The 447,950-nt window shown below is 71.0% G+C and carries 414 protein-coding genes, 2 tRNA genes, 30 pseudogenes and 2 riboswitches (2 of these 448 running past the window's edge); of the genes and pseudogenes, 243 read left to right on the forward strand and 203 right to left on the reverse strand.

All coding sequences use genetic code 11. The annotated features are described in order from the left end of the window. The 4 genes in view from ACQEU6_RS01615 to ACQEU6_RS01630 are tightly spaced (at most 56 nt apart) and all read left to right on the forward strand, a layout consistent with a single transcriptional unit that may run on beyond the window. Positions 1-191, forward strand: partial view of a TetR/AcrR family transcriptional regulator gene (locus ACQEU6_RS01615; protein WP_499328794.1) — the end only. Its footprint begins 340 nt before the window's first position; 191 of the gene's 531 nt are visible here — the last part of the coding sequence; its start codon lies beyond the left edge, outside the window; the stop codon is at positions 189-191. After that, positions 191-520 carry a DMT family transporter gene (locus ACQEU6_RS01620; protein WP_499328795.1) on the forward strand — a complete coding sequence of 110 codons (330 nt, stop codon included), beginning with the start codon at positions 191-193 and terminating at the stop codon, positions 518-520. The genes ACQEU6_RS01615 and ACQEU6_RS01620 overlap by 1 nt, the downstream gene beginning before the upstream one ends. A 29-nt stretch (positions 521-549) precedes the next feature. Then, a complete protein-coding gene (locus tag ACQEU6_RS01625) occupies positions 550-921 on the forward strand; it encodes a DUF5360 family protein (protein ID WP_499328796.1) in 372 nt (123 codons plus the stop codon). 56 nt (positions 922-977) lie between these two features. Beyond that, on the forward strand, positions 978-1,313 hold the full coding sequence (locus ACQEU6_RS01630; RefSeq protein ID WP_499328797.1) for a hypothetical protein: 336 nt from the start codon (positions 978-980) through the stop codon (positions 1,311-1,313). Positions 1,314-1,542: 229 nt separating this feature from the next. On the opposite strand, the gene ACQEU6_RS01635 is transcribed toward ACQEU6_RS01630, so the two are convergent. The 3 genes and pseudogenes from ACQEU6_RS01635 to ACQEU6_RS01645 form a co-directional block, all read right to left on the reverse strand. Next, positions 1,543-1,752: a hypothetical protein gene (locus ACQEU6_RS01635; RefSeq protein ID WP_499328798.1), complete on the reverse strand. Its 210-nt coding sequence runs from the start codon at positions 1,750-1,752 to the stop codon at positions 1,543-1,545. 257 nt (positions 1,753-2,009) lie between these two features. Next, a pseudogene (locus tag ACQEU6_RS01640) lies at positions 2,010-2,159 on the reverse strand (hypothetical protein); the annotation flags it as partial. Positions 2,160-2,645: 486 nt separating this feature from the next. After that, positions 2,646-3,116, reverse strand: a complete 471-nt coding sequence (locus ACQEU6_RS01645) for a hypothetical protein (RefSeq protein WP_499328799.1) — start codon at positions 3,114-3,116, stop codon at positions 2,646-2,648. Between the two features lie 57 nt (positions 3,117-3,173). Between ACQEU6_RS01645 and ACQEU6_RS01650 the strand changes: the two genes are divergently transcribed. The 8 genes and pseudogenes from ACQEU6_RS01650 (at position 3,174) to ACQEU6_RS01685 (ending at position 11,321) form a co-directional block, all read left to right on the forward strand. Further along, on the forward strand, positions 3,174-3,776 hold the full coding sequence (locus ACQEU6_RS01650) for a TetR/AcrR family transcriptional regulator (RefSeq protein WP_499328800.1): 603 nt from the start codon (positions 3,174-3,176) through the stop codon (positions 3,774-3,776). Positions 3,777-3,853: 77 nt separating this feature from the next. Continuing rightward, positions 3,854-5,002 (forward strand): annotated as a pseudogene (locus ACQEU6_RS01655) (IS701 family transposase); the annotation flags it as partial. 379 nt (positions 5,003-5,381) lie between these two features. After that, a pseudogene (locus ACQEU6_RS01660) lies at positions 5,382-6,379 on the forward strand (IS5 family transposase). A gap of 278 nt (positions 6,380-6,657) precedes the next feature. Next, positions 6,658-7,656, forward strand: a complete 999-nt coding sequence (locus tag ACQEU6_RS01665; RefSeq protein ID WP_499328801.1) for a TY-Chap domain-containing protein — start codon at positions 6,658-6,660, stop codon at positions 7,654-7,656. A 571-nt stretch (positions 7,657-8,227) separates the two neighbouring features. Then, a pseudogene (locus tag ACQEU6_RS01670) lies at positions 8,228-8,797 on the forward strand (IS110 family transposase); the annotation flags it as partial. Between the two features lie 60 nt (positions 8,798-8,857). Then, positions 8,858-9,657 (forward strand): annotated as a pseudogene (locus tag ACQEU6_RS01675) (transposase); the annotation flags it as partial. After that, positions 9,657-10,535: pseudogene (locus ACQEU6_RS01680) on the forward strand (IS701 family transposase); the annotation flags it as partial. The pseudogenes ACQEU6_RS01675 and ACQEU6_RS01680, both read left to right, overlap by 1 nt. A gap of 570 nt (positions 10,536-11,105) precedes the next feature. Further along, positions 11,106-11,321, forward strand: coding sequence for a transposase family protein (locus ACQEU6_RS01685; RefSeq protein WP_499328802.1), 216 nt, complete (start codon positions 11,106-11,108; stop codon positions 11,319-11,321). A gap of 68 nt (positions 11,322-11,389) precedes the next feature. Here the strand turns inward: ACQEU6_RS01685 and ACQEU6_RS01690 are convergent, their stop codons facing one another. Together ACQEU6_RS01690 and ACQEU6_RS01695 are read right to left on the reverse strand one after the other, a co-directional pair. Continuing rightward, entirely contained in the window at positions 11,390-11,893 is a 504-nt protein-coding gene (locus ACQEU6_RS01690) for a hypothetical protein (RefSeq protein ID WP_499328803.1), read from the reverse strand. A gap of 188 nt (positions 11,894-12,081) precedes the next feature. Next, positions 12,082-12,381, reverse strand: a pseudogene (locus ACQEU6_RS01695) (transposase); the annotation flags it as partial. Between the two features lie 335 nt (positions 12,382-12,716). On the opposite strand from ACQEU6_RS01695, the gene chsH3 reads away from it, so the two are divergent. Next, positions 12,717-13,637, forward strand: a complete 921-nt coding sequence (gene chsH3, locus ACQEU6_RS01700; protein WP_499328804.1) for an enoyl-CoA hydratase ChsH3 — start codon at positions 12,717-12,719, stop codon at positions 13,635-13,637. Between the two features lie 16 nt (positions 13,638-13,653). Here chsH3 and ACQEU6_RS01705 read toward each other — a convergent pair whose 3' ends face one another. Genes ACQEU6_RS01705 through ACQEU6_RS01715 form a run of 3 tightly spaced genes read right to left on the reverse strand, consistent with a single transcriptional unit; the run spans position 13,654 to position 23,068 of the window. Further along, complete coding sequence (locus tag ACQEU6_RS01705) at positions 13,654-14,490, reverse strand: alpha/beta fold hydrolase (protein WP_499328805.1); 837 nt, start codon at positions 14,488-14,490, stop codon at positions 13,654-13,656. 6 nt (positions 14,491-14,496) lie between these two features. Further along, complete coding sequence (locus tag ACQEU6_RS01710; RefSeq protein ID WP_499328806.1) at positions 14,497-22,068, reverse strand: SDR family NAD(P)-dependent oxidoreductase; 7,572 nt, start codon at positions 22,066-22,068, stop codon at positions 14,497-14,499. 1 nt (position 22,069) lies between these two features. Then, complete coding sequence (locus ACQEU6_RS01715; RefSeq protein ID WP_499328807.1) at positions 22,070-23,068, reverse strand: prenyltransferase/squalene oxidase repeat-containing protein; 999 nt, start codon at positions 23,066-23,068, stop codon at positions 22,070-22,072. A 944-nt stretch (positions 23,069-24,012) separates the two neighbouring features. Between ACQEU6_RS01715 and ACQEU6_RS01720 the strand changes: the two genes are divergently transcribed. Together ACQEU6_RS01720 and ACQEU6_RS01725 are read left to right on the forward strand one after the other, a co-directional pair. Further along, entirely contained in the window at positions 24,013-25,743 is a 1,731-nt protein-coding gene (locus tag ACQEU6_RS01720; protein WP_499328808.1) for a class I adenylate-forming enzyme family protein, read from the forward strand. After that, complete coding sequence (locus tag ACQEU6_RS01725; protein WP_499328809.1) at positions 25,740-27,011, forward strand: cytochrome P450; 1,272 nt, start codon at positions 25,740-25,742, stop codon at positions 27,009-27,011. Before ACQEU6_RS01720 ends, ACQEU6_RS01725 begins: the two co-directional genes overlap by 4 nt. 146 nt (positions 27,012-27,157) lie before the next feature. Here the strand turns inward: ACQEU6_RS01725 and ACQEU6_RS01730 are convergent, their stop codons facing one another. After that, positions 27,158-27,325, reverse strand: a complete 168-nt coding sequence (locus tag ACQEU6_RS01730; protein WP_499328810.1) for a hypothetical protein — start codon at positions 27,323-27,325, stop codon at positions 27,158-27,160. 20 nt (positions 27,326-27,345) lie between these two features. Between ACQEU6_RS01730 and ACQEU6_RS01735 the strand changes: the two are divergent. Next, positions 27,346-27,756: pseudogene (locus ACQEU6_RS01735) on the forward strand (ATP-binding cassette domain-containing protein); the annotation flags it as partial. A gap of 481 nt (positions 27,757-28,237) precedes the next feature. Here ACQEU6_RS01735 and ACQEU6_RS01740 read toward each other — a convergent pair. Further along, complete coding sequence (locus tag ACQEU6_RS01740) at positions 28,238-28,480, reverse strand: hypothetical protein (protein WP_499328811.1); 243 nt, start codon at positions 28,478-28,480, stop codon at positions 28,238-28,240. A 32-nt stretch (positions 28,481-28,512) separates the two neighbouring features. Between ACQEU6_RS01740 and ACQEU6_RS01745 the strand changes: the two genes are divergently transcribed. After that, on the forward strand, positions 28,513-28,872 hold the full coding sequence (locus ACQEU6_RS01745) for a transposase (RefSeq protein ID WP_499328812.1): 360 nt from the start codon (positions 28,513-28,515) through the stop codon (positions 28,870-28,872). Between the two features lie 102 nt (positions 28,873-28,974). On the opposite strand, the gene ACQEU6_RS01750 is transcribed toward ACQEU6_RS01745, so the two are convergent. The 3 genes from ACQEU6_RS01750 to ACQEU6_RS01760 all read right to left on the reverse strand — a co-directional run bounded on the left by ACQEU6_RS01750 (position 28,975) and on the right by ACQEU6_RS01760 (position 30,809). Next, positions 28,975-29,406, reverse strand: coding sequence for a hypothetical protein (locus ACQEU6_RS01750; protein WP_499328813.1), 432 nt, complete (start codon positions 29,404-29,406; stop codon positions 28,975-28,977). Then, positions 29,403-29,903 (reverse strand): phage holin family protein, encoded by a 501-nt coding sequence (locus ACQEU6_RS01755; protein WP_499328814.1) that lies wholly within the window; start codon positions 29,901-29,903, stop codon positions 29,403-29,405. The genes ACQEU6_RS01750 and ACQEU6_RS01755 overlap by 4 nt, the downstream gene beginning before the upstream one ends. Positions 29,904-30,131: 228 nt before the next feature. Further along, positions 30,132-30,809 (reverse strand): TetR/AcrR family transcriptional regulator, encoded by a 678-nt coding sequence (locus tag ACQEU6_RS01760; RefSeq protein ID WP_499328815.1) that lies wholly within the window; start codon positions 30,807-30,809, stop codon positions 30,132-30,134. A gap of 423 nt (positions 30,810-31,232) precedes the next feature. On the opposite strand from ACQEU6_RS01760, the gene ACQEU6_RS01765 reads away from it, so the two are divergent. Genes ACQEU6_RS01765 through ACQEU6_RS01790 form a run of 6 tightly spaced genes read left to right on the forward strand, consistent with a single transcriptional unit; the run spans position 31,233 to position 36,568 of the window. After that, entirely contained in the window at positions 31,233-32,468 is a 1,236-nt protein-coding gene (locus tag ACQEU6_RS01765; protein ID WP_499328816.1) for an acyl-CoA dehydrogenase family protein, read from the forward strand. Between the two features lie 6 nt (positions 32,469-32,474). Continuing rightward, positions 32,475-33,269 (forward strand): SDR family oxidoreductase, encoded by a 795-nt coding sequence (locus ACQEU6_RS01770; RefSeq protein ID WP_499328817.1) that lies wholly within the window; start codon positions 32,475-32,477, stop codon positions 33,267-33,269. Beyond that, positions 33,266-34,291 carry a phosphotransferase family protein gene (locus ACQEU6_RS01775; RefSeq protein ID WP_499328818.1) on the forward strand — a complete coding sequence of 342 codons (1,026 nt, stop codon included), beginning with the start codon at positions 33,266-33,268 and terminating at the stop codon, positions 34,289-34,291. Before ACQEU6_RS01770 ends, ACQEU6_RS01775 begins: the two co-directional genes overlap by 4 nt. 30 nt (positions 34,292-34,321) lie before the next feature. Then, complete coding sequence (locus tag ACQEU6_RS01780) at positions 34,322-35,080, forward strand: SDR family oxidoreductase (protein WP_499328819.1); 759 nt, start codon at positions 34,322-34,324, stop codon at positions 35,078-35,080. A gap of 58 nt (positions 35,081-35,138) precedes the next feature. After that, positions 35,139-35,945 (forward strand): enoyl-CoA hydratase-related protein, encoded by an 807-nt coding sequence (locus ACQEU6_RS01785; protein WP_499328820.1) that lies wholly within the window; start codon positions 35,139-35,141, stop codon positions 35,943-35,945. Beyond that, a complete protein-coding gene (locus ACQEU6_RS01790) occupies positions 35,942-36,568 on the forward strand; it encodes an HAD family hydrolase (RefSeq protein ID WP_499328821.1) in 627 nt (208 codons plus the stop codon). The genes ACQEU6_RS01785 and ACQEU6_RS01790 overlap by 4 nt, the downstream gene beginning before the upstream one ends. Positions 36,569-36,646: 78 nt before the next feature. Here the strand turns inward: ACQEU6_RS01790 and ACQEU6_RS01795 are convergent, their stop codons facing one another. The 3 genes from ACQEU6_RS01795 to ACQEU6_RS01805 form a co-directional block, all read right to left on the reverse strand. Next, positions 36,647-37,582: an alpha/beta fold hydrolase gene (locus tag ACQEU6_RS01795; RefSeq protein WP_499328822.1), complete on the reverse strand. Its 936-nt coding sequence runs from the start codon at positions 37,580-37,582 to the stop codon at positions 36,647-36,649. Then, positions 37,579-38,586, reverse strand: a complete 1,008-nt coding sequence (locus ACQEU6_RS01800) for an NAD(P)H-dependent flavin oxidoreductase (protein WP_499328823.1) — start codon at positions 38,584-38,586, stop codon at positions 37,579-37,581. The genes ACQEU6_RS01795 and ACQEU6_RS01800 overlap by 4 nt, the downstream gene beginning before the upstream one ends. Before the next feature lie 120 nt (positions 38,587-38,706). Continuing rightward, on the reverse strand, positions 38,707-39,699 hold the full coding sequence (locus ACQEU6_RS01805) for a phosphotriesterase family protein (RefSeq protein WP_499328824.1): 993 nt from the start codon (positions 39,697-39,699) through the stop codon (positions 38,707-38,709). Positions 39,700-39,911: 212 nt separating this feature from the next. On the opposite strand from ACQEU6_RS01805, the gene ACQEU6_RS01810 reads away from it, so the two are divergent. From ACQEU6_RS01810 to ACQEU6_RS01825, 4 genes are all read left to right on the forward strand, one after another. After that, positions 39,912-41,426: an AMP-binding protein gene (locus ACQEU6_RS01810; RefSeq protein WP_499328825.1), complete on the forward strand. Its 1,515-nt coding sequence runs from the start codon at positions 39,912-39,914 to the stop codon at positions 41,424-41,426. 190 nt (positions 41,427-41,616) lie between these two features. Beyond that, the gene (locus ACQEU6_RS01815; RefSeq protein WP_499328826.1) at positions 41,617-42,585 is read left to right on the forward strand and encodes a sugar ABC transporter substrate-binding protein; all 969 of its coding nucleotides are present in this window, start codon (positions 41,617-41,619) and stop codon (positions 42,583-42,585) included. A 4-nt stretch (positions 42,586-42,589) separates the two neighbouring features. Continuing rightward, positions 42,590-44,164 carry a sugar ABC transporter ATP-binding protein gene (locus ACQEU6_RS01820; protein WP_499328827.1) on the forward strand — a complete coding sequence of 525 codons (1,575 nt, stop codon included), beginning with the start codon at positions 42,590-42,592 and terminating at the stop codon, positions 44,162-44,164. Continuing rightward, entirely contained in the window at positions 44,161-45,147 is a 987-nt protein-coding gene (locus ACQEU6_RS01825) for an ABC transporter permease (protein ID WP_499328828.1), read from the forward strand. The genes ACQEU6_RS01820 and ACQEU6_RS01825 overlap by 4 nt, the downstream gene beginning before the upstream one ends. Before the next feature lie 56 nt (positions 45,148-45,203). On the opposite strand, the gene ACQEU6_RS01830 is transcribed toward ACQEU6_RS01825, so the two are convergent. Further along, positions 45,204-45,686, reverse strand: a complete 483-nt coding sequence (locus ACQEU6_RS01830) for a MaoC family dehydratase (RefSeq protein ID WP_499328829.1) — start codon at positions 45,684-45,686, stop codon at positions 45,204-45,206. Between the two features lie 134 nt (positions 45,687-45,820). Here ACQEU6_RS01830 and ACQEU6_RS01835 point away from each other — a divergent pair, with 134 nt between their 5' ends. Continuing rightward, entirely contained in the window at positions 45,821-47,005 is a 1,185-nt protein-coding gene (locus ACQEU6_RS01835; protein ID WP_499328830.1) for an acetyl-CoA C-acyltransferase, read from the forward strand. 79 nt (positions 47,006-47,084) lie between these two features. Further along, on the forward strand, positions 47,085-47,324 hold the full coding sequence (locus ACQEU6_RS01840) for a hypothetical protein (protein ID WP_499328831.1): 240 nt from the start codon (positions 47,085-47,087) through the stop codon (positions 47,322-47,324). Between the two features lie 608 nt (positions 47,325-47,932). Here ACQEU6_RS01840 and ACQEU6_RS01845 read toward each other — a convergent pair. Further along, positions 47,933-48,823, reverse strand: coding sequence for an MBL fold metallo-hydrolase (locus tag ACQEU6_RS01845; protein ID WP_499328832.1), 891 nt, complete (start codon positions 48,821-48,823; stop codon positions 47,933-47,935). A 264-nt stretch (positions 48,824-49,087) separates the two neighbouring features. Next, the gene (locus tag ACQEU6_RS01850; protein ID WP_499340071.1) at positions 49,088-49,321 is read right to left on the reverse strand and encodes an undecaprenyl diphosphate synthase family protein; all 234 of its coding nucleotides are present in this window, start codon (positions 49,319-49,321) and stop codon (positions 49,088-49,090) included. Between the two features lie 486 nt (positions 49,322-49,807). Between ACQEU6_RS01850 and ACQEU6_RS01855 the strand changes: the two genes are divergently transcribed. The 9 genes from ACQEU6_RS01855 (at position 49,808) to ACQEU6_RS01895 (ending at position 58,272) form a co-directional block, all read left to right on the forward strand. Further along, positions 49,808-50,521: an ABC transporter permease gene (locus ACQEU6_RS01855; protein WP_499328833.1), complete on the forward strand. Its 714-nt coding sequence runs from the start codon at positions 49,808-49,810 to the stop codon at positions 50,519-50,521. Further along, entirely contained in the window at positions 50,518-51,255 is a 738-nt protein-coding gene (locus ACQEU6_RS01860) for an ABC transporter ATP-binding protein (protein WP_499328834.1), read from the forward strand. Before ACQEU6_RS01855 ends, ACQEU6_RS01860 begins: the two co-directional genes overlap by 4 nt. A gap of 114 nt (positions 51,256-51,369) precedes the next feature. Next, the gene (locus ACQEU6_RS01865) at positions 51,370-52,356 is read left to right on the forward strand and encodes an ABC transporter substrate-binding protein (protein WP_499328835.1); all 987 of its coding nucleotides are present in this window, start codon (positions 51,370-51,372) and stop codon (positions 52,354-52,356) included. 36 nt (positions 52,357-52,392) lie between these two features. Continuing rightward, positions 52,393-53,460 carry an LLM class flavin-dependent oxidoreductase gene (locus ACQEU6_RS01870; protein WP_499328836.1) on the forward strand — a complete coding sequence of 356 codons (1,068 nt, stop codon included), beginning with the start codon at positions 52,393-52,395 and terminating at the stop codon, positions 53,458-53,460. Then, on the forward strand, positions 53,457-54,707 hold the full coding sequence (locus tag ACQEU6_RS01875) for an SfnB family sulfur acquisition oxidoreductase (RefSeq protein WP_499328837.1): 1,251 nt from the start codon (positions 53,457-53,459) through the stop codon (positions 54,705-54,707). Before ACQEU6_RS01870 ends, ACQEU6_RS01875 begins: the two co-directional genes overlap by 4 nt. Before the next feature lie 21 nt (positions 54,708-54,728). Then, positions 54,729-55,802, forward strand: coding sequence for an ABC transporter substrate-binding protein (locus ACQEU6_RS01880; protein ID WP_499328838.1), 1,074 nt, complete (start codon positions 54,729-54,731; stop codon positions 55,800-55,802). Between the two features lie 360 nt (positions 55,803-56,162). Further along, complete coding sequence (locus tag ACQEU6_RS01885; protein ID WP_499328839.1) at positions 56,163-57,209, forward strand: LLM class flavin-dependent oxidoreductase; 1,047 nt, start codon at positions 56,163-56,165, stop codon at positions 57,207-57,209. A gap of 5 nt (positions 57,210-57,214) precedes the next feature. Continuing rightward, positions 57,215-57,679, forward strand: coding sequence for a flavin reductase family protein (locus ACQEU6_RS01890; protein WP_499328840.1), 465 nt, complete (start codon positions 57,215-57,217; stop codon positions 57,677-57,679). A 47-nt stretch (positions 57,680-57,726) separates the two neighbouring features. Next, positions 57,727-58,272 (forward strand): NAD(P)H-dependent oxidoreductase, encoded by a 546-nt coding sequence (locus tag ACQEU6_RS01895; protein WP_499328841.1) that lies wholly within the window; start codon positions 57,727-57,729, stop codon positions 58,270-58,272. A 523-nt stretch (positions 58,273-58,795) separates the two neighbouring features. Here the strand turns inward: ACQEU6_RS01895 and ACQEU6_RS01900 are convergent. After that, positions 58,796-59,182 (reverse strand): hypothetical protein, encoded by a 387-nt coding sequence (locus tag ACQEU6_RS01900; protein ID WP_499328842.1) that lies wholly within the window; start codon positions 59,180-59,182, stop codon positions 58,796-58,798. Positions 59,183-59,207: 25 nt separating this feature from the next. On the opposite strand from ACQEU6_RS01900, the gene ACQEU6_RS01905 reads away from it, so the two are divergent. Then, entirely contained in the window at positions 59,208-59,495 is a 288-nt protein-coding gene (locus ACQEU6_RS01905; RefSeq protein WP_499328843.1) for a tyrosine-type recombinase/integrase, read from the forward strand. A 153-nt stretch (positions 59,496-59,648) separates the two neighbouring features. Here the strand turns inward: ACQEU6_RS01905 and ACQEU6_RS01910 are convergent, their stop codons facing one another. Then, positions 59,649-60,233 (reverse strand): hypothetical protein, encoded by a 585-nt coding sequence (locus ACQEU6_RS01910; protein WP_499328844.1) that lies wholly within the window; start codon positions 60,231-60,233, stop codon positions 59,649-59,651. Between the two features lie 382 nt (positions 60,234-60,615). Continuing rightward, positions 60,616-61,221: a TetR/AcrR family transcriptional regulator gene (locus ACQEU6_RS01915; RefSeq protein ID WP_499340072.1), complete on the reverse strand. Its 606-nt coding sequence runs from the start codon at positions 61,219-61,221 to the stop codon at positions 60,616-60,618. A 90-nt stretch (positions 61,222-61,311) separates the two neighbouring features. Here ACQEU6_RS01915 and ACQEU6_RS01920 point away from each other — a divergent pair, with 90 nt between their 5' ends. From ACQEU6_RS01920 to ACQEU6_RS01955, 8 genes and pseudogenes are all read left to right on the forward strand, one after another. After that, positions 61,312-62,271, forward strand: coding sequence for an alpha/beta fold hydrolase (locus tag ACQEU6_RS01920; protein WP_499328845.1), 960 nt, complete (start codon positions 61,312-61,314; stop codon positions 62,269-62,271). A 339-nt stretch (positions 62,272-62,610) separates the two neighbouring features. After that, positions 62,611-62,784 (forward strand): hypothetical protein, encoded by a 174-nt coding sequence (locus ACQEU6_RS01925; RefSeq protein ID WP_499328846.1) that lies wholly within the window; start codon positions 62,611-62,613, stop codon positions 62,782-62,784. A gap of 226 nt (positions 62,785-63,010) precedes the next feature. Next, a complete protein-coding gene (locus tag ACQEU6_RS01930) occupies positions 63,011-63,913 on the forward strand; it encodes a LysR family transcriptional regulator (protein WP_499328847.1) in 903 nt (300 codons plus the stop codon). Positions 63,914-64,266: 353 nt separating this feature from the next. Next, a complete protein-coding gene (locus ACQEU6_RS01935; RefSeq protein WP_499328848.1) occupies positions 64,267-65,112 on the forward strand; it encodes an MBL fold metallo-hydrolase in 846 nt (281 codons plus the stop codon). 5 nt (positions 65,113-65,117) lie between these two features. Further along, a complete protein-coding gene (locus tag ACQEU6_RS01940; protein ID WP_499340073.1) occupies positions 65,118-66,431 on the forward strand; it encodes an ABC transporter substrate-binding protein in 1,314 nt (437 codons plus the stop codon). Beyond that, entirely contained in the window at positions 66,428-67,309 is an 882-nt protein-coding gene (locus ACQEU6_RS01945; protein ID WP_499328849.1) for a carbohydrate ABC transporter permease, read from the forward strand. The genes ACQEU6_RS01940 and ACQEU6_RS01945 overlap by 4 nt, the downstream gene beginning before the upstream one ends. 8 nt (positions 67,310-67,317) lie before the next feature. Continuing rightward, on the forward strand, positions 67,318-68,130 hold the full coding sequence (locus ACQEU6_RS01950) for a carbohydrate ABC transporter permease (RefSeq protein WP_499328850.1): 813 nt from the start codon (positions 67,318-67,320) through the stop codon (positions 68,128-68,130). 328 nt (positions 68,131-68,458) lie between these two features. Then, positions 68,459-69,219: pseudogene (locus tag ACQEU6_RS01955) on the forward strand (IS982 family transposase); the annotation flags it as partial. Positions 69,220-69,333: 114 nt separating this feature from the next. On the opposite strand, the gene ACQEU6_RS01960 reads toward ACQEU6_RS01955, so the two are convergent. Further along, complete coding sequence (locus ACQEU6_RS01960; protein ID WP_499328851.1) at positions 69,334-70,827, reverse strand: MFS transporter; 1,494 nt, start codon at positions 70,825-70,827, stop codon at positions 69,334-69,336. A 78-nt stretch (positions 70,828-70,905) separates the two neighbouring features. Between ACQEU6_RS01960 and ACQEU6_RS01965 the strand changes: the two genes are divergently transcribed. After that, positions 70,906-71,202 (forward strand): ArsR/SmtB family transcription factor, encoded by a 297-nt coding sequence (locus ACQEU6_RS01965; protein WP_499328852.1) that lies wholly within the window; start codon positions 70,906-70,908, stop codon positions 71,200-71,202. A gap of 157 nt (positions 71,203-71,359) precedes the next feature. Here the strand turns inward: ACQEU6_RS01965 and ACQEU6_RS01970 are convergent, their stop codons facing one another. Together ACQEU6_RS01970 and ACQEU6_RS01975 are read right to left on the reverse strand one after the other, a co-directional pair. Then, positions 71,360-71,662: a Tn3 family transposase gene (locus ACQEU6_RS01970; RefSeq protein WP_499340074.1), complete on the reverse strand. Its 303-nt coding sequence runs from the start codon at positions 71,660-71,662 to the stop codon at positions 71,360-71,362. Positions 71,663-71,804: 142 nt separating this feature from the next. Then, positions 71,805-71,969, reverse strand: a pseudogene (locus ACQEU6_RS01975) (hypothetical protein); the annotation flags it as partial. A gap of 62 nt (positions 71,970-72,031) precedes the next feature. Here ACQEU6_RS01975 and ACQEU6_RS01980 point away from each other — a divergent pair. Next, complete coding sequence (locus ACQEU6_RS01980) at positions 72,032-72,793, forward strand: hypothetical protein (protein WP_499328853.1); 762 nt, start codon at positions 72,032-72,034, stop codon at positions 72,791-72,793. A gap of 28 nt (positions 72,794-72,821) precedes the next feature. Then, a complete protein-coding gene (locus ACQEU6_RS01985; RefSeq protein ID WP_499328854.1) occupies positions 72,822-73,502 on the forward strand; it encodes a tyrosine-type recombinase/integrase in 681 nt (226 codons plus the stop codon). A 66-nt stretch (positions 73,503-73,568) separates the two neighbouring features. Here the strand turns inward: ACQEU6_RS01985 and ACQEU6_RS01990 are convergent, their stop codons facing one another. Then, a complete protein-coding gene (locus ACQEU6_RS01990) occupies positions 73,569-74,465 on the reverse strand; it encodes an aminoglycoside phosphotransferase family protein (protein WP_499328855.1) in 897 nt (298 codons plus the stop codon). A 160-nt stretch (positions 74,466-74,625) separates the two neighbouring features. On the opposite strand from ACQEU6_RS01990, the gene ACQEU6_RS01995 reads away from it, so the two are divergent. Then, complete coding sequence (locus tag ACQEU6_RS01995; RefSeq protein ID WP_499328856.1) at positions 74,626-74,865, forward strand: recombinase; 240 nt, start codon at positions 74,626-74,628, stop codon at positions 74,863-74,865. Here ACQEU6_RS01995 and ACQEU6_RS02000 read toward each other — a convergent pair. The 3 genes from ACQEU6_RS02000 to ACQEU6_RS02010 are packed head-to-tail and all read right to left on the reverse strand — an operon-like array spanning position 74,847 to position 76,305. Continuing rightward, entirely contained in the window at positions 74,847-75,692 is an 846-nt protein-coding gene (locus ACQEU6_RS02000) for a TIGR02569 family protein (RefSeq protein ID WP_499328857.1), read from the reverse strand. The two genes, ACQEU6_RS01995 and ACQEU6_RS02000, sit on opposite strands and share 19 nt — an antisense overlap. A 26-nt stretch (positions 75,693-75,718) precedes the next feature. Further along, on the reverse strand, positions 75,719-75,919 hold the full coding sequence (locus ACQEU6_RS02005; protein ID WP_499328858.1) for a hypothetical protein: 201 nt from the start codon (positions 75,917-75,919) through the stop codon (positions 75,719-75,721). After that, positions 75,916-76,305: a DUF4158 domain-containing protein gene (locus ACQEU6_RS02010; protein WP_499328859.1), complete on the reverse strand. Its 390-nt coding sequence runs from the start codon at positions 76,303-76,305 to the stop codon at positions 75,916-75,918. The genes ACQEU6_RS02005 and ACQEU6_RS02010 overlap by 4 nt, the downstream gene beginning before the upstream one ends. 303 nt (positions 76,306-76,608) lie before the next feature. On the opposite strand from ACQEU6_RS02010, the gene ACQEU6_RS02015 reads away from it, so the two are divergent. Both ACQEU6_RS02015 and ACQEU6_RS02020 read left to right on the forward strand, forming a co-directional pair. Next, a complete protein-coding gene (locus ACQEU6_RS02015; protein WP_499328860.1) occupies positions 76,609-76,800 on the forward strand; it encodes a hypothetical protein in 192 nt (63 codons plus the stop codon). 120 nt (positions 76,801-76,920) lie between these two features. After that, positions 76,921-77,457, forward strand: coding sequence for an AAA family ATPase (locus ACQEU6_RS02020; protein ID WP_499328861.1), 537 nt, complete (start codon positions 76,921-76,923; stop codon positions 77,455-77,457). A 41-nt stretch (positions 77,458-77,498) separates the two neighbouring features. On the opposite strand, the gene ACQEU6_RS02025 is transcribed toward ACQEU6_RS02020, so the two are convergent. The 4 genes from ACQEU6_RS02025 to ACQEU6_RS02040 all read right to left on the reverse strand — a co-directional run bounded on the left by ACQEU6_RS02025 (position 77,499) and on the right by ACQEU6_RS02040 (position 79,108). After that, on the reverse strand, positions 77,499-77,756 hold the full coding sequence (locus tag ACQEU6_RS02025) for a hypothetical protein (protein ID WP_499328862.1): 258 nt from the start codon (positions 77,754-77,756) through the stop codon (positions 77,499-77,501). Between the two features lie 279 nt (positions 77,757-78,035). After that, the gene (locus ACQEU6_RS02030) at positions 78,036-78,566 is read right to left on the reverse strand and encodes a hypothetical protein (protein ID WP_499328863.1); all 531 of its coding nucleotides are present in this window, start codon (positions 78,564-78,566) and stop codon (positions 78,036-78,038) included. Beyond that, positions 78,563-78,751, reverse strand: a complete 189-nt coding sequence (locus ACQEU6_RS02035) for a hypothetical protein (RefSeq protein ID WP_499328864.1) — start codon at positions 78,749-78,751, stop codon at positions 78,563-78,565. The genes ACQEU6_RS02030 and ACQEU6_RS02035 overlap by 4 nt, the downstream gene beginning before the upstream one ends. A gap of 84 nt (positions 78,752-78,835) precedes the next feature. Continuing rightward, entirely contained in the window at positions 78,836-79,108 is a 273-nt protein-coding gene (locus tag ACQEU6_RS02040; RefSeq protein WP_499328865.1) for a hypothetical protein, read from the reverse strand. Positions 79,109-79,355: 247 nt separating this feature from the next. Here ACQEU6_RS02040 and ACQEU6_RS02045 point away from each other — a divergent pair, with 247 nt between their 5' ends. The 7 genes from ACQEU6_RS02045 to ACQEU6_RS02075 all read left to right on the forward strand — a co-directional run bounded on the left by ACQEU6_RS02045 (position 79,356) and on the right by ACQEU6_RS02075 (position 85,872). Continuing rightward, positions 79,356-79,775 carry a transposase gene (locus ACQEU6_RS02045; RefSeq protein WP_499328555.1) on the forward strand — a complete coding sequence of 140 codons (420 nt, stop codon included), beginning with the start codon at positions 79,356-79,358 and terminating at the stop codon, positions 79,773-79,775. After that, positions 79,772-80,812, forward strand: a complete 1,041-nt coding sequence (locus ACQEU6_RS02050) for an IS3 family transposase (RefSeq protein ID WP_499328557.1) — start codon at positions 79,772-79,774, stop codon at positions 80,810-80,812. The genes ACQEU6_RS02045 and ACQEU6_RS02050 overlap by 4 nt, the downstream gene beginning before the upstream one ends. 511 nt (positions 80,813-81,323) lie before the next feature. Then, on the forward strand, positions 81,324-82,082 hold the full coding sequence (locus tag ACQEU6_RS02055; RefSeq protein WP_499328866.1) for a GntR family transcriptional regulator: 759 nt from the start codon (positions 81,324-81,326) through the stop codon (positions 82,080-82,082). After that, positions 82,079-83,122: an ADP-ribosylglycohydrolase family protein gene (locus ACQEU6_RS02060; protein WP_499328867.1), complete on the forward strand. Its 1,044-nt coding sequence runs from the start codon at positions 82,079-82,081 to the stop codon at positions 83,120-83,122. The genes ACQEU6_RS02055 and ACQEU6_RS02060 overlap by 4 nt, the downstream gene beginning before the upstream one ends. Beyond that, positions 83,119-84,585, forward strand: coding sequence for a purine-cytosine permease family protein (locus ACQEU6_RS02065; RefSeq protein WP_499328868.1), 1,467 nt, complete (start codon positions 83,119-83,121; stop codon positions 84,583-84,585). Before ACQEU6_RS02060 ends, ACQEU6_RS02065 begins: the two co-directional genes overlap by 4 nt. Continuing rightward, on the forward strand, positions 84,582-85,508 hold the full coding sequence (locus ACQEU6_RS02070; RefSeq protein WP_499328869.1) for a PfkB family carbohydrate kinase: 927 nt from the start codon (positions 84,582-84,584) through the stop codon (positions 85,506-85,508). Before ACQEU6_RS02065 ends, ACQEU6_RS02070 begins: the two co-directional genes overlap by 4 nt. Positions 85,509-85,611: 103 nt before the next feature. Next, a complete protein-coding gene (locus ACQEU6_RS02075; RefSeq protein ID WP_499328870.1) occupies positions 85,612-85,872 on the forward strand; it encodes a hypothetical protein in 261 nt (86 codons plus the stop codon). Positions 85,873-86,253: 381 nt separating this feature from the next. Here the strand turns inward: ACQEU6_RS02075 and ACQEU6_RS02080 are convergent, their stop codons facing one another. Then, positions 86,254-86,406, reverse strand: coding sequence for a hypothetical protein (locus tag ACQEU6_RS02080; protein WP_499340075.1), 153 nt, complete (start codon positions 86,404-86,406; stop codon positions 86,254-86,256). Positions 86,407-86,575: 169 nt separating this feature from the next. On the opposite strand from ACQEU6_RS02080, the gene ACQEU6_RS02085 reads away from it, so the two are divergent. Next, complete coding sequence (locus ACQEU6_RS02085; protein WP_499328871.1) at positions 86,576-86,707, forward strand: hypothetical protein; 132 nt, start codon at positions 86,576-86,578, stop codon at positions 86,705-86,707. Positions 86,708-86,987: 280 nt separating this feature from the next. On the opposite strand, the gene ACQEU6_RS02090 is transcribed toward ACQEU6_RS02085, so the two are convergent. From ACQEU6_RS02090 to ACQEU6_RS02105, 4 genes and pseudogenes are all read right to left on the reverse strand, one after another. After that, entirely contained in the window at positions 86,988-87,308 is a 321-nt protein-coding gene (locus tag ACQEU6_RS02090; protein ID WP_499328872.1) for a WD40 repeat domain-containing protein, read from the reverse strand. Positions 87,309-87,549: 241 nt separating this feature from the next. After that, a complete protein-coding gene (locus ACQEU6_RS02095) occupies positions 87,550-88,404 on the reverse strand; it encodes a tetratricopeptide repeat protein (RefSeq protein ID WP_499328873.1) in 855 nt (284 codons plus the stop codon). A 598-nt stretch (positions 88,405-89,002) separates the two neighbouring features. Beyond that, a pseudogene (locus ACQEU6_RS02100) lies at positions 89,003-89,673 on the reverse strand (recombinase family protein). Between the two features lie 262 nt (positions 89,674-89,935). Beyond that, positions 89,936-91,318: an aminotransferase-like domain-containing protein gene (locus tag ACQEU6_RS02105; RefSeq protein WP_499328874.1), complete on the reverse strand. Its 1,383-nt coding sequence runs from the start codon at positions 91,316-91,318 to the stop codon at positions 89,936-89,938. Positions 91,319-91,517: 199 nt separating this feature from the next. On the opposite strand from ACQEU6_RS02105, the gene ACQEU6_RS02110 reads away from it, so the two are divergent. Next, positions 91,518-92,297: a GNAT family N-acetyltransferase gene (locus tag ACQEU6_RS02110; protein ID WP_499328875.1), complete on the forward strand. Its 780-nt coding sequence runs from the start codon at positions 91,518-91,520 to the stop codon at positions 92,295-92,297. 21 nt (positions 92,298-92,318) lie between these two features. Here ACQEU6_RS02110 and ACQEU6_RS02115 read toward each other — a convergent pair. The 4 genes and pseudogenes from ACQEU6_RS02115 to ACQEU6_RS02130 form a co-directional block, all read right to left on the reverse strand. Beyond that, a pseudogene (locus ACQEU6_RS02115) lies at positions 92,319-93,209 on the reverse strand (Tn3 family transposase); the annotation flags it as partial. Positions 93,210-93,377: 168 nt separating this feature from the next. Beyond that, positions 93,378-93,968 (reverse strand): hypothetical protein, encoded by a 591-nt coding sequence (locus tag ACQEU6_RS02120; RefSeq protein ID WP_499340575.1) that lies wholly within the window; start codon positions 93,966-93,968, stop codon positions 93,378-93,380. Between the two features lie 82 nt (positions 93,969-94,050). Beyond that, positions 94,051-94,638, reverse strand: a pseudogene (locus ACQEU6_RS02125) (IS701 family transposase); the annotation flags it as partial. 440 nt (positions 94,639-95,078) lie between these two features. Then, complete coding sequence (locus ACQEU6_RS02130) at positions 95,079-95,495, reverse strand: VOC family protein (RefSeq protein ID WP_499328876.1); 417 nt, start codon at positions 95,493-95,495, stop codon at positions 95,079-95,081. Positions 95,496-95,567: 72 nt separating this feature from the next. On the opposite strand from ACQEU6_RS02130, the gene ACQEU6_RS02135 reads away from it, so the two are divergent. Beyond that, on the forward strand, positions 95,568-96,152 hold the full coding sequence (locus tag ACQEU6_RS02135) for a TetR/AcrR family transcriptional regulator (RefSeq protein ID WP_499328877.1): 585 nt from the start codon (positions 95,568-95,570) through the stop codon (positions 96,150-96,152). 401 nt (positions 96,153-96,553) lie between these two features. Here the strand turns inward: ACQEU6_RS02135 and ACQEU6_RS02140 are convergent, their stop codons facing one another. Both ACQEU6_RS02140 and ACQEU6_RS02145 read right to left on the reverse strand, forming a co-directional pair. After that, positions 96,554-96,916, reverse strand: coding sequence for a nucleoside triphosphate pyrophosphohydrolase family protein (locus ACQEU6_RS02140; RefSeq protein WP_499328878.1), 363 nt, complete (start codon positions 96,914-96,916; stop codon positions 96,554-96,556). A 671-nt stretch (positions 96,917-97,587) separates the two neighbouring features. Then, entirely contained in the window at positions 97,588-98,508 is a 921-nt protein-coding gene (locus ACQEU6_RS02145) for a phosphotransferase family protein (RefSeq protein WP_499328879.1), read from the reverse strand. Positions 98,509-98,651: 143 nt separating this feature from the next. Here ACQEU6_RS02145 and ACQEU6_RS02150 point away from each other — a divergent pair, with 143 nt between their 5' ends. Both ACQEU6_RS02150 and ACQEU6_RS02155 read left to right on the forward strand, forming a co-directional pair. Beyond that, positions 98,652-99,365, forward strand: coding sequence for a hypothetical protein (locus ACQEU6_RS02150; RefSeq protein ID WP_499328613.1), 714 nt, complete (start codon positions 98,652-98,654; stop codon positions 99,363-99,365). 115 nt (positions 99,366-99,480) lie between these two features. Then, positions 99,481-100,593 (forward strand): annotated as a pseudogene (locus ACQEU6_RS02155) (IS701 family transposase); the annotation flags it as partial. A 660-nt stretch (positions 100,594-101,253) separates the two neighbouring features. On the opposite strand, the gene ACQEU6_RS02160 reads toward ACQEU6_RS02155, so the two are convergent. The 5 genes from ACQEU6_RS02160 to ACQEU6_RS02180 form a co-directional block, all read right to left on the reverse strand. Further along, positions 101,254-102,063 carry an ABC transporter ATP-binding protein gene (locus tag ACQEU6_RS02160; RefSeq protein ID WP_499328880.1) on the reverse strand — a complete coding sequence of 270 codons (810 nt, stop codon included), beginning with the start codon at positions 102,061-102,063 and terminating at the stop codon, positions 101,254-101,256. Next, positions 102,053-103,090 carry a FecCD family ABC transporter permease gene (locus ACQEU6_RS02165; RefSeq protein ID WP_499328881.1) on the reverse strand — a complete coding sequence of 346 codons (1,038 nt, stop codon included), beginning with the start codon at positions 103,088-103,090 and terminating at the stop codon, positions 102,053-102,055. Before ACQEU6_RS02165 ends, ACQEU6_RS02160 begins: the two co-directional genes overlap by 11 nt. Positions 103,091-103,154: 64 nt before the next feature. Further along, entirely contained in the window at positions 103,155-104,240 is a 1,086-nt protein-coding gene (locus tag ACQEU6_RS02170; RefSeq protein WP_499328882.1) for an ABC transporter substrate-binding protein, read from the reverse strand. Positions 104,241-104,578: 338 nt separating this feature from the next. Then, on the reverse strand, positions 104,579-105,181 hold the full coding sequence (locus tag ACQEU6_RS02175; protein WP_499328883.1) for a hypothetical protein: 603 nt from the start codon (positions 105,179-105,181) through the stop codon (positions 104,579-104,581). A 1,277-nt stretch (positions 105,182-106,458) separates the two neighbouring features. Next, the gene (locus ACQEU6_RS02180; protein ID WP_499328884.1) at positions 106,459-107,118 is read right to left on the reverse strand and encodes a helix-hairpin-helix domain-containing protein; all 660 of its coding nucleotides are present in this window, start codon (positions 107,116-107,118) and stop codon (positions 106,459-106,461) included. Between the two features lie 274 nt (positions 107,119-107,392). On the opposite strand from ACQEU6_RS02180, the gene ACQEU6_RS02185 reads away from it, so the two are divergent. After that, positions 107,393-107,836, forward strand: coding sequence for a group II truncated hemoglobin (locus ACQEU6_RS02185; RefSeq protein ID WP_499328885.1), 444 nt, complete (start codon positions 107,393-107,395; stop codon positions 107,834-107,836). Positions 107,837-109,201: 1,365 nt separating this feature from the next. After that, positions 109,202-109,561 carry a hypothetical protein gene (locus tag ACQEU6_RS02190; protein ID WP_499328886.1) on the forward strand — a complete coding sequence of 120 codons (360 nt, stop codon included), beginning with the start codon at positions 109,202-109,204 and terminating at the stop codon, positions 109,559-109,561. 733 nt (positions 109,562-110,294) lie between these two features. Here ACQEU6_RS02190 and ACQEU6_RS02195 read toward each other — a convergent pair. Further along, complete coding sequence (locus ACQEU6_RS02195) at positions 110,295-110,945, reverse strand: AfsR/SARP family transcriptional regulator (RefSeq protein ID WP_499328887.1); 651 nt, start codon at positions 110,943-110,945, stop codon at positions 110,295-110,297. A gap of 196 nt (positions 110,946-111,141) precedes the next feature. On the opposite strand from ACQEU6_RS02195, the gene ACQEU6_RS02200 reads away from it, so the two are divergent. The 4 genes from ACQEU6_RS02200 (at position 111,142) to ACQEU6_RS02215 (ending at position 114,200) form a co-directional block, all read left to right on the forward strand. Beyond that, positions 111,142-112,029 (forward strand): DUF4267 domain-containing protein, encoded by an 888-nt coding sequence (locus tag ACQEU6_RS02200; protein WP_499328888.1) that lies wholly within the window; start codon positions 111,142-111,144, stop codon positions 112,027-112,029. Between the two features lie 37 nt (positions 112,030-112,066). Further along, positions 112,067-113,362 carry an FAD-binding oxidoreductase gene (locus tag ACQEU6_RS02205; protein WP_499328889.1) on the forward strand — a complete coding sequence of 432 codons (1,296 nt, stop codon included), beginning with the start codon at positions 112,067-112,069 and terminating at the stop codon, positions 113,360-113,362. A gap of 259 nt (positions 113,363-113,621) precedes the next feature. Then, a complete protein-coding gene (locus ACQEU6_RS02210; RefSeq protein WP_499328890.1) occupies positions 113,622-113,792 on the forward strand; it encodes a hypothetical protein in 171 nt (56 codons plus the stop codon). A gap of 174 nt (positions 113,793-113,966) precedes the next feature. Further along, a complete protein-coding gene (locus ACQEU6_RS02215) occupies positions 113,967-114,200 on the forward strand; it encodes a transposase family protein (protein ID WP_499328891.1) in 234 nt (77 codons plus the stop codon). Here the strand turns inward: ACQEU6_RS02215 and ACQEU6_RS02220 are convergent. Beyond that, positions 114,181-114,663: a hypothetical protein gene (locus ACQEU6_RS02220; protein ID WP_499328892.1), complete on the reverse strand. Its 483-nt coding sequence runs from the start codon at positions 114,661-114,663 to the stop codon at positions 114,181-114,183. The two genes, ACQEU6_RS02215 and ACQEU6_RS02220, sit on opposite strands and share 20 nt — an antisense overlap. After that, entirely contained in the window at positions 114,660-116,519 is a 1,860-nt protein-coding gene (locus ACQEU6_RS02225; protein ID WP_499328893.1) for a glycoside hydrolase family 15 protein, read from the reverse strand. Before ACQEU6_RS02225 ends, ACQEU6_RS02220 begins: the two co-directional genes overlap by 4 nt. A 252-nt stretch (positions 116,520-116,771) precedes the next feature. Here ACQEU6_RS02225 and ACQEU6_RS02230 point away from each other — a divergent pair, with 252 nt between their 5' ends. Continuing rightward, positions 116,772-117,140 carry an avidin-fold protein gene (locus ACQEU6_RS02230; RefSeq protein ID WP_499328894.1) on the forward strand — a complete coding sequence of 123 codons (369 nt, stop codon included), beginning with the start codon at positions 116,772-116,774 and terminating at the stop codon, positions 117,138-117,140. Here the strand turns inward: ACQEU6_RS02230 and ACQEU6_RS02235 are convergent. Continuing rightward, complete coding sequence (locus ACQEU6_RS02235; protein WP_499328895.1) at positions 117,124-117,744, reverse strand: Lrp/AsnC family transcriptional regulator; 621 nt, start codon at positions 117,742-117,744, stop codon at positions 117,124-117,126. The genes ACQEU6_RS02230 and ACQEU6_RS02235 overlap by 17 nt on opposite strands. Positions 117,745-117,910: 166 nt before the next feature. Here ACQEU6_RS02235 and ACQEU6_RS02240 point away from each other — a divergent pair, with 166 nt between their 5' ends. The 7 genes from ACQEU6_RS02240 (at position 117,911) to ACQEU6_RS02270 (ending at position 125,822) form a co-directional block, all read left to right on the forward strand. Further along, complete coding sequence (locus ACQEU6_RS02240) at positions 117,911-119,458, forward strand: ABC transporter substrate-binding protein (RefSeq protein ID WP_499328896.1); 1,548 nt, start codon at positions 117,911-117,913, stop codon at positions 119,456-119,458. Between the two features lie 80 nt (positions 119,459-119,538). Continuing rightward, a complete protein-coding gene (locus ACQEU6_RS02245) occupies positions 119,539-120,549 on the forward strand; it encodes an ABC transporter permease (RefSeq protein ID WP_499328897.1) in 1,011 nt (336 codons plus the stop codon). After that, on the forward strand, positions 120,546-121,391 hold the full coding sequence (locus ACQEU6_RS02250; protein WP_499328898.1) for an ABC transporter permease: 846 nt from the start codon (positions 120,546-120,548) through the stop codon (positions 121,389-121,391). Before ACQEU6_RS02245 ends, ACQEU6_RS02250 begins: the two co-directional genes overlap by 4 nt. Beyond that, the gene (locus ACQEU6_RS02255; RefSeq protein WP_499328899.1) at positions 121,388-122,164 is read left to right on the forward strand and encodes an ABC transporter ATP-binding protein; all 777 of its coding nucleotides are present in this window, start codon (positions 121,388-121,390) and stop codon (positions 122,162-122,164) included. The genes ACQEU6_RS02250 and ACQEU6_RS02255 overlap by 4 nt, the downstream gene beginning before the upstream one ends. After that, positions 122,161-123,108, forward strand: coding sequence for an ABC transporter ATP-binding protein (locus ACQEU6_RS02260; RefSeq protein WP_499328900.1), 948 nt, complete (start codon positions 122,161-122,163; stop codon positions 123,106-123,108). Before ACQEU6_RS02255 ends, ACQEU6_RS02260 begins: the two co-directional genes overlap by 4 nt. Further along, the gene (locus tag ACQEU6_RS02265; RefSeq protein WP_499328901.1) at positions 123,105-124,094 is read left to right on the forward strand and encodes a M24 family metallopeptidase; all 990 of its coding nucleotides are present in this window, start codon (positions 123,105-123,107) and stop codon (positions 124,092-124,094) included. The genes ACQEU6_RS02260 and ACQEU6_RS02265 overlap by 4 nt, the downstream gene beginning before the upstream one ends. 951 nt (positions 124,095-125,045) lie before the next feature. Beyond that, positions 125,046-125,822 carry a hypothetical protein gene (locus tag ACQEU6_RS02270; protein ID WP_499328902.1) on the forward strand — a complete coding sequence of 259 codons (777 nt, stop codon included), beginning with the start codon at positions 125,046-125,048 and terminating at the stop codon, positions 125,820-125,822. A 409-nt stretch (positions 125,823-126,231) separates the two neighbouring features. Here ACQEU6_RS02270 and ACQEU6_RS02275 read toward each other — a convergent pair. From ACQEU6_RS02275 to ACQEU6_RS02285, 3 genes and pseudogenes are all read right to left on the reverse strand, one after another. Then, a pseudogene (locus tag ACQEU6_RS02275) lies at positions 126,232-126,624 on the reverse strand (transposase); the annotation flags it as partial. Between the two features lie 25 nt (positions 126,625-126,649). Further along, the gene (locus tag ACQEU6_RS02280) at positions 126,650-127,906 is read right to left on the reverse strand and encodes an IS110 family RNA-guided transposase (protein ID WP_499328903.1); all 1,257 of its coding nucleotides are present in this window, start codon (positions 127,904-127,906) and stop codon (positions 126,650-126,652) included. 235 nt (positions 127,907-128,141) lie between these two features. Next, a pseudogene (locus tag ACQEU6_RS02285) lies at positions 128,142-129,125 on the reverse strand (IS1380 family transposase); the annotation flags it as partial. Between the two features lie 133 nt (positions 129,126-129,258). Between ACQEU6_RS02285 and ACQEU6_RS02290 the strand changes: the two are divergent. Together ACQEU6_RS02290 and ACQEU6_RS02295 are read left to right on the forward strand one after the other, a co-directional pair. Next, positions 129,259-130,440, forward strand: coding sequence for a serine hydrolase domain-containing protein (locus ACQEU6_RS02290; protein ID WP_499328904.1), 1,182 nt, complete (start codon positions 129,259-129,261; stop codon positions 130,438-130,440). Between the two features lie 679 nt (positions 130,441-131,119). Further along, on the forward strand, positions 131,120-133,057 hold the full coding sequence (locus ACQEU6_RS02295; protein WP_499328905.1) for a WD40 repeat domain-containing protein: 1,938 nt from the start codon (positions 131,120-131,122) through the stop codon (positions 133,055-133,057). Between the two features lie 259 nt (positions 133,058-133,316). On the opposite strand, the gene ACQEU6_RS02300 is transcribed toward ACQEU6_RS02295, so the two are convergent. Further along, positions 133,317-133,856: a TetR/AcrR family transcriptional regulator gene (locus ACQEU6_RS02300; protein ID WP_499328906.1), complete on the reverse strand. Its 540-nt coding sequence runs from the start codon at positions 133,854-133,856 to the stop codon at positions 133,317-133,319. 76 nt (positions 133,857-133,932) lie between these two features. Between ACQEU6_RS02300 and ACQEU6_RS02305 the strand changes: the two genes are divergently transcribed. Next, positions 133,933-134,364 (forward strand): hypothetical protein, encoded by a 432-nt coding sequence (locus tag ACQEU6_RS02305; protein ID WP_499328907.1) that lies wholly within the window; start codon positions 133,933-133,935, stop codon positions 134,362-134,364. Between the two features lie 167 nt (positions 134,365-134,531). Here ACQEU6_RS02305 and ACQEU6_RS02310 read toward each other — a convergent pair whose 3' ends face one another. The 4 genes from ACQEU6_RS02310 to ACQEU6_RS02325 form a co-directional block, all read right to left on the reverse strand. Beyond that, positions 134,532-135,608: an IS630 family transposase gene (locus ACQEU6_RS02310; RefSeq protein ID WP_499340076.1), complete on the reverse strand. Its 1,077-nt coding sequence runs from the start codon at positions 135,606-135,608 to the stop codon at positions 134,532-134,534. A 576-nt stretch (positions 135,609-136,184) separates the two neighbouring features. Then, the gene (locus ACQEU6_RS02315; RefSeq protein WP_499328908.1) at positions 136,185-137,138 is read right to left on the reverse strand and encodes a sigma-70 family RNA polymerase sigma factor; all 954 of its coding nucleotides are present in this window, start codon (positions 137,136-137,138) and stop codon (positions 136,185-136,187) included. 10 nt (positions 137,139-137,148) lie between these two features. Further along, positions 137,149-138,405, reverse strand: a complete 1,257-nt coding sequence (locus ACQEU6_RS02320) for an NAD(P)/FAD-dependent oxidoreductase (RefSeq protein WP_499328909.1) — start codon at positions 138,403-138,405, stop codon at positions 137,149-137,151. A 294-nt stretch (positions 138,406-138,699) separates the two neighbouring features. After that, positions 138,700-139,587, reverse strand: coding sequence for an AraC family transcriptional regulator (locus ACQEU6_RS02325; RefSeq protein ID WP_499328910.1), 888 nt, complete (start codon positions 139,585-139,587; stop codon positions 138,700-138,702). A 73-nt stretch (positions 139,588-139,660) separates the two neighbouring features. Here ACQEU6_RS02325 and ACQEU6_RS02330 point away from each other — a divergent pair, with 73 nt between their 5' ends. Both ACQEU6_RS02330 and ACQEU6_RS02335 read left to right on the forward strand, forming a co-directional pair. Beyond that, a complete protein-coding gene (locus ACQEU6_RS02330; RefSeq protein ID WP_499328911.1) occupies positions 139,661-140,491 on the forward strand; it encodes an NAD(P)H-binding protein in 831 nt (276 codons plus the stop codon). Positions 140,492-140,739: 248 nt separating this feature from the next. Then, positions 140,740-140,928 carry a hypothetical protein gene (locus ACQEU6_RS02335; protein ID WP_499328912.1) on the forward strand — a complete coding sequence of 63 codons (189 nt, stop codon included), beginning with the start codon at positions 140,740-140,742 and terminating at the stop codon, positions 140,926-140,928. A 124-nt stretch (positions 140,929-141,052) separates the two neighbouring features. On the opposite strand, the gene ACQEU6_RS02340 is transcribed toward ACQEU6_RS02335, so the two are convergent. Then, positions 141,053-141,415: a hypothetical protein gene (locus tag ACQEU6_RS02340; protein ID WP_499328913.1), complete on the reverse strand. Its 363-nt coding sequence runs from the start codon at positions 141,413-141,415 to the stop codon at positions 141,053-141,055. Between the two features lie 610 nt (positions 141,416-142,025). Here ACQEU6_RS02340 and ACQEU6_RS02345 point away from each other — a divergent pair. The 4 genes and pseudogenes from ACQEU6_RS02345 to ACQEU6_RS02360 all read left to right on the forward strand — a co-directional run. Continuing rightward, positions 142,026-142,505 carry a hypothetical protein gene (locus tag ACQEU6_RS02345; RefSeq protein ID WP_499328914.1) on the forward strand — a complete coding sequence of 160 codons (480 nt, stop codon included), beginning with the start codon at positions 142,026-142,028 and terminating at the stop codon, positions 142,503-142,505. Positions 142,506-142,546: 41 nt separating this feature from the next. Then, positions 142,547-143,707 carry an IS3 family transposase gene (locus ACQEU6_RS02350; RefSeq protein ID WP_499340077.1) on the forward strand — a complete coding sequence of 387 codons (1,161 nt, stop codon included), beginning with the start codon at positions 142,547-142,549 and terminating at the stop codon, positions 143,705-143,707. 163 nt (positions 143,708-143,870) lie between these two features. Then, positions 143,871-144,659, forward strand: a complete 789-nt coding sequence (locus ACQEU6_RS02355; protein ID WP_499328915.1) for a transposase — start codon at positions 143,871-143,873, stop codon at positions 144,657-144,659. A 956-nt stretch (positions 144,660-145,615) separates the two neighbouring features. Then, positions 145,616-145,897: pseudogene (locus tag ACQEU6_RS02360) on the forward strand (ATP-dependent DNA ligase); the annotation flags it as partial. Positions 145,898-146,304: 407 nt separating this feature from the next. On the opposite strand, the gene ACQEU6_RS02365 reads toward ACQEU6_RS02360, so the two are convergent. After that, on the reverse strand, positions 146,305-146,871 hold the full coding sequence (locus tag ACQEU6_RS02365; protein ID WP_499328916.1) for a hypothetical protein: 567 nt from the start codon (positions 146,869-146,871) through the stop codon (positions 146,305-146,307). 506 nt (positions 146,872-147,377) lie between these two features. On the opposite strand from ACQEU6_RS02365, the pseudogene ACQEU6_RS02370 reads away from it, so the two are divergent. After that, a pseudogene (locus ACQEU6_RS02370) lies at positions 147,378-148,004 on the forward strand (IS982 family transposase); the annotation flags it as partial. A gap of 10 nt (positions 148,005-148,014) precedes the next feature. Here ACQEU6_RS02370 and ACQEU6_RS02375 read toward each other — a convergent pair. Next, positions 148,015-148,437, reverse strand: coding sequence for a BlaI/MecI/CopY family transcriptional regulator (locus tag ACQEU6_RS02375; protein WP_499328917.1), 423 nt, complete (start codon positions 148,435-148,437; stop codon positions 148,015-148,017). A 122-nt stretch (positions 148,438-148,559) separates the two neighbouring features. Here ACQEU6_RS02375 and ACQEU6_RS02380 point away from each other — a divergent pair, with 122 nt between their 5' ends. Continuing rightward, on the forward strand, positions 148,560-149,459 hold the full coding sequence (locus tag ACQEU6_RS02380; protein ID WP_499328918.1) for a M56 family metallopeptidase: 900 nt from the start codon (positions 148,560-148,562) through the stop codon (positions 149,457-149,459). Between the two features lie 40 nt (positions 149,460-149,499). Here ACQEU6_RS02380 and ACQEU6_RS02385 read toward each other — a convergent pair whose 3' ends face one another. From ACQEU6_RS02385 to ACQEU6_RS02400, 4 genes are read right to left on the reverse strand one after another with little or no spacing between them, the layout of a single operon-like run. Next, positions 149,500-150,984, reverse strand: a complete 1,485-nt coding sequence (locus ACQEU6_RS02385; protein ID WP_499328919.1) for an ABC transporter ATP-binding protein — start codon at positions 150,982-150,984, stop codon at positions 149,500-149,502. Then, positions 150,923-151,927, reverse strand: a complete 1,005-nt coding sequence (locus ACQEU6_RS02390) for an ABC transporter permease (RefSeq protein ID WP_499328920.1) — start codon at positions 151,925-151,927, stop codon at positions 150,923-150,925. The genes ACQEU6_RS02385 and ACQEU6_RS02390 overlap by 62 nt, the downstream gene beginning before the upstream one ends. Then, the gene (locus tag ACQEU6_RS02395) at positions 151,924-152,871 is read right to left on the reverse strand and encodes an ABC transporter permease (protein WP_499328921.1); all 948 of its coding nucleotides are present in this window, start codon (positions 152,869-152,871) and stop codon (positions 151,924-151,926) included. The genes ACQEU6_RS02390 and ACQEU6_RS02395 overlap by 4 nt, the downstream gene beginning before the upstream one ends. Beyond that, complete coding sequence (locus tag ACQEU6_RS02400; protein ID WP_499340078.1) at positions 152,859-154,394, reverse strand: ABC transporter substrate-binding protein; 1,536 nt, start codon at positions 154,392-154,394, stop codon at positions 152,859-152,861. The genes ACQEU6_RS02395 and ACQEU6_RS02400 overlap by 13 nt, the downstream gene beginning before the upstream one ends. A gap of 397 nt (positions 154,395-154,791) precedes the next feature. Between ACQEU6_RS02400 and ACQEU6_RS02405 the strand changes: the two genes are divergently transcribed. The 8 genes from ACQEU6_RS02405 to ACQEU6_RS02440 all read left to right on the forward strand — a co-directional run bounded on the left by ACQEU6_RS02405 (position 154,792) and on the right by ACQEU6_RS02440 (position 161,466). Continuing rightward, a complete protein-coding gene (locus tag ACQEU6_RS02405) occupies positions 154,792-155,274 on the forward strand; it encodes a pyridoxal-phosphate dependent enzyme (RefSeq protein ID WP_499328922.1) in 483 nt (160 codons plus the stop codon). Between the two features lie 47 nt (positions 155,275-155,321). Next, on the forward strand, positions 155,322-155,465 hold the full coding sequence (locus ACQEU6_RS02410) for a hypothetical protein (RefSeq protein ID WP_499328923.1): 144 nt from the start codon (positions 155,322-155,324) through the stop codon (positions 155,463-155,465). Next, complete coding sequence (locus ACQEU6_RS02415; protein WP_499328924.1) at positions 155,462-156,946, forward strand: MATE family efflux transporter; 1,485 nt, start codon at positions 155,462-155,464, stop codon at positions 156,944-156,946. The genes ACQEU6_RS02410 and ACQEU6_RS02415 overlap by 4 nt, the downstream gene beginning before the upstream one ends. A 56-nt stretch (positions 156,947-157,002) precedes the next feature. Continuing rightward, positions 157,003-157,389 (forward strand): BlaI/MecI/CopY family transcriptional regulator, encoded by a 387-nt coding sequence (locus tag ACQEU6_RS02420; protein ID WP_499328925.1) that lies wholly within the window; start codon positions 157,003-157,005, stop codon positions 157,387-157,389. Between the two features lie 199 nt (positions 157,390-157,588). Beyond that, positions 157,589-159,352 carry a glycosyltransferase family 2 protein gene (locus tag ACQEU6_RS02425; RefSeq protein ID WP_499328926.1) on the forward strand — a complete coding sequence of 588 codons (1,764 nt, stop codon included), beginning with the start codon at positions 157,589-157,591 and terminating at the stop codon, positions 159,350-159,352. Between the two features lie 53 nt (positions 159,353-159,405). Continuing rightward, positions 159,406-160,110, forward strand: coding sequence for a DedA family protein (locus tag ACQEU6_RS02430; RefSeq protein WP_499328927.1), 705 nt, complete (start codon positions 159,406-159,408; stop codon positions 160,108-160,110). Positions 160,111-160,171: 61 nt separating this feature from the next. After that, positions 160,172-160,534, forward strand: coding sequence for a BlaI/MecI/CopY family transcriptional regulator (locus ACQEU6_RS02435; RefSeq protein ID WP_499328928.1), 363 nt, complete (start codon positions 160,172-160,174; stop codon positions 160,532-160,534). A 5-nt stretch (positions 160,535-160,539) separates the two neighbouring features. Next, positions 160,540-161,466 carry a M56 family metallopeptidase gene (locus ACQEU6_RS02440; RefSeq protein WP_499328929.1) on the forward strand — a complete coding sequence of 309 codons (927 nt, stop codon included), beginning with the start codon at positions 160,540-160,542 and terminating at the stop codon, positions 161,464-161,466. Positions 161,467-161,528: 62 nt separating this feature from the next. Here ACQEU6_RS02440 and ACQEU6_RS02445 read toward each other — a convergent pair whose 3' ends face one another. After that, on the reverse strand, positions 161,529-161,900 hold the full coding sequence (locus tag ACQEU6_RS02445) for a BlaI/MecI/CopY family transcriptional regulator (protein WP_499328930.1): 372 nt from the start codon (positions 161,898-161,900) through the stop codon (positions 161,529-161,531). Positions 161,901-161,989: 89 nt separating this feature from the next. Between ACQEU6_RS02445 and ACQEU6_RS02450 the strand changes: the two genes are divergently transcribed. Together ACQEU6_RS02450 and ACQEU6_RS02455 are read left to right on the forward strand one after the other, a co-directional pair. After that, positions 161,990-162,616, forward strand: a complete 627-nt coding sequence (locus tag ACQEU6_RS02450) for a phosphatase PAP2 family protein (protein ID WP_499328931.1) — start codon at positions 161,990-161,992, stop codon at positions 162,614-162,616. Then, a complete protein-coding gene (locus tag ACQEU6_RS02455; protein WP_499328932.1) occupies positions 162,613-163,350 on the forward strand; it encodes a response regulator transcription factor in 738 nt (245 codons plus the stop codon). Before ACQEU6_RS02450 ends, ACQEU6_RS02455 begins: the two co-directional genes overlap by 4 nt. Here ACQEU6_RS02455 and ACQEU6_RS02460 read toward each other — a convergent pair. Then, entirely contained in the window at positions 163,332-164,708 is a 1,377-nt protein-coding gene (locus ACQEU6_RS02460) for a sensor histidine kinase (protein WP_499328933.1), read from the reverse strand. The genes ACQEU6_RS02455 and ACQEU6_RS02460 overlap by 19 nt on opposite strands. Before the next feature lie 195 nt (positions 164,709-164,903). Between ACQEU6_RS02460 and ACQEU6_RS02465 the strand changes: the two genes are divergently transcribed. Genes ACQEU6_RS02465 through ACQEU6_RS02485 form a run of 5 tightly spaced genes read left to right on the forward strand, consistent with a single transcriptional unit; the run spans position 164,904 to position 169,859 of the window. Continuing rightward, entirely contained in the window at positions 164,904-165,551 is a 648-nt protein-coding gene (locus ACQEU6_RS02465) for a hypothetical protein (RefSeq protein ID WP_499328934.1), read from the forward strand. Next, a complete protein-coding gene (locus ACQEU6_RS02470; protein WP_499328935.1) occupies positions 165,548-166,216 on the forward strand; it encodes an ABC transporter ATP-binding protein in 669 nt (222 codons plus the stop codon). The genes ACQEU6_RS02465 and ACQEU6_RS02470 overlap by 4 nt, the downstream gene beginning before the upstream one ends. Further along, positions 166,213-166,902, forward strand: coding sequence for an ABC transporter ATP-binding protein (locus ACQEU6_RS02475; RefSeq protein WP_499328936.1), 690 nt, complete (start codon positions 166,213-166,215; stop codon positions 166,900-166,902). Before ACQEU6_RS02470 ends, ACQEU6_RS02475 begins: the two co-directional genes overlap by 4 nt. Then, positions 166,890-169,640, forward strand: coding sequence for an ABC transporter permease (locus tag ACQEU6_RS02480; RefSeq protein ID WP_499328937.1), 2,751 nt, complete (start codon positions 166,890-166,892; stop codon positions 169,638-169,640). Before ACQEU6_RS02475 ends, ACQEU6_RS02480 begins: the two co-directional genes overlap by 13 nt. Positions 169,641-169,682: 42 nt before the next feature. Next, a complete protein-coding gene (locus ACQEU6_RS02485; protein WP_499328938.1) occupies positions 169,683-169,859 on the forward strand; it encodes a hypothetical protein in 177 nt (58 codons plus the stop codon). Positions 169,860-169,918: 59 nt separating this feature from the next. On the opposite strand, the gene ACQEU6_RS02490 is transcribed toward ACQEU6_RS02485, so the two are convergent. Beyond that, positions 169,919-170,299, reverse strand: a complete 381-nt coding sequence (locus tag ACQEU6_RS02490) for a hypothetical protein (RefSeq protein WP_499328939.1) — start codon at positions 170,297-170,299, stop codon at positions 169,919-169,921. Further along, positions 170,296-170,607 (reverse strand): PadR family transcriptional regulator, encoded by a 312-nt coding sequence (locus ACQEU6_RS02495; RefSeq protein WP_499328940.1) that lies wholly within the window; start codon positions 170,605-170,607, stop codon positions 170,296-170,298. The genes ACQEU6_RS02490 and ACQEU6_RS02495 overlap by 4 nt, the downstream gene beginning before the upstream one ends. Before the next feature lie 678 nt (positions 170,608-171,285). On the opposite strand from ACQEU6_RS02495, the gene ACQEU6_RS02500 reads away from it, so the two are divergent. Then, on the forward strand, positions 171,286-172,230 hold the full coding sequence (locus tag ACQEU6_RS02500; RefSeq protein ID WP_499328941.1) for an ABC transporter ATP-binding protein: 945 nt from the start codon (positions 171,286-171,288) through the stop codon (positions 172,228-172,230). Positions 172,231-172,801: 571 nt separating this feature from the next. Beyond that, entirely contained in the window at positions 172,802-173,011 is a 210-nt protein-coding gene (locus ACQEU6_RS02505) for a hypothetical protein (protein ID WP_499340577.1), read from the forward strand. Positions 173,012-173,046: 35 nt separating this feature from the next. Here ACQEU6_RS02505 and ACQEU6_RS02510 read toward each other — a convergent pair. The 4 genes and pseudogenes from ACQEU6_RS02510 to ACQEU6_RS02525 all read right to left on the reverse strand — a co-directional run. Continuing rightward, positions 173,047-173,175: pseudogene (locus ACQEU6_RS02510) on the reverse strand (ABC transporter permease); the annotation flags it as partial. Positions 173,176-173,448: 273 nt separating this feature from the next. Continuing rightward, positions 173,449-174,072: a DUF2817 domain-containing protein gene (locus ACQEU6_RS02515; protein WP_499328942.1), complete on the reverse strand. Its 624-nt coding sequence runs from the start codon at positions 174,070-174,072 to the stop codon at positions 173,449-173,451. A 432-nt stretch (positions 174,073-174,504) separates the two neighbouring features. Beyond that, positions 174,505-175,923, reverse strand: a complete 1,419-nt coding sequence (locus tag ACQEU6_RS02520) for a glycosyltransferase family 39 protein (RefSeq protein ID WP_499328943.1) — start codon at positions 175,921-175,923, stop codon at positions 174,505-174,507. A gap of 386 nt (positions 175,924-176,309) precedes the next feature. Continuing rightward, entirely contained in the window at positions 176,310-177,335 is a 1,026-nt protein-coding gene (locus ACQEU6_RS02525) for a lysylphosphatidylglycerol synthase transmembrane domain-containing protein (protein ID WP_499328944.1), read from the reverse strand. 399 nt (positions 177,336-177,734) lie between these two features. Here ACQEU6_RS02525 and ACQEU6_RS02530 point away from each other — a divergent pair, with 399 nt between their 5' ends. The 4 genes from ACQEU6_RS02530 (at position 177,735) to ACQEU6_RS02545 (ending at position 181,081) form a co-directional block, all read left to right on the forward strand. Beyond that, entirely contained in the window at positions 177,735-178,424 is a 690-nt protein-coding gene (locus ACQEU6_RS02530) for a response regulator transcription factor (RefSeq protein ID WP_499328945.1), read from the forward strand. Positions 178,425-178,760: 336 nt separating this feature from the next. Continuing rightward, entirely contained in the window at positions 178,761-179,861 is a 1,101-nt protein-coding gene (locus ACQEU6_RS02535; protein ID WP_499328946.1) for a sensor histidine kinase, read from the forward strand. Positions 179,862-179,981: 120 nt separating this feature from the next. Next, positions 179,982-180,374 (forward strand): hypothetical protein, encoded by a 393-nt coding sequence (locus ACQEU6_RS02540; RefSeq protein WP_499328947.1) that lies wholly within the window; start codon positions 179,982-179,984, stop codon positions 180,372-180,374. Between the two features lie 146 nt (positions 180,375-180,520). Next, positions 180,521-181,081 carry an ATP-binding cassette domain-containing protein gene (locus tag ACQEU6_RS02545; RefSeq protein WP_499328948.1) on the forward strand — a complete coding sequence of 187 codons (561 nt, stop codon included), beginning with the start codon at positions 180,521-180,523 and terminating at the stop codon, positions 181,079-181,081. A gap of 20 nt (positions 181,082-181,101) precedes the next feature. On the opposite strand, the gene ACQEU6_RS02550 is transcribed toward ACQEU6_RS02545, so the two are convergent. Both ACQEU6_RS02550 and ACQEU6_RS02555 read right to left on the reverse strand, forming a co-directional pair. Next, positions 181,102-181,464, reverse strand: coding sequence for a winged helix-turn-helix domain-containing protein (locus ACQEU6_RS02550; RefSeq protein WP_499328949.1), 363 nt, complete (start codon positions 181,462-181,464; stop codon positions 181,102-181,104). Beyond that, on the reverse strand, positions 181,461-182,231 hold the full coding sequence (locus ACQEU6_RS02555) for a hypothetical protein (RefSeq protein ID WP_499328950.1): 771 nt from the start codon (positions 182,229-182,231) through the stop codon (positions 181,461-181,463). Before ACQEU6_RS02555 ends, ACQEU6_RS02550 begins: the two co-directional genes overlap by 4 nt. A gap of 539 nt (positions 182,232-182,770) precedes the next feature. Here ACQEU6_RS02555 and ACQEU6_RS02560 point away from each other — a divergent pair. After that, positions 182,771-185,392, forward strand: coding sequence for an ABC transporter substrate-binding protein (locus ACQEU6_RS02560; RefSeq protein WP_499328951.1), 2,622 nt, complete (start codon positions 182,771-182,773; stop codon positions 185,390-185,392). 422 nt (positions 185,393-185,814) lie between these two features. Here the strand turns inward: ACQEU6_RS02560 and ACQEU6_RS02565 are convergent, their stop codons facing one another. Further along, entirely contained in the window at positions 185,815-186,693 is an 879-nt protein-coding gene (locus ACQEU6_RS02565) for a hypothetical protein (RefSeq protein ID WP_499328952.1), read from the reverse strand. Between the two features lie 182 nt (positions 186,694-186,875). Here ACQEU6_RS02565 and ACQEU6_RS02570 point away from each other — a divergent pair. The 4 genes and pseudogenes from ACQEU6_RS02570 to ACQEU6_RS02585 form a co-directional block, all read left to right on the forward strand. Continuing rightward, positions 186,876-187,133 (forward strand): annotated as a pseudogene (locus ACQEU6_RS02570) (IS110 family transposase); the annotation flags it as partial. A 1,109-nt stretch (positions 187,134-188,242) separates the two neighbouring features. Further along, positions 188,243-188,881, forward strand: a complete 639-nt coding sequence (locus tag ACQEU6_RS02575) for a TetR/AcrR family transcriptional regulator (protein ID WP_499328953.1) — start codon at positions 188,243-188,245, stop codon at positions 188,879-188,881. Positions 188,882-189,246: 365 nt separating this feature from the next. Then, the gene (locus tag ACQEU6_RS02580; RefSeq protein ID WP_499328954.1) at positions 189,247-189,810 is read left to right on the forward strand and encodes a Uma2 family endonuclease; all 564 of its coding nucleotides are present in this window, start codon (positions 189,247-189,249) and stop codon (positions 189,808-189,810) included. A 136-nt stretch (positions 189,811-189,946) separates the two neighbouring features. Beyond that, positions 189,947-190,312 carry a hypothetical protein gene (locus ACQEU6_RS02585; protein WP_499328955.1) on the forward strand — a complete coding sequence of 122 codons (366 nt, stop codon included), beginning with the start codon at positions 189,947-189,949 and terminating at the stop codon, positions 190,310-190,312. Positions 190,313-190,513: 201 nt separating this feature from the next. Here ACQEU6_RS02585 and ACQEU6_RS02590 read toward each other — a convergent pair whose 3' ends face one another. Next, complete coding sequence (locus ACQEU6_RS02590; RefSeq protein ID WP_499328956.1) at positions 190,514-191,266, reverse strand: class I SAM-dependent methyltransferase; 753 nt, start codon at positions 191,264-191,266, stop codon at positions 190,514-190,516. A 138-nt stretch (positions 191,267-191,404) separates the two neighbouring features. On the opposite strand from ACQEU6_RS02590, the gene ACQEU6_RS02595 reads away from it, so the two are divergent. Together ACQEU6_RS02595 and ACQEU6_RS02600 are read left to right on the forward strand one after the other, a co-directional pair. Continuing rightward, a complete protein-coding gene (locus ACQEU6_RS02595; RefSeq protein WP_499328957.1) occupies positions 191,405-192,610 on the forward strand; it encodes a cytochrome P450 in 1,206 nt (401 codons plus the stop codon). Between the two features lie 88 nt (positions 192,611-192,698). After that, positions 192,699-193,445, forward strand: coding sequence for a class I SAM-dependent methyltransferase (locus ACQEU6_RS02600; protein WP_499328958.1), 747 nt, complete (start codon positions 192,699-192,701; stop codon positions 193,443-193,445). Between the two features lie 100 nt (positions 193,446-193,545). Here the strand turns inward: ACQEU6_RS02600 and ACQEU6_RS02605 are convergent, their stop codons facing one another. Further along, on the reverse strand, positions 193,546-194,727 hold the full coding sequence (locus tag ACQEU6_RS02605; protein ID WP_499328959.1) for a cytochrome P450: 1,182 nt from the start codon (positions 194,725-194,727) through the stop codon (positions 193,546-193,548). Positions 194,728-195,266: 539 nt separating this feature from the next. On the opposite strand from ACQEU6_RS02605, the gene ACQEU6_RS02610 reads away from it, so the two are divergent. Then, positions 195,267-195,932 (forward strand): tRNA-dependent cyclodipeptide synthase, encoded by a 666-nt coding sequence (locus ACQEU6_RS02610; protein ID WP_499328960.1) that lies wholly within the window; start codon positions 195,267-195,269, stop codon positions 195,930-195,932. 249 nt (positions 195,933-196,181) lie between these two features. Here the strand turns inward: ACQEU6_RS02610 and ACQEU6_RS02615 are convergent. From ACQEU6_RS02615 to ACQEU6_RS02630, 4 genes are all read right to left on the reverse strand, one after another. Beyond that, positions 196,182-196,259 (reverse strand) — tRNA-Met (locus ACQEU6_RS02615). A 240-nt stretch (positions 196,260-196,499) separates the two neighbouring features. Continuing rightward, complete coding sequence (locus tag ACQEU6_RS02620) at positions 196,500-198,377, reverse strand: hypothetical protein (protein ID WP_499328961.1); 1,878 nt, start codon at positions 198,375-198,377, stop codon at positions 196,500-196,502. A gap of 68 nt (positions 198,378-198,445) precedes the next feature. Continuing rightward, positions 198,446-200,200, reverse strand: a complete 1,755-nt coding sequence (locus ACQEU6_RS02625; protein WP_499328962.1) for a hypothetical protein — start codon at positions 200,198-200,200, stop codon at positions 198,446-198,448. Between the two features lie 354 nt (positions 200,201-200,554). Beyond that, complete coding sequence (locus ACQEU6_RS02630; RefSeq protein WP_499328963.1) at positions 200,555-200,983, reverse strand: hypothetical protein; 429 nt, start codon at positions 200,981-200,983, stop codon at positions 200,555-200,557. 7 nt (positions 200,984-200,990) lie between these two features. Between ACQEU6_RS02630 and ACQEU6_RS02635 the strand changes: the two genes are divergently transcribed. The 7 genes from ACQEU6_RS02635 to ACQEU6_RS02665 all read left to right on the forward strand — a co-directional run bounded on the left by ACQEU6_RS02635 (position 200,991) and on the right by ACQEU6_RS02665 (position 208,350). Beyond that, positions 200,991-202,397 (forward strand): ABC1 kinase family protein, encoded by a 1,407-nt coding sequence (locus ACQEU6_RS02635; RefSeq protein WP_499328964.1) that lies wholly within the window; start codon positions 200,991-200,993, stop codon positions 202,395-202,397. 518 nt (positions 202,398-202,915) lie between these two features. Continuing rightward, positions 202,916-203,845, forward strand: a complete 930-nt coding sequence (gene hemC, locus ACQEU6_RS02640) for a hydroxymethylbilane synthase (RefSeq protein WP_499328965.1) — start codon at positions 202,916-202,918, stop codon at positions 203,843-203,845. 669 nt (positions 203,846-204,514) lie between these two features. Further along, positions 204,515-206,266, forward strand: a complete 1,752-nt coding sequence (locus ACQEU6_RS02645; protein WP_499328966.1) for a sensor histidine kinase — start codon at positions 204,515-204,517, stop codon at positions 206,264-206,266. Between the two features lie 29 nt (positions 206,267-206,295). Continuing rightward, positions 206,296-206,730: a roadblock/LC7 domain-containing protein gene (locus tag ACQEU6_RS02650; RefSeq protein WP_499328967.1), complete on the forward strand. Its 435-nt coding sequence runs from the start codon at positions 206,296-206,298 to the stop codon at positions 206,728-206,730. Continuing rightward, positions 206,727-207,092, forward strand: a complete 366-nt coding sequence (locus ACQEU6_RS02655) for a DUF742 domain-containing protein (RefSeq protein ID WP_499328968.1) — start codon at positions 206,727-206,729, stop codon at positions 207,090-207,092. The genes ACQEU6_RS02650 and ACQEU6_RS02655 overlap by 4 nt, the downstream gene beginning before the upstream one ends. After that, on the forward strand, positions 207,073-207,654 hold the full coding sequence (locus tag ACQEU6_RS02660) for a GTP-binding protein (protein ID WP_499328969.1): 582 nt from the start codon (positions 207,073-207,075) through the stop codon (positions 207,652-207,654). The genes ACQEU6_RS02655 and ACQEU6_RS02660 overlap by 20 nt, the downstream gene beginning before the upstream one ends. Positions 207,655-207,771: 117 nt before the next feature. Further along, a complete protein-coding gene (locus ACQEU6_RS02665; protein WP_499328970.1) occupies positions 207,772-208,350 on the forward strand; it encodes a GAF domain-containing protein in 579 nt (192 codons plus the stop codon). A 212-nt stretch (positions 208,351-208,562) separates the two neighbouring features. Here ACQEU6_RS02665 and ACQEU6_RS02670 read toward each other — a convergent pair whose 3' ends face one another. The 3 genes from ACQEU6_RS02670 to ACQEU6_RS02680 form a co-directional block, all read right to left on the reverse strand. Then, a complete protein-coding gene (locus ACQEU6_RS02670; RefSeq protein WP_499328971.1) occupies positions 208,563-210,200 on the reverse strand; it encodes an acyl-CoA dehydrogenase family protein in 1,638 nt (545 codons plus the stop codon). Between the two features lie 593 nt (positions 210,201-210,793). Beyond that, complete coding sequence (locus ACQEU6_RS02675) at positions 210,794-210,937, reverse strand: hypothetical protein (protein ID WP_499328972.1); 144 nt, start codon at positions 210,935-210,937, stop codon at positions 210,794-210,796. Positions 210,938-211,469: 532 nt separating this feature from the next. Then, the gene (locus ACQEU6_RS02680; RefSeq protein WP_499328973.1) at positions 211,470-211,928 is read right to left on the reverse strand and encodes a hypothetical protein; all 459 of its coding nucleotides are present in this window, start codon (positions 211,926-211,928) and stop codon (positions 211,470-211,472) included. A gap of 566 nt (positions 211,929-212,494) precedes the next feature. Here ACQEU6_RS02680 and ACQEU6_RS02685 point away from each other — a divergent pair. Beyond that, a complete protein-coding gene (locus ACQEU6_RS02685) occupies positions 212,495-213,541 on the forward strand; it encodes an ArsR/SmtB family transcription factor (RefSeq protein ID WP_499328974.1) in 1,047 nt (348 codons plus the stop codon). A gap of 48 nt (positions 213,542-213,589) precedes the next feature. On the opposite strand, the gene ACQEU6_RS02690 is transcribed toward ACQEU6_RS02685, so the two are convergent. After that, entirely contained in the window at positions 213,590-214,480 is an 891-nt protein-coding gene (locus ACQEU6_RS02690) for an aminoglycoside phosphotransferase family protein (RefSeq protein WP_499328975.1), read from the reverse strand. A 296-nt stretch (positions 214,481-214,776) separates the two neighbouring features. After that, positions 214,777-215,910, reverse strand: coding sequence for a beta propeller repeat protein (locus tag ACQEU6_RS02695; protein ID WP_499328976.1), 1,134 nt, complete (start codon positions 215,908-215,910; stop codon positions 214,777-214,779). A gap of 308 nt (positions 215,911-216,218) precedes the next feature. On the opposite strand from ACQEU6_RS02695, the gene ACQEU6_RS02700 reads away from it, so the two are divergent. Next, positions 216,219-216,494 (forward strand): aldehyde dehydrogenase family protein, encoded by a 276-nt coding sequence (locus tag ACQEU6_RS02700; protein ID WP_499340079.1) that lies wholly within the window; start codon positions 216,219-216,221, stop codon positions 216,492-216,494. Positions 216,495-216,643: 149 nt separating this feature from the next. Here ACQEU6_RS02700 and ACQEU6_RS02705 read toward each other — a convergent pair whose 3' ends face one another. Then, the gene (locus tag ACQEU6_RS02705) at positions 216,644-217,288 is read right to left on the reverse strand and encodes a TetR/AcrR family transcriptional regulator (protein ID WP_499328977.1); all 645 of its coding nucleotides are present in this window, start codon (positions 217,286-217,288) and stop codon (positions 216,644-216,646) included. A gap of 217 nt (positions 217,289-217,505) precedes the next feature. On the opposite strand from ACQEU6_RS02705, the gene ACQEU6_RS02710 reads away from it, so the two are divergent. The 4 genes from ACQEU6_RS02710 (at position 217,506) to ACQEU6_RS02725 (ending at position 221,518) form a co-directional block, all read left to right on the forward strand. Continuing rightward, positions 217,506-219,110, forward strand: a complete 1,605-nt coding sequence (locus ACQEU6_RS02710; protein WP_499328978.1) for an ABC-F family ATP-binding cassette domain-containing protein — start codon at positions 217,506-217,508, stop codon at positions 219,108-219,110. Positions 219,111-219,199: 89 nt separating this feature from the next. Next, complete coding sequence (locus ACQEU6_RS02715; protein ID WP_499328979.1) at positions 219,200-219,598, forward strand: RNA polymerase sigma factor; 399 nt, start codon at positions 219,200-219,202, stop codon at positions 219,596-219,598. A 177-nt stretch (positions 219,599-219,775) separates the two neighbouring features. Continuing rightward, positions 219,776-220,204: a hypothetical protein gene (locus ACQEU6_RS02720; RefSeq protein ID WP_499328980.1), complete on the forward strand. Its 429-nt coding sequence runs from the start codon at positions 219,776-219,778 to the stop codon at positions 220,202-220,204. A gap of 504 nt (positions 220,205-220,708) precedes the next feature. Beyond that, positions 220,709-221,518, forward strand: a complete 810-nt coding sequence (locus ACQEU6_RS02725) for an FAD:protein FMN transferase (RefSeq protein WP_499328981.1) — start codon at positions 220,709-220,711, stop codon at positions 221,516-221,518. A gap of 88 nt (positions 221,519-221,606) precedes the next feature. On the opposite strand, the gene ACQEU6_RS02730 is transcribed toward ACQEU6_RS02725, so the two are convergent. Beyond that, on the reverse strand, positions 221,607-223,763 hold the full coding sequence (locus ACQEU6_RS02730) for a LuxR C-terminal-related transcriptional regulator (protein WP_499328982.1): 2,157 nt from the start codon (positions 223,761-223,763) through the stop codon (positions 221,607-221,609). A 403-nt stretch (positions 223,764-224,166) separates the two neighbouring features. Here ACQEU6_RS02730 and ACQEU6_RS02735 point away from each other — a divergent pair, with 403 nt between their 5' ends. The 6 genes from ACQEU6_RS02735 (at position 224,167) to ACQEU6_RS02760 (ending at position 232,458) form a co-directional block, all read left to right on the forward strand. Further along, positions 224,167-224,370: an alpha/beta fold hydrolase gene (locus ACQEU6_RS02735; RefSeq protein ID WP_499328983.1), complete on the forward strand. Its 204-nt coding sequence runs from the start codon at positions 224,167-224,169 to the stop codon at positions 224,368-224,370. Between the two features lie 160 nt (positions 224,371-224,530). After that, positions 224,531-224,875, forward strand: a complete 345-nt coding sequence (locus ACQEU6_RS02740) for a histidine kinase dimerization/phospho-acceptor domain-containing protein (protein ID WP_499328984.1) — start codon at positions 224,531-224,533, stop codon at positions 224,873-224,875. A 983-nt stretch (positions 224,876-225,858) separates the two neighbouring features. Further along, positions 225,859-228,171 carry a hypothetical protein gene (locus ACQEU6_RS02745; RefSeq protein ID WP_499328985.1) on the forward strand — a complete coding sequence of 771 codons (2,313 nt, stop codon included), beginning with the start codon at positions 225,859-225,861 and terminating at the stop codon, positions 228,169-228,171. Beyond that, positions 228,156-228,998, forward strand: coding sequence for a hypothetical protein (locus tag ACQEU6_RS02750; protein ID WP_499328986.1), 843 nt, complete (start codon positions 228,156-228,158; stop codon positions 228,996-228,998). Before ACQEU6_RS02745 ends, ACQEU6_RS02750 begins: the two co-directional genes overlap by 16 nt. 185 nt (positions 228,999-229,183) lie before the next feature. Beyond that, a complete protein-coding gene (locus ACQEU6_RS02755; protein WP_499328987.1) occupies positions 229,184-231,649 on the forward strand; it encodes a SpoIIE family protein phosphatase in 2,466 nt (821 codons plus the stop codon). Positions 231,650-231,933: 284 nt separating this feature from the next. Continuing rightward, positions 231,934-232,458 carry a hypothetical protein gene (locus tag ACQEU6_RS02760; RefSeq protein ID WP_499328988.1) on the forward strand — a complete coding sequence of 175 codons (525 nt, stop codon included), beginning with the start codon at positions 231,934-231,936 and terminating at the stop codon, positions 232,456-232,458. 17 nt (positions 232,459-232,475) lie between these two features. Here the strand turns inward: ACQEU6_RS02760 and ACQEU6_RS02765 are convergent, their stop codons facing one another. Both ACQEU6_RS02765 and ACQEU6_RS02770 read right to left on the reverse strand, forming a co-directional pair. After that, positions 232,476-233,477 carry a helix-turn-helix domain-containing protein gene (locus ACQEU6_RS02765; protein ID WP_499328989.1) on the reverse strand — a complete coding sequence of 334 codons (1,002 nt, stop codon included), beginning with the start codon at positions 233,475-233,477 and terminating at the stop codon, positions 232,476-232,478. Positions 233,478-234,053: 576 nt separating this feature from the next. Next, entirely contained in the window at positions 234,054-235,280 is a 1,227-nt protein-coding gene (locus ACQEU6_RS02770; RefSeq protein ID WP_499328990.1) for a tetratricopeptide repeat protein, read from the reverse strand. Positions 235,281-235,397: 117 nt separating this feature from the next. On the opposite strand from ACQEU6_RS02770, the pseudogene ACQEU6_RS02775 reads away from it, so the two are divergent. Continuing rightward, positions 235,398-236,167, forward strand: a pseudogene (locus tag ACQEU6_RS02775) (transposase family protein). 13 nt (positions 236,168-236,180) lie between these two features. On the opposite strand, the gene ACQEU6_RS02780 reads toward ACQEU6_RS02775, so the two are convergent. Together ACQEU6_RS02780 and ACQEU6_RS02785 are read right to left on the reverse strand one after the other, a co-directional pair. Then, positions 236,181-237,725 carry a hypothetical protein gene (locus tag ACQEU6_RS02780; protein WP_499328991.1) on the reverse strand — a complete coding sequence of 515 codons (1,545 nt, stop codon included), beginning with the start codon at positions 237,723-237,725 and terminating at the stop codon, positions 236,181-236,183. A 675-nt stretch (positions 237,726-238,400) separates the two neighbouring features. Next, entirely contained in the window at positions 238,401-239,225 is an 825-nt protein-coding gene (locus ACQEU6_RS02785) for an SCO6745 family protein (protein ID WP_499328992.1), read from the reverse strand. A gap of 212 nt (positions 239,226-239,437) precedes the next feature. Here ACQEU6_RS02785 and ACQEU6_RS02790 point away from each other — a divergent pair, with 212 nt between their 5' ends. Continuing rightward, positions 239,438-239,965: a GNAT family N-acetyltransferase gene (locus ACQEU6_RS02790; RefSeq protein ID WP_499328993.1), complete on the forward strand. Its 528-nt coding sequence runs from the start codon at positions 239,438-239,440 to the stop codon at positions 239,963-239,965. Positions 239,966-240,013: 48 nt separating this feature from the next. Here ACQEU6_RS02790 and ACQEU6_RS02795 read toward each other — a convergent pair whose 3' ends face one another. Beyond that, a complete protein-coding gene (locus ACQEU6_RS02795; protein ID WP_499328994.1) occupies positions 240,014-240,607 on the reverse strand; it encodes a TetR/AcrR family transcriptional regulator in 594 nt (197 codons plus the stop codon). 104 nt (positions 240,608-240,711) lie between these two features. On the opposite strand from ACQEU6_RS02795, the gene ACQEU6_RS02800 reads away from it, so the two are divergent. Next, positions 240,712-240,873: a hypothetical protein gene (locus ACQEU6_RS02800; RefSeq protein ID WP_499328995.1), complete on the forward strand. Its 162-nt coding sequence runs from the start codon at positions 240,712-240,714 to the stop codon at positions 240,871-240,873. A gap of 109 nt (positions 240,874-240,982) precedes the next feature. Here ACQEU6_RS02800 and ACQEU6_RS02805 read toward each other — a convergent pair whose 3' ends face one another. Further along, positions 240,983-241,525: an AAA family ATPase gene (locus ACQEU6_RS02805; RefSeq protein ID WP_499328996.1), complete on the reverse strand. Its 543-nt coding sequence runs from the start codon at positions 241,523-241,525 to the stop codon at positions 240,983-240,985. A gap of 446 nt (positions 241,526-241,971) precedes the next feature. Between ACQEU6_RS02805 and ACQEU6_RS02810 the strand changes: the two genes are divergently transcribed. Together ACQEU6_RS02810 and ACQEU6_RS02815 are read left to right on the forward strand one after the other, a co-directional pair. After that, positions 241,972-243,513, forward strand: coding sequence for a serine/threonine-protein kinase (locus ACQEU6_RS02810; protein WP_499328997.1), 1,542 nt, complete (start codon positions 241,972-241,974; stop codon positions 243,511-243,513). A gap of 128 nt (positions 243,514-243,641) precedes the next feature. Further along, on the forward strand, positions 243,642-244,202 hold the full coding sequence (locus ACQEU6_RS02815) for an SMI1/KNR4 family protein (RefSeq protein ID WP_499328998.1): 561 nt from the start codon (positions 243,642-243,644) through the stop codon (positions 244,200-244,202). A 101-nt stretch (positions 244,203-244,303) separates the two neighbouring features. On the opposite strand, the gene ACQEU6_RS02820 is transcribed toward ACQEU6_RS02815, so the two are convergent. Continuing rightward, positions 244,304-244,738 (reverse strand): YdeI/OmpD-associated family protein, encoded by a 435-nt coding sequence (locus ACQEU6_RS02820; RefSeq protein ID WP_499328999.1) that lies wholly within the window; start codon positions 244,736-244,738, stop codon positions 244,304-244,306. Positions 244,739-244,908: 170 nt separating this feature from the next. On the opposite strand from ACQEU6_RS02820, the pseudogene ACQEU6_RS02825 reads away from it, so the two are divergent. Further along, positions 244,909-245,016 (forward strand): annotated as a pseudogene (locus ACQEU6_RS02825) (RNA polymerase subunit sigma-70); the annotation flags it as partial. 192 nt (positions 245,017-245,208) lie between these two features. On the opposite strand, the gene ACQEU6_RS02830 reads toward ACQEU6_RS02825, so the two are convergent. From ACQEU6_RS02830 to ACQEU6_RS02855, 6 genes are read right to left on the reverse strand one after another with little or no spacing between them, the layout of a single operon-like run. After that, complete coding sequence (locus tag ACQEU6_RS02830; RefSeq protein ID WP_499340080.1) at positions 245,209-246,099, reverse strand: FAD-dependent oxidoreductase; 891 nt, start codon at positions 246,097-246,099, stop codon at positions 245,209-245,211. Next, the gene (locus ACQEU6_RS02835; RefSeq protein WP_499329000.1) at positions 245,988-246,317 is read right to left on the reverse strand and encodes a multicopper oxidase domain-containing protein; all 330 of its coding nucleotides are present in this window, start codon (positions 246,315-246,317) and stop codon (positions 245,988-245,990) included. The genes ACQEU6_RS02830 and ACQEU6_RS02835 overlap by 112 nt, the downstream gene beginning before the upstream one ends. Next, the gene (locus ACQEU6_RS02840) at positions 246,317-246,976 is read right to left on the reverse strand and encodes a multicopper oxidase family protein (RefSeq protein ID WP_499329001.1); all 660 of its coding nucleotides are present in this window, start codon (positions 246,974-246,976) and stop codon (positions 246,317-246,319) included. The genes ACQEU6_RS02835 and ACQEU6_RS02840 overlap by 1 nt, the downstream gene beginning before the upstream one ends. Before the next feature lie 5 nt (positions 246,977-246,981). Next, entirely contained in the window at positions 246,982-247,494 is a 513-nt protein-coding gene (locus tag ACQEU6_RS02845; protein WP_499329002.1) for a multicopper oxidase domain-containing protein, read from the reverse strand. After that, positions 247,487-247,690, reverse strand: a complete 204-nt coding sequence (locus ACQEU6_RS02850; protein WP_499329003.1) for a hypothetical protein — start codon at positions 247,688-247,690, stop codon at positions 247,487-247,489. Before ACQEU6_RS02850 ends, ACQEU6_RS02845 begins: the two co-directional genes overlap by 8 nt. Continuing rightward, positions 247,687-247,848, reverse strand: a complete 162-nt coding sequence (locus ACQEU6_RS02855; protein ID WP_499329004.1) for a hypothetical protein — start codon at positions 247,846-247,848, stop codon at positions 247,687-247,689. Before ACQEU6_RS02855 ends, ACQEU6_RS02850 begins: the two co-directional genes overlap by 4 nt. A gap of 462 nt (positions 247,849-248,310) precedes the next feature. On the opposite strand from ACQEU6_RS02855, the gene ACQEU6_RS02860 reads away from it, so the two are divergent. After that, a complete protein-coding gene (locus tag ACQEU6_RS02860; protein WP_499340081.1) occupies positions 248,311-248,721 on the forward strand; it encodes a LysR substrate-binding domain-containing protein in 411 nt (136 codons plus the stop codon). 424 nt (positions 248,722-249,145) lie between these two features. Here ACQEU6_RS02860 and ACQEU6_RS02865 read toward each other — a convergent pair whose 3' ends face one another. Further along, positions 249,146-249,721 (reverse strand): TetR/AcrR family transcriptional regulator, encoded by a 576-nt coding sequence (locus tag ACQEU6_RS02865; RefSeq protein ID WP_499329005.1) that lies wholly within the window; start codon positions 249,719-249,721, stop codon positions 249,146-249,148. 88 nt (positions 249,722-249,809) lie between these two features. Between ACQEU6_RS02865 and ACQEU6_RS02870 the strand changes: the two genes are divergently transcribed. Continuing rightward, positions 249,810-251,246, forward strand: coding sequence for an MFS transporter (locus ACQEU6_RS02870; RefSeq protein WP_499329006.1), 1,437 nt, complete (start codon positions 249,810-249,812; stop codon positions 251,244-251,246). A 25-nt stretch (positions 251,247-251,271) separates the two neighbouring features. Here ACQEU6_RS02870 and ACQEU6_RS02875 read toward each other — a convergent pair whose 3' ends face one another. Next, positions 251,272-251,406 carry a hypothetical protein gene (locus ACQEU6_RS02875; RefSeq protein WP_499329007.1) on the reverse strand — a complete coding sequence of 45 codons (135 nt, stop codon included), beginning with the start codon at positions 251,404-251,406 and terminating at the stop codon, positions 251,272-251,274. Positions 251,407-251,418: 12 nt separating this feature from the next. Continuing rightward, positions 251,419-252,759: an NAD(P)/FAD-dependent oxidoreductase gene (locus ACQEU6_RS02880; protein ID WP_499329008.1), complete on the reverse strand. Its 1,341-nt coding sequence runs from the start codon at positions 252,757-252,759 to the stop codon at positions 251,419-251,421. A gap of 923 nt (positions 252,760-253,682) precedes the next feature. Here ACQEU6_RS02880 and sigJ point away from each other — a divergent pair. The 6 genes and pseudogenes from sigJ (at position 253,683) to ACQEU6_RS02910 (ending at position 259,574) form a co-directional block, all read left to right on the forward strand. Further along, the gene (gene sigJ / locus ACQEU6_RS02885; protein WP_499329009.1) at positions 253,683-254,624 is read left to right on the forward strand and encodes an RNA polymerase sigma factor SigJ; all 942 of its coding nucleotides are present in this window, start codon (positions 253,683-253,685) and stop codon (positions 254,622-254,624) included. Positions 254,625-254,705: 81 nt separating this feature from the next. Continuing rightward, positions 254,706-255,641, forward strand: a complete 936-nt coding sequence (locus ACQEU6_RS02890; protein ID WP_499329010.1) for an NAD-dependent epimerase/dehydratase family protein — start codon at positions 254,706-254,708, stop codon at positions 255,639-255,641. Between the two features lie 548 nt (positions 255,642-256,189). Next, positions 256,190-256,355: riboswitch (cyclic di-AMP (ydaO/yuaA leader) on the forward strand. A gap of 14 nt (positions 256,356-256,369) precedes the next feature. Next, positions 256,370-257,059 carry a CHAP domain-containing protein gene (locus ACQEU6_RS02895; RefSeq protein WP_499329011.1) on the forward strand — a complete coding sequence of 230 codons (690 nt, stop codon included), beginning with the start codon at positions 256,370-256,372 and terminating at the stop codon, positions 257,057-257,059. A 190-nt stretch (positions 257,060-257,249) separates the two neighbouring features. Next, the gene (locus tag ACQEU6_RS02900) at positions 257,250-257,990 is read left to right on the forward strand and encodes a hypothetical protein (RefSeq protein WP_499329012.1); all 741 of its coding nucleotides are present in this window, start codon (positions 257,250-257,252) and stop codon (positions 257,988-257,990) included. A gap of 365 nt (positions 257,991-258,355) precedes the next feature. Next, positions 258,356-258,649, forward strand: a pseudogene (locus ACQEU6_RS02905) (ATP-binding cassette domain-containing protein); the annotation flags it as partial. A 67-nt stretch (positions 258,650-258,716) separates the two neighbouring features. Continuing rightward, a complete protein-coding gene (locus ACQEU6_RS02910; protein WP_499329013.1) occupies positions 258,717-259,574 on the forward strand; it encodes an alpha-ketoacid dehydrogenase subunit beta in 858 nt (285 codons plus the stop codon). Positions 259,575-259,578: 4 nt separating this feature from the next. Here the strand turns inward: ACQEU6_RS02910 and ACQEU6_RS02915 are convergent, their stop codons facing one another. Then, on the reverse strand, positions 259,579-260,277 hold the full coding sequence (locus ACQEU6_RS02915; protein ID WP_499329014.1) for a TetR-type transcription factor C-terminal domain-containing protein: 699 nt from the start codon (positions 260,275-260,277) through the stop codon (positions 259,579-259,581). A gap of 358 nt (positions 260,278-260,635) precedes the next feature. Between ACQEU6_RS02915 and ACQEU6_RS02920 the strand changes: the two genes are divergently transcribed. After that, a complete protein-coding gene (locus tag ACQEU6_RS02920) occupies positions 260,636-261,370 on the forward strand; it encodes a haloacid dehalogenase type II (RefSeq protein ID WP_499329015.1) in 735 nt (244 codons plus the stop codon). On the opposite strand, the gene ACQEU6_RS02925 is transcribed toward ACQEU6_RS02920, so the two are convergent. Next, on the reverse strand, positions 261,367-261,846 hold the full coding sequence (locus ACQEU6_RS02925; protein ID WP_499329016.1) for a MarR family winged helix-turn-helix transcriptional regulator: 480 nt from the start codon (positions 261,844-261,846) through the stop codon (positions 261,367-261,369). The two genes, ACQEU6_RS02920 and ACQEU6_RS02925, sit on opposite strands and share 4 nt — an antisense overlap. 30 nt (positions 261,847-261,876) lie before the next feature. On the opposite strand from ACQEU6_RS02925, the gene ACQEU6_RS02930 reads away from it, so the two are divergent. Next, positions 261,877-262,974 (forward strand): GNAT family N-acetyltransferase, encoded by a 1,098-nt coding sequence (locus ACQEU6_RS02930; RefSeq protein WP_499329017.1) that lies wholly within the window; start codon positions 261,877-261,879, stop codon positions 262,972-262,974. 77 nt (positions 262,975-263,051) lie between these two features. Here the strand turns inward: ACQEU6_RS02930 and ACQEU6_RS02935 are convergent, their stop codons facing one another. Next, positions 263,052-263,651, reverse strand: a complete 600-nt coding sequence (locus tag ACQEU6_RS02935; protein WP_499329018.1) for a TetR/AcrR family transcriptional regulator — start codon at positions 263,649-263,651, stop codon at positions 263,052-263,054. A 112-nt stretch (positions 263,652-263,763) separates the two neighbouring features. Between ACQEU6_RS02935 and ACQEU6_RS02940 the strand changes: the two genes are divergently transcribed. Continuing rightward, positions 263,764-264,393: a DsbA family oxidoreductase gene (locus tag ACQEU6_RS02940; RefSeq protein ID WP_499329019.1), complete on the forward strand. Its 630-nt coding sequence runs from the start codon at positions 263,764-263,766 to the stop codon at positions 264,391-264,393. Positions 264,394-264,490: 97 nt separating this feature from the next. Here the strand turns inward: ACQEU6_RS02940 and ACQEU6_RS02945 are convergent, their stop codons facing one another. Continuing rightward, the gene (locus ACQEU6_RS02945) at positions 264,491-264,862 is read right to left on the reverse strand and encodes a dihydrofolate reductase family protein (RefSeq protein WP_499340082.1); all 372 of its coding nucleotides are present in this window, start codon (positions 264,860-264,862) and stop codon (positions 264,491-264,493) included. Between the two features lie 465 nt (positions 264,863-265,327). Here ACQEU6_RS02945 and ACQEU6_RS02950 point away from each other — a divergent pair, with 465 nt between their 5' ends. Further along, complete coding sequence (locus ACQEU6_RS02950) at positions 265,328-266,485, forward strand: serine hydrolase domain-containing protein (RefSeq protein ID WP_499329020.1); 1,158 nt, start codon at positions 265,328-265,330, stop codon at positions 266,483-266,485. Positions 266,486-266,535: 50 nt separating this feature from the next. On the opposite strand, the gene ACQEU6_RS02955 is transcribed toward ACQEU6_RS02950, so the two are convergent. Continuing rightward, entirely contained in the window at positions 266,536-267,309 is a 774-nt protein-coding gene (locus ACQEU6_RS02955; RefSeq protein ID WP_499329021.1) for an ABC transporter permease, read from the reverse strand. A gap of 261 nt (positions 267,310-267,570) precedes the next feature. Here ACQEU6_RS02955 and ACQEU6_RS02960 point away from each other — a divergent pair, with 261 nt between their 5' ends. Continuing rightward, entirely contained in the window at positions 267,571-268,086 is a 516-nt protein-coding gene (locus tag ACQEU6_RS02960; protein ID WP_499329022.1) for a hypothetical protein, read from the forward strand. A gap of 159 nt (positions 268,087-268,245) precedes the next feature. On the opposite strand, the gene ACQEU6_RS02965 is transcribed toward ACQEU6_RS02960, so the two are convergent. After that, complete coding sequence (locus ACQEU6_RS02965) at positions 268,246-269,589, reverse strand: UDP-N-acetylmuramoyl-tripeptide--D-alanyl-D-alanine ligase (RefSeq protein WP_499329023.1); 1,344 nt, start codon at positions 269,587-269,589, stop codon at positions 268,246-268,248. 347 nt (positions 269,590-269,936) lie between these two features. Between ACQEU6_RS02965 and ACQEU6_RS02970 the strand changes: the two genes are divergently transcribed. The 4 genes from ACQEU6_RS02970 (at position 269,937) to ACQEU6_RS02985 (ending at position 273,856) form a co-directional block, all read left to right on the forward strand. Beyond that, on the forward strand, positions 269,937-270,977 hold the full coding sequence (locus tag ACQEU6_RS02970; protein ID WP_499329024.1) for a D-isomer specific 2-hydroxyacid dehydrogenase family protein: 1,041 nt from the start codon (positions 269,937-269,939) through the stop codon (positions 270,975-270,977). Next, a complete protein-coding gene (gene vanA / locus ACQEU6_RS02975) occupies positions 270,970-272,010 on the forward strand; it encodes a D-alanine--(R)-lactate ligase (protein ID WP_499329025.1) in 1,041 nt (346 codons plus the stop codon). The genes ACQEU6_RS02970 and vanA overlap by 8 nt, the downstream gene beginning before the upstream one ends. Continuing rightward, positions 272,007-272,615: a D-Ala-D-Ala dipeptidase VanX gene (gene vanX, locus ACQEU6_RS02980; protein WP_499329026.1), complete on the forward strand. Its 609-nt coding sequence runs from the start codon at positions 272,007-272,009 to the stop codon at positions 272,613-272,615. Before vanA ends, vanX begins: the two co-directional genes overlap by 4 nt. Before the next feature lie 131 nt (positions 272,616-272,746). Continuing rightward, positions 272,747-273,856: a UDP-N-acetylglucosamine--N-acetylmuramyl-(pentapeptide) pyrophosphoryl-undecaprenol N-acetylglucosamine transferase gene (locus tag ACQEU6_RS02985; protein WP_499329027.1), complete on the forward strand. Its 1,110-nt coding sequence runs from the start codon at positions 272,747-272,749 to the stop codon at positions 273,854-273,856. Between the two features lie 250 nt (positions 273,857-274,106). Here ACQEU6_RS02985 and ACQEU6_RS02990 read toward each other — a convergent pair whose 3' ends face one another. The 15 genes from ACQEU6_RS02990 to ACQEU6_RS03060 form a co-directional block, all read right to left on the reverse strand. Then, a complete protein-coding gene (locus ACQEU6_RS02990) occupies positions 274,107-275,420 on the reverse strand; it encodes a PI-PLC domain-containing protein (protein ID WP_499329028.1) in 1,314 nt (437 codons plus the stop codon). Positions 275,421-275,660: 240 nt separating this feature from the next. Continuing rightward, positions 275,661-275,987 (reverse strand): DUF4190 domain-containing protein, encoded by a 327-nt coding sequence (locus ACQEU6_RS02995; protein WP_499329029.1) that lies wholly within the window; start codon positions 275,985-275,987, stop codon positions 275,661-275,663. Positions 275,988-276,185: 198 nt separating this feature from the next. Next, entirely contained in the window at positions 276,186-277,352 is a 1,167-nt protein-coding gene (locus ACQEU6_RS03000; protein ID WP_499329030.1) for a carbohydrate-binding protein, read from the reverse strand. Positions 277,353-277,375: 23 nt separating this feature from the next. After that, positions 277,376-277,585 (reverse strand): hypothetical protein, encoded by a 210-nt coding sequence (locus tag ACQEU6_RS03005; protein WP_499329031.1) that lies wholly within the window; start codon positions 277,583-277,585, stop codon positions 277,376-277,378. After that, a complete protein-coding gene (locus tag ACQEU6_RS03010; protein ID WP_499329032.1) occupies positions 277,582-278,994 on the reverse strand; it encodes a hypothetical protein in 1,413 nt (470 codons plus the stop codon). The genes ACQEU6_RS03005 and ACQEU6_RS03010 overlap by 4 nt, the downstream gene beginning before the upstream one ends. Before the next feature lie 123 nt (positions 278,995-279,117). Then, a complete protein-coding gene (locus ACQEU6_RS03015; protein WP_499329033.1) occupies positions 279,118-279,360 on the reverse strand; it encodes a hypothetical protein in 243 nt (80 codons plus the stop codon). Between the two features lie 107 nt (positions 279,361-279,467). Then, on the reverse strand, positions 279,468-280,148 hold the full coding sequence (locus tag ACQEU6_RS03020; protein WP_499329034.1) for a response regulator: 681 nt from the start codon (positions 280,146-280,148) through the stop codon (positions 279,468-279,470). Position 280,149: 1 nt separating this feature from the next. Continuing rightward, positions 280,150-281,394, reverse strand: coding sequence for a sensor histidine kinase (locus ACQEU6_RS03025; RefSeq protein ID WP_499329035.1), 1,245 nt, complete (start codon positions 281,392-281,394; stop codon positions 280,150-280,152). Next, a complete protein-coding gene (locus tag ACQEU6_RS03030; RefSeq protein WP_499329036.1) occupies positions 281,378-282,265 on the reverse strand; it encodes a type II secretion system F family protein in 888 nt (295 codons plus the stop codon). Before ACQEU6_RS03030 ends, ACQEU6_RS03025 begins: the two co-directional genes overlap by 17 nt. Then, positions 282,262-283,191, reverse strand: coding sequence for a type II secretion system F family protein (locus ACQEU6_RS03035; protein WP_499329037.1), 930 nt, complete (start codon positions 283,189-283,191; stop codon positions 282,262-282,264). The genes ACQEU6_RS03030 and ACQEU6_RS03035 overlap by 4 nt, the downstream gene beginning before the upstream one ends. After that, entirely contained in the window at positions 283,188-284,519 is a 1,332-nt protein-coding gene (locus tag ACQEU6_RS03040; RefSeq protein WP_499329038.1) for a TadA family conjugal transfer-associated ATPase, read from the reverse strand. Before ACQEU6_RS03040 ends, ACQEU6_RS03035 begins: the two co-directional genes overlap by 4 nt. Before the next feature lie 3 nt (positions 284,520-284,522). Next, positions 284,523-284,906 carry a TadE/TadG family type IV pilus assembly protein gene (locus ACQEU6_RS03045; RefSeq protein WP_499329039.1) on the reverse strand — a complete coding sequence of 128 codons (384 nt, stop codon included), beginning with the start codon at positions 284,904-284,906 and terminating at the stop codon, positions 284,523-284,525. Next, positions 284,903-286,498, reverse strand: coding sequence for a CpaE/TadZ family protein (locus ACQEU6_RS03050; RefSeq protein WP_499329040.1), 1,596 nt, complete (start codon positions 286,496-286,498; stop codon positions 284,903-284,905). Before ACQEU6_RS03050 ends, ACQEU6_RS03045 begins: the two co-directional genes overlap by 4 nt. Before the next feature lie 4 nt (positions 286,499-286,502). Then, positions 286,503-287,168: a Flp pilus assembly protein CpaB gene (gene cpaB, locus ACQEU6_RS03055; RefSeq protein ID WP_499329041.1), complete on the reverse strand. Its 666-nt coding sequence runs from the start codon at positions 287,166-287,168 to the stop codon at positions 286,503-286,505. Next, positions 287,165-288,235: a hypothetical protein gene (locus ACQEU6_RS03060; RefSeq protein WP_499329042.1), complete on the reverse strand. Its 1,071-nt coding sequence runs from the start codon at positions 288,233-288,235 to the stop codon at positions 287,165-287,167. The genes cpaB and ACQEU6_RS03060 overlap by 4 nt, the downstream gene beginning before the upstream one ends. Before the next feature lie 244 nt (positions 288,236-288,479). Between ACQEU6_RS03060 and ACQEU6_RS03065 the strand changes: the two genes are divergently transcribed. The 3 genes from ACQEU6_RS03065 (at position 288,480) to ACQEU6_RS03075 (ending at position 290,572) form a co-directional block, all read left to right on the forward strand. Next, positions 288,480-289,670, forward strand: a complete 1,191-nt coding sequence (locus ACQEU6_RS03065; protein WP_499329043.1) for a hypothetical protein — start codon at positions 288,480-288,482, stop codon at positions 289,668-289,670. A gap of 6 nt (positions 289,671-289,676) precedes the next feature. Beyond that, a complete protein-coding gene (locus tag ACQEU6_RS03070; RefSeq protein WP_499329044.1) occupies positions 289,677-290,321 on the forward strand; it encodes a prepilin peptidase in 645 nt (214 codons plus the stop codon). An 86-nt stretch (positions 290,322-290,407) separates the two neighbouring features. Beyond that, the gene (locus ACQEU6_RS03075; RefSeq protein ID WP_499329045.1) at positions 290,408-290,572 is read left to right on the forward strand and encodes a hypothetical protein; all 165 of its coding nucleotides are present in this window, start codon (positions 290,408-290,410) and stop codon (positions 290,570-290,572) included. 77 nt (positions 290,573-290,649) lie between these two features. Here the strand turns inward: ACQEU6_RS03075 and ACQEU6_RS03080 are convergent, their stop codons facing one another. Continuing rightward, on the reverse strand, positions 290,650-291,054 hold the full coding sequence (locus ACQEU6_RS03080) for a nuclear transport factor 2 family protein (protein ID WP_499329046.1): 405 nt from the start codon (positions 291,052-291,054) through the stop codon (positions 290,650-290,652). Between the two features lie 79 nt (positions 291,055-291,133). Continuing rightward, a complete protein-coding gene (locus tag ACQEU6_RS03085; RefSeq protein ID WP_499329047.1) occupies positions 291,134-291,574 on the reverse strand; it encodes a VOC family protein in 441 nt (146 codons plus the stop codon). Between the two features lie 293 nt (positions 291,575-291,867). On the opposite strand from ACQEU6_RS03085, the gene ACQEU6_RS03090 reads away from it, so the two are divergent. Continuing rightward, the gene (locus ACQEU6_RS03090; protein ID WP_499329048.1) at positions 291,868-293,142 is read left to right on the forward strand and encodes a sensor histidine kinase; all 1,275 of its coding nucleotides are present in this window, start codon (positions 291,868-291,870) and stop codon (positions 293,140-293,142) included. A 417-nt stretch (positions 293,143-293,559) separates the two neighbouring features. Further along, complete coding sequence (locus ACQEU6_RS03095) at positions 293,560-293,805, forward strand: hypothetical protein (protein WP_499329049.1); 246 nt, start codon at positions 293,560-293,562, stop codon at positions 293,803-293,805. Positions 293,806-293,912: 107 nt separating this feature from the next. Here the strand turns inward: ACQEU6_RS03095 and ACQEU6_RS03100 are convergent, their stop codons facing one another. The 3 genes from ACQEU6_RS03100 to ACQEU6_RS03110 all read right to left on the reverse strand — a co-directional run bounded on the left by ACQEU6_RS03100 (position 293,913) and on the right by ACQEU6_RS03110 (position 296,251). After that, the gene (locus ACQEU6_RS03100) at positions 293,913-294,734 is read right to left on the reverse strand and encodes an NAD-dependent epimerase/dehydratase family protein (RefSeq protein ID WP_499340083.1); all 822 of its coding nucleotides are present in this window, start codon (positions 294,732-294,734) and stop codon (positions 293,913-293,915) included. A gap of 42 nt (positions 294,735-294,776) precedes the next feature. Then, the gene (locus ACQEU6_RS03105; protein ID WP_499329050.1) at positions 294,777-295,214 is read right to left on the reverse strand and encodes a MerR family transcriptional regulator; all 438 of its coding nucleotides are present in this window, start codon (positions 295,212-295,214) and stop codon (positions 294,777-294,779) included. A 110-nt stretch (positions 295,215-295,324) separates the two neighbouring features. After that, positions 295,325-296,251 carry an NmrA family NAD(P)-binding protein gene (locus tag ACQEU6_RS03110; protein WP_499329051.1) on the reverse strand — a complete coding sequence of 309 codons (927 nt, stop codon included), beginning with the start codon at positions 296,249-296,251 and terminating at the stop codon, positions 295,325-295,327. A 116-nt stretch (positions 296,252-296,367) separates the two neighbouring features. Here ACQEU6_RS03110 and ACQEU6_RS03115 point away from each other — a divergent pair, with 116 nt between their 5' ends. The 13 genes from ACQEU6_RS03115 to ACQEU6_RS03175 all read left to right on the forward strand — a co-directional run bounded on the left by ACQEU6_RS03115 (position 296,368) and on the right by ACQEU6_RS03175 (position 312,073). After that, entirely contained in the window at positions 296,368-296,949 is a 582-nt protein-coding gene (locus ACQEU6_RS03115; RefSeq protein WP_499329052.1) for a TetR/AcrR family transcriptional regulator, read from the forward strand. Between the two features lie 95 nt (positions 296,950-297,044). Next, positions 297,045-299,219 (forward strand): Imm49 family immunity protein, encoded by a 2,175-nt coding sequence (locus ACQEU6_RS03120; RefSeq protein ID WP_499329053.1) that lies wholly within the window; start codon positions 297,045-297,047, stop codon positions 299,217-299,219. A gap of 729 nt (positions 299,220-299,948) precedes the next feature. Further along, entirely contained in the window at positions 299,949-300,743 is a 795-nt protein-coding gene (locus ACQEU6_RS03125) for an IclR family transcriptional regulator (protein WP_499329054.1), read from the forward strand. A gap of 127 nt (positions 300,744-300,870) precedes the next feature. Continuing rightward, positions 300,871-301,656 carry an SDR family NAD(P)-dependent oxidoreductase gene (locus ACQEU6_RS03130; RefSeq protein ID WP_499329055.1) on the forward strand — a complete coding sequence of 262 codons (786 nt, stop codon included), beginning with the start codon at positions 300,871-300,873 and terminating at the stop codon, positions 301,654-301,656. 161 nt (positions 301,657-301,817) lie between these two features. Continuing rightward, the gene (locus ACQEU6_RS03135) at positions 301,818-302,801 is read left to right on the forward strand and encodes a substrate-binding domain-containing protein (protein WP_499329056.1); all 984 of its coding nucleotides are present in this window, start codon (positions 301,818-301,820) and stop codon (positions 302,799-302,801) included. 28 nt (positions 302,802-302,829) lie between these two features. Further along, positions 302,830-303,876, forward strand: coding sequence for a galactitol-1-phosphate 5-dehydrogenase (locus ACQEU6_RS03140; protein WP_499329057.1), 1,047 nt, complete (start codon positions 302,830-302,832; stop codon positions 303,874-303,876). Beyond that, the gene (locus ACQEU6_RS03145; protein WP_499329058.1) at positions 303,873-305,414 is read left to right on the forward strand and encodes an FGGY-family carbohydrate kinase; all 1,542 of its coding nucleotides are present in this window, start codon (positions 303,873-303,875) and stop codon (positions 305,412-305,414) included. Before ACQEU6_RS03140 ends, ACQEU6_RS03145 begins: the two co-directional genes overlap by 4 nt. Further along, a complete protein-coding gene (locus ACQEU6_RS03150) occupies positions 305,411-306,370 on the forward strand; it encodes a sugar-binding transcriptional regulator (protein ID WP_499329059.1) in 960 nt (319 codons plus the stop codon). Before ACQEU6_RS03145 ends, ACQEU6_RS03150 begins: the two co-directional genes overlap by 4 nt. Next, positions 306,367-307,851: a sugar ABC transporter ATP-binding protein gene (locus ACQEU6_RS03155; protein ID WP_499329060.1), complete on the forward strand. Its 1,485-nt coding sequence runs from the start codon at positions 306,367-306,369 to the stop codon at positions 307,849-307,851. Before ACQEU6_RS03150 ends, ACQEU6_RS03155 begins: the two co-directional genes overlap by 4 nt. After that, positions 307,848-308,846 (forward strand): ABC transporter permease, encoded by a 999-nt coding sequence (locus ACQEU6_RS03160; RefSeq protein WP_499329061.1) that lies wholly within the window; start codon positions 307,848-307,850, stop codon positions 308,844-308,846. Before ACQEU6_RS03155 ends, ACQEU6_RS03160 begins: the two co-directional genes overlap by 4 nt. Continuing rightward, positions 308,839-309,780, forward strand: a complete 942-nt coding sequence (deoC, locus tag ACQEU6_RS03165) for a deoxyribose-phosphate aldolase (protein WP_499329062.1) — start codon at positions 308,839-308,841, stop codon at positions 309,778-309,780. The genes ACQEU6_RS03160 and deoC overlap by 8 nt, the downstream gene beginning before the upstream one ends. Positions 309,781-309,786: 6 nt before the next feature. Continuing rightward, positions 309,787-311,226, forward strand: a complete 1,440-nt coding sequence (locus ACQEU6_RS03170) for an aldehyde dehydrogenase family protein (protein WP_499329063.1) — start codon at positions 309,787-309,789, stop codon at positions 311,224-311,226. After that, a complete protein-coding gene (locus tag ACQEU6_RS03175; protein WP_499329064.1) occupies positions 311,219-312,073 on the forward strand; it encodes an aldehyde dehydrogenase family protein in 855 nt (284 codons plus the stop codon). Before ACQEU6_RS03170 ends, ACQEU6_RS03175 begins: the two co-directional genes overlap by 8 nt. A 39-nt stretch (positions 312,074-312,112) precedes the next feature. Here ACQEU6_RS03175 and ACQEU6_RS03180 read toward each other — a convergent pair whose 3' ends face one another. The 14 genes from ACQEU6_RS03180 to ACQEU6_RS03245 form a co-directional block, all read right to left on the reverse strand. Then, positions 312,113-313,381 carry an MmgE/PrpD family protein gene (locus tag ACQEU6_RS03180; RefSeq protein ID WP_499329065.1) on the reverse strand — a complete coding sequence of 423 codons (1,269 nt, stop codon included), beginning with the start codon at positions 313,379-313,381 and terminating at the stop codon, positions 312,113-312,115. Then, entirely contained in the window at positions 313,378-314,382 is a 1,005-nt protein-coding gene (locus ACQEU6_RS03185) for an LLM class flavin-dependent oxidoreductase (RefSeq protein ID WP_499329066.1), read from the reverse strand. The genes ACQEU6_RS03180 and ACQEU6_RS03185 overlap by 4 nt, the downstream gene beginning before the upstream one ends. Further along, positions 314,379-315,230, reverse strand: coding sequence for an alpha/beta fold hydrolase (locus ACQEU6_RS03190; protein WP_499329067.1), 852 nt, complete (start codon positions 315,228-315,230; stop codon positions 314,379-314,381). The genes ACQEU6_RS03185 and ACQEU6_RS03190 overlap by 4 nt, the downstream gene beginning before the upstream one ends. After that, complete coding sequence (locus tag ACQEU6_RS03195) at positions 315,227-316,180, reverse strand: DODA-type extradiol aromatic ring-opening family dioxygenase (RefSeq protein WP_499329068.1); 954 nt, start codon at positions 316,178-316,180, stop codon at positions 315,227-315,229. Before ACQEU6_RS03195 ends, ACQEU6_RS03190 begins: the two co-directional genes overlap by 4 nt. Before the next feature lie 94 nt (positions 316,181-316,274). Next, a complete protein-coding gene (locus ACQEU6_RS03200) occupies positions 316,275-316,958 on the reverse strand; it encodes a TetR/AcrR family transcriptional regulator (protein WP_499329069.1) in 684 nt (227 codons plus the stop codon). A gap of 57 nt (positions 316,959-317,015) precedes the next feature. Continuing rightward, on the reverse strand, positions 317,016-318,338 hold the full coding sequence (locus tag ACQEU6_RS03205) for a M20 family metallopeptidase (protein WP_499329070.1): 1,323 nt from the start codon (positions 318,336-318,338) through the stop codon (positions 317,016-317,018). After that, positions 318,335-321,697, reverse strand: coding sequence for a molybdopterin cofactor-binding domain-containing protein (locus ACQEU6_RS03210; RefSeq protein ID WP_499329071.1), 3,363 nt, complete (start codon positions 321,695-321,697; stop codon positions 318,335-318,337). Before ACQEU6_RS03210 ends, ACQEU6_RS03205 begins: the two co-directional genes overlap by 4 nt. Next, entirely contained in the window at positions 321,694-322,173 is a 480-nt protein-coding gene (locus tag ACQEU6_RS03215) for a (2Fe-2S)-binding protein (protein WP_499329072.1), read from the reverse strand. The genes ACQEU6_RS03210 and ACQEU6_RS03215 overlap by 4 nt, the downstream gene beginning before the upstream one ends. A gap of 39 nt (positions 322,174-322,212) precedes the next feature. Continuing rightward, complete coding sequence (locus ACQEU6_RS03220; protein ID WP_499329073.1) at positions 322,213-323,172, reverse strand: substrate-binding domain-containing protein; 960 nt, start codon at positions 323,170-323,172, stop codon at positions 322,213-322,215. A 49-nt stretch (positions 323,173-323,221) separates the two neighbouring features. Further along, positions 323,222-324,229, reverse strand: a complete 1,008-nt coding sequence (locus tag ACQEU6_RS03225; protein WP_499329074.1) for an ABC transporter permease — start codon at positions 324,227-324,229, stop codon at positions 323,222-323,224. Further along, complete coding sequence (locus ACQEU6_RS03230; protein ID WP_499329075.1) at positions 324,226-325,722, reverse strand: sugar ABC transporter ATP-binding protein; 1,497 nt, start codon at positions 325,720-325,722, stop codon at positions 324,226-324,228. Before ACQEU6_RS03230 ends, ACQEU6_RS03225 begins: the two co-directional genes overlap by 4 nt. Next, entirely contained in the window at positions 325,719-325,847 is a 129-nt protein-coding gene (locus ACQEU6_RS03235; RefSeq protein WP_499329076.1) for a hypothetical protein, read from the reverse strand. Before ACQEU6_RS03235 ends, ACQEU6_RS03230 begins: the two co-directional genes overlap by 4 nt. Then, a complete protein-coding gene (locus ACQEU6_RS03240; RefSeq protein ID WP_499329077.1) occupies positions 325,835-326,725 on the reverse strand; it encodes an alpha/beta fold hydrolase in 891 nt (296 codons plus the stop codon). The genes ACQEU6_RS03235 and ACQEU6_RS03240 overlap by 13 nt, the downstream gene beginning before the upstream one ends. 162 nt (positions 326,726-326,887) lie before the next feature. Continuing rightward, positions 326,888-327,835, reverse strand: coding sequence for a PDR/VanB family oxidoreductase (locus tag ACQEU6_RS03245; RefSeq protein ID WP_499329078.1), 948 nt, complete (start codon positions 327,833-327,835; stop codon positions 326,888-326,890). Positions 327,836-327,936: 101 nt separating this feature from the next. Here ACQEU6_RS03245 and ACQEU6_RS03250 point away from each other — a divergent pair, with 101 nt between their 5' ends. Both ACQEU6_RS03250 and ACQEU6_RS03255 read left to right on the forward strand, forming a co-directional pair. Continuing rightward, the gene (locus ACQEU6_RS03250; protein ID WP_499329079.1) at positions 327,937-329,088 is read left to right on the forward strand and encodes a Rieske 2Fe-2S domain-containing protein; all 1,152 of its coding nucleotides are present in this window, start codon (positions 327,937-327,939) and stop codon (positions 329,086-329,088) included. A gap of 42 nt (positions 329,089-329,130) precedes the next feature. Beyond that, positions 329,131-329,778 carry a TetR/AcrR family transcriptional regulator gene (locus ACQEU6_RS03255; RefSeq protein ID WP_499329080.1) on the forward strand — a complete coding sequence of 216 codons (648 nt, stop codon included), beginning with the start codon at positions 329,131-329,133 and terminating at the stop codon, positions 329,776-329,778. 43 nt (positions 329,779-329,821) lie between these two features. Here the strand turns inward: ACQEU6_RS03255 and ACQEU6_RS03260 are convergent, their stop codons facing one another. The 7 genes from ACQEU6_RS03260 to ACQEU6_RS03290 all read right to left on the reverse strand — a co-directional run bounded on the left by ACQEU6_RS03260 (position 329,822) and on the right by ACQEU6_RS03290 (position 337,563). Next, a complete protein-coding gene (locus ACQEU6_RS03260) occupies positions 329,822-331,024 on the reverse strand; it encodes a vWA domain-containing protein (protein ID WP_499329081.1) in 1,203 nt (400 codons plus the stop codon). 3 nt (positions 331,025-331,027) lie between these two features. Next, positions 331,028-332,230 (reverse strand): AAA family ATPase, encoded by a 1,203-nt coding sequence (locus ACQEU6_RS03265; RefSeq protein ID WP_499329082.1) that lies wholly within the window; start codon positions 332,228-332,230, stop codon positions 331,028-331,030. Between the two features lie 35 nt (positions 332,231-332,265). Then, the gene (locus tag ACQEU6_RS03270) at positions 332,266-334,119 is read right to left on the reverse strand and encodes a hypothetical protein (RefSeq protein WP_499329083.1); all 1,854 of its coding nucleotides are present in this window, start codon (positions 334,117-334,119) and stop codon (positions 332,266-332,268) included. Then, positions 334,116-335,249, reverse strand: a complete 1,134-nt coding sequence (locus ACQEU6_RS03275; protein WP_499329084.1) for a leucine-rich repeat domain-containing protein — start codon at positions 335,247-335,249, stop codon at positions 334,116-334,118. The genes ACQEU6_RS03270 and ACQEU6_RS03275 overlap by 4 nt, the downstream gene beginning before the upstream one ends. Further along, a complete protein-coding gene (locus ACQEU6_RS03280; RefSeq protein WP_499329085.1) occupies positions 335,249-336,817 on the reverse strand; it encodes an SDR family oxidoreductase in 1,569 nt (522 codons plus the stop codon). The genes ACQEU6_RS03275 and ACQEU6_RS03280 overlap by 1 nt, the downstream gene beginning before the upstream one ends. Positions 336,818-336,851: 34 nt before the next feature. After that, a tRNA-OTHER gene (locus tag ACQEU6_RS03285) sits at positions 336,852-336,923 on the reverse strand. 268 nt (positions 336,924-337,191) lie between these two features. Beyond that, a complete protein-coding gene (locus tag ACQEU6_RS03290; RefSeq protein ID WP_499329086.1) occupies positions 337,192-337,563 on the reverse strand; it encodes a LamG-like jellyroll fold domain-containing protein in 372 nt (123 codons plus the stop codon). 591 nt (positions 337,564-338,154) lie between these two features. On the opposite strand from ACQEU6_RS03290, the gene ACQEU6_RS03295 reads away from it, so the two are divergent. After that, a complete protein-coding gene (locus tag ACQEU6_RS03295) occupies positions 338,155-338,373 on the forward strand; it encodes a hypothetical protein (RefSeq protein WP_499329087.1) in 219 nt (72 codons plus the stop codon). Positions 338,374-338,478: 105 nt separating this feature from the next. Here ACQEU6_RS03295 and ACQEU6_RS03300 read toward each other — a convergent pair whose 3' ends face one another. From ACQEU6_RS03300 to ACQEU6_RS03315, 4 genes are all read right to left on the reverse strand, one after another. Further along, complete coding sequence (locus ACQEU6_RS03300; protein WP_499329088.1) at positions 338,479-338,994, reverse strand: Lrp/AsnC family transcriptional regulator; 516 nt, start codon at positions 338,992-338,994, stop codon at positions 338,479-338,481. A gap of 105 nt (positions 338,995-339,099) precedes the next feature. Continuing rightward, complete coding sequence (locus ACQEU6_RS03305; protein ID WP_499329089.1) at positions 339,100-339,348, reverse strand: ferredoxin; 249 nt, start codon at positions 339,346-339,348, stop codon at positions 339,100-339,102. After that, complete coding sequence (locus ACQEU6_RS03310) at positions 339,345-340,709, reverse strand: cytochrome P450 (RefSeq protein WP_499329090.1); 1,365 nt, start codon at positions 340,707-340,709, stop codon at positions 339,345-339,347. The genes ACQEU6_RS03305 and ACQEU6_RS03310 overlap by 4 nt, the downstream gene beginning before the upstream one ends. Continuing rightward, positions 340,664-341,287: a TetR/AcrR family transcriptional regulator gene (locus ACQEU6_RS03315; protein ID WP_499329091.1), complete on the reverse strand. Its 624-nt coding sequence runs from the start codon at positions 341,285-341,287 to the stop codon at positions 340,664-340,666. Before ACQEU6_RS03315 ends, ACQEU6_RS03310 begins: the two co-directional genes overlap by 46 nt. A gap of 349 nt (positions 341,288-341,636) precedes the next feature. On the opposite strand from ACQEU6_RS03315, the gene ACQEU6_RS03320 reads away from it, so the two are divergent. After that, the gene (locus ACQEU6_RS03320) at positions 341,637-343,196 is read left to right on the forward strand and encodes a serine/threonine-protein kinase (protein ID WP_499329092.1); all 1,560 of its coding nucleotides are present in this window, start codon (positions 341,637-341,639) and stop codon (positions 343,194-343,196) included. A 37-nt stretch (positions 343,197-343,233) separates the two neighbouring features. Here ACQEU6_RS03320 and ACQEU6_RS03325 read toward each other — a convergent pair whose 3' ends face one another. Genes ACQEU6_RS03325 through ACQEU6_RS03355 form a run of 7 tightly spaced genes read right to left on the reverse strand, consistent with a single transcriptional unit; the run spans position 343,234 to position 352,548 of the window. Beyond that, positions 343,234-344,358 (reverse strand): TRAFAC clade GTPase domain-containing protein, encoded by a 1,125-nt coding sequence (locus ACQEU6_RS03325; RefSeq protein ID WP_499329093.1) that lies wholly within the window; start codon positions 344,356-344,358, stop codon positions 343,234-343,236. A 1-nt stretch (position 344,359) separates the two neighbouring features. After that, the gene (locus tag ACQEU6_RS03330; protein ID WP_499329094.1) at positions 344,360-345,619 is read right to left on the reverse strand and encodes a hypothetical protein; all 1,260 of its coding nucleotides are present in this window, start codon (positions 345,617-345,619) and stop codon (positions 344,360-344,362) included. A gap of 33 nt (positions 345,620-345,652) precedes the next feature. Continuing rightward, on the reverse strand, positions 345,653-346,237 hold the full coding sequence (locus ACQEU6_RS03335; protein ID WP_499329095.1) for a hypothetical protein: 585 nt from the start codon (positions 346,235-346,237) through the stop codon (positions 345,653-345,655). Then, on the reverse strand, positions 346,234-347,370 hold the full coding sequence (locus tag ACQEU6_RS03340; RefSeq protein WP_499329096.1) for a hypothetical protein: 1,137 nt from the start codon (positions 347,368-347,370) through the stop codon (positions 346,234-346,236). Before ACQEU6_RS03340 ends, ACQEU6_RS03335 begins: the two co-directional genes overlap by 4 nt. Beyond that, positions 347,370-350,036, reverse strand: a complete 2,667-nt coding sequence (locus ACQEU6_RS03345; protein ID WP_499329097.1) for a hypothetical protein — start codon at positions 350,034-350,036, stop codon at positions 347,370-347,372. Before ACQEU6_RS03345 ends, ACQEU6_RS03340 begins: the two co-directional genes overlap by 1 nt. Continuing rightward, positions 350,033-351,385: a hypothetical protein gene (locus ACQEU6_RS03350; protein ID WP_499329098.1), complete on the reverse strand. Its 1,353-nt coding sequence runs from the start codon at positions 351,383-351,385 to the stop codon at positions 350,033-350,035. The genes ACQEU6_RS03345 and ACQEU6_RS03350 overlap by 4 nt, the downstream gene beginning before the upstream one ends. 2 nt (positions 351,386-351,387) lie before the next feature. Then, positions 351,388-352,548 (reverse strand): hypothetical protein, encoded by a 1,161-nt coding sequence (locus ACQEU6_RS03355; protein ID WP_499329099.1) that lies wholly within the window; start codon positions 352,546-352,548, stop codon positions 351,388-351,390. Between the two features lie 547 nt (positions 352,549-353,095). Between ACQEU6_RS03355 and ACQEU6_RS03360 the strand changes: the two genes are divergently transcribed. Continuing rightward, positions 353,096-353,452 (forward strand): TraR/DksA family transcriptional regulator, encoded by a 357-nt coding sequence (locus ACQEU6_RS03360; RefSeq protein WP_499329100.1) that lies wholly within the window; start codon positions 353,096-353,098, stop codon positions 353,450-353,452. Between the two features lie 205 nt (positions 353,453-353,657). Here the strand turns inward: ACQEU6_RS03360 and ACQEU6_RS03365 are convergent, their stop codons facing one another. After that, the gene (locus tag ACQEU6_RS03365; protein WP_499329101.1) at positions 353,658-354,302 is read right to left on the reverse strand and encodes a hypothetical protein; all 645 of its coding nucleotides are present in this window, start codon (positions 354,300-354,302) and stop codon (positions 353,658-353,660) included. A gap of 127 nt (positions 354,303-354,429) precedes the next feature. Next, positions 354,430-354,645 (reverse strand): annotated as a pseudogene (locus ACQEU6_RS03370) (IS5/IS1182 family transposase); the annotation flags it as partial. Positions 354,646-355,145: 500 nt separating this feature from the next. Here ACQEU6_RS03370 and ACQEU6_RS03375 point away from each other — a divergent pair. After that, positions 355,146-355,496, forward strand: coding sequence for a hypothetical protein (locus ACQEU6_RS03375; RefSeq protein ID WP_499329102.1), 351 nt, complete (start codon positions 355,146-355,148; stop codon positions 355,494-355,496). A 96-nt stretch (positions 355,497-355,592) separates the two neighbouring features. On the opposite strand, the gene ACQEU6_RS03380 is transcribed toward ACQEU6_RS03375, so the two are convergent. From ACQEU6_RS03380 to ACQEU6_RS03400, 5 genes are all read right to left on the reverse strand, one after another. After that, the gene (locus ACQEU6_RS03380; RefSeq protein WP_499329103.1) at positions 355,593-355,793 is read right to left on the reverse strand and encodes a hypothetical protein; all 201 of its coding nucleotides are present in this window, start codon (positions 355,791-355,793) and stop codon (positions 355,593-355,595) included. A gap of 65 nt (positions 355,794-355,858) precedes the next feature. Beyond that, the gene (locus ACQEU6_RS03385; protein WP_499329104.1) at positions 355,859-356,575 is read right to left on the reverse strand and encodes a CHAP domain-containing protein; all 717 of its coding nucleotides are present in this window, start codon (positions 356,573-356,575) and stop codon (positions 355,859-355,861) included. Next, entirely contained in the window at positions 356,572-356,733 is a 162-nt protein-coding gene (locus ACQEU6_RS03390) for a hypothetical protein (protein WP_499329105.1), read from the reverse strand. Before ACQEU6_RS03390 ends, ACQEU6_RS03385 begins: the two co-directional genes overlap by 4 nt. A 391-nt stretch (positions 356,734-357,124) precedes the next feature. After that, complete coding sequence (locus ACQEU6_RS03395; protein ID WP_499329106.1) at positions 357,125-358,240, reverse strand: glycoside hydrolase family 25 protein; 1,116 nt, start codon at positions 358,238-358,240, stop codon at positions 357,125-357,127. Between the two features lie 876 nt (positions 358,241-359,116). After that, a complete protein-coding gene (locus ACQEU6_RS03400) occupies positions 359,117-359,965 on the reverse strand; it encodes a hypothetical protein (RefSeq protein WP_499329107.1) in 849 nt (282 codons plus the stop codon). A 1,261-nt stretch (positions 359,966-361,226) separates the two neighbouring features. On the opposite strand from ACQEU6_RS03400, the pseudogene ACQEU6_RS03405 reads away from it, so the two are divergent. The 5 genes and pseudogenes from ACQEU6_RS03405 to ACQEU6_RS03425 form a co-directional block, all read left to right on the forward strand. Next, a pseudogene (locus tag ACQEU6_RS03405) lies at positions 361,227-361,922 on the forward strand (ABC transporter transmembrane domain-containing protein); the annotation flags it as partial. 497 nt (positions 361,923-362,419) lie between these two features. Further along, positions 362,420-362,527 (forward strand): annotated as a pseudogene (locus tag ACQEU6_RS03410) (ABC transporter ATP-binding protein); the annotation flags it as partial. A gap of 269 nt (positions 362,528-362,796) precedes the next feature. Beyond that, the gene (locus ACQEU6_RS03415) at positions 362,797-364,491 is read left to right on the forward strand and encodes an ABC transporter transmembrane domain-containing protein (protein WP_499329108.1); all 1,695 of its coding nucleotides are present in this window, start codon (positions 362,797-362,799) and stop codon (positions 364,489-364,491) included. A 117-nt stretch (positions 364,492-364,608) separates the two neighbouring features. Further along, positions 364,609-364,998 (forward strand): YkvA family protein, encoded by a 390-nt coding sequence (locus ACQEU6_RS03420; protein ID WP_499329109.1) that lies wholly within the window; start codon positions 364,609-364,611, stop codon positions 364,996-364,998. A gap of 50 nt (positions 364,999-365,048) precedes the next feature. Then, positions 365,049-365,726, forward strand: a complete 678-nt coding sequence (locus ACQEU6_RS03425) for an isochorismatase family protein (protein WP_499329110.1) — start codon at positions 365,049-365,051, stop codon at positions 365,724-365,726. Positions 365,727-365,760: 34 nt separating this feature from the next. Here ACQEU6_RS03425 and ACQEU6_RS03430 read toward each other — a convergent pair whose 3' ends face one another. The 4 genes from ACQEU6_RS03430 to ACQEU6_RS03445 all read right to left on the reverse strand — a co-directional run bounded on the left by ACQEU6_RS03430 (position 365,761) and on the right by ACQEU6_RS03445 (position 369,712). Further along, the gene (locus tag ACQEU6_RS03430) at positions 365,761-366,621 is read right to left on the reverse strand and encodes a DUF3592 domain-containing protein (protein ID WP_499329111.1); all 861 of its coding nucleotides are present in this window, start codon (positions 366,619-366,621) and stop codon (positions 365,761-365,763) included. Positions 366,622-366,688: 67 nt separating this feature from the next. Further along, positions 366,689-367,777 carry a hypothetical protein gene (locus ACQEU6_RS03435; protein ID WP_499329112.1) on the reverse strand — a complete coding sequence of 363 codons (1,089 nt, stop codon included), beginning with the start codon at positions 367,775-367,777 and terminating at the stop codon, positions 366,689-366,691. Between the two features lie 80 nt (positions 367,778-367,857). Further along, a complete protein-coding gene (locus tag ACQEU6_RS03440; RefSeq protein ID WP_499329113.1) occupies positions 367,858-369,081 on the reverse strand; it encodes a hypothetical protein in 1,224 nt (407 codons plus the stop codon). Between the two features lie 133 nt (positions 369,082-369,214). After that, the gene (locus ACQEU6_RS03445; protein WP_499329114.1) at positions 369,215-369,712 is read right to left on the reverse strand and encodes a hypothetical protein; all 498 of its coding nucleotides are present in this window, start codon (positions 369,710-369,712) and stop codon (positions 369,215-369,217) included. A gap of 203 nt (positions 369,713-369,915) precedes the next feature. Here ACQEU6_RS03445 and ACQEU6_RS03450 point away from each other — a divergent pair, with 203 nt between their 5' ends. Further along, positions 369,916-371,808 (forward strand): Hsp70 family protein, encoded by a 1,893-nt coding sequence (locus ACQEU6_RS03450; protein WP_499329115.1) that lies wholly within the window; start codon positions 369,916-369,918, stop codon positions 371,806-371,808. 84 nt (positions 371,809-371,892) lie between these two features. On the opposite strand, the gene ACQEU6_RS03455 is transcribed toward ACQEU6_RS03450, so the two are convergent. After that, complete coding sequence (locus ACQEU6_RS03455) at positions 371,893-372,099, reverse strand: hypothetical protein (RefSeq protein ID WP_499329116.1); 207 nt, start codon at positions 372,097-372,099, stop codon at positions 371,893-371,895. 177 nt (positions 372,100-372,276) lie between these two features. Beyond that, a riboswitch (cobalamin riboswitch) is annotated at positions 372,277-372,499 on the forward strand. A gap of 121 nt (positions 372,500-372,620) precedes the next feature. Between ACQEU6_RS03455 and ACQEU6_RS03460 the strand changes: the two genes are divergently transcribed. The 3 genes from ACQEU6_RS03460 to ACQEU6_RS03470 all read left to right on the forward strand — a co-directional run bounded on the left by ACQEU6_RS03460 (position 372,621) and on the right by ACQEU6_RS03470 (position 375,047). After that, positions 372,621-372,968: a hypothetical protein gene (locus ACQEU6_RS03460; RefSeq protein WP_499329117.1), complete on the forward strand. Its 348-nt coding sequence runs from the start codon at positions 372,621-372,623 to the stop codon at positions 372,966-372,968. A gap of 469 nt (positions 372,969-373,437) precedes the next feature. Then, the gene (locus ACQEU6_RS03465; RefSeq protein WP_425631182.1) at positions 373,438-373,614 is read left to right on the forward strand and encodes a hypothetical protein; all 177 of its coding nucleotides are present in this window, start codon (positions 373,438-373,440) and stop codon (positions 373,612-373,614) included. After that, entirely contained in the window at positions 373,611-375,047 is a 1,437-nt protein-coding gene (locus ACQEU6_RS03470) for a replication initiator (RefSeq protein WP_499329119.1), read from the forward strand. The genes ACQEU6_RS03465 and ACQEU6_RS03470 overlap by 4 nt, the downstream gene beginning before the upstream one ends. Before the next feature lie 152 nt (positions 375,048-375,199). Here ACQEU6_RS03470 and ACQEU6_RS03475 read toward each other — a convergent pair whose 3' ends face one another. The 3 genes from ACQEU6_RS03475 to ACQEU6_RS03485 all read right to left on the reverse strand — a co-directional run bounded on the left by ACQEU6_RS03475 (position 375,200) and on the right by ACQEU6_RS03485 (position 377,282). Beyond that, entirely contained in the window at positions 375,200-375,595 is a 396-nt protein-coding gene (locus ACQEU6_RS03475) for a hypothetical protein (RefSeq protein ID WP_499329120.1), read from the reverse strand. Positions 375,596-376,287: 692 nt separating this feature from the next. Further along, entirely contained in the window at positions 376,288-376,479 is a 192-nt protein-coding gene (locus tag ACQEU6_RS03480; RefSeq protein WP_499329121.1) for a DUF397 domain-containing protein, read from the reverse strand. Further along, a complete protein-coding gene (locus ACQEU6_RS03485; RefSeq protein ID WP_499329122.1) occupies positions 376,476-377,282 on the reverse strand; it encodes a helix-turn-helix domain-containing protein in 807 nt (268 codons plus the stop codon). The genes ACQEU6_RS03480 and ACQEU6_RS03485 overlap by 4 nt, the downstream gene beginning before the upstream one ends. A 109-nt stretch (positions 377,283-377,391) precedes the next feature. Here ACQEU6_RS03485 and ACQEU6_RS03490 point away from each other — a divergent pair, with 109 nt between their 5' ends. Beyond that, complete coding sequence (locus ACQEU6_RS03490) at positions 377,392-377,706, forward strand: hypothetical protein (RefSeq protein WP_499329123.1); 315 nt, start codon at positions 377,392-377,394, stop codon at positions 377,704-377,706. A 581-nt stretch (positions 377,707-378,287) separates the two neighbouring features. On the opposite strand, the gene ACQEU6_RS03495 is transcribed toward ACQEU6_RS03490, so the two are convergent. Then, entirely contained in the window at positions 378,288-379,820 is a 1,533-nt protein-coding gene (locus tag ACQEU6_RS03495; RefSeq protein WP_499329124.1) for a recombinase family protein, read from the reverse strand. A gap of 26 nt (positions 379,821-379,846) precedes the next feature. Between ACQEU6_RS03495 and metE the strand changes: the two genes are divergently transcribed. From metE to ACQEU6_RS03510, 3 genes are all read left to right on the forward strand, one after another. Beyond that, the gene (metE, locus tag ACQEU6_RS03500) at positions 379,847-381,772 is read left to right on the forward strand and encodes a 5-methyltetrahydropteroyltriglutamate--homocysteine S-methyltransferase (protein WP_499329125.1); all 1,926 of its coding nucleotides are present in this window, start codon (positions 379,847-379,849) and stop codon (positions 381,770-381,772) included. A gap of 212 nt (positions 381,773-381,984) precedes the next feature. Then, positions 381,985-382,437, forward strand: a complete 453-nt coding sequence (locus tag ACQEU6_RS03505; protein WP_499329126.1) for a VOC family protein — start codon at positions 381,985-381,987, stop codon at positions 382,435-382,437. Between the two features lie 358 nt (positions 382,438-382,795). Then, on the forward strand, positions 382,796-383,734 hold the full coding sequence (locus ACQEU6_RS03510) for a hypothetical protein (protein WP_499329127.1): 939 nt from the start codon (positions 382,796-382,798) through the stop codon (positions 383,732-383,734). A gap of 196 nt (positions 383,735-383,930) precedes the next feature. Here the strand turns inward: ACQEU6_RS03510 and ACQEU6_RS03515 are convergent, their stop codons facing one another. The 4 genes from ACQEU6_RS03515 to ACQEU6_RS03530 form a co-directional block, all read right to left on the reverse strand. Further along, the gene (locus tag ACQEU6_RS03515; RefSeq protein ID WP_499329128.1) at positions 383,931-384,590 is read right to left on the reverse strand and encodes a response regulator; all 660 of its coding nucleotides are present in this window, start codon (positions 384,588-384,590) and stop codon (positions 383,931-383,933) included. Beyond that, a complete protein-coding gene (locus tag ACQEU6_RS03520) occupies positions 384,587-385,753 on the reverse strand; it encodes a sensor histidine kinase (RefSeq protein WP_499329129.1) in 1,167 nt (388 codons plus the stop codon). Before ACQEU6_RS03520 ends, ACQEU6_RS03515 begins: the two co-directional genes overlap by 4 nt. Before the next feature lie 96 nt (positions 385,754-385,849). Next, positions 385,850-386,749, reverse strand: a complete 900-nt coding sequence (locus ACQEU6_RS03525; protein WP_499329130.1) for an alpha/beta fold hydrolase — start codon at positions 386,747-386,749, stop codon at positions 385,850-385,852. Between the two features lie 176 nt (positions 386,750-386,925). Further along, entirely contained in the window at positions 386,926-391,320 is a 4,395-nt protein-coding gene (locus tag ACQEU6_RS03530; RefSeq protein WP_499329131.1) for a cation-translocating P-type ATPase, read from the reverse strand. A gap of 171 nt (positions 391,321-391,491) precedes the next feature. On the opposite strand from ACQEU6_RS03530, the gene ACQEU6_RS03535 reads away from it, so the two are divergent. The 6 genes and pseudogenes from ACQEU6_RS03535 (at position 391,492) to ACQEU6_RS03560 (ending at position 395,188) form a co-directional block, all read left to right on the forward strand. Continuing rightward, positions 391,492-392,247, forward strand: a complete 756-nt coding sequence (locus ACQEU6_RS03535) for a nitroreductase family protein (RefSeq protein WP_499329132.1) — start codon at positions 391,492-391,494, stop codon at positions 392,245-392,247. Then, on the forward strand, positions 392,244-393,203 hold the full coding sequence (locus tag ACQEU6_RS03540) for a zinc-binding dehydrogenase (RefSeq protein WP_499329133.1): 960 nt from the start codon (positions 392,244-392,246) through the stop codon (positions 393,201-393,203). Before ACQEU6_RS03535 ends, ACQEU6_RS03540 begins: the two co-directional genes overlap by 4 nt. Beyond that, positions 393,200-393,394, forward strand: a pseudogene (locus ACQEU6_RS03545) (enoyl-CoA hydratase-related protein); the annotation flags it as partial. The gene ACQEU6_RS03540 and the pseudogene ACQEU6_RS03545, both read left to right, overlap by 4 nt. Continuing rightward, positions 393,373-393,924: an enoyl-CoA hydratase/isomerase family protein gene (locus tag ACQEU6_RS03550; RefSeq protein ID WP_499340084.1), complete on the forward strand. Its 552-nt coding sequence runs from the start codon at positions 393,373-393,375 to the stop codon at positions 393,922-393,924. The pseudogene ACQEU6_RS03545 and the gene ACQEU6_RS03550, both read left to right, overlap by 22 nt. Before the next feature lie 29 nt (positions 393,925-393,953). Then, positions 393,954-394,457, forward strand: a complete 504-nt coding sequence (locus tag ACQEU6_RS03555; protein ID WP_499329135.1) for a MaoC family dehydratase — start codon at positions 393,954-393,956, stop codon at positions 394,455-394,457. 20 nt (positions 394,458-394,477) lie between these two features. After that, the gene (locus tag ACQEU6_RS03560; protein WP_499329136.1) at positions 394,478-395,188 is read left to right on the forward strand and encodes a TetR-type transcription factor C-terminal domain-containing protein; all 711 of its coding nucleotides are present in this window, start codon (positions 394,478-394,480) and stop codon (positions 395,186-395,188) included. 105 nt (positions 395,189-395,293) lie between these two features. Here ACQEU6_RS03560 and ACQEU6_RS03565 read toward each other — a convergent pair whose 3' ends face one another. Genes ACQEU6_RS03565 through ACQEU6_RS03575 form a run of 3 tightly spaced genes read right to left on the reverse strand, consistent with a single transcriptional unit; the run spans position 395,294 to position 397,352 of the window. Next, positions 395,294-395,809, reverse strand: a complete 516-nt coding sequence (locus tag ACQEU6_RS03565; RefSeq protein ID WP_499329137.1) for a flavin reductase family protein — start codon at positions 395,807-395,809, stop codon at positions 395,294-395,296. Beyond that, positions 395,806-396,624: a VOC family protein gene (locus tag ACQEU6_RS03570; RefSeq protein WP_499329138.1), complete on the reverse strand. Its 819-nt coding sequence runs from the start codon at positions 396,622-396,624 to the stop codon at positions 395,806-395,808. Before ACQEU6_RS03570 ends, ACQEU6_RS03565 begins: the two co-directional genes overlap by 4 nt. Then, positions 396,621-397,352: an enoyl-CoA hydratase/isomerase family protein gene (locus ACQEU6_RS03575; protein WP_499329139.1), complete on the reverse strand. Its 732-nt coding sequence runs from the start codon at positions 397,350-397,352 to the stop codon at positions 396,621-396,623. Before ACQEU6_RS03575 ends, ACQEU6_RS03570 begins: the two co-directional genes overlap by 4 nt. 207 nt (positions 397,353-397,559) lie before the next feature. Here ACQEU6_RS03575 and ACQEU6_RS03580 point away from each other — a divergent pair, with 207 nt between their 5' ends. From ACQEU6_RS03580 to ACQEU6_RS03635, 12 genes are read left to right on the forward strand one after another with little or no spacing between them, the layout of a single operon-like run. Continuing rightward, positions 397,560-399,074, forward strand: coding sequence for an ABC transporter substrate-binding protein (locus ACQEU6_RS03580; protein ID WP_499329140.1), 1,515 nt, complete (start codon positions 397,560-397,562; stop codon positions 399,072-399,074). A gap of 2 nt (positions 399,075-399,076) precedes the next feature. Then, the gene (locus ACQEU6_RS03585; protein WP_499329141.1) at positions 399,077-399,919 is read left to right on the forward strand and encodes an ABC transporter ATP-binding protein; all 843 of its coding nucleotides are present in this window, start codon (positions 399,077-399,079) and stop codon (positions 399,917-399,919) included. Continuing rightward, positions 399,916-400,899 carry an ABC transporter permease gene (locus tag ACQEU6_RS03590; RefSeq protein ID WP_499329142.1) on the forward strand — a complete coding sequence of 328 codons (984 nt, stop codon included), beginning with the start codon at positions 399,916-399,918 and terminating at the stop codon, positions 400,897-400,899. Before ACQEU6_RS03585 ends, ACQEU6_RS03590 begins: the two co-directional genes overlap by 4 nt. A gap of 7 nt (positions 400,900-400,906) precedes the next feature. Further along, complete coding sequence (locus tag ACQEU6_RS03595) at positions 400,907-401,797, forward strand: ABC transporter permease (protein ID WP_499329143.1); 891 nt, start codon at positions 400,907-400,909, stop codon at positions 401,795-401,797. Then, the gene (locus tag ACQEU6_RS03600; RefSeq protein WP_499329144.1) at positions 401,794-402,627 is read left to right on the forward strand and encodes an ABC transporter ATP-binding protein; all 834 of its coding nucleotides are present in this window, start codon (positions 401,794-401,796) and stop codon (positions 402,625-402,627) included. Before ACQEU6_RS03595 ends, ACQEU6_RS03600 begins: the two co-directional genes overlap by 4 nt. A 28-nt stretch (positions 402,628-402,655) precedes the next feature. Then, positions 402,656-403,567 carry a hypothetical protein gene (locus tag ACQEU6_RS03605; protein WP_499329146.1) on the forward strand — a complete coding sequence of 304 codons (912 nt, stop codon included), beginning with the start codon at positions 402,656-402,658 and terminating at the stop codon, positions 403,565-403,567. Next, positions 403,534-404,076, forward strand: a complete 543-nt coding sequence (locus ACQEU6_RS03610) for a Zn-ribbon domain-containing OB-fold protein (RefSeq protein WP_499329147.1) — start codon at positions 403,534-403,536, stop codon at positions 404,074-404,076. Before ACQEU6_RS03605 ends, ACQEU6_RS03610 begins: the two co-directional genes overlap by 34 nt. After that, complete coding sequence (locus ACQEU6_RS03615) at positions 404,073-405,257, forward strand: acetyl-CoA acetyltransferase (RefSeq protein ID WP_499329149.1); 1,185 nt, start codon at positions 404,073-404,075, stop codon at positions 405,255-405,257. Before ACQEU6_RS03610 ends, ACQEU6_RS03615 begins: the two co-directional genes overlap by 4 nt. Beyond that, a complete protein-coding gene (locus ACQEU6_RS03620) occupies positions 405,254-406,168 on the forward strand; it encodes an SDR family NAD(P)-dependent oxidoreductase (RefSeq protein WP_499329150.1) in 915 nt (304 codons plus the stop codon). Before ACQEU6_RS03615 ends, ACQEU6_RS03620 begins: the two co-directional genes overlap by 4 nt. 10 nt (positions 406,169-406,178) lie before the next feature. Next, complete coding sequence (locus tag ACQEU6_RS03625) at positions 406,179-406,688, forward strand: VOC family protein (protein WP_499329152.1); 510 nt, start codon at positions 406,179-406,181, stop codon at positions 406,686-406,688. After that, a complete protein-coding gene (locus tag ACQEU6_RS03630) occupies positions 406,688-408,211 on the forward strand; it encodes a class I adenylate-forming enzyme family protein (protein WP_499329153.1) in 1,524 nt (507 codons plus the stop codon). The genes ACQEU6_RS03625 and ACQEU6_RS03630 overlap by 1 nt, the downstream gene beginning before the upstream one ends. Beyond that, positions 408,208-409,764, forward strand: coding sequence for a class I adenylate-forming enzyme family protein (locus tag ACQEU6_RS03635; RefSeq protein ID WP_499329154.1), 1,557 nt, complete (start codon positions 408,208-408,210; stop codon positions 409,762-409,764). The genes ACQEU6_RS03630 and ACQEU6_RS03635 overlap by 4 nt, the downstream gene beginning before the upstream one ends. Here the strand turns inward: ACQEU6_RS03635 and ACQEU6_RS03640 are convergent, their stop codons facing one another. After that, positions 409,765-410,682 (reverse strand): MBL fold metallo-hydrolase, encoded by a 918-nt coding sequence (locus tag ACQEU6_RS03640; RefSeq protein WP_499329155.1) that lies wholly within the window; start codon positions 410,680-410,682, stop codon positions 409,765-409,767. Between the two features lie 130 nt (positions 410,683-410,812). On the opposite strand from ACQEU6_RS03640, the gene ACQEU6_RS03645 reads away from it, so the two are divergent. The 13 genes from ACQEU6_RS03645 to ACQEU6_RS03705 all read left to right on the forward strand — a co-directional run bounded on the left by ACQEU6_RS03645 (position 410,813) and on the right by ACQEU6_RS03705 (position 423,027). After that, complete coding sequence (locus ACQEU6_RS03645) at positions 410,813-412,378, forward strand: AMP-binding protein (RefSeq protein WP_499329156.1); 1,566 nt, start codon at positions 410,813-410,815, stop codon at positions 412,376-412,378. Positions 412,379-412,411: 33 nt separating this feature from the next. Further along, positions 412,412-413,563 (forward strand): acyl-CoA dehydrogenase family protein, encoded by a 1,152-nt coding sequence (locus tag ACQEU6_RS03650; protein WP_499329157.1) that lies wholly within the window; start codon positions 412,412-412,414, stop codon positions 413,561-413,563. Positions 413,564-413,575: 12 nt separating this feature from the next. Further along, positions 413,576-414,148, forward strand: a complete 573-nt coding sequence (locus ACQEU6_RS03655; RefSeq protein ID WP_499329158.1) for a hypothetical protein — start codon at positions 413,576-413,578, stop codon at positions 414,146-414,148. Further along, positions 414,112-414,615, forward strand: coding sequence for an acyl-CoA dehydrogenase family protein (locus ACQEU6_RS03660; protein WP_499340085.1), 504 nt, complete (start codon positions 414,112-414,114; stop codon positions 414,613-414,615). Before ACQEU6_RS03655 ends, ACQEU6_RS03660 begins: the two co-directional genes overlap by 37 nt. A gap of 95 nt (positions 414,616-414,710) precedes the next feature. Continuing rightward, positions 414,711-415,793 carry an LLM class flavin-dependent oxidoreductase gene (locus tag ACQEU6_RS03665; RefSeq protein WP_499329159.1) on the forward strand — a complete coding sequence of 361 codons (1,083 nt, stop codon included), beginning with the start codon at positions 414,711-414,713 and terminating at the stop codon, positions 415,791-415,793. Continuing rightward, positions 415,790-416,779 (forward strand): LLM class flavin-dependent oxidoreductase, encoded by a 990-nt coding sequence (locus ACQEU6_RS03670; RefSeq protein WP_499329160.1) that lies wholly within the window; start codon positions 415,790-415,792, stop codon positions 416,777-416,779. The genes ACQEU6_RS03665 and ACQEU6_RS03670 overlap by 4 nt, the downstream gene beginning before the upstream one ends. Continuing rightward, complete coding sequence (locus ACQEU6_RS03675) at positions 416,776-418,365, forward strand: class I adenylate-forming enzyme family protein (protein ID WP_499329161.1); 1,590 nt, start codon at positions 416,776-416,778, stop codon at positions 418,363-418,365. The genes ACQEU6_RS03670 and ACQEU6_RS03675 overlap by 4 nt, the downstream gene beginning before the upstream one ends. Continuing rightward, positions 418,362-419,348 (forward strand): LLM class flavin-dependent oxidoreductase, encoded by a 987-nt coding sequence (locus ACQEU6_RS03680; RefSeq protein ID WP_499329162.1) that lies wholly within the window; start codon positions 418,362-418,364, stop codon positions 419,346-419,348. Before ACQEU6_RS03675 ends, ACQEU6_RS03680 begins: the two co-directional genes overlap by 4 nt. 39 nt (positions 419,349-419,387) lie before the next feature. After that, positions 419,388-420,362: an enoyl-CoA hydratase/isomerase family protein gene (locus tag ACQEU6_RS03685; protein ID WP_499329163.1), complete on the forward strand. Its 975-nt coding sequence runs from the start codon at positions 419,388-419,390 to the stop codon at positions 420,360-420,362. Between the two features lie 8 nt (positions 420,363-420,370). After that, complete coding sequence (locus ACQEU6_RS03690; RefSeq protein WP_499329164.1) at positions 420,371-421,354, forward strand: LLM class flavin-dependent oxidoreductase; 984 nt, start codon at positions 420,371-420,373, stop codon at positions 421,352-421,354. Further along, positions 421,351-421,668, forward strand: coding sequence for a VOC family protein (locus tag ACQEU6_RS03695; protein ID WP_499329166.1), 318 nt, complete (start codon positions 421,351-421,353; stop codon positions 421,666-421,668). Before ACQEU6_RS03690 ends, ACQEU6_RS03695 begins: the two co-directional genes overlap by 4 nt. Further along, positions 421,665-422,423 carry an enoyl-CoA hydratase/isomerase family protein gene (locus ACQEU6_RS03700; protein WP_499329167.1) on the forward strand — a complete coding sequence of 253 codons (759 nt, stop codon included), beginning with the start codon at positions 421,665-421,667 and terminating at the stop codon, positions 422,421-422,423. Before ACQEU6_RS03695 ends, ACQEU6_RS03700 begins: the two co-directional genes overlap by 4 nt. Before the next feature lie 37 nt (positions 422,424-422,460). Further along, positions 422,461-423,027 carry a TetR/AcrR family transcriptional regulator gene (locus ACQEU6_RS03705; RefSeq protein WP_499329168.1) on the forward strand — a complete coding sequence of 189 codons (567 nt, stop codon included), beginning with the start codon at positions 422,461-422,463 and terminating at the stop codon, positions 423,025-423,027. A 102-nt stretch (positions 423,028-423,129) separates the two neighbouring features. Here ACQEU6_RS03705 and ACQEU6_RS03710 read toward each other — a convergent pair whose 3' ends face one another. Then, complete coding sequence (locus ACQEU6_RS03710; protein WP_499329169.1) at positions 423,130-423,381, reverse strand: hypothetical protein; 252 nt, start codon at positions 423,379-423,381, stop codon at positions 423,130-423,132. 425 nt (positions 423,382-423,806) lie between these two features. Next, positions 423,807-424,787, reverse strand: a complete 981-nt coding sequence (locus ACQEU6_RS03715) for an AraC-like ligand-binding domain-containing protein (RefSeq protein ID WP_499329170.1) — start codon at positions 424,785-424,787, stop codon at positions 423,807-423,809. Positions 424,788-425,206: 419 nt separating this feature from the next. On the opposite strand from ACQEU6_RS03715, the gene ACQEU6_RS03720 reads away from it, so the two are divergent. Next, a complete protein-coding gene (locus ACQEU6_RS03720; protein ID WP_499329171.1) occupies positions 425,207-426,661 on the forward strand; it encodes a serine/threonine-protein kinase in 1,455 nt (484 codons plus the stop codon). 68 nt (positions 426,662-426,729) lie between these two features. Here ACQEU6_RS03720 and ACQEU6_RS03725 read toward each other — a convergent pair whose 3' ends face one another. Further along, on the reverse strand, positions 426,730-427,425 hold the full coding sequence (locus ACQEU6_RS03725) for a restriction endonuclease (protein WP_499329172.1): 696 nt from the start codon (positions 427,423-427,425) through the stop codon (positions 426,730-426,732). A gap of 442 nt (positions 427,426-427,867) precedes the next feature. On the opposite strand from ACQEU6_RS03725, the pseudogene ACQEU6_RS03730 reads away from it, so the two are divergent. Both ACQEU6_RS03730 and ACQEU6_RS03735 read left to right on the forward strand, forming a co-directional pair. Beyond that, positions 427,868-427,939, forward strand: a pseudogene (locus tag ACQEU6_RS03730) (hypothetical protein); the annotation flags it as partial. Continuing rightward, entirely contained in the window at positions 427,923-428,555 is a 633-nt protein-coding gene (locus tag ACQEU6_RS03735) for an alpha/beta hydrolase fold domain-containing protein (RefSeq protein WP_499329173.1), read from the forward strand. The pseudogene ACQEU6_RS03730 and the gene ACQEU6_RS03735, both read left to right, overlap by 17 nt. Here the strand turns inward: ACQEU6_RS03735 and ACQEU6_RS03740 are convergent. After that, a complete protein-coding gene (locus ACQEU6_RS03740) occupies positions 428,510-429,196 on the reverse strand; it encodes a putative N-acetylmannosamine-6-phosphate 2-epimerase (RefSeq protein ID WP_499329174.1) in 687 nt (228 codons plus the stop codon). The genes ACQEU6_RS03735 and ACQEU6_RS03740 overlap by 46 nt on opposite strands. After that, entirely contained in the window at positions 429,193-429,753 is a 561-nt protein-coding gene (locus ACQEU6_RS03745) for an ROK family protein (RefSeq protein ID WP_499329175.1), read from the reverse strand. Before ACQEU6_RS03745 ends, ACQEU6_RS03740 begins: the two co-directional genes overlap by 4 nt. 93 nt (positions 429,754-429,846) lie before the next feature. Here ACQEU6_RS03745 and ACQEU6_RS03750 point away from each other — a divergent pair, with 93 nt between their 5' ends. Then, entirely contained in the window at positions 429,847-430,575 is a 729-nt protein-coding gene (locus ACQEU6_RS03750; protein WP_499329176.1) for a FadR/GntR family transcriptional regulator, read from the forward strand. A 239-nt stretch (positions 430,576-430,814) separates the two neighbouring features. On the opposite strand, the gene ACQEU6_RS03755 is transcribed toward ACQEU6_RS03750, so the two are convergent. Further along, the gene (locus ACQEU6_RS03755; RefSeq protein ID WP_499329177.1) at positions 430,815-431,042 is read right to left on the reverse strand and encodes a hypothetical protein; all 228 of its coding nucleotides are present in this window, start codon (positions 431,040-431,042) and stop codon (positions 430,815-430,817) included. 33 nt (positions 431,043-431,075) lie between these two features. Between ACQEU6_RS03755 and ACQEU6_RS03760 the strand changes: the two genes are divergently transcribed. From ACQEU6_RS03760 to ACQEU6_RS03770, 3 genes are all read left to right on the forward strand, one after another. Next, positions 431,076-431,333, forward strand: a complete 258-nt coding sequence (locus ACQEU6_RS03760; protein ID WP_499329178.1) for a hypothetical protein — start codon at positions 431,076-431,078, stop codon at positions 431,331-431,333. A 357-nt stretch (positions 431,334-431,690) separates the two neighbouring features. Beyond that, positions 431,691-432,653 (forward strand): TetR/AcrR family transcriptional regulator C-terminal domain-containing protein, encoded by a 963-nt coding sequence (locus tag ACQEU6_RS03765; protein ID WP_499329179.1) that lies wholly within the window; start codon positions 431,691-431,693, stop codon positions 432,651-432,653. A gap of 76 nt (positions 432,654-432,729) precedes the next feature. Beyond that, the gene (locus tag ACQEU6_RS03770; RefSeq protein WP_499329181.1) at positions 432,730-433,050 is read left to right on the forward strand and encodes a carboxylesterase family protein; all 321 of its coding nucleotides are present in this window, start codon (positions 432,730-432,732) and stop codon (positions 433,048-433,050) included. 108 nt (positions 433,051-433,158) lie between these two features. On the opposite strand, the gene ACQEU6_RS03775 is transcribed toward ACQEU6_RS03770, so the two are convergent. Next, positions 433,159-433,896: a GntR family transcriptional regulator gene (locus tag ACQEU6_RS03775; protein WP_499329182.1), complete on the reverse strand. Its 738-nt coding sequence runs from the start codon at positions 433,894-433,896 to the stop codon at positions 433,159-433,161. Between the two features lie 164 nt (positions 433,897-434,060). Here ACQEU6_RS03775 and ACQEU6_RS03780 point away from each other — a divergent pair, with 164 nt between their 5' ends. The 5 genes from ACQEU6_RS03780 to ACQEU6_RS03800 all read left to right on the forward strand — a co-directional run bounded on the left by ACQEU6_RS03780 (position 434,061) and on the right by ACQEU6_RS03800 (position 440,276). Then, the gene (locus tag ACQEU6_RS03780; protein ID WP_499329183.1) at positions 434,061-434,942 is read left to right on the forward strand and encodes a TIM barrel protein; all 882 of its coding nucleotides are present in this window, start codon (positions 434,061-434,063) and stop codon (positions 434,940-434,942) included. Next, a complete protein-coding gene (gene iolC, locus ACQEU6_RS03785; protein ID WP_499329184.1) occupies positions 434,939-435,895 on the forward strand; it encodes a 5-dehydro-2-deoxygluconokinase in 957 nt (318 codons plus the stop codon). The genes ACQEU6_RS03780 and iolC overlap by 4 nt, the downstream gene beginning before the upstream one ends. Then, positions 435,892-436,800, forward strand: coding sequence for a Cgl0159 family (beta/alpha)8-fold protein (locus ACQEU6_RS03790; RefSeq protein ID WP_499329185.1), 909 nt, complete (start codon positions 435,892-435,894; stop codon positions 436,798-436,800). The genes iolC and ACQEU6_RS03790 overlap by 4 nt, the downstream gene beginning before the upstream one ends. Positions 436,801-436,933: 133 nt before the next feature. Next, positions 436,934-438,784: a 3D-(3,5/4)-trihydroxycyclohexane-1,2-dione acylhydrolase (decyclizing) gene (iolD, locus tag ACQEU6_RS03795; protein WP_499329186.1), complete on the forward strand. Its 1,851-nt coding sequence runs from the start codon at positions 436,934-436,936 to the stop codon at positions 438,782-438,784. Between the two features lie 10 nt (positions 438,785-438,794). Next, entirely contained in the window at positions 438,795-440,276 is a 1,482-nt protein-coding gene (locus ACQEU6_RS03800) for a CoA-acylating methylmalonate-semialdehyde dehydrogenase (protein ID WP_499329187.1), read from the forward strand. Here the strand turns inward: ACQEU6_RS03800 and ACQEU6_RS03805 are convergent. From ACQEU6_RS03805 to ACQEU6_RS03825, 5 genes and pseudogenes are all read right to left on the reverse strand, one after another. Further along, positions 440,250-440,564 (reverse strand): annotated as a pseudogene (locus ACQEU6_RS03805) (isochorismatase family protein); the annotation flags it as partial. The gene ACQEU6_RS03800 and the pseudogene ACQEU6_RS03805 overlap by 27 nt on opposite strands. Before the next feature lie 333 nt (positions 440,565-440,897). Further along, a complete protein-coding gene (locus ACQEU6_RS03810; RefSeq protein WP_499329188.1) occupies positions 440,898-441,587 on the reverse strand; it encodes a hydantoinase B/oxoprolinase family protein in 690 nt (229 codons plus the stop codon). Between the two features lie 329 nt (positions 441,588-441,916). Next, positions 441,917-442,732: pseudogene (locus ACQEU6_RS03815) on the reverse strand (hydantoinase/oxoprolinase N-terminal domain-containing protein); the annotation flags it as partial. Between the two features lie 20 nt (positions 442,733-442,752). After that, the gene (locus tag ACQEU6_RS03820; RefSeq protein WP_499329189.1) at positions 442,753-443,976 is read right to left on the reverse strand and encodes a CaiB/BaiF CoA transferase family protein; all 1,224 of its coding nucleotides are present in this window, start codon (positions 443,974-443,976) and stop codon (positions 442,753-442,755) included. Next, on the reverse strand, positions 443,977-444,678 hold the full coding sequence (locus tag ACQEU6_RS03825) for a GntR family transcriptional regulator (RefSeq protein ID WP_499329190.1): 702 nt from the start codon (positions 444,676-444,678) through the stop codon (positions 443,977-443,979). Positions 444,679-444,789: 111 nt separating this feature from the next. Between ACQEU6_RS03825 and ACQEU6_RS03830 the strand changes: the two genes are divergently transcribed. After that, entirely contained in the window at positions 444,790-445,683 is an 894-nt protein-coding gene (locus ACQEU6_RS03830; RefSeq protein ID WP_499329191.1) for a hydroxymethylglutaryl-CoA lyase, read from the forward strand. Positions 445,684-445,725: 42 nt separating this feature from the next. Here the strand turns inward: ACQEU6_RS03830 and ACQEU6_RS03835 are convergent, their stop codons facing one another. Beyond that, on the reverse strand, positions 445,726-447,063 hold the full coding sequence (locus ACQEU6_RS03835; RefSeq protein ID WP_499329193.1) for an aspartate aminotransferase family protein: 1,338 nt from the start codon (positions 447,061-447,063) through the stop codon (positions 445,726-445,728). 178 nt (positions 447,064-447,241) lie between these two features. Here ACQEU6_RS03835 and ACQEU6_RS03840 point away from each other — a divergent pair, with 178 nt between their 5' ends. After that, positions 447,242-447,950: the 5' portion of a Gfo/Idh/MocA family protein gene (locus ACQEU6_RS03840; RefSeq protein ID WP_499329194.1), read on the forward strand. Its footprint extends 314 nt past the window's final position; the window shows 709 of its 1,023 coding nt (coding positions 1-709); the start codon lies at positions 447,242-447,244; its stop codon lies off the right edge, out of view.

Here is a 447,950-nt window from a genome sequence, read left to right on the forward strand (position 1 = left end):
TCCGGCGCTGCTACCAGGCCTGGCAGAACAGGCTCGCCGACGACGGCATCGACCCGGCCACGGCATACCTCGTCCGGCTCGCTGTCGACGGCTGGTGGATGGCGCGGCTGCTGGACCTGGCACCGCCGCGCGATGACCTGCACAGCCAGGTGCGCGCCCGGCTGGCCGCGATGATCCAGGAGGGCGGCTGATGCCCTATGTGCTGCTCGCGCTAGCGGTCGTTTCGGAGGTGGCGGCCACGCTGTCACTGCGTGCCTCGGTCGGCTTGTCGCGGGTCGGCCCGTCTGTGCTGGTCGCGGCGGGGTATCTCCTCTCGTTCTTCTTGCTGGCCAAGGTGCTGACCTCGCTGAACGTCGGTCCGGTGTACGCGATCTGGTCCGCCCTGGGCACGGTGGGCGCGTTCGTCGGCGGGGCTCTGGTGTTCGGTGAGCAGGCCCGTCCGCTCACCATCGCGGGCGCCGCGATCGTCATCGCCGGAGTGATCGTCATGAACCTCGGCGGGGGAGTGAACCACCAGTGAACCGCGTCCTTGGTCCGACGAAGACCGCCATGCTGATCACCGACGTCGGCCTGCTGCTGTACTGGGCGGTGGTGTCCGCCGGCCTTGTTCCGCCCGAGCTGGCCTACAAGGACTACACCAACCCGATCCTGAGCGACTGGAACGCCTCGTTCGTCTTGCTGGACCTGGCCGCCGCCCTGACCGGGCTGGCGACCCTGCGTAACCCGTCGGCGTGGCGGCCACTGATGACGGTCTCCCTCACCCTGACCAGCACCGCCGGCCTCCAGGCGGTCGCCTTCTGGGCGCTGCGCTGCGACTTCACGCTCACCTGGTGGCTGCCCAACCTGTTCCTCCTGCTGTTCCCCCTGCCCGCTCTCATCGTCCTGATCCGCGGAGCCACCGACGCGGCAACCGAACGTTAGCGATTCGCCCGCCCCGGCCGCCTGCGCGACTGTCGGGCCGTGTCGCTGATCTTGGGATGTGGAAAGGTCCGGGCCGCTTCAAGTGCACGAACACCGGATGTCTGGGGGCGACGTTCGCTGAGCAGGTGGACGGGCTGACCAGACCCCACGCCCGGCACATGCCGCGGTTGCGGGCGATGCTCACCTCGGTCGCGGTGAGCATGGCCGCCCGAGGGGGCGTTCGGCCGGAGTCCCAGCTGGTCCGATCGCATCCCGAGCCGCAGGTCGGGGCAGTACGGGTGGTGGCGGTGTACGACTTCGCGCTGCGCAAGCGGCGCACCTACGCCACGATCGTGGTGGACCTGGAGGCATGGCCTCCGGTGGAGGTGCTGCACCCGTCCCCAGATCCATGATCGGCAGCCGCTCCAAACGCTTCAGTTTGGTCCTTCCTGACGAAAGAAACCGCCCAGCGCATCACCGAAAACGGCGCACGCTGACGCCCGCGCCGTCCCGCAGCGTCAGGCTGCAGCGGTCCACTGGGTAGTCTCCAGCCGGGGCGGGGGAAGTGGCACGTGTAGCAGTTCGTACTTCTGCAGATAGTCCTGGTGCTCGGGCTTGGCTTCCCAAAGTCGCCGGCAGCGGTCACCTGGGTGATGACTTTGCCCGGCCACAGGCCGGCCGCCGCGCCGGTTCCCGGCCGGCAAGGATCCATGGCTGCAGATCCTGCAAAGCGAACCGGTGCCGATCCGCGAGCGCGCGCCCCGCCTGCCGTCCGGTCTGGCCGAGGTCATCGACCACGCCCTCACCGAACGCCCGCAGATCGGATTCCAGACCGCACTCGAACTGCGCCAAGCCTGGAGTCGTACTGACCCACGGGACCTACGCCGTCACCCCGGCGGCGTCGCCTCCTCCAAGGGTGCCGCCAGTTCCCAGTCCAGCTCCCATAGCCGGAGCAAGCCGTCCTCGTAGCCTCCCAGTACGAAACTGCCGTCGGGAGTCGCCGCGAGGCTGCGCACCCCTTTCCCTTCCTGGTCCGCCAGGCTAGGGGGACACGATCCGGATGCCCTCCCCCTTTCAGGCTCGCCTAAAAGGTGTCCCAAGGTGCTTCGTCAAGCCGGGAGAGAGTGGTCGGGGGTTGATGGACAGTGCGATCGCGGAGCTTGGCGTAGAGCACGTCGATGCGGCGCCTGGCCAGACGAGCCGGAGGCAAGGGGCGTCGGGGCCAGGCCGGTGTAGGCGGCCAGGTGGGCGGAGGCGGGGAAGCGGCTTGCGTGACGACGTCGATGAGAAGGCGGGCGGCGGTCCTGGCCCCACGCCGGGCAGGGAGGTCAGGACCTGGAAAGGGGGTGGGCCCCAGCAGTTCCTCGATCCGGGCCGCCAGGGTGGCGCGCTGGTCACGCCGCGGCCGCCAACGTCCCGACCGATGCGGTCGACGTCGCCGAGTTGCTGGACGAGGCCGAGCAAGCCGAGGACGTCTCGGTCCGCGAGGGCCCGGTCATCGGCAGCCCCCGCAGCGGCTACGTCGTGCTCACCCGCACCGACCGCACCCCTGGGGGCCCGGACGGGTCCGCGCACCTGATCCTGGCGCTCGGAAAGCCGGAATGGGGCGCACGCCGCGATCGGCGAGCCGTGGGAATGGCGCCTGGCCCCGGACCTGCCGGTTCTGCGGCCCGGCACGCGACCACATGCTGAGATGACGCGAACGGCTCCCACCCGCCCCGCGGCCAGGAACTCGTCCCGGGTGCTCAGAAGGCTGAGGGGCGGGGGTGGAAGCGGCGGAGGCAGAAGAAGCTGGCGCGGTCGTGGGTGCGGTCGTGGGTGGGCTGGCGGGGGACACGCAGGGGATCCATGTGGATGCCCGTCGCGGCCTGGAGGCGACGGCGGTGGTGGTCGTGGACCTCGGCCAGGGCGGGATGGGCGATGTGGGCGTTCAGGAGGATCTGGGCTCCCGGCATGCGCTCGGCTGTGTCCTGCCAGAGGTCGACGAGAGCCGCGCGCAGGTCGGCCGGTTGTTCCTCCAGGAGTTCGTCCAGCCACGTGTCGAAGGTGCGGTACCAGCGGAGCTGGACTTCCACCAGGAAGCCGTCGAAGCCACCGAATTCGGCGACGACCTCGGGCTGCAGGGCCTGGGGGATCGTCGGACGGCGGGTGCGGGTGATCTCGTCCAGGACCGCGTGGACGAGCCGGTGGCGCCGGTGCGCCTGGTTCCACGACATTGCGAACACCTACCTCAAGTCTGAAACATACACTGTGCATGCTAGTACACTCAGTGTATGTCATCTGCCAGAAGCAGGCGCGAGCGCTACTCGGAGGAGACCAAGACCGCTCTGCTGGACGCGGCCACCCGGCGTTTCGCCGAGCACGGTTTTGCGGGGACGGCGCTGGAGGACGTCGCCGCCGACATTCAGGCGACCCGGGGCGCGGTGTACCACCACTTCGCGAACAAGACCGCGCTGTTCCAAGCCGTATTCGAGCGACTCGAGGCCGAGATGGTCCGGCGGGTGACCGAAGCGATCGCGGGCGCGAGCGACCCGTGGCGGGCGGCACTGGTGGCGCAGGAGTCGTTCCTCGACCAGTGCTGCGACCCGGTCTACGGGCGGCTCGTCTGGCAGGAGGCGCCCATCGCGCTCGGCTGGCAGCGCTGGAAGGAGTGCGAGGATAAGTTCGCCTACGGCCTGATCAAGCAACTGGCCGTGGCGCTCATGAACACCGGCGAGGTTCCCCAGCTGCCCGTCGAGCCGTTGGCGCGGGTCACCTTCAACATCCTCGGCGCCGCCGGGATGGCCCTCGCGGAGTCGGCCGAGGCCGACAAGCCCCGGGTCAAGGACGAGTACTCGGCGGTGATCGGCCGTCTCCTGGCAGGTCTGCGCCTCTAGTACTACATGCCTAGATCTCGGTGGGCGATCGAACGATTCCTCTACGTGATCACACTGGGTGGTGTAACGGTGTCTGTATGTTTGACTCTCGTGAGTGCGCCGGTGCGGTGACGGCAGCGGTTCTGGACAGATGGAATTCGGATTTCGAGACGGTGTGCGTCCGGTTCGAGCGCCGATGGTACCGGACGGAGTCACGTGAGCATTTCCGGCAGTACCTGCGGGGATTGCTGGCGCCACTCGCGCGCAAGAATTCCTGGACGATCTCGGAGTTCACCGGGGAGCGCAGGCCGACAGCGGTCCAGCGGTTCATCAACCTGACGTCATGGGACGCCGATGGGCTGCGCGACGATGTGCGGTCCTATGCGATGGAGTATTTCGCCGATCCCCGGGCGGTGCTGATCGCCGACCCGACCGGGTTCGCTAAGAAGGGAAAGAAGTCGGCCGGGGTACAACGGCAGTACTCCGGGACGCTCGGCCGGGTCGACAACTGTCAGATCGGCACTTTCCTGGCCTACGCCAACACGGCCGGAGACCGGGTGCTCATCGACCGGGAACTCTATATGCCCGAACGCTCCTGGTGCGCCGACGCCGAGCGGCGGGCCGAGGCCGGCGTCCCCGAGGACCTGGCGTTCATGACCCGCCCGCAGCAGGTCCAGGCCATGATCGACCGGACGGTCGGGGCAGGGGTGCCGTTCGCGTGGTTCGCCGGGGACGAGGAGTTCGGCCAAAACCACAGACTGCGCCGTCATCTGGAGGAACAACAGATCGCCTACTGCATGGCCGTGCCCAAGAACACCACCGTCATCACCGGAAGCGTTTCCTCGGCGACAGGCGACCCCGCCATTGTCGAGACCGTCGCCGCACAACTGAAACCCCACGACTGGCAACGCCGAGCCTGCGGAATCGGATCGAAAGGCTTCCGGGTCTATGACTGGGCCGTGATCGAGGCACCGTTCCCGGGACACCAGTACGTGTTCCGGCGAAACATCACCGATGGCGAACTCGCGTACTTTCACTCCTACAACCCGCGCGGGGAAGGATTATGCGAGTTGGTCCGGGTCATCGGCTCCCGTTGGCCGATCGAGGAATGTTTCGAGGCCGCCAAACAGGAAGCGGGGCTGGCGCAATACCAGTTCCGGCTCTACCGCGCCTGGTACCGCCACATCACCCTGGCGATGCTCGCCATGGCCTTTCTCGCCGTGCTGCGCCATACCGCCAAAAGGGGACCCGCCCCCTGTGGACAACCGGCGGCGACCGGCGGCGCACAACAGACGGACCGGCAGCAATCACCACCCGCCCCCCGGACGGTCACCTCAACGGCCTCTCCGGCGACTGATCGCCCTGTCGATCGCAGAGATCCGGCGTCTGTTCAACCTGATCGGTAAAGACGATCACGCTGTTGACCTGGGACTCTACTGGTCCGCCCTCCGCCGTGGCCATCAAGCTGAAGCGCGCAGGCACCACTTCAGGCGACACCTGCGCCTCCAGATCATCCAGATCTAGCTATGTAGTACTAGGGCCTGTTCGTAGTTCGGATCAGTTGCAGCCGGTCACAATCCAGTAACTCGCCCACGCCGATGCGAGAGCGGGCGATATCACCGGTGCATGACGCGCGGTGATGTGACCGATACCGAGTGGGAGCTGATTGAGCCGCATCTGCCGTTGGGGGTGTCTGGGCCGATCGGTGACCTGCGCAATCAGTTCAACGCGGTGATGTGGAGGTTCCGGACCGGCAGCCCGTGGCGGGACGTGCCCGCCACCTACGGCAACTGGTCCACGATCTATGACCGATTCCGGGCCTGGGCGTGCCAGGGGGTCTTCGAGAACCTGATGAACGCGGTGATCGACGAGGCGGCGGCCCGGAGCGATGTCGACCTGGACCTGGTCAGCGTGGACTCCAGCGTCTGCCGCGCACATCACCACGCCGCCGGGATGGTGGTCGCGCCCGAGCGGTTGGAGGAGTTGGAGCGGGCCGCGGCCGAGGAAAAGGGGCTACGCCAAAAGGGCAAACCGGGCCCATGGACCAGCACTCCGGCGACGAGCCCGACCCCGCACGGGAGCGCCGGCGCCGGGTACGCCGACGCCGCAAGGCCCGGCTGAAGGCCGCTGATCTGGGCCGGTCCCGAGGCGGGCTGACCAGCAAGATCCACCTGTCGGCCGACCGGCGCTGCCGCCCCCTGTCGATCGTGCTCACCCCCGGGCAGGCCGCCGACAGCCCCCGTTTCATCCCCGTCCTGGACAGGATCCGGGTGCGCGGCCCGGTCGGCCGCCCCCGGACCCGGCCGGCCGCGGCCGCCGGCGACAAGGCCTACTCCTCACGGGCCAACCGTGCCTACCTGCGCAGACGCCATATCAAGGCGGTGATCCCGGAGAAGGTCGACCAGGCCGCCAACCGCAAGAAGAAGGGACGACGCGGCGGCCGCCCGGTCAGCCACGACGCCGAGCTCTGCAAAGACCGCAACACCGTCGAACGCTGCATCAACAAGTTCAAGGAATGGCGAGGGCTTGCCACCCGCTACGACAAGACACCCGATAGCTACAAGGCCGGGCTCCACCTGCGCGGATGCATCATCTGGCTGCGCAGCCTCCCAGCCCTCCCATGATCCGAACTACGAACAGGCCCTAGACCGTCGCTCTGATCAACCGCACGGACTATCCGCTCTCTATGCGGAATCTGAGCCTGAACTTTCAAGGGCTTTCGCGCAGCAGCCTGTGAGGCCGTCCTCGTTGCTCGGCAGTGTCGGGGACGGCAAGCCCGTGCGCCTGTTGCAGGAGGCGCCAAGCGGAGTCCGGGTCTACTCCGGTCAAGAGCATGAGGGCGGCGGCCACCTCGCTACCTATAACAAGATCCCTTCCCAAGCACGCACTAAGATCGTCTGATATGCCCCTCGCTGACGATCAGATCCGCGAACTCGTTCGCCGCTTCGCCACGCTTGACATGACCGGGTGGGACACCGCCGCGTTTGACCAGGCCCTTGCTCACTTGAACTGGCAGCCTTGGCGATACTCCGCTGACGAACAGAAATGGAAGCGCGAGTTCCCCAGGTTGTGGGACCGCGAGGAGTACGACACCGGCCTCGACACCGGCCGCGGGTGCTTCTCCCGGCACGGCGCTGATGATGTTCGCTCCTCCATATCCATACGAGTGGGGGAAGGTGACGAGCTCTTCCTCCGGCTGCGTTCGGCCCTTGAAAGGCTCCTCGGCCCGCCGTCGATCATGCGGGGACCGGGGCCGCTGCTGCGCTGGCGCCTTCCGGTGCAGCTGCTGGAACTCGAACGCGGCAGCGGCGGCCACACGGCTCTGGGGATCCGCCCCACAGCGGCCGTCGAGGAGGACGAGTACCGCATGTCGAATTGGGCCGAGCCCGAAGACGGGCTCGGGGTGCTGGGCTACTGGCAGGTGATCGGCCAGGGGGCGGATTGGGTCCCGGGAGGCTACTGGACCGACGACTGGACCCAGCTCGAGGAACGGCTGGCGGCCACACTCCAGTCCGTCGTCCAGGACTTCGCCCTCCTGGACGGCCCCGGACACTTCACCGTGGTCGTGCGTACCGGGGTAGATCGCAGCTTCGTTCAGTGGACCACCCACAGCGGCTGGACGCTGCAGATCGAGGCGGGCGTCCCCGATGATTCCGGCCCTTCCTGGTCGGAGGCGATGGCCGAACTGGGCTGGCAGCCGTCGGACTCACCGGACACTGAGGGATGCGTGATCCGCCGCTTCCCGACGCTCGATGCGCAGGAGCACACGACCGCTGCGCGCATGCTGGTCGGCGCGTTGCAGTCCTACGGCGTCGCCTTCGAGGATCTCTCGTACCAGGTGATCTCTCCGGACGTGGACCTGCTCGGGATCGGCCTGACCAGGTACGAGAACCGCATCTGACGCTTCCCCGGCCATGCCCGACCGCCTGTGGGCGCGGCCGGAGCGACCGTGGCGCTGGTGGTCGTGGGGGCGGCGGGGTCCAGGTCAGCACAGCGGCGAATCAGTCGCGGGTTGCTCAGGCCGGTCATGGACTCGCGCAGCACGGGGTCGGCGCCCACCAGGACGGTCTTGGTCTGGTTGATGGCCTGTGCCGAGACTTGATCGCTGATTGAACATGCGCACCATCTCCACGGCGCCGTCGCCAGCCTTGGCGACGGCGGTGGCGCGGCCTGACAGTACTGCTCGTGTGGCTGCTTCGGCGTCCAGGGCGTCGGTCTTGCCGCGGCGGTGCCGGTGGGCCTTGTTGGGCTGGTTGACTTCCAGGACGTTCACACCGGCGGTTTGCAGGTGTCGACGACCACCAGCGGCAACGGCCTCTGTCCCGCTCACAGGCCGGATTCAGTTTGGTCGACAACCCGCCTCGGGGCGTCCCAGCGCGTGATCGTCCGGCTCGTCGCTCGGTCTTCCGGGCGGCTCGTCTGAAGAGGGGCATGACCGCGCAGCCCGCCTGGGCTGGCAGGCTCTTTAGCACGTGAACGACCCCCGCGACATCGGCGTCTTCTGCGGCTTGGACGTCGGTAAGGGCGAGCACCATGCCACTGGCCTGACCCCGGCAGGCGAGAAGGTCCTCGACCAGCGGCTTCCCAACAGCGGGCCCAAGCTGCGCGAGCTGTTCGACCGGCTTCAGGCCCGGTGGGGCACGGTGCTGGTGGTCGTGGATCAGCCCGCCTCCATCGGCGCGCTGCCACTCGCAGTGGCTCGGGAGGTCGGCTGCCAGGTCGCCTACCTCCCCGGGCTGGCGATGCGCCGCATCGCCGACCTGTACCCCGGCGAAGCCAAGACCGACGCGCGCGATGCGTTCATCATCGCCGACGCGGCCCGCACCATGCCGCACACCCTGCGCCAACTGGCGCCCGACGACGAGGCCGTCGCCGAACTGCAGATGCTCGTTGGCTTCGGCGATGACCTGGCCGCCGAATCGAGTCGCCTGGCCAACCGGCTGCGGGGCCTGCTCACCCAGATCCATCCCTCGCCGGAACGGGTGCTGGGACCGCGGCTGGACCATCCTGCCGTCCGCGCACTGCTGGGGCGCGTATCGGGTCGTGATCAATCTGCGGGATTCGCCCTCGTCTCGGGGGGCGAATCCGGTAGTTCGGAGTGCATGACGCGGAGGCAGTTGATGGACGAGGAGTGGGAGTATGTCGAGTCGTACCTGCCGATCGGCGAGTACGGGCCGCACCCCACGAGGCTGCGGGAGCAGTTCGAGGGCGTGATCTGGCGGTTTCGCGCGGGAGCGCAGTGGCGAGAGGTGCCGGCCGAGTTCGGCGTCTGGTCCACCGTGCACAACCGCTTGCGGCAGTGGCGGGACGCCGGGGTCTTCGAAGTCCTGCTGGAGGGTCTGATCGCCAAGGCGGCGGAACGGGGCCAGGTGGATTTGTCGCTGGTCAGCGTGGACTCCACCACCGCACGGGCACACCACGATGCCGCTGGGATGCACCTCGATCCAGAGGTGCTGGACGCCTTGGAGAAGGCTGCCGAGGAGGAGCAGGCCCACTCAAAGGGGGCGACAGCGAGGAACAAGCCGGACAGGGCATCGACGGCGAGGCCGGGCGGAGAGAACGCAGATGCGTCCGGCGACGCCGCAAGCTTCGCCTGAAGGCCGCCCTGCTGGGACGCTCGCGGGGCGGACAGACCAGCAAGGTCCACGTCGCGGCCGATCGCAGGTGCCGCCCGCTCGTGGTGACCCTGACCGCCGGACCGGCCGCCGACAGCCCGCAGTTCATCCCTGTGCTCGACAAGGTGCGGGTCCGGCTGCCGGTCGGCCGCCCCCGCACCCGGCCGGACGCGGTCGCCGGAGACAAGGCGTACTCCTCCCGCGGCAACCGCGCCTACCTGCGCAAACGGCACGTCAAGGTAGTCATCCCGGAGAAGAGGGATCAGGCCGCCAGCCGGAAGAAGAAGTGCAGCGGCAGTACTCCGGCACTGCCTGGCGGGTGGAGAACTGCCGGCTGGGCGTCTTTTTGGCGTATGCGTCCGCGCGCGGGCGGGCGTTGATCGATGCGGAGCCGTACCTGCCGAGATCCTGGCTGGCCGACCGGGAGTGGTGCGCCCGCGCGGGCATCCCCGACCAGGCCAAGTTCGCGACCAAGCCCGTGCTGGCGCAGGAGATGCTGGACAGGGCGCTGGGCGAGGGTGTGCCGGTCCCGGCCCGGTGGGTGACGGCGGATGAGGCCTATGGCCAGGACCATAAGTTCCGCCGCCATCTGGAGAAACGCTGGTTCGGATACGTGGTGGCGGTCCCCAAGAGCCAGTCGCTGGGGCCTGGTGTCGGCTACGGCAACGGCGGATCACGCGCCGACGCGGTCACCGCCGACGCGCCACCCCGAGCATGGAAGAAGCTGTCAGCCGGACAAGGCGCCAAGGGCGAACGCCTCTACGACTGGGCCATGGCCGGCCTGGAACCGCACCCCGGCGACGACCTCGGCGGGTCCGAAGCGTTCGGGCGGTGGCTGCTGGTGCGCCGCAGCCTCACCCCGACCGAACAAGGCGAACTCGAACTGGCCTTCTACCTGTGTTTCGGCCCCGCGGGCACCACCATGCAAGAACTGGTCCTCGTCGCCGGCGCCCGCTGGGCGGTCGAGGAATGCTGCCAAGCCGCCAAGAACGAAGTCGGCCTGGACCAATACCAGGTCAGACGCTACGACGGCTGGCACCGGCACATCACCTTGGCCATGCTCGCCCACGCCTACCTCGCCGTCACCGCCGCCCACGCCCCAAAAGCAGCCGCGGCCTGGTCCCCCTCACCCCAGCTGAGATCCGCCGTATCCTGGCACACCTGACCAGCGCCGCCACCCGATCCCTCGACCGCGCCCTGGCCTGGTCGATCCTCCGCCGCACCCGCCAAGCCCGCGCGCCGGAACTCCCGCCGGACGTTCCCGGCGCTGAGCCGCGCGCCGGCCCGCGTGGCGGACACCAGGCCGTCGGTCTGTCCCTTGGGGTCCTCCCACAGCGCGGCCAGGGGCGGCATGCAGGGCTGGGGGAGCTTGAGTGTTCGGTGAGCCTTGGGCGTCTTGGTATGAGGGGCCCTGCGTTTTCCGGACAGCGTCCTGATGGTGAACTACGCAGTCTGCTGTCGGCTTAGGTACTCGGTGTGGACCTCCAGAGGGGTCCGGTACCCGATCGCCGAGTGAAGTCTGCGTCGATTATAGAAGCCCTCAATGAGCCTTTTTCAGCGGCAGTTCAGTGTGCGCTGATCACAGGCATGATCGCGGACGGCGTGGGCGGTGCCGGACGTCAAGCAACCCCTGGTAGGACGGTTGGTCTCTCACAACCCCCGTCCCCACCAGAGGCAGCTTCACATAAGCCACACCCGGCCCCCTTGAACCACCACCCCATTGTTATGGCCTCACATGCTTTTGTACCGTGCTCCGCTGCCGTTGTCGCGCTGGACCCTGGCCTACGCCACCGGTGTCGTCCGCCGCCACCGCCAAGCCCTCGGCGGCAAAGGACGGCGCCTGCCCCCGGGCATGCAGGCCCTGATGACCCTGGTCTACCTGCGCAAGGGCGATACCTTCGCCGAACTGGGCGCCGGATTTGGAGCCTCAGGAACGCAAGTGGTTTCGTGAACGCGGCAGCTCCTCGCGTATACCGGGCTTCAGCGATGCTCGATGGAACTGCCCGGAGAGCAGGGGCTTCAAGTTCCTCGGTGCTTTGCATGGTCGTTCAGATCACGGGCTAGATGCGCACGACGCAGACCGCGCGTGCGCAGGTAGCGCAGATCCACGGCGGTGTCGTACATCAGTTGGACGTGGAAGTAGTTGATGTGTTCGAGCATCGCCACCGTCGCGAACACCAGGCCCGGCCACGTCCGGGTGCCCGGAACGGCCGCTCCGGCCCAGCCCGCAAGTAGTAGCCCTGCGGCAAGGAGAACGGGATTGACTCTGCGGGCCACTGCGAAGGCACCAGCCCCCTGTAGGCGGGAGCCCTGCCGCGTGACCTGCCGCAACTTGGCTGCCCAGTATCCGGCCCCCTCAACAAGCATGAGGGCCAACAACGCAAAGCCGACGACGTTGATCATCGTCACCGGTACGCCCACCAGGCCGAACCAGATCACGGCCTGAAACGGCACGTTCAGCAGTTCCAGCCAGACAAGCGACCGCAACCTCCGTCGCACCCATCGCAGCGAACGATGATCCACCCGAGAATTATGTCAGCGACGCTCCTGCTGAATGCCTGCGACGAACCGCGTGAGGAGCCCTCGCACGTGCGCGCCTTTTTGTGATGGAACAAGTCACAGAGGCGCGAAACCGCAGTTCAGAGTGGGGGAGGGTCGGTTCGGAAGAGGCGGCCGTCGCGCAGGAATGCCCAGAGCACGTTCAACCGGCGTCAGGCCAGCGCCAGGATGACCTGCTTGTGCTTTCCCTTCGGCGCGTTTGCGCAGGTAGAACGTCTTGGAGGCCGGGCAGTCTCGGATGGCGATCTGGGCGGACAGGTAGGCGACCCGCAGCGGCATCCGGTTGTAGCGCTGGGGCCGACGGAGGTTCCCTTGATCCGGCCGGAGTCGCGGGGGACTGGGGCCAGGCCGATGAACCCGGTCAGCCGGTCGGGGGTTCCGAAGGCCAGCGGGCCGCCGCCGGTCTGGGCCAGGAACGTCGCGCCCACCTTGGGGCCCAGGCCGGGCAGGCTGCAGACGGCCTCGGCCTTCCAGACCTTGCGGTTCTTCGACCAGGCCGTTAGGCGGCGTTCGCCGACCCGGCGGAGCGCGGCCGGGTCTGGTAGGCCGTCGGCAACAGCAGTGCGCCGCGGGTGCGGAACTCGAAGGCGGGATGGCGATGTCGTTGCCGACGGTGAGGGGGTGCAGGTCGCGGCGCATCGGGGCCTGGTCGGCGATGTACTTCAGGAACGTTTGCCAGCGAGGCGTATCTGATCGAAGTGCCTGAATGCCGCGAGTGTTCCGGTATAGGCGGCAGAATGTCTGCTGCTCGCGGGTCAACGCCGCCACGGGCCGAGCGGAGGGGTACATGTCCATCAATCCGGCCGTCGCGATCGGGGCCACGCTGCCAGAGCAGAGGTTCGCGTGGAATTCCTCGGACGTCGTCCGTTACCACCTCGCGCTGGGCGCTGGTGCGGACTCGGTGGACCCGAACGAACTCCGCTACGTCCTGGAGCGGGAACTGCGGGTGCTGCCCACGTTCGGCATGACCGTTCCGGCGGTGTTCGGCGTGGCCGCGCCGGCCGCCTTCGGACCGGGAGCACCGCGGACGGGCCGGGCCGGGGCCCTGGAGCTGTCCGTTCCGGGAGTGGACGTCGATCTTTCCGCGCTTCTGCACGGAAGGCAGGAACTCGTGGTGCACCGGCCGATCCCCGTGGCGGGCGAGGCGGTCGCCCGCACCCGCCTCGTCGACGTCCACGACAAGGGCGACGCGGCCGTGATCGTGCAGGAGACCGAGGTCGTCGGTGTCGACGGCGGCCCGCTCTTCACCGCCGGGTCGAGCATATTCGCGCGCGGCGAGGGCGGCTTCGGCGGCCGTCGCGGCCCCTCGGCGGCGGACCGGCCGGCGCCGCCCGCCCGGGAGCCGGATGCCGTCCTCGACACGCCGACCCTGCCGCAGCAAGCGCTGCTCTACCAGCTCTGCGGCGACCGCAACCCCCTGCACGCCGATCCGGCCCGCGCCCGGGACGCCGGGTTCCCCGGGCCGATCCTGCAGGGCGCGTGCACCTACGGGATGGTCTGCAAGGCGGTCGTGGACACCCTGCTGGAGGGCGACGCGAGCCGGGTCCTGCGCTACTCGGCCCGTTTCACCGGCGCCGTCTTCCCCGGCGAGACCCTGCGCACCCGGGTCTGGAGAACGCGGGGCCGCCTCGTCCTGACCACCTGCGTGCTCGACCGGGGCGAGGCACCCGTCCTCTCGGACGCCGCCATCACCGCCCGCGAGAACTGAGACGGCCCACTCTCGGTCATTCCTCGTGCAGGAACTCCCCGATCACCTTGGCGACCGCTTCCGCGTTCTCCATGTGCAGGTGGTGCCCACCAGGCAGGGTGACCTGACGCAGGCGCGGAACCGTCTCGACGCGGCGGGGATAGAAGTCCTCCGTCAGCGCCGTCCGCTCGGCCGTCACGAGCAGGGTCGGGGCCGTGATGCTCCGGATGAACTCCAGGACCTGCTCCTCGGTGAAGGTCCGGACCGTCGGGTACTTCAGGCGCGCGTCGGTGCGCCAGGAGTACCCGCCGGGGACCTCCCGCAGATCCCGCTCGACCAGCCGCTCCGCCGTGTCGAGAAGGATGTCGGCCAGCTGCACCCTGGCCCTGACCGCCTGGAGGCGGGTCCGGTAGACCGGCTGCGGCCGGTCGCGCAGGTAGGCGCCCACGTAGCGCGCGACCGTGAGGCGGGTCTCCTCCGGACCCGACGAGAGCGGCCCGATCGCGTCGATGAGCACGAGCCGGGCGATCCGCTCCGGGTCGATTCCCGCGATGAGGGTGGACAGCGCGCCGCCCAGCGAGTGCCCGATCAGATTGAAGCGTTCCCAGCCCTGGGCGTGCGCGAACTCCAGGATGTGCGCCACGTGGTCGAGGTACTGGCAGGTCGCCGAGGGGATCGGATCCGACAGGGCGTGTCCCGGCAGGTCGGGGGCGACGAGTTCGACGTCTCCGAGATGCTCGGCCAGGGGCCCGAAGCTCGCGCTGTTGTCCAGCCAGCCGTGCAGGCAGAGGGTCGGGAGCCCGCCGCGCGAGGGGGTGCGCTGCCCGCGCAGCGTGATCCCCCCGCGCGGCAGCGCGAATGAGAATTCCTCCACGCTCGGCTACTCCGCGCCTTCTGCCTCGTGCCGGTCGCTCATCTGCGCGAGCAGCCGGTCGGCCAATTCCGCCACGCTGGGTCCCTTCATCAGTTCCAGGATCGTCACCTTGGCGCCCAGCTCCCGTTCGAGCCAGGCGCTGATCTCCACCGCGAGCAGCGAGTCGAGGTAGTCCATCAGGGGCATGTCCTCGTCGAGGTCGGCGAGGGGGAGGCCGAGAACGGCCGCCACCCTGGTCTTGAGCCCCGACTTGAGCAGCTCGCCCCGGGCCTCGCCGGTGTGCGCCCGCAGCCGCCGCCGCAGTGATCCCGCGCCGCGGGCGTCACCCGGCAGGTCCGCGCCGTCGGAACGGGCGGCGAGCACCTCCTCGTAGCGGGGCTGGGCGGCGCGATCGAGGCCGTGGTGCCCGATGAAGCGCGCCCAGTCCATCGGCAGCACGCCGACCTGCGGGACCGCGCCGCTCCAGAGCGTCCTCAGCGCCTGGAACGCCTGCTCCGCCGTGAACCCCCGCATCCCGGTCGCGGCCACCAGGCGTCCGACGTCGTCGTGGCGCGCCACGTATCCCGCGTCGCTCACCGCTCCGAGGTTCACCGAGAGCGCGCGCCGGCCGTGCGCGTGCCGGTCCGCCGCGAGGTGGTCGAGGAACGCGTTCGCCGCGCCGTAGCTCGCCTGCCCGATGTTGCCGATCATCGAGGTGGCGGAGGAGAACAGCACGAAGGCGTCGAGCGGCAGGTGCGCCGTCAGCTCGTGCAGGTGCCAGGCGCCCAGCGCCTTCGGGCCGACCACCTTGGCGAGCCGGGTCTCGTCCACGTCGGTGAGCAGCGCGTCGTCGAGCACCATGGCGCAGTGCAGGACGCCCCTCAGCGGGGGCAGCTCGCGCTCCACGCGCGCGAGCAGTTCCTCGACCTCGCCGCGCGAGGTGACGTCCACGGCCTCGGCGAGGACGCGCACGCCCCGCGCGCGGAGCGCCTCGACCCGCGTGCGGGCCGCCTCGTCGCGCACCCCGGAACGTCCGACGAGCACCAGGTCGCGCACACCGGCGTCGGCCAGCGCGCCGGCCATCGAGAGTCCCACGCCGCCCAGGCCGCCGGTGATGAGCCAGGTGCCCCCCGGCGCCGCCGAGAAGGCGTCCGGGGCGGGCGCGACCCGCACCTCGGGCTCGTCCATCGCCACCACGAGCTTGCCGATGTGGTTGGCCGCCGCCAGGTTCCGGAACGCGGTCTCCACCTGGGAGGGGTGGAATACCCGGTAGGGGAGCGCGCGCAGCTCACCCTTGGCGAACAGGCTCAGCAGCGCTTCCAGCTCGGCGCGGACCGCCTGCGGCCGGTCCACCAGCATCTGCCGCAGGTCGAAGCTGAAGTACGCGAGGTTCTGCAGGAACGGCCTCAGCCCGAGTTTCCGGTCGCCCAGCTGGTTGCGCTTGCCGATCTCGACGAAGCGACCGTAGGACGCGAGGCAGGCGATGCTGCGGGTGAACGTCTCCCCGGCGCTCGCGTTGAGCACCACGTCGACGCCCTCGCCGCCGGTGGCCTCCCTCACCTCGTCGGCGAAGGCCGGCGACCGCGAGTCCATCACGTGCCGGACGCCGAGCGAGCGGAGCAGGGCCCGCTTCTGCGGCGTCCCCGCCGTCGCGAACACCTCGGCGCCGGCCATCCGGGCGACCTGCAGCGCCGCGAGGCCGGTGCCGCCCGCCGCGGAATGGATCAGGACCCGCTCGCCGGGCTCGATCCGGGCGAGCCTGCGCAACGCGAACCATGCGGTGAGGAACACGATCGGGACCGAGGCGGCCTCCTCGAAGCCCAGTTCCGCCGGCTTGGCGACCACACCGGAGGCGTCGAGGGTGAGGTGCGACGCGAGGGCGCCCTGCGCGCTGCTGAGGGCCACGACCTCGTCACCGGCGCGGAGCCCCGCGACGTCCGGCCCGACCCGCCGGACGATCCCGGCGCACTCCGCTCCGAAGCGCAGGACACGCGCCGACTCCAGGGGCGGCACCTGGCCGAGCGCGGTCATCACGTCGAGGAAGTTGAGCCCCGCCGCGACGACCTCGATCTCGACCTGACCGGGACCGGGGGCGACCCGCTCCGCGGCGCGGTAGCGCAACTCGTCGAGCGAACCGGGAGTGCTCATCTCAAGCGCGAACCCGGTGCCGGACGGCAGCTCCCGCGCGTCCACGGGCGGGCGCACCTCGTCCGGCTGCAGCGGTGAGAGCCGGCGGACGAACCGCTCCCCGGCCCTCAGCAGCACCTCGCGCTCGTGGTCGCCGGCCCAGAGCTCCGCCCAGACGGCGTCGGTCTCGCCCGGAGCCGCGACCGCGTCCAGATCGATGAGTTTGCAGCGCGCCTGCGGCAGTTCGAGCCCGGCCACCACCCCGAGTCCCCAGGCGAAGGCGCCCTCGAGACGCGCGGCGCCGCCGCGGAAGGCGTGGGCGCCGCGGGTCAGGACGTACAGGCGAGGCCACGCGGGGGAGCCCTTCCGGTCGAGCGCCCGCACGATGTCGGCCACGCCGAGGAACGACTCGCGCCCGGCCCGTTCGAGGCCAGCGCCGTCGGTGCCGGCCGAGTCCGGCCCGGCGGCACGGAGATCGATGACACCCTCGGGGGAGAGCGGGGCGAAGAGCCGGTCGTGGTCCTGCGCGCTGCCCCGCCGCACCGAGGGCGTCCCGTCCGCCGCGTCGCCGGTGCCGACCAGCACGGCGCGCCCGCCCCGCTCCTCGATGCGCCGCGCCAGGTCGGATCCGAGACCGTCCGGACCCGTGAAGATCACCCAGTCGCCGATCCGCTGTTCGCCGCCGGCGCGCTCGTCCGCCGGTCCGGGCACCTGCGCGGGCCCGGCCGGCGCGCTCGCGAACACCACCGTCTGCCCGCCCCCGCCCTCGTGACCGGGTTCGCCGAGGGCGGCCACCTCCGCGTACCCGCTGGCCTGCAGCAGGTCCTGCCACTGCGCCGACGACAGCAGCGGCCCGTGCGGGCGCAGCCGCAGGTCGCGGAAGGCCCACCAGCCGTCGGTGAGACCGAAGGTCAGGTCCAGCCACGGATTGCCCGGCTCGGCTTCGATCAACGCGAGTACCCCGCCGGGGGCGAGCGCGTCCTGGAGGCCCAGGAGGGTCCTCCTGAGGTCGCTCGTGGCGTGCAGGACGTCGGCGGCCAGCACGAGATCGAATGATCCCGGCTCGATGCCCTGGGCCGCCAGGTCGCCTTCGAGGTCGAGAGCACGGTACTCCACGAAGCCGTAGTCCTGGAACCGCTCACGCGCGCCCTGCACGAACGCCGCCGACACGTCCGTGAAGACGTACTCGCACCGCTCCGCCGGAAGCACCGGCAGCACGTTCGCGGTGAGCCCTCCCGTCCCGCCTCCGACCTCCAGCACGCGGAGAGTGCGCCGGGGGTCGGCCGTCGCCGCGAGCCGGTCGACGGCCCGCTTGACCAGCAGGTTGTGGTAGCGGGCCACCGGCGAGCTCTGGTAGATGGGCTCGGCCGCCTCCTGCGACCCCTCGGGGAACAGCAGGGTGAGCGGATCGGCGTCGCCGACGAGCACGTCGCGCAGCCGCTCGCCGGTCCTGCGCACCAGCAGCAGCTCCCAGACGCACGCGGGGTGGCGGTTCAGCGCGTGCGCCCACGCCTCCTGCGGGTCGACGTCGCCGGCGCGCTCGACCCGGAACCGGCCGTCGCGCTCGCTCAGGACACCGTCCTCGGCGAGAAGGCGCAGGAAACCGGTAGCGGCGCGCTCGTACTTCGGCAGCACCCCGTCGAGGTCCGCCACCGCGAAGACCTCGCCCACCGCCATCTCGCGGCCGAACCCGCGCAGCCACCGGACCACGTACGCCGCACAGAGGCGACGCAGGTCGGCCTGGTAGCCGGTCCGGTAGGACCCCCGGGCAAGGCGTTCGGAGAGCACGGGCACAGCCGGTTCGACATGGGCCCGCAGATCGTCCGGCCCCTGGGTGAGGGCGCTCGGCCACAGGCCGGGATCGGCGCGCACGGCCCGGTCGGCCCGCCATGTCAGGTGGTAGAAGTGGTCGTCGATGCGGTCGGGGGCGTCCGCGGCCGGCTGCCGCATCACCTTGCCGTGCAGCGGCGCGAACTCCGCGACCAGCCGGCCGTCCTCGTCCAGGACGTGAACGTCGACGGACAGACCGCTCGCGTCCAGCTTGCGCACCCGGGTGTAGCACCACACCGGCATGCCCACCTCGCCGTACAGCCGCACCGTCTCGATGCTGGTCGGAAGATAGGTGTAGGGCAGGAGCTCGTCCGGGCGGTCCTCGGACGGATGCAGGATCGCGCTCTGGAAACACGCGTCGAGCACTGCCGGGTGGAACAGGTAACCCTCCAGCCGGTTCCTGAGCACCCGGGGAACCGTCACCTGGGCGAGAGCCTCGCCCCGGCCGACGTGCAGCCTGTGGATCCCGCCGAACGCCGGACCGTAGGCGTACCCCTTCCGGCGCAGCGAGCCGTACACGTCCACGGCCTTGTGAGAGGTCGTGCAGCGCGCGCGGAGCGCGTCCAGGTCGAACACCCGGGCCCCGTCGCCGGAGGCCGGCGCCCGGTGGAAGCGGCCGTGCACGTTGCGGATCCACCGGTGCCCGCGGACGGCTCGGTGGTGGACCTCGAAGGTGCCGTCCTCAGGATCGAGCTCCAGTCGGCTCACCTGCGGCTCGTCCCCCAGCGCGCAGGCGCGCTCGAACTCCACGTACTCCAGCGCGCACCGCTCTCCCGTCAGCTCGCGCGCGGCCACGAGCGCCGCCTCCACGTACGCCGCACCGGGCACGATCACCGAGCCGAACACGTCGTGCTCCCTGACCCAGCCGAGCCGGTGGTCGTCCCATTTGATCTCCCAGGTCGGCCGCACCGCGTCGACCCGCTTGAGCATCGGGTGCGGCTGCCCTCCGGTGCGGTACCGGTGCGAGACCTCGCTCTCGTTCCAGAACGACTCGTGGATCCACGGGTTCTTCGGCAGGTCCATGGCAGGTGTGCCCGACGGGTAGCGCCGGTGCCACGCCACCTCGCGCCCGCCGGCGTGCAGTCGCCCGAGCGCCCCGAGGAAGCAGGCCCAGTCGTCCTTCCCCCGGACCAGCGACGCGACGGCCATCGCGTCTTCGGACGTGTCGGCGAAGATCTCCTTGAGCGAGTTGCCCAGCACCGGGTGGGGGCTGAGCTCGATGAAGGTGTCGTATCCGTCGGCCAGCATCGCGCGCACCGCCGGCTCGAACAGCACCGGCTCCCGGAAGTTGCGCCACCAGTACGACGTTCCGAGCTCGTGGCCGTCGATCCGAGCGCCGGTGGCCGTCGAGTACATCGGGGTGGCGGTGCCGCCGTGCTCGACCTCCCCCAGCACGGCCAGCAGCTCCTCGCGCAGGGGGTCCATGTCCGGGCTGTGGCATGCGCAGTTCACCCGCAGGATCCGCGCGAAGACGCCGTCCTCCCGGAGTTCGCGTTCGAGGGCCTCCAGTGCCTCGCGGCGGCCCGACAGGGTCGAGGCCCTCGGACTGTTCTCCGCGGACAGCCAGAGCTCGTCCGGCCGCTTCTCGCACAGCGCGAGCGCTTCGTCCTTGGGCAGGGCGACGAACATCATCGCGCCCGTCGGGTCCGCCTTCTCCTGGATGCGCGCCCGGTTGCAGATGATCTTCAGTGCCGTGTCGAGGCTCAGGGCGCCGGACAGCCGCGCGGCCGCGATCTCTCCCATGCTGTGGCCCAGCACGCCGTCGGGCGCCACGCCCCACGACTTCCAGAGCTCGGCGAGACCGAGCTGGACCGCGAACATCGTCGGCTGCAGGCGGTGCGTCTCCTGCACACGCGACGAGGACTCGTCCGGAGCCGCCAACTCGTCGAGGATCGACCAGTCGACGTACCGGCGGGCCGCCGCGTCGCATTCCATGATCTTCTCGCGGAAGACCGGGCTCGTCTCCAGCAGCGTCCGGCCCATCGCCCACCACTGCGGGCCCTGCCCGTTGAACAGGAACGCCACCTTCCCGCCGCCTCCGCGGGTGCGGCCGGCGACGACGCCCTGCACCGTCGACCCGTCCGCGTAACCGCGCAGCTTCGACGCCGCGTCCGCTGCGTCCGCCGCCACCACCGTCAGCCGGTGGGCGTGGTGGCTCCGGCGCAGGGCGAGGTTGGCCGTGAGCCCCTCCAGGTCGGCGGGCCCGGTCTCCAGGCGCTCCGCGTGGGCGACGGCCAGGCGCCGCAGGGCGGGCTCGCTCCGCGCGCTGAGGGTGAGCAGCGCCGGCGTCCCCTGCGCGGGCTTCGCGCCCGTGCCCGCGGGAGGGGCCGGGGGCTCCTCCAGCACGACGTTGGCGTTCGTGCCGCCGAAGCCGAAGGAGTTGACGCTGGCGACGGCCCGCGCGTAGTGCTCCGGCCACGGACTCGCGGCCGTCGGCACGGCCAGGCGCAGTCCATCGAAGTCGATGTCCGGGCTGGGGGTCTGGAAGTGCAGGTTCGGCGGAATCCGGCGGTGGTAGACGCTCAGCGCCGCCTTGATCAGGCCGGCGACGCCGGCCCCGGCCTCCAGATGGCCGACGTTGGTCTTGATCGACCCGATGAACGCGAGCCGCTCCGGCTCACGTCCGGGCGCGAGGACGTTCCCGAGGGCGTTGGCCTCGATCGGGTCGCCCACCGGCGTCCCCGTGCCGTGGGCCTCGACATAGCCGACGTCGGCCGGTGAGACCTTGGCCTCGGCCAGCGCGACGCGGAAGTTGTCCGCCTGGGCCGCCCCGTTCGGCACCGTGATGCCCTGAGTGCGGCCGTCCTGGTTGACCGCCGACCCCCGGATCACGGCGTAGACCCGGTCACCGTCGTGTAGCGCCCTGCTCAGCGGCTTCAGCACGACCGCTCCGGCGCCCTCGCCCCGGACGTAACCGTTCGCCGCCGCGTCGAAGGCCTTCGAGCGCGCGTCGGGCGACAGCATCGCAGCCTGGCTCAGAGCGATGGCGAACTGCGGCGTCAGCATGACGTTGACCCCGCCGGCGATGGCCAGGTCGCTCTCGCCGCGCCGCAGGCTCTCGCACGCGAGGTGCACCGCGACCAGCGACGACGAGCAGGCCGTGTCGATCGTCATGCTCGGCCCGCGCAGGTCGAAGGTGTAGGACAGCCTGTTGGACAGGATGCTCATGAAGGTGCCGGTGGCGGAGTGCGCCCCCATGCCCTCGAGCTCGGACGGCGCGACCTGGAGCCCTCCGTAGTCCTGGCTGCACGCCCCGACGAACACGCCGGTACGGCCTCCGGCCAGGCTCTCGGGTACGACGCCCGCGTCCTCGAAGGTCTCCCAGCACACCTCCAGGAGCAGGCGCTGCTGCGGGTCCATCTGTTCGGCGATGCGGCCGGAGATGCCGAAGAAGGCCGCGTCGAAGCCGTCCACCCGGTCGAGGAAACCCCCCTCCCTCGCGTTCATCCGGCCCGGCTGCTGCGACCGGGGCGAGTAGTACCGATCGACGTCCCAGCGGTCCGCCGGAACCGGTCCGACCGCGTCCATCCCGCCTTCGAGGAGGTTCCAGAGCGATTCCCGGTCCGTCACCCCGCCCGGCAGCCTGCAGCCGATCCCGGTGATCGCGATGGGCTCGCCGGCGCCGCCGCCGATGTCGTTCATGTCATGCCTCCAGCGCTGCGAGTTGGTTGAGGGCCAGGAGAACCTGCGATGTCGTGAAGACGTCCTGAGCCGCGTGGAAGTCGCGGTACGTACTGGTGTCGGGGTAGGGGTACCTGCCCCCGTGCCACGAGCCGTCGGAGCGGCGCCGGCCGAGCAGCCAGGTGACGCCGCGGCGCACCGCGGGCTCGTTGGCGTCCATGTCCGCGCTGGCGAGGACGCCGAGCGCCAGCGCGGTGTGTTGCTCGGGCGAGGAGTACTCCCCGAAACCGTCGACCTCGCTGTACCAGCTGCCGTCGTCGCGCTGATCGGCGAGCGTGAAGTCGCGGGCCGCCCCCACGGCGGCGTGGTGCCCGTAACTCGCGAGAGCCGCGACTGCGGGCCGGATGAGATAATAATGGCTATTGTAGTAGTACCAATTTATGCCGAAATGACCCTCGCTCTTCTGGATTCTGGCGAGGAAGTCGAGCGCCTGGTCGAGATAGAGCGGGTCGATGTCGAGTCCCAGTAGTGCCATCAGCGCGAAACCGGTGACGGACGGCTCGGTCTGAAAGGCTTTCGGGATCTGGGTGTGCACTTCTTCCCACGGGCCTGACGGCAGTTGACGGCTCCGCAGGAAAGCGGCCTTCGCCCCGGCCTCGGCCTGTCGGCCGAGGAGCGTGAGAGCGGAGATGTACTCACTGCTCGTCTCCGTGCAGTACTCGGCCGGCCCGGTCTCGAGCACCCCCCAGCTGAGCATCCCGCTCGCCTTCTCCCGCGACCGCAGGAAGCCGACAACTCTCTCCGCCCAGCCGCCGTCATCGAGAGGGACCGCGCTCCGCCATACGGAGATCGCCTTGAGTGCGTTCACCGAGTCCCATTCCTGGAAAATCAGTGTCTCCGGATCTTCGGCGACGGATCCGTCCGGAAGCTGGCAGCCCTGAAAATAGGTGAGTGCGTCGCCAACTACTCCAGTGAGCGTCAACTTCTGCTGATCGAGGATTTTCGCCAGCAATTTGGCCACCTTAAATAATCGAATCACGGGCTAGCGGGGTCAGCCGGGTCACGGGCATCGACGAGGAGCAGGTGTCGACCTCGTGGGATCTTCCATTCATGCCGCGGCGCGGCGATCGGCGTCGACCGGTGCGTCGCGCCCGCTCAGGCTCCACGGGTGGTCACGGTGGGGATGGATGGGGGAGGGCCGGGCGGGTGGGAGGAGGTCAGAACCGCGCGGCGCTCGGAGGCCCGCCGGTGTGCGGACGGGCCACGGCGTCGTCAGCTCCGTTCGCGGAATGCGGTGGCCGCCGGCTCCCGGAAGGGGCCCGGCACGGCTGTGCCGGGTCGTCCGCTGGGACTCGGGCGGGCGGTCCGCGACCTGGGCGCGGCCCTGGGCTGCCGCCGGACGGTCAGCCGGTGCGGTGACCGGTTCCGAACGGTCGGCGGGTCCGTCCACCCGCGCGGAAGTGAATGCCAGAGGGGCGAGGTTGAAGCAAAGTTAAATACATGTGAACATTACCGCCGAACGGCCCGGCCTACGCACTTAATTCTCCCTCCGGACCTGCTGATCATTGAACAGCATACCGAGTTCGCGCTGCAAGATCCTCCCACGAGGGAGTGTCTCGGCGCTTAACAGGCGGCGACTTGACAGTCGATCACTGTCGTACTAAGAATTCGCAGGGTCTGGCCGAGCCCGGTCCGGCGCAAGTCGCCAGAGGTCGGGCCCGTTCGGGTTGAAACTAACCAACAAGGCACCAGGTCTGCGCGAAGGAAAACCACCCTCGACGAGCAGGCCTCCGAGAAGCGTTTACCCACCTTTGTCGAGCCCGTTGACAACAGGTAACGAAGTATCTTCGCCGTCGCGTCTGGAAATGCCGGAGCGGGCGAATGTGCGGAAGTGATCCGTCATGCGTGCCGACCGATTTCCGATGCTGGTCACCTCCCCTCGGGGCCATGAAAAGGGTAAGGCTGATGTTCGACGATCTGGCATATCGAGGCACCGGGGCAGAGGATCGGTGGATCGAGGCCACGACACTGGGCGATCTGCTGGATCGCCGGGCGAGTGAGCAGGGAGAGCGCGTCGCCCTCAGCTTTCCCGACCACGAGGTGACCTACGCCGAGCTGGCCGCGAGGGCCGACTTCTTCGCCCGCGGGCTGCTCGGGTCGGGCATGCGCGCCGGCGAGACGATCGGGATCCTGCTGCCGAACTGCGTCGACTCGATCGCCGCGCTGTTCGGGGCGGCGAAGATCGGAGTCGTGCCGGTGCCGGTCAACGCCCGGTTCAAGGGCTACGAGCTGAGCCAGGTGATCCGGCATTCCGGGATGCGCATGCTGTTCACCTGCCCGCCCGCTCCCGGCGCTCCGTCCTTCCCGTCCCTGCTGCACGAGACGCTTCCCTCTCTAGCCGGGCAGGCCGGCGACGAGCTGACCCTCGACGAGGCACCGGAACTGAAGCGGGTGGTTCTGCTCGGCGGCGAGCAGAGCGGGTTCGTCGCCGAGCGGGAGTTCCGCGAGACGGCTGGTCGGACGGACGCCGCGGAGGTGGCGCGCAGGCAGTCCCTGGTGCGGGTCCGGGACACCTCCGTCGTCATGTACACCTCCGGCACCACCGCGAGCCCGAAGGGCGCGATGATCAGCCATGAGGCCTTCACTCGCTACGCCGCGGGCGCGACCCGCACCCGCTTCTTCCTCACTCCGGAGGATCGCGTCTGGACGGCGCTGCCCCTGTTCCACATCGGCGGCATCGGCTTCGCCATCGCGTGCGTTCACGCCGGATGCACCTACGTCCACGCGGGGTTCTTCCAGCCCGACACCGCGCTGGACCACCTTGAGGCCAAGCGGTGCACGGTCGTCCTCGCGGGGTTCGAGACGGTATGGCTACCGGTCGTGAACCAGCCCGACTTCGCCGAACGCGACCTGTCGGAGGTCCGGCTGATGATGACGGTCGGCGTGCCCGAGCGTCTGCGCGACATGGCGAGCCGGCTGCCGGACGCGGTCCAGGTCTCCTGCTTCGGCATGACCGAGGCGTCGTCGTTCCTGTCGCTCAACCATCAGTCGGACACCCTGGAGCAGCGGGTGACGACCGGCGGGCATCCCCTGCCCGGGATGGAGTGCAGGGTGATCGACCCGGACACCGGTCTCGACCTGCCGCCGGACACCGAGGGCGAGCTGCTGTTCCGCGGCTCGAACTGCTTCGACGGTTACTTCCGCGATCCCGAGCTGACCGCGCGATCCTTCGACGACGAGGGCTGGTTCCATACCGGCGACGTCGCGACGATGGACCCTGACGGCAGGGTGACGTTCGTCAACCGGCTCAAGGACATGCTGAAGGTCGGAGGGGAGAACGTCTCGGCGGCCGAGGTCGAGGGCTACCTGCTCCGCCATCCCGCGGTCAACATCGCCCAGGTCGTCAGTGCGCCGGACGCGTACTACGTCGAGGTGCCCGCCGCCTTCATCGAGCTGAAGCCGGGGGCCGCCGCCACAGAGGCCGAGATCATCGACTTCTGCGTCGGCAGGATCGCCACCTATCGGGTTCCGCGCTATGTGCGCTTCGTTAGTGAATGGCCGATGTCCGGCACCAAAATCAAGAAATACGTCCTGCGAGAGAAGATCTTCGAAGAACTGCGGGACAAGGGGATCACCGAGGCCCCGAGACCGCGGTGGACGGGAGCGCCCCAGCCGGCCGCGGGCGGTTCGGCATGACTACGTTCGAGGATCTGCGCAGGGACCTGTCGCTCCACCGCGGCAGGGCACGGCTCTGGAACTCGGCGCTGCGCGGGGATCCGGTGTCCCAGGTCCTCACGCTGCGACGCGGTCGTGACGGCTACGCACGCTACGAGCGGATCCGCGAACACGGTGATCTTGTGCGCGGCCGGAGCGGACTGTTCATGAGCGCGACCTATCTCACATGCAGCGAGGTCCTGCGCGACGACGCCTTCGGAGCCGTGGCCACCCCCTCGTCCAGGAGGCTGCGTTCCCCGTCCGGGGAGGACGGTCACGTCGTGCATCCGCTGGATGACTCCTTCGCCTCCATGGATCCGCCCGACCACACCCGGCTGCGGAAGATCGTGGCCCCCGGATTCACCCCCCGCGCCCTGCGCGGCCGGCGGACCTTCATGGAGAAGGTCGTCGCCGAGCAGCTGGACCGCCTCGACCGGGCCGAGCCGGTCGACCTGATCGGCGAGTTCGCCGTCCGGGTGCCGAGCCGGATCATCTGCGAACTGCTCGGCCTGCCGACGGGCGACCACGAGCTCTTCGTGCACTGGGGACTGGAGTTCGGCGCCATCGTCGACGGTGCGCGCTCGCCCAGGGACCTGCGCCGTACCCGTGCGCTGCTTGTCGACATGGCCGGATACTTCACCCGCCTCACCGAGCGGCGCCGCCGCAGGCCGGGTGACGACCTGCTCAGCGAGCTGGTCAAGGCCGCCGACGACGACCAGATGACCTCCGCCGGCCTCGTCGCGACGTGCGAGGCCCTTCTGATCGGCGGCTTCGTCACCACCGCCAACATCATCGGCAACGCCGTGGTCGCCCTGCTCGCCGACCCCGTGCAGTTCGAGGCGTTCACCGCCGCACCCGAGAAGGCCGACGGCGTGGTCGAGGAGATCCTGCGGCTCGAAGCGCCGGCGCAGTACAGCGTGCGGGTCACCCGCCGGGCCGTGTCGCTGGCCGGCCGGGACCTGCCCGCGGGCACCGCGATCGTGGCCCTGCTGGCCGGGGCGAACCGGGACCCCGGAGTCTTCGCCGACCCGGCCCGGTTCGATCTCAACCGTCCGAACGCCCGCGACCACCTGTCCTTCGCGGCCGGCATCCACTACTGCATCGGCGCCGGTCTGGCCCGGATGGAGGGAGAGATCGCGCTACGCGCGCTGTTCGAACGCTTTCCGCGGCTTCGGCAGGCCGGTCCGGTGCGCTACTGCCCGTCGCGTGTCATCCGAGGCCCACGGGAACTGCCGATCCTCACCCAGTAGTCGGATCGCTCAGGTCGGTTGATCGAATTGTGTGACGGAGCTGGGAAGCCCGCACCGAAGGCCACCGACGGCTGCCAGCCGACCGCGGTAACGACCATGACGAACACCGCCGACTGATCTGGGCAAGGCAGGTCGGGGCAGTACACCTAGCTCGGGTGGATCGCGGCCTCGATGTGGGCGAGTTGGACGGCGAGGATCTCCTCGAACGCCGCGCGGCGGTCCACCCCGAGAGGGCGGATGTCGCGGGCGAAGTGGGCCACAGCCGGGAAGCGTTCGGGGTCGGCGCCGAGCACAGTGACGCGGAACAGCTCCATGCCCTCTCGAACTCCTCGGAGGTTCAGGCGCGGGCAAGAGCACCCTGCTCCAGTTGCTCGCGCGGTTCCACGACGTGGACGCGGGCGCGGTGCGCATGGGCGGCGTGGACGTGCGCGCCATCGGCACCGAGGCGTTGATGGCGCAGATCTCCATCGTCTTCCAGGACGTCTACCTCTTCGAGGACGAAGTCGCCTCCTCACCGGACCCGTTGAACGAGGTAGCCGTCCACGACGGCATCGAACGCCTGATGGCCGATCGAACGGTCGTGATGGTCGCGCACCGGATGCGAACCGTCCAACGCGCCGACCGCATCGCCTTCCTCGACGGCGGCCGGATCGTGGAGGAAGAAAGCCACGACGAACTCCTCCGCCGCGCCGGCCGCTACGCCGACTTCTGGAACGCTTCCCTGACACCGGTGGCACACGACTGACCCGGTAACCGCCGCTCTGACACCGAATGTCGCCTGCCCTCGCACCGCCTACTGCAAGACCGCCCTCGGCGAGGGCGTCGACACCTGTGGGACCTGCGCCGGACTTCTTCGGCGCTGCGGTGTCACTGCGGGACGGGGCCGTTGACCTCGATCAGTGGTGGTGCGACGAAGCAGGTGCAGGGCGAGGTCGTCCCGCACCACCTGGCCGCCCAGGCATTCGTCGCCGAGAGGGAGGCGAGGCTTTGGAGGGTGTTGCTGAGGCGTCCGGGATTCGGGGGGCATCTGCGACCACTGGCCGCACTGATGATCGGGCCGACGACGCCGCAGATCAGCACGCGCCCCACGACAGTTGCGTCGCCATCTTGCTGTCCAGCCCGGGCGGGGGAGCCGGGGGCGGATCGGGCACATCGACATTAACGCCTGCGAGCGGGAGCGCGGTGAGTAGGGAGCCACGGCAGCGGGGGCGTTAGAACGCTTCGGCTCACCAGCCCGGCTGCGTGCCGCCGGACGCGGCCGAGTGCTCCGCATACTGCGGCCTAAGGCACCGCGCACGGACGAACGCCTGGCCGACGACATCCTGGCCGCGCTGGACGAGCAGACGGTGACCGTGCACGGCGCCGACGCTGCCGAACTGATGATCCCCAGCCTGGCGCGCTCCCTCAGCGCTGTGCGTGATCAACGTGCCGCCATGGCGACCCGAATCGAGGAACTGCTGGAGGCCCACCCTCTTTCCAAGGTCCTGCCCCCCTGCCCGGGGTGGGGATCAGGACCGCCGTGCGCATCCTGATCGATGTCGGGGACGGCAGCCGTTTCCGAAGCGCCCGGCACCTGGCCGCCTACGCCGGCCTGGCCCCCGCCACCCGGGCCTCGGGCTCGTCCATTCGCGGCGAAAGCCCGTCCCGACGAGGCTACCGGCAACTCAAACGGGCCTTCTACCTGGCCGCATTCGCCTCACTGCGCAACCCGATCCGCCGCGCCCACCACGACAAGAAGCGGAGCGAGGGCAAACATCACGTCGCCGCGCTCACCTCCCTGGCACGACGACGTACCGACGTATTGTTCCCGATGCTCCGCGACGGCACCACGTACCAACCCCCGGCCGTCTTCACTATTTGACGGAGCACCTAGGGGCACCCTTTGCGGGCGCCAGCGGCGGTTGGTGCGCCCGCACGACGGTGGAGTCCACGTTCAATTCCCGGGTGATCGGCCCCGCCGCGGTCAGCCGCTCGGCCGTGCGTCTCGGTACGCGCCCGGCTGGAAGGCCGGGCATCCGCAGGGGGTGCCGTGCTCCGCCTCGATCCGCTCGTTGTCGAACCATATGATGACCTCGGTGCGGAACGGCGCGACCTCTTCGGAGCAGCGGAAGCTGCCGTCTTTGTGGGCGGCCTGGGAGTGCGCGCAGGCGCGGCACTTGTTGCCGTACCACTCGGGGGGCAGTGAACGTCCACGTCCGGGGAGGCGGGCCAGGGCGTAGAGCGAGGCGATGAGGGCGGCGGCACCCAGCGTGACGGCGGGGGACGTCCGGAGCAGCCCGGCCATGATCAGGGCCACGGACGCGAGCAGGCCCAGCGCGCAGGCCACGACCACGGTCACGGCGAGCCAGCGGAGGAGCACGCCCAGAGCCTCGTCCGCCCGCTGCAGCCGCGTCATGGCGGCTCGATGCCTTCATATCCGGGACAGCCGCACGGAGTACCGCTCTCGGTCTGGATGATGTCGCCTTCCCACCCAGTGCTGGTCTCCGTGGTGTAAGGCGGACCTTCCACCGCGCAACTTCCCTGCCCGTTTCCATGGGACGTCCAGTTATGGCGGCAGCGCCGGCATGAGTAGGACGTTTGCGTGTGCCAGTCGATCGGCCCGGCCATCGAAGAGGAACCCCATCCCAGATCGGTTCTGCCGGACGAAATCCGAGACTCCGGCTTGAAAGAGGCTCGAACGCCGCTGACCGTCAACGGAAGGACGACCAGTACCAGGAAAGCCGTCAGCACATAGGGCCAGTACGGGAACAGAGCGTGGGCTACGCCCGCGAACACCAGAACCACGCACGCCAGCAATCCCAGGAGCGCCGCCACGCCCGCCACCCCGGCGAAACCGATCAGGACGACACCGGACGCCTCGTCAATCCGGCTCAGCCAATTTCGGGCCGGCACACGTTCTCCCTAAGCCTCGCCGACACCAGCAGCGTACATATCGGCGGGAAGCCTCGAAAGTGACGTCACCAAACGTTCACGGCAATGTCCGGTGGGCGTGTTCCGCGGCGTCCGCGGAAGGTCCGGCGGAGGTCGGCAGTCCGTTCGGTGGGGATCTCCCACGGGATGAAGTGGCCGCCGCGGTGCTGCGCGGCGCGCACCCGCCCAGTTCCGTCGGCGGCCGGGCTGTCAGGCGTCGTCCGATCCGTTCGGCTCCAGCCTGAGCGCGTTCTCCCACAGCCGGTTCAGCGTCGTGACCAATCGCTCGAAGGGAATTTCGTATTCGAGGACGAAGACCAGATAGGCCATCCTGCTGACCATCACGGAAAGTGAGTGGGCGGTCACCAGTGGGTCGAGTGAGGAGTCGGCGAGACCCTTCTCCTGCAGGCTGCGGATCATTTTGGCATTGCGTTCGGCGAAGGCATTGCTGCGCTCGATGCGAAGGACCCGGAAGTTCTCGTCTATCTGGGAGACCTGCTCGAACAGGGCCATGAGCCGGGCGTTCCGCTGGTACGACTGCAGGTAGTCGCGGTTCGCGGCGTCGATCAGCAGGCGCGGGTCGGTGATGCCCGTGCGTTCCCTCAGATGCGGGTGGAGCATCTCCTCCTGCACCGCGTCGACGAGGGCTGCGAAGATTTCTTCCTTGCTCTCGAAGTACGTGTAGAAGGATCCGGCGGCGACCCCGGCCGCCTTCGAGATGTCGGTGATCCGGGCGTCGAGGTAGCCGTCGCGTTCGAACACCTCTCGCGCGCCGACGATGAGTGAGCTTCTCGTTCGCATGCCGCGCCGACTGCGCGGATTGATGCGGCGATTCTGACCGTCGCCGTCCTTTGTCTGGGAAGTCGTTATGGTTCGCTCAGCCTTCATTGGTCACCTGCCTGCCGCCACGGATGGTAGCAGTCCACGGCTGGTCCGCCCGGCCCCGCGCGGGCATCGGCGTCTCGCTCGCCTAAGGCCCGGGGATCCGCGCGCCGATCGTTGAGCGCCGGTGAGCGCGATATCGCCCGGGCGCACTTTGGATGTTCCCCCGTGTTCCGGATGGCTTTGCGCGGATCGCCAGGCGGGCCGCGCCCTCCGGCGCCCGCGGTGATCGGCCCTCCGCGCCCGGCGGGGAGGGCCGATCACCCGCCGGGCGCCGGAGGGCGCGGCCTGGCGTCGGCCGTGCTCACGCTGCGCATCTGGGCCTCCAGGAACTCGAACTTGAACTTGACGTTGAATTCAACTATATCTGATCGAGACGGATCCTGCTCGTCCGTCGTCCAGGGCCCTTCGCTCTTCCAAGGAGTTCTCGTGGAGCTGTTCTCGTTGTCCGACCGCGCCAAGCGCTACCAGGAGGACCTGTTGGCGTTCATGGACGAGCACGTCTACCCGGCGGAGGCCGTGTACGACGAGCAGATGCGCGCGTCGGGTGATCCGCACCACCACCCGGGGATCCTCGAGGAGCTCAAGGACGAGGCCCGGCGCCGCGGGCTGTGGAACCTGTTCCATCCCCACCCCGAGTGGGGCCCGGGGCTGACCAACCTGGAGTACGCGCCGCTGGCGGAGATCATGGGCCACAGCCCCCACCTGGCCCCCGAGGCGTGCAACTGCTCGGCCCCCGACACCGGAAACATGGAGGTGTTCACGCTCTTCGGCACCGACGAGCACAAGGAGAAGTACCTCAAGCCGTTGCTGGAGGGCCGGATCCGCTCGTCGTTCGCCATGACCGAGCCCGCGGTGGCCAGCTCCGACGCCACCAACATCGAGATGAGCATGGTGCGCGACGGCGACCACTACGTGCTCAACGGCCGGAAGTGGTTCGCCACGAACGCCCTGCACAAGAACTGCAAGGTGCTCATCGTGATGGGCAAGACCGACCCCACGGCGCCGCCGCACCGGCAGCAGTCCATGGTGGTCGTCCCCATCGACGCCCCCGGTGTCACTGTGCTGCGCAACCTGTCCGTCTACGGCTACCACGACCGCGAGGGGCACGCCGAGATCGACTTCGCCGACGTGCGGGTCCCGGTCACCGACATCCTCAAGGGCGAGGGCGAGGGGTTCGCGATCAGTCAGGCCCGCCTGGGCCCGGGCCGCATCCACCATTGCATGCGGGCGATCGGGACGGCCGAGCGGGCACTGGAGCTGCTGTGCCGGCGGGCCGAGACCAGGATCACCTTCGGGCGGCCGGTGAGCGAGCGTGCCAACATCCAGGACTGGATCGCCGAGGCCCGCATCGAGATCGAGAAGACCCGGCTGCTGACCCTGAAGGCCGCCTGGATGATGGACATCGTCGGCAACAAGGCGGCGCGCACCGAGATCGCCGCCATCAAGGTCGCCGCGCCCGACATGGCCCTGAAGATCATCGACCGGGCCGTCCAGGTGCACGGTGGCGGCGGTGTCACCGGTGACTTCCCCCTGGCCGCCGCATGGGCGCACCTGCGCACCTTGCGCCTGGCCGACGGCCCGGACGAGGTGCACAAGCGGGCCATCGCCCTGCGGGAGCTGCGCAAGTACCGGACCCCGGCCGCGGCCGGCGCGAACGGCTGAGCCGTCATGGGCGATCTGGCATTGCACGGCCGCACGGCACTGGTGACCGGCGCGTCGCGGGGGATCGGACTGGCGGCGGCGCAGGCTCTGGCGGCGGCCGGGGCCGAGGTGGTGCTCACCTCCCGTGATCCGGCCGCGGCCGATGCCGCGGCGGCGCAGGTGACCGGCACCGCCGTGGGCTTCGGCGCGCACGCGGCCGACGAGCACGCGGCCCGCGGTTGCGTGGAGTTCACCATCGAACGGTTCGGCCGTTTGGACATCCTGGTCAACAACGCGGGCACCAATCCCGCCTACGGGCCGCTGATCGAACAGGACCACGCCCGCTTCGCCAAGACCTTCGACGTCAACGTGTGGGCGCCCGTCCTGTGGACGTCCCTGGCGGTGCGGGCCTGGATGGGCGTACGCGGCGGCACCGTGGTCAACACCGCCTCCATCGGCGGCCTGACCGTCGAAACCGGCCTCGGCGTCTACAACGCCACCAAGGCCGCCCTCATCCACCTCACCCGCCAGCTGGCGCTGGAGCTGTCGCCGAACGTCCGTGTGAACGCGGTGGCGCCGGGCGTGGTGCGCACCCGCCTGGCCGAGGCGCTGTGGCAAGGCCATGAAGGCCGCCTCAACCAGGCGATCCCCCTGGCCCGGATCGGCGAACCCGAGGACGTCGGCGCCGCCGTGGCGTTCCTGGCCTCCGATGCGGCGGCATGGATCACCGGCGAAACGCTGGTCATCGACGGCGGTGCGCTGCTGGGCGACGCCACCGGACGGGAGCCGGCGATCGCGGCGCGCGGGGGCGGCGGCCGATGACCGGAGCCGAGCCGACCGGCCTCGACGAGCCGGCGCTGCACGACTGGTTCCGGTCGCTGGGCCTCGACGTCACGGGCTCGCTGAAGCTGACCCGGATCGGGCTCGGCCAGTCGAACCTGACATTCCTGGTCCGTGATGAGGAGGGGCGCCGCTGGGTTCTGCGGCGCCCCCCGCTGGGGCGGCTGCTGGCCTCCGCCCATGACGTGGCCCGCGAGGCGGGCATCCTCTCGGCACTGGAGCACACCGGGGTACCGGTCCCCGAGGTCTACGGGGTCTACCGCGAGGGTGCCGCGCCGCTGGTGCTCATGGAGTTCGTGGACGGGCTGGTCATCGACCGGCTGCCGGACGTCGAGGAGGTGAGCGCGCAGGCCCGGCATGCGATCGGGCTGTCGCTGGCCGGGACCTTGGCGACCGTCCACGCGGTCGACCTGGGCAGGACGGGGCTGGCCGACCTCGCCAGCCACCGGCCCTACGCGCCACGCCAGCTCAAGAGGTGGTCCCTGCAGTGGCAGAAGTCCAGGACGCGGGAGCTCCCGGAACTGGACCGCCTCACCGAGCGGTTGACGGCGGCGGTGCCGGAGCAGCGCGAACTGTCGCTGGTGCATGGGGACTACCACCTGCGCAACGTCATCACCTCGCCCGGGGTCGGCACGGTGACGTCGGTCCTGGACTGGGAGCTGAGCACGCTCGGCGATCCGATGGCGGATCTGGGCACCCTGCTGGCGTACTGGCCGGAGCCGGGCGAAACGGCCGTGGCCGGTTCCCCCGCCTCGGCGTGCCCCGGCTTCCCCAGCCGTGCCGAACTGGTCGAGGCGTACGCCGAGCAGGCCGGGCGGGACCCGGCGACGGTGGGCTTCTGGCACGCCCTGGGCCTGTGGAAGATCGCGATCATCGCCGAGGGCGTCCTGCGCCGCGCCCTGGACGAGCCCCGGAACCGGGCCGCGGAAGGCACTCCCACGGCGTCACTGATCGAGGCGCTGGTCGCGCGGGCGGCCGAGGTCGCGGCCGACGCCGGCCTGTGATGGCGCCGTGGGACACGAGGAGGCATCAGGATGAGTGAGACACCCAGAACGGCGATCGTGACCGGTGCCGCCCGCGGCATCGGCGCCGCGATCGCGCAGCGGCTCGCCGCCGACGGCATGGCGGTGGCGGTCGTGGATCTGGATGAGACCGACTGCAAGGACACGGTGGGGGCCATCGCCGCACAGGGGGGAACGGCCCTGGCCATCGGCGCGGACGTGGCCGACGAGGTGGCGGCGGCCGAGGTGGTCCACCGGACCGCCGGTGTCCTGGGCGCCCCCACGGTGCTGGTCAACAACGCCGGGATCATCCGGGACGAGCTGCTGTTCAGGATGACGGTCGCCGACTGGGACGCGGTCATGGCCGTGCACCTGCGCGGCTCGTTCCTGATGACGCGGGCGGTCCAGGGGCACATGGTCGAGGCCGGGTTCGGCCGGATCGTCAACCTGTCGAGCACCTCCGCGCTGGGCAACCGGGGTCAGGCCAACTACTCGGCGGCCAAGGCCGGCATCCAGGGGTTCACCAAGACCCTGGCGATCGAGCTGGGCCGGTACGGCATCACGGCCAACGCCATCGCCCCCGGATTCATCGACACGGCCATGACCCGGGCCGCCGCCGACCGGATGGGCGTGGACTTCGAGGAGCTCAGTAAGCAGATCATCACGCGGATCCCGGTCCACCGCTTCGGTCTGCCCGAGGACGTCGCGCACACCGCCGCCCACCTCGCCAGTGAGGGCGCAGGCTTCGTCTCGGGCCAGGTCGTCTACGTGGCCGGCGGGCCCGCGGGCTGAGAACACCGCAGGAACTGCAAAGGGACATCGCATGCCTTACAGAGAGGAAGTCACCGTAGTGACCGACGTCGCGGAGACGAAGCAGGCAGGACCGGTCCTGGCCGACAGGCGCGGGGCCGTGCTCGTCATCACGCTGAACAGGCCGGACCGTTTCAACGCGTGGACCGACGAGCTGGAAGACCGCTACTTCGCGCTGCTGGAGGAAGCCGAGGCGGACCCCGAGGTGCGGGTGATCGTGGTGACCGGGGCCGGCCGGGGCTTCTGCGCGGGCATGGACATGGAGGCGCTGACCGATGTCGGCAACCTGGGGGAGCTGGCCCAGCGAGCCCGGCCCAAGTCCTATCCGCTGACGATCCGCAAGCCCCTGATCGCGGCGATCAACGGAGCGGCGGCGGGCCTCGGCCTGGTGGAGGCGCTCTACTGCGACATCCGCTTCAGCACGCCGAAGGCGAAGCTCACGACCGCGTTCGCGCGGCGGGGGCTGATCGCCGAGTACGGGATCGCCTGGCTGCTGCCCCGGCTGATCGGCCCGAGCAGGGCGCTGGACCTGCTGCTGTCGAGCCGCGTGGTGCAGGGGGAGGAGGCCCTGGCGATGGGGCTCGTCGACCGGGTGGTCGAGCCGGAGGCACTGCTGGACGAGGCCGTCGCCTACGCGGCCGAACTGGCCGCGTTCTGCTCGCCGAACTCGATGGCCGTCATCAAGGAGCAGGTCCGCCGGGGGCTGGACACCGGCTTCGCGGCGGCGGTCGCCGAGGCCGACCGGCTGATGCCCGAGTCGTTCCGGCATCCCGACGCCACCGAGGGGGTCAACAGCTACCTGGAGGGACGCCCGCCGGCGTTCCTGCCGTTGGGCGGCCCGGCGTGACCTCGTCGCCCCGGGCGGTGCTCACCGACTTCGGCGGTGTGCTGACCACCAGCGTGCTCGATGCGTTCCGGGCGTACTCCCGGCGGCTCAGCGGTGACCCGCTGCTCATCGAACGGCTGTTCCGGGAGGACCCTCCGACGTCGGCGCTGCTGGTCGAGCACGAGTGCGGGCGGATGACGCAGGCCGACTTCGAGAAGGGCTTCGCGGAGCGGCTGCGTGCCCACGGCGTCGAGGTGGCGGCGGACTCGGGCTTCGTCGATGCCGTCGGGGCCGGGATGCGGCCCGACCAGGAGATGCTGGCGGCGCTGCGCCGGCTGCGGGCCGCGGGCGTTCCGGTGGCGCTGGTGTCGAACGCCCTCGGCGACGACTGCTACCAGGGGTACGACCTGGACGCGGTGGCCGACGTGGTCGTGATCTCCAGCGAGGTCGGCGTTCGCAAACCGTCCCGGCGCATCTACCAGACGGCGTGTGAGCGCCTTGGTGTCGACCCCGCGGACTGCGTCCTGATCGACGACCTGGAGCACAATCTGCGGGGCGCGGCCAAGTTGGGGATCCGCGGAGTCCACCACGTCGACAGCCGGGAGACCAGGACGGCCCTGGAGCGGTTGCTCGGCATCGGCTGACCCTCGCGCGTGCGACGGTGCCCCTCGGCCGGGGCACCGCTGCACACGTCGTCATGGGCAGGGCGCCGGCGGACGGATTCAGGGTGCCAGCGCGGCGAAGAACCGCAGCAGGGCGTCGGTGACCTCGTCGGGGCGTTCCTGCTGGATCCAGTGGCCTGCCCCGTCGAGGACGATGTGGCCGCGCAGGTCGGTGAGGACGGCGGCGAGCTTACCGGCGTTCGCGTGCTTCCCGAAGGGGTCGTGGGAACCCGTGATGTACAGGGACGGCTGGGGGATCTGGCAGTCCGCCACGGACCTGGTGAGCGCCCAGTTGCGGTCGATGTTGCGGTAGTAGTTCAGGCCGCCGGTGAAACCGGTGGTCTCGAACGCCTGGATCAGGAAGGCCAGATCCTCCTCGCTCTGCCAGGGGCGTGGCGGGAGCGGGCCCGCCTCGGAGTTCGCCGTCCACTGGGCGGCATCGACGCAGTCGGCCAGCAGCGTGTTGCGCACGTTCCGGTCGAGGACGGGGTCGGCGAGGCCGGGTTCCTGGAACCAGCACGTGTAGAAGTCGTCGCCGAGCCTCCTGCGCAGGATCGACAGCGGCTGTACCGGGGAACGCGGGGTGATCGGCACGCTGAGCCCGGCGACGGCGCGCACCCGCTCGGGGTGGAACAGCGCCATGTGCCAGACGAGGGACGCGCCCCAGTCGTGGCCGACGAAGAGCGCGTCGGCCGCGCCCACGTCGTCGAGCAGGCCGGCGAGGTCGGCGCAGAGGGTGCGGATGTCGTAGGCGGAGATCCGCGCGGGCCGGGAGCTTCCGCCGTATCCCCGCAGGTCGGGCGTCATCGTCCGGTATCCCGCCGCCGCCAGGGCGAACACCTGGTGCCGCCATGAGCGGCCGAGTTCGGGAAAGCCGTGGCACAGAACCACGAGCGGTCCTTCGCCGTGCTCGACGACCCTGAGCTCGATGCCGTTGGTGGCCACCTGGCGGGACTCCAGCCGCTGCCATGCCGCGGGCGGGACGGGGCCGGTCATGCCCGGGGACCTCCGTTCGGGACGCCTGCGGGCTGGCCGGCGAGGTGCTCGCGCAGGCCGAGGATGGTCCCGGCGGCCTCGGCGACGATGCGCCCGACGAGCTCGCCGACCGTGGGCACGTCGTCGATCATGCCCTGGACCAGGCCGGTGCTCCAGATGCCGTGGTCGATGTCGCCGGTCTCGTAGACCGTTCGGCCCCGTGCGCCGGAGACCAGGTCCCGCACCTGCGCGAACTCGCCGCCCCGGCGTTCGATCTCCAGGACCTGGGCGCTGACGGCGTTGCGGGCGACGCGGGCGGTGTTGCGGTACGAGCGGAAGATGTGGTCGGTCCGGCGCTCGTCGGCCGCGACGATCCAGTCCTTGACGTTCTGGTGGACCGGGGCCTCGCGCGTGCACAGGAAGCGCGTCCCCATGTTGACGCCGTCCGCGCCGAGGGCGAGCGCCGCCGCCAGTCCCCGCCCGTCGGCGAAGCCGCCCGAGGCGATGACCGGGACGTCGAGCCGCCGCGTCGCGAGCGGAATGAGCACCAGGCCGGGGGTGTCGTCCTCGCCGGGATGCCCGGCGCACTCGAAGCCGTCGATGGAGATCGCGTCGACCCCCAGGGACTGCGCCTTGAGCGCGTGCCGGACCGACGTGCACTTGTGGATGACCTTCACCCCGGCGGCGTGGAGGGCGGGCAGATGGTCGGCCGGGTTCGCCCCGGCGGTCTCGACGATCCGCACGCCGCTTTCCACGATGGCCTGCCGGTACTCCTCGTACGGCGGGGGTGTGATCGCGGGCAGCATGGTGAGGTTGACCCCGAACGGCCGGTCGGTCATGGAGCGGCAGCGTTCGATCTCGGCGACCAGCGCCTCCGGGGTGGGCTGGGTCAGCGCGGTGAGGAAGCCCAGGGCGCCGGCGTTCGCGACGGCCGCGACCAGTTCCGCCCGCCCCACCCACTGCATGCCGCCCTGGACGATCGGATGTTCGACGCCGAACAGTTCGGTGAACCGTGTGGTCAGCATGTGTTCCTTTCACTGGAGGAGTTCGGTGCCCCGGCGCGGGGCGCCGGCGGGCATGGAAGGGCCGGCGCGGTTCCTGCGATGCCCGTCGCCGGGCCCGGTCTGGTTCCGGGGTGCCGGTCGTCAGCCCCTCCCGGATCGGGCGGCGAAGAAGGTCCGCGGATTGACGACGAGCATCTGGTTCACCTGGTCGTCGGTGACGCCCCGCTCCTGCATGGCGGGGATCAGCTCGTCCTGCACGTACCGGTGGTTCCACTTGGGCACCACGCGCTCGACGTCGTTCTCGTGGAACCAGTCGGAGCGGCAGTGCCGGTCGTGCGAGAGCACGATCTTCTCGGCGTAGCCGCGGCGGCACAGCTCGGCGAGCGTGTCGATCTGCGTCCGCAGGTCCACGACGAGGTCCATGCCGCACCGGTCCCAGCCGATGAGGGAGCCGGCGTCCATCAGCGCCGTGAGGTAGTCGAGATCGGTGGTCTCGTTGGAGTGCCCGATGACGACCCGGGCCAGGTCGACGCCCTCCTCGGTGAAGACGCGCTGCTGGTCGAGACCGCGGCGGGTGCCGGCGTGCGTGTGGGTGATGATCGGGACGTCGGTGCGGAGGTGGGTGCGGGCCACGGCGCGCAGCACGCGGTCGACGTCGGGGGTCACGCCCGGCTCGTCGGTGCAGACCTTGAGGACTCCGGCCCTGATCCCGGTGCCCTGGATGCCCTGCTCGATGTCGCCGGTGAACAGATCGACCAGGATCTCGTCGTCGGGGTCGTCCCGCAGCATCTTTCCTGGACCGTAGTACTTCAGGGGCCACGGGAGGGTTGTGTAGGTGTAGTAGCCGGTGGCGGCGATCACCTGGAGGCCGGTGCCCTCGACAGCGCGGGCCACCCGGTGGACATCGCGGCCGAGCCCGGGCACCGTCAGGTCGACGATGGTGTCGATCCCGCTGCGCTTCAGGGCGAGCAGCCGCTCGCGGGCCAGGTCCAGGTCGCGCTCCTCCGCCCAGTCCATGAAACCGGGCCAGGCTTCCTGGAGCTCCGGGGTACGGATGAACACGTGCTCGTGCATGAGCATCGTGCCGAGCCGGTCAACTGAGATCTCGCCGGTGACCGTCGGGATGGTCGTCATGTGCTGCCTGCCGATCTGAGCGGGTGGGAAGGCGACCGGACGGCGACGCCCGGTCTCCGGCCTGCACATCAAACTAATCGAACCTGAACTCGGATTCAACATGAGCTTGAATTCAATATCAAGGCGTGGTACCACTTCAGGACGGGCGGCATCCACACAAGTAACACCTGCTCAAGCCGCCTGTTTCACCCCTCGGGGACAGAGGAGGGCCGATGCCCAACGTCGCTCAGGCAGCGTGGGAACACGCCAGGACACATCCGGATCGCATCGCCCTGCGAGGGACGGCGGGCGCATGGACCTACGGCGTGCTTCGGGAGCGCAGCGCCGTCTACACCGGCGCCCTCGTCGCCGCGGGCGTCCGCCCCGGCGATCGCGTCCTGCTGTGTGCGCCGAGCGTGCCGGAGTTCGTCGCCGTGTACCTCGCGGTGCAGGCCGCCGGGGCGATCGTGGTCACCGTCAACACGATGGCGACCCGGCCGGAGATCGAGTACATGCTCAAGGACGCGGGCTGCCGCCTCGCCGTCGGCTGGCACGGCAACGGCCCGGCCGCCGCGGACGCCGCCGCCGCGGCCGGCGTTCCGCTGTGGACGCTGGAGCCCGGCGCGCAGGCCACCGGGGGCACCGCGATCAACCGCGTCCACCAGGCGTCCCATGACGACACGGCCGCGATCCTGTACACCTCCGGTACCACCGGACGGCCCAAGGGCGCCCAGCTCACCACCGGCAACCTGCTGGCCTGCGCCGAGACCTTCACGGCGGCCCTGGAGTTGACTTCGGAGGACCGGTCCGGGACCGCGCTGCCGCTCTACCACGTCTTCGGGCAGGCTGTGGTCATGGGCTCGGCGCTGCGGGCGGGCGCGGCCGTGTCGCTGCTCCCGCGTTTCGAGGCCGAGGCGATGCTCGCGATGCTCCGCGACGACCGGCTCACCGTCATGTTCGGGGTGCCGACCATGTGGAACGCGATGCTGCACGCCTCCGAGGGCGCCGATGCCGTCGGCTTCGCGGATCTGCGGCTGGCCGCCTCCGGCGGGGCGCCGCTTCCGGCGGAGGTGCTGCGGGCCTTCACGGTTCGGTTCGGCTGCGTGATCCTGGAGGGCTACGGCCTGACCGAGACCACCGGCGTGGCCACGTTCAACGGGCTGCGCCGCCGGCGCAAGCCCGGCTTCGTCGGGCCCGCGCTCGACGGCTGCGAACTCGAGATCCGCCGGCCGGTCGGCACTGTGTGCCGCCCCGACGAGGTCGGTGAGATCTTCCTGCGCGGCCCCGCGGTCATGAAGGGCTACTGGAACCGCCCGGAGGAGACCGCCGCGGCCCTCAAGGACGGCTGGCTCAAGACCGGCGACCTCGGCGCCCGGGACGCCGCGGGCGACGTGCGGATCGTCGACCGCCTCAAGGACCTCATCATCCGCGGCGGTTACAACGTGTACCCGGGCGAGGTCGAGGAGGTGTTGTACACCCACCCCGACATCGTCGATGCCGCCGTCATCGGCGTCCCGGACGACCACTACGGCGAGGAGGTCGCCGCCGTGATCGTGCTCCGCCCCGGAGCGCGGATGGACGCCGCCGGCCTGCGTGTCTGGGCGAAGGAGAAGCTGTCGGCCTACAAGGTGCCGCGGCTGGTGGGGTTCGTCGCGGCGCTGCCCAAGGGCCCGAGCGGCAAGGTTCTCAAACGCGCGATCGACCGGGACTCGCTCCGCGCCCCGGCCACGGTGCGTACGGGGTCGTGAACGCCGGCGGACACGGGGCGAGCGAGCACCAGAGGCGGCGGTGCCGCCTGGGGAGTCCGCGGGTGAAGGGCCTCTGAGAGAGGCCGACCGCCTTGGGGGATCGGCCGCTCCGCACGGAGCGGCGTCAGGAGGACGGAGGGGCGACCGTCCATCGATGCCCGGCCTGCCGCCGGGCTCACACGGAGGAATCATGCGTCCACGTTTCAAGTACGCCGCCATGCTGGCGGCCGGGATCCTCGCCCTCGCCGGGTGCGGCTCGGCCGGCGCGAGCGGCGGCTCCGGCGGCAAGTACAAGATCGGCATCATCATGTTCGCCGGGGCCGACCAGACCTCGTCCCAGGCGGTCAAGGGCTACACGGCCACGGCGCGAACGCTGGGCTACGAGGTCACCACCGTCGACCCCCAGGGGCAGACCGACAAGGCCGTCGCCGGAATGCAGACGTTCGTGCAGAAGCGGGTCGACCTCATCGTCGTCACCGTCTTCCCGAGCTCGTCCCTGACCGCCGGCGTCCGGGCCGCGAAGGCCGCCGGCATCCCGGTCGTGACGTTCAGCGGTGGCACGACGGACGGTGTGCCGGTCAACTACGACTCCGGCACTCCCCAGGGGCTGGCGATCGCGAAGCAGCTCGTCCATGACACCGGCGGCAAGGGCGATCTGCTCATATTGGGCTACAAGAGCGGGCTTCCGTGCATCGGCCGTGAACAGGCCCTGACGCGGACGCTGCAGGGCATGTCGCTGATGCCCAGCCGGGAGGAGGTGCCCATCCCCGGCCAGATCGAGGCGAGCACGCGGTTCACCCAGGCCTTCCTGGCCAAGCACCCCGCCGGCGGGGCGGGGCCGGCCGTGTGGGGGTGCTTCGACGACCCGGCGCTCGGCGCGATCGCCGCGATCAAGCAGGCGGGCCGCAAGGACGTGAAGGTGTACGGCGTCAACGGCCAGCCGGGGGCGATCAAGGCCGTCAAGGACGGCGACATGTCCGCCACCGTGTGGTTGGACCTCTACGCCGCCGCCACGGACGCCGCCAAGAACACCGCCAAGTACATCAAGGCCGGAGCCGACGCCGAACCGGTCGACATCCCGATCCCCTACGAGCTGATCAACAAGGACAACGTGGACCGATTCATCAAGGACCACCCTGGCGCCCTGAAAGGCCAGTGACGCCATGACCCTGAAGGTTCATGACCACGGGGCGGGCGGGGCCGCCCGCCGGCCCCGCCCGCCCCTGGCGGAGATGATCGGCATCTCCAAGGCGTTCGGCGGGGCCACGGCCCTGGACGGCGTCTCGATCTCCCTCGACGCGGGCAGCGTGCTGGCCCTGTGCGGGGCCAACGGAGCGGGCAAGAGCACCCTGGTCCGCATCCTCGCGGGAGCCGAGTCCGCGGACGCCGGGACGATCCGGATCGCGGGGGAGGAGGTCTCCATCGGCTCGCCGTCCGACGCGGCGCGGCTCGGGCTGAGTTTCATCCACCAGGAGCTCAACCTCGTGCCCAAGTTCACCGCGCTGCAGAACATGGCGCTCGGGTACCCGGGTGCCTCGCGCCGGGGCCTGCTCGACCGCGCGGCGGCCCGCCGCCGGGCGGAGGCGGTGATGGAGCGGCTCGGCGGTCACGTCCCGCTCGACGCCGAGGTCGAGCGGCTGACCGTCGCGCAACGCTGGACGGTCTCGCTCGCCCGCTCGCTGATGCGCGAGGCTCGGGTCATCGCCATGGACGAGCCGACCGCGTCCTTTTCCGAGGAGGAGGCCGAGCGGCTGTTCGCCATCATCGACGACCTCGTACGGTCGGGGGTCGGCATCCTGTACATCTCCCACCGGCTGGACGAGGTGCTTTCGCTCTCCCGCGACGTCACCGTCCTGCGCAACGGCCGTCTCGTCGGGACCTTCGCCGCGAAGGAGATGGACCGGGCGCGGCTCACCCGGGAGATCGTGGGCGCCGAGGTTCCCGAGCCCGCAGCCTCCGCCCCGCCCGCCCCGGCCGCCCGCAGGGACGCAGGCCGCCCCCCGCTGCTGGCGGTGCGCGGACTCACCCGCGCACCGCGGGTACGGGGCGTGGACCTCGACGTACACGCCGGGGAGATCCTCGGCGTGGCGGGCCTGGTCGGCGCCGGGCGCACGGAACTCGCGCGGCTCCTGTTCGGCGCCGACCGGCCGTCGGCGGGCGTCATGGAGCTCCAGGGCCGCCCTTACCGCCCGCGCTCGCCCTACGAGGCGATCCGGCGGGGGGTCGCCCTGGTGCCGGAGGAGCGCAGGTCCGAGGGACTGCTCCTGGATGAGTCCGTCGCGCGGAACCTCCGGCTGGCGACGATGGGGAAGGACCGCGGGCCCGTCCTGCGGCTGCTGAGCCCCCGCCGGTCCCGGAAGGTCGCGGCCCGCATGGTCGAGCGTTTCGGCATCAAGGTCGCCTCGGTGAACCAGCCGGTCGGCGCGCTGAGCGGCGGCAACCAGCAGAAGGTGGTCGTCGGCAAGTACGTGCTCGCGGCGCCGAAGGTGCTGATCCTTGACGAGCCGACCGTCGGGGTCGACGTCGGAGCGCGCGGTGAGCTGCACGCGATCATCCGGGAGCTGGCCGCCGCGGGTGCGGCGGTCGTCCTCATCTCCAGCGACTTCGATGAGTTCGCGATCTGCGACCGCGTCGCCGTGATGCGCGAAGGGCGCGTCGCCCGGCTCGTCGACGGCACCGCCTCGAAGGACGACCTGACCTCGCTGTGCTACGCCGTTGCAGAGGAGAAGCGGACATGAACTCCGCCGTGAACCTGGGGCGCGCCCGCCCCGCCTTCGACGCCTGGCGCTTCGTCGGGCGCTACGGTGCCCTGCTCGTGCTGCTGTTGATGATCGCGGTCCTGACGGCGCTCCAGCCCGGCACGTTCGCCACCGCGGACAACGCCATCAACGTCCTCAACCAGAGCGCGCTGACCGCCGTCATCGCCATCGGGCTGACGTTCCCGCTGGCCGCGGGCGAGTTCGACCTGAGCATCGGCTACACCGCGAGCCTGGCCGGGGTGGTCGCCTGCTCCCTCATGGCCGACTCCGGCGCGCCCATTCCGGCGGCGTTCGCCGTCGCCGTCGCCGTGGGCGCCCTCGTCGGCCTCGTCAACGGGCTCGTCGTCACCGTCCTGAGGGTGAACGCGCTCGTCGCCACCCTGGGCGTCGGCACCGTGGTGATCGGCGCCAACTACGCGATCTCCGGCGGCGTGCCCATCACGGTGCAACGGCAGGCGGACTCCTTCATCGACTTGACCCTGGGCACCTTCCTCGGCATCCCCCACCCCGTCTATGTCATGGCCGCCGTGGCGGGCGGCATGTGGGTGCTGCTGAACCGCACGGTGCCGGGGCAGTCGATGCAGGCGGTCGGCGGCAACTCCGTCGCGGCGCGGCTGTCCGGGATCCGCGTCGAGCGCGTCCGAGTGACCGTCTATGCCATCTCCGGGGTCTGCGCCGCGGTGACCGGCGTGCTCCTGGCGTCCCGCACCGGCAGCGCCGCGGTCAACGGCGGGGACGGCTACCTGCTCAGCGCCTTCTCGGCGGTCTTCTTCGGCTCGGCGGTGATGCGCGACGGCCAGTTCCACATCGTCGGCACGCTGGTCGGCGTTGTCACCGTGGCGGTCGGGTACAACGCGATCGCCCTCATCGGCCTCGCCACGTACTGGCAGTACCTCTTCCAGGGGACGCTGCTCATCCTGGGGGTGGGAGTCGGAAGCCTCGCCCGCCGACGGGCCGGCTGACGCTCGCCCGCCGTCCGGGCCGGCCGCGGCGGCCGGCCCGGACGGGGAGCCTCACCTCAGCCGGCACTCTCCACGACCCGGGCCAGGGACTCGGCGACCACGACGGGCTTGGTACCGCCCTCGCGTTCGATGGTCTGGACGGTGCGGACCTGGACGCCGCCGGGCACCGGGTCGGCCGCGAGAACCGTCAGGCGCATGCGGATGCGTGATCCGGACGGCACGGGCGCGGGGAAGCGGACCTTGTCGTATCCGTAGTTGAGGCCGTGCGCGAAGCCCTCGAAGGAGAGCAGCGCGTAGGAGAAGGCCGGTCCGCGCGACAGGCTGTACAGCCCGTGCGCGATGGTCGTGCCCAGCGGGCCGGCGGCGGCCCGCCCGGCGTCGACGTGGATCCACTGGAAGTCCTCGGTGGCCTCGGCGAAGGCGTCGATGCGGTCCTGGGTGACCTCATGCCACCCGGTGGGTCCGAGTTCCCTGCCGATCAGTGCCCGGAGTTCTTCGAGGGTCTGCGGGCGTACCGGAAGCGCGGTGATGTCGGTCATCTGTGCGGATGGCCTTTCTGGTCGGGTTCGATCGTCACCCAGTACTACTTGAACTTGACGTTGAGTTCAATTATAAGGTTGCACAGCTCTGGTCAGCGCACATGAACGGCGTGCAGCGAAGGAAAAGGACAGTGATGAGAGAAGCGGTAATCGTTTCGACGGCTCGAACGCCCATCGGCAGGGCCTACCGGGGAGCCTTCAACGACGTCCAGGCCCAGCGGCTGGCGGCGCACGCCATCGAGCACGCGGTCGGGCGGGCCGGGCTGGACGGCGGTGAGGTCGAGGACGTGATCCTGGGCGCCGCCCTGCAGCAGGGATCCACGGCGATCAACGTGGCCCGGCAGGCGGCGCTGCGCGCCGGGCTGCCGGCGAGCGTGCCCGGGATGGCGATCGACCGGCAGTGCTCGTCAGGTCTGATGGCGATCGCCACCGCGGCCAGGCAGATCGTCCACGAAGGGATGCGGGTCGCCGTCGGCGGCGGCGTGGAGTCGGTCTCCCTCGTGCAGAACGACCACCTCAACACGCACCGGGCGACCGATCCCTGGCTGATCGCCCACAAGCCCTCCGTCTACATGCCGATGCTGGAGACCGCTGAAATCGTCGCCGAGCGCTACGGCGTCGGCCGCGAACGCCAGGACGAGTTCGCGCTCACCTCCCAGCGGCGGACGGCGGCGGCCCAGGCCGCGGGCCGGTTCGACGACGAGATCGCCCCCCTGACCGCCACCCGGAGGCTCCCCGACGGCTCCGTCGAGGAGCTGACCCTCACCCGCGACGAGGGCAACCGTCCCTCCACCACCCTGGACGGCCTGGCGGCGCTGCGTCCGGTCCTGCCCGACGGCCGGGTCACCGCCCGCTCGACGGTGACCGCCGGCAACGCGTCCCAGCTGTCGGACGGCGCCGCGGCCTGCGTGCTCATGGAGGGCCGCGAGGCCGAACGGCGCGGCCTGCGGCCCCTGGGCGCCTACCGCGGCATGGCGGTGACCGGATGCGAACCTGACGAGATGGGCATCGGCCCCGTCCACGCGGTGCCCGCACTCCTCAAGCGGCACGGCCTGACCGTCGACGACATCGGCCTGTGGGAGCTGAACGAGGCGTTCGCCTCGCAGGCCGTGTACTGCCGGGACGAACTGAACATCGACCCCGACCGGCTCAACGTCGATGGAGGCGGCATCTCCATCGGCCACCCCTACGGCATGACCGGGGCGCGGCTCGTCGGCCACGCCCTCATCGAGGGCCGCCGGCGGGGCGTCCACCACGTCGTCGTCACGATGTGCGTGGGCGGCGGCATGGGGGCCGCCGGGCTCTTCGACGTGACCTGAAAGCGCAGGTGACGACCACGGGGCGATCCATCGGGGGATCGGAGGGCAGGCCGTGATCGAACACAGGAGGCCTGATCACGTGACTTCACCCACCACGGAACCCGCGGACGGCGACGCCCACGGGCGCGGCCACCCCAGGCTGCCGACATCAGGCCTGATCGGAGGCTCGATCGAGTGGTACGACTTCTTCCTCTACGGGACGGCCGCGGCGCTGGTCTTCCCCGAGGCGTTCTTCCCCGACTCCTCCGCGCTGACCGGCACCCTGCTGTCGTTCAGCACCTTCTGGGCGGGATTCGTGGCCCGGCACGTCGGCGGGTGATCGCCAACGGGCATCTGCATCCACCACCGGGTCGAGGAGTCCCCGGAGTTCCGTGACCTGTCCGCCCGGGCCGCGTGCACGGCGGGCCAGACAGTCGTGAAGGCGCCCGTGACCGAGGCGATCCGCCGGCATTGGCGCGTCATCCTGCTTGCCTCCGGGCTGCTGGCGGCGACCAACGCGCTCTTCTACACCGGCATCACCGGGTGGTCGGCTACGCGACCACGGAGTTGGGCGTCACCCAGGACGCCATGCTGTCCATCATCCTGCCGGCCATGCTCGTCGGGGCGGGGTTCATACTCGGCGCGGGCCGGCTCTCAGACCGGATCGGACGCCGCCCCCCCGATCCTCGCCGGCGCCGTGCTGATCGTCCTCTGGGCGTTCCCCTACTTCCGGCTCGTGGACACCGGCTCCCTGTGGATGACCACGCTCGCCATCACTCCGACCCGGGCCGTCGTTCCGGCCGGCCGGTGTTCCGGTGGGGATCCCTCACCGGGACACCCACCTGAGATCATTCTCAGTGCTGACGGCTGTCCGCAGGTTCCTCAACCCCGGATCAGCTCATCGGGGGCTCGGCATCGGCCGCTGTCGGCCGCCTGGGCCCGCGCTGCCTACTCCTGATGACCCAGCCTCACGATCATGTTCGGGTGGCGCTCGCTGAGCGCCTTCAGGGCCAGCAGGCTTTTGATGCTGGGTTCGCGCTCCTGCAGGTAGGTTCCGGGCTCGACGCCGTTGTCCCAACCCCAGCGCGTGTGGCTGACGTCCCCGGTCATGAGCACCGCACCTTCTGCGCTGCGGGCGAGGTAGGAGACGTGTCCGGTGGTGTGCCCCGGGGTCAGGATCGCGAAGAACGAGCCGTCGCCGAACACGTCGTTGACACCTTCGAGCCTTCCGCCCGGGTCCTTGGTGAACTGGAGCTCCTCGAGCGGCGGCCGTCCGGCCAGGAGGTGATTGTTCGTGCCCTGGGCGAACAGGTTCAGGAAGAGCGACGCCTCCGCCTCATTGGCGCCGGTGTAGATGAGGACGTCCTTGGGAACGTCCGGGAGTCCGGAGACGTGATCGAGGTGGAGATGGGTCATGAAGACCCCGTTGAGGGGAACTCCCTCCGCTTCGATGATCTCCGCGGTGCTCTGCCGAGGGTGCATCTTCTCGATACCCCCGAATTTCCTCAGCATCATTCCGACCCCCACGCCCACGGGGTCCTCCACCAGCCGCCGTGAAACGCCCGTGTCCACCAGGAAGAAACCCTGTGCGGGGTGCCGCACGATGTGGGCGTAGATCTTGATGGGCTCCTTGTGGTCGGTGATCCCCGCCGCAACGGCCTTGGGGTGCTTGATGTTGAGCAGCCCCGTGATGGGGGCCTCCCAGTCCGCGCCGATCGTCTTGACCTCGACCGGCCCTGGCTCGTCGATCACCGACTCCATGGCCGCCGCGCTGATCGGCGCGCCGATACGGGCAGGCTTCGTCTTGTGGGTCGTGGCCTTGAAGGTGAGCATTTTCATGATTGGGCTCCTGTTCCTTGAGGACTGATGCTGGTGCAGACCGTCCCGCAATCCGTGAGGCCGCGGGCCCCGTTCGAGCCGGCGTGCCGCTGCTAACCGACGTGCTGCTCGCGGGCATAGGCGTCGAGGCGGGCGAGTCTTCCGGCGACCACACCTGCCGCACGCCTTGCCCCTCCTGCGCGGGATCCTCGAAATCACTCGATCAGCCCAACGAGGCGGCCGAGGAGGAAACGGCCAACTGCCGACGCAAAAGCTACCCGCCGGTTACCTTGCGGCTGGTGCCTGAGCTAAAGCCTGTCCCGTAACCGCGGTCAGGTGGGCGGCGAGGTCCCGCATCGACCTGTCGGTCTCCGCCTGCTCGTACAGCAGATCCCGCATGGCGTCGACGAGCTCCTGGCGGCCGCCGTACCCGACGGCGAGGGTCACGTGCGCCCCTGTGGAGCACTCCCGTGTGGCCTCGACCGCCTCCTCGAGGGCGCGGGCAGTGGTGTCGGGCAGTGGTGTCGGGCAGCGTGTCGAGCGCTCCGGCGATGCGTACCTGCCGGCGTGGCAGCGGCTTGGCCAGGTGCCGGGCGAGGACTTCCTCGATCACCTGCATCAGGAGGTCGACCTCGGCGTCACCGCGTCGAGGCATTCGACGACCACATCGCGGACGTCATCGCGCAGGCCGCCGGTGCCCCACGCCGCTCGGTCTCTCCCGGCAGTCCACGCACGTAGGAGGCCATGCGCACGACAAGACCCTGGAGGAGGCGGCATCGCGGGGCCGCCCTCGGTACGTCGTGTATGTCTTCGCTCACAAGTACTAGACTTTTCCTACCACTAAGGTAGTTTTTGCCCGTGATTATGGTCAGGGCCCGGGACCGGGCGGCGAGCCGGGGCGAAGCGCCCGGCGGTGAGCGTGGGGGCGTATCCGGGCGAGGGTCGTCCAGGGAACGCCGGGTTGCGGTCAAGGTGCTCCGCCGGAGCGCAACCTCGATCCTTCTGGTGGCGCTCTGGCAGTTGTCGTCCGAAGCGGGGTGGGTCTCCAAGGCGGCGCTGGCACCGCCGTCGGTCGTGTGGAACACGTTCGCTGATTTGGTGGCGACCGGTGAGATCTGGGGCGATGTGGGCAAGTCGCTGCAACGCGTGCTGCTCGGTGTGCTCATCGGTGGCGCGATCGGGACGGTCTTCGGTCTGCTGGCGGGACTGTCCCGGATCGGTGAGGACCTGATCGACACACCGATGCAGATGATCCGGGCCATGCCGTCGCTGGGCACCGTCCCACTTCTGGTCATCTGGCTGGGCATCGATGAGGGAGTCAAGGTCGGGCTGGTCGCGGTGGGCGTGGTCTTCCCGCTCTACATCAACCTGCACAGGGGGATCCGGGCGATCGACCACCGGTTCTCCGAACTGGCGGCTGTGTCGGGAGTGGGGCGCCGACGGCTCGTCCTGGAGGTGATCCTCCCGGGGGCCATGCCCTCGTACCTGGTAGGGCTGAGGCTGGCGCTGGGGATCGCCTGGCTGAGCCTGGTCGTCGGCGAGTCGGTGAACGCCGACCGCGGGATCGGCTACCTGATCAACCAGGGACGCACCGCCCTGCAGACAGACGTGATCATCCTCGGTCTGATCCTCTACGCGATCCTCGGCCTGCTGATGGAGGGCGTGGTGCGCCTCATCGAATGGCGTGTCCTGTCCTGGCGCAAGGGGTTCCTGTCATGATGGGCGGCGACGTCACCGCTCGGCGGGGCGAGCCGGTCGGCATCACGGTCGAGCGGGTCTCGAAGTCGTTCGGGGACCGGACGGTCCTCGACGAGGTCGACGTCAGCGTGGACGCGGGGCGTTTCCTCGCCATCGTCGGCGAGAGCGGCGGCGGCAAGAGCACGCTGCTGCGGGTCCTCGCGGGACTGGAGACGCCCGACTCCGGCCGCGTCCAGGTCGGCCATCCCGTCTCCATCGCCTTCCAGGACGCGCGGCTGATGCCCTGGCGCAGGGTCTGGCAGAACGTCGCGTTCGGGCTGCGGGTGCCAAAGGCCGAGCGGCGCGAACGAGCGCTGGAGGCATTGGACGAGGTCGGCCTCACCCCGCTGGCCGGCGAGTGGCCGGGCATCCTCTCGGGCGGAGAGGCGCAGCGGGCGGCACTGGCCCGCGCGCTGGTCCACCAGCCTTCCGTGCTGTTGCTGGACGAGCCTTTCGGTGCCCTGGACGCGCTGACCCGGCTGCGCATGCACGACCTGCTGCGTCGGCTGTGGCGGCGTCACGGCTTCACGATCGCCCTGGTCACGCACGACGTGGACGAGGCGCTGGTACTGGCGGACCAGGTGGCGGTCATCGGAGGAGGACGCATCGCCGACTCCTTCGAGATCGACCTGCCTCACCCACGGACCGGCCAGGGCGAGTCGTTCAACGGCCTTCGGCGACGGCTTCTTGAACGACTCGGAGTCCCGTCCGCCTGACGCACCGGTTCCAACACATATCCCGCCCCTCATCACGCGTAAGCGAAAGGTTTTGCCGTGAACGAACGTTCATTCCGCCATCGGTACAGATTGTCCGCAGGCGTCCTTGCCGTGATGCTGGCCGCCGTCACGGCGGGCTGCTCCGGCGGCAAGGACGACCAGAAGGCGACCTCGCTCGACCCCGACAAGCCGATCACGCTCAAGGTCGGGGTTCCGCAGGCGTTCGGCTACTTCGCCGCGATGTGGAAGCGGAACGTCCAGATCCCGGGCGTCCGCGTGGAGTACCAATACTTCGCGGACCCCAACAGCCTGAACGACGCCATCAACTCCGGCAGCGTCGACATCGAGGACCAGGGCGAGATCGGCCCCATTCAGATGGCGGCGAACCGATCCACCGCGAAGGTCGTGGCCTGCACCGCGTCGAACGGGCGTAACAGCAACATCATCGTGCGTCCGGGGGTATCCGCGAAGACGTTCGCCGACCTCAAGGGCAAGCGCATCGCCTATGCACAGAACAACAACCACAAACTGTTCGTCCTACACCTGCTCAAGCAGTACGGCATGCAGGAGAAGGACATCACCTCGGTCAACATCCTGGGCGTGGAGGCCGTCAACGCCTTCGTCTCCGGACGGGTGGACGCCACTTCGCAGAACTCGCCCACCGCCGCGCAGATCCTGGAGAAGGTCCCGGGGAGCCGGGTGATCGCCCGGGGCGACCAGGCGGGCATCACCAACCTCTACTGCGCGCTCGCGACCGAGAAGGCCGTAGAGAACAAGGCGCCGGCCATCCGCGCCTTCATCACCGAGTACGAGAAGACGATCCGGTGGGCGAAGGCGAATCCAGACGCCTACACGAAGCTCGTGGCAAAACCGCTGGGCGTGTCGGAGAACGCCGCCAGAACGGCCCTCAACAACAACGCGGGCGGCCTGCAGCGGATCGACTCGGCGTTCCTCGCCAACGAGCAGAAGTACGCGGACGAGATCACGGCTTCGGGGATCGTCCGGAACAGGGTCGATGTCAAAAACCTGTTCCTGACGGATTTCGACGGTGCCGTCGAACACCCGTTGACCTCGGACGGACGGCCCGCGACCGCCGGTTGACCGGCGACTCACGGACGAGGAATGGAGGGAATGACGATGGGTTCGGATCGTGGGGAACCGCGTTTCGGGGTCTGGGCGCCGCATCACGGCTATTTCGGCGCGGAGAACCATCCCGACGCGCCGCCGGACGCCGGGTACGGGCATAGCAGGGCCACCGCGCTGCTCGCCGAGGAGGCCGGGTTCGAGTCGATACTGATCGCCCAGCAGACGATCAGCACCAGGCTCCGGGACGCCGACGTCCTGGAGCCCTGGACGGCCGCGGCGGCGATCGCCGAGGCCACGGAGCGCATAGAGATCATCGCGGCGATCAAGCCGCTGCTCTACAACCCGGGGCTGCTGGCGAAGATGGCGCTGGGGATCGACGACATCTCCCAGGGCCGGTTCGCCCTGAACGTGGTGAGCGGCTGGTTCCTGCCCGAACTGGAGCGGCTGGGCATCCCTGTCCTGGGGCACGACGAGCGGTACGCCTATTCGGAGGAGTGGCTCACCATCGTCCGCGGGCTGTTCTCCGGTGAGCGGGTGAGTTTCGAAGGCCGATATCTGAACGTGACCGACCTGACGCTGCGTCCCCGGTCCGTCGATCCCCGGGGACCGGCCATCTACCTGGGCGGCGAATCCGAGCCCGCGCGCAGGCTCGCCGCCGAACAGGCGGACGTGTTCTTCATCAACGGCCGAGACGTTCCCGCGACCCGGACACTGGTAGACGACCTCGCCGGGCGGCCCCGGGCAGGCGCCCCGCTCCGGTTCGCGCTCTCGGCCTTCGTGATCGCGCGGGCGACCGCGCGGGAGGCCAGGGAGGAGTTCGCCCACCTGCTGGACCTCAGCCGTCAGGACGACACGTCCGGCCTGCGGAAGGGCACCGATCCCGACACAGTGATGATGCGGGTCAACGGGGAGCTTCCCACGGTCGGTACCAACGGAGGCACCAACGCGGGCCTGGTCGGCAGCTACGACGAGGTCGCCGAACGGCTGGGGGAGTTCACCGAAGCCGGGATCGAACTGTTCATGCTCCAGTTCCAGCCGCTGCTGCCCGAACTGCGCCGGTTCGGCGACGAGGTCATTCCACGCGTGCGCGCGGCCGCCACGCCCGGAGCGGCCAAATGAGCCCCGGCACGTCCGCGCCGGAGGACTGGGCGTCCACTCCGGTGTTCGCCCCCGAGACAGTCCACGTCATCGCATCCGCGGAAGAAGCGCTCGAAGTGGCGCGGGAGTTCGCCGCCGAGATCCGTCCGGGCGCGGCCGAACGGGACGCGCAAGGCACCCGACCGTGGGAGCAGATCCGGTCGCTGCGCGGGTCGGGACTGCTCGGGATCACGGTGCCCGCGGAGTACGGCGGCGCCGACGTCGACATCGTCACACTGGTTGAGATCTTCCGGATCATCTCGGCGGCCGACCCGGCGGTCGGCCAGATCCCACAGAACCACTTCTCCCACCTGGAGAACGTGCACAGGCTCGGGACGCCTGAGCAGCGCCGGTTCTTCTACACCAAGATCCTGGGCGGCGCGTTGTTCGGCAACGCGCTGTCGGAGCGCGGCACCGCGGGCGGGCTACGGAACCTCAAAACGCGGCTGGAGCCCAAGGGGCCGGGCGAGTACGTCCTGTCCGGCCGCAAGTACTACTCCACCGGCGCACTCTTCGCCCAATGGATCCCGGTGACGTGCCTGGACGACGACGGACGCCTGCAGGTGGCGCACGTGCCGCGTGACGCACCCGGGGTGGAGGTTGTGGACGACTGGGACGTCATGGGGCAACGCGGCACGGCCAGCGGCACCACGGTCCTCGACCGTGTCACTGTTCCCGAGGAGCACGTCATCCCGATCTGGCGCTATGCCGAAGGCCCGTCCATCAGGCTCGCGTTCGGCCAGGTCATGCACATCGCCATCGACGTCGGCATCGCCGAGGAGGCGCTGGCGGACACCGTCGCCTACGTCGGGACGCGCAGCCGCGCCTGGCACGCCGCGGTGCCGCCGATCGCGCGCGCGGGCGACGACCCGCACATCATCCGGCGCGTCGGGGAACTGACCGTCCAGGTGAAGGGGGCGCACGCGTTGATGCTGCGCGCCGCCGAGGCGCTGGACCGCTGTGGAGACTCCCCGACCGAAGAGGACGCGCGGGAGGCGTCGCTGGCTGTCGCCACGGCCAAGGCCGCCGCGTCGGCAGCGGCCGTCCAGGTCGCGAGCGACATGTTCGCCCTGACCGGTGCCTCGGCCACCGACGAGCGCTGGAATCTGCACCGGCACTGGCGCAACGCCCGTACCCATACGCTCCACGACCCTGAGGTCTGGAAATACCACCACATCGGCGACTGGGTGCTGAACCGGCGGCTCCCCCCCGATGGCGCGCTCTTCTAAAGACCCCCGAAGGAGATGGCAATGTCCCCAACAGCAGGATCACGCGACGTCTGGTACACGGTGTGCCCGGTGCCCGCGGCGTCGAGCCTGGCGATCGCCCGCGGGGCTCTGCAAGCCCGGTTCTCCGGCGGCGACGTTCAGCTGCGCTCGATGCGCGCCCACCCCGACCGTACGGTGCGGGAGGCGCACTACGACCAGAGTCTGCCGGACGCGTTCCGCGAGGGCGGCAACATCCCGCCGATCTGGGCCAGGTCACGCGGACGGAACCTGCGTGTCATCGGGCTCAGCTGGGTCGAGCATTACTCCGCCGTCCTCGCGCTGCCCGGTTCGGGCATCACCACGAACGCCGATCTGAAGGGCAGGCGGCTGGCGCTGCTCCAGCGGCCCAACGATCCGGTCGACTACCCTCGTGCCACCGCGTTGCGCGGCTACCTCACCGCGCTGGCGTCGGCCGGGCTCGGACCGGACGACGTGGAGTTCGTCGACGTACCCATTACCGAGCCCCTCGTCGGCAAGGAACCTGAGGCCGGTGTTCTGAGTCGCTCACTGTTCAGCGCCCGCGACATGCGTCGCCGGCAAGGCCCCGAACTGCGGGCGTTGCTGCGCGGTGAGGTGGACGCCCTGCACGTGACGGTGCAGGGCGCGGAGTTGCAGGCCCTCCTGGACGCCACGGTGGTGGTCGACCTCGCCGCCTCGCCCGACCCCCGTGACCGGATCAACAACCTCGCACCGGTCGTCTTCACCGTTCGAGGTGAACTCCTGGACGAACGTCCGGACATCGTCGTCCGGTACCTGGCGCAGGCGCTGCGCACGGCGCGCTGGGCGGCGGATGATCAGACGGAGGCCAAACGGCTCATCGCGCGGGACTCCGGAATCGCGGAGGAATGGGTCGACCTCGTCTACTCACCCGGCGTCGCAGCCGCTCTGCGGCCCAGCCTCGACGAGACCCTGATCGAACTGCTGGAGGACCAGAAGAACTTCCTGCTGCGGACCGGGTTCATCGACGACGACTTCGACGTTGACACCTGGATCGCGCACGAACCGCTGGCGGCGGCCCGCCGCTTGCTCGACGAAGAGGATGAGGAGGCCGCGTAACCCGCGGGACCGTTCGCGCGTAGCAAGTCCGCGTTCCCACGGGCGACGTATCCGTCCCGACCTGGGCGTCCCTCCCGTCGTGGAGGGGTGCCCAGGTCGTTGGCGGGGCGGGGGCCACGGTGGGCCCTTCCATCGGCATGGTGCGCCCGCAGGACCTGTCTCAGGTTGGAGTCGGCACGCGAGATCTCGATGACCGCGTGCATCACATCCCTGATGGTCGCGTCGGGGGACCCGGCCCGCTGGAAGGTGCAGCACGTCGGCCGCTGGCTGCTGTCGGGCACTCCGCCGCCGCGCCACGGCCAGCTCTGACCCGGTTTCCCGGGCGGCACCCGAGACGGGGCGGAAGGAAGGAAAGACACCGTGACCCTCACTCTTCACTGGTTCCTGCCCACCTACGGCGACTCACGCTTCATCGTGGGCGGCGGGCGCGGGCAACTCGCCGGCGCCGCGGCCGGCGGCCGCCGCGCTTCGGTCGGCTACCCGTCGTCGATCGTGCGCGCCGCCGAGGAGTTCGGCTTCGCCGGCGCTCTCACCCCCACCGGGACCTGGTGCGAGGACGCGTGGCTCACGACGGTGATGCCGGCGCGCGAGTCGGAGCGGCTGGCGTTCCTCGTGGCGTTCCGCCCCGGGCTGATCAGCCCCACGCCGGCCGCGCGGACGGCCGCGACGTTCTCCGCGCACGCTCCCGGACGGCTCCTGCTCAACGTCGTCACCGGCGGCGAGGACCACGATCAGCGCGCCTACGGCGACCACCTGGCCGAGGACGAGCGGCACGCCCGCTGCGACGAGTTCCTGTCGGTCGTGCGGCGGCTGTGGGCCGGAGAGACGGTCACCCACCGCGGCGCCCACCTCGACATCGACGCCGCCCGGCTGCCGGCGCCGCCCGATCCGGTGCCGCCGCTGTACTTCGGCGGCTCGTTCACCGCGGCGGGGCCGGTCGCGGCCGAGCGCGCCGACGCCACGGCCGAGGAGGCATGGCGGCAGGCGGGACGGCTCGTCGACGCGCTCGGCGAGGAGACCGTCGCCGCCGCGCAGTCCGCTCTGGCCCGCAGCGCGTCGACCGGCCAGCGGCGCATGCGCGACCTGCATGAGCGCAGCCGCGACGGCACCTGGCGCGACCCCCGCGCGCTGGAGGTGGCGCCCAACTTGTGGGCCGGGGTCGGGCTCGTCCGCGGCGGCGCAGCGACGGCGCTCGTCGGCTCGCACGCCGAGGCGGCCGACCGGATCGCCGAGTCCGCCGGCATCGGCATCGACGAGTTCGTCCTGTCCGGGTACCCCCACCTGGAGGAGCTGTACTGGTTCGGAGAGGGAGTGCTTCCCCACTTCGACCGGCACGGGCTCTTCCATTTCGCGGGCGGTACCGGCATCGGGCACAACGCCTTCCTCCCGAAGGGAACCGCACAATGACGTCCGTGGAACTCGATCTGCGCCGCGTCTATGGCGCCTACCCGACGGGCGTCGCGGTGGTGGCAGGGCTCGTGGACGGCCGGCCCGTCGGGATCGCCGCCAGCTCGTTCGTCCCCGTGTCGCTGGACCCGCCGCTGGTGTCGGTCTGCGTCGCGCACACCTCGACCACCTGGCCGCTGCTGCGTGCCCTTCCGCGCATCGGAATCAGCGTTCTCGGAGCGCACCAGGAGCACGCGGGGCGGCGGATCGGCTCGCGCGCCCCGGATCGCTTCGCCGGGGTCGACTGGCGCTCCACCAGTGACGGCTGCGTCCTGCTCGACAGCGCCGCCGCCTGGTTCGACTGCTCGATAGAGCAGCAGGTCCGGTCCGGCGACCACGACATCGTCGTCTTCCGCGTGCACGACCTCGACGCCGTCCCCGGCACCCCGCCGCTTGTCTTCCACGCCAGCGCCTTCCGGCGCCTGACCTGACGCGGGCCTTCCCGCCGACCGCCCGAGACCACTTCCAAGGAGAACAGGTGGCCAAGAGCATCATCACGCTCGTGGGCAATCCACGAGCGCGGTCCCGTACGCACCAGGCGGCCCTGCAGGCCACGCAGTCCATCGCCGACCGCATCGAGAACGCGGTGCTGGGGGAGACGATCGACCTGGCGGCCCTGGCGCCAGAACTGCCGGCCGCCTCCTCCGCCGTGGTCGAGTCGGCTCTGGACCTCGTCACTGCCGCGGACGTGCTGGTAGCCGCCAGCCCCACGTACAAAGGCACCTACACGGGGCTGCTGAAGACCTTCCTCGACCGCCTGCCCGGCCACGCGCTCACCGCGACCATCGCAGTGCCCCTGCTGGTCATGGGCGATGCCAAGCACGCGCTGGCCGTGGAGACCCATTTCCGGCCGCTGCTCGTGGAACTGGGGGCGCACGTCCCCACTCCCGGGATCGTCCTGCTCGAATCCCAGCTTCCCGGCGCCGAGCAGCTCCTCAACGCCTGGGCCGACCGTGCCGCGCCCCAGATCGCGGCCCTGCTCACCGCCCCGGCACGGACCCCCGCCCCCGCCCCCGAGGGCTGACTCGTCCGAACCAGGTGAAGGCGTCGCCAACCAGCGCGACGACCCGGGTCAAGGCGTTGTCGCAGCCCCGAAGACGCCACGGGGTCGAACCGGCGGCGCGCGGCCTCGACCTCCAGGGTGCCCTTCTTCGAAGCCGGACTTGACCCAGCCTCCCTTAACCGCTGACCGAAGATGGCGCTTCAGGCAGCGGCCTCGCAGAGGTGCCGGAGGTGTTCGCCGTGGCAGCCGAGCAGTACCTGCCGGTGGTCGACGCCGTCGAAAGCCCTGCGGAGCGGCACCAAGCGGTTGGGTTGTCGCGGCGCGCCGCCGACCAGGCGGTCCTCACTGGGAGGATGCCATGGTCAACACTCTGTTGACGGGAGTGCGCAGCCGAGACCTCGGCGCCTGCCTCCAGAGCGACCTCGACGCCTGGCACGCCAGCCACCGCGAACACCATCGCGCGGTCCTGCGTGGCTTCCTGCTCTGGGCCATGGAAACCCGCGCCATGCCGCAGCTGAGCCTGCCAGAACAGCAGGCCACTCAGTCAGCCCCGATGAGCCAGCGAACCCGGCTCGCCTTCATCCGCCGCGCGATCACCACAACCGACGCACCTCTCCCAGCGCGGACCGCCGCCTGCGTCGACGATCTCCTCGACCAAGACGGCGAGCTCTTCATCCGGCTCGGAGAACCGCCCAGCCCGGTCCCCGGACCGTTCGCCGCCCTGTTCCTCGAACAGGCCGCCAACCGCTCGAACATGAACACCGCCACCAACCCCGGCAGCCGAAGGCTGTATCCCGGCCGCCGCGCCGGCCAGCCCCTCAACCCTGGCACCCCGCGCGAACAACTCCGCCAGCACGGTTACATGACCGGCAAAGCCCGCCGTTTCGCATTCTCGGGCCTTCGCCCCCTTCGTGGCGAGAGCAGCGCTCACCGTCTGGTCCAGGGCCCGGCGAAGCGTGCGGACCCGGAAGTCCGACGCCTCCGAGCGAGGTGCCCGAATCGGGCTTCAGCGGTTGAACTCCCGGTTCCTGGCCTACCGGAACGAACTCGGACTGGACGAGGGGTTGGATTTCCATTCCCTGCGCCGCTCCTACGTCACGCACCTGATCGAGGACGGGTGGGATCCCCGGTTCGTCCAGGAGCAGATCGGTCATGATCATGCTTCCATCACCGCGATCTACACGTGCGTGTGGGCCAGAGTGCGAGGTTCCCCGGCGTCGCCAGGAGCGGCCGGACCTCGGTGACGTACTGGTCAACGATCTCCGTCGACCAGGGCCAGACCGCCAACACGCTGCGCCGCGTGAGCGGCGCCCCCTTCTTCGCCTTCCCGAACCGAACATCCAGAACGCCGTACTCGCCGAACTCCGGGGCCGTGCGGGTTGGAGCTGAAATCGACCTCATCCAGCATCCGGGTCTCGTTGCGGCGCAGCCCGAACGCGTAGGCGACCTTGAACAAGGTCGCGTCCCGGAACGCCGGCACCCAGCCCTTGCGCCCCCGGTCCCGGATCCGGAAGACCTTGCTCGTCGGCGTAGTCGAAGAACGTCTGCAGCTCGTTGTGGGTGAAGGCGCGCTTGGCCGGGTCGGACTCGTCATCCTGGACGTGGACGGCGGTGTTCCACTCGTGGACGACCTGGATCGGGTGCGTGCCGAACCGGGTCTCGCACTCGACCGCCCACCCGCAGGCGGGGTCGGTGATGAAGCCGCAGAACGACCGGACCACCCCCTGGTAGCCCCGCACCGTCGTGTGCTTCAGCCCGCGGACCGACCGCAGGTCACCCAACCACTCGTCCACCATCGCGGGCGTCCACTCCCACGGGAACGCGTTCACATGATCGGCGAACGCCCGCGCGGTCCGCTCCCGGCCCTCGATCGTCCCGAACGCCGGTTTCCGCGCGAGCTGCTGGTTTCGCCGGCCGTCCAGCATCGCCGCGAACACCTGCTCATCCGGGCGCAGTAGCCCCACCCCGTCGACCAGCTCCAACCGAGCCGACCCAGAGACCTCACCCCTCAACCGTCACCCCCGTTGTTCGCGTCCGATGCGAAATCTTCGCGTCAGATGCGAAACCTCGGAGGGGAAGCAGCTCAAACGGCCGTACCCGGTCAACTCGCCGCACCAGTCACGCTGCTCTCGCCAACATCACCGGCGCCCGCGACGAAACCCTTCGCCCAGGCCAGGGCCAGGAGTAGGCCGCCACTGCGCTGCGGCTATGCACGATGTCGCGTATTCGCATCCGATGCAATTGGCGTCACAAGGAACCTGCGGACAGCCGTTGGCGCTGAGAATGATCTTGGGGTGGGTGTTGGCCTGTTGGGAAGGGAGCTGCCACCAGCCGCGATCTGAGCGGTTTAGGCGGGTAGGTGGCTCAACTGGCCGTCCGTGGGCTTGAGTTTCCGCCCTGCCGTTCATCGCCTGTCAGTGTGCTGATGAACGGCAGGAGCGTGTCGGCGAGGCCGGAGGCGGTTGGGTTCCCGGTGGCGAGTCGGCGCAGTTGGGTGCCGATGAACAGTGCCACGGTCATCGGTGCGGCCTTCTCGGGGTCAGGTACGCCGAGTGAGCGCAGCACCGTGGCGGCGAGCCGGTCATAGGTGCCGAAGAACTCGGCGGCCAGGGCGTGGAGCTCCGGTTCCTTGGAGGCGTGGATGTAGAGCTCGAACCAGGCGGTGTGGTCGGTGCCCAGGCCCGTCTCGCTGGCGATCTGTTCGGCCAGGGCGCCGGCCTGGTCGAGGTCGTTGCCTTGGTGAACGCGGTCGGCCAGTTCGGCGAACCTGCGGGTCTCCTCGGCGATGAAGGTGCGCATGCCTTCTCGGACAAGGTCTTGCTGGCTCGGGAAGTGGTAGGTCACCGAGCCGGGTGACAGACCCGCCTGCGCGGCGAGGCGGCGGTTGGTCACCGCGGTCACGCCGTCGGTGGCCATGATCGCCAGTGCGGCCCGGACGAGTCGTTCCCTGGCGCCCTTGTGTCGTGACATGGATCTCTCTTCGCCTGTGTCCCGCGCATCCAAGGTACTGTTCGTTCGTTCGAACGAACAGTATTAGGGTTCCGGCAGGCGGAGTGGTCGATGGTGATGCGTATGCGGCGCAAGAGCGCCGGTTTCCGGCAGATGTCCTTGCGTGCGCTTCCTGAACGACCGCGCCTGCCGCACAGCTACTTCGACGCCGAGCCGGTCGACATCGAGATGGACTCGGTTCCGTTCGGCCGGATACGGGTCCACTACCGGACGGCCGGCAGCGGCCCGCCGCTGCTGCTCGTGCATGGGCTGATGACCACCGGATATTCATGGCGGTACGTCCTTGCCGACCTCGCCGTGGCGTTCCGGGTCATCGTGGTGGATCTGCCCGGCTGCGGACGCACCGACGGACCGGTCGGCAGGCGGTACGGGAGCGCGGAACTGGCCACCTGGATCGGTGAGTTCCAACGCGCGGCCGGCATCGACGGCTGCGCGGTGGTCGGCAATTCACTGGGCGGATGCCTTGTCTTGCGCCGCGCGCTGGACGCCCCCTCCTCCTTCAGCCGCGTGGCGATCATTCACTCGCCGGTGCTGCCAGAAGCCAAGCATCGTGCGCTGCACCTGGTGCTCGCGCTGCCCGGTGTTGCCAGCGGACTGGCAGCCTACGTTCGCCGCTCACCGATGCGCTGGACGCATTCGCGAACCCACTACTACGACGAGACCCTGAAGTCGTGGGAAGAAGTGCGCGCCTACAGCGAGTCGCTCGCCCACATCGACGGTGCGCGTGTCTTCATGCACTACCTGCGGGACGGGCTCCGCCCGGCGGCGCTCGCCGACACCGTGCAACGGCTGCGCCGCCGACGCGCCGCCGGCCTTGGGTTCCCCGTGCCGCTGCTGGCCGTCTACAGCAAGGAGAACGATCCGATGGTCCCGCCGCGGATGGGACGGGCGCTGGCCGAACTCGTGCCCTCGGCGCGTGTGGTCTGGTTGGAGCGCGCCTCGCACTTCGTCCACGTGGACCAGCCGGAGGCGGTCTCCTCGCTGCTCCTGGACTTCCTGACCACCCCGTAGGACAAGGGGGTTGACGAGCACGGCCGGCGGGGAGGCTGAATCCAGGAATCAGCGGAAGGCGGTCGACGGGCCCCGACCGGAACACTGAACGGCGTGAACACCCCCACGACGCGCCGTCCGGGTCGGTTACGCCCGCTGCTCCACCGACGAACAGGACGTCGTCATCCAGACCGGGCAGCTGCTGACGCTCGGCGTGCCGCCCGACCGGATCTCTATCTGCGCACCCGCGAGGGCATGGCACCGGCCAAGAGAGGAACGGCAAGCTCAAAGGCAAGCAGCCCGAACCGCCCGAGCTCGCGCGGCGCATCGATCACGATCAGCGGCGGTACTCCGGTCCTCATGACCACCATCATCGCCGAGACCCGCTCCACCACCCTGGTCTCGGTCTATCTCGCCGCCATGGGCCTGGTCACCGTCGCCTGCGCCTGGGGTCTGACCAACACCGCCGCGGTCCGCGACGATCTCGAGGCGATCCCCGGGAGCCGCCTCAAGGGCCAGGAGGCCACCTCCTGACAGTGTGCGCCCCAGGTCCCGTTGGTTCTGCCACGGCGACGACGGGACCGGGGGCAGGCAGGCAGGCCGCATCGGTGAGCGCTCGGCCGGCGTCCTCCGCCTGTCCAGGTCGGAGGCCTGGGTCGTTACCCGGGGGAACGCGGGCCGTCACCCGCTGGTCAGCTTGCCGGTGCATCCTGACCAGGCAGGTTGCTCCGGCAGCAGACCTGCCCGGAGGGAGATCGGCGTGGAGCTGCGGTACCTGGAGTCGTTTCTGGCCATCGCCGACGAACTGCATTTCGGGCGCGCCGCCGCGACGCTGCACATCTCCCAGCCCTCACTTAGTCAGCACCTGCAACGGCTGGAACGCTCGATCGGCGTACGGCTCGTCGACCGCGGATCACACCACGTCACGCTCACCGGCGCCGGTGAGGTCTTCCGCGCGGAGGCACGGAGGCTGCTCGATCAGTTGCACGACGCGGTCGAGATGAGCCGAAAGGTCGGATCGGGGTATGTGGGTACGGTGCGGGTCGGGTTCAACTACCCGGCCGGCCGCCGGGTCCTGCCGCTCACGCTGGACCGGCTGGCCCGAGCGTACCCGCGGCTGCGGCCCGAGCTGGTCGAGAAGCGCTCGGGACCGCAGCTGACCGACCTTGTGGCGGGCAGGCTGGACGTCGCGTTGCGGTTCGGTGTGCCCCAGGGCCCCTACTTCGCATCCCGAGAGCTGTTCTCAACGCCGCTGATGGCCCTGGTCGCGCCCGGCCATCCGCTGTTCGGACGGCGCTCCATCCCGTTCCGCGAACTGGCCGAGCACCGCTGCATCCTCTTCAGCCGAGAGCTGAGCCCGGCCTCGCACGACGCGCTGTCGCAGGCCGCGAAGCAGAGCGGGATCAGGCTGAACGTCACCGACGAGGTGAACGACTCGATGGCCACCGCCATGGTCATCGCCACCGGGGCGGTGGTCGGTTTCGCCTCAGCGACGCGCGCGGTCGAGACGTCCGCCATGGGGTTGTCCGCCATCGCACTGGTCGAGCCGGAGCCAACGCTGGACGTATATGCCGTGTGGCAGGCGCGGGACCCGGCCCCGGGGGCACGTGTGTTCCTGGCGTGTCTTGAGGCAGCGGCACCGTTCACCGCCGTCGGTCTCTGACCGAGGTCTCCGGCTGTCTGCGCCCCTGACCGGGGCCGGGCGGTTCTGCGTCCTGCGCTCCTACCTGGCCACCACCGCCCAACACTGCATCGGCCTCCTGGACGCCCTCACCAACCGGCGCCCCCGGCCGCCGTCCACCACCTGAAACCGGGTCCACGGCCTCAAACTGCTGACCAGTCACCGCGACGGTTCCACCGGGCCGATCTTCATAGCGGCGGCGATTGGTGCACTCAATCGCCGATTCGGATTTCTCTTGTTGCCGGGGGCGCGCCTCCTTGCAATGCTTGATCTCGGCCCCGCGGCATCGGCTGGGCAATCATATTAGCTTCCAGGAAACGAGTGAAGAACCATTGATGAATTTGACGATACTCGGTTGTCGCTCGGGGATGCCCGCGGATGGTCAGGCCGGCTCGGGTTACTTGGTCTCGCTGGGGTCGGGCGCGGCGCCGACCCGGCTGCTGCTGGACTGCGGGCCAGGAGTGGCGACCGCGTTGAGCCAGGTCGGCACTCCGGAGATGCTCGACGCCGTCGTCATCACCCACGTTCATCTCGATCACTGCTACGACCTGCTCCCGGTCGGCAAGTCACTGCTTTCCGCGAATCTGCGCTATCCGGCCGCCGGATCTCCGCCGCAGGAGGATGTGCGGATATCGCGGATTCCGCTGTATGTGCCGGTCGGCTCGGCGGACCGTTTCGATCAGCTCGCCAAGCTTTTTCCGGTCACGACGATGCCGGCCCTTGACCGTGCCTTCGAGTTGGCATTCGACGTCCGCGAATATGCCCCCGGTGCACGATTCACCGTCGGGGGTGCGGAAATCCGGTTGGAACTCCTCAAGCATGCGGTGCCGAACTGCGGTGTGCGCGTCGACACCGCCGAAGGGACCCTCGTCTACACGGGGGACACCGGCCGTACGGCGGCACTGGACGGCCTCGCCGCCGGAACCGACCTGCTGCTCGCCGAATGCACGCTGGACGAGCCGGACTCCGGTCCGCACGGCCACCTGTGCGCTGAGGACGCGGCCGAGGCCGCCGCGTCCGCCGGCGCCGGGCAACTCGTGCTCACCCACTTCGCGTCGGCCGATGCCTCCTGGCTGGAGAAGAGCCGGCAACGCGCCGCCGCCCGGTTCGGCGGTCCGGTGCACCTCGCCACCCCGTTCGCGCAGTTCCCCGTCCGATCCCCCCAGGAGACCCCCAAGTGATCAATATGAAGGTGCGCAGACGCGCGGGCCGACCGAGCCTCGCTCTCGCCGCGCTGGCCGTGGCGACGTCGTCCGTCGCGGGATGTTCGTCCGGCAGCGACCCCGCCGCCGGCAAGACCGTGACGCTGTCCTTCCTCTCTTACAACTACGGCACCGCCGATCTGGGCGGCAAGGGCACGCAGGAGCTGATCGACTCCTTCGAGAAGGCCAATCCCTCCATCAAGATCAAAGCTCAGGGCGTCGCCGTCGCCGACGTCCTCACCAAACTGCGCACGTCCGGCCTCTCCGGCAACGGTTTCGACGTGGCGCAGATCGGCTGGAGCAAGATGGCGCAGGCGTACCAGAGCCTGCCGATCACACCCGTCCAGAGGATCGCCACGGCGCAGGATTGGCAGCAGACCAGCGCCGGTTTCAACCAGGCCGTCCTCGCCGCGACGCGACACGACGGCGTGACGGCCGTGATGCCGTACACGATGTCGGTCCCGGCGCTGTTCTACAACCCCGACCTGTTCCGGTCCGCAGGCCTGGACCCGGCCAAGCCGCCGACGACCATGGCCGAGGTGAAGAGCGCCGCGCTCAAGATCGTGAAGAAGGGAGCGCAGGGCGTCTACTTCGACGCGGCCGGCGCCAGCAAGTCCGACTTCCTCACCCAGTCCCTCATCAACAGCAACGGCGGCTCGGTCGTCGACTCCGGCGGCAAGGTCGCGTTCGACCGGCCGCCCGCCGTACAGGCGATGCAGACGCTGGCGGACCTGACGAAGTCTGGAGCGCAGCCGGGTGTCGGCGAGGCCGACGCCATCGCGGCGTTCAAGGCGGGCAAGCTGGGCATGCTCGTCACCTCCACGGCGGTGCTCGCCGCACTCGACGCGGCGGCTTCTGGAAAGTTCGAGGTGCAGGCCGCCGGCTTCCCGGGCTTCGGCAGCGGGCCCGCCCGCCCGACCTACTCCGGCGCGGGGCTCGCAGTGCTGTCGAAGGACCCGGCCAAGCGGCGCGCCGCATGGGCGTTCGTGAAGTTCCTGACGAGTGAACAGGCGTTCACGACGATCACCACCAAGATCGGCTATCTGCCCCTGCGGCCCGCCGTGGTGACGGATCCGCGCTACCTCAAGAGCTACTTCGACAAGGACAAGCGGCTGCTTCCCACCCTGGCCCAGCTGGACCAGCTCACGCCCTACACCTCCTTCAGCGGACCAAAGGCCCAACAGGCCGTTCTCACGCTGCAGGACGACGCGGTGGCGCCGATCATGCTGCGGGGAGCGAACGCGCAGGAGACACTGCAGGCGGCCGCGAAGACGATCCGCGGGCTGGTCGGTCAGTGAGCGAAGCGGTGCACCGGCGGTTCGGAGCCTTGGGCTACCTCAGTCCTGCCCTGGTCGTCCTCACCGTCTGGGTGTACGGGCCGCTGGTGTTCACCGTGGTGCTCAGCGTCCTGCACTGGGACGGAACCGGCACGCCCGGCTTCGCCGGGCTGGGCAACTACGCCTCGCTCGTCGCCGATCACCACTTCCCGATGGCCATGGTCCGCACGTTGCTGCTGGTAGCGTGCCTGCTCCCGTTCGCCACCGCGGTGCCGATGGGACTGGCGATCACCTTGTGGAAGCGGCCGGGCCGGGCCGCGTCGTTCTACCGCGCGCTGCTCTTCGTGCCCGTCGTCCTCGCACCCATCGCCAACGCGCTGTCGTGGCAGTTCGTGCTCAACCCGCTGGGCGGGGTCCTCAACGAGACCCTCGGCCTGCTCGGCATCCGTCCGGTCAACTGGCTCGGCGATCCGCACACGGCGCTGGTCGCGATCGCGCTGATCACCGCGGGGAAGATCATCGGACTGAACGTGCTGCTGTACGGCGCCGCGCTCGACGGCCTCGACCCTCAGTCCCTTGACGCCGCGCGGATCGACGGCGCGGGCGAACGGCAGGTGACCAGGCGCATCGTCGTGCCACAACTCTGGCCCGTGACCGGACTGCTGGCCGGCATCTGCGTGATGCTGGGGGGACAGTGGGCGTTCGTCAACGTGACGGTGCTCACCCAGGGCGGCCCCGACGGCGCCACCGACAACATCTACTACCGCCTCTACAACTACGGCTTCACGTTCTTCGACACGGGTCAGGCATCGGCCGCGGCGGTGGTGCTGATCAGCGTCCTGGGCGCCCCCCTGGCGGCCCGCCGCCTGTTCCGTCGCGCCGTGCCGGTGAATTCATGATCACTTGGATGAATCGATGGAGGCGTATCCGCTGGCATGCGCTCCTCGCGCTGGCCTGCCTCCTGTTGCTGTTCCCGACACTGTGGGCCCTGGCCGGCTCGTTCAAACCCGCCCAGGACCTCTACGGCTCCAATCCCTTGCCGCTGCATGGGACTCTCGCGAACTACCAGGTCGCCGGCCATCAGTTCCCGCTGTTCCGGCTGCTGTTCAACACCCTCGTCACCGCCGCCCTCGTGACGTCGGGCCAGATCATGATCGCGATACTCGCCGCCTACGCGCTCGCGCGGCTGCGTTTTCGCGGAGCCCGCGTGCTCATGGCCACGGTCACGATCGCGGTGCTGGTTCCCGCGCACACGCTGATCATCCCGCAGTTCGTGTTCATCTCGCGGCTGCACTGGGTCGACAGCTATCCAGGACTGATCGTGCCGCAGTTCGGTGCCTGTGCCCTCCCAGTGCTCCTACTGCGGCAGAACATCCGGGCCCTCCCCGAAGAGCTCTTCTCGGCCGCGCACATGGACGGCGCCGGCTCGTTCCGGATCCTCTGGCACGTGGTGCTTCCCCTGCTGCGGCCGGCACTGAGCGCGGTGGCGATCCTGTCGTTCATCAATACCTGGAACGAGTACGTGTGGCCGATGGTGGCAGCGCCCAGCCCTCAGCACACCACAATCCAGATGGGCCTCACCCTGTTCACCAACACCGAGGCGAGCAATCCCGGCCCGCTCCTCGCCGCCGCGATGCTCGCCACGCTCCCGGTCATCGCGGTCTACCTCGTCGCGGCTCGCCGGATCACCGCGGCGTTCCTGCATTCCGGCCTGCGGTGACCCGGACGAGCCCGCGAATCGCGGCAGACGGTCAGCGCAGGAGCGAGATGTGCGGTGCCCGATGAGGATGCGGAGGACGGCCTCCACGGCGAGCGGCGCGCTGTTCTCACCATGTGAGGCCGGTCATGTCGACGATTGCCGGCCGCAGCGCGGCGCACCCCTCCAGCCACGCCGACACTTTCCGGCGAGAAGCAGTGACGACGGGAAGAAGTAGTCAGCCCTCTCCGAGGGGCGGGTAGTGCTCGTCGTCGGGATCAGGCGGCTAGATCGTTGATGGGGGTTTGCTGAACCGGCGGCGGACATGACGAAGGGCGCCCATGATCCGTGTGTGAAGACAAACCTGGACGCCCTTCTGACCGCACTCTATGTCCGTCTGGGCGACCATGTCCTGCCATCGGCGGAGCGGCCGCGGCGACGAGGGCCGCAGCGGGTGCTCAACGATGCCGAGCTGGTGTGCGTCGCCGTGGCCCAGGTGCTGCTCGGGTGCGATTCGGAGCGGCGGTGGCTGCGGACGGCGCCGGGCAGGGTCGGGCATCTGTTCCCGCGGTTGCCCGGCCAGTCGGAGTACAACCGGCACCTGCGCGATGCCGCCCCGCTGCTGCTGGCGGCCGCGGCCTGGCAGGTCCGCCAGACGCCGTCCTGGCAGGAGCGGCTGCGGGGTGATGGACGGCACTCCGGTGCGCTGCGGCGCCTCGCGCACCACCGTGCACCGCTCGGGCCTGGGCGAGATCGCCGGCTACGGCATGGACAAGTCCCACCACGCCCTCTATTGGGGCGCCAAGCTGATGCTGATCACCACCGCAGAGGGCGCGGTGTGCTCCTTCAGCCTGGCCCACCCCCAAGAGCTGGACGAGCGGCTGCAGGCGATCCACCTGCCGCACGTCCAGCCGCCCGCACCCGGCCCATGCCCGATCGCGTGCAACAAGGGCTTCGCCGGAGCAGGAATGCACAAAGCCCGCCGCCGACCTGGGGCACCTGCTGATCCGGCCCCGGCGCGCCGACGAGCCCGATCCGCCGGCGGCGGTGTCCCCCGGCCGGCTGCGCCGGCACATCAAGGCGGTCATCTGGACACTGAAGAACCAACTCGGCCCGTAGCGGCGGATCGGTTCGCCGGTGGCGCGGTCGATGTGTGAGAGCCGGTTGAGGCGGCACCTGGTCAGGACGGCGTGCCCAAGTGATCGGCTCGGCGCCGACTGCGGTGCGTCAGGGCACCGCCGCGTCCGCCCGCCGCGCGGGCAGGGTGCGGGTGGCGGCCAGGACACCGGCCAGCGCGGCCAGTGCGGTGAGGGTGAAGACCAGGGCGACGGCAGCGGTGTCCTGCCAACCCGCCGACTCGCCGTGGGCCACCATCGCGCCGCTCACCCCGGTGACGACGGCGACCGACAGGGTCTCCGACAGTTGGAGGTCGCCGCTGGTGGCGCCCTTGCGCTCGTCGGCGGTGAGCGACAGGGCCAGGGTGGTCACCGACGGGTACACCAGGCCCATCCCCAGCCCGCCGACGCCCCAGGCGATGACGGCCGCCCCGGCGCCCGGCCCCGGGTGAGCGGCCAGCGACCAGGCGATCACAGCGAGACCCGCAGTGAGCAGGACGAATCCGGCGAGGGTGCGCTGCCGCCGGCCGCGGTCGCCGGCGCGGGCGTCGACCTTGGCCTGGCCCCAGGCGCCGACGACCCAGGTGATCGCGCCGACGGCCAGGGCGAAGCCGGAGCCCACCGTGGAGAAGCCGAACGCGGTCGTCATCGCCAGCGGGAAGAACGCCTCTGAGCCGTAGTAGCCGGCACTGACCAGGCCGCGGGCCAGCACGGTGGTGGGGAGACCGCGCCGGCCGGTCAGGAAGCCCGACGGCATCAGCGTGTGGAGCGCGGGGACGGCGATGGCGGCGCCGACCGCGACCAGCACGGCCGTCAGGGCGGGGCGGCCGGAGTCCAGCCCGGCCAGCAGCAGACCGATACCGGCGGCCAGCAGGACGGTCGCGAGCAGCCGCCGCCGGTCGGTGTCGCCTCCGGTGCCGGGCCCCCGGAGTCCGGGCACCGTGGGAACCGCGGCGGCGATGACGAGTGGGACGAACAGAAGGAAGACCGCGCGCCAGCCGAACAGGTCGGCCAGCACGCCCAGCAGCACTGGTCCCGCCAGCGCGGGCACCGTCCAGCACGACGCGACCAGGGCGAGGACCCTTGCGCGCAGCCGGTCGGGATAGCGGAGCCCGACCGTCAGATAGACGAGGGTCAGGACGCCGCCGACGCCGAATCCCTGGGCGGAACGTCCGATGAGGAACACCGCCCAGTTCGGTGCGGCGGCGGCCACGGCGCACCCGGCGGCGAACAGGACAAGCACCAGGAGAAACGGCCGTAGCGGCCCGGATCGATCGGCCCACTGGCCAACGGTCGCCGCGGCCAGCATGTTGGCCAGCATGAACCCGGTGAACGCCCAACCGTACAGATCGAGCCCGTCGAGGTCCTTCGCGATCGCCGGCATCACTGTGGTCACGCCCAGCCACAGGAAGGCGACCACGGTCACCGAGGCGGCCAGGCCGATCGTCAGGACCCGGTGCTCTGCCCCGAAGACGCCCTGGTCATCCCCTTCCCCCTGCGTCGCGCGAGCGTCTCCGGGCGCCGCGCCGGTGCCGGGTCGGTCCGTGCGCCGCACGCCCTCGACGGCCGGTCGGTTGTCCGGGTCCTGCCCGGCGTACCGCTCCATCTGTAGACCACCACCATATATCGGTAACTGACTATTTAGTATTTTGGCAATATAGAGTGTGGTCGATATAGTGTCAACGTGATCGATGATGAGCGTGTCGCGGCGATGTTCAGGGCCATCGGCCATCCGGTCAGGCTCGGCATCATCCGCCGGCTGGCCGCCGAACCGGAGACCTGCGCGTGTGACTTCACTGAGGTGTTCGCCCTCAAGCAGCCGACGATCAGCCAGCATCTGAAGGTTCTGCGCGAGGCGGGCCTGGTCACGACCCGCCGCCAGGGCACGCAGATCTGCTACTCGGTCGACCCGACTGGAATTCGGGAACTGCAGGACCAGTTGGCCGCCGTAGCGATGCCCGCCACGCTCCTGCACGTCTGACACGGCGCTGCTGGGACACCGAGCGCCGGGCCGTCGGCGAGTTCGGAACCGTCACAGAACTCGCACCGCACTTCCAGCGCAAAGATGATCGAATGGCCAAAGGCCGGGAACACGAGGACGGCGCGATCGAGCCGCGGTACGAGCCGATCAACGGACATCACGGCCGGATCAAAACGATGGACAGCGCCACGGTCGGCGGTCGACCCCCTGGCGGCACGAACGGCGACAACCGCGCCACATCCTCCTCGCGCACGTCGAACCCACTCGTGCGCAGGTGGGTCAGGGCCGCGTCCATGTAGCGGGTGTTGAACAGCACGATCGCGTTCAGCGCCAGGCCGAGCGCGCCGATCCGGTCCTCCATGCCCTCGTGGCAGCTCTGGTAGAGCTGCCCGTTCTTGCCGTGGAAGACCTTGCGGGCCAGGGCGTGGCGGCCCTCCTGCAGGTTGGCCTGGGCCTTGATCTGGTGGCGGTAGCCGGTTCGTCGGCCACCCGCAGGATGTGCAGGGGCTTGGCGATGCGGCCGTAGTGCACGATGACATCGCCCAGTGGGTGGGGCGGCCGTTGCGCGACAGCATCCGGATCACGTCGTAGGCGCGGAACGTGCCGGTGTGGATCGACCCGGTGATCCGCAGGATGTCCTCCCAGTGCCGTTCGATGCGGACCGGGTCGATGCGGCCGCGGGCAGGGTCACGGATTCGCGCGCCTGCACCAGCTGGCCGCCGCCGGGCAGGCGAGCTCGCGCAGAGATGCGCAGATCGCCGCGACACGGATCGCCACCCTGCTGGCCTGCAAGGGCGGACGGATCGGCGACATCACCGTCGGCGACTGCGTGGAGCTCGTCGATACCCAGCGCCGGATGCACGCCCGCGGCGGACAGAAGAAGGTCGACTTCTACCTGCGGCTGCGGGCCATGGGCATCTTCCCCGAGGATGCCCCAGCCACGATTCGTGCCTTCGGGCTCGCCCTGGGCCAGTTGAGCATCGAAGAGCTGGTGGACCGCTACCGGATCCGATCCCAACCGGTACGCGACGTGATCGTGGACTATCTGCACGAGCGCCAACCATCGCTGGACTTCGCCAGCCTGGACGCGATCTCGCGCACGCTCGCGGGCCTGTTCTGGGCCCGGATCGAAGCTCTGGCGCCGGGAATCGACTCACTGCAGCTGCCCCCGGCGGTGGCTCGCGCCTGGAAGGACGACCTGAAAGTCAAGAAGCGCAACGTCATCGGCACCGACGGCAAGAGCGTCGAAGTCTCCAGCGCGCGACTCGGCGCCAAGGACGAACTCATGCGCGTCCGAGCGTTCTACCTCACCATCGCGCAATGGGCGGCCGAGGAACCGGCCCGCTGGGGGCCATGGGCCGTGCCCTGTCCGATCGGCGACGACGAGATCCACAAGGCAAAGGAACGCAAGAGACGCAAAGCCCTGATGGATCAGCGCACCCGGGAGCGGCTGCCCGTCCTCCCCATCCTGGTCAGCACCACCGACCGGCGGCGCTGTGAAGCCGCCAGCCTGCTCCATGCGGCGGGAGACACCGAGCCCGGAGAACTGATCCCCGGCACCGGCGGGGCCCTGCGCAGAGCCATCGCATGACGTCCGCGAGAAGGTCTGGAACCCGCCGATGCCGCTGCTGTTCCAGCGCGGCATCGGCTCCGAGCACCGCGCTTTCACACCGACCGCGATCCGCAAACTGCTGATCAATGCGCTGGCCGCGACCGGGCTGACCAACGCCGAAGGTGAGGCACTGTCCTTCTCCCCCCACGACTTTCGAAGGATCTTCGTCACCGACGCCATCATGAACGGACTGCCCCCGCACATTGCCCAGGTCATCTGCGGTCACAAGAACATCGACACCACGATCGGATACAAGGCGGTCTACCCTGCCGAGACGATCGAGGCCCACCGGGCGTTCATCGCCCGCCGACGGGCCTCCCGTCCCGGCGAGGAGTACCGGATCCCGACAGAGGATGAGTGGGACGCCTTCCTCGCCCACTTCGAGAAGCGGAAGGTGTCCATCGGCACCTGCGCACGTGCCTTCGGATCCCCCTGCGTCCATGAGCACGCTTGTGTCAGATGCTCGCTCCTCCGACCTGACCCGGCCCAACGGGCACGGCTTGCAGAGATCCGCGACAACTTGATCGCCCGAATCGCCGAAGCTGAGACGGAAGGCTGGCTCGGCGAGGTCGAGGGTCTCCGGGTCAGCCTGGCTGGCGCCGAGGAGAAGCTCAGCCAGCTCGATCGGGGCCACGGGCAGGATACGGCCGTGGACCTTGGCATCCCCACCATGCGTGGTGATGGATGAACCCGCGAAGGGGGGGTGCCGCATGGCCCTCAACCAAGATCGAGAACAGGTTTGAAGAAGCGTGCGTCAAACGCCCTTCAGAACACGGTCAAGTGCCGCCCGGCCCGCAGGTCCCCAGTGCGGCTTGCCGCCGGGAAGGCCCCGATCTCCGTTCTGCCCCATGAGCATCAGGAACAGGCTCTTCATAGCAGCCAGCCCGCGGGCGCGCCGGATCGCCGCCTCGTCTGCATGTGCGTATATGTCGAAGAACCGTGAGGCCGTGCCCGCGGGCAGCAGCACCCATGCGGCGGCGAGGTCCCACGCTGGATCGCCGGCGAACATGTCGCCGAAGTCGACGATGCCCGAGAGCGTTCCGTCCGAGACAACGACGTTCGCGGGATGGAGGTCGCCGTGCACCCACACCCGCGGGCCTTCCCACGCTTGGGCCGCAACGGCGTCGTCCCAGACGGCCCGGACGTCGGCAGCGATGTCGTCGGGGACAACGGCCTGGAGGAAGTTCTCGAAGCCCTCCGTGCAGTTCTTGGGATGGCCACCGCGGTCCGTAGCGATGGGCGCCTCGGCGGGCGCCTCCACATGGAGTGCCCGGAGGAAGCCCGCCAGCGTGTCGGCCGCGTGGTCGCCGCGGCTGATCGAGCCGTGGTCCAGCGGCTCGCCGGGAACCCACGTCATCACGGTCCAGTGCTTGGGGAAGCGCTCGGACGGTTCGCCGAACCGCACCGGGGTCGGCACCGGGAGCGGCAGGCGTGGGGCCAGCACAGGGAGCCACCGCCGTTCCTTGAGCTGGAGCTCCGGGGTGGGGTCCATGCGCTGCATGCGCACGGCCAACTCGTTCCCGAGGCGCCACATTTGGTTGCCCCAGCCGCCCGGCACCTCGCGGATGGCCAGCCCGGCAAGGTCTGGATGTTGCTCCTGCAGCACGTCGCGGACCAGGTCTGGGGTGATCTCGATCTCGGTGTCGGTCATGCGAAGTCACAGTAATGAGGCGGCAGACGGAACGGGCTCTCGCTCTCCGGAACATCTCGCTGTGATCCTCGGGCATCACCAATCCGGTTTCAGAGAGCTACGGACCCGAGGCTTGGGACAGACCGGCCCCAAGTTCAGAGAAGCCTGCATCCGCTGCCCGATGCTCGAAATCAACCCCAAGATGCTCGGTCGCCTCGCCGAGATCGAAATCGACCCCCTCACCCGCCGCGCACGCGCCGAGGCCGAATCATGGCTCGGCGAGATCGAAGGCATCGACCTGACACTCACCTTCCTGCGCTCCAAGCGGCAGGAGGCGGAACGCCAGGCCCGGCGGACACCTGTCGACCTTGGTCTTCCCGCTCCGCGCGTCAGCGCGAAGGGTCAGGTGCGCGAACCATGACCTGCCCGGATTCGCTGCTCCGCGACGCGAGTGACGTGCGCGAACCGCGCCAACTCCTCCTGAGGGATCACCCCCTCCGAACCCGGCCAGAGAGCCGAGGTGGTCAGCCGGAAGACGAGCGCACGCACGAGCATCTGAAGCTCGTCACGGCCGGGAAGAACGTTCTCGATCAACTCTGGGTCCGCGTGGTGGTAGAGCAGCCCATCGACGACTACGACGGCCTCGGCATACGGCACCGGCCGCCAATAAGGAGAGAAGTCGATTACGGCTGGTGGCCAGCCCGGATGGAACATCACGTTCCCGGTGAGATCTCCATGGACGAGCTGGCTTTCGGTTCGCACCGGCTCCTTCAGATCCAGCAACCTCGCCAGCAGTTCGTCGGCATCGGTCGACGATGGTGGCGTCGCTTCGTCCCAGGCGACCCGGTCGGCGATCGCCCAAGGGTCTCGGCGCCGGTCAAGAAATCCGGGCCGTGGTACATGCCGCAGTGCCTGGTGAAACGCCCTGGTGGCGGCGATCAAAGGCTCCCAGTTCCCAGCTGGCCCCTCTTGGCCATCCAGAAGCTCAGCGGCCGTCCAGCCCTCAGCCACGTAGTTGCCGTCACGCGAGCGGCAGGGCCGCGGAACGCGGAACTCGACCGAGACGGGCAGACTCGCGAAGACCGCTGCGGACCATTCGGCCGCCTGCGGATCACTCGTCGGCTTCAGAACCGCGTCTCCGACACGGAAGCTCTGCCCCTGGCCGCCGGCAAGCGGGCGAGCCGATCCCGTCAGCTCGAACGCCGCCAGCACGCCGGCCGGAGGCCCAGGAGCCATCCCCGAAGTCATGGCCGAGATCATGCCGGATCGCCCGATCAGCGGGCATCTGGATTCCCAAGCCACAGGCAGAGCCAATCGATTGACCATCGGAGAGAGGTGCAGATAAGCAGCCGACCATCGTCGCCGAACGCCACCTGGGCGTTGCCGGGCAGCCGGCCAGCGACCTCGGTGTAGGTGTCGTGCAGCAGCTCGGCGCGCACGGCCAGGTGCTCGGCGGCCCGGCCGGGCAGGTTCAAGCTGGCCGGCCCGCCGCCTGGTTGAACAGCGCCACCGGTCCCTCGGCATGCGTCCACGCCCGCCCGTGCAGGAACGTCCGGAACCGCTGCCCCCACTCGGCGTCCTCGTACGGGTGGTAGTCGCAGGCGTCCCGGATCTCCCCCGCATGGTCGTACAGCGTCTGCCGCCGCTCGGTGTACCGCTTCACCACTGACGGGTCCCCGATGCCGAGCTGCGCGGCCAGATGATCGACCACCGGCCACGGCACCGCGAGTGGATCCTCCAGGAACAGGCCGATGTACCGCACCGTGCACATCTGGAGCGCGAACCCCAACTGGTGGTGCTTGGTCCGCCGCAGCGTGATCAGGTCCCGGTCGACATCGTCCGGGAAGAAGAACCGCTCCAACTCCGGCTTCGTCGGCTCCTCGGCGAACTCCCGTACGCCTCAGCCTGGTCGTCGGTCAGCAACTCCCCGGCACGATCAGACCGCGGCCAGCAACGGGGCCGGTTCGGTGGCATTTCTCCGAACCCGGCGGTGGAGTAGATCAGTGCACTAGGCGACCTTGATCGTTCTCACCGATAGCCGCTGTACCGATGTCCCAAGGCCGGTCTAGAAGCGCCGAAACGACCGCTCTCGCGGCGCGCTCCCGGCCTCCCATGGCACCAGAGGAGGAGAAGTCGCGTACCACCGCCCTTGTGGCCTTCCTGAATGGCCCGGGGCGGCTGGCGGGGGCCAGCCGCCCTGGACGCGGTGCTGGACACGGTGCTGGTCGTGCCGGCGGTCGCGCTGTCCCTCGGCGCCGACTTGCCGCCGGGAGATGATCGGGACCACTTCTCCTTGCCTCTTCTCGGCACTGCGCCGGCGCTGCTGTTCACCGTGCACGCGCTCCCGCTTTGGTGACGTCGTACCGAGGAGCTGCCTCCTCCAGACTGCGGCCGTGATCTCACCGGTGATGCCTGTGGTGGAGAGGTTGATCGATGTCCGATCGCGTGAGACCGGGCCAGCTGGCACGCTGCCCACATGGATCATGCAGAAGTTCTTCTCATCGGCGGGCGGGCCGGAGCCGGCAAGACGACGGTGGGGTGGGAAGTGTCGGCGTTGTTGCGGGCCGCATCGGTCTCTCACGCGATCATCGACGGCGACTTCATGGGGCAGGTGCATCCGGCGCCGCAGGGAGACCCGGACCGCTCGAAGATCACCGAGAGCAATCTCGCCGCTGTGTGGGCCAACTTCGCGCGCAGCGGCTACCGCCGGCTTGTCTACACGAACACGCTCAGCGTGTTGCCCGAGACGACCGGCATGTTCCAAAGGGCCCTGGGGGTGGAAGCGCGGATCGTACGGGTCCTGCTCACCGCCTCCGATTCCACCATCTGTGAGCGGCTGGCGCGCCGGGAGCTCGGCTCAGAGTTGGAACAGGAACTTGCGGGCAGCGCCCGCAAGGCGCGGTGGCTGGACCAGCGCGTCCCCGCGGAGACTGTGCGGGTCGTGACCGACCACAGGGCGGTGGTCGACATCGCACGCGAGGTCGTGGCCGCCACCGGTTGGACCCGGGGTTGAGGAACCTGCGGACAGCTGTTGGCGTTGAATACGATCTTGGCTTAGGGCCAGCTGGAACGATCGCTTTGTAACGCATCCTTCGCTGGTGAGTTAGATGACGGTGGGGTGGCTTCCGGGGTTATGCCGGCGGAGTCTCTGTCGGATGGGCATAGGGCGGCGTACCAAGCCGCGCCGGGCCGACGCCCGGCCGGGGCGGGCACCTCGAAGAGGTCGCGCAGCCCGGGCACCAGAATGAACCGGGCGGTGTGGTACTTCCCGGCGACCTTGCCGCCGCGGGTGCGGCACGGCGAGGGCGCCATCACCTCACACGTCGAGGCAAAGACGAAAGTCGTAGCCCTCACAGTGACGAAACGACCCCGGAGCTAGCAAGTTTCGGGTCTGTCGTTACGGAGGCCAGTCTTCTGCGACTGCTGGGACCGAAGGGGTAGGCGCGCAGGAGAGCACCTCGGCCCTTGGGTCTGGTCTGTGGGGGGTGTGCCGGCGTCGTCAGCAAGGTCGGGGACGGCATGCGGAGCGCACCACGCGATCACGTGGTCCCGGCGGCGGCCGCGGGTGTCGTCCCGGTACACCAGGTCCGCCTACTGCCCGTCGGTGCCGCGATGCGCCGGGGCGCGCTCACCGAGCGGGTAGTAGGTGGTGTTCCCGGCCTTGGCGTACCGCTTCACCAGCTCCAGCGCGTCGATCACCGGCCGGTGCGCAGAGTTGTTGGATCGCAACTCCAGCAACTCCAGCAACTCCAGCGGCTCGATCAGGCCCTTGCGGTAGCGGCCGGTGTAGGAGGCCTTCAGCGTGGTCTGCACCGTGCGCTGGTACACCGGGCCCTTGGTCCGGTACTCGTGCACCAGTTCGCGCAGCGTCTGCTCGCCGCAGGCCACCGCTGGGAACACCACATCGCGGAGCTGGTCGTCCGGGGCGGCCAGCTCCGCCTCGGCGATGTGGAACAGGATGTTCTCCTTGCCGGTCACCCGCTTGAATGCGTTGATCAGCTCCTTGGTGACCTTCTGCTCGGCGCGGGCGCCGGTCCGGTGCACCGTGGCGATCAGCAGATCCACCAGCGCGTCGGTGACCTCCCGTTCCCGCTCCACCAGCAGAGCCGCCAGCAGCGTCACCGCCGCCGGCTGTGAGCTGCACGCACGACGGCGCAGATGCGACGGCGACTCCTACCGCCGCCCGAGCCCGCCAGCACCTTGGGCGCCACGTCCGCGAACAAGCCCTCGGGCAGCCCGATCGTACGGATCGCGGTCAGTTTGTCGATCTCCCGCAGCATCGACTCCAGGCTGATGTTGCCCGGCATCGCCTTGATCAGCGCCAGCGCCGACCCGCGTCAGACTCCTCGTCGTGCTCCGCCGGTGGTTCGGCCTCATGGCCGCCCGGCGCCTCATCGGGCTTGCCGAGGTTGAAGTCGACCAAGCTCAGGACCCGGGCGCACACCGGCGGCGGCTCCAGCCCGCGCCGCGATCACTGCGAACCAGTTCTCCTCCGCGATGTGCAGCGCCGACCGCACCATCCGTGTGACCAGGTCCGGCGTGGGCGGCTCGATCCGTTCCTCGCGGCAGCGCCGCAGCAACTCTTCGCGCACCCGGTCCGGGTGGCGCTTCGCGTGCGCCACCTCGGCCGCCGGCCACTGCGTCAGCTTCTCGGCGTCGACCACCCCGCACACCCGAAACCCCCAGATGATCGCGGATCTGGGCACGGTGATACTCAATCGTCCGCCCGGTCCAGTCGTACAGTCCAAGCTCCGATGCCGACACCTTGACCTGCCGAGCGACGTGATCGACGACCTCGTCAGCGAACTCCGCCCGCCCCCGCCCTCTGTGTCAGGCTCAGGTGGGACACAAGGGGACAAACATCCCTAACTGACATGAGCAGGGCGAGAACGGGTACCGAGCCGAGTGACGATGACCAGCCACGACCTCCCTCCCGACGACGGCCCCCGAGCCGGCCGACCCAAGCGGCGGACCTTCTCGGCCGCCTACAAGCTGCGGATGGTGGAGGAGTACGACAATGCCCCGACCGGCGAAAAGGGTGCGCTGCTGCGCCGTGAGGGCCTGTACGAATCCAGCATCTCCTCGTGGCGCCGGCAGCGCGACGCCGGGCAGTTGACTTCGTCGGGATCGGCCCGTCCGACGCCCAAGAAGGAGAAGTCGCCGGAGCAGGTAGAACTGGATCAGCTGCGCAAGGAAAAAGCGCGGCTGGAACGGCAAAACTCCGCCATGGCCAAGAAACTCAAGCAGACCGAGGCCGCCCTGGACATCATGGGAAAAGGTATCGCGCTCTTGGAAACGATGTCCGAGAGCGCGGACACCGAGAACTCGTGAACACCTGCCGGGCCGACACCTTCGCCCTGCTGGCCGAGCATCTGACGATCACCGTCTCGTGTGCATTGACGGGCCTATCGCGTTCGGGCTTCTACCGGCGGCGGAAGCCGTCCCCCGAAAGCGGTGAAGCGGCGGTGCGGCCGTCCCCGCCGAATGCACTGACCGCCGGTGAGCGCGCCGAACTTGTGGCCGCTCTCAACAGTGACCGGTTCGCCGACAAGGCGCCCCGCCAGGTGTGGGCGGCGCTGTTGGACGAGGGCGTCTACCTGGCGTCGGTGTCGACGATGTACCGGGAGTTGCGGCTGCGTGACCAGGTCCGCGAGCGGCGCGCCCAGGCCCGCCACGAGGCCGGGAAGAAGCCCTACCTGGCCGCCCGTGCACCTAATGAAATATGGACCTGGGACATCACGAAGCTGCGAGGCCCCGGTCCCCGCAGGTTCTACGACCTGTACGTGATGCTCGACATCTTTTCGCGCTGCGTCGTGCACTGGGAAGTGCACCCGCGCGAGTCCGGAGAACTGGCCGAGCAGTTCATGCAGAACTCGTTTGCCGCCAACGGCGGGATCGTGCCGGGAACGATCCATTCCGACAACGGCACCTCGATGACGTCCAAGGCGGTGACCGACCTGCTGGCGGACCTGGACATCATCAAGTCCCACTCCCGCCCGAAGGTCAGCAACGACAACCCCTACAGCGAGGCGCAGTTCCGGACCCTGAAGTACTGTCCCGTCTTCCCGGAGAACTTCGGGTCGATCGACGAGGCCGAAACGTTCTGCCACCACTTCTTCAACTACTACAACCACGAGCATTACCATTCCGGGATCGGACTGCACGTCCCCTTCTCGGTCCATGTCGGCACCGCGCCCGCAATCCAGGACAGGCGCGGCCAGACCATCGAGGCGTTCCGTGCGGCGAACCCACGGCGGTTCACCCGGGCTCCCGCGCTGCCCAAACTCCCCGCGGTCGCGTGGATCAACCGGCCCGGCCAGGACACCGCCGCCCAGACCAGCGTTGACCAGGGAGAAGACGCCGCTTAACGATCACTGACCCCTGTCTCATTTGACTTGACACCTACCGCCGCGGGAACCGGCCATGCCGCGTGTAGAACTTCAGCAGCAGCGCGACCCCCCAAACTCGTCGGACCACGCTTGCCCGCCACCAGTTCCAGCTCGTCCTCCAGCACCGTCCAGTGCCCGACAAGCTCGTCCATCCCGACCGGTTGCCGACCCATGGGGCCCAGATCATCGCGGAACCCCAGCCCAGGCGGGCCCGATCACACCGAAGGCGTCCCGTTTGCGGCTGGTGACACGGGCGTTAACGGCACCCGCGGTTGAGCCGCTGCCGGATGCGTGGTCCCGGTCGGTCCGGTCGACAACGGGCTCGACCAGCCGGCAGTTGGCCAGCAGGCCTGGCGCCGTGTGCGGGAGTGACGGGCACCAGCAATCGGTACTCGGGGGCAGCGCGGGGTGGACGGCGGGGTTGCCGCCGTCCCTCTACAGGGTGTACATGTATGGACAGGACCGATCAGGATTGGACAGGATCATGCGGGTGAAGTACAAGGAGGTCGCTGGAGCGCTCGCCCAGGAGATCCAGCGGGGCGACTTCGTCCGGGACTCCCGGCTTCCCGGGGAACACGAGCTCGCCCGGCGCTTCGACGTGAGCCGCGGGACGATCCGGCAGGCCCTAGCCAGTCTCCAGCAGGACGGCCTGATAGAGACCTGGCCGGGCGCCGGGTCGTTCGTGACCTACGATGGCCGCCCGCTGGACGAGCGGCTCGGCTGGTCGCGAGCGCTCGCCACACGGGGCGTCCCGACCACGGCCGAGGTGATCAGATTGGCCCGGGTGATGGATCCCGGCCTTGCACGTGAACTGGGTCTTACCGACGCCGCCTTCTTGGCCGTGGACCGTGTCCGCCGTCTTGTCGCCGAGACGTCGGAGGAGCCGCGGGCGATCGCTCCCGCCGGGGACGGTGACCGGACGGCGGGGTTGGCCCTTTCGTACGAGCGAAGCCGGCTCCCGTGGAGAGCCGGCTTCGCAGGGGTGGTCGAGCGTGGGTTGAGCGATGGGTCGTTGTCCCGGACGCTGGCGGAGCTGGGCATCCAGGGGAGCGGAGGCCGGGAGATCGTCTCAGTGGGGGAGCTCACCGGGGAGGCCGGGGAGTTGCTCGGGCGCCCGCCGGGCACCGCGTTCCTCAACGTCACGCGGACGGTCCGCGATCAAACAGGGGCGATCGTGGAGCACGTTTCCAGCCTCCTCGACCCCCATCACTTCAGGCTTGAGTTGCGGTTCGGAGAGGCTGACAGATGATCGTTGACAGGGCGTACGGTGCGCTGCTGGGGCTGGCGATGGGCGATGCGCTCGGCATGCCGACGCAGTTCCTGTCGCGCGAGACGGTGGCGGCACGGTACGGGGTGCTGGACGGGTTCCGGGACGCCCCGGAAGAGAACGAGATCAGCCGGGGGATGGCCAGGGGCACCGTCACCGACGACACCGACCAAGCGGTCATTCTGGGGCGGCTGCTGGTAGCGGGCGGGGGCACGGTCGATCTGCGAAGGTTTGCCGATGAGTTGCTCGCCTGGGAGCAACGGATGATCGGACAGGGGTCCGCCGATCTGCTCGGCCCGTCCAGCCGCAAAGCGATCACGCTGATCGCCGAGGGGGCGCCCCCGGAGGAGACCGGTCGATGGGGTGACACCAACGGCGCATCGATGCGGATCGCCCCGGTCGGCGTCGCCTTCCCGGCCAGGCCGCTGGACGCCCTGGTGGACGCAGTGGCCGCGGTCAGCCGGGTCACCCACAATACGGGCGTTGCGATCGCCGGCGCGGCCGCGGTGGCGGCGGCGGTCAGCGCCGGGGTAGCTGGCGCACGGGTGCCGGCCGCTCTTGAGATCGCCGTCGAGGCGGCGGAGCGGGGCGTGCGGCGCGGCTACTACATGGCAGGCGCGGACGTGGCGTCCCGCATCCGCTGGGCGCTCGACATCGTACGTGGGCGGCAAGAGGACGAAGCGCTCGATCTGGTCTACCGGCTGGTCGGCACCGGGGTAGCCACCCAGGAAGCGGTGCCGGCGGCGCTGGCGATCTGTTCCCTCTTCCCTGATGACCCGTGGAAGGTCGCACGCTACGCGGCCAGCCTCGGTGGAGACTGCGACACCATTGCGGCGATCGCGGGCGCAGTCGCCGGGGCCTGCGCTGGCGCGGGTGCCTTCCCGGCGAGCGCTGTCGCGACGCTCGAGGCCGCAAACCCCGATCTCGGGCTGGCCGCCCTCGCCGTCGAACTGATCAAGCTCCGCACGAACACGGCCGAACCCGCGACCGCGCAGTCCGGTGCGGAGGTGAGCGCGCCATGAGCGAGGACATCGCCCGCGTCGGCGCGGTCGAGACCCGCGGCATCGAGCCGGTTCCGGACGAGGAGCGGCACGGCAAGCCCTCCGGCCTGTTCTGGATGTGGTTCGCGGCGAACATGGGCGTCGTCGGCGTCACCTTGGGGGCGGCGCTGACCGCGCTCTCCCATCTCAATGTCTGGCAGGCGTTGCTCGTCGCGACACTCGGCAGCGTCGGGTCGTTCGCCATGGTCGGCGCACTGGCGGTCGCGGGCAAGCGCGGTGGAGCACCCGGCCTCACACTGAGCCGCGCGGTGTTCGGCGTGCGCGGCAACCTCGGTCCGACCCTCGTCTCCTGGATCTCCCTGGTGGGCTGGGAGACGATCATGTGCACGACGGCCTCGTACGCCCTGCACGACCTGCTCCACAAGATCTTTGGAGTCGGCCGCAGTAACGGGCTGATCGCGCTGTGCCTGCTGGTCACGGTGACGATCGCGGCAACGATCGGCTTGCTCGGACACGCCACGATCCTGTTCATCCAGCGTTGGCTGACCTGGGTCTTCGGGGTGCTGACGCTGGTGGTCGTGGCCTTCCTGGCCGCCGACGTGAACTGGGACAAGGCCGTTTCCGCTCCGGCCGCGCCCACCACGGCGGTCATCGCGGCGATCGGCTTCATCGCGGCCGGTACCGGCATAGGCTGGTTGAGCGCTGGCGCGGACTACGCCCGCTACCTGCCGCGCAGGGTCCATGGCCGGTCCATCATCGGGGCCAGTGCGATCGGCGCCGCGATCCCGCTGATCGTGCTGATCATGATGGGCTCGCTGCTGGCCGCCGACGACCAGGCTCTCGCCGCAGCAACCGATCCGGTCGCGGCGGTCGGTGATCCCCTGCCCACCTGGATGGCGATCCCCTACCTTCTCACCGCTGTGATCGGACTGATCACTGCCGCCGACCTGTCCATGTACTCCTCGGGGCTCAACCTCCTGGCCGGCGGCATCAAGATCCGTCGGACCAGCGCCGTCGCGGTCGACGCCGTGCTCATCATTCTGGGCGGGCTCTACATCACGGTGATCGCGGCCGATTTCTACGGCCCGTTCAACACCTTCCTGACACTGCTCGCGGTGCCGATGAGCGCATGGGCCGGGGTCTTCGGGATCGACATGCTCACTCGCCGGTCCTATGACCCGAACGGTCTGATGACGATGCATCGCGGCGGCGTCTACTGGTACAGCGGCGGCATCCGCTGGACGGCCGTCGTGCCATGGCTGGCCGGCATCCTGGCCGGATTCGCCTACACGGTCGCCGCCAACGGTGAGGACGTGTGGTTCAAGGGCTCGTTCGCGGACAGCTGGCTCGGCCAGCACGGCCTCGGCTGGGCAGTCTCCGGAGTGCTGGCCGGCGTCCTTTACACGGCACTCGGCGAGATTCGCCGGCGGATCGGAACTCCCCGCCGCACGACCGAACCCTACCCTGAAGGGCTGGCCCAATGAAGCCGGAGCGTCTCGTGCTGGTGGGCAGCGTGCTCGCCGACCTGTCACTCGCGGTGGACGCGCTGCCCGACCGCGGTGGTGACGCGCTGGCCCGCCGATCGTCGACCGAGATCGGCGGCGGGTTCAACGTGCTGGCCGCCGCGGCGCGCAACGGGCTGCCCTGCGCACTCGCCGGCCTGGTCGGCGCGGGGCCGTTCGGTGATCTCGTACGGGCCGCACTGGCCCGGGAGGGCGTGGAGATGCTCCTTCCACCGGCCGTCGCCGGTGACACCGGAATGTCGATCGGGATGGTGGAACCGGACGGCGAACGCACATTCCTCACCAGCCCGGGCGTCGAATCGACGCTCTCGCGCTCCGATCTCGACATGATCCGCCTCAAAGCCGGCGATGCCACGTACGTCTCCGGCTACGATCTCCTCTACCCGAGCACTGGACCCGCAGTCGCCGGATGGGACCTCCCCGACGGCGCCGCGCTCGTCCTCGACCCGGGGCCGCTGGTCACGGACATCCCCCGCGATGTCCTCGAACCAGTCATGGCCCGATGTGCGATCCTCACCCTCAATCAGCGTGAGACCGGCCTCCTGACCGGCGTGGAGGACCCGGCGGTCGCTGCGGGGACCCTTCTCCCGCGACTGCCCACAGGTGCCCTGCTGGTCCTCCGCCGCGGTGCCGCCGGCTGTGTCCTGGTCGACGGCGACGGTGCCGTGGCGGACATCCCTGCCCCACGGGTGGCGGCGGTCGACACCACCGGGGCAGGCGACGCGCACACAGGTGTGCTGCTCGCCGCACTCGCCAGCGGCGCGGCCCCTGTTGACGCCGCCCGCCGTGCGAACGAGGCCGCTGCCGTCGCCGTCACCAGATGGGGTTCGGCCACCGCCCCCGCCGCCCATGAAACACCGGCCATCGACGGACCGCCGCGCTGATGCGCTGGGCGTCGACCGCTGGGCCGCCGGTCTGGCATGATCACCCGCTGGCTACCAGAGAAACCGGCAGGTCATCATGCCCTATCGGCGGCCCCGCGGTGGCGTGGAACTGGCCGCCTGGCAGCAGGATCTCAACACCGTCCACAAACAGGTTCGCGCCCGCATCGAGCACGCCTTCGCGCACATGAAGTGGTGGAGCATCCCGCGCACCTGCCGCCGCAAACGCGGGGGCGTCCGCCACGCCACCCGCGGCATCGCCCGCATGCGCAACCTGCCGATGGCTATCCGGCTTGGGGCGGCACGCCACCCTGGCACGCCCGGCTTCACACCTCCACCATTACAGGACGGCTCTTACGGGTCGTAACAGAATCAGCGGACGAGGCGTCGCCAGCAGACCTCCAATGGCGTTAAGGCGTCCAGCGGCTGCGGTAAGGGCGGGCGCGAAGGCCTTACCGGGGTCGTAGGTCTGGCCGGTTTGGAGTCAGTGGAACATCGCGATACCGCGATCACGGCCAGCGTGACCGCCGACCAGCCGAGCACGCTGTCCATGGCCGCGACATACGCGCTGCGTGCGGCGCGCGCAGCGGGGCCAGGTCCTTGACCTGGGTGGCGGCGGCCGGCGACTCGCGAAGTTGCGCGGGGGCGTGCAGGCCGAGTGCCCGACGTAGTCTGAGACGAGTTGGCTGCCGAGCGCCCCCCGCTGGCAGGGGCGAGAGTCTGAATGAGCCCGGAGTCGATGGTCGGATCACTGTGACTCGGGGTTAAATTGCACGCCGAAGACATAGATCAGTGCGCACAGATCGTTCATACGGTGCAGCCGTTCGGGCAGCAGTGCGGTAGGGGCGAACTCGACACCGAACCGCCTCTCCAGCGCTTCGACGATCTCCAACATGCGCAGCGAGTTGAAGGACGGGGCGTCAGCGAGGTCTGCGAGATCGCACCGTTTTCAGCCTTGATCAGAAAGCTGTGTTCAACATGTTTGACCCCGCACTGGGGAGTCCATGGGAGATGAAACGCGTCGCACACGACATAGGCTCCAACACCATCGGGAATAATGTTCCCGCGTCATGAAATCGATCCGCCAGGATGGCGAGATTCACCTGCAGGCAATCGAGAAACTCCGCCTGAACCGTGAATTCGTCCCGCACCTCGCCTCCTGTCAGGATCAACGTACTGCGGCCCTCTTGCTGTGCCCGTGACCTTAGGTCGCTGGACCGGTCCGAGCAGCCGCTCGGCGCCGATCACCCGAACTCCGGTCACGTACGGCAGGAGTTGATCGCTTCCTGCGACTTCGCGAAGCACCGGGGCAAGCCGGACGAAGTACGGATGGCGGCGCTCGCCCGGGAACGTGTGCAAGGTCCTGACACCCCGGAAACTTTCGGCAGCTCACCCAAGCACCGCCGGACCGCAGATCCCAGATCCGGGCGCCCTCTTCTTTGAACGTGGGGGAGGAGACTGCGTGGCATGCGTCAGCGTCCATCAGCCGGGTGTGGATGGCGGCCGTGCGTCCGGTGCGCACTTGACGGCATTCGCCGGAGAGCAGGTCCCGGATCCGGATGGTGTCGTCGTCTCCAGCCGACAGCCGGAACGATCGTCCACGGTGACCGCGACCTCTTTCACCCTGGCGGTGTGGCCGCATAGTACGTGCCGACAGTGTCCTGATTGCGCCTCCCGGACTCGCACGGTCCCGTCCGCCCCCGCCGACACGGCGACCTGACCGTTACCGCTGACGGCAAGGGCGGGGATCTGTCCGGTGTGCCCTCCAGGATGCGGTGCCGTCCCTCCCCACGCAGATCCCATGCCTGGATCGTGCCGTGCTCGTTACTGATGAATGCCAGCGAACCATCAGGGTCATATGCGTTCCGCGGACCATGGAGCGGAACTGGTCCTCGGTGGGGAGGACCTCGCGCGGCCGCGCGTCGATCAAAGTCGTGCGCTGCCCGACTCGGGAGATTTCCTGCCAGCATTGGAGCAGAGCTCGATACCGCTGGTACCCGGGCACGACCCGCGCCCGGGTATCTCCTTGGCCGCAGCTGGGTTCCTACTCCAAGCCGAAGCGGTTCTTGAGGTACATGTACGTGAGGAAGTCGTCTGGCTCTCGCTGGTCCAGGAATATGATGCGTGTTTCGTCGTCTCGGGTCCAGATCTCGATCTCCCCGTTCCCGTAGGCGGGGCGGTGGCCGGTGACCCAATTCGCGTCCTGGACCTCGTCGAGGTCGATGCAGAGCTTCCTCCGAATGAGCTCCTGGTCCGGGCTGGCGCAAGGCGGAACGGCGCGAACACAGCGTTGCGCGGCCTGTTCGAGTTGCTGCAGCCCCTGGCGGGCGCGCGTCTGGGTGTCGGAGTGACCGGTGGCCATAGCCCGCTGGTAGAGGTCGCGAGCCTCGGCCGTACGGCCCTGTTCGGCTTCTAGGTTGCCGAGGTTGAGTAGGGCTTTGCGTGCATGCTCGTGGTGCCCTGTGGCGATCGCCTGCCGGTACAGCTTACGGGCCGCGCCTACGTTGCCCTGCCTGCGCTCGAACAGCCCGAAGTTGAACATCGCCTGCGGGGCGTGCTCGGGGTGAGCGCTGAGGACGGCCTTCCGAAAGGCGGCGCGCGCCGCCTCGACCCGACCCTCCACCGCCTCGAGGACCGCGAGGTTGCCCCATGCCTTGGGAGTCACCTCGACGTGTCCGGTGGCGATGGCCCGCTCCAAGGCTGTACGCGCCTCCACCGTCCGGCCGAGGTTCCTCTCCAGAGCGGCAAGCAGGAAGATGGCCTCGGCCACCTCGTCCTCATCGCCGGTTGCGATCAGCCGTCCGTATTCCTCACGAGCGGAGTCGGGATCGTTGACGGCGTCATCTGGATCCAACGCGACGCCTTCTCTCGAATGGAAGCCGGGAAGAACTGTTCTCATGGAACTATGTCATCTCTGTGCGGCGCCCCGGTGCCTGGACCTAGATCTGCACGGTGAAACCGTAGGCGTGGATCGGTAAGAGCCCGTGCGGATGAGCACGGTTGCGAACGTCGCCGGCACAGCCGGGCTGGTCTCGATGATCAGGGAGTGGCGACGCTCTGTGATCACGGAGGAGGCACAGCCCGCACTGACCGAACCGCTCGGGGAGCAGTTCGCGGCCCTGCTGCGCGAGCGGTCGGCGTATCGCCCGAACCCTCCGCCCGGCTGCCTCCGTCAGCGAATCATTGACCGGATCGTTTTGAGTGACACACCCAGGTCATGCATTCAACAGGGGAACAGTCATGCCGGGCTCGGAGGCCAGCGGACCTCTTGCAGAGCCGAGAGAAGAACAAAACGTGGGCACCGGTGATGAGGGTGTGCGCCGGTTGGGGGGCGAGTGCAGCCGGTGGGGGTAGAGCCTTTTTTCCACCACCAGATACCCCTACGGCAGCGCCAGATGATCGTGTGCGCGGGCTGGGAATGCGGCCGGTGGTCCATTCCGGGCCGAGCAGCACGGATAACTGAGACTATGACGCTCGGGTCGTCCTGGTGATGCCGCCTACCGCGTGGGTGCTTCGAGTTGACGGGGGACGGCGCCGGCGCGTAGTTCGTGCAGGTCCGGGATGTGGTTGTAGAGCGTGCCCGGGGAGACGCCGAGGAGCTTGGCAATCGAGGTGATGGAGCGGCCGGGGTCGGGAAGCAGGTCGCGTGCGGCGCGGATGATCTCCTCGGTGGCGACGCTTTGGCGTCCGCCGACCCGGCCGCGGGCGCGGGCGGCGGCGAGGCCCTCCTTGGTACCGATGACGATGAGTTCGCGGACGAACTCGGCGAGCGCGGCGAAGACGTGGAGGACGAGGCGACCGCCGGGGGTGGTGGTGTCGAGGTTCTCGTGCAGTGAGGTGAAGCCGATGCCGCGCTCGCGCAGCTTGGCGACCACGTTGATGAGGTCTGGAGGCTGCGGCCGTAGCGGTCGAGCGAGGGGACCACGAGCGTGTCGCCCGCGTCGAGGAACGCGTGGCACGCCTCCAGTTCGGGGCGGAGCGCGTCCTTGCCAGACTTCTTGTCCGCGAAGCTCTTCCGGCATCCGGCGGCGGTGAGCGCGTCGAGCTGCCGCTCCAGCTTCTGCCCGCCGGTCGACACTCGGGCGTACCCGATCTTGATCTCGATGCGTACGAGCGGCTCAGGGACGAGTATGTCCGCGTCATCCGCTGGCTCCTGAGTCGTCGCCACAGCCCCGGGTCATGTCAGAAAACGGCAGTCCGGGGGTGTTGAACGACCGAGGTTTTTGAAGGGTTTTTTGAAGGCCCCCGAGGGGTTGGGCACCCTTGCGGGAGGGATCTTCAGAAAACGAACAATTCTTGAAGATCCTGCAGGCGATCTGCCTGAATTCACTCCCGACACCTCCAGCTGCACCCAACCAGCTGCCACAGCCACCGCACCGGCTCCCCAAAGGCCACCGCAGCGCTTCGCGAGGGCAGGCGGTGTCTGAGTGTCAGATGACGAGGGTGTGACTGTCGGCGGGTGCGTCCAGGAGCGTGGCGACGGTTGTCAGTCCTTGCCGTACGCGCTCGTCAGTGCTCTCGTGACTGAGGCAGAGGCGGACAGCGGCGGGCGCCTCGGCCGCGGTGGCGAACGTCTCGGCGGTGTTGAGGAGTACGCCGGAGCGTTCGGCGGCGGCGGCGAAGGCCCTCGCCGTCCAGTACTGCGGCAGGACGAGCCACACGTGCGCCCCTTGCGGATGGGCATGGTGGACATGGCCGGAGAGCAGCCTGCGAGCCATGGCCTGCCGCCGTGCCGCGTGTGAGCGCTGAGCCTCGTTGAGTCGAGTTGCGGTGCCGTCCTTGATCCAGCGGCTCGCGATCTCGGCAATCAGGGGCGGCGGCATCCACGATGAGACCGCGACGGCGGCGCTGATCGCTGGAAGCAGTCGGTCGGGGGCATGGACGTAGCCGGCGCGGAGCCCCGGCGCCATGGATTTCGAGACGCTGGTGATGAAGACTGTGTGATCGGGTGCGAAGACCGACAGCGGCAACGGTCGGCTGTCGGGCAGGAATCCGAAGACGTCGTCCTCGACAATGACCAGGTCATGAGCGACGGCGATCCGGGCGATGTGTTCCCGGCGGCCCTCGCCCATCGTCGCGGTGGTCGGCGTTTGCAGGGTCGGTGTGCAGTAGAGCAGCTTGGGCGCCGTCGACCGGCAGGCGGCTTCCAATGAGTCCGGCACGATGCCCTCGTCATCCATGGCGAGGGCGTGGATCCGGACGCCGATATGCGCGGCGAGCGCCTTGAGCGGCGAGTAGGTCAACTGTTCGGTGAGCAGGGTGTCGCCGGGGCGGAGCAAGGCGAGCAAGGCCGCGCAGATGCCCTGCTGCGCCCCGTTGACGAGCACGATGCGTTCAGCCTCTGCCTCCAGGCCAAGGCCGCGCAGCCATACGGCTCCGGCCTCGGCGTGTCTGCCCCGCATCTCGCCGTGATCGAGAAGGGCGTTGAGGCCGTTGCTCCCGGCGAGTTCGGTGAGGGTCGCCGACAGCGCCTCCCCGGCCGCTCCGACGAAGGGCAGGCCCAGCGAAAGATCGACCGGGCCGTCGAGAGGTCGCGCCAACGCCACCGGGCCGGCCTGCGGCACAGCGTCAGCCGGACGCACGTAAGTACCTCGGCCGACCTCTCCCACGACATACCCCCGGCGCTTCGCCTCCGAGTAGGCGCGCATCACCGTGTTCGGTGAAAGGCCGAGCGCCTCTGCCAGATCCCGCTGCGTCGGCAAGCGGTCGCCGGTTCGCAAGCGACCTGCGGCGATGTCCGCGCCAAGTGCGTCGACGATGGCCTGCGCCCTCGTCCCGAGAGCTCCTGCGATCGACGGAATCCACATATCCATAGATGCAATCATGTCATTGCATTGAACTGTCACGCTATTCAATCGATGTAATATGAGTCGATCGGAAGCCGCGGACGGCGACGTCCACATCGCAGCGTCGTCGTGCCAACAAGGGGAGGGCCCGATCATGGCCCAGATCTCGCACCGCGCATCCGGCATACGGAAGCCCGACTCGTCCCCCGTGGGCACGCTGAGGTCGATGCGTGAACTCCTCCGCCTGGACATGAACGTTGGCTTCGCCCGTGCCGTCCTGGACGGAAAAGTCGAGGGACAGATCTGGATGTCCGAGTCAGTCGGAGACGGCGCCGTACATGCCGTCCATCCGTATGGGATGTCACTCGTCTGGGGCGACCGCGTCGACGAGGCGTTCGACGAGCTGATCGAGCGCATTCGGCTTGGGCGCTATCGATCGCGGCACGAGTGGCTCCAGATCGATCCGCGGTGGACCGCTCTTCCGTGGGAAGTGCGACTCACCAGGCCGGATATGCCTGGACAGGCACGACCGACCGTCGGCACTCGGATCAACTTTGCGTTCGATCCCGACCGGTTCCGGGCCCCGCATGAAGGCTCTATCGCGTCTGGAGACTGGTCGATCGTTCGTGCGGACGCGTCGGACTTCGCTCGACCGGGCTCTGTAGTGCCAGCGGAGTTCTGGCGCGGCGCATCGCAGTTCCTCGAACACGGTGGAGGATGGCGCGCCGAGAAGAACGGGACACGCGGAGCGCTGGCCTTCACCTCGTTCCGGTTCGAGGACGAACTTGAACTCGGCATCGAGACCGCGCCCGAAGCGCGCGGGCAGGGCCTTGGAACTGCCGTCGCATCCCGCATGGTCAAGGATCTCCTCGACGATGGCCTTACTCCTGTCTGGGCCTGCCGAGCAGACAATCTGGCATCTCACCGTTTGGCGGAGAAGCTGGGCTTTCGTCCCGTGAGGCGCCTTCCGTACTACGGTCTAGCGGTCCCCGATCATTCCGCATGAGGCGTCAGGGGCGGGTGCGCGTCAGTCTTCGTCGTCAGTGCCCGGGTCGCGCTGTGGACGCAGGCCCCGGCTGGGGCCGCTGGCCTTGATGTTGAACAGGTAGCGGCCCAGGAAGTTGATGTACCGGTCCTTGAGCGGGGAGAGGCGGGCGACGTCCTCGTCCTTGATGTCGTGGCCCTCGGCGCGCAGCACCGCGACGGCGGCGTCCAGGTAGCGGGTGTTCCACAGCACGATGGCGTTGAGGACCAGGCCGAGGGCGGCGAGCTGGTTCTCCTGGCCCTCGCGGCCGAACATCCGCAGCAGGTCGTAGGCGCGTACCTGGTTGGCGATGAGTGATCCGGCGACGCGGAGCATGTCCGGCCAGTGCGTGGTGATCCGCGTAAGGTTGACCTTGTTGCGGCGACGGCGTCCAGCGGCCCGTACCCGGAGGCCGGGGCCTCGCCGTCGGGCAGGTCCGCACGCCAGAACCGCTGGTCGTTCAGGTCGGGGAAGCGCGGGGCGAAGCGGAAGCCAAGCATCTTGTACAGGCCGAACGCCATGTCGGAGTACGAGGCGTTGTCGGTGGCGACCATCTCCGGCTTCACCCCGCCGTCGAGGTTGAACAGGGTGTCCAGCGTGTAGAGGCTGTCGCGCGGGGTGCGGCGTATACGACCATCGCGCCGATCCCCGCGACCTGGTCGTTGACTGCGTTGAGCAGGTCACCCCGCGTTTGTATCCGTAGTACTTGGGCGAGGGGCCGGTGTTGATGCTCTTGAGGGGGACGACGAAGCGCCGGCCGTCGACGGAGGCGACCGGTCCGCCGCCCCACATCTGGGCCAGCTCGATGCGGGACTGGGCGGTGATGAGCGCGGCGTTCGCCGCGGCGATGGTGTCGGCGTGCACGTAGTTCTGGCCGACGTGGGAAGGCGGGTCGGCCCACCGGTTCGACGGCGCGGCGAATACGTCGCGCCGGTTCAGCGCGCGGTGCAGGTGCCCCAGCACGCACACCACGTACGCATCCCGGTCGACGGAGCCCTGGGGCAACTTGGCGTTGAAGAACACCGCCCCTTCCACATCGCGGGCACCAGCTCGGCGCCGACCTCACGCGGCAGCAGCGGGCGGTCCTTGACCCGCCGGCGCGAAAGCGCGGGAGCCGCCGCACCGCCTTGAGTAGGCGCCGCCCGGCGGGGGCCGCACCCAGGGCCGCCCGACTCGCCGAGCAGGGAGAGGAACGGGCACAGTGTTGTAGCGCAGGGCCAGCTTCTCGCGCATCGCCGCCTCGGCCGACCCCTCGTCCTCCGGCGCCAGGGCCTCCATGGTCGCCACCGCCGAGGAGACCGCCGTACGCGGCACCGCCTCCTCCACCGCCGCCCACAGCGCGGCGACGTCCAGGTCCGCCTCATGTTCGGCGACCAGGACCAGCTCCTCGGGAAGGATCTTCGACGTCTTCGCCAGGATGCGGGCCGCCTTCTCCAACTGCGGCAGCATCGCCAGGCGTTCCCGGTCTGCGGCCCGCCGCGCGGGGCTGATCAGCCGGTTCGCCATCGGCACCGCGAACAGGTCGAGCGCGTCGTCGACCGCCTGCGCCTCCAGTTGCCGCACCAGCGCCGTCAGCAGCGCCGTCAGCAGCGCCGTCAGCAGCGCGGTCCGCCGCGGCTTCGGCGCTCGCTCGATCGTCTGCGCCTTGCTCAACTGCCCTTAGCGGGCCAGCACAGAGAGCCGGTTCACCGGCACCCGGGACAGGTTCACCCGCCCCAGCACGTTTGAAGTCCGTCCCGTACGCCTCGTCGGCGGTGGCCCACGACACCGGCACCCCCGCCTCCAGCGCGCGGGCCAGCATCGCCCGCGCCTCCTGCGCCGGCTTGGTCGCGAACTCCGCCTCGGCCGGGATGCCGGCTCAACGCACCGAGGTCGGTCGGCCAACCAGGACTTGGGCGGATACAGTTCGGCGTCGATCAATGCCCCTCCCCAGCGGGGAGGCGTATGCCAGGAACACCCCGAGCTGGCAGTTCTCGATCCGGCCCGCGGTCCCGGAGTACTGGCACTGCACCCCGGCCGACTTCGCGCCCTTCTTGATGAACCCCGTCTTGTCCACGATCAGCACGCCGTCGCGGTGCCCGAGGATTAGCCCGCAGGTCATCGCGCATCCCGCGTGCATCCCAATGGGCGCCGTAAGCAACCGCTACATCCGGCCCGGCGAGGTGGCACCAGCGGCCTCGGCCAACTGCCAGCCGCACTTGCGTTCCACCGGAGCCAGCAGCCCAGTCACATACGCCCGCGCCTGCCGGCTCGGCTCCACCCGCCCGAACCGCGACGCCACCCGAGCAAGCAGCGCATCCAGCCCCGAAACCCACACCTGCAGATCACCGGCAGTCACCACAAAACGGCACGCTACACCCAGCCAATTACGAATCAGGCTGTAGTACTAGCAGTCTCCCCACCAGCGCCGAGCCCCACCAGCGCCGAGCCGGTCCCGGCCGCGCCTCGCTGCCAGACCGCAGACAAGCCGCCGGCCGCACCCGCGGGATCCTGGATCCACCACCAGGTCGCTCACCCCACCGGCACGGCTCCGACCCGGATGCGCTGGACCGGCAGGTTCGCGGCCTCCGTCCCCCTCCCATCCGTGCGCGTGAATAAGGCAGCGACGCGATGGTCGTGCACGTGCCGTCCACCACACGCGGGTCCCCACCCCGGTCCAGGTCGGCATTGCGGCCGCAGCGCTCGCGTGTCCGATCCTCGCGCCCTCAGAAGTTCCGTTCCTGAGACGACCGGAACGACCCCCTTCGGGCGTGCGCCTGGCCCTCACGCGTCCACGTACTGGGCGGCGTAGTCGGCGCCCGCCTCGATGGGGGTGATGACATCGACGAGAACCCCGTTCGGGTCGGCGACGATGAAGTGCCGCTGCCCGAAATCCTCGTCGCGCAGTTCGAGTTCAGGCTTCAGCCCCTCCTGCATGACGAGCCGCTCCCACTCGGCGTCCACGTCCTCCACCTCGTAGTTCAGCAGCAGTCCCTGGACGGGACGGCGGTACGCCTCGGGCAACGTCGGGTGGGTGTGGTCGAGCAGAGCGAGCTCGTAGGACGGCGTCCCCCCGTACTTCAGGCTCACGTACCAGTCGGCCTCGAACGTCGTCGTGTACCCCAGCAGCCGGATGTAGAAGTCCTTGGACTCATCGAGCCGGGAGGTGCAGATCACCGGATAGAAGCTGGTCAGATTCATGGTCGACCCCTTTCGCATACCGTTGGTGTGTGAAGGTATATTGGCATACCGCCGGTATGTCAAGGAGGTCGTGTGAGCGTCAGAGCACAGCGGCGGGAGCGGACCAGGCAGGAGTTGCTCCGCGCGAGCAGGCTCCTGTTCGCCGACCGCGGCTACGGCGCGGTCAGCCTGGCGGAGATCGTGGAGGCCGCCGGGGTCACCAAGGGCGCCCTCTACCACCTGTTCGCGAGCAAGGCCGACCTGTTCCGGGCCGTCCTGGAGCAGGTGCAGGGGGAGGTGGGCGAGACGGTCGCGCGGACGGCCGACGCCCACGACGACCCGTGGACCCGGCTGACCGCGGGCTGTCAGGCGTTCCTCGCCGCGAGCACCGCGCCCGGCGTCCAGCGGATCATGCTCGTCGACGGTCCGGCCGTCCTGGGCTGGAACGAGTGGCGCGCACTGGACGAACAGGCCTCGGCCCGGTACCTGGCCGAGGCGCTCACCGAACTCATCCAAGCAGAAGTGATCGCCCCCCAGCCGGTCGCCCCGCTCACCCACCTGCTGTCGGGCGCGATGAACGAGGCGGCACTCTGGCTGGCCTCCTCCGGCGACCCCGCGAACCTCCCCGACACCCAGGCCGCCCTGGCAAGGCTGCTGGAAGCCCTCCATGCCGCATGAACCTCCACACCACGATCGTCACCGCTGCCAGGATGTTCGTCGGCACCAACATCGACGACCTCATCATGCTGACGATGCTCTTCCTGACGTAGCGGACCGGCGGCGCCCCGGAGTCATGGTGGATCTTGGCCGGCCAGTACGCGGGGATCGCCTGTCCCTGATCACCGCGCTCGGCCTGACGATCGTCAAGTCCTCACGGCGTCGGTCGTGCGTGGCGCTTGCGGGCGTTCCTCATCCCCACGAGGGATGGTTCGCCGTCGATGCGCAGTTCGCATCTTGGCCGCCAGTTCCGTCCCGGCCAAGTCCGCCGCCGGTCATGGCCGCGGCGGAGAGTCGCCGCCGCTGGTCGAGTGGGTACTTGCACAGCCGACGGTCGGGAGCCGTTGGACACCGCGAATCCGTCAGGTGTTCTCGGCCGCGAGGGTCTCGTCGGTCTTGACCAGGGTTGCGTTGCGACGACAGGTGCGGGCCGCGTTCTTGGCGATCTTAGTTTCGACGGCGGCGTCTAGATCGACGCCGCGCATTTCGGCGATGGATACCAGGAACATCAGGGTGTCGGCGAGTTCGGCGCCGAGGTTGTCGGGCTGTTTGCGGGAGGCTTCCGAAAACTCGGCGTGCGCGAGCGCGAATTCCAGATTCACGTCGGTGGTGTCGAACCCCTTGGCGACCTTGTTTTCCCGGGCGAGCTTTTGGATCTCGCGCAACTGCATGATGATCCTCCGCCCATCGGTGCTGGTGAGGCGCTCGGTGCGGATGGGACTCACCCTATCGAGGACCGTACTGCTCGGGACGGCGGGTTATCGGAGAAAGGTGCGGGTTCAGGGGCTGGGTCAGGCCGCTGAGGCGGTTTGAACGGTGACGGTGGGTGCGCGGGCGGCGAGGTCGGCGAAGACCCTGGTGTAGCCGTTGATCAATGCGGTGAGCTCCCGAAGACCGGGGGCCTTCTCATCGCGTTGCCGGAGGGCGCTGCGATCACTTCGGGGGCGCGGTGAGGTGGACGAACCCAGTCGATGAGCTTCTGATTGTCCTCCATCGACCGCACCACACCCGCCCCCAAGATCGACAACCGAGAACTCGCCGCTTGACCTGCAGAAACAGGATCACGAGGAGGCCGACTCATGCACCACTCCGCTGGACGTGACCCTCGCGGCTCATCTGCGGGCCGGGTCAGCACGACGCGGTGAGGGTCATGTGTCCCGATGGTGGGCCGCGACCGTGTGTGACCTCGTAGGGCGGCCGTACCCGAGCGGTCGCGCCCCCTGCTCCTGACGCTACAGTCAGCGGGCTTTTGCCACCTCACCGGCGTCCTGGCAGGCAGCCTTGTCGGTGTGCAGGTCCGCCGTGCGCGTCTTCGACAGGCCGAGTGCGCCGACGAACTGGTCGCGTTCGGCCGCGCTGATCGGTGCCGCCCGGGCACACCCCGGGGATCGCGGGCTTATTCCGCGCCCCCTGCCAATTCCTCGTACAACCCTTCCATAGCGGTGTGGTCGTCGTCGGTGCCGGTGTGCGGAGCGGCGAACCAGCGCGCGTACTCGGCGATCTCGGAAAGCCGCCAGTCCAGCGCGAACAGCTCGACCATCGCGGGGTCGGGGAGCAAGAGGTCTGCCGCAGCGAGCAGGTCGGCGTAGTCTCGTTCGGGCGGCGCCAGGGCCAGCGATTCCCAGTCGACCAGCCTCAACCCATGGGCGGTCATGACCTGGTTGTCGTTGTGCGGCTCGCCGTGTGTCGGCACCCATGAGTCCCGGCGGGAGAATGCTATTTCCGCCAGTTCCAGGTAACGGCCCGTCCAACACTTGATCGCATCGTCGTGTGCGGCAAGAGCGACCCGCGCCTGCTCCGCCAACGGGCCGCTGGTCCAGGGCTCGGCGGTGCGAGCTCGCAACTCATCCGCGAATTCAGCGCCGACCTGCGGAGTCCAAAACCGCAGGCCATCAGGCGGGGCAGCGCGATGAAGCGCGGCCAGCGCGAGAACGACCTCGCGGACATGCCGGGGCTCGCGGGCCTCCGCCTCGGTCGGGCTCCGGCCCTCCAGCCACGGCGTCACGCTGAGCGCACCGGCCCCGACGTCGGCGGTGAACCGCCCGGACCGGGCGGGCAACGGCGCACACACCACGTCCAGACCAGAGACGGCCAGTGCGGCAGCCCCGGCGTAGGCGGCCTCCAGGGAATTCGCGGTGTGCCGGGGCTCCAACTGGTCCAACGTCACGAACAGAGTGGCCTCCCCGCCGATCGCACGCCAATGATGCGCGCCGAAACCCCACGGCAGGTAGCTGATATCGGCAATCTCGGGCAGCCAGTGCGTAGCGACCGCATGCGCGATCACCTCGTCACTGATGAAGGAAGGACGGGACAACATAAGACCCAATCCTAGTAGGGCAGCCGCACTTGGTGATCTCGGTTCGGTGACGGAGCCGGATGTGAGGCGGCCACCTCTGTGATCAAGACGGTGTGCCCGCTAGCCTGATCCATCGCGGACCGGACCCTGAGATCCTGAGACATATGCCCCTGGAGAACGTGAACCTCGACTGGGCGCTCGCCGAGTTGAGGGCCCCGACCAGCAAGGACTCTTATCTGCGCGCGTTCGGCATCCTGCTGCACAGTGAGTACGTGAGCGAAGCCCTGGACGAATACCAGGACGCGGTGACGCGCAGTCGGTTTGCCGGGGGGAATCCGCTTGAGCCGTTCGCCGACGAGGTGCTTGTCGCCGCGCGGGGTATGCTCCGCCGCCTTCCGGCATCCAGCGAGGAGGGTGTCGACCACGTGCATGCCCTGCGTGCGATGATGAACCTGGCCGGGGCCGAGGACGCGGACCTGATCGCTGACGCTCTCGAAGGCGCCACTGACGTGAACGTGCGGGAAGCGGGTATCTTCGCGGCCTCCGCCGCGTTGCAGGACGGGCCCGTACCGAATCCGCGGCTGCTGGCGGTGGTCGGCGGCATGGTTTTCGATGAGACGCTCGACATCGCAGAGCGGTGTGACGCGCTTTCGGCTCTGAACGGGGTCGAGGCACCGGAGGTCGACGACCTGCTTGTCCGCGCGACCGAGTCGGACGAGTTGGAACTTCAGATCGGGGCCGCGCTTCACCTCGTTCTGCCGAGCCGGATCCAGGTCCACCGGGAGCGGGTGGAGCGTCTCGTGGCGTCCTGGCCGTCCACCACGGGCGGTTACGCCGACATCGTGCGCGAGTACCTCGCGGGCTTCCACACCGAATAGTCGGGCAGCCGCACTTGGCGATCTCGGTTCGGTGACGGAGCCGGACGTGAGACGGCCACCGCTGTGATCATGAAGATGTGCATGGACGACATGACCGGCGGAGGCCGTGACCGTAATGGAGATCGACCCGGCCGGGTGGGTACGGCGGCTGGATGAGCTGTTCGGCGAGGTGGTGGCCCCGGCGGTGTTCCGGCGGGAGCCCAGGTTGCGGGCCCGGGCGTATGTGCTGGGATTGCTGAGCGGGCTGGAGCATAAGAACGGGTGGTCGCTGGCGGAGTTCGCCGGGGACTCCACGCCGGATGGGATGCAGCGGTTGTTGAACGCTGCGGTGTGGGATGCCGATCGGGTGCGGGACGCGCTGCGTCGCGTGGTGGCCCGGCGGATCGGCTCGGCCGATGGGGTGCTGGCGGTCGATGACACCGGGTTTGAGAAGACCGGCCGCCGGTCGGCGGGGGTGCAGCGGCAGTACACCGGCACCGCGGGGAAGATCACCAACTGTCAGATCGGGGTGTTCTGCTCCTATGTCGATCCGGGCCGGCATCGGGTGCTGATCGACCGGGAGTTGTATGTGCCCAAGTCCTGGTATGCCGCCCCGGATCGGCTGGCCGATGCCGGAGTGGACGATGACCTGCGGTTTTCGACCAAGCCGGAGCTGGCGTGGGTGATGATCGAACGTGCCGCCGACGACCCGCTCTTCCTGTTCGGCTGGGTGACAGGGGACGAGGCCTACGGTGACAACGGGCCGCTGCGCACCAAGCTGGAGCGCCGCGGGCTGAACTACGTCATGGCGGTGTCGTGCGATCACCACCTCACCCTGGCCACCGGCAAGATGCGGGCCGATCATCTGGCCGCGGACCTGGCCGCCGACGCGTGGCAGCGGTACTCGTGCGGACCAGGTTCCAAGGGCGAAAGGTGGTACGACTGGGCCTGGATCCACCTGGACGAGCACCATCAACTGCTGGTGCGCCGCAGCGTGTCCGACCCCTCCGAGCTGGCCTTCTACCGCTGCTACAGCACCGGGCCGGTGACATTGGGCGAGCTGGTGCGGGTGGCCGGATCCAGGTGGAGCATCGAGGAATGTTTTCAGGCGACCAAGAACGAGGTCGGCCTCGATCACTACCAGGTCCGCAAGCGCCTGGCCTGGTATCGGCACATCACGCTGGCCATGGTCGCACATGCTCATCTGGCCCTCACCGCGGCGGCGGCGCAGGAAACCGAGCCGCCGCCCGGCCCTGATCCTGGTCTCGGCACCGAAACGGGCACTGACCAGGGCGAGCACGAGCTCGCCACACAGGGGGCCGGCAGCCTGTGGACAACGAAACGCCCCTCCGAATCCGCGTGACGAATCGCTCACCGTCGATCACCTCGGAGACGACGAGCTGATCCCGCTCACCGTCAACGAGATCCGCCGCCTGCACGCTCTGGCCCACCAACCCCAGCACTCCTGGAATCACCATCTGCGCTGGTCACACTGGCGACGCCGCCACCAACTCCGCGCCCGCCGATGCCATTACCGGCGACAACGAACCCGAGATCACTAACTGCGGCTGCCCTACTAGGAGGCACGCGGACACACATGCATGGGATTTTTCGCTGCTCGGCCGACCTGACGCCACCGCGGCAGCGGTGAACAGAATCGCAAGCAGCTTCTCATAAACGATCCTTTGTGCGAGCAAGATCAACGAACCATCGGGGAACCGGGTTCGATCCTCGACCGATTCTCAGAACCCATTCTGAGAGCAGCAGTCGGCGTCCTTCGTCGTGGGCGAACTGCCGCGCTCAGACCGGTTCTGCCGTCGACCCCCACCTCACCCTCGACAACGACATCTCGTCATCGAGGGTGAGGTCGGTCGCCATGCCCCCCGTGGGGACCGCTCGTTTCCGACGGTCACGGCGGCGGCTGTTCCACCTCCTTCGCGAACATGACCGACCTGGCGGGGGAGGCGACGGCGATGTGAAGGCGGCCGGTGATCGGGTGGGCACCGACGTGGGCGCGAACTCCGAACACCTCCTTGATGAAGGCCGGTGTCAGGACCTCGACCGGGGGCCCATGGCCGACGACGCGGCCATCGCGTAGCACGACGATGTGGTCGGCGTAGGCGGCGGCCTGGTCAAGGTCGTGCAGGGCGGCCAGCAGGGTGAGCCCGAGCGAGCGGATCAGGTCGAGGAGGACGAACTGGGAGCCGACGTCAAGGTGGTTGGTGGGTTCGTCCAGGACCAGCAGTGGCGCCTGCTGGGCGAGCGCCCTGGCCAGCAGGACGCGTTGGCGTTCGCCGCCGGACAGGCTGCTCACCAGTCGGTCGGTTGCCCAGTCCATCCCGACGCGTTGCAGCGCGGTGCTGACCGCTGCGCGGTCGGCGGCGGTCTCGCGGTCCAGGGGCGACATGCGTCCGACGCGTCCGACGGCGACGAGTTCGGCCACCGAGAACTCCCCGGCGGCCTGGTCGTGCTGGGGGAGGACCGCTCGGCGTCGTGCGGCCTGTCGGGGGCGCATCTGCCACAGGTCCTCGCCATCGAGTAGGACGGCACCGCTTGTCGGGCGCAGCGACCGGTACACGGTGCGCAGCAGGGTCGACTTGCCGCTGCCGTTCGGGCCGACGAGGGCGACGAACTCACCGGGTGCCGCGGTCAGATCGACGTTGCTGACGATAGGGCGGGAGTCGATGTGGGCGGTGATGCCTGCAAGATCAAGACGCATGGTCGCCTCCGCGGGCCCTGCGCCGCAACAACAGGAGGAAGAACGGCACGCCGAGGCCGGTGGTGAAGATCCCGACCGGCAGCTCGTCGGGGCGGGCGGCGGTCCTTGCGGCCAGGTCGACCAGGACCATGAACACCGCACCGGTGAGCAGGGCCACGGGCAGGACCCTGCGGTGATCTGCGCCGACGACCAAGCGCACCATATGGGGCACCATCAGCCCGATGAAGCCGATGCCGCCGGCGACGCTGACAACGGTCGCGGTGAGCAGAGAGCCGATGACCAGCAGCCCGACGCGCAGGGCAGGGACCGAGATGCCCATCCCGGTGGCTGCCTCCTCTCCGGCCAGCAGCGCGTTGAGCGCACGGGCCTGTAGTAGCAGGCAGGTGAGGCATCCGAGGATGACGGCGGAGGGCAGGCCGAGGTCCTGCCAGGACGCCCCCGCGACGCTGCCCATCAGCCAGAACATCATCCCCTGGAGTTCGGTGGGATTGAGTTGGAGTTGGACGAAGGTGGTGGCGGCGGTGCACAGGTACCCGATGGCGACGCCGGTCAGGACGAGCCAGGAGTCCAGAAGGCGCCCGGCGCGCTGGGCGAGCAGGTAGACCAGCGCCGATGACAGCATGGCTGCGGTGAACGCAGCACCTGTGATGCCCAGAGTGCCGACGAGTCCGCCCAGTACGGTGCCGCCGAGGGCGGGTACCAGGACCGCACCGAGGGACGCGCCGGAGGAGACGCCGAGGATGTAAGGGTCGGCAAGGGGATTGCGGACCAGTGCCTGGAGCGCGACACCGGCGACCGACAACCCGGCCCCGGCGAGCGCGGCCAGCAGTACCCGCGGCGTCCGGATCTGCCAGACGACCTGGTCGAGGAGCGGGTCTGCGTCATGTCCGGACAGGTGCGCCCAGATCACGCCCCAGACCTTCGCGAGGGGCAGGTTGACCGATCCCACCGAGATGGCCGCCGCCATGGCCGCCGTGAGCGCGCAGACCAGCGTGGCCAGCAGCAGCCCGGTCGCGGGCCCGGACACCAGGTGTGGGGAGCGGCCCGGCCGAACGGGCTCCCGGCCGGGCCGCAGTTCAGTAGCTTGGAGATCAGGCATCGGGGTGGACCGCCTTGGCGATCTTCTCGACGCCCCAGGCGTTGAGCGGGCCCAGGTAGACGCCGTCGGAGACCACGGTGTAGGTCCGGGTCTTGGCGGCGTTCCATTGGGGGTAGGCGGCGAGCAGCCCGGCGGCCTCGGCGTCGCCCTTCTCCTGAGGGGTGAACAGACCGACGACCAGCACGTCCACCTGGGCGGTGGCGAGCTGCTCCTTGTTGAGGGTGCGGGTGGCGTTCTCGCCCTTGCCGGCGAAGGCGTTGACGCCGCCGGCGGCCTTGATCACGTCGTCGTAGATACCGCCGGTCATGACCGCGGGCAGGCCGTTGGCGTTCATCGCGGCCATGCCGGGATATGCGATCAGGACCTTCTTGGCTGACTTGCCCGCCACCTTGGCGCGCACGGCGTCGACGCGACCCCGAAGCGTCCGTACGAGACCGGAAGCGCGCTCCTGCACGTCGAAGATCCGGCCGAGCAGCGCCAGGAACTCGAACGAGGAGTCGATCGACTGGTTTCGGTAGGCGCTCTTTTCCGCCGGGGTGGAGTCGGGTTTGCCCATCGCGCAGTTGACCTGGTTGACCAGTGAGTTGATGCCCGCGGCGGCCAGCTGCTCACGGGTGGCGAAGCCCTTCTTGGAGTCGAACCCGCCCGACCAGGTGGACACGACCAGGTCGGGCTTGAGCTTGAGAATCTGCTCTGCAGGGACGTCGAAGTTCTTGTTCATCGTCAGGCCGCCGGTCGGCAGGCTCCTGATTTTGTCGATCATGGACGGGTCGTCAGAGACGCCGTAGGACTGGGCGTTGGCCAGGATCATCTTGTCCAGGCCGAGCATGAGGAAGCTCTCCACTTCCCCCACAGAGGTCCCGTTGAGAATCAGTACCCGCCGGGGCGGGCGCTTGAAGGCGACCTTGGTGCCGCAGTTGTCGAAGGCCAGGGGGTAGGTCGTCTTGCCTGGCGCCGAGTCGGAGGTGGAGCCGGAGGCGCCGGGGCCGGAAGAGCCGCAGGCGGTGGCGGTCAGAGCCAGGGATAGTACGGCGCACAGCGCAGTGCCGGCGGAGGGCCGGAGGCGAGGAGGGCTCATCGCGAACGAAGCTCTTTTCATCATGTCGTGCGTAGAAAGGGCGGCATCTGGCAGGCGTCATCGACCGTGATCACTTCGGTGACCGCAGGGCAGGCCGGTAACTGCACGCGGCAGCGTGCTTCGTCACGCCCGTGAGGGCTGGTGACGGTGGCGTGCTCGCCGGTCTGATCGGCGAACCGACGCCTCCGGCCGCCGGGGGCCGGTCATGCAGGCAGGACACCGCGCAGGGAAAGGACGCGCTGGAGTGCGAGCCTGACGACCACCGTGCCCCGGTCCGTCCGGAGGCATGCAGCGCCCCAGATGCGTCTGATCAGGAATTTGGGCCGTTCAAATACCGGTCACGCGACCGCGCCGGAGGCGGCCCTGGCTTCAGGGGGCCCGCGTCGCGCCACGGCGTACCGCAGAACGGTTTGAGCGGACAGCAGGTCTTCCGCCACCGAGTTGAGGACCGGTCGTCCGCACGGGAGCACCGGGGCGACCATCAACGGCACAGTCAGCGGGCGCAATATCCAGTTGGCTAGCAATCGCACCAGCGAGCACAGCCGGGATTCGCCCCACCCTAGCCACGCGGAGGTGACCAGTACGCTCACCACGTGCATGAGCAGCATCCCGGCCCCAGGGAAGGGGCCTTCGTGGTGCATGCCGCCGTCGGCTCCCATGCCGGCCATCGATCCTCTGAGGGCGGGCGCATCGACGCTCATCGCAAGGTTCCCGCCGCCTCGCATGAGCAGGACGTGCATGACGACCTGGGAAATCGCGGTGGCGGGAAGGATCGTGGCCAGGGTCCGTTCCCGGCCGGTCAGCGCCAGCGTGGGAACGAGGACGAGTAGGTATCCCGCAAGCATCGCGGAGCCGTCGAAGCGGCCTCCGCCAGCCGTGTGGCCGAGCGCGGCGACGACGGCGCACGCGGCGGCGAAAGTCGCGGAGCGCACCCAACGCACTGCCGACCACGGTCCCATTCCGGTAGATGATCTCGAGGCTGCGCGTGACGGCGGTGAACAGTGCGGCAGCGACCGCATCAGGCTCAGGACACCACCTCCTGCCCGGCCTCGGCGATCGCCGCGTGCACCTCGGTCAGCCCGATATCCCCGCCGCCCGGGATGGTGACCAGGCCCGTGGCCGCGGGCATCCGCAAGCTTTCGCCGCCTCGGACAGGCAGCAGCTTGCTCTCGACCGTCGAAGAGGAGCTTCCGCAGCTCATCCTGCAGATCGGAATCCCTAGAGCGCTCATCTGCAACCACCGATGGAGCGCTCATCTTCAACCTCCTGCCGGCCGAACGCAGTTCACACAGGGGATACCGAATGATCCGATGGTGATAGACGGACGCACGGCCCGGGGTCATTGCCCTGTCCGCGTGCTGATCGGCAATGTACTACGTTTCGTAGTAGATGGTTGAGACGCGCCGCCGGAAGGCGGTCGTCGCGGCGACGACGAAGTTCTGGAAGGCGGCCCGTCCGACGCGAAATCCACCTGGCGAGGATCATCTCGTTGCACATAGTGACGCTGCGGTCGCGTTTGATATATGCCGACTGGCGGGCGGTCAGAGCCTCCGGGTTGCCGTGGACGACTACTGAGCGCTGCACCGGGGCGGGCTGTGGAAGTGGGAATTATGGGAGATCGCAACAGACTCAATCTTCCCTGAGATGCGCTATAGCTAGTCAAAGGATGCTGTCTGACCTGCAGCGATGTCGAAATTCGGCTAGCTGCGGCCTTGATTGATCGTGTTCACACCGAAGAGGCCACTGGTTCGAACCCAGTATCGCCCACGTTTCCCCAGTTCAGGGGCCTGCTCTCGCAGAGAACGGGCCTCTCGTCGCTGTTCGGCCCTGCCGAAGTGGTCACACGTTCATCGAGGCATCACCGCAGGTCAGCCGTTTGTCGGTGATTCGGGCCGCGCGTGATGAGGTGCTGACGGGCATGCGCTCTACCGCCACCCCGGCCCACCGTGCCCGCAGACGCCAAGGAGCTTGCTGTCGGCCTGACTTGGGCCGGTGACGGTGTGTTCGTGCAGTGCCCTCCCGTTGCGCGTGCCCATCTCTTATCCCGGAACCCGGAAGCCGGGGATGGCGCTGCCGGCCCCCACCCCTGCACCACGGGCGCTCCACGGCCTCGCTGGATACAACTGGGAGGAATGCGGAAGATCCCCGTCCTCCCCGCGTCGCCTCTCGACCCGACATCAGCGGCATGGCTGTCAGCTGAACTGTCACGCCAGCCGAGTCATCGCCTCAGGCAACCCGCGTCCCCAGGCCGCCTGCACCTCCCCGGGGGGGCGTCAGGCGGTTGATCCGAGTCCCCAGCAGCGCCGACACGGCGCGCGGCGGCGTGACGGTGATGGCGAGTTGCCCATGCTGGGGAGCCGATGGACGGCGCGGTCCAGTCGCGGCCCTGTTGGCGAAGGAACCAGCGCTCGGGACACTCGCCTTCGCGCAGTGCGGCGATCTCCTCCCGGACCTCCGCGCGGGCGAAGAAGGCGACGATGCTCTCGGCGGCCTTCGGGCCGATGTCGCGGATCGCCACCAGGTCATCGGCGGTCGCCGCCGCGACGTCCTCGATGCGCTCGTATCCGGCCAGGCACAGCCGCTTGGCCGTGCCCTCGGAGGCCATGGGGATCGCCAGCCCGATCAGCGCGCGCCGCAGCCCGACGTTCTTGGAGGAGGCGATCGAGTCGACCATGTTCCGGGCGCTGACCTCGCCCATCCGCTCGTAGCCGAGGAGCTGCTCGGTGGTCAGGTCGTAGAAGTCGCTGCGGCGTCTGAGCACGCCGTCCTCGGCGAGCTTCTCGATCCAGACGTCGCCGACGCCCTCCATGTCGGCCGCCTGGCGCGAGGCCCAGTGCATCAGCCGGCGCGTGGCCTGCGCCGGGCACTGCAGGTTCACGCACCAGCGCTCCTCGCCCGTGCTACCCGCGGCGGCGGTGCGGGCCGTTTGCTCGGAGCGGCGGTGCGCCCGGATCCGCCGGTGAGCTGGTCGATCTCAAGTGTGGTGCCGAACCTGACCGCCCGCGCCACTGCGATGCTCGAAGGATCCGGCCGCCTGCACGACTACATCACCGACCCGGCCCCATGACCACAACCGGCACCGGGCCTCGACAGACCGGCGGCCGCCTGCGATAAACGAACCTGACCGTCGTCAAGCGAGTAATGGTGTAATCATGGAAACCCTTTTCGAGCACGCCGGTGGGCACGAAGGCCTCCGCAGGTTCATCGACCTGTTCTATTCCAGCCTCCTGGCCGACCCCCTGCTCCAGCCCCTCTTCGGTGAGGGCCAGCCGACCCACGTCGATCGCCTGACCGCCTTCACCGCCGAGACTTTCGGCGGCCCCGACACCTTCACCCGCGAGATGGGCGGCTTCTCCCACCTCATCGACGTCCACCGCCACCTGAAGATCACCGAGGAGCAGCGGCTCCGGTTCGTCGAACTGCACATGGCGGCCGCCGACGCCGCCGGGCTCCCCGCCGACGCCCCCTTCCGGCAGGCGCTGCGCGAGCACGTGGAGTTCGGCACCGAGGTCGCCATGCGCAACTCCCACGCCCGGACCGACGACGAACTGCACCCGCTGCGCGAGCTCCCCCGCTGGGACTGGCCCACCCCCTGACACCCGGCGGCCATGGGCATCCGGAACACGCCCGGTTATCGTGACCGCATGCCAGGTTGACGCCAGAGACACCGTGGTTCTCCGCGGCCCCGCGCCCCGCCGCCTTCGTCCGCATCTCGATCCGGACGAAGACCAGCAGCAGGGAAGGGCCATGGAGATCAGGAGAATAGGATTGCAATTTCACCAGGCGCGGCGTTTGTTCGGATCGCCCTGTTCTTCAGGGCAGCCGATTGACTTAGTTCGTGGCAGACCTGGCACGTCGATTCCGAGTGCCGTCCCTCGGACTTCATCGCCACCCTCGCCAGGCTGGACGCGCGGCATCGGGTTCCGGTCGTACACAAGGCGTCCGACTTCGCAACCCAGGGCGACCGGCCAGTCTTCTGCGCGTTCGTTACGCTGGCAGTGTTCAAGTGCGAGCTGATCATGTAGGACATGAACGAGGGCCTTCCACGCTCGTGTCCGCGGACCCCCTCACCGCCAACGGCTACTCCTACGCCGGCAACGACTCCGCCGACCACGCCGACCCCACCGGCCAGTACCGCGACGACGGCTTCCGGGCACCAGGCAGCGCTTACGGCAACGATGGTCTCCGCGAACGCTGGGACAACGCCAACCAGCACCGCAACTCCTTCGGAAGAGGAGGAGGCGGCGTCTACCTGGCGCCACCGCGCGCACCGAGCGGCGGCGGCTGCTGGATCGACTGCAACGGCACGGTGAGTCCGAACCCGGTATCGGTCAAGAAGCCCTGTGGCTGGAGCTGCAAGGTCGGCAAGGTCGGCGGCTTCCTGAAAGAAACACCAGGCCACCATCGCCGGAGTCGCAGCAGGCGGCCTCTGCGCAGCCGCCACCGGTCGCACCGCGGTAGTCGGCTGCGCCGCCATCGGCGGTTGCCCGGCCCTTCTACTCAGGCAAGGACAAGAAACACGGCATGAACCTGCAGGTCATCGCCTCACCTGGCGGAACCCACCGTGTGGGTGTCGGGACCGCTGTCCGGCTCCGTCCACGACCTCATGGCCGCCCGGATCTGGGGCCTGGTCCGCGAACTGGCCGCCTCCGGGCTCCTGGTCCTGGCCGGCCAGGGCTACGTCGGCGCCGGCCACCTCGTCAAGACGCCCTACAAGGGCAAGAACAAGCCCGAGCCCTGCAAGCGCGCCAACCACCCCCATGTTGCTGCTTCTGGGTACGGAAGTCGGGGCGCGAATCTTCACATGTTCTCCACACTTCAACACAACGTCTACATTCAAAAGGCTGCCGTAATGCGTAGCATTTCCGCTCATGACACGCCCGCGCCGGGCGGCTTGGACCGCCATAGTCGTGACCTGCTGCCTCATCGGATTATGGTCCTGCATCTCCAGGGGCAATGCCATGAAGAAACGAGACGAGGTCCGGGCTCGCGCGACCCTGGTCACCTATCTGGATCTCGTTCGCCAGCGCAAATGGGACGAGGCCTGCGACATGCAGGACGACACCTCAGAATTGGCGATGGAAGACTGCGAGGGATATCTGTCGAGCGGGGCACCCCTCGTGTCCTTCGACGTCGTAGGCGTCCGCTCGACGAGTTGGAACACCGAAGGCACCTTCATCAAGTTTCCGGTTTGCCTCGTCTATGCTGACGGGAGCCACGAGCAGATCGATCTGGAGGTCGGCTCGAAGGCCAGCGGCTATCCCGACACGGTCCTCGACGGTCCGTTTTCTCACACCCGCGAACGCCCGTACGATGAGTGAGCGGTGAGCCCGGTGGCTAATGAGACGAGACTCAAGTACTCGGGTTGAGCCCGTTCGGGGTCTGAAACCCCCGGTTGCACGGACACATCATCCGAGTTGACCTTGATCAACTTGGAAGGAAGTGTCTCGTGCCACCACCTCACCCGCCCGAGTTCCGGCGGCGCTCCGTCGAGCCGGCCCGGATCGGCGACAAGTCGTCACCGCGCTGGCCAAGAGTCTCAGTATCAGCCAGTCGTGCCCGCGAAACTGGATCCGCCAGGGCCGACATCGAAGAGGGCCACCCCGACGGCCTGAGCGCCGACGAGTAGAAGGGTTGGTCGAGCCGCGCGGAAAGCCCGGCAACTGGAGCTGGAGAACGAGAACCTCAAGCGGCCGGCGGCCTACTTCGCTCGCGAGAACAAGCTTCCAGAACAAGGTACTCGCTGGTCCATGAGCTGGCTCGATCTCTATCTCATGATGCAGGGGTCCGCGATGGCGGTTGACCACGCCACCGCGGCCCTGCCAACGAGGACCCGCAACGGCCGGGTGGACGTCACCGGCCGGACCGCACACCGGAGCCGGTGGGCGTCCTGCCACATTCGCCGAGCGGTGCCTGGCGATCTGTGCCGGTTGCTTGCGGCTGGTTAACATCACAGCACTACCGGCTTGCGGAAGAGCACAGGCCCCTTTTCTGCAGTCATGGAGCCACGGGAGCTGGTTTTTCGGGAGCCACCGCAGTCAGGCCCCCATCGACTCACGACGACGTAGTCAGGGCGTTCGTGCAGGTGAGAGGCTCCCTGTTCGACTCTGATCGACCTAGATCGCGCAGCGGCTCGTCGCGGGTGAGCCGCTCGGCCTCGGGAACCACCGCGGCGGGTTCACCGATGCGCAGATCGGCCGCGACGTGCAACGCGGCGGCGGCCAGTCGCAGCTCGTTCAGCCGGGCCGTCTCGGCGGCGGCCCACGCCTCGTCGGCGACCTCGGCGAACGCCGGTCCCCGCCACAGCCCCAGCGCCTCGGCGAGCCGGGCCTTCGCGGTGCGCGGGTCGGTGTCGGTCCGGGCGCGGTCGAGCAGATCCTCGAACCGCCACGCGTCCACCGATTCCGGTGGCAGCCGCAGCGCGTACCCGGGTGCGGCGCTCACCAGCAACCGGGCCGGCGTGCGCGGCGGACGTCCGGGCTCCAGAAGCCGGCGGAGGTTGGACACATACGCCTGCAAGGACATCAGCGCCCGCGCGGGCGGCTCCTGACGCCACAGATCCTCGATCATCCGGTCGACCGGCACGACCTGCCCGCGCGCCGCCACCAGCAGGGCCGGCACGCCCCGCTGCCGCGGCCCGCCGAGGTGGACGGACTCACCGTTCACCTCGGTCGCGAACGCGCCCAGCACCCGGACGAAAACCATGATCCGCACATCGTACGTGGACGTTCCAAGTCGGCTCCAAGTCCCCTCCAAACCCCCGGGGGCAGCCTGAACACGTCGCAACCGACGAGGGGCAAGGAACAGATGAGCGCCAGCACCCGGGACATGGAGATCGTCCACAGCGCATGCCGCCGTGAGTCTCGGCTGTTGGTGGAGCTCGTCGCGGCCGTCGCCCCGCGTGACCACCGCTCCCGCGAAGGTGCGCGCCGGTCCGCGGCAGAACCCTTCCCAGTCTGAACATCAAGGGAGAACGACCATGTCGCAGAAGAAGCTCAACACCGTCCTGGCCACCGTCGTCGTCCTGTTCACCCTCTACCTCGGGTTGTCCTTCGTCCTGCCCATCGGGACGTCCTTCCCGGGCCTGCGGAACTGGCCCTCTGACGACAGCGGCTTCCCGATCGTGAAGGGCAGCCGCGAAATCGCGATGGGCCTGGCCATGGGCGCCCTGCTGGTGACGGCCCACCGCCGCGCCCTGGGCTGGGTCCTACTGATGATGGCCGTCGCCCCGTTCGGCGACATGGTCAACGTCCTGGCCCACCACGGCCCCCTGGCCGCGGGCGTTCGGCATCCACGGCCTGACCTCGGCACTGATCGCGACCACCGGCCTGCTGATCCTCCGCGAGACCGGCAAGGCCCGCAAGGCCCGCGAGACCGCCACGGTCCCCGAGGCCGTCGCGCCGACGCCCGTCGCGCACTCCGCCTGACGCCTGCATGTCGCCCACCACGCCCAGTCCCGTCCCTGAAAGGAGCCACCGTGACCGTGGAGCTGAATCACACCATCACCCGCGCCCGTGACCTGCAAGCCTCGGCGCAGTTCCTGGATGACATCCTCGGCCTGAGCGTCGAGCCGCCGGTAGCGCATTTCACGCCGGTCACCCCGGCCAACCAGGCCACCCTGGACTACGACCGGCTGGACGACTTCGAGCCGCACCACTACGCGTTCATGCTCAGCGAGCAGGAATTCACAGCCGCACTCGCCCGCGTCCAGGACCGCGGAATCACCCACTACGGCGATCCCGCTGCACTCTCGGCCAACTGCACCAAGACCCTCTCCAACACGCACTGAGAAATCGAAGAGGAAGACGACGATGACGATCAACGATGTGCGCGGCGCGCTCGAAGGGCGCGTGCTCCTGCCTGATGACGACGGCTTCGAGCAGGCGGCCACCGCGTGGAACCTCACCGTCAGGCAGCCGGTCGCGGCGGTCGTGGAGGCCGCGGACGCCGATGACGTGGCGGCGCTCGTACGTTACGCCCGGCGGGCGGGTTTGACGGTGGCCGCGCAGCCGACCGGGCATGGCGCCTCGGGTGATGTGGAAGGCCTGATCCTGCTGCGTACCGGTCTGCTGAACGAGGTGATGATACGCGCGGAGGAGCGAGTGGTCCGGGTGGGCGCGGGCGCGCGATGGGGGCAGGTGCTGGCGGCGGCCGGTCCGCTGGGGCTGACCGGCCTGTCGGGCAGCGCGCCAGGGGTCGGCGTGACCGGCTACACCCTGGGCGGTGGGGTCGGCTGGTTCAGCCGCAAGTACGGCCTCGCCTCCGGCAGCGTGCGGGCCATCGACATCGTGGACGCCGCCGGCGAGCCCGGCCGGGTGACCGCCGAGTCCGACCCCGAACTGTTCTGGGCGCTGCGCGGCGGTGGCGGAGACTTCGCGATGGTGACCGCCCTCGAACTCGAGTTGTACCCGGTGCCCACCATGTACGGCGGGCGCGTCGTCTGGCCCGAGCACCGGACCGGTGAGGTGTACGACGCTTTCCTGGAGATCACTGCCGGGGCACCGCGTGAGCTCAGCGTCTGGTTCAACCGGTTCCAGCCGCCCGGCGCACCCCCGATGGTCACGCTGGATCTGGCCTACCTGGGTGAGGCGGCTCGGGCGCAGGACCTGCTGGTGAGCCTGGACAAGATCGAGGGCGCGATCTCCGACAGCCGCGGTGTCGTCCCGGTCGCCGACCTGGGTGCCATCTCTCCCGAGCCCACCGACCCGACCCCCTCCATCAGCCGCGTGGAGCTACTCACGGGCCTGGGCGCCGACGCGGGTGAGCTTCTGCTGTCCAAGCCGCTCGAACCGCTCATCAACCTGCAGATCAGGAACCTGGGCGGGGCGCTCGCCGAGCCGGGCGGCGAGGCCGGTGCGAGCGGCGCGGTGGCCGAGCCGTACCTGCTGAGCCTGGTGGGTCTCGGCCTGCCGCACTTGGCCGACGCGACGCGTGCCAAGCAGGCCGAGGTGGTGGCGGACCTGGGGGCCCGCATCAGCGGCCGCAAGCCGTACACCATGCTGTCTCCCGGTGAGACGGCGGCCGAGTCCTTCTCCGGCGGCGCGCTCGCGCGCCTGCGGGAGATCAAGCGGGCCCGCGACCCGCATCATGTGTTCCGCGCCAACTACCCGGTGCTCGGATAGGCCGGTTCCCAGCAGGTCACGGCTCTTCCGCCCTCCGGGGCGGAGGAGCCGCACCGAACCCGCGCGACCGACGTCGCCCCGTGCTAACCGCGAAGTACGTCCGCGCAGGTGTGAGGCGTGGCGTCCGACAGGTAGCGGTGCAGGTTGAGTACCGGGGCCATGCCACGACCCTGCCCCGCCCTCAGGGTGATGGGCGGTTGTGCTCGCGACTGGCCTACGTGACCGCGGCGAACGCGTTCGCGGTGCTGCGACTGCTCCGATGACCGACCGGGAGAAGGACGCCGAGATCTTGGTGCTGCGGCATCAGATCACGGTGCTGGAGCGCCAGCTGGACGCGGCGAGGGTGCGTTTCGCCGGTGCGGATGGAGCACTGAGCCCATTCCAACCTGAGGCTGCAGGTCACGAGCGGGTTGCGGGTCGCCAGTCTTGATCGTTACGTAGAGAAGCTCCTGGTAGATGAGTGGTCGACCAAGATCAACCATCTGCACGGAAGCTTCTGTGTTGTTCTATCCAGCTGCGCTGGATCTGTCGCGCCCAACCCGCGACTTTTGTGGTCGGTCTCATCCGGCGCCACCGTCGGCGGATCGGTTCGCTGTGGCGCTCGGTGCCTGAGGGGCGCCAGGCGCCGCTGGTCCTGGTGCATCTGCGCCGCAACGAGACCTTCGCCGCTTTGGCGGCCGCGTTCGGGATCGGAGTGGCCACCGCTCACCGCCACGTCACCGAGGCCGTGGCACTGGCGGCCGAACTGGCGGTCAGGGGCGGCTTGTCGCGCCCGAGCGGAGTTCACCAGGACGCGGCCGACGGATCATCCCCCGGCATCAGGAACCGAGCGTGGTGAAACCGCCGACTATGGCTCCGAAGCCGACGTGGGCGAGGACGGTGACCAAGGGTGTGCTGGGCCCGTAGTTGAGCATCAGGAAGCCCGGGGGTTCCAGAAGGGCCACCCGAGGGGCGCTCGTCAGCGGGCTGCCCATCCGGGGGTGGACCAACGGCAGCAGGGTGTTCACCAGGGCTGTGCCCGCGAACAATCCGTGCACCAGACCGAGGAGGGCTCCGAGCCACCAGCCGGCGTGGCCGATGGCGAGGAAGACGGCGTAGTAGACGAACGCGAACAGTTCTCCGTTGACGAAGTGCAAGAGGTAGCCGAGCGCCTTGGCGCGGGCCCGGTCGGCGGTCACGGCGGTCCCGAGCAGGAACGGCAGGTCCATGCGGGTGAGTCTGAGCTCGCTGGCGGTGCGCAGGACGGTGGTCAGTGCCAGCGTGCCGACGAAGGCGCCCGCGGCGGTTCCCCAGGCGCTCACCCGTCCGCCTCCTCGCCGATCGAGTCGATGGTGCACGCGGCACTGATCAAGGCCAGGTGACTCAGCCCCTGGGGCAGGTTCCCCAGGAAGGCGCCGGTGGCCGGGTCGATCTCCTCGCCGTACAGGCCGACGTCGTTGGCCAGGCCGACCAGGTCGTCCATCAGCGCCACGGCCTGTTCGAGGCGCCCGGTGCGGGCGAGGCACTCGGCCAGCCAGAACGAACATGCCAGGAACGCGCCTTCGCCGCCGCTCAGCCCGTCCTCGCCCGAGTACCTGTCGACGAACGGGCCGTGCCGCAGCTCCCGTGAAACCGCGTCGACCGTGGCGCGCATGCGAGGATCGCCGGGGCGCGCGTACCCGTGAAGAAGACCGAGCAGTACGGCGGCGTCCAACTCCGAGCTGTCGGCGGAGCGCGTGTAGCAATGGCGACGTGAGGAGAAGCAGCGCGTCTCGACGAAGTCGTGGACCTGCGCGCGAGCCCGCCGCCAGCGGGCCGAACCGCGGCTTCGGATCAGGCCGCGCTCGCAGAGGTCGATGGCCCGGTCGAGCGCGACCCAGCACATCATCTTCGATTGTGTGAAGTGCAGGGGAGTGCTGCGCACCTCCCAGATCCCCGAGTCCGGTTCCCGCCATGCGGCGCAGACGAAGTCGGCCAGTTCCGCCAGGCGCCGGGCGATGTCCGCGTCCAGGCGTCCGGCGGCGCCCGCGTACAGCCAACCGGTCTGCAGCAGCTCGCCGTAGGTGTCCAGTTGGGTCTGCGCGCCCGCCGCATTGCCGATTCGCACCGGTCTGGAACCGCGGTATCCGTCGAGGGGGAGCGTCTGTTCCGGGGCGTGGCCGCCGCCGTTCAGCCGGTAGAGCACCCGCAGCCGCGGATGTGTGAGCTGGGAGGCGTGCATGAGCCACCAGAAGTAGGCATCCGCCTCGGCGGGGCATCCCAGCCTCAGGAACGCGTCGAGAGTGAACGCCGAGTCGCGGACCCAGGAGAAGCGGTAATCCCAGTTCCGTTCGCCGCCGACCTGTTCCGGCAGCGAGGAGGTCACCGCGGCGGCGATGGCCCCCGAGGGCGCGAAGATCAGGAGCTTGAGCGCCAGCGCGCTGCGCAGCACCGCGTCCTGCCACATGCCCTCGTGCGAGCGTTCTCGAGCCCAGCCGCGCCAGGCCGCGATGGTGCGGTCCATGCGGGCCTCACATTCGGAACGGGCCGGTAGGACGAGCGGTTCCTGGTGGGCGAGCGGAACCGCCAGCAGGGCCCGCCCTCCCTGCCTCAGTTCGAGGCGGCCATCGATCGCCTGGTCGGTGCATTCCGGTTCACCCGCGTCCCAGGCACAGACGGCGAGCGCGTCCACTCCGGCCACCGCCACCGGTGTACCGGCGCGCTCGGTGATACGTGGACGGCGGGTGCCGTAACCGAACCGCGGCTGGACGCTCCAGCGCAGCGGTACCGTTCCGGCGACACCGTCGAGGCGCCGCTGCAGTTCCCGCATCGGCCCCAAGGCGCCATCGGCCTCCAGGGTCAGCGCATCGGTGACCCGCAGGCTGCCGCGGTCGGTGATGAACGTGGTCTCCAGCACGTTCGTGCCTGGGAGATACCGGCGCGCGACCGTGTAGGGCTCCTCCGGCTCCAGCAGGAAGCGGCCGCCTCGCGCGGGGTCCAGGACGGCGCCGAACACCGAGGGAGAGTCCAGATCCGGCATTCCCAGCCAGTCCACAGACCCGTCGGCGGCGATCAGGGCGGCAGTCCGTCCGTCTCCGATCACCGCGTAGTCGCGCAACCGGGCGTAGCCGTCGCTCCGAAAGGCCGTGGTGCGCCCAGGGCCGGACGGGGTGTCAACGGGCGGACCGCCGACTCTCATGGAACCATGGTCTCATCCGGTTTCGACCTGTTCAGTCCTCCCTATCCCCATACGTCCCAAAGATTCCCACACTTCGCGTGCTGGACCAGGGCGGTGGAGCCGGACCGGCCGGCCTCGGGGCTCGGACGGGCGGTTGAGACGGATTGGCGTGACGGTCGCGTATCGCGGACGGTCCGTCCAGGAGGCGGGCGGTTCCGCGACGATGCGTTCCGGCGCGATTGCGCGAGACGCGGAACCGGGCACGATGGCACCGTGAACGAGACTGATCTTTTCAATCTGGACGGCCGGCTGTTCGCGATGGTCAGCTCCACCGCGAGCCGCGTGGACCCTGCCGCGCCCACACGCTTCGCCTACACGGAGGCCGACGGCGTGGTCTGGGGCAGTTACGAGGGCGACACCGTGGTCCACGGCCGGTTCGTGGGGGCCCGGCGCGGGGACCAGGTCCGGCTGAACTACGTGCATCTGACCAAGCGGGGAGCGGATCCGGTCGCCGGGTCCAGCACGAACCAGATCGAGCTGCTGCCGGACGGCCGGATCCGGCTGGTGGAGGAGTTCCGGTCCGACGGGGACGACACGCCCCAGGTCAGCATCTGCGAGGAGGTCGTCAGGGGAGGTCTTTGAGCTCGGCCCGCCCCGCGTCCGCGCGGATGAAGCGCATCCGTCCGAGGGCGACCGGGCCGGGGCCGGGCTCCGCCTCCACCTTCGCCGGGGCGCAGTCGGACGTCAGCACGAACGGACGGCGGATCACCTCGTCGAGGATGAGCACCGTCTCGGTCGCCTTCACGGCCGGGATGCCGGCCAGGCGTTCGGAGACCAGGCGATGCACGGCGGCGACGTCGGTGGCCCGGATCTGGATCATCGCGTCGTGCTGGCCGGTGGTGATCGCGCAGTACTCGACCTCGGGCATCAGCGAGAGCTGGGCGCGGAACTGCGGCCACATCTGCTGCCGGACGGTGACGAAGATCAGCGCGCAGATGCCGAGGCCGGTGCGGACGGGGTCGACCTGCACGGTGAACCGGCTGATCACGCCGCCGGTGCGGAGTGCCTCGAAACGCATGTAGGCGTTGGCCCGGGAGATCCCGACCCGCTGGGCGAGGGCAGCGATGGAGATCCGGCCGTCCTGGCGCAGGACCTCCAGCATCTTGAGGTTGATCGAGTCCAGCTCGGTGCGGATCTGTCCAGATTCGGGCCCCCTATGAGGCGGTCCGTGCGACGGTTTGACCATGGATCCGTTTCCCTCTTCCTCTTTATCTTGACTTTCGCTGGTTGCGTAGACGTTCAGCCGGCAGTCTCGCACTATCGGACTTCGTCGTCCAGAAGCAAAGAACTGACCTGACGGAGCCCCGGAGGCCGCGATGCCGATCACGAGTGGAACCACACGGTGGGCGGCGTTGTCCGTCGTCGTGGCCGCAGCACTCAGCCTGAGCGCCTGCTCGGGCGGGGGCGAGACGTCCTCGTCCGGGGCCGGCAAGGCCCTGGTCATCGACACCTCGTTCAACCTCAAGACCGCGGACCCGGGACGGATGTACGAGCAGACCGGCCTGCTCATCGACCGGGCCCTCTACGACACACTGCTCAGCTTCAAGGGCTCCGACGTCAGCACGCCGGTGCCGGCGCTGGCGGAGTCGTACGAGTTGTCCAAGGACGGCAAGAAGCTCACCCTCAAGCTGCGCCAGGACGCCGTCTTCTCCGACGGCAGCCCCGTCACCGCCGATGACGTGGTGTTCTCGCTCGACCGGGTCCGCGATCTCAAGGGCAACCCGTCGTTCCTGCTCGAAGGCGTGACGGTCGAGAAGACCGACGACAAGACCATCACTCTGGTGTCGGCCGAGCCGAACCCGTCACTGCCGTTCATCCTGCCGAACCCGGCGCTCGGCATCGTCAACTCCAAGGTCGTCAAGGCCAACGGCGGTGCCGCGAGCCCCGCCGACAAGGCGGAGAAGTACCTGAACGGCCGGTCGGCCGGATCCGGCCCGTACATGCTGGAATCCTTCAACGCCGCCACACAGGTCGTGCTCAAGGCCAACCCCAAGTACTGGGGCGCCACCAAGCCGGTCTACAAGCGGGTCGTGCTGCGCAACGTCCAGTCGCAGACCCAGAAGCTGAACGTGCAGCGCGGGGACAGCCAGATCGCGGTGGACCTGACGGCCGACCAGGCCCAGGGCGTCGGCGGTGGCACGCAGACCGTCAAGGGCGCGTCCGCCAACGTGTTCTTCCTGCTGACCAACCGGAACCCCTCCGTCAGCAAGATCACGTCCAACCCCCGGTTCGCCGAGGCCGTCAGCAAGGGCGTGGACTACCCGGGGCTGCTGGAACTCGCCGGCGAGGGTTCGGTGCAGGCGGCCGGCATCGTGCCGTCCATGATCAACGGCTCGCTGCCCGCGGCGCAGGCGCCCAAGCGCGACGTCGCCGGCGCCAAGGCGGCGCTCGCCGCCGGCGGGATCACGAACCCCAGGATCAAGCTGGAGTTCCCGAGCGACTTCACGCTCAACGGCCTGTCCTTCCAGCCGTTGGCCGAGCGCATCCAGGCCAACCTGAAGGAGGTCGGCATCACCGTCGATCTCGCCCCCGCGCCGATCGCGACCGCGCTGGAGAGCTACCGCGACGGCAAGGAGGAGATGGGCCTGTGGTGGTGGAGCCCGGACTACCCGGACGCCAGCAACTACCTCGCCTTCCTGCCCGGCGGGCTGATCGGCGAGCGCGCGGGCTGGAAGAAGGGCGCGGACAAGCCGCTGGAGGACGCCGGCGCCAAGGCCGCGAGCACCATCGGCGATGACCGGTTCGCCCAGTACCACCAGATCCAGACCCAGCTCAACGCGCGCGGCCCGATCGTGCCGCTTGTGCAGCCGAGCCAGCGCCTGGTCACCGCCGGATCGCTGACCGGCCTGGTGGTCAACCCGGTGTGGACCTTCGAGATCGCGGCGCTCGGCAGCAAATGAAGCCCCCTCACCCGTCGGACGAGCGGACGCCCGAGGGCCGCCGGCCACCCGGCGCCCGATGGTGGTCGCGGCATCCGCTGATGCGATTCCTGGCCCGGCGGCTGACGGTCTCCGTCCTGCTCGCCGTCGGGGTCACCCTCGTCACCTTCATCCTGACCAACATGGTCCCCGGTGACCCGGCCACCGCGAACCTCGGCCAGCAGGCGCTCGCCGACCCGGCGATCGTCCAGCAGTTCCGGGAGGAGCACGGCCTCGACAAGCCGCTGCCCGTGCAGTACGCGACCTACATGGGCGACCTCGTCCGCGGGGACCTCGGCGAGTCGCAGCAGAGCCACCGGCCGGTCGCCGACGACCTGCGGGAGTTCGTCCCCGCGACGTTCGAACTGGCCGGCACGGCGCTGCTGGTGTCGCTGCTGGTCGGCGTCGCCTTCGGAGTGATCGCGGCGTTGCGCCGGGACCGGCTCGTGGACCAGTTCCTGCGGGTGACCAGCCTGGCGGGCGTCTCGGTGCCGACCTTCTGGCTCGCGCTGCTGGCCTTCTACCTCTTCTTCTACAAATTCGGGCTGGCGCCGGGCTCCGGCAGGCTCTCCCCGGCCATGTCGCCTCCCCCGCACGCCACAGGCCTGTACACGGTGGACGCGGCGCTCGCCGGCCAGTGGGACGTCTTCGCCAGCGCCGTCGGCCACCTTGTGCTGCCCGCGCTGGTGCTCGCCGCGTACACGATCGGTCTGCTCACCAGGTTCACGCGGTCGGCCGTGCTGGAGGTGCTCGGCCAGGACTACGTCCGGGCCGCCAGAGCCAAGGGGCTGCCCGGCCGCACCGTCCTCTTCCGGTACACGCTGCGCGCCGCGCTGGTGCCCGTCATCACGGTGGCGGGGCTGGCCTTCGGCAGCCTGCTGTCCGGCACCGTGCTCGTCGAGGCGATCTACGCCTGGCCCGGCATCGGCGAGTACGCGTACAAGAGCGCGACCACCCTCGACCTGCCCGCGGTGATGGGCGTCGGCCTGGTGGTGGGCGTGATCTACGTGGTGGTCAACCTGGTGGTGGACATGCTGTACGGCGTCATCGACCCAAGAGTGAGGCACACGTGAGCCGCAGGGTGCCGGAGGCATGGCGCAAGCCGCTCGCCGTCATCGGCCTGGTCATCGCGGCGGGATGGCTGGTCGTGGTGCTCGCCGCGCCGCTGCTCGCGCCGCACGACCCGCTGAGCCAGGCCTTCCCGCGGCTCCAGGCGCCGAGCGGAGCGCACTGGTTCGGCACCGACGAACTGGGCCGCGACGTCCTCAGCCGGGTGCTGTACGGCGCGCGCCTGTCCATCCCGCTCACCCTGCTGCTGGTCGTGATGTCCGTCGTCATCGGCGGGCTGCTGGGGGCGTGCGCCGGCTACTTCGGCCGCTGGCTGGACGAGACGATCATGCGGGTGGCGGACCTGGTGTTCGCGTTCCCCACCGTCATCCTCGCGATGGCCGTGGCCGCCTCGCTCGGCGCCAGCCTGCGCAACGCGGTGCTGGCCGTGCTCGTCGTGTCCTGGCCCGCCTACGCCCGGGTCACCCGCGGCCTGGTGCTCGGCGTCCGGTCCCGCGAGTTCGTGATCAGCGGGCGGCTGCTCGGGTTCTCCTCGTGGCGCTCGCTGCGCACCGACGTGCTGCCGAACGTGACCGGCCCCGTCCTGGTGCTGGCCACCCTCGACATCGGCACCCAGCTCCTGCTGCTGTCGGGACTGTCGTTCCTCGGGCTCGGCGCCAAGCCGCCCACCGCCGAATGGGGCTCGATGGTGGCGTCGGCCACGCACGTGTTCGACAAGTGGTGGGTCGGCGTGTTCCCCGGCCTGGCCATCCTGACGGTGGTGCTGGCCTTCAACTTCCTCGGTGACACGATGCGTGACGCGCTCGACCCGCGGACCGCACGGGCGATCAAGGAGCGGGCGCTGTGACCTTGCTGAACATCGAGCGGTTCACCGTCGAGCTGGGGGGGCGGCAGATCATCCGGGGGATCGACCTCGGGCTGGAACCGGGCCGGATCCACGGGCTGGCGGGCGAGAGCGGCTCCGGGAAGACCATGACCGGGCTGGGCGTCATGGGGCTGCTTCCCCATGGCGCGCGTACCGGTGGGCGAATCCTGTTCGACGGAACCGACCTGCTGACCCTCCCGCCGAAGAAGATGAACGCGCGGCGCGGCAGCGAGATCGGCATGGTCTTCCAGGACCAGTCCACGAGCCTGCACCCCATGCTCTCGATCGGCCGCCAGCTCACCGACCACATGCGCCACCATCTGGACCTGGACAAGGCCGAGGCGCGCCGCCGTGCGGTCGAACTGCTGACGAGGGTGCGGATCCCGGACGCCGACGGCGCGCTCCGGCGGTACCCCCACCAGTTCTCCGGCGGCATGCGCCAGCGCATCGCGATCGCGGCGGCGCTGGCCTGCGACCCGAAGGTCCTGATCGCGGACGAGCCGACCACCGCGCTCGACGTGACCGTCCAGGCCGGCGTCCTGCGCCTCCTGCGCGGCCTGTGCGACGAGCTCGGACTCGCCGTCCTGCTGGTCACCCATGACCTGGGCGTCATGTCCGCGGTGGCCGACACGATCAGCGTGATGCGGGCGGGCCTGCTGGTCGAGACCGGCGCACGCGCCCAGGTCATGCGTGAGCCCGCCGACCAGTACACCCGAATGCTGCTGGACGCGCTGCCGGAGCGGAGCACTTCATGAAACTGCTGGACGACACCGAGCCGGCGCCCGGCACCTCGCTGCTGGCCGTCGAGAACCTGGTGGTCGACCATCGCAGCCCCGACCGGCCCCCGGTACGGGCGGTGGCGGGTGTCGACCTGACCGTCGCGCCCGGAGAGGTCGTCGGCCTGGTCGGCGAGTCGGGCTGCGGAAAGTCCACGCTGGCCCGCGCCATCTGCGGGATCATCCGCCCGTCCGGCGGTTCCATCGGGTTCGAGGGCCGCCCGGTGACGCCGCTCGGCCTGCGCCGCCGCGATCCCGCGCTGACCCGGATCCAGATGGTGTTCCAGGACCCGTTCGCGTCGCTGAACCCGCGCCGCCGGATCGGCGGCCAGATCGCCGACGGCCGGCGCGGCGGCCCGACCCCGGGTGAGCTGCTGGAACGGGTCGGGCTGTCGGCCGACATGGCCACCCGCTACCCGCACGAGTTCTCCGGCGGGCAGCGGCAGCGCATCGCCATCGCCCGCGCCCTCGCCGCCCGGCCCTCCCTGCTGATCGGCGACGAGCCGATCTCCGCGCTGGACGCCTCCGCCCAGGCGCAGGTCGCGGCGCTGATGCGGTCACTGACCGTGGAGTCGGGGGCGGGGCTCCTCTTCATCAGCCACGACCTGTCGGTCGTCCGGATGATCGCGGACCGGATCGCGGTCATGTACCTGGGCAAGATCGTCGAGATCGGCCGGACCGCCGAGGTCTGGGCCGACCCGAAACACCCCTACACCCGGGCCCTGCTCGCCGCCATCCCCGCGCCGGACGGGGCGGGCACGCTTCCCGCCGAGTTGCCCGGCGACGTGCCGGACCCGGTGTCGCCGCCGTCCGGCTGCCGGTTCCACCCGCGCTGTCCCCACGCCATGGAGATCTGCTCGAAGCGTGAACCGGTACAGGAGCGCGGGGTGGCCTGCTGGCTCTACGACTCGGCGCCGGAATGAGCGACGATCGGATGGAGCGGGTGCGGGCCCGCATGATCGAGCACGGGGTGGACGTCCTCGTCCTGCGCCCCTCCTCGAACCTGCGGTACCTGGCCGACTCGACGCGGCACGGCTTCCTCGTCATCACGCCGGACGGCCCGCCCGCGCATGTTCCCGATGCCTCGCCCCTCATCCCGGTGGGCGCGCGGGTCGCCATCGACCCCCAGATGCCCGCGCGCGAACTGCTGTCCATCCAGGAGAGCCTCGGTCCGCGGACCCTGTTCGCCTCGGCCGAACCGCTCCTCGCACCACTCCGGATGCGCAAGTCCGACGCGGAGATCGCGGCCATGGAACGCGCGGCCACCGCCGCCGACCGGGCCGTGGCGATGGCCGCTGAGCTGCGCTGGTCCGGCACCACCGAACGGGAGATGGCGCGGCTGCTGCGACTGCTGCTGCTGGAGACCGGCCACGACGAGGTCACCCTCGTCACCGTCGCGGCGGGGGAGCACTCCGCCGCCCCCTATCACCGGCCCACCGAACGGGTGATCAACCCGGGCGACGCGGTCCTGGTCAACCTCGGCGGACGGCACGACGGCTACTGCTCCGACATCACCCGGATGTTCGTCGTGGCCGAGCCGCCGGAGGACTTCGAGGCCATGTACTCCGTCGTGCTCGCCGTCCACAGCGCCGCCTGCGAGGCGGTGCGCCCCGGTGTCACCGCCGCCGAGATCGACGAGGTCTGCCGCACCGCCATCGCGGCCAGCGGGTACGGGATGTTCTTCGTCCATCGGACGGGCCACGGAGTCGGCCTCGACCAGTTCGAGCCGCCCTACCTGACATCGGAGGACCAGACCGTCATCGAGCCCGGCATGACCATGTCCGTCCAGCCTGCCATCTACCTTCCGGGACTGTACGGCGCGCGGATCGAGGACGTCGTCGTCTGCACCGACATCGGGGCCCGCCGCCTGAGCCAGAGCCCGCGCCTGCTCATCGTCACCGACCGCTGAACGAGCCTCGGGCCTGGTGAGACGGCAGGCGGCGCGGACGGGGCTCAGGAAGGGCAGCACGCGGTCGACCGGCCGGAGGCGCCTGCGAGCACCAGGCGGAGCGCCGCCAGCGAATCGTCCAGCGCGGCCCGCTGGCCCGTGGCGCGCGCGATGCCCAGAGCCCTTTCGCAGATCCCACCGCACAGCAGCGAGGTCGCGGCTGTGGCCAGGGAGCCACAGGAGCCAGCGAGGGGAGCCACCGTACGCTTCGCAGATTCCCGAAGCGCTCACCCGACGGTCGGTCATCGTGCCTACGTCATCCTGGTCCGCAGAGTTCGGCGGCGAACGCAGCCCCGCCAATCCTGTTCGGCGAAAACACCTCCGCCCACGTCACTGCCGACGCCGACCCCGCCACCCGCCGCCGTGCGCGCTGACCACGGCCCTCGGCCGCGTCGCACGCCGACCTGCGGGAGCGGGGTCTGCACCGGCTATCGGCCGAAGGGCGACCTGGCGCGCTGGGCGTAGGGGCCGTAGCCGATGTCCAGGAGCAACGTGGCGACCAGCATGGACCATTACAGGCCGCTCACCGATGCGGTGACGCGGGCCATCGCAACGCCGTGTCCTTTGGCCGACCGGCCAGCCGACACATCTTTGTCCAGCATGCTCAGGATGCCTGATTGCGACTGTGAGAAGCAGCAACGTTTGTTTGATGGTTCGGGGGTGAGGTGGGGACGGTGTTGCCGATGAGATTCAGTAACGGCGCGGTCGCTGGGCAGCTCAAAGACGGGTCCGTGAAGCGGTTACGCCTTTGATGAGGGCGTCGTAGTGTGGCCGCGCCGGTCGGTCATTCACCGTAGGTCGTGCCGCCGCCGCTGGTCGTTGAGAGCGGGACGCTGATTCCCCCCGTCCGGGGGAGCCACTTCACCATCGCGGGCGATCTGCAGTATTCGCAGGCCGGGCAACTTAAAGCACATGGCCATCATGCTGATTCACAAGGTCCCGGCCACCAGCGACACCGAACGGCCGGCCCCCCGCTGGGCTCTGCGGCTGGCCTACGCACTGCCGCTGCTGTTGCTGCCGTCGTGCCTGTGGCGGCTGCCGTTCGCGTTCCACTTCCCGATGGGACAGGTCCAGGACACCGGCATGCCCCACCTGGCGATCTCCATCCCGTACGTGTTCGGGCTCGGCATCCTGACCGAGGTCGCAGCGCTGGCGGCGATCGGCCTGGTCAGTAGGTGGGGTGAGGTGCTCCCGGCCTGGGTCCCGATCGTCGGTGGCAGGCGCGTCCCGCCGATGCCGGTGGTCATACCCGCCGCGATCGGCGGACTGGTCATGACGGCTGTGACGGTGATGATGGGACGCCCTGACCGCCGCCTACCACCGGCGCCGCCGCCAGCCCGCCCCCACCGTCTAGGAGACCCACCAGACAGCCGAACGCGGGGCCGGCCGCCCGTCCCTGCCACGGCCCTCCGCATGCTCCGCGATCACGACGAGCGGGGTCGGGGCGATGGTGCTGGTGAAATCATCGACACGACACTGCACCGATCAAGGGTGTCGCCCAAACTCATCAACGAACGTTGCCGCTACACGCGGACGAAGCCATGCCGGCGAACGGCGAACGGTGGGTGGCGTCAGCGGCGCGGGACGTCCGGCGGAGCCGCCGCCGGAAGATCGGGTGACGCCCGCCGGCGTCCCTGCTCACCGCGAGCGACTCCGCGCCTCGTGCTGGTGTGCCCGCTCGATCGCTGAATGAGTTCTCTGAACTGCTCTTCGTCAGGGGCGATCCTCCTACCCTGGTAGGAGGCGATCAACTTCACCGTCGCCGAGTAGTGCGACCGGGGGGCCGCGACTCGCCCCTCAGCAAGCGGCCAGAGCATGGAATTCCATCGGCGCGGCCCAGCCGAAGGGCCTCCGCCGTCAGCGATGGCCATCCAGCCACCCCTGAACTCATCTCCGGCGAATTCCCGATGGCGCGCACTGCGCTGTGCTCGCTTAGCCTCGATCTTTCGTGAGGTCGGTTGGGTCGCGGAGCGACCCAACCGACGCTTCTTTTTCGGTAGCGGGTCAGCCGTTGGGCCCGACTGTCGCGTCGGGTGGGCGGGGTTCCACGGGCCCCGGGGGTTCTGCTTCCTGGTGTTGATGGGACGGTTGGTGCTGGTCAGGGCGCCGGGAGCATCTGCAGGCGCCCGATCGCCGAGGCGATCAGGCCGCTCCAGGGCCAGTGCCGGGCCAGCCGGAGCCGGAGCCGTCTGCCGCCGCGGGCCAGGCGTGCGGCGGTCGAGAAGACGCGCAGGCGCAGGCGTTTGGGTTCCCAGCGGCGGGCCGGGTGGCCGGTGAAGGCGAGCATCTGGGTCCAGGCGGTCAGGTCGGCGGCCAGCGCGACGAGTTCGAGCCAGATCTGGTTGGCCGCTGCGCTGTGCAGGGGCAGGTTGCGCAGGCCGGTGTCCTTGGCGCAGCGGATGCGGTCCTCGCAGCGGGCGCGGCGGCGGTGGCGCAGTTCCAGGTCGGCGAGCTGCCCGTGCTTGCCTCCGGGCCGGGTGCCGGTCACAAAGCAGACATCCCATGTCGTTTGGATGTCAAGCTGCATGCGCTGGTCGACGTCCTGGAGGTGTCGGTGTCTCAAGGGCGGCCTGGTTGGACCAGGCGATTGCTTCGTCGTAGGGCGTAGCGTTCTTGAGGCATCCGTGCAGGATTCCGACGAGGCGGTTGGCGACCTGACGCAGGGCTGGGAAGTGGCTGAGGCCGCGTGCGCGCTGCTTGTCGTAGTAGGCGCGCGCTCCGGGTGAGGTGCGGATGGCGGTGAACGCTTGTCTCATGAGGGGGTCGGCGAGCCGGTCGTTGCGGATGTAGCGGGCTGAGACGACCTTCTTCTTGCCGGATTGGCGGGTGATGGGACTGGTGCCGGCGTAGTTGCGGCGCGCCTTGGCGGTGGCGTAGCGGTCGGGATCATCGCCGAATTCGCCGAGTGTCCGGGCGGCGAGCACGGTGGCCAGGCCGGGCTGGGACAGGTAGATCTCGGCGTCAGGGTGCTGCATGAACGAGGCTTCGACCTGCGTCGCCATGGCTGCGATCTGTTCATTCAACGTGAGCAACAGCGCCACGTGAGTTCGGACGGCAGCGGCGTAGGCCGCGACCACCGCCGGTGGCTGGGTCAGCTGCTCGGTCCTGAGCGCTTGTTTGATCGCCTGGGCCTTGGCGTCGATGCCGCGACGGCGTGCTCTTTTGAGCGCCGACTTGATCCGGGCCGCAGTCAAGGCGGCGGCGGTCTGAGGATCCGGAGCGGCCAGGAGAAGTTCGAGGACCTCGGGCTCGGCAAGCTGGGGAAAGGCGGCCAACGCGGCGGGGAAGTATTCGCGCAGCGCGTGCCGAAGTCGCAGGATGATCCGGGTGCGCTCCCAGATCAGGGTCTGGTGAGTGCGGGCGACGACCTTGATCGCGGCAGCTTGCGGGGTGTCTCCGGCGATCGGGCGCAGCTGGTGGGAGTCGGTGCGGACCATGTCCGCCAACGTGTGCGCGTCGGCGGTGTCGCTCTTTCCGCCCGAAACGCTGTGACGTTCCCGATAGCGGGCGACCTGCAACGGGTTGATCGCGAACACCTGGTAGCCAGTAGCCAGCAGCGCCTGCACCCACGGTCCGCGGTCGGTCTCGATTCCGATCTCCACCTGGGCCGCCTTCGCGTCCTCGGGCAGGTGCGCGGCGATCAGCTCGTGGAGTCGCGCGACACCGGCCACCCCTTCGTCCAGCCGGGCTTTGGCCAGACGGCGTCCAGCGGGGTCCTGGATCTCCACGTCATGGCGGTCTTCGGACCAGTCGTCGCCGACGAACAGCTTCACGGATCTCCCTATCAATGCGAGCCTGCGAAAGAACCCCAGCGACCTAATGATCAAGTGCTCACGGCGTATCGGCCGGGCGACGACATCCCATCGGCGGTCGGTTCTTCCGGCCACCGGCAAGGGCACGATCTGCTTCAAGGGCTCAACTGCTCCCTGGTGAAACGGGTGCTCACTCGACGGCGGCTACGGACCCGAGTCTCCTCCAGCGACTGGAGTGACCCGGTAGCTCTCATTAGGTGAAGCGGTGCCCGTCGATGTCGGTGAACCGCAGCTGCGCGCCGGGGTGGGGGCGTTCGCGGCGGACGATGACCCGCATCCCTTTGGGCCAGCCCGTCAGGTCCAGCATGCCGGTCAGCTCGGCCACCCACGCGCCGGGGCGGGGCCGGCGGTCGGCGTCGTAGGCGCACTGCCAGATGTGTTCGGGCAGGTTGAGGATGGCGGCGCAGATGTCGTCGGTGAGGTTGAAGCCGATCGAGTACTTGACGCGGCGGGCGGTGACCCAGTCCAGGAACTCGTGGGTGCCGCCACCGGAATCGGTTCGGATGAGGACCTGTTTGAGCAGGCGGGACGGGATCTGGTTGAGGGCCAGGCGCCCTGCGGTGACGTGGTCGGCGGCGGTGTTGGACCCGGCGTTGCCCGGCCGCAGCACCAGGGCGGCGGCCTCACCGGTCCCGCCCGGGCCGTGGTCGATGAACGCGGTCATCGGATGGTGGCCGAAGGTGCGCTTCCACGTCGGGGCCGCGTCCTGCTTGTCGGAGTGCGCGAGCACGATCGTGGCGTCCAGATCCACCGGAATCAGGTCCCCGCCCGTCCCCGGGGCGTGCTCGCCGGCCAGTTCCCAGGCCCGTGCGCGGGCGGACGAGCGGGCCTTGCGGATCGCCCGCAACGCCTGCGGACCGGCCTGGGCCAGGCTGGTGACCAGCCGCGACACCGTCGGATCAGAGGGCACCGGCCCGAACAGCTCCGGCTCGGCCCGCAGCACCGCGATATCGGACAGGCAGTCCCCGCCCAGCGCCAGCATCACCGCCAGGTCCGCCACGACCTTGCCCGGATCATGCACCGCCCGCGGCCTACGCCACCGCTCCAGCCCGACCGAGAGCGCCCGGTCGAGCCCGGTGGCCCGGAGCGCCTCGGTCAGCAGCACCCCGCCGGCCTGACCGACGATCCCCGCGCCGTCCGAAGACACCACGAGCTTGGCATGGCGACCTGTAGTCTTCACGCGAAAAGTGCTTTCGGACTGGTGCGGACAGGACTCTCGACAAGCCCTATCCTCCCAGCTCGGAAGCACTTTTCTTGTCTAAACGGTCACTCCCGACCCACCGTCCGGTGAAAGCCCGAGGTTAGCTCACCACATGAACAGCTTGCACACACCGCAGCGCGCACTGATCGTCTTGGCCTGGACGGGCGCGCTCACCGCCGCGGCGGGCCCGGCCCTCGCCGACTCCCCCCACGCCTCACGGCCGCATGCCAAGACCCACGCCGCGTTGAAGGCGATCGTCGAGCAGGGCACGCCCGGTGTGATCGCCGAGGTGAAGGACGGCCATCGCACCTGGACCGGGACGGCCGGGGTCGCCGACCTCGACAGCGGACGCCCGCGCACCTCCAACGAGAGATTCCGCATCGCGAGCATGACCAAGCCCTTCACCGCCGCCGTGCTGCTGAAGCTGGAGGCCGCCGGGAAGCTGTCGCTCGACGACAGCGTCGAGCGATGGCTGCCCGGAGTGGTGCATGGCACGGGATACCACCCCGAAAAGATCACCGTGCGGCACCTGCTCAACCACACCAGCGGGATCTTCAACTACAACAACGACGAGGGCTTCCGCGCTCGGTACGCCGGTGACGAGTTCGACAAGAACCGCTACAACACAGTCGCCCCACGCGAGCTGGTGGACATCGCGCTCACCCACCCGGCGGTGTTTCAGCCTGGTGACCCGGGCCGCTGGGAGTACTCCGACACCAACTACATTCTGGCCGGGATGGTGATCGAGAGCGTCACCGGCAACAGCTACGAGGAAGAGGCCGGCAAGCAGATCATCAAGCCCCTCAAGCTGGAGGGCACCAGCGTGCCCGGCTCCTCACCCAAGGTGCCCCGCCCGCACGCCTTCCACTACTCAACGCTCTTCGAGGACGGACCGGACGCCAAGGTCAGAGATGCCACCGAGCTCAACCCCACCGTGGCCTGGTCTGCGGGACAGATCATCTCAACCGCCGGCGACGTGAACAGATTCATGTCCCTGCTCCTGCGCGGCAAAGTGCTGCCACGCCCACAGCAGCGGGCGATGTTCGACACGGTCCCCGTGGAGGGGGCGGATGGCCACGGCGGCCCCGACGACCGCTACGGCCTGGGCATCCGCAAGTTCAAGCTCAAGCAGGGATGCTGGGTCTGGGGCCACGGCGGCCTGCTCCCGGGATCGGCGTCCAGGACGGCGGCCACCGGTGACGGACGGCACGTGCTCACCATGAACCGCAACGGTGACTGGGGCGAGCAGAAACTGGAGGACGCCGTCGTCAAGGCCGAGTTCTGCGAAAGCTGACGAGAACGGCGGTCGCTCTCAGCCGCCTGGAAGCCCGGCGTACGAAGGCCAGAGACGCGAACGCGCCAACATGTCGGTTCTGCCAGCCTCCGGCGGCGCCTGTCGACGGCCTCCAGGCCACGCGCTGTTTCGAACTCGGCCGGCTGAGGTGGCCCAGGGCCGAGTGACGGCGGCGGGTGTTGTAGAAGGCCGGCCGGCTGATGTCGATCACGGTGCCCAGGAACATCCGCCGGCCCGCGACCGGCAGATAGGTGATGTCCCCGCACCAGTAGTACCTTTTTTGGGAGCATGTTCTTAGAAGCGAAGAAGGCGCCGCCCGCTTGAGGATCTCGTTCTCCAGCTCAAGTTGCCCGGCCTTTCGGCGCAGCTCGACCAGCTCTTTCTGCTCGCTGGCGCTCAGGCCGGCGAGGTGGCCTTCTTCGATGTCGGCCTGACGAATCCAGTTGCTCGGGCACGACCGGCCGATACCGAGACTTTTGGCCAGTGCGGTGACCGACTTGTCGCCGTTCCGGGCCGGGCTCGACGGCGCGACGCCGGAACCCGGGCGGGTGACGTGGTGGCACGCGACACTTCCTTCCCAAATTGATCAAGGTCGACTCAGATGAGGTGTCCGTGGAAACGGGGGAAGCTCACCGATATCGGATGGCGGGTGCCGCCTCGGGGCTGGTAGCAAGGGCGGGTGCCACATGATCACGATGACCGGGTGCTGGCGGTCGCGCTGTCGTCGGACGGGCGGTTCGGCGCGACCTCGTCGCGGTCCGGCGAGGTGCGGGTCTGGCAGCTCGGACCGGGTGCGTACTTGGCCGGCAGCCTCGTCGCGGCGATGATCCGCCCGCATGACGTACCCGTGCGCGACCTGCTGTTCCTCCCCGGCGAGCATCGCCTGGTCACTTCCCGCGAGGGCGTGGTCCAGGTGGGTGGTGGCGAGACCCTGATGTGGACGGAGACCGATCCGGTTCCCGGTGAGGCGCTGCGGCTCACCGAGGGCGGTCCCGTCACGTTCTCCGTGTTCCGGGGCGATATCGGCTGGCGGGCTCTGAGCAGCGGCGCACACGGGTGGCTGCGCGGTGGCCAGGACGAGTTCGAGGCGGTAGAGATCGCGCGGGACGGTGTGATCGTCGGCGCTGACGTCGACGGTCGCGTGCACGGCTGGGCTCGGCTCGATCCGGACCCGGTGGAGTACCACCGGCCGTACTGGACGTACACGGAGCGGGAGCCGTTCGCGCAGCGTCTGTTGCGGGTCTGCGATCGGGGGCGGCTCGTGGTGTCGCCGCGTCGCGGCCGGGTGGTGGTGCTGGACGCGCGGGACGGCGAGCAGGTCGCCGCCTTCGCGGTGCCTGCCCGTCCGACGGCGATCGCCGTCCGGGAGGACGAGCCGCTGGTGGTGATCGGTGACCGGGAGGGCGTGCTGTCGTGGTGGGACGCGCGCACTGGAGGACCACTGGGCCGCGTCCAGGCGCACCGGGACCGGATTCAGGCGCTGGCTGTCACCGCGTCCGGACTGGTCATGACCGGTTCACGGGACGGCACCGCCGCGCTGTGGCGGATGTCCGACCAGGCGCCACTGGCGCGTTTCGAGCCTGCTCCGGATCTTCGGCGGAAGGTCCCGTACGGTCGCGAGGACCCGTGGGAGTTGAGCGTGGTCGACGGAAGCCCCGACGGGCGATTGTGGCTGGTGGGAGGGCATGGCGGACAGGTGCACGCCCTGGAGTGGTCCGGCGGACGGCTGACCGCGCTCCGCATCGGGACCCCCGGCAGGATGGACCCGCCGACCGATCTGGACGGCCTCCTGGATGACCTGCGTGATCATCGGGGCGACCCGCGACCCGCGCTCGCCGCCGCCAGGGCCCTGATCGCGAACGCATACGAGCCGCTCGTCCTGACCGGGCTGATCGACCTGGTGATCCATGGGCGGACACCGGAGGTTCGGGAGGAGGCCGTGCTCGCGCTGGTCGAGGCGAACGAGGACGCTGCGGTCACCACGCTCTACCGGATGTTCGCGGCGCACGGCACCGATCCGGGCGGGATTGCCGGGCGGCTGCTGGGACGCCTCGCCGACCTGTCCGAGAACAGCGCCGCGACGGAGTTGGTCGAGTCGCTCGCCGGCTGCGGCAACCTGCTCGGCGTCCTGCTGGGCGAGGCACTGGCCGAGCGGGGTGCGGCGGCCTTCCCGGCGGTGCACGCCGCGCTCCGCAGCGCCAACGAACGGGCCGCGGAACAGGAGCCACGCGAGGCCGTCGCCGGATATCACCTCGCCTATGCGCTGCGCAGGATGGGGGAGATCGCGGCACCGGCCGTGCCGGCGCTCCTGGAAGCCCTGGAGGAGGACGACGACCAGAACACCCGGCACGGCGCGAAGATCGCGCTGCGGGCGATCGGACGTCCGGCCGTGGACGCGCTCGTGACGGAGATCCTGCGCCGTGCCGCCGAGCCCGATCCCGAGGAGTGGTACTACGGTGCTCTGCTGGACGTTCTGCGAGGAACGCCGCCGCCGTTGCTCGCCGCATCGTCACGGCTGGGGGAGGCGCTGGAGGCCGTCCGCCGTCATGGTGACGGCCACGAGCGTGCCCTGGCCGAACACGTGGTCGAGTGGTGCGCCGAAGGCGGGGAGCCGTAGCAGACCGGGCGTGGATCGCCCCCGATTTGCTATCGGCAAATCGGGCATCCGTGACGTCTCATCCCGTATTGCCTGTCGGCTCCCGCGTTGGCGACGCCCCGCCCCGGGGCCGCAGGACGCGAGCCGATGAATGTTCGCGATGTCAGGGTCCCTGTTCCTGTCTCGAGAGCGAGATCTCCGACTTGCGATCGGCCGCGTGCGCCTCGCGCTGGCCGGACGAGGAGCGCCCTCCCGTGCTAACGCACCGGACAGGCGGCGCTCAGTCCGTGCGCTGGAACGCGTCGATGCCCTTGCGCCAAGTGGTGTCGAGATCGGCGTCGGGCGGGAAGCGCTGGTTCAGCTCGAGGATGACCATGCCATGCGCGAAGCCCCAGATGGCCCGTGCGCGTTCTGGGTCACCGCCGGTGGCGTCGAGGAGCGGCATCGCGGCCGCCTCCTCAACTCCGGAGGTGAGCAGGTCGCGGCGCAGGGGCCGCTCGGTCATCAGCCGATACAGGTTCGGCTGGCGGCGCGCGAAGTCGCGGTAAGCGGCGGTGAGGGCGGCGATCGGGGCATCCGACTGATGGACGGCCTGCGCGAACAGTTCGGCCTGCTCCTCAAATCCGACCGAGATCAGCGCCGCCTCCAGCGCCTGTTTGTTGCGGAGGTGCTCGTAGATCGAGGAGGCGCGGATCTCGAGTTGGGCGGCGAGGCGACGCATCGACAGTGCATCCGGGCCCTCCCGCTCGAGGAGTTGCCGCGCGGCCTGCACGATCTCCCGGGCTCTCGGGGTGAGCCGGCTCAGTGCGTGGGAAACCATCCGTCCCGCCTTTCCAGGGCGTCCTAACGGTGTTAGGGTAACCACCCTAACACCGTTAGGGTGAAAGGTGACGTCGATGCCAGCTCATTCCCCCTCCACTCATGTCGAGACCGGCACCGCCTCCGTGCGGAGCAGGGACCGCGTCGCGCGGGCCCTGCTCATCCTCGCCGCCTGCGGCGCCGCCGCCGCGGTGGCCGGCGCAGTGGGTGCCGTCGCGGACGCGGGACCGGCCACACGGATGGTCGAGACCTGGCGCATGCTCGGCTTCGGTGTCTTCGCGGGCGTGTTCCTGCTGCTGGGCTACCGTCCCCGGCTCTATGCCGGGATCTGGGAGCTCGCCATCCTCGACAAGCTCGGCCTCACCCTGGCCGCCCTGGCCTTCGGCAGCGGGGCCGACGGCGCAGGCACGGTACTGATCGCCGACGGAGTGGTCACCCTCCTCCTCCTGGCCGCGTATGTGCTCAGCCGAGGCTGGACCGCCTGGTCGACAGCGAGGGCAGTGGCGTGATGCAGGGCGTCCATGACCGCCCGCCGAATGCCGCTCCTGACATGGCGACCGCGTCCGGCGACCCTCGTGTCCCGGTGCCCATCACGGGACGTTCCCGGCGTGGCCTCGAACCCGGTGAAGGTTGGTGGACACCAAAACCAGGTGTGTACTGCCCGGTCAGTACACACCTAGTGTCGCGTGAATGAAGTCTTTGGACGGTGCGGTGTGGCGTGTTCGAGGATTTCGTCAGCGGTCTTGGTCCAGGCGAAGGGCCGGCAGTGCTGGTTGTAGGCGTCGATATAGCGGCCGATGGCCGCGACCGGGTCGGGCACCGAGGTGAAGGTGCCGCGGCGGATGGCCTGGCGGGTGATGATGCCGAAGAAGATCTCGACCAGGTTCAGCCAGGAGCAGCCGGTCGGGGTGAAATGCAGTGTGATCCGCGGGTTGCGGGCCAGCCAGGCATTCACGCGGGGATGCTTGTGGGTGGCGTAGTTGTCGCAGACCACGTGCAGTTTCACTCGCGGGTGGGCCTTGGCGATGGTCTTGAGGAAGCGCAGGAACTCATCGCTGCGGTGCCGGTCATAGCAGGCGTCGGCGGTGATGCGTCCGGTGGCGACCTCAAGCGCGGCGAACAGTGTGGTGGTGCCGTGCCTGAGGTAGTCGTGGGTGCGGCGCTCGGCCAGGCCCGGTCGCACCGGCAGCATCGGCGCCGTCCGATCCAGTGCCTGGATCTGCGACTTCTCGTCCACACAGACCACCACCGCCTTCTCCGGTGGTGCCAGATACAGCCCGACCACGTCCCGGACCTTGGCCGCCGGTTCCGGATCGGTGGAGAACTTGAAGGTCTCGCTGCGCCAGGGCTGGATCTTCCACTTGCGCCACACCTTGGCCACCGCGCCGTTGGAGATGCCCAACTCGGCGGCCAGCAGCCGCGACGACCAGTGCGTCACGCCCAGCGCCTCGGGCGGGCCCTCCAGGGTGCGCACCACCACCTGCGCCTCGTCCACCACCGGCGGCCGGCCCGAACGCCGTCGGTCGTCCAACCCGCCAAGGCCGCCACTGCGATACCGGCCCCGCCAGGTCACCACCGTCTGCCGAGACACCTCCAGTCGCCGCGCGATCTCGGCGTTGGGTTCTCCCTCGGCCGCCAGCAGCACGATCCGGGCCCGTGTCACCAGGCCCGAAGGCATCGACGGGGAGCGCACCCAGGACCGCAGGACCTCGCGGTCGGCGTCTGGCACGGCAAGGGGCGCAGCAACAGGCATACGCCATTCAACCGCACACCCATCATCACCGTCCAAGTACTTCATTCACACGACACTAGGACGACGATGCGGTACTTCACGTGTTGCTCCTGTCAGTTCCGTTGCTCTCGGTGAGTTGAGCGGAACAGCGACCCGGTTGCTGACTGGAGTGACGTGTGACATGGATCTCAACGCGGCAGGAGCGCCGCCCCACGACGCTCGCGACACCGAGGCGGTCCAGATGCAGGCAGCCCTGAACAGGGTGATCTAACGCCGACACCGTCGACATCGACGTCATGACCCTTCATATGAAGAAGGAGAACTTGTTATCCGAAATTGGTAGCCGCGCCTTGCCGCCGGAAGCGGGCGATTGTGGCCTTGACGAGGACGCTGGGGTTGCGCAGACCGCGCAGGAGTCGACTGTGGCTACGGTTGCCCGGGGCGAGGGTCTGCCGGCCGGCGGTTGTTTGGCCGGGGGTGAGGATGCCGACTCCGGTGCTGTCGTGGCTGCCACCGGCCGGGGGAGAGGCTGTTGGCGGCTGCGCCCGAAGCGGTTCATTGCAGCGCCTTTGCTGCGCTGGCCGCGGTCGGCGCCGGTCACCACCGGGTGATGAGGGGTGCGTCGGGTTCGTGGTGTTGCCAGGTCTCGGTGAGGCGAATGAGGCGGGTGGGGGCGGCGATGCCGCGCACGGTTGCGATCTTGCCGCCGGTGAGGTCGAACGTCACGGCGCCGATGACCTGGGAGCCGAGCACGAAGAGGATGGCGGGGGCGCCGTTGACGAGCGCGTAGTGGATGGCGGGCGCGCCGCCGGCGAGGCGCCGCTTCGCGGGTGTGGATTTGAAGCCGGCTCGTGCGACGGCGGCGATGCCCTGTGCGGTGCTGTACTGCAGCAGCTTCTCGGTCAGGCCGGCGCCGTCGGAGATCGCGGTCGCGTCGTCGGTGAGCAGCGCCACCAGCCGTTCGGTGCGACCGGAGGAGGCGGCGGTGAGAAACTCTTTGACGATCCTGCGGGCGGACGCGGGATCGGCCTCGCCGCCGCGGCGGCGCTCCGCGGCGACGCGTTGCCGGGCCCGGTGGAGGTGCTGCTGGCTCGCGGACTCGGTGATGCCGAGGATCTCGGCGATCTCGGCGTGGCTGTAGGAGAACGCTTCGCGCAGGAGGTAGACGGCCCGCTCCAGGGGTGCCAGGCGCTCCATGAGCGTCAGCACGGCTAGGGAGACCGATTCGCGCTGCTCGGCGGTGTCGGCCGGGCCGAGCATCGGGTCGCCGTCCAGGAGCGGTTCGGGAAGCCAGGCGCCGGCGGTGCGTTCGCGGCGAGCCTGCGCCGAGCGGAGCCGGTCGAGGCACAGGTTGGTGACGACCTTGGTCAGCCATGCTTCGGGCACCTTGATCCGCTGCCGATCGGCGGCCTGCCAGTGGAGGAAGGCGTCCTGTACGGCGTCTTCAGCGTCGGTGGCGGAGCCCAGCAGCCGGTAGGCCAGTGAGGCCAGCCGGTTCCGGCTGGCCTCGAACCGGCTGGTGTCGAACCGATCGGTGGCGGTGTTGTCCACGCGGAGCACTCTATGAGGCGGCTACGCGACCGCCTTCCCGGCGGACGCCATCCGGCGCGACGGCGGCGGCCTTCTCCGCGGTCGCTTCCGGCGAGTCGGCCAGGCGGTGCTGGCGCTTGGGCAGGCCGAAGGTCGGGTGCGAGGTGGCCCACAAAGCTCCCCATTGAATGCCCGCCTTGATCCGCACGGCCTTCCGGCCGCCCATGTACTTCGGCTTCGCCTGCGCCGCATCGTCGATCAGGTGCAGGATCCCGTCCCGCCGTCCGAGGCTGATGGCGTTGTACTGGTAGACCAGCTTGGTGTGCGCGACCTTGCGGCCGGTCAGGCGCCCAACCATCGCCTCGATGGCCTGCTTGGCGGTGTAGCCGGCCGAACCGCAGTTCATCGGCAGCGGACGGTCGTTGTCGCCGATGACGTGGACGCTGTCGCCGATGGCGTAGATGTTGGGGTGCGAGACCGACCGCATGGTGCGGTCGACGACGATCTGGCCGCTGTCGGTGACCTCCAGCCCGGCGGCGGCGGCGATGGGGCTGACGGCGAACCCGGCCGTCCACACAGTCGCGTCGCAGGCCAGGGCGGTGCCGTCGGCGCACAGCAGCCGCGTCGCTTCGACGGCTTCGACGCTGGTGTGCTCCAGGACGGTGATGCCCAGCCGCTCGCAGGCCTGGCGCAGGTGATCGCGGGCTCCGGCGGAGAGCCGGGCGCCCAGCTCGCCGCGGGCGACCAGCGCCATCGACAGGCCGGGTCGGGATTCGGCGATCTCGGTGACGGTCTCGATGCCCGTCAGCCCGTCGCCGACGACCAGCACCCTCCCGCCCTTGCCCCGCCGGGCCAGGCCCTCCAGGCTGTCCAGCCGCCTGCGCAGGCGCAGGGCCGAGGGCCGGCCAGCGACGTTGAAGGCGTGCTCGGCCACGCCTGGCACGCTTCGGTCGGCGACGCGGCTGCCGAGCGCGTACAGGAGCGTGTGGTAGCCGAGTTCGCCGCCGCCGTCGGCGTCGGCCACGACGACGACCTCGCGCTCGGGGTCGACGGCGGTGACGCGGGCTATGCGTAGCCGTATCCCCGTGCCCGCGAAGACGTCGGCGAGCTTCGGAGCCTCGATGTCCCGGCCGGCCGCGAGCCGGTTCAGCCGCTGCCGCTGAACGAAGTCCGGCACAGCGTTGACCACGGTGATTTCGGTGTCCTTCGGGGACAGCCGACGGGCCAGGTTCCCCGCGGCAAAGGCCCCGGCATAGCCGGCGCCGAGGACGACGATGCGGTGCTTCATGCGTTTCTCCTGTCGGTTCGCTCGCTCTTGGTGAATTGAGCGGAACAGCGTCCCGATTGCTGACGGGAACTGCATGTGGCATGGGTCACGCAGCGGCTGGAGGCGCCGACTCGGTGATGAGCTCCTGCCGAGACCAGGGCCGGATCGGTGTCCAGTGGCCTGCGGGCTTCCTCTTCCACCGTGCATGATGCGAGGTACTCGTTCCGTGCGGCCTGGCCCTGGTCGCACCCCGCTGCGGTGTCTTCTGCCGAATTCTGGCCCCCCGGGCGGAGCACCGGGTTTCGGCCCGCTGGTTCAACCGTCCTTCCCCGATGAGCGGGCCAGGTCGCTGGGCGGCATGCCGCGAACCCGTTTGAATGCGTTGCTGAAGGCGAAGCCGTCGGCGTAGCCGACCTTGCGGGCCACCGAGGCGACGGTCGCGCCCGGCATGCGGAGCAGGTCGGCGGCCAAGGTCATGCGCCACTCGGTGAGGTAGACCAGGGGAGGTTGCCCGACCAGCATGGCGAAACGCCGGGCGAACACCGCCCGGGACATCCCCGCCTCGGCGCCCAGAGCCGCGACCGTCCAGGGATGTGCGGGGCGTTCGTGCATCTGGCGCAGGGCCCGCCCGATCCGCGGGTCTGCCAGGGCCCGATAACCAGGTGGCGGCTCGGCGTCGGGCCGGGCGAACCATGAGCGCAGCGCCCGGACCAGGAGCAGGTCCAGGAGCCGGTCGAGAATGACCTGCTGGCCGGGTTCCTCGCGGTCGATCTCGAGGGCGAGCATGTCCAGCAGGGGCGTGAACTCCGGCTCGGCCGGGATGACGGCCACCTCGGGCAGGGCTTTGAGCAGACGTTCGGAGACGTCGCCCCGCAGAGGGTACTCGGCGGTGACGAACAGGTCGGAGCCGTCGGCGGTGGTCCAGCACCGATCCGAGCCGTCGATCACCACCTCGGGTGGCGTGCCGGGCCGGTCGGCGACGGTGAACGGCCGCAGTCCGCGGACCAGGACCACACCACGCTCCCGTACCTGGATGGGTGCTGTTCCGTCGCGGACGATCCAGGACTGGCCACGAAGCATCGCGCCCAGCGCCAGCGGCGCGGGATCGCCGAACCGCACCGCCCAGGGAGGCTCGGCGACCGACCGGCAAAAGACCGCCCCCTGCGCTCGTACGCCTGCGAGATAGTCCTCCAGCAGATCCATGATGAGACGATCTCACATGCGAACGAGATGGATGGCCATGGTTCGTCTCGTGCGCATCTGATGTGCTGGCGCCATGTCCTTCTCATCCATTCTCGTACTTGGCGCTCGGGGCAAGACCGGCCGCCGTGTCGTTGAACGACTCGACAAGCTTGGCCGCCCCCTCCGGGCGGCCTCCCGTTCCGGCGGGACCAGATTCGACTTCGCCGACCGTGACACCTGGGCCCCTGCCCTGGCCGGTGCGGGCGCGATCTACCTCAACCCGATGAGCGAGTCCGTGCCGGCCGCCATCGTGGGGGACTTCATGGCGGCCGCGGCACAGGCCGGCGTCCGCCGGGTGGTGCTGCTGTCGGCGCGCGGCCCGGGCGGTGCGGCGGATCCATACCAGGAGCCTGCCGAGCTCGCCCTGCGCGCGACCGGCATGGAGTGGACGATCCTGCGGCCGGCCTGGTTCGCGCAGAACTTCAGCGAAGACCTGTTCCTGGAGCCGATCATGTCCGGAGAACTGGCGCTACCGACCGGCGAGGGTCGGGAGGCGTTCATCGACGCCGACGACATCGCCGACGCGGCGACCGCCGCGCTCACCCGCGACGGCCACGCGGGACAGATCTATGAGCTGTCCGGCCCCGAACCGCTGTCCTTCCGCACCGCGGTCGAGATGATCGCCGAGGCCGCCGGGCGCCGAATCCGCTACACACCCCTTGAACCTTCGCAGTTCACCGCTGCGCTGGCGGCCCAAGGCACACCGAAGCCGGCGGCGGACCTGGTGACCGAGTTGCTGGGCCGGATCCGCAATGGTGCCGGTGACCGCGTCAGCGACGGCGTACGACGCGCCCTCGGCCACGAGCCGCGGTCCTTCGCCGACTATGTCAAAACAGCCGCCGCCGCGGGCTCGTGGAGTGGCTGACCCGGTAGGAGCCAGGCCAGCGGTGCACAGACTGCCACACCCACCCAACGACCCCGCCTCTGACCAGAGGTATCGGTAAGAAACGTGTCACGACCCCAAACGAGCGGATGGGGTGCTCGGCTGCTGCGACGCGGGTGGGCGTACACCTGATGGGCTGGCGCCCGCCCGGTCGCGGGCAGTGCCGAAGGCGAGAGTGACGCTCTGTTCTACAGCGTGAGCCGCCTGGCCGCACTGTTGGGCGAGGCCGCATGCAAGTGCTCCGGGGAGCGCTGCAGGCGCCGGCCATGAGCGTGTGCGACGAGCGGCGTGTAGTACTTCTCGCCGTACTCGTCCTGGTCCACTCGCCACCGCCGCCAGGCGGTCCTCGTCTCGAACTGGTCGGCGCGAACCTCACCGCGGGAACGGCGACCCCGCCCGGGGCGGCGATCTCGATCTGATCGAGGCACGGCGTGAGGCCACAGGCGTGGGCTTCTGTCTCCAGCAGGACGGCCGCGGCCGCCGGGTCTGGTCGCTACGGACCGGACCCGGCGACCACGGCCGCGGTGTAGGGAACAGGCGGCGTCAGGCCGCCGGGTGTTGCACGAGGACGGCGAGGATGAGGAGGAGGAGGAAACCTGATATCGCCACAGAGATGAACGTGGCGATACGGATGCCCCCCTCGACCTTCTTCAAGACGTCGCTCCGGTTCTGGGCGCGCTCGTACCACAGGTAGTAGAGGCGGTCGGACCTGCGACTCCAGTAGGCGAGGTTCATGACACACGCAAACACCCACAGGACCCCGTGCGCGCCGGTTTCCAGGCGGCTGTCGTACTGCCAGGACTGCACATCCCAGAGCAGCAGCACCGCCAGTGCGAGCATGTAAGCGACCTGGGCGAGACAGGCCCTCACGGTCCTGAAGAGCGGCGACCGCGTGATCGAATTCATGGTCGACTCCAGTTTCTGTCGGTTGGTCACGTCCGGTCGGTGACTGGCCGGACGTCGTTCGCCGGGAACCGTCCGCGACGTGTTCGCACCGACCACCGACGTCCACCCCGAATCGAGTTGTTCAAGAGCCCGTGTGTGCGCGGTAAGTAAAAGTTCTCCAAGAGATCACCAGCATGCGGGGTGAAGCGCCCTGGGGTAGTTCAGAGCTCTGATACGGAGCCGCTCTGCCCTGTTCCGCCGCGGATCGCCGCCTCGGCACCCCGCCATCCACCGCCTTGCCGGGCTGAGGCCCGGCCCGACCGAGCTGCTGACCGGAGGGACCTGTCGCACTGGGGCAGGGCTCACCATCGACGGCGGTGACCAGTTCGACCGCAACTCGATCCCTCCTGGCCGTCCTCGCTCCCACACCCTCCGAGTTCGGAGCCCCAGCCTGGAGCCGGGCTGTAGAGATTGATGGGGCTATGGATTCGATCCTGCGAGCGACTTGCGGCAGTGGAAACGTTCCTGGGGAAGCGGCGGCAGCGTGTTTCATCTCGCATCGTCCACCGCACCAGCATTGACACGTTCGCGAGCGACGTTTATCTTGACGGCGACTAGATAGAGGTGAGTTATGCCGACACTGCCGTGGGTCGGACCGGGCGGGACGAAGTCCGAGGTGCTGGTGATGGCCTCTCGTCTGGAGGTGCGCAGGTTGCGCGAGGTGCCGGGCTTTTTCCTGGCCTCAGTAGCTCTGTGGCGCCAGGCGCGCCGATCATCAGGTGTGCATGGGCTCGGCCTGAAGGCCGAGCTTCTCAAGCGCACCTTCTGGACCGTCTCGGCGTGGAGTGACAAGAAGGCGCTCTACGCGTACGCCCGGGCTGAACCACACCACTCCACCATGCGCCGCCTGCGCTCGGTTACGCACGAGTCCACTTTCGTGTTCTGGACTGCGGAACCCGGCGAACTCCCCATCACCTGGACCGAGGTCAAGCGTCGCATCGCTGACCAACGCGCCGCCGAAGCCCTCAACGAGGCAGAACCCATCAGTGATGGTTCCCCCCGTAGCACGGACAGTTTGATGTTGCCCCCGTTTGACGGGCGCGGATGTTGAGAGAGGTAGGGTTCGGCGATCTTGTGAAGGAGATCGTTTTCGTGCCCAAGCCTTACCCGCCGGAGTTTCGTCGGCGTGCCCTGGAGCTGCTGGAGTCGGGACGATCGGTGCGGGACGTGGCCGCGGCGCTGGGCATCGCGGAGTCGTGCTTGCACCGCTGGAAACGGCGGGACCTGATAGAGCGTGGCCTGAGGCAGCTCAGCCCCGCAGAGGCCGAGTCCGCTGCCCTGGCCCAGGCCCAGGCACGGATCGCCGAGCTGGAGAACGAGGTCAAGATCCTGCGGAAGGCCGCCGCGGCGGTCGAGCAGGTGGTGCCCCCAAAAGCCCGGTTCGCCCTGGTAGCCGAGCTGGCCGTTGAGGGCGTCCCGGTCAAGCAGGCATGTCTTGCGCTCGGAGTGTCCCGGTCGGGCTTCTACGACGCCCGCATCCGACCCCCCTCGGCGCGCGCCATCCGTCAAGCATGGCTGACCGACCAGATCACTGCCATCCACCAGGCATCACGACAGACCTATGGATCGCCCCGAGTGCGCGCCGAGCTCGTCCAGGGCCAGGGCGTGGCCGTCTCGCGCAAGACGGTGGCGGTGCTGATGCAGCGGGCCGGCCTGGCAGGGCTGCCCCTGCGGCGTCGCGCCAAGCGGGTCCCCGCCGCGGCAACGGTCACCGACCTGGTGAAACGCGACTTCCGCCGCGATGGCCCAAACCAGCTGTGGGTTACCGACATCACCGAGCACCCCACCCGCGAGGGCAAGCTCTACTGCTGCGTGGTCCTGGACGCCTACTCCCGCCGAGTGGTCGGCTGGGCCATCGATTCACGGCAACGAGCCGACCTGGCCACCTCCGCTCTCGGCATGGCCATCGACTCCCGCGGCACCGCCGGACAGATCCCTGACACGATCATCCATGCAGATCACGGCACCCAGTTCACCTCGTGGACCTTCACCGAACGCGCACGCCGAGCCGGACTCCTACCCTCCCTGGGCACCGTCGGCGACCCCTACGACAACGCCGTGGCCGAATCGTTCTGGGCACGCATGCAAACCGAGCTACTCGACCGGCGACGCTGGCGGACCCGCGTCGAGCTCGCCGACGCGATCTTCGAATACATCGAAGGGTTCTACAACCGCCGCCGACGACACTCCGCCCTGGATTACATGAGCCCGATACAGTTCGAAAGCACCCACCCGCTGAACCTGATCTCCTGACCAGCGAGTCCGTGAAACCGGGGCAACATCAAGGTGTCCGTGAAACCGGGGGAAGCTCAGTGCGAGTGGATTACCTCCACGGACCGAGCACGTCCTGGCCGGGCTAGCTGATGAGCCCCGCCCCGGCCGTCCGCCCTCGATCCTGCTGGACTAGGTCCAGCAAGTGGTCACGCTCACTCTGGAGCAGACTCCGTCGGGTGCGACGCCCTGGTCCAAGGCCTTGAGGGCCGGGCGCACCGGGCTGCCCCGTTCGACGATCGGGCGGATCTGGCGCCGGTCCGATCTCAAGCCGCACCGGGCCGACGCATTCAAGATCTCCACCGACCGGCTGTTGGTGGAGAAGGTGGTGGGCGTGGTCGGGCTCTACCACCATCCGCCCGAGTGGACCGTGGTGCTGTGCGTGGACGAGAAGTCGCAGATGCAGGCCCTCGACAGGTCTCAGCTGGTGCTGCCGTTGATGCCGGGCGCGCCGAGCGGCGCACCCACGACTACGCCCGGCACGGACCACCAGCCTGTTCGCCACCTTCAACATCGCCGACGGCACCGTCATCACCGACCTGCACCGCCGGAATCGCGCGGCCGAGTCCAAAAAGTTCCTGGCCGCGATCGACAAGGCCGTGCCCGCCGAGTTGGAGGTGCACCTGGTCTGCGAGAACCTGGCCACCCACAAAACACCGCTCGTCCATCAACGGCCGGCCCGCCACCCCGCTTTCACGTGCACTTCACCCCGTCATTCTGGCTCAACCAGGTCGAACGCTGGTTCGCCTACCTCACCGCCCAGCTCACCGAACGCGGCGTCCACAAAAGCGTCCAAGCCCTCGAAGCCGACGTCCGCGCCTGGGGCCAGCAATGGAACACCAACCCCAAACCGTTCGTCTTGACCAAGACCGCCGAAGAGATCCTCGACTCCCTCGCCAGATATCTTCAACGGATTTCAGACGCAGAACGCTAGAGGTAATTTCCGGCATCCTGCCCCTCATCGGGCACGATTAACCAGCGGCGTGACCTGCGTGCTCCGCCGGGTCGGCCATACCGATCCGGCACCGAATTGGCACGCGCTCCGCCGCGATATGAACCACGCCGGGCCCTGACACGTCACCGACCGCCGCCCCTGCCGCCCGCGGTGGTGAAGGACGGAGGTCCACGGAACGGTGCGGTTCGCCGGGGCGGTTGGCGCCGCTCTCGCCGGAGGAACTCCGGTGATCTGGCCGTTGGGTGTGCGGGGTGTCCATCGCATCGCCAAGAACGGCCGCGGATCGGGGCGCTCGCTGCTCTGCCGTCGAGAGCGACCCCACCTGAGCACCTGCCGAATATCCTTTGACGGACCAAGCCCCAGGCCCGGTCCGCGCCTCAGTAGGGAACCCAGCCGGGCATTGACGACCGCCGCCGCACAGATGAGGCGTCGCAGACGGCCCAAGCCTGGACCGTCATCCTCGCTAACCGCAACCGGGGCCGGAAGGCACCGTCATCAATCATCCGGGGCCGGAACGCTCTCGCCTGGCTGTGTCGGCGGTCAGGCCCACGAAACCCCCCGGCAACGGGCCTCCCCCTGGGCGACCATGGCTGGAAACGCGCCGCGACGCGAACTGGAGTGGTTCCGAACACCGACGCCCACAGACCCCCGTCTATTGACAAGTCCCCAGGTCAAGGGCAGATCACAAGAACACAAACCGTCCTCCCAGGCTTGGCGGCTTGACGGCTCTTCCGGCGCGAGCATATATGAGATTCTCAGAAATGCCACCGTTTGCACTCAAGTTGTCACTGTCCGTGGAAGGCCTCGGGCTGGACTCTGAACCGTGGGGAGCGGCGAACCTAGGCTGCAGGGCGCTCTCGGCTCCGCACTCCCCATCTGCCAGCCCTGAGCCATGCCGAAGGTGAGGGGGACCGGCAACTCGCGGCTTCCGCTGCACCGCTCACATCAACGAGCGCGGTGGCGTCCAGTTCTGGTCCCGGCGTCTCAGGCGCCTCAACGACGCGTTCCCCGAGATCGTCCTCGCCGTATGCGAGGTGTTCCCGCCCAGCACCGTCGTGGACGGGGAGATCGTCCGCTGGGGGTGCGACGGCCGGCTGGAATTCGCGGCGCTGCAACGCCGCCACGTCGAACGCCGCCGGCGGAACCGGCCCTCGCTGAGCCCTGCCATCAAGAGGACGAGGCACGTCCTGGCGTCCATTCCTCGATCATCTGAGTGAAGGCACCGAGCATCACAAGGCGATCAAGTTGCGGCAGCCTCGGAAGCTTCCGCGCGATCTCACCGGGGTTCAGATGGCGCAACTCTGGCGGGCCGCGTGCGACTGCGGGATCGTTTCTTGACCGGGCTTCTGGCCGCGACCGGTATGCGGATCGGCGAGGCCCTCAACCTTCGGCGCGAGGATAGCGAACGCCGCCGCCCGGCTGATCAAGGGTCGAGCCCGCCGCAACGCCAACGACGCCCGCGTCAAGACCAGCGAACGCGAGATGCCGGTCGCGGGTGAGCTGATCAGGCTCTACACCGACCACCTCGTGGAGGAATACGGGGAACTCGACTCCGACTACGTGTTCGTCGATCTGCGGGGCGGCGAGCGCAGGGCGGTACGCTACGGCGGCGTTTCGGATCGGGTCACAGCTCTCGCTCTCTGCTCCTCCGTGCCGACTCGCCACGTCTCCGTTCGTGCCGTGAAATGTCCGGAAAGCAGGTGGGGCCGGCTTCGCATGGCGAAGCCGGCCCCAGGTCGAGTCGTCCGCGGAGAGCGGGCGACTGGCGGTCGGACTGCCTGCCGGCGTTGGCGAGGATGGTGTCGTGGTCCTGGCCCTGCCGGTGGAGGCGGGCGTACTCGTGCGGCGCCACACCTGCGGCGTCGGCGCTCAGGAGAACGTTGTGGTCGACGCCGGCCTTGCGGCCGACGTTGTAGCCGAGCAGGAAGTCGTCGGCGTGGCCGTGCTCCTTCGCGGCCTCCCAGACCTCCTCGGCCTCCTGGGCCGTGGCCACCTCTCGCACGGCGACGAAGCCCCACAGCGTCCACGGGTCCGTCCGCGTCTGCGAGGCCACGAACTCCTCGTGCTTGACGTCGGGGCACTGCCGACGGAGGCAGTTGTACCACGCCTTGTTCACGCCACCGCTGACACGCGCCATCTCCGCGTACTGCGGATCGGTGAGGTCGGCGAGATTGTTGCTGCCATTGTTCATGGCATTTCTCCTTCGAGGATATCGTTTGCTGCCTTCGTAGACGATCATTTGTGATCGCCCACCCCTTAGACCGTTCCACCTTGATGCTCAACGGCAAGCGGCCTTGGCAGCCGGTGAGCACGCCCCTAACCTGCCGCGTGGTGTCAGGGTAGGGGCGCCTTGATCTTCCTGTTCTTGGTGTGGACGTAGTTCGGGCCGTCCTCGTCGCCATGCTCGTAGGACCAGATCCACACCGGGAATCCGCCCGTCATGGCCTGCGCCAGCGGCCGGGCAGGCCGCGCCGTGCATCTTACGGACGACGATTTCGATGCCGCGACCTTTTTGGGCCTTCATGACGAGCCACTTCGTACGTCTCCGCCCTCGGGTGTCAATAGGGGTGCGGCCTCAAACGTGACGGGAGAGGGCAATGAAGGCCGTCCGGGGACCGCACGGCACCGGGCCTAGATCGTTGATGGGGGTTTGCTGAACCGGCGGCGGACATGACGAAGGGCGCCCATGATCCGTGTGTGAAGACAAACCTGGACGCCCTTCTGACCGCACTCTATGTCCGTCTGGGCGACCATGTCCTGCCATCGGCGGAGCGGCCGCGGCGACGAGGGCCGCAGCGGGTGCTCAACGATGCCGAGCTGGTGTGCGTCGCCGTGGCCCAGGTGCTGCTCGGGTGCGATTCGGAGCGGCGGTGGCTGCGGACGGCGCCGGGCAGGGTCGGGCATCTGTTCCCGCGGTTGCCCGGCCAGTCGGAGTACAACCGGCACCTGCGCGATGCGGCGCCCGCTCTGTTCGCTGCCGCGATGTGGCTGGTGCGGCGGGTTCCGTCCTGGCAGGAGCGGCTGCGGCTGATGGACGGCACCCCGGTGCGCTGCGGCGCCTCGCGCACCACCGTGCACCGCTCGGGCCTGGGCGAGATCGCCGGCTACGGCATGGACAAGTCCCACCACGCCCTCTACTGGGGCGCCAAGCTGATGCTGATCACCACCGCAGAGGGCGCGGTGTGCTCCTTCAGCCTGGCCCACCCCCAAGAGCTGGACGAGCGGCTGCAGGCGATCCACCTGCTGCACGTCCAGCCGCCCGCACCCGGCCCATGCCCGATCGTGTGCGACAAGGGCTTCGCCGGGGCCGGGTTCGCCTGGGCCGGTCGCGGACTCAGTCTTCCCGGTTTCGCTGTCCGGGGTGTTGGCCTTGCTGGAGCAGATCGCGCAGGAGCTCCTCGTCACCGGGGTCCAGTGTGCTGACGAATCGTCGCAGTGCCGACGCGCGATTGTGCTCCTCGCGCAGCAGGCGGCTCATCTTGAAGGCGGTCAGGCCGGCCGCGTCCGCCACCGCTTCGTAGCGGAAGGCCCGGCCGTGGCGGCGCCGGGTGGCGACCCCTTTCGTGTGCAGCCGGTTCAGGGTCGTCACCACCGTGCTGTAGGACAGGGTTGCCTCGGAGCCCAGGGCCTTCAGTACGTCGCCGGTGGTCAGGGGCCGGTCGGCCTCGGTCAGGACGTTGATGATCTGCGTTTCCAGCTGCCCCGCGCGCCGGCGTGCGGCCGGCCGGTCGGGCTCGGGCGGCCGGTTCGGGGTCACCCTGACCACTTTAGCCGCCGCCCAGGGCCGGCGGTCTTGAGCAGGGTGCGACACTGGAGCGTCGCCGAGGGTCTGGATTGAGGGTGTTTGATCATTTTGTCTGGTCGGTGATCGTCGTGCCGGTGGCGGTCGTCGCCGTCGCGGCGGTGGTGGCCGACCGGTCGGCTCCCCAGACGGGGGCGACTGTGTTGGCCTGGTCGGCCATGGCGGTCGCGCTGGCCAGCGCGGCGAACCTGGGACTGTTCACGGTCAAGGCCGTGGCGCAGATCCCGTCCGTGGCCGACCATCTGGGGTGGTCGTATCGGACGGTGATCGATGACACCGCGCACGTGTCGTGGGCTCCCTGGGCGTCGGCGGTGTTGCTCGCCGGTGCGGTGGTCGGTGCCGCAAGGGTGTGGCGCAGGCACCGCCGCGGGCAGGGCGTCGCCGCGGAAATGGACGGTGTCCCCGATGATCAGCAGGTGGTCTTGGTCGAGAGCGACGCCGTCGACGCTTTCGCGGTCCCGGGGGGAACCGGCCGGGTCGTGGTGACCACCGCGATGCGTTCGGCGTTGGACACCGAGCAGTTCGAGGCACTGGTGGCGCACGAGCGGGCGCATCTGGACGCGGGGCATCCGCGGCTGATCCTGATCGCCGAACTCGCGGGTTCGCTGCATCCGGCACTGCGTTGGGTGGCGGCGCGGGTCTCGTTCCTGATCGAGAGGGCGGCCGACGAGCAGGCCGCACGCGCTGTGGGAGACCGTCGGACGGTCGCCACGGCCATCGGCGCCGCGGCGCTTGCCGCGGCGCGACATCCGGCGAGTTCCGCGCCGGTCCGCATCCCCTTCGCGGCCAGGCGCGGCGGGGCGATCCCGCGGCGGGTGGGGGAGTTGCTGGCCCCGCAGCAGATCAGGGGGCGGACCTGGGGGTGGGTCTGGGGAGCCGGGCCGGTGCTGCTGGCGGCCAGCTCGGTCGTCTGGAGCGGGGAGGCGCTTTACGACCTGGTGGAACTGCTGCGGTCGGCCCGCCTGCCCGGCCGCTGAGCCGCTCACGGCGCCCTCTTCCGCTGCCGTTCACGGGTGATCAGCCGGCCGTCACGTGGGTCGGCGGCGCCTCGGTGAGGGTGCCGTTGTCGAGAAGATGCACCGCGTCGGTGTAGGCGTCCAGCAGTCGACGTTGATGGCTGACCAGCAGCAGCGCCATGGCCCGCTCGCCGCGCAGGCGGGCGAGCAGTTCCATGATGTCGATGGCGGTGGCGGCGTCGAGTGCGGAGGTGATCTCGTCGCAGAGCAGGAAGTCGGGGGAGGCCGCCAGGGCGCGCGCGATGGAGACACGCTGGCGTTGGCCGCCCGACAGCTGCTCGGGGTAGCGGTCCGCCGTGTCGGCGGGTAGCCCGACCTGGGTGAGCAGATCGGCCACACGGGCGTCCATGTCCGTTCTGTCGGCCATGCCCAGACGGGCAAGTGGCCTGGCCAGCGCCGAACCCACGGTCCGTGCGGGATTCAGCGCGTCCAGCGGGTTCTGCGGGACGAGTTGGATGCGCCGTTGCGCCGGGCGGGGCCGCCGCCGCACGCCCAGGGGCAGGGAGGCGCCGTCGAGTGTCAGTGAGCCGCTTGTCACCGGTTGCAGACCGGCCAGCACGCGCAGCAGGGTGGTCTTCCCCGAACCGGAGGGACCCGCCAGGCCGATGGCCGACGCCGGCGGCAACGTGAAATCCACCGCGTCCAGCGGCTGCTGGCGAGACCCCCGGCCGGCGAAGACGACACCGACCCGGTGAGCGGTCAGTCCACGGATCTCCGGCCGGCGGGACGGCGAGCACGGTGGCGGCGCGGCCCTGCGGCGGTTGCGGGGCGCCGGCCCGTCGCCGCCGGTGAGATGGCCGGTCAGGGTGGTGGTGGAGTGGGCGCAGCGGTCGACGAGTTCGGGATCGTGGCAGGCCATGATGATGGCCAGGTCACGTTCGCTCGCCAGGCGCCGCAGGAGGGCGGCGATGTCGTCGCGCAATGCGGCGTCGAGCCCAGCGGTGGGCTCGTCGAGCAGGAGCAGTTCGGGTTCGCGGGCCAGAGCACGGGCGAGGGCGACGCGGCGCTGCTGGCCGCCGGAGATGGAAGTGGGCCGGCGGTCGGGCAGCCCGCCGGCGATCGGCAGGAGGCATTCGGCGAGCAGATCCAGAGCCGCCCCGCGGTCACGCCCGGTGGCGGTCTCGGCGATCAGGCGCCGGATCTTCATGCGGGGGTTCAACGCCGACCCGGGGTCCTGGCCGACGTAGCCGACGCGATGGCGGCGCAACCGGCGCAGTTCGGCGGGGTCGAGGGTGAGGACGTCGTGCCCGAGCACCGTCAGGCTGCCATGGGCCACTCGCGCCCCGGGCGGCAGATGGCCCAGCAGCGCGCGCAGCAAGGTGGTCTTGCCGGAGCCGGACGCGCCGGTCAGCGCGGTGATCTTTCCCGGTTGGACGGTCAGGCTCGTCCTGGGCAGCAGAACGCTTCCACCGGGCATGCAGACCTCAAGGTCGGTGCACGTCACTACCGGGCTGTCTGCCATGGGGGTCCTCACGGGTGGGCTCATCTGGTGGTTGCGTCGCGGGGCGCCGTCCGCGGAGGGCGGCGAGGGCCCGGCGTGATGTTCGGGTGGCGAGGGACTCGGAGGCGAGGTTGACGCTGATGGCCAGGGCCGCGATGGCCAGGCTCGGTGCGATGACGGCCCACGGGTTGAGCATGATGCCGCTGGAGTTCTCCCGGATCATCAGCGCCCAGTCGGCGGCCGGGGGCTGGGGGCCGATCTGCAAGAAGCCCGCCATGGAGATGACGTAGACGGCCTCGACGAAACGCAGCCCGAACAGAGCCAGCAGAGTCGAGCGCAGGTTGGGCACCAGTTCGCGCAGCGTCACGTACGGCAGCCCTTCGCCGCGTGCCAGGGCCGCCTCTACATAACCCGCCGTGGCCAGTGGCGCGGCCGCGCCCGACACCACGCGTGTGGTGTAGGGGACGCCCAGGACGATGGCGGCGGCGATCACGGCGATTCGGCCGCCGCCCGGCCAGGCCAGGGCGATCAGCATGATGCCCAGGACCGGCGGGAGCAGGATCGCCATGTCGGCGCCGCGTTCGACGATACGTCTGGCGGCCGGGCTCAGCGCGGCCAGGCAGCCCAGCACGGTGGCCGCGGCCATCACGACCAGGGCCACCGCCAGGGCGCTGGCGATCAGGACCACGCCGCCGTGCAGCAGCCGGCTCAGCACGTCCCGGCCGAGCACGTCGCCGCCGAGCGGAGCGTTCGCGCCGGGCGGCGCGTAAGGGATGGCGACGGGAGCGTCAAGGGGATGACGCGCCAGAACGGGCCCGGCAAGGGCGACCACGACCAGAAGCAGCGCGGGGCCCAGACGCCACCACACGCCGACCCGGCCCCGTCTGCGGATGCCGCCCCTGACCGGGGAACCGGCTCGGGCGCCGACCGGGCCGACGTGCGGGGCATCGGTCCGCGCGGTTTCGCCGGAGGACGCGGGGTCGTTCATGCCGGCCTCCCCAGAAGGCCGGCGCGGACGAGGTCGGCGGCCAGCAGCACCGTGCTGATGACGGCGCCGGCGCAGGCGACCACGCCCGCGATCAACGGGGTGTCCCGGTCGGCGACCGCTCCGGCGAGCAGCGTGCCGATCCCCGGATAGTTGAACAGGGTCTCCACGACCACCGCGCCGCCCAGAAGCATGCCGGTGGAGGTCGCGATCCCGGCGGCGATGGCCGGGGCCGCTCCCGGCAGCGCGTGCCGCAGCACCACCCGGTGGACGGGCAACCCGTCCAGAAGGGCCGCCTCGACGTGCGGTGCGGTGGCCTGGTCGGCCAGAGCTCCGCGCACGATGCGGGTGTTCCAGCCGGTCTGCGGGATCACCAGCGCCAGCGTCGGCATGATCAGCATGGTCCATGACGAGGGAGCGCCGTCGGCTCCGGTCACGGTGACGGCGGGCAGCCACCCGGTCCACAGCGACAGCACGAGCAGCAGCACGACCGCCACCACGAACTCCGGCAGCGCGAACGCGGAGGTCGCCGCGTGCCCGATGAGGCGGTCGCTCCAGCGGCCGGGGCGCGCGGCGGCCCAGCAGCCCAGCACCAACGACGCGGCCACAGTGAAGGCGAAGGCGCTCATCCCCAGCACCAGGGTGTTGGGGAAGGGGTCGGCGAGCAGCTCCGTGACGGGCCGCCCCTGCGCCGAGGTGCCCAGATCACCCGTGGGCAGCGCGGTCATCCAATCGACGAAGCGCTCCCACACCGGCCGGTCCAGGCCGAGCAGATGCCGCCGGGCCGCCAGGTCGGCGGCGCTCTCGCCGCGCTCGGCGGTGGCGGTGGCCGCGTCGCCGGGCAGCAGTTCCACGGCCGCGAACAGCAGGGCCAGCAACGCGGCGAGTATCGCCGCGCGGCGAACGATCACCACCGCCGCCCGAGCGATGGGGCTCAGGCGAGCCATACGTCTTCCAGTTGGACGCGGCCGTATCCGGGGAGCCTGGGAAGGTCGTTGACCTTGGAGTGGGCCAGATCGATACCGTCGGCCATGCCCCACAGCAGGTAGCCCGACCGGTCGTGCTGGATCTGCTGGACATCGTGCAACGCGGTGGTGCGGGCCGCCGGGTCGGCGGTGGCCAGGACCTTGCGGTAGGCGGCGTCGAAGGACTTGTCGGACCAGCCCGCCTCGTTCTGCCCCGCGCCGGTCACCATGGTCTTGGAAGCGTAGAAGATCATCGAGTCGTTGGTGCCCCAGTAGGTGGTGTAGAGCTCGCCCTTGAGCCAGGTCTTGTCGTAGAAGGCACCGGACTCCTGCTTGACCACCTTGATCTTGACCCCCGCCTCCTGGGCCTGCGAGGCGAACAGGGTCGCCGACTCGGCCAGCCCGGAAATGTCCTCGGTGGTGACCAGCTCGTAGGTCCGGTTCAGATCGAAGCCGGCGTCGGCCAGCAGCCGCTTCGCCTTGGCCAGGTCGCGGGCGCGCTGAGGGATGTCGGCCGCCAGGGCGGGGTCGGCGGTGCCCATGACGTCGTTGGCGACCTTTCCGTATCCCGACAGCACCTGGCGGACCATCGCCCCCCTGTCGACGATCAGGCGCATCGCCTCCCGCACCCGCACGTCCGCGAACGGCCCGTCGGCGGTGCGCATGACGATGGGCATCGCCATGTCATTGGGGCGGCGCAGCACCCGCAGATCCCTGCGGGAACCGGCGGTACGGGCGGCGATCGCCCCCACGTTGGAAGCCACGTCGATCTGCCCGGCGAGCACGGCGTTGGCCATGGCCTGCGGCGTCTCGAACATGCTCACCTCGATCGCGTCCAGGAGCACCTGGCCGCCGTGCCATCTGTCGTTGCGCACCAGGCGGGCGTTGCCGCCCCGGAACCACTCCAGCTTGAACGGCCCGGTTCCCGGTGCCGTCGCCACGTCCTTGTCGGCGGTGCCCTTCTTCATCACGAAGGTCGCGAACCGGGTCAGCAGGGGAAGTTCGGCGTTGGGGTAATCGGACTTGAGCACCAACGTGCGGGCATTCTCGGCGGTGATGCCTTCGGCCGTGATGCCCGGCAGCCGGGACGGGCCTGCCGGGGTGGCGCGCAGGCGGCGCAGCGACCACACCACGTCGTCGGCGGTGACGGGGGCGCCATCGTGGAAGACGGCGTCCTCGGGCAGGGTGAAACGCCAGGTCTTCAGGTCCTTCGAGGCCTTCCACGACGACGCCAGCCGACCCGCGGTGACCTTGCCCGCGCCGGGAGCGGTGAGCGTGTCGTAGACCAGAGAGATGATCAGGTAGTCGCTCTCGTTGCCCTGGTTTCCATGCGGGTCCCGGGTGATGGCGTTGGCGCGGCCCAGCGCGCCGATCCGCAGCGTGCCGCCCTTCTTCGGCTTGGCGCCCGCACCGGCCGACCGCTCGCCGGCGCCGCCAGAGCACGCTGCCAGCGCTGCGGCCGTCGCAAGCGCCCCGCCTGCACCCAGTACTTGACGCCTGTTCATGTTCACGTTGTCTCGCTCCACCACACGCAGGGATTGACAGGTGCGTTCCAGACCGAGGCCGGATCCGCGAAGCGGCCGCGGTTCGGCGCGTGCGAGGTGCCGACGCTTCGCCGAAGAACCAGAGGGACTCACCTCACCCCGAACCGGACTGGAAGTTAGGTGAGCCTATGCTAACTTCTATTGCGTTGTAAAAGGAACCTGTTCCCGTCCACTGTTGCCGTCGTCATCAGCCCGCGCCGTTCATGGCGCCCCTCTCCCCATGACCGTCGATGCCGCGCCATTCAACGACGCTTGCCGACGCCGCTGCCCGACCGGTCTTTGGCCCGTGTCAGCGCGGCATCGTCCCGCGACGACCATGTGCACCGCTCTCCGGCCCCCGGAACGGATTCTCATCGCCATGAGCACCTCAGTCCTGCCTGCCCGCATGCTTGAGCCCGCGGCCGTCCGCGACCTGAACCGGTCCGCCGAGCAGATCCCGGCCGAGGTCGGTACGGCTCGGCCCTCGCCCCTGCTGTTCGAGCCCGCCGGTTACCGCCGTCTCGCTCATGAGCTGACCGAGGCGTTCGGCGGCGGAATCGACGTACTGATCGGTGCAGTCGGCACCGGAGGCGCGCTGTGCGGAACCGCACGCGAACTGCGCAGGACCATTCCGCACCTGATCACCTGCGGGGTCGAGCCGGATGGGTCGACCGCCTTCGGGGGCCCCGCCCACGCCTATTACCAGTCGGGGACTGGAACTCCGCAGGGCGCGCAGATCGGTGCCCTGGTCGATTTCGACCCCATCGACCAGGGGGTCAAGGCGGGCGACATCGAGGCGTTCGCGACCTGCCGCGCCGTGGCCCGAACCGGGCTCCTCGTCGGGGGCTCGGCCGGGGGGTGATCCACCACGCCCTAGAGTTGCTGCCGGACCTTGCGCCCGGGGCCACGATGGTCGCCCTGGTCAACGACGGCGGGGAGAAGTACCTGGACACCGTCTTCAACGACGATTGGCTGCGCACCCGCGGGCTGCTGGATCCCGTGGCCGAAGCTCGGATCGACGAAATGCTCACCAAACTCCGCGGAAACCGATGACCTCAGTGCTGCCCTCCTCACCGACCCCCGAGCGGGCCCCGGCCGCCTTGCTGCGCGACGGCCGCGCTCTGGCCGCCCTGGCCGTCCCCCTGATCCTGACCCAGCTCGCTCAGGTGGCGCTCACCACCACCGACACCGTGATGTTGGGCCTTCTTGGCACCGAGGAGCTTGCCGCAGGCGGCCTGGCCATCGTCATCTTCAACCAGATCCGCACCATGGGCGCCGGCCTGATCACCGCCGTCGGCAACCAGATCGCCGCGGCCTCGGCCCGAGCCGAGGCCGGTCCGCCGGCCTCCGGCACGACCCACCATGCCGGGGGCTCAGCAGCCGACGCGGCGGCCGAGGTGCGCGCGATCTCCCGTGCGAGCATGGTCGTGGCGACTCTGGCCGGCGTCGCCGGGGCCGGCCTCATGATCGCCATCGGCCGGACGCTGACCTGGCTCGGCCAGGACGCCGCGATCGCCGGGCGGACCCAGCAGATGCTGCTGGCACTCGCCCCCGGACTGCTTCCCTGCCTATGGTTCCAGGCCGTCCGGCAGTTCACCGTCGGGCTGCGCCGCCCGCAGGCCCTGCTCCAGATCACCATCGTCTCGGTCGCCGTCAACGCTGCCCTCAACTGGTGCCTCATCAACGGCGCCGGGGGACTGCCCAGGCTCGGACTGAGCGGCATCGGCGCCGCCACCTCCACCGTCTACCTTCTGTCGTTCCTGGCGCTGTACACCGCCGCCCGCCGCGACGGCGAACTGGCGCCGCTGCTGTCGGTCAACATCGCCAAGGCCGATGCGGCGGTCGTCAGACGCATTCTCGTGCTGGGCGTCCCGATCGCCGCGACCTACGGGTCGGAGGCGGGGTTCTTCTCCGTCACCGCGCTGATGGCCGGTTCCTTCGGTGCCGCCGCGCTCGCCGCGCACACCGCCGTCAACCAACTCGTCTACATCGTCTTCCAGGTCGCCATAGGTCTGTCCCACGCGGCCTCCATCAACGTCAGCCGCGAACTGGCCCTGAACCGGATCGACCGGGCCCGTCGGCTCAGGAGCACCGCACTGGTCTGCGCCGGGTCCGTGATGACCGTCGTGGCCGCCTTCTACCTGACAGTGCCGCACATGGTCCTGACGCCCTTCCTGGACGCCGGCACGCCCGAGTCCGACCGTGCGCTGACGATCGCCACCCATCTCCTCCTCGTCGCCGCCGTCCTCCAGTTCGTCGATTGCGCGCAGAACATCGGCGTCGGCCTGCTGCGCGGCCTGAACGATACCGCCGGCGGCTTCCGGATCACCCTGATCGGCTACTGGGCCGTCGGCCTGCCCACCGCCGTGCTCCTGGCCAACGTCCTCGATCTGGAGACCACGGGGATCTGGCTCGGCCTGCTCACCGGGCTTGCCGCCACCGCCGTGCTCCTGTTGACCCGCTACACGCGATCCCTCAACGCCCGCGCCGCCGTCGAGCCGGGCCACTCAGGGGTGGCGACTGACCCGGCCTGATGGACGCCGGGAGCCGGCGGCTCCTACGATCGGCGTAGTAACCGAACGGAGGAGCGGTGAGCGCGGACGAGGCAGAGCGCCGGCCTGCGGGGATGCTGGAAGACGCGGTGCTGGCCGTCCTGTGGGCCCGGCGGCGGCCCATGACCCCCGCCGACGTCCGGGCCCTTCTCGACGGCTCACCGGCCTACACGACCGTGATGACCACGCTGGCTCGCCTGGTGCGCAAGGACCTCGCCACCCGCGAGCGCGCAGGGCGCGGGTACGTGTACTCCGCTCGCGTCGACGAGGCCGGCCACACCGCCGCCGCCATGCACGAACTGCTGGGTCGGCGCAGGGACCGCGCCGCCGTGCTCGCCCGGTTCGTGGCCGAGCTCTCCCCCGGGGACGAGGCGCTGCTGCAGCGCCTGCTCCGCGACACCGGCTCCGGCGCCGAGATCTCCTGACCGCCCCCGGGGTCACCTGACCGCCCTCGCACGTCACAGCGAGGGCGGGCCCCGCCGTCCAGACGCTCGGGGGAACGATCGCCGCACCCGCGCTTACGTTCCTCTAACCGACCGGCTTCTACTATCGCGATAGTAGATCGTTGGCCATGGAAGAGGGCGGTGGAACCGTTTGCGCTCGGAAACCGATCTGACGGTGGTCGTGATCGCCCATAACGACGCGCGGCGGCTCCCGCGCGCGGTCCGCTCGGTGCTGGCCCAGTCGCTCGCACGGGTGGAGGTCGTCATCGTCGACGACGGCAGCACCGATTCCACGCCGCAGGTCGCGGCGTCCATGGCGGCGGCCGCCCCCGATCGGGTGCGCGCCTTCCCGCTCAAAGAGAACTCCGGCGGATGCGGTGCCCCCCGCAACTTCGGGCTTCAGGTCGCGCGCGGCCGCTACGTGATGTTCCTCGACAGCGACGACACCCTCCCGCCGCACGCCTGCGGCATTCTGACGGCGGCCGCCGAGGAGAGCGGCGCCGACCTGGTCGCCGGGCGGTGCGTGCGGGTCCTTCCGGATCGTGAGAAGGACTGGTGCCCGTGGCTGTACCAGGAGCCAGGAGTGTTCAACGGTCTCCTGGAGAAGCCGGACCTGCTGCACGACACGCTGGCGACGAACAAGTGCTACCGGCGCGACTTCCTCGATCGTGCGAAGTTGCGGTTCGCGGAGCGCCTGCACTACGAGGACCTGCTGTTCAGCGCCCAGGCCTATCTCGGCGCGGATCGCATCGCGGTCGTCCCGGACAGGGTCTACAACTGGCGGGTGGAGCCGCGCAACGGGCGGCCGTCGATCAGCAACAGGCGCGCCGAGCCGCGGAACTTCGCCGACCGGCTGGAGGTCCACCGGCGGATCGACGCGGCGTTGCGCGGCCATGGCGCCGCCGAACTGGCGCGCCGCAAGGACACCAAGTTCATCGACCATGACCTGCTGCTCTACCTGCGCGAACTGCGCAGCCGCACTCCCGCCCACCGGAGGTCGTTCGCCGACCTGGCCCGGCCCTACCTCGCCGAGATGGACGGCGCGGTGTTCCTGGCCGCCGGCCGGATCCCCGCGATCGCGGCGCTGATGCTCCGGGAGGACGACGTCGAGGCCGCCATGGCCGCCGTCGACCTGGAGCCCAGGAGCGGCGTTCCGGTGCTGTCCGCCGAGCCGGCCGAGCGAGACGGTCGCGTCTACTGGTCAGAGGCCCATATCGGCACCGACCTGGGCCGTGCCGTGCTGGACGTCACCGACCTGGGCCTGCGGACACGGCCGCCCGAAGCGCTTCATCTGGGCGGCCGTGTGACCACGATGCGGCAGGAGGGCGACTACCTGCGCGTCGCGGGCACCGTGATGAACCCGCTCGGGCGAATCGGACCCGACGCGGAACTGAGCGCGACCCTGGAGTTCCGCGACCGCCGCCGCCCGGGCCGGGCGTTCGGAGTCGAGGCGGCCGTCTGGCGCCGGGGACGCGACGGCCAGATCGTCTGGGAGGCGGTGCTCGTGCCGTCCCGGTCGATCCGGCCCGTCGGGCTGGTCGACCAGACCTGGGCGCTGGGCCTGCGCTTGCGGGCCGGCGATACGGCGCACACGGTGCGCCTCACCTCGCAGGGGACCGCCCACTGCGGCCTGGCCGCCCCCGTCCGACCGCGGCTGACCCGGGCCGCCGGCGACCACCTGGAACCCTTCATCGCGGCGAACGGCGAGCTCGCGCTGCGCATCGTGGCCCGGCGATGGCCGGCGCGCACGATCCTGTCCGGGCTGCGCCTCGCGGCGGGAACGGTGCCGGTGCGCGCGATCCGCGACCGGCGGGCGAGGCGTCGGCGCTCCAGGGCCGGGGACGACGGGCGGACGTCGTCGAGCGGCCCTGCTCGACCCTCGAACGGGGCCGTCGGCGGTCCAGGGGAAACGCGGACGACCTACGGAACATCTACAAGAATGTAGATTTTGTTGGCGAGGGAACAGGCGCCGAGTCGGACCGGGAGACGGAGGAGTCGATGATCGAAGCCGTGGGGGCCCTTCCGGCGGCCGTGAACCCGCTGGACGCCGGATCGCTGCTGGCGGCCTTCGGGACGGTCGGGATCGCCGTGGTGCTGTTCGCCGAGACGGGCCTGCTCGTCGGGTTCTTTCTGCCAGGCGACTCGCTGCTGTTCACCGCGGGGCTGTTGTGCACGGCCGGGACTCAGGGCGACTCCCGGCTGTCGCTGCCCTGGGTGCTGTGCGCCGCCGCGGCCGGGGCGATCCTCGGGGCGCACTGCGGATTCGTTCTCGGACGCCGTGGAGGGCGCGTGCTGCTCGCGCGGTCACGGAACCGGCATCTGCTGAACGGCATCGCGCGAGCTGAGGAACTGCTGGGGCGTTACGGGTATGCCAAGGCCATCGTGCTGGCACGGTTCGTTCCCGTCGTGCGGACCGTCCTCAATCCTCTCGCCGGCGCCCTGGACGTGCCCGCACGGGTGTTCACCCTGTGGCAGGTCACCGGCGGACTGGTGTGGAGCGTCGGGTTGGTGCTGGCGGGCTACCTGCTCGGTTCCTCGATCCCCAACATCGACACCTATCTCCTGCCCGCGGTCGCGGTCGTCGTGGTGCTCTCGCTGCTTCCGGTCGGCATCGAGGTGCTGAGGGCCCGGCGGCGGGCGACGCGGGCCCGCCGGGTCACCCATGCGAGCGGCGGCCGGCGGGGCGAGGACCCGATGCCGTGACACACTGGTCGGTGGGGACACTGGTCGGCGGGGACACTGCAGGACTCGGCGAGGAGGCGCCATGGCCGGCGGAAGGCGCGAGGCGGGCGCGCTGGAGTCAGCGATCATGAACGTGCTGCAGGGCGCCGGTGACGCGCTGACCGCCGCCGAGGTGCGGCGGCGGCTGGACGGGGGACTCGCCTATTCGACCGTGGTGACGATCCTGTCTCGCATGCGCGACAAGGGCCTGCTCGTGCGCACCAAGGCCGGCCGCGCGTTCCGGTACGCGCCGGTGAGCGATGAGCCGGGGCTCGCGGCGCACCGCATGCACCAGGTCATGGACGGGCGCCCCGACCGGGAGACGGTGCTGGTCCGATTCGTCGAGGCCCTGTCCGGCGAGGACGAGCGGCGCGTGCGCGAACTGCTCGAGGGCCGTGAGACATGATGGACGTGGACGGTTTGCTGCCCCTGGTCGTCCCGGCCGTCTTGGGGGGTGCCGCGCGCCCGCTTTCGGGGTGGCTGCCGCCCCGCACGGCCACCTGGCTGCTGACCGTGACCGGTGCGGTCCTGGCCCTGGCCAGCACGGCCACGCTGGCCGTCATCGCGCTCGGCGGGGCGCTGCGGCTGCCGCCGATCGCCAGGTTCGGTCACTTGTCAGAGCACGTCCTGCGGCACGGCGCCCAGACGAGTGCCTCTGCGGCGGCTCTCGCCGCCGCAGTGCTCGTCACGTCGCTGGGCATGGCTCTGCACGCCGCCGTGACGCAGGCCCGGGCGTTGCTGGACGCCTCACGGGCCGCGCGGGGGCTCCCTGGTGAGAGCGTGCTCGCCATCGTCGAGGACGAGGCCGCCGATGCGTTCGCGCTGGCCGGGCGTCCGGGCCGCATCGTGGTTTCCACCGGCATGCTGGCGGCCCTGGATCCCGCCGAGCGGAAGGTCCTGTTCGCTCACGAGCACGCTCACCTGGCCGGGCGTCACCACCTGTTCAGGCTGGCCGCGCACGTCACCGCCGCGGCCAACCCGCTGCTGTGGCCGCTGCGCGGCTCCGTGGTCTACGCGACCGAGCGGTGGGCGGACGAATCCGCGGCCGCGGGCGCCGATCGGGAGCGGACCGCGCGGGCGATCGGGAAGGCGGCCCTGGCCCGCAGCCGCCGCCCCGGGTTGGGCGGTGGGTCCGCGCTCGGCATCGGCTCCGTCCTCGACAGGGGGCGGCGCCCGGGGCCCCTGCCCCGGAGGGTCGCCGCGCTCCTCGCGCCTCCGGTGCCTCGCCGGGGCGTGCTCGTCGCCGTCACAGTGGCCCTGGTCGCCTGGTCGGTCCTGGCGGCGAACGACGGGGCGATCGACCTGCACCAGCTCATCGAACACGCGCAGGCGGGTTAGGGCGGACCCGCACGTCGAGGCGGAGCCCGGTCCGACGTCCGCGACCCGGCCGTGGAGTCGCCTCAGCGGCCAGGCGGTCGGAGGAGGGAGCGCAGCAGCCGTTCGTCGTCGTCGTCGAGGTCGGAGACGAAACGCGCCAGGACGCCTGGACGGTCGGTGCCGCTCTCGTCCAGTTCCTTGAGCATCCGCCGGGCCGTCAGCGCGGCCGGATCTTCCATGGCGGGGCTGTAGGCGTAGGTGCGCCCGGAACGCGAACGACGCAGGACGCCCTTGGCGTGCAGCCGGGACAGGATGGTGGTGACGGTCGTCCGGGCCAGTCCTCCGCCCACGGCGGCCCGGACGTCGCGCGCGGTCATCGGCTCGGCCGCGGCCCAGAGGACATCGAGGACCGCGGCTTCGAGTCCGCCCGCGGGGCGGCGCACTTGGGAGGTCACGAACCGAGTCTGCCACACAGACGTCTACAGTCCTGTAGACGTCTACAGTGTTGTAGACGAAGACTTCGTGAACACGATCGGACACCTCGATGAGCCCTGTCATGTCCCTGCTCGGGCCCGACTCGCCCGATGCGGGCCTGTACACCGAGATCACCAGGCTGGCCCGGAACAGCCCGGACATCCTGGACGACGTGATCGCTGTCTACTCGGCGGCCGGGCTGGCGCTGTTCGCGGTCGCCATGGCGGCGGCCTGGTGGCTGGCCCGCCGCGCCGACTGCGGCACCATGGCGCGGGCGCTGGCGGCCCCCCTGGTGGTGGTCGCGGCCTACGGAGTGAACACCATGGTCAAAGGGGTCGTCCACGAGACCCGGCCTTGCCGCGCCATCCCGGGCAGCTTCGCGCTGGAGAGTTGCCCGCCGGCGAGTGACTGGTCGTTTCCGAGCAATCACGCCGTCATCGCTTTCGCGGCGGCCACCGCGCTGTGGGCGGTCAATCGGTGGCTCGGTGCGGCGGGGATGGCGGCGGCCGTCGTGATGGCGGCTTCGCGGGTGTGGGTGGGAGTTCACTATCCGCACGACGTCGCCGCCGGTGCGGTCGTGGGCCTCGTGCTCGCCGCGCCGCTCACGGTCGCCGCCGCGAGGACCTCTCCGCTCGTGGAACGCGCCCGCGCGGGCCGGTTGCGCTCCTTGTTGTCGGCGCGTCCCGCCACCGGATGAGCAACACCGGACGGGCCCTCGGCGGGAAGGCGCCCACCGTCGGAAACGTGGCCGCCCAGCTGCTCATCGTCGAGGACGACCCGGTCATCGGGACCGAACTGGCCGAGGCGCTCACCGGCCACGGATACGGCGTCGTCCTCGCGTCCAGCGCCCAGGAGGGCCTTGACGCCGCGGGAGCGCGCCCGCCGGATCTGATCCTGCTCGATCTCGGGTTGCCGGATATGGACGGCCCCGCCCTGTGCAGGCGGCTCCGCGGCTCTGTGCCAGGCGCCATCATCGTGGTGCTGACGGCCCGCACCTCGGAACTCGACGTGATCGTCGCTCTCGACGCGGGTGCCGACGACTACCTGACCAAGCCCTTCCGGCTCACCGAGCTGCTGGCCCGGCTGCGCGCTCACCTGCGCCGCCAGCGGGTCCTTCCGGACGACACGGCCGTCCAGGTGGGCCGCCTGCGGCTGGACCTGGCGGCCCGGCGGGCCTTCCTCGGCGGGGCCGAACTGGACCTGCGCCCCAAGGAGTTCGATCTGCTCGCCGTCCTGGCGTCCCGGGCCGGCACGGTGGTGAGCCGCGAGCAGCTCATGGACGAGGTCTGGGACATCAACTGGTTCGGTTCCACCAAGACGCTGGACGTGCATGTCTCGGCCCTACGGCGCAAGCTCGGCGTCCTCGGCGAGAATCCCGGCCCCATCACCACCATTCGCGGACGTGGCTACCGCTACGAGCCCGACGCCTGAGCCGGCGGGCCGACGGGCTCGGTGGTGCCGGGCAGCAGCAGAGTGAATACCGGCGGGCGTGCGCTGCGCAGCACCAGGCGGCCTCCCTCGGCCTCGGCGAGGGAGCGGGCCAGGGCGAGCCCGATCCCGTGACCGGCACGGGGGGCCTCGGTGCCGCCCGGGTGGGCGCGACGGCGAGCGAAGACATCGGGAGCGTCGTCGGCGATCCCCGGCCCCTCGTCGGTCACCTCCACGGCCAGTCCGCCGCCGGCGTCGGCGACCAGAACGGTGACCTTGCCGCTGCCGTGCTCCAGGGCGTTGCCGAGCAGGACGTCCATGATCTGCGCCACCGCCGCGGGCGACGCACGGACGGCGGGCAGCGGGTCCTGACGCTCGATGTCCAGCGGGCGTCCTCGCGACGCCAGCGGGCCGTGCCAGCGAAAACGGAGCTCCTCCAGCAGCGCCGGCACGTCCAGCCGACGGCGTTCGGGCCCGCTGTCACGGGCCAGGTCGAGCAGTTCGTCGATGATGCCCTGGAGATGGCGGCCCCGCTCGACGGCCGTGGCGACGGCGGCGGACAGGTCCGCGCCGGGCCGTTCCAGCGCGGACTCCAGCCCGAGGAGCAGACCGGTGAGCGGTGTCCGCAACTGATGGGACACGTCTGCGCTGAAGGCGCGTTCGCGTTCCAGGACCGCGCCGAGCCGCTGGGCGGTCGTCATGAGGGCCCGGCCGGCCGCGTCGGCCTCCCGCAGGCCCGAAGGCGTGGTCTGGACGCTGAAGTCGCCGCCGCCGAGTCGGCGGGCCGCGTCGGTCAGGCGTTCCAGCGGCGTGGCCAGCCGCCGGGCGAGGTAGCGGGCCAGCAGCGCGGCGCAGCCGATGATCAGTACGGCGAGCCCGGCCATCGCCAGCAGGGTCCGCTCGACCCGGTCGGTGGTCAGCACGTAGGGAGCGCTGACCCGGACGATCGCCGAGACGCCCTCGTCGGAGGGGACCGGGGCCGAGACCGCCATCTGGCCGGACTCGACCCTGTCGTGGACGCGCCCGTCGCCCCCCTGGGCGGCCAGCAGGGAACGGGCAGGCCCGGCCCCGGTCAACCGGGAGCCGTCGAGCCCGTAGAGGCCCACCGTGAGATGCGGTGAGAGCCCTGCGGGCCGCCGCAACGCCTGGGGATCGCGGGCGACGTCGTCGGGGACCGCGGCCGCGATCCGGGTGGCGTCGCGTTCCAACCCGGTGACCGTCTCGTCCCGGTAGAGCCGCTGGACGGCCGCTGCCAGCGGCAGTGCGAACAGCACGATCGCCAGGGCCGTCACCCCGACGATCGCGATCAGGACCTGCCGGCGCAATGGCCGGCCCTGTGCGCCGTCAACGGAATCGTCCACGAGCGCCAGCCTGCCACCAGCAAGGTAAGCAGAGCCCTAAACCGGTCGTCCCGCGCTCGGGCGGGCAAGCGGTTTTGTGAGGCCTGCCTTGTTCCGCGTTAACCCTGGTTAGCCGGCCGCTCACCCGCCCGTTCCTAGCGTGTTGGCACATGTCCCGGTCAGGGGCGGATCGGCGCTGAGGGTGAGGAGCAAGGGATGCGAGTGAGGAGAATGCTGGCGGTCGGCGCCCTGGTGGCCGCCGCATCCGCGGCGGCCGGCGGCTGCGCGAGCGGCACGTCGTCATCGAAGACGGCGCCGCCCGCGACGTCCGGGCGCACGCCCGCGACCGGCGGGTCCGCGGAACCCGCACCGGTGGAGACCGAGTCCAATCCGCCCGGCGACATCCCGGACAGCACCGCGTACGTGCCCTTCCGGCCGTCCGGCGCGGGGTACGAGGTCAAGGTGCCCGAGGGCTGGGCGCGGACCGGCCTGCCCACCGGCGCGGTCTTCACCGACAAGCTCAACTCGGTTCGGGTCGAGGTCGTGCCCGCGTCCACCGCCCCCACCGCGCAGAGCGCGCGCGCCGGCGAGGCCCCGAAGATCAAGGCGGCCAAGATGACCATCGTGAAGGCCGAGAGCCTTCGGCGCAACGGCGGCACCGCCGTTCGGCTGGTCTACCGCTTCGACAGCGCACCGGACCCGGTGACGGGAAAGGTCGTCCGCGACGAGGCCGAGCGGTACGAGTTCTTCAAGGCCGGCCATCAAGGCGGCCGGGAGGCCGTGCTCACCCTGTCCGGGCCGGTGGGCGCCGACAACGTCGACCCGTGGCGCACGGTGTCGGACTCGTTCCGGTGGCTGCCGTGACCGCGTCCGTGCCGCCGCTTGAGGCCGACGAGCTCTACCGGTTCTATCGGGCCGGGGAGGAGGAGACCAAGGCGCTGCGGGGCATCAGCCTGGCCGTCGGGGCGGGCGAGTTCGTCGCGGTGACAGGGCCGTCCGGGTCGGGCAAATCCACTCTGCTGGCCTGCCTCGGGGGGTTGGACGAACCCGACGGCGGCACGGTGCGCGTCGCGGGTGTCCGCATCAGCCACCGCCCGCAGGCCGAGCGCACGGCGCTGCGCGCACGTCTGATCGGAATGCTGTTCCAGTCGGGGAACCTGCTGGAGCATCTGAGCGTCCGCGCCAATATCGACCTGGTCCAGCGGCTGGCCGGACGCGCCGACCCCGCCTGGCGGAACGCACTGCTGGCCGGGCTGGGGCTGACGGGCAGGGACCAGGCGCGCCCGGCTCAGCTGTCGGGCGGGGAATCGGCTCGCGCGGGCCTGGCGGTGGCGCTGGCCAACCGGCCCGCGGTGCTGCTGGCCGACGAGCCCACCGGCGAGTTGGACCGGCGGACCGAGCGGCGAGTCCTCGACCTGCTGCGCGACCGAGCCGGGCGGGGCACCGCCGTGGTCGTGGCCTCCCACAGCCCGGCCGTCGCCGCGGCCGCGGACCGCACGATCGCGCTCGCGAGTGGACGTCCGGCATGAGCGGCGCGGATCCTGACAGGTGCCTCGTCCGCCTCGACGCGGTGGCCCGGACCTACGGGCGCGGGCCCGGCGCGGTCGTGGCCGTGCACGGGGTGACCTGCGGGCTCGACCGGAGCGATCGTGTCGCGATCACCGGCGCGTCCGGGTCCGGCAAGTCCACGCTGCTGCACCTGATCAGTGGTCTGGACGATCCCACCGCCGGGCGGATCGAGTGGCCGGGTCTCGGTGGCCGGCCGTTCGGGCGGCCAGGCGTCGTCGGCATGGTCTTCCAGGGCCCGAGCCTGGTCGCCTCGCTGGACGCGCTGGCCAACGTCGCGCTGCCACTGGTCCTGGCGGGCGTCGCGGAGGGAGAGGCACGCAACCGTGCGGGGCGGGCATTGGCCGCGGTCGGCCTGCCCGACCTGTCGACGCGGCTGCCCGAGGAGCTGTCCGGTGGGCAGGCCCAGCGGGTCGCCGTCGCACGCGTGCTCGCCACCGGGCCGGCGCTGATCGTCGCCGACGAGCCGACGGCGCAACTCGGCTCCGCGCATGCGAGCCAGGTGATCGACCTGCTGATGAAGGCGGCCGGCGACCTGGGCGCCGGGCTGGTCGTGGCGACCCACGACCCGCACATGGCCGAACGGCTGCCGCGCCGCTGGCGGATGGTCGACGGCGCGCTCATGGAAGGAGAGCCATGCTCGTCCTGATGTGGCTGCGCGGGACGCTCGCCCGCCGCGCCGCACGACTGGCCATGACCGCCACGGGCATCGCCGTCGCGGTGGCGATGCTGGCCTCGCTCGGCACCTTCCTGGCGTCGGCGAAGTCCACGATGACGCGGCGCTCGGCCGACCGGGTCGCAGTGGACTGGCAGGTCGAACTGCAGCAGGGAGCGACGGTGCCCGACCTGAAGACTCTGGACCCGCGCGTCACCACCGCCCTGCCGGTCGGGTTCGGCGCGACCACGGGACTGCGGTCACGTGCCCAGGGCGGCCAAGTCCTGGCGACCGGCCCCGGCCAGGTCCTCGGACTGCCGGCCGGATACTCCGCCGCCTTCCCCGGAGAGCTGCGCGCGCTGACCGGACGCCTGGACGGGGTGCTGCTGGCCCAGCAGACCGCCGCGAACCTGCACGCGGTCCCCGGTTCCACCGTCACGATCCAGCGGGCAGGGCTCCCGGACGCCACGGTCAAGGTCGACGGAGTCGCCGAGCTTCCCCAGGCCGACTCCCTCTTCCAGAAGGTCGGCGCGCCCGTGGGCGCGCAGCCGCAGGCTCCTCCCGACAACGTGGTGCTGCTGCCCGCCGCCACCTGGCACCGGCTGTTCGGCGACGCCGCCCGCGCCCAGGCCCACACCCAGGTTCACCTGCGGCTGCGGCACGACCTGCCCCCCGACCCTGCGGCCGCCTACGTCCAGGACACCGGCGCCGCCCGCAATCTCGAGCAGCGGCTGGCCGGTACCGGGCTGGTCGGCGACAACCTCGGCGCCGCGCTCGGCGCCGCCCGCGAGGACGCGGCCTACGCGCAGATGCTCTTCCTGTTCCTCGGCGTGCCCGGCGCAGTGCTGGCGGCGCTGCTCACCGCTCTGGTCGCCGCTTCCGGTGCCCCGCGGCGGCGGGCCGAACAAGCGCTGCTGAGGACGAGAGGAGCGTCCCGCCGCGCCCTGTTCGCCCTCGCGCTCGCCGAGGCGGGCGTCGTGGGCGTGACCGGTGCCGCCTTGGGCCTGGCGCTGGCCGCGCTCACCGGACGCCTGGCCTTCGGCGCCACCGGGTTCGGCACCTCGACCGGCACGACCGTGCTCTGGGGCGCGACCGCCGCCGCGGCCGGGCTGCTCATCGCCGCGCTGACCGTCTTGCTGCCCGCCGCCCGCGACGCCCGAACGGTCGGGATCGTCACCGCCCGCCGGGCGGTCGGCCCTGACCGACGCGATCCGGCCTGGCTGCGGTACGGGCTCGACCTGTGGCTGCTGGCGGCCTCCGGACTCGTCTTCTGGATAACCGGCCGCAACAATTACTCCATCGTGCTCGTGCCGGAGGGTTTGCCCACCATCTCCGTCAGCTACTGGGCGTTCGCTGGCCCGGCGCTACTGTGGCTCGGCGGGGGCCTGCTGGCGTGGCGAGCCGTCCACATGCTGCTCGCCCCGCGCAGGCGGACCGTACCCGGGCTCGACGAGGACCATCGCGGCATGGGCCGTTCCGGCGGGGACGCAGGGAGATGCGGGGGAGACCGTGAGCCGCTGCGGCGGCGTCTGGTCACCCGTCTGATACGTCCGGTCGCCGGGCCGCTGTCGGGCACTGTCACCGCCACCCTGGGCGGGCAGCGCACCCTGCTCGCCCGCACCGTCGCGCTGGCCGCGCTGGCCGTGGTCTTCGCCGCGTCGACGGCCGTGTTCGACGCCACCTACCGGCAGCAGGCCGCCGTCGACGCCGAGCTCACCAACGGCGCCGAGGTGACCGTCACCGAATCGCCCGGCGCCTACGTGCCGCCGGGGCAGGAGAAGGCGATCGCCGCGGCGCCGGGGGTCTCCGCGGTCGAGCCGCTCCAGCACCGCTTCGCCTACGTCGGCTCGGACCTGCAGGACCTGTACGGCGTGCGGACCTCGACCATCGCCCGCACCACCCGCCTGCAGGACGCCTACTTCGGCGGCGGGACCGCCCGCGACCTGATCGGCCGGCTGGCCCAGCGCCCTGACGCCGTGCTGGTCAGCCAGGAGACCGTGCACGACTTCCAGTTGCATCCGGGCGACCTTCTGCGGCTGCGGCTCCAGGACGGCCGGGCCAAGCAGTACCGCACGGTGGCGTTCCACTACGCGGGCGTCGTCAAGGAGTTCCCGACCGCGCCGCGCGACAGCTTCCTGGTCGCCAACGCCGACTACATCGCGCGGCAGACCGGAACCGACACCGTGGGCGCCTTCCTCGTCGGCACCCGCAGGGGGGCATCGCCCCCGGCCGTGGCGGCCGCACTCCGGTCCCGTCTCGGCCCGCAGGCGCAGATCACCGACCTGCACACCACCCGCAAGATCATCGGTTCCAGCCTGACCGCCGTCGACCTGGGCGGCCTCACCCGTATCGAGCTCGGGTACGCCCTGGCCCTGGTCACCTTCGCCACCGGCATGCTGCTGGCGCTCGGCTTCACCGAACGCCGCCGCACCTTCGCCCTCGTTCGCGCCCTGGGCGCCCGGCCCCGCCAGCTCGGCGCCTTCGTCTGGGCCGAGGTCGCGCTGGTCCTGGCCGGCGCAGCGGCCTTCGGCGCACTGGTCGGCTGGGCCCTGACCCGCATGCTCGTCAAGGTCCTGACCGGCGTCTTCGACCCGCCGCCCGACCACCTCGCCGTCCCCTGGACGTACCTGGCCGCGGTCGCCGCAGCCGCCGTCGCCGTCATGGCCGCCGCGGCCCTGGTCACCCTGCGCGCCGCCCGCCGACCGCCGCTCACCATCTTGCGCGACCTGTGACGGTGCGCGCCGGAGACGAGACCACAGGAGGGAAGGACCCGCATGGCGGACGCCGCACACTCGGGCGACCTGGAATCGGGGAGCCCGGTGCTCACCCTGCCCTCGATCCTGCGGGCTCTGCTGGGCCTGGCGACAGCCGCCGCGGTCGTCGCGATCGGCTTCGCGCACTGGTCCATGGTCGACGCCGGCGGGGCGAGGCTCGCCGCCTCCGACGCGTGAAGACCGCGGCGGCCTTGATCGCCGCCGGGGCCGCTCCGGTCACGGCGGTGCTGCACCGGTCATCCCGGCACCGGCGCGGCACGCCTGGCGTGATCCTCTACGCGGTGCTGCGGAGCCTCGACGCCCACACGGCCGTGGGAATGGTGCTGTTGATCTACGTCGTGGTCTCTTCGGCAACCGCGCCGCCGCCCGCGCCCGGCGCCATCGTGAGCCTGATCGCCAGCGGCGACCGCGAACAGTGCGACGGCCAGCACGCGCCGGGTCTGCCCGGCGAGCGTCTCGGGCCAGTCGCTGGGGTGCAGCCACAGCCGTGCCGCCCCGGCGGCGGCGTCCGGCCAGCAACGGATGCCGGCCTCGGAGACCTCGATGCTGATCTCGGTGCCCCACCGCGGCCGGACGGCGGGCGGGTACAGGCCGCTGATCAGTGTGGCGGCCCTCATGCCGGCGCGATCCCCAGCGCGCGCAGCCCGGCCTGGGAGACCCGGGCCATCTGCTCCAGTTCGGCCTGCAGCGACTCCCGGCCAGGATCGGTGATCCGCATCGTGCGGTGCCGCTGCCGGGCTTCGGCGTCCTGGCCGGCGGGTTCGATCAGGCCACGCGCCTCCAGCCGGGACAACGCGCCGTAGAGGCTGCCGGGTCCGAGTCTGCGGCCGGTGAGTTCTTCGATCGCGGTGTTGATGGCGTACCCGTGCAGCGGGCGACCCGCCAGGACGGTGAGCACGAGCATCTGGGCGTCGTTGCTGTGCATGGGTCTCCTTGCCTCCCCGCCATCGTAGTACGAAGCGCGATGCTACTTGCCACGTACTACGAGCTGCGTACTATGAACGGTGTGGAACATGCCGATGAGAAGAGACCGACCGAGAAGAGACCGATGTCGTCGACCGCCGCCGCGCTGAGCCTTGGCGCGGCGGCCGGTTCACGGTGCCGATGCGGGCGCTGGTCATCGTGTTGCGGCTGCCCGCCTGGCGGATGACCGGCGGCCCGGACCGCAGGCATCAGACGGAGCGCGCGGCGGCCGCGGTGATCGTGCTGGTCGGGATCACCCTGGTGTTCGCGTGGGCGGCGGTCGTCGGCGGGGCGCGCCGCTCCTCTTGGGACGGCCGGACGGTCGCGCCGCGCGATGACGGTGTTCGTCGCGCTCAGCGTGCCGGCCGCGGCAGGGACCACCGGGGCGCAGGCCGTCGGGGGAGGGGTGGACGAGCCCGCTGCTCATCACCTGGATGCTGCTCGTCGAGACGACCTCCTACTTCGCGTTCTCACGTTCGGAGCCGGGCTGATCAACGCTCTGATCTCCGCTGGGGCTCAGCTGTCGCGGCTCCCCGCCGGCCCCTTGCACAGGCCGGCTGACAGGTCCGGCGACCCGGCTGGAAAGCCGCCCGGATCGCCCGGGCATGCAGGTGACGCACGCACCCTGGAGGGGCACACGATGGAACGCAACACCGCGGGCACGACGGCGATGATCCGCGCCGATGACCTGTCCAAGAGCTATGGACGCGCACAGGCCGTCAGCGGGCTCGGATTCGCCGTGGACTCTGGTCAGATCTGCGCGCTGCTCGGCCCGAACGGCGTCGGCAAGACCTCCACCATGCGGATGCTGCTCGGCCTGTCGGCCCCCGACACCGGCAGTGCGCGGATCCTGGGCCGGCCGGTCGGCCCGGGAGCCGAGGTGCTCGGCCGCGTCGGCGTCGTCATCGACGGTCCCGCTTTCGTGCCCCACATGACCGGCACCCGCAATCTGAAGCTCCTGTGGTCGGCGACGCGGCGTGCGTGGCCGCCACCAGCGTTGGACGACGCACTCGACCTCGCCGGGCTCGGCGCCGCGATCGACCGGAAGGTCAAGGGCTACTCCACCGGCATGAAACAGCGGCTGATGCTGGCCCAGGCCCTGATGTGCGCGCCGGAGGTGCTGATCCTGGACGAGCCCGCCAGCGGCCTGGACCCCGCCGAGGTCCGGACCCTCCGCGAGCACCTCGGCGCACTGGCCAGGCGCGGAGCGGCAGTACTGGTCTCCAGCCACCAACTGGCCGAAGTACAGCAACTCGCGACGCACATCGTCGTGATGAACCTCGGCCGGCTGGTCACCGCCGGCCCGCTCGCCGACCTGCTCGGCGACACCGACGCCTACCGCGTCCAGGTGGACGACACCCAGGGAGCCGCCAAGGTGCTGCGCAGGATGCCTGGCGTCACCGCGGTCACCGCTCACGACACCGACTTCGTCGTCGCGGCACCGGGCGTGCCGTCCCGCGACCTCGTCCAGGCTGGTCACGGCGGGCATCGGTGTCACAGCGGTCCATCAGGTGAGTCGATCCCTCGAAGAGGTCTTCCTGACCATGACCGAAGGAGATGCCAAGCATGCTGCGCGTTGAACTGAGCACCCAGTTGCTCCGGATCCGGACGCTCATGGCACTGGCCTGCCTGGCCGCCGTTCCCGCCCTGGCCGCGCTGGCCACCGCCTCCCACGCCGGGCATCGCAACGGCGACCAGGGTGGCCTGTTCGGTGCGTCCACGTACTCCGCGCTCAACCACACCATGGCGAGCCTTCAGTTCATCGCTCCGCTGCTCCTGCCGATCGTGGTGGCGCTGCTGGCCTGCGCCATCGCCTCCGCCGACCGGGACTGGGGAACGCTGCGCTACCTCTACGTGGCCCCGGTCACCCGATCGCGCCTGCTGGCCGGCGAACTCGGCGCGGTCGCGGTCAGCACCCTGACCGCCACCGGATGCGTCCTGGGGGGGCGGGCTCCTCAGCGGTCTCGCGCTGTTCGGATGGCACCCCTTCCACATCATCGGCGCGGCCGACCTGACCGGCGGTGCCGCGGCCGCCCGCGTCCTGACCGCCGCCGGCTACACGCTGCTGTGCATGCTCAGCATCGCCGCGATCTCCTTCGTCCTCGGGGCTGCTGCTGCCCCGGGGCGCCGAAGCGCTCGGCGCCGCCGTCGCCTTCGTGGTCGCGGCCAGCATCCTCAACGGCCAGTCCAGCCTGCACGCTTTCGCGGTGATCCTTCCCGTGCACTACTGGCAGAACTGGGCCGACCTGTTCACCCCCGCCGGAACCGCCCGCCTCGGCACCGGTAGCGCGGTCCAGACCGCCTCGATCGCCCTGGCCGCCGGCATCGCCGTCTTGGTGCTCTGGCGGCGCGACCCCGCCGCATGACACCGTCGGCCCGCTGGGCGGCCGACGAACGACTGCACCGCCCCCGCGGCGATCGGGGACGCCCCGCCGAGCATCATCCCGACGGACGCGCCGGGCAGTGTGACCAGCCCGACGGCGCGCGTCTGGACGATCGATGCGTCGACGATCCGCATAACCGGCTTCATCCGTACCGGCAAGAGTGCACGGACGGTAGGTGAGCCGTGACTCGACCACCCTGTACGTCACCAACCGGCCGAAGGCTCCATCTTCCTGATCTCGTTCAAGGCAGGGCGCGTCGCGCGGCGCCGGCGGCTGCCCGGCAGAGGCTCGCCCGACCATGGGCGGGATGCCGGCCGACGGGCAGGTGCTGTGGCGTTTGGTCGCCGCATCCGGGTCGGCGACGCGGCCATCACCCGCGCAGAAGCGTGACCCTCGCCGTGTTCCGGGGTTCTGTGTGGTCATGGGCCGGCGATCCGGCGGAGGGCGTCGGTGTATCGGCGGACCGCCTGCGCCGGGAGCCGCCCGGCGGGGAGTTCGACCACGAACGCGCTATCGCGGACGACGGTGTTCTCCCAGCCGGTGACGCTCCCTGGGAAGTTGGTGAGCCTGCGCAGCGGGAGCCCGACGTCGCGGGCGAAGCGCCGCTCGATGTCCTTGGGTCCTTCGGAGTCGTCGACGACGGCCATCTGCTGGTGGAACCAGATGCCGATGGTCGGGCGGATCCGCCGGACGAGGTCGGCGGCGTACCGTGACTCCGGCTCCGAGAGTGGCCGGGGGCCGGAGTAGTGGACCGAGCCGCGCGAGTCGATCGGTCGCCACCCGGCTGGGAAGTTGCGGTTGAGGTCGACGCCGTGCGCGTTTCCCCGCGTCCGGGCCGCCATCCCGTCCGGGTTGAACGTTGGGACCACCCACAAGTTCGTGTTCGCCGGCCCGGTTCCGGCGGCCAGGGCATTCGCCACCGGCACGCCGGCCTGCTCGTCTCCGTGCACGCAGCCGACGACCAGCACTCGCCGAGCCGCGCGCGGGTTCCCCAGCTCGACCGCGACGATCGGGCGTCCCTGGACGGACCTGCCCAGTGGCACCGTCCGGCGGACCCCGTGCGTCGCCGCCGGCCGACCGGCTTTTCCGGGCCTGCCGCACGCTGCCGAGAAGATCAGAAAGCCGAGAAGGACGAGTCCAACGCCGCGCAAGATCGTCGGCCGCCGACCCGGCATGATGTGTCCCCCAGACATGTGCCTCGACTGATCTGGGGGGACGTCGCACCCCAGATACCCAAGTCACGAATAGTGACACATTGAACACATGTAGTAGTATTGGGTGGCATTGCGCTGCGTCAACGGCGTCTCGTGCCCGTGGGCAGGATGGGTGACGGGAGACTCGTTCGGTCGCGCCGAACCCTGCGCAGGAGCCGACAGTGTCCTTTGGCCAACGCCGAACTCGGCCAGGTGCGGGTCGCCTTCGCCGCCATGGCCGTGGTCATGGTCTTCGGCGCCGCACAGATACCGGCACGGATGTCAGCTTCCGGCCGTGCGGCGGACGTACAGGGTGAGCCGGATGCTCCCGAACCACCTTGAGCCGGTCGCCCGGAAACCCTTGTCGTTCTTGAGGATCGCGAGATCGCGCGGAGACGCGGTGCTGCGGTACCGGTGGTCGTGTGGGGGTATCTGGATGAGCCAGACCCGGGACTCGGCTGCAAGAGCCGACCGGAAAGCGCCAGGCTGCAGGTTCGTCTCTCGGTCTTGCAGGGCCGTCGCGTTCAACCGGGCGAAGGCGCCGGCGTAGGCGGTCGCGAAGGCCTGCCGATCCGCGGGCAGGTACAGGACCGCGTCCCCCGGGCGCGAGTGGTGCCGCAGGGTCGCCGCCAGGGAGCGAAGGTCGTCCGGACGGCTCCGCGGCCCGCGCTCAGCGAGCTGGGCGGGGAGCGTCGCCAACGCCAGGACCGCCAGGGCGGTGACCGCGGCCGCCACAGCGAACCAGGGCCGGCCGACGGGCAGCAGCCCGACCGCGGTGTCCAACGCCACCCCGCCCAACAGCGCCAAGGCGCAGACGGAGTAGAGGATGTATCGGGGGTGGTAGACGGGGTGGACCTGCGACACGCTCCACGCCAGGACGAACGGTACGCACATCCACGGGACGATCAGTGCGGCGGCGTTGCCGTGGTCGCGAACGAGCAGTCGCGCCGTCCCCACCACGACGGCCGCCACCAGCACGAGCAGCAGGACGCGTCCGTCGCCGGTGACCCGCAGGCCGAGGCTGTAGAGCGCCCTGGATCCGGGGCGTTGTAGCCAGGACACCTGGGCGGCCTCTTGACCGCGTGCGACCACTGCGAGCGGTGACACCAGGAGGACCGCAGCCAGGGCGGCCAACCCCCAGCTCGCGCGGTGGCGGCGCCGCCGCCGGGGATGCCTCCACAGGCCGGCGGTCACGGCGTGGGCGGGCATGAGGAACAGCGCGTAAAGATGAAGCCAGCCCACCAGGCTCAATGTCGCCGCGTACGCGGCGTACCACCTGATCTGCGGCCGCGAATCCTGCAACGCCCGGAGCAGGAAGTACGCGGCCAGGACGGCGCCCGCGCTGACCATCGCGTACTGGCGGGCCTCCTGACCGTACCGGCTGGTGATCGGCAGCAGGCCGTACAGCAGGCCGCCGTAGAGGCCCGCCTTGGGCGAGTACAGCCGCCTGCCGATGGCGGCGATCCCCATGGCTGCCACGCCGGAGGCCACCGCCGAGGGCGTACGGGTGATCACCTCGCTCGTTCCCAGCCTGGTCACCAGGTGCATCAGCAGGTAGTACAGGCCGTGGACCGCGTCGATGCGGGAGATGAAGCTCGCCAGCGCGCCGAGCCTGCCGTGCCCGACGACCACGCTGACCGACTCGTCCCGCCAGTACGAGGGCACGCCGATCCGCCACATGCACATGCCGAGCGTGACCACCCCGGGAACCACCAGGTACGGCCACGCCGCGGCACGGTGCCCCGCAGTGCCAGGCGGAGCGGTGGTCGTGCTCTGAGTGCCGGTCGGCGCCATGCCTCACCCCCGTCGACCGAGTCGGGTATGTCAGGATGGTCTTCACCATTTGTCATGCCTCTAACCGAATGGTCGGCGCCAAGGCCCCCAGGGGGCGCCGTTCAGGGCGTGCGCACTCGCGGATGTGCCGGGGGCAGCGGTCGGCCGGGCCGTCGGCGGCGGTTGGACTGGGACTTCGTTCATTCGAGGCACGGCGGCGTCACATGGCCCGTCGTGGTGGTCATGGTGCCGACGCTCGCAGTTGTTACCTGAAAGACCTGAGCACCTCGTCCAGCCGCTCGCCGATGGTTCCGTCAGATGATGCGGCGCCGCAGCAGTACGCCCAGAACGCAGGCGGTCGGCAGGAGGGGCAGCCATGCCGTGATCAGCCGGTAGCCGAGCACGGACGCCAAAGCGGCGGTGGACGGAACACCCGCCGTGACCAGTGCCGCGACCAGCGCCACGTCGAGGCTGCCGATGGCGCCCGGCGCCGGCAGCAGCGCGCAGATCGCGGACACCACCAGGTAGACGAGCAGTACCGTTCCCAGAGGGACGGGGTTGCCGAGGCTCTGGAGCACGGCGTAAAGGATCACCGCGTGCAGCAGCGGCGCCGACACAGAACCGCCCCACAGCGCCGCCGCACGCCCGGGATGACGCAGCACCGCACGCAGTTCCCGCAGGTCATTGGCCAGATGTGAAGCCGCCATGGAGGGGTGGGCACGCGCGCGGCGTCGCGTGAGCCGCACAGCGACCCACGTGAGCGCCCCCACGATGGCGAGTGCGCCTGCTGCGGCGATCGCTGTGGTCACGGTCCCCGAGGAGCTGAAGGCCGGCCAGTGCACCCGTGGAGCCAGCGACGCCACCGCCGACGGTGCGGCCACCACGACGCACGCGAGCAAGAGCAGGTGGGTCAGCAGACCCGCGAGGGAATTGAGCCCGACCGCACCTGCGGCCGCGCCGCGCGTCATGCCCAGGCGACGCATGAACCGCATGTTGACCGCCATCCCACCCACTCCCGCCGGAACGACGTGGTTGGCGAAGCTCGCCCCCAGTTGCACCACGAACAACCGGCCCAAGGGCGGCAGCAGCGGCATGGAACCCAGTTGCGCGACCGCGCCGACGATCCACATCAGGAGGGTCGCCGAGGCGGCGATGATCAGCCATTCACCGTCTGCGGCGGCGAGACTGTCGCCGCCGGCGTCGACGGCGGCCCGGTGCGCGAATCCGATGACCAGAACCGCTACGGCGGTCGCCAGCCCGAACAGCAGGCGCGCCGTCCAGGAACCGGCCAAGGCCGGACGCCGCAAGCCCGCGCCCAGGCGAGCCGGGCCGTCTCTCATACCGGCACCTCCCCGTCTTCCCTATAACGAGCGTGACTCCGCTGTTGTGCCGCTGGTGGTGGGCGGGGACCGAGGCCTCGGAATCCATCACGGCCGGCGGCCATAGCACTTCTACAAGTTTGCAGGTCTTGGCCAAGCGGCACTCGCACGGACGGACCAGGCACCGAACGCGGCGGGGCCAACCAGGTAAAGGCGCCTGGGTAAGGCTTCGAGAGGGCGATGACGCCGTAGATGACGTTTGACGACTCAGGCGAGGTGATGCGCCTCCGGCCGGAGAGATCAGGGCAGCAGGGTTGCGAGGGGGGCGACGGCCCCTCCGTACTGCGGCTTCGGTCCGTGCCGCAGCTTGATCAGATCGGTTCACATCGTTCTCACATGCGGGGGTTCTAGTTTGGAGGTGTGAGAGTGCTGGTCGTCGAAGATGAGATCCGTACAGCCGCGCTGCTGCAGCGCGGGCTGTCCGAGGAGGGCTACGCCGTCGATGTCGCCGCCAACGGACCCGACGCGGTGTGGCAGGCGGTCGAGAACTCCTATGACGCGATCGTGCTGGACGTCATGCTTCCTGGTCTGGACGGGTTCGAGGTGTGCCGACGACTGAGGGTGCAGGACTGCTGGGCGCCGGTGCTGATGCTGACCGCCCGGGACGCGGTCAGCGACCGAGTTCACGGGCTGGACGCGGGCGCCGACGACTACCTGACCAAGCCGTTCAGCTTCGCCGAACTTCTGGCGCGGCTGCGGGCATTGGTCCGCCGAGGCGCCAAGGAGAGGCCCACCCTGCTGGCCGTCGGGGAACTGCGGCTGGATCCCTCCAGCCGCAGGGTATGGCGGGGGGAGGCTGAGAGGCAGTTGTCGCCCAAGGAGTTCGCGCTGCTGGAGTTGTTCATGCGGCATCCCGGCGACGTGCTGACTCGCACCACGATCCTGGAGCACGTCTGGGACTACGCCTACGACGGATCCTCCAACGTCGTCGACCAGTACGTCGCCTACCTGCGCCGCAAGATCGATGATCCGGGGACCGAGTCGGTCCTGGAAACGGTGCGCGGAGCGGGCTACCGGCTGCGGACTCCCGCTTTCGCGGAAGGGAGATGACCGGTCGTGCCGCTGCGGTGGCGGCTGGCCCTGCTGTTCACGCTGGGCGCCGCGATCCTGATCGGCGGGGTCGGCCTGCTGTTCCGGCAGCAGTTGACGGCCGGGATGAACTCCACGGTCGACGACGCCCTGCAGGCCCGCGCTGATGCTCAGGTGGCGCGTCTGGCCACCGCCAGGCTCTCTCCGTCTCCACCGGCGTCGGGAGAACAAGAGGGCCCTGGACAGGGAGAACACCGAGATACCGGGTCCGACGATGTGACCCAAGTGCTTTCCCTTCACGGAAGAGTGTTGGAGAACAATGGGGACGGCCACGGGCCGTTGGTTAGCGGTGCCAGGTTGCAGAACGCCGCGCGGGAACCCGAGCAGTTCACCGCCGTCATCGAAGGGCAGCAGTACCGGATGCTGGGCGTCCCCGCCCGCAACGCCAACCAGCCGGTCGTGGTCGTGGTCGGCGCGAGCACGCAGATCGTGGAAGCGACGGCGGCCCGCACCAGCGAGATCTTCCTGATGGCCGGCCCGCCCGCCGCGGCGCTGGTGGGACTCGGCGCCTACGTCCTGGCGGGGGCGGCACTGCGGCCGGTGGAACGGCTGCGGCGGCGCCTCGCCGACATCTCCGAGCACGACATCGACGCCCGCCTGCGTGTGCCCGGGACGCGCGACGAGATCGCGACCCTGGCGACGACCATGAACGCGGTGCTGGACCGGCTGGCCCGCGCCCTGGCCCGTGAGCGCGGATTCGTCGCCGACGCCGGCCACGAACTGCGCACACCCTTGACGACGCTGAAGGCCGAGTTGGAGCTTGCACAGCAGCCGGGACGCTCTCACCAGGCGCTGGCGTCGGCCGTTGATGCGGCAGCCGCCGATACTGACCGGCTCATCCGGCTGGCCGAAGACCTGCTGCTCCTGGCCCGCGCCGACGAAGGACACGCCTTCCTGCAGCCCCGGCTCATGGCACCGCACGACGTCCTGGCCGCAGCGGTCCGGTCGGCGTCCACACGGGCCGCCGCCAAGGACATCACTCTGCGCTTGAGCAGCGAAGAGGACCTGCGCATGACGGCTGACCCGGATCGGCTGCGGCAGGCGGTCGACAACCTGCTCGACAATGCTCTGCGCTACTCGCCCCCGGGCGGCGTCATCGACGTCGGGCTCAGGCGCCGAGGCCGGCATGGACGCGCTGTCGCGGTGATCGAGGTACGCGACCAGGGGCCCGGCTTCCCGCCGGACTTCTTGCCCGTGGCTTTCGAGCGGTTCAGACGCGCCGACACCGCACGCAGCCGCGCCGACGGCGGTACAGGGCTGGGCCTGGCGATCGTCCGCTCCATCGCCCACGCGCACGGCGGACGAGCCGTGGCGGACAACCCTCCAGAAGGAGGCGCCCGAATGCGCCTGGAACTCCCGATGCCCCCCGCCCACGACCGGCACTCACACGGCGACTGAGGCGCGAGCCGCACGCCCCCCACTCAAGATGTCAACGTTCACATGCCGCGTACACGGTCGTCTCACCTGCGGCTTCGCATACTGGATCGCTCCAGCAGTCAATCCGTGAAAGGCGGATACATGAAGCTCAACCGGAAGATCGCGGCCACGGCGTTCGGCGTTCTCGCCCTCGGAGCGGCAGGCGCGTCCCTCGCTGGAGCGGCCTCCGCCGCCTCCCCCCCGCACGTCAAGGCCCCGGCCGTCTCCCGGCAGGTCACGCCCCCCGCCCCCAACCAGACCGACGAGCAGGGCGCGGACCCCACCGCCGGCCCCGACCACGACAGCGTCCAGCAGGGAGACCAGAAGGGCGCCGACAACGAATCGAACGAGAACGGCACCGAGAAGGAGTCCGGCGACAAGGCCGGCAACGAGGCCGGCAACGAGTCGAACAAGAACGGGCAAACCGAGAGCGCGCACGACGCCGACGGCGGCCACGAGGACGGCCCGAGCGACACCGGCACCGAAGCCGGGTAACGCCGAGCAATAACGAAGGGGCACCCGCGGCAGGTTCACCGGCCGCGGGTGCCCCATCCCATGCCCGGCGAGTGCCACAGAATCGACTCTTGTCGCCGTGCTAAGGACCGAAGCACCTTTTGGCTACAGTGGGTCACGCTCTGTCTGTGGCAGCAGAGCGTCAGTTGCGGGAGAGCGCAACCCTGGCGTTCGCCCACTACGTCGCGGTCGTCCGCGCCGAATCCGACCTCCCACGCGCGGACGGCGCGGACGTGCCGCCGCTGCGCCGCGGGATCCAAGTGCGCGACGTGTGGTTCCGCCACGGCGACGACCACCCCTGGGTGCTGCGCGGACTGGACCTGACGATCCCGCACGGCGACGCCGTCGCGCTCGTCGGCCTGAACGGCGCCGGCAAGAGCACCCTGGTCAAGCTGCTGTGCCGGATGTACGACCCGACCCGCGGGCAGATCCTCTGGGACGGCGTGGACCTGCGCGACATCCCGCCCGAAGCGCAACGCGCCCGGATAAGCGCGGTGTTCCAGGACCACATGAACTACGAGATGACCGCTCGCGGCAACATCGCCCTCGGCGACCTGGCGTCCCTGGACGAGCCGGGCGGGCGGAGGCCGCCGCCCTCGCCGGCGTCCACGACTGCTCGGCCCAGGGATCGCGTCGTGCGACGCCTGAGCCGAGCTCGCCGTCGTCTACGCCGGCAGTACCGGCCGTAGGTTTCGAGAGGCCGACCACATCATTTGCCTTCGGCTGTCTCCGTGGAGTCCGCGACGCCGTCGAGCCGGGCGACCAGATCGCGCAGGGCGGCCAACTCCTCTGCCAGCGCACGTGACCCCTTCGGGGTCAAACTGAGCCAGGTCCGGGGACGGCGTCCGTGGTAGCCCTTGTGAATCTCGATATAGCCGGCCTCGTCCAGCGTCCGTAGATGTCGGGACAGATTGCCGTCGGTGAGGTTCAGGGTGTCGCGCAGATACCCGAATTCGGCACGGTCGATCTCGTGCAGCACCGTCATGATGCCGAGACGGGTGCGATGGTGGACGGTGTCGTTGAGGCCTTGCGTGGGGTGCGGTGCCTCTGGCGGCCCGTTGGTCTCCCTCATGCCTGGACTCGGGCCGCGGTGGTGACCGAACGCAGTCGCGCCGACGCCCGCAACTGGACGACCAGCGCGCCGACCAGCAGGACGGCGGCCAGCAGGATCAGGTTCTGTGCCGGGTTGAGCATTCCATCGATCATGCCGCCGTACGGGGGCACGAGCCAAGGAGGGATTTGGCCGAGGCCGTAGCCGTTCATGATGACGCACAGCCCCCCGTACACGAGACCGCAGACCGCGACCCCCGGGCTCCGCTCCACCTTGGCCAGGACCAGCAACCCGACCGCGATCGCTAGCAGAGGACTGACCACGGCACTCGCCACGAAACCATCTCCGAGGGGCGAAGACGCATCCTGTGCGCCGTGGTCCTGAGCGAATACGGCGAGCAGGAACACGGCGAACAGCGCCGTGCCCATGTACGCCCAGGGCCGCCACCGCACGGTGAGGCCGACGCGGGCGGCCCGTCGCCGGTACCACCAGGCGCATGCCAGGTAGCTCAGCGGCCCTGTGATCAGCCAGAACCCGATCGAGAGGGCTCCCGATCGGTCGAACCCGTTCAGCCCCGCATAGCCGCTTGTCGAACCGGGTCTGCTCACGCTGCCGCCGTCCGGCAGCGCCTGCATCGCGTGGAAGGGGTGGGAGTACAGGGGGATCGAGGCCAGCGTCAGCAGGCCGAAGATCATTAGCGGGACCGCCGCCCCGCGCGCACGGGCACGGGTGAGCCGCCGCAGGCTGGCCACCTCGTCGAGTATCCGGTCGGGGGACTGTGGATCCATGATGCCTCCAGCATCTCGCGCTTGCGAAGTACTTTGCAACAGCGAGTACTTTCGCGTCAAGAGCCAGCGACGCTCTCGGAGCAGGAGGACGGTCAGGGCGGCGGGTCTCCCGCGCCGCCGCCCGGGGGAGGAGCGCGTCGACCCGAAATCATCCGACTGATCTCGCCATCGCGGGCACCGAAGGTCATGGCCGGCGGTCTGCGGCGGTCCCGGGCCCCCGCCACCACGGCGGCTACGAGTCGGCCTGGGGGCAGAGCTGGGCTCGTCCGGCGCGGAGCGTCCTCATCGTCAAGGTGCGACGCGCACGGGGGCTGTGGCACCGGGGCCGCCTGTCTATGTGGTGGGGCGGACGCAGCGGAGGAAATGCAGGCAGGTGGTGAGGGCGCTCGGTAGCGAAGCCGGGACCACAGTCCGTGGGCAGCCCTTCCCTGATGCTCGAAGTTGCCAAATTTCGCTGGCCGAGGGCGTTTGTGCAAGTAACCTTCCCATCAAGCTTCGGGAGTCCCCGCATCCCTCTCCCCACGAGATCGCGGAGTGTCATGCCCACAGAAGACCGCTCTGAGCTGGTATTCAATGGAGCGCCCGAGTTCCTTGAGTGGCTCTACGCGCTCGATCGGCGCCCCTGGCCGCTCACCAGCGAGAAGTTGCTCCCCATCGTCCACCTTCGCGTCGAGGACGCTCCGGGAGCATCGAGGAACCTGCTGGAGGCGTTGCGCGCGCACTGGACGGCGCATCGGCTTCGTGGGGCCCGCCAGTGCGTGGTGGTCGCACCCTCCGAGACGGTGACCGTGAACGGAGTGGAACAGCTGCTGGCCGCCGCGGCGGCACAGTTCTTCCAGGGGAATCGCCTGGTCAGGGGGCGGGGCGCGCCGCATTTCGCGCTCGCGTCCTGGCTGGCTTCCCTCCGGGGTGAGGCACCCGAGGGACTGTCAGAGGACACTGTCCTTGCCCAGCTCACCGAGCACTTATCCCAATACATGCTCTCCTCTGAAGCGGGAGCATCGCACGGCGTGCGGCTGGAGACCATCAGCGACCTCCCTTGGTGGATCAAACTGCTCGCGCACCATCTGCCTCGCCTAGCGCTGCAAATCGCCGACAGGCTGTTCGGCCCACAGAGGTGGTTCGAACGCCGGGGCGGGGGGCAGCGACAGGTGACGCACCCGGGCGAGCCGGCACCGCTCAGGGGAAACCTGCTCACGTTGGCCAAGAGGTTCGCCGCGCCCGCGGATCCGGAGCTGACGCAGCGCCAGGTGAACGCGCTGCTGGTCGATGCGCTGTTGCAAGATCTGCGCCGGGCGCACAGCAGGCGCGGTGTGTTCGGCAGGGGCCGGCGTCGGCGTACCTACCCGGTTCTCCTCCTGGGTGGCGAAACACAGGCGGCGGCCGATCTACTGATCGCGCTCCAGGATGTGCGGAACGGGCGGCCCCGTCGGGGCGGATTCAAACGGGACCCGCTGCTCGTCGTCGCCGCGGGACCGCGTCCGGCATTCGCCATCAGCCCACGGGCTCGGGAGGAGGCGCCTGGCAGTCCGGAGTCCGCCTATGAGCGGTGGCACGAAGATTTGATGGACGCGCCAAGGAGGGACCGGGACTGGCTGCTCCGGTTCGTGATTCCAGCGCCCCAACCACAGACAGAGGCTCCCGACTCCAGGGTTCGCGACTGGGTCAAGAACATACGACCGCCCCTACGGGTGCCATGGATGTCTTTCGTGGGGGTGGCCTTGCTGATCGCGGGCGTCATCGCGGTGCCAGTGACCAGCCACGAATTCTGTCGGACATGGTGGTCGCCCTCGATACGGGCCTGGGGTCTGCGCGACGACATGACTCTTGAGGATCTAGGCGACGACGACAGGCAGTGCGTAGGGCTCGCAGGCGAGGACCCACAGCGGATCTCCGGCACGCTGGCCGGGCCGATCAAGATGATCAGAACGACCAACGCGGCAGTGGTGCACCGTGACAGGTACGTCACCGTCGTGCACCTCACGATGCTGTCCCCGGGCAACGAGCAGGGAGAGCGGGCCACCCGCGAGGAGCTGCGCGGGCTGGCGATCGCGCAGCGGGAATCGCTGCAAAGCGACGTGCCGATCAGGGTGCTGCTGGCCAACGCGGGCGCGAACATGGAATACGCGGACCGCGCCGCACAGAAGATCGTGGCGGCGGCCAGCCGGGATCGGCGGATCGTTGGCGCCGTCGGGCTCGGGGTGAGCACGCGGCAGACCATCGACGCGGTCCGGCGGCTGGGGCAGGCGGGCTTGCCGTCCATCGGTTCGGCGACCACGGCCGATGGCCTGATCAGCGCCTCGCCCTACTACTACCAGGTGAGCCCGAGCAATCAGCGCCAGGCCGCCTTTGCGAGCCGATACGGCGTGGCGAATCTGCGTGCCAAGCGGGCCCGCCTGTACTACTCGGCAGACCCGAATGATAACTACAGCGGCGAACTCGCAACCGTCATGCGCCACCAACTGGGGGCCGCGGGGGTGGAGGTCACCGATTACGCGGGTTACCGGGTATCCGATGACGGACGCGGCGAGGGTGTTGCCCAGCTGGGCAGAAGGGGCTGCAGGGCGGCGAAGGGCCCGGGCGAGATCGTTGTCTATGCAGGGCGCGCCGAGCGCTTCGAACATTTCCTGAACGGCATGAAACTCGCCTGCCAGAACCGCTATCCGCGTATTCTGGCCACCGATGACGTTTCCCGTTTCGTCCTGACCGGCACTGACCGCAACTATCCGGGGCTGCGCCTGGAGTATATGGCCCTGGCGAGCAGTGCGCTGTGGGGCCACGATTGCAAGGTGATCCAAAAGCAGGGAAGCTTCTACATCCGCTACGAGGATGTGTTCGGAAGCGCTTGCAACGAGAATCGCGACGGCCGGGCGCTGCTGACGTTCGACGCGCTCGCGGTGGTCAGGCAAGCGGCGTCCAACGTGCTGGCCAGTGATCCGACTGCACTGGAGAAGCAGGGCATCATCACCGGACTGCCCGGCATCCGCGGCGACGGGCGGGTCAGCGGTGTGAGCGGCGACCTGGACTACTCGGACCCCGAGGCGCCGCGGACCCCCGTGGACAAGGCGATCATGGTGCTGCGCGCCACCGACGGGCAGCCATGCCTCGTCAAGGTGGAGGGAAGGTTCAGTTCCCAGGACAAAATTACGAGCGACTGCTGACGAACCACAGCGCGCGGATCTCACCTGGTGGTGACGGTGGGACGTGATCCTGACGACGACGGTCGCGTTTGCCGCCGTGCGCCCTCAGTCGGCGATCCTCTGCCGCCGCAACGTCGTCGAACGCAACACCTCCGCACCGCAACCGGCGACAAACCACCCATCACCAGACTGACCAACGTCCCTGGGCAGTACACCTAGGGCGGAGGCGGTTGGACGACCGCAGGGTGCTGTGCGGGATCTTGTCCATCCTTCCCACCGGGATCTGCGCGCCCGGTGCCGGTCGGTCGGGGCACTGTGTGAAGTCGCTGATCACGCAGAGCTACTTTGGGTCTGAGGCGCGTACGGGGGAAGGACGGCCGAAAAAGGTGAGGCGGGAGGGGCTTACCCTCCCGCCTCTATTCGGTTGAATAGATAGCGCGATGTCAGGCGCCATCCCCACACGCCGCCCTCGACCAGACGTCGAACAGGCGGCCCGCCGACCCGCCGACCGGTCCGATGCTGTCCCGCAGCGTCTCAGACGCCGGAAGGCGAGCATCGTCCACCGCGGATACCACGAGCGCGGCATCATCGATGGTGGACGAACAGACCGTGAGCAGATGGTCGGGAACCTTCAGCGCGGGATCTGTGCACCCCACGAGAGGTGTGCCCACGGCGGCGATCAGGGGGAACACCGTTCCCGGGATCCCGATCGTCGCCTCAGCCCGTGCCGAGGCGTCCAGCGACGGAACCTGGCTGAGCTCATACCGGGCCCACAGCGCGGGGTCCTCCCTTGGATGTAGGCCGACCACGATCCGCTTACCGGCCGTCCGCAGTCTCTCTGCTGCCGCCATCAGGAGAGCGGTGCCGGGCACCGCTTCCCCGGTCGGGTCGCGGCGGGTGACGCTCGTCAGGACGAGGACCAGCCCCGGCTCGGGCACCCGCTCCGGCAAATCATCGGTCTGCGGGGACCCGACGACGGTTATCGTCCCCCGTCCCGTGCCGAGATGGTCGGCGAACGCATCGGCCGCCGCCGGCGACGTGGCGGTGATCGTCTGCAGCCGCGGGCGCAACCCCCGCGCGCCGACGGCTTGCTGCGGCCCCAGATAGGCGAGCTCGCTGGCGGTCAGGGGCAGCCTCGGAAACCGACCGGCGACCTCCACCGGCCAGTCACCGGCCCCGGCGACCACGAGCAGATCAGCCGCTGGAGCAGTTTGCGGTGTCGCGGTCGGCACCGGGTCCCCGGGCTTGATCCGCGACTTGTCGGGCACCACCTGAGTCAGCTGCCAGCCGCGCCGTTTGGCCTCAGCGAGCAGCGGCTGCACGTGGTAGGTGGCCCAGGGCTCATTCGTCGCTATCAAGACCTGAAGCGCTTTGTTCGCCCTGGCACATGGTGATCGTGACATGGCCCTTCCTCTCTTTTGGATAGATCGACCCCTTGTGGGCCGCGTATTCAACCGTCCGCGAAGTCGCCGGGACCGCCACGGGGAGAGGAGGAGTGCGGGCCCAGCTCAGCAGACACGGCCGCGTGCTGGTGGTGGTCGACCAGCCCGCCTCGATCGGCGCGCTGCCCGTCGCCGTCGCCCGCGACGCCTACGTCATCGCCGAGGCCGCCCGCCCTCTCCCGCACTCGTTGCGCCGTGTCGACATCGGCCAGGAAGCCCTGGCTGAGCTGGAGGCGCTGGTCGGGATCGGCGACGACCTGGCGGGCCAGTCGACTCGGCTGGTCAACCGGATCCGCGGGCTGCCGGTCACCGTCCACCCGCCCTGGACCGCTGATCCACGAGTGTGGGGTGGGTCCGCAGAGGCACGACGACGCGATCGGGGTGGTGAATTTGACGGCGGACCAACGCGAAACGGCTATCGGCCACCTCATCGACGGCTGGCCTCCCGCGGTCGAACGATCTCCCATAACGATGTCCGCAGGGGACGTGTTCGGGGGTGTTTCCGTTACGCGCCGATGGGAGATTGGGTGGGACGGCACCGGGTTCACGCAGGTGTGGAGGGGGCCGCGCCGGCCCGGTCGCCCGGGGAGAGCGCGATGAGAGTCATGCTGAGAGCGGTCATGGACACTCAGGTCTCGAACGGCGCGATCAAGACCGGCAGACTGCCGGAGATTGTGAAGTCACTGATGGACCGGCTCGATCCCGAGGCGGCGTACTTCGGGCCCGGCGACGGCGGGCGCTGCTGCGTCCTCGTCTTCGATCTCCAGGACGCCGCGGCGATCCCCGCCATCGCCGAGCCGCTTTTCCAGGAACTGGGCGCGAAGATCGAGATCAACCCGGTGATGAACCGCGAGGACCTGCAGAAAGGCCTCGCCGCGTTGCAGTAGCGCGGAACGGCACCGCCGCCTCTACCACCTGCCGGTGCGAGGTCGGCCCAGACTTGCTCAGCCGCGAATGAAGGGGACCTGGGCGGTGAGACCGCCCGGCTCGGCCCTCTCCGTGGCGGTCGGCGCTCGGCGTCCGTGCCGACCAGTACCAGCGGCGCATCCACACCAGGTTTCGCACGAGCGGTCCGGCGCAGCCGTATGGGCGCGCGAAGCCCTCGTCCCGGAGGCCGGCGACCGCCGCGAGCAGCTCTGCCGCAAGGCTGACTGAGACAGCTCGAATGTCCGAAGAGCTCGGCCAGGGCGTGGACGCCGTCGAGCTGGATGGCGGGGGAGGGCGCCAAAAATGGGCGAGGACGGCGCGAACCGGTCGGTGCGCTGCCTTGCTCGGTCGGCTCATGCGTACAGTGCTAACTGCCGATGATGCCCCACCCGCGAGGTTGCGTAACGGGAGCCTCAACGTCGACTTTGCCCTCTCGTGCTGGGCTCTTGCCCTGGCGCGGGCTCTGCCTCACCGAACAATGCGTAGCGTGAAACTGTGTCGGATGAGATCGCGCGCCCACACGTCCTGGAGGTCGCATCGGCTGTTCGGGCAACTCGGCTATGACGGGACCTCATTGCAGCTGATCAGTGACGCCCTCGGCGTCGGTTCCGCAGTTGTCACCGAGGTGGCTGGGGACAAGCGCGCTCTCTACCAGGAGGTCATGCGGCAGGCATTCGAGGCGGAACGGGAAATGCTGGAAGCGGCCGTGTCCCGGTCGGACTCCGCGCGGTCAGCGGTGCACGAGATCGTCGACGCCTATCTCGATTTTCACGTGGCGAACCCGCAGAACCGCGCACTGTGGGCACATCGGTGGGTGGCCGACGCCGCCGACTTCTCCACCATGGAGGATCAATACGCCCGGCCGCTGATGCAACTCGCCGCCCGCAGGATAAAAGACGCTGTCCCCCCGGACGTCAACACCTACTACCTTCTCGGCACCATGGTCTGGTGCGTGCACGGCTTCTTGGGCTCAGGAATTCTCAACCACTATCAGGGGATGAAGGACGCGGCTCAGCCAGAGGTCGTCGAGTCATTCCGCGCGCACCTTCACGTTCTTATGGACCGGCTGCTCGCCCCGTGGCACGCGGCCCCCGATGACCCGGGTCCACCGACCAGGCTGTCCGCCCCTCCTCCGGAGTAGCCGACCGGGTTGGCGTACTCACCGGCTCACTGGGCCGGGGCGGTTCCCAGCGCATCCTGACTATGGGGCACGGCCATGGACGGCGCACAGGCCGACCAGGTCTGATCCAAGCGCACCAAGCACGCAGAGGACGCCTGCGACACGGGCGGGCTATGTGGCTGATCGTGACCGAACGTCGCCGCTTGTCCAGACTTCTCGCGTGGGACGCCCGACGGTCATCTCCACACCGAAGGGCCGTTGGCCACTCGCGCTGCCGTCGAGCGCAGGCGTTGCGAGCGTTCACCCAGGTCACGGTCGGCGGGCAGGCCCCGGTGCTAGTTTGTGGGGGAGCCGCCAGCACCGTTGAGACCGCGAGGAGACCTCTGATGACGGCGATGCCTGAAGAGCCGCCGTTCGTCCGTGACGACCTGCGAGATGCGCTCGCCGCGCTCGAGGTGATGCCGGGTTTCCGGGCCGAGCTGGTGGATGGAGAGATCATCGTGTCCCCGACCCCCGATGGGCAGCACGAGACCATCATCGTGGCGGTCGACGACTGGGTTCGTGACGTCCACGGTCTGCGGTTGCACCGCAACCTGACGCTGATCAGCCCGGAGGGGGAGTACGTGCCCGACGGGATCGCCGCTCCCAAGGGCGCGTTCGCGGGACGCGAGTGGCACAGCAAGCCCGACGGGGTGGCGATGGTCCTGGAGGTGACGTCCGGGAGTCGACGGGATCACAAGGGCGCTGAACGCGACCGCGGGCCCAAGCGTCGCGGCTACGCCGCCGCCGACATCCCGCTGTATCTCCTGATCGACCGGTTGGACGGCAAGGCCACGATCTTCTCCGAGCCGCGCGGGGATGACTACGCCCACATCGTCTCGGTCGCCCTGGGGGAGGACCTCCCCATCCAAGCCCCGCTCGAAGGCGTGCTGCCCACCCGCGAATTCTGACCGCTCTCGCCCCCGGTGCATGGAGCCCTGCGCTGAGGGCGTCGTGCCGATGCGCGACTCCGCCGACCGATAGGCGGCTTCTTCTTCGTGGACGTCGGGGCAGGCGAGCCCGTCAGCGGATCGCTCACCGAGGCCGATGGAGGGCGGGCCGGAGCCGGAGTCGTCCGCCGCCGAGGGGCGCACCTGCACCTGTCCCGCGCCTCTCGGCGACAGCGGCGCCACCAGCCCCCATGCGCTGAAGTCGCTCAGCGAAACCGACGGCACCACCGACACCACCGACCTGTACACCTGCGACGAGGTCGGGAACACCATCACCCGTGCCGGCCTTCGGCTGCGGGGCCGAGCCGTCGACGCCACGCCCATCCGGTTCGACCATCCGGTTCCGATGATCTCCACCCCGCCTCACCTGACGCGACGCGCGGGCAGGACGCGCACGCTCAAGCCCGTCACCGAGGACGGACGTATCGAACGCTCAGTGGGCTTGCAGAGATCGACCGCCTGATCTCGCAATCAACCGCCGAGCTTCACGAGCCGGTATCCGGGACCCTCGTCGATCAAGAATCCAGATTCCTCGCATCAGAGCAGCGCTCTCAGTGCCTGCCCGTACCACTCTGTCCGCGCCGGCCGGGCCATGCCGTCCTCGGCCGAAGTCACCTCGGCCGAGGACGACGCCGCTACGTGACGAGATCGACCGGCGGAAGGGTCAGGTGGCCTCAAGGATCAATGTGTGGGGATGGCGAAGGTAGTCGGCCCAGTAGCTATCGGGGTGCAGGCGGCGTCCCTCGTCCGAGAGCGTGGGGCGGACCCACTTCGCGTTGGTGAACCCGCCGCCGCGGAGTGCCCGCTCATGCGTTCGTTGCGACCAGCGGAAGCCGTGGAGCAGGAAGTCGTGACCGTCGATCGAGCCCGACAGATCGGTCGGCGCGCCGTCTCGGTCGTCATCGGGATCGCAGACGATGTCGAACCCGTACGGCTTGTAGTAGCCGGGCGATCTGGCGTGGTCCGGATTGAGGACCGCAGTCACGAACCGACCGCCGGCGGGTCCGGGCTTGAGCGCTTGCCGGGCGGTCCGGAAGATGCCGGTCAGATCCTCGGCCGTGGTGGCGTAGGGCGTGAGGTAGACGCCGACGACCAGGTCGAAGGCCCCGACCAGGCCGGGATCCAGGCCGAGGGCGGCGTCGGCGGTGAGGTAGCGGACGCCGAGCGGCTCGGCGCGTTCCAGACGCTCACCGTGTTCGATCATGCCGGCGGAGGCGTCGACGCCGATGGCGCGGGCGGCGCCGAGACGCCGCAACCTGCGCGTGTAGACGCCGCTCCCGCAGCCCAGGTCCAGGACGGCCAGGCCGTCGAGCGACCCGATCACGGCGAGCAGGCTGTGGGCCTCGATGTGCTCCCGGAAAGGGAACCGCCGGGTCGTCTCCTCGTAGGCCGCGGCGAGCGTGTCGAACTGACTCATGATCACCCATTTTCGTTCGATCACGTATAGTATTGACGTGACCACACTAGGTGATTTTCCTGGATGTGGCACCCCGGTTCCGCCCCAACTCCACCCCCGAACGCCCCCGGATCACTAGCCCGACCGCAAAGGATGCCGATGGACTGCAGCGCAGACCATGCCCTCCCCCTCCACTACCCCTTTCCCCTCGGCCCGTACGGCACGCCGCCACCCGTCCTGACCTGGGCCCGGGAGCACCGGCCCGTCTGCCCCGTGATCCTGCCGAGCGGTGACCGGGTATGGATGATCACTCGCAAGGACGACATCACCCGGGTCTTCACCGATCGCCGCTTCTCACGCGACCTCACCTACCCCGGCGCCCCGCGTTTCGTCGGCGACGATTTCACCATCGTCCCTGGTGGGATCTTCAACCTCGACCCGCCCGACCACACCCGGATCCGCCACGCCCTCAACCCCTTCTACACGCCCGCCCGCGTGCAGCGGTACAGGCCGATGATCGAACGGCATGCCGGCGCGCTGCTGGAGGCCATGGCGTCCAGTCCCGGTCCCGCCGACCTTCTGGAGGTCTACGCGGCGCCCCTGCCGCTGCGGGTCAGCTGCGAACTGCTGGACATCCCGATCCAGCACCGCGTCCAGTATCTGGAGGCTTTCCGGACCCAGATCGCCCTCAACGTGGACGCCGATCAGGTGTCGGCCGCCACCAGCACAACCCTGGAGTTCACCGATCAGGTCATCGCCGCCAAGCGGGCCCGGCCGAGCGCCGATGACCCCGTCGGTGCGCTCATCCGGGCGCACCGCGACGGCGCCATCAGCGAGCAGGAGCTCCGCGGCACCGTCAGCTACCTGTTCGTCACAGGTTCCGACCCGCTGGTGTCGCCGGTCGCCACCGGCGTCATCACCCTCCTGCGGCACCGCGAGCAGTTAGACCAGTGCATCGCCGACCCCCGCCTGTGGCCGAAGGCGGTCGAGGAGCTGTTGCGCTATCACCACAACGGCGTCCTCGGCTATCCGCGGGTCGCCACCGAGGACGTCACCCTCCACGGGGTGCGCATCGTCAAGGGCGACGGCGTCTGCGCGCCGATGCTCGGCGCCACCTGGGACGAACGCCACTACCCCGCCCCGGACGAGTTCGACATCCACCGCCCCACCGACGCGACCGCCACCTTCGGCGCCGGCCCCCACTTCTGCCTGGGCGCGGCCTTCTCCCGCCTCTACCTCGCCATCGCGTTTCAGACGCTGTTCGACCGCTTCCCCGAACTCCGCCTGTCGGTACACGAAGACGACATCCCATGGCGCAATGACGTCGGACAGACCCGTCCCGACCAGGTCCCGGTGTGCTGGTGAGGCCCTCCGCGAGGGCGGTCGCGAGGCCGACCGCCGCGGGGCGGCACGAGGAAGCGGACGCGAACAGGAAGGCGAGTGGATGGGATCGATGAGGTCGAGGGCGGACATGCCGCGCGGCGGCCCGCGTGCCGGCTGGTGGGATCGTCTTTATGAGACGGATCGGCTGGAGTATCTCGACCGGCCCGAGACGGCTGAGAAGGCGCGGCGGGTCCACCAGGGCCTGTACCGCCTCCAACGCTTTGGCGGCCTGTACCGGATCTGGGACCGGTGGATCCAGGCCGAGGTCGCCGAGGTGCCCAAGCCGCGGATCCTGGAACTGGGCGCGGGATCCGGTGGGCTGGCCCAGCACGTCCTGGCGCGGCATCCGACCGCCCGCTGGACCCTCAGCGACGTGTCCCCGAAGACCGTCCGGGACCTGGAGGCCGGACCGCTGGGCCGCCACCACCGCGCGGAGACGGCCGTGATCGACGCCACCCGCATCGATGCCGACGCCGGATCGTGGGACCTGGCGGTGTTCGCCTTCTCCCTGCACCATCTGCGGCCCACGGCGGTCCAGGCGGTGTTGCGCGAGGGCACTCGGGTGGCGTCACGACTGCTGATCATCGACGGCTGGCGCAACCCGGCCTGCCTGGTCGCGGGCATCCCCGTGGCGCTGCTCGGTGGCGGTCCGACCCTCCTGCACGACTGGGTGATCAGCGCCCGCAAGTTCTACGGCGCTGACGCGCTGCGCGCCCTGGCCTCTGACTGCGGCGCCTCGGTCTCCCTGCGCTGCAGCGTCACCCCGCCGTTCTGGACGGTGTTCCGCGCCCAGCGCACCGGGCAGCCCCCGTCTTGACGGACGGCTGTGCCTGCCGGGCGTGGCCCTCGGCAGGCACAGCCGAAGTCGGAGCGGCGCCCACCGCGTTCTGAACGCTCTTCACGGACGTGTCGGCCGCTCACCACGCGACCGGGAGCACCTCCGGGCCCTGCAGCATCATCCCGCTGGACCAGGGGATCTCTTCTGGTGGCACCGCCAGCCGCAGGCCGGGCAGCCGCGTGCACAGAGCCAGCAGGGCAGCGTGCAGTTCGGTGCGCGCCAGGTAGGCGCCGATGCAGAAATGCGGTCCCGCACCGAAGGACAGGTGGTCGGAGTCGGCGCGGCTGATGTCGAAGTCGTGGGGATTGCCGATGTGCCGCGGGTCCCGGTTGGCGGCCGAGGTCACGGCGAGGACTGCCTCACCGGCGTGCACGGGGCCGGACGGCAGCTCCACGTCCTGTTTGGCCACACGCAGGAAGGCGGTGGGGCCGGGCGGGTCGAAGCGCAATATCTCCTCCACGGCGCCGGGCACCCGGGTCGGGTCCTCCACCAGAGCCGCGTACTGGCCGCGTTTCAGCAGGGTGAGCACGCCTCGGCTGAGAGCGATCGCAACCGCCTCGTATCCGGCCACGATCAGGATGAGCGTCGTGAGGACGAGTTCCTCCTCGGTCAGCTGCTCCCCGTGGTCACGGGCTCTGACGAGCTCGTCCAGCAGCCCTTCCCCCGGATCGCGGCGGTGCCGGTTGATCATCGCGTGCGCGTACTCCTGAAACTCCTCCATGGCGTCGAGGCGCTCCCGCATGGTGTGCGCGGAGACGGAGACCAGGGCGATCGACCAGTCCTGGAACCTGTCGATGTCGGCATGAGGCACTCCGAGCATCGCGCAGATGACCCGGACGGGGATCGGCAGTGCGTAGTCCCGGACGAGGTCGGCCGGCGGCTCCTTCAGCCCGTCGAGCAGCTCGGCGCAGATCTCCGCGATCCGCGGTCTCCACCGCTCGACCAGACGAGGGGTGAAGGCGTGAGCCACCAGCCGACGCAGGCGCGTGTGCTCGGGCGGGTCCATGCCGATGATGGCGCCGGGAAGACTTCCCGAATCGAAGGTCGTCGACACACGGGGCGCCCCCTCGTAGCCGAGGTCGCGGCTGAACGCCCGGTTCACCAGGACCTCCGCGACGTCGTCGCGGCGCACCACCAGCCGAGCACGGTCGCCGCTGGGCAGTTCGACTTCCGCGAGAGGAGCCTCGGCCTGCCTCCGGGCGAACTCGACCGGATACCCGCCGGGCTCGCTCGCGAAAGGAAAGCGATTGATTGGTTTCATATTGGCATTACTAGCACGGCGGCGACCAGCTTTTCGGTTATAAAAGCATCACTGTTCATGCATTCTTCGTGGTCGCACAACCAAGTGTAAATGATGACAAACTGTTGAGTCCAGGCAAATCCCCCGTGCTTGGGGGAGCGCATCGATAGCGACCCCTCGGTGGCGTGCTCTGAATAAGGGATACGAGTGCCTTGATTGGACGCGGTGTGAACGACGGAGACGGAACCGCCACAGAAAACAATCCTCCACTTCACCCAACGGCGAAAGGCCATCCGCTACGCTACCCAGCGTGAAGCACCCTTCGCGCCCGTCGAACGGTGGGCCCCTGGGCGGCCGAGGACCAACACATGCCGCGACCGATCCAGAACGGCCAGAAGGAGGGCGGCCCGCCCGCCTACCCGCGCGCCCGTCCATGACGAAAGCTCGGAACATTCTCCCACCCCGAAACGAACTGGCGGTTCCCTCCGATGGATTCGGCTCCAACCTCATCTCGACCCCCTTACGCGGCCTCCGCATTAGCGATCGACGCACAGCCGTACATGCCTGCCTGCCGGCGGTTGCTCGACCAGGGCGAGCACATCCTGATCGGCGTCAGCCCCGAGAACAGCTACTTCAGCCGTGAACGCATCATCGCCCTCGTGAAGTGGGCGCAGCGTCACTTCGACGAGATCGATATCGTGTACGTCGACCAGCACATCGACACCATGTACGTCGCCTCCGGATACACTCCGCAGAAGGCCAGCGCGCGCGCCACGCGGACCATTCGGGATACCCGGCGCCGCGTCCGGCAGGCGGTGGAGAAGTCGGGCGGCCCAGACCCTCGGGTGCGCGTTCGTGCGCTCTCCGAATGCGTGGATCTCCCCGGATACCAGGACACGCGTATGCGGATCGAAGAGCGCCTCGGCTCGGACGGCGGACTCCAGAAGGCGTGTGAGGAGCACGTGCGGTACATCCTGCGGTCACGGTGCGATGGCGCCTCTCCCGAGGCGGAGGAGGCAAAGCTGCAGGCCGGGCTCGCCTACCTGTACGCCGAGATGCCCGTGCTGTTCAACTCTCCGGAAATACTCGGAGTATCCTCATCGGTGTTCTGCTACCACAGCATCATGCCCGTTCTGCGGCACCTCTACGGAACCGCCATCCGCAACCAGGCCCAAGGCTATATCGTGGCGAAGCCGATCGAACGGCCACTCGAGACTCGGCCCTGACCAAAGGTTTTCGGAACGGCGCAAACGAAAGAGTCGAAGAGGCGAAGAGCTCTCACCACAAGACCCCGGGCCCGGTTGTACGCGCTCACTTGCGTGTAACCGGGCCCGGGGCCTTTTTGGTGCTGTAGTGCATTCCTCGGGCGAGCGTTCACGGCTCTTCGTCGCCGGCGCCCGGAGTCGGAACTAAGGCGCAGTTATGGCGAGCTGATCGAAACGTCCTAGAGGCGCCGCTGAGGCGTCTCTTAAAGGTGGTGGCGGAGACGGGATTCGAACCACGCGACCTCTGGGTAATGAGCCCAGTGAGCTACCTAACTGCTCCACTCCGCCGTCGCTGAGCACCGTACCGGCATTCAGCTTTTTCGAGCTTAGCGTTCCTTCGAAATCTCTGCCAGGCGAATCCGGCCACTCCTTGGAGGAGTCTTGCCGCGTTGGTTCCCGGGCCGCTGGTGAAGCCCTGTCAGCCAGGCAATCGCGTGAGAACTCCGCGGCTGCTATTGCGGCGCGGCTGCTGACATGGCCGATGGGCAGGGCGGTACCTGAGGCGCCCGGCCGGCCGGCGTTCCCGGGTCAGCGCCTGTCTTGGAGTTCGGCGAGCTGCCGGTTGAGCGCGTGGATCTGCAGGGCCAATTCGTGAAGGACCTGCTTGTGGTGGCGGGAGCGCTTCTTGCTGCCTCTCTTGCCGACCCAAGCCAAGCCCAGGGTGTTGATACCGGTGGCCGGGGCGGCCACACCGGAACCGGTGTACACAGGCCGGTCGTGTCCGACTCGGTCGATGACGCCGGCCGCGCAGCCGCACGACACGATCGCGGGGCCGAGGTGGACGAGGTGGCTGGGCAGGCAGAGCGCGATCCCGGGGTGGCGCTGTGCGGCCTGCGTGAACACCATCTGCGCCGCGTCACCCGCGGCCCCCTGCTCGTGCGCGGCGGCCCCACCAGGGCCGGTGGCGGGCAGTGCGGAGGCCCCGCCCGACCCGGCAGCGGGGTGCGCGCACACCGCGACCGCCGCGGACGCGGAGGCGACCGGTGCCTGCTCGGGATCGCCGCCGCGGCTGGTGGTGGCGGTGACGGACAAGACGCCCGCCGCCGTGGCCGTGGCGCGCAGACACAGATCGACGGCCCCGCCGGCGGGGACATCGCCGATGTCCCACTGCGCAGTCTCCTGATCGTAAGGACCCGCCCCGGTGGCGGAGAGGACTCGAAGACCCTCCGGGAGCGGGAGGGTGACGGTGACGCCGCTGGCGTCGGTGCGCCCGTCGTTGCTCACTACCAGGTGGAAGGCGACATCCTCGCCGATGGCAGCGTTCGTCCGGTCGGCGGTGATGCTCACGGTGAGTTCCGCGGCGGCCGCAGGGGCGGTGGTGGCCATGGCGGTGTTCGAGGTGGAGCTCAGATGCTTGTCGGCGTCGCTTGCGCGGGTGTTGTCATAGGTGGCGGAGGCTCTGCCCGTCAGTGTGCGGTCGGCGCCGCCCAGTTCCAGGCGGACTTGGAACTGGGCGGTGATGCCGTCGGGCAGGTCGACGGTGCAGGGCAGGGCGCCGCCGTGGGACGCGCTCGCGCCGTGCCCTAGCGGGAGGGTGATCCGGCGAGTCTTGGAGTCGTACCAACCGGTGCCGCCGCTACTGGGGCCGGGGCCATCGGTGACCTTCATCGAGCCGGGGACGTAGCTGGTGCCGGCGGGAACCGTGTCGTGCAGGATGAGGTTCTCGGCGGGGACTCCGCCGTGGTTTGCCAGGTTGACGGTGTAGGTGATGATGTCGCCGACGGCGGCGCCTGACTGCGGTTCGGCGGTCTTGGTCACCACCAGGCACGGCGCCGTCCCGAAGACGATGTCGTCCAGGAAGTTGCCGACGGTGGGGTCGCCGCCGGCGGTGGCCCCGGCCTCGAAGGCGAATCGGGTGATCTTCTGGCCTCGCGGCACCTTGTACTCGCCGGTGTGCTGCCTCCATGCGGCGGTGCCATCGGTGAGGTTCCAGGTCTTGTTCGGTCTCCTGTCAGGCTGCCCGATCTTGACCGACATCGTGTCCTCGCCGCTGCGGCCCCGGTGGCGCAAGCTCCAGTACAGCGTGGAGCCCGGTGTCGTCTCCAGGTCCTGATACAAGGCGGAGGACTCGTTGGCGTTCAGCTCGGCGAACTGCATGCCGTCCGCGGCGGGCACTCCGCTGCGGTTGTGCCACAGCTCGATCACGTGGTCGGAGGCAGTGGTCCGCCAGCCCGGTACCGAACGCGCGCCCTCCACGGAAGCGTCGGGCAACATCTGGTTCTTGCCGCTGATCGCCGGTTCCTCGAAGCTGCCGTTGACCAGGGCGACCTGCTGGGGAACGTCTGGCAGCGCGGGGGTCTGCGCAGCCGCGTCCGGTGGCTGCGCAGCCTGCTCGGCGCTGGAGGTGACACCGGCGATTTCGGTGGGGTCGGGGGCCGTGGCGGGGGTCGTGTCGCGGGGGGCCATATGGTCCTTTCGCACGCGGGCTCTACCGGCACCTTAACATAGAGTAATTAATCTTTGACTCACTGTGATCAAAGAAGGTGCGGCGCGGCCGGCCACGAGCGGGCGACCAGCCGGCGGTTCACCGACAAGATCACCGCATCGATGATCGCGACGGGAGCGTACAGGTCCTTGCCATGCCACAACGGCGGTCGCCCGGTCTCGGTGGCGGCCAGGCGGCGCAGAGCCGCCGCACCCCTGGTCAGCGCGGCCGCCGAGCCCGCGGCTGATGATCTGTCGTGCGGTAGCGCCAACAGCGCCTGCAGTGCGTAGGCGGTCTCTTCGGCGGTCCCGCCCCAGACTCCCCACGAGCCGTCGGGACGCTGAGTGCCCCGGATCCACCGGCCCGCGCGGGCCGCCGCGGAGATACCGGTGCGGTCGCCGTGGCGGCTCATGGCCATGGTGACGTACGAGGTCGCGTAGTAGGGCGAGGCGTGCCCGGGGTCCTCCCAGTGACCGCCGGGGTGCTGGTTCTCACACAGCCACCGTGTGATCTTGATGATGGCCGACGTCCAGCGCAGCCGCTGCCCGGGGACGGCCGCAGCGTGCGCGCCGACCGCCTCCAGCGTGTGGGCTGTGGCGACCGGCGAGGGAACCGGTTCGCCTGGCCCGCACCGGGCCCATGTCACGGTCGCGCACAGCCGGACCGTTCTGGAAGGAAGACGCGCGCCGAGTTCGCCGAGAGCGTGCACTGCAGCGCTGCGGGCCGCGCACGCTTCGCGAGGTCCGCAGCCGACGGCGGTGCTGCGGCTCACCCACCGCCACAAGCGCTCCCGCAGTTCCCGGGGGACGGCCGAGCCCAGGCCGGCACGCGCCAGAGCGGCCACCACATGCCCTTGCTCGAACTCCGTCGCCGGCCATGACCCAGGGACCGGGCCTCCGTAGCGGCGAGCCACCTCCTCGAGCGAGCACGTGTGGTTCGAGTCGCGCTCGGCGGCCGGGCGGCCCGCCAGCCACGCTGCGGTGGCCGCCGGCGAGCCGCCGACCAATCCGCCTCCGGCGGGCACCTCACCCGATGCACCATCGACCATCCCAGAAGCCATGCCATCGGGCGCCGCGTCGGCCAGGGCGCCCGTGGCCTCAAAGATGCGGCAGTTCGGGAGCGGTGATCGGTGGTCGGGCGGTGCCGCCTGGTCGGCCATCGCCCGTGCCCCGACTGCCCCGTCCTGATGCCGAGCCGGCCTTCCGCAGCCCCGTGGAGAGGAACAACGGCAGGAAGGGAGCGAGGGTGGAGACGGCCATGAGAAAGGCGCGAACGTATGGTGTTTCAGACGACGGTACGCAGCTGAGCGGGGGTCGCCTTGGCGCAGCGTCCCGTTGAGCTCCTTCACCAGGTGCGGGACCAAGATGTCACTGCCAACCGTTCGGGCCTGGACCGGCGGGCGTGGTCGCGCCCCCTCGCCGAGCATGCTGCGCAGCGCCTGAAGTCCGCGATCGGCGGCGGTGGCCAGAAGATCGGCGGCATCTGTGGCGCTGTCGGCCCGGATCGCTGGCCGATCCCTGGCCAGGGCCAGATGCAGCAGCGCTTCGGTGGCGCTGAGCGTTGGAACCAGCGCGTAGCCGCCGGGCCCACCCCAGGCGCCGTCCCGGCCTTGCAGGGCCATCAGGTAGTCGACCCGCCCATGATGGCCCCAAACCCAGGGCGCCAGGCGCACCAGCCGGGCCGTCTCGTAGACCGACGCCGACAAGGGGCGGCCTGTACCGGCGGTGACCTGTTCGAGCAGTCGACCCGCGATGAGCACGTCGTGGTTCGCCTCCCGGTCCGGTGCCGGGCTGGAGGGCCTCACCGGCGCCCTCACTGCGGTTCCCTGCCGGCTGTGCGAGTTCTCAGTGCCAAGCCGGTGCCGGCACTGACCGATGTATCCAGGCCGCCCACCATCTGCTCTCCGATGAGATAGCCCTTCCTGGCGACGACAATTGCGGCAAACAGGTCAACTGGGAACAATTAGAGCGCCCTCTCTCCGCCCCGATCAGAGTCCGAAGAAAGGGTGAAGGGAAAGCCCGCCGCAGGTGTTGACAATGGGCGGGTAGTGGGATGCATACTCCTCTCAAAGCTGGCAAGGGTAAGCGGAGATTTGCCGAATCGGTGATCTCTGAACAACCCGATCAGGGCCATACATTGAGGGAGAGGTGACCTCGTGTCAAGAAGGTCGGTCTTCGACGACATGATCAGGCGTTCCGAGAAAGCCGGCAACCGGCATACCAAAGCCATGCGGAAGAGTTGGGGTGTGAAGAAAAAGAAGAAAAGCGCAAAGAAGCGGGCGAAGCGGAACGAGCGGCACATCCGTGAACTGGCTGGGCAGATCGACATGCTTGGCCAGCAGGTCTCCCAGCTTGCCCAGATCACCGAAGCGCGGAAGTAGCCCGAGCCGCCGCTTGCCGCTGCCGGCCGGCCGAGCCGGCCTGGCCGACGGGTAGGGAGAGCGCGTGCCCACAGGCAGGGCCGGCCGTACCGCCAGGATAGTGTCGCGATCGGTCGCCTCGGAGGTCGCGCGAAGCGTCCGATCGCGGCTCGCTCCGCCATCCGCGCCCGGTGGCGAGGAGCGCAGGTACGAGCGCGCCAAGAACATCCGCGCGATGCTCGAAGAACTCGGGCCCATCTACATCAAATTCGGGCAAATGATGGCGACCCGGCCCGACTTCGTGCCCCAGCACGTCATGGACGAACTGGCCAACCTCAACGACTGGGCGCGCGTCGAACCCTTCTCCGTTTTCGAGCCGGTCCTGGAAGAGGAATTCGGTCCCCAGTGGCGGTCGCGGTTCCGCGAGATACGCACCGAGCGGCCGCTCGGCGCGGCCTCCGTGGCCCAGGTATACCGCGCCGTTTGGTCCGACGGGCGCCCCTGTGTGGTGAAGATCCAACGTCCTGGCAGCTCCGAGGCCATGCTGGGCGACATGGCCGTCTTACGCAAGATCGCCGGCTTGGCGACCAGAGCGGCCCCGCATTTCACCGAGGTCGTCGACATCAGATCGATGCTCGACGTGCTGTTCACCGCGATGGAATCAGAGGTCGACTTCACCCGTGAAGCCAAGAACATGAAGGACGCGCGCAAGGCCGCGAAACGCTTCAACAGCCTCAGAGTGCCCCGAGTGATCGAAGCCACGCCGCGGGTCCTGGTGCAGTCCTTCGTGGACGGGACACCGGCCAACAAGCTGAAGCCCGACGAGTTGTCGAGCAAGAAGCGGAAGAAGATCGCCTACCAGCTGATGTACTTCATGTATCGCGGCTACTTCGTTGAGCGCGCCTTCCACGCCGACCCCCATCCGGGCAACATCCTCATCACCCAGGAGGGCAAGGCATATCTCATCGACTGGGGTATGTACGGCAAGATCGATCGGAGTACGAGCATCACCATGCTCAGCGCCATCCTGGCGGTCGCCCGCGGAGACGGGGCGGCCATGGCGAGAAACTGGGTCAAAATCGGCTCTCCCACACCATGGGGCAACCCCGCCCGTTTCGTCAACGACGTGTCGCGGACCATCCCCTACTGGGCGAACGCCTCGCTGGACGAGTTCAACTTCGGGGTTGCTCTCATGTCCGTCGCCCAGCACGCGACGGCTCACGGGATCCAGATCAGTCCCGTGATCTCCCTGCTCAGTAAATCCATGGCCAATATTGAAGGTTCCGTTCGTTACATCTACCCCAAGCTGAAACTCGACCGAGCGCTGCGCAACTCGTTTCAGGAGATCATTCAGGACATCGCCCGCGAATCGCTGAGCGCAGAGCAGGCCGGCCAGCTCCTCCTCGACCTTCTGTACACGGCCAACACCTCGCCGGCGCAGCTGCAGGCCATCCTCAGAGACGTGACCGACGGCCGCTTCGGCATCCACGCACGGACCAACCTGGGCGACCCCATCGCGCCCCGCCAGCGGCATCGTGTGCTGATCAACCAGACGCTTCCCTCAAGGGCCGCCGCGGTGCTGGCGGAAACGATCATCCGCCGAACCCTCGATGCGAAGACGTCCCGAAGCCCGTCGTCGTAGCTTGAGCCTGACGGCCTTCAAGGGGCCCTACCTCCGGTCGGGACGATCTGCAGCAGCCGGAGCCCATCGTTCTAAGGCCTGTTCCACGCATCTGGATCTTGGGTTGTGGCTTGATGGTGGCCATGGGGCGTCGACATGAGTTGACCGATGCGGCCTGGGCGCGGGCCGAACCGTTGCTGCCCGCCTCGGGGGCGTGACCATCGGCAGGTGATCATCGGGACCGTGTGGAAGGCCAGGACCGGTACGGACTGGCGAGACGCACGCGGACGGCGCTGGAGATCCCGCCGGGCCGATGTGGGACCCGGTCTTCAGCGAGTTCTGGTCGGTCTTCGTCGCGATCAATACCCCTGAACCGCAGGCGTGCCCGGCCGCGCTCGTGGGGGCGGCCAGGCACCGCGGAGGGCGAGTCACCGCTGGCCGAGTGCAGCGCCGCCGTGGCGTCTGGGCGGGCATCGAGCAGGTCGCCGGGTTGTGGCGGTCCGGTCATGATGGGGCCGGGCGTCTCTACGATCGGCGTTATGGCAGAAGAGCCGCGGATGCGGGAGCTGGTGATCGGGTCACGGGGGAGTCGCCTGGCGCGGGCGATGGTGGCCGAGTTCCGCGCGCGTCTGGTGTATCGCGGGCCGGTGCGGACGGTGACGGTGTTGACGGCCGGCGATCGGGACCGCCGTCGGCCGCTGGGGGAGATCGCGGGGGCAGGGGCGTTCTCCGGTGCGCTGGAGCAGGCGCTGCTGGAGGGCCGTGTCGATGTGGCGGTGCACTCGGCCAAGGACCTGGTGGCGGGTGGGCATCCGGACCTCGTGCTGGCGGTCACTCCTCCACGGGGCGACGTCCGCGACGCGCTGTGCGGCGCGACGCTGGAGACGCTGCCGCTGGGCGCCCGGGTCGGCACCGGCGCGGCTCGCCGCGCGGCGCAGCTGCGGGCGCTGCGGCCTGACGTGCGCATCGTCGCGATCCGCGGGAACGTTCCGCCGAGGCTGGCCCGCGCTCGTGCTCACGGCGGGACCTTGGACGCGGTGGTGCTGGCCGCCGCGGGGCTGGATCGTCTCGGCCTGGCGGACGCCGCCACCCAGCGGCTGCCCGCCGAGGACTTCCTGCCCGATCCCGGCCAGGGCGCGCTGGCGATCCAGGTCCATCGGGACGACCGCGGTCTTCTGACTGAAATGTCACAGGCCGGAGATGTTGTCACCGACGTCGCGGTCCGCGCGGAACGCGCGATGATGCACGCCTTGCGGGGCGGGTGCACCCTGCCGATCGGCGCCTACGCCGAGCACACGTCCGCGGGCCTGCGTCTCAGCGGGAGCGTCACCAGTCTCGACGGCCGCCGCCAGGTCCGCGCCTCCCGCACAGCCGGGCCGTGTGAGACTCCTGAGATGCTCGGCGCTCGGCTGGCCGATCTGCTGCGTGCTCGCGGCGCCGACGCCCTGCTGCCCAGAACAGAGGAGTAAGAGGCCGACCCTGGGAACTTCGGCCGGAAGGGGCGGTCCAGGCGGTTCTGGCGGGGTGGTCGCCGGCCGTCGCAGCAGCGTGACCGACGAGAGTTCGTTCTCCCGGAGGGGGATCGCAGTGCGCAGCAGGTCGCTCTGGTTCGTCTCGATCAGCTTCCAGTGCACGGCCGCCTCGCCGACGGCGAGTCGGTTGCGGCGCTCGGCCCTTGAAACGCCGGCGTCCCTGCACCGGATCCCGCCGGTGTCACTCCACGCTCGGAGCCCGCCTGGTCAAGCCGCTGTCTCTTCGATCGCCACGCCCTGACCGTATCGCCGGTCTGGACGAACGAAGAGGCAACGTGTGAGCCAAATCACCAACGAGTACGAGTATGCCCCTTGATCTTCATGGACGTAATATTCGGCGATGGTAGGGCCAGGCAATGGACTCGTGGGTGTGGTCGGTGGTGCCGGTGGGGGCCATGGTGCGCCTGCTCCGCCGACAGGTCGGCGCCCATCGCGAAAGTGGATCTACCAGGACAAACGTCCCCAATCACGTGCACTGATCCCGGCAATCTCGGCAATCCGTCCTTCCGCCTTGGGGGGATGTGACAGCCTTGATACGGGTTGTGACCACGCGAGAGTACGCATTAATCAATGTCGTGAACTGCTGTCGACGCACCGAGGATGCTGATGCCCGAGTTCTTCCAATCCACCACCGGTGCCGAGCGGCAGATTGTCCGGCGAGGCGGCAGGGTGGTGGCCCATGGTACGCATCGACAGAGCAAAATACGCGCGCTTCACCTGTCCATTTCCGTGCTCCCCGCAGTTATTGTGGGTTTTCTCGGGTTCGCCGCCGTGGCGGTCCTGTACGACGGCACCGCCGTGGCCCAGGGAGCGCGGCTGGTGCTGATCACGGCGATTGCGGGGGCCGTGATCACCCTCGGAGTCGCCTTCGTGGCGGCGGACGCGGCGACCCGCCAGATGCAGCGGCAGCTCAGCGCGTCGGCCCTCCATGGTCAGGAGAGCCTGCAGCGGCAGCTCGGCGAGCTCGGGTTCCTGATCGCCGAGGGGCGGCGGGACCTGCAGGGGCTGGCCGAGGGGCTCCGCGCCGGTGGGACGGCCGCCCCGAGCAGCGAGGACTTCACGCCCCCCATCAACGCCGACCCCTACCTGCAGCTCGTGCACGAGCTGCGGAAGGCGCAGAGTGCGGCCTGGAACGCCGTGGTCGGTGCCGCGAGCCGCGATGCGGCCGATGGAAGCAGTCACCGGGTCGCGGTCTTCGTCAACCTGGCCCGGCGGATGCAGTCGCTGTCGCATCGGGCCATCCAGGGGCTCGACGAACTGGAGAACCAGGTCGAGGATCCAGACCTTCTCAAGGGGTTGTTCAGGGTCGACCACCTCACCACCCGTATGCGTCGCCAGGCCGAGAGCCTCGCCGTGATCGGCGGAGCTGCGTCGCGCCGCCGGTGGACCAAGCCGGTGACGGTGTACGAGGTGCTGCGCTCGGCCATCGCCGAGGTGGAGCACTACAACCGAGTCAAGGTGGTGCCTCCGGTCGAGGGGAGCCTGGACGGTGGCGCGGTCGCGGACGTCGTCCATCTGCTGGCCGAGCTCATCGAGAACGCCACCAAGTTCTCTCCGCCGCAAACGCAGGTGCTGATCCGCTTCGAGAGGGTTGCCGCGGGCATGGCCATCGAGGTCGAGGATCGCGGCCTGGGCATCCCGCGTGAAGACCAGCGGCGGCTGAACGAGCTGCTCGCCGAGACCGAGCGGGCCGACACCGAGGAACTACTGAAGGACGGGCGGATCGGACTCCTGGTGGTATCCGCGCTCGCTCGCCGCCACAAGGTCCGCGTCCAGCTCCAGGGCAATGTCTACGGCGGTACGCAGGCCATCGTCGTCGTCCCGGAGGAACTGGACGGCAGGGAAGCGGAGGAGGCGGAGGCGAGGTCCCCGGTGGAACCGGTGGCCGCCGCCGGGGCACAGCCGGCCGCGAGCCTCCAGGCCCCGCTACCGGCGCGTGTTTCCGGCTCCGGGCAGGGCGTCGAGGCCCGGCCAGGTCTGCCGCTGGACGAACGTGATGTCCTCGGCGCTTCTCTGTCGACGCCTTCGACGCCTTCGACGCCTTCGACGGCTGAGGATTCCCGGCGTCGGCTCCCGCTCTCGTCCGCGTCCGGCCCGGAGGCTGCCGTGACGGACCCCGGAACAGCGCCGGACTCCGGAACAGGACGGGGCTTTCCGGGCGGCGCCGGTGAGCGGCCGTCACTGCCGCAACGCCAGGCCCAGACCAGCCTGGCGCCCGAACTGCTCAATCCACCGGCTCCCCAGCGGGATGACCAAGAAGTCGAACATAATCCCGGTTTTATGGCCGCGTTCAAGAAGGGGTTGCTCAGCGCTCAGGAAAACAACGCCTCCGCCGATGATCCCGATAATGCGAACTGACGATAATCACACATGACAAGGAGTTTCCGTTGAGTGGTGTCTCCCGGAATCAGGGTCGAGATCTCGCTTGGCTGCTGCGGGGGCTTGGCGAGGAGGTTCCGGTCATTCGCGGCAGCGTGCTGCTGTCGTCCGATGGCATGATGAAAGCCGCCGACGGCTTTGACCGCGCCAGCGCAGAACAGCTCGCCGCGCTCGCGTCGGGGCTTTTCTCCATAGCGCGTAGTGCCGGAACCAAGTTCGACGACAGCAATGAGGTGCGGCAGGTCGTCGCGGAACTGAAGTCCAGCCAGTTGTACATCTCCTGGGCCGGTTACAATTCCGTGCTCGCGGTGCTGGCCCGGGCGGAGGCCGACCCGGCCGTCGTCGGTTTTGAGATGGCCCGGCTGATCAAGGCCGTCCGCCCCTTCCTGGACACCGCGGCGCGGTCGACGGCCGCGGCGAGCGACCGAAGCCGAGCGTTTTGACGACCGGCGACGATGAGGTCTGGCTCGACGACGCCGCCGGGCTGCTCGTACGCCCGTACGCGGTGACGGCCGGCCGCACCCGTCCAACCGTCGATCTGGACATGTTGTCCTTGGTGGTGGCGGCCGACCGGCATCCCCCGGCCATGGATCCAGAGCATGCCAAAGCGCTTGAGTTGTGCCGCAGGCCGACGCCTGTCGCCGAGGTCGCGGCGCATCTGCGGCTTCCCGTGGTGGTCACCAAGGTCCTCATCTCCGATCTGGTGGACAGCCGGGCGATGACCGCACACGCGCCGCGAACCGCGACCGATCCCACCGACCGAGCCCTTTTGGAGAAACTGCTCGATGGCCTACAACGAGTCTGAGGTGCTCCCTACCCAGGTCAAGATCCTCATAGCGGGCGGCTTCGGTGTGGGGAAGACGACGTTCGTCGGTGCGGTGAGCGAGATCGAGCCGCTGAGCACCGAGGAACTCATCACCTCGGCCAGCGTCGGCATCGACGACCTCGGCGGGGTGGAGAACAAGTCCACCACCACCGTGGCGCTCGACTTCGGCAGAATCACGATCGAACAGCACGGGATCGTCCTCTACCTGTTCGGGACGCCGGGGCAGCGGCGGTTCTGGTTCATGTGGGACGAGTTGTGCGCCGGAGCGTTGGGCGCCATCGTGCTCGCCGACACCCGCCGCCTGGAGGACTGCTTCGAGGCGGTCGACTTCTTCGAGAGCCGGGGAACCCGGTTCCTCGTCGCGGTCAACGAGTTCGACAACGCGTTCCGCTACGGATCCGACGAACTGCGGGCCGCCCTCAAGCTCGACCCGCGCGTACCGATCGTGCTGTGCGACGCACGAGACCACACCTCCACCATCTCCGCGCTGCGGGCCCTGATCCAGTATCTCCTGACAACCGCCCCTGTCGTCCCCACCTGACAGAACTGCAACACATGGAGAACGTTCAATTCCGTGCCGCAGCCGCTTCGTCCTCGGATCAGAATTCCGCTAAATCATCGCGCCCATCGTCGCACTCGGCCATAAATGGAGGACTCCGTGACATATCCACACAATGATCAGGCAGGGGCATTCTCGGCCCGTCCCTTGATGCCGCCCGATCGTGAAGCGTCCCAGCGCGCGAGGCGCCTGCGGGAGCTCGGCCTGGGGCAGGCGCGGGAGGGCGAGTTCGATGAGTTCGCCCGTAGAGTCGCGTTGGAAGCACAGAAGCTTGTCGGGCTTCCCGGTACGCCGGTGGCTTTCGTGAACCTCGTCGGCGACGATCAGTTCATCTGCGGTGTCTACACGCCGCCGGCCGCCGCCGAACTCGTGGGTGGTGTCCTCGGGGCGAGAGTGCCCCTCGACGCCGGCTACTGCCCGCATGTCGTCGTCCGGCGCAAGGCCCTGATTCTGGACGATGTCCTTGATTATCCGCGTTTCGCGGGCAATCCGATCGTCGACAAGCTCATGGTGCGCAGCTACGCCGGAGCTCCGCTGACCGACCGCACGGGCACGGTTCTCGGCACGATCTGCGTCGTGGACAGCGAACCGCGCCCGTGGGGCAAGGCCGGACTGGATCTCATGAAGCGCAGGGCGGTCGACCTCGTGGACCTGATACACCGCCGCGAGGGCCTGTAGGGCTAGCCGGCCGACGGGTCCGGTGACGGGCCCGGAGAGACGGGCCGGGGGCGATCCCGGCACGGCTCTCCGGGCCCCGGCGATGAGACCGGTCAAGGCTCAGGCGGTCCGGCAACCTCTTGTGGCGCCGACGACGGCGTCGGCCGGTGCGGGTGCGCCACGATGATCACGGTGGCCGGATCTCGGTCGCCGGGATCGTCCGCGACCGCGGATCACGAGACCCGGTGCCGACCCTTCGGCCCGTAGGTGTCGAGTACTCCGGTGGCCAGCAGCCGGAATTCCGCGGCGACACCGACGATGTCATGTCTGAGGAACTCGATGGCGGGCCGGACCCTTGCCGGATCGGCGGCGGTCTCGGCGGCCCACTTCAGGACCTGGGTGACGGCGAACAGGTAGGCGATCGCGCGGCCGGCGAGGACCTGCTGCGCCTGGCTCAAGCGCTGATCGAGGAACCTCAGATCCTCCTGGAGCGTTCCGACGGCGGGCGCCGTGAGCGGCCAGTCGGCCAAGAACCCGCTGAGGGGCCGACCGGACCGCCGGGTCAGGCAGTGGGCGGTCAGCTGCTGGCTGAGCATGTCGTTGTTGCCGTCGAAAATACTGAAGACCCGCGTGTCCAGGAACGCCTGACCGGCGATGTTGGTGGGCGATCCACAGCGGTACCCCTCAGCGCCGGTCAGCTGCTGATAATGCTGCGCCGCGCTGATCATTCGCTCGGTCGCGACGGTCTTGAGAGCCTGCACGGCCGGAAACTCCGGAGCCAAGTCGCTTGTGAAGTCGACCGTCGTCTGCAGGTAGTGGCTGAGCGCCTCGCAGATGGTGGAGGACGTGTCGATGGCCGCGAGCCTGTAGTTCACGAACTCGATCCTGGACTGCGGCTTCCGCCCGATCTGGCGGCCATCCGCGTACGCGTGCGCCTCCCGGCTGATGCGGCGCAGGAATCCGGCCCCTGAAGCGGCCAGCAGCGCTCGCGACGCCAGGAACACGTCCACCGAGCTCAGGCCCGTCTCCTCGGCATCGATCCGCCGGTGCCGGGGGACGGTCACGTCGATGTCGTTGACCCCGTAGTCCAGCAGCTTCAGGCCGAGCGCCTCGTACATCTCGACGGTGCGGAACCCCTCGCTCCGCCTGACGACGAAGTAGCCGTACTCGTGACGGTGCGCGTTCTTCGCAAGGACCAGCCACCAGTCCGCGGAGGAGCTGAGAGCCTGCCAGTGCTTGCGGCCGCGGATCCGGTAGCCTCCCTCGATCTCCTCGAATGTGGTCGTCATGGCGGACAGGGCCGAGCCGGCGCCCGGTTCGGTGGCGGCGAGCCCGGCCATCAGGGGGTCGCCGCCGGCGAACAGCGGCAGCATCTCCTGCTTGACCTCTTCGCCGGCCCACTTCACCACCGGTAGAAGCGCCAGTGCCGTGTTGACCATCACGTAGACGCCGAGCGCCAGGTTCCACTCAGAAGCCGTCTCGACGATCCGGCACATCTCGACGCTGCTGTCTCGACCTCCGTACTGCTTGGGCAGGGTCGGAAGCCGGACCCCGGCCCTCACCAGGAGCGCCCAGCTGTCGGGCGGGAGGATCTGCTGCGGGAAGGTCGCCGAGTCGAACTTGGACGCGACCGCGTCGAAGCCGGCGATGAATTCGTCCGTCGACAGGGCCAGCAGATGATTCGTCGGCAGTAGATCATTCGTCATGTGTCCGCTCTCACGGGTCGTCCTGCCAGGGGCAAGGGGGGAAACAGCCAGGTTCCGGCGATCACGAGCACGCTGATGTTTCGTTTCATCCGCAGCAGCAGGCCATGGACCACCTTCCGAATCACCCGGATCTTGGGCATACGTCATGGTCATTCGGTCGATCACGCAGCGCAAGGAACATCATGCTTACCGCGGTGGACGTGTTAATCATTAACCCTTGTGTGACCTGCACAGACTCGCGAATCGACAGGGCTTGTTCTCCTTGGAGCACGAACTGACCACAGCGCAATCGCGAGGTGCGGTCCCGGGCCGGATGCGGAGAGACACCTGGACAGGATTGTCACAACCTCACACCGGCGACGGATTCCACACGCGAACCGACCACGATGCTGATCAAGGTTACACGGAGCCTTTTTCGGGCTGATGTGGTCTCGTGGAGTTGCGGGATGTGGCTGGGTTTGTCGGGTCCTTTGTAGGGCTTTACGCAGGTGGATCAGGGTGACCAACGCGCCGCCGAGAACTACTGGGTGGTCGGCCCGGCCGGGACCGGCAAGTCAGCCTCTGGTCGCCTTCGGCGTCGCCGCGATCCACGACGGGTACAAGGTCCGCTGCAACACCGCTGTGGGTGAAGGGCAACGGACGCGAGGCGGGGGCTCCGCACCCCCAGCGCCCGCGCAAGAGTTCCCTAAGCGGCCTCTGCACCGGGTTCCCGACGAGGCGGCCCACACGGTCGCCCGCTGGTCTTTCCGTGCGCCGGGTCAGCGGTTCCGCTCGCTCAGGTCGTGCAGTGCCGCCGCGACGCGGCGGGCGAGTTCGGGGGTGAGCGCCACGGTGCCGCCTTCGTTGTCGAGAAGGGCCAGTTCGACTCGGGTGGGACCGGGCGCGGCGTTCAGCGGGGACACGAACGCCGTCGAGCGCAGCTGGGCGGTTGTCGGCTCACCGCCCGGGGACCTTGCTGATGTCGGTGGTGAGGATGTCCACCGGCTCGCTGAGGTGATGGAACCCGTCGTCCAGGTGGAGGTGGGCGTCGGTCGTGGCGGAACCGGAGTCACTGGTTCGCGCCTCCGACCGACCCCAATTGACGACCAGACCCCGCGCAAAGGGCACCTGGAGAGCGCCCTGGCCCGGCTGGTGGACCGGGCGCTGCGGGCACGAGTGGAGACGGCTCCGGGCGGGTCGGCGGCCGACGCGGCGGCGCTCATGGGACCTCGCCTGCCGCCGCTCCGGCGTCCCCGATGTGGCTATCGCGACCACCGTCATCGCGCTCGGCGAATACGAACGCGTTCGAAGCGAAGAACGGTTCCGGCGCATACGCACTTTCCCCGTCCCCGCGCGGACGTCGATCCCTGCTGGGAGGCGTTCTTCGGCGCGCACCTGCCAGATCAACGCACCAACCAGAAGCTCGACCGAATGGCGCAGGTGAGGCGCTGCGCCTTACCAGTTCGTCGTGCAGTCGTCGCCGTTCGGGTAGTCGTTGTCGCACGCGAAGAGCCACACGTAGGACTCGTTGGAGTAGGAGTAGTGCCGACCTTTGGAGAGGGCTCGCGTACCGTGTTCTGTGGTCACGTAGACGCTCACTCTTTTGCTGGCCGAGGTGAAGCCGTAGTGGCCGTAGTACTTGCCGTTGGGCTTCTTGTACCAGGTCTCCAACACGTGCGCGGTGCGTTTTCCGTCCGGCAGATGCAAGGTCTTCTTGGCCGATGTCCTCTTGGCCCAGGTCGTGGGCTGGGCTGCCGTGGCGGCGGTCGTCGCCTGCGCGGGCGCGGCCAGGGCGCCCAGCGTGAGCGCGAGCACGGATCCCCATAGGACGGCCTTGTGGGGGATGGGTGACCTCGCACGCTCCGACGCGCCCGCGCCGTGTGCCATCGCCTTGCGGCCTGCACTGATCGCCATGACTTTCTCCTTGCCTTGTTCTTGCTGTGTAGCGCCGCCGCCAGTAACACGGCGGCGCCTGACGGGGAGGGATCCTCGCGCCTGGCGAGGCTTTCGAGTGCGCCCTCCCTGTGATCGGCGAGCCGTTGTTGTCGATGTCGACGCGCCGACGATGCACTCAGAAGGCAGTGTGAGCGGCGCGGAGGCGCACACATAGGCCTTTTCGTCACACTGAAAAGGTCAAGCCGTCCCCGGGTCGGGCGAGTTGGGGGGCGGTGCTCAGATCATCTGGCCGTCCCCTTCACCTGGACGGGACCTCGGTTCAGCTCTTGGCCGCGGGGCAGCGCAGGCGGCGGGTGCGCATCCTGCACGCCTTTGTGATGAATGCCGGCCGGCAGGGGTGTAACCGGCGTCCGGAGGCCGGAGTCGGGCCAGGTGGAGCGGAAGGAAGCAGCAGCGGCCGGGGCGGGCATCACAGACTTCCATTAACAGGCAGTTTCGTCGTCATGGTGTCTGTGATTGCCTGGGTGGGGCGTCGTTTCGCCCGCGGGGTGAGTTGTTGGGCGTCTGAGTCCTCCGAGGCTCGAGTGGCGCAGCAGGAGGGGTTGCTGGTGCTGAGGATTCATTTCACCGGTGAGGACCTGCCGCGTACGCGGTTGGCGGCCGGGCCGGATGCGATGTGGGAGGTGCTGCTCAGCCTGTACCGGCTGCAGCGTCCGCAGGGCGCGGCGGTGTTCGGGCGGTGGCGGCGGCGGATCAGGGCTCGGGTCCCCGGTTCGGTGCGGCTGCTGACCGATCTGGCGCCTCCGACCGGGTATGCGGTGGACTTCCTCACGCCCGCGACCGGGACGGGGTCGCTTCAGGCCGGTTTGGAGGCGCTGCGCGGTACCGGCCGCAGCCGGCTGCGTGACGATCTGGCGGAACTGGCCGTCCGGCATCCAGGGCAGCGCGTGGCCGGTTGGGCCAGGGAACTGGCGCAGGGCCGCACTCAGGCGCTCGACGGGCTGGTCGACGCCGTGACCCAGTACGCCTCGGTCTGTGTGCTTCCGGACTGGGATCGCGTCAGCGCCGAGGTGCGGCACGATCGGCTGCTGCGCCGCAAGGCGCTCGCCGAAGGCGGCTGGCCCGGGGTGCTGAGCGGCATCCACCCCTCGGCACGGTGGAGCTTTCCGGTCCTGGAGTTGGATTACCCCGCCGAGCACGACATCGTGTTAGACGGGCGGGGCCTGGTCTTGCAGCCGTCGGTGTTCTGCTGGGGGCCGCCGGTGACCCTGCTCGATCCAGAACTGCCACCGATCCTGACTTATCCGGTCGCCGATGTGAGCCGCTGGGCGGCGGCGTCTTCGGGCCGGCCGGGTGTGCGCCGGGAGCGGGCAATCGCCGCTCTCCTGGGCCGCACCAGGGCCGATGCTCTGGAGGCGATCGCCTTAGGGGCCTGCAACACCACCCAGCTCGCCGGGCGCGCCGTGATCCCCCTTCCCACGGCCAGCAACCACGCCAGGGTGCTCCGCGAGGCGGGACTCATCACCACCCACCGCGACGGCAACCAGGTGCGCCACACTCTCACGCCGCTGGGATCCGCTCTGCTGAACGGCAATCTCGTCCCGCCGGCCGCGCCCGAAGAAGCTCCCTGACCCCGGGAGCGGATCGTCGCGACAGCCCACCCTCCGCGGCCGCACATGTCATATCGCGATCAGGTGCCACAGGAAGTCGAGATCGAACCAGCCGCCGCCGTTGACGCGTTGGTGCAGATAGGCGCTGGTCGCACGTGCCTGGCAGCAGGCCCGGACAAGCTCCGCGTCAACGTCGGCCGCCGTGCTGAACCGACGGATGCGGGCGAGAACCGCCGCTTGCGGATCGGCGTTGCCGTTGAGACAAGAGGATCGTGCGGCGATGACCGTGAACGCATCGAACGCGGCCGTTCCGCGTCGCCCTTGAGGGTCGACGGCCAACCAAGGCTCGCGTGAGGCCTTCAGGATGTTGCCGTAGTGCAGGTCGCCGTGCAGCATCGTCGGAGTCGTGTCGGCGGCGAGTTCGCGGATGACGGCCCGGGCCCGGTCGACGGCGCCCGCTGGAAGCCGTCCAGGCATGGCCGCGGCCTGCCGCAGGAGTTGTCGCTCCCACAGGCGGGTCGCACCCGCCAGAGAGGGGAATCCCGGAGGGGCCGGCACCGCCAGACGCCGAGCCAATCCGCCGGCGAGCTCGATGGCCTCCTCGACTGACGGCACCGAGGCCAGAGTTATCGGTCCAGCTCGCTCCAGCAGCAGCGCGAACGCGTCGTCATCGGCCTCCAAGACCTCCACAGCGCCACGACCTGCGAAACAACGCAACGCGGCAGCCTCTGTGCGGCCACCCCGACGCGGAAAGGAGATCTTGAGCACCGCCGGGCCGTGCGCGCCCACCACCGGCAGGGCGATCGCCGTCTCGCCGTGCCAAGGCGCTCCCGCGGGCTCGCACCCCCACCGGTCGATACAGCGAGTGACCAGCGTCGGCAGCGCCGTGATCCACCGGCGTCCCGCCTCGCCCTCGCGACGCACGATCGCCTCGGCCAGCGCCGTCGGGATCGTCACCATCACCGAAACGATACGACACAGCCCCGTTGCCGCCGCTGAATCTCATCGGCATCACCACCTGCAGGCCCCACCAGCACCGCTCAAACCGTCACACGAACGTTGCTGCTTCTCGCGGTCACCACCACAAGGCGCGGCTGCGGGACGCAACCATCCCCACCGACGCCGTCCCCGAACTTCGTCACTTTCTGTAATGGTGATGGGGTAGGGCTGGACCCTGCCCCACCTCCACCATCATGGAGGCCCGCGGCATCGGCACCCGCGAGCCCGGCGCCGGCGGCATCCTCGGCGGCGCGGCGTCACCGCGGGACAGGGCCGTTGACCTCGACCAGTGGTGGTGCGACGAAGCAGGTGCAGGGCGAGGTCGTCCCGACGGCCCAGATGGAGGTGCCCACGCGGGTGAGTCCCTCGACGGTCCCCTCGGCCTCCTCGCTGGTGCCGGTGGTCCAGGCGGTGCCGTTCCAGTGCAGGAACAGCGGTCTGCTCGTCACCCCGCCGTCGGTCATGCGGTAACCGCCGACCCAGACCCCGCCCCCGCCGTCCGGAGCCGCGGCGCTCAGCCACGACTCGGTCAGCGCGGGCTCCGGCAGGACGCGCCAGCGAGTGCCGTTCCAGTTCATCACCAGCGGCCTGCCCTCATGATTGCCGACCGCCCACACATTCTTGGCGGAGACGGCGGTGACGCTCTGCAGTTCGGTGTTGCCCGACGGGAGGGTCACCGGGCTCCTGGTCCAGGCGCGGCCGTCCCAGTGCAGGACGAGCGCGACATTGCTGCCGGCGTCGCTGAGGTACCACCCGACCGCCCACGCGTTCGTCGCCGAGAGGGAGGCGACGCCTTGAAGGGTGTTGCTGAGACGACCCGGGTTCGGGGAGGTCACCCGCGACCACTTCGTCCCGTCCCAGCGTTCGACCAGGGTGACCGGGCCGGGGGTGTTCCGGTCGGAGAAGGAACCGACCGCCCATGCCAGCGTCTTGGAGACCGCCGCTATGTCGTTGAGCCGGTCGGCCCCGACATGCGCGCCGTCGGGCGGCGCGGCGGGCTGGACCGCCGTCCACACGGCACCGTCCCAGTGCCGGATCACCGGTCCGAGACCGGTGCTGTCGCCGACGGCCCAGACGTCGTTGGACGCCACGGCGCTGACACCGTCGAGGCTGCCCGTGCCCGTCGGCGTGCCGGGAACCGTCACCTCCTTCCAGGACGTGCCGTCCCAGTGCTCGGCGACCGGATCGGTGGACTCGTACGGCGGATGCTTCTCCCCGACCGCCCACGCGTCGCTTCCGCCGAGCACGGCGACGTCCTTGAGGGTGCCCTCCGCGCTGGAGTGCGGCACTTTTCGCCAGTCCGCCTCCGCTCCGAGGACGGGCGGCGCTCCGGCGAGCACCACTCCCGCCACCGCCGCCATGGGAATCGCGAAACGCCTCACGAACCGCACATGAACTCCTCCCCGCTTCCGGCTTTGCAGTGAGGACGCCCCGGCGATCACCTCGGTTGCCGTGATCGACCGACCATCCCGACCGAAACCGGCCTCCGCACCGCGCATGCCGTTCGGCGCCCCGGGGGGAAACGGGAGAGAGAAGGACGCGGGCTCAAGGATCAACGGCGAGACGCTGAAGCGTGGGCGAACCCTGGCACGCCTGCACCAGGCTGGAGCCGTCCGGAGTGGTCGTCGTGACACCGTGGAACGCTTCCTCGCTGACGGCGCGCGCCAATGCCCTCCCTGCCCTGGCGGCTCCGCCCCGCGTGCTCACCGCGGCTCCGGGACCCGGACACACGATGGGAGCGGCGCTCACCATGGCACTGCGGACAGGCGAGATCGTCTTCATCGGCTCCGTGCCGACCGGCCGGAGGTGGCCGCCGCCGCGCGGTCCGGCACCCCGACCGTCCTCGAACTCGGGGGAGAGCGCCACCGTCGTCTTCGACGACACCGGCCTCGCCGCCGCGTCCGACGGCGCGCTGTCGGCGATCCTCAGCGGCACGGGCCAGTGCTGCTGTGGGAGCCACGCCGCCGGACCTTGACGCCGCTACCGCCCGCCGGTGCACAGTTCCCGCGCCCCGCTTCGACGACGGCGCGCTCGTCGTCCAGGCCGCTCTGCTGTCGGCCCCGGCCCTGACCGAACGGCCGGAGAAGCCCTGAGGGGCTCGACCGCGATGGTGTCGTTCGCTGGTCAGGGGGCAGTGGTGGTCATCAGGCGAATGAGCTGGTCAAGGTGGCGGCGGAACCGGCTCAGTGTGTCCGACGCGCCGGGCGCGGTCGCTCTGCCGGAGGTGTCAAGAAAGCCGGACTGCAGGTAACCGTTGATCGTCCAGACCAGAGTCCACAGGGCCGCTTCAGCGTCGACGTCCGGCCTGACCGCTGGGCGGATGACCTCAAGTGCCTGCCTCATGTTGAGTGCGCTCGTCTGTTCCTCAAGCCCGACGATGTCGCTGGCGTCGGACATCCAACGATGTATCCACAGCCTGGCCATCTCAGGATGCTCCAGGCAGTGGTCGACGTAGAGATTTATCAACCGGAGGAGACCGTCGGCGTCGGGAGTGATCTCCCCTCCGGCTGCCTGCACGCGATCACGCCATCGCTGACTGACATCGGCGAAGACCCGCGTATAAAGAGCACCCTTGCCACCGTAACGTTCGGTCACCAGAGCGAGATCGGCGCCGACCGCATCCGCGATCATCTGGTTGGAGACGGCGTCGTAGCCGAGTTCGGAGAACAGGCGAGTGGCCACCGTCTGCACCTGCGTCTCGGTCGCCTCCTGGGTGATGTCCCCGGGGCGCGCGCGATCGGCATCGGGTCTTGATCCTTCGGTCGTCATGGCTCCCCTCTTCCACACTAACTGCGCAAGGACGGATGCCTGCTCACGCTCGCGGCCGGCAGTGAGCGTCGAGACCGCCGCCGTCGTTCGGCGGGGACGGCGGGTAGGGGGCTGAGGGTGGGTTAACGTAGTGGCATGTCCACGCCCCGAGTTTCCTAGCTGAGGACCCGCTTCCACGCCAGAAGTGTGTCCTTCGGCTTTCTCGGAGCGCAGTATCGTGATCACTGTTCGCGATGTCGAGTTGCGTGCGGGCGCCCGCCTGCTGCTCTCGGACATCTCCTTCACCGTCTCTCCCGGCGACCGGATCGGTCTGGTCGGCCGGAACGGGGCGGGCAAGACGACTCTGATGGCGGCCCTGGCCGGCCGTGCCCAGCCCGCCGCCGGGACGATCACCTGTGTCGGTGCGGTCGGGTTCCTCGCGCAGGATTCCCGCGCCGCCGACCCGGCGGTGACGGTCACCGATCGGATTCTCTCCGCCCGCGGCCTGGACGCGGCGTCGCGCAGGCTGCGTGCGGCCGAGGCCGCGATGGCCGATGCCGCCGGGCCGGCCGCGCTGGAACGGGCGATGGAGGCCTATGCCCGCGCGGAGGCGGCTTTCCAGGCCGGTGGCGGCTACGCGGCCGAGGGCGAGGCCGCCCGGGTCGCGGCCGGGCTCGGCCTGCCCGACCGGGTGCTGGCCGAGCCGGTCGGCGGGCTCTCCGGCGGGCAGCGGCGCCGGGTGGAACTGGCGCGGATCCTTTTCGCCGGACGCAACGGCGTGCTGCTGCTGGACGAGCCGACCAACCACCTGGACGCCGATTCGATCAGCTGGCTGCGCACGTTCCTGCAGGGCCACCACGGCGGTCTCATGGTGATCAGCCACGACACCGGTCTGCTGGCCGAGGTCGTCAACCGGGTCCTCCATCTGGATCCCGCCCGCGCGACGATCGACGTGCACAACACCGGCTGGAGCACCTACCTGGCCCAGCGGGTCACCGACGAGCGGCGCCGCGTCCGGGAACGGGCGAACGCCGAGCGCAAGGCGGCCTCCCTGCATGCGCAGGCCGACAGGATGAAGGCGCGGTCGGCGACCTCGGCGATGGCCAGGAGCATGGCCCGCCGCGCTGATCGCATGCTGGCGGACCTGGAGCCCGCCCGCCGCGCGGAGAAGGTCGCGAAGATCCGGTTGCCCGAGCCGCAGCCGTGCGGGCGCATTCCGCTGGGCGCGGTCGGTCTGGCCAAGTCCTACGGCGACCATCAGGTCCTGACAGGTGTCGACCTGGCCGTCGACCGCGGCGGCCGGCTGGTCGTCCTGGGCCTCAACGGCGCGGGCAAGACGACGCTGCTGCGCCTGCTGGCCGGTGCGGAGACACCGGACGCCGGCCGGGTCGTCCACGGCCACGGGCTGCGGCTGGGCTACTTCGCCCAAGAGCACGACACCCTCGCCGCCGACCGAACGGTGCGGCAGAACCTGGCCGCCGCGGCGCCGCACCTGACCGACGGCGAAGCCCGCGGCGTCCTCGGAGCGTTCCTATTCACCGGAGACGACGCGGACAAGCCCGCAGGCGTCCTGTCAGGTGGGGAGAAGACACGCCTGGCGCTGGCAGGTCTGGTGCATTCCGGAGCGAACGTGCTGCTACTGGACGAGCCGACCAACAACCTCGACCTCGCCTCGCGGCAGGAGGTGCTGGCCGCCATCAACTCCTACCCCGGCGCGATCGTGATGGTCACCCACGACGAGGGCGCCCTCGACGCCCTCCATCCCGAACGCGTCCTGCTCCTGCCGGACGCCGACGAGGACCTGTGGAGCCAGGAGTACCGCGACCTGGTCGCCCTCGCCTGACCTTCCCTCCGCTCCGGCGGGCCCGCTCCAGGCCTGCCGGAGCGGCGCGGCGCTCATCCAGAGGGTGGGACAACGAGAGGAGTGATCGCATGGCCGATCCCGACCTGACCCGTCTGGGGCATGATCCGGGTGCCTTTGAGGACTTCTACCGGCGGCATGTGGGGAGGGTGACGTCCTTCGTGGCCCGGCGCGTGGGCGATCCGCACACGGCGGCGGACATGACCGCCGAGGTGTTCGTGGCGATGATCGACTCCGCGCACACGTTCCGGCCCGCCGCCGGGTCGGAGATCGGATGGCTGTACGGGGTGGTGCGCAACGTGCTGGCCGCCGAACAGCGCCGGTCGGCCCGGGAGTTGCGGGTCACGGGGCGCATCGCGGGGCGGCGGCTGCTGGACGCCGATGACATCGCGCGCCTCAAGGAGCGGATCGACGCCGAAAGCGCAGGGCGCCGGACGTACGCAAGGTGCTCGATGGGCTGCAGCCCGTGAATGACCTGGCCTACGTGAAGGAGTGATCATGCGGACTTTCGAAGACCGGCTTTTGAACGAGTTGAAGGCCGTTGTCGCGGCCAGGTCCGGGCAGCCCGTGCCGCGTCGGCGGCGGACGGGGGTCCGGTTCGGCGCCGCGGTCGCCGTGGTGGGTGCCGCGGCCGCTGCGGCGTGGCCGTGCCGACGTTCTTCGGGGGAGAGGCCTCCCGGGCGAACGCGGTGGAGCGGGGGCCGGACGGGTCGATCACAGTGCGATTGGTCGAGTTCACGCATCCCGAGCGGGTGGAAGCCAAGCTGCGCTCGCTCGGGGTGCCCGCGACGGTGGATTTCCTGCCGTTCGACTCCGACTGGTGGCAGTCGGAGGAGCCGGACACGGGCGTCTTCGGCGGTGATCCAGGCTCGGATCCACACGCCGACGCCGACATGCGGGGCGATGTCGTGGCCCGGATCCACCCGCAGAAGCTCAAGCGTGGTGAGCAGGTCGTGCTCAGCGTCTGGTTCGGGAAGGACGCGGGCAGCGTGTTCAGCCCCATGATCAAGCCGGCGGGCACCGTGTCCCCGTGCACCCGGGTGCCCGGCGGGCCGTCCGCTGGCCGAACCTGGTGATCAGGGCCGACCGGGCCGTCTCGGGGTGGGAACGGAACGACCAGGTCGCGGACGCATGGTGAGCATGTGCGTTCAGCGGGTGTGCTCACAGGCACTCAGCCGGAGCCGTCCTCAGCGTCGCCGACGTGGGGCTGCGGATGGCTTCCCGCCGCCGGATGCCGCCGCCTGGCACGACGGCTACCGGGGGGCCGATGTGGGCCGGCGGGTCGTCGCGCGCATCGGCGGGAGTTCGACCTCGACCGCAGCTTCGGAACCGCGCCGACCCTCCGCGCCTTGGCCGGTGTCTTGACCATCGACCGCAGATCTTCTCCCTCGAGGCGATCGGGAGCGTCGAGCTTTTATCGCTCAGATTTACGCAAAACCTCTTCATAGATGGAAAGTGTCATTTTGGAGCTAGATAGGGGTTTTCCCCCTCTTGGTTTCTCCGAGCAGTGACCAGGCTGGGGACGAGTCGGTTCCTGTCGCGGAGCCGGTTGCCTTGTTCTAGATCTCTGGAGCGGTTCGATGAGTTTCGGAAGGGACGACTTCCCCCTGTGGGGCTCCTCGGCCACCGTGATGGTCGAGAAGCCCGAGTGCCTCGATGCGGCCCGGCGCGCTGTCGACTCGGTGGCCGCCGACATTGATGCCACGTTCGTCCAGGAGGGTTCGGACCTTGCGCGCGTCAACGCCGCCAGCGGCCGTCCGGTACGGGTCGGCGCCACGTTCCTGGCGGTGCTGTGGACGGCGCTGCACGCGTTCGACCTGACGGGAGGGCTCGTCGATCTCGTCGTGGGCGTTCCCCCCGCCGGAGACCGGACCCTTGTGATCGACGAACCGCCCGGCACGGTGAGGACGCCCCCGGGGACGACCCTGGACCTGTGGGGGATCGCGCAGGCGTTCGCCGCCGACAGGGCCGCGGAATCCGCGGCCGGGCAAGCCGGATGCGGAGTCTGCGTCTGCTTTCCGGGCAGCTTCGCCACTGCGGGACCGGTGCCTGCCGCGGGCTGGCCGGTGCAGGTGCCCAAGGGGCGCCGGGAGCAGGAGGACGGAGACTGCCGTGGCATGAGCATCGTGCTGCGGACGCCTGGCGGGCTGGCCACCTCCGTCCTGGCGGCGCGGGCCCGCGAGCCTGGACGGGTTCCGGCGCAGACGCTGTCGGGCGGTGTTCAGCCCTGGCATGCGGTATCGGTCTTCGGTCTTCGCTGCGTCGCCGCCAAGACCGCCAGCATCGCCGCCCTCTCCTTGGGGGACGCTGCCGTCACCTGGCTGGAGTCCCGGGAGCTGCGCGCCCGGATGGTGCACACGAACGGCACGGTGACCACCGTCGGATGCTGACCCTTGCTTGCGTGACCGCCACTGACGCCTTCGCGGCTTCGCGGACGGGCGTCGGCGGCCCGGTCGGCTCCTCTTTCCCGGGGCCTGGTCACCGGGCAGGGCCCGCCTCGTCTCCTCGCCCCTGCTCCCAGACCCACGACGCGATCTGGACACGGGAGTTGAAACCGAGCTTGTTCATGATGTGCTCCACATGCCCCTCGACGGTGCGCGTCGAGATCACCAACGCGGCGGCGATCTCCTTGTTGCTCTCTCCCTCCGCCACCAGCCCGGCGATCTGCGTCTCCCGCGGGGTCAGTGGCGAGGACGTGTCGGGATCACTGCCTTCTGTGCCCGCTGCGGTGGGCTCGCCCAGGGCGCGGGCGACCCCGACTTGGATGGGCGTCTCCAGGCCGCGTTGAAACTCCTTGAGGAATCTCGAAGGGCCGAGTGCGCGTCGGACTTCGTCCTCGCAGGCGTCGTGGTACCGCACGAGGTGCCCGTACCCGGAGAGGGGAGCGCCGAGTGCCTTCCACAGGGCTTGGGCGATTCCCAGGAAACCCGCCGCGCGCGCATGCCGCCCCTCGCTGGCGGCCACCCAGGCCAAGACCTCCAGGTTGAGGCCCATACCGAAAGGGTCCTCCAGGGAGCGGTTGGCGCGCAGGCTGTCCTGCTCCATCGCGATCGCGCGGGCCGTGTCGCCCTCCAGCCATCTCTCCACCCCGAGGGCCATCATCGTGTACGACCGATGCCAGGTCTCCCCGTGAACGTCGCAGATGGCGAGCCCTTCTTCGCCGAGGGAGACGGCGGCCGCCGTCTGGCCCAGATAGGAACGGGCGAGCGAGAGGCGAACCAAGGCGAGCACGTGGCCGACCGGGTCGCCCGCGAAGGTGTGGCGGTCGATGCCCTCCTGGTACAGGGCGATCGCCGTCTTCACGTCATGGCGTGCCATGGCGACCATCCCGGAGAACACGGCCACATAGCCGAGCGTGTGCTCCAACCCGAGGCGCTCTCCGATCGCCTTGCTCTCCGCCAGCATCGCGGCGGCGGTGTCGAGGTCCCCCTGGATGATCGCCAGCCAGCTGTTGCACCACAGGGCCCGAGCGCGAGGCTCGCCGGTGGCGAAGGCGCGATCCAGGGCTCGATCGGTCCAGTGCCTTCCTTCGGTCAGGAAGTAGCTCGTGATCCAGTGGTAGAGCAGGTCGGCGACCATGTCGAGTGCGGCGTGGCCGTCCGATCGGTCGGACAGGTAGTGCTCCAGGGCGGTACGCAGGTTGCTGTGCTCCACCTGGAGTTTGCTCAGCCAGGCGACCTGGTCGGGGCCGAACAGCTTGGCGTCCGCCTCGGCGGCCAGCTTCCGGTAGTAATCGCGATGGCGGCGTCTCACCTCCGCCTCCCGCCCGGATTCGGCCAGCCGCTCGCGGCCGTACTGCCGGATGGTCTCCAGCAGCCGATAACGGACCCTGCCCGCCTGCTCCTCACGGCTCACAATCGACTTCTCCACCAGCGCGGCGACCACGTCGACGACGTCCGATCGTTCGACCCCGTCGCCCGAGCACACCTCCTCGACGGCCTCCAGATCGCAACCACCGCTGAAGACCGACATCCTCGCCCACACGGCGCGTTCTCGCCGGCCGCACAGTTGATGACTCCAATCCATCAACGCCTGCAGCGTCTGGTGCCGCGGCAGTACCGCCCGCGAGCCTCGGGTGAGCAACCGGAACCGGTCGTCGAGCCGTTCCAGCACCTGCTCCACCGAGAGCCCGCGCAGCCGGGCCGCGGCCATCTCGATGGCCAGCGGCAACCCGTCCAGCCGCCGGCAGATCTGCTCCACCGCCTCCTGGTTGGCCTCGGTGACCGCGAACTCGGGCAGCACCGCCCGTGCGCGGTCGGCGAACAACTGGACCGCTTCCGTGCTGCGCGCCGTGGGGGCGTTTCCAGGTGAGGTCCGATGATCCAGCGGCAGTGGCGGCACGGGCAGGGTCTGTTCCCCGGCGATCCCCAGAACCTGCCGGCTGGTGGCCAGAATCCGCACTCGCGGGGCCGAGCGCAGCAAGTTCTCGGCCAGAAACGCGCACTCGTTGTGGAGGTGTTCGCAATTGTCCAGTACCACGAGCAGGTGCTTGTCTCGCAGATGTTCGGTCAGCACGTCCAACGGCGGCCGGCCGGACCAGTCCCTGATCTTGAGCGCCTCCATGACCGTGGTGGTCAGGAGTTCGGGCTTGTCGAGGTTGGCGAGCTCGACCATCCACACCCCGTCGGAGAACACCCGCTCCAGGGTCGTGGCCGTCCGGCCGGCCAGCCTGGTCTTGCCGACTCCGCCCGCGCCCGTCAAGGTCACCAATCGGGACACGGACAGCAGGCGCTTCACCTCGGCCGACTCCCGGCGTCGCCCCACGAAGCTCGTCGTCTCCGCGGGCGGCCTGGACAGCTGCCACCCGGTCGCCCCGTTCGATGCCGCTGAAGCCATCACCACCTCGCCCGGCGTCGCCGCCCACAGTGCTCTGACCGATGGCCAACCACACTATTGACTCAAATCTCCATACAAACCCATGAAATGGTTAAAATGTGACCTGGCGGGTGCGCGCCGACGGCATCGGTGCCTGGACGGGAGGCCTGCACTGCCGCCCTGAGACACGTTCCGGGCGCGCACCGGCGGGGTGGAGTTGTGCGTGCGCGATCGAGGACGAGGCCCGGCCGTCGTCCTTCCTCACGGCACCACGGCCAACCTCCGCGTGTGGGACGCGGTCGTCGACCGGCTCGACGACGCCTGCGGCCGCCGGGTGCGGACCCTGGCGGTGGACCCGCGCGGTCACAGCCGCAGCGGCAAGCCGGCGGCCGCCCCGCCGACTGCTGTGCCGACGCGCAAGCGCTGATCGAGGAGCGCTGCGGCGGGTCCCAGCGCCCGCGGAGTACCTGACGGACTGGCCGCCCGTACCGGATCGGCGGTCGGATGGGTATTTCCCCCGGTGTCGCAGGCCCTGGTGGAGGCGAGAGTGGGTGGGGTACGGCACAACGATTATGTGGAGCGGACTGATGATGTCGAACATGTCGACGAGGGCCCTGCATCCGAGGGCCTGCTGCCTCGGCGAGGCTCGTGTTGGTCAGGTCAGTGCGGGCGGCCAGGGGCGGGTGTCGAGCGAGGGACAGGGCCAACTCGCCGAAGCCGCTCACGAGTTGCGTACGCCGCTTGCCGCGCTGCGGCTGGAGTTGGAGGAGGCGCTGACCCACTGGGAGACCGCTGACCCTCATGCGGCGCTGAAAGGGGCGTTGCGCGGTGCTGAGCGCCTTGAGAACGCGGTGCTTGCTCTGCTCGGGCTGGTCCAGTTGGCTGCCCCCCACCGGACGCCTGGGGATCACCCGGCACGAGCTGCAGGGTGAACGTCTATAACGCTATGACGTACAGCGGTTGCTAAGCGTAGTGGCAGGTGCCTTGAGCAGGTCGTGAGGCGGCCGTGTGGAGTTACAGATGCGGCTTGCCCTGCCTATCGTGAACAGCTGTCGAGTGCAGCGGACACCGGTGGCCCGATACGCCCGTCGCCCACGCCGGGCCCGCACCGCGCCGCGGGCCTGTCTCTCCCAGAATCGGACAGCGGCACGCCCTCGTCGCAGATCGCGCCCGATCCGCCCCTCACCGCTGGTCCGTGCCTGGACCGGCACGCAGTCCTTGGGGTCTCCCTTTCCTTGCCCGCGGAGCGGTGCGGGCTGGTGGTGACGCAGGCGGCCCGGCTGTCATCGTCGTCGAACACGAGCTGACCGGAATCGTCCTGAACATCGGCGTGCGGGCGGCGGGTCACCTGCATCGCCGTCCTGGGCTTCCGGGGCGGAGTGATAACGCACTGGCGTGAATTCCAGGACATTCTCGCGATCGCCGGGGGTCTGGCCCGAGAGCCCTTTCTCTCCGAATAAGCGGCCGCTGAAGAATGATTTTTCCCTGGGCATTCTCCGAGAGGGAATGCCCGGGGAACGATGGAGAGCAAAACCCGTCCCGCCGCCCTGCGGCGCGCCGCGGACGGGCCTGGCAGGGCGTCCCGGACCAGGTGTCCCAGACGTTCTGGGGCCGGTACCCCGAGTGTCCTGGCCAAATTGCGGGGGCCAGGACAAGATTGGCCGTACCTGGCCGAAGAGAGATGTACCAGTGCAGGTTCCGGCTGCTCTTGCCGCTGGCCCCGGGATTTTCCTGAATCGGGACATCTAAGGACTGGTTGTACAAAGCAGAAAGCTATGTTTTGATCAACCCGCTCGGCCCGCCGATGGGATCACGAGGGCCTTCGGTCAGCCATGTGGGGGAAACACATGATCGGACATGCTCTGCGTCAGCCTGCCCGGAATTGCTCCGTGCGCACCTTCGCACGGGAGGGGGCGTGACCGCCGCGGCCGCCGCGAAACCGACCCTGAGCAGAGTGAAGAAGGCCGTGGCGGCCAAGCCGCCGGCCCCGCCCGCGCCGCCGCCTCCGCCCAGCAAGGTGGAGTCCAACGTGACGCTGTGGAGCTTCACCCAGCCCAACGGCGGGAAGCTCGCCGAGGTTGCGTGGCCCGGGGTCGTCAACGGCACGCTGGCGGCGACCACCGGCGACCCGGCGGCGGAGGCCGCCGGGCCCCGCCGGCTGTCGGCCTTCCTCGGCCTGGGCGCCAACCTGCGCGGGCTCGCGGCGGCGATCGAGCCGATCGTCAACAAGGGCGCACTGGACCCCAAGGACGCGCCCAGGGACGCAACCGACCTCAAGCTCACCCAGAACGAGCTGGAGAAGGCCCTGGCGGTCTATCTCGGCCTGAACATCCCCCCGCTCCGCCCGACCGAGTGGAAGGCCGGCCGCCGGGTGATCCTGCCGATCGAGGTGGAGATCGTCCCGCCCGCGGCCCCGACCTGGAAGGTCGGACGCGCGCAGATGCGCGAATGGGCCCGGCTGATCAGGCCCGAGGAGGAGGCGGGGCTCCAGCTGACGGTGCGGCTGCCCGTCGAGCCGCTGCCGGCGACGACCGAGGCCGACCACCGCCCGCTGGAGCTCAAGGCCCGGGTGGCGACGCGGCTGGGCATGCTGACCAGGCCGGTCGCGAAGCCCGAGGAGGTCGCCGCGCTCGGTGCCGAGGTCCGTGCCGGGGTGCTGGTCAACCCGTTCGAGGGGATCTTCTACCAGATCGAGCTGATGCGGCAGCTCCGCCGCGACCGGCCCGAGCTCGAACTGGCCGTGACGCTGGCCGTCCTGTCCGGCTTCTCCGAGCACCAGGCCGCAGTCACCGGCTGGACGATGGGCGGCAACGCGCTGTTCCGCCGGCTCTGGGACGCGCTGCGCCGCAAGGGCGACGGCGTTCCGGCGGCCGACAAGCCCGCGGTGGCCAGCGCGCGCGCCCTGCTCGCCGGAGCGCTCGGCCTGGCCGCCAATGGGACGGCCGCCTGGTACTCGCCGACCGAGCGTGGGCCGTCGGTGCCCCCGGTGGACCTGTTCCTGGCGCCCGCCCAGCTGCTGCGCAAGAGCCCGAACGGCAAGGACGTCTACCTCACCGTGGTCTACGGCCGGCTCATGGCGGCCGGCGTCCGCGACAACACCGGGAAGTACTACGGCCCGGCGGCGCTGGGCGGCATGGACCTGGTGGACTTCGTCGGCGACGATCCCGCGTTCCTCGGCCCGGCCCCCAGCTCCACGCTGCTGCAGTGCTGGGACCTGGTCAAGAAGATCGCTCCCAACGAGGGGAAGCTGGACGGCCTGCGGCTCGCCGACGGTGGCATCGTGTCGATCGGCATCCAGCAGTGGACGATCGCCGCCGACGACGAGCTGACCGTCGTGCTGTACCAGTTCATGCGGATGGCGCCGGACCGCTTCGACCTGTTCTTCGGCATCCGCGGGATGCAGCTGCGGGTGTGGGGCCTCGCCGACACCACCGAGCCGACACCCGACAAGATCGACGAGGCCAACCCCTACCTGCGCCCGCGGTCCCGGCCCGACACCCCCGAGACCTGGCGCAGCGCGTACGCATCGAGGCCGGCCGGCGACTGGGGCGACGCCGGCACCGGGACCGCCGACGACGGCGTCCCGAGCCGGGTCAAGCTGGTGTGGCTCAAGTACGGCGCCCCCGGCGGCCCGGTCGAGACGCCCCAGCCGATCAGGTCGGGCACCGCGCACCGCTGGGCGCTGTTCGGCGGCGTGGAGAACGCGGCCAAGCAGGTGATCTTCGATCCGCTGTGGGGCGGCATCTCCCGCCTGGCCTCCCAGACCTCGCGGGAGCTGTGCACCGCGCAGCTCCAGACCGCCGTGTTCCGGTTCCAGCGCCTCTGGAACCAGGTGAACGGCATGTATCCGACCACCGACGCCCCCGGCGGCAAGCAGTACCCGTTCCGCCGGCTCGTCTCCTCGCAGTTCTTCGCAGCCGCCGTGATCGACGCGCACATCAACGTCCCCGGGCTGGTGGCCGCCGACCTCGACACGGCGTTCCGCAACACCTACGCCCGCAAGCCGTACACGCTGGTCGGCACCGACGCCGACGACCACTTCCTGATGCGGATGGCGATCAACTTCGTGCTCGCCCGGCGCGTGTACAAGAGGAACAAGGACTCCCGGGACCACAACATCGTCGCCCTCCACGACAAACCCGTGATCCCGGCGACCAGGGACAGACCGGCCAGGGATCCCGGCCTGAACGCCACTCCCGGCAGCTTCACGGGGTGGCCGGCGCCGTGATCCCCGACACCATGACGGCCGAGGTCAGCGCCCTCGGCCGGGCCATCGGCCTGTTCGACGGCTCCTCCGACGACCTGTCACTCAACACCGCGTTCTTCGCCTCGCCCGCCGAGCACGTCGCGCGGGTGCTGGCCGAACCCGACCAGCGCGACGCCGCGCTGGAGGCCCTCGATCTCCTGCTGCCGCACGCGGCGCTGGAGGAGGAGACCCGGCTGCACCCGCTGGTGGAGCCCACCGGCATCGGCGGCCTCTACCTCGGCGTGACCCGCACCGGCATCGGCGCCGCCACGCAGATCCTGCTGGAGCTGCGGGCCGTCGCCCAGCCGGGCCCGACCGCGCCACGCGTCACCGCGACCGTGCCGCTGGTGGCCGTCCGCAACGGCGCGCTCGCGGTCGTGACCGGCGAGGCCGCCCACCCGGTCGAGCTGTCCGCCGCCGTGCGGCTGCCCGGCGACGGCGCCCGGCTGACCGCGTCGCTGTCGATGGCCGGGACCGGTCCCGGCGGCGCCGCGGCCCGGTTCCGGGTCCGGTACCGCCCCGGGCCCGCCTCGACCCTGCCGCCGCTGGACCTGGACCCGATCGCCGTGCCGGAGGGCCTGGCGCAGCTCGCCGCCGCCCTGGTCGACGCGCTGCTGTCGGCGCCCGAGCAGCCGGCGCAGGTCCGCGTCCTGGCCGCCCACCTGACCGGGCTGCTCGGCCTGTCCGACGGGCTGCCGGTGCTGCCGCTGGCCGGCGGCCGGTACGCACTCATCACCTGGGTGATCGACCTGACCGACGGCGTCCGCCTCGCGGCCAAGGGCATGTACTCCCTGATCACCGTGAGGTGATGGGCCGCGGGGCCTCCGCCGTACGCGGCGCTCGGCCGGTTCATCGTCCTGGAGACGAGATTGCTATGAAGATAGCCTGATTTTACTACAGCGTCCGTTATGGTTCATTTCTCCCTGGGGACGGCTAAGAGGGTGGTGGGCTGCGGCAGTCTGCGGAAGATTTCTCTAAAATTGGACGCGAGATAATGGACGCGCACATCGGCAGCGGCCCTGCGGGCGGAATAGAGGAACCGGGTCCGGCGGTGGCCACCGCCGTGGTGGACGCGCAAGGCCTGGTGGCGGCCTGGAGTCTCGGCGCCCAGCGGCTGCTGGGGTACATCGCCGAAGAGGTGATGGGACGTCCGGCGTCGCTCCTGCTGGCCGAGGCTTCACCTCCGCGGGCCCTGTGCCGGCAGTCGCTCCGTCCGGTTCCCTGGAGCGGGGAGGTTCCGCTGCGGCACAAAGACGGCGGACGGGTGGCAGTGGAACTGCTCGCCTACCCCGGCCACGACGGCCGCGACAGGACCGAATGGCTTGTGGTGTCCCTCACCGCTTCCGATGCCTCTGCCGCCGAGTCCCAGGGCCGGATCGACGCGGACCTCCTTGATCTGGCGTTCGACCAGTCCCGCTTCGCCATGGCGATCCATGACAGGGATCTGCGGCTCGTGAGAGCCAACGACCTCATGTGCAAAAGGATCAATCTCACGCAAGCCGAACTGCGCGGACGCCTTTTGAGCGACCTTCTGCCCGGGCGCCGCTGGAGAGCGCTGGAGCAGAACATACGCCATGTGCTCGACACAGGGCAGCCCGTGCACAGAGAGACCTATCGGCAGGTCCCCGGCGAGAGCCGCGAACGCAACTGGTCGGTCTTCATATCCCCGCTCAAGGACAGGGCGGGCCGGACACGGGCCGCGTGGGTGGGAGTCCTCGACAACACCGAGCAGTACCGCGCACGGCAACGTCTGACCATGCTGAACGAGGCCAGCGCCCGTATCGGCACCACCTTGGACGTGACCAGGATCGCCCAGGAGCTGGTCGACCTGGTGGTTCCCGATTTCGCCGACCTCGCATCCGTCGACCTGCTCGAAGCAGTGCTCGTCGGCGACGAACCCGGCCCAGGGCCGCTGACCGACGGGCTCGCGCTGCGCAACGTGGCACACCGGACCGCCTTTGGCGACGGCACCGACGAGCCGGACCACCTCGACCTGCGTCCCGAACTGTGGCCGCCGGCGCGCGGCCTGGCGGCCGGTCGGGCGGTTCTGATGGATGTCGATGACCCCGAAGTCGTTGCGGCGACCGCACGCTATCCCGCGTGGGCGGAGGCCATCGACAGGTACCGGCTGCGCTCGGTTCTCTCGGTGCCGATACGCGCCCGCGGCGTCACGCTCGGCGTCGCCGCCCTCGTTCGGGGGGAGTCCGCGGAGCCCTTCGAGCAGGACGACATTCTCCTGGCCGAGGAACTCACCGCCAGGGCGGCCGTCTCCATCGACAACGCCAGACGCTACACCCGCGAGCGCACCACCGCCCTGACACTCCAGCGCAGTCTGCTTCCGCACCGCCTCTGCGAGCAGTCGGCGGTGGAGGCTGCTTCTCGCTACCTACCGGGTAGTTCCAATGTCGGTGTGAGCGGAGACTGGTTCGACGTCATCCCGCTGTCCAGCGCGCGGGTCGCCCTCGTCGTCGGTGACGTCGTGGGCCACGGCATCCACGCCGCCGCCACCATGGGGCGACTGCGGACCGCCGTGCGCACCCTCGCCGACATCGACTCCTCTCCCGACGAACTCCTCACCCGTCTCGACGATCTCGTCGACCGCTTCTCCACGGAGATGGCCCTCGACGATCACGACGAGGTGGAGAGCGAAGTAGGCGCCACATGCCTCTACGCCGTCTACGACCCTGTTTCCCGCCGATGCACGGTCGCGCGCGCCGGACACCCACCCCCCGCGGTCGTCGCCCCCGACGGCTCGGTCGGCTTCCTCGACCTGCCGGCCGGCCCGCCGCTCGGCGTCGGTGGTCTGCCTTTCGAGAGCACCGAGGTCGAGCTGGCGGAGGGCAGCATCCTGGCCTTCTACACCGATGGCCTCGTCGGGTCCCGCGATCATGACATCGATGTCGGGCTCGAACGCCTCCGCGGGGCGCTGGACCACCGATCACCGTCCTTGGCCGAGACCTGCGACAGCGTTTTCGAGGCCGCCCTGCCGGACCGCCCCGTGGACGACGCCGCGCTTCTCCTCGCCCGCACCAACGTCCTGAGCGCAGACCGGCTCGCAAGCTGGGACCTGCCGGCCGACCCGGCTGTCGTCGCCGAAACCCGCAACCTGGTCACCGAACAGCTCACCCACTGGGGCCTCGACGAGGCCGTCTACGTCACCGAACTCATCGTCAGCGAACTGGTGACCAACGCCATCCGCTACGCCAGGGGGCCGATCCAACTACGGATCATCCGGGACCGGACGCTCATCTGCGAGGTCTCCGACGGCGCCAGCACCGCCCCCCATCTGCGCCGTGCTCGCCTGCTCGACGAAGGTGGACGGGGCCTCCTTCTCGTCGCACAGCTCACCCAGCGATGGGGGACCCGCCACACCCCGCACGGTAAGACGATCTGGACCGAGCAGTCTCTGACCGGAACCGACTTCCCTGACCTTCTCGATCAATTCGACGACCTGGAATGAACTCGCGAGGCAGCGCACCGGCCTCACCGACTCGGACCCCACGTCTCCTGAGTAAAGCCCTGCCCGCCGTCCTGGCGCCGTGACCGCCGAGCCGCCACGCGCCGAAGTGGCGCGGCCCGGTGTGCGCGGCCCGGACGGCCGGCGCCGAACACTGCACGGATCCTAAAGCGGTGTGCACTCGCCGGATAGATGTCCTGAGGCGCCTCATCCAGACTTTCAAAGGAAGAACTCGCTGATCCCAGAGCGGCGCGATAAGAGCGCTCACCGCGAACCAGGAGGGCCACATGATCATGCGAACGGCGCGAATGTCGAAAAGAAGGTTCGCCGCGGTCACCGTCGCGGCATCGGCCATGCTGCTGTCGACGATCGCCGTCGCGCCGAGCGCGTCCGCCGACCCCTACATCGGCCCCGGAGGAGAGCCGAAGATCGACGGCATCGCGGGGCCCTGGAGGTGGATGGACCGGCCGCGCGGCGAGGAGTCGCGGGACTACCTGCCCTCATGCCCCAAGGCCAACGTCTGCCTGTACGTGCTCTCGAACCAGACGAGCACGAGAAACTACTGGTACGTCTTCAAGCTGTACGTGGAGAAGCTCTACAGCGTCCACAACTTCAACTACAACAGCGACTACCAGTGGATCATCAACAACCAGACGGGCGGCGTGGACGTGGTGACGTTCACCGGGGGTGTGATCGGAGACATGATCGCGTGTTATCCGGCCCCCGCCTCCGCCCCCGACCTCTCGCGGAATTTCAGATCCGCCAACTGGTACCCCGTCTGGTCCCTGGATACGGGCCTCAAGTATTGCTAGTTCGCCGAGCGGGGCCGTCAGGCCGAGGAGTCCGACGGCCCTCGGCCCTTCTCCGCGGCCCTCTGGCGGAACTGGCGAGGGGAGAGCCCGTAGGCGGCACGGAAGGCCTGGCTGAAGTGTGCCGGACTGGTGAAGCCCCAACGGGCTGCGATGGCACTGATCGGGGTGGCGGCCAGCAGCGGGTCCTTCAGGTCGCGGCGGCACCGTTCCAGGCGGCGTTCGCGGATCGAGCCGGCGACGGTGAGTTCTTCGGCTCGGAACAGTTGGTGCAGGTAGCTCACCGAGATGTGGTGGACCGCGGCGATCGCGCCCGGGGTCAGGTGCGCATCGCCCAGGTTCGCCCGGATGAAAGCGTGGATCTGGGCGAGCAACGCGCGTCGCCGGCCGTCCGGCGGTACCGCGCTGCGGGCGTCCAGCTCGGCGGCCAGCGCCGCGGTCAGGACGTCCAGGGTCAGATCGGACACCCGCACCGCCTCGGCCGCGCCGAACTCCTCAAGCCGCCGGGCCAACTCCAGCAGGTACTGGGAGGCCAGCGCGCCGATGCCCCGGTCGCCCCGGATGCGGACCGCGCTGAGTTCCCGCAGACCCCGCTCGGGCATCGGCAGCATCGAGCGCGGAAACTGCAGCGAGAGCAGCCGTCCGCCCGCGGGCTCCCTTGACCCGAACCTGGTCAGGTAGGGACGCGAGCTGTCCCGGAGCATCAGATCCCCGGGACGCAGAACCGCCTGCCGATCAGCTTGCCCCCCCATGGCGTGACCGCGAACGGCGCAGGTCACGAAGAAGCTCTCGGGGTCTGACCGGCGGATCAGCGCGGGTGTGCGCTTGATGGTCAGCGACGTCGCCGTCAGCAAGGTCGCCTGGACGGAGCCGGGCCCGCCGAGAGCGGCATGGGCCCGGAACGAGCCTTCCAGGTGCGGTTCGCAGTGCGCGTCCAGCGGCATCCACATCTTCGAGCTCATCTCACGCCAGAAGGCGAACCGCTCTTTCACCGGGATGGCGTCGAAGCCGACCACGTCCATGACCCACCAAAGTTCTGCCGCCGTGTGCCAGCAGCATCACCTGATCGAACTTGCGAACGCAACCCAGCACCGTACTCACCTGGACCACCTCATGACCTCGTCCGGTTTCCTCGGCAGCCGCGGCGGGCGGAAAGCGACCGCATCCGTAATCGGAACTGCACGGTTTTCGGTGTAACTCCGATCACGAGGTGCTCCCTTTGAAGGGCAATTCTCTGTGCACCCAAGGGTGGGCGGTCGTCTCGGGACCGCCGTGCGTGCCTGCGGGCTGGTGCACAGCGTTCTTGCTGGCGGAACACGGCACCGATCGGCGGCGTCGCCGTCGTCTCGATCCTGAGCGCGGCCGACCGTGGCGCTGCCGGTTTCCCAGCCGGCCCGCGAGTTCGCGATGCTGCATGGCGTTGTCGCCACCCCGCACCAACGCGCGCTGTTTCGGGAATCGTCGTACTCCTCGAAGGCGGTGGCCGCGCCCGCGCATCCTTCAACCTCGCACCTCTCGGTGGTCGACCGGCCGGGTCCGGGGCGCGTGCGCCCACCGCCTGTTGGCGGTGGGCGCACGGTGTGGCCTGGGTGGTGGGATCAGGTGCGCTTGCGGCCCTTGCGGGGGCGGTTCTGGTCGCCGGGAATGATCTGCCGACGGGTGGCGTCGGCCTGGTCCTGGATGGTGGTCAGGATGTGCGTGGGGAGGTGCCGGGCGCGGAAGTGGTCGACCATGCGGTCGAGGGTGGCGTCGGCGGCGGTGCGGTCGCCGGCCTTGGCGTGGACGGTGGCCAGGCGGCGCATGGCGGCGTTGAGGGTGATGTCGTTGAGGCCGCCCGAGCCGGTGGAGGCGTCGACGGCGGCGGTCAGCTGGGTGACGGCGTCTTTGGTGTCGGGTTGCCGGATGTGGAGCCGGCCGTCGCGGACGTGCTGGTAGTGGCGGCCGGCGTTGGCGCCCTGGGCGAGGTGGGAGTAGACGGCCAGGGGGTGGTCGGGGAAGCGGTCCGACAGTTCGGCCAGGGCGTCGTTGCCCGCTTGCAGGGCGGGTGAGTCCGAGCCCAGCAGGGCCATCAGGGTGCCGGCCTGGTCGCTCATGAGCAGTTCACCGGCGTCCTGGTCGTCGCCGGTGCGCGGCAGCCGGATCCGGATGGTCAGGTCGGGTGAGACCACGCGGGAGCCGTCGGGTGCGGTGTAGAGGGCGCGGACGGTGTAGAGCCCGGGGTCGGTGAAGTACTGGCCGTCGGCGCCTGCACCCAGGTAGGCCGACTCGTACAGGGCGGGCACCTCGGCGGTCAGCGTGGTCAGGGTGTCGTCGCCGTGCCCGTTGCACTGGCGGGCCAGCGGCCGGAACGGCCGGGTGACGCCGGAGGGGGCGGTGATGGCGATGGTGAGGTACTCGCTCTTGGGCGACAGGCCGCGGTGCACGGTGACATCACGGCCGTCGCGGGCGAGTTTGATCTCGACGGTGACCGGCTCGCCATAGGCGAACGGCCGCGCCGACAGGGTGAGGGCCAGGCCGGAATCGTCGGAGATCGGGTCGTCCATCGCGGCCAGCGCCGGGTCCTGGGTGTTGTAGGCGGCGCTGCCCTGCGCTGCCCAGTTGGCCCCGCCGGGGATGATGTCGTAGCGGAAGGCGTGGCGCAGGTGGGCGAGCTCGTTGGCGGTGAAGGTGAACGGGAACCGGCTCCAGAAGACGTCCCAGCCGCTACTGCCGTCCTCGGCGGTGTACATGTTCCAGTACTGCATCCATGACAGGTCGCCACGGCCGCCCCGGGAGCCGAGCGGGGCCCCGGAGTCGTTCTTCTGCCACGAGTGAGGCAATTCCAACCTGAGCCTGCAGGTCACGGGCTGGTTGCGGACGGCAGATAGGCGCCCGCAAAGAGTGAAGCTCCTGCTAGATGAGGTTGTCGACCAAGATCAACCTTGTCCGCGCAGGAGCTTCATGTGCTTTTCTACCGTGCCGCGCTCGATCTGTCGCGCCAGACCCTTACGTTCGTGGCCCGGCTGGTGCGCGAGCGCCGCCGCCAGATCGGAACGCGGTGGCGAGTGCTGGGCCCGGACCGCCAAGCGCTGCTGGTGCTGGTGCATCTACGCCGCAACGAACCCTTCGCCCGCCTGGCCGCCGCGTTCGGCGTCGGGGCCGCCACCGCACACCGGTATGTGACCGAGGTCGTGGAACTGCTCGCCGAACAGGCACCCGACCTGCGCGAAGCCCTCCGGATCGCACAGCGCAAGGCCTACGTCATCCTGGACGGCACCCTCATCGCCACCGACCGCCTGTCGGGCGAGAACGATCGGCTGTTCTACTCGGGCAAGCACCGGCGGCACGGAGTGAACGTCCAGTTCCTCACCGATCCGCACGGCGAACTGATCTGGGCGTCCCCGGCGCTGCCGGGATCGACCCATGATCTGACCGCCGCCCGTCACCACGGCATCGTCGCCGGCCTGACCGCGCGAGCGATCGCCTGCTACGCCGACAAGGGATACGTCGGCGCCGGCGGCGCGATCGGCACGCCGTACAAACGGCGCAAGCGCCGCACACTGGGCAAACCCAAGAAGCTGTTCAACCGGCATCACGCCCAAGTCCGTGCCAGGGCGAGCGGGGCGCTGCCACGCTCAAGAACTGGCACATCCTGCGCAAGGCCCGCTGTTCACCCAGCAGACTGACCGCCATCGTCCAGGCCATCCTCACCCTCCACCACCAGGCCAACTGAAGATGGAATGGGCTCAGTGCTGCAGGTTGAGGCAGTGGCCGAGCTCATGGACGTACAGGCCCAGGATGAAGTAGCCGGGCTGACCGCTGATCTGGTCGTAGAAGACGGCCATGCCCTGCCGCTGCTTGCCCTCGTTGACGTCGAACATGACGCCCGTGTTGTCGTTGACGTGCCGGCTGGCTACGAACGCCCACAGCTTCCACTGCTCGGTCTCGGCGTGGCCGGAGAAGTTGTGGAGCATCGCGGTGTGCAGTTCGGAGTCCGACCATTTCAGGTCGGCGCCGGAGTCGGCGGTGCCGACCTCGTTGACCGTTCCCGCGGAGCGCAACTCGATGCCCGCCTCGGCGAAGGCGGAGGCGATGGTCAGCTGCCGGTCGACGTAGTCGGGCGGGCCCGCCACCGCATCGGTGGCCGTGTCGTAGGAGGCCAGCGCCGCCCGGTTGGCCATCGCGTCGATCTCCACATCGATGCTGCGCAGGTGCGCCGACTCGTAGGGCAGGTCGAAGACGGGAACGTTGCCGTCGTCGAAGCGAAACTCCACCCGCAGGGCGGGGGCGGAGGAGGACTGCGCCACCCGCGGAACTGTGATCTTGGCGGTGCAGCCGACCCAGTCCGGCCTCCACCGCACCCTGCCGGTGGCGGTCACCTCGGTGGCCGAGGCGGCGATGTCCGGGGCGCTGACGCGGAAGGAGTACAGGGGGCTCCGCGTCGTGCCGCTGATCTGGTCGATGTCGCCGCTGAACTGCCGCGTCGCGCCCAGGCCGTCCAGATCGACACGCACGGTGACCGGGTTGGGTGCGGCCGAAGCGGCCCAGCGGCCCACGATCGGCTTGTACTGCGTGGTGTAGGGCGCGGGCAGCGCGGCCACCTCGGGCATCAGCGTGGTGAGCGCGCCGGTCTTCTCCGGGCCGGTGTTCCAGTTGAACACGCACCCGTTGCCGCCCTTGATCAGCAGGCTGCGCTTGGCTCCGGACACGTCCGGCAGCGGCAGTACGTGGTCGTAGTCCCGCAGCCACTCGGCCGGCAGCTTCGCCCAGCCCGCGGTGGGCCGCGCGCCCTCGTAGATCCGGCACTCCCGGGTGCAGCCGTTTCGCCAGTCGATGGTGGCGACCCGGTCGTTCTTGAAGACATAGGTCGTCCAGTTCGGCGACTCGGCCGTGGAGTCCATCAGCAGCGCGTCCACGCCCTCGCGGTAGCCGAGGGGCAGCATCGTGCCCCAGGCCGGCAGTCCGTCGGCGTGCCGCAGCTCGGTGACCGGCCCCTCACTGCGGACCTTGGTGTCCCAGTGGTACCAGCACACCCGGTCGCCCTTGAACAGCAGCATCTGCCAGGAGCCGCCGGTCATCGGCAGTATCAGCGCGCCCTCACATGCACTCTTGTACGGCTCGGGAATGCCGTTCAGCTTCCCGCTGTGAATGCTCGTGGCGCCGATCGGCCCGTTGTGGTCCAGGCCCGCCGCGCTGGTCTGCGCCATCTGATCGCCGCGCACGAACATCGCTTTCCATGCCCCGGTCGGCAGCACCAGCGCCGAGTTGTACCCGGTGTTCTTGATCCGCATGAAACCCACGAAGAGCGCCCCTTTGCTGTGCCCCCGGTTTCCGTCGAACCAGGTTCCACGGCACTGTCCCCCCGCCTTTCCGAGAGGGCAACCCGCGTCCAAGGGCGCCACAACAACGGACCGAAAAAACAAGCCCCAAAACCACGTGCATTTCCGGGCGGGAGCGGTCAGCCCCTCAGCGCCGGAGTGATCCGGCTACCACGACGCCATTTCCCGCCCGAAGCGATGCAGGCAAGCAAGCGCAGCGCGGCACCGGGCTGCTTCCGCCCGTCCCGGTCCACTCATCCGAATCATCCGTCAAGTCACCCAGCGTGCTCACGTTGGTGTTTCACCCCAGAGTCGGGCGAGGCTGCACGGGCGCATGTTGACTGGAGCGGCCCGTGGGGCCGGCCACCAAGACACACCCACCACGGGCCGACACCGGTCATGACGCAATCGGGCCACCGGCCGGGCGGGGCGCGCCCGACACCGCCTTGGGGCAGGTTGATCGGCCCGGCTCTCACCGAAGCCACCCGCTGGACCCCGTGTGCAGGGACCCGCGGACATCCGTGCAGCGGACTTCGGAAATCGCCACCGGGCCGGACGCCGTCCATGAATGCCAATAAAGCGTTGTTGGAACCGCCGACTATTAGCAGCCATTGAGCGCACGGAGATTCAATGGCTCTATCTGCCCGCTCAGTCGTCGTGGTTCCGTACCGCGGCGGCGATCGGGTCGAGTCCCGAGGCCAGTTCGTCGAGTTCGTCCGTGCTGAGCACGCTGTACGGCGGTGCCGCCAGTTCGTCGGTGAGCGTCTCGATCCGCTCCTTGGTCTCCCGACCGGCGTGGGTGAGCCCGCCGGTGGCGTTCACGAGGCCGCGTCCGCGCAGGCCGTCGACGACGGCGGCCAGCCGCGCCTTGGGCAGGTGGTGGATCCGCCCGAACTCCTCCGGCCTCATGCCGAGGGAGAGGGCCATGAGGACGTGGGCTTCGGTGCCGCCGATGCCGTGGGCGACGAGGGCGGCGTTGTGGCCGTCCCCGCGGTGCTCGCGCAGCAGAGTCGCCGCATGCCAGAGCCTCGCCACCGGCTCCTCGGGAACGTCGAGCGCCCGGAGGGCGGCGTACAACGCCCGGCCCTCGGTCGGCGCGCTGACCGCTGCCCGGGTGGCGAGGTCGGCGACCCGCGCCAGGACAGGGGAGTCGGCGAGTTGCCCGATCATCTGCCGCAGCGCGGCGGCGCTGCTCCGCTCGCGCACGGCGATCGCCTCCTGCGGGGTGGTCTTCCCCCAGACCCACGGGATGTGCCGCGCCACTTCGCCGTCGGCGAAGTTGTAGAAGACCGCGTGCACCACACCGGCCGGTGCCAGCCCCAGTGGTGCGGCTCGGCCGGCGAAGTATCCGTCCCAGTAGTCGCGCATGCCGAGGGCCAGGAACGCCTCGTTCGGGACCTCGGAGAAGGTGACGGTGGCGATCGGTTCGACGAGCTCGAACATCCGGTGAACCTTGGCCTGTGTGTGCGACATCGGTCGGTCTCCTGTGGTCGTCACAACCGCCCTCGTGGGCGGCTTCTCAACTCGGCCACGAACAGCGCGGCCCGGATCCGACAACTTCGGCCGATCCGCCGAGCAAAGTCGGGGTGTCACACAGCCTCGGCCGCGTTCCGTCCCTCGGGCAGAGCGTCCCGTTCAAGCAGAACCGGATGGTGCGGCGCGCCTCTGGCGTCGAGAATCACCGGATGCATGAGGTGGAGCCGTCCGACGGGATTGTCACTCTGTCCCCCCTGCGCTTGGACGATGCGGAGGCGCACTTTGCGGGGGAGGACGAGCAACTCGTTCGTTGGCTCAACGGCGGTCCCGGCACGCGGGAGGGCGTCAAAGCGTACTTCCGGCACTGCCGGGAGCAGTGGAACACCTCCGGGCCACTGCGCGCGTTCGGCATCCGAACGGGCGTTGACGAGGTGCTGGCGGGCACGATCGACTTGCGGTTCTCAGGAGAAGGTCTGGCGCCCGGCCAGGTGAATGTCGCCTACGGCCTCTATCCGCTCTGGCGAGGGCGTGGTCTGGCCACCCGCGCGGTCCTGTTGGCGTCCCAGTACGCGGCGCGTGAGGGCGGGGCGGAAGCGGTGATCCAGGTGGAGCCGGGGAATCCCGCATCTGCCGCAGTCGCGCGGCGGGCAGGGTTCACCCCCAGCAAGTCGACGCATGGCAAGGACGGCGCACGCTTCGACTGGTACACCCGGGACCTGCACACCGCTGCCCGGTGACAACCAAGCGCGCAACTGCTGGCCACCGCCCGGTGGGGCCGGTGGGTGTCATTTCACGTCGCCGCTGAGATGGCGGACGAGGCGGACGAGCGCGGCGCGCTGGCCGTCGGGGTCGTTGTCGAGGTCGGGCATCAGCATCCGCCGGAGCTGCGGGGTGGCGAACCACCAGCCGGCCAGGACGATGACGGAGTACAGCAGTTCCCGCGGCGCGAGCCGGGTGTCCAGGCGCCCCGATTCCTGAGTTCTGGCCAGCGCGGCGATCTTCTCGGCGTAGTGCGCGGTCCGCTCCGCCTCGGCCACGACCGGCTCGCCTTCGGCGCTGTGCAGGCCCTCCCAGTGCAGCAGCCGGACGAAGTGCGGATGCGCGCGGTGGTAGTCGAAGACCTGCCCGGCGTACTCGCCCAGGTCGCCGGCCGCCTTCTCGTCCAGCGGCACGGCCCTGGCCAGGCGTTCCAGTTCCGTGGTCAGCACGATCGCGAACATCTGCCGTTTGTTGCCGAAGTAGGAGTAGATCCGTTCCTTGTTCACCCCGGCCGTGGCGGCGATTCGGTCCATGCGGGCCGCTTCGGGCCCGTGGGCGGCGAACTCGCTGACCGCGGCGTCCAGGATGAGCCGCTTGGTCTTCGCGGTGTCCCAGGCCATGACCCGAGCGTACAGCAGATTCCAACTAGCGAGTTGGAACTTCCCGCCCCTCTGTGACAAACTCCAACTCGCGAGTTGGTTCCATCGAGCGATCAGGAGACGCCATGCCTTCCGTCCGTCCTCCGTCCCCCGCGGTCGCGGCGCCCTCGGTCCACCTGCGCGCCGTGTTCACCTGGCTGGCCGTCTACCTCGTGATCATGACCACGCAGATGCTGTTGGGGCCCTGCTGGCCCCGCTTTCACTGCCGCTTCGAACGCTCGTGGTGACCGGCGTGGTCGTCCCCACGGTCGTGTACGCCCTGGTCCCCGCGATCCTGCGGACCTACTGCGCCCTGCGCCGCCATGCCCGATGACGCCGAGGGCGTGAAACCCCGTGTCAGGCGAAGGAGAAGAGTGCGGCGGCTTGGACGGGCGTGCACGCTTGGCGACGTCCGGGAACATCGTGGACGGTGGTCGCGCCTTCGGAGCGGAGCTGGTCAGCCCCGGCATCCCGGGCCATGACGGCGGCGTAGGCGCGTACCTGCGCGGTGGTGAGATCTGCGCGGCCTCGCTCGGTGTACTGCTGGAGGAGCTCGGTGACGTCCGGATCGAATCGCAGCATGGTCACCGGGACGTTGAAACGCGTGGCCACGGCGATGAGCCGCAAGCGTGCCCGCGGCGTGACGTTCGTCGACTCGGCGACCGCGGTGCGGCCCGTGGCGAGCCGGGCGACGATCCTGCGGTCACGTTCCGCGAAGATCGCTGCGTCCGCCGCGTCGGATCCCGCTTCCGCGGGTGAACCGCCGAAGAGTTCCGCGCGGATCTCGTCGCTGGACACCACGGCTTGCGCATCGATCTGCCGGCGCCGGATCAGCGCCCGGACGAAGCTGGTCTTGCCCGAGGCTGGTGCGCCGACGAGGACGACGAGTCCTGCCGGCACCCGGATGACCGGCGCGAGACGGGTGGGAGATGAAGGCTCCTGCGCGGCCGAGGGCTTCGTGTCGAGAGCCGACGGGCAGTCCGTTGGGCAGGCCGTCATCGCCGGGCAACCCGGCCGGCCTGGGGGCGGATCCTGTGCGGAAATGAGCCGTGAACAGCCAGCGCTCGTCTTCGTGGTCGCCTCCGCTGCGATGCTCTTCTGGCGGACGTGCGGCGTCTTGCGCCCCGTCCCGCGGCGGCCACACCGCCCCGCCGCCGAAGGACCACCCTACTAATGATCAATGCGGGATCGGGCTTCCTCCGCGTCAGACGCCCCGTGCCATGGCGACCAGGTGTTCCGGTCCTCGACGCGCCTTTCGACGGCCGGTTCGAAAGAACGGAGATGACGTGAGACCGACGTGACTGCGATCATGCGCGTCGTGATCATGTTGTTCTCGGGGGTGCGCCGTGCAGCCGCTGCGGCCGGCTGATCCGGCCGCGATCGGCGGCTATCCGCTGCTGGGCAGGTTGGGCGAGGGCGGGATGGGGCTGGTCTACCTGGCGCTGGCCGGAGGGGGCCGGCACATCGCGTTGAAGGTCGTGCGCGAGGGGTTGGACGATCCGCAGGTGCTGGCGCGGTTCCGGCGGGAGGCGCAGACCGTGGCGCGGGTGCGCAGCCCGTACGCGGCGGCGATGGTCGCCTCCGGCCTGATCGAGGAGCCGTTCTGGCTGGCCACCGAGTATGTGCCCGGCCCGACGCTGCGCCAGGCCGTGCAGCGGTACGGCCCGCCGCCCGCCGGAACCTGTGTGCGGCTGCTGGCCGCGCTGGCCACGGGTCTGGCCGAGGTGCACGCCCAGGGGGTGGAGCACCGCGACGTCAAACCCTCCAATGTGGTGCTGGCCCCCGACGCCCCCAGACTGATCGACTTCGGGATCGCGCGGGGCGAGGACCAGACGCAGATCACCCGCACCGGGGGCTGGAACGGCACCCCCGGCTATGTCGCGCCCGAGGTGCTGCGCGAGCAGGCGTTCGGGCCGCCAGCCGATGTGTTCTCGCTCGGGGTGACGATCGCCTACGCCGCCACTGGCCGTCCGCCGTTCGGGGCAGGTCCGGTCGAGGCGGTGCTGCTGCGCACCATCAACGACGAACCCGACCTGGCCGGGCTGCCCGCCGAGCTGGCGGCACCGCTGGCGGCAGCGATGGCCAAGGAGCCCGCAGACCGGCCCACCGCACAGGAACTGGCCGCGGCGTGCGGGGCACCTGCGCGACCATCCGAGGCCGATACCGGCGACCGCCCCGCCGCCCCACGCGGCCTGCGGGATGGGTTCGCCAGTGACTCCGCTTACCGGCACATCACCGCGCTGGCAGCGCAGCCAGTCCCAGCGGACGTGGCGACAGCGGTGCGGCAGGGACTGGTACCGGAGGGCCACGGCAGGACGGGAACGCTGCGCCGCGCAGGCGTCATCGCCGGTGTCGCGGCCACCGCCCTGGTCCTGGGATCGGCGGTCGCCTTCCGCTACCTCGACGGCGGGGACGGCGGCAGCGGCGACCGGACGCCCACCGGCCGCCCGGTCGCCGGCGCGACGGTGACCGCCGCCCCTCGGCCGTCGTTCGAGGGGTCGGTCTCCGATCTGAGCGAGGGCCGCTCCGGCTTCGGCTCGTTCCTGAAGAACCACGTCGGCCGCAAGGTGCGGCTCAAGGTCGGCCTCGACACGGACCTCAAGATCACCGACGGGAAGGGCGCCGCCATCGACGTGAGCGGCGCCGAACACGACAACGTCGTCTTCCAGGTCTGGTCCGCCTGCGAGGACGGGTTGCCCGAGAACGGGAAGCCCGAAGTCGGACGTTGCACCGCCTACCACGTGAACATCGGCAATGACGAGCACCCCTGGAACGGGCTCAATTTCGTGCACGGCGAGTTCACCTTCCAAGGCAACTTCGAGGTGTCCGGCGGAGAGGACTACCAGGGCCTGACCCTCTACGCCCTGCTCCCCGTGGCCGCCGACTGATCCCGCCGCCCCTCTTCGGCCGGGTCCAGCCGTCCTGACCGACGCGGCAAGGTCAAGGACGGCAGCCGGGCGGGCAGAGACGGGCGGCGGGGGACGAGTGTCAGCGCATGGTGATACCAATGCGCGGCATGGATGTTGATCGTGCTCACCCCGCCGACCTGGAGGCGCTCCGCGCGGCCTTCGACATCGACTCGTGCGAACCGCCTCTGGGCTGGGAGGCGGTGCGCGCCTTCGAGGCCGAGCACGAGATCGTGCTGCCCGAGCCGTACCGGACGTTCGTGGCGGAGATCTGCGACGGATCCAGGTCGGGGCCGCCTGACTACGGCCTCGTGCCGCTGGCCGACCTGCCTGCCGATGGGGGAGCCGACCGCCCCGAACGTCTGCTGTCCCGGCCCTTCCCGCTGACTGAGGCGTGGCTGTGGGAGGACGATGACGATCTGCGATCGCAGGAGGAGTTCGATGCCGCCCTGGAACCGGTCTTCGACCACGGCTCGATCGTCTTGGGTACGGACGGCTGCGCCATGTACTGGCACCTCGTCGTGACCGGGCCCCACCGCGGGCACATCTGGAACCTCACCGACGTAGGCGCCCAGCCCTTCGGCGCCGAGTTCGGCTTCACCACCGCGCACCCCGGATTCGCCGGATGGGTCAAGCACTGGGCCGCCCACAGACCCTGGTTCGATCTGTAGCTCTCCCCGCGGCTGTCCGCAGGCACCGACCACCAGATGTTGGGCAGGGGTGGAGCCCGGCGCGGCGATTGCCGCCCCGGCGGAGTCGCTTCGTTCGGGTGTCAGCCCCGCAGCGCGGCGATGGCCTTCTCGATGCGCCGCCGACGTGTCTCGGGCTTCTTCGCGCTCTCGATGGCGCGCACGTGCTCGCGCTTGCGGCTGTCCGTGAGCCTGTCGTAGGCGGCGCGGGCGACCGGGTCGTCGTCCAACGCCCGGGTGAAGTCCGCGGGTTCGACGACGACGCGCGGCTCGGTGTCGAGCTCCAGCTCCACCTCGACCTCCTCGCCGATCGCGACACCCGCGGCCCGCCGGTTGGCGTTGCTGAGGCCGAGCAGGTGACGGCCGCGCATGATCGTGACACGGCTCTTCCAGGAATGCCCGTTGACGGTGATCGTGACCGGCGGCCGCGCACCCCCGCCGAGCGCCTCCACCACCTCGGCCGGAACCTCCAACCCCCGCATGGGCTCGGGCGGCTCGACGAGGGCGCGAAACTTCACGACGTACTCCAATCGATCTTGCAACCCGCGCCCTCAGGGAGCTTCTCGGCGCGGGCCCGGTCCCCGACTCCGGAGATGGTGGTGCTGACCTGCAGTGACACGGTTCTCTCCCGGTGGTTCCAGGGTAGGTGCCGTCCGAACCGGCCGCGCCGCACCCCGACATCCGCTCGGCCGGCCAGACCGACCCCGAGGACGAGGCGCTCCTCGCCGATTCGGTGGGCGTCGCGCTGCTGGTGGTGCTGGACGCGCTGGCTCCGGCCGAGCGGCTGGCGTTCGTCCCTCGACATCGTCATCCATCCCGCCGGTGACAAGGAACGGCGTTGACCCGCCCGGATCTCACGCTCTCGTATGTGCGCTCCGGCCCTCCGTCGCAGCCGGACGCGCAGATCTTCCTCCAGATGGGTGAGGCCCTTCACGTTCGGCGGCGGCAGCATCTCGTCCACGCCAGACGGCGATGTCGACGGTGTCGGTCACCTGGCGTCTCCTTGATATTCGGATCCGCCGTTCATGGCCGCTTCGTCGGCGAGCAGGTGCGCGTCGATCGGATGTCCCTCGGCGACGATGGTGCGCAGGTGGTCGGCCGCTCCCCAATTGTCGGTCGTCATGGCGGCCACCGGGATGTGGTGGTCGAGCCAGAACGCGGTGAATCCGGGGGCGCCGGGTTCACCGCGGGTGACCACGTGGTCCCAGGCGGTCGGATGCCCCACGTATTCGAGCATGGAGCCGTACTGGGTCGAGAAGAAGTAGGGCACGTGGTCGACGGTCACGGGCTCGCCGAGCAGGGTGGCCGCGGCGGCGGTGCCGTGGACGACGGCGTTGTCCCAGTGCTCGATCCGGATCGGGTTCAGGTAGCGGGGGTGATGGTGGCGTGCGACGTCGCCCGCCGTCACCGCCGCCGGGTGCGAGGTGCGCAGGTGCCGGTCGGCGACGATGCCGCCGTCCACGTGCAGGCCCGCCGCCTCCGCGAGCTCGGTGTTGGGCACGGCCCCGACGGTGACCAGGTCGGCGGGGATGCGGCTACCGGTGATGGTCTGGACGGCCTCGACCGAGCGCGTTCCGAGGATGGCCTCCAGGCCGTCGCCGGTGCGCAGGTCCACGCCGTGGTCGAGGTGGCGGCGGGCGAAGAGCCGTGATCCAGCCGCAGGGCCTGCGCGGCCTTGGCTCCGGCGAGGCTCGCGCCGATGATGACGATCCCGGGGTCTTCGGGCATGACGCTCCTTGTTCGCCGGGTTCGAGGGGGAGGACGGGATCAGATCACTTCGAAGTTGGCCATCATCCCCATGTCCTCGTGTTCGGCGTTGTGGCAGTGGAAGAGGTAGCGGCCGCGAACGGGGTGGTGGACGTCGGCGACCAGCCGCCAGATCTCGACCTCGCCGAGCCGGACGGTGACGTCGGTGCGGGCGGGGTCGAACGGCTCCCCGCCGATCACCCATCCGTGGCCGCCGTTCATGCGTCCGGCGCGGAAGGAGAAGTCGCGCACCCGCGTGGCGTCCGACCGGCGCCAGGTGGGCAGGTCGGTCGACAGGACGTGGGGGACGCGCCTGTCGTCCCCGGCCTTGCGCGCGACGCGGAAGGCCATCACGTCCCGGGTGCGCCCGGACCCCGGCCGGTTGACGACCCTGACCAGCCCGCCGACCGGGATGCCGGAGAAGTCGACGACCCCGTCGTAGCGTTCGGCCGGTGCGATCGGCAGGGAGCGGTGGCGGACCGTTTCGCGAGCAGCCCCTGGTCGGCGCCGACCTGGATCAGGTCCAGCCGGCGGCCGTCCTCGGCGACCGCCTCCAGCTCGTAGTGCCGGGCGTTCGAGGCGTTCAGGACGCGCAGCCGGTACCGCGCGGCATCGACTTCGTGCACGGGCCACGGCGCGCCGTTCACCAGGATCACGTCGCCGAGGACGCCCGCGAGATAGGGCTCCTCGACCCCCGGCTCGCGGCGCAGGGTCGGGTCGAGGGAGGGGTAGGCGAGCGTGCCGTCGGCGTGGAACGCCCGGTCCGCGATCATGAGCGGCAGCTCGCGCGGGCCGGACGGAAGTCCGAGCGCCTCCTCGGCGTCGTCGCGCACGATGTGCAGCCCGGCGAGGCCCCGCCAGATCGCGGGGGCGGTGAAGTCCATCCGGTGGTCGTGGTACCAGAGCAGCGTCGGCCGCTGGTCCAGGGGAAAGGCGTAGTCGCGCGCGAGCCGGGACGGCGCCGCGCGCGGGTCGTGCATGCCCTGCCCGCCGCCCGCCGTGCCGTGCATGCCGCTCATTCCGTGCCCGCCCCGGGCCGCGTCCGCCATCCGTCCGGCAGGACGAGGTCGGTCGGGTATCCGTCGGAGGCGGCCGGGGTCCGGCCGCCGTGCAGGTGCACGACGGTCGGCACGGGCAGCCGGTTGCGGTGCCGCACGCTGACCGGCCGTCCGCGGCGCGACTCGTTCGTCGGGCCGGGGAAGGTGCCGTCGTAGGTCCACAGCGGCGTCCGCACGCCGGGCAGGACCTCCGCGGTCACCTCACGCTGGGTGATCTCGTACCGGTCGATGCCGCCCGTCGTGCCGACCGGCCTCAGCACGGGCGGCAGCGGCAGCGGCACCTGGAACGGCGGCGGCAGCCGAACCCGGCTGCTCAGCTCCGCGCCGGTGCGCGGCGGGCGCCGGGCCAGCGCGTTGGCCGTCGTCAGGCCGGCGACGGCCACCGCTCCGAGCGTGCCGCCGACGTACAGCACCTGGCGTCTGGCCATGCCGCCCGCGCGGCCCGTCCGCCCGTCTCCGCGCTCACTCATCGTCGCTCTCCTTCCGCGCCGGGGCCTTCGCGGTCCGCACCCGCGCACGGTGGGTCTCGCTCCGCCGCCCGAGAGGACGGCGCCAGACGTCCACGAACTGCACGACGAGCGCGGCGATCGTGGCCACGCCCAGCGGCAGGTGCCGCCACAGCGCACCCGCCATCCCGGCGAAGTACTGCACCGTCTCGGCCGTCACCAGGGCGGCCGTCGCGACGGCCGGACACGGCGCAGCCGGGCCCAGACCACGATCGCCACCACCAGCTGCGCGTAGCCGACGGACGTGGTCACGTTCGCCCCCGCCTCGTCCAGGCGCAGCCCGTCGTAGTCGCCGCTCAGGAACACGCCGGCGAACACCGGCTGGCCGAAGATGACCGGAGCACCTCAGCCGCGCGGCCGAGGAACTGCGCATCGCCCAGCCGTCGCTGAGCCGCACCGTCGCCCGGCTGGAAAGCGAGCTCGGAGCACCGCTGTTCGACCGGGCCGGGCGTCTGCGGCTCAACGCGACCGGCGCACTCTTCCGGGGCCACGTCGAACGCGCGCTCGGCGAACTCGAAGCGGGCCGGCGGGCCGTCAGCGAGGCCACCAGCGAGGGCCTGGGCGGCGTGCGGCTGGCCTCAGAGACGTTCCTGGCCTTCACCGGCCCGCTCGCGGCCTACAGGCGGGCCCATCCCGACATCGAGGTCGAACTCCACCAGATGCCCGCCGCCGAGATGGCCCACCGCCTGATGGCCCGGGACGTCGACCTCTGCGCCGCCTCGCAGCCGATCCGCGGCCGACGCCCTGGAGCCCGTCCAACTGCTGGACGAGGAGGTATGGCTGGCCACCCCGCAGGACCACCCGCTGGCGGGCCGCGTCTCGGTGACCGTCGAGGAGCTCGTCGACCAGCCCTTCATCTCCGCGCACCGGGGCCACTGGCAGCGCCGGCTGCTGGACCGGCTGTTCGCCGCGTGCGACCTCACCCCGCGGATCGTCTGCGAGGGGGAAGAGCCGAGCGCCATCGCCGAGTTGATCAAGGCGGGGCTCGGCATCGGCCTGGTGCCCGCGCTCGCCCGGCGCTCGGCTCCCGGCGCGCCGATCGCCTGGATCAGGGTGGACGACCCCGAGTGCCGTCGCACGCTCGGCCTGTACTGGGCCGCGGGCAGCCGTCTGTCCACCGCCGCGCGCCTGATGCTCACCACGCTCACCAGCTGGAACTGGATGACCGGCGAGCCGCAGGAACGACGCTGACGGAACCCGCGCCGTGTCATGCCGAGAGTGCCGCCCAAGGCCGGGGCATCTCGGGATCAGTACGGCCCGGATGCGCTGGATCCGGGCGCGTCGGCGTCGGGACAATGCGGCGGGGGCGCGGCGCGGCCGGCGTCAGATCGGCTCACCGTCCGGTGGGAACCAGGCCCGCAGGCCTTTAGTCCGGTCGCGCGAAGGACCTGGAGTTCGCGGTCCTGCCGTTCGAGCCGGTCGAGCACGGCCGACCTGCCGATGTCCGCCTCGCCGCGAAGGGCCAGGACGCCGCTCTGGCCGGATCGCGCCCGCTCGACCAGCCGTACCCCCTCCGCCGACTCCGTGTCTCGCCCCCGGCAGACATGCCCGTGATCCATTGTTACGCCGCGAAATGCCCGGCGGTCTCCTGGGCGACGTGGGCTCGGCGGTGGGATCAGGTCTGGTCCAGCAGCCGGTCGACCAGCCCGGCGATGTAGTCCGGGGTGAGCGGGCCCGCGCCGAACAGGACGCGGATGTACATCGGGGCCATGATGTGGTCGAGCACGCCCAGCACGTCGGGTGGACTCTCGCCGCGTTCGCCGGCGCGGTCGAGCATGGCCTGGACGAACCGGGTGCGTTCGGCGAGGAAGTCGTCACGCGCCCGCAGGCCCTGTTCGCCCCTGTTCGACAGGGCGACGGTCAGGCGCAGCACCGCCAGGCCGTCGGGTCCCGTGATCTCGCGCGCCACCTGGGCCGCGTAGGCGTGCAGGTCGCCGGCCAGGCTTCCGGTGTCGGGCATCGGCGACTGCGCGTTCAGGCGCGTGAGCGCCACGTCGGTGAGCAGGGCCTCCAGGGTGCCCCACCGGCGGTAGACGCTGGTATCGGCCACGCCCGCGCGGGCCGCGACGTCACCGACCGTGAATGCGCCGTAGCCGCGCTCGCCGACCAGGTCCGTGACGGCCTGGTGCACCGCCGCCCGGACGCGGGCGCTGCGCCCGCCGGGCCGCCGGACCGGCCGTCGCTCCTCCATGGGCCCACCTTAGCGCAGCTCGAAGTTGCGTTTACGAAGCCCACCGTCTAGCTTCCTAAAGCAGTAGATGACTGCTTTAGGAGGAACGATGACGTCTGCACCGCCGGTGGCCGCGCCGAACCGGGCGGCGTTGCTCACGGTGACCTGCCTGGGGCAGTTCATGGTGCTGCTCGACAACACGATCGTCGGTGCGGCACTGCCCGACATGCAGGAGCGGTTGCACACCCAGCTGACCGGGCTGCAATGGATCGTCGACGCCTACGTGCTGCTGGTCGCCATGCTGTTGCTGTCCGGCGGCGTCTTCGCCGACCGCTTCGGCCGCAAGAGGATGTATCTGGCCGGCGTCGTGGTGTTCACCGCCGCGTCCGTCCTGTGCTCCGCCGCGCCCTCGATCGGCTGGCTGATCGTCGGGCGGGTGCTGCAGGGCGTCGGGGCCGCGGCGCTGAGCCCCGCCTCGCTGTCCCTGCTCGTCGCCGCGTATCCGGTTCCGCAGGAGCGGGTCCGGGCGATCGGGCTGTGGGCCGGATTCAGCGGAATCGGTCTGGCCGCCGGACCGCTGGCCGGCGGCGTTCTGGTGCAGGCCTTCGGCTGGCCCGCCATCTTCCTCGTCAACGTGCCCGTCGGCGCGGTCCTGCTGGTCGCCGGCCTGCGCGTGCTGGACGAGTCCCGCAACCCGAGCGCGCCGGCGATCGACGTCCCGGGAACGGTCCTGTCCGTCCTGGGCGTGGGGGCGCTCACCTACGGGCTGATCGAGGGCGGCTCCCGTGGCTGGACGTCGCCTGTGATCCTGGGCGGCTTCGCCGCCGCGGCCGTGGTCCTCGCCGTGTTCGTGGTCGTCGAAGGGCGGGTTTCGGCGCCGATGCTGCCGTTGCGGCTCTTCCGGCAACGGCTGTTCACGGTCTCGAACACGGCGATGATCGTGGTCGGTTTCGCGCTCATGGGCTCGTCGTTCTTCTTCTCCCAGTTCTTCGTCTACGTCCAGGGCAGCTCGATTCTGCGAGCCGGGGTGCAGACCCTGCCCGCCACGCTCGCGATGGTCGTCATCAGCCCGTTCGCGGGCCGGTTCGCCGCCCGGTACGGCTTCCGGATCATGGTCGCCATCGGCCTGGCGCTGGCCGGGCTGGGACTGCTGGCCCTGGGCTTCGTGCACGCCGACACCGGCTACACGAACGTGTGGTGGCGGCTGGCCGTCGTCGGTACCGGTTTCGCCCTGACCATGTCCCCGCTGACCGGCGCCGCCATCCAGTCGGTCAGCCCGCAGGAGGGCGGCCTGGCGTCGGGCGTCAGCAGCACCACCCGGCAGATCGGCGCGGTCCTCGGCGTGGCGGTGCTCGGCGCCGTCGTCCGCACCCGGGAGTCCGGTGGCGCCTCCTTCGAGGAGGGGCTCAACAGCGCCTTCGTCGTGGCCGGCGTCGTCACCTTGGCCACCGCCGTGTTCACGGGCCTGTGGCTGATCAGGAGCACCGCGACGTCACGGCCGGCGAGTCCGGCCCCGCGCGTTCATGAGAACACCACGAGTCACTGACGCGGCCAGGGGGCCGCGGTGGCGATCAGATGCCGAGGTTGTTCACCAGGACGTCGACATCGGCGACCACGCCCCGCAGGTCCGCCCTGTTCGTCGGCGAAGGCGTGGTCAGGACGCACATCGACCACGCCTTCGCCGAGATCAGAGCCCGCAAGGGCACCCAGGCCACCCGCTACGCCGCGTCCCTACCGGCTCTCACACCAGGACTGGGTTCGCTGCGCTCTCGCGCTGTCCAGCATGTCCGGCCAGCTTGATCAGCAGCATGACCGTGGCCGCCAGGGTCAGGGCGCCGAGCAGCGCACCGATCATTTCCGGAGATGGCGAACCGGAGCCAGTCGGCGTCGGTGCGCGGATTCTGCGAGACCGGGCAGAGCGCGTTCTTCTCCGCGTCATCGCCGTACGCCGTCTCCACGTGCGCGATGAGCGCGGCGCTGAACACCGGCTGGCAGACGCGCACCGACTGCGGGGTGATCAGCCCGTCCTGGAAGATCGGGACGATGGGGCGGTGCCTGACGGCGTCGGCGGTGCAGTCCACATGCAGCGCGCGGTGGCCGGTCGGAACGGCGCCACCGTCGAGTTCGATGTCGGTCTCGGTGATCCGCTTCACCCGGCCGAGGCGCACGACGTGCTCGATCCGGCGCAGTTGCTCGAGCTCGGCCGGCGAGACGGTCGCGCAGCGGAACGCCGTCGGCCGGCCGTCCGCGGAGATGCGCAGCACGGTGCCGGCGGCGTTGAGCCTCTCGAAGAGGTCGGGGACGGATTCGGCGCCCATGACGGCCTCGTGCCGGGCCATGTGGTCGCGCACGATCTCCTCGGGCCGGCGGAGGGGCATCGGCTGCACGGTCCTCCGGTCGATGAGCCACGGCGCGCGGGGCATGATCCAGGTCAGCCTCGCCGGGTCGGCCCCCTGCTCGAGCAGCCAGAGGCAGGCGTCGATGCCGGTCTTGCCGGCGCCGACGATGACGTACCGGTCGTAGGGCTCGCGAATGGCGGGCAGGCGGTTGGGCGGCACCAGGGGAATGCCGTCGGCGACCGGGAACTCCGGCGGCCGCATGGACGGCACGGTCACGCCCTGGTAGGTGGTGTCCACGACCTTGCGGCGTACGGTCACCTCGTACTCGTCGCCGGAGGTCGTGAGGTGGAAGCGGCCGGCGCCGTCGTACTCGGCCATGGGGAAGTACCGCACCCGGCCGGACGGCAGGAATGTCCGCCGCATGACCTGGTCGTAGTAGCTGCAGATCTCGCCGGCGCCGGCCAGCTCGTACAGCCCGGCGTTCCAGCCGGCGCCGTCGACCGTGTCGTTGCCGAGCGGCCGCGAGTTCACGCCGTACATCGCCGAGGGCTGGTGCAGCCGTACGTACGGGTAGGCGACGGTCCAGTGCCCGCCGGGCCGGTGGTAGCGATCGACCATCACCACGGTCGCGCCTGATTCGGCAAGCAGCGTGTCCACGAAGGCCATTGCCGTCGCGCCGGCTCCGATCACGAGATAGTCGGTTTCGATCTTGGTCACCATCGCATGCTCCATTCCTGTTTCGTGGCTACTCATTAATTGGGAGACGGCGGACGAAGCGCTGTTCCGGCCCCTGAGATGAGGACGCCGCGGCTTTTCATGGGTCCCCTGGACGTGTCGCCGCCTGCGCGCGGTGCTCCGGCCGATGGGGCAGCCGCTCGGAGCGGCCGTCCCGCAAGCGGGCGTTCGTACGGTGTATTTCTCACTTGGTACACCGTAACCACACAAAAATGCCCAGTTCTGCGCTCGGCGTGGAAGAAGTGAACTAGTTCGGCAAGAAAGTCGACTAGCTCAAACGCACGGGAGATCGCGGTCGGGGCGGAGCAGACGACCGGAGGAAAATGATCACGTCGCCGAGGCGACGGCTCGGCGCGCAGTTAGGCGTCCGGCCGATGTCCCTCTACCAGAGCATCACGAGCAAAGAAGAACTGCTGATGCAGATGGCCGACCACGTCTTCGGCGAGGTTCCCTTTCCGATGGAAGGGGCGGAAGGGCGGCGGGAGAAGCTGGAATTCATCGCCCATGCTGGCGCACACCGAATGGGTGCTCCGCGCCCTCGACGGTCTCGGTCTCGATGGAATCCCGGACGGCATCTGGACGGGCTCGCCGCGATGCTCGCCGATCGTCCGAACTGGACCCCGCGACGGCACCGGCCGATGGCAGATGCAGTCACGAGGGCGCCGCCTTTTTCAGGTGAATGCCGCCTCGACAGCGCAGCCGATCGCCGCGCGCAACACGTCCCCGCCCTCCAAGGGACGGTTGCGGAACGCCTGCTCTTGGGCGTCCAGCACCGTGGGACATGTGCGGCACCTGGCTTCTGGAGATCGTCCGCAGGCACGCCGACCGGCTCGGATCTCCCGGATGGGCTCGATCCACAGGACGGGCTGCGGCGCGGCTGGAGGCCGTGCCGGAGATATGATCGCGTCATGCCTTTGACGAGGGACGATGTCGACCGGTTCGAGTCGTCGAGGCCGCGTCTGGAGGCGATCGCGTACCGTCTCCTCGGCTCCGCGGACGAGGCGCAGGACATCGTGCAGGAGACGTTCCTGCGCTGGCAGGCCGCCGACATCGAGCGTGTCGAGGTTCCCGAGGCGTGGCTGACGAAGGTGCTCACCAACCTGTGTCTCAACCAGCTCACCTCCGCCCGGGCGCGCCGCGAGACCTACGTGGGCCGGTGGCTCCCCGAGCCGCTGCTCGCCGGGGACCCGATGCTCGGCCCGGCCGACACCGCCGAGCAGCGCGAATCGGTCTCGTACGCGGTCCTCGCTCTCATGGAGCGCCTGGCCCCCGGCGAACGGGCCGTGTACGTGCTGCGGGAGGCCTTCGGCTACCCGCACCGGGAGATCGCCGAGATCCTCGACATCACCGAGGCGGCCGGCCAGCAGATCTTTCACCGTGCCAAGAAGCATGTCGCGCAAGGCAGGGCCCGCACCGAGATCGACGAGGCCGCCGCCCGGCGGGTCGTCGAGGAGTTCCTCGCCGCCGCCACCAGCGGCCAGACCGATGAGCTCGTACGCCTGCTGTCCAAGGACGCCGTCTCTGTCGGCGACGGCGGAGGGAAGGTTCCGGCATACGCCAAGGGGTTCGAGGGCGCCGTCGCGGTCGCGAGGTTCGTGTGGGGCCTGTTCAAGCCCAGCGGGGCCAAGAGCGCCATCGTCGGCGGCTCGCCCGAGATATACGCCGGGACCGCCAATGGCGATCCCGCCCTTGTGGGCGTCGTGGAAGGCCGGGTCGTCGCCGTCATGTGCCTGGAGGTCACCGCCGGGGGCATCGCCGCCTGCCGCATCCAGGCAAACCCCGACAAGCTCGAACGCGCGACCGAGCACTGGGCGGCGACCGACCACAGGGAGCCCCTGTTCATGATGTGACGTCGATCACGTCGGTCTCCTGTCAGGAAACGGCGGGTCATCCGGTTCAAGGGGCGAATCCGAACCGGACAGGAGTCGACGATGAGAGTGCTGGTGGCAGGAGCGACCGGAGCGATGGGCAAGCAGCTGGTGCCGCGTCTGGTCGATGCGGGACATGAGGTGTTCGCCATGATTCGCAGCGAGTCGAACAAGGCCATGGCGTCACGGCTGGGCGCGGTGCCGGTCATCGCCGATGCGCTCGACCGCGCCGAGGTCGAGGCGGCCGTGCGCCAGGCCGCCCCGGATGTGATCGTTCACCAGTTGACCGCCATCGGGCACATCGACACGCGCCATTTCGAACGCAGCTTCGCAGCCACCGACCGGCTGCGGACCGAGGGCACCGACAACCTGCTCGCCGCCGCACGCGCCGCAGGGGTGCGGCGGGTGGTCGCCCAGAGCAACGGCGCGTTCACCTACGACCGGACCGGCGGGCCGGTCAAGAACGAGCAGGACCCCCTGGATCGCTCACCGGTCGGCCAGATGGCCTCGATGATCGCCGCGATCGAGCACCTGGAGAAGGCCGTGCTGGGCGCCGCCTGGACCGAAGGGGTCGTGCTGCGCTACGGCGCGTTCTACGGACCCGGCACATCGATGGCGCCGGGCTCCGCGCAGCTCGAGATGATCCGCAAGCGCACGTTCCCGGTCGTCGGCGACGGCGGCGGAGTGTGGTCGTTCATCCACATCGCCGACGCCGCCGAGGCCACGGTCGCAGCCGTGGAGAGCGGGGGCCGCGGTGTCTACAACATCGTCGATGACGACCCCGCCCCGGTCTCCGAATGGCTGCCGGAACTGGCGGCGATGCTGGGCGCGAAGAAGCCGATGCGCGTACCGCGGGTCGTCGGACGGCTGGCCGCCGGGCAGGCCGGCGTCGTGCTCATGACCGAACTGCGCGGCGCGTCCAACGCCAAGGCCAAGCGCGAACTGGGCTGGCACCCGGCACACCCCACCTGGCGCCAAGGCCTCCAGGTTGTGGAGTGACTCGCTGAGCGTCGTTCTCTCTGCCCGAAGAGCCGAACGCTCGTCGAAGGCCGTCCTTCCGGCAAGAAGGGCGGCCTTCGAGCACGGCTCGGGGGGTGGCCGGGGCGTTGTCCAGGTCGCGGCCGATGTCGTTGTGGGTCCCGGTCTGGGGGCTTCACCCCGGCCAGGTCCGCGACCTGCTCGATGCGGCCGGTCGCAGCGGGCCGGCCGTCGGCGGCAGCACCGGCCGTCCCCGGCCCGCGCTGATGGCTTTAAGGCGACGAGTCATGTCGTGCGCGGTTTTCAGGCGACCTCCGGGTGGTCGACTCCCTCTGGACGGAGGTCGCGGACCGGAAATCTTGAGGAAGTTTGACTGGGCCGCAGCCCTTGCGTTGAGGGGGTTTTGGGGAGTTTTTGCAGGTTGGCCGGGTCTTTGGGACGTGCTTGACGAAATATGGGATGGCTTGAACCTGTTGTGGGTGTGTGACCGACGGGGAAGCCCGTCCGGAGCGTCCGACCAGATCGTGAAGGGCGCATCGAGTCCCTGATCATCAGGACTGCCGATCAAGGCACGTCCTCCGCCGAGTCCGCAGAGCGCCGATCACGGCCGAGCGGAGCCGGGGACCCACCGAAACACCGGGGTGAATCCGCACTCCCGCCGTGCGCGGGGCCGCGGTAGGGCCACTTCCACGCCCGAACCCGACAGCTAACCCGGTAGGCGGACTGGAAGAACTCAGGAGAACCTTCGCATGACCGCTCGTACCTTTGACCTGACCAAGCGCATGGGCGCCCGCGCCGCGGCCGGCGCCGTCCTCTCCCTGGCAGGCGCGTTCGGCTTCGCCTCCCTGGCCCCGGCCGCCCAGGCGGACGCCAAGCCCGCCGACACCGCGCCCGTCGCCGCCGTGTCCAAGGCCGACGCCAACGGCGCCAAGGCCGTCGGCCAGAGCGCCCAGGCCGGCGCGTCCGCGCAGGACGTGATCAAGCTCGCCCGCACGCAGGTCGGCATCCACGAGGACGCCTCGGGCAACAGCAAGTTCAACGACTGGTACATCGGCTCGTCGCTGGGCGAGCTGAACGCCCACCGCATCGGCGCCAAGAGCGCCTCGGTCTACAAGGGCCAGTCCTGGTGCGACATGTTCGTGTCCTGGCTGGGCCAGCACACCGGCACCAAGGGCATGGGCGCCGACGCCTACACCGTCAGCCACGCCAAGTGGTTCAAGAAGACCGGCCGTTTCGGCGAGACCCCGAAGCCCGGCGCCGTGGTCTTCTTCGCCTGGAGCGGCGGCGGCATCAAGGGCGTCGAGCACGTCGGCATCGTCGTGAAGGACAACCACGACGGCACCATCAACACCATCGAGGGCAACACCGGTGACGCGGTGAAGCAGAGGGTCCGCGACACCTCCACCGTCGCCGGCTACGGCTACCCCGAGTACCGGTGAGCCCGGGCCGCTGAGCGGCCCCTCACCCCGCACCGTCCAGCGGTGCACCCCCCTTCTCCATCCCCCGCCCGATCACACCCACGTCGCTAGCGCGCCACGTGCCGTGCGCCGGACTCGTCATGCCCGAACGGCGAGTCCTCCACGCCCGAAGGCCGTGACCCGGCGCCGGACCACCGAGCAAAGGATGAACATGCAGAAGCGAGCCATCGACACCGCCCTGATCGGTACCGCCCTCGCAGGCGTGCTGGTCGCGGGCGTGGCCGGGACCGCCCATGGGGCCTCGGCGGACGAGCCGACCGCGCACAGGCTCACCGCGCAGCAGGTCAGCGCGCAGCAGGTCACGGGGCACAAGGCCACCAGGCAGCAGCTGACCGGACGCGAGGTCATCGAGCAGCAGGTGACCGGGCACAAGATCACCGGGCAGCGGCTGACCGAGCACAAGATCACTGGCCAGCAGGCGGCCGGGCAGCAGGCGACCGGGTCGCAGGACGCGAAGGCCTCCCGCCACATCCCCGCCAAGCCCGCGAAGAAGGGCCCGAAGGCCCTGATCAGCGGCAAGACGAAGGCGTCCTACTTCTGGGACGACGGGTCCGGAGTGAACGGCGACACCGGCGCCCCGGCGGGCGGCAAGCCGATGCAGAAGGGCCTGTTCGCCAGCCCGAGCTGGCCCATGCACACCAAGGTCAAGGTCAGCTACAAGGGCCGCAGCGTCACCGGCTTCGTCGGCGACCGCGGGCCGGGCGAGCCGTCGCACCGCGGCGTCATGCTCGACCTCGACACCTACACCTTCCGCCACCTGGTGGACGGCAAGAAGCCGAGCAGCAAGTACAACACGGGCACCTCGGCGGGCCACCTGAAGGGCGTCAAGTACGAGGTCCTGTCCTGGGGCCACGGCGCCGGCAAGAAGGGCGCCCCGAAGCCCCTCGGCTGAGCGGACCCGTCCAGGTGATCCCCTCCTGGCCTGACCACAGACCCCGCTCCCGTCCTCGGACGGGAGCGGGGTCTGTCACGTCCGGGGCAGGAAGGGCGGACAGCGCCGTAGCCGCCGGCGGACTGTCGCGGCGCCGCCGTCTTTCGCGCCGGGATGTGCTGCCGGGCGTGGTGTGAAGACGCGCGCCGTGCCCCCTTGTCGCCGTGGCGGGGGTGGCCTTACAGTGCAGTCTACTGTTTTATAGACCGAGTGGTATGTAAAACGTCTGCCGCAGTTACAGGAGGTCAGACGGTGCCGGTGCAGTCGCCCCCACGTTCTGCTCGATCGGCTCCCGGAAGCCCGCCCCGGGCGGATCGGAGGTCCTGATGCTCGATATCGACCGGCTTGTCATCACCTACGGGGTGCGCGAACCGCTGATCAAAGAGGTGTCCCTGCAGGTCGGCGACGATGGTGTGGTCGCGCTCCTGGGCAGCAACGGAGCGGGCAAGACAACGCTGATGCGAGCGATCTCCGGAACGCTGCCGCTGTACGGCGGGGCGGTGCGGACCGGATCCATTCGTTTTCTCGACCGGCCTGTCGAGAGGTCGAACCCGGCGGCGATCGTCCGGAGCGGACTCGTCCAGGTGCCGGAAGGACGGCACGTCTTCGCGGCGCTGAGCGTCGCCAGAGAATCTGGCCGCCGGTGCCCTCCCCGTCCGCTCGCGGACGGAACGCGAGGTCTTCGGGTTGACCCGCGGGCTGGCGGAACGCTTCCCCGGCCGCGTCCGGGACATGCCGATCTCCGAGACCGCGATCGTCGGGACCGCGGTCGGCGCCGCGATGGCCGGCCTGCGGCCGATCGTCGAGATCATGTACATGGACTTCATCGGCGTCTGCTTCGACCAGCTCCTCAACCAGGCCGCCAAGCTGCGGTTCATGACCGGCGGCCGGGCGAGCCTGCCGCTCGTCGTCCGCACCCAGTTCGGCGCCGGACGCTCCTCCGGCAGCCAGCACTCGCAGAGCCTGGAGGCCCTCCTCGCGCACGTTCCCGGCCTCACCGTCGTGATGCCCTCGACACCGGCCGACACCTACGGCCTGCTCCGCGCCGCCATCCGCGATCCGAACCCCGTCGTGTTCGTGGAGAACCGGCTCCAGTACGGGAGCAAGGGGCCGCGCCCGCCCGCGGACCACCTCGTCCCCATCGGGAAGGCGAAGGTGGTCCGGGAGGGACGCGACCTCACGCTGGTCTCCTACTCGCGGATGGTGCACGACTGCCTCGCCGCCGCCGACACTCTCGCCGCCGAGGGCGTCGACGTCGAGGTCATCGATCTGCGCACGATCGCGCCACTCGACCGCGAGACGGTGCTGGCCTCGCTCGCCAAGACCAACCGCCTCGTCATCGCCCATGAGGCCGTGCGGGACTTCGGGGTCGGGGCCGAACTCGCGGCGATGGCGGCCAACGAAGGCTTCTGGCACCTGGACGCACCGGTCGTCCGGGTCGCCCCGCCGCCGATGCCCGCCCCCTACGCCCCGTCCCTCGAACGCCTGTGGCTGCCGGACGCCGCGGCAATCGCCGAGACCCTGCGCCAGGTCGCGGCGGTCTGAGCCGTCATGCCCGCCTCTCCTCGCCCTCCACCGGATCCAGGACGATCTCCGGGTGCTGCTCGCGGAACCTCAGCACCCGCTTCTCCAGATCGTCCACCGGTTCGGGCCCGGCCCGGAACCCCGTGAACAACGTCGCGCAGTACTCGCGCGACAAATAACCGGCGTCCCACCTGCCATCGGGCCTGACCCATTGGTAGGTGTGGTTGTGCATATTAAGAAATTGCAGCATCGCCAGCCGCGGGTCCATCTCCCGGAATTCTCCGGCGTCCATGGCCTCGGCCAGCAGATTGGAGATGATTCCCTCGAACTCGCCGCGCTGCCGCAGCAGCCTCGTCCGGTTGTCCCCGCCCAGCATCCGGTAGTCGTGCTCGTAGACCCAGATATGGTCGAGCCGCCGCAGGATGATGGACAGCAGCGCCTCCGACAGCAGTCGGAGCCGCAGCACCGCGTCCACCTCCAGCCGGGCGATCCGCCGCGCGGTCCGCAGCAGCGGCCGCATCACCCGAGACTGGATCTCGACCAGCAGGTTCTCCTTCGAGCCGATGTAGTAGTAGAGAGCGCCCTTGGTGAGGCCGGCCGCGCCGCCGATCTCGTTGATCCCGGTCGCCGCGTACCCCTTGCGGGCGAACAGTTCGGCCGCCCGGTCGATGATCTCCTGGCGTTTGATCTCATATCCCGGGCCATGGCCTGGAGGGCGGGGCATCGCGTTCCCAGTTTCTCGCTCGGCGCCGACGAGGTCGTTTTGAACCCTCGTTCTCGATGGAAACAAGATAATACCTGCCGCCGGCCATTATAGGTAAGGCGGCCGTCAAGACGGAGTGTTCTTGTGGGTGCGGCCGTCCTTGGCGATGGCTTGCGGAAACCGTCGGAAGGTGTCGCGGCGCGTGGAGATGACGGACGCGCAAGAGCGCGGATGGCGGCCTCATGGCCTTCTCTGTGCCTCTGGGCTGAATCGCCTTCTCGTGCGGGCTCGGTCCTGTCGCCCAGCCTGCCGCCCGGGACGGGCATGTTAGGACTGAGGGTGAGGCGCCATCCGGGCGTTCTTGGGCGAGGGAGTACCAGTGGGATTCGACGTTCGAGCGATCCGGGTGGTGGCCTGCGACATCTTCGGGACGACCGTCGACTGGCGGACCGGGGTCGCCGGACAGGTGGCGGCGATCGCCGCGGAGCGCGGTGTCGCACTGGAGGGCGGGGCCTTCGCCGACGATTGGCGCGAGCGGTACCTGCCGTCGATGCGGCGGGTCAGCGGCGGGGAGCGGGAGTGGGCGTACCTCGACACGCTGCACCGGGAGTCGCTCGACGAGCTGCTGGAACTGCACGGCGCCGCTGACGCTTTCGACGAGGACGCGCGGCGGCGGCTCGTCCGGGCCTGGCATCGCCTGCCGGCGTGGGACGACTCGGTGGACGGACTGGCCGAGCTGCGGGAGCGGTACGTGGTGGCGGCGTTGTCCAACGGCGGGTTCGCTCTGCTGACGAACCTGGTCAAGGGGGCGGGGCTGCCGTTCGACTGCATCCTGTCGGCGGAGCTCGCCCGCACCTACAAGCCCGAGCCGGAGGCGTACCTGACCGCCGTGCGGCTGCTGGACGTGGAACCGGCGGAGGTGCTGATGGTCGCCGCGCACAAGTGGGACATCGACGGCGCCAGGGAGGCCGGGCTCGCCACAGCCTTCCTGGAGCGTCCTCTGGAGAAGGGCCCGTCTCTCACCGCCGACCGGGCGGACGGCGTGGAAAGCGACCTGGTGGTGCGCGGGTTCGGTGAGCTCGCCGTTCTGCTGGAGGCCGGTCCGCGGACCTAGGACGCGGGACGCTCGGGCGGGCCCTCCACCTTCCCGGCGATGCGCTCCAGGGCGGTGAGGTCTTCCGGTGCCAGGAGATCGACGAAGTGGTGGCGCACCGATTCCAGGTGTGCGGGGGCGGCGTCCGTCAGGGTGTCCAGGCCGTGGTCGGTGAGGACGAGGAGGCAGCCCCTTCCGTCGGCCGGGTCGGGTGCGCGCCGGATGAGTCCGCGCGCCTCCATGCGGGTGGCGTGCCGGGAGAGCCGGCTGCGCGACCAGCCCATCTTCGCGGCCTGCTCATGCAGGGTTCCGGCGTGGTCCGGCCGTTCCGACAGCGTGCTGAGCACCTCGTAGTCGGGCTCGGAGAGGCCGACCCGGGAGAGGTCGCGCGCGGTGCCGGTCTGGACGGCGATCACCATGCGGCGGAAGGCCCGCCACGCCCGTTCCTCGTCCGGGGTCAGCCAGCGCACGGGCCCGTCCGACGATTTCTTTGACATGTAAACAACCTATCGTCTAAGTTCATTTACATGTCAACGAAACAGGTGCGCGTCCTCGTGCTGGTGTGCAGCACCCGTCCCGGCGCCCTCGGCCCCGCGGTGGGGGCCTGGCTGACCGAGACGATCAAGCCCCGCGCGGCCGAGCTCGGCGCCGAACTGGTGCCGCTGGCCCTCGCCGACCTCGGCCTGCCGTTCCTCGACGAGGAGGACCATCCGTCGTCGGGGGTGTACCGCAACGAGCACACGCGAAGGTGGAGCGCGATCGTGGACGCCGTGGACGGCCTCATCGTCGTGACGCCCGAGTACAACTACGGGATGCCGGCCTCCCTGAAGAACGCGCTGGACTACCTCGGCCGCGAGTGGGCGTGGAAACCGGTCGGCTTCGTCAGCTACGGCAACACCTCGGCGGGCACGAGGGCCGTGCAGCACGCCAAGCAGGTGGTGACCACGCTGCGCCTGGTGCCGCTGGGTTCCACGGTCGCGCTCCGCATCGCCGACGCCGTGCACGACGGGGAGGTGCGGCCCGCCGCCGCGGCCGACCAGGCCGCGATCGATGTCCTGGACGAGCTGGTCCGGGTCGCGCAGGCGCTCCGGCCGATGCGCGAGCGGGCGCGGCCCGCATCGCCGGCCGGCCCCGAACCCGGGTCCTACCTGCGGCGGCTGACGCCGGACGACGCCCCCGAGGTGACCGTCCTGCAGCGGTGCTGCTGGGTGGACGAGGCCCTCGCCAACGATCCCCTGACCGTCCCCGCGCTGCACGAGTCCGTGGAGCGGGTACGCGAATGGCTCGCGGCCTGGCATGCGGTCGGACTGTGGCGGGACGGCCGGCTCCTCGGCATGGTGCGGACCCGCCGCGTCGGCGCCGAGTGGCATGTGGGACGGCTCGGCGTCGTCCCCGACCTGCGGGGGCGCGGCCTGGGACGCTGGCTGCTCCGTGAGGCGGAGGCCGCCGCCGACCCGGACTGCCGCCGCTTCGTGCTGTCCACGGGAGCAGGCAGCCGGAACAGCATCGCCCTCTACCGGAGCGAGGGATACCAGCCGGCCCCCCTCGCCGGCGAGGACGGCGCCATCCGCCTCACCAAGCCCCTCAGTACTGATCGAGTGGCCGGCCGGGCGGCACCCGCGTGATCGGCGTCGAGTGCGAACACGTCCTCTTCGCCGGCTGACGGACGTCGATCACGAAATGTGCGCCGGACCCGGGCGTGCTACTGGGCGGGTGTGTCGGCCGTCGGGGCGATGCCGGTGAACGCGAGGTCGACGATGGCGTCGACGTGTTCGGCGTCGGCCATGCGCGGGGTGAGCAGTCTGCGGTAGTAGGCGGCGCCGTAGAGCAGTTCGGTGATGAGGACCGGGTCGGCGTCGGAACGGACCTGGCCTTCGCGCTGCGCTGTCCTGATGCGGTCGGCGGCGGCGCCCGCCAGATGGCCGATGAAGTTGTCCCACAGCGCCCGGTGGAGGTCGGGGTCGTGCTGGGCTTCGCCGATCAGTGCGCGGTAGTGCGGAAAGACCTGCGGGTCGCCGAGGATGCGAGAGGCCGCCGCCATCTGCGTCTTGATGTCGGCGACGAAGTCGCCGGTGTCGGGGAAGGTCGCGTCCATCCTCCAGGTGGACAGGAGGCCGTCCAGCAGCACGGCGGCCTTGGACGGCCACCAGCGGTAGATGGTGTTCTTGCCGACGCCGGCGCGGGCGGCGATGCCCTCGATGCTGAGCTTGTTGTACCCGACCTCCTGGCACAGGTCCATGGCGGCCTTGATGACGGCGTTGGCGGCCTCTTCACTTCGGCGCTCGGGACGTCTGGGTGACATGCCGACAGCATAGCGCCAGGCGGCACGGAACGTTCCGTATTGACTGGAGGAACGGCGGCGGGCATGCTGAGGCGGCACGGAACGATCCGTGCCGCCAGTGAAGGACGAACCCATGGAAGTTGTGTTCACCCATGACATCGCCTGCGTCTGGTCGGCGCTCGGCTACGCCCGCTTCCAGCGGGCCGCCGAGGAGCACCGGACGGGTGGAGGCGAGCTGGAGGTCGTCTTCAGGCCGTACCAGACCGCGGTCTCGCCGGCGGGGGCGCCGTCGGGCGGCGGCCGTCTCCAGCCCGACCCCGGTGCGTGGGCCGAGCAGATCGCACGGGCAGCGGCGGCGGAGGGCCTGGCGCTGAACCTCGACCGGATCGTGCCCGCCCCCACCGGCGACGCCCACCGGCTCATCGCGCTGGCAGCCGCGCAGGGCGCCGCCGAGGACATGACCGCCCGCCTGTACCGCGCCTACTTCAGTGACGGTCTGGACGTCGGCGACGCGGACGTGCTGCGGGGCTTGGCGTGCGCGACCGGCGTCAGGTGGGACGGCGGGAAGGACGGCGAGACGCCCCGCGCGGAACCTGAGCGGTTCGGCCCGCGGGTGCCGGTCTTCCGGTTTCCGGACGGCACCGTCCTCGTCGGAGCCGTGTCACTCGCCGCGCTGCGAAGTGAGTTGAAGCGGACCGACTTACAGGGCCGACGCGGGCGGTCGTCCTCCAACCGCGCGCCGATCGCGGAACCCGTGCTCTGACCCACGCCATGCGCCGGGTGAGTGGGGCGGCCATGCTCGCCGTGCACGACGGCCAGGCGGGCGGCCGGTCCAAGGAATCACGGACGGCGCGCGGCGGTCATCCTGCCGCTCTTCCGTAGCGCGTGAGGACGGCGGCGCCGACCTGCTCGGACGACAGGCACTCCAGGTGCGCGAGCGGACAGCCGGCGGGGAAGAGCCGCGCACCGGTGCCGAGGATCGTGGGAAAGGTCAGGAGCCGGTACTCGTCGACGAGGTCCCCGGCCATCAGCGTGTGCACGACGCCGAGGCTCCCAGTGATGATCACATCACGCCGTTCGCGCTTGACGGCGTCCACGAGGTCGCCGTCGACGACCTCGGAGTTCGCCCACGCCGAGGTGTCGGTCAAGGTGCGGGAGACGACCACCTTCCGCGCGTTGTTCATCCGCGCGGAGAACGGGTCGTCGCGCCCCGGCCAGAGCCGCGAGAACAGCTGCCAGGTCGTCCGCCCCCAGCATCATCACCCCGTCGTCCAGCCTGCTCCCGAGCCGGAACTCGTCCCCGGCGACCGTCTCGGGGCCGTGCCGGAACGCCCACCCGCCGGTCGGCGTGCCTCCCGATCCGTCCGGGTCGGTCACGATCCCGTCGAGGGTGATGAACTGAATGACGATGACGCTCATGATGGGTGTCCCCTCGGTCGATGCTCACCCGTATGTACCGGCGGCATCGGCTCGACTCATCGCTCCCGGCCGAAGTGATCGACAGAATTCTTCCGCCGGCGCCGACCTCACCGCAGGCCGTCGACTCTGGGGGTCCGCCACGGCCCTGATCTCCCCTGAAGCTCGCTGACACACCCTGCCTCCTAAGGAGACCGCAGGGGAGCGAGTGCGGTTTTCCGCAGGAGGCCGGGTGGCCGTCCGCATGGGCGGCGGGAGGTCCGGCTCCGTAGCGTCCACCCATGATCAAATTTTCCCGGTGGACGGCGTTCGCGGTGTCCGGTGCGGTGGCGGCCTCTGCGGCGGCCTCTGCGGCGGCCACGGTCGTCCTCGCCGCTCCCGACGCGCGGACGGCGCAGCCGCGGTCGGACCGGACCCGTTCGTCCCAGGACGGCTTCCAGGAGATGTTGGACGATCTGGTGAGAACCAAGGCGGCCACGGCCGTCCTGCTCCGTGTGCGGACCGCGGGCGGTGGCGAGTGGTCCGGCGCGGCGGGCGTGTCCGACGTCCGGACGGGACGGCCGGCCGATCCGTCCGGGTACTTCCGGATCGGTAGCGTCACGAAGACGTTCGCGGCGACCGTCCTGCTGCAACTCGTCGACGAGGAGCGGCTGCGGCTCGACGACCCTGTGGCCGAGCACCTGCCCGGCGTGGTCCCGGACGGCGAGCGCGTCACGGTGCGGCAGGTCCTCCAGCACACCAGCCTGCTCCGCGACTACATGAGCGACCCGGGATGGTCCACCAACCGGTGGCGCGGGGCGCGGCGGTTCCGCGGTTACAAGCCCGACCGGCTCCTCGCGCAGGCGTTCCGCACCCCCGCCCAGAACCCCCCGGACGTCACCTGGAAGTACTCCAACACCAACTACGTGGTCGTGGGGAAGCTGATCGAGCGGCTGACCGGGCGACCGTACGGGGAGGAGGTGGAACGGCGTGTGCTGCGTCCGCTCCGGCTGACGCAGACGATCGTTCCCGGCGACCGGCCCGGGCTTCCCCGCCCGCACGCACACGGCTACGCGCTGCTGCCGGACGGGCGGACCGTGGACGCCACGCGCATGAACCCCTCCCTCGACTGGGCGGCGGGCGAGATGATCTCCACCACCCGTGACCTCGGCCGCTTCCTCGACGGGCTGCTCGGCGGCCGGCTGCTGTCACCTTCGGCGCTCGCCGCGATGCGCGCCGTGCGGCCCACCGGCGCCGGGTTCGCCTACGGGCTCGGGCTCCAGGAGTACGCGCTGCCCTGCGGCAAGCGCATGGTCGGGCACAGCGGCCAGCTCATCGGCTACACCACCTACGCGCTCCGCTCCGACGACGGGCGGCAGATGGACCTGTCGGTCAACCTCGGCTCCTCGCCGCCCTCGGCCGACGAGCTCTACGCCTTTGCGGGAAAGGTGTTCTGCTGACCGCCGCACCGCACCCCGGCGAGCCGGGAGCCCGGCGGGTCCGCGACGCGTCACCGGTCGTCGACGACGATGCCCCGTGCCACCAGTTCGAGGGTGAGAAAGGCGGCGATCGACTCGACGGCCAGCAGCGCGATCAGGACGAACATCTGGACCGCCCCCGCGGCGACGGGGGAAGCGCCGCCGAGCAGCATCCCGACGAACGCGCCGGGCAGGGTGACCAGGCCGACGGTGCGCGTCTGGTCGATCGCGGGGACGAGCGCGGTGGCGGCCTTGTCCCGGGCGATGAGCAGGCGCGCGTCACGATCGAGCAGGCCGAGTGAAAGCGCGGCCTCGACCTCCCCGAACCGCTGGGCGAGCTCGTCCAGGGCGCGGCGGCCGGACAGGTACGTGGCGGTGAGCGCGCCGCCGATGAGGATGCCGGCGATGGGGATCACGCTGATGCCTCGGGCCGGCAGCAGCCCGGTGGCCAGCATGAGGACCAGGACGGGGGCCACGCCCGCGCCGATGGGCAGTGCCGTCCACCACCAGGTGGGTCCCTTGGTGAGCCGGCGGCCGCTGGTGCGCACCGCCACCGCGTACATGAGAAGGACGAACAGGGTGAACAGCGGCACGTACCGCACGACCGCGCCGATGACCAGTGAGACGGCCGCGAGTTGGACGGCGGCGCGGAGCCCGGCCAGCAGGACGGCGCGAGTATGACCGAGACGGCCGAAGTGGCAGACCGCCACCGCGACCGCCAGCAGCACCACCATGGCCGCGCCGAGGGCGAAGTCGACCGGCAGCAGGCTCGCGCCCGGCGACGCCGCCCGCGCATCTTGGATCACTCCGCGCAGAGTACGGGACGCACCCCGCGGCCCGCGGGTCCAGCCCCGACCGGACCAACGAGAGGCATGCCGCCGGCCAGGGTTTCTTGATAGTCGCTCTGACGAAGGTCGAGGCTTCGACCCGGCCTGACCCATCAGTCACACAGGTCTCACCGCTCGGCACGCTCGAACGCCGTCACGGATTGTAGTGACGCGAACACGGAGTGGGCAGGAACGGGGCGACCGCGACGCCCCAGGCACCACTCGTGAACAGGAGAACTCATGCGCATCTCCACTACGGCTCTGATCGGCACGGCTTCCGCTCTCGGCTTCGCTCTCACAGCCGCTCCCGCTGCGGCCGGGACCGGCGGAACGCTCACGGGCGCCGAACCCGTCCAGCTCGCTCCCCAGGGTTACGGGGCTCTGAAGATCGGCGGCTCCGAGCGGGAGGCCCTTCGCACCGGAATGCTGGTCCGCAAGGCCCCAGGGCGGTGGTGCGACGGTTTCGACCTGAAGGGCCACCCCACGGGCCGGAACGACTTGTCGGTCTACATCTCCAAGAAGTACGGGGTCGCGATGATCCAGCCGCCTCGCGGCACCCGCACCCCGCGCGGCGTCCGCATCGGCTCCACCCGCCGTGAGGTCAAGCGCGCCTACCCGGGGGTCCGGCGCGACTTCCACGGCTTCTGGGGCGTCACCGCCCCTCATAACCAGCGCGCGTTCTACCAGTTCCAGATGGAACGCGGCCATGTCGCCATGATGACGCTGAACCTGAAGGTCCAGGACTGCTTCAACTGATGTTCCCCGGAGCCCCGCGGTCGGGCACGAGAGCCGAGCTCCCAGTCGTCTCCGCCAAGACGCCCCGAACGCGCCCGCAGAGGCCCGGGGGAGGTCGATCGCTCGCGTGTCGGCGCAGCGGCGGCGCGCGGTCTGCCGCAGCCGGCTCGTAGCTCCGGACTATGCGAGTGCGGCGGCGACCTCGTCGAGGCGCGCCCCGCGGGACGCCTTGACGAGCACCACGTCGCCGGCGGTGAGATGGCCGCGCAGCCAGTCGACGGCCGCGTCGTTGTCGGCCAGCGCCACCGCTCGCTCTCCCGCGCCCGCGGCCAGCGGCCACGCGGCCTCGCCGACCGCGGCCACCACGTCGGCCTTGGACGCGGCGTACCTCCCGATGGCGCGGTGCTCGGCCTCGCTTTCGTCGCCCAGTTCGAGCTTCTCGCCGAGGACGGCGATGCGGCGCCCGCCCGCGACCGCCGCCAGCGCGTCCAGGGCCGCCCGCGTCGAGTCGGGGTTGGCGTTGTAGGAGTCGTCGAGCAGCGTCGCGCCGCCGGCGAGGCCGCGCGGCTCCATGCGCCATTTCGACAGCGAGGCCGTGGCCAGCGCCGCCGCGGCCACGTCGACGGGTACCCCGGCCGCCAGCCCCGCGGCCGCGGCGGCTGAGGCGTTGAGCGCCTGGTGGGCGCCCACGAGGGGGAGCGTGACGGCGGCCGAGCCGGCGGCGGTCCGCAGCGTGAAGGACGGCCGGCCGAGCCGGTCCAGCTCCAGGTCGAGCACCCGCACGTCGGCGTGCTCGGCCCGGCCGAAGGTCAGAACCGGGCCTTCGGTGAGCGCGCGCATCGCGATCACGCGGGGGTCGTCGGCGTTGAGGACGGCGGTGCCGGCGGGCGCCAGCCCCCGCACCAGCTCGCCCTTGGCCTTGGCGATGGCCCCGCGGGACCCGAACTCGCCGAGGTGGGTCTGGCCGACGTTGAGGACGACGGCGACGTCGGGCGCGATCAGGCCGGTGAGCTCGGCGATGTCGCCGATGTGGCGGGCTCCCATCTCCAGGACGAGGCATCGGGTGGACGCGCCGGCGCGCAGCATGGTGAGCGGCACGCCGAGCTCGTTGTTGAGCGAGCCGATCGTGGCGGTCGTCGGCGCGGCGCTCGAGAGCACGGCCGCCGACAGGTCCTTGGTGCTGGTCTTCCCCTGGGAGCCGGTCAGCGCGACGACGGTCAGTTCGTCGCGCAGACGGGCCGCGACGTGGGCGGCGAGCGCCTGCAGCGCGGCTTGGGCGTCCTCGACGATGACGGTGGGCAGCGGTGTGGGCCGGGAGCCGAGAACGGCCACGGCGCCCGCCCGCCCGGCCTGGCCGGAGAAGTCGTGGCCGTCGGCGTGTTCGCCGGCGAAGGCGACGAAGAGGCCGCCCGGCTCGGCCTTCCGGCCGTCGAGCACGGCCGGCGCGGTCACCGTCACGGCGTCGTCGCCCTTGACCGTGCCGCCGACGATCGCGGCGATCTCGCCGAGGCTGAGCGGGATCACGACCGGGCTCGGGGGCCGTCGGTGCGCGGCGACGGCCGGCCGATCGACGTGACGGCGCGCGGGAGCCGGCCGACGGGGCGCAGGCCGAGGGAGACCGGTTCGCTGTGGGGCATGCCCCATTCAAGGGACCGCGGCGTTGCCGGCACGTATGCGTTTTCCGATATGCCGACGATACATTACCGGCAAGTATGAAGCGGGGCGTGCGCCTTGGGCTCGACGCCGGTCGCGGAATTCGGGAGCCGCGCATCTGCGAACGGCGCCGCAGGCCGCGTCCTGCTTCCACGTATCGCCGGCATATCGAAAAACGCATACGTTCTTGTAACGGCACGCTCTCTTGACTGGGGGGCATGAGCTACAGCCAGCCGGCGGGAACGGCGGCCCGCCGCACCGGAGCGGTGGTGCCCGCGTCCTCCTCGACCGTCCCGGAAACGGGAATCACGATTTACGGATGCGGGGATGACGAGGCCGCCTTGTTCCGAGAGATGGCGCCTCGCTTTGGTGTGAAGCCGACCATCACAGAGGGGGCGGTGTCCGAGGCCAACATCGATCTGGCGCTTGGCAACCGATGCATCAGCGTCGGCCACAAGGCTCGCATCGCGGACTCCACGCTCCTCGCCCTCGGCCGAGCCGGTGTGGAGTACATCTGCACGAGAAGCATCGGACGCGACCATATCGACGTGAGATGCGCCGAGAGTGCCGGCATCACCGTCGGATGTGTCGCCTATTCGCCCGGCAGTGTGGCCGACTACACGTTGATGTTGATGCTGATGGCGTTGCGCAACGCCAAAACCATCATCCGCCGTGCCGATGCTCACGACTACAGGCTGGGTGACGCGCCCGGGAGGGAACTGCGGGATCTGACCGTCGGCGTGGTCGGGACAGGGCGCATCGGCGCAGCGGTCATGGACAGGCTGCAGGGCTTCGGCTGCCGGACGCTGGCCCATGACCATCACCCGAAGACCACCGCCGACTATGTTCCTCTCGACGAACTGCTCCGGCTGAGCGACGTCATCACGCTTCATACACCCCTTACCGCGGACACGCGCCATCTCCTGAACCGTCAACGTATCGCGCAACTGAAACGCGGTGCGATCGTCATCAATACTGGGCGCGGTTCGCTGCTCGACACCGAGGCCCTCGTTCTGGCACTGGAGAACGGGTGGCTGGCCGGCGCGGCACTGGACGTCGTCGAAGGGGAGGAGGGAATATTCTACGCCGACCGCAGGGACAAGCCATTTGAAGGCAAGGCGCTTCTGCGCCTGCAGCAACTGCCCAACGTCCTCGTCAGTCCGCACACCGCTTACTACACGGAGCGCGCCCTGGCCGACATCGTTGAGAACAGCCTCATCAATTGCAAGAACTTCGAAGACGGGAAGCAGCATGGGTAAGTTGAAGGTCGGAATCATCTTCGGCGGGTCTTCCGAAGAGCACCCCGTCTCCCTCAAGTCCGCACAGGAGATCGCGAAGAACCTCGACGCCGAAGAGTACGTGCCGTTCTGGATCGGGATCACGCGGAGCGGTGCGTGGAGGCTCTGTGACGGCCCCGACCCGGACTGGCAGGACGGTGCTCACCGTCCGGCGATGCTGTCCCCGGACAGGAGCGTCCGCGGCCTGCTCGTTCTGGAACAGGGAAAATACGAAATGATCGGTCTGGACCTGGTGCTGCCCGTCCTGCACGGCAAGCTCGGCGAGGACGGCGCGATGCAGGGGCTGTTGGAGCTCTCCGGCATCCCCTACGTCGGCTGCGATGTCCAGAGTTCCGCCCTGTGCATGGACAAGGCCCTCGCGTACACCGTCGCCGCAGGCGCGGGAATCGCGACGCCGAACTTCTGGGTCGTCACGGCGGACGAGATTCCCGATCCCGGCCGGCTCACCTATCCCGTCTTCGTGAAGCCGGCCCGTTCGGGGTCATCGTTCGGCGTCAGCAAGGTATCCCGCGAAGAGGATCTGCTGAGCGCGGTGGAGACCGCACGGCAGTACGACTCGAAGGTGCTGATCGAAGAAGCCGTCCTCGGCAGCGAGGTCGGATGTGCCGTCCTGGGGAACGAGCCGCATCTGTTCGCGGGCGAGGTGGATCGGATCTCCCTGTCCCACGGCTTCTTCAGAATCCACCAGGAGAGTGCTCCCGAAAGCGGATCCGAGAACTCGACGCCCGTCGTTCCCGCCGATATCCCGGCGGAGTCGCGCTCGCTCGTCCGGGAGACGGCGAGGGCCATATACCGCGCTCTGGGATGCAGGGGGCTGGCGCGAGTCGACATGTTCCTGAAGGCGGACGGGACGGTGGTCCTCAACGAGGTCAACACATTTCCCGGCATGACCTCGTACAGCCGCTACCCGAGAATGATGGCGGCCGCGGGGGTGTCGCTCTCCGAAGTGATCGACCGATGCGTGTCCCTGGCATTGGAAGGAAACACCCGTTGAGAGACGACTTCGTCTTCGTGGACGAGCATGTGCCAGGAATACGCTGGGATGCCAAATATGCCACCTGGGACAACTTCACCGGCAGGCCCGTGAACGGCTATGTGGCCAATCGGATCGTCGGCACGAGGGATCTGTGTGCGGCCCTGGAAAGGGCGCAGAAGGCGGCCGCGTCCCTCGGCTTCGGGTTGCTTCTCTGGGACGGGTATCGCCCGCAACGCGCCGTGGAGCGTTTCCTGTCCTGGTCGGAACAGTTGGAGGACGGACGGAAGAAGGAGCGGCACTACCCGAACATCGACCGGCCCGAGATGTTCGCAAAGGGATATGTGGCCACCAGATCGGGCCACAGTCGAGGCAGCACCGTCGACCTGACGCTCTACCACCTGGCGACCGGTGACCTCGCCCCCATGGGAGGCGACCATGATCTGATGGATCCGATCTCGCATCACGGAGCACGAGGAATCACACCCGTCGAAGCGATGAACCGCCGGTATCTCTGCTCCGTCATGGAGGACTGCGGCTTCGATCGGTACGACTCCGAGTGGTGGCACTACACCCTGCATGACGAGCCTTACCCGGACACGTACTTCGATTTCCCGATCGCCTAACCGAGTCGACCCAAGAGAGGAACGAGAATGTCGCGTCAGAAACCTGTTCTGACTGGCGTCTCCGGTACGGAAGCGGTCGTCTCCGGAAGTGTGCCGACCTCCGCTCCGTCACGATCACTGTGGCGGCAGCGGTGACGGCACCGCGCGTCGTTGTCGCCGGGGGCCATTCGGCCGGGCACATCGAGCCCATGATGAACTTCGCCGACGCGCTGTGCCGGATGGAGCCCGCGGCGGAGATCACCGCTCTCGGCACCGTCCGCGGACTGGACAGCATGCTCATCCCGGCCCGCGGCTACCCGCTCGAACTCATCCCGCCGGCGCCGCTGCCGCGCAGACTGAACGGGGCCCTGCTGCGAACGCCGGGCCGGTTGCGCGATTCCGTGCGGGCGGCCGAGGCCGTGCTCGACCGCGTGCGGGCCGAGGTCGTGGTGGGCTTCGGCGGCTACGTGGCCATGCCGGCCTATCTCGCCGCCCGCCGGCAGGGCCTGCCGATCGTCGTCCACGAGGCGAACGCCCGGCCCGGAGTGGCCAACCGGCTGGCGGCCCGGATGACGACGCGGGTGTTCACCGCCGCGCCGAGCGTCCGGCTGGCTCACGCCGCCGCCATCGGGATCCCGCTGCGGCCGGCGATCATCGGGCTCGACCGTCCGGCGCTGCGCGACGCGGCCCGGCAGCGGTTCGGCCTGGACCCCGGCGGGCCGGTGCTGATGGTCACCGGTGGCTCGCAGGGCGCTCAGACGATCAACGCCGCGGTGTCCGGAGCGGCGGCGGCGCTGCGCGCGGCCGACGTGCAGGTGCTGCACATCACCGGGCCGCGGCACGCGGTCGAGGTGCCGGACGGCGACCCCGCCGACCCGCCCTACGTCGTCGCTCAGTACGTCGACGAGATGCACTCCGCCTACGCCGCGGCCGACTTCGTGATCTGCCGCTCGGGGGCGATGACGTGCGCCGAACTGGCCGCCGTCGGCCTGCCGGCCGCGTACGTGCCGCTGCCGCTGCGCGGCGGAGAGCAGCGGCTGAACGCCGAGCCGGTCGTCGAGGCCGGCGGGGGACTGCTCGTCGACGACGCCGACCTCGAACCGGCCTGGATCGAGACCACCCTGATCCCGATACTCGTCGATCCCGGGCGGATCGCGGCGATGTCGGCGCGCGCGTCGGCGACCGGCGCACCCGACGCGGGCGGCGTCCTGGCCCGGCACGTGCTCACCGCGGTCGCCGAGCGGCGCAGGTCCGCCTCGTGAGGACGACCTCGCCGCCGGCAGGGCAGCCATGCGTGGGGCGGGCGTCGGACACGACCTCCGCTTCGGCGGTGCCCGGTCCCGATCGCTCTCCCAGGCGAGTGGCGGGACGCCCTGCCCCAGGTGAGGCGAGGGGCGCCTCGCTCGAACCGGCCAGGCCACACCGTGAACGGGTGGCCTGGCCGGCTCCGCACGCGTAGCACGATCCGACGCCGCAGTGCGTGCGCCTGAGCAGGCTCATGGTCGTGCTCTTTCAGAGGCGGTAGGGCGACGGCGCGGGTGACGGCTGGGGCAGCGGACCCGTGTACGCCCCGGGTGACTCCGGTTTCAAGCCGCAGTAGCGGATCCAGTCTCTCCCGTTGGTGAGATGGTTGGTGTTGAGGTAGTCGACGCCTGCCTGCTGCCGGGATTTCCAGGCCGCCCATTTGGCGGCCTCGCTGCAAGACGAGAAGTGGCACGGGGTGAAGAGTCCGGGGAGAGTGCCGTTGGCGCGGACCCTGCCGTCGGGACCGTCATAGAGGCGCACCTTGAGTCCGGCATTGTGCGCTCTCTGGACGATGTCGTTCAGCTTCTGCTGCTCTTCACGGCTGATCTCGCCGTCGTGGTCGCGGTCGCCGCAATCGTCCCAGTTGCCGTTCAACATCACGAAGTTCTCGGCGTATTCCAGGTCGTACTGCACGTCAGTGGGCTGCCGCAGGGCATACGGATCGACCTCGGGCGGCAGGCTGCAGTCATCTCCGGGGGAGATGTCGTACACGACGTTCCGCGGAACCTCCCAACTCAGCGGATCGGGTTTGCCGACCAGATCACGGGGCGCTCCTCCGCTGAAGACCACCTGCACGTTCGGGTACATGGTCCGCAGTTCCCTGGTCTGCCTGATGACGGCCCAGTATGCATCGACTCGCTTGGAGTACAGGTAAGATTCCTTGGTCTTGTCGTCCACGACCCATCTGGGGATCTCCCCCTCCTGCATGTTGGGTTCCTTGAGTTCGACAATGACCTGGAAAGGCTTTTTCGGGTCGCGCCCCGGGTAGATCTGGCCGTCGTTCTCCTCGGCGCGCTTCATGAGCTTGTCGACATAGCTTTCCTTGAACATCACGCCCTTCGCCTCTTCGTAGTCGTGCTTGGCGTAGAGTGCGCCGTCCGCGCCGAGGAACAGGTCGACCTCGACGCTGGTCGCGCCGTTGTCCAGGGCGTCCAGGAGGGGCCGGCCGTTCGAGTAGTCGTTGTGCGCGTGCAGTCCCTCCGCCCATTTCGCCTTGGGGTCGGGATTGCAGGTCGGCTTGGGGATCGGCTCGCGCGGGAAGAGGCCGCCCACGCCGCCCATGGCATCCGGATTCTCCTCCAGGAGGGAGACCGGCCTGGTGTCGCCGAGGGTGCGGGCCTGAGCCTGCGGCGAAGTGTTCGGGCAGTCGCCCCCCGACAGCCGGCAGAGGGCGCCCTCGCAGTTCTTGGCGACCTTGCCGGGGATGTCGCCGGTCGACACCACGGCGAAGACCGCGCCGATGAGCACGATCAGGGCCGCGCAGCTGATGGCGCTCCTACCGCGATCGCCTTTGCCGCTCACGATCCTCCTTCACAGAGCCGACGCCCCCTGGCGGAAGACGGAAGAAGCGAGCGGTGGGCTTCGCGGGGGGCGGAGAGGCTGAATCGGCCACCGCTTGCACGGTGAGCTTTCAGCCTGCCGCCGGATCGGCCGCCATGCCTTTGGCGAAAGCTCCACGGTTGTTTGACATAGCGTCCACCCCGCGAACCAGGCGGTCCGCCGAGAGCAGGTCGCCGGCACCGGATACGAAGGATCGGAGGGCTAGTTCGCCAATGCGGAGAGGAATTTCACCAGGCCGTTGGCGAACCGCTGGGCTGAATACGGGTCGACGACCATGAAGGTGACGAACATGAACGGGACCGCCAGGATCACCAGCCAGCCCAGCACTGCTCCGGCCAGCGCCGAGCCTCGTCCGAATTGGCCGGTCTTGCGGATCTGTCCGTCGGCGATGTGTCCGAGCACCACCGCGAACAGCGATGTGAACCCGCAGGTGAAGAAGCCGAAGATGCCCAGGACAAGTGCTGCGGTGGCCATGCCGTTACGTGCGGGCGGCGGGTGCGGGGGACGCGGCGCGGGGGAGTGGGTCACGGGCGACAATCTAGATCGTATCCGGCCGCCCGCGCCCTTTGGGGATGGCCTGAACCGGCCATGTCCCGCTCGTGAAAGGGTCCGTGAAGTGAATCGTGACGGCTCTTTCAAGAGGCGAGGCGAACCCCTAGAGAACCATTTCCGGGTCAACGGGCTTTTTGGATCGGGTCTATTGCGGCTCGCTCCTCGTCCCCTCGGTCAGTTGAGGCGGCGCCAGAGTTCGGGGGTGCGGTCGGGGGTCCAGCCGGCGTCGGAGACGTGGGCGCGCAGGCACTGGTAGACGTGGCCGCCGTAGGTGACCCGATCGCCGAGTTCGTAGTCCTGACCGGCCGCCCACTCGGGCGGCTTGGAGGTCCCGCTGTCCGTCGGGCTCGGGCCGGTCGTCCCGGACGGGCCGGTCGAGCTCGGCTGCCCGCTCGGACCGCTCGGGGAGCCGGACGTGCAGGTGGGCGGGGAGCCGCCGTTGCCGCTCGGGTCGTCGCGAGGGTCCCACCCGTCCCAGTCCCAGTGCGGGCACATCTTCTTGATCTCTTCGTCCGTCATGGGCCGGACCTGGTAGTTGGTGGTGCCGGTCCCCTTGAGCGGGGCCTCGATGGTGACCGAGGGCGTGTACCAGTAGTAGTGGCCGCGCAAGGGGTGCGGGAAGTTCAGCTTGTAGCGCCCCTTCATGACGCCCCAGTCCTCGGTGCTCTCCAGCCAGCCGACGTAGCCGGGCGGGACCGCGAAGCTCTGCCCCTTCCAGGTCCAGGTGCCCCACTGGTACGAGAAGTTGAACTCGACCTTCCACTCGACCTCGGCCAGGCCGAACAGACCGGCCTTGCCGCCTACCGAGACGCTGGTGCCGACGGTGTACAGCTTGACTTCGGTGTCCTGGTACTGCGTGGTGACGATGGCGTCGGCCGTCTGGGCGCAGTTGCGGGTGAACTGGTTCCGGTCGTTGCGGTAGGGCCTGGGGTCCTTCCCGGCGGTGATGATCGGCTCCCCGTCCGGGACGAACTCGCACCCGTCCGCGTTCACGGGCTGGAACAGCATCCAGTCGCCCAGGAACTTGTCCTTCTGGTGCCAGGTGTACTTGGCCGGTTCGGCCTCCCCGCCCCCCTTCTTGTCGCAGATGTCGAACAGCAGCCGGTCGAAGTCGTCCGTGCCCGTCTTGGGGGCGACGGGGTAGTCGCAGTCGGACGTGTGGTCCTTGCACCAGTTTGCGAAATCGTCCGAGTTGTCGTCGTCCGCCCGGGCGAACGGGGGTACCGCCACCAGGCCCGCCGCGGCCATGGTGGCGAGCACCCCCGCGGTGAGCGCCCGGTTCCGCAGCCGCGGCGCGCGCGGGCGCTCCCCGTGCCGTGCCGCCGTGCCCGTCGAGTTCATCGCGATCCGATCCTTCGTTCCGGTCAGGAAGGGCAGCTTTGCGCGTACTGGAGGAGGCTCGGGCCCGGTTTCGGCGGCCCGCCCGGCGTGCAGTCCTGCCCGACGAGGCGGTAGATCCGGCACACCGCGACCGACGAGCGCGCCTCGACCACCCAGGGGAGGTTGACGGTCAGCAGGGCCACGACCAGCCCGCCCACCACGACCAGGAGGGCGCCGTATCCGGCCGTCGTCACCCCGTGGTCGTGGCCGCTCCCGCGCGGGTGTAGACCACGGCGGCGGTGTCGGCGTACACCAGCCTCCAGCGGGGGTCGCCGGAGAGGATCTGCGCGAACGCGTGTTCGCGGGGCCAGACCACCACTTCCACCCGGTAGCGGTCGAGGGTGCTGCGCCATGACGGTTCGCCTCCGAGGAGTCGCAGGTAATCGTTGATGAGCCGGCGGGGATACATGTCGTAGCGGTCGTCGATGAAGACGCGCTGGCGCGGCCAGTACTCGTGGATCGTGTAGCCCGCCCACACGTCGGTGGTGAGGAGCCGCCGGCCCAGCAGCCCGTTCCGCTCCACGGCGCGCATCGCCGCGACCGGGTAGTCGGTGACGTCGTGCCCGAACGCCGGGCGCGGCAGCCGGTCGGCCGTCCAGAACACCGCGAACGCCAGGACCAGCGCCAGCGGGACCCAGTGCGGGCGGCGCCGGGCGTCCGGCCGCGGCGCGTCGCGGGCGGCGAGGCGCGAGACGATCGGCAGGGCGACGACCGGGGCGGCCGCGATGTTGCGCTGCGCCCACAGGGCCAGCAGGAGGAAGGGCACCAGCACCAGGACGTCCCGCCGGGACGGCCGCCGCCGCGCGCGGGCCAGCAGCACCAGCACGGTCGCGAGGAACAGGGCGAACATCAGGCCCTGCGGCGTCCGCAGGTCCGGGGACTTCCACTCGATGATCGAGGCCAGGACGTCGCCGCGCATCAGCAGCGCCACCGGGAACCACAGCAGTGCCGGGCCGTAGGGGTTGACCAGGCAGACCGCCCCCGCCAGCAGTCCCGCGCGGGCCAGCGCCCGCTCGCGGTCCCGCCACGGCGGGGCGCCGTCCAGCCAGCGGCCGGCCAGATGCAGGGCCAGGAAGCCGAATCCCAGCGCGAAGCTGCCGTGCACGTTCGCCCACAGCCACATCACCGCGGGGACCGCCAGGTGGGGGCGGCGCCCGACCGGGGAGTCGGGGACGTCCACGACCCACACCAGCACCAGCAGTGCCAGGACGCCGAGCAGCAGCGGGCGCTCCGACCAGACCAGGCCGGCCGCGATCAGCCCGGACGCGGGCAGCAGCGCGGCGGCGAGCCGGTCGCCGGACAGCCGCAGCGCGAGCCGGTACGAGAGCGTCGCGATCGCCAGCCCGACGGCGGCCCCGAAGAGCCGGAGGGCGACCGGGCCGCCCGCCGCGTCCAGCAGCGCGTAGCAGACCTCCGCGAGCCAGGACTGGGCGACCCAGGACGTCCCCGGCGCGGTGTAGGAATAGATGTCCGAGCGCGGAATTCCGTGCTCCAGAATCCAGTGCCCCGTCGTCAGATGCCACAGAAAGGAACTGTCGGCAAGCCGCCGCTGGCCGTTGGCCCAGCCGAACACCATCCATACCGCGGCGTAGAGCGTGACCATTCCTGGAGGGCCGAGGCGGGGCGTGGCCCGCCTCGGCCGGCCGCGACCCGGGACGGGCGGCCGCACCGGGGCGACGGCGCCTCGCCCCGCCCGTTCGTCAGTGTCGGGGCGCATCGCGGTGCCTCAGGATGTCGTCGAGCCGCTCGACGGCGTGAAGATGGCGCTGATCGCGCTGCTCACGGCGCTGGAGAACTTGCTGAGCAGACCCGCCGCGTAGAGCGCGGTCACCAGGGCGCCGACCAGGACCAGCAGGGCCGCGTACTCGGTGATGGTCACCCCGCGCTCCCCCTCACCCCGGTCGGCGTACCACTTCCCGACCTTGTCGGCGCCATTTTGCATGAGCAGGACCAGACGAACTGAATACATTCCGCCTCCCAGTAGAAGCCGTGTTCTGCAATCAATACGCTAGAAACCATCGGCCCTCGATCACAGGGCTGATGGTCCCTATTTCCGTTGGGCCGGGGCCCGGATTCTCAGTCGTCCTGCGGCGGGCGCAGACGCAGCCACAGGGCGATGGCCCCGCTGCGGGAGGAGACGCCGATCTTCGGATAGACGCGGTTGAGATGGTTCTTGACGGTCTTCTCCGCGAGGAACAGCCGGCCCGCGATCTCGCGGTTGGACAGCCCGCGCGCGACCAGGTCCACGATCGCGATCTCGCGGGCCGACAGCCCGAACCGTTCGATCGGGTCGCCCGCGTACGCGACCCGCACGGCGTCGACCAGGGCGGCGCTCGCGGCCGGGGACAGCGGGTTGCCGCCCCCGACGACGTCGCGGACCGCCGTGACGAGATCGTCCTGGTCGTACGTGCCGTGCACGAGGTATCCGGCCGCGCCGTTCGCCACGGCCTCGCGCACCGTCTCGGGGTCGTCGGAGTAGGTCAGCATCAGCACCCGGCTGATCCGGGCCAGCGGGCCGGCGGCGCCGATGCCGTCCAGCAGCGGCATCCGGACGTCCAGCAGGACCAGGTCGGGCCGCAGCCGCTCGGTGAGCGCGACGGCCCGCTCCCCGTCGGCCGCCTCCCCGACGACGGTGATCCCGGCGGCCCCCAGCAGTGACGCCAGCCCGGAGCGGACGACCGGGTTGTCGTCGGCGACCAGGACCCGGATCGGATCCCCGCCGTCGGCCCGCGGGATCGGGTCGGCCGAGTCGGCCATGTCAGCCCGCCTTTCGCAGCGTTCCGGCGCACCGGACCCGGACGGTCACGGTCGTGCCAACGCCGGGCCGGGACTCGACCGACAGGGTGCCGCCGACGCTCTCGGCGCGCTCGCGCAGGCCGAGCAGCCCGTAGTGGCCCTCCCGGGCCAGGTCCTCGACGGAGGTCAGGGCGAAGCCGCGGCCGTCGTCGGACACGCACAGCACCACGGCGTCCGGCTCGACGGCCAGCCGGACGCTGACCGACCGGGCGGCCGCGTGCCGGGCGACGTTCGCCAGCACCTCCCCGTGGATGGCGAGCAGCTCCCGCCTTCCGCTGGGGGACAGGTCCGCGGCGGGGTCGATCCGGCACCGCAGGCGGACCTCGTGCCGGTCGCGCCACGCCCCGCTCCGGGCCGCGACGGTCTCGGCGAGCGGCCGGTCGAGCGCCGGGTCGCGCAGCCCGGAGATGAGCTCGCGGGCCTCCACCGCCGCCACCCGGACGTTGTCGGCGATCGTGCGCGCCTCCCGGGCGGCGCGTTCGGGGTCGCGGCGCAGCCACACCGGCAGCGCGGTGGCGGCCAGCGCGACGCCGCCGAGCGTCTTGCCGACGGAGTCGTGCATGTCGCGGGCCAGCCGGAGCCGCTCCTGCGCGGCCGCGGCGATGGCCTCGGCGCGGACGCGCGCCCGGTCGGCGTCGGCGTTCTCCTCCAGCATCCGCCGCACCGCCCGGCCGGCGAACGCGGCCAGCGGGTAGCAGGCGGGCTGGCCGACGAGCGCCTGGAAGGACGCGAGCGTGTGCTGCTGGGCCTCCGGGACGAACGCGATCGTGCCGACGTAGCACAGGACGTGCAGGACCGACAGCGCCGTCACGCCCACCCGGTCGAACAGCAGCCCGGCCACCAGCGCCGTGAGCAGGGTGGACAGGAAGAACGGCCCGAGGGGCCCGCCCAGCGCCAGGACGCCGAACGGGACGCCCGCGTCCAGCGCGGCGAGCAGCGGGTGCCGTTCCAGCAGCGAGACGATCCGCCCGGCGTGCCGGGCGGCCAGCCAGGAGACCACCCCGACGCAGGTGACCAGGGCGATGGCGCCGGGAGTCAGCCGGTCGCGGGGCAGCAGCAGCATCGACACCCCGGCCAGCGCCGTCCGCAGGTGCATGATCAGCCGGAAGGTCGCGGTGACCCGTCCGGCGGGGACGCGGTCGGCCGCGGCGTCCGGAGCGGCGGCCGGGCCCGGAGGGGGCCCGCCGGCTTCAGCGAAGTACCGCAACGACGTCCGCCCCCACGGTGAAGAGCATCGAGCCGAGGACCAGGATCATGATCGCGGGCAGGGACAGGGTCGTCGTCACCGCCGTGATCCGCGGGGTGTTGCGCTGCGCCTTGCGCTTGGCCCACTGCGCCGCCTGCCGCCGCATGTCCGCGCTGATCTGCTCCAGCGCCGCCGACAGCGGGGCGCCCAGCTCCTCCGACTGGAGCAGCGCGGTGATGAACTGGTGCAGCGACGCCGACCGGTTGCGCCTGCGCAGCTCCTCGAAGGCCGCGCGGCGGGGCGTGCCGAGCTCCATCTGGCGCAGCGCGATCTGGAACTCGTCGGCCAGCGGCCCCGGCATGCTGCTCGACACCCGGCCGAGCGCCAGCCGGAAGCTCAGCCCGGCGGTGACGGTGACGGCGAGCACGTCGAGGAAGTCGGGCAGGGAGCGTTCGATCTGCTCCCGCCGGGCGCGGACCCGGCTGTACAGCAGCAGCTCGATCTGCCCCACGCCGAGCAGCGGCAGCAGGCCGAGCGGCCCGACGCCCGACAGCAGCAGGATCGTCGCGGTGAGGCCGAACAGGACGGCGAAACCGGCCGTCTGCCGGGCGTAGACCTCCAGCGTCATGTCGCCGGGGCGTCCGGCGGCCTCGATCCGCTTGCGGATGCCGATCCGCCAGCGGCCGAGCACCGCGAGCGCCGGCGGCGTGAACGGCCGGCCGAGCAGATCGGCCAGGCTCCCGAGCGGGACGACCCCGCGCCGCCGGGCCCCCCGCGCCGCCGCCGGAGGCGCGGGGGCGGACACCCGCTCGGAGGAGCGCAGCATCGCGTACCCGGCCGTCGCCGCCAGGAAGCAGCAGGCCGCCAGCACGGCGCTGCCCGCGGGGTTCACAGGTCGATCCTGGTGATGCGCCGGATGATGACCAGTCCGGTGACGAAGAGGGTGAGGGAGACGCCCAGCATCGCCTGCCCGACGGTGCTCCCGGCCATCTCCCGCAGGACGCCCGGCTGGATGAGGTTGATGAGCAGCAGCGCGCCGATGCCGAGCACGCCGACGGCCCAGTTGCTGACGACGGCCTCGCCCAGGATCGTGCGGATCTCCCGCCGGGTCTCCTTGCGCTCGTCCAGCGTGGTGGCGATGCCCTGGAGCGCGGTGACCAGCGAGCCGCCGGAGCGGGCCGCCACCAGCAGCGTGCTGACCAGCACCGCCAGCTCGCGGGAGGGGAGCCGCTCGCCGAGCTCGTGCAGCGTCTCGTCGATGGGCTTGCCGATCCGCAGCGCGGCCGAGGTGATGCGCAGCTCGGACCGGGCGGGGTCCTCCAGCTCCTCGGCGGCCATCTCGATGGCGGTGCGCAGCACCAGCCCGGCCGACGAGGCGTTGGACAGCACCCGGGCCAGCTCGGGGAGCTGCGCGATGAACTCCTCCCGCCGCCGGTCCTCCCGGCGGCGCAGGAAGCCGAAGAACGCGAGCGCGACCCCGACCCCGGCGGCGACGCCGAACAGCGGGGCGAGGTAGGCGCCGATCAGCACCAGCACGGCCGCGGTGCTGAGCGTCAGCAGCGTCAGGAACGTCAGCACGCTCATCCGCACCCCGGACGCGGTGAGGCGGCGCTCCACGACCCGGCCCGGCTCGGTGGCGCGCAGCCAGCGCTCGAACGCCTCGCGCGGGCCGCGGCCGAGCAGCCGGTCGCCGGTCACCGAGCGCTCGGTCAGGACCCGGCGCCGCTCCCAGCCGGACAGGAACTGCATGATCCCGAGGACGGCGACGGCCAGGGTCGCCGCCGTCAGCCACAGGACCAGCGCGGGCGTCACGCTCATCCCCCCACCTCCCTGACCGGGGCGGCGGCGTCGTCGAACCCGCCGGGGACGCTCTCGCCGCCCAGCAGCAGCCGCTCGACGAGCTGCGCGGGGAGCGCGTGCCGCCGGTGCTCGCCCCGCACCCTCAGGTCGGGGCCGAGCGGCTCGGCCGCGAACCGGGACACGGTCTGCAACCGGACGGCGGTCTGGGCCCCGTCGGTCCGGGACGTGACGGCGACCTCGGAGACCCGGCGGGTGCCGTCCGGCCCCCGGCTGAGGTGGACGACGGCGTCGACGGCGTGGACGATCTGGTCGCGCACGGCCTCGAACGGCAGGCGCAGGTCGCTCATGCTGGCCAGGGTCTGGAGCCGGTGGACGGCGTCCTCGGCGGAGTTGGCGTGGACGGTCACCATCGACCCCTCGTGGCCGGTGTTCATCGCCTGGAGCATGTCCAGGGTCTCCGCGCCCCTGACCTCGCCGACGATGATGCGGTCGGGCCGCATGCGCAGCGCGTTGCGGACCAGGTCGCGGATCGTCACCTGGCCGCGCCCCTCGATGTTGGGCGGGCGGGACTCCAGCCGGATCACGTGCTGCTGCTGGAGCTGGAGCTCCGCGGAGTCCTCGACGGTGACGATGCGCTCCTCGGCCGGGATGAACGCCGACAGGGCGTTGAGCATCGTCGTCTTCCCCGTGCCGGTGCCGCCGGAGATCACCACGTTGACGCGGGCGCGGATCAGCGCGGCCAGCAGCACCGCGGTCGCCGGGTCCATGCTGCCCTGCGCGACCAGCTCGTCCACCATGTAGGCGCGGGGGAACCGGCGGATCGTCAGCACCGGGCCGCTCAGCGACAGCGGCGGGATGATGACGTTCACGCGCTCACCGGTCGGCAGCCGGGCGTCCACCATCGGCGACGACTCGTCCACCCGGCGGTTCACCTGGGCCACGATCCGGTCGATCGTCTGGTAGAGCTGCTCCTCGTCGGTGAACCGGGTGTCGATGCGCTCCAGCCGCCCGCCGCGCTCGACGTAGACGTCGCCGGGGCCGTTCACCATGATCTCGGTGATGGAGCGGTCGGCCAGCAGCGGTTCCAGCACGCCGAGGCCGAGCGCCTCGTCCACCACGCGGCGGATCATCTGGCCGCGCTCGCCGGCCGACAGCACCGGCCCGTCGCGGCTGATGATGTGGCCCGTGACCTTCTCCAGCCGGGCCCGGCGCTGGGCCAGGTCGAGGTCGGCCAGCTCGTCGAGGCTGACCTCCTCCAGGAGCCGCTGCCGCCAGCGCGACACCGAGCCCGGATTGATCCGGTGCCCGTTCTGATGGGGTTCGCCCGTCCTGTTGCGCAGCGCCATCGCTCAACCCCTCGGCATGTGGACGGTCCTGGAGAACTCCAGGTCCAGCGGGACACCCGGGAACAGCAGCGGGGTCCGCACCGTGACCGCGCAGCTCACGCCGTCGCCGGCGGCCGTGCCCTCGGCGCGCGGCTCCCTCGCCCAGCCGGGCAGCGCGTCGCGGGCGGCGGCCGGGCACGCGCCGGGATCCTGCCGCTGCGCGGCGACCCGTGCGCCCGTGCGGGCGGCGTTCTGCACCCGCTCGACGGACACGACGGCGACCAGCGCCTGAAGGCACAGCAGGATCCCGACCCCCGCGATCGGCAGCACGGCCGCGAACTCGACCACCGCCGTCCCCGCGTCGCGGGCCCCGGGGGCGGGCCGCCCACCGGCCGGAGTGCGGCTCATCCCCTCGCGCCCCTCTCCTCGTGCACGACCCGGGCCCGGGCGTGCAGGTCGAACAGGCCGTCGGTCCCGGGCAGCACGGCCGGGACCCGCACCGTCGCGGTGAACCAGTCGCCGTCCGCGCTCAGCCGCAGCCGGTCCGGGCGGTTCCACGGCGCGGCGATCCGGGAGGCGGCCCGTTCCCGGACCGCCGGGCCGTCGGCCGCGCCGTTGCCGAGGACCGCGACGGCGCGGGCGCCCTCGCCGGCCGCCAGCGTCGCGTACACGGCGGTGACGCCCACCAACACGACCTGGTAGGCGACCAGCAGCAGGAGGCCGACGAGCGGGAGCACCGCCGCGAACTCGGTGACGGCGGCGCCCGCGTCGCCGCCGCCGCGCCGGGCCCGGTCGCGGGGCCTGCGTCCGCGCCCGGGGCGTCCGCGCCGCCGCGCCGCCCCCCACTCGTGCAGGCCGATCTCGCGGGCCAGCGCCTCCACCGCGCTCCGGTAGGAGCTGGACGCGGCGTTGCCGGGGGCGCCGGTGTTCACCGCCTCCTCCACCGCGCGGAAGTCGGCCGGGACGGCCGTCTTCAGCAGCGGCGCGGTCAGCACCCGGCGGGCGAAGTCCGGCTGGACCTCGTCGCGGCGCGAGTGCCGGACCAGCACCACGTCCACGTCCTCCTTCTTGCGCACCGACAGCCGCTCCCACAGCGCGACCAGGCGCCGCACCCCCCGCAGCGCGGGCAGGTCGGGGCTGGCGGTGACCAGGACGCGGTCGGCCGTCTCGATGGCGACGGCGTTGGCGTCGGTGAGCTGGGCGCCGCAGTCGACGATCACCGCGTCGTAGCGGGACCGCAGCGCGACCAGGATCTGCCGGGTCGCCGTCTCGGTGACCTCCTCGGCGCGCTCTCCCTCGGCGGGGGCGAGCAGGACGTGGGGCCCGTCGCGGTGCGCGAAGAGCGCGTCGGCCAGCACGGTGCCGTCCAGGTCGTCGGCCGCCGCGCCCAGGTCCGCGATGCTGCGGCGGTGGGTGATGTCGAGGTAGGACTGCAGGTCGCCGGTCTGCAGGTCCAGGTCGACCAGGCAGACCCGCCGCCCGGCGCCCACGGCGGAGAGCGCCAGGTGCACGGCCAGCAGCGTGGTGCCGGTCCCGCCCTTGGCCCCGCACACCGCGACCGTGTAGCCGCGGCGCGAGGCGCCCGGGTCGCCGCCGGCGCCGGGGTCGAGGTGGTGCCGCATCGTCCGCGACCAGTCGGCCGCCGCGCCGGTCCGGTGCTGGAGCTCGGCCAGCGACGGGTGCGCGTCGATCACGCCGCGCGCGCCCGCCTCCATCGCCAGGCCGAGCTGCTCGGTGGTCGGCTCCTCGACGACGACGATGATCGCCAGGGCCGGGTGGCGGCCGGTCAGCTCGCGCACCAGATCGGTGGTGGGGAACCCGTCGAGCGTGTGGTGCAGCAGCAGGACGTCGGGTTCGGCCTCGGCCGCCACCGCCGCCGCGACGTCGGCGGCGGTCGCCGCCTCCGCCGTCAGGACGACGCCGGTCAGCTCGTCCAGCAGGGCGCGCAGCACGGCCGCCGCCGGGACGTCCCCGACGGCCAGCATGACGCGGATGCTCACGTCGTCACCTCACGGGGGCGGAGCAGAGCGGGGTCAGTTGCAGCTCGCCGGGTTCCCCGGCCTCGCTGATGAGGGCCAGCCGGATGCGGTTGGCGAAGCTTTCGGCGTAGGTGACCTTGAGGGAGTCGCGGCCGTCGAACGCGAACATGATCGCGACGTGTTCGCCCTCGCGCCGCCCGACCTGCAGGACCAGGGCGCGCGAGACGATCCGCGACGCGCACGCCTGCCGCTTTCCCTGCGCCGGGAACGTGGCGTAGACGTCGGTCAGCGCACCGGCACGCAGCCGGCCGGTGACGTTGGGGTCGACGGTCACCTGGAGGGTGATCGCCCGCTGGCCGGGCCGCAGGTCGGGCTGGGCGGTCAGCAGGTCCGGCACGAGGAGGGTGCCGGGCCGCAGCCGGGTGGCGGCGACCCGGTCGCCGACCTGCTCGGGCCGCTGCAGGATCCCGCCGGGCGGGATCCACCGGCGGGGCATCGTCCGCGTCGCCAGGGCGTCCGGGCCCGGACGCTGGTAGGCGCCGACCTCCTTGGTCACGACCAGGACGCTGAGCTTCGGGCCGACCTCCGCGCGGACGGAGGCGACGTAGCGGTAGACCGAGGCGAACACGAAGGCGGAGCCGAGGACCGCGACCCCCAGCAGCACGGCGCCGCGCCGCTGCCGGGGGTTCACGCGGACCTCGGGGGATCGTCGGAGGCGCCGCTGGAGCGCGCGGCGGCCGTGCCTGCCGGGGGCAGGGCGATGGGCGTTCTCACGGATGTCCTCGCTGCGCTGGTCACGATGGGGGTCGGGGAGTCGCCGAGCGGCACGGCGGCGCCGTCGCGGGCGGCCGCCGGGGCCCTGCGGGCAGGGCCCCGGCCCGGCGGGGCGGGAGGCCAGCTCTGGTTCTGATGCGGTGGGTCGGCCTGGAACATGCGGCAGGACGGGCAGATCTCGGAGGCCGTCGGGCGGCGGCACCAGGGGCAGTGCCAGAACCGCTCGCCCTCGACCAGCCCGCGGAACGCGGACGGGGCGGTGCTGAACGCGACGAACTCCGCGTGCCGGGGGGTGCCCCAGTAGCGGGCGCCGAGCGGCTGCGGCGCGACGTCCAGGACCCTGTCCGGACGGAACGCCTCGACCAGCCGGTCCCGGATGCCGGGGAACTCCCCGTCCCGCCGCGCGACCAGCAGGTGGACCTGCCCGTTCGGAACCGGCTCGGGCGGGTCGACTGCGCCGGTGCGGCGGTTCACCGTGTCCACCCGGGGCGCCGGCGCGGCCCAGGCCACGAACCCGGACCGCGGCACGTACGACCGCAGGTGCTGGCGCAGCCCGGTCGGCACGTTCGCCAGCCGGGTGACGCTGCCCATCCGGGCGCCCGCCGCGACCTCCCGCTCCAGCCGCTCGCTCACCCGCGCCAGCAGCCCCAGCGGCATGTAGCGCGCGGAGTGCGCCAGCAGGTCGGCGACCAGGGAGAAGGCCAGCGGCGGCAGCCGCAGCCCGAGCTCGGCGACCCGGTCGGTCTCCAGGAGGCCCCGGATGACCGGCAGCAGCCGCCGCGCCGGGGCGGCGTCCCACTCCGGGTAGACGACGAGGATCTCGGTGAACTCGGCCAGGCGGGCGGTGACCCGCTCGTAGGCGTCGGCGGTGCCGGTCAGAGCACTCGGCACGGTCAGCCGCTCGGCCGGCTCGGCCGGAACGTGGCCGGTGCTGGGCAGATCGCCGATCGCCACGACGGCACGGCGGGCACGTTGCTCGTTCATCGCTCTCCAGGACCTCGGGTCGGTGGCGAACGGTGCTTGGTTGTCTTTGTTTAGACCCGAATATGTTGAGATGTCAAGCATCGAGGGAGGAGGCCTGAAAAGCTGCATCGAGCGTTGATTGAGGGACTTTATTGGGCCCATCGGCCCTGCCCGCCGCGCGGCCCCGAGTTTTACCGTCACGGCGGGACGGCCGATTGGCGGCCGGAATCAGCCCCGGGAAAAGACAGAGAATGCGTAGTGACACGTGAGGGCCGAACAGGACCGCGGCGGCGCCACCATCGTGCTGGTGGTGGGGATGACGCTGGTCCTGGTCGCCGCCACGATGCTGATCGCCCGGCTGGCCTTCTCCAGCGACCTGCGCGGCCGCGCCCAGGTCGCCGCCGACGCGGCGGCCCTGGCGGCGGTGCAGCCGCTGCGCGAGTACGCCCTCGAACTCGCGCTCGCCGGGGTCGACCCCCGCGGGGCGGCGTTCTGGGACGTCGGCGAGGACGCGGCGAGGGAGCGCGCGGCCCGCTACGCCGGGCTGAACGGGGCCGTTCTGGCGGGGCCGGTCCGGCTGAGCGGGCTGCGCGGCCGCACCGCGCGCGTCTCGGTCGCGACCCGCGACTGCAAGGTGACCAGCCCGGTGCCGGAGGCCGGGGCGCCCGGTCCCGGGGAGGGCACGGACCCGCCCGAGCCGCCGCCCGCTTCCGGTGACACGGCGTCCCCGGGCCCCACCCGCACCCGCCTGTGCCGTGACAGGTTCGGCGAGCGCGGCCTCGGCCGCTCCGGGACCGCGGTGGCCGCCGCCCGGCTCGACCTGCCCGCCTGTTCCCGCGTCGCGGGGAAGGCCGGCTCGCCGCGGCTGCTCTGCGACGGCGTGCGGGCCTGGCCCCACGGAGACCGGACCGAGGTCGGCCGGCGGTTCCGGGCGAACCTGGTCGACGGCGACGACCCCGAACCCTACGGGGGCGAGCCGGACGGCGCCGTCCCCAACCTTCCGCCCGGCGCCCCGCCGGCCGCGGCGCGGGTGCTGGCCGAGACCTACCGGCGGATCGGCCCGGGAACCGGGCCGTGCACCGCGCTCGCCGCCCGGCCGCCGGGCGGCGACGACGAATCACGGGAGGAGTTCGATGAGCGCTGGAGGCGCGAGGCCTGCGACGGATCCCGGTTCGTCCGCGAGGTGCACCGACTGGCCGGCCTGGAGATCCCCGACGGCGCCGGCGCCCAGCGCGCCTACGGCGCGCCCGTCCGGCCGGGCGAGGAAGAGGCCGCCGACCTGGTGTTCCTGCGGGGCGAGGACGGCCGGCCCGACCGGGTCGGCATCGTGCTGGACCCCGCCACCCGCACCTACGCCGAGTTCACCGGCGACGGCCGTGCCCGGATCGCGGGCTACGGCGCCCCCGGGTCCGCCGGTGCGCCGGCGGCCTTCACCCGCCCCGCACAGCACCGGTAGCGACCGGTGATCGCGCTCGTCGCGGGAGGCGCGGCGGTCGGCGGCGGCGCGGTCGGCTGGTTCGCCGCGCCGCACGCGTGGCGCTTCCTGCCCGAGCAGGCGCGCGCGCGGCGGGCCGGCCGGCTGGCGCCGAGACTGGCGGTGGCGTCCGCGACGGCCGCCGTCTGGGCCTTGCTCGCCTGGCGCATCGGGCCCGGTCCCGAGCTGCCGGCGTTCCTCTACCTGGGGGCCGTCGGCACCCTCCTCGCGACCGTGGACCTGGCGGTCAGGCGGCTGCCCGACCTGCTCGTCCTGCCGTCCTACCCGATCGGCACCGGGCTGCTGATGATCGCCACGCTGGTGGCCGCCGAGTTCTGGCCCCTGGTGGGCGCCCTGGCGGGCGCGGTGGCGCTGTGGGCCGCCTACGCCGTCCAGCGGCTGTTCGCGGCGCGGTCGATCGGGCGGGGGGACGTCAAGCTGGCCGGGGTCCTCGGCCTGTACCTGGGCTGGCTGGGCTCGGGCGCCTGGCTGCTCGGACTGGTCGCGGGCTTCTTCTTCGGCGGCCTGTTCGGCATCGCGCTCATCGCGTTCCGCAAGGCGACGAGAAAGACCGAGATACCTTTCGGGCCGTTCATGCTGCTGGGCGCGCTGTTCGCCATAGCGATGAGCTGAGCACCGCACGGCGGCCCGGATGGGAGCTCTTCCAGGACTCCATTGAATGAACTATGGTGACTATATGGTTGCTTTTAGTTGGGATCGTGTGGGATGACTACGCCTTCGCCTTCCTCCAGGGCCCTCTGATCACCGTGCTCGGCTGCGCCTGCGGCGCGCCCACCGAGCGCGGCGACGAGATGTTCCTCGCCATGGCCGCCCGTTCCTGCGCCGCGATCCGCGATCACGGCTCCCTCGCCAAGGCTCCGTGAACCGTCCGCCGAAGCGCCGCCCCCGGCCCGTCCCGCCCACCTGACCCGGCAGGGCCCGGCGCGGGCCCGCCCCACGGTCAGTCGTCGAAGTAGGCCTTGGCGACGGCGTAGCTGTCCTCGTAGAGGTGGTAGCGGGTGATCTTCCCGTTCCGGACCGTGGCGTGCAGGGCGAACGCCGTGTCGATCTCCCGGCCCGTCTTCTCGACCTCGGAGACCATGCGCCCGACGAGGACCACGTCGTCGCCCTCGGCGATGACCTGGCGGAGGTCGAACTCCCTGGTTCGCACATGGCTCTGAAGCAGTTCGAAGAACTTCCGCATGCCCTCCGCCGAGTCGACCTCCGGAACCCAGGGAATTCCCGGCGGGTGCGGAATCGAGAACGACACCGAGTCGGCGAACAGCGCCGACGCCTCCGCGCTCTTTCCCTCGGCGATCAGTGAGAGCAGGCGCTGGACGGTCTGTACCGGTGAATCTGTTGTCATAAGTGCTGCCTTATCTGTCGGATATGCGATGCGCGCCATTGAGCTTCGTCTTGCCGGCGCCCCCTGGGGGCCGGGCCCCTCAGCCGAGCTGCTCGGCGAGTCCGACGACGATGCCCTCGGGGCCGCGGACGTAGCAGAGCCGATAGACGTTCTCATACTGCACGATCTCGCCGACGAGCTCGGCGCCGCGTGCCCGCACGCGGGCGACGACGTCCTCGATGTCATCGACCGCGAACATGACGCGACGAAGGCCGAGAGTGTTCGCCGGTGCGTCCTTCGGCTCGGGGGTGATGACATCCGGCCTGTGGAACTTCGCCAGTTCTATTCGCCCGTTCCCGTCCGGAACCCGCAGCATGGCGACGTCCTGCCGAACATTGTCGAGCCCGATGACCCGCTCCGCCCCGCGCCATTCCAGTGGCCCCTTGCCCTCCAGTTCCATGCCGAGTTCGACGAAGAACGCGATGACCGCCTCAAGGTCATCGACGACGATCAGGACATTGTCCATCCGCTGGATCGTCATGCCGGGTCTCCTTCGTGTGGCACGGCCGGAATGGCCGCTCCTGAACGGGGACGGAGCCGGTGGGCCCGCCTCGACATCCTGCACCACATCCCTCGTGGATCACCGGGGCGCGAAGGTGCTGCCGGCGTGTGGGCGTCCGCGGCGACCCGGGTGCCCGAGCGGGCGGCGAGCCGACCTTCGGCGACCGAACCCTTCCCGCCATTGATCGGGTGTCGGCGACCACGTCCCGGGCTTGGAGGAATGTCGACTCTTCGTTGGGTGTCGGTTGCCCGCGGCGCGGATAGGGGATCGGCGTGGCCGACGTCGACTTTTCGGCGATCTTCGAGGCGTCGCCGGTGGCGGTTTCGATCCTGTCGCCCGCGTGGGTGTACGTCGCGGTGAACGGGGCCTACGAACGGCTGACGGGCTGGTCGAGGGAGCAGATCGTCGGCAGGAGGGTGTTCGAGGTGTTCCCCGGCGGGCCGTCGGGGCAGAGCGCCGTGCAGCTGCGCGCGTCGCTGGAACGGGTGGTGAGCACGGGCGAGGTCGAGACCATGCCGTTGCAGCGCTACGACACCGAGGAGCCGGAACGTCCCGGGATCTTTCACGAGCGGTACTGGACCATCCTCAACGCCCCGGTGCTGGGCCCGGACGGACGGGTCACACTGGTGATCAACCGGGTGGAGGAGGTGACCGGCTTCATCCAGAGTCTCCGCGAAGCCGAGAACGACCCGGAACCGCATCAGCGGGCGCTGGCCTCGCAGGCGAGCGCGATCGAGGCGGAGCTGTTCGTGCGGGCTCGTGAGCTGCAGGAGGTCAACCAGCGGCTGCGGGACGCCCAGGAACGCGAGCGTCAGGCCACCGAAACGGCGCAGCGGGCGCTGCAGCACCAGCGTCAGGCGGTCGCCGACACCTCCCATGACCTGCGCGGTCCGCTCGCCGGGCTGCGCACCTGCCTGGAGATCGTCCTCAACGACCCCGGCGGTGACGCCGAGGAGATCCTGCGGTCCGCGCTGTACGACGCCGAACGCATCGGCGACATCGTCGCCGACCTGCTGGAACTGGCCCGGTTGGAGGGCAATGCCCCCTGGCGGACGCGAGCCGTCGACCTGGCGCACCTGGTCCGGACCGAGACCGACCGCCGTGCCCCGGACCACCGGTCCGTCGACCTCACCCTCGACCTCGCCGCGGACGTGATCGTCGACGCCTCGCCCGTCCGGCTGACCCGTCTGCTGAACAACCTGCTCGACAACGCCGAGCGCCACACCCGGACCCGCATCGACGTGACAGTCGTCCAGCAGCACGGGAGGGCGGTGCTGGAGGTCACCGACGACGGGCCCGGCATCCCCGCCGAGGAACGCGAGAAGGTGTTCGATCGCTTCTACCGGCGACCCGACGCCCGCCAGGCCGATCCCGAAGGCACCGGCCTGGGCCTGGCCATCGCCCGCCAGATCGCCCAGGGCCACCACGGCGACCTCAACATCGTCGATCATTCGCCCGGCACCCGCTTCACCCTGTGGCTCCCCCTCCACCCCTCGGTCGGTCCCGGCACCGGGACCGCCGCCGGCGACGAGCCCAACGCTCGATGAGCGGCCTCGCCGCGGGGCCGTGCCCGGGGAGTCTCCTGAAGGGCGAGCTCTCATCCGCGAGGTGACCACGCGCGCCGAGGCGGAGCACGCGATCAAGGCGCCGGCGCCTTGCGCGCCCTGACCCGTCTTCTGGCGGTGCCGAGTCGGCCGCGGCTCAAGCGGCGTCAGTGCTCATGTCTCGTCCGAGCCAACGCACGCAAAAGTGCGGTTTGCCGCAATGGGCAATTCTGACGGCTTTGTCTGATTTCACTTCTCCCCAGTGGCAGGGTCCATCCAGAGGAAAGGAAGGTTACCTGGGGGGAGACCCGCGCGCCTCCGAGCACGTCCGCGGCCCAGATCGCCCAGCCCACGCCCCCGGGTCCCGCGGTTCCCGCGCGAAAAGTCACGATCACCCGCCAGAACAGGGACTGCCTGGGGATGCCCGTCGGACCCACGTTGACCCAGAGCTACACCATCAGGCTCATCCAGTTGGGGCCGTCTCTCGGGACGTCCGACTTCCCGGGAGTCGTCGGGACGGTGACCACCGACGAATTCGGTAATGGCGAGGCCAATGTCAGGGAGAACGTTCTCTCCGGCGCCACCCACGTCTTCGTCGACCTCAACAACACGGCCGACCCGAACGGAGACTTCTTCACGACGGAACCGGTCTCCCTCTTCCGGTAGACAGGCGCTCCTCAGGTCGGTCGGGACGAGCGTTCTCGCTTTTCGGCCTCCGGATTCCGGGGGCCGGAACGCGCGAGTGCGTCCGGGAGCCGCCGGCGCGGCGGCCGTCACCCCCCGGGCGTCACGAGGCCGAGGTCGCGCAGGCTCTCGGCCGACTCCACGATCGTCGTCTCGACCGGGCGCGGGCGCCAGCCGAGCTCCGTCCGGGCCCGGTCGTTGCGGATGACCGGCCGCGCCGGCTCCGCGCCCGGCTCCTCCTCCGCGGGCACCCGCGCGGCGAGAGGGCCGAGGCGGCGCCCGAGGATCGCGGCCACGTCCAGGAGGCCGAGCGCCGGGCCGTCGCCGACGGCCAGGTAGCGCCGCCCCGCGGCCCCGGGCGCCGCCATCGCGCGGATGTGCAGGTCGGCCACGTCGCGGACGTCGACGACGCCGAAGCGCAGCCGCGGCGCGCGCCGCATCGCGCCGTCGAGCATCGCCTTGATCAGCTGCATCGAGGAGCCCGGGACGGAGGTGAGGGCGGGCCCGAAGACGGCCGTCGGATTGACGGCGACCAGTTCGGTGCCGCCGCGCCCGCCGCCCATCAGGTCCCACGCGGCGCGCTCGGCGATCGCCTTGGAGCGCGGGTAGGGCGCCAGACCCGGCGTGTCGGGATCGGTCCAGTCGGCCTCGGTGAACTCCGCGCCCGGCTTCGGCGTGTACCCGACGGCGGCGAACGACGAGGTCAGGACCACGCGCCGGGCGCCCGCCGCGCGCGCGGCGCGCAGCACCCGCAGCGTCCCCTCGCGAGCGGGGACGATCAGCTCGTCGGGGTCCTCGGGCTGGGTGGCCGGGATGGGCGAGGCGACGTGGTGGACCTCCGCGCAGCCGGGCCTTCGAGCGCACCGTCGCGCGCACCGCCCGGCCGTCCCGCAGCAGCGCGGCGGCCAGATGCGTGCCGAGGTAGCCGGATCCGCCGGTGACCAGGACCGGGCTCATCGCGGCACCCCCAGGCGGTCGACCGACCCCGCGAGCCGCCGCAGCGCCTCGGCCTCCGCGGCGGCGTCGCCGCGGTCGCGGGCGTCCCACAGCGCCGCCTTGTCGCGCAGGTAGCCGAGCCGCGCCCGCCGGGCGGCGATCTCCGCCTCGACGCGCTCGGCGTGCCGCAGCAGCAGGTCGCGCTGCTCCGCCGCCGCGCCCCGGCCGCGGGCGCGGTTGGCCAGGTAGGTGCGCATGTCGCCGGTTCCCACGCCGGCGGCGCGCAGGCAGGCCAGCGCCTCCAGCACGTCGAGTTCCTCGGCGCCGTAGCGGCGGTGCCCGCTGCTCTCGTCCCGGAGGACCGGCCCGAGGAGCCCGACGTCCTCGTAGTAGCGCAACGTCGGCTCGCTGAGCCCCGTGCGCCGCGCGACGTCCTGGACGGTGAGAGTGCTCATGTGCTGAGCACAGCACACCTCAAGCGCTTGAGGTCAAAGCCTCCGGGCCGCCGGCGTCGAAACGGGGTGGTCACACCCCTCTGACGGCTTCACGGACCCGCCGCCCGCGCTCAGGCGCCCTGGCCGGCGTTGTCCGTGGAATCAAGGAACGCGGAGATCCGGGCTGCGCCCGTGCGTTCCAACCAGGTGCCGAAGTCCATGGCGGCGGGGTGGATGCGTCGGGTGGCGGCGATGTCGGTCCGGTAGCCGAACTCGTTGAGCCATTGGTTGGCGTAGGCGAAGTCCTCGCTGATGGTGCGGATCGTCTCCAGCGGAATCTGGACGTAAGGCAGCGAGATTCCCAGCGCCGTTCCGATGGCCTCGGCGACCTGGGCCGGGGTGAGTTCCTCGGCGGCCAGAGAGACCGCTCGGCCGATCCACTCCCGCGGCTTGGCGAAGGCTGCCGCGGCGATGGCGCCGACGTCGTCGACCGCGATGAGTTGCTGGACGGTGTCCGGCGCGACTCCGCTGGACAGGGCGCCGTCGCGCAGCGCGTAGCCGCCGGTGAAGTTCTCCATGAAGGAGACCGGCCGCAGGATCGTCGCGGGGAGGCCGAGTTCGGCGATGCGCTGCTCGATCCGCCATTTGCTGACCAGGTTCACCGGCACCTTCTCGCCGGGATGGCGGTCCGCCCCGGCCACCGAGGTGAACACCAGGTGCCCGACGCCGGCGGCCTGCGCGGCCTCGGCGACGTTCGCGCCCCAGCGCACCTCGTCGTCGGTGGTGAAGTCCGGCGCGGTGCCCGGCGAGCCGACCGTGGGCTGCACGCTGAACAGGCCCCACGCGTCCTCGGCCGCGGCGGTCAGGGAGTGGACGTCTTCCATCCGCGCCCGCACGACCTGCGCGCCGGCCCGTGCCAGCGCCCGGGCAGGGGCCGCGTCCGGATCGCGAGTGAGTGCCCGCACCTGCCAGCCGTCGTGCAGCAATTGACGCGTCACGGCCCCGCCCTGCAGACCGGTCGCTCCCACCACCGCGACGGTCTTGTTCCTCGGTGTCACCGCTTCTCCTCATGTCGGACCGGGAAGGCGCGTTCCACATAAGTGGGGTACCCCTCCAGTTAGTGTCCGCTACGATATGGGGGGACACCCCGGTTAGCAAGCGTCAGGAGCCGCCCGTGCCGCAAGGTGCCGACAAGCCGGCCGGACAGCAGATGCGTGCCGACGCTCGCCGCAACGTCGGCCGGATCCTGACGGCCGCGGAGGCTCTCATCGCCGAGGACGGCGCCGAAGCGTCCCTGGAGGAGATCGCTCGCAGGGCCGGAGTCGGCTCGGCCACCCTGCACCGGCATTTCCCCACCCGGCGGGCGCTTCTGGAAGCGGTCTTCCGAGACCGGGTGGCGGCCATCTGCGCCCAGGCCGACGACCTGGTCACCGCCCCCGATCCGGGAGAGGCGCTGTTCACCTGGCTCCGCGCCGTCGGCGCTCAGGCCGCGGCCAACCGCGGCTTGAGCGCGTCCGTCGCGCGCGACGGCGGCGGGCCGGCGCTCGGCGGCGGTTGCCACGACATGATCGTCGGCGCGGGCGAGCGACTGCTCGCCCGCGCTCGCGCGGCGGACGCCGTACGCCCCGAGATCACCGCGCTCCAACTGCTGAAGCTCGTCGCCGCCGTCTCCACGGCCAGCGAGCGCGATGCCGACGGCCCCTCCGAAGCGGACCAACTGCTGGCGATCGCCATCGACGGGGTCCGGCCCCGCTGAGCGCGGCCCGCGCGCGTCGACGCGAGCCCAGTCCACCAACGCGGCGCCACCGGCTGACGAAGTGGCGCGGTCGAGAAAGCAAGGGACCCCCACCCGTGTACCAAGTTCCGTGCCACCAGGTCGAAAGGCACCTCATCGATCTGGCGCTCACCGACATCGAGAAACGGACCTTCACGCGCTGGCACAGGATGGACGCGGGATACGAATACGATCCCGAGTTGTTCGCGGAGACCTGCGATGAGCTCCTGGACCATGTAGCTGCGTGCGCTCGGTTCGATCCGGCGCTGTCGGGGCCCGCGGTGCGCGCCGCACTGCAGACCGCGGCGGAGTGCGCGGCGGCGGTCCTCGACCGCAGGCTCTGGCCCAACGGCGACTTCGAGGTCGACTTTCCCGTCCTCACCGCTCGGTACGGCGCCACGAAGCTCACCAGCCCCGAGACGTCCTACTCCCTGGACAAGCCCCGGACTCCGCCGGTCGCCGAGTGGGTCCGGTCGTTCGCGCTGTGCCTGATCAGCAGCGCCTTCGGGGTGCCGTGGCGCCGGAACCTCGTCCTCAAGCTCGACGTCGCGCCCGAGATCCACGTCTCGCCCGCCGAGTCCGCGGCCGCGCTGGCCGAGATGGACGCGCTGGCCGACTACCTCGTCGACGGCGACGGGCCCCCGCTGGTCGTCAGACCCGACAGACCGGCCCGTGTTCGCGCCGCGCGCCGGCTGGACGCGGCCGGACCGCTGACCCCCGACCAGCACCTGCTGCGCGTGCTGCTCGACGACGACCGGCCCGCCTTCGAACGGGCCCTGGCCGACCGCCTCGCCCGGTACCGCGAGGACATCGGCGACGATCCCGCACCTCGGACACTGCTGCCTCTCGCGGCGATCGCCCTGGCGAACCTGGCCGTTCTCGCCCACGGATGGCCCCTCGACGTCCGCTCCGGCTACCTGCCCGAAGGGCTGCTCCCCGAGCCTCCCGCTGACGGGCCGCCCGCGACGGAGCCGGTGGTCGTCCCGACCCGGCACGGCCTGCCCGACACCGACGACGGGCTCCGCGATCTCTACGAGCGCCTCACCGGCGTCCAGCGGCGGGCGCTGCGGATGATGCTCCTCAACCCCGGGCCCCAGATCTCCACCCCGGCCCTCTCCGCCCTGACCGGTCTGCCCGCCGCCGAAGCACTGGTGACGGCGGAGGCACTGGCCCAGATGTCCCTGGTGGAGGTGGGGGAGCCGTACGGTTGGTGGCGTCCGCGCGACCCGGCCCGCGCGTTCGCCGCCGCCCTCGGCCGCGCCGAAGCCGGGGAGCACGACGACGCGCTCGCGCGGCTGTTCGAGCACTACCGGCTCGGCGCCGTCGACGCCGGCCATCAGCTCCACCCCACCACCCGGGACCGCAGGCGGATGTTCACCGGACGGGGCGACGCGCTGATCTGGCTGGACATCGAGACGCCCAACCTGATCGCCGCGGCGCGGGCCGCCGCCGATGCCGGCCGTCCCCTCGTCACCCGCCACATCGCCTTCGCTCTGGGCGAGTACCTGGACCTGCGCCGCCGCGTCGCCGACGCACTCCAGCTGTCCACCATCGCCTTGCAAGCCGCCCGCCAGACCGGAGACCGGCCTGGCCAAGCCGACGCGCTCACCGGGATCGGCAGCGCACTCAGCCGACTGCAGCGGTCCGAGGAGGCCGTCACCGCGCACACCGACGCCGCCGCCCTCTACCGCCAGAACAATGATCGGTCCGGCGAGGCCATGGCGCTGAACAATCTCGGCAGTGCCCTGCTCGGCCGGCAGCGGCACGATGAGGCGTTCGACGCCTACACCGACGCCGCCGCCATCTACCGCGAGGTCGGGGATAAGCGCCGCGAGGGTCTGGCGCTGAACAACCTCGGCAGCGCCCTGCGCGACGTGCAGCGGTTCGAGGAAGCGATCACCATGCTCACCGAAGCCGCCCGGATCCTCGGCGAGTCCGGAGACCGGCGCCGCGAAGGCTTGGCCGTCAACAACCTCGGGAGCGCCCTCAAGGGGACCGGGCGGCTGGACGAGGCGATCACCGCCCACACCGACGCCGCGGAGCTCTTCCGCCGGACAGGCGACCGGCACGGCGAGGCCACGGCGTGGCACGGGCTGGGCCTGGCAAGACATGCGGCGGGCCGGCCGGACGAAGCCGCTGCGGCGATCGAGAAGGCGGCCGTCGCCTACCAGGAGGCCGGTGACCAGCACTGGCACCGGCGAGCACTCGCAGTGCTCGACCAGATCAGGGCCCATCAGCACGACGGCAGATGACATCCCGGCACCGCCCGCAAGAAGATCAGTCCCGCCGGGTCGCTCAAGCGGCCGCTCGAAGCGACGGCTCTGTCGTGCAGGACCGTGGAGCCCCTTTCGCCGGCGCAGCCCGAGAAGCCGGTAGCTGTACAGGTCTCCGGCCCGCCCTGCGACGACACCGCCGTCCAGCGCGATCGCGTCGAAGCCGCGCCGGATCCAGCGCACCCTGTGAGCCGCGGGATCGGTCACCACCGTCCGGCCGTCCTTCCAGGTCAGCACCGCGGTCGTCGCGTCGGACCCGACCACGTTGACCGGATTCCCCAGGGGGCCGCTGTCCCACGGGAGGGGCAGCTCGTCGTGGAGAACGTTCCTGCCGCTCGACGGGTCCACTCCGATCAGTTCGATCGCCGCGCCCGAAGGCGTGGTGCCCTGCCCGGGGACCTCCGTCATGAACGCGGCGAGGGCGGTCCGGCGGCCCTGCCGCACCCGGCGAGAACCAGGGCCGCGGCGACTACTGTGCAGATCCCTATTCTTTTGTCCATAATGTGGATCTTGCGATCAGTCGGCCGCGACGTGAAGTCCATTCTCCCCGGAAGCTCCGAAGGCGCTTTCATTGAAGGGCTCTGACAATCAGGTGCTGGAGCGCTGACGGTCGACGGCTGAGGAGTCATGTTCAGCATCGCAGATAGCGGTTCTGTTCAGCGGAAGAGCGGGCCGGTCGAGTCGGTGTCGGCTGCTAAATTCTGATCCATGGAACCGACGCGGGAGGACTCGGTCTCGTACGGACCGGTGCCCCGGTATCCGATCGAGTCCGTGGACAACGCCCTGCGTCTGCTGTCGTTGTTCCGCGACCAGGAGCGGATCCGGGTGAAGGACGCCGCCGAGGTGCTCGGCGTGGCGACCGGTACGGCCCACCGGCTGCTGGCGATGCTGGTCTACCGCGGCTACGTGGCGCAGGATCCGATGTCCAAGCTGTACGTGCCCGGGGTCGTGCTGCTGTCGATCGGTCTCGAGGCGGCGCGCCGGTCCGGTCTGCGCGAGACGGCCCGCCCGTTCCTGGACGAGCTCAGCGAGCGGCTGGGGGAGACCATCCACCTCGCGACCCTGGTGGGCTCGCAGGTCCTGTACGTCGACGGACGCGAGAGCCGCCGGGCGCTGCGCGTGGTCTCGCGCGCCGGGACGCTGCAGCCGGCGCACTGCACCTCGGCCGGCAAGGCCCTGCTCGCCGAGCTGCCTCGGGACGGACTGCTGGAGCTCTATCCGGATGAGCGTCTCCAGCAGTCGACCCCGCAGTCGGTCGGCCTTCGCAGTCAGCTCCTCCTGGACCTCGACGGTGTGCGCACGCGGGGCTACGGCCTCAACTTCGGCGAGCTCGAAGAGGGAGTCGGCTCGGTCGCGACCACGGTGCACGGCCCGCACGGCGCATGCGTCGCGGCCATCGGGGTCAGCGCACCGCTCAGCCGCCTGGACGACCTGCGCATCCGGCAGACGGCCGACGTCCTCGCCGAGACGGTCTCCCGCTTCCAGTCGACCCTGGCTCGTTAGCTTCCCGGTCAACGGCGGGCCGCGCGACGCGGCCCGCCGTTCGCGTTCCCACTGTTCCGCGACACCCCGACTGATCTACTATGCAGAAACTAGTTCTGTATAACAGTGAGAGGCGAGGTGGCTCGGTATGAGCACGCGAGAAGCCGCGACACTCGACGGCACGGTGGTCGTCGTCACCGGAGCCGGACGGGGCCTCGGCCGCGCCTACGCAATGGACCTGGCCGCGAGGAACGCCACGGTGGTCGCCGCGTCCCTCCACCGCTCGTCCGCGGTGGACACGGCGGACGAGATAACGAGCCGGGGCGGACGGGCCGACGCCTACGGGGTCGACGTGACCGACGAGGACGGGCTGGCGGACATGGTCGCCGACGTCCTGGAGCGGCACGGCCGCATCGACGTCCTGATCAACAACGCCGGCGGGGCCATGGCGGCCCCGCGGCCCGCGGAGGAGATCGCTCGCGACGACTGGAACCGCGCCCTCTCCGTCAACCTGACCGGCGCCTGGCTGGCGGCCAAGGCGGTGATCCCCGCGATGAAGAGCGCTCGCCGGGGGACGCTGATCAATGTCTCCAGCACGACGACGAAACGCGCCTTCCCCCTGGGCCTGGCGCCCTACATCGCGGCCAAGGCGGGCGTCGAAGGGCTCACGAGGGCGCTCGCACGGGAGCTCGGCCCCTTCGGCATCACGGTCAACGCCGTGTCTCCGGGCCTGGTGCTGATGGACAAGGCGGAGCGCTCGGCGCACCCCGAAATGCTCATCGAGATCGCCGAGCGGGTCCGCTCCGAGCAGTGCGTGCCCCGCGCCCAGACGACCGACGACCTCTGCGGCGCCGTCGCGTTCCTGGCGTCCCGGGAGGCGGCCTTCATCACCGGCCAGGTCGTCGACGTGGACGGCGGCTGGGCGCTCGGCTGACCCGCCCGCCGTCGTCGCGGCTTCGCATCGCCGCAGGTCAGGCGGATAGCTTTGAGACACCAGCGGACATGTTGCTCAGATGAGCGAAATGCTACGCATATGTTGCATCCCGATGAACTGGGTTCCTACGGTGTGACCCTCAGCACAACCTGGGAGGGCACATGCGAAGAACGTTCCTGGCAGGGGCGCTCGCGACGGTGGTCACGGTGGCATCGGCGTGCTCGGTGTCGACCGGGCCGAGCGGCGGTTCGGAGCGCAAGCGCGACGGCGGGCAGCTGACGATCGGCTTCAGCGAGGTCACCCAGCAGTCGCCGTTCTATGTCCAGCTGAAGGACGGGGCGCAGCAGGCCGCGGCCAAGGCGGGGGCCAAGCTGCTGTTCGCGGACGCCAACGGCGACGTCACCAAGCAGAACAACGACATCCAGGACCTGATCACGCGGGGCGTGGACGTCCTGCTGGTCAACCCGGTGGACCCGAAGGGGGCCGCGGCGGGGCTGGCGGCGGCCAAGGCCGCGAAGATCCCCGTCATCACCCTGGACCGGCCGGTGCCGGAGGGGGCGGCCTCGCACGTCGGGCGCGACAACGTCCAGATGGGCAAGCTGGTCGGGCAGCGGCTCGCGCAGGCGCTCGGCCCGGCGGGCGGCAAGGTCGTCGAGCTCCAGGGCGACGCCGGCGGCGCGGTCGCCCGGGACCGCGGGAACGGCTTCACGCAGGGCGTCCAGGGCAACCCGAAGATCAAGATCGTCAAGGGCCCGTACTGCGACTACATCCGGTCCAAGGCGGTCAGCGCCATGCAGGACCTGCTGCAGGCGAACCCCGACGTGAAGGCCGTCTACGCGCACAACGACGACATGGCCCTCGGCGCCCTGCAGGTGCTGCGGGAGAACAAGCGGACCGACGTCAAGGTCGCCGGCGTGGACGGGCTGATGGAGGCGGTGAAGCTCATTCCGCAGGGCCAGTACGTCGCCACCGCCCTCAACGACCCGATCAGCGAGGCCACTCAGGCGGTGCAGACCGCGGTGAAGGTCGGGAACGGCGAGCAGGCCGCGTCGTACGTGGACGCCGGGACGGCCCTGATCGACCCGGCCAACGCGGCGAAGTACAGCGGCTCCAGCGTGTTCGCACCCGCGCAGTCCGCGTCCTGAGGCCTGAGAAACGCAAGAAGGGAACACTGTGCCTGAGAAAATGCTCGCGGCCGTCCTGCACTCTCCCGGTGACATCCGCGTGGAGGAGGTGGCGAAGCCCGAGCCCGGTCCGGGCGAGGCGCTGGTCCGCGTCGACGCCTGCGGGGTGTGCGGTTCGGACGTCGCCCGCATGCTCGGCGCCGGCGCGCACCGCATGCCGATCATCTGCGGGCACGAGTTCGCCGGACGGGTCGTCGACGCGGGCCGCGAGGTGCGCGGGTTCTCCGAGGGCGACCTGGTCTCGGTACCGCCGCTGATCCCGTGCTTCGCCTGCGCGGAGTGCCAGCGCGGCCGGTTCAGCCTCTGCCTGGACTACGACTACTTCGGCAGCCGCCGGGACGGCGCCTACGCCGAGTACGTCACCGTCCCGGCGCGGAACCTGTTCCCGGTGCCGGAGCAGGTGCCCGCCGCGGCCGCGGCGATGCTCGACCCGGCGTCGATCGCCCTGCACGCGATCTGGCGGACCCGGCTCGGCGTCGGGCACCGGGTCGCGGTCCTCGGCGCCGGCCCGATCGGGCTGTTCGCCGTCCAGTGGGCGCGGCTCGCGGGCGCGTCGGACGTCCTGGCCGTCGACCTGAACGAGCGCAAGCTCGCGCAGGCGTCGGAGGCGGGCGCCACGCACGCCACCACCAGCGGCGAGGAGGCCCGCGACCTGGCGGGGGACGGATACGACGTGGTGATCGAGTCGGCCGGCACGCCGGTGACCGCCGACATGGCGGCGGCGCTGTGCGCCCGGCACGGCGAGGCGGTGTTCATCGGGATCCCGCACGCCCCGGTCGAGTTCGCCAAGGGGACCTTCAACGACTTCCTGCGCCGGGAGATCAGCCTGCACGGCGCGTGGAACTCCTTCTCGGCGCCGTTCCCCGGCGACGAGTGGCGGGCGGCGGCGGAGGCGTTCGCGTCCGGTGCGCTGCGCTGGAAGTTCATGATCACCCATGAGCTGGGCCTGAGGGCCCTGCCGGAGACCATGAAGCAGTTGGGGGAACGTTCCATTTTCAGTTCGAAGGTGCTCTTCCGGCCGGGGGAGCGGCCATGACCGCGCTGCTGTCGATCGATCTCGGCACCGAGGGCGCGCGCGTCGCGGTGTTCGCCGACGACGGGGCGGTCCTCGGCACCGGCCGCGACGTCTACGCCACCCGGTACCCGCGGCCCGGCTGGGCCGAGCAGGACCCGGAGGAGTGGTGGCGCGCCGTCGTGACCGCGACCCGCGCGGCGCTCGCCGAGGCGGGGGAGCCGGAGATCGCGGGAGTCGCGGTCGCCACCACCGCGTCCACCGTCGTCGTCCTCGACGACGCGGGCCGCCCCCTGCGCCCGGCGATCCTGTGGATGGACGCCCGCGCCGCCGAGGAGTCCGAGGCGACCGGCCGGACCGGCCACGACGTGCTGAAGTACGCGGGCGGCTCCGACGCCGTCGAGTGGCTGGTGCCCAAGGCGATGTGGCTGGCCGGGCACGAACCCGGCGTCTACCGGCGCGCCGCCCGCATCGTCGAGGCCGTCGACTACCTCACCTGGCGGCTCACCGGCACGTGGACGGCGTCGCAGATGAACGCCTGCTGCAAGTACAACCACGACCCGCGCGGAGGCGGGCACCCGCACGACCTGTACGCGCAGCTCGGCGTCCCCGACCTGGCCGCGAAGCTTCCGCCCGACGTACTCCGGGTCGGCGCGGCGGCGGGCGAGGTCACGGAGGCGACGCGCGGGGAGCTGGGGCTGCGCGGCCGGCCCGCCGTCGCGGTCGGCGGCATCGACGCGCACCTGTCGCTGCTGGCGACCGGGGGCCTGGAGCCGGGCCGGCTGTCGATCGTCTGCGGGACGTCCAACGCGTTCGTCGCCGAGGTCGACGCGCCCGTGTTCAGCCCGGCCGTCTGGGGCCCCTACCCGGACGCGCTGCGTCCCGGGCACTGGCTGGTCGAAGGCGGGCAGGTGTCGGCGGGCTCGGTGCTGCGCTGGACGAGCGAGGACCTCCTCGGCGTGAAGCGCGCGGACCTGCCCCGGCTGTGCGCCGAGGCCGAGCGGGTCCGGCCCGGGGAGCACGGACTGATCGTCCTCGACAACTTCATGGGCAACCGCACGCCGCTCCGCGACCCGGGGCTGCGCGGCGCGGTGCTCGGCCTGACGCTCGGCACCACCCCCGCGCAGGTCTACCGGGCCGCCGTGGAGGGCGTCGCGTACGGGACGCGGCAGGTGCTGGAGTCGTTCCTCACCGCCGGGGTCCCGGTGAAGGACATCTACGTCTCCGGCGGCGTCCGCCACAATCCGCTCTGGCTCAGGACCATGGCGGACGTGCTGGACCGCCCGCTGCTGCTCGTGGGCCGGCCCGGGGGCGCGGCCGACGCCGGCGACAACCTCACGCTGCGCGCCTGCGCGGTGCTCGCCGCGACCGTCACCGGCGCGCACCGCGGGCTCGCCGAGGCCGCCGAGGCGTTCGCGCCGGTCACGACACTGGTCGAGCCGGAGGGGCGAGCGGTGCACGGCGACGCCTACGACGTCGGCTACGACCTGTACCGGCGGGCCACCGCCGCCACCGGCGAGGTGTCGCACCTGCTCAGCCGCCCCCGCGAGGAGACCGGATGAACCCAGAAAACCCCGACTACGAGACGCTGCTCCTGCGCGTCGCCGAGATGTACTACGAGGGCGACCAGACGCAGGAGCAGATCGGCCGCAAACTTCACCTGACCCGCTGGAAGGTCGGGCGGCTCCTCGCCGAGGCCCGCACCGCCGGGATCGTCCGGATCGAGATCGTCCACCCCCGGCACCGGCTGCACGCGCGCGAGCGCGAGCTCAAGGAGCGCTACGGGCTGCGGGACGCGGTCGTGGTGCCGGTCGACGGCGCCGCCGGCGAGGTCGAGTCGCGCGACCGGGTCGCGGGCGCCGCCGCCCGCTACCTCGCCGACCTGACCCCGGCGCCGCGCAGCCTCGGCGTGTCGTGGGGCCGCACGCTGGACGCGGTCGCCGCGCACATCGCCCCCGGCTGGACGCGCGGCGTCCAGATCGTCCAGGTGAACGGCGGGCTCAGCCGGTCGCGCCGCCCCACCTCGGCGTCCGACATGGCCAGCCGGCTCGCGCACCACGGCGGCGGCACCGTCACGCTGCTGTCGGCGCCGGCGATCGTGGAGCAGGACTCGACGCGCGCCGCGCTGGAGAGCGACCGGTCGGTGGGGGGCGTCCTGGACCTGGCCAGGCAGTGCGGCGCGTTCCTGTTCAGCCCCGGCGCGCTGTCGCACGACTCCGTCCTCGTCGAATCGGGCTATCTGAGCTCCGCCGACGTCGACGCGCTCGCCGCGTCCGGCGGCGTCGGCGACGTGGTCGGCCGGTTCGTCGACGGCGCCGGACGGATCGTCTGGGACGAGCTCGACCAGCGGACGATCGGCATCACGATCGACGACCTGCGCGCGGGCGCGTGGTCGATCGCCGTCGTCGCGGGCGAGCGCAAGCACCGGGTGTGCCGGGCCGTCGTCGCCGGGGGGATCTGCAACGTCCTGGTGACCGACGACGCCACCGCCGCCCACCTGCTGGAGGAGGCCGCATGAGCGACTCGCCGCCGCTCCTGGAGATGAAGGGGATCGTCAAGCGCTTCCCCGGCACGGTCGCCTGCGACGGCGCGAACCTGTCGGTCCGCGCGGGCGAGGTCCACTGCCTGCTCGGCGAGAACGGCGCCGGCAAGAGCACGCTGATGAAGATCCTCGCCGGCTCCTACCGGCCCGACGACGGGGAGATCCTGCTCTCGGGCACGCCGCTGCGCGCCACCGGCCCGCAGGACGGCATCGCCGCCGGGATCAGCGTCATCTACCAGGAACTCGACCTCGCGCCCGACCTGACCGTCGCGCAGAACCTGTTCCTCGGGCGCGCGCCCGCGCGCGGCCCGTTCGTGCGGCGCCAGGCCCGCGCCGCCGCGGCGGCCGGCGTCGTCCGCCGTGTCGGCGGGACCTTCTCGCCCGCCGACCGGGTGGGCGATCTGCCGATCGCGGCGCAGCAGCTCACCGCGGTCGCCAGGGCGCTGACGATGGACGCCAAGGTCATCGTGATGGACGAGCCGTCCGCGACGCTGGGCGAGCGCGATCTGGAGGCCGTGTTCGAGGTCATCCGCGGACTGGCCGCCGAAGGCCGCGCCATCATCTACATCTCGCACCGGCTGGACGAGGTGTCGCAGATCGGCGACCGCGCCACCGTCATGCGCGACGGCCGCGACGTCGGCGTGTTCGACCTCGCCGCCACGACCCACGACCGGCTCGTCGCGGCGATGATCGGCGAATCGCGCGACCTGGTCCGCCGCGTGGACCGCCCCGCGCCGTCGGGAGCGCCCCGGCTGGTCGTCGAGCACGCCCGCGTCGGCGACGTCCTCGACGTGTCCGGCATCGACGTGCGGCCCGGCGAGATCGTGGGGCTGGCGGGCCTGGCCGGCGCGGGGCGGACCACGCTGCTCAACGCCCTGTTCGGCGTCGTCCGCGCGGACGTCCGCGCCCGCCTGGACGGGAGGCCGCTGCCGGTGGCCGGGCCCCGCACCGCCGTCCGGGGCGGTCTCGCGCTCGTCCCCGAGAGCCGCAAGGAGCAGGGACTGTTCCTCGGCCTCGGCGTCTCCCGCAACGCCGCCATGAGCGCGCTGCGCCCGCTGGCGCCGCGCTCGCGCGGCCGCCGGGCGACCGCGCCCGTCCTCGCCGGCCTCGGCGTCAAGCACGCCTCCGCCGACCAGCCCGTCGGCGAGCTGTCGGGCGGCAACCAGCAGAAGGTCGTGCTCGCCAAGTGGATCACGCGGGGCATGCGGGTGCTGCTGCTGGACGAACCCACCCGCGGCCTGGACATCGGCGCCAAGGCCGACCTCTACCGGCAGGTCCGGCGGCTCGCCGACGACGGCGTCGCCGTCCTGCTCGCGAGCAGCGAACTCGCCGAGCTCACCGCCCACGCCGACAGCATCTGGGTGCTGCACGAGGGCCGCAACATCGCGCGGTTCGACCCCCGCACCACCCCGGAGGCCGACATCGCCCACACCGTCATCACTGGAGCGACCCCATGAGCCAAACCGCCTCCAAGGCCCGGCCGACACTGGCCGGCATCGTGCCCCGGCGCCACGGCCTCGCCCTGCTGCGCAACGGAAACCTGCTCGTCGTCTTCCTGGTGCTGTGCGTGATCGCGTCGATCCTGGCACCGGAGTTCCTGACCACCCGCAACATCGCCAACCTGCTGCAGCAGTCGAGCCTCACCGGCATCGTGGCGATCGGCATGACGATGGTCATCCTCACCGCGGGCATCGACCTGTCGGTCGGCAGCACCGCCGCGTTCGCCGGGATGACGGTGGCCGTGCTGATGTCGGACGGGTGGCCGCCGGCGCTCGCCGTCCTGGTGTCGCTCGCGGCCGGCGCCGCGGCCGGGGCCGTCATGGGCGGGCTGTCGGCGTACCTGTCGCTGCCCAGCTTCATGACGACCCTCGCCGGCCTCACCAGCATCCGCGGCCTCACCTACCTGCTGACGGGCGGCACTCCGGCCGGCGGCGACCAGCCGGGCGGCTTCCAGCTCCTCGGCGGCGGATTCATCGGCCGCGTCCCGATCGTCGGCCTGATCTTCATCGCCGTCACGGTGCTCGCCTGGCTGCTGCTGCGCGGGACGACGTTCGGCGAGTACATCTACGCGGTCGGCAGCAACCGGGAGGCCGCCCGGCTGTCCGGCCTGCCCGTGCGGGCGGTGACCGTCGCGGTCTTCGCGATCTCCGGGCTGCTCGCCGCGTTCGCGGGCGTCCTGCTCACCTCCCGGCTGACCATCGGCCAGCCGACCGCCTTCAACGGCCTGGAACTCGACGCGATCGCCGCCGTGGTCCTCGGCGGGACCAACCTGTTCGGCGGGCGCGGCAACGTCTTCGGCACGTTCGTGGCGGTCCTGCTGCTGTCGGTGGTGAAGAACCTGTTCAACCTCGTCGGGCTGAGCTCGTTCTTCCAGATGGTCGTGACCGGCCTCATCGTGGTGGCGGCGCTCATCCTCAACCGGATCCTCGAGAACAGGGGTGCCCATGCCTGACACGACGACGGCCTTGGAGAGGACCGGCGAGCGGGACCTGCGCGCGTTCCTGCACGGCCTGCCCGCCGTGGACCGGACCGGGGCGGACGAGCGCGCGGCGCGGCTGGCGTCGCGGTCGATCAAGACGTCGGCGAAGGCGGCCGCGATCGACCTGGCGATCTCGATGGTGGACCTGACCACGCTGGAGGGCGCGGACACGGCGGGGAAGGTGCGGGCGATGTGCGCCAAGGCCGTCCGCCCCGACCCGGCCGACCCGTCCGCCCCGGGGGTCGCCGCCGTGTGCGTGTACCCGGACCTGGTGGAGGTGGCGGTGCGGGCGCTGCGCGGCAGCGGGGTCGGCGTGGCGAGCGTGGCGACGGCGTTCCCGTCGGGGCGGGCGCCGATGGAGGCCAAGCTGGCGGACACGCGGGCGGCGGTGGCGGCGGGCGCGGCCGAGATCGACATGGTGATCGACCGGGGCGCGTTCCTGTCCGGCGACTACGCCAAGGTGCGCGACGAGATCACCGCGGTCAAGGACGCGTGCGGTCCCGCGCACCTGAAGGTGATCCTGGAGACCGGCGAGCTGGCCACCTACGACAACGTGCGGCGGGCGTCCTGGCTGGCGATGCGGGCCGGGGCCGACTTCATCAAGACCTCGACGGGCAAGGTGTCGCCCGCGGCGACGCCACCGGTGACGCTGGTGATGCTGGAGGCCGTCCGCGACTACCGGGCCGCCACGGGGCGGCAGGTCGGGGTCAAGCCCGCGGGCGGGATCCGCACCACCAAGGACGCGATCAAGTACCTGGTGCTGGTGAACGAGACCGCGGGCCCGGACTGGCTGACGCCCGAGTGGTTCCGGCTCGGGGCCTCCTCGGTGCTGAACGACCTGCTGATGCAGCGCCGCAAGCTGGCCACCGGGGTGTACTCCGGTCCCGACTACTTCACCCTGGACTGAGCGATCATGACTGAGTTCGAGTTCGAGTACGCGCCGGCGCCCGAGTCCCGGTCCGTCGTCGACATCCGCGGCTCCTACGGGCTGTTCGTCGACGGTGAGTTCACCGACGGGGGCGGAGAGCCGTTCACGTCGGTGAACCCCGCCACGGAGGAGGTGCTCGCCGAGATCGCCGCCGCCGACGAGGCGGACGTGGACCGCGCGGTGGCGGCGGCGCGGCGGGCGTTCGAGACGGTGTGGGGGCCCATGCCCGGGGCGGAGCGGGCGAAGTACCTGTTCCGGATCGCCCGGCTGCTCCAGGAGCGGTCGCGGGAGCTGGCCGTGCTGGAGTCGATCGACAACGGCAAGCCGATCCGCGAGTCCCGCGACGTCGACGTCCCGCTCGCCGCCGCGCACTTCTTCTACAACGCGGGCTGGGCCGACAAGCTCGGCCACGCGGGCTTCGGCCCGGATCCGCGCCCGATCGGCGTCGCGGCCCAGGTGATCCCTTGGAACTTCCCGCTGCTGATGCTGGCCTGGAAGATCGCTCCCGCCCTCGCCTGCGGCAACACCGTCGTCCTCAAACCGGCCGAGACCACCCCGCTGACGGCGCTGCTGTTCGCCGACATCTGCCGCCAGGCCGACCTGCCGCCCGGCGTCGTCAACATCGTCACCGGCGCCGGCGAGACGGGACGGCTGCTGGCGGGGCACCGCGGCGTCGACAAGGTCGCCTTCACCGGCTCCACCGACGTCGGCCGGCAGATCGCCCGCCAGGTCGCGGGCACGCCCAAGCGGCTGACCCTGGAACTCGGCGGGAAGGCCGCCAACATCGTCTTCGACGACGCGCCGATCGATCAGGCGGTCGAGGGCGTCGTGAACGGGATCTTCTTCAACCAGGGCCACGTGTGCTGTGCCGGCTCCCGCCTGCTGGTGCAGGAGTCGGTCGCGGGCGAACTCCTGGAGCGGCTGAAGGCGCGGATGGCGACGCTGCGGGTCGGCGACCCCCTCGACAAGAACACCGACGTCGGCGCGATCAACTCCGCCGCCCAGCTCGCCAGGATCCAGCGGCTCGTCGCGGCGGGCGAGGCGGAGGGCGCCGAGCGCTGGGCGCCGGCCTGCGAGCTCCCCGGCCGCGGCTACTGGTTCCCGCCCACGGTCTTCACCAGCGTCGCGTCCTCGCACCGGATCGCGCAGGAGGAGATCTTCGGGCCCGTCCTGTCGGTGCTGACCTTCCGCACGCCCGACGAAGCGATCACCAAGGCCAACAACACTCCCTACGGGCTGTCGGCGGGGATCTGGACCGACAAGGGCTCGCGGATCCTGTGGACGGCGCAGCGGCTGCGGGCCGGGGTGGTGTGGGCCAACACCTTCAACAAGTTCGACCCCGCCTCGCCGTTCGGCGGTTACAAGGAATCCGGATACGGCCGCGAAGGCGGACGTCACGGGCTGGAGGCCTACCTCGATGTCTGACCGTCTCACCGTTCGCAAGACCTACAAGCTGTACGTCGCCGGGGCGTTCCCCCGGTCCGAATCCGGCAGGACCTACGTGGTGAACGACGCCAAGGGCGCCTTCGCGGCCAATGCCGCGAAGGCGTCCCGCAAGGACGTCCGCGACGCGGTCGCGGCGGCCCGCAAGGCCCAGCCCGGCTGGGCGGCCCGCACCGCCCACAACCGCGGCCAGATCCTCTACCGCATCGCCGAAGTCCTGGAAGGCCGCCACGGCCAGTTCACCGCCGAACTCCGCCAGGCCGGGCTGACCAAGGCCGACGCGGCCGCCCATCTGGACGCCGCCATCGACCGCTGGGTCTGGTACGCCGGATGGGCCGACAAACTGACCGCCGTCGCCGGCGCCGCCAATCCCGTCTCCGGCCCGTTCTTCAACTTCTCCACCCCGGAGCCCACCGGAGTGGTCGCCGTCGTCGCCCCCGGCGACCCCCTCCTCGGCCTGGTCTCGGTGATCGCCCCGGCGATCGTGTCCGGCAACACCGCCGTCGTCCTGGCCTCCGAGTCCGCCCCGCTGCCGGCGATCACCCTCGCCGAGGTCCTCGCCACCGGCGACCTGCCCGGCGGGGTGGTCAACATCCTCACCGGCCACCACGCCGAGCTGGCCCCCTGGCTGGCGTCCCACATGGACGTCAACGCCATCGACCTCGCCGGCGCCGGCCCCGACGAGGCCGGCGAACTCGAACGAGCCGCCGCCGGCAATCTCAAACGCGTCCTGCGCCCGGCCGCCACCGACTGGACCGCCGCCCCCGGCGTCGACCGCATGACCGCCTTCCTGGAGACCAAGACCGTCTGGCACCCCGTCGGCATCTGATCCGCCGCCTTCAGGGCCCGCGCCGGGCGAGACCGTCCTTCAGCCGTTCTCCCGGTCCCGGCGCTCTGCCTCTCGGGCGATGCCCTGGGCCAGCCCGGCCACGTCGTCGAGGTCGTCCAGGGTGAGGCACTCGTCGCGCCAATCGGTGAGCGCGCCCGCGGTCAGAGTGTCGAACTTGCCGAGCACCGCGTCCCGCCGAAGGGGGCGTGCCGGGGAGCCCAAGGCGTCCACCACGCGCCGGGAGACCCGTCCGGAGGGCGTTTCGACCGTCACGCGGGCCGCCCAGTGGTCGGGGAGGAGGGCGTCCAGGGCCGGGTCCGGAACGAGCGTCACGGCCGGGACCCCGTCGGCGACGCGGGCCCGGCGGAACGTCGACACGTCCTCGGGGGCGCCGGAGAGGGCGGCGGCGACCGCGAACGCCGCTCCGGCGGACGCCTCGGCCGGGCCCGGCGCCTCCCTGTCCGCGTTGACGAACGACATCAGGCCGGACGGGAGCGCCACCTCGACGCGGGCGGCGTCCCGGGCGTCCAGCGCGAGCAGCGCGTCGATCACGGCGTGCAGCGGACGGGCGCACGGATACGGTTTGAAGCCGCAGCGCTCCAGGTGGACGCCCCCGGCGGGGGAGGCCGGCGCGGGGGGCCGGGCGAGGGCGAGTGCGGCCGGGCGGTCCAGCAGGTCCGGGCTGCCCGTCGCCCCGGCGCGGGCCAGGTACGCCGCCTCGACGCCGTCGGCGGCGGCCTTGCCGGGGAGCAGGTAGTGGGCCTCGCCGAAGCGGCCGGACGAGAGCAGCCCGCCGAGACCGGCCGCCGCCACCGCGAGCGCCGAGGCGGTCCGCTCCCCGTCCAGATCCAGCAGGACGGCGGTCGCGGCGGCGGCGCCGATCGGGCCGAACAGGGCCGTCGGCCACCAGCCGGACGCGTACAGCGCGGCGCCGCCGAACCGCAGGCCGGCCTCCACCACCGCCTCGTAGCCGGCGAGCACCGCGTCGACGACCGCCGCGCCGGGCAGCCCCTCGTGCTCGGCGACCAGCAGTGCGGCCGGGACGACGACCGCCGCCGGGACGACGGCGGCTCCGGCGTGCAGCGCGTCGAACTCGTCCAGGTGCGCCTGCGCCGACCAGCGCAGCACGCGCTCGCGCAGGGAGTCGCCGAAGTGCCGGGCGGGCGGTCCGGCGACGGGGTGCGTGGCGCCGGAGACCACGCACCCCATCGTGTCCAGGACGTGCAGGGCCGCGAGCCGGCGGGCGTCCGGCGCCGCCGCCCGGGGAGCCCGCGCGGCCCGCGCGGCGAGGTCGCCGAGCGTGCTCACAGGCGGGGGAGGACGTCGCCGCCGACCGCCTCGATGAGGTCGTGCGGCGGGTCGTAGGAGCCGACGTGCTGGAGGAACACGCCCGACGCTCCCGCCGCGAACGTCTCGCGGAGCCGGGCCGCGACCTCCTCGGCGGTGCCGACCAGGCAGAAGGCGCGGGCGAAGGCGACCGCGTCGTCGTCGGACACCCAGCGGCCGGCGACCTCGACGGCGCGGTCCCAGTCCTCGGCGTGCCCGATGTCCGGGTAGACCTCGTCGATCCGGTCGGGAACGCGGAGGCGGATCCCCGCGAGGGCGAGGAAGGGGGCGCCGCCGTTCTGCGCGATCGACGCGCAGATGGGCTTCAGTTTCCGGGCGGAGGCGAGGACGTCGTCGGTGACCTCGCAGAACGCCGACACCGTCAGCGGCACGTCGCCGGACCTTCCGGCCTCCCGCGCGCCCTCGCGGACCTGCGCCGCCGCGGCGGCGAGCGTCTCGGGCGAGACGCCGCTGAGCAGGACGACGCCGTCCGCGACGGCCCCCGCCAGCCGCAGGTTGCGCGGCCCGCTCGCGGCGAGGTGGACGGGAACGGACGGCGCCGGGTCGCGCAGCCGCGACCGCACCGGTCCGTAGTCCCACTCCTCTCCGGCGAGCAGCGCCCGCAGCTGGGCGAGCCCCTCCCGCAGTTCCGCGCGGGTGCTGGCGTGCAGCCCGATCGGCACGACGGAGCTGTTCCCGACGCCGAGGCCGAGCGTGAACCGTCCGGGCGCCAGCTCGGCGACGGTCCGCGCCGCGGAGGCCACCACGGACGGGTGCCGGGTCGCGACGTTGGTGACCGCCGTGCCGAGCCCGATCCGCTCGGTGCGCAGCGCGGTCACCGACAGGACGGAGAAGACGTCCCGCCACAGCAGCTGCGAGTCGGGGAACCATACCTCGTCGAACCCCAGCGTCTCGGCCCTGGCCGCGACGGACGCGAGCCGGTCCGGACGGTCGCAGGCCGGGACGCGGATGCCGACCCTCACCGCGCCTCCCCGAGGAAGTCCAGGTTGAGGCGGTTGAAGCGGTCGGCGTGCTCGTGCTGGGGCCAGTGCCCGCACTCGCCGAAGATCTCCAGCCGGGAGCCGGGGATGCTGTCGTTCATCCGGTGCGCCTCCGGGACGTCGCCGAAGGGGTTCTGCGCGCCCCACACGATCAGCGTGGGCGCGGCGATCCTCCCCATCTGCGCGGCGGTGAGGAGGTCGGGCTCGCGGTTCTCCATCTCCTGGAGGCAGAGCAGGTTGTCGACCCGCTTGACGAACTCGGGCCGGTGGTAGATCGCGTGCCGGACTTCGACCAGTTCCTCGGACACGTTCTTCGCCGGGTCGTGCATGAGGAGGTGGAGGCGCTCGCGGGTGAGGTCGATGTCGTCCTCGGCGACGGCCTTGCGGGTGCTGGTCTTGATGCGCTCCATGACCTGGGGGTTGGCGACGGTCCCGCCGGGGGCGACGAGCGTGAGCCGGCCGACGCGGTCGGGGTGGTCGGCGGCGAGCCGGCCCGCGACCCAGCCGCCCAGCGACTCGCCGACGAAGTGGGCGCGGTCGATGCCGCAGGCGTCCAGGTAGGCGAGGACGTGGTCGACGTAGCGGGGGATGCGGTACGGCTCGTCCACGCCGTCGGTGTAGCCGTGCCCGACCATGTCGACGGCGTGGCAGGCGTACCGTTCGGCGTGCGCAGGGATGTTGCGGACGAACGCCTCCAGGTGGCCGCTGGTGCCGTGGAGGAACACGACGGCCTCGCCCGCCCCGGCCTGGAGGGCCCGGGTGCGGACGCCGCCCGCGTCGACGAAGCGGACGGCGTGGTCGACGCCCGTGAGGTCGGTCCAGATGCTCATGCTTTCTCCTTCGTTGCTGCGGGCTCGACGACGGCGACGCCCATTCCGGTGAGCCATTGCGGGACGGCGGCGTAGGCGAGGGTCTCGCCGCGCGCGCCGGGGCCGAGGGCGGCGAGCATGGCGATCCAGGAGCGGATCTCCTGCGCGCCGTTGCCGGCCTCCTCGTCGATGTCGGCGGTGGTCCGGTCGAGGACGGGGCCGAGGTCGCCGCGCTCGACGAGGTCCAGGAACGCGGCGTCGAACGCGGGGTTGAGGTCGGCCTCGGCGGCGCGGATGATCTGCCGCCGCCGGATCTCGTAGTCGCCCCACGATCCGCGCCCGTTCAGCCACGCCTCGACCAGGAAGCGGTCGTCGTCGGAGAGGGTCTCGAACCACTTCGGCCACGGCAGCCGGTGCGACAGCCCGCCCGACGCGACGACGGCGACGCGCTTGCCGGCGCCGTCGGAGGCGATGGCGCGGCCGAGCGCCGCGCCGAGATCGTGGCAGCGCCGCAGGGACGGCAGCGGCGGCGCGAACATGTTGATCACGATCGGGACGATCGGGACGTCGAGGCCCGGCACCAGGTGCTGGAGCCCGTGGGTGATGCCGTGGTCGACGGTGAGCCGCAGGGAGAACGCCGGGTCGAACCCGTCGCCGACGAGGGACGCGGTCAGATGGCGCGCCAGGTCCGTGTCGGCGGGCAGCGGCCCGCCGGGCGTCCCGGCCTCGCCGGCTCCGAGGACCTCGCCGACGCCGATGGTGAACGCGGGCATCAGGTCGAGGAAGAACCCGCGGAAGTGGTTCGACCCGATGATCACGACGGCGTCGGGGGCGGCGGCGCGCAGCCGCTCGGCGGCGCGTTCCAGCCCGTCGCGGAAGCGGTGGGCGTCCTCCAGGTGGTCGACCTTGGCCCAGTCGGTGTTCATCAGCGTGCTGTGGGAGGCGCCCACGCCGAGCACGATGTCGCTCATCAGATCCTCCAACGCGGGGCGGACGGCGCGACGGCCCGCCCCGTTCTCGGGGTGGTCGTCGCGGGCCGCCCGCGGAGGGCGCCGGGAACGCGGGTCAGGGCCGCTCGGCCGCGAGTCCTCTCAGCAGGATCTCGAGCCCCGCGTGGAACTGCCGGTCCGTGGGGAGCCAGGCCAGCTCCGGAGACAGCTCGATCATGTTCGGGAACTCGCCGGCCGGCAGCGCCGAATAGAAGTGGGCCCGCTGCCTGCGCAGTTCGGCGGCGTCCTCGCCGTCCCCTCCCCAGGGACGCGGCATCTGGTAGGCGGCGAAGCCGAGCGTGTACGTCAGCAGGAGCCCGTAGACGCGGACGGCGTCCGCCGGGGGCAGGCCGCTCTCCCGGAGCCGCGCCAGGACGCGTTCGAACGCGCCGCCCAGCGAGTCGCGGCTCGCCGTGGTCCGGGTGGACAGCAGCCGGACCACGCTCGGGTGCTCCCGCATCATGGACAGGAGCCCCTCGGCGATGCGGCGCGCCTCGGTGACGGGGTCGTGTCCGACCTCCTCGGGAAGCCGCAGGTTGCCGAGCACCTGGTCCGCCATCCCGTCGAGGATGTCGTCCTTGTTCTTGAAGTGCCGGTACAGGGCCATCGTGCTGAAGCCGAGCTCGCTCGCGAGACGCCGCATGGTCAGCCCGTCGAGGCTCTCCCTGTCGCCGATCGCGATGGCGGCGTCCACGATGTCCCGTGCCGTCAGCGCCTTGTCCGTCCGGCGTCCTCGGGGCGGTGGCCGCCGTGTCGTCACTCTTCGCTCCGTCTCGCCCAAGGTCTCGAACTCTCCTCCACTCGATCTTCTCCCGGATCACAGGCCCACGTCCGCCGTTGTCCGGGTGCAGGTGTTGATCGTGGTGCGCATCACGTGGCGGGTGAGGCGGTGCATCTCCCTGAGGTCGACCACGTTCATCCCCATGGGGAAGTCGACGGGCAGCGGCGCCCCCGCGCCCGCCCTGGCCATGCCGATCCGCGCCGTGGGCAGGCCGCGGCCCCGCAGGATGTTGGCGTCGGTGGCGCCGCTGTTGCCGAGGATCGGCTCGTGCGCCCGCCCCTCCTCGGCCTCCCACGCCTCGATCGACGCGCGGACGATCCACGAGCCGGGGTCGGTGGCCGTCCCGGGGATCGCGAGGGTCATGTCCCAGCCGATCTCCAGCCGCGGGTGCGCGGCGGCGATCCGCGCGATGGCGCGGCCGAACTCGCGCTTGACGCTCATCGGCGTGGACGCCGGTGACGTGCGCAGGTCCAGGACGAACCTGCACGAGGCGGGGGAGACGGCCGGCATCCGCATGAAACCGCCCTCGATCGCGCCGATGTTGCCCTGCGGGGCGACCGTCCCGGACGTGTGCCGGGCGGTGTACTCGGCGAACCACTCCTCCAGCGCCGCGGCGACGGCGCCGGCGCCGAGGATCGCGTTGCGGTAGTCGATGCGGTGGCGGCTGCCCGCGTAGGAGTAGGTGCCGCCGACGGTGACCTCGAACCAGCACAGGCCCACCTCGTCCCACGAGACGGCCCATCCGGGCTTGGCGATCAGCGCGTAGTCGGCCCAGACGCCCTGCTCCAGCATGAACGAGGCGCCGTTGCCCTGGCCCGCGTTGTACCGGCGGACGTGGGGGGCGGTGCGCTTGTTCGTCGGCATCCCGCCCGCGCCCAGCCCGAGGACGACGTCGCCGCGCAGCGGCGTGCCGGCCCGGTGCAGGATCTCGAGCGCGGCGACGAGGCACGCCGCGTGCCCCTTCGGGTTGCTCGCGCCGAGGCCGATGACGTAGTCGCCCTCCCGGACCGGTTCCGGGAGCATGTCGTAGCGCAGCGTCGTGCCGACCCGGGGCAGGTCCTCCTCGGGGTCTCCCGTCGTCAGCGTGTCGATCGGGGCGTAGAGGAGGAGGTCGGGGCCCGTCCCGTCGCCGTGGAGCCGGGCGACGGCGTTGCCCTGGGCGTCGTCGATCGGCTGGTAGGCGGCGTCGATCCCGGAGGCGGCGAGGGTGGAGACCGCCCAGCGGGCCAGTTCGCCCTCCTCGCCGGTGGGGCTCGGGATGCCGGTCATGCCGGTGATGAGCTCGGCGAGGCGCTCGGGGTCGATGAGCCTCTCGGCGTCCCGCAGCAGGGCCAGACGTGCGTCGTCCAGCGCCGTCATACGGATTCCTCCTTGTCGTGGGTGAGTCGTTCGGCGGCGCGTTCGGCGAGTCCGGCGGCGGCGTCGAGCTTCCAGGCGTTGCCGGGCAGGGGGTGCCCGTGCCTGGTGAGCTCGGCGTCCACGGCGTCGCGGAGCGCGGCGGGGGAGAACGGCCTTCCGTCGAGGGCGCGCTCGGCGCCGGCGGGACGCCACGGCGTCGGGGCCAGTGCGCCGAACACGATCCGGCAGTCGTCCCACCGCTCGGCCGACCGGCTGGACGCGGCGACGGACACCACCGCGAAGTCGCCCTGCCAGAGCGCGAGCTTCTCGAACACGCAGGGCCGGCCCGGTTCGGGGATCCGGACGGCGACGACCAGGTCCGTCTGCTTCAGGGCCGTCTCCCCAGGACCCGTGTAGAGCTCGCCGATGGGGATGCGGCGCCCGTCCGACAACTCGACGGCGGCGTCCAGTGCCGCCAGCACCGTCGCCAGGTCGGACGGCGTGACCGCCTGGCAGCGGTGCCCGTCGACGGCCGCGTGGTAGAAGCGGTGGTCGCCGAGGATCGCGTAGCAGGGGCTGGAGGCGCCGTTGCGCTTGTAGCAGGGGAACCCGTTGCGGAAGAACCAGCAGCGCTTGGCCTGGAGCAGGTTCCCCGCGACCGTCGCCGCGTTCCTGACCTGCGGCGACGCGATGGAGTCGGCGGCCTCCGCCAGCGCCGGGATCGACTCGGCGAACCGGGCGGACAGCTCGGCCAGGGTGACGGCCGCGCCGATGACCGCGGTCCCGTCCGGTTCCTCGGTGATGTCGCGCAGGCCCGGAAGCAGCGCGGTGGAGACGAGGCGTTCCGGCGCGGCCAGCCGCTGCCGGCGCTGGAGCAGCACGTCGGTGCCCCCGCCGATCGCGGTCCCCTCCCGCAGCGCGGCGCCCGCCTCCGCCAGGCTCTCCGGACGGACGATCTCGGCGATGTCCGGGACGGGCGGCGCCAGGTCCGGGTACCGGCCCTGCCGGCCGAAGCGCGTCCCCCAGCGGTGCAGCAGCGCGTGGACGCCGCGCGGGTAACCGGCCCGCATCAGCGCGATCCACCAGCGCGACGGGCGCCGCCGCAGCCGGTGGTCGCGGACCCGGCCCTCCTTCTCCGCCAGCGCCCGCAGCACCTTGTCCGGGGTGATCGGCAGGTCGCGGATGCGGACGCCGACCGCGTCGTGGACGGCGTTCGCGATCGCCGCGCCCGGCGGGACGATCGGGATCTCGCCGACGCTCTTGGCGCCGTACGGCCCCGCGTCGTCGTGCCCCTCGACGATGAACGGCCGGACCCGCGGGACGTCGGCGGCGCGCGGCAGCGCATAGTTGATGTAGGCGGGGTTGACGACGCGCCCCTCGGTGCGGATCAGCTCCTCGCCGAGCGCGGCGCCGATCCCGTGCACGGCCCCGCCGATGATCTGGCCCTCGACCATGACGGGGTTGATGGCCCGCCCGACGTCGTGCGCGGCGACGTAGTCGAGCACGGTGACCTCGCCGGTCCGGACGTCGACCTCGACCTCGGCCCCGTGCGCGGCGAAGGAGTAGGTGGGCGACAGGTTGGCCCTGTCCTCGCCGGGCGTGATCGTCTCGGTCCCCTCCAGCTCGTAGCGGGACTCCAGGCTGAGGCCGCCGTGCGCGCCGGCCAGGTCGCCGAAGCCGATCGCGCCGCCGTCGTGGCGGGCCGCGCCGTCGCGCAGCTCGACGTCTCCGGGGGCGCAGCCGAGCTTGTCGGCCGCCAGCTCGCGCAGCCGGCGGGCCATCTCCCGGGCGGCCTGGCCCGTGGCCGTCCCCGACATGTGCGTGGCGCGCGAGGACCAGGCGCCGAGGTCCAGCGGCGTCAGCTCGCCGTCCATCGACAGCACGTCGACGTCCTCGGGGGCGACGCCGAGCTCCTCCGCGGCGATCTGCGCGAGGATCGTCTTCTGGCCGGTGCCCGCGTCCGACCCGCCGAACCGGACGCGCACGCGACCCTCGCCGTCGACGTCCACGCCCGCCTCGCTGATGTTCGCCAGCGGATAGGCGTAGGCGCCCGACCCGTGTGCCGCGCCGGACACGCCGACGCCGCGGCCGTAGGTCCGCGCGGCCCGCTTGGCGTCCCAGTCCAGCTCCCGGCGGACGGTCTCCAGGCAGTCGACGAGCCGCGCCGTCGTGAGGCGGTACCCGCACAGCGTCTCGGTGCCCGGCTCGACGGCGTTGCGGACCCGCAGGTCGATGGGGTCCATCCCGAGCCGCTCGGCGATCTCGTCGAGCTGGGACTCCATGGCGAGCGCGACCTGCGGCGTCCCGTAGCCGCGGTACTGCCCGCCGGGCTGCGTGGCGGTGTCGACGAGCCGCGCGTCGTACCGGACGCCGTCCGCCCGGTACACCGACCCCAGGGCGATGACGCCGACGCGCATCACCGACGAGCCCATGTGGGAGTAGGCGCCGTTGTCGACGTTCAGCTCGGTCTCGAACGCCCGCAGGTTCCCGTCCGCGTCGGCGTAGGTGCGCAGCCGCGTCTCGAAGCGGTGCCGGGGCTTGTTGGAGGCGAACTCCTCCTCCCGCGTCAGCGAGATCAGCACGGGGGTCCCGGTCCTGCGGGCCAGCGCCGCGGCGAGGATCTCGTGCTCGGACGCCTTCGACTTGGAGCCGAAGCTCCCGCCGGTGGCGACCTCGCGGCAGACCACCTGCCGGTGCTCCAGCCCCAGCAGGTGCGAGACCTCCTTGGCGACGAAGTAGGGCGCGTGCGTGGAGGTCCACAGCTCCATCACCTCGCGGTCGGCGTCCCACCGGGCGAGCGTGACGTTGGGCTCCATGCAGGCGTGCGCGACGCTCGGGTAGACGAAGTCGCCCTCGACCATCACGTCCGAGGCCGCGATCCCGGCGTCCGGGTCGCCCCACACGCTGTTCCAGCGGATCGCGACGTTGCGTTCGGACGGGCGCTCGTGGAGCGCGCGGGAACGCGGCGCGAGGGCCTCGGCGATGGTGAGCGGCGCCCGGAGCGGCCGGATGCGCAGCCGGATCGCGGCGACCGCCGCCCTGGCCTGTTCCGGGGTGTCGGCCGCGACGGCCGCGATCTCCTGCCCGACGTAGCGCACCACGCCCGCCGCGAGGGGCGGCCGGTCGGACATGTGCCCGCCGCGGTGCAGGTAGGTGATGCCGGCCGGGAAGTCGTCGGCGGTGATGACGCCGCGCACCCCCGGCATCCGCAGCGCGCGGGCGGCGTCCAGACGGGTGATCCGGCCGTGGGGGACGGGGGAGCGCAGCACCGCGGCGTGCAGGTGCGGCGGCCCGGTGAGGTCGTTGACGTAGGGGACGCGCCCGAGGGACCGGTCCTGCCAGTCCAGCGGCCGGACGCTGCGCCCGATCCGTTCGGTCATCGCGACTCCCCCCGTGCCTCCGCCCGGGCGCGGGACGTCGCGCACACCGCCTCGACGATCGCCGCGTAGCCGGTGCACCGGCAGATGTTGCCGGACAGTTCCGCCCGCACCCGGGCCCGCGCCCGCTCCGTGTCGGCGGGGAGGCCGGCGCGGAGCAGGGCGGTGGCGTGGACGACCTGGCCGGGCGTGCAGAAGCCGCACTGGAACGCGCCCAGGTCGGCGAACGCCGCGCGCAGGTCCGCGGACTCCTCCGCGAGGCCCTCCGCCGTCGTGACCTCGCCGTCGACCAGTTCGACGGGCGTCACGCAGGACAGCCGGGGGCGCCCGGCGACGAGCACGGTGCAGGCGCCGCACTCGCCGCGCTCGCACGCGAGCTTGACGGACGTCGCTCCGAACCGGTCCCGCAGGACGGTGGCGAGGACGGTCCCGGGAGGCGCGGCGGCGTCGCCGGTCTCCCCGTTGACGGTGATGTTCATGAAGGACCCCTGACGGAGGAGGTGCGGACGGGACGGGTGCTACTCCAGGTCGGCCTCGGTGAGATCGCCCGAGTCGGTCTTGTCGAACGGCCGGGTCTCGATGTTGACCACGCTGGGGGTGTCCTTCCCGTCGAGCTTGCCGACCATCGTCTGGAGCGCCGTGGCGCCCCACTTCTTCGGCTGGAGCGCGATCTCGTAGCCGACCCGCCCGTCGCGCACCATCGCGAGCGTGGAGGGGATGCCGTCGAAGCCCGTCACGGTGATCTGGCCGGTCTTCCCCGCCTCGTTGATCGCCTGCACGACCCCGGTGAGGAAGTCGTCGAGGTTGGCGTAGACGACCTTGGCGTCCGGGACCGCCGACAGCGACGCCTTGGCGGCCTTGAGCCCCTCCTCGGAGGTGAGGGCGGAGACGTTGACCTCGTGGGCGACCGACATGCCGGGGCAGTCCGCCGAGCCGACGACGGCCTTGTAGGCCTTCGTCATCTCCTGGACGTAGGGCGCCGCGGACGGCCCCTTGATCATGATGATCTTGCCCTTGCCGACGTTCTTGCAGGTCCACTGGGCGATCTGGGTACCGGACCTGCCCCAGTCGTTGCCGATGTAGGACGCGCGGCCGGCCTTGTCCTCGACGTCGCGGGCGACGGTCATGACCGGGATGTGCGCGGCCTTCGCCGCGTTGAGCGGCGCGACCACGGCCTTGGCGTCGATCGCGGAGACGAGGATGCCGTCCACGCCCTTCGCGATGAGGTCGTTGATGTCGTTGGCCTGCTTCAGCGGGTCGCCGCCGGCGTCGGTGAAGACCACCTTGACGCCGAGCTTCTTGGCCTCCGCCTGGATGCCCTTCTGGATCCCGGCGTACAGGGCGATCCTGGGGGCGGCGAAGCTCACGCCGATGGTCTTCCCGCCCTTCTCGGACGCGTCCGAGCCGGTGCAGCCGGTGGCGGCCAGGCCGGCACACAGCGCCGCCGCGGTGATCCCGCGAAGTCGGGTCATGCGCATGGTGGGTCTCCTCTTGCGGGTTTCGGTGAAGGCGGGGGGCAGGGCGCGGTCAGGTGACGGTGGCCTCGGCCGGGGCGTCCGCGACGCTCGAACGCGGCGGTGCCTCCTTTCTCCCGGTGCGCAGGCGGGAGAACCGGCGCAGCAACTCGGCCGACATCGCGAGGATGAACACGATCCCGACCGCGACCTCCTGCCAGGCGTCGCCGACGCCGTTGAGGTTGAGGCCGTTCTGGATCACGGAGATGACCAGGACGCCGAGCAGGGTCCGCCACATCGCGGCCCGCCCGCCGTGCAGGGCGCTGCCGCCGAGCACGACCGCGGCGACCGAGAACAGTTCGAGTCCCTCGCCGACGGTCGGCTGCGCCGACTGCAGCCGGGCGGTCGTCGCCATGCCCGCCACGGCCGCGAACGCCCCGGCGAGCACGAAGGTGGCGACGATCGTCCGCTCGACGCGCAGGCCCGCGAGCCGTGCCGCCTCCCGGTTGCCGCCGCTGGACAGCACGCGCAGCCCGAACGGGCTGACGCTCAGCAGGAACGCCGAGACGGCGAAGCAGACGATCATCAGCCAGACGATCCACGGGACGCCCAGCGGGCGCCCGACGCCGAACCCGGCGATGCTCGCGGGCAGCCCGCCGACCGACTCGGCGTGGGTGAGGATGAGCGTGACGCCCACCCCGATCACCGACGTGCCCAGCGTGATCATGAACGGGTGGACCTTGAGCGCGATCACGAGCAGCCCGTTGAGCAGCCCGAACACGATGCCCGACAGCACCGCCGCGGCGAGGCCGAGCGCGATGCTCTGCGTCTCCCGCATGACGATCGCGCCGACCGCGCCGTGCAGCGCGACCTGCGCGCCGACCGACAGGTCGAACCCGCCGCCGGCGATGACGAAGGTCTGCCCGAACGCGACGATCGCGAGGATCGCCATCGAGCTGAGGACGTTGAGGATGTTGCCGCTGCTGAGGAACGAGTCCGTCGAGAACGTCAGGACGACGGCGAGGACGACCAGCAGCAGCGGGACGAACGCGTCCTCCAGCGCGGGGGCGGTTCTCTTCATGAGGCAAGACCTTCCGGGTGTTCGCCGAGGCACGCCGTCATCAGTTCGGCGTGCGTGACGTCGGCCGTGAGTTCGGCGACCAGGCGTCCCCGCCGGAACGCCAGGTAGCGGTCGGTGATGGAGCGGAACTCCTCGCTCTCCAGCGCCACGACCACGACGCAGCCGCGCTCGTCGGCGAACGCGCGGAGCTGGCGCAGCACGTGCTCCTTCGCCCCGATGTCGATGCCGTGCGTGGGCTCCTCCACGACCAGGACCCGGGCGCCCGCCGCGAGCCACCGCGCGATGAGGACCTTCTGCTGGTTGCCGCCGGAGAGCAGCCCGGCGGGGAAGGCCGGGTCGGCCGGGCGGACGTCGAGGTCCGCGATCAGCCGGAGCGCCGTGGCGCGCATTCTGCGCCGGTCCAGGGCGCCGAACCGGCTGAACGCCCGCACGTCGCCGAGCGCGATGTTCCGCTCGATGCTGAGCAGCGGCTGCACGCCGTCGCGCTTGCGCTCCTCGGGCACGAACCCGATCGCGGCGGCGGCGGCCGCGACGCGGTCGAGCGGCCTGACCCGCCGCCCGCCGACCGTGACCTCGGCGCGCTCGCGCCCGGGCGGCCGGCCCGCCCCGGCGAGGGTGCGCGCGAAGCGGCCCGCGCCGGAGCCGAGGAGGCCGGTCATCGTGACGACCTCGCGATGCCGCAGGTCCAGCTCGGGCGCGCCCGGCAGGTCCGCGTGCACGAGGACGTCGCCGGGCTCGTGCGGCTCGCGGTCCGGCGCGTTGGCGAGGGTCCGGCCCGCGACCAGCTCGACCAGCCCGTGCGGGGTGGCCTCGCCGCGGCCGAGGCGGGCGACGATCCGGCCGTCCCGCAGCGCCGTGATCCGGTCGCAGAGCAGGCGGACCTCGTCGAGGTCGTGGCTGACGAACAGGACCGCGAGGCCGTCGCCGGCGAGCCGCCGCACCAGCTCGGTGATGAGCCTGGACTGCCGCGGTTCGAGCGCCGCCGTGGGCTCGTCCAGGATCAGCAGCTTCGGCCGTGCGCGCAGCGCCCGCGCCACCTGCAGCAGCTTCTTCTCGGCGAGGTCCAGGGCGCCCGCCCGGCGCCCCGGTTCGAGGTCGACGCCGAGCGTGCCGAGCAGCTCCGCCGCCTCGGCGTGGTCGGCGCGGCGGTCCCGCAGCAGCCCGCCGCGCCGGTTCGGGGCGGCCACGACGATGTTGTCGGCGACCGTCAGCTCGGGGAACAGCTGCGTCTCCTGGTGGACGACGGTGATGCCCGCGCGTTCCGCCTGCGCGGGCGTCGCGTTGCCGACCCGGCGGCCCTCGACCTCCAGGCGCCCGCCGTCCGGCGCGTACGCGCCGCACAGGACCTTGATGAGGGTGGACTTGCCGGCGCCGTTGGATCCGATCAGCCCGTGGACCTCCCCGGCCATGAGGTCGAGGTCCACCCCGTCCAGCGCGGTGAAGGGGCCGAACCGCTTGGTGACGCCGTGCGCGGCGACGGCCGGCGCCGTCACGAGGCGGGCTCCGTCCGCACCGCCGTTCCGGTGCCGCGGACGAACGCGGCGAGGACGCGGCGCCGCACCGGCGGGAAGCCGAGGACGGCCGCCGGCAGGACGGCAAGGATGATCAGGATTCGCATCGGGTGGCCTCCACAGGTGCGAGCCGGGGGTCGGTGGGGCGGGAGTCGGCGGGGCGGGGGGCGAGCAGGAAGTCCCGGGCGAGCCGGGCGTAGTCGCGGGGCCGCTCCTCCTGGGGGTGGTGCGCGGTGTCCGGCAGCACCTCCAGGGCGGCGGCGGGCAGCGCCGCGGCCAGGCGGGCCGCGTAGCCGGCGTCCGCGAACGGGTCGGCGGCGCCCCACAGCAGCAGGACGGGGGCGGCCACCTCCGGCAGCAGCGGACCGAGATCCTCGGGCCGGCCGCGCGCGTCGGCATCCGTTCCAAGTGTAAGAGCGGTCTTGGAGACGCTGTTACGGAACCTTTCGGCGACAGTTTTCTCCGGAATCATTGCGGGATCGTTCCACTCGTAATCACTGATGAGGTCGCGCATCTTGTCCGGCGTCGGCCCCTCCCCGCCGTAGTAGGCCGCGCGGATCTCCGCTCCGCTCGCTCCGGGAGCGCCGCCGAGGTCGGCGGGGCGGCTGCCGGTGAGGACGATGCGGCCGACGCGGTCCGGGCGGCGTGCCGCGATCAGCAGCGCGACCGCCCCGCCGAGCGACTGGCAGACGAAGTCGGCGCGCCGGATCCCCAGGTCGTCCAGGAGGGCCATGACGTACCGCGCGTGGAAGGAGAACAGCGGCCGGTCGGCCCGGGGCGCCTCCGAGTCGCCGTACTGCGGCAGGTCCACCAGGACGAGCCGGCGGCCGGGCAGCTCCGGCACGAGGGCGGCGAAGTCGGTCCAGGCGGAGCAGCCGGGGCCGCCGCCGTGCAGCAGGACGGTGGGCGCGCCCTCGCCGGTCGTGCGGACCCGCAGCGCGGCGCCGAGCACGGTGTGCCGGGTTCCGGCGATCGATGCGGTCATGGAGTGTTCTCCGGTTCTCCCGGCCTCCGGGGCGGAGGCTCCGAGCGGCCTTTCGAGCAGGGCCGCGCTCCGAGAAAGTCGAGCTGAGGCCACGAATAACGAGTGATGCGTACTATGTACACTACTTAGGTCCTGAGTCAATGCCCGGACGCGGACCGCGTCTCAGAGATCCAGCACCAGCCGGTCCGAGAGGCAGCGCGAGACGCACGGCATCATCGTCGCCCCGGCCTCCCGCTCCGCATCGGTCAGCAGGCCGTCGCGATGGTCCGCGACACCCGCCAGGACGGGCGTTTCGCAGCTTCCGCAGATGCCCTCGCGGCACGCGTTCGGGATCTGGACGCCGGCCTGCTCCAGCGCGTCCATCACCGTCTCGTAGGCGCCGACCTCGACGGTCACCCCGGACCGCGCGCACTCCACCTCGAAGGCGGCGTCCTCGCCGTCCAGCACCTGGTCGCGCGCCGCGGCGAACCGCTCGACGTGCAGGCTCCCGTCCGGCCACGCCTCGCACCGCCGCTCCACCGCCGCGATCAGGCCCTCGGGCCCGCAGCAGTAGACCGCCGTGCCCGGCTCGGGCGCGCCGAGCAGCGCGTCGAGGTCCGGACGGCCGTCGCTGTCCTCGGGAACGATCGTCACGGCGTCCCCGTACCGGGCGAGTTCGGGCAGGAACGCCATCGAGTTCCGGCTCCGCCCCCCGTAGACCAGGCGCCAGGAGGCGCCGCGGCCCGCCACCTGAGCGATCATCGGGAGCAGCGGCGTGATCCCGATGCCGCCCGCCAGGAACAGGTAGCGCTGCGCGTCCCCCAGGGGGAACCGGTTGCGCGGACCGCGCACCCGCACCGTGCGGCCGGGCCGCAACTCCTCGTGCACGTAGGCCGAGCCGCCCCGTCCGCCGGGCTCGTACAGGACGGCGATCCGGTAGGCGCCGGTCCCGCCGGGCGCTCCGCACAGCGAGTACTGGCGGACCCATTTTCCGAGGTCGAGCTCCAGATGGGCTCCCGGCTCCCACGGCGGCAACGGCGCGCCGCCGGGGGCGGTCAGCGTGACCGACAGGACCCCGTCCGCCTCCCAGGTCATCGAGCGGACGATCAGCTCGCGTTCGTTCTCCACCATGGCGCGTACTATGTACGGTACTTTGCACACCCGTCAAGGGGCGGGGTTGACAGGGCAGAACTCGCCGTACAAAGTACGTAACATTGTTAAAGGAGGTACCGTTGACCACCAACGCCACGTCCCCGGGCCGCTCCCGGCCCGAGCGGCGCCAGCCCGGCCAGGACTGGTCGTCCTGGCCGACCTACGAGAGCGCCGTCCTCGGGTTCCGCGACCACTGGTACCCCGTCCTGTGGACCGAGCAGGTCGGCAGGAAGCCCGTCGCCGTCACCCTGCTCGGCGAGAACATCGCCCTCGTCCGCGAGGGCGAGGAGATCCACGCCCTGCACGACCGGTGCCCCCATCGCGGCGTGCCCCTGTCCCTGGGGCGGCGCCAGTTCCCCGGCACGGTCTCCTGCCCCTACCACGGGTGGACCTACGACCTGAAGGACGGCAAGCTCTGCGGCGTCCTCACCGACGGCCCGGACTCGCCCATCAAGGGCCGCGTCCAGGTCCGCACCTACCCCGTCCGGCAGCGCTTCGGCCTGGTCTGGGTCTACATCGGCGACGGCGACCCCCATCCGCTGGACGACGACCTGCCCGAGGAACTGCGCCACAACGCGCTGGTCATCGGGGGCCGCACCGACGTCCGCAAGGGCAACTGGCGGTTCGCCGCCGAGAACGGGTTCGACGAGGGCCACGCCAAGTACCTGCACAACACGGCGCTGTGGCGGCTGTTCAAGGTCATGCCCGCGTGGAACAAGACCCGCGTCGTCGAACGCGGCGAATGGCTCGTCCGCGTCCAGGACGAGGTGCACTGGGAGGCCCGCATGCCCGGCCTCGGCCTGTGGACCAACAAGCGCTGGTGGAAGCGCATGCCGCTGCCCGACGCCCCCGGCAAGGCCCAGAAGGCCAATCCGGTCATCAAGGGCCTCGACCTGCCCGGCTTCGTCTCGATCCGGATGCCGGGCATCCTCCGCGTCGCCTACCCGCAGTTCATCCACTACGAGTGGTACGTCCCCGTGGACGCGGACAACGTCCGGTACGTCCAGCTCATGGTGCGCTTCGAGACCGGTGCCCGCGCCGGCCTCTTCAAGCTCAAGTACCTCGCCGCCGTCCGCTGGCTGTTCCACGGCCAGTTCACCGCGCAGGACGCCTGGATGGTCGACGTGATGGACGCTCCGCCGGAGAAGCTCTACCGGCCCGACCTGTCGCTGACCGCGTGGCGGCGCCTGGTCGAGCAGAGCGCTCCGAACGTCCAGCCGCACAAGCGATAGGCGCTACCCTCGCTCGGGGACACCGACGAGACACGGAGCGGCATGGCCAAGAGGGACGCGCGGACGCTCACCCGCGAGCGCATCGTCGAGACCGCCGTGCGCATCGGTGACTCCGAGAGCCTGGACACGCTGACCGTCCGGCGCCTCGCCGGCGAACTCGGCGTCGGCGCGATGACCCTGTACAGCTACTTCCGCAACAAGGAAGAGATCTTCGACGCGATGGCCGATCACGTCCTCGGCGGGATGGAGGTCCCTCCCGCCGAGACGGACGACCCCGTCGACCTCCTCGTGGGATGCGGGCGGGCCTTCCGCGCGATGATGCTCGCCCACCCCTGCGTCGTCCGGCTGCTCTCCACCCGCGTCACCGACAGCATCGACGCCCTGGACGGCGCCATGGAGGCCGTCCTCGACCGCCTGGAGTCGGCGGGGCTCAAGGGAGAGGACGCCAGCCGCGCCTACGGCGTCCTCATCACCTACGCGCTCGGCTTCTCCGGCTACCAGACCCCCCGCACCTGGGGCGACGACCCGGAGGCCCGCCGCCAGCGCCGCCACTTCTACGCCGGCCTCCCCGCCGACCGGTTCCCCAGCACGGTGAGGCTCGCCCCGGAGCTTCCGATGCTCGCGTCCTCGGAGCAGTTCGAGTTCGGCCTCCACCTGATAGCCGAGGGGCTGGCGGCCGCCGCGAACTGACGCCCCCGCCGGGAGCCGCCCCCGCCGCGGCCGGAGCGAACGTTCACCGGCTCGGGTGATCCGCCGGGCCGGGACCGGGCTGGGGGACGCGGACCGTTTCGACCCAGGCCGGCGGGGGCGGCGGGTCGGCGCCGATGAGCGCGGCGATGAGGCGCGATGACGACGGCGCCTCGGGCCAGGGGGTGAAGCCGTCGGTCAGCACGATCACGACTCCGGGTCGCTCGGGCCGGTCGAGGGCCGCCCGGATGCCGACCCGCATGTCGGTCCCGCCGCCGCCTTCGAGCGCGACCTGCTGCGCGGACGTCACCCGCGTCGCGGCCCGCACGTCGGCGTCGCAGGCGAGCACGGTGATCCGGTTCCCGCCGACCCCGACCTCCCGCAGCACGCCGGTCACCTCGGCGAGCGCCGCCGCGAGGTCGTCCTCGCCCATGGAGCCGGAGGTGTCGATGACGATCGCGACGACCGGCAGCGGACGCCGCAGGCTCGGCAGGACGACGCCGCGCAGCGCGGCGGTGCGGCGGGACGGGCGGCGGAAGGTGTAGTCGACCGCTCCGGCCGCCCAGGCGACGGCCTCCCGCACGGCGCCGGCCAGCGCGCGGCGCCAGTCGACCGCCGGTTCGAGGACCTGCTCCGCCCAGCGTTGCCAGCCTCCCGGAAGGGAGCCGCGGTTGCGCCGGTGGGCGCGCATGGCCTCGGCGGTGTGGCGGCGCAGCGCCTCGGCCTCGACCGAGCTGACGCTCCCCGACCCGCCGGGCCCGGTCTCCCAGCCGCGGGGTGAGCCGTGAGCGCCGGAGCCGCAGTCGGAGCACGCGGCCGACGGCGGCAGGCGGGGGAGGTACTCCTCGAACAGCCGCCCGGTCTCCAGCCCGAAGTCGCCGGGCGCCGCCCGGCCCTCGGGGAGCTCCAGCCCGTCGGCGAGCAGGTCGTCGTTGATCTCGCAGTCCTGGGCGACGTTCAGGCGCGACCGGTCGAGGTGGCCGGCGGCCGGCAGCAGGTCCGCGCGGCCGTGGTGGTTCCGCAGCAGGTGCGCCGCCTCGTGGATCCACACGCCCGCGAGTTCGGGGACGGAGGTCGCCGCGACGAAGGCGGGCGACACATAGCACCGCCAGTGCCGGTCGACGCCCATCGTCGGCACCCCGTCGCTGGGCACGACCGTCAGCGAGTACAGCGCCGAGGCGAGGTAGGGCCGGTCGCTCGCCGCACGGTACCGCGCCGCGAGCAGCTTGACCCGGTCGAGGTCGCCCACGGGTCAGGAGCCGCCCGGCAGCGCGCCGGAAAGCTGGAGCAGGTCGAGGAACGCGTCGATCCCGGCCGGGACCGGCCAGTCGGTGTCGCGCAGCACCGCCAGGTCCGCGGCGGCCCGGGCGGCGATGTCGGGGATCCCGGCGTCGACGGCCTTGGCGAGCACCGTCCATCCCGCCTCCCAGCGGCGCCGGGTGAGGTCGCTCTGCACGGCCGAGACGACGGCCGTCAGGAAGGCGAGCTGCCGGTCGCCGCGCCCCGGCAGCGCGAAGGCCTTCGGATCGGCCAGGACGCGGTTCGGATCGGGCAGGTCGAGCTGCTCCAGGTAGTTCAGCAGTTCCAGGCCGGCGCCGTCGCCCACCGCGCCGACGAGGGCGGCCGCGACCACCTTCTGCTCGGCGCCGGTGGCGTAGCCGACCGCCAGGAGCCGCAGCGCCATCTCCCAGGTCCGCGGCGACGGCCAGGCGAGGCCCCGGCTCTCCGCGTCGCCGGGCAGATGGTGGGTCAGGCCGGGCCGGGCGGTGAGGAACCCGGAGATCGTCCCGCGGGCCCGGGCGACCGCGCTCGACACCCGGGACGGGTCGACGACGGGCACGGGCACCGCGGGCCAGGTGCCCGCCATGCCGCGCGCGACCGTCCGCGGGTCGTGCGTCCATCGCAGGTGGACGAACCGGTTCGCCAGCGGCGGGCTGAGGTGCCAGCCGTCCGCCGCGCTGGACGGCGGGTTCGCGGCGGCGACCACCCGGACGGCCTCGGGCAGCGCCAGGCTGCCGACCCGGCGTTCGAGGACGACCCGCAGCAGCGCCGCCTGGACGGCGGGGGGAGCGGAGGACAGCTCGTCGAAGAACACGATGCCGCGCCCGGACGCGGCCAGCCGGACCGCCCAGTCCGGCGGGGCCATCGGCACGCCGGTGGCGGCCGGGTCGTCACCGATGATCGGCAGGCCGGCGAAGTCGGACGGCTCGTGCACGCTGGCGATCACCGTCTCCAGCGGGACGCCGAGACCGGCCGCCAGCTGCCCGAGCGCGGCGGACTTGCCGATCCCCGGCTCGCCCCACAGCAGCACGGGCAGGTTCGCCGACACCGCGAGCGCCAGCGCCTCCAGCTGGGGGTTCGCGGCCGGTTCCGTGCGCGGCGACCCGAGCCGGCGGCCCAGCTCGTCGGCGGCGGCCAGCGGGTCCGGTGCGGGGTGCTCGTCGGGGGCGTTCACCGATCCTCGTCCTTCCTCGTCATCCGGCGGAGGTCTCACTCCTCCTCGGCGATCTCCGGGTGCTCGCGCTCGATCCGTTCCACGATGAAGCCCAGATCGTCGTGGTCCCGGCCCAGCCAGAGGATCAGCCGGAGCAGCGACATGTCCTGGCCGTGGATCTCGCCGGCCACGTCGATCCGCGCTCCCGCGGCGAGCAGCGCCCGGACCAGCGCCACCGAACCGCCCCCGCAGATCGCGGCGAACAGCGGCGTCCGCTGCTCCCGGTCCCGGGCGTCGACGTCGAGGCCCGCCCGCAGGAGCCGCGCGAGCAGGCCCCCGTGGTCGAGGTGCCACAGCGCGTGGGCCGACGCGCGGCGCCGGTCGCCGATCACGTGCGGGTCGGCGCCGGGATCGAGCAGGTGCAGCAGGTGGAGCAGGGTGCGCCCCTGGCCGTCGCGGACGTGCGGATCCACGCCGGCGTCCAGCAGGCGCACGACTCCGGGGAGGTCGCCGTGCTGGACCAGTGCGAACAGCTCGTCCCGCTGGTGGCGCAGCGCCTTGGGCAGCCGTCCCTGCCCGGTCGTCCACGCGCTCTGCGCGGCGAAGCACCCGGCCACGGCGCCGCCGAACGCCCGCATGGCGCTCTCGCGCCGCCGCTCCTCAGCGCTGTGCGGGATGTGAAGGACGCCGTCACGAAAGGACGTCTCATGCCATTCGCCGCGGCAGCGGACCCGGACCGGCGCGGGGAGGTCCGCGGCGGGCGGCGCCGCCGGAGCCTCGTCCGGGGCGCGTTCGGGGAACAGGGCGTCGCGGACCAGCGGGTGCAGCCGCTCCGGCGGGAAGCCGTCCCGCAGGAGGTCGAGATCGGGCAGGCGGCGCCAGCACGCCTCGGCCAGCACGACGTCGGCGGGCTCGTCACCGGGCTCGACCTCGACGACCCGGGCGCGCAGACCCGCGTCCGCTCCGCCGGTCTCGAAGACGATCGCCGCGTACTGCCGGTAGGGGATCCAGAACTGGTCGGTCCCCGCCGCGGCCGCCAGGCGGCGGATCTCCGCCTCCAGCCGGGACGGGGCGAGGGGTGTCCGCGCGAAGACCTCGACCGGATCCACGCTGCTCACCTGGTAGTAGGGGTCGATCTCCACCGGCGCGGTGTCCAGGTCGATGCCGGCGGTCGCGAAGGCCGCCTCCACTTCGCCGCGCTCGTGCAGCAGCGTGACCCATTCGGTGAACGCCGCCGGATCGGCGCGGCCGGGATCGGCGGACGGCAGCTCGGCCGCCGTGCGGGGCGCGCCGTCGCCGTGGAGGAACGGGGCCCTGGCCTTGTCCCCGCCGCAGCGTTCGCGCAGCTCGTCGGCGTGGCGCACGTCCCACAGGTGACGGGACGTGCTCCAGTCCTGCGCGACGTCGCGCCAGAACGCGCAGTAGGCCCAGTCGGTCTCCAGGTAGGTGTCCGTTCCGGGGACCGACCCGACCTGCAGGAGCAGCCGCTGGGGCCCGTGGACCATCCAGCGAGGCGTGCCGAGCTGCAGGCAGGGGGCGTCCGGATCCTCGCCCAGCCGCCCGAGGATCATCTGCTGGTCGGGGACGATGGTCGTCCGGCCGCGGTCGAGCCGGGGCAGGTGCCAGCGCAGCAGGTCCGGAGCGAAGTGGCACAGGTCGTCTTCGAGCCGGGCCGCGACGGCGGAGCCGTACTCGCGGACGATGCCGGCGAGGTCGAACGCGACGTCGACGTTCGCGGCGGCGCAGGCCCCGCGCCAGTCACCGGCGAGACGCCGCCCGGTCGCCTGCTCGATCATCCACTCGGGCACCGCGTACCGCCGGATCCGCCGCAGCCGCGACGCCTCGTGCGGCGGGTGGGACGGGGACGGCGGGCGGGGCGGGAGGCCGGCCGGCGAAGCTGCCGCGCTCACCGGTAGAGGCTTCCGATCGCGTGCAGATCCGGGTGGGTCCGGGCGGCCGGGCGGAGACGCGGCGCCAGCGCCCGCTTCACCCGGCGGGGCACACCCGGGCCGAACCCGACATATTCCAGGCGGGTGTCGTCGGGGACGGCGGCCACCACGGCCTTGGCGCCGCGCCCCGTGATCCCGGTGCGCCGCAGTTCCAGCCGGCGCAGCGGGCTGCCGGGCAGCGCGGCGGCCAGGACCGCGGCGCCGGCGTCCCCGGTGGCGTTGGCGGGCGCGCCGAGACTCCGCTCCGACGGAGGGCGGCCCAGGTCCAGCGCCTCGATGCCGTCGAGCGCGCCGGCCAGCGCGCGGGCGCCCTCCGGCCCGACGCCGTTGCCGCCGAGGCCCAGCCGGACGGGCCGCGCGGGGTCGGCGGCCGCGGCGAGCACGGCGGCGCCGGCGTCGCCGAGATGGTTCGCCGGAAGGTAGAGCTCGCGGACCCCGGCGTCCTTGACCAGCGCGGCCAGCAGGCCGGCCGACTCCGGCCCCAGGCCGTTGCCGCCCAGGAAGAGCCGCTCGACGGGACGGGGCCGCTCGGCGAGCACGTCCAGCATCGCCCGCAGGCCGTCCGACGTGAGCCCGGTGTTGACCAGGTCGAGGGTGCGGATCGTCGTGTTCCTCCGCAGCATCGCCGCGAGAGCGCCGACCCCGGCGTCGCCGATCGGGTTCCGTTTGAGCCACAGGGCCCGCACGGTCGCGTCCGCGGCCAGGCGATCGGCGAGCGCCGCGGCGCCGTCCGCGTCGATGCGGTTGCAGCCGAGGTAGAGGCTCTCCAGGCCGTGGCCGGGGACCAATGCGCCGGCGACCGCCCGCGCCCCGTCGCCGCCGATGGCGTTGGTGCCGAGCAGCACGTGGACGGCGAGCGGAGAGGCCGCCGCGACCGGGAGCAGCCGGGCCGCCCCGGCCGGTCCGAGGCCCTGCTTGCACAGGTCGACCCGGCCGCCCGGCCGCAGGGCGCCGAGGGGGAAGGCCTCGTCGGCCACCACGGGGGCCGGCGCGGCCAGCCGGGCGAGCAGCGGATCGAGGTCCGCCGGGTCGGCCGGCGGCACGTCGGGGTGCTCGATCGCCGGGCAGCGTACGGGCGTGGGCTCTGTCATCACCAATCCACGGGCCGGTAGTCCTTCAGGAGCAGGCCGGACACCCGTTCCCCGCCGACACCGCGCACGATCGGGTCGTAGAGCCGGGCGGCGCCGTCGATGACGTCCAGCGGCGGGCGGAACCCCGCCTCCCGCTGCGCGGTCTTGTCCGGATGGGGGCGTTCGTCGGTGACCCAGCCGGTGTCGACGCTGCTCATGTGGATCCCCGAGGCCGCGTAGTCTGCGGCGGCGGTGCGGGTCAGCATGTTCAGGGCGGCCTTGGCCATGTTCGTGTGCGGGTGCCGGACGGTCTTGTGCTCCCGGGAGAAGCTGCCCTCCATCGCCGAGACCTGCACGACGTACCGGTCCGGCCACGGCGAGGCCTCCAGCAGGTCGCGGAGCCGGGACGTCAGCAGGAACGGCGCGAAGGAGTTCACCAGCTGGACCTCCAGCCACTCGGCCGGGTCCACTTCGTGCAGCCGGAGGCTCCAGCTGTTGCGGTCGCGCAGGTCGAGCGGCTGACCGGTCTCGTCGGTGCGGCCGGCGGGGAACAGCGCCTCCAGCACGTCGCGCCCGGCCGCGACGGCAGGCTCTCCGGCATGCGCGGGCCCGGTGTCCGGGACGGCAGGCTCTCCGGCATGCGCGGGCCCGGTGTCCGGGACGGCTTCGAGCGCCGGGGCGGTGGGTGATGCCAGGGCGGAGACCTCCCACCCGGTCGGCGGCGCGTCCACCAGATCGATCCGGGCGGCCAGGCCCCCGAGCGGCTCGGTCTCCGCCGCCCGGACCCCGCGATGGTAGGCGGCGGGCCGGCGGATCGTCTGGGCGGCGTTGTTGACGAGGATGTCGAGGGAGGGGAAGCGCCGGTGGACGGTCTCCAGGAGCCCGGCCACGGCCGCCAGGTCGAGCAGGTCGACGCCGTGGACGTGGACGCGGTCCGCCCAGTCCGCGGCGTCGGGGACGGCCGCGAGCCGGCGGGCGGCGTCCCGCGGAAACCGGGTCGTGACTAGGACCTCCGCGCCGTCGCGCAGCAGCTTCAGTGCCAGCTGGAAACCGATCTTCACCCGGCCGCCGGTCACGATCGCCCGGCGGCCGCGCAGGTCGCAGCGGGCGTGCCGGCGAGCGAGGTTCTCCTCGGCGCAGTCCGGGCAGAGCAGGTGGTACTCGTGATGCACCCGCCGGTAGGCCGCCTTGCAGACGTAGCAGCGCCGCGTCCCCACCAGCGCCCGGCCGGCCCGCTCCGCGCGGCCGGTCGACGGTTCCGGTCCGGGCGCACCGGCCGGGTCGGGGCGGCCCGGCGGGATCGCCGGAAGGACGGACTCCGCGGAGGGGTCCTGCTCCCGGTAGCGCGCGGTCGCCGCCGTCGCCTCGCGGTCGCGCCGCCTGCGATCGGCGTGCCGGGCCGCCTTGCGCGCCTTCTTGCCCGCCCGGTGCACCTGGGCCGCGGCCTCGTGCACCGCCGCCCACCGGGGGTCGGCCGGATCGGCCTCGCGGGCCCCGGCCATGACCCGCAGGCAGGTCTCGATGTCGGCCCGGTCGGGGCCGGCCCCGGATCGCGGCGAGGGCGTCCCGGCCAGGCTGGGGTCGACCACCACTGACCTTCCGCCGATCGTCGATGCTCTGGGGCAGGGCTGGTCGGATTCGAACCGACGTCCTCCAACCTGCTGTAAGGCGCGACGACCTCTGCGCTACAGCCCTGCCGTCGAAGATCCTAGCGATCAACTCGGACGATCCGTGACCACACCGGGCGAACTGGGCCGAGGACCTCGGACGGCGACTACGTCGCCTAAGCCTCCCAGCGCGGTGATATTCCCGGATCCCGCAGAGTTCTGGCCGGGGTGTCCAGCCGCCGGCTGCGGAACCACGTGGCGTCGATCAGCCCCGTCGCGCGGAACTCCGCGTCGAGGGTGTGAAGAAGTCGTTCGACGGGCGCCTGATCTGGTCGGAGGTCGACCTGACCGTCGGCTCAGCCGGTGGCCTGGTTCGGGACCAGGGCCGCCCACCTTCCCTTGTCGGAGTCGTAGCTGAGCAGGAAGACGTCGAAGTCGCCGTGGTGCACGCTGAGCACGGTGCCCCAGCTGTCGATGGCGTCGAGCTTGACCCAGGCGGTGACGCTGAAGTCCAGATCCGTGCGGAACACCGCGTCCGGGGCCGTGGTGTGGGCGGTGCCGTCGAGCAGCAGCGCCTGCCCGCTGGGCGCGGCGATCCGGCTCGCTCGGCCGGCCGCCGTCAGCGGACGGCGGCCGCCGGAGTCCGCGGCGCCGTGGTCGAACCGGCCTGGTGTCGACCAGCAGGAAGGTCGGCGCAGGCGGCATGGCGTGGACCGGTGACCCGTCACCGGCCAGGCGGTCATAGGCCGCCGGCCATTGCGCCGCCTCCGTCACGGCTTGTTCGGGGCCGAGGCAGGCGCGGACGAATGCTTCCACGGGGACGAAACGAACTCTCCGCTGGACCGCGTGTCCTCCGGAGAAACCATCTCCTGCGCCATGTTCTCCCCGCCCCCTGAATGGCACCCGCCGCGTATGCAAAGAATGATGACCGCTGGCAAAGATCTCTGACAAGGGCGATGTCGCCGGTTAACGCGGCGTCGTCGGATCGTGGCCACAGGTGATCATTACCGGCGGCCGGGAACCGGTGCCGTCCGACCGGCCCTCCGGCGCTGTCCGGGACACGGCTCTTCCTTCTTTGTGCAGGCCACGGCCGGTGTCCCGGACGAAAATCCCCTTGTGGCACAGCCGTCTCCGACGCACGTTTCTGATGGAGGCGGTAGGGCCCGTCCAGGCCCGTCCACTGCTAGGAAAGGAGGTCTCATGGGGCCGGTTCGCGTACGCCGACAAATGCTTCGAGTGACGGAGTTCAGCCCTTTGCTCGGAGGTGTGGCGACCGGCCGGCTTCAGAAGATTCGCCGCACAGTGGCACCAACAAGCCGATGAAACTGCGGGAGGGCCCGTCGGCCACCTGCGACACCATCGGGTGGACCTCCATGCCCACGAACAAGAAGCCGTGGGCCTGGTGCAAGTTCGTCAACGACGCGGGGAACACCTGGTACTACGTCCGCCCGGAGCCGCCCGCGGGGGAGTACCGGGACCCGGGCTGGATCTTCTCCGGGAACGTCACCGGCGTCCCCTCGGGGATCCCCTCGTGCTGAGCACGTCCTGGGGGCGCGCACGATCTGATCCGGTGATCGGACCGCGACCGCCGGCGGGAGTCGCCACGGCGGGCGGCTCCCGCCGGCGTCAGGTCTCCACCCTGCTCATGGCCGCCCGTCCTGCGGTCGAGCGGGCTGCGGCGCGGGCAGCGGGAGGGCCAGACCGGTCTTGACGGTGTCGAAGGCGACCAAGGTCTCGTAACGCCTGATGTTGTCGTCGGCCTTGAACAGGCGGTCGCCGAGGCGGTCGCATTCGCGCATGCTCCGCGCGGCCAGGACGACCACGTAGTCCCAGGGGCCCGCGACGCGGTAGCACTGCTGGACCTGCGGATCCGCGCGCATCCGGTCGGAGAAGACGCGGTGGTGCCCGAAGGATTCCTGGTCGAGGGTCACCAGCACCGTGGCCAGGACGGTGGGACCGAAGCGGTGCGGGTCGAGGACGGCGACCTGCCTGGCGATGAGGCCGTCCTTGCGGTAGCGGGCGATCCGCCGCTGGACGGCGCTCGGCGAGAGCCCGACCCGTTCGCCGAGGTCGTGCAGGGTGCGTCCGGCGTCGTGCTGGAGGAGGTCCAGCAGCAGGCCGTCGATCTCGTCCAGACGGGGAGGCGGCGCTTCGGGCATGCAAGATTATTGCGTGGGGGCGCGAAAGTTCTCAACGGAGACGACCCGGCGCGCCCGCGGCTCGCGGAGGCGCGCCGGGTCCTCATCGCCGGTCGGGCGCGCCGGTCATGGAGACGACGCCTCCGCCGTCGACGGCGCGTCCGCGGTCGTGCGCTCGTGCAGGCTGATGACCTGGTTGGGGCACATCCGGGCAGCCCGGCGGACGTCCTCGTGGAGGTCCTCCGGCGGGGACTCGGTGAGGAGCACGACGGTGCCGTCCTCGTCGGACTGGTCGAAGACCTCCGGCGCGAAGAGGGCGCACTGTCCCGCGCCGAGGCAGCGGTCGTGATCGGCGACGATCCGCACGGCGGTCACCGCCCCCAGCTCACCGGGAGCCGGTGGACTCCGTAGATGAACATGTCGTGCCGCATCGGCACCTCGTCCGGCGGCACGGCGAGGCGCAGGCCGGGCAGCCCGTCGAACAGGGCGGTCAGCGCGATGCGCATCTCCACACGGGCCAGCTGCTGACCGAGGCACTGGTGGATGCCGTGGCCGAACGCCACATGCTGGGACGGCGGCCGCGTCAGGTCCAGCTCGTCGGGCTTCTCGAAGTGCTCGGGATCGCGGTTGGCGGCGGGCAGCGACAGGACCACGGTCTGACCGGCGCGCACCGGGTGGCCGTGGATCTCGACGTCCTCCTTGGCGACCCGGACGATGCCGAACTGCAGGATGCTCAGGTAGCGCAGCAGTTCCTCGACCGCGGGGCCGGCGGCCTCCGCGCCGCCGCGCAGGGCGCTCGCCAGGCCGGGACGGGTGAGCAGGGTGAGGGTGCCCAGCGCCAGCATGTTGGCGGTGGTCTCGTGCCCGGCGACCAGCAGCAGCCGGCCGATCCCGCTGAGCTCGGCGTCGCTCAGCCCGGCCCCGGACGTGATCAGCGAGCCCAGCAGCGCGTCGTCGGGGCTGCGCCGTTTGGCGGCCACGAGCTCCCGCATGTAGCCGAGCAGCGCGTCCCTGGCCTCCGCCACGTGCCGCGTGTCGGCGGTGACGCTGAGCAGGGCGGCCGACCAGGCGTGGAAGCGGGCGCGGTCGGCGTAGGGCACGCCGAGCAGCTCGCAGATCACCAGGGACGGGATCGGCAGGGTGAACGCCGGAACCAGGTCGGCGGGCGGGCCCGCGGCGCGCAGGGCGTCGAGGTGGTCGGCGACGATCCGCTCGACGCGGGGGGTGAGCGCCCGCATCCGGCGGGTGGTGAAGAACGGTGTGAGCAGCCGCCGGTAGCGGGTGTGCTCCGGCCGGTCCATGAACAGCAGCGAACCGGTCCGGTCCTCGGGCCGGAAGGCGGGACTCCTGACCGGCGAGGAGGCCGTCGACCGGTCGGCGCTGAACCGTTCGTCGGCCAGGACCTCGCGGACGTCCTGGTGCCGGGTCAGCAGGAGGCCGGTGGCGCCGTCGGGGAACGACAGCGGGGAGACCGGCGACTCCCCGCGGAGCCGGCCGAGCGCCGGCGGCGGGTCGAGCGGGTCGTCGCGCCGCGTGGGCAGCGGGGCGGGGGCGGAGGCGGGGGCTGCGGAGTGCGCATCGGACGAGATCCCTTCCTCGGAGACTCGCGTTGCGCCGCTCCCGGCGGGACGGCTGACGGCTGGCTCGCCGGAAGGGGCGGCATCCGCTCCGAAAATAGAACGGATCCGTTCTATATGCGAGGTTCCAGCAGGTTGGGGGCGTCCAGTAGGGGGCACAGGATGCCGTCCACAAACCGATCGACCAGGTCGTGGCCGGGGGGCTCGTCCTGCATCAGCACATGGCCGAGGATGATCGCGAACGGCAGGTCCGCCAGGAGCCCGGCGTCCACCCGGCCGGGGATCTCGCCGCGCTCGCGGGCCCGGTCGAGCGCCGCCTCGATGGAGCGCCGCACGGGGTCGGCGAGGCGTTCGCGGCGCAGCCGGGCCAGCTCGGCGTCGTGGCGGCTGCCCTCCAGCAGCGCGATGACCAACCCGCGGTCCAGGCTCGACCAGCTGGCGACGTAGGCCATCAGCAGCTGGCGGATGTCCTCGGTGAACGAGCCCGCGTCCCGCCCGGACACGGCGGGCCGGTAGCGCTCCATCGCGGCCATCACCAGGCGGGCCTTGGTGGGCCAGCGCTGGTACAGGGTCGCCTTGCCCACCCGCGCGCGCCGCGCCACCGAGTCCATGGTCAGCCGCTCGTACCCGACCTCCGAGAGCAGGGCGAGGACGGCGTCGAACAGTTCCGCGCGCCGCTCGGGCCTGCTCAGCGGCACCTTCTTCAGCCCGCTCCCCGCCGTCGCGTCGTCCCGCATGCCGCCCGCCCTCCGTGCCGGCCCCAGAGTGCTCAACACCGTAAGCCAGCCGAAGCGCCACGGCAGTCCCCAAGACCGAAAAGAACGGAAACCGAGCTCTCTGCTTCACATAACGCATGTGCTCTCGCGGCACGACCCGCTGCCAGGGCCGGCACGGTCGTCGACGGCGGTTCGGGAGACCGTTCCGGCGCGCTCCGGCCGTTGCGGTGAATCGCCGGGAACCGCGTCGGGCGACCCAGTTCGGGACGGTCCGCGGACATAGGATCGGGGGATTCGGGGCGGACGGGGAGAGGGTCGTTCTTTGGGGCTGGGCGGCGGTGCCGGGGAGGCCGGTGACTTTCCGGCGGCGTTGCGGGAGAGGTTCCGCCCGGTCCGGGTCGAGGCGGTCGGCGCCGAGTCGGTCGTCCACCTGGCGGAACCGCTCGGCGGCGGCTGCGGGGGCGCGGACCTGGTGGTCGTCAAGGTGCACCGGGACGCCCGGCTGGAGACCGACCAGCTCGTGGTGCTGGGGCGGCTGGAGGCGACCCGGCACGTCCCCCGGATCCACGACTACGGGAACCTCGTCGTGGACGGCGCCGAGGTCGGCTGGATGGCGCAGGAGTACTGCGCGCACGGTTCGCTGGACGTCCTGATCCGGGACGCCCTCCCGCTCGGCGACGCGGAACTGCGGGCGATCGTCGCCGAACTCGCCGAATGCCTGAACTTCTGGCTGGGCGCCATGGGGTTGACGCACACGGACGTGAAACCGGCCAACATCCTGGTGCGGTCCCGGAAACCCTACGAACTGCTGATCGGCGACTTCGGGGGCATCGCCCGCAACGTCCGTGTCCACGGCCGGGATCCGGGCGGGCTGCTGACCACCTGGGCCTACGCCGCGCCCGAGACCGCGCGGGGCCGCCGCGGCGCTCCGGCCGCCTGGTGGGCTCTCGGGATCATCGCCTACCAGCTCCTGCTCGGCCGGACGCCCTACGAGGGGACGCCGTCCGCGCGGGTGCGGGAGCTGCTGCGCGACGGGCGGCGGCCCGCGCTGGACGCCGTGACCGACCCGGAGTGGCGGCGGCTGATCGACGGGCTGCTCGTCGTCGACCCGGCGCGGCGCTGGACGTACGAGCACGTGGTGGCGTGGGTCGCCGACGAGCACCGGCCGCCGCGGTTCAACGGCCGCACCTACCGGGACGTCCGCGGGCTCGCCGACGACCTGGAGCGGAACTGGCGGGACGGCGCCGCCTGGCTGGCCGGCAACGGCGGGCGGCTGGCCGACTGGCTCGTCCGGCAGGGGGCCGACCCCGCCGACGTGCGGTACCTGCGCGGGCTGGGCGGCGACCGGGCGCGGCGGGCGCTGATCAGGCTGACCGCGCAGATCATCCCGGACGTGACGCCGCGCTACGAGGGCCGTCCGATCGACGCGCCGGGGCTGCTCCGGCTCGCCCGGGGCGGCCCCGCCGACCGGGAGCTGCTGCGGGAGGTGGTGGACGGCGGCGTGCTGGCCGACGCGGCCCGGCACCGCTGCGGGCACCCCGGCTGCCGGGGGCGCTGCGCCGTCCTGGACCGGGTGCACGCGGACGTCCCGGAGATCGTCGCGCGGGCGGAGGGGAAGCTCAGCTGGCTGCGCGGGCGGGTGCTGCCGAGCCGTCCGGGCCGGCCGCGGGCGGAGCTGCCGTCCGAGCGGGAGTGGCCGATGCTGTGGGCGTGGGCGGCGGAGCTGACGCTGCTCGCCGACGCCGCGGAGCGGGTCCGCGCGCTCGCCGCGGCCGTGCCGCGCGACGTCCCGTGGTGGCCGGACCGGCTGCGCCTCGCGGAGGCGGCCGACCCCGCCACCGCGGAGGGGCGCGCCGACCTCGTGGTGGCGCAGCTGCTCGCCCCGCACGCCTGGCGGGCCGCGGGCGGTCAGGGCCCGTACCGGCGCTGACCGGCCGTCGCGGGCGGCAGGCGGCGGCCGGGTGGGCTCACAGGTACTGGCCGGGCCCCTCGGTCTCGATCCGGGGGATCAGCCCGGTGGCGCTGAACAGCGACAGCAGCGGGCGCAGCACCCGGGTCGGGCGGAAGTCCCGGTGCGGGAACACGCCCTCCTCCGGGATCGGCGGCACGCCCGACGCGGACGCGAAGTGGAGGCTGGTGGGCGAGCCGGAGTGGAACGGCGCGAGCCACAGTTCGGCGCCGTGCCGGTCCAGGAACGCGTAGGCGGCCTCGTTCTCGTCCTCGGCGGTGCGCAGGTCGCCGAGCACCGTCTCGTCGTCGCGCGCGAGCCAGTGCGCGACCGTGCCGTCGAGCCCGGCGAGCATGTCGGACTTGGCGACGACGATCGCGCCGGGCGGCAGCAGGCCGTCGCGGGTCTGCCGGGTGTGCAGGAGCTGGGTGATCGCGTGCGTGAAGCCGGGGTCGGGCACCCAGGGGTTCCAGTCGTCGCCGGTGCGGAGCTGCTGGCCGTCCGCGACGTAGAGGATCGCGTCGGCGAGGCTGAGGAACGGGGTGTCCTCGTACTCGTACCGGCTGTAGTGCTCTCCGGGGACGTCGAAGAACCCGACCGCGTGGGTCCGCCCGGTGTACTCGCTGGACACGCGCAGCGCGTAGACGAACTCGGCCCGCGCGGAGCGGCGGGTGGCGGGCAGGACGCGGCGCTGCTCCAGGAACGGCCGGATCCGCTCCTCGTAGAACCGCTGCCGCAGGTGCCCGTCGAGCGGCTCGACGCGCAGCTCCGGCGCGAGCATGGCCTTGCGCCGTTCGAGCTGCGCGATCATGGCGGTGAGCAGGTGGGTCTTGCCCGCCGCGCTGGCGCCGACCAGCCCGATGATGAGCGGGTCCAGGTCGCCGTAGTCGGCCGGGAGGAAGTGCGGGTCGCCGTCGCCGTGGCACTGCCGCATCGCGCCGAGCGTCCGGTGCCGCCAGCGGACCTCCGGCTCGTCCGGCGCCCGCGTCAGCACCTCCGGCCCGTCGGGGGTGTTCCTGACGAGCGGGACCTCGCCGTAGTCGGACCAGTCGAGGTGGTTCAGGCAGTACGGGCAGAGCGTGCGGGCGCGCGGCTCCGGACCGGGGTAGGCGGCGGGGCCGGACTGCCAGGGCGGGGCGATCATGTCACAACACCACCAGGAGGATGAGGACGACCAGAACGAACACGACGGGCCACACCAGCGCGGGGTGCGGTCTGCGCCCGCCGTCGTCGCCGACGCGGAACGGGAAGTCGCGGGGCAGCGAGGGGACGCCGACCCGCTGCGCGGCGTCCGGCCTTCCCGCCTCCGGCCCCGGCTGCGCGCCGGGAGTGAACGGCGGCGCGTTCCTTCCGGACGGGGGCGCGGGCGCGCGGTCCCGCCGCTGGCCGAGCCACTGCTTCTCCCTCCGGTAGTTCTCGATGGAGCGCGAGCCTCCGCCCGTCGCCGGGGGCGCGGGCGGAGGAGGCGGCTTCGGCGCGGCCCGTTCGGTCTGCCCCGTCCGCCCGGGCTCCTCGACCTTCGCGGTGCGCTTGGTCCGTCCCGCCCGCGGCGCATGGGCGGAGGCGTGGATCTCCACGGTCCGCGTGTCGTCGTCCTCGGGAGCGTCCTGCTCGATCGGCGAGTCCGGCCCTGCCGGCGCGTCCCGCTCCGTCGTCTCGCCGGAGACGGGCCAGCCCTCCATGCGCGCCAGTACTTCCGCGGCGGTGGGGACCCCCTCCTCGAACACGGGACGGAGCACCATGCCGAGATCGGGGTGGTGCCGGACCAGCCAGCGCAGTTCGCCCTCGTCGGCGGGCCCCGCGCCGTCCGGCCCGAACGACGACGGCTCGCCCGAGGCGAGCCAGAACAGCAGCCCGGCCGCCGCGCGCACGTCCCGCGCCGCCCGGAGGTCGTCCGGCTGGCCGACCGCGTTGCCGAGGTCGGCGATCTGCAGCCGCCTGCCGTCCCACAGGAGCATCCCGGGGGACAGCTCGCCCAGCGCGTAGGCGTTGTCGGCGAGCACCCGGAGCGCGGTGAACAGGTCGTGGGCCGGTTGCCGCAGCCGCTCGGCGGTGAGCGGGGACGCCTCGGTGAGCGGACGGCCGCGCCGTGCCTGCACCAGCCGCGCCGGGCCGTCGGGGGTGTCGACGTCGAAGCCGAGCAGCGTCCCGAACTGGTCGGCGCGCACGTCCTCCATGCGGAGGCCGCCCCAGACGGCGACCTCGTTGCTCAGCACGCGCTTGCCCATGGCGCCGGTGGCGACCTTGTACACGCACTCGACCTCGCCGCCGCCGCCGGCGGGCCGGACCGTGCCGTAGTGGCTCCTGTAGCGGGCGCCGGCGCGGCTCCCCTGGTCGAGGGTCAGCGCGAACTCGACGCGTCCCTCGCCGGACGGCGTTTCGAGCAGTGCGATTTCGGTGGTCACCCCGTCACGTCCCTGTGTCGATCAGTTCTGGGATCAGTCCTGGTAGAAGAAGACGACGAGCTGGACGGAGCCGTCGCCCTCCCCGCCCGTCCACGCGGCCCGGTAGATCGCCTCGCGGAACCGCGGGTTGCCGGACTTGATGGCCTTGGCGGCGTTCCTGCCGAGGGTGACGCCGCTGCCGGTGTCGTTCCGCGCGCCGTAGGCGAGGAAGAAGCCGACCTGGAGCTTCTGCTCGAGCTGCCCGACGCAGGCGGCGCGGGCGTCCTTGCGCCGCATCTCGTCCCCGTACAGCCAGGACGGGTGCTCGCCGCGCAGCGCCTCGTCGACCTTCCTCAGCAGGTCGGCGCGGGCCCCGCCGGAGCCGGAGAGCAGCCCCCCGGCCTGCACCGGGATCAGGAAGTCGCAGAAGTCCTGGCCGAGGACGCGCGGGCCGGACGGCCGCGGCTTCTTCTGCTCCGGCATGCCGGTGGTGAGCTGCGCGCGGGGCTGCACCGCCATGGCGACGAGGAACAGCACGAGCATCAGGTCGGCGAACAGCCAGCCGGCGAGGTGCGCTGCGGCGAACCGGGAGATCCGCCGTCCCCGCCGGGACGTGCGCCCTCTCGCGGGCCCGGTCACCGCTGCGCACCGCCGTCGTGCCGCACGTAGGCGACGAACTCGCGGGTGTCGTCGACGAGGTACTCCAGCTGTTCGAGCGCCTTCGACAGCCGGTCGGCGCCGGCGGAGAGCCGGGTGACCGCGTCGGCGAGCACCGCGTTGCCGGCGTCCTGGTAGTGCTGGGCGGCCTCGGCGTGGTCGGTGGTGGCGAGGGTCGCCCGCTCCACCTGCGTCACCATCGCGGCCAGTTCGGCGCGCAGCTCGCGCTGCCCGGCGGCGATGTCGTCCTGCAGCTTCCGGAAGCTCTCCAGCGTCTCGGCGGGCGCCTGCATGCTCGTGATCGCCCGTTCCAGCGCCTCGGCCTTGTCGATCCAGGTCCGGACGGCCTCCTCGATGCGCTTGCCGGTGCTGCCCTCCAGCGCCGCGCGGACGTCCTCGGCGGTGCCCGCGAGGCGGCCGATGAGCCCGCCCACGCTGGTCTCCATCCGCTGCACCAGCGCCTGGAGGTCCCGGTAGGTGACCTCGCCCTCCCGGGAGCCGGACAGCAGGTGCGACGCGAGCGCCAGGTCCTGCGCGATCTGCACGCGCTCGGCCTCGTACCGCGGACGGTCGAGCAGGTTCTCGCAGGTGGTCACGACGGCGGTGAACCCGATGACGACGAGGACGGCGAGGACGACCCACCACGCCGTCTCCGACAGCGGCGCGAAGTCCTGGACGCCGCGCCGGATGTGGTCGGGGTCGAACGATCCGGCCTGCCAGCCGAGCAGGAACGAGCCCTCGCTGTGGGTCCGGCCGTAGGCGTTCAGGGCGTCGTGCAGCTTCCACCAGGTGACGACGATCGGCGCGAAGACGAGCACGTTCTGGAAGAACCGGCCCCAGGACAGCGTGGTCTCCAGCCACCGGCGCGGCGCCGGGTCGGGCAGCAGCGCGTCCACCGGGTAGGCGGTGACGAGGTCGAGCCCGGCGGGCGGCGGCCCGCCGGCCGGGTCGAGGTCGTCGGCGATGCGTTTCAGCAGGGCGGGGCCGCTGGCGGCGTCCCCGGGGGAGTCCTGCAGCGCCCGGTCGGCGTACCGGTGGAACCGCGCGCTGATGCCGCTGAGGATGTCGTCGGAGGTGAGGGGCTCGGTCGGGCTGGTCGTCGCTCCAGGCGCCATCAGGGGGTCTTTCCCGTCGTCGGTTGCGGGGACCGGTCGCCGCCGGACGGCGTCTCGGCACGGGTCGAGGAGGTGGAGGTCGGGGAGGCGGCCGGCGCGACGGTGACGGTCACGGTCGGGGCGACCCGCCGCGGCGGCGGGGCCTCGTCCGAGCCGCCGAACAGCAGGAGGCCGAGCAGGACGACGATCCCGAGGCCGAGCACCGCGACGGCCCACTCCTGGACGGTGCGGCCGGTGATCCAGACGACGACCGGGTGCCGGTCGTCGTCCGGATCGTCCCGCCCGGAGGCGGGCGCGAAGCGGCCCGGCCGTGCGGGCGGCGGGTCGAACGAGAAGTGCGGCGGGACCGGCGGTTCGGTGAACGCGGTCGCGCCGGGGGACGGGCCGTTCCCGGCCGGCGGCCCCTGGTGCGCGTGCCCCGTGCCGGCGTGCGCCGGTTCGGCGGGCGCCCTCGCGGCGGTCCGCGCCTCGGCGGCCCGGTGCGGTCCGCGCAGCGCGTACTCGGTGATCTCGTGCGGGAGGCCGATGTCGGCGGCGTGCCGGTGCGCCGCGTCCAGGAGGGCGGGCACGACCGCGTCCCGCGCCGCGTGGGCGACCACGGCCAGCATGAACGGCCCCGAGCCGCCGGCCCGGGCCAGGTCGTCCACCTCCACCCGCGTGAGCCCGCCGCCGTCCGACCGGTCTCCGGGCTGGTAGACGGCCTGGAGGAGCAGCGAGTACGCCTGGAACCGGGTGCCGGGCTCGTCGGGCCACGCTCCTTCCACCAGGCCGGCCAGGAACCGTCCGGCCAGTGCCGCGTCGCAGGTCGCGCGCTGCTCGGCGGACGTGCGGGCGCGCTTGCCCAGCACCTGGCACGCGGGTTCGAGGAGGCCCGGCTGCCCGGGCTGCTCGGCCAGTCCCTGGATCAGGTCCGTGCTGGAAAGGACGGCCAGCATGTCCTTGAGCACCGTCCGCGGGGCCTTCCGCCTGCGCGCCTGCGCGGCGAGCTGGAAGACGTGGGCGCGGTCGCCCCTGAGCACGTCGGCGAGCGACACCCACGGCTGGAACTGCGTCGCCTCCGCGTCGGCGGGCATCGCGCCGAGCACCGGGGCCAGGTCCGTGACGGGTTCGCCGTACGCCAGGCGGAGGACGGTCCGGTACAGGTCGTTCCCGTCCTCCGCGCGCAGGCCGCAGCGCGAGACGATGTCGTGGATCGTCTCGTGGAACATCTCGGTCTCGCGCATCAGCGCGCGGACGTCCTCGTCGCCGCGCCGGTCGCCGCGGCTCCACTGCCGGTGCGCGGCGCCCATGAAGTGCAGGGCGGCCTTGACGTGCTCGCTCGGCGCCAGCACCCTGCTCCAGTCGAGCAGGGCGGCCGCCTTCATGCCGTGCAGGAGCCGGGCGAAGGTGTCGTCGGACGCGGGGTCGATGCCCGCGCCGATCGCGAAGTACACGGCGCTGTACTGGTCCTCCGAGGTGACCTTCGGCAGCCCGGCGTACCAGTTCGCGAGGACGCGCCTCGCCTCCGCCGCGGTGAGGTCCATCCGGCGGGCGGCCTGCAGCAGCGGCTCGGCGGTATCGCGGTCCACCTCGGCGTCCGCCAGGTACCGCTCGGCGGCGACCTGGCGGAGCGTCCGGGCGGCCTCGGACAGCCCGTGCGGGTTCGCCTCCGTCCAGCGCATCAGCCGGTCGGTGAGCTGCGCCATGCCGGCGTCGCGCAGTTCGGCGCGCAGCCGCTCCTGCCCGGCCGGGCCGTTCAGGTGGCGGCGCGCGGGGTCGTCCAGCGTGCCCGCGATCGCCCGGTCGACGAGGTCGAGGACGCCGGTGGTCCGCTGGTGCTCCGCCTCCGCCCAGTCCGCGAGCGCCGCGGGCGTCGTCAGCGGCGCGCGCGGCCGCCTCAGCGAGGTCGGCGGCAGGTCGGCGAGGAGCCCGGCCACCCGGGCGGTGCCGGCGTCGGCGCCGCCCGCGGTCGTCAGCGGCGTCCGCCCGTTCCTGGCGTCCGGCAGGCCGACCGCCAGCAGCCGGGGCCGCAGCTCGGGACGGGTGACCTGGGCGCCCAGCAGCATCGTCAGCGGCGCCGTCCCGGCGACCCCGTCCAGCCGGCGGACGAGCCCGGCGGCCAGGCCGACGTCGTCCGGGGAGATCTCGGCCAGGTAGGAGTCGCACGGCGCGGCGAGCACCCCGGCGAGCAGGCCGGCCAGCGCGTCGCGGCGCACCGGCGGCTCGTCCAGCCCGGCCCGGGCGTGCGCCCACAGCGCGGTCGCGTCGAGCGCTTCGAGGTCGGCGGGCGTCGCGTCGAGCCGGTCCGGCGTGCTCCACTCCGGCCAGCGGTGCAGGCCGAGCACCAGCGCCGCGTTCACCACCGACGCCGAGCCGACGAGCGCGTGCACGAGCTGGGAGGGCCGGCCGTTCGGGTCGCGGGCCGGCACCAGCCGCAGCGCAGCGCCGTGCTCGCCCTGCCGGCCGAAACGCAGCGCGCCGAGCGCCGCGCACTCGGCCGCGCCGGACAGCCACTGCCCGACGGCGACGTCGCCGCCGGCCAGCCGCTCGTTCCACACGCGCAGCCCGTCGGCGCCGAGGGACGTCGCGACCGGCCCGAGGCCGCGGCCGCCGGCCAGCAGCCGGTCCGACCAGGCGAAGACGATCTGGTCGACGCGGCCGCGCGCGGGAGGGGAACCGGTCGTCATGACGCCACGCCCTCCCGGTGCGCGGGCGCACCGAGCACCCCGCGCGGCAGCACGCCCTTCATCGCCAGCAGCGACAGCAGCGGCCGCAGCACCCGCTGCCGCCGGAACGACTGCTCGGGGTACTCGCCGCTCTCCATGTCCACGCCGACGCCGGTCGCCGACGCGAAGTGCAGGGTCGCGTCCTCGCACTTCTGGACCGGGACGAGCCACGACCCCGCGCCGCGCGAGCGCAGCAGGGCGTAGGCGTCCTCGGACTCCGCCTCGACCGTGCCGAGTTCGAGGTCGTCCCGGCGGTCGAGCCACCGATCGACCTCCTTGAACGCGCGCAGCGTGTCCGACTTGGCGATCACCAGCGCGGCCGGCAGCGGCAGGAACTCCAGGCCCTGCCCGGCGCGGACGTGGTCGATGTGGCTGAGCACCGCGGTGAACCCCGGGTCGCCGGTGTGCCGGCCGTGCCGGACGTCCAGCTCGGTGCCGTCCGCCACGAAGATCAGCCCGTCCGCGATGCTCATGAACGGGGTGTCGTCGCGGGTGTGGCCCTGGCTGAAGATCTCGCCCGGCACGTCGAAGACCAGCAGCGCGTACTGCCCGCCGGTGTGCCCGCTGGTGATCCGGTAGGCGCAGGTGAACTCCGGGCTCAGCGCCCGGCGGGTGACCGGCAGCGGCTTGCGGTCGCGCAGCAGGTCGAACCGGTTCCTGGCGAACAGCTCGCGCTGCAGCCGCGGGTCGAGCGGCAGCACGTCCAGCCCGTGCGAGATCTTCAGCGCGGACTGGTCGAGCTCCTCCGTCATCGCCGCGAGCAGGTGCGACTTACCCGACCCGGACGTGCCGACCATCCCGACGATCAGGACGGTCATGCCGCCGAGCGACGCGGGCACGAAGTGGTCCTTGCCGGTGGCCTCGCAGACCCGCCAGGCGTGCATCGTCCGGGTGCGCCAGCGGACGTCGCTCTCGCCGGGCTGCCGGACCAGCGCGATCTCCTCGCCGTCCACCGTCCGGTCGACGAGCGGGGCGCGGTTCCAGTCGAACTCGCTCAGGCAGTACGGGCACACCATGGTGCGGTCGGGGCCGTCCGGCTGGCCGGGCACGCGGGGCCGGTGCGGCGACTCCGGACCGAGGTCGTCGTCCGCCGCCGTCTCGGTCGGCGGCTCGTACGGGGGGCCGGCCGCCGCGTCCTCGCCCGCCGGGGCCCCGGCGGGCGCGTCGCCGGGCGCGGCGCCGCTCGGCCGGGCGTCCACGGCCGGGGCCGTGTCCGGGTCCAGGTCCAGGTCGGGGTTCGCGGCGGGCAGCGGGTAGGGCCCGTCGAGCTTCGGCGGAAGCTTGGGCCTGGGGGGTTCGGGGTCGCTCACGGTCACCTCACGAGCAGGACGGCGCTGACGATCAGGGTCGCGGCGAGGACCCCGAGGAGGAGGAGGAGCAGCAGCGCGGCGTTCCCGCCGCGGGGGGACGTCCCGTCCGTCGCCGGGGACCGGGCCGTCCGGAGTTGGGCGACGGGGTCCGCCTGGGCTCGCGCCCGCGGCGGTTCGGCCGCGATCCGGCGGCTCTGGCGGAACTCCCGCTGCCGGCGGCGCAGTTCGCGGAACTCGGCGCGCCCGCCCTCCTCCGCGGCGAGCCGCCGGTCGCGGACGGCGGAACGCGGCCGGGCATCGGCCCGCGTCGCCTGGGCGGACGTCGGGGGAGGCGCCTCGGCCGGGGACGGCCGCCGGGGCGGCGCCGCCGGACCCTGCCGATCCTCCGGGACGCGCACGGGCGGCGGTTTCGGGCGGCTCCGCCACAGCCGGTCCTTGATCTCACCGGGGGAGACGCCCTGGCCGCCGGTGGCGTGGAAGGCCGGTTCGAGCGCCTGGGCGAGGCCGGCGTCGACCTCGCCCAGCTCCGCGACGAGGGCCGCGGGCGCGCCGCCGCCGGGCGATCCGGTCGCGAGCCGGAGCAGCAGGTGGGCGGCGGCCCGGACGTCCGGGACGTCGCTGACCGGCAGCCCCGTCGGAGTGCCGAGCGCGGACCCGGCGAGCGCCTCGGGCGGGCCGAGCGGCTCCACGTGCCCGAAGCCGTGCAGTTCGACGCGCCGGCCGTCCCAGAACACCGTGTCCGCCGAGACGGCCCGGTGCGCGAAGCCGAGGTCGGCGAGGAACGCGAGCGCGCCGAACAGGTCGCGCGCCGCCCGGCCGAGCTGCACGTCGTCGAGCCGCGGCGGCGCCTCGCACCGGGAGACGGGCACGCCGCGGCGGGCGACCATCAGGCGGACGGGGCTCTGCGCCGCCTGGAAGCCGAGCATCCGCCCGGCGGACGCCTGCCGCCCGCCGATCCGGTCGTAGACCTCGGCCTCGCGGCGCAGCACCTTCGCCCCGGCGGGGGAGAGGGCCGTCTTGAGGAGGACGTCGCGGTCGTCGGCGCGGCCGTAGCGGTGGGTGAGGAGCGCGTCCTCGTGCTGCAGCTCGCCCTGCGTGAAAGTGACCGTGACTCGACCGGATTGCCCGAAAGATGACTTTTGCAGGGTGAATGTCTCTTCCACCGGCGCCCCCGCCCGTTCTGTGTAGATAGCGCTCCCCCAGGTCATATTTACGGCGTGACGAGTTAGTGGTGCAAGTGACCCGCTCTGTGTGACGCACGGAGTTGGAGGAAGGTTGCCGCTTTTCTGCGCGAGATCGGGGCGGACCGGAGCAGGCGGCCGCCCTGGTGCCGCGTGCCCGCCGGGCGGCCGGCGGCGGGCGCGGCGCTCCCCGTGCCCGCCCGCCCCTGACGTCGCGACCGGACATGGACAGAAAACCGGGTGTGTGGAAAAAGCAATGGACAACGAGCCACGAAAATGCGCAAAACCGGCACCGGTCCTCTGCGGCGGCCTTTCACCCGGCGGAGAGAACGACGGACGTCGCCCCGATGGCGCTGTTCCGACCCGGCCGGTCGGGCCCACCGGCCCCGACCGGTCCACTGGACCGATGACCTCTGTCGGCGGCGCGTACCTGTCGGCGGGATGACGAGCGGTGTGAGGGCCGACGGGGGGCATCCGGACCGGCTTCGCGGGGGGAATGCACCCTCCTGCCAGGAGGTTTGTACTGGTAATGAGCGACGGGACGGATGTGGACGCGGCACGGACACGCGAGGTGCTGGAGGGCGAGCGCGAGCGCACGCTCGCCGCCGTCCGCGCGCTGGAACGCGACCGCGAGGGGATCGTGGAGTCGGCCCGGCTGGCGGCCGTCGACGACGAGCACGATCCCGAGGGCGCGACACTCGGGTTCGAGCGCGCCCACGTGGAGTCGCTGCTCGCGACGGCCCGCGGCCGTCTCGACGATCTGGACCGCGCTCTCGAACGGCTCGCAGCGGGGACCTACGGCGTCTGCGCGTCCTGCGGCCGCCCCATCGGCGCAGGGCGCCTGGCGGCCCGCCCCGCCACGGCGCTGTGCATCTCCTGCGCCTGACCCGCCTCTCGCTCCCGCGCGGAACCGGACTCCGGGCGTTGGTCGACTCTGGGCGGTCACGCCGTCGCGCCTTGCGTGCGCGGTCGGACTCGATCGCGTAGGCGGGCCGTTTCATGCTCCGCCCGATGACTGGGTCCAGGGACCGCGCCCCGACCGGATCGGTAAGCCGCCGCTTCCGAACCGCGGAGTGCGCGGCTTGGAAGGGTCAGCCGACCCACCGGCGGGTGTATTGGATGTGGATCTCTCGACCGCTGCCCGCCAGAGGGTCGTCGAGTTCTTCGCAATAGTGGAGGCCGACGTCCTCCCGCAACTCGGCAGGGGGGTGGTAGCGGTGGCCGTGCTCGAAGACATCGAAGAACATGCCCGCCGTTTCGCGGAACACCTTCGCGCTGCCGACCATGAACATCGTCTCGGCGTGGACGTGCTGGTGAAACACGTCGCGGTACCCTCGGCGACGGCGGGCGTCGTAGTCGATCGTGCCGTCGCCGGGCAGATCATCCGGGGAGAGCCGCACCGTGCCCTCTGCGCCGCGTCCGAGACCTCCACGCAACCGTTTCCAGTGGTGCGGCTTGAACTGCAGAGAATGGTGCAGGAGCACTAGATCAAGAGGGGGCTCCTCCGGAGGATACTGAGTTCCGCCCGCCGGGAGTCCGCCGCCGCGGAGAGGCAGGTAGATCAGCGAGCGCCGTGAGCGCGCGGCCAGCAGCCAGAGCATGCCGACATATCGGGCGGCACCTGCGTCCACGTTCATCTGCAACCCGCCTCGCGCGGGGTCCTGACCGATCAGTCGCGCGCGGGTGAGCGGGTCGGCCGCGCGGATGATGCGGAACTCCTCCAGTCCGAGCCGCATGCGATGAATGGTGATCCTCATGGCCGCTGCTCTCATCGCTGATCGTCCACTTGTCGGCCGCTGGATGATGGTGCGTGTCCGCAGCCGAGGCTGCGTGGACAGAGGCTACGCGCGGGTGAAGAAGTGATCAAGGACGTTGCGGTGCCCCGCCGTCCCGGCGGTGGGTGGTCCAGGCTCGCCGGATCAGGTCGCGCAGCGTGATGATGGTGTCGGCCGGGTCGAAGAACGCGTTCACACCGATCTCGTGGCGTTCGTGGCAGCGGGCAAGCCGGGCGAAGGCGTTGTGCCAGGCGTTGGTCCGCTCGATATGCCGGCGCCCGCTGGCCTGTACCTGCGACCTCTCGGGGCCTGGGGTTTTCTGCGGGTGGGAGGAGGGGCGGAAGTGGTCGGCGACGAGCCGGTTGCGTTGCGCCCGTGCGGGGTCGCTGACGCCGTGTCCGACGGTGGTCGCCCGGGCGGGTTCACGCAGTTGCCGGTCGCGGAATGCGTCGGTGGGCACCATGACGGCCATCCGGCGCGGCGAGTCGATGGTCGGTGCGACCGGTTCGGGGCGCGGCCCCCACCCTTCGGCGATGACGGGGCGTCCGGCGACCAGGGCCCGCAGATCGTCCAGGGCCCATGCGAATCCTGCGTTCGCTATCGCGCTCCGTGGCGACGGCTGCCGTGCGCTGCCGCTGACCTGAGCAAGGGCCTCCCACCAGGGATCTGGTAATGATCTACATTGTAAAGGCGTGCGCTCGTGACTGTGCCCGGCATGACCCGAGCGGGGCGGAGCGGCCTGGTCGGGGTGGCGCCGCGCGGTTCTCGTTCCGCCCGAGGCGGGGAAGCGGCAGGATCGGTTCTATGACGAACGTGGCCGACCGACAGATACCCGCGTACCTCGACTATGTCGGACCCGGGTGGCGCGACATCCTGATGCGAACCCATGCCGAGCTCGTCGCCGTGCTGCCGAACTACCAGGTGGCCCAGGTCAAGGAGAAGTACGGCATGCTGGACGTCAACCTGGGCGTGTACGTCGACCCCGTCACCGGTGAGTTCGGCATCAGCCGGGAACTCGGTGCCCGGGTCAGTGCGATCGTGCACGCCGCTCGGGACGAGTCCCGCCGCACCTGCGAGGTCTGCGGCGAGCCGGGCAGCGAGACCGGCCGGGGATGGATCAAGACGCTCTGCCCCGACCACGCTCCCAAGGGCTAGAGGTCCGCAGGCCGGGGCCCTGGCGTCGTCGCCGGCGCCAGAGCGCCCAGTGCGCAACGCTTGCTCGGGGGAGCGGGCGTTCGTGGTGCGAGGTCGTCAGGTCGGCCAGCGGCGTCGCTCGTCCGATACCCGCGCGTTGGGCACCACGGCCGTGACCGGCGGCACGCCGAACAGCGCCAGGCCGACGCCGACCCACTCGCCTGTCGTGACGACATCGTCGGCGAGCGCCGTTCCGAGCGCCGCGGCTGCGGCGACCACGCCGGCGACGACCGCCTTCGCGTAGTTTCCGATGTTCATCGCGACCCTCCTCAGGCCACGGGACGACTCTCGCCGTCCTCCTCCTAGGGCGGCGGCGTCCACTATCAGTGGACCCGGAGTAGAACGGTCCAGGTGTCGGGGCCGATGACGCCGTCGTTGTCGACCTTGCCCCACTTCTGGACGGCGCGGACGGCCTTGTCCATGGTGGCGTCGAAGTCCACGTTCATGTCGGTCCCGATCTCGGGGTGGTTGCGTGCGAGCAAGAGGCCGCGCGCGGTCTGCACCGCCTCGTTCGAGCCTTTCGCGCCTTTGGAGATCGTGGGCAGGGCTTTCACTGAGTCCTCCATCCAGCCGCTTCCGTAGCTCGGCCGTCCGTAGCCGGCGATGACGCCGGCGGCGCGGACGCGGCGCTTCACCGCGTCGCCGGTGTTGGCCTCGATCGTCTGGAGCCGTCCGCCGCCCAGGACCTTCTCCACGACGCCGACATGGTCGACCGCGCCGCCGCGGTTGCTTCCGCCCCAGTCGAAGAACACGATGTCCCCAGGCTCGGCCTGGTCGACCGCGGAGGCGGTGCCGGTGTGCCAGCGGCCGGCCTTCCTGAAGTCGTCGACGTGCCATACGGTGTAGGCGCGGTCACCGCCCGGCAGCACCGCCGAGGCGTTGCCGGAGTGCCGGGCCCAGTACGTGATGGCCATGTCGCACCAGGACGCGCGCAGGAACTCCTCACCGTTCCGGGACGCGTACTCCCGCGTGATGGGGTTCGGGCGCCCCGACATTCCCAGCGTCCTGCGCGCCGCCGCGATCATCTTTGCGGCGCTCATATCGGGGTCGCCTTCCCGTTCTCGTCCTGCCCGCGGAAGATCCCGTCGGCGTCGGGCCCGCCGTACAGTTCGCGCAGCACCTGCTCCTCGTCGGTTTCGGTCGCCCGGTGCGCGCCGGGATTCACGTCCACCTCGTCCATGTGGTCGGCTTCAGCCATCGCACCCCCTCGCCTGGTGAGCGGATTTCCGTCAGTTGTCCCTTCTCACCCTGCGGGCTCCCGGCCCCCAGGTCAGCTTTCGGGTCGGTTACAGTTCGCACTTCTGAGGTGACAAGATGTAATGATTCCGGGGAGGCGTGGTAGCGGGCGGCGCTACCGAGGGCGACGGTGTTTCGGACATGCCGACCGGGGCCGAGCTCGGAGAACGTCGATTTGCGGTCCACTGTTTCGGGGCTGTCGGCGCATCGGCAGCCTCTGGCCGCTCCGGCTTACCGTGCGAGTGCGTCCTACGCCTCGCCGGAGTGGCTTCCGCCAGCGCGGGCAGCGGACGCGTCGTGCGTCTTCGGCCGATCGTCTTGGCACGGGGACCGGGGTGTTGTCCTCGGGCAGGTCAGCTGCGATCCTGGGCGATGGTCCACCGGCCCGACGTCGCCCGCGGAGCGGGCCGGTCCCCGGTGTCGCCGCCGGCGGGGAACGCCGCGACCGAGACGTACACGTGCTGGCCCTTGCGGAGCCCCTTGGGCATGGTGCCGGTCGCGAACTGGTCGCCGCCGGTCGCCTTGGCGTCGGCGCGGACTTCGGTCCATGATCCGGCGGACTTGCCGTCCTTCCAGTCGTGGACCTCGAACTGCAGCCGGTACTCGTCGCCCTCGCTGAGCCCTTCGATGCGGACGACGGTGTCGATGTCCGCCCATGTCGACGCCGGGGCCACGTAGCCGGGATAGCCGTTGGGGTGGTCCTTGTCGGGCTCGGAGTGGGACTTGGCCGGGTCGGCGTGGGTGATGTCCCAGGTCAGGCGGGTGAACCGTCCCCACGCGAGGTTCTGGGGCTTGGACTTGCCGTAGCTGCTGCGGATGGGCACTTCGTCCTCCTGGTGTGACCCGAGGGCCAGCGCCCTCAGTTCCGCGAGGGAGCCGCGGTAGGCGTTGACGTCGCAGCGGCCCGGGATGGTCGGCACCGAGCCGCTGGACGAGTACTGCAGGATCGAGATGGGTTCTCCGCCGAACTGGACCCACCACGAGGAGGGGACCTTCTCGTAGAGAGCGGCCGGGGTTCCGGAGCCGGAGACGTACCGCGACTGCCAGATGGTGTCGAAGAAGCTGAGGTCGGGCCTGCCGTGGGCCTCCCAGTACCACCGCGGGAAGTACCCGATGACGGGGTGGCCGCCGGTGCGCTCCTTGAGCTCGGCCACCCAGTCCTTGGCCGTGGTCGCGTTGGCGCCGGACGCCTCGATGTCGAGGGCCACGGCGAAGCGGGACAGATCGCCGGCCTTGGACAGGAAGTGGCGGGCCTGCGCGGCGCCGTTCCCTCCGTGCAGGAAGTGGTACGCCCCCGGCACGAAGCCCGACCCCAGGGCGAGCATTCCCGCCCGGTTGTGCCTCCAGGTGGGGTTGGTGTAGTCGGTGTTCTCGGTGACCTTGGAGAACCCGAAGCGGATCCCCGCCCGCTGCACCGCGGACCAGTTGGGAGTGCCCTGATAGCTGGCGACATCGACCCCGTACAGCAAGATTGCCTCCTTCCCGGCCGGGCGGCATCACCGACGTCTGTCCCGCTCATGCGCGGAACGCGGGGGTGGGTGCGCTCGAAGACATGACGCGACTCCGCAACCTGGAGCCGGCCGCGGGTTCAGCGGCATCAGCGACGAGTGCGCGGACGCCCACCGGCGAATTCGTGTGCTTTCACCAGCAGACACTACTTTGCGTAATGCCGCAATTACCCTTGCGGATCCGACACAGAAGCATTGCGCGGCGGACTGTGAAGATGACTGTTGGCTTCCATGTTTCACGGACAGTGACCGTGGCCTTGCTGGGGTCGAAGGGTGGTGTCATCGAGGGCCGTCTGCCGGTATGAACCGGGGCCGTGGGAGAAGGCGAAGAGTTGGGAGGAGAGCCGCTGGGCGGCGGGTGGGTCTGGCTGGTTGGAGTGGACCGCCCGTGACGGCGGGCAGGAGGCTGTCGGCTGCTTCGGGCCAGGTGAGGGCTAGTGGGAACCCACCCGAGGCGGCGCCCCCTCCCCGAAGCTCGGACCGCGATGACCGAGGAGATCCCTTCAGAACCTTGTGGCGTGATAATGGTGCCGCAGAAGGAACCGAAGCGGTCGGCGCACATACTGCCGAGCCCTGTCGGATGGCGGCCGCTGGAAGTCTGGACATCGCGGAAAGGAGTGGCGTCGCGAGCGCCGGCTTACTTGCGGTAGTGGTGACCGTCCCGCAAGCTCCAGTCGAGCTTCCGGTCTTATTGCCGTCGCTTGTGATCTAGTCCGGAAAACGCCGCACGCGTCGGTGGGAAGTGCGTTGCCCGGGCTCTTGGAGGAATGTTCGGCGCGGCAGGCTGACCGGCGGGTGCCGGGCCGGTCACAGGAAATCCCGCGAGTGTTGTCCCGGTCAGAGCACGAACTTGGTGTAATCGCTGTAGTAGGTCTGTGACGCGCTCTTGGCCGCCGCGATCCACTTCGGGACATTTCCCGGTGTCGGGACCGAGATGGGGCCGGCGGCGTCGAACCAGCACGCGAAGGCACACCTCGTGCGCCTGCCGCCGCCCGCCGTCGTCGTCAGGTAGGCGACCTGGTCCTTCAACCAGGCCGCGTTCCGCGTGCCGGTTCTGCCGTAACCGATCTCGGGGACCGCCCACGGGATGCCTTTGGAGCGGGCGAACCTCACGGCCGGCCCCCACAGGTCGGTGCCGCTGCCGACGTGGGCGTAGCCGTCCACGCCGAGGACGTCCACGAGCCCGTCGCCCGGCCAGGTGTCGGCGTAGGTGCTGCCGGCCTTGGGGGAGGTGCCCGACCAGGTGGTGAGGATCTGGATCGTGTGCAGGTGAGTCCAGCCCTCCGACTGCACCCGCCGCACCAGCTCGCAGAAGCGTTTCAGTGCGGCCGTGTACGTCGCGAGGCGGAAGGCGCCGTTGCGGATCTTCCCGTCGCCCTCATGCCAGATCGACACGAACGCGACGTGGCTCTTGGGGATGGACCGCAGGAACCTCAGCGTCTGCGCGTCGAGGCTCCCGTCGGCCATCGCGGTGATCGACGGCTTCCCGCTCCAGCAGCTGGCCCGCTTGCCCACGTCCACGGCGCCGTTGCACGCCGCCCAGGAGGCGGGCATTCCCTCGGCGGCGGGCTCGTACGAGCGACGGATGGTCAGCGGCCCGTACGCGGCGTTCTTCGCGGCGAAGTCGGAGCCGGACAGGTGCTGGGGACAGGTTCCCCAAAGGATCGCGTTCCGGTTCTTCGCCACGGGACTTCCTCCGCCTTCGGCTCGGTAGGGCACACCGCCTCCGGGTGGGTGTGCCGGGGGTGATCGCAACAGCGTCGCCGATGATCGGGAAAGGCCGCTGCCGCGAGGTGTGCTGCGTCTCTCGTGCATTTCACCTTCGTCCGCCTGTCGCCGGGTTGACCTGGTAGCCCCCTGTCAACGATGTTCGCCCGGTTTATCGGACCGAACCAGATATGGGCCCGAAACTTTTCCGGTCCGTCGCGACAGAGTGATGTGTCGGTGCCCTAAGACCGCGCCGATGCTGCGGGTGGGCGGATCAATGATGGCGTATTGAGTGCGACCGCGACGGAAGGGCTGAGAAAGTCATAAAAGGCCGGTTTGTGGGCTATTGACTCACCGGGTCGGGGGATCTGTGAGCCGGTCCGATTCCGGCTGGAGATCGGCTTGGAGTTGCGCCCCGTGTTGCGGAAGCGCGCGGAACCATTCTCCGATCCCTGCGATCGGTCCCTCACCAGCACGAACATCACGGTCGCAGCGCAGCGAAGATGCTCGATCCCCGCACTCAGGCCAGGATCCTGGGCTCGATGCCCGTCGCCGGGATCGGGACCAGCGCATCGCACGGGTCCTTCAGCCGTGGGCACGCGACCGCGACGACCGTTCGACACGGTGTTGCGTGAGGTTCCGACCTGCTCGCCGACCTGGCCGATCAAGCCGCCCTCGACGCACCCGCCTCAGACCTCGCGTCACCCATGGCGCAGGGCTCCCGGTCCACTGTCTGCTCGCCGTCACGAGAGGCGCCCCGTTCTCACCGAAGCGCGTGGCGTCCGCTGATCGAGCCGGCTCGTCGGCGGCGTCTGAGCCGTCGCTCCGGCGGCTGTCGTGAAGGACGTCGACCACCGCAAGGGCTTGCCTGCCGCGGAACGCGGGACGTGTGAGGTTGAGCATGCGTCGACTTCGCGGTGGCGCGGCGGAAGCGGGCCGCCGACGGCTTCTGTGGCGCCGCGTACCGGGGCTGTCGGGGTGCATGGGGCACGAGGCCTCCGGGGCCACGCTGTTGTCAGGATTACTCCGCACCCTCTGGTCAGCGCGCCGAGAATTAGCTTAGCCTTACCTAACTCATTGTCCTGATCATCGGGGACGCCGGGCGCACGGAGGCGAAGTGAAGGCAGAGGTTCCCACTGGGCGGTCGGTGCTGGGCGGGGCCATCCGCTCGCAGCGCCGCGGCGTGGCGCTGAGCGCGGCGCTGGCCTCGGTGCACCAGATCGGGGAGACGCTCGTCCCGGTGCTCATCGGCGTCGCGATCGACCAGGGCGTCGCGGGGGGAGACGGGCGGGCCCTCGTGCTGTGGCTGGCCGTGCTCGCCGCGGTCTACCTCGCGCTGTCGTGGGGGTTCCGGATCGGGGCCAACGCGGGGGAGCGGTCCGGGGTGCGCGCCGCCCACGCGCTGCGCGTCGCGCTCGTCGACCGGGTACTGGACCCGCGAGGCGGCGCCGAGTCCGGGCGGCTGCCGGGTGCGCTCGCCTCCATCGCCACCGAGGACGCCCGCCGTGTCGGCGCCGTGAACGTGGCGCTGATGGCGGGGATCGCGGCGCTCGTGGGCGTCGCCTGCGGCGCGGCGGTGCTGCTGAGCATCTCGGTGCCGCTCGGGCTGATCGTCCTGGTCGGCACGCCGCTGCTGCTGTGGGCGGGGCACCTGCTGAGCCGCCCGCTGGAACGCCGCAGCCGCGCCGAGCAGGAACGCGCGGCGCACGCGTCCGCGGTCGCCGCCGACCTGGTGGCCGGACTGCGGGTGATCAACGGCATGGGCGCGGAGACGGCGGCCGTCGACCGGTACCGGCGCACGAGCGCCGACTCGCTGGGCGCGACCCTGCGGGCCGCCCGCGCCGAGGCGTGGCAGAGCGGGACGGTCCTGGCCCTCACCGGCCTGTTCATCGCGCTGGTCGCCCTCGTCGGCGGACGGCTCGCGGCGCAGGGCGAGGTGAGCCTCGGCCAGCTGGTGACGGCCGTCGGCCTGGCGCTGCTGCTGCTCGGCCCGCTGTCGGTGCTGGCCTGGGTCAACGCCGAGTTCGCGCAGGGCCGCGCGTCGGCCGCGCGGATCGCGGACGTGCTCGCCTCCCCGTACGCCGTGCCGGACGGGGACGGCGCGCCGCGCGTCCCGGTCACCGGGCACGTGCGGCTGAGCGGCGTGGCCGCCGGGACCCTGCGGTCGGTGGACCTGGAGGCGCGGCCGGGCGAGCTGCTCGGCGTCGTCGCCTTCGACCCGTGGGACGCGGCGGCGCTGCTGCGCTGCCTCGGACGCGACGCCGACCCGGACGCGGGCACCGTGGAGCTGGACGGCGTTCCCCTCACCACGCTGCACCCGGCGGCCGTGCGGGCCGCGATCCTGGTCGCCGGGCACGACGCCGACCTGTTCGCCGGCGGCCTCGCCGGCAACGTCGGGGCGGCCGCGCCCCGTCCGCCGACCTGGACCGCGCGATGGCGGCGGCCGGCGCCGACGAGGTGGCCGCCGCCCTGGGCGCCGCCGGCGCCGAGGCGTCCGTCGGTGAACGGGGGCGGTTCCTGTCGGGAGGCCAGCGCCAGCGTGTCGCGCTCGCGCGTGCGCTCGCCGCGGACGCCCCGGTCCTCGTCCTGCACGACCCCACCACGGCCGTGGACGCGGTCACCGAGGCGCGCATCGCCGAGGGGATGCGCGCCCTGCGGCGCGGCCGGACGACGGTCGTGGTCACGACGAGCCCGGCTCTGCTGGCCGTCACCGACCGGGTCGTCATGATCTCCGAGGGGCGGACCGAGGACGTCGCGACGCATGCCGAACTCGCGGCCCGCCACGGCGGCTACCGGGCGACGGTGCTGTCATGACCGGCGCCGTCCGGGACGACGGGAGCGTCCCGCGGACCGAGGGACCGGGGGACGACGCCGGACGGGCCGGCGGCGCGGAGCTGCTGCCCGTCGCATCGGGCGGCCGGGTCCGGGCGCTGCTCGGCGAGCTGGTGCGGCCCCATCGGGGCCTCGCGGCCGCCGGGGCCGTCGTCATGGCCGCGGCGACCGCGGTCGGAATGCTGACCCCGCCGCTGCTCGGGCGGGTGGTGGATCTGGTCGCCAGGCACCGGCCGCCGGACGCCGTGACGCCGGTCATCGCGCTGCTGGCCGCGGTCGCGGTCGTCCAGGGCCTGGCCACCGCGTGGGGGCTGACCCTGGTGGCGCGGCTCGGCGAGACGGTCCTGGCGCGGCTGCGCGAACGGTTCGTCGAGCGGGCGCTGCACCTGCCGCTCGCCCAGGTGGAACGTTCCGGGTCCGGGGACATGGTCGCGCGCGCCACCGGGGACGTGTCGCTGGTCGCCGAGGCCGTCCGCAAGGCGCTGCCGGAGCTGGTGCGGTCGGTGCCGGCGATCCTGCTGACGCTCGCCGGGCTCGCCGTCCTGGACTGGCGCTTCTTCGTCGCCGCGCTGCTCGCCGCGCCCGTCCAGGCGTACACGGCCCGCTGGTACGTGCGGCGCGCGGTGCCGCTCTACGCCGAGCAGCGGGTCGCGAACGGGGCCCAGCAGCAGCAGCTCCTCGAGGGCATCGGCGGCGCCGCGACCGTCCGCGCGCTCCGGCTGGAGGACGAGCACGCGGGCCTCGTCGCGCGCCGATCGTCGGCGGTGGTGGACCTGACGATGCGCGGCGTGACGCTGGTCCTGCGCTTCTACATGCGGTTGCACGTCGCCGAGTACACCGGACTCGCGGCCGTGCTGGTCGCCGGGTTCCTGCTGGTCCGCGGCGGGTCCGTGTCCGTCGGCACCGCGACCGCCGCCGCCCTGTACTTCCACAACCTCTTCACCCCGATGAACACCGCGCTCGCCCTCCTGGACGACGCGCAGGCCGCCGCGGCCGGGCTGGCCCGCCTCACCGGCGTCGCCGACCGGCCCGCGCCGCGGCCTTCCGGCCGGCTCAGGCCGCGCGACGCCTCGGTCCCCACCCGCGAGCTCGCGCGGCGGCTCGGGATCCTGCCCCAGTCGCCCGTCGCGCCCGAGGGCATCACGGTCGCCGACCTGGTGGGGCGCGGCCGGTCCCCGCACCAGACCTGGTGGCGGCAGTGGTCGAGGGGCGACGAGCGCGCCGTCGCGGACGCTCTGGACGCGACGGGGATGCGCGACCTCGCGGACCGGCCCGTGGGCGAGCTGTCGGGCGGGCAGCGCCAGCGCGCCTGGATCGCCATGGCCGTCGCGCAGGAGACGCCCCTGCTGCTTCTCGACGAGCCGACGACCTACCTGGACCTGGCCCACCAGATCGACGTGCTGGACCTGGTCGCCGACCTGAACAGGCGCGAGGGCCGCACCGTCGTCATGGTCCTGCACGACCTCAACCACGCCTGCCGCTACGCCGACCACATCGTCGCCATGAAGGACGGCCGGGTCGCGGCCATGGGCGCCCCGTCCGCGATCGTGAACGAGGACCCGGTGGAGGAGGTGTTCCGGCTGCGCTGCCAGGTCGGCGTCGATCCCGTCGCCGGGACGCCGCTGATCATCCCGATCGGCCGGCACCGTCCGGACGCGCCTCCCGCGGCCTGAGGGCGGGGCGGCGGGCGGGGCGAGCGGCGCGCCTGCTCCGAAGCCGGACTTCCCACGGGGCCGAGTGAAACCGTCCGGGACGGTAATACCGGAGGACACGTCCCCCCGGAGGTGCGCATGGTCTGGCTCGGAGTCGTCCTCGTCGTCGCGGGTGCGGTTCCGGCGCTCGCCGCGGACGGCGACCTGGGCGGTGTCGACATGACCGTGGCGGGGAGCGCCGTCATGGCCGTCGGCGCGATCCTGCTGATCGCGGGCATCGTCCGGCTGCGCGGGCGCCGCCGTGCCGGAACGCCCGGCGGGGTGGCGCAGGCCTACTACCGGACGTCCACCGGCAAGATCGTCGCGATGGTGGTCGCGGTGATCTACATCGTCTCCCCGGTCGATCTGATCCCGGACGTCCTCCTGCCGTTCGGGATCGTCGACGACGCCACCGCCCTCACGTGGCTGCTGTTCGCACTCGGCCAGGAGTACACGCGGCGCTCCCGCACGCAGCGCCGCGCTCCCTGACCCTTCGCGCCGGGGCGTTCGGCGGCGTGCCGGAGATCGGGGGAGAGGCCGTGCCAGAGGGGGAAGCGCGGCGGCACGAGTGGCGGATCGAGGCCCGCGAGTACGCCCGCCAGGAGCGCCGCCGCGGTCGCCGTCACGCGTTCACGCGGCTCGTTCCCGCCCGCACGGCTCTGGTGGTGATCGACATGGTGCCGTTCTTCGTGTCCGGCAATCCCTACTGCCGGGGGATCGTGCCCGACATCCGCCGCCTCGCCGGCGCTCTCCGGACCGCGGGCGGCACGGTCGCCTGGGTCCTGCCCGCGGTGGTCGAGCGCACGGCGGTGGCCGACGAGTTCTTCGGACCGGAGACCGCCGAGTTGTACCGCGCCTCCGGCGGCACCGGGCCGATGGCCGAGCGCCTGTGGCGCGGCTTCGAGGTCCACGGCGACGATCTGCTGGTGGAGAAGTCGGCGGCCAGCGCCTTCTTCCCGGGGCGCTGCCCCCTTCCGGACCTGCTGGAGCGGCGCGGGGTCGACACCGTCCTGATCACGGGCACCGTCACCAACGTGTGCTGCGAGTCGTCCGCGCGCGACGCGAGCACCCTCGGACTGCGGGTCATCATGGTCGCCGACGCGAACGCGGCCCGCCGCGACCAGGACCACAACGCCACCCTGCACACCGTCTACCGGACCTTCGGCGACGTCCGCCCGACGTCCGAGGTGCTCGGCATGATCGGAGCGACGCCGTAGCGGCGCCGCCCGGGACGGACACCGCCCCTGGGCGTCACAGCATGACCGCTCCCGCGACGGCCGCCGACGCGACGAGGAGAAGGGCCACGACGTTGACCGTGATGTCCGTTCTCAGGGAGCGGCGCCGGGCCACGCGGTCCAGGGTGAAGAAGGCCGGGTCGTCCGGCGTGTAGTGGACCGCGACCTCCCGGCCGAGCGCGCCGGCCGGGTCCGGCATCCCGGGCGCGCAGTAGGCGGTGACGGCCGCGCCCTCCCGCGTGGTGAACGCCACGACCGGCGTGATGGTGGTGGAGGTGCTGCCCTCCTCGTCGGTGCTGACGTCCTTCAGCACCGCGATGATCCGGCCCTGGGCGGCGACCATGGAGTCCAGCGTCTCGCGGCGGCGGCGCGTGTCGCGCGCGTTCCCGGGCAGGTAGCAGGCTCCGACGACGGCCCACGGCCCGCAGAAGCCGATCAGGGCCCAGGGCCAGCCCCAGTCGATCGCGGCGACGACCACCGCCCCGGCGTAGATCAGGAAGAGCGCGAGGTTCGGCCAGCCCAGCCCGCGGCCTCCTTCCTGCGGGCGGTCGGTGAACCGGTAGGCGTGCGGCCTCCCGCGCGGGTACTGGACTCCGATCTCCCGGCCCGTCCACGCGGCGGTGATCGCCTCGCCGCGGTCACCGTCGTTCGTGACGACGACCTCCTGCCCGCCCTCCGGATCGCGGTAGGAGACGACCACCGATATCCCGCCCTTCCGGGAACCGCCGTGCCGGGGTTCCCGGACCCGCTCGATCCGTCCCCTGAGCCGGACCGTCCGCTGGGCCCGTGTCATCCCGGCCAGCGAAAGCCCGTAGCCGAGCAGCGCCACCGTCCCCAGCACCGCGCACCACAGCACCAGGTATCCGTGCCAGCCCATAGGTCTCCTCCTGCATTCAGGGACGGTCCGCCGGATACACCGCTGCCCGTCCGGAACGGGTTCCGCGTCAACGCACCGGGCTGCGCCGCACCACCTTGCCCCGCCCGTCCGCCTCCAAGGAGGCCCTGCCTTCGAGGCCGGTCACGGTGATCCTGACGGTGAGGGGGCCGGTGACGCGGTGGGCGGTGAGCTGCCAGGTCCGCGGCGATCCGATGCCGAGGGCGGTCCTCGCCTCCTCGACCAGGGCGGGGAGGCGGTCGTAGGGCAGGGACCGCAGGTCGAAGTGCCGGATATCCGTTCCGGCGGGGAGGAAGACGACCGACAGCCGGCCCTCCTGCGCGACGAGGGTGACCGCCTCGTGCTCGCCCTTGCCTCTGATGAGCGAGTCGACGGCCCGGCGCAGTTCTCCCTCGTCGAGCAGCGACCGGCCCGGGGCGAGGACGACCGTGCCGGACGCCGACGTCACGACGGTGGTGGACGACGTCGAGGAGACGGACGGCTTCGAAGCGTGCGGCCGTGCGGTGCCGCCCTGGTCGAACAGGTCGGCACGGAAGAGGAAGACCACGGCGGCCGCGCTGAGCAGCAGGGCCACAAGCGTGACGAAACCGCCGGCGACGCCCTCCGGGGGATCGCTGACGAGAGCCGGCCCGGGTGCGGAGTCGATGCGGGCCGCGGCCGCCCGGTCCTCCCACTCGGGTGTCGGCCGCTTCACGATCCGCGCCTTCCACGGCCGGTCCGGCGGGAACTGGACCACCACGACGCCGCGCGGCCCGTAGTCGTCGAGCTCGACGACGTTGACGTACTGCGTGAACTCGACGCGGTAGGCCGGCGCGTCGTCCGGCGCGACGGTGAGGTCGAAGCGCACCGGCACGTCGCTGTCCTTGCCCTCGTGGACCTTCACACTCTCGATCGCCGCGAGAGCCGTGCGGGGGGCGGCGGCCGCCTCCCGGGCACGCCGGGGTGCGCCGGCGAGGAAGAGGAGCAGGCCGTAGGCGGCGGGCAGGGCCAGTCCCGTGACGAACAGCGGCACCTTCTCGACGACGACGCCGACGACGAGAGCGGCCAGCGACGTCCCGGCCATGCCGCCCGTCAGGAAGGCGCGGGCGAGGGCGACGGGGGCCCGGTGCGTGGGCGGCGGGCCCGTCGCGATCGTCATAGGGGCGATTGTGCCGGTTCCGGATGACGGCCGTCAGACCTACGGGCGATCTTCGACCGGGTGTCGGAGCGGGGCGTCCGTCAGGTCGTGGCGAGCGGCACGAAGGACGCGATCAGCAGGAGGGCCGGGAACATGGCCGCGGCCTGGTAGACGTGCGGGGCGTCGGACGGGAGCGAAGGCGCGTCCGGGAGCCACCAGCGGGTCCAGAAGTGGACGAGGCGCGGCCAGGCGAGCAGCATCGCGGCGGCCGCCGCGGTCGTGAGACGGGCGTCGACCAGGAGTGCGTGAGCGCCTTCGAGCAGATGGTCGGCGGTCTCGGAGAGGGACGTGCCGATCAGGAGATAGGCCGGCGCGGCCGTGACCAGCGCGACCAGCAGGGACATGACGATCGCGGACGGCCACGCGGCGAGGAGCAGCAGGGTGCCGGCGGTGCGGGGCGTGGACGTCCACCGCCGCAGGGCGCGCGGGGGGTGGGACGGCAGCGAGCGGAGCGTGGCGCCGCCGCCCAGCGCCAGCCCGCGGCGCAGGGCGTCGGGGCCGAGGACCTGGACGGGCAGCCGGTCGGCGCTCAGCTCCGCCAGCCACAGTGCGATCACCGGGAGGATCAGAACCCGGAGCGGCCGGGTCGACACCAGCACCAGCTGGGCGCCGACCGCCGCGGCGAGGGCGTGCGGCGCGATCGCGAGGTAGACCAGGACGGGCAGCAGGCCCAGCAGCACGAACACCGGCGCCCAGGTGCGCAGGACCCAGAGGAAGGGACTGCCGAGCCCGACCACCAGGTGGTCGCCCTGGCGGACATGGGCGATCTCGTGCAGGAGCACCGCCTGGGCCGCCCGCCGGTCGCTGCGCCACAGGCGGACCAGCGGCAGGAAGACGGCGATGCGCGCCCGTCGCCCTCCCGCCGGATAGGCGCGGGCGAGCCGGTCGCCGCTCACGGCGAAGCGCAACTCGGTGCCGGGCGCGTAGCCGTCGACGAACCGCTGCATCTCGGCGGCGACCGGACGGCCGTCCGAGGGCAGGAGCCGCAGCCTTCGCTCCACCCGGCGGGCTCGCAGGGCGGGGAATCCCACGCTGAGGACGCCCGCCACCAGCAGGACGACGGGCAGCAGCTCCACCACCACGAGCATCCTCAGGAGGAGCAGCGACGTGCGCCCCACCAGCGGCGCGTAGTCGCCGTCACCGCCGAACGCGTCGATCCACCGGCGCATGCCGGCGACCTGGCCGCGGAGGCCCCAGACGAGGTAGAGGACGAAGAACAGCCAGATCCACGGCGGCAGGATCCCGCCGGCCGCTGCGCGCCTCATGCCTACGGCTCGCCGTTCAGCCCGCGGAGGAACTCCTCACCGCCGCCGGGGTCGGACAGGAGTTCCAGCAGCAGTTCGTAGGCCTTCAGTTCCGCGCGCGGCCGGGGCATCCCGTCGTTCACCAGCCGGTCGGTCAATTGGCGGTGAGCCGAATCCAGCGCCTTCGTCTCCGGCGCGGTCCTTCCGCCGCCTTCGGGAACTTTCTTCGCCGTGCCGTCCGGTGGCCTGATTTCCGGGTTTTCCCGGTTGACTTTCCCGCCGTTCGGGGAGTTGCCTTCCCTCTTCTTTTCCTCGTGGTCGCCGCCATCCGGTTTCCGTGCGCCGGATCGTCCCTGCCGCGCCGCGCCGCGACGGCGAGGGTGACGATGGCGACGATATTTCCGAGTTCCCTCGTCGCGAGAAGGTGGCGCAGGCTTTCCGCGGAGTCGGCCAGCGCCCTCAGGACGACCGGCAGGTCGCCGATCATCGTCGCCGGCCCGAACCCTCCCGGCTCGGCCCCGGGCCTCGGGAACAGCGCGGCGCGGGCCTTCCCGCCGGACGCGTAGGCACGCCCCACCTCGGCGGCGAAGTCCACCTCGTCCGGGGCGACCCGTTCCGCGATTCTCATCGCCCACTCCGCGACGGCGTCCATCCGAGATCCTTTCGACGTGGCGGCACCGGCCATTCGATCTGCGCCCCGAGTCGAATCATGTCACGCGGTTCCGTGCCGGAACGCGGACCACTCTATTTGAGTCGGGACATAATTCGCGGAAAATTCCGACCGTGATCGGAGCGCTGGCCGACGGGATCGGACACGCGTATCGTCGGCGACCACCACGGAATTCAGGGGACATCATGAAACGACCGGTTCTGGCCATCGACTTCGGCGGTTCGTCCACTCTGGGGGCGGCCCTTTTAAATGATCTCGACGAGCCGGCGGGAAGCGGCCCCGTCCCCTCGCTGGTGTTCGTCGGGCCCGACGGGCGGCTCACCGCCGGAGGCCCCGCCGGCCAGCTGGTGGAGGCGTTTCCCGACCGGGGCGTGCGGGACCCCCGGCGGTCGCTGGTCGCCGGTGAATCCGTGCGGGTCGCCGACCGGGACGTGCCGGCCGTCGCGCTGGCGGCCGCGCCGCTGCGGCAGATCATGCTGGAGGCCGCGCGGCGGCCCGAGGCCGTGCGGTTCGACCGCGTGGTCCTGACCTACCCGGCGCCGTGGGGCCCGCAGGAGACGGCGGCGCTCGGCAGGGCGGCCTCGGAGGCGGGATTGCCCGAGCCCTGGTTCGTCACCGAGGCGGAGGCCGTCGTCGCCTTCCACGACCCCGGGCCGGGCGTCGTCGTCGCCGTCTACGACCTCGGCGGATGTTCCCTCGACGTCACCGTGGTCCGCCGCACCGAGCAGGGGTTGGAGATCCTGGGCCGGCCGGGGAGGCACGACGGGTTCGGAGGCGGCGCCCTCGACGAGGCCCTCTACCGGATCGTCGCCGAAAGGGCGGCGCCCCTTGACGCCGCCGCCTGGGACGAGATGACGCGACGGCACAACGGCTCAGAACTGGTCCGCCAGGAGGTCGTGGAGGCCAAGCACGCGCTCTCCGAGCACGACGCCGCGTCGCTCCGGCTCGACGGCCTCACCGAGGCGATCACGGTCACGCGCACCGAGTTCGAGGACGCGACGAGCCGGATGCTGCGCTGGAGCGTCGGCGAACTCCTGGCGGCCGTCGAGCGCGCCGGCCTCTCCCCGGACGATCTGGACGCCGTCTACCTGGCCGGCGGCGCGGCCCGCATGCCCAGGATCGCCGAACTCGTCGCCGAAGGGCTGGGCTGGGAACCCGTCACCACGGCCGACCCCAAGGCCGTGGTCGCCCTCGGCGCTCTGCGCGCCTACGCGCAGAGCCCACAGAGCGCGCCGCGGTCGCCGGGCGCGCAGCCGACCCTGCCCGCCGCAGGGCCCGCACTCGCAGCCGGTCCCGCAGCCCTGGCTCCCGCCCGCCGCACCCGTCCCCGATCGAAGGCACCGCTCCTGACGGCCATGGCGATGATCCCCCTGACCGCCGTCGTGGTCGCGGCCGCCCTCTTCGCCCGCTCGCACCTGGGCCCGTCCGAGAACACCGGCTCCGCGTCGGTCACCACCACCGCGCCCCAGGCGTCCGTCGCCTCGCCCGCCGCGCCCGTCCCGTCGCCGGCGGGCTCGGTGACCGACAGTCCCACCCCGGAGGAATCGTCGAGCCCGCCCGAGGAGTCACCCACCCCCGAAGAGGAGACGGGCATCAGGACGGGCACGTACTCGGTGAGCCTCAGCGGAATGGTCAGCGGCCAGACGTTCCGCCGCACCGCCCAGCTCCAGGTGATGCCGACGGTCACCCGCGTCGGGACGAACAACGGCGTCAACCCGGTCGAGGTATGCCTGCGGTCCGGCTTCCCCGCCGGGACGCCCGAGGTCGGCGCGATCTGGTTCGGCACCAACACCGCCTGCTTCCCCGAGCGCGGCGCCCAGCTCGACATGACCAACGTCGAGGTGGACGGCGACACCATCACCGTCCGGCCGGACGCCCGCATCGCCGCCACGGGACTCAACCAGTTCACGGCATCCGGCAACTCCATCTACGCGTGCCTCTACCAGCCGGTCTCCGGCACCATGACCGTGGACCTCTCCGGCGATTCGCCCACCGGCGAACTCGACATCAACGGCTACAGCGGCCCGTGCCAGGCCGTAGGCACCAACACCACCTACACCGCCAGCATCAACGGCTGAACACCGGTACCGAGACCGCGCGAAAAAGAGCGCGGCCAGAGGCCGCGCTCAGGTCGGACTCCGGCCGGCGCGAGCCGACCGATGTCAGAGTGCCCCCTTGTCCAGGTCCTCCACCACGCCCCTGTAGGCGCCGGCGTCGATCTCGGCCTCTTCAGCCTCTTCCGGGGTCTGCGCCTGCGCGGCGTTCTGCTCCGACAGCTCGGCGGCTCCCTGGAACATGCTGCGGGCGAATTCCCTTTCCTGCGGGGTCGGGCCAGCCATGATCACTCCGTCGCTCGGGTTGTCCTGCATTCGCAGGGTCCTCCCTTCCTTGGGGGGACAAGGAAACCGTTCGAGGTGCGGCCGGGTCGGCAACTTCCGATGGGAGAGCACGACCGCCGAGCCGAGGCGAACGCGGCGGTGCGGAGGTCGCCGTGCATGGCGTGGACGAGGCGCGAGCGGGTTTGCGTCCGCCGGCATCTCGGCCGTTAGACTCCGTCGTGCGGAAGGTTCGCCCGTGTCCGCGTGGTGCGGGCGTCGTAAGAGGGAACCCGGTGCGAATCCGGGACTGCCCCGCAGCGGTGAGCGGGAACGACCGCCGTCAATGAGCACTGGGCCCGGCGGCCTGGGAAGCGACGGCCAGTAGGACGCACCTATCCCGGTAGGAGCGGCGCCCGCGAGTCCGAAGACCTGCCTTCGCCCGTGCGCCGCCTGGCGCACGGTGGTCTGCGGCCTCGCGGGAGGGCCGGCGGGCGGCACAGGCGGGCTTTCGGCGCCGTGCCGCGCACCTCCCTCCGCGCCTGGCCGCCTGTGGCTCAGCGAGGGAAGCTGCCATGAGAACCACGATCCTCGGTTACCCCCGGATCGGGACGCGCCGCGAGCTCAAGTTCGCCACCGAGGGCTTCTGGGCGGGACGCGTCGACGCGGCCGCGCTGGAGAAGGCCGGTGCGGACCTGCGCGGCGCCGTCTGGACCGAGCTGCGCGACGCCGGCCTGGACACGGTCCCGTCGAACACCTTCTCCTTCTACGACCAGGTCCTGGACACCAGCGTCCTGGTGGACGCCGTGCCCGCGCGCTACCGGGGCCTGGACGGTCTCGACCGGTACTTCGCCATGGCGCGCGGTGTCCAGGACATCCCCGCGATGGAGATGACCAAGTGGTTCGACACCAACTACCACTAGTTCACGCATCCAGGCAACATTTCTGCCGGAACCCCTAGTCACTCAGAGTGAAACCCGCGCGAACCGCCCCAGTAGGGGGTTTCAACCTTGATCATCCTCGGGTACTCATGGACGCGGAGCCGCATCCAGCGACTCCGAGGCAGGCGAGTGGCAGGCGGGGTCGGCTCCCGCCGCAGGGGCTCCGCGAGGACGCCCCAATACGCGAACAGCCGCACAACAAACACAAAAACACAGATCGCCGAGGTGGGCTCTCGGCACGCAAGACCGGGTGCGCGCCCGGGCGGGACTCGTCCCGCGAATAGCTACCTAAAACGAATCAGCCCTGGCTAACACGGCACATAAAGAAGGCCACTCGCGCGAAGAGCTAGACCGGAACGAGTAGGCGCCAGCCTGCCCGCAGGCCGTTGGCTCTTCACCCCGGACATCGTTGCGCGCTCCCTAGCCGTGAGCCAGGGAGAGGAGTTACGGGTTGAAGCCCAGCCCGGAAGCAGCCGCATGGGGTAAGCGTCAGGCCAGCAAATCGCCGCGCTGGACGGACGCGAAGTGGCGCAGGATCCAAACCATCTTCGGTGTCGAGTTGACCACCCCCGAGGTACCCGACGACCGATACGAGGCCGAGGCCGCGACCTGGCAGGACGCGGCATGAGCGGCCCGCAGATGCCCGACCTACCGCCGGAACTGCTCGCCGCCGTCCAGCGCGCGGCCATGCCCGACTTCGACCGCTGGCACCAGATGATCCGCTCCGCCGGAGGGTGCGAGCAGCCCGTACGGCTGCGCGGTGAGCGGATCACCCTGGACGGTGAGAGCGGCGAGTTGATCGAGTCGTACTCGACCGCCGACGAGCCGACCGGGTTCCTGATCACTGCGTGTGGCAACCGCCGCGCGTCCCGGTGCGCCGCGTGCGCCGAGGTGTACCGGGACGACACCTATCACCTGATCATCTCCGGACTGACCGGAGGCAAGGGCGTGCCTGAGGAGGTCAGCGAGCACCCGCGCGTGTTCCTCACGCTCACCGCCCCCTCATTCGGTGCCGTCCACGCCCACCGCGAGAAGGGAGGGAAGACCCAGCTTTGCCGACCCCGACGAGATGGCCCCGTGTGTGCCCACGGCCGCCCCGAGGGGTGCCGGGCGCGGCACCAGGCCGACGACCCTCAGGTTGGGCAGCCGATCTGCGTCGACTGCTACGACTACCCCGCCGCCGTGTTGTGGAACGCCCACGCCCCCGAGCTATGGCGACGCCTCACCCTCACCGTCCCCAGGCTGATCACGGCCGAGCTGGGCATCACCCACAAGGCCCTACGCGAACAGGCCCGCCTGTCGTACGCCCGCGTGATCGAGTACCAGCGACGCGGCCTGATCCACTTCCACGCCGTCGTGCGCCTGGACGGACCGGACGGACCGGACCAGTCGCCGCCCGTATGGGCCACCACCGAACTCCTAGAACGCACCTTGCGAACCACCGCCGCACAGATCGAGGTACCGGCCCCGCACCCGGACGGGACAAGCTCACCACTCACCTTGCGGTGGGGACGTCAACTCGACACCCAGGCCATCCAGGTGGCCGCCGAGTTGGACGGGATCGCCGACAAGCACGTAGCCCGCTATATCGCCAAGTACGCCACCAAGGGCGCCGAGGACTCCGGCACTGTAGACCGCCCCATCCGCCACGCCACCCAGATCAGTTCCTTGCAGGTGTCCGAGCACGCCCGCCGCATGATCTGGACATGCTTCGCCCTGGCAGACCTGCCCGAGTACCCAGACCTGCGGCTCCGTAATTGGGCTCACATGCTCGGGTACGGCGGGCACTTCTCGTCCAAGTCCCGCCGCTACTCGGTGACCCTCACCGAGCTACGCCAGGCCCGAGCCGACCACGCCACCCAGTCAGCCCGCCAGGCCGAAGGCCGACCCGAGCCCGACCCGAACCGCACCACCGTGACCACCGGGCAATGGAAGTACCTCGGAAGCGGCCTCATGCACGGCGAACACTTCTGGGCAGAGCAAGCCCGCAACCGCATTCAGCAGGCAAGAGCCATCCGTCGAGGGTTCACCGAGCGTGACGAGGAGCGCAAGGCGAGCTAGCTCAGACCACCCGGCGTCGAGGAGTTTCATTACAGGGTCAAGGGCGCTTCGCGCCGCCGGGTCGCTTGGCCGGGCCGACGAAGACCAGAACGGCCTCCCGATGTGGGAGGCCGTCTGCTTTGGGCGGGCTCGCGAGCGCGAGCCCGCTTGGGTCACTCCCGGCTTTCGCTGTGGAAGTACGGGTTGGAGCACTCGCCTTGCTCGTTGAGCGGTGCCCCGCAGGCGGGCCAGACACCAGCTGGGGCCTGGCATCGGGCGATGTGCATGTCCCCGAGCGGGCGCAGAGCATCGGCCAAGAGCTGCCCAGCCTTCACGAGCTCTTGCCAAGCCTCGTCTGGGCTGGTCCTCGCTCCACTTTTGCGAGAGTCCATGTGAGCGACCCGGGCTGCGCTGAATGCATGCTGCGCTTCACGGATCTGATCGGACTTGGAGCGAAAGGACAGCGTGGCCTGGTCGAGTGCGGAGGCGGCGCCGCCGTTATGGGGAGAAGTCTGCGCCAGCCGCTCCAGCAGTTCCACCAGTTCGGCAGCGCTCATGTCGTCGTACATGCGAATCTCCTTTGTGTGAACGATAACCTTCACCGTCCGTCCGCACCGTGGTCCTGCAAGCCCTCCACTGCCCTGGAGGCAGTCGGTTAGTGCCGCTGGCCGGTTCCGTACTTGCGCGGGGACCCCGCGCGGGGCCTCGCGACGGGCCATTGCGGGCAGGCAGGTGCTGCCCGTCCGCCGGTCGAGGCTACGAGGCCCCGCCCCCGCGCAAGTCCGGAACCGTCCAGCTTCAACGTGCGGCACAGTTGATACTCAGGGCTCGATCTCGTCACGGGAGGGCGCGGGGCCGGGTGCGGGGTTGGGCCCGTCCACCGCAGGGCGGGACCGTGGACGGCCGCCGCGCCTTGCGCGTGCGGCCTTGGGGGCCGTTCGCGGCGCGGCCCCGACCACCGCCCCGCCCCACCGTGGACGGCCCGCCCGTACCGCACCGCGCAAGCCGAGGCAGGCCCCGCGCGAAGGCTTGCCGCACAGGTGCCGGGCAGCGGCTTCCAGGCCGGGCGACGCTTGAGACGGAATTGCCGACACGGCGCCGGCTGACTCCCTTCGGTCGCCCCTGCGGGGTGGCCTTCGGCCATCGACCGGCCCCGACCCTGTCAGCGCGCAAGGAAGCCGCGGCCCTCTTGGGCGTCACGGGTCTATACACGGCACGGCCCCGCCCCGGACAGTTCCGGGACGGGGCCACCGCGTGCGGATCAGGCGACGTCGAGGTCACCGCGCTTGATACGGGTCAGGAACTCCCGCGCGGTGGACGGAGGGAGGACGAACCTCGGCCCGTCCGGGCTCTTGCTGTCACGGATGCCGACCGCGCCGGGGAGGGCCGCCACCTCCACACAGTCGGAGTTTGCGGTCGAGCCGCTGCGGGACGACTTACGCCACTCGGTCATTGGTAGGTCTCTAGGCTTCCGTCGAGGAGGGTTCGCGACGTGCCGACAGGTGCCGCTATGTCGCTCAGTCGGTCGTAGCGTACTGCGTACTTCATCACGTCCGTCGGGGTGGTTACGAGCCGTCCCCGTTCCGGTGCGTCCGTGAACGCGACCTCCCTGTCACCCACGGTCAGAAGACGGAACGACCCGTCAAGGCCGTTGTGCGCCCCACCGGACGCCTCCAGAACGCGGATGGAGACGTGCGGAGCATCCGCCAGCTCCACCAGGCGCGCGATCTGTGCGCGCATCACCTCTGCGCCGCCTACGGGTTGAGCGAGGACGGCCCAACTGAGGATGACGCTGACCAGTGCCGGTTCAGATCGTTCCCATACAGCCGCCTGTCGGGCGAGCCGCTTCTCTAGGGCCTCTTCGACTCCCGTGACCATTCCGGTAGACAGCATGGCCCGCGCGTACTCCGGAGTCTGGAGCAGGCCCGGAACCAGCAGCGCGGCCCACATGCGGTGCCGTGTCGCACGCGCTTCATGATCCGTGAGCCCGGTGAACCAGTCGCCATCGTCGCTCGTCTCCGCCAAACGGACGAGCCGGGCAAAGGTCGTGCCCCAGAGGCGATCCAGCCGCCTCGCGTAGTCCGGGGAGAGGTGCAGACGCCCGTTTTCGACTCGGGAAACGTACGAACGATCGCAGCCGAGTTGCTCGGCCAGCTTGTTGCCGGACAGCCCGCGCGCCTCGCGCAGTCTGCGCATCTCAACTGCGATGTAGTCCCATAATGATCTGTCCGGATCGAGTGCTTCGGGTTCTGGCAATGTGCCACTCCCTACGTTTCCGATGTTCCGCGAACGTAGAAACGGTAGCGCTTCGCGGCACAGACTTGCAGCGCCGAACAAACATCTGCCCTGCGAGGTGACGACGACCATGGGCATCGGAACCGAAGAACCCCGCCGACCGTGGATCCATCCGGACGTGCGGCGGGAACACGTCATCAAGCTCGCCGCCGTCGCGAACAGCCGTACCGAACTCGTGGGACGTCTCGTCCGTCCCGATGGCGAGCTGGCCGCCGAGATCAGCCAAGCCCCCTCGGGCCACGCGACCGAGGTGACGGTGATCATCTACCAGGGGGTCCCGTGCTTCGCGTGGGCGGCCGACCATGAGGCCATCGCGGCGGTCGAGGACATCGCGGAGACGCTCACAGCAGTCCGTCACAGGCTCGCGATGCAGGAGCAGACATGACGGCCGCGACGACTTCCGGCATGTACACGTCACCGGGTGACCCGGGCGAGCTGATCCGTATGGCGGTTGCGTTCGGGACGGTCGGAGCCGCCTTCCTGGTGTTCGGTCTCGTCATTGGCGCCCTGTGGGCGACCCGCCGTAGAGCACGACGGCGAGGCCGACACGTTGCCGGGCTCCCGTCCGCCCGAGTACGGGAGCCCGGGAACGCTCGCGCCCTTCGCTCGCAGCGTCCACGAAGCCCAAGGCCGCAGGGCAACGCAATCCACGGCGTTCCTAGTCACGTTCGCTACCCCTTCGAGCCCGAGCAACGGTGACGAGACCAGCGCGCCCCAGAGACGACGGCGACTCTCGGGTGTGCAAGCCAAGGCAGAGCCAAGTTCCCCGCCGGAGCCGTCCAGGTAGGGGGAGGAACCGCGCGGAGGTGGGCCGCGCGAAGAGGGGCGCATGACGGCGGACTCTGTTCCCCCGAAGTCGCCGCGCGTCCCTGTGTCCCGCTCCCGCCAGGTCGGGGCCGGACACAAAGGAGGGGGTCCCGGGAATCGAGGCCGGGACCCCCTCCACCAGGGGGAGCGCTGCGACGTTCAGTCGGTACGCCAGACGGGTTCGAGGAGATCGGGGTTGAAGGTCGCCCGTCCCTTTCCTGCGGGATGAACGATCACCGCATGGAATGCCTCCCGCACATACGTCCGCCTGACGGAGAGCGGCAGGCCGCCGTCTTCCTCGGCCAGGTACCAGCGCCGCCGGATATCGGCGATATCGGTCGAAGCGCGCTTGCGGCGCGTGTCCGCCGCAGCTTCTGCCTTGTTCTTCTCGGCGCGAAGACGACCGATCTCCTCTTCCAGGTCCGGCAAGAGATCGAAGTAGGTCTCTGCCGTCATCTGCCGCGCGGCGAAACGGCGGGAAGCCTGGTCGCGGTTTGCAATCGCCTGCTGTAGTTCGTCCTCCTTTGACCACAGGGGAGCATCGTCCGACGCGCTGACCTGCCGCTCTTCTAGCTTGGCCAGGACCGCTTCTGAGACGAACTCGTCCACCAGGTCCCCCCGCCGCCCGACGCCACCGCAACCGCCGACTGACTTGTCTGGGCAAAAGTAGATGTGCCGCTCCCCGTTCTTCGTCCTCTTGATACGCAAGGGCGCGTTGCACATCCTGCCGTCTTCCTTGACGCGCCCACATCGCAGGACGCCTGTCAGGAGGTACCGGTGTTCGCGGTAGTCCTGGGGCAGGGGAGCCCCGAGCACGCCGCCGCGCTTGACGGTGTGTCCCTTGCGCGCGTCCACGATGGCGCGCACAGCCGTCCACTCCTCGGGGGTCAGGATTGGTGCCCACTCGCCGACTACCGGCTCCCCGTCGGCGTCCCGCACTAGTTCGCCGTTCAGTTCCCGATAGCCGCACAGGCGAGGCTTGGAGAGCGCCACTTTCAAGGTGCGTTGCATCCACAAGTTGCCGCGCGGCGTCCGGACGTCATTGTCTCGCCATTCGTTGACGATGGAGTACAGGGAACGGCCGCCGATGAAGTCACGGGCAGCCTGTCGCAGGAGACCGGCCTCTTCGGGTTCAAGGTTGATCCGGTCTTGCTGCCACCCGAACGTACGCGGGCCGCCGACCGTCTTGCCCCGCTCCGCACGGGCGCGGTGCGAGTTCCGCATGCGACGCTGCATCTTCCGCACCTCCATCTTGGATATGACCGCGCCGAAGAGCCCCATGCTTTCCACGTCTTCGCTGTACAGATCTTTCGGGCCGTGCTGGTCGGCGTAGACCCGTCCATCCTGGAACGTGATCGCCTCTACGAAGCGTTCGTAGTCCCCGGGACGCCGGACCAAGCGGTCTTCCGCCATCACGACTGTCCCGCGCACCGGCCGACCGTCCGGGAGTTTGCCCGCGTGGAGTGCTCGAAGCATCGCTTCGAAGTCGCCCCGGATCACACCGATCTTGGCCGCTGACTTGTCGTTGTCCGTGAACTCGTGGACCACGGTCCAGCCGAGCCGCTCGGCCGTCTCCCGGTTCCTCTTGTGCTGGTCTTCCACGCCGTGCTCGTCTCGGCGCAGGTCAGCCGAGATGCGCGCGTACGAGACGACGGGGAGAGAGCCGGGCGAGACCGCAGCGAGCCGTGACATGGGGGACCTCCGAGGTAAAGGTGCCTATGTGCACGTTCTGGCACTACATCGTCCCGGAGATGGGGCCCGGCACGCGGTTCCGGCTGCCGAGGGGCGCCACGTCGAAGCCGGTCGCGGAGTACCTGGAGGCCAAGGCCCTCGGTATCGAGACACGGCCCGTGCTCGTCGGGCCGCTGACCTACCTTCTGCTGGCCAAGCCGGCGGCGGACGCCCCCGCCGGCTTCCGTCCGCTGGACCTGCTCGACGGTCTGGTGGAGGTGTACGCCGAGCTGCTGGAGCGGCTGGCGGGAGCGGGTGCCGAATGGGTGCAGCTGGACGAGCCCGCCCTGGTGGCCGATCGGACCGGCGAGGAGGTCGCGGCACTGGCCCGCGCTTACGCGCGCCTCGGTGAACTGCCCAGCAGGCCGCGCCTCCAGGTGACGACCTACTTCGGCGCGATCGGCGCGGAAGCGCTGCGCGCCCTTGCCTCCTCCCGCGTGGAGGCGGTCGGACTGGACTTCGCCGCCGGTCCCGGCAACCTGGACGTGCTCGCCTCCGTCGGCGGGCTGCTGCGCAAGACCGTCGTGGCGGGCGTCGTCGACGGCCGCAACATCTGGCGCACCGACCGGCACCGGGCCATGGCCACCTGCGCCACGCTCCTCGGCCTGGCCGACCAGGTGGTGGTGAGCACCTCCTGCTCGCTGCTGCACGTCCCGATCGACCTGGACGCCGAGGAGGCGCTCGATCCGGCGGTGCGCGGGCGGCTGGCGTTCGCCCGTCAGAAGGTCGGCGAGGTCGTCGCGCTCGGGGAGGCGCTGCGCGAGGACGCGGCCGAGCCCACCGCTCCGGTTCCGCCGCCGACCGCCGGGATCGACCACGAGGTCCGCGCTCGCCTGGCCGCGCTCGGCGAATCCTCCCGCGGCGACCGCGAAGCCCGCTTCGCCGCGCAGCGCGCCTCACTCAAGCTGCCCGACCTGGCCACCACCACCATCGGTTCCTTCCCCCAGACCCCGGAGGTGCGCAGGGTGCGCGCGGACCGCCGGGCCGGACGCATCTCCGAGGACGCCTACACCGGGGCGATGCGGGCGGAGATCGCCCGCGTCGTCGCGCTGCAGGAGGAACTCGGTCTGGACGTTCTCGTGCACGGCGAGCCCGAACGCAACGACATGGTCCAGTACTTCGCCGAGCAGCTGGACGGCTACGCCGCCACCGAGCACGGGTGGGTGCAGTCCTACGGGTCCCGGTATGTGCGGCCGCCGATCCTGCACAGCGACGTCGCTCGTCCCCGTCCGATGACCGTCGAATGGACGACCTATGCCCAGGGGCTGACGAGCAGGCCGGTCAAGGGCATGCTCACCGGCCCGGTCACCATGCTGGCCTGGTCGTTCGTCCGCGACGACCAGCCCTTGGCCGCGACGGCCCGCCAGGTCGCCCTCGCGCTGCGCGACGAGATCGGTGACCTGGAGTCGGCCGGCATCCGCATCGTCCAGGTCGACGAACCCGCTCTGCGCGAGTTGCTGCCGCTGCGCGAGGCCGACCGCGCCGCCTACCTGGAATGGGCGGTCGGAGCCTTCCGGCTGGCGACCTCCGGGGTCGCGGACTCCACGCAGATCCACACGCACATGTGCTACTCCGAGTTCGGGGAGATCATCGACGCGATCGGGGCGCTGGACGCCGACGTCACCAGCGTCGAGGCGGCCCGTTCGCACATGGAGTTGGTCGGCGACCTCCGCGCCGCCGGATACGGGAACGGCATCGGCCCCGGCGTCTACGACATCCACTCGCCCCGCGTCCCGTCGGCGGAGGAGATCGAGGAGAACCTGCGGCGCGCGCTCCAGGCCGTCGAGCCCGCCAAGCTCTGGGTCAATCCCGACTGCGGGCTGAAGACCCGCGCCTATCCGGAGACCGAAGCGGCGCTCCGCAACCTGGTGACCGCCGCGCGGCGAGTCCGCGAGGACGCCGCCGCGCGCTGATCCTCTGACGATCGAGGGGCGCGCGGCCGGACCTGGAGCCGTCCGTGCGCCCCTTGCTCCCTCGCTTAGCCAGAACTTGACGGGTTCGGCGACGGCTCGATAGCGCCAGACAAGGTGTACCGAGGTCGCGGGAAAGGAGAATTCCTGTTGCCGTGCGGGCGGTGACCACTGCCGGGGGGCAGTGGCGGTACCTGCGACAAGGAGGAATCTGGATGTCGGACCAGGGCGATCTTCCGGCGCCGAGCCAGGGGCTCGTGCTCACGCACTTCCTGACCGTGCGGGACGTCGCGGTCTCCAGGGAGTTCTACGCGAACGTCCTCGGCGGCACGGTGGTGCTCGCGGAGAACCCGGCCATCGTGCGGGTGGCCAACACCTGGATCATCATGAACCCCGGCGGCGGCCCCACCCCGGACAAACCTGACATCGTCCTCAGGCCGCCCGAGCCCGGCGATCCGGTGTCGACCTTCCTCAACGTCCGGGTGGCCGACATCGGAGCGTTCTACGCCGCGGCCACCGCCCAGGGCGCGGAGTTCCTGACCGAGCCCCTGGACCGCAAGGCGGAGATCCGCTGCTACATGCGCGACCCGGACGGCTACCTCATCGAGGTCGGGCAGGCGACGGGCATGCTCCACGGCGTCTTCGCCGACCGTCCCGCGCCCGGCTAGGGGACGGCGGTCGGGGGACCGCCGCGCGGAGGCGTCGCAGCCTGATCGACGCCTCCGCCCCGGCCGCGCCGGTCCTCGTTCTCCGGGCGCCGTGGTCTCCGGAATCCAGGTTGCCCTGCCGGTGCCTTCCCGGACAGTAGTAAGCGTCCAGATCAACTTCGATCTCGGACCGTTCGTGACCAGGTCACGGACGAATACAAACGGAGGAAGAATGTGTACTCAGGCATTTGAGGACGCGTCCCATTTAGGTTCCCACATTGGTTTGTTGAAGGACTTATCGGGCGTAGGTGGCAAGAGGTCCACCGGAACCGTGGACGTTATCGGGGTTCCCACGATAGCTCCGCGGCGGGCGGGGCCGGTGATCGACTTGGCGAAAGCACAGAAGAGTGCGATCGTTCTTTTGTGCAGCACGGTTTCGCAGGCGCGGGAGATCCGCATGCGTCATGTCCTGCCCCCCGGCGCGCTTTGTCTGGTAGTTCCGCGAGGGTACCGTCACCCGCTCCTCGACTTCGAGCAGTGGGATTTGGAGAAGCACACGGACATCGCCGTGAAGAGGAACATCGTGCTGCTGCTGGCGCGCCTGTGCGGCTGGGGCACGGTCTTCTACGTCGACGACGACATCCGCGACCTGGAACCGGTCCTGGTCGCCAGGGCCGCCGGCATGGTCGAGGAACATCCGGTAGTGGGATTCCAGGTCCCCGAGTTCCCGGACAACTCGATCGTGTGCCACGCCAACCGGGCTTCCGGGGGAGACCAGTCGACTTTCATCGGCGGTAACGCGCTCCTGGTCGACACGCGTCGCGTGGAAACGTATTTCCCCGCGATCTACAATGAGGACTGGCTGTTCATGTACGATGCGGTCGCCGCGGGCTTGGTGGCCGTCGCGGGCAGGGTGCGGCAGTTGCCGTACGATCCGTTCAGCCGGAGCGGTGCGCGGGAGGAGTTCGGCGAACTCATCGCCGAAGGTCTGGTCCGGGCGCTCCATTTCGGATGGGATGTGTCCACCCGCGATTTCTGGGAGGACGCGATCAGGAAGCGTGGGCTCTTCATCGAGGAGATCGTGGCCCGCCTCCACACATCCGCTCGCGGGAAGGACGGAGTTCCGGACCGCGACCGGATGCTGCTGTGCCTCGCCGAGGCGAAGAAGCGTCTCCTGGAGATCACCCCGGAGCACTGCCTGTCCTTCCATCGCACATGGCGCGAGAACAAGGACATCTGGCGGGAGCGGCTTCTGACCCTCCCCACCTCTCTCACTCCTCAGAAGGCGGTTCGCTACCTGGGGCTGGCGAGCCTGTAGTGCTCGCCGACTAGAAGAGAAGCGGGATTCCACATGTCCGCTCGGCCCGACTCCGGTCGGACCGAGCGGACCCAACCGGTCCCGGGGCAGACGGCCCCGGGACCTCGCCTTCGCGTCCGGCCCGCGAAGTGGCCGTCTCCAGGCCCGTTCCGCGTGCGGCCCTCGTTCGGGGCGAGCCGGTCCAGGGGCGGGACGGTCAGGTGACCAGGCCGTTGCGGTAGGCGTGGACGACGGCCTGCACGCGGTCGCGCAGGCCGAGCTTCGTGAGGATGCGCGACACGTAGGTCTTGACGGTCTCGGGGCTGAGTACCAGCGTCGCGGCGATCTCGTTGTTGGACAGGCCGTTGGCGATGAGGTTCAGCACCTCCAGCTCGCGCGCGGTCAGCGCGACGTCGTCCGCCGTGCCCGGGGCGGGACGGATCCGCGCGGCGTACCTGCCGACGAGCTGCCGCGTCACCTCGGGCGCCAGCAGGGCGGCGCCGGCCGCGACGGTGCGGATGCCGTGCAGGAGCTGCGCCGGCGGGGCGTCCTTGAGCAGGAACCCGCTCGCTCCCGCGCGCAGCGCCTCGTACACGTACTCGTCCAGGTTGAACGTCGTCACCACGAGCACCTTGACGGGGTCGTCGACCCCGGCGCCGGCCAGCAGGCGGGTCGCCTCGATGCCGTCGAGCACCGGCATCCGCACGTCCATCACGACCATGTCGGGGTTCAGGCGACGGGCGAGGTCGACCGCGGCCCGCCCGTCCCCGCACTCGCCCACCACCTCCAGGTCGGGCTGCGCGTCGATGATCGTCGCGAATCCGGTCCGGATCAGCGCCTGGTCGTCGCAGACCAGCACCCGGACCGGGGAACTCACGACGGGCTCCCGGTGGGGATGCGCGCCCGGACGAGGAAGCCGCCGCCGTCCTGCGGCCGCGCGCTGAACTCGCCGCCGAGGGCGTCGACCCGGTCCCGCAGCCCGGCCAGGCCCCGGCCGCTCCCGCCGGGCGAGGCGGTCCGCCTCTCGGGGCCGTCGGTGCCGACCTGAACGGTGATCTCCTTCTCGCCGTAGCGGACCCGGGTGACGGTGCGGTTGCCGTGGGCGTACTTCAACGCGTTGGTGAGGGACTCCTGCACGACCCGGTAGGCCACGAACTCGGCGCTGCCGGCGGACTCCGACGGCGTGCCCTCCTCGGTGAACTCGACCGGCTGCCCGGCCTGGCGCGTGTGCTCCACGAGCGTGCCGAGGTCGCCCGCGGACGGCGTCCTCACGTCGCGGCCCGGGGCGGTGCCGTGCTCCGGGTTGAGCAGGTCCAGCAGGTGCCGCAGGTCGGTGATCGCGCGCCGTCCGGTGCCGGTGACCGCGTCCAGGGTCGCGTCGAGGCGGTCGGGCGCGGCGGTCAGGTAGCGCGCCGCCTCGGCCTGCACGACCATCGCCGTCACGTGGTGGGCCACGACGTCGTGGAGTTCGCGAGCGATGCGGGTGCGTTCGGCGGTGCGGGTGGCCTCGGCGATCCTGACGCGGCGCTCGGCCTCGGCGGCGCGGCCGGAGCGCAGCCACGACCCGATGCCCCAGGTGACCGCCAGTTCCAGGTAGACCACCAGGTATCCGTCCAGGCGCTCGGCCCCGCCGAGCCGGTGGAGCGCGATGGCCAGCAGGACGTACGCGGCGGACAGGACGACCACCGCGGGGCGCCGGCGGCGTTCGAGATGGGCGCCCGCGCTCAGCAGGGCGATGGGCAGCGCCGTCCCCGCGACCATGTGGTAGCCGCGGAGTTCCGCGACGACGAAACCGAGGCACACCAGGCCGAGGGAGACGGCCGGCCACCGCCGCCGAACGGCGAGCGGGAGGCACAGGAGGGCGAGCGCCGCGATGGCCACCGCGTCGAAGGGGCGGGGCGCGAGCTCGCCGACCTGCGTCTCGTGGCCGCGGAGCACCGGCAGGAACGACAGGACGACGAGGAGCAGCGCGAGCGGGAGATCGCGGACCGTCACGTCCCACCGCCGCCACCGGGCGGGGACCCGCCGCAGAACGATCACTGGGCGAGGGTAGCGGCCGCGGCGGCGGCCGCGCTGCGACCGCGGGGAACCAGGCCGGCCCGTTCGCGCATCGGCCGCGTGAACACTGCCTTCCACCTAGCCGGCGGCCTGGGAGGCGACGCGCTCGATGGCCTTGAGGGCGACCTCGGGCTGTTCGAGGTAGATGTAGTGCCCGCTCTTGGGGGCGGTGCGCAGGGCGCTGCGGCTGGACAGGGCGAGCCACGCCCGCTGTCCGTCCGACCACGACCGCTCCAGTTGCGGCCCGTAAGTGGGAAGCGCCGCGAGGTACGGCTTGCCGTGCTTGATCACCTCCACCGGGATGTTCCCGGCGGAGCCGACCTTCCCGTCGGTGATGACGAGCTTCTCCGGGTTCTGGCCCTGGAAGATCGCGAGGTTCTGCGCGCGCACCTGCGCCGCCGGGCCCTTGGCGGACTCGGGAATCGCCTTGGTGATGTCCCCGACCATCGTCGGCGGCGTGGCGTCCATCAGGACGAGCCCCTTCACCCGGTCCCGGTGGTCCGGCGCGTACCTGGCGGCGATCAGTCCGCCCAGCGAGTGCCCGGCCAGGACGACCGGAGCGTCACCGGCGATGCGGTCGAGTACCCCGGTCAGGACCTTGCCGCTGCCGGCGAAGTCCTGCGGACCGTCCGGGGGGTCGCTCTTGCCCGCGCCGAGCCTGTCGTAGGAGCAGACGCGGTTGCCCTTGCTCAGCTGCTTCTGGGCGGGGGCCAGCTTGTCCAGCCCGTCGCCGCCTCCGTGCATCAGGACGACGACCGGCCCGCCCTTCGCGGCCTTGCCGGCGCAGGACACGTTCACCGACTTGCCGCCGACCGCGATCTTCTTGGTGCCCGTGAACGGGTCCGCCTCGGCCTTCGGCTTGCCGGTGGAGAACAGGTCCCCGTCCGCCAGCGACTCGCCGTCGCAGCCGACGAGGCTCGCACCGACGACGGTGCCGCACGCCGCGGCGACGGCGATCGTCCTGATCTTGCTGATCATGATTCTTCTCCAGGGAGGGATGCCCGCCGTGATTCACGGCGGTGCTTGGGGGAGGGCGGCCGCAGTGCCGCGGCCGCTCCGCAACGCTAGGGAATCGGCGGCATGCGAATCGTCACCACCGGGTGGACATTCGCCCGTAGCTCTGATGGGGGACAGAGCCGAGGTCCCGGTCTCCGTCACCGAGCGGACCGTCCGCCGCCGGCGGGGAGGCGGCGGCCCGCCGCCATCGCCGCCGCGACGGCCGCCGCGGCGATGCCCCAGGCGAACGGATCGAGGGGGACGCAGCCGAAGAAGCCGCTGACGCCGGGCGTCTGGACGATGACGGCCAGCAGGGCCGCCGAGCCGAGCGTGCTGAGGAGGACGGAGCGGTCGTCGTGGCCGGCGACCAGCGTCTGGGCGAGCTGGGTGCCGATGAGCGCGACCAGGCCGATGGTGCGGGCGCGGACGGCCGGGCCGGTGAGGCGCCCCGCCAGCCAGCCGGCCAGGGCGCCGAGCGCGGTCACCGCCGCGCGGTGGGCGATGTCGTGGGTCAGGGCGGAGCCCAGCGAGGTCTCCGGGCCCTCCGCCAGCAGCGCCGTGGTGGCCTCCTGGGTGGGGACGCGGACGGCGATGGCCAGGGCGGGGGCGAGGTCGGTGAGCATGTTCATCAGCAGCATCTGGCGGGCCGACAGCGGGGCGCGGCCGGTCATCAGCGAGCCGAGCAGGGTGAAGGCGATCTCTCCGAGGTTGCCGCCGACCAGGATGGCGAGGGCCTCGCGGACCGACGCCCACATGGCGCGCCCCTCCACGAGCGCGGAGACGATCGTCTCCAGCCGGTCGTCGGCGACGATCAGATCCGCCGACGCCTGCGCCGCGGCCGTGCCGCGCCGGCCGAGCGCGATGCCGACGTCCGCGAGGCGGATGCCGGCGGCGTCGTTGGCGCCGTCGCCCGTCATGGCGACGATGCGGCCGCCCCTGCGCAGGGCGCGCACGACGCGGACCTTGTGGACGGGCGTGCACCGGGCCACGACGTCCACGCCGACCAGGGCCTGCGACAGGACGTCGTCGTCGAGCCGGTCGATCTCGTCGGCGGTGATGACGCGGTGCTCGACGGCGGCGCCGTCGCCGGCGAGCTGGTCGGCGATCGCCGCGGCGGTCGCCGGATGGTCGCCGGTGAGCATGATGATCTGGACGCCGGCGGCGCGGAGGTCGGCGACCGCGGGGGCGGCGTTGGCGCGGACGGGGTCGGCGAGCCCGAGCAGACCGAGGAAGGTCATGCCGGTCACCTCGCTCTCGCCGATCGTCTCGCCGCCGTCCGGCCTGCGGTGCTCGGCGACGGCGAGGACGCGGTGGCCGCCGGACGCGAGCCGCTCCACGCGCTCGCGCAGGCGGCGCCGGGTGCGCTGGTCCAGTTCGCGGTCCGGCGTGCGCGCGCAGAGCGGGAGGACGACCTCCGGGGCGCCCTTGACGAACACCGTCCGCTCGCCGCCGGACGAGCCGAGCGTCGCGTGGAAGGCGCGCGACGGCTCGAACGGCAGGCTGTCGATCTGCTTCCACGGCCCGCCGAAGTCGCGGTCCACGCCCGCCCGCGCGGCGCCCTCGTCCACGGCGGCGTCGGTGACGTGGCTGTGCCGCCCGTTCCCGGGGACCGGTGTGGCGCGCAGCGCGGCGGCCAGGACGCCGCGGAGCGCGTCGTCCGGCCGGGCGGCGTCCCCGTCGTGGCGGTGGTCGGCGATGCGGGCGAGCGTGATGCGGCCTTCGGTCAGGGTGCCGGTCTTGTCGAAGCACAGCGCGTCGACCCGTCCGAGCGTCTCGATGGTCCGCGGGTCGCGGACGAAGATCCCCCGCTCGGCGAGCCGCCGGATCGCGGCCACCTGGGCGGCGCTGACCAGCAGGGGGAGGCCCTCGGGGACGGACGCGACGGCCAGGTTGACGCCTTCGGACAGCGCGCGGCGCAGCGGGCCGCCGCGCAGCAGGCCCGAGGTGACGACGCCGACGGCCGCGCCGACCGCCATCGGCGTGGTGGCCTCGGTGATCTGCTTGAGGCGCGCCTCCACCCCGCTGGCGGAGGGGCCCGAGGCCAGGGCCGCGGCCATGGCCCGCCCGCTCTCGGTGGCGTCGCCGAGCGCGACGACCACGGCGGTGCAGTCCCCCGCGGCGACCGAGGTGCCCTCGTAGAGCATGCAGCGGTGTTCGGCGACGTGCCGGGCCAGCGTCGGCGCGGTGTCCTTGGCGACCGGGAGGGACTCGCCGGTGAGGGAGGACTCGTCGGCCTCCAGCCCGTTCGCGGTGACGATCCGGCAGTCGGCCGGGACCGCGTCCCCCGCGACGAGCACCAGGACGTCGCCGCGGACGAGCCGGTCCGCCGGCACCCGCGCCTCCTCGCCGTCCCGCAGGACGCCGACCGGCTCGCCGGATCTGGCCGAGATCCTCGCGACGATCTCGTCGGCGGAGACCCGCTGCCGGCCGCCGACCAGGCCGGACAGGCCGATGGTCGCGGCGACGAGCGCGGCGTCGACCGGCGAGCCGACCGCCGCCGCGCCGGCCGCACCCGCGGCCAGCACCGCCGTCAGCGGGTTGGCCAGTTCCCGGATCACGGCCCGCGGCAACGGCCCGTGCCTCTCCTCGCGGTGCGCGCGGACGGCGCCGCGCGCGCCGCGGGCATGCGCCTCGGCGCCGGACAGCCCCTCGGGGCGGCTGTCGAGCCGCTCCAGCACCGCCGCAACGGGCATGGCATGCCACGGCGTGGACGGCAGCGGCGGCGCGGGAGCGCGCCGCATCACCTCCCGGGCCGTCCAGGCGCCGTAGACCATGCCCAGGGCCGCCGCGCCGTTCACGGCGGACAGAACGCGGTCCGCCGCCTTTCCGGGCGGCGCGGTGAGGGCGAGCAGCGCGGCCACTCCCGTGCCCGACCACGCGAGCGTGACGCCCCGCTCGCTGACGCGGCGCGCGGCGGCGACGGCCTCGACGACGTGGGCGGCCGCGGCGGGATCCCGCAGGACCAGGAGGTGCGCGCCCCACGGCGGCGCACCGTCCGCCCGGGCGGCCACGCCGACGTCGGCCGCAGCGAGCGCCTCCGGATCGCGTGAGATGAGCAGGACGCCCGAGCCGTCCTCCTGCAGTCCGCGGACGGAGGCGGCCAGGTCCGGCCCGCCGGGGGCGGCGGCGTCCGGAGGGAGCGGCAGTTCGACGCCGGAGCCGGCCAGCACGATCTTCGCGCCGGCGTCCCGCGCGGCGGTCACCAGGGCGTTCGTCTCCTCCCGCAGTGCGCGGCGCATGCGGATCAGGGCGCGCGGCCGCCCGCCCTCGGCCAGGGACAGCACCGGACCCGAACCGGGGAGGTCCCGCCCCTCGGCCGGACCGAGGGACCATCCGTCCGCCTCCCTGACCTCGTCCGGCGCCCCGGGGTCCAGCAGCGCGTGGACGCGCTCGGCGGCCTCGGCCTCCGAGGTGTCCGCGAGCAGGACGACCTCGTCCACCACCAGGTCCTCGGCCCGCAGGACGTCGGCGTCCAGCACCACCGTGTCGATCCGGTCCAGATGGCGCAGCGCGGCCGGATCCAGTGCCAGCACTCCCCGTTCGGCCAGCCGGGCGGCGAGCTCGGCCGCGAAGACCTCCCGGGCGGCGTGCGGCGCCTTCGGCGCCGCGGCGACCCCGACGTCCAGCGCGCGGCGCGCGCTGCCGGTCAGGAGCCCTCCGAGGACGAGACCGCCGAGGCCGACGGAGAGCATCCGCCCCGCGTGCCGTTCCGGCGGCCCGTCGCGCAGGTCGCCGGACCGCCCGCCGGAGACGCCGGCGCAGCCGGCCCGCTCGGGCGCGCCGGTCAGGTCGTCCTCGACGGTGCGCCACAGCCGGCCGGTGGCGGCGGCCTCGCGGCGCTGCCAGAGCCGCTGCGCCGCGTCGACGACCAGCCCCGTCCCGCCGGGCGCCAGCGCCTGCACGGCGGCCTGGGTCAGCGGCATCCACCGCTCCACCGGCGCGCCCGGCACCATCCCGGCCAGAACGGCGCGCAGGACGGGCACCGAGTCCGCGAACGCCACCAGCCCCGCGACCTCGGACGGCAGCACGGACCGCCCGAGCACCCACTGCGCCCCGGTGATCGTGAGCCCCACCAGGTCGGCGCCGAGGGCCAGCGCAGTCGGGGGCGCCGCGAACCCGCCCGCGCCGGGCTCCTCGCCCTCGATGACCGCGTCCACCGCCTCGACGGCCGCCAGGACGTCCTCCGGCGAGACGTCCTCGGACACGTGGACGACCAGCCGTCCCAAGGCCGCGTTGACGCGCGCCCAGTGCACGGCGGGAAGCCCTTCGACGGCGTGCTCCAGGGCCCGCGCGTCGGACCGCCTTCCCGCCTTGTGCAGATGACGCAGCTCTATGTGCAGCCGCTCCGGGTATCGGTGGACGGTCCGCGACGGCCGGAGGGCCCGCCCCGCCACGTTCCCGACCCCACCGAGAACACGTCTCGCCTGCCGGACCGGCACGGCCGCCGTCCGGAGTCCCAGGGCCCCCGCGTGGTCGGCCGCGCGGACGGCGGTTCCTCCGCCGGGGAGGCCGCCCGCCGCCGCCACGCCGCGCCGCAGGAGTTCAAGGACCATGACGCTGCCCTAACCCCTCAAGCAGGGCCTAAGCGCGTATCGCGACCTGTTTGCGGAAGCCGATCGCTCACATGACCCGGCCGTCGGAGTGCGGCCGGGCGGGCGTCCGCCGCGGGCATGGTAGATTCCGGCCAGTCGGTATGAAAACCGCGAGTGGGAAGGGGCCTTCGTATGAGCGGAGTGCCGCCGTTCACCGACCTGAACCACGTCCTCACGACCACGCGGGCGGTCCGGCTGCGGCTCGACCTCGACCGGCCGGTGCCGGTCGAGGTCGTCGGGGAGTGCCTCCAACTGGCGCTCCAGGCGCCCACCGGCGGGGCCGCGGAGGACTGGCGCTGGGTCGTGGTCAGCGACCCCGGGCGCAAGGCCGCGCTCGGAGAGCTCTACCTCGCCGCGTACGAGGAGTACGTCCTCAGACCGCTGCAGGGCGCCGAGGGCGCAGGCGGCCGCGTGGTCGAAGGCCGGCTCGGCGGGGTGGGCGCGGACGGCCGGATCGGCGAGCGGACCGCGCGCATCCTGCGCGGGGCCGACCACCTCGCCCGGACCATCGGGCGGGCGCCGTTCCTGGTCATCCCGTGCGCCACGCGCCCCGACCCCGCGACGGGCGCCCCGGGGACGGCGTCCGCGCTCTACGGGTCGATCTATCCGGCGGTCTGGCAGTTCAACCTGGCCCTGCGCGCGCGGGGACTCGGCACCGTGATCACCACCCTGCACCTGCACCACGCCCGGAGGGCGGCGGAGATCCTCGGGATCCCGGACGACGCCGTCCAGATCACCCTGCTCCCGGTCGCCTACACCGACGGCACCGAGTTCAGGCCCGCGGCGCGCAGGCCCGTGAACGAGGTCGCCTACCTCGACCGGTGGGGGCAGGCCCTTCCGTACGACGACAAGCCGTTCGACCAGTTCATCGGGAATGGTGCCGAATGAGAGCCGCCTACCTCACCGCGCCGTCGGCCGACGACCCGGTCGGCGCCCTCACGGTCGGGGAGCTGGACGCTCCGGAGGCGCCCGAGGGCTGGTCCCGCGTCGACGTCCATGCCGGCGCGCTCAACATGCACGACATCTGGATGCTCCGCGGTGTGGCCCCGCTGCCGGACGGCGGCGGCCCCGGCGTCATCGGCAGCGACGGGGCCGGCGTCTGCGAGGGGCGGGAGGTGCTGATCTATCCCGTGCTGCCGGGGAGCGCCACGGGGAAGGCCGTTCCGCACAGCGTCCTGCTCAGCGACCGCGGCCACGGGCTGCTGGCCGAGCAGGCGGCGGTGCCCGCCGGCGGCATGGTGCCCAAGCCCGCGCACCTGGCGTGGGAGGAGGCCGCGTGCCTCCCCACCGCCTGGCTCACCGCCTACCGGATGGTGTTCACCAAGGCGCGGCTCCGGGCCGGGCAGACCGTTCTCGTCCAGGGGGCCGGCGGCGGGGTCTCCACCGCGGTCATCGCGCTCGCCAAGGCGGCCGGGGCGTCGGTGATCGTCACCTCGCGCACGGCGGGCAAGCGCCGGCGGGCGCTGGAGGCGGGGGCGGACGCCGCGCTGCCGACCGGCGAGCGGGTGCCCGAGCTCGTGGACGCCGTCGTCGAGTCCGTCGGCTCGGCCACCTTCGAGCACTCGGTGGCGTCGGCGAAGGCGGGCGGCGCGATCGTCGTGTGCGGCGCGTCGACCGGCTTCACGGCGCGGCTGAACCTGGCCCGGCTGTTCGCCCGTGAGATCACCGTCCACGGCTCGACCATGGGGACCCCGGAGGAGTTCGCCGAGATGGCCGCCTTCGTCGGCCGGCACCGGATCCGGCCCGCCGTCGACAGCACGGTGCCGCTCGGCGACGTCCGCGCGGCGGCGCGGCGCATGCTCGACGGGAGCGCGTTCGGCAAGCTCTGCGTGGCCGTCCGATGAGCCCCGTCGACGTCGAGCGCCGCGGGCCGGCGCTGTGGGCCTGGATCGACCGCCCCGAGGCCGGCAACGCGTGCGGCTCGGAGGTCATGGCGGGCCTGGAGGACTGGCTCGGCCGCGCGGGGGAGCCGGGGGTCCGCGTCCTCGTCCTCACCGGCACGGGCCGGAGCTTCTGCGCGGGCGCCGATCTCACCGAGGGCACGAGCCTGCTGGCCGACCGCCCGCGCTCAAGGCGTTCCTCCGACGCGGGCGCGACCTCGTACGGCGCCTGCGCTCGGTGGAGAGGCCCACCATCGCGGCCGTCAACGGCGCCGCCTACGGGGGCGGGCTCGAACTCCTCCTCGCCTGCGACATCGCCATCGCCGCACGCGGCGCGCGCATCGGCGACCGTCACGTGGCGGTCGGCCAGGTCCCCGGCTGGGGGTCCAGCGTCATGCTCCCCGCCGCCGTGGGCCCGGCCCTCGCGCGGCGGCTCCTGATCACGGGGGCGAGCTGGTCCGCCGACGAGGCGGCGCGGCGCGGCCTCGTCGCCGAGGTGGCCGACGACGACCGGCTCGACGCCCGGGTGGCGGAGGTCGCGCGGTCCATCGAGGCTCTCGACGGCGCCGCGGTCACCCGGATGCTGAAGGTCGCGCGGCCGCCCGACGACGAACGGGCCTGGACGCGCGAGGCCGACACGCTCGACGCGCACATCGACGATCAGATCGCCCGGCGAACCCGCTGAGGCGTAGAATTACATTACGACCAGTCGGAATGGAGTGGGACTCGATCATGCGGACGCCCCAGCGCACCGCCCTCCGCGAGCCGTACGAGCTGCTCGACCTGGTCGGACGGGAACTCGGCGCCAGCGAGCCCCGGGTGGTCGCCCAGGACGAGGTCGACCGGTTCGCCGACCTGACCGGCGATCACCAGTGGATCCACGTCGACGTGGAGCGGGCCAAGACCGGCCCGTTCGGCGGTACGATCGTCCACGGTTTCCTCACGCTCGCGCTCGTTCCCCGGCTGCTAGAGGACATCCTGACGATCGACGAGTTCTCGATGGGCGTCAACTACGGCCTCGACCGGGTGCGGTTCGTCAGGCCGCTGCCGCCCGGCACCGAGATCCAGGGGGTCGCCACGCTGACCGAGGCCCGGCGCGTCCGCTCCGGTGACGGCGGCGCCGACGGGGTCCAGGCCAAGGCGTCGGTGGTCGTGGAGTTCGCGGATGACGGCACGACCTGCTGCGTGGCGGAGATCCTGTTCCGCTACCACCCATGACCGGGAGCACGAGAAGCGCGATGGCAGACGAAGCCGCAGTCGCCGGCGAGCAGGCCCCCGCCGGGGGGAAGGAGGACGGGGGCCCGGGCGCCGCGGAGCCGGAGGCCCCGGCCTCGCGGACCGCCGGCCCCGGCTGGCGCTGGTCCGAGGGCTACGATCCGGCGCGGACCCGCGGTGAGCTCGTCGACAGCGCCCTCCACCTCTTCGAGCAGGAGGGGTTCGACCGCACCACGCTCAAGCAGATCGTCGACCGCGCCAACCTCACCAAGGGCGCGTTCTACCACCACTTCAAGAACAAGGAAGACCTGCTCTGGAAGATCCAGAACGACTACCTCGACACCCAGATCGAGTCGGCCCGGGCGATCGTCGAGCGGGACGCCGACCCCGTGGAGCAGCTGCGCGCCCTCATCGGCCTCAGCCTGGCCGGCGTCGCCGCCTACCGCGCGCACGTCGCGATCTTCTACCAGGAGCGGCGGCATCTCAGCGGCGACCGGCTCGCGGCGGTCACCGAGAAGCGCGACACGCTGGAGACCATCTTCCGTGAGGCCGTGCAGCGCGGCATCGACGCGGGCGCGTTCCGCCGGGAGATGAGCGACCGCATCATCACCTTCGGCATCTTCGGCATGTGCGCCTCGGCGTTCCAGTGGTTCAACCCCGAGGGCAGTCTCGGCATCGACGAGGTGGCGGACCAGTTCTGCGAGCTGATCCTCATGGGGCTGCTGACGGACTGAGCCCGCCCGCCCCGCCCGCCTCCGCCCGCCTCCGTTCGGCCCGCGCCCCCCTTCCGCTGACGCACCCCCGGCCGGGCGACGACCGGCCGGGCGCGTCCGGCGGCCTCACTCGGACGCCGCGACCGCCGGCGTGGTGAACCGGCCCTGGTAGAACGACAGGGCCGGCAGGGCGGACGGCTTCAGGTGGACGTGGTCCACCGCCACCAGGATGATCACGTGGTCGCCGCTGGTGATGATCTCGCCGGGGCGCCCGGCGAGGATGGCCGGGGTCTCGGGCAGCAGGGGCACGCCGTCCGGGCCGGGCGTCCACCCGACGCCGTCCAGCCTCTCCCTGCCCGTGAAACCCGAGGTCGCGAACCGCCGGGCGACGTCCTCCTGGTCCTGGCTCAGGATGTGGATCGCGATGCGCTCGGCGTCCATCAGCGTCGGGAAGCTCGACGACGAGTCCGCCAGGCAGAACAGCACCTTCGCCGGGGCGAGCGACACCGAGGTGAACGAGTTGACCGTCAGCGCCGCCACCCTTCCGTCGGCGGTCGTGGCGGTCACCGCCGTCACGCCGGTGGGGAAATGGCCGCACACGCGGCGGAACTGGGCGGAGTCGAACAACGGTTCGGTCATCATCGGGTCACCGCCGGGGGAGAGGAGACGTAGTCGGGGCGCAGGCCGTCTTCGAGCTGGATCAGGCACACCGTGTGCCCTCCCGGGTCCTTCACCAGATGAAGCGGACCGTGCGGTCCGTCGACCGGCCCGACGGTCGGGGTGCCGCCGAGTTCTGCGGCCCGGGCGACCGCCTCGTCGAGCGAGGCGACGCTGAAGTAGGTGACCCACTTCGACGGCACCAGGTTGGGCCACTCGTTGTCCATCTCCAGCACGCCCGCCACCGGGACGTCGCCGAGGGTCAGGACGGTGTAGGGCCGCCCGGTCGGGGTGTCGCTGCGCGACTCGGTGCCGTAGTGGAACAGCGCCTGGTAGTAGGCCACCGACCTCTGGGGCTCGCCCGTGTCCAGCTCGTTCCAGCACAGCGCCCCGGGCAGGTTGACCAGCTGGACGCCCGCGCGGGCCTCGCCCTGGTAGAGGCCGAACGCTGCGCCGAACGGGTCGATCACCGTCGCCCCCGTCCCGGCGGCCGGCAGGTACCGGGGGGCCGTCACGAGCTCGCCGCCGAGGGCCGCGGCCTCGTCCGCCGCCGCGCCGATGTCGTCGACGGCGAAGTAGGTGAGCCAGCCGCGCGGCCGCCCGCCGTGCAGGCCCCCGTCGGAGATCCCGGCGACGTCGCGGCCGTCGACGCCGCACATCCGGTACGTGGAGCTGCCGAGCTTCTCCTGCCGCACCGACCAGCCGAGGAGCGCGCCGTAGAACTCCCCGGCCGCCTCCGGCTCGGTCGTGCACAGTTCGACCCAGACCGCTTCTCCCGGCCGGAACACCTGGTCGGTCACGACTCGCCTCCCCTGCCGCCGTTGACGATGGTGCGCGCGGAGATCTCGTAGGCGCGGTCGGGACGGCCGGTGCGCAGGCTGGACTCGACGATCTCGACGACCCCCCGCAGGGCGTCCCCCGGCGCCGCCAGCAGCTCCTCGACCACGCCGTCGACGGCCGCGTCGAGCGCGGCGGCCTCGGCCAGCCGAACGGCCAGGCCCCACGCGAGGAGCTCCTGCCCGGTCGCCGCCGTGAGCCCGCAGAGCAGCCCGTGCGCCCGCGCGCGCGGCAGCGCCTGGGCGACCATGTGCCCGACGCCGGCGGGCGCGAAGCCGAACCGCACCTCGGGAAGCGACACGCGGGCGTCCGCGGCGACCACGGGAAGGTGCAGGGCGCCGAGCAGCCCGACGCCGAACCCGATGACCCGGCCGCGGACGCCGGCCACCACCGGCACCGGAAGGCGCCTGATCCGGTCCAGCAGCGCGTCGCACGCGCGCAGCCGCTCGGCCACGGCCGCCTCGGACTCTTCGGCGAGTCCCGCGAACGACGCGGTGTCCCATCCGCCGCAGAAATGCCGTCCGGCCATCTCCAGCCGGAGCACGGCGCGGCCGGGCTCGCCGGCGGCGTGCTCCATGGCCTCGACGAGCTCGCGCAGCAGCGGGTCGTCGAAGCAGTTGCCCCGCGCGGAGTTGTCGTAGGTGAGCCTCGCGACGCGCCCCGCGTGCTCGTACGCCACTGAGATCGACATGGGCAGATCATACATGCCGGTCGGTATGAAGTAAGCCCCCGTGCGGCGAGTTCTGGGGGCTTGTCTTCCGAGCTGACCTGCTATCACCCCATTGACTTGATACCGGCTGGTCGGTACTTTGTGACGACCGTCACGGGCCGGCTCGGAGTGACACCCGAGAGCCGTCAGTCCGGCGCCGTTGCCGGCCCGACGCTGTGGAGGTTCCAAATGATCAAGAACGGCTTGAGCCCCCGGCGAGCGGCGGCCGTCGCCGTCGCCGCGGCGGCGGCGATCGGGGTCGCCGGCTGTGGAGGAGACCCGGGCACGGGCTCGGCGAACCCCTCCACGATCAGGGCCCTGCTCAACGCCCAGCCGGCCACGCTCGATCCGATCGCGGGCGCGCGCTCGGCGCAGGTCGTCTGGGCGACGATGATCGAGCCGCTGGTCACCACCGACACCGACCTGGAGCCTGCCCGCACCGGCCTCATCACCGACTGGAAGCGCACGTCCGACACCAGGTGGACGTTCACCCTGCGCCCCGGCGTCAAGTTCAGCAACGGCGAGGCGGCCGACGCCGCCGCCGTGGCCGACACGCTGGAGCTCACGCGCGACGCCGACACCTCGCTGCTGAAGACCTACTTCACCAACGTCGCCTCCATCGAGGCCCCGGACGCCACCACCGTCGAGGTGACGACCAAGCGTCCGCAGTACGACGTGCCGAACCTGCTCACCACCGTGTACCTCGTGCCGCCGAAGTACTACAAGGACAAGGGGTCGGCGGGCTTCTCCGCCGCACCCGTCGGCACCGGGCCGTACGTGTTCGGGGGACTGAAGCCGGGGCGCGAGATCACGGTGAGGCCGAACCCGAACTACTGGGGGCGGAAACCCTCCAACCAGGGGGTGAGCTTCACCTGGGCCACCGAGGCGTCCCAGCGGCTGGCGCTGCTGCAGAGCAAGAGCGTCGACGTCGCGTTCGACCTGCCGCCCGCCCAGGCCGGGCAGGCCGAGGACGCCGGGCTCAAGGTCGTCAGCACCGAGAGCGCCCTGAAGATCACGGCGGTGCTGGAGTCCGGCAAGCCGCCGTTCGACGACCCCGCCCTGCGGGAGGCCGCCGCGCTCGCCATCAACCGGGACGAGATCGTCAAGGGCATCTTCGACGGCAAGGCCGTCGCCGACGGCGGCCTGCTCAACGTCAAGCCCGGGACGCAGCCGAAGAGCAAGGTGGACGCCGACCCGGCCCGCGCCAAGCAGCTCGTCGGCTCGTCGGCCCCGTCGGTCAACCTCACCTACCCGGCCGCGCAGTACACCAACATGAAGGAGGTCGCGCAGGCCGTCGGCGCGAGCCTCGAGCAGGCGGGGTTCAAGGTGAAGTACCTGCCCGTCGACTACGGCACGCTGGTCAAGCAGGTCGTCGGACGCCAGATCGACGGGATGTACATGCTCGGCGCCGTCCCCAACGTCGCGGTGCCCGACTTCTTCGCCAGCGGCTACCTGAAGACGGGCTCGATCACCGGCAACTGCCCGGACCCGGGGATCGACAAGAAGATCGGCGAGGCGCTGGCGAAGAAGGACGGCGCGGCGGCCCAGCCCGTCTACGACGAGCTCGACAACACCGCCGTCGTCCAGAAGCACTGCTTCGTCCCGCTCTACAAGCAGATCTACAACTACGGCCTCGGTTCCGGCGTGAACGGCATCGTGTACGGGCCGCTGAACAGCGTCGACTTCACGAAGGCGGCCCGCTGACGATGGCCGGGACGCTGGGGAAGGGCGCCTCCGCCGGCGGCGTCGGGGACCTCCGCACTCCGCCGGCCGCGCCGGTGCTGGTCGTCGACGGGCTCGTCGTCGAGCACCGCGACCGCGCCACGGGGGAGGTCTTCCGGGCCGTCGACGGGGTCTCCCTGCGCATCGCGCCCGGTGAGAGCACCGCCGTGGTCGGGGAGTCCGGGTCCGGCAAGACCACGCTCGCGATGGCCGTCACGAGGCTCGGGCCCCGCGGCGAGGGCGACGTGCGGCTCCTGGGGCATGCGCTGGCCGGGCTCGGCCGGCGCCGGCTCCGGGAGCTGCGCCGGGAGGTCCAGATCGTGTTCCAGGACCCGCACGGGTCGCTCGACTCGCGGCAGTCCGTGCGCTCCGGCCTCAAGGAGCTGCGCGGGCTGCAGCGCGAGCGCACCTCCTGGATCGACGACGCCGCACTGCTGGAGCGCGTCCGGCTCTCCCCGGACCTGCTCGACCGGTACCCGCACCAGCTCAGCGGGGGACAGGCGCAGCGGGTGTGCATCGCGCGCGCCCTGCTGACCCGCCCCCGGTTCATCGTCGCCGACGAGCCCACGTCCGGCCTCGACGTCTCCGTCCAGGCCGACGTGCTGGAGCTCCTCCGCGAGGTGCGCGAGACCACGGGAGCCGCCCTGCTCATGATCAGCCACGACCTGGCGGTCGTCCGGTCGGTCTGCGACTCCGTCCACGTCATGCGGCGCGGGCGGGTCGTGGAGTCCGGCCCCTGCGAGACCGTCTTCACCGATCCCGCCGACGGGTACACGCGCGAACTCCTCGCCGCGATGCCCGGAGCACGATGGAGGGCTCGACGATGAACGCCCCGTCCGTCAGCGGACCGGCCGAGGCGCCGGCCGTGAAGAAGGCGCCGTCGATGGCCGCGGGCCGCGTCCGGCGGGCCGCGGCCCGCGTCGGGACGCTCCTCGCCTCGCTGTTCGTCGCCCTGACGATGGCCTTCGCCCTCGGCCGCCTCTCCGGCGACCCCACCGCCAACATCCTCGGCCCGACCGCGCCGCCCGAGCAGCGCGAGGCGCTGCGGCAGCAGCTCGGCCTGGACCGGCCGCTGCCGGTCCAGTACCTCGACTACATCAAGGGCGTGTTCACCGGCGACCTCGGCCAGTCGCTGCAGTTCTACCAGTCCAACACCACGATGATCTTCGATCGGGTGCCGTACACCCTGCAGCTGGTCGCCGGCGGCATGGCCCTGGCCGTCCTCGTCGGCGTCCCGCTGGGCGTGCTCGCGGCGACCCGCGAGGGCACCTGGTGGGACCGGGCGGCGTCGACGGTCGCGCTGCTCGGCCAGTCCGTGCCGGTCTTCTGGCTCGGCATGATGCTCGTCGTCCTCTTCGCCGTGAAGCTCGGCTGGCTGCCGGCCGGCCAGTCCGGGACGCCGAAGCACCTCGTCCTCCCCGCGCTGACGATGTCGCTGTATCCGATGGCGCACATCGCGCGGCTGACGAGGGCGTCCATGAGCGAGGCGCTCGGCGAGCCGTTCATCGACTCGGCCCGGGCGCGCGGGATCGGCCGGGCGCGCGTCGTCTGGCGGCACGCGTTCAAGAACGCGCTGATGCCCGTGCTGACCATCGTCGTCCTGCAGACCGGCATCCTGCTCTCGGGCGCCGTCGCGATCGAGTACGTCTACTCGTGGCCCGGCCTCGGGCAGCTCGCCCTGCAGGCGGTCCAGTTCCGCGACTTCCCGCTGGTCCAGGCCATCGTGGTGTTCGGCGCCGTGGTCTTCGTCTGCCTGAACCTGATCGCCGATGTCGTGCACTCCGTCGTCGACCCGAGGGTGAGGTGACACCGCGATGAGCCAGATCGAACTCCAGCCCGTCAGGAAGGGCGGCCCTTCCGGAGCGCGCAGGGCCCGGCGCTCCCGCACCTCGGTGTTCTGGCTGTCCGTGCCGCTGGTGGCGATCGCGGCGATCGTCTTCCTCCTGCCGCTCACCGGCCTGCTGCCGGAGGCCGGGCAGAACCTGTCGAAGACGCGGCTGCCGCCGGCGTTCCTGGACGGCGGCGCCTGGGACCATCCGCTCGGCACCGACAAGCGGGGCCAGGACATCGTCACGCAGCTGGTCGACAGCGGCCGGCTGACGATCATGATCGGGCTGGTCGGCGCGCTGGTCGCGATCGGGCCCGGGGTCCTGATCGGCCTCGTCGCCGGGTACTTCCGCGGCTGGGCCGACAAGATGATCTCGATCCTGATCGACGCCCAGCTCGCGCTGCCGTTCATCCTCATCGCGCTGGCGATCATCTCCAACCGCGGCGGCTCGCTGCCGGTCATGTTCCTCGTCCTGGCGCTCACCGGATGGGCGGCCTGCGCCCGGGTGACCCGGTCGGCGACCATGGCCGTCCGGGAGCGCCAGTTCGTGCTCGGCCTGCGCGCGGTCGGCGCCTCGGAGGCCCGGATCGTGTTCCGCCACGTCCTGCCCAATCTCGCCGGCACGATCGTCGCCCTCGGCACGCTCCAGGTCGGCACGGCGATCCTCGTCGAGAGCGCCCTCAGCTTCCTCGGCCTCGGCGTCGTCCCGCCGCGGTCCAGCTGGGGCTCGATGCTCGCGTCCGGCCAGGACGAGCTGAGCCAGGCGTGGTGGATCGCCTTCTTCCCCGGGCTCGCCATCACCGTGCTGGTGCTGCTGGTGAACCTCCTGGGCGACGCCCTGCTCACCCACCACGACCCACGAAAGCGGCGCCGATGACCCGGCCGACGAAGGAACAGGCGACCGGCGACCGGCCGGCGCGGGAGCTGCTGAGCGTCTCGGGGCTGTCGATCACGGCCCGGGTCGGCGACGGCGGCCTGAGCCTGCTGGAGGACGTCGACCTGCAGATCGGGCGCGGCGAGATCGTCGGGGTGGTCGGCGAGTCCGGCTCCGGCAAGACCATGCTGGCCCGGGCCGTCGTCGGGCTCCTGGAGAAGAACGTCGGCGTCGAGGGCGGCTCGATCTCCCTGGCCGGGCAGGAGATCGTCGCGCCGGGCGTCGACCGCACCGGCCGGGTCCGCGGCACCGCCGTCGGCATGGTCTTCCAGGACGCGGCCCGTTCGCTCAACCCGCTGATGAAGGTGCGGGCGCACCTGGCCGAGGTGTTGCGGCGGCACGTCAAGGGCATCACCAGGGACGAGGTCGGCCGCCGCTCGGTCGAGGTGCTGGAGCAGATGCGCATCGCCGACGCCGCGCGGATCCTCGACAGCTACCCGCACCAGCTGTCCGGCGGTCTGCGCCAGCGGGTGGCGATCGGCCTGGCGGTGGTCACCCGCCCGGCGATGGTCATCGCCGACGAGTGCACCACCGCGCTCGACGTGACCACCCAGACCAAGGTGGTCGAACTGTTCAGGACCCTCGTCGACGAGCTCGGCATCGGCCTGCTGTTCGTCACCCACGACCTGATGCTGGCCAGCGACCTGTGCGACCGCATCGCGGTCATGAACGGCGGCCGCGTGGTCGAGCAGGGCCCCGCCGCGGAGGTCCTCGAACGGCCCCGGCAGGACTACACCCAGCGCCTGCTCGCCGCCATCCCGACGTGGACCTGACCTGGACCTGAGGAGGCACGACCCACCCATGGCCGAGCAGAACGGCATCGGCGCCTACGCGGCGTACCTGCCCGCGTACGCGTTGAGGAGCAGCGGTCTCGACGGCGCCGAACCGCGCGCCGGGGGACCGGCGCGCAGCGTGGCCGCGTTCGACGAGGACAGCGTGACGATGGCGGTCGAGGCGCTACGGGAGATCGCCGACGGCACGCCGCCGGGACGGCAACTGCTCCTCGCGACGACGAGCGCGCCCTACGACGGCAAGACCGCGGCGGGGATCGCGCACGAGGCGCTCGGCCTGGACGCGGGCGTGGCCGCGGCCGACCTGCGCGGCCACCGGGCGGGCGCGACCGCGCTCGACCTGGTGCTGCGCGCCGGGGCCGCCGCCGCGCTCGCCGACGTCCGCACGACACGGGCGGGCGCGCCGGACGAGCTCGCGCAGGGCGACGCGGCCGCCGCGTTCACCGCCGGCGACGCGGCGGCCGTCCTGCTGTCGCGGGCGGGCCGGACCGTCGAGGTGCTGGACCGCTGGCGGCTCCCCGGCGAGCGGCACGACCACGTCTGGGACGAGCGGTTCACCGCCGGGATCCTGGCCGCCGCGGGGAGGAGGCCGCCGGGCACGCCTTGGCCGACGCGGGCCTGGACGCCGTCGACCACGTCGCCGTCGCGTCCTCCAACCCCCGCGCCGCGGCCGCGCTCCGCAGGGCGCTCGGCGGCTCCGGCGCGGACGCCGAGATCGAACGGCTCACCGGCTACACCGGCGCCGCGCACCCCGGCCTCCTGCTGGCCGCGGCGCTCGACGAGGCCCGGCCGGGCCAGACCGTCCTGCTGCTCTCGGCGGCCGAGGGAGCGGACGCGTTCGTCCTCCGGGCCGGCGCGGGCGTCAGGTCCGCGCGCGGCGGCCGCTCGGTGCGCGACCAGCTCGCCCGGCGCGAGGACCTGACCTACGGCCGCTACCTGCGCTGGCGCGGGCTGCTGGACGTCCAGGGCCCGGCCCGTCCGGCCGCGCCGTCCCCGGCCGCGCCGCCGATGCGCCGCAGGGCCGGCTGGAAGTACCGGCTCGAAGGCGGTCTGTGCGACGCCTGCGGCGGCGTCACCACGCCGCCCGGCCGGGTGTGCGCCTCCTGCGGCGTCGCCGGGAGCGCGGGAGCCCCGGGCAAGGTCTCGCTGCGCGACCGGGTCGCCACCGTCGTCTCGGTCACCCAGGACCACCTGACGACCATGCCGGAGTCGCAGGTCGCGGTCGTCGTCGCGGACTTCGACGCCGGCGCCGGCGGGGGCGGCGGCCGGCTCAGCGCCTACACGGCCGACGTCGCGGCGGGGGACGTGCACGTGGGAATGCGGATGCGGCCCGTGTTCCGCCGCCTGTGGACCACCGACGCGATCCACAACTACTTCTGGAAACTCCGACCGTGGGGGGCCACGACCGAGGTGGAGGGCCACGACCGATGACGACCAACCGATTGGCCCACGACGTCGCCATCGTGGCGATGGGCTGCACGCCGTTCCGCGACCACTGGGACTCCTCGGCCGACGACCTCCTCGTCGACGCCGTCGGCGAGTGCATGGCGTCGCTGCCGGGCCTGGCGCTGGAGGACGTCGACGCGTTCTGGGTCGGCACCCAGGCGACGGGCATGTCGGGGCAGGTCCTGGCCCGGCCGCTGCGCCTGGCCGGCAAGCCGGTGACCCGGGTCGAGAACTACTGCGCGACCGGGTCGGAGTCGTTCCGCAACGCCGTCTTCGGCGTCGCGTCCGGCGCGTACGACGTCGTCATGGCCACCGGCGTCGAGAAGCTCAAGGACAGCTCGCAGTCGGGCCTGTCCGCGGTGCTTCCCCCCGCCGACGGGACCGACGTCGACTGGACGGCGCCGGCCGGATTCTCGCTGCTCGGCCCCGCCTACCAGGCCGCCCACGGCGTGGGCGACCGCGACATGCGCAGCGCGCTGACCCACGTCGCGGTCAAGAACCACGCGAACGGAGCCCTCAACGAGCGGGCCCAGTTCCGGAAGGCCGTCACGGCGGAGACCGTGGAGCGGTCGCCGCGCGTCGCGGGCACGCTCGGCGTCATGGACTGCTCGGGCGTCTCCGACGGGGCGGCCGCGGCCGTCGTCGTCCGGGCCGAGGACGCGCACAGGTACACCGACAGGCCGGTGTACCTGAAGGGCATGAGCTTCGTCGCCGGGTCCGGCGCCGGGCTCGCCTCCACCGGGTACGACTTCACCACGTTCCCCGAGGTCGTCACCGCCGCGGCGCAGGCGTACGAGCAGGCGGGCGTGACCGACCCGGCGACGCAGATCTCGCTCGCCGAGGTGCACGACTGCTTCACCCCGACCGAGGTCGTGCTGATGGAGGACCTCGGGTTCTCCGAGCGCGGCAAGGCCTGGCGCGACGTCCTCGACGGCCGCTACGACCTCGACGGCGCGCTGCCGGTCAACACCGACGGCGGCCTGAAGTCGTTCGGCCACCCGATCGGCGCCACCGGCCTGCGCATGATGTTCGAGTGCTTCACCCAGCTCCGCGGCGACGCGGGTGAACGGCAGGTGCCCGGCGCGAGGCTCGCCGTGGCGCAGAACCTGGGCGGGCAGCCCGGTTCCTCGGTCGCGTTCGTCGCCGTACTGGGGAGTGAGCTGTGACGGGGGAGCGGGCGGGGCGCGTCGACCTCGACGGCCGGGTCGTGATCGTCACCGGCGCCGGCCACGGCATCGGCCGGGCGCACGCCTTCGCGCTGGCCCGGCGCGGGGCGCGGGTGGTCGTCAACGATCTCGGCGGCGCGGTCGACGGCTCGGGCTCCTCCGGCGCGGCCGAGCGGGTCGCGCGGGAGATCGTCGACCTCGGCGGGCTCGCCGCCGCCTCCGCCGACTCCGTCGCGACCGCCGAGGGCGGCGCCGCCCTCGTCCAGAAGGCGCTCGACGCGTTCGGCCGGGTCGACTCGGTCATCCACAACGCGGGGATCCTGCGGGACCGCACGTTCGGGAAGATGGCCGACGACGACGTCACCGCCGTGCTCGACGTGCACCTCGGCGGCGCGTTCAACGTGCTGCGCCCGGCCTGGAGGCTCATGGCCGAGCAGAGGTACGGCCGGATCGTGCTCACGACGTCCTCGTCCGGGCTGCTCGGCACGTTCGGCCAGGCCAGCTACGCCGCCGCCAAGGCGGGCCTCGTCGGCCTGATGAACGTGCTGTCGCTGGAGGGGGCCCGCTACGGGATCCGCGTCAACGCCGTGTCGCCGACCGCGGCCACGCGCATGACCGAGGGGCTGCTGGGCGAGATGGCCGAGCGGTTCGACCCGCGGCACGTCGCGGCGGTCGCGACCTACCTCGCGTCCGAGCAGTGCGAGCTCGACCGGCACATCCTCACGGTCGGGGGCGGCCGGGTCGGGCGCGTCTTCCTCGGCGTGACCCCGGGCTGGTACTCGGGCCCGGAGCCGGCGTCGCCCGACGACGTGCTCGGCGCGATCGGTGAGATCACCTCGCTCGACGACCACATCGTCCCCCGGAGCGGCCAGGACGAGGTCGCGCTCATCCAGAAGGTCCTCGGCGCTTAGGAGAACGAGCATGCCCGTCAGCGAAGTCCACCACGTGGCGATGACCGTCTCCGACGTCGAACGCGCCGCCGACTTCTACGAGAACGCCCTCGGGTACAGGAGGACGCTGCGCTCCGACGTCGGCGGCCCCGGGATCGAGCAGTCGCTGGGGCTCCCCGAGGGCACCACCGGCAAGGTCCAGTACATGCAGGGCCCGTCCCGGATCGGCCAGCTCGAACTCATCGAGTGGAACGGCACGAAGCGGCGCACCGCGACCGCGGGGCACCTGGAGCTGGGCACCTTCCTGCTGAGCTTCCAGGTTCCGCACGACGAGATCGAGGAGGTCCACCAGCGGATCTCCGGCCTCGGGGCCGAGTGCCTGGGGACGCCCCAGCGGGTGCTCCTGGAGAACTACGGCCACATCACCGCGTTCGCCGCGCGCGACCTGGACGGCAACCTGCTGGAGTTCGTCAGCCTGCCCAGCGGGGAGGAGATCCGGGCCTTCCGCGCGGGCGAGGGCCGAGGGGAGGCCGCCCGCTGATGGCGACGAGCAACTTCAGCGAGACGCTGCGCGTCCAGGCGCTGCGCTGCGCGGACCGGGAGGCGCTGGTCGGCGACGGCCGGCGCTGGACCTACGCCGAGCTCGACGCCGACGTCGACCGGCACGCCGCCGCGCTGCTCGGCGCGGGCGTCACGGCGGCCGACCTCGTCGGCGTGCTCGGCCGCAACACCGCCACCTACGTCATCGAGCTGCTCGCCCTCAGCCGGCTCGGCGCGATCGCCGTGCCGCTCAACTGGCGCCTGCACCCGAGCGAGCAGGAGTACGTCGTCGCCCAGGCCGGCATCACGTGCCTGCTCTACGACGACGACTTCAGGGACGACGCCGCCCACCTCGCGGCGCGGACCGGCCCGCGGGTCGTCGTCGCCAACGGGCGGGACACGATCCCGGGCGCCCGGCCGCTCGGCGAACTGCTCGCCGCGCAGCCGGCGGGCGTCCGGGTCGCCGACGCGGAGAAGGGCCCGGACGACGTCCACCGGCTCCTCTACACCTCCGGCACCACCGCCCGCCCCAAGGGCGTCGTCCACACGTGCGGCAACCTGGTCGCCAACCACCGGGCGCAGATCCTCGAACTGGAGCTCACGCAGGACGACCGGATCCTCGTCTCCGCCCCGCTGTTCCACGTGAGCGGGCTGGAGGCGCCCGGCCTGGCGGTCTTCGCCGCCGGCGGCACGATGGTCCTGACGCCGACCTTCAAGGCCGAGGACATCGCCCGCATCGCGGAGGGCGAGCGCGTCACCGGCATGGTCCTGGCCGCCCAGATCCTGTTCGGGATCATGGACCTGGACCCGCGACCCGATCTCGGCGCGCTGCGCTACCTGCTCTTCGCGGGCGTGGCGCCGAGCGTCCGGCGCCGGGTCAAGGGCCTCCTGCCGCACGTGCGGACCGTCGACACGTTCGGCATGACCGAGCTGTGCAACGGCGTCTGCTACATGGACGCGGCCCACGAGGAGTCCAAGATGGGCGCGCTGGGCGCCCCGTTCCCGGGCGTGCACATCCGCATCGTGGACGAGGACTTCCGGGAGGCGCCGCGCGGCGTCGAGGGCGAGATCATCGTCCGCGGGGACAAGATCTCGCCCGGCTACTGGAACGACGACGAGGCCAACGAGCGCACCCGGCGGGACGGCTGGTTCCTGACCGGCGACGTCGGCCGGATGGACGAGGACGGCTACCTCTGGTTCGTCGACCGCCGGACCGACCTCATCAAGTCGGGCGGCGAGAACATCGCCGGAGCGGAGGTCGAGCGGGTCATCGCCCAGCATCCGGAGGTCGCCGAGGTCGCGGTCATCGGCGTGCCGGACGAGCGGTGGGACGAGGTCCCCAAGGCCTTCGTGATCCTCCGCGACTCGTCCGCGGCCGGGCCCGAGGACATCCGCGAGCACTGCCTGGACAACCTCGCCAAGTACAAGGTCCCCAAGCACGTCGAGATCGTGGAGTCCCTGCCGCGCAACGACTCGGGCAAGGTCCTGAAGAAGACGCTGCGCGAACAGGAGAAGGCGACATGAGCACGGCGAACCTCGCCCGGATGCTCGGCGTCAACGCCGTCCGCTTCGCCGGCGAGGACGCGCTGGTCTTCGAGGACCGGCGCTGGACGTACCGCGACCTCGACGCCGACGTGAACGCGCTCGCGGCGGGGCTCGCGGCGGAGGGCGCCCGGCACGGCACCCGGATCGCGGTCGTCGCCAACAACGTCCCGGAGTTCCTGATCCTGGCGCTGGCGCTGGCGAAGCGCGGCGCGGTGTGCGTGCCCCTGAACTACCGGCTGGCCCCGGGCGAGCTCGCACGCCTGATGGACCGCGCCGGGGTCGCGGCGGTCGCGACGGTCCCCGAGTTCGCGGAGCCGACGGCGGACGCCCTCGCCGGGCTCGCGGACGTCCGCCGGCTCGCGCTGGAGCCCGTCGACGGCTCCTGGGCGGACCTGCGCGCGCTCATCGAGGCGCACCGGGGCGAGCGGGTTCCCGACGCCGTACTGGACGACGGCGCGCTGCAGCGCGTCGTCTACACGTCCGGGACGACGAGCCTGCCCAAGGGCGTGATGCTGACCCACGGCAATGTCAACGCCAACCTGCACGCCCAGATCGTCGAGCTGGGGCTGCGCCCCGCCGACCGGATCCTCAACTTCGCGCCGCTCTACCACGTGGGCGGGACCGACCTGCCCGGGTACGCGATCTGGCACGTCGGCGGCCGCATGGTCGTGCACCGGCGCTTCGAGCCCGCCGGGATCCTGCGCACGATCGAGGCCGAGGGCATCACCGGCATGGTCGTCGCGGCGACCATGCTGGACATGATCCGCCGGGCGGCGGACACGACCGCCGCCGACCTGTCCAGCGTGCGCTGGCTGATCTTCTCGCAGGTGACGTCGGCGCTGTTCACGGTCGCGCGGGAGCTGTTCCCGAACGCGCGCCTCATCGAGGGCTACGGCCTGACGGAGACCTGCAGCGGCCTCACCTACCTGGACGAGGCCCACATGGAGAGCAAGCAGGGCTCGGTGGGCCTGCCGGTGCCCTGGGTGGACGTCAGGGTCGTGGACGCCAGGGGCGAGGACGTCGCGGCGGGGGAGAGCGGCGAGGTGGTCGCGCGCGGCCCCAAGGTCAGCCCGGGGTACCTCGACGACCCCGAGGCCACCGCCGAGGCGTTCCGCGGGGGCTGGTTCCACACCGGCGACGTGGGCTGCTTCGACGAGGACGGCTACCTCTACATCCGGGACCGGCTGAAGGACATGATCCGTAGCGGCGGCGAGAACATGTCGAGCGCCGAGATCGAGAACGTGCTGGCCGACCATCCGCTGGTGCTCGCGGCCTCGGTGGTCGGCGTCCCGCACCCCACGTGGGTCGAGGTCCCGGTCGCCTTCGTGGTCGGCAGGCCGGGGCTGGAGCCCGGCGACCTCATCGCCCACGCGCGCGAGCGGCTCGGCAGGTTCAAGGTGCCCAAGGAGGTCTACGTCGTCGAGGAACTCCCCACCAACCCGTCCGGCAAGGTCCTCAAGCGCACGCTGCGCGAGCTCCGGCCGCGCCTGACCCCGGACTGGGCCTATGCCGAGCGCGACTCCGGCGATTGATCAGCGGGTGGCGCCGCGGATGAGCGACAGCGTATGAACCAGGGCGAAGCGCTTGCCGCCCGTGCCGAGGCGGTCCCACGGCCTGGCCCAGGTCAGGTGCGGGACGATCTCCCACGCGGTGCGGTGGGTCCGCAGCAGTTCCGCCACGGTGTCGAGCTCGGCCCGGTGGTGGGCCTTCAGCTCCCGGGCCCGCGCGGCGATGCCCCGGTAGGGGAACTGGTGCGCCGGGCAGGCGATCCGGGCGTCCAGGGCCGCGATGAGGTCCAGCGAGCGCAGCAGGTCCCCGGCGGGGTCGTCCTGCGGGAGGCAGGGGATCGCGAGCTGGGTCGGGCCCTCGGCCATCATCGTGTCGCCGGTGAACACCACGCCGCGGGTCGTGTCGACGTACACGGCGTGCCCGTAGGTGTGGCCGGGGGTGGGGACGCCGAGGATCGTGACGTCGCCGAGGACGTGCTCGCGGGCGCCGCCGGGGGCCTCGTCGAGCTCCAGGTCCTCGGCGTGCCGGGCGACCCCGACCGCGGCGGAGTACATCTGCTCGATCACGCCGTCCGGCGCGCCGGTCTGCTCCAGGGCCCGGCGCAGCTGGACGAGGAAGCCGCCGCCGCGCACGCGCCGCTGGTGGGCGAAGTCGTCGGCGAGCTGCATGACGACCCTGGCGCCGGTCTCCTCCCGGACCCGGCCGGCGAAGCCGGTGTGGTCGGGGTGGTTGTGGGTGAGCAGCACGAGGCGGACGGCGTCCAGTTCGTGGCCGATCTCGGCGAGGGACGCGGTGAACGACTCCCAGCACGAGGGGTGGTCGTAGCCGGCGTCGACGAGGACGAGGCCCTCGGACGTCTCGACGAGGAAGACCGTGACCGACCGCAGCGGGCTGCCGTGCAGGGGCACCGGAACGGCCCAGACGCCGTCCGTGACCCGCATCGGACCAGGAACTTCACGGGCTCGGTACGCGGCGGCATGTTGTCCGCCGACAGGTGTGGACATGGCGGGTGATCCCCTCTACTCTGCGATAAAGATACCGAATGGTCGGAATGTAGTTCAAGGGAGCGAGATGACCCAGGAGACACAGGAGCAGGTCGGCTTCCGGCTGTGGGCCGTCTCCGACCCCGACCTGTGCGCGATCATCACGGCCGACGACGAGCGCGTCACCTACGGCGAGTTGTTCGCCGAGGTGAACCGGCTCTGCCACGGCCTGCGCGCCCGCGGCGTGAACGAGGGCGACACGGTCGCCGTGGTCATGGGCAACAGCGCCGCGCTGGCCGCCGCCTACCTGGCCGCGATGCAGTCGGGCCTCTACCTCGTGACGATCAACTACCACCTGACCCCGCCGGAGATCGCCTACATCATCGAGGACAGCGGGGCCGAGGTCGTGCTCTGCTCGGCCCGCGCCGTGGACACGGTGCTCGCCGCCGCCGGGCCCGGCGTCGAGGTCTTCGTCGACGGCGCCGGTGGCGCCGGGGGCGGCGACGGCGGGAGGCGGGCGCGCCCGCTCGCCGAGCTGACCCGGGGCATGCCGTCGACCGACCCGGAGAGGACCCCGAACGGGTCGCTCATGATGTACACGTCCGGCACCACCGGCCGGCCGAAGGGCGTCCGGCGCCCGCTCAGCGGAATCAGCGCCGACCAGGGCTCCCTCGCGTACGTGTGGCTTTTCGACGAGTTCGGCATGCAAAGGGAGGCCTTCGCCGCCTGGCTCGTCTCGGCCCCGATGTACCACTCCGCCAACATCACGCCCGCGATCGGCGCGCTGAACTGGGGCGGCACCCTCGTCCTGATGGACGGCTGGACCCCGGAGGGCTTCCTCGAACGCGTCCAGAAGCACCGGGTCACCGGCACGAGCATGGTGCCCACGCACTTCAACAGGCTGCTGCGGCTCCCGGAGGAGGCCCGCGCCCGCTACGACGTCTCGTCCCTGCGGTACGTGCTGCACGGGGCCGCGCCGTGCCCGGTCGAGGTCAAGCACCGCATCCTGGACTGGTTCGGCCCGGTGGTCTACGAGTACTACGGCTCGACCGAGGTCGGCACGACGATCGCGCGGCCGCACGAGTGGCTCGCCCACCCCGGAACCGTCGGCCGCCCGGCGTCCATCTCGACGTTGAAGATCCTCGACGACGACGGCGAGGAGGTCCCGGTCGGGCGGACCGGCATCGTCTACATGCGCCAGGGCGAGGACCGGGTCGAGTACCACAACGACCCCGGCAAGACCGGCGGCTCGCGCCGCGGCGGCCTGATGACCGTCTGGGACGTCGGCCACGTGGACGAGGACGGCTTCCTCTACATCACCGGCCGGGCTGCGGAGCTCATCCTGGTCGGCGGCGTGAACGTCTACCCGGCGGAGATCGAGGGCGCCCTGCTCGCGCACGCGTGGGTCGCGGACGCGGGCGTCGTCGGGGTCCCGGACCCCGACTACGGGGAGGTGCCGGTCGCGCACGTCGTCCTCGACGGCGCGGCCCCCGGCCCCGCCGCCGCCGTGGCGGCGATCCGCGACGACCTCGCCGGCCGCCTCGCCAAGCCCAAGCTCCCCAAGGACTACGTCGTCCACGCGGCGCTGCCGCGCGACCCGAACGGCAAGCTCTACAAGGCGCGCCTGGCGGACACCGAGGAGGTCTCCGCGTGACGGCCCCGAACGACCGCGACATGGCAGGTGAACATGGACTTCGATGACGGCCCCGGCGAGCTGGCGTTCCGGCGCGAGGTCGGCGCCTGGCTCGACGAGGCGCTCAAGGACGTCCCCGACCAGGAGGACCTGCCCGAGGGGGAGCGGACCCACTGGTCGCGGGTCTACCAGGAGCGCATGTGCGCGGCCGGCTGGGCGGGGCTCTCATGGCCGGTCGAGCACGGCGGGCGCGGCCTGGACGCGGTCGCGCAGGCCGTCTTCAACGAGGAGGCCGAGCTGCGCGGCGCCCCGTACCCGCTGAACGGCGTGGGCATGATGCTCGCCGGGCCGACGATCATCGCGCACGGCACCCCCGCGCAGCAGGCCCGGCACCTGCCCGGCATCCTCCGGGGCGCCGACTACTGGTGCCAGGGGTTCAGCGAGCCGGACTCCGGCTCGGACCTGGCGAGCCTGCAGACCGCCGCGGTCAGGGTCGACGGCGGCTGGCGGGTCAGCGGCTCGAAGATCTGGACGTCCAACGCGCACAACGCGACCAGGTGCCTGCTGCTGGCGCGCACCGACCCGGACGCCCCCAAGCACGAGGGCATCAGCTACCTGCTCGCGCCGATGGACAGGTTCGAGGTCCGGTCGCTCGTCATGATCAACGGTGACACCGAGTTCAACGAGATGTTCCTGGACGACGTGTTCGTCCCGGACGAGGACGTCCTCGGCGGCGTCGGGAACGGCTGGCGGGTCGCGCTGACCACCCTGGCGTTCGAACGCGGCAGCATGGCGCTCAACCTGTGGGTCTGGGCGCGCCAGGCCGTCGACCGCCTCACCGACCTCGCCCTGGAGCGGGGGATCGCGGACGACTCGGCGTTCCTCGACGCGATCGGCGCCCTGCGCTGCGACGCCGAGGCCGTCCGCATCGGGTCGCTGCGGATGGTCGGGGAGACCCGGTCGGGCGGCGCGCCCGGACCGGAGACCTCGGCACTGAAGAGCCTGTGGGCCGGCGTCGTCCAGGACGCCGACCGCCTCGCCGTGCAGATCGACGGGGCCGGGGGCGTGCTGCTCGACGGCGAGGGCGCCGCGGCCCGCATGCGCCACTACCTCCGCTCGCGCGCCCACACCATCGAGGGCGGCACCGAGGAAGTGCAGAAGTCGATCCTGGCGGAGCGGGTGCTGAGCCTGCCCCGCTCACGGTGAGGGGGTAGGGGAGTGGAAGCGACGTTCACCCAGGTGCAGCGGGACATCGAGGCGTCCCTGCGCTCCATCGCCAAGGAGGAGAAGGCCACCGCGCGCGACGCGCTCGCGGGCGGATGGGCGCCGCCGGCGTGCGACGCCGTCCTGCTGGCCGACTTCGGGCTGCTCGGCGTGCCCGAGCCGGCCGGCGGCGCAGGCTCGCCTCTCGTCGACCTGCTGGTGGCGGTCGAGGTGCTGGGCGAGCATCTGGTGCCGAGCCGCTTCCCGGCGCACGCGGCGGCCGTCCAGTTGGCCTCCGGACTCGGGGCGCTGCCCGACGACGTGATCGAGGGCCGCAAGGTCCTCTCGCCCGCGGTCGACGTGCCCGGCGAGGCCGGATGGCCCGGCCGGGGCACCGCCGGCCCCCGGGCGCGGACGGCGCCGCGGACGGCTGCGTGCGCACGCTGGTGCCGTACGCGGCCCAGGCGGACGGGTTCGCGGCGCTCGGCGCCGACGGCGTGTGGCTCGCCGTTCCCGCGGGCATCACCGCGCGCGAGTCGTTCGATCCGTCCGTGCCGCTGTCCGACGTCGCCTTCACCGCGCCGCTGACCACCGGCCCGGCCGGGGCCGGCGCGGGGCGCGCCGCGCTCGTCCTCGCCGCCGAACTGTGCGGCGTCGCCGCCGGGGCCATCGAGCTGGCGGCCGGGTACGCCCGGACCCGCAAGCAGTTCGGCCGGATCATCGGATCGTTCCAGGGGGTGGCGTTCCAGCTCACCGACGCGGTCAAGTACCGCAAGGCGGCCTGGGACCTGACCCTGTACGCCGCGTGGGCCGTCGACAAGGGGCGGCCCGAGGCGGAGGGACTCGTCCATGCCGCGAAGGCGGCGGCGGGCAAGGCCGCGGTGTTCGCCGCCGAGCGGTGCGTCCAGGTGCACGGCGGCATGGGGATCACGATGGAGGCGGACCCGCACCTGTTCCTGCGGCGGGCGCACGTGCTCGACGCGAGGCTCGGCAGGGGCTCGTGGCACCGGCGGCGTGTCGGCGCGCTGCAGGTCCGGCGGCGCCGGGGGGCCTAGGGCCGGGGCCGACACGGATCCGCCCGGCTGGAGGTCCTTGGCGGGCCCCGCACTCGACAGATAACATACCGACTGGTCGGAATATAGGAGTGACAGTGAAGTTCGGGATCATGAACCTGTTCCCCGTGAACGACGGGGTGTCGGACCACCAGGTGCTGCGCCAGACCCTGGAGGAGATCGAGCTCGCCGACCGGCTCGGCTTCGACTCGGTCTGGCTCGCCGAGCACCACTTCTCCAAGTACGGGATCCTCGGCAGCCCGATCAACTTCGCCATGGCCGTCGCCGAGCGCACCACGTCGATCACCATCGGCACCGCGGTGCTGGTCCTCCCGCTGCACGACCCGCTGCGGCTGGCCGAGGACATCGCGGCGCTGGACGTGCTCTCCGGCGGCCGGGTGGTGATCGGCGTGGGCCGCGGGTACCAGCCGGCCGAGTTCGCCGGCTTCGGCATCCCGCTGGAGGAGTCAAAGGTCCGGTACAAGGAGACCCTCGACGTCCTCCGGCTCGCGCTGACCCAGGAGAACTTCAGCTACCACGGTGAGGTGCTCCACTACGACGACATCACCACCTACCCGCGGCCCTTCACGCCGGGCGGCCCGCCGATCCTTCAGGGCACGGTGTCCCCGGACAGCTTCCGCGAGCGCGGCGCGATCGGCGAGCCGATCATCACCTCGCCCAACTTCACGCCGCTCGGGATCATGCAGAAGAACTTCGGCCTGTACCGGACGGCGATGGAGGAGAACGGCTTCGACATCGCCTCCTACGACCTGCCGTTCATGCAGCAGGTCTGGTGCGGCGACTCGGAGGAGGGCCTCCGGGACGCCGCCCGCGCCGCGCTGAACTACTACCGGTCGGTGGGCAAGGTCATCCCGGGCTCCGAGCAGGCCATGGAGAAGGAGCGGTCGTACTACGAGGCCGTCGCCAAGAACATCGAGCTGCTCACCCTGGAGCAGACGCTCACCCACGGCGGCAACTTCGGCACGTCCGGCCAGGTCGTCGAGACCATCGAGATGCTGCGCGACCAGCTCGGCATCAGCCACTACATCGGCTGGCTGCGCATCCCGTCGCTGGACCGCGGTGCCGCGCTGCGGTCGATGGAGGAGTTCGCCGAGAAGGTCATCCCGCACTTCCGCGCCCAGGAGCCGGTCGCGGCCGGCGCAGAGGCGGTCGGCGGGTGAAGATCAGCGCCTTCCTGAGCGCCCAGTTCGACCCGGCGGCGTCCGCGGTCGAGGGGCTCGACGGCGTCCTGCGCCAGGCCGCCGCGGCCGAGGAGGCCGGCTTCCACGCCGTCTACCTCGGGCACCACTACCTGGCGAAGTCGGCGTTCGTCCAGCCGATCCCGCTCGCCGGGTACCTGGCCGCCTCCACCGAGCGCATCCGCATCGGGTTCGGGGTCCTGCTCGCGCCGCTGCTGAACCCCGTGGCGCTCGCCGAGGACCTGGCGTCCCTCGACGTCATGTCCCGCGGCCGGCTGACGGTCGGCCTCGGCGCCGGGTACCGCAAGCGCGAGAACGCGGCGTTCGGCGTCGCCTGGAACGACCGGCTGAGGCGCCTGCGCGAGTACGTGCCCCTTCTGCGGTCCCTGTGGGCGGGCGAGACGATCGACGTCGCGGGCACCTGGGGCGAGGCGCCGGGGGCGGCGCTGCCGCTGCGGCCCGTCCAGCCGGGCGGCCCGCCGATCTGGATCGGCGCGTTCGCCGAGCCGGCCGTGCGGCGCGCGGCCCGCCTGGACGCGCCCTGGCTCATCGGTCCGAAGGGGAACGACGAGCAGCTCGCCGCGATGCTGGACGTCTACCGCGCCGAGCTGGCCGAGCAGGGCCTCCCGCGCGAGCGCGAGTACCCGATGGCGCGCGAGGCCTACCTCGCCGACACGCGAGCGGCGGCCGCGGCGGGCGTCCGGCCGCACCTGGAACGGCAGTACGCGGGCTACCGGTCGTGGGAGGACGCCCAGTCCCTCGACATCGACCGCTACATGGCGGAGGACTGCCTGGTCGGGACCGCGGACGACATCGTCGCCAAGCTGCGCCGCTGGGAGAGCCGCCTGGGCATCACCGAGGTGTCCCTGCGGCTGCAGTTCGTCGGGGGCGGTCAGGAGGACACGATGGAGCAGATCCGGCGATTCGGAGCAGAGGTCATCCCCCGGCTGGCGGAGGGATCGCGATGACCGGCGCGAACCCCGCCGGGCCCGCGAACCTCGCGGGGATCCTCGAGGCCCGCGCCCGCGACCGCGGCCAGAGCACGGGCCTGCACGGCGAGGACGGGCGGTCCTGGACGTTCGACCGGATCGACCTCATCGCCGGCGGCGTCGCCAGGGCGCTCGAGGCGGAGGGCGTCGGCCCCGGCGACCGGGTCGCGTTCTACCTGGCCAACGGGCCGGAGATCGTGTTCTTCCTCTTCGGCGCGTGGAAGGCCGGCGCCGTCCCGGTCACGATCAGCAGCCTCTACAACGCCGCGGAGCTGGCGGAGTCGGTCGCGAAGACCGACCCGAAGCTCCTGCTGGTGGACGCCGGCCGCGCCGCCGCCCTCGGCCGCGCCGACTTCGGGAAGGCGACGGTCCGCGCGGTGGGGCCGGCCGGGGGGGACATCGGGGGGCCGGTGGACGGCGTCCTGCCGCTGCCCTGGGGCGACGAGGTCCGCGTCGCCGCGGTGGACGTCCCCGAGGACGGCGAGTCGTGCATCCTGTTCACCGGCGGCACCACCGGCCGCCCCAAGGCGGTGAGCGTCACGCACGGCGGGACGCTCGGCTCGCTGCGGCGGCTCGCCCGGGTGTCGACCGGCACCCGGGAGCAGGGGACGGCGGCGCCGGACGCCAGGCCGAACCTGATCGCGCTGCCGCTGTTCCACTCCGGCGGCCAGCACTCCCTGCTGTTCGCCTACTTCGTCGGCCGCGGCGCGGTCGTCTGGGAGCGGTTCGGGGTGGACCGCCTCGCCGGCCTCATGGAGCGGTTCGCCTTCGACAACTTCTTCTTCCTGCCCACGATGGTCTACGACATCGTGCACACCGACCGCGACCTGCCGTTCGACGGCGTGAAGCACGTTCTCGTCGCCGGTCAGGCGATCTCCTGGGCCGTGCGCCGCGCCTTCGAGCAGCGCTACAACGTCCCGATCCTGGTCAGCTACGGCTCCACCGAGTCCGGCCACATCGCCGGCTGGAACGGCAAGGACATGAAGGCCGGGCTGTGGAAGCCCGGCTCGGCCGGGCGGATCTACCCCGGAGTCGAGCTGGAGGTCCGCGACGACGACGGCGCCGCGCTGCCGGCCGGCGCCGAGGGCGAGATCGTCGTCCGGTCCGAGCTGACGAAGGGCTACGTCGACGACGCCGAGGCGTCCGCCGCGCTGGTCCGCGACGGCTGGGTGCACACCGGCGACATGGGGCACGTCGACGAGGACGGCGTGCTGTGGCTGTCCGGCCGCAAGCGCGACATGATCAAATGCGGCGGCTTCCAGGTGTGGCCCGAGGAGATCGAGGACGTCCTGCGCGGGCACGCCCTCGTCCGCGACATCCGCGTCCACGGCCGGCCCGACGACCGCCTGGGCGAGATCCCGGTGGCGCTCGTGGTCCGGGACGCCGCCCCCGGGGTCGGCGACGACGACCTCGCCCGCGACCTCGTCGCGTTCGCCCGCGAGCGGCTGGCCCACTTCAAGACCCCGCGCCGCGTCGAGTTCGTCCCCGAACTCGAACGCAGCGCGGCCGGCAAGGTCAGCCGCGTGTCGGTACCCGACCCCGAGGAGAAGGGCTCGCACCCGTGAAGTTCGGCATCATGGCGTCGCACCAGTACCCGCACGAGGACGACCTCGGCCGCCACCTGGACGACCTGTTCGGGACCGTGGAACTCGCCGCCGAGCTGGGCTACGACTCGGTGTGGACGATCAACCACTTCCAGTCGAACCTGGCGACGCCGCAGCCCGTCTCGATGATGGCGAGCCTCATCCCGCGGTCGGGCGACATGACGATCGGCACCGGGATCCTGCTGCTGCCGCTGTTCCACCCCGTCCACGTGGCGGAGGAGTTCGCCACCCTCGACCACCTGTCGGGAGGGCGGGTCGTGCTGGGCGTCGGCGCCGGGTACCGCGACAACGAGTTCGCCGCCTTCGGCATCGACCCGCAGACCCGGTTCCGGCGGTTCGACGAGAGCATCCGGCTCATCCGCGAGCTGTGGACCGGCGGGACCGTGAACCACGACGGCGAGTTCTACCCGCTCGCCGACGCGTCCATCGGCGTCCGCCCGCTGACGCCCGGCGGCCCGCCGATCTGGGTGGGCGCCGGCGGCAAGAAGGCGGTGCGCCGGGCCGCGCGCCTGGGCGACGCCTGGTACGCGCCCGGGAACTCGCCGAGCCGCAGGTACCTGCCCGAGCACCTGGCCGTCTACAACGACGCGCTCGCCGAGTTCGGCAGGGACCCCGCGTCGGTCGAGCGGCCGATCGGCGTGGAGCTGTACTGCGCGCCGACCGACGGCGCGGCCGCGGACATCGCCCTGCCGCACGCCCGGGTCGAGTACTCGACCTACGCCGAGTACCCCGCCCTGCGGTGGCAGCGCGACCGGTTCGACGACCTCGTGCGCAACACGCTGCTGCTGGGCTCCCCGGAGTTCCTGATCGAACGGATCTCCGCGCTGCGGGACATGGGGTTCGACCACCTGATCTTCCGTCCGGGCTGGCTCGGCATGCCGGCCGAGAAGGTGCGGGCCTCGCTGCGGCTCTTCGCCGCCGAGGTCTTCCCCGCGTTCCGCTGACGCGCCCGAGACCACCAACGACGACAGTCGAGGAGAACCATGAAGAAGACCGAGGCAGAGCTCCTGGAGCAGCAGTGGGACGTGGCGAACATGGAGGTGGACCCCGACGTGATCGCGTCGTACGTCAAGTACGACGTGGACGAGAAGCGCTCGGTCGCCACCATCACGTTCAACCGTCCGGACCGGCTCAACGCCATCCCCGTCGCCGCGTTCGAGCGCGTCGGCGACCTGGTCCGCGAGGCCGAGACCGACGACCGGGTGAAGGTCATCGTCTTCAAGGGCGAGGGCGACCACTTCGGGACCGGCGCCGACGCCTCCGAGCTCGGCCACTACATCGGCTACAAGTCGGGCACCGACAAGGCGTCCCGCCGCCGTCCCGCCCAGCGCCAGCGCATCCTGCCCGACCGCAACGTGCTCAGCTCGGGCTTCACCCGCCCGATCATCGAGTCCCTCAAGGCGACCATCTGCCAGGTGCAGGGGTACTGCTACGGCGGCCACTTCCAGATCGCGCTGTCGGCCGACATCGTCATCGCGACCCCGAACGCCAGGTTCACCCACCCGGCGTTCCGCTACCTCGGCCCCGGCCCCCAGGACATGTACCACTGGATCGAGAAGGTCGGCCTGACGACCATGAAGGACGTCATGCTCACCATGCGCGCCATCGGCGCCGAGGAGGGGGAGCGCAAGGGCCTGGTCACCAAGGTCGTCGAGCCCGGCGAGCTGGAGCGGTGGGTCGCCGACTACGCCGACGCGATCGCGGTCATGCCGCTGGACTCGCTGATGATGGGCAAGTCGATGATGCAGATCGTCATGGAGGCCCGCGGCAAGGGCCTCGGCGCGATGACCGGCTGGGTCGGGCACGGCTGGGCCACCAACGTCGCGTTCGGGGAAGGCGACTGGAACTTCCTCAAGGCGCGCCGCGAGAAGGGCGTCGCCAAGGCCCTGGAGGAGCGCGACATGCTGGTGGCGCCCTACTTCCGCCTCAGCGAGACCCGTTCGGCCGAGGAGGAGTAGGAGCCGCCGTGAAGTTCGGGATCCTCCTCGACCACCAGTACGCGCCCGGCGACGACCTCAACCGGCGCACGGGCGAGCTCGTCGAGTACACGCAGCACGTCCGGGACCTCGGCTACGACTCGGTCTTCGGCATCCACCACTACCTGTCGTCGCTGAGCACGCCCCAGCCGCTGCCCCTCCTCTCCCGGCTCATCGACCACTCCGGCGACATGCGGATCGGGACCGGCATCCTCATCCTCCCGATGGGGCACCCCGTGCACTGGGCCGAGGAGATCGCGACCATCGACCAGATGTCCGGCGGCCGGTTCGTGCTGGGCATCGGGTCGGGATACCGCGAGGACGAGTTCAACGCGTTCGGCATCGAGCGCCGGACCCGCGTCTCGCGGATGAACGAGTCGCTCGACGTCATGCGCAGGCTCTGGACCGGTGAGAAGGTCACGCACCGGGGCGGGCACTTCGAGCTGGACGGCGTGCGCTGCAGCGTCCTGCCCGCCCAGAGGCCCGGCCCTCCCGTCTGGGTGGGCGCGAACGGGCCGATCGGCATCAAGCGCATCGCCGGGCAGGGCCACCCCTGGATCGCGCCGTCGAACGTCCGCCGCAACTGGGCCGTCGGCAACCTCGGCGACTACCGGGCCGAACGCAGGGCCGCGGGCTTCGCCGACGAGGGCGCCGTCTTCCCGATCCACCGCGACCTGTGCGTGGCCGACTCGTTCGACGAGGCGTTCGAGATCGCCGGGACCGCCGTCCGCGCCTCCTACGGCGAGTACGTCCAGTACGGCATGGACTACTTCGACACGCAGTGGGAGGCCATCAAGCACAAGGCGCTGTTCTTCGGTTCGCCCGACGACGTCGCCGCCAAGATCGAGGACTTCGCGCAGGCCGGTTTCAACCACTTCGTCTTCCGGGCGCAGTGGCTCGGCCTGCCCATCGAACGGTCCATCGAGATCGTCGAGAGGTTCGCCCGCGACGTCATGCCGAGGTTCCGCCCATGAAGATCGGACACATCATCGTCCCCTCCGGTGACCTGGACGCCCAGCTGGGGTTCTACGAGTCGCTCGGCCTGACCACCAGGTTCCGTGACGGCGACCGCTACGCCGCCGTCACGGACGGGGCCACCACGGTCGGCCTGGCCGGCGAGTCGCAGCAGCCCGTCGCCGGCCGGACCGTCCTGTCCGTGCAGGTCGACGACCTGGACGCCTGCCTGAGGTCCCACCCCGCCACGGAGGTCGTGCAGGGCTCCCACGAGCGCCGCGCGGTCGTCGCCGACCCGGCCGGCAACCCCGTCGTCCTCTATGAGCGCCTGTGAACGTCGACCTGCGCCTCACCGGCGCCGTGGCGGTCGTCCGCCTCGACCGCCCCGACCACGGCAACGCCCTGGACCGCGCCCTCAAGACCGACCTCCTCGCCGCCCTGCGGAAGGTCGCCGGCGACGACGCCGTCCGGGCCGTGGTCCTCACCGGCGCCGGCTCCACGTTCACCGTCGGCCAGGACCTCCGGGAGTTGCACGCTCATCCGGAGGCCGCGGTGGGCACCGTGGAACGGCACTACAACCCGATCACTCTGCTCCTCGCCACGATGCCCAAGCCGGTGGTCGCGGCCGTCAACGGCACCTGCGTGGGCGCGGGCCTGGGCTTCGCTCTGGCCTGCGACCTCCAGGTCTGGTCGGCGAAGGCGACGCTCTCGACGGCGTTCCACAAGGTGGGCCTCACCTGCGACTCCGGGCTCTCCTCGACGCTCGCCCGTTCCGTCGGCTCGGCCCGGGCCGCCTCCCTCATCCACCTGGCGGAACCGTTCCTCCCAGAGCAGGCCGCGGCCTGGGGCTTCGCCGGGGACGTCGTCGAACCCGGCGACGTGGTGCCCCAGGCGACCAGGCTGGCCGAGCGCCTGGCGTCGGGCCCCACCCGGGCGTTCGCCGCGTCCAAGCGCCTCCTGGCCCGCCCGCTCGCCGCGGCCCTCGAAGCCGAGGCCCTCGAACAGAACGCCCTTGCCGCGACCCGCGACCACGTCGCCGCCGTGGCCGCCTTCCTCGCACGGGAGGAACCGGTGTTCACGGGCCGTTGACGTACGGAAACGAGCGTTGCCGATATTCTGGGCCGCGATGAGCGCCGAACGGAGACGGGAGAGGCCCCGCGACCCCGCCGCCGAGGAGGCGGTCCTGCGGGAGACGCTCGCCCAGCTGGACGCCCACGGCTACGAACGCCTCCGCGTCGCCGACGTCGGCCGCGCCGCCGGCGTCGGCCTGGGCCACCTCTACCGCCGCTGGCCGACCAAGTACGCCCTCGTCGTCGAGGCGCTCCGCGCCGCCGCCCCGTCCCCGGCGCTCGACCCCACCGGCGACCCGGCTGCCGACCTGCTCGCCGCCCTCTCGGCCCTCGCGGAAGAGCTGCGCCGCCACGGCCCGGTCCTGGCCGTCCTCCTGACCGACCCGGCCTCCGAGGTCGCCGCCGCCGTCCGCGAGGCCAAACTCCAGCCCCTCCGGCAGGCGACCCTGGAGAGCCTCCGGCGCCTCACCGGCCCGCGCCCCGACCTGGACGCCCGCGCCGCCACCGGCCCGGCTCTGATCCTCCAGCACCACCTCCTGCACGGCGCCCCGCCGACCGCGGACGAGATCCGCGCCCAGATCATCCCTGAGATGACCCGCGGAACGCGTCCGGCAGAGCTCTGATCCAGGACGGCGGCCGCGAGCTCCGGACCCGAGCCCGGCGGGACATGACATCGGTCCTGCCCCGCCGGACCGCCTCGCCCCGCGCCGTCGGCGCGCCCAGTCCTAGGGCTTGAGAATGAGCGAGTTGATCGGGGTGAGGCTGGTGTCGGTGTACTGGTTGGCCGGCAGTGTGTAGGTGCACTTCGTGCCGTTGCAGCCCTTGCAGAAGACCAGCATCGCTCCGCCGGTCTGGTTGTTGAGGACGCGGTGGACCCCGTACTGGTTGCGGAGGTTGTAGGTCTTGTACTTGGTGTACTTCAGGGTCGGGGTCCCCCACCGGCGCCCGGGTAGACGCACACGTACCCCGAGGGGCATCCGTAGACGTCCTTCGCCGCGTGGGCGGGGGCCGCGCTGATCGATGTCATGGCGGCGGCGCCCATCGCGAGTGCCGCGGTGCCCGTCAGAGCTCGACGCGCGAGGCGCTTCATCGTTGACATGTCTGCCTTCCGTCCGCTTGCGGTGACGGATGGACGGAGGCTTTCGCTTCGTTCCGTCTTGTCCGTCACCTTTGATCGGTCACCGCCAGGGCGGTGGGTTTCGACGAGGTCGACTCTGCGGCGCCCGGTGTCCCCGGCGCATGAGGCGGACGGCTCAACCGGTCCCGCGCCCTGCCCATGCGCCGTGGGCAACGGCTCCATGCGCGCGGGCGGCGGGACCGTCATTTCGCGCCGGGTTCCGGGCCGGAGTCGGTGCCGAGGCCCGCGTCGCGGGCGCGGACGACGGCCTGCTCGGAAGCCGCTTCAGCCCGACGAGGATCGGCGTGCCGCCTGCCGACAGTCGGTGGGCGAGATGCCGTAGGCGGCGCGGAAGGCCCGGGTGAAGGCCGCATGGTGGGTGAAACCCCAGCGCGTGGCGATCTCGTGGACGGGCACCCCTTGCTGGGCCGGGTCGGCCAGGTCCCGGCGGGCGCGTTCCAGGCGTTCACGGCGGATCAGGCCCGCGACGGCGACGTTCTCGTCCTCGAAGAGGCGGTACAGGTGGCTGGTGGAGATGTGGTGCGCGACCGCGACCATCGATGGGCTCAGGTCCGGGTTGTGCAGGTTCCGGTTGATGAAGGAGCGGACGCGCAACGTCAGCGTCCGTCGGTGCGCCTCGGGGGAGAGGTCGCGATCGGCGTCGAGGACGTGGGCGAGCAGGGCCGAGGCGAGGTCGGCCACGACGGCGCCGAGCCGGGGGCCGTCGGTGGTCCGGTAGGCGGCGGTGTCGGCGCTGAGACGGGTGAGGAATCCCGCCAGCAGCGCTCCGACGCCCTCCCGCCCCGACAGCGGACGGCCGATCGCGCGGTCGGCGCTTCCGCGCGGCAGCGCCAGCAGGTCCCTGGGAATCTCCACGCCCACACACTCGACGTCCTGGTCACTCCGCCCGACCTGGACCGTGCAGGGTTGGGAGGAGCTCTGGGCGTGCAGGTCATAGGGCCGGTATCCGGCCTCCCGATCGTCCCAGCTGGCGCTCGCCGTCCCCTTGAGGACGAGCGTGAGGTTGTACGTCTCGGGGTCGGAGCATCTGACGAGCTTCGCCGTTCGCCGCGACAGCAGCGGCTGGACGGTCGACGGCCACACGGTCACCGCGCCGAGCAGCAGGGTGCGCTGGCGGGCGCGGAAGCCGGCGGCGTGTTCGCTGGTCAGATCCACGGGAACGTGCGTGCGCCCCATCCATTCCCGCCACTGCTCGAATCTCTCCGCCGGGGGGAAGTCCTCGGTCCTGTACACCGTTTCGATCACTGGCTTCCCCAGGTCCATTCGTTACGGCCACGAGGTCACTTGGAGAATCCACGCTACAGCGTCAGGGCCAGGACGATTCCCAGGATTCCGAGGCCCCTTCACGCCGAGGCCGCCTGCGCCTCTCGTCCTGAGGCGGCGGCTCTCGCTCCGACCCGCGGAGATGGTGTCAAGAGAACGCGGAGGCATGGTCAAAGACGCGGGGGGCGGGGGCGGGGCAATCTGGAGAGATCACGAGTGGGCGGCCCGCTCTCCCCGAAAGGCCCGGCCTGCTTCGCGAAGCACCCACTGGCAGAAACCGTGCCCGTTCGCTTCAATCGGGAGACGTCCCGCGATCGGGTACGGGTGAAAGACAACGGAAGATGAGGACTGCGGTGGACGCTCTACGGCCCGGGGACCCCCGTACCATCGGCCGGTACCCGTTGTCGGCCCGACTGGGCGCGGGCGGGATGGGGCAGGTGTTCCTCGGCTCGTCTCCCGGCGGCCGGGCGGTCGCCGTGAAACTGGTCCACCCCGGGTTCGCCTCCGACGCGGAGTTCCGGCGGCGTTTCAAACGCGAGGTGGAGGCCGCACGCCAGGTGGGCGGCTTCCACACCGCCCCCGTTGTCGACGCGGATCCCGACGCGGAGATCCCGTGGCTGGTCACGGCGTACGTGCCCGGGCCCTCGCTCGCCGCCGCGGTCGCCGAGCACGGGCCGTTCCCGGCGGCTTCGGCGCTCGCGCTGGGCGCCGGACTGGCGGAGGCGCTGGAGGCCGTTCACGGGGCCGGCGTCGTCCACCGCGACCTCAAACCGTCGAACGTCCTGCTCGCCGCAGACGGGCCGCGCGTCATCGATTTCGGCATCGCGCGGGCGGTCGACGCCTCCGGCGTCACCTCCCTCGCCGGAACCCCTGGTTTCATGGCGCCAGAGTTGATCTCCGAAGGATCGCTCACCCCGGCGTGCGACGTCTTCTCCCTCGGCGCCGTGCTCGCCTACTCCCTGGGAGTCCGGCCGTTCGGGGAGGGGCCGGTGGAGGCGCTGACCTACCGGGTGGTGCACAAGCCGCCGAACCTGGACGCACTGCCCGCTCCCTTGCGAGGCATCGTCGCGGACTGCCTTTCGAAGGACCCCGCCGCACGGCCGAGCCCGGCGGATCTGGTGGGAGTGCTGTCCTCTGCCGGTGGCAACGGCCCGTGGCTTCCGAATCCCGTGCAGGACATGTTGACGCAATATCACGTCACCATCCCCACCACCGCATCCGCCGCTATTCCCACCACCGCATCCGCGCCGAGCAACGACGTGCCGGGCACCTTTGAGAGCCGGCCGCCCACGCGGCCCGGCGGCCACGATTCCGTGCGGTTCGAGGCCAGCATCGCGCCCGTGGTCCTCGGGCTTGTCGGGCACATTCTCCGTCTTCTCGTGGGAATCGCCCTCGGCGTCATGACGCTGAGCATCGTGGCCGGGTCCGCGGACTCGGCCGGCGCGTTCCTCGCGCTGATCACAGCCGTCCTGGCCGTGCTGGCCTTCTGGCTCGTGCGCGTCCCGGCGAAATGGATCCTCCCGCAACTGAACGCCCTCTGGCGGCCGTGCGCCCTCCAGGTCGGCGCCGATGGACTGGAACTCCATGACAACGGCCGCCGCATCCATTACGGATGGCACGAGATCGGTCGGGTCGTGGTGCGCCGAGCGGAGTCGGCCGGGTGGGCGGTCTGTGTTTTCCCGTTTCCGGGAACACCGCTGCCGGCGCCCCGGGGGCCGCGGACGCCGTTGTGCTACCTGGACAGGAAGACCGGCTGGATCATGGTCGTGCCCGTGTACCGGCTCAAGGGCTCACGCGAGGAGATCGAGATGACCCTCGCCCGCTACGCCGGCCCCCGCTGGGGAGGCAACGCCTGACCCTGCGGCGGATGCCGCCGGGGCTCTCGAACGCGTCGCGGGCGGCCTTCTCCTGGAGGACAGCACGGTCAGCGGGGCCTTGGGGTGATGCCGAGGACGTCGTAAAGGTGGATGCCGTCGGTGGCCCAGCGGATCAGGGCGGGCTTGTCGATGAGGTGGATTCCGGCCTTGGTGGAGAAGGCGCGGGCGTCGCGGGTGTAGCCGCTGGTGGTGACGACGAGTTTCAGCCGGGCCTGGTAGATGTGCCAGGCGGCTCCCGCGACCTTCTGGACGTCGTCGGACTTGACCTTGTTCTTCGGGTTGTAGTGCTTGACCTGGACCATCCAGCGTTCGCCGAGGGCGGCGTCGTAGCCGATGACGTCGCCGGAGAAGTCGCCGGCCCTGCCGTTGTGCTCCGCCGCGATCCCGTCGCGGAGCATCAGGCGCACGACGGCGATCTCGAAGTCCCGCCAGTGCATGTCGCGCATCTGCTCGAACGTCAGGCTGTAGGACCGGATCCGTTCCTGGCGCACCTGTTCGGCGGCCCACAGCGTTCGCCAGTAGCGTTCGGCGCCGAACGCGATCACTGCGAGGGCCGGCAGCGACAGGTACCAGTAGGCGATCGACAGGCGCCACAGGAACACCAGGAACCAGACAAGGGCCAGCGACAGAACCGCCCATAAGGCCCACCCCTGGGCGCTGCGGGGGCTTCTGGGGAGCGCGAACCAGCCGGGCAGCCACCAGGGCCGCGTGTTCCCGTACTCCTCGGCCCGGCCGCGCGCCATGTGCTCCTCCTGTCCGCCCGCCGATGACGACGGGACCGTGGTCAGGATCGAAACACGCCGGACCGACAGGATCCGCCAGGAATTCGGGAGAGTAAGCACTTTGTCGACCAGCTGACAGGCCGAGATATCCTTCGGATGTAGGATGTCCTATGTCCTGAGACGGGGTGGGCGATGTCGTCTGAGGGCGGGTTCGATCCGGAGATCGCGGCGTGGCTTCTGCAGCGGAGCCGGGACGCGACGGCTGCCGATGCCACGGTCGGCGGGGCCCGGCGGCACTCGCTGGCGGTCAACGCGCGGGCGTGGGCGCTGCTCGCGGATCCGCCGGTGCCGGCCGCCGAGCGCGACGTCGTGCTGGAGACCGCATCCGGGGCCGTTCCCGGCCTGGTCGTCGAGCCGGCCGTGCGGCTGGATCGCCGGGGACCTGCGGACGCACCGGCAGCACATGCGCCGGCTCGCCGTGGAGAGCGGCTCCACCGTGGTCGGCGTCGAGTACCGGCTTGCTCCCGAGCGCCCCTGCCCGGCCGCGTTCGACGACTGCGTGGCGGCTGCCGTGCACGTGGCCGCGACGGCGCCCGCGGACGGCCGTCGCGGGCGACAGCGCGGGCGGGCAGCTCGCGGCGTCCGCCGCCATCGCCTGCCGCGACCGCGGCGTGCCGCTGGCCGCCCAGCTGCTCATCGTGCCGGTCACCGACGTCGCCGGCGGGTACGCCGACCCGGACGTGAACGCGCGTTACCCTTCGCGCGCCGAGCGCGCCGAAGGGTACGGGCTCACACTCGCCGGCATGCGCTGGTTCAGCGAGCTGTACGACCCGCCCGCCGCGGGGGAGGGCTGGCAGGCGTCGCCGCTGCGCGCCCCCGACCTCGGGGGCGTCGCGCCGGCGGTGGTCCACACGGCGGGCTTCGACGTGCTGCGCGACGAGGGCGACGCCTACGCCGCCGCGCTGCGCGCCGCCGGGGTCCCGGTGGTCCACCGCCGATGGCCGACGCTCAACCACGGCTTCTTCGGCCTCGGCGGCGTCTCCGCGGCCGCGGACCGGGCCGTCCGCCGGGCGGGCGCCGACCTGCGGGCCGTCCTCGCCGGCGGTCAGGACGGCGCGAGCGCCGCGGCGAACCTGGACGTGATCCACTGAGGGTCGCTGATCGCGGTGCCGACGACGACGCAGCTCGCGCCCGCGCCGAGCGCCGCGGCCGCCGGCTCCGGCACGTGGTACCGGCCCTCGGCGACGATCAGGGCGTCCGGCAGCGCCTCGCGCAGCGCGCGGACGAGCGCGAGGTCGGGGCCGTCCGGGGGCGGGCCGGGGCGGGTGTAGCCGGACAGCGTCGTGGCGACGGCGTCGGCCCCGGCCGCGGCGACGCCCTCGTCGAGGGTGGACACGTCCGCCATGAACAGCGCGCCCGCCTCGTGCACGGCCTCGACGGACGCGGAGAGGGCGCGGCCGTCGGGGCGCGGGCGGAACGCGGCGTCGGCGGCCACGACGTGGGCTCCCGCGGCGGCGACCGCGCGGGCCGCCTCGACCGTGGGGGTGATGAAGACGCCGGAGGCCCCGTCCTTGGTCAGGCCGATGACCGGGACGTCCACCGCGGCGGCGACGGCGGCCACGTCGGGCACGCCGCCGACCCCGCCGCAGCGGATCGCGGCGGCGCCGCCCGCCGCGGCGGCCCGCGCCATCCGGGTCAGGGCGGCGGTGTCGCGCAGCGGGTGGCCCTGCGCTGCCTGGCAGGACACGACCAGCCGGCCGGTGACGGCGGCGGCGAACGTCTCGGGGGTCATGGGCGGCTCCCTCGGGGTGCGGTGGCGGTCATCGCGAGCAGCGCCGCGCCCGCCAGCGGGGCGTCGGTGCCGAGGCGGGCGGGGACGATCGGCGTCGCGCGCAGCGGCGGCAGCGCCTCCGCGCGGAACGCGGCGGAGACGGCGTCCAGGAACGGGGGCCCGATCTGCGCGACGCCGCCGCCGATCACGACGGCGTCGGGGTCCAGGACGGCGAGCAGCCCGGCGAGCGCGCGGCCGAGCAGCGCGCCCGCGCGAGGCGCGTCGCCGGTGGCGGCGATGGCCGGGCCGGACGCGACGGCCTCCAGGTGGTCGCGCCTGCCGCAGCCGCACGGGACCGGCCCCCGTTCCGGGACGAGCAGGTGCGCGATCTCGCCGGCGGCGCCGTGCGCGCCGTGTTCGAGGGCGCCGGCGACGGTCAGCGCGCCGCCGACGCCCGTCCCCACCGAGACGTGCAGGACCCGGTGGCGGCCCGCGGCGGCCCCCGCGTTCGCCTCGCCGCAGGCCTGGCGCGGACGGTTGCAGGGTAGTCGGCGCAGGTCGTAGGGGAGGTAGGACATCCAACGTCGTTCGTCGGTGTACGGTAGGCCCCGGTACCGGCGAGGTCAAGTGCCGGGCCGCGGACGAATCGAGCGGATGGGGAGCGTGGGCCGATGACCGCAGCGCGGACGCGGGGACGTGCGACGCGCGGCCGGAGCAGCCGGACCGAGGAGGTTCAGCAGCGGATCAAGCAGCTGATCCTGGAGCGCGGGCTGGCGGTCGGCGACCCGATGCCCACCGAGTTCGACCTGGTCGAGGAGCTCGATGTCAGCCGCAACTCGCTGCGCGAGGCGCTGAAGGCGCTCCAGGCCGTCGGGATCGTGGAGATCAGGCACGGCTTCGGGATGTACGTCGGGCGCATGTCGCTCGACGCGCTCGTCGACGAGCTGACCTTCCACGCCCGCATCTCCAAGCGGCAGGGCCGCGACGATCTGGCGCACCTGGTCGACGTCCGCGAGGTGCTCGAACGCGGCCTGGTGGAGCAGGTGATCGACCGCGGCCTGGCCGCCGGAAACGCCGAGCTGGACGAGGTCATGGGCCGGATGGACGCCGAGGCGGCCGCCGGGCAGGTCACGCCGGAGACCGACCGGATGTTCCACGAGCTGCTCTACCGCCCGCTCGCCAACCCCATCGTGAACCAGTTGCTCGGCGCGTTCTGGGACGTCTACCGCACGCTCCAGCACGATCTCGCGCCCGTGCGGCAGGAGGCGTCCGACGTCGCCCAGCGGCACCGCGACATCTACGAGGCGCTGCGCGCCGGCGACCGCCAGGCCGCCGCCGCCGCGATGGCCGCGCACTTCCGCGGCATCCGGGAACGCCTGGAGCAGGTGCGCGCGGACTGATCGGCGGGGGGTGACGCGTCCTCGCCCCCGCGCCCCGCCGCCCCCTCGCACGCCGCCGACCAAGCCGCCGCCGTCACGCAGGACTGCACGTCCAGCCGCATCCGGGAAACGGTCGTCAACCGGACGTCCGGCCCCACCACGTTCACCGTCACCTGGCCCGGACGCTCCAACTGGACGGTCACGGTCCCCGCGGGCGCGGGCAGCGACGACCTCTACTGGACGGTCCCCGACGGCACCCCCTACACCTTCCAGATCTCCTCGGGCACGTGGAGCGACACCCTGTCGGGCGCCTCCGGGTGCGGTCTCGGCTCCGGCACGCCCGGCATGAACGCCCAGACCGTCCTGACCACGTCCACCGTGATCGACGGCTTGGGCAAGGCGGCCGGGTCCGTCCGCATCCCGGCCCTCGCCGTGAGCAACCGGGGCGCGGCGTTCTCCCACCCGAAGATCATCGCGAGCGCGCCCACGCCTCCGAGGGGTACGGCGACCCGAGCCTGCTCGTGGACCGGACCACCGGCAAGATCTTCTGTTTCTTCGCCTACGCCCCCCGGCGGCCCGGCGTCGGCTACTCCGGCTCCACCCCGGGCGGCACGTCGGCGACGGCGACCACCAACACCCACATCCGCTACGTCGCCGGCGCCGCCGGCTACTCAACCATGGCCGTCCTGCCTGACGGCACCACGGCCGCCCTCTACGAGATCGGCGACACCGGCGGCATCGTCTTCACCCGCCAGTCCCTTTCCTGGCTGGAGTCCTGAAGGTCCACGTCACCTCGCCGTGGCGCCGGTCGGCCGGGCGGTCCTGCCCCCGCGCACGAGCATCGCCCTCACCCCCGCAGACCCAGAGCAGGCGCCGCCCGCCCGGGCCGGGAGGCGGGAGGGGCGACCGGCCGAGCGTGGAGGCCGACCACCCCTCCCAGACCAGCAGGATCTTCTCGGCCACGGGCTCACACCGCTTCAGGTCTCCGACGTCTGTCCCGCCGCACGTTGCGTACGCCGTATCTTCGCTACCTGGACACTGTACCGAGGATGTGGAAATGTGGGCCTGATCCAGCAGATCGAATCAAGAAAGTGCACTAGTGTTGCAGTGAGTGCACTAGTGGAGTGGAGTGTCCTGTGGCGTCATCAGCCCCGCGGCCGGATCCGCCCTACCGGCGGATCGCCGCGGAGATCCGGGCCCAGATCCAGGACGGCCGGCTGAGGCCCGGCGACCGGGTGCCCTCCATCCGCCAGATCGCCCAGCGGTGGGACGTCGCCATCGCGACCGCGACCAGAGTGATCGCGACCTTGCGCGAGGAGGGGCTGGTCGAGGCGAAGGTCGGCGCCGGCTCGGTGGTCAGGGCGCGCGGTGTGCAACGGCGGCCCGCCGACCCCGGCGCGGCGGCGGGGCCGCGGCCCCGTCCCGGCAGGCAGGCGCCGAGCCGGGAACACGTCCTCGGCGCCGCGATCGCCATCGCCGACGTCGAGGGACTCCACGCCCTGTCCATGCGGAGGCTCGCCTCCGAACTCGACATCGCCCCGATGTCGCTGTACCGGTACGTGGCGAACAAGGACGAACTGGTGGCGCAGATGGCCGACGCCGCCTTCGGCTCGACCGAGCTGCCCAGCCCGGGGCCGCAGGGGTGGCGCGCCAAGCTCGAACTGATCGCGCGGCTCCAGTGGGACCTGTGCCGGCGGCATCTCTGGCTTCCGAGCGCCATCTCGTTGACCCGCCCGCTGCTCGTCCCCCACATGCTGGAGCACACCGAGTGGACGATGCGCGCGCTCGACGGGCTCGGGCTGTCGATGACGACGCGGACCAGGGAGGCGCTCACGCTGCACGCGCTGGTGATCACCATCGCGCTGCCCCTGGCGAACGAGGTCGAGGCGGAGCAGGAGACCGGTGTGACGCTCACGCGATGGCGGCTGGACCGGCGCGAGCGGACCGACGAGCTCATGCGGAGCGGCCGCTTCCCCCTGCTCGCGGCCGTACACGAGGAGACGACGTCGGACCTGGAAGGACTGTTCGAGTACGGTCTCGCACGCCATCTCGACGGGTTCGCCGTTCTCGTGGAGGCCGGTACCCGCACGCCGTCATGACGCCGCGGTCGCCCGCCGGGCCTCGTCGGCCGTTCAGCCGACGAGGCCCGCGCTGTGGGCGGCCAGCCCCGCCTGGGTGCGGTTCTCGCAGCCGAGCTTGACCAGCATGGGCGCCCAGCACGCGTCCGAGCTGTGGTACCTGTTCGATCTGGGCGGCATTCCGCCCAAGCTGGACGCCGAACAGCAGACCCTCGCCCGGCAGATGATCGGCTACTGGACGAGCTTCGCCGCGACGGGAGAGCCCGCGAAGGCCGGCGGCCCGCGGTGGCCGGTGTTCAGGGAGACCGGGGGCCGCACCCCCCACGTCCAGTCCTTCGCGCCCGGCAGCGGCGGCATCCGCCCCGTCGACCTGGCCGCCGAGCACCATCTGCGCTTCTGGACGGACCTCGCCCGCTGACGTTCCCCTCTCGCTGGAAGCCGGGGCGTCCCTCGCCGAGGGGCGCCCCACCCGGCGGTCAGACGATCACGCGTGCCGGAAATGCCTGCACCGAGGTCGCCGGTCCGGCTAGTGCTCGACGAGGGTGAGGGCGAAGGAGTACCGGTCGGCGCGGTAGACGTGGCTGCCGTACTCGATCGCGCCGCCCTCGTCGTCGTAGGCGGTGCGGGTCATGGTCAGCAGCGGGACGCCGCGCCGCTCGTCCAGCAGCCGGGCCTCGGCCGCCGTCGCGCCGCGGGCGCCGATCGTCTGGTTCGCGATGCGCAGGTTGACGCCGGTCGCGCGGAGCAGCTCGTACAGGCCGTGCTCGGCGAGGTCGGCCTCGGTGACCCTGAGCAGGTCGGGCGGCAGGTAGTTGGTGAGCAGGGCGAGCGGCTCGTCGCCGGTGAACCGGAGGCGGCGCATCCGGACGACCTCGGCGCCGGGCGGGACGCCGAGCTCCTTGGCCACATGGTCCTCGGCGGGGACGGGACCGAGCTCCAGGACCTCGGTGCGCGGCTCGCGCCCGGCCGCCGCCAGGTCGTCGTGGAGGCTGGTCAGCTCGATCGGGCGGCGGATCTCCGACTGCACCACCTGGGTGCCGACGCCGCGCTTGCGCACCAGGAGCCCCCGGTCCACCAGGTGCTGGATCGCCTGCCGGACGGTGGGGCGCGACAGCCCGCACCGGTCGGCCAGGTCGACCTCGTTCTCCAGGCGGGTGCCGGGGGACAGGTCGCCCGCCCGTATCGCCGCCTCCAGCTGCTGCGCGAGCTGGTAGTACAGCGGGACGGGGCTGCTGCGGTCCACGGTCACGCGCGGTCGGTACACCCGGCGCCTCCTCTCGTCGGGGCGATCGTATCCCGCCGCCGACCACTAGCTCATTACCTCATAATGTCATGACAAACTATTGACATGCCTTCCGGTCTTCAGCAGACTCGGCGACGCCGATGGCGGACACGGAGCCGGGCGCGTCCCGGGGAGACGGTGAGCCGATGATCAACGATCGCGTCGCGGGAGCCCCGATCTCGTGGGGGGTGTGCGAGGTGCCCGGCTGGGGGCATCAGATGGACCCAGCGCGGGTGCTGGCGGAGATGCGCGAACTCGGGCTGGCCGCCACGGAGTTCGGGCCGGACGGGTTCCTGCCGTCCGGGGCCGGGGAACGCGCCGACCTGCTCGCCGGGTACGGGCTGCGCGCGGTGGGCGGCTTCGCGCCCGTCGTGCTGCACGACCCGGACCGCGACCCGCTGCCCGAGATCCGGCGGATCCTGGCCGGCTTCGGAGTGGAACGTTCCAAATCGGAGCCGACGCTGGTGCTGGCCGCCGTCCACGGGCTGGAGGGCTACGACGAGCGTCCGTCGCTCGACACCGCCGGCTGGACCGCGCTGCTCACCAACCTCGACCGGATCGCCTCGCTCGCCGGGGAGACCGGCGTGCGGGCCGTGCTCCACCCGCATGTCGGAACCATGGTGGAACGATCCCCTGAGGTGCGGCGGGTGCTCGACGGGTCGGACGTGCCGCTGTGCCTGGACACCGGCCACCTGCTGATCGGCGGCACCGACCCGGTCGAGCTGGCGGCGGGCGCCGCCGGGCGGATCGCGCACGTCCACCTCAAGGACGTCGACGCCGAGCTCGCCGAGCGCGTGCGGCACGGCCGGACGCCCTACACCGAGGCCGTCCGCGCCGGCCTCTACCGCCCGCTCGGCGCGGGGGACATCGACGTCGCCGCCATCGTCGGCTCCCTCGAAGGCGCCGGATACGACGGCTGGTACGTCCTGGAGCAGGACACCGTCCTCGACCGCGAGCCCGACCCCGGCGCCGGGCCGCTGGCCGACGTGCGCGCCTGCGTCGAGTACCTCGCCGGGATCGGCTCATGAGCGCCCCGCCGTTCGACGTCATCACCATGGGCCGCGTCGGCGTCGACCTGTACCCGCTCGCCTCCGGGGTCGGGCTGGACGAGGTCGAGACGTTCGCGCGGTTCCTCGGCGGCAGCGCCACCAACGTCGCGGTCGCCTCCGCCCGCCACGGCCGCCGCACGGCCGTGATCACCCGGACCGGCGCCGACCCGTTCGGCCGCTTCGTCCGCCGGGCGCTCGCCGAGTACGGCGTCGACGACGGATACGTCGCCGACGTCCCCGGCCTGCCGACCCCCGTGACCTTCTGCGAGCTGTTCCCGCCCGACGACTTCCCGCTGTACTTCTACCGCTTCCCGAAGGCGCCCGACCTGGAGATCCGCGCCGACGAGCTGGACCTGCCCGCGATCGGGGGCGCCGGGGTGCTGTGGGCCACGATGACGGGGCTGTGCGCCGAACCGTCCCGGACGGCGACGCTGGCGGCACTCGGCGCCCGCCGCCGGGACGCTCTCACCGTCCTCGACCTCGATTACCGGCCCATGTTCTGGGAGTCGCGGGACGAGGCGCGGCGCTGGGCGGGCGAGGCCCTCGAACACGCCACCGTCGCGGTCGGGAACGTCGCCGAATGCGAGGTGGCCGTGGGGGAGGACGACCCCCTCCGGGCCGCCCGCGCGCTGCTCGACCTCGGTGTCCGGCTCGCCGTCGTCAAGCGCGGACCGGACGGAGTCCTCGCCGTCGACGCCGAGGGCCGGACCGCCGAGGCGCCCCCGGTGCCGGTCGAGGTCGTCAACGGGCTCGGCGCGGGCGACGCGTTCGGCGGCGCCCTCTGCCACGGGCTGCTGTCCGGCTGGGACCTGCCGCGCGTCCTGGGCTTCGCCAACGCCGCCGGCGCGATCGTCGCGTCCCGGCTGGCGTGCTCGGCGGCGATGCCCACGACGGACGAGGTGCTGGCGCTGGCCGGGCAGGTGGTCGCATGACGCTCGACATGCCGGCGTCCTCCGCGGGGTCGCGGGGGGAGCGGATCGCGGGGTTGTCGGAGGTGCGGGCGGTGCGTCCGGGGGCGATCGCGGAGGCGGCTCGGGGGCGGGTGCGGCGTGGGTCGCTGCTGGGGGCTTCGGGGCGGTTGATGCTGGTGGCGGCTGATCATCCGGCGCGGGGGGCGCTGGCGGCGGGTGGTGATGGGTCGGCGATGGCCGATCGGGGCGCGTTGCTGGATCGGTTGTGCGTGGCGTTGGAGCGTCCGGGTGTGGACGGGGTGCTGGGGACGCCGGATGTGGTGGAGGATCTGCTGCTTTTGGGGGTGTTGGAGGGCAAGGTGGTGATCGGTTCGATGAACCGGGGCGGTCTGGCGGGGTCGGCGTTCGAGATCGATGATCGTTTCACTGCCTATGGTGCGGGGGCGATCGCGGCGTCGGGGTTGGACGGCGGGAAGATGCTGTTGCGGGTGGATGATCGCGATCCGGCGTCGGTGCGGACGTTGGAGGCGTGTGCGGGGGCGGTGTCGGCGTTGGCGGGGCGTGGGTTGATGGCGATGGTGGAGCCGTTCGTGTCGCGCCGGGTGGAGGGGCGGGTGCGTAATGATCTGTCGCCGGAGGCGATGATGCGGGCGATCGCGATCGCTTCGGGGCTCGGGGAGACGTCGGCGTTCACGTGGTTGAAGGTGCCGGTGGTGGCGGAGATGGAGCGGGTGATGGCGGCGTCGACGCTGCCGGCTCTGCTGCTGGGGGGTGAGGTGGCGGCGGATCAGGGTGCGGCGCGTGAGGGGTGGCGTCGGGCGTTGCGGTTGCCGACGGTGCGGGGTCTGGTGGTGGGCCGGTCCCTGCTGTATCCGCCGGACGGCGACGTCGCCGCCGCCGTCGACGCCGCGGTGGAACTGCTGTGAACGTGATGGCCGGGCCGTCGCCGGAGCGCGCGTGGCGCATCTGCGACGACCCCGCGCAGGCCTGGATCCGGAAGAGCGAAGAGGGGCGGCCGGTCGATCGGCCGACCTCGGCACGCGGTGTGGAGGAGCGGTCATGAGGTTGACGGTGGCTCAGGCGCTGGTGCGTTTCCTGTCGGTGCAGTTCAGTGAGCGGGATGGTGTGGAGCGGCGGTTCTTCGCGGGCTGTTTCGGGATTTTCGGGCACGGCAATGTGGCCGGGATGGGGCAGGCGTTGTTGGAGTGCGGTGGTGAGCTGCCGTATTACATGGCGCGTAATGAGCAGGCGATGGTGCATGCGGCTGCTGGTTATGCGCGGATGAGTGATCGGTTGTCGACGTTGGCGTGTACGACGTCGGTGGGGCCGGGTGCGACGAACATGGTGACGGGTGCGGCGTTGGCGACGGTCAACCGGTTGCCGGTGCTGCTGTTGCCGGGGGATGTGTTCGCGACGCGTGTGGCGAATCCGGTGTTGCAGGAGTTGGAGGATGCCCGCTCCTATGACGTGTCGGTGAACGACTGCTTCAGGCCGGTGTCGCGGTATTGGGATCGGGTCAATCGTGCGGAGCAGTTGCCGGGGGCGTTGCTTGCGGCGATGCGGGTGTTGACCGATCCGGCCGAGACCGGTGCGGTGACGTTGGCGCTGCCGCAGGATGTGCAGGCCGAGGCGTTCGATTGGCCGGAGGAGTTGTTCGCGCGGCGGGTGTGGCGGGTCGCGCGTCCGGTGCCCGAGCCGGCCGCGTTGGAGGAGGCGGCGGCGCTGGTGCGGGGGGCGGAGCGTCCGTTGGTCGTGGCGGGCGGCGGGGTGATCTACTCCGGTGCGTCGGGGGCGTTGGCGGCGCTGGCCGGGCGGACGGGGGTCGCGGTCGCCGAGACCCAGGCGGGCAAGGGCGCGCTGGCGTGGGATCACCCGTGTTCGGTGGGAGCGGTCGGCGCGACGGGGACGACGGCGGCCAACGCGCTGGCGCGCGAGGCCGATGTGGTGGTCGGGATCGGTACGCGGTACAGCGATTTCACCACGGCCTCCCACAGTCTGTTCGCCCGTCCTGGGGTGAGGTTCGTCAACATCAACGTCGCCCGCGCCGACGCGGTCAAGCTCGGGGGAGTGTCGGTCGTGGCCGACGCCCGCGAGGCGATCCGGGCACTGGACGAGGAGCTCGACGGCTGGTCGGTGTCCGAGTCCTATCGCGGCGAGGCGCGCGAGCGGACGGAGCGGTGGAACGGTGTCGTCGACGCCGCGTTCGGAGAGCGGCAGGGGACGCCGCCGGCGCAGACCGAGATCATCGGGATCGTCAACGCCGAGGCGGGGCCGCGGGACGTGGTGGTGTGCGCGGCCGGTTCGATGCCCGGCGACCTGCACAAGCTGTGGCGGGCCCGCGACCCCAAGGGCTACCACGTCGAGTACGGCTACTCCTGCATGGGCTACGAGATCGCCGGCGGCCTGGGCGTGAAGATGGCCGCGCCCGACCGCGAGGTGTTCGTCATGGTCGGCGACGGCTCCTACCTGATGATGGCCCAGGAACTCACCACCGCCGCCGCCGAGGGCATCAAGCTGGTGGTGGTCCTGGTCCAGAACCACGGCTACGCCTCCATCGGCAACCTGTCGGAGAGCGTCGGCGCGCAGCGCTTCGGCACCCGCCACCGCCTGCGCACCGCCACCGGCCTGGACGGCGACCCCATCCCGGTCGACCTCGCCGCCAACGCCGCCAGCCTCGGCGCCGACGTCATCCGCGCGTCCGACGCCGACGGTTTCAGGAAGGCGCTCCGCCAGGCGATCGCGTCGCCCCGCACGACGGTCGTGCACGTGGAGACCGACCCCCTCGCCGCGGCGCCGGACAGCGAGGCGTGGTGGGACGTCCCGGTCGCCGAAGTCTCCGCGCTGGAGGACACGCGGCAGGCACGCGCCCGCTACGACGACAGCAAGAACACCCAGCGCCGTTACCTCTGAAAGGAACCCGATGCGTTCTATCCAGCACTGGATCGGTGGTGCCCCGGTGGGCGGGAGCGCCTCGGCCGCCGTCCACGACCCCGCGACGGGCCGGCAGGCGGGCGAGGTCGTCCTCGGGCGGCGCGCGGAGGTGGACCTGGCGGTGGGGACCGCGGAACGGGCGTTCGCGTCGTGGTCGCAGGTGTCGCTGAGCCGGCGCGCGCGGATCATGTTCGCGCTGCGCGACCTGCTGGAACGGCACGAGGACGACCTGGCCCGCCTGATCACCGCCGAGCACGGCAAGGTCCTTGACGACGCGCGCGGAGAGGTCGTGCGGGGACGGGAGGTCGTCGAGTTCGCGTGCGGGATCGCGCAGGTGCTCAAGGGCGAGTACTCCGACCAGGTGTCGTCCGGGGTCGACGCGTTCTCGTTCCGGCAGCCGCTCGGCGTGTGCGCGGGGGTCGTCCCGTTCAACTTCCCCGTGATGGTCCCGCTGTGGATGCACCCGATCGCCATCGCGTGCGGCAACACGTTCGTGCTGAAGCCGAGCGAGCGCGTGCCCTCGGCGTCCAACCTGGTCGCCGAGCTGTACGCGCAGGCCGGGCTGCCGGACGGGGTGTTCAACGTGCTGCACGGCGACCGCGAGACCGCCGACGCGCTGATCACGCACCCGGGCGTGGCGGCGGTGTCGTTCGTCGGGTCCACGCCCGTCGCGCGGCACGTCCACGAGGCGGCCGGCAACGCCGGGAAGCGGGTGCAGGCCCTCGGCGGCGCCAAGAACCACGCCGTGGTCCTGCCCGACGCCGACCTCGACCTGGCCGCGGACCAGATCACGGCGGCCGCGTACGGTTCGGCGGGGCAGCGCTGCATGGCGGTCTCCGTCGCGGTCGCCGTCGGCGCCGCCGCGGACCCGCTGATCGAGCGGCTCGCCGCCCGGGCCCGCGCGATCAGGATCGGGCCGGGCGCCGACCCGGCGAGCGAGATGGGACCGCTGATCAGCGAGGCGGCGCGGCAGCGCGTCACCGGTCACGTCGAGGACGCCGAGCGGGCCGGTGCGAAGGTCGTCGTGGACGGGCGCGGCCAGGCCGGCCCGGGGTTCTTCGTCGGCCCCTGCCTGCTCGACGGCGTCGCCACCGACATGGCGGCCTACCAGGAGGAGATCTTCGGACCGGTCCTGCTGGTGCTGCGCGCCGGGACGCTCGACGAGGCGATCGAGCTGATCAACGCGAACCCGTACGGCAACGGGACGGCGGTCTTCACCTCGTCCGGGGAGGCGGCGCGGCGGTTCCAGCGCGCCGTGCACGTCGGGATGATCGGGGTGAACGTCCCCATCCCGGTGCCGATGGCGTTCTACTCCTTCGGCGGCTGGAAGGCGTCCCTGTTCGGCGACACCCACGTGCACGGGGCCGAAGGGGTGCGCTTCTACACGCGCGCCAAGGCCGTCACGGCCAGGTGGCCCGCGCCCGCCGAGGCCGACGGGACGTCCTCAATGGCCTTCCCCACGGCCCGCTGAGACTTCGCGCACGGTGGCGAGCGCCTCGTCGAGGGACAGGACGTCGGCGTACTTGGCGCCCAGGTCCAGCAGGTTCGCCTCGTGCAGGCGGCGGTCCCGGTCGCCGCAGGCCTCGTCCACCACCAGCGGGCGGAAGCCGTGCTGCAGCGCGTCGGTCGCGGTGGCGCGCACGCAGCCGCTGGTGGTGAGCCCGCAGATCAGCAGGGTGTCGATCCCGGACGCGGTCAGCGTGGCCGCCAGGGACGTGCCGTGGAACGCGCTGGCGTACTGCTTGGTGACCACGGTCTCGCCGGGACGGGGGGCCGCCCCCCTCGGCGAAGTCGCCGAGGGGGCTCCCCTTCTCGAACACGCGCAGCGCGGGGATCTTACGGCGGAACAGGCCGCCGTCCGCGCCTCCCGGCTGGTACGCCACCCGGGTGAACAGCACGGGCAGCCCGGCGGCCCGGCCCGCGCCGACCAGGGTCGCGGCGGCGGCCACCGCGTCCTCGACCGGGGCGCGCAGCGGCGACCCGTCCACCAGGTAGGCGCGCACGACGTCCACCGCCAGCGCCGCCGGGGACCGGCCGCAGCCGAGGCCGCGGCCGAACCCGGAGGCCCGGTAGCCGGCGGCGAGGTCGCCGCTCACCGGCGGTCCCCGAGCGCGGCGGCCGACCGGACGTCGACCGGCGGGCGCGGGGCGGGAAGGCCCGTCTCCTCCTCGCAGCGGGCGAGGATCTCCTCCAGCGGCGGGCCCATGTCGAACACCGGGATCTCCGTCCGCTCCGCGGCCATCTCCGCCCGCAGCAGACCGGTGGCCTCCTCGTCGAGGACGCCCTCGGGGGTGCAGACGACGCCGTAGCCGTCGCGTGCGCCGTCCGCGGTGACCAGGCCGCGCAGGACCTCCAGCGCGACCAGTTCGGCGGGCCGGGCGAGGGGGTCGCCCCATCCGCCGCCGCCCCAGGTCACGAAGTGCAGGACGTCCCCGGGCCCGACCGCGACGTCGTGGATCTTGCTGGGCAGCACCTCCCGGGTGCCGTCCGCCCGCTCGATCCACTTGCGGCCCCGCTCGCCCGGGCGCCCCCCGTTCACCCCCCACGGATAGGTGAGCCAGCGGTCGTCGTGGATCGCGATCGTGCCGGGCTCCTCGAAGTAGTAAGCGACGTCGACCCCGTTGCCGCCGCGGTGGAGGCCCGCGTCGCCGGAGTCGGCGATCGTCTCCCACCGCTCGACGCGCAGCGGGTAGTACGACTCCAGGTACTCGCAGGGGATGTTGACGAACGACGGCCACAGCGAGTGCCCGTCCGGGCCGTCGCCGACGGGGCGCCCCGGCACGCCGCCGAACCCGATCGAGTACAGCTGGAACCACTCGCCCTCACGCGGCCCCGAGGTGTGGTGCCCCGACCGCCTCGGCGCGCGGCACCGTCGAGGCGCCTGGCGTTCACGTACGGCAGAAAGCCGGACTGAACCGGGCGATCCTTGCCAAGGGCCAGCACGGAGCCAGCACCACTTTCATGGCCTGGTAGTTGCGGTCGAGCAGGGCGTCCAGCGCGGACAGGTAGGTCTCGACGCCGAACCGCGCGCACAGCTCGGCGACGCGCCGGGCCGCCCATGTCGAAGGTGAGGAAGTCGGGGAACCCGGCCTGCTCGGCGAACCAGACCGCCCCCGTAACCCCGCCGGCCGGACCGGACAGCAGCAGCGACACCGGGTCCTCGGCCGCCTTCGCGGCCCTGGTCAGGCCGCCGTCGCTGCGCAGCACCGACAGCGGCGCGTCGATCCCGCTGCCGCTCAGCGACCGGTCCAGGTTGCCCACGTAGCGGGACACCTCGGGCTGGACGTAGCCGTTCGCCACGGTGGTGACGGTGCGCTCGTACTCTCGCATCTCCGGCAGGACGTGGCTGGACAGCGACACCGGCACCCCGGGCAGCTCCTCGGCGGCGAGCTCCGCCACCCGCCGCTCGTGCGCGTCGTTCGCGTAGGAGTTGATCAGCGAGACCGTCAGCGCCTCGATGCCGGCCCCGCCGAGCCGCCGCAGCTCCGCACGCGCGCGGTCCTCGTCCAGCGGGGCGACGACCGCGCCGTCGGCGGCGATCCGCCCGGGGATCTCCACGGTGTGCTCCAGCCGGGCCAGCGGCTCGGGCTTCGGCCAGATGATCCAGCCGGCGAGGCCGCCGGGCACGAACGACCGGCCGATCTGCAGGACCTGCCGGAACCCCTCGGTGGTCACCAGCCCGACCCGCGCCCCGCGGCCCTGGAGGATCGCGTTGGTCGCCACGGTGGTGCCGTGCAGGACGTGCGCCACCTCGTGCATCTCGATCCCGGCGTCCCGGCACACCTTGCGGATGCCGTTGAGCACGCCCTCCGACTGGTCCGCCGGAGTGGACGCCGTCTTGGCGCGGTGGCTGACGCCGGTCCGCTCGTCGACCAGCAGCACGTCGGTGAACGTGCCGCCCACGTCGACGCCCGGTCGATAACCCATCTGCTCTCCCGGTGCTGTGCTCAGATGACGCCGCGCTGCGACAGCGCGGCGATCTCGTCTTCCGATAGGTCCAGGAGGCCGCCGTAGACCTCCTGGTTGTGCTCGCCGAGCCCCGGGCCGGGCCGGCGGACCGATCCCGGGGTCTCGCTGAGCCTGGGGAACGCGTTGTGCATCGGGAGCTCGCCGAAGTCCGGGTGGACGAGGCGCACGATCGCCTCGCGGGCGGCGAAGTGGGGGTCGGCGAACATGTCCTTGGCGGTGTAGATGCGGCCGGCCGGGACTCCGCCGGCGTGCAGCCGCTCCAGCAGGTCCTCGGTCCCGGTCCGGGCCGACCAGGCCGAGATGATCCCGTCCAGCTCGTCCATGTTCCGGCCCCGGTCGGCGTGCCCGGCGAACCGGGGGTCGGCCGCCAGCTCGGGCCGGTCCATCGTCCTCGCCAGCCGCGCGAACACGGTGTCCTGGTTCGCGGCGATGAGGATCATCTCGCCCGACGCGGTCGGGTAGACGTTGCTGGGCGAGACGTTGGGCAGCACGGACCCGGTCCGTTCGCGCTGGTACCCGGCGACCGCCCACTCGGGCAGCAGGGACTCCATCATCGCCAGCACCGCCTCGTAGATCGCCGAGTCGACGACCTGGCCGCGCCCCGTGGCGTGCCGGCGGTGGACGGCGACGAGCGCGCCGATCGTGGCGAACACCGCCGCCAGCGAGTCGCCCAGCGAGATCCCGGCGCGGGCGGGCGCGCCGCCGGGATCGCCGGTGACGTGGCGGATGCCGCCCATCGCCTCGCCGATCGAGCCGTACCCGGCGCGGGGCGCGTAGGGGCCGGTCTGCCCGAACCCGGACACGCGCACCAGGATCAGGCCGGGGTTCGTCTCGCGGAGCCGGTCGAATTCCATCCCCCAGCGCTCCAGCGTGCCGGGCCGGAAGTTCTCGACCACGATGTCGGCGCGGTCGATGACGCGGCGGGCGAGGTCCTGGCCCTCGGGGGTGCGCAGGTCGCAGGTCGCCGACTTCTTGTTGCGGGCGGCCACCGGCCACCACAGGGACTCGCCGTGCGGCTTCTCGCGCCCCCACTGGCGCATGGGGTCGCCGGCCCCGGGCGACTCCAGCTTGATCACCTCCGCGCCGAAGTCGCCGAGCAGCTGGCCGCAGAACGGTCCGGCGAGCAGCTGCCCCATCTCCACGACGCGCAGGTCGGCGAGCGGGCCCGCGGCGTCCGGTGCGGCGCCTTCGTGCGTTGACATCTAGCCGGTCCTCCTTTCCGTGTGGTCGTTCGGGTCGTTCGGGTCGTTCGGGTCGTCCGGGGTGCGGGCGGCGCGCAGCAGCACCGCCTTGGCGGCGAGCACGTGCGCCCGCATCACCGACTCGGCCCACGTGCCGTCGCGGGCGCGCAGCGCGGCGGCCAGCTCCCGGTGGTGGGCGGAACTGCGGGCCAGGTCGGCGGGGGAGTAGCGGTGGAAGGTCCGCATCACGAGCGGGAGCTGCACCACCGCGTTGAGCATGGACACGAGCCGGCCGCTGGCGGCGGCGGCGCGGACGATGTCGTGGAACTCGGCGTTGAGCTCCGCGACCCGGTCCAGGTCCTGGCCGGCGCCCGGCTCGACGGCCGCCTCCATCAGGCGGCACAGCTCGTCCATCCGGTCCGCGTCCGCGATGGTGACGCGTGTCGCGGCGCGCCGTGCGGCGGCGCTCTCCAGCAGCATCCGCAGGTCGTAGATCTCCTCCAGGTCCTCGGGCGTCCAGTCCGGGACCCGCGCGCCGCGGTGCGGCAGCACCTCCACCAGGCCCTCGACCTCCAGCCGCCGCAGCGCCTCCCGGACGGGCGTCCGGCTGGAGCCGGTGGCCTCGGCCAGCTCGGCCTCGCCGAGCCGCGCCCCGGGCGGGTGGACGCCCTCCAGGATGTCGGCGCGCAGCCGTGCGTAGACGCGGTCCACGGCACGGACCATCCGAACCTCCTCGATCGATTGCATGCAAGATAGGCGGAACGTGAGCCTTGACACAAGAGACTTCGCAGGACAATCCTGCAGACGGCTCTGGATTGCATACAAAGGAAGCGCATGGTGGAACTCATCGAGGTGGCGCCCCGGGACGGGCTGCAGAACGAGTCGGCGATCCTCGCGACCGCGGACAAGGTGCGGCTCGTCGAACGCAGCGTCGCGGCGGGCCTGCGGCGGATCGAGGCCGTCAGCTTCGTGAACCCGAGGCGGGTCCCGCAGATGGCCGACGCCGAGGCGGTGATGGAGCGGCTTCCCAGGCCGGACGGCGTCAGCTACGCGGGGCTCGTCCTCAACCGGCGCGGGCTCGACCGCGCGCTCGCCGCCGGGGTGGACGAGATCAACGTCGTCGTCGTGGCCACCGACGAGTTCAGCCGCCGCAACCAGGGCTGCACGGTCGAGGAGGGCGCCGCCGCCTGGGCCGCCATCGCCGCGGACGCCCGCGCCGCCGGGGTCCGCCGCACCGTCACGATCGCCGCCGCCTTCGGCTGCCCCTTCGAGGGCGAGGTCCCCGCGGACCGCGTGCTCGACCTGGTCCGGCGCGTCGCCGGCAGCGAACCCGACGAGATCGCCCTGGCCGACACGATCGGCGTCGGCGTCCCCGCCCAGGTCCGCGCGCTGCTGGCGGGCGCCGCCGCGATCGCCCCCGGCGTCCCGCTGCGCTGCCATTTCCACAACACCCGCAACACCGGCTACGCCAACGCCCTCACCGCGCTCGACTGCGGGGTGAGCGCCCTGGACGCCAGCGCCGGGGGCTTCGGGGGCTGCCCGTTCGCGCCCGCCGCCACCGGCAACATCGCCACCGAGGACCTGCTGTACGCCCTGGACCGCTCGGGCGTCGACACCGGCGTCCGGATGTCCGCGGTCGCCGAGACGGCGGCCTGGCTCGGCGACCGCCTGGGCAAGCCCGTCCCGGCCCTGCTCGGCCGCGCCGGCCCGTTCCCCGCCTCTCCCTGACCGGCGCGTTCGCGGCCGCCGCCGGCGCGCTCGTCGACGGGCCTACCGCGCGGCCGTGAGGAGGCCGTCGTCGCGGATCGTGCGGAGGACGTCGCGCGCCGCCTCCAGCGTGCGGTCGATGTCCTCCGACGTGTGCGCGGCGGAGATGTGGTTGCGCTTGAGCGAGAGCGGGAGCATCAGGAAGCCGCGGTCGGTCATGCGGCGGTGGAAGGCCACGTAGGCGGCGTCGTTGTTGCGCATGAGGTCGCGGTAGCCGCGGATGGGGGCGTCGGTGAAGTAGAGCGCGAACACCCCGCCGAAGCCCGCCGCGGTGCCCGCGATGCCGAGCTCCGCGCAGATCCCGGTGAGGCCCGCGCGCATCCGGTCGCCGAGGGCGTGGGTGCGCTCGTAGAAGTCCGGATGGTCGCGCAGGTAGGTGATGGTGGCGATGGCCGCGGCGGACGAGACGGGGTTGCCGTTGAAGGTCCCGGCCAGCAGCACGTCGCCGCCCGCGGAGCTGAAGCGCTCCATCAGCCGCCGGGGGCCGGCGAGCCCGGCGATCGGGTAGCCGTTGCCCATCGCCTTGCCGAAGGTGGTCAGGTCCGGCAGCACGCCGCAGACCTCCTGGTAGCCGCCCGGCGCGTGGCGGAAACCGGTGATCACCTCGTCGAAGATCAGCAGGGAGCCGCGCCCGGCGGTCAGGGCGCGCAGCCCCTCCACGAACTCCCGCTCCGGCACCAGGGCGCCGACGTTGTGCGGGATCGGCTCCATGATCACGGCCGCGATCCGGTCCGGGTGCCGCTCGTAGAGGGCGCGCACGGACTCCAGGTCGTTGAACTCGGCGACGAGGGTGGAGCCGAGGGCCTCCGGCAGGATGCCGCGCGACAGGGGGTCCTCGCCGTAGGCGCGGTCCGGCGCGGAGATCACGTTGCGGGCGACGGCGTCGTGCCAGCCGTGGAAGCCGCCCTGGAACTTGACGACCAGCGGGCGGCCCGTCACCGCCCGGGACAGCCGGATCGCCTGCGCGGTCGCCTCGCTGCCCGACATCGCCGAGATCATCTGCTCGGCGGACGGGATCGTCTCGACGACCAGCCGGGCGAGTTCGATCTCGGTCTCGGTCACGCCCCAGCCGACCAGGTCGAGCCCGCCGACGGCCGCGCGCACGGCGTCGTCCACCTCGGGCGCGGCGTGGCCCAGCAGGATCGCGCCGAACGCCGCGTGGTAGTCGAGGTAGCGGCGGCCGTCGGCGTCGGTGACATGAGCCCCGGACGCCGCGCTGAGCGCGTGCGGCACGCCGACCAGGCGGGTCGCGGAGTTGACGCCGCCGGGGATCACGGTCCGCGCGGCGGCGAGCAGTTCCGCGCCGCGCGATCTCTGCCCGGCCAGCTCGGCGGTGGTCATTCTGGGAGCCCCCAAGTGGTTGACGAAGATGGGTCGGAGCCGTTCGGTCGAATAGTTCATGGAAAGGTGTTCCATGTCAATAATCTGGATAACAGGGTCAGTCTGACCAGGGTGAGCTCAAGGTTTTTTTCGGCCGACCCTTGACATGTGAATGGTCTGACGATCAGGATCCGTCGGCATGGAATCCCATTCCGTGCCGGTTCCGGTGCTGGTCGTCGGCACCGGTTTCATCGCCGCGCAGCACGCCGCCGCGATCCATGCCGAGCCCCGGCTGGACCTCGTCGGCGTGGTCGACCTCGACCCGGCGCGGGCCGCCGCCGCGTCCCGCGCCAACGGCGGCGTCCCGGCCTTCACCGACCTCGCCGCGGCCCTGGCCGCGACCGGCGCCGGCGGCTGCGTCGTGTGCACCCCGAACGACACGCACGCGGACATCGCCGTCCGGATCGCCGAGGCGGGCGCCCACCTGCTGATCGAGAAGCCGCTCGCGACCGGGGTGGCCGGGGCCCGCCGCGCCGTGGAGGCGTTCGCCAAGGCCGGGCGGGTGCTGATGCCCGCGCACAGCCACCGCTACTACGACTACGCGCGGACGGTCCGGGACGTCCTGCGCTCCGGCGAGCTCGGGACGGTCGACCTCGTCCGGCTGTCGATCCTCGGCGGCTGGATCTGGCCGGACTGGCGCGGCTGGATGCTCGACCCCGCGCGGTCCGGCGGGCACGCCCTGCACAACGGCGTGCACCTGCTGGACCTCGTCACCTGGTGGACCGGGGACGCCCCCGAGAGCGTGTACGCGCGCGGCCGCCGCCAGACCGCCGCCGAACTCGGCGTCTACGACTACCTGGAGATGACGGTCGCGTTCGGCGGCGGCGCGACCGCCGTGTGCGAGATGA

It is taken from the genome of Spirillospora sp. CA-108201 (assembly GCF_050936235.1).
Classification (GTDB): Bacteria; Actinomycetota; Actinomycetes; order Streptosporangiales; family Streptosporangiaceae; genus Spirillospora.

What these genes read in the sequence shown, in the direction of transcription:
- ACQEU6_RS01620 (WP_499328795.1), top strand. Translation starts at nt 191, where the DNA reads ATGCCCTATGTGCTGCTCGCGCTAGCGGTCGTTTCGGAGGTGGCGGCC.
- ACQEU6_RS01625 (WP_499328796.1), top strand. Translation starts at nt 550, where the DNA reads ATGCTGATCACCGACGTCGGCCTGCTGCTGTACTGGGCGGTGGTGTCC.
- ACQEU6_RS01630 (WP_499328797.1), top strand. Translation starts at nt 978, where the DNA reads ATGTGGAAAGGTCCGGGCCGCTTCAAGTGCACGAACACCGGATGTCTG.
- ACQEU6_RS01645 (WP_499328799.1), bottom strand. Translation starts at nt 3,116, where the DNA reads ATGTCGTGGAACCAGGCGCACCGGCGCCACCGGCTCGTCCACGCGGTC.
- ACQEU6_RS01650 (WP_499328800.1), top strand. Translation starts at nt 3,174, where the DNA reads ATGTCATCTGCCAGAAGCAGGCGCGAGCGCTACTCGGAGGAGACCAAG.
- ACQEU6_RS01665 (WP_499328801.1), top strand. Translation starts at nt 6,658, where the DNA reads ATGCCCCTCGCTGACGATCAGATCCGCGAACTCGTTCGCCGCTTCGCC.
- ACQEU6_RS01685 (WP_499328802.1), top strand. Translation starts at nt 11,106, where the DNA reads ATGCTTTTGTACCGTGCTCCGCTGCCGTTGTCGCGCTGGACCCTGGCC.
- chsH3 (WP_499328804.1), top strand. Translation starts at nt 12,717, where the DNA reads ATGTCCATCAATCCGGCCGTCGCGATCGGGGCCACGCTGCCAGAGCAG.
- ACQEU6_RS01710 (WP_499328806.1), bottom strand. Translation starts at nt 22,068, where the DNA reads ATGAACGACATCGGCGGCGGCGCCGGCGAGCCCATCGCGATCACCGGG.
- ACQEU6_RS01720 (WP_499328808.1), top strand. Translation starts at nt 24,013, where the DNA reads ATGTTCGACGATCTGGCATATCGAGGCACCGGGGCAGAGGATCGGTGG.
- ACQEU6_RS01725 (WP_499328809.1), top strand. Translation starts at nt 25,740, where the DNA reads ATGACTACGTTCGAGGATCTGCGCAGGGACCTGTCGCTCCACCGCGGC.
- ACQEU6_RS01730 (WP_499328810.1), bottom strand. Translation starts at nt 27,325, where the DNA reads ATGGAGCTGTTCCGCGTCACTGTGCTCGGCGCCGACCCCGAACGCTTC.
- ACQEU6_RS01750 (WP_499328813.1), bottom strand. Translation starts at nt 29,406, where the DNA reads ATGACGCGGCTGCAGCGGGCGGACGAGGCTCTGGGCGTGCTCCTCCGC.
- ACQEU6_RS01760 (WP_499328815.1), bottom strand. Translation starts at nt 30,809, where the DNA reads ATGAAGGCTGAGCGAACCATAACGACTTCCCAGACAAAGGACGGCGAC.
- ACQEU6_RS01770 (WP_499328817.1), top strand. Translation starts at nt 32,475, where the DNA reads ATGGGCGATCTGGCATTGCACGGCCGCACGGCACTGGTGACCGGCGCG.
- ACQEU6_RS01775 (WP_499328818.1), top strand. Translation starts at nt 33,266, where the DNA reads ATGACCGGAGCCGAGCCGACCGGCCTCGACGAGCCGGCGCTGCACGAC.
- ACQEU6_RS01780 (WP_499328819.1), top strand. Translation starts at nt 34,322, where the DNA reads ATGAGTGAGACACCCAGAACGGCGATCGTGACCGGTGCCGCCCGCGGC.
- ACQEU6_RS01795 (WP_499328822.1), bottom strand. Translation starts at nt 37,582, where the DNA reads ATGACCGGCCCCGTCCCGCCCGCGGCATGGCAGCGGCTGGAGTCCCGC.
- ACQEU6_RS01800 (WP_499328823.1), bottom strand. Translation starts at nt 38,586, where the DNA reads ATGCTGACCACACGGTTCACCGAACTGTTCGGCGTCGAACATCCGATC.
- ACQEU6_RS01805 (WP_499328824.1), bottom strand. Translation starts at nt 39,699, where the DNA reads ATGACGACCATCCCGACGGTCACCGGCGAGATCTCAGTTGACCGGCTC.
- ACQEU6_RS01810 (WP_499328825.1), top strand. Translation starts at nt 39,912, where the DNA reads ATGCCCAACGTCGCTCAGGCAGCGTGGGAACACGCCAGGACACATCCG.
- ACQEU6_RS01815 (WP_499328826.1), top strand. Translation starts at nt 41,617, where the DNA reads ATGCGTCCACGTTTCAAGTACGCCGCCATGCTGGCGGCCGGGATCCTC.
- ACQEU6_RS01820 (WP_499328827.1), top strand. Translation starts at nt 42,590, where the DNA reads ATGACCCTGAAGGTTCATGACCACGGGGCGGGCGGGGCCGCCCGCCGG.
- ACQEU6_RS01825 (WP_499328828.1), top strand. Translation starts at nt 44,161, where the DNA reads ATGAACTCCGCCGTGAACCTGGGGCGCGCCCGCCCCGCCTTCGACGCC.
- ACQEU6_RS01830 (WP_499328829.1), bottom strand. Translation starts at nt 45,686, where the DNA reads ATGACCGACATCACCGCGCTTCCGGTACGCCCGCAGACCCTCGAAGAA.
- ACQEU6_RS01835 (WP_499328830.1), top strand. Translation starts at nt 45,821, where the DNA reads ATGAGAGAAGCGGTAATCGTTTCGACGGCTCGAACGCCCATCGGCAGG.
- ACQEU6_RS01845 (WP_499328832.1), bottom strand. Translation starts at nt 48,823, where the DNA reads ATGAAAATGCTCACCTTCAAGGCCACGACCCACAAGACGAAGCCTGCC.
- ACQEU6_RS01860 (WP_499328834.1), top strand. Translation starts at nt 50,518, where the DNA reads ATGATGGGCGGCGACGTCACCGCTCGGCGGGGCGAGCCGGTCGGCATC.
- ACQEU6_RS01865 (WP_499328835.1), top strand. Translation starts at nt 51,370, where the DNA reads ATGCTGGCCGCCGTCACGGCGGGCTGCTCCGGCGGCAAGGACGACCAG.
- ACQEU6_RS01870 (WP_499328836.1), top strand. Translation starts at nt 52,393, where the DNA reads ATGGGTTCGGATCGTGGGGAACCGCGTTTCGGGGTCTGGGCGCCGCAT.
- ACQEU6_RS01875 (WP_499328837.1), top strand. Translation starts at nt 53,457, where the DNA reads ATGAGCCCCGGCACGTCCGCGCCGGAGGACTGGGCGTCCACTCCGGTG.
- ACQEU6_RS01880 (WP_499328838.1), top strand. Translation starts at nt 54,729, where the DNA reads ATGTCCCCAACAGCAGGATCACGCGACGTCTGGTACACGGTGTGCCCG.
- ACQEU6_RS01915 (WP_499340072.1), bottom strand. Translation starts at nt 61,221, where the DNA reads ATGTCACGACACAAGGGCGCCAGGGAACGACTCGTCCGGGCCGCACTG.
- ACQEU6_RS01920 (WP_499328845.1), top strand. Translation starts at nt 61,312, where the DNA reads ATGGTGATGCGTATGCGGCGCAAGAGCGCCGGTTTCCGGCAGATGTCC.
- ACQEU6_RS01925 (WP_499328846.1), top strand. Translation starts at nt 62,611, where the DNA reads ATGACCACCATCATCGCCGAGACCCGCTCCACCACCCTGGTCTCGGTC.
- ACQEU6_RS01935 (WP_499328848.1), top strand. Translation starts at nt 64,267, where the DNA reads ATGAATTTGACGATACTCGGTTGTCGCTCGGGGATGCCCGCGGATGGT.
- ACQEU6_RS01940 (WP_499340073.1), top strand. Translation starts at nt 65,118, where the DNA reads ATGAAGGTGCGCAGACGCGCGGGCCGACCGAGCCTCGCTCTCGCCGCG.
- ACQEU6_RS01950 (WP_499328850.1), top strand. Translation starts at nt 67,318, where the DNA reads ATGAATCGATGGAGGCGTATCCGCTGGCATGCGCTCCTCGCGCTGGCC.
- ACQEU6_RS01960 (WP_499328851.1), bottom strand. Translation starts at nt 70,827, where the DNA reads ATGGAGCGGTACGCCGGGCAGGACCCGGACAACCGACCGGCCGTCGAG.
- ACQEU6_RS01985 (WP_499328854.1), top strand. Translation starts at nt 72,822, where the DNA reads ATGCCGCTGCTGTTCCAGCGCGGCATCGGCTCCGAGCACCGCGCTTTC.
- ACQEU6_RS01990 (WP_499328855.1), bottom strand. Translation starts at nt 74,465, where the DNA reads ATGACCGACACCGAGATCGAGATCACCCCAGACCTGGTCCGCGACGTG.
- ACQEU6_RS01995 (WP_499328856.1), top strand. Translation starts at nt 74,626, where the DNA reads ATGCTCGAAATCAACCCCAAGATGCTCGGTCGCCTCGCCGAGATCGAA.
- ACQEU6_RS02000 (WP_499328857.1), bottom strand. Translation starts at nt 75,692, where the DNA reads ATGACTTCGGGGATGGCTCCTGGGCCTCCGGCCGGCGTGCTGGCGGCG.
- ACQEU6_RS02015 (WP_499328860.1), top strand. Translation starts at nt 76,609, where the DNA reads ATGGCCCGGGGCGGCTGGCGGGGGCCAGCCGCCCTGGACGCGGTGCTG.
- ACQEU6_RS02020 (WP_499328861.1), top strand. Translation starts at nt 76,921, where the DNA reads ATGGATCATGCAGAAGTTCTTCTCATCGGCGGGCGGGCCGGAGCCGGC.
- ACQEU6_RS02025 (WP_499328862.1), bottom strand. Translation starts at nt 77,756, where the DNA reads ATGGCGCCCTCGCCGTGCCGCACCCGCGGCGGCAAGGTCGCCGGGAAG.
- ACQEU6_RS02035 (WP_499328864.1), bottom strand. Translation starts at nt 78,751, where the DNA reads ATGCCGGGCAACATCAGCCTGGAGTCGATGCTGCGGGAGATCGACAAA.
- ACQEU6_RS02045 (WP_499328555.1), top strand. Translation starts at nt 79,356, where the DNA reads ATGACCAGCCACGACCTCCCTCCCGACGACGGCCCCCGAGCCGGCCGA.
- ACQEU6_RS02060 (WP_499328867.1), top strand. Translation starts at nt 82,079, where the DNA reads ATGATCGTTGACAGGGCGTACGGTGCGCTGCTGGGGCTGGCGATGGGC.
- ACQEU6_RS02065 (WP_499328868.1), top strand. Translation starts at nt 83,119, where the DNA reads ATGAGCGAGGACATCGCCCGCGTCGGCGCGGTCGAGACCCGCGGCATC.
- ACQEU6_RS02070 (WP_499328869.1), top strand. Translation starts at nt 84,582, where the DNA reads ATGAAGCCGGAGCGTCTCGTGCTGGTGGGCAGCGTGCTCGCCGACCTG.
- ACQEU6_RS02085 (WP_499328871.1), top strand. Translation starts at nt 86,576, where the DNA reads ATGAAATCGATCCGCCAGGATGGCGAGATTCACCTGCAGGCAATCGAG.
- ACQEU6_RS02090 (WP_499328872.1), bottom strand. Translation starts at nt 87,308, where the DNA reads ATGGGATCTGCGTGGGGAGGGACGGCACCGCATCCTGGAGGGCACACC.
- ACQEU6_RS02095 (WP_499328873.1), bottom strand. Translation starts at nt 88,404, where the DNA reads ATGAGAACAGTTCTTCCCGGCTTCCATTCGAGAGAAGGCGTCGCGTTG.
- ACQEU6_RS02105 (WP_499328874.1), bottom strand. Translation starts at nt 91,318, where the DNA reads ATGGATATGTGGATTCCGTCGATCGCAGGAGCTCTCGGGACGAGGGCG.
- ACQEU6_RS02110 (WP_499328875.1), top strand. Translation starts at nt 91,518, where the DNA reads ATGCGTGAACTCCTCCGCCTGGACATGAACGTTGGCTTCGCCCGTGCC.
- ACQEU6_RS02130 (WP_499328876.1), bottom strand. Translation starts at nt 95,495, where the DNA reads ATGAATCTGACCAGCTTCTATCCGGTGATCTGCACCTCCCGGCTCGAT.
- ACQEU6_RS02145 (WP_499328879.1), bottom strand. Translation starts at nt 98,508, where the DNA reads ATGTTGTCCCGTCCTTCCTTCATCAGTGACGAGGTGATCGCGCATGCG.
- ACQEU6_RS02150 (WP_499328613.1), top strand. Translation starts at nt 98,652, where the DNA reads ATGCCCCTGGAGAACGTGAACCTCGACTGGGCGCTCGCCGAGTTGAGG.
- ACQEU6_RS02160 (WP_499328880.1), bottom strand. Translation starts at nt 102,063, where the DNA reads ATGCGTCTTGATCTTGCAGGCATCACCGCCCACATCGACTCCCGCCCT.
- ACQEU6_RS02170 (WP_499328882.1), bottom strand. Translation starts at nt 104,240, where the DNA reads ATGAGCCCTCCTCGCCTCCGGCCCTCCGCCGGCACTGCGCTGTGCGCC.
- ACQEU6_RS02185 (WP_499328885.1), top strand. Translation starts at nt 107,393, where the DNA reads ATGGAAACCCTTTTCGAGCACGCCGGTGGGCACGAAGGCCTCCGCAGG.
- ACQEU6_RS02190 (WP_499328886.1), top strand. Translation starts at nt 109,202, where the DNA reads ATGAAGAAACGAGACGAGGTCCGGGCTCGCGCGACCCTGGTCACCTAT.
- ACQEU6_RS02195 (WP_499328887.1), bottom strand. Translation starts at nt 110,945, where the DNA reads ATGGTTTTCGTCCGGGTGCTGGGCGCGTTCGCGACCGAGGTGAACGGT.
- ACQEU6_RS02210 (WP_499328890.1), top strand. Translation starts at nt 113,622, where the DNA reads ATGACCGACCGGGAGAAGGACGCCGAGATCTTGGTGCTGCGGCATCAG.
- ACQEU6_RS02225 (WP_499328893.1), bottom strand. Translation starts at nt 116,519, where the DNA reads ATGAGAGTCGGCGGTCCGCCCGTTGACACCCCGTCCGGCCCTGGGCGC.
- ACQEU6_RS02235 (WP_499328895.1), bottom strand. Translation starts at nt 117,744, where the DNA reads ATGGTCAAACCGTCGCACGGACCGCCTCATAGGGGGCCCGAATCTGGA.
- ACQEU6_RS02245 (WP_499328897.1), top strand. Translation starts at nt 119,539, where the DNA reads ATGCGATTCCTGGCCCGGCGGCTGACGGTCTCCGTCCTGCTCGCCGTC.
- ACQEU6_RS02260 (WP_499328900.1), top strand. Translation starts at nt 122,161, where the DNA reads ATGAAACTGCTGGACGACACCGAGCCGGCGCCCGGCACCTCGCTGCTG.
- ACQEU6_RS02265 (WP_499328901.1), top strand. Translation starts at nt 123,105, where the DNA reads ATGAGCGACGATCGGATGGAGCGGGTGCGGGCCCGCATGATCGAGCAC.
- ACQEU6_RS02270 (WP_499328902.1), top strand. Translation starts at nt 125,046, where the DNA reads ATGGCCATCATGCTGATTCACAAGGTCCCGGCCACCAGCGACACCGAA.
- ACQEU6_RS02290 (WP_499328904.1), top strand. Translation starts at nt 129,259, where the DNA reads ATGAACAGCTTGCACACACCGCAGCGCGCACTGATCGTCTTGGCCTGG.
- ACQEU6_RS02300 (WP_499328906.1), bottom strand. Translation starts at nt 133,856, where the DNA reads ATGGTTTCCCACGCACTGAGCCGGCTCACCCCGAGAGCCCGGGAGATC.
- ACQEU6_RS02305 (WP_499328907.1), top strand. Translation starts at nt 133,933, where the DNA reads ATGCCAGCTCATTCCCCCTCCACTCATGTCGAGACCGGCACCGCCTCC.
- ACQEU6_RS02310 (WP_499340076.1), bottom strand. Translation starts at nt 135,608, where the DNA reads ATGCCTGTTGCTGCGCCCCTTGCCGTGCCAGACGCCGACCGCGAGGTC.
- ACQEU6_RS02320 (WP_499328909.1), bottom strand. Translation starts at nt 138,405, where the DNA reads ATGAAGCACCGCATCGTCGTCCTCGGCGCCGGCTATGCCGGGGCCTTT.
- ACQEU6_RS02325 (WP_499328910.1), bottom strand. Translation starts at nt 139,587, where the DNA reads ATGGATCTGCTGGAGGACTATCTCGCAGGCGTACGAGCGCAGGGGGCG.
- ACQEU6_RS02330 (WP_499328911.1), top strand. Translation starts at nt 139,661, where the DNA reads ATGTCCTTCTCATCCATTCTCGTACTTGGCGCTCGGGGCAAGACCGGC.
- ACQEU6_RS02335 (WP_499328912.1), top strand. Translation starts at nt 140,740, where the DNA reads ATGCAAGTGCTCCGGGGAGCGCTGCAGGCGCCGGCCATGAGCGTGTGC.
- ACQEU6_RS02340 (WP_499328913.1), bottom strand. Translation starts at nt 141,415, where the DNA reads ATGAATTCGATCACGCGGTCGCCGCTCTTCAGGACCGTGAGGGCCTGT.
- ACQEU6_RS02345 (WP_499328914.1), top strand. Translation starts at nt 142,026, where the DNA reads ATGCCGACACTGCCGTGGGTCGGACCGGGCGGGACGAAGTCCGAGGTG.
- ACQEU6_RS02365 (WP_499328916.1), bottom strand. Translation starts at nt 146,871, where the DNA reads ATGAACAATGGCAGCAACAATCTCGCCGACCTCACCGATCCGCAGTAC.
- ACQEU6_RS02385 (WP_499328919.1), bottom strand. Translation starts at nt 150,984, where the DNA reads ATGAGCCCACCCGTGAGGACCCCCATGGCAGACAGCCCGGTAGTGACG.
- ACQEU6_RS02390 (WP_499328920.1), bottom strand. Translation starts at nt 151,927, where the DNA reads ATGAACGACCCCGCGTCCTCCGGCGAAACCGCGCGGACCGATGCCCCG.
- ACQEU6_RS02395 (WP_499328921.1), bottom strand. Translation starts at nt 152,871, where the DNA reads ATGGCTCGCCTGAGCCCCATCGCTCGGGCGGCGGTGGTGATCGTTCGC.
- ACQEU6_RS02400 (WP_499340078.1), bottom strand. Translation starts at nt 154,394, where the DNA reads ATGAACAGGCGTCAAGTACTGGGTGCAGGCGGGGCGCTTGCGACGGCC.
- ACQEU6_RS02405 (WP_499328922.1), top strand. Translation starts at nt 154,792, where the DNA reads ATGAGCACCTCAGTCCTGCCTGCCCGCATGCTTGAGCCCGCGGCCGTC.
- ACQEU6_RS02410 (WP_499328923.1), top strand. Translation starts at nt 155,322, where the DNA reads ATGGTCGCCCTGGTCAACGACGGCGGGGAGAAGTACCTGGACACCGTC.
- ACQEU6_RS02415 (WP_499328924.1), top strand. Translation starts at nt 155,462, where the DNA reads ATGACCTCAGTGCTGCCCTCCTCACCGACCCCCGAGCGGGCCCCGGCC.
- ACQEU6_RS02430 (WP_499328927.1), top strand. Translation starts at nt 159,406, where the DNA reads ATGATCGAAGCCGTGGGGGCCCTTCCGGCGGCCGTGAACCCGCTGGAC.
- ACQEU6_RS02435 (WP_499328928.1), top strand. Translation starts at nt 160,172, where the DNA reads ATGGCCGGCGGAAGGCGCGAGGCGGGCGCGCTGGAGTCAGCGATCATG.
- ACQEU6_RS02450 (WP_499328931.1), top strand. Translation starts at nt 161,990, where the DNA reads ATGAGCCCTGTCATGTCCCTGCTCGGGCCCGACTCGCCCGATGCGGGC.
- ACQEU6_RS02455 (WP_499328932.1), top strand. Translation starts at nt 162,613, where the DNA reads ATGAGCAACACCGGACGGGCCCTCGGCGGGAAGGCGCCCACCGTCGGA.
- ACQEU6_RS02465 (WP_499328934.1), top strand. Translation starts at nt 164,904, where the DNA reads ATGCGAGTGAGGAGAATGCTGGCGGTCGGCGCCCTGGTGGCCGCCGCA.
- ACQEU6_RS02475 (WP_499328936.1), top strand. Translation starts at nt 166,213, where the DNA reads ATGAGCGGCGCGGATCCTGACAGGTGCCTCGTCCGCCTCGACGCGGTG.
- ACQEU6_RS02480 (WP_499328937.1), top strand. Translation starts at nt 166,890, where the DNA reads ATGCTCGTCCTGATGTGGCTGCGCGGGACGCTCGCCCGCCGCGCCGCA.
- ACQEU6_RS02485 (WP_499328938.1), top strand. Translation starts at nt 169,683, where the DNA reads ATGGCGGACGCCGCACACTCGGGCGACCTGGAATCGGGGAGCCCGGTG.
- ACQEU6_RS02490 (WP_499328939.1), bottom strand. Translation starts at nt 170,299, where the DNA reads ATGAGGGCCGCCACACTGATCAGCGGCCTGTACCCGCCCGCCGTCCGG.
- ACQEU6_RS02495 (WP_499328940.1), bottom strand. Translation starts at nt 170,607, where the DNA reads ATGCACAGCAACGACGCCCAGATGCTCGTGCTCACCGTCCTGGCGGGT.
- ACQEU6_RS02500 (WP_499328941.1), top strand. Translation starts at nt 171,286, where the DNA reads ATGGAACGCAACACCGCGGGCACGACGGCGATGATCCGCGCCGATGAC.
- ACQEU6_RS02525 (WP_499328944.1), bottom strand. Translation starts at nt 177,335, where the DNA reads ATGAGAGACGGCCCGGCTCGCCTGGGCGCGGGCTTGCGGCGTCCGGCC.
- ACQEU6_RS02540 (WP_499328947.1), top strand. Translation starts at nt 179,982, where the DNA reads ATGAAGCTCAACCGGAAGATCGCGGCCACGGCGTTCGGCGTTCTCGCC.
- ACQEU6_RS02550 (WP_499328949.1), bottom strand. Translation starts at nt 181,464, where the DNA reads ATGAGGGAGACCAACGGGCCGCCAGAGGCACCGCACCCCACGCAAGGC.
- ACQEU6_RS02555 (WP_499328950.1), bottom strand. Translation starts at nt 182,231, where the DNA reads ATGGATCCACAGTCCCCCGACCGGATACTCGACGAGGTGGCCAGCCTG.
- ACQEU6_RS02560 (WP_499328951.1), top strand. Translation starts at nt 182,771, where the DNA reads ATGCCCACAGAAGACCGCTCTGAGCTGGTATTCAATGGAGCGCCCGAG.
- ACQEU6_RS02575 (WP_499328953.1), top strand. Translation starts at nt 188,243, where the DNA reads ATGAGATCGCGCGCCCACACGTCCTGGAGGTCGCATCGGCTGTTCGGG.
- ACQEU6_RS02580 (WP_499328954.1), top strand. Translation starts at nt 189,247, where the DNA reads ATGACGGCGATGCCTGAAGAGCCGCCGTTCGTCCGTGACGACCTGCGA.
- ACQEU6_RS02585 (WP_499328955.1), top strand. Translation starts at nt 189,947, where the DNA reads ATGGAGGGCGGGCCGGAGCCGGAGTCGTCCGCCGCCGAGGGGCGCACC.
- ACQEU6_RS02590 (WP_499328956.1), bottom strand. Translation starts at nt 191,266, where the DNA reads ATGAGTCAGTTCGACACGCTCGCCGCGGCCTACGAGGAGACGACCCGG.
- ACQEU6_RS02595 (WP_499328957.1), top strand. Translation starts at nt 191,405, where the DNA reads ATGGACTGCAGCGCAGACCATGCCCTCCCCCTCCACTACCCCTTTCCC.
- ACQEU6_RS02600 (WP_499328958.1), top strand. Translation starts at nt 192,699, where the DNA reads ATGAGGTCGAGGGCGGACATGCCGCGCGGCGGCCCGCGTGCCGGCTGG.
- ACQEU6_RS02605 (WP_499328959.1), bottom strand. Translation starts at nt 194,727, where the DNA reads ATGAAACCAATCAATCGCTTTCCTTTCGCGAGCGAGCCCGGCGGGTAT.
- ACQEU6_RS02610 (WP_499328960.1), top strand. Translation starts at nt 195,267, where the DNA reads ATGCCTGCCTGCCGGCGGTTGCTCGACCAGGGCGAGCACATCCTGATC.
- ACQEU6_RS02620 (WP_499328961.1), bottom strand. Translation starts at nt 198,377, where the DNA reads ATGGCCCCCCGCGACACGACCCCCGCCACGGCCCCCGACCCCACCGAA.
- ACQEU6_RS02630 (WP_499328963.1), bottom strand. Translation starts at nt 200,983, where the DNA reads ATGTTCTTGGCGCGCTCGTACCTGCGCTCCTCGCCACCGGGCGCGGAT.
- ACQEU6_RS02635 (WP_499328964.1), top strand. Translation starts at nt 200,991, where the DNA reads ATGCTCGAAGAACTCGGGCCCATCTACATCAAATTCGGGCAAATGATG.
- hemC (WP_499328965.1), top strand. Translation starts at nt 202,916, where the DNA reads ATGGCAGAAGAGCCGCGGATGCGGGAGCTGGTGATCGGGTCACGGGGG.
- ACQEU6_RS02645 (WP_499328966.1), top strand. Translation starts at nt 204,515, where the DNA reads ATGCCCGAGTTCTTCCAATCCACCACCGGTGCCGAGCGGCAGATTGTC.
- ACQEU6_RS02660 (WP_499328969.1), top strand. Translation starts at nt 207,073, where the DNA reads ATGGCCTACAACGAGTCTGAGGTGCTCCCTACCCAGGTCAAGATCCTC.
- ACQEU6_RS02680 (WP_499328973.1), bottom strand. Translation starts at nt 211,928, where the DNA reads ATGGCGATCAGTGCAGGCCGCAAGGCGATGGCACACGGCGCGGGCGCG.
- ACQEU6_RS02690 (WP_499328975.1), bottom strand. Translation starts at nt 214,480, where the DNA reads ATGGTGACGATCCCGACGGCGCTGGCCGAGGCGATCGTGCGTCGCGAG.
- ACQEU6_RS02705 (WP_499328977.1), bottom strand. Translation starts at nt 217,288, where the DNA reads ATGACGACCGAAGGATCAAGACCCGATGCCGATCGCGCGCGCCCCGGG.
- ACQEU6_RS02715 (WP_499328979.1), top strand. Translation starts at nt 219,200, where the DNA reads ATGGCCGATCCCGACCTGACCCGTCTGGGGCATGATCCGGGTGCCTTT.
- ACQEU6_RS02725 (WP_499328981.1), top strand. Translation starts at nt 220,709, where the DNA reads ATGAGTTTCGGAAGGGACGACTTCCCCCTGTGGGGCTCCTCGGCCACC.
- ACQEU6_RS02740 (WP_499328984.1), top strand. Translation starts at nt 224,531, where the DNA reads ATGATGTCGAACATGTCGACGAGGGCCCTGCATCCGAGGGCCTGCTGC.
- ACQEU6_RS02755 (WP_499328987.1), top strand. Translation starts at nt 229,184, where the DNA reads ATGGACGCGCACATCGGCAGCGGCCCTGCGGGCGGAATAGAGGAACCG.
- ACQEU6_RS02760 (WP_499328988.1), top strand. Translation starts at nt 231,934, where the DNA reads ATGATCATGCGAACGGCGCGAATGTCGAAAAGAAGGTTCGCCGCGGTC.
- ACQEU6_RS02765 (WP_499328989.1), bottom strand. Translation starts at nt 233,477, where the DNA reads ATGGACGTGGTCGGCTTCGACGCCATCCCGGTGAAAGAGCGGTTCGCC.
- ACQEU6_RS02780 (WP_499328991.1), bottom strand. Translation starts at nt 237,725, where the DNA reads ATGCGGATCAAGAACACCGGGTACAACTCGGCGCTGGTGCTGCCGACC.
- ACQEU6_RS02785 (WP_499328992.1), bottom strand. Translation starts at nt 239,225, where the DNA reads ATGTCGCACACACAGGCCAAGGTTCACCGGATGTTCGAGCTCGTCGAA.
- ACQEU6_RS02790 (WP_499328993.1), top strand. Translation starts at nt 239,438, where the DNA reads ATGCATGAGGTGGAGCCGTCCGACGGGATTGTCACTCTGTCCCCCCTG.
- ACQEU6_RS02795 (WP_499328994.1), bottom strand. Translation starts at nt 240,607, where the DNA reads ATGGCCTGGGACACCGCGAAGACCAAGCGGCTCATCCTGGACGCCGCG.
- ACQEU6_RS02800 (WP_499328995.1), top strand. Translation starts at nt 240,712, where the DNA reads ATGCCTTCCGTCCGTCCTCCGTCCCCCGCGGTCGCGGCGCCCTCGGTC.
- ACQEU6_RS02815 (WP_499328998.1), top strand. Translation starts at nt 243,642, where the DNA reads ATGGATGTTGATCGTGCTCACCCCGCCGACCTGGAGGCGCTCCGCGCG.
- ACQEU6_RS02835 (WP_499329000.1), bottom strand. Translation starts at nt 246,317, where the DNA reads ATGGCCTTCCGCGTCGCGCGCAAGGCCGGGGACGACAGGCGCGTCCCC.
- ACQEU6_RS02840 (WP_499329001.1), bottom strand. Translation starts at nt 246,976, where the DNA reads ATGCACGGCACGGCGGGCGGCGGGCAGGGCATGCACGACCCGCGCGCG.
- ACQEU6_RS02845 (WP_499329002.1), bottom strand. Translation starts at nt 247,494, where the DNA reads ATGAGTGAGCGCGGAGACGGGCGGACGGGCCGCGCGGGCGGCATGGCC.
- ACQEU6_RS02865 (WP_499329005.1), bottom strand. Translation starts at nt 249,721, where the DNA reads ATGGAGGAGCGACGGCCGGTCCGGCGGCCCGGCGGGCGCAGCGCCCGC.
- ACQEU6_RS02870 (WP_499329006.1), top strand. Translation starts at nt 249,810, where the DNA reads ATGACGTCTGCACCGCCGGTGGCCGCGCCGAACCGGGCGGCGTTGCTC.
- ACQEU6_RS02880 (WP_499329008.1), bottom strand. Translation starts at nt 252,759, where the DNA reads ATGGTGACCAAGATCGAAACCGACTATCTCGTGATCGGAGCCGGCGCG.
- sigJ (WP_499329009.1), top strand. Translation starts at nt 253,683, where the DNA reads ATGCCTTTGACGAGGGACGATGTCGACCGGTTCGAGTCGTCGAGGCCG.
- ACQEU6_RS02890 (WP_499329010.1), top strand. Translation starts at nt 254,706, where the DNA reads ATGAGAGTGCTGGTGGCAGGAGCGACCGGAGCGATGGGCAAGCAGCTG.
- ACQEU6_RS02895 (WP_499329011.1), top strand. Translation starts at nt 256,370, where the DNA reads ATGACCGCTCGTACCTTTGACCTGACCAAGCGCATGGGCGCCCGCGCC.
- ACQEU6_RS02900 (WP_499329012.1), top strand. Translation starts at nt 257,250, where the DNA reads ATGCAGAAGCGAGCCATCGACACCGCCCTGATCGGTACCGCCCTCGCA.
- ACQEU6_RS02915 (WP_499329014.1), bottom strand. Translation starts at nt 260,277, where the DNA reads ATGCCCCGCCCTCCAGGCCATGGCCCGGGATATGAGATCAAACGCCAG.
- ACQEU6_RS02925 (WP_499329016.1), bottom strand. Translation starts at nt 261,846, where the DNA reads ATGTCAAAGAAATCGTCGGACGGGCCCGTGCGCTGGCTGACCCCGGAC.
- ACQEU6_RS02930 (WP_499329017.1), top strand. Translation starts at nt 261,877, where the DNA reads ATGTCAACGAAACAGGTGCGCGTCCTCGTGCTGGTGTGCAGCACCCGT.
- ACQEU6_RS02935 (WP_499329018.1), bottom strand. Translation starts at nt 263,651, where the DNA reads ATGTCACCCAGACGTCCCGAGCGCCGAAGTGAAGAGGCCGCCAACGCC.
- ACQEU6_RS02940 (WP_499329019.1), top strand. Translation starts at nt 263,764, where the DNA reads ATGGAAGTTGTGTTCACCCATGACATCGCCTGCGTCTGGTCGGCGCTC.
- ACQEU6_RS02950 (WP_499329020.1), top strand. Translation starts at nt 265,328, where the DNA reads ATGATCAAATTTTCCCGGTGGACGGCGTTCGCGGTGTCCGGTGCGGTG.
- ACQEU6_RS02960 (WP_499329022.1), top strand. Translation starts at nt 267,571, where the DNA reads ATGCGCATCTCCACTACGGCTCTGATCGGCACGGCTTCCGCTCTCGGC.
- ACQEU6_RS02970 (WP_499329024.1), top strand. Translation starts at nt 269,937, where the DNA reads ATGAGCTACAGCCAGCCGGCGGGAACGGCGGCCCGCCGCACCGGAGCG.
- vanA (WP_499329025.1), top strand. Translation starts at nt 270,970, where the DNA reads ATGGGTAAGTTGAAGGTCGGAATCATCTTCGGCGGGTCTTCCGAAGAG.
- ACQEU6_RS03000 (WP_499329030.1), bottom strand. Translation starts at nt 277,352, where the DNA reads ATGAACTCGACGGGCACGGCGGCACGGCACGGGGAGCGCCCGCGCGCG.
- ACQEU6_RS03010 (WP_499329032.1), bottom strand. Translation starts at nt 278,994, where the DNA reads ATGGTCACGCTCTACGCCGCGGTATGGATGGTGTTCGGCTGGGCCAAC.
- ACQEU6_RS03015 (WP_499329033.1), bottom strand. Translation starts at nt 279,360, where the DNA reads ATGTATTCAGTTCGTCTGGTCCTGCTCATGCAAAATGGCGCCGACAAG.
- ACQEU6_RS03020 (WP_499329034.1), bottom strand. Translation starts at nt 280,148, where the DNA reads ATGGCCGACTCGGCCGACCCGATCCCGCGGGCCGACGGCGGGGATCCG.
- ACQEU6_RS03035 (WP_499329037.1), bottom strand. Translation starts at nt 283,191, where the DNA reads ATGAGCGTGACGCCCGCGCTGGTCCTGTGGCTGACGGCGGCGACCCTG.
- ACQEU6_RS03040 (WP_499329038.1), bottom strand. Translation starts at nt 284,519, where the DNA reads ATGGCGCTGCGCAACAGGACGGGCGAACCCCATCAGAACGGGCACCGG.
- ACQEU6_RS03045 (WP_499329039.1), bottom strand. Translation starts at nt 284,906, where the DNA reads ATGAGCCGCACTCCGGCCGGTGGGCGGCCCGCCCCCGGGGCCCGCGAC.
- ACQEU6_RS03060 (WP_499329042.1), bottom strand. Translation starts at nt 288,235, where the DNA reads ATGAACGAGCAACGTGCCCGCCGTGCCGTCGTGGCGATCGGCGATCTG.
- ACQEU6_RS03080 (WP_499329046.1), bottom strand. Translation starts at nt 291,054, where the DNA reads ATGACAACAGATTCACCGGTACAGACCGTCCAGCGCCTGCTCTCACTG.
- ACQEU6_RS03085 (WP_499329047.1), bottom strand. Translation starts at nt 291,574, where the DNA reads ATGACGATCCAGCGGATGGACAATGTCCTGATCGTCGTCGATGACCTT.
- ACQEU6_RS03095 (WP_499329049.1), top strand. Translation starts at nt 293,560, where the DNA reads ATGCCCGTCGGACCCACGTTGACCCAGAGCTACACCATCAGGCTCATC.
- ACQEU6_RS03105 (WP_499329050.1), bottom strand. Translation starts at nt 295,214, where the DNA reads ATGAGCACTCTCACCGTCCAGGACGTCGCGCGGCGCACGGGGCTCAGC.
- ACQEU6_RS03125 (WP_499329054.1), top strand. Translation starts at nt 299,949, where the DNA reads ATGGAACCGACGCGGGAGGACTCGGTCTCGTACGGACCGGTGCCCCGG.
- ACQEU6_RS03130 (WP_499329055.1), top strand. Translation starts at nt 300,871, where the DNA reads ATGAGCACGCGAGAAGCCGCGACACTCGACGGCACGGTGGTCGTCGTC.
- ACQEU6_RS03135 (WP_499329056.1), top strand. Translation starts at nt 301,818, where the DNA reads ATGCGAAGAACGTTCCTGGCAGGGGCGCTCGCGACGGTGGTCACGGTG.
- ACQEU6_RS03145 (WP_499329058.1), top strand. Translation starts at nt 303,873, where the DNA reads ATGACCGCGCTGCTGTCGATCGATCTCGGCACCGAGGGCGCGCGCGTC.
- ACQEU6_RS03150 (WP_499329059.1), top strand. Translation starts at nt 305,411, where the DNA reads ATGAACCCAGAAAACCCCGACTACGAGACGCTGCTCCTGCGCGTCGCC.
- ACQEU6_RS03155 (WP_499329060.1), top strand. Translation starts at nt 306,367, where the DNA reads ATGAGCGACTCGCCGCCGCTCCTGGAGATGAAGGGGATCGTCAAGCGC.
- ACQEU6_RS03160 (WP_499329061.1), top strand. Translation starts at nt 307,848, where the DNA reads ATGAGCCAAACCGCCTCCAAGGCCCGGCCGACACTGGCCGGCATCGTG.
- deoC (WP_499329062.1), top strand. Translation starts at nt 308,839, where the DNA reads ATGCCTGACACGACGACGGCCTTGGAGAGGACCGGCGAGCGGGACCTG.
- ACQEU6_RS03170 (WP_499329063.1), top strand. Translation starts at nt 309,787, where the DNA reads ATGACTGAGTTCGAGTTCGAGTACGCGCCGGCGCCCGAGTCCCGGTCC.
- ACQEU6_RS03175 (WP_499329064.1), top strand. Translation starts at nt 311,219, where the DNA reads ATGTCTGACCGTCTCACCGTTCGCAAGACCTACAAGCTGTACGTCGCC.
- ACQEU6_RS03190 (WP_499329067.1), bottom strand. Translation starts at nt 315,230, where the DNA reads ATGAGCATCTGGACCGACCTCACGGGCGTCGACCACGCCGTCCGCTTC.
- ACQEU6_RS03195 (WP_499329068.1), bottom strand. Translation starts at nt 316,180, where the DNA reads ATGAGCGACATCGTGCTCGGCGTGGGCGCCTCCCACAGCACGCTGATG.
- ACQEU6_RS03205 (WP_499329070.1), bottom strand. Translation starts at nt 318,338, where the DNA reads ATGACGGCGCTGGACGACGCACGTCTGGCCCTGCTGCGGGACGCCGAG.
- ACQEU6_RS03210 (WP_499329071.1), bottom strand. Translation starts at nt 321,697, where the DNA reads ATGACCGAACGGATCGGGCGCAGCGTCCGGCCGCTGGACTGGCAGGAC.
- ACQEU6_RS03215 (WP_499329072.1), bottom strand. Translation starts at nt 322,173, where the DNA reads ATGAACATCACCGTCAACGGGGAGACCGGCGACGCCGCCGCGCCTCCC.
- ACQEU6_RS03220 (WP_499329073.1), bottom strand. Translation starts at nt 323,172, where the DNA reads ATGCGCATGACCCGACTTCGCGGGATCACCGCGGCGGCGCTGTGTGCC.
- ACQEU6_RS03225 (WP_499329074.1), bottom strand. Translation starts at nt 324,229, where the DNA reads ATGAAGAGAACCGCCCCCGCGCTGGAGGACGCGTTCGTCCCGCTGCTG.
- ACQEU6_RS03235 (WP_499329076.1), bottom strand. Translation starts at nt 325,847, where the DNA reads ATGCGAATCCTGATCATCCTTGCCGTCCTGCCGGCGGCCGTCCTCGGC.
- ACQEU6_RS03240 (WP_499329077.1), bottom strand. Translation starts at nt 326,725, where the DNA reads ATGACCGCATCGATCGCCGGAACCCGGCACACCGTGCTCGGCGCCGCG.
- ACQEU6_RS03245 (WP_499329078.1), bottom strand. Translation starts at nt 327,835, where the DNA reads ATGGTGGAGAACGAACGCGAGCTGATCGTCCGCTCGATGACCTGGGAG.
- ACQEU6_RS03255 (WP_499329080.1), top strand. Translation starts at nt 329,131, where the DNA reads ATGGCCAAGAGGGACGCGCGGACGCTCACCCGCGAGCGCATCGTCGAG.
- ACQEU6_RS03275 (WP_499329084.1), bottom strand. Translation starts at nt 335,249, where the DNA reads ATGACAGAGCCCACGCCCGTACGCTGCCCGGCGATCGAGCACCCCGAC.
- ACQEU6_RS03295 (WP_499329087.1), top strand. Translation starts at nt 338,155, where the DNA reads ATGAAACTGCGGGAGGGCCCGTCGGCCACCTGCGACACCATCGGGTGG.
- ACQEU6_RS03300 (WP_499329088.1), bottom strand. Translation starts at nt 338,994, where the DNA reads ATGCCCGAAGCGCCGCCTCCCCGTCTGGACGAGATCGACGGCCTGCTG.
- ACQEU6_RS03315 (WP_499329091.1), bottom strand. Translation starts at nt 341,287, where the DNA reads ATGCGGGACGACGCGACGGCGGGGAGCGGGCTGAAGAAGGTGCCGCTG.
- ACQEU6_RS03325 (WP_499329093.1), bottom strand. Translation starts at nt 344,358, where the DNA reads ATGATCGCCCCGCCCTGGCAGTCCGGCCCCGCCGCCTACCCCGGTCCG.
- ACQEU6_RS03340 (WP_499329096.1), bottom strand. Translation starts at nt 347,370, where the DNA reads ATGGCGCCTGGAGCGACGACCAGCCCGACCGAGCCCCTCACCTCCGAC.
- ACQEU6_RS03345 (WP_499329097.1), bottom strand. Translation starts at nt 350,036, where the DNA reads ATGACGACCGGTTCCCCTCCCGCGCGCGGCCGCGTCGACCAGATCGTC.
- ACQEU6_RS03360 (WP_499329100.1), top strand. Translation starts at nt 353,096, where the DNA reads ATGAGCGACGGGACGGATGTGGACGCGGCACGGACACGCGAGGTGCTG.
- ACQEU6_RS03365 (WP_499329101.1), bottom strand. Translation starts at nt 354,302, where the DNA reads ATGCGGCTCGGACTGGAGGAGTTCCGCATCATCCGCGCGGCCGACCCG.
- ACQEU6_RS03375 (WP_499329102.1), top strand. Translation starts at nt 355,146, where the DNA reads ATGACGAACGTGGCCGACCGACAGATACCCGCGTACCTCGACTATGTC.
- ACQEU6_RS03380 (WP_499329103.1), bottom strand. Translation starts at nt 355,793, where the DNA reads ATGAACATCGGAAACTACGCGAAGGCGGTCGTCGCCGGCGTGGTCGCC.
- ACQEU6_RS03385 (WP_499329104.1), bottom strand. Translation starts at nt 356,575, where the DNA reads ATGAGCGCCGCAAAGATGATCGCGGCGGCGCGCAGGACGCTGGGAATG.
- ACQEU6_RS03390 (WP_499329105.1), bottom strand. Translation starts at nt 356,733, where the DNA reads ATGGCTGAAGCCGACCACATGGACGAGGTGGACGTGAATCCCGGCGCG.
- ACQEU6_RS03415 (WP_499329108.1), top strand. Translation starts at nt 362,797, where the DNA reads ATGACCGGCGCCGTCCGGGACGACGGGAGCGTCCCGCGGACCGAGGGA.
- ACQEU6_RS03420 (WP_499329109.1), top strand. Translation starts at nt 364,609, where the DNA reads ATGGTCTGGCTCGGAGTCGTCCTCGTCGTCGCGGGTGCGGTTCCGGCG.
- ACQEU6_RS03430 (WP_499329111.1), bottom strand. Translation starts at nt 366,621, where the DNA reads ATGGGCTGGCACGGATACCTGGTGCTGTGGTGCGCGGTGCTGGGGACG.
- ACQEU6_RS03435 (WP_499329112.1), bottom strand. Translation starts at nt 367,777, where the DNA reads ATGACGATCGCGACGGGCCCGCCGCCCACGCACCGGGCCCCCGTCGCC.
- ACQEU6_RS03440 (WP_499329113.1), bottom strand. Translation starts at nt 369,081, where the DNA reads ATGAGGCGCGCAGCGGCCGGCGGGATCCTGCCGCCGTGGATCTGGCTG.
- ACQEU6_RS03445 (WP_499329114.1), bottom strand. Translation starts at nt 369,712, where the DNA reads ATGGACGCCGTCGCGGAGTGGGCGATGAGAATCGCGGAACGGGTCGCC.
- ACQEU6_RS03450 (WP_499329115.1), top strand. Translation starts at nt 369,916, where the DNA reads ATGAAACGACCGGTTCTGGCCATCGACTTCGGCGGTTCGTCCACTCTG.
- ACQEU6_RS03455 (WP_499329116.1), bottom strand. Translation starts at nt 372,099, where the DNA reads ATGCAGGACAACCCGAGCGACGGAGTGATCATGGCTGGCCCGACCCCG.
- ACQEU6_RS03460 (WP_499329117.1), top strand. Translation starts at nt 372,621, where the DNA reads ATGAGAACCACGATCCTCGGTTACCCCCGGATCGGGACGCGCCGCGAG.
- ACQEU6_RS03470 (WP_499329119.1), top strand. Translation starts at nt 373,611, where the DNA reads ATGAGCGGCCCGCAGATGCCCGACCTACCGCCGGAACTGCTCGCCGCC.
- ACQEU6_RS03475 (WP_499329120.1), bottom strand. Translation starts at nt 375,595, where the DNA reads ATGTACGACGACATGAGCGCTGCCGAACTGGTGGAACTGCTGGAGCGG.
- ACQEU6_RS03480 (WP_499329121.1), bottom strand. Translation starts at nt 376,479, where the DNA reads ATGACCGAGTGGCGTAAGTCGTCCCGCAGCGGCTCGACCGCAAACTCC.
- ACQEU6_RS03490 (WP_499329123.1), top strand. Translation starts at nt 377,392, where the DNA reads ATGGGCATCGGAACCGAAGAACCCCGCCGACCGTGGATCCATCCGGAC.
- ACQEU6_RS03495 (WP_499329124.1), bottom strand. Translation starts at nt 379,820, where the DNA reads ATGTCACGGCTCGCTGCGGTCTCGCCCGGCTCTCTCCCCGTCGTCTCG.
- metE (WP_499329125.1), top strand. Translation starts at nt 379,847, where the DNA reads ATGTGCACGTTCTGGCACTACATCGTCCCGGAGATGGGGCCCGGCACG.
- ACQEU6_RS03505 (WP_499329126.1), top strand. Translation starts at nt 381,985, where the DNA reads ATGTCGGACCAGGGCGATCTTCCGGCGCCGAGCCAGGGGCTCGTGCTC.
- ACQEU6_RS03525 (WP_499329130.1), bottom strand. Translation starts at nt 386,749, where the DNA reads ATGATCAGCAAGATCAGGACGATCGCCGTCGCCGCGGCGTGCGGCACC.
- ACQEU6_RS03530 (WP_499329131.1), bottom strand. Translation starts at nt 391,320, where the DNA reads ATGGTCCTTGAACTCCTGCGGCGCGGCGTGGCGGCGGCGGGCGGCCTC.
- ACQEU6_RS03535 (WP_499329132.1), top strand. Translation starts at nt 391,492, where the DNA reads ATGAGCGGAGTGCCGCCGTTCACCGACCTGAACCACGTCCTCACGACC.
- ACQEU6_RS03540 (WP_499329133.1), top strand. Translation starts at nt 392,244, where the DNA reads ATGAGAGCCGCCTACCTCACCGCGCCGTCGGCCGACGACCCGGTCGGC.
- ACQEU6_RS03555 (WP_499329135.1), top strand. Translation starts at nt 393,954, where the DNA reads ATGGAGTGGGACTCGATCATGCGGACGCCCCAGCGCACCGCCCTCCGC.
- ACQEU6_RS03560 (WP_499329136.1), top strand. Translation starts at nt 394,478, where the DNA reads ATGGCAGACGAAGCCGCAGTCGCCGGCGAGCAGGCCCCCGCCGGGGGG.
- ACQEU6_RS03565 (WP_499329137.1), bottom strand. Translation starts at nt 395,809, where the DNA reads ATGATGACCGAACCGTTGTTCGACTCCGCCCAGTTCCGCCGCGTGTGC.
- ACQEU6_RS03575 (WP_499329139.1), bottom strand. Translation starts at nt 397,352, where the DNA reads ATGTCGATCTCAGTGGCGTACGAGCACGCGGGGCGCGTCGCGAGGCTC.
- ACQEU6_RS03580 (WP_499329140.1), top strand. Translation starts at nt 397,560, where the DNA reads ATGATCAAGAACGGCTTGAGCCCCCGGCGAGCGGCGGCCGTCGCCGTC.
- ACQEU6_RS03585 (WP_499329141.1), top strand. Translation starts at nt 399,077, where the DNA reads ATGGCCGGGACGCTGGGGAAGGGCGCCTCCGCCGGCGGCGTCGGGGAC.
- ACQEU6_RS03590 (WP_499329142.1), top strand. Translation starts at nt 399,916, where the DNA reads ATGAACGCCCCGTCCGTCAGCGGACCGGCCGAGGCGCCGGCCGTGAAG.
- ACQEU6_RS03595 (WP_499329143.1), top strand. Translation starts at nt 400,907, where the DNA reads ATGAGCCAGATCGAACTCCAGCCCGTCAGGAAGGGCGGCCCTTCCGGA.
- ACQEU6_RS03600 (WP_499329144.1), top strand. Translation starts at nt 401,794, where the DNA reads ATGACCCGGCCGACGAAGGAACAGGCGACCGGCGACCGGCCGGCGCGG.
- ACQEU6_RS03605 (WP_499329146.1), top strand. Translation starts at nt 402,656, where the DNA reads ATGGCCGAGCAGAACGGCATCGGCGCCTACGCGGCGTACCTGCCCGCG.
- ACQEU6_RS03615 (WP_499329149.1), top strand. Translation starts at nt 404,073, where the DNA reads ATGACGACCAACCGATTGGCCCACGACGTCGCCATCGTGGCGATGGGC.
- ACQEU6_RS03625 (WP_499329152.1), top strand. Translation starts at nt 406,179, where the DNA reads ATGCCCGTCAGCGAAGTCCACCACGTGGCGATGACCGTCTCCGACGTC.
- ACQEU6_RS03630 (WP_499329153.1), top strand. Translation starts at nt 406,688, where the DNA reads ATGGCGACGAGCAACTTCAGCGAGACGCTGCGCGTCCAGGCGCTGCGC.
- ACQEU6_RS03635 (WP_499329154.1), top strand. Translation starts at nt 408,208, where the DNA reads ATGAGCACGGCGAACCTCGCCCGGATGCTCGGCGTCAACGCCGTCCGC.
- ACQEU6_RS03640 (WP_499329155.1), bottom strand. Translation starts at nt 410,682, where the DNA reads ATGCGGGTCACGGACGGCGTCTGGGCCGTTCCGGTGCCCCTGCACGGC.
- ACQEU6_RS03645 (WP_499329156.1), top strand. Translation starts at nt 410,813, where the DNA reads ATGACCCAGGAGACACAGGAGCAGGTCGGCTTCCGGCTGTGGGCCGTC.
- ACQEU6_RS03650 (WP_499329157.1), top strand. Translation starts at nt 412,412, where the DNA reads ATGGACTTCGATGACGGCCCCGGCGAGCTGGCGTTCCGGCGCGAGGTC.
- ACQEU6_RS03675 (WP_499329161.1), top strand. Translation starts at nt 416,776, where the DNA reads ATGACCGGCGCGAACCCCGCCGGGCCCGCGAACCTCGCGGGGATCCTC.
- ACQEU6_RS03685 (WP_499329163.1), top strand. Translation starts at nt 419,388, where the DNA reads ATGAAGAAGACCGAGGCAGAGCTCCTGGAGCAGCAGTGGGACGTGGCG.
- ACQEU6_RS03695 (WP_499329166.1), top strand. Translation starts at nt 421,351, where the DNA reads ATGAAGATCGGACACATCATCGTCCCCTCCGGTGACCTGGACGCCCAG.
- ACQEU6_RS03705 (WP_499329168.1), top strand. Translation starts at nt 422,461, where the DNA reads ATGAGCGCCGAACGGAGACGGGAGAGGCCCCGCGACCCCGCCGCCGAG.
- ACQEU6_RS03710 (WP_499329169.1), bottom strand. Translation starts at nt 423,381, where the DNA reads ATGCCCCTCGGGGTACGTGTGCGTCTACCCGGGCGCCGGTGGGGGACC.
- ACQEU6_RS03725 (WP_499329172.1), bottom strand. Translation starts at nt 427,425, where the DNA reads ATGGCGCGCGGCCGGGCCGAGGAGTACGGGAACACGCGGCCCTGGTGG.
- ACQEU6_RS03740 (WP_499329174.1), bottom strand. Translation starts at nt 429,196, where the DNA reads ATGACCCCCGAGACGTTCGCCGCCGCCGTCACCGGCCGGCTGGTCGTG.
- ACQEU6_RS03745 (WP_499329175.1), bottom strand. Translation starts at nt 429,753, where the DNA reads ATGTCCTACCTCCCCTACGACCTGCGCCGACTACCCTGCAACCGTCCG.
- ACQEU6_RS03750 (WP_499329176.1), top strand. Translation starts at nt 429,847, where the DNA reads ATGACCGCAGCGCGGACGCGGGGACGTGCGACGCGCGGCCGGAGCAGC.
- ACQEU6_RS03780 (WP_499329183.1), top strand. Translation starts at nt 434,061, where the DNA reads ATGATCAACGATCGCGTCGCGGGAGCCCCGATCTCGTGGGGGGTGTGC.
- iolC (WP_499329184.1), top strand. Translation starts at nt 434,939, where the DNA reads ATGAGCGCCCCGCCGTTCGACGTCATCACCATGGGCCGCGTCGGCGTC.
- ACQEU6_RS03790 (WP_499329185.1), top strand. Translation starts at nt 435,892, where the DNA reads ATGACGCTCGACATGCCGGCGTCCTCCGCGGGGTCGCGGGGGGAGCGG.
- iolD (WP_499329186.1), top strand. Translation starts at nt 436,934, where the DNA reads ATGAGGTTGACGGTGGCTCAGGCGCTGGTGCGTTTCCTGTCGGTGCAG.
- ACQEU6_RS03800 (WP_499329187.1), top strand. Translation starts at nt 438,795, where the DNA reads ATGCGTTCTATCCAGCACTGGATCGGTGGTGCCCCGGTGGGCGGGAGC.
- ACQEU6_RS03820 (WP_499329189.1), bottom strand. Translation starts at nt 443,976, where the DNA reads ATGTCAACGCACGAAGGCGCCGCACCGGACGCCGCGGGCCCGCTCGCC.
- ACQEU6_RS03825 (WP_499329190.1), bottom strand. Translation starts at nt 444,678, where the DNA reads ATGGTCCGTGCCGTGGACCGCGTCTACGCACGGCTGCGCGCCGACATC.
- ACQEU6_RS03830 (WP_499329191.1), top strand. Translation starts at nt 444,790, where the DNA reads ATGGTGGAACTCATCGAGGTGGCGCCCCGGGACGGGCTGCAGAACGAG.
- ACQEU6_RS03835 (WP_499329193.1), bottom strand. Translation starts at nt 447,063, where the DNA reads ATGACCACCGCCGAGCTGGCCGGGCAGAGATCGCGCGGCGCGGAACTG.